This is a genomic window from Bacteroidota bacterium (assembly GCA_016715425.1).
Taxonomy (GTDB): Bacteria; Bacteroidota; Bacteroidia; order Chitinophagales; family BACL12; genus JADKAC01.
On the sequence record JADKAC010000005.1, the window covers coordinates 865,073 to 1,323,656 of the forward strand.

The window sequence follows — 458,584 nt, forward strand, 5'->3', positions numbered from 1 at the left end:
ATTTGCTGCAAAAAAAACATCACTGTCTTATCAACGAATTATGTCTTTGTTAAATGATTGTGAATTTATAAAGTAATTAATACTCAGTAGGGTAAAAAGAGCAGAATTTATATCTAGTATTAATTTTATTTGATAAGAATATTAACTTGAAGTTATTTTAGCTTTTCACTAAATTAAATGAGCCCGCTAAATCGATACATATTTTTTTTATTTCTTCTCTTGCGGTATGATACCGTTCCAATGTATTTAAATATGAGTCAGATTTTAATGGATCTGTTATCTCGTATTGTTCAAAAGGAATTCCATTTAAGCTTTCAATAATTTCAGGCGCTACATAGCCAAGAATATAGATATAATCAAATGTTTTTAAAATATTCTTATTGAAATCTACGGTAAGATTTTGATTTAGTTCAATACCATCTTCAAACATTACATCTAATGCAAGCGGATGAATTGTGCGGATATCCGTACTAGCAACAGTAATTTGTATATCACCTTTATTAAAATATTGCAAATATCCTTGGAACATACGTCCAAGACTTGCTTTTCCTCTGGAGATAACGAGTATTGAATTAAGTTTCATTGTTGCTGCTAAATTAATGTAGTTTTAAAAAGAAAATATTAATTTTTTTCTTACTTAATTTACACTAGCTTATCAATCAACTGATTTTCAACTTGTACCCTAAAAACAATTTAAGTCATGAATCTTCTAGAAAAATTATCAGCACCCGGCCCGAAACGTATTCTTGCCCTGGATGGCGGTGGTATTAAAGGCGCACTCACACTTGGTTTTTTAAATAGAATTGAAACGATTCTTAGAAAAAAGCATCACAATGAAAACATGGTGCTCAGCAATTATTTCGATTTTATCGGCGGTACCAGTACAGGTTCTATTATTGCAGCGCTGCTTGCAATAGGACATAGCACAGAATATATCACTAAACTTTATCGTGAATTAGGTGGAGAAATTTTTAAAGATGATCGTCCTGTAATTGGTGGGTTGTTTGTTCCAAAATTTAAATCGAAGAATTTAAAAGAACGATTGAAAAAAGAATTTGGTGATATGACTTTAGAAAGTGATAAAATTCTAACCGGACTATGCATACTTACAAAAAGAATTGATACAGGAGGAACATGGCCAATAATTAATCATCCGAAGGCAAAATATTTTAAGGATAATAAAGATATTCTGTTGCGGGATGCTGTTCGTGCAAGTACTGCGGCTCCTTCTTATTTTGAACCGGAAAGATTACAGGTGAAATTAGATCAAGCCGGAGATTTTATTGATGGTGGTGTCAGTATGGCAAATAATCCTGCATTATATATGTTTATGGTTTCTCAATTAAAAGGATTTCCATTTCATTGGAATACAGGAAAAGAAAATCTGCTGATAGTTTCGGTTGGAACTGGTGGTACTCGTGCAAGATTTCCTTTGGATAAATTAGATATAGTGGACAAGGTGGTAAAGGCAAAACATTGGGCGGTAAGTTCAATTGAATTGTTGATGAGCGATGCTCATATTTTTAATCAAATGATGTTGCAATCTTTGGGTTATTCACCAACCAGAATTTCCATTGATAGAGAGATTGGCAATATGGAATTAGATTGTATCACCACAAATCCATTGTTTACTTATTTGCGTTATGATATGCCTTTCGATCCCGTTATAATTGCACAGCATCCTACTGTTGCAGAATATATAAATAAGTCAAAAATAGATGTGTTTGATTTGCGTAAAATGGATAAAGCAAAAAATAGAGAGGTGTTAGGTGCTATTGGTGAAATTGCTGCAGATGAACAAGTGAAAGCCGATCATTTTTCAGATAGTTTTAATATTTAATTATGAAAAAATTTAAAAAAGGGGATATACCTGATTTAAAATTTGCTCAGGCAGTGAAGAAGCCTATTCCGGTAAAATGCATTCAATTAGAAGAACCATTTGAAGTGGAAACAATGGAAGGAATTATGCAAGGTAAAGCGGGAGATTGGCTGATAGTGGGAATTCATGGAGAAATGTATCCTATTGATAAAACGATTTTCGAAAAAACATACGACATAAAAGAATAGGAAGTAATACCAACTTCACAGAATAGAATAAATTTAAATTAATTAAAACAAACTAATATGCTGGAATTTTCAAAAAGTATGCAACGATTAATTAGCATGAACAAACTTGAACAGGCTATTGATGAATTTCAAAATGTGTTGGATAGATTTAATCCGATTACAGAAACGGATAAAATAGAACAACGGGATTTGCGAACGGCTATCATCGCAACTTCACAACGATTGTATTTAGTAAAAGAAAAAGAACAAAAAGGAAATTTAAGTGATGACGAAATCATGCGTGAACGTCGTTCGGTAAGCAATTCATTTCTGGATATAATAAATGAGCTGGATAAATATGATGCAGTAAATGCATATTTAATTACTTGGGAAGATGAGCAAGCCTGGAGAAAAACAAATTCATTAAATGCCATTGATGCATATAAGGAATATTTAAATAAATATCCTACGGGTAAATATGCAGATGATGCAAGAAAATTTATCAGCATGTTGAAGATGATGGAGGAACAAAAAATAAAAGAGAAGGCAGAAGAAATCTATACTCCTCCTTTACAAAGCCATGCACCAAAACAGGAACGTATTATTTACAATGATCCTCCAGTTGAAAACAGAACAATGTATGAAAAACAACATGCATCTGTGGGTTCCGGCGAAGAACTTTCTAATGGCTTATTTATCGTTTTACTCATTGGTTGTATTATTCCAATTATAGGTATTGGTGCCGGTGCGTATTTTCTTTATACAAAAAATAACTCCGTTTATAAATATGATGAGCCTAGCCGTAAAAAAGGAAGAACACTTATGATAGTGGGAGGGATAATGGTATTTCTATATATTATCGGAGGCTATTGAAATGCCTGACTACAAAATCAATAATATCTTCATTTCCTACGCTCACGAAGATGAGCTGTTTAAGGATAAGCTTGTAAAACATTTATCGGGGTTAACAAGAAACGGCCAAATAAATTTATGGACAGATACGGTTATAGTTCCCGGTCAGGAATGGGATAATGAAATTAAGAATGCATTGCAACAAGCAGATATTATTTTGTTTTTAGTGAGTGCGGATTTTATGGCTTCCAATTATATTCATACTATCGAAATTGAAAATGCAATTGCAAAACATAATTCTGGTGAAATAATTATTGTTCCGGTAATTATCCGTTCTTGCGATTTCCGGAGTTTGCCTTTAAAGAAATTTCAGGCATTGCCAAAAGGAAATGTTCCGGTTACAAAATGGAGCGATGAGGATGAAGCGTTTTTAAATATTGTAGAAGGTATTAAAATGATTTTGGCTCCGGTAAAAGTAAATACAGCGCCGTCACCAGTTGTAAACCTAGATTCACAGATAATTGCAAGTATATCTCCTGAAATTTCTAAACAAATTCGCAATTTTATTGCAACTAATAAAACAGAATTGGCAATAAACATTATGATGAAAGTTATTCCTGAAAATAATGCAGATGCAAGTAATACCTGTATTGTGTTACAGGCAAAATATAATGAATTGCGTAAAAAGAATAGATTGGGAATTATGTCGTATGATGAATATTCAAGATCCGTTTCGGGGGTGAATATTTCATTGCTTGAATTATTGGATACTTTAACTAATGCATGATGCAATTTCGAACTGAATTATTTCCGGCATCGGAAGCAATTGTTATTAATTATAATTCTCGGATTTTTACTATCGGTTCTTGTTTCACTGAACATATTAGCAATACTCTTAGAACTTTAAAATTTAATGTGCTGTCAAATCCATTTGGCATTGTATATAATCCGGTTTCAATTTGCAATCAATTGGAAAGAATTGTAAAGAGAAAGTATTTTATTGCTGACGATTTGTTTTTATCTGAAGGAGTTTATCGCACATTTGAAGCGCATAGCATAATGGCTGATTATACTCAAGAAGAAACATTGCAAAAAATAAATACTGTAATTGATGAATCACATATTAGGTTACAAAACACTACCCATGTCATCATTACTTTCGGTGCTTCGATTATACATGAGCTTAGTGAAACAAAATCTATAGTAGCAAATAATCACAAACAAGCGGCAAGTACATTTCAAAAACGTTTTCTCACAATTATTGAAATAGTAGAGGCATATCTGATGATAATATTTTATCTAAAGAAAATGAATGCGGATATTGAAATTGTGTTTACCATAAGTCCTGTACGGCATATCAAAGATGGGCTTACGGATAATACAATAAGCAAGTCCTTACTGTTTGCTGCCTTGCATGAAATCTTAAATAAAAAAGATATTTTTTATTTTCCTTCTTATGAATTAGTGATAGATGATTTGCGTGATTATCGTTTTTTTGAAAAAGATTTGGTGCATCCCAATGCAATGGCTATTGATTATGTATGGGAGAAATTTAAATCGTGGGCAATTAGTAAAGATTGTTATTCAACGATGGAAAATATTTCCAAAATAAATTCTGCAATTCAACACAGACCCTTTTTCAATAAAACTGAACAGCATAAGGAATTTAGAAAGAAAATGGTAGAATTTACTTTGCAATTGCAGAAAAAAAATCCGATGTTGAATTTCGAAAAGGAAATTGAATTCTTTACTTGATTTTTTTAAAATGGTATCGGGTATCGAGTATCGGGTATAGAACTTTGACTATTGACTATTGACTTAGACATTGACAAAAAAAACACATCACTGAATTTGGCTATTAACTTTTAGCTATTGGCTGTTGGCGAAAAAAAACTTTGACTATTGATGAAAAACTTTGGCTATTGGCTATTGACCATTAACATTGACTATTGACAAAAAAAACTCATCACTCATTATTGATTATTCATTAATTATTTTTCATTTACAATTTACAATTTACCATTTACAATTGCTTATTGCTTATTGCCTTTTGCTAATTGCTTATTATTTTTTCACCATTCACCATTCACCATTCACTATTTTCTTATCCAACGCAAGGCATACCCTGCGCATGCACTGAAGCCACCAATAATTCCCATCAATAGACTACTAATCAGAAGGAATAAATTTTTATTACTGAGTCCAAATACTTCCGCCATACGGGTACTTAATAAACCTGCATTTTGAATATCGAACCACATATATAAAAGTATCCATGCAATGGAAACTATCAAAACACCGGATAAAAATGCTTTGTATAATTTATTTACAGGAATAAAGAAAAACATAAAAAATGTTACGCCTGCAAATACAAACCACGGTAATAGCAATTGCAAAACAATACAAATAAGCACACCGGATACTATCAGCCATAAAAATTTCATGTTATTTAAATATTGTTGTGAAAAAGGCATTATGTTCTGCCTCTTTTTCTGTTTTATAAAATTGAAGTGGATAATAAATATTATTTGCCCAGTCAGTTATAAAATTATCATAATACTTACTTCCCGGATTACCGCTTTGGCCGCCGGGATAAATTGCCCATGCCTTTATTTGTTTTGGATCCATTTCTACAATCATTCGCCACGATGGTCCATTGCGTTCGCTGGTGGCATTCACTATATTTCTATAGCCCCCATTTTTAATTGTAGTGCGACTAAAAGCAGGTATTTGTGCTAAGTGCATGATTGAAGTATTTTTATATTTATACCACTGCAAATTATCGGGATGTAATTGCAAAAGACTATCCTTCCAAATTGTGGTTTCTTCTATTGCCATTAATGCGATATCTGCAAAAGTTTCTTTCTTGTTTGTATTTTGAATATCGAAATAATTAACCGCCAATCCGGATTTTATAAATTGAATAGTTGCATAATTGCTTGGTAATAAAAGTGATTTTGTATTGTTAGGAATAACAAACTCATCCCACAACATGGTATTAAAAGTTGTCCAGAATTTTTGAAACAGGGAAGGAGTTATTAATTCTGCATTATTTTCATAATTCCATGTACCTAAAGAATCATAAATAACATTTGCACTATCCGAAAGTTGCATTGCATCAATTGCACGTAAAAGTATCGGCAATGACTCAGCTGCGATTAAATTGTAATTATCACCTTGAAGCAGCATCATATCTTCAACAGTAATTTGTTGCATAGAATCTAATAAGAAATTGATGCGACGATTTCGAAAAAATTCAAAATCGCTGCTCATATAAAAATAAGGATAGAGTGTATCTGTAGGATGTTGATTTGCCGAACTCACATACCCTCGTGTAGGATTAAGAATAAACGGATTTTGAGAAAAAGGGATATAAGTATTCCATTCATTTGCAGGCATACTTCCATCCAATACAAAGCGACCTTGTTCCGGCCACTTCACTGCATATTTTCCTGTTTGTGTAATACCGATATCTCCCGTGATAGATGCAAAAACAATGTTTTGACCGGGACATTCAAAATAGGAAACGGCAGTTCTGTAATCGGAATAATTCTTCGATTTGTTCAGCAAATAAAACACTCTAAAATCATTAGAAATATCAATAGCGGCCCAACGCATTGCCAATGAATTCCAATCCGAATACGCAGTATCAAAATCTTTATAAACCATTGGCCCCTGATGCGTGTAAAAAACTGTATCTATTATTTCTGGTCCGTCTTTTACTTTAATATGTTCTATTTGTTTTGAAAATGGTTTTATTGAATTATCATACTTGTAATTATTGTTATCTGCATTTGTAATGCGATACCAGTCACGTACATCACGACCAGAATTAGTACTGCCCCATGCGATATAATTATTAAATCCGATTATTATCGCAGGCGCACCGGCAAAACATACTCCATAATTATTATTATCCGGTGTGGTTAATTGAATCTCAAACCATATAGAAGGTAAGTTTAATTGCAGATGCGGATCATTACATAAAATAGCATTGCCGTTTTTGGTTTTAGCAGGTGCAATGGCCCAATTATTACTGCCTACACCTGATTGTTCTTCGTCGTGTTGTTCATGATTATTTATACCATAAATAGATTCAGTATAATATGCATTGGAAGTATCGGTTTGTAAAGCATTAAAATTATATGGAGTTCCTTTTGGAATTATGGGTTCCAAATCATTTGGCCAAAGCGGATATAACAAATTAAAATCTTCCCGACCAATTAAATTAATGGCATTTGTGTATTCCACATCATCATCAAAACCTGCGAGAGTATTGCTCATGTACATCAGTAAATTACAAGTATGCAACGGTTCGAACTTCGTGGGTTTAAAATTCAACAGTTTATATTCCAAAGGATAATCTGCGTATTTCAGCGTTTCGATATATGCATTCACACCTTCGGAATATGCATTTATAATTCCATTAATTTCCGGATCCGCTTGAATTGCTTTTAATTTATTTTCTGCACCCTTTGCCATTCCTAAACGACGTTGAAGACGATCATAATTAATTAAATCCGGACCTAATATTTCAGAGAGCTGACCTGATGCTGCACGGAAAGTAATTTCCATTTGCCATAAACGATGTTTAGCAACAATGTATCCTTGAGCCATATATAAGTCGTGCTCGTTTTCAGCAAATATGTGGGGCACCAAACGGGTGTCATAATACACATGCACAGGATCATGTAATCCGGGCAATTCTAATACTTGTGATTTGTAATCATATTTATTTTCTGCATTCGCCATATAGCCATGAACAGGATCTAATAATTTTCCTACTGGAGGTAATTTTCCTTTTCCATTATTGAAAATGAAAATTAGTGTAATGGAGATACAAGCAAAAAATATAAAACGAAGAAATCGCATATCCGGAAAATTAATTCGAAAAGTTACAAGTATTGAAGTGAATTAGATAATTACTGTAAACAATCATTTGCATATTGTTCCATTTCTTCAGTTGAAATATTTTCAATTGATTCAGGATCGGGATATTTTTCCATGATAGCAGCTAGCATACATTTACAATAGGACTCTGCAACGACAGTGTCAAAATTTTCAACTGTACCATCATAACAAATTTCATAAAAGGCTTTTTGTTGCTCTGCTGACCAATTCACTTGTTGTTTACAGCCTAAAAAAACAGAAATGATAACAAGAAATGAAAAGGAATAAAACACTTTCAATGTGTGATAATTTAGATAATTAGATAAATGTAAATTGCGATTCACATTGTATAGTTAGATAGTTAGAAAAAGAAATTCGCTTGCATTTTTTTATTCTGTGAAATGAAAAGTAGCTATCATTCCACGTAAACCCATATCCACTACTTGTTCTGTTAATGCAGGATTCACTACATCCACATCCCAGATTCCGTTGGCATTTACATCTTCCCATTCAAAACTATTATTGTTTGAAAAGGATAATGTAATAGTAAGATTTTGCTTTTTAGATTCATCATCAATCACTAATGGCTCGGTAAATTTTCCTGTAATCACACCTGATCCCAAAGGCAAGGGAGAAGTAGCAGCAATCGGATTTACACAAGTTGTAATTCCAATTGATTGACCTGAGTATGTTGAATTATAAGATTCGTAAGGTGCAGTTAAATGTGTTTCAAAAGCCCAGAACCCTTGCGATTTATTTGCATTAATATCTGTGCTTAATTGCATTATTTGTAAAGTGCGAATGTAGGTATTGTAACCAATAAAAGATGCGACCGTTCCTGTAGTTTCTACATCACCAACGCTTGGAATATTCCTTAAAATAAGATCAATATCATAATTCAGATAGGACACTGATGCACGCACATAATTATAATTATCGTTTGCGATACGGTTGATATTAACTGTAAAGCTTATTTCATTTTCTGAAACAATAATTGCAGAATCAAAATCAATAGCAACTGCGCCACCGTCAATTGTTTCTGCTGATTTATAAAGCTGTGCGCCTTTTTTATAGGGAGTAAATTCGTCCTGTGATAATTCTAAATAATGAATGCTCAATTCATTTATTCTAGGTGATTGTGCAGCATTTCCTGCAGGTAGAGTAACAGGATTACCGTCCTTATCTAATCTCACTTGCGTTTCATCAAATATCGATTTAAAATCTACCGTACTAAAATGTTTTATGTCTTTGTCGCAGGAAGAGAAAATGAAAGTTGTTACAACTGAAATTATCAAAATTATTTTATACATACACCATGCATGATTTTTATTAAATTCTTATCGGTAAAATTAGTAAATAAACTTTGCGCTATCTACTTAAACAGGAAATCATAAGCATGCTGTTATTACATTCATGATAAAAGTTGCGAGGCGAATTATTTATTCTATTAATTTTTTCATTTCCTGCATTAGCGACGCCCAATTACTTGCTGAATGTTCTGCTTTTTCTGCATCATAATTTGATTGTGTAATCACTAACTCTGTTTTGTCTCCCAAATCTTTTACTTCATATCTAATCCATAAATAATTATCCGGTTTATCTTCTTTATTACTCCAATTGCTCAAGTAGGTATAAGTAAGTACTTTGTTGGGTTCATATTCCAAAACTTTACCCTGATCTTTATATTTCTGACCTTCCCATTCACCCTGAAAAATTATTGGACTACCCACTTTCCAATCAGTAATTAAATCAGTTCCGAAAAAATATTGTTTTACAATTTCTGGATTGGTTAATGCATTCCATACCTTCTCAACCGGTGCATTAAAAGTTGTTTTGTATTGTTTTTTAAAATCTGTTTGCATATTGTTTCAATTATAGAATTATTTCGCTTTCATTTTATTTCCCCGTGCATCATGAGTTACTTCTGCAAGACCGAGTGCTTCCATCAAGGGTGGAATATACATTCCAAAACGACCACGAAAACCTTTCTTTAAACCATACCAACCACCAGTCGGATTTTTATCTGATCGACCCCATGCTTCCACTGTATTATCCTTCGCAGATTTTTGTTCATCAACACTTCCAAGTTCCATCCAGTCACCATGTTTTTTAAGCATCGTATGCAAGTCGTCCAAACAGTTAATGTTATAATGTAAAATGGTTTTCCCAACAGTGCAAACCAAAATTTCTTTCCCATCTTTTTCTTCTACATGCATAGTGTATTCGCTGCTTAATGGTGGTGTTTTCAGCACCATTGGTTTTTCTTTTGTTCCTATTTTGTACGACATAATGTTGAGTTTTATTTCTGTGTGAAGATAATTAATAGGTTCTTAAATTATGAGTTGTTATTTATATTTTTATAAATTAAATAAATAGGAGATAATATATTTTTTTTTAAACACCTGGTTTATTAACCAAACTTTATAAATGCTTTTTTATCAAATTATTAATTTTCACAATGGCTAAAAGTATTTTCTATTTCAGTTTCCATTTCTCGACAATTTTTGCATTGAATCCATCTTTATCTTTCGGATTGGGATGCCCTATTCCAGTTTCAATATAGTCTTTCAAACTTTTCTCAATATAATTCGTCCAACTTTCTTTACAAATTTCAAAACATTCATATTGAGGAGTTAATCCTTGGTGTGTAAATAGTATTCGGGTTTGTTCACCTTCTGGTTGAATTTCAAAAATTAATAAAGTATTTGTCCATTCTGTTTTGTCATTAGTAAAATTGAAATGATTATCTAAAATTAAATAGATCAATTTTTTATTAGGTGAATTTTCTATAAGTTGTATGTTACATAAATGCACATCTTTATAATGATAAAAGAATTTTTCATTCAGTTGATCTGTATTCCCTTCTATGTCTTCAGACCACCATTGTTTAAAATTTTTAATATATAGATAAACTGAATTTGCATCTTTATTTACAAGAATATTAGTAGTGAAATTTTCTGAGTTCATGCTAAAAATTTTAAGAGTTATTGAAAATTGATTTTTTTATTAATGATATTTCTCTGCGAAAATACTATACGGATTAATGAGTTTATTATTTATTAAAAATTTAAAATACCCTTACCAATACATAATAGGATGTTGTTAAACTATTTTAATACTTAATTCATTAATATTACCAGATTCATAATAAAAAAGAATCTATTAATTAATTTATAATAATTACCAAATATGGAAAATCAAATACAACAAGAAGAATTGGATATGCGGGTGTTAATCCCAATTGAAAGACATAAAAAGTTGATACAGCTTTTTAAAGAATTACCAGTAGATGCAAATTTTATTTTCATCAACGATCATGATCCTATTCCGCTCTACTATGAGTTTCGTTCGATTTACGGAGATGTGGTTGGATGGGAATATTTGAATCGTGGTGGGAGAGAATGGAAGGTGAGAGTTACCCGCACAGAAGCATCTCAAGGCAGAGAATTTACGGATATATCTACTTTACTCGATTTGCGCAAAGCAAAGAAAGAGGAATGGAAACAAATTGTATTTCATCGCTATGGAATGATGGAGCAAGGCGATACTATGGAAATAATTGCTGCTGAAGATCCGAAAGAAATTCATGGAATATTTGTGATGAAATTTGAAGGACAACATTCCTGGATTTATAAAAAGCAGGAAGACGGTGAATATGTTATTCATATTTCTAAAAAAGTGAAAAGTGGTTTGGGTGATGATGGTTTTTCAGTGGTGAATGAATTTGATTTGCGTCCTTATCCGCCAACTGAACGTCATGAAATGTTTTATAAAGCTTTTGCGGATATTAAAGTAGGTGAAGCTTTTGAATTTATTAATGATCATGATCCTAAGCCATTGTATTATCAAATGGAAGCCGAAAGTGAAGAGCCTTTTAAATGGGAATATTTAGAAAAAGGTCCCGACGAATGGAAGGTGAGGGTGATTAAAGTAAAAGCATAATATATTTAGGGAGCTATAATGAGCTCCCTTTTTTTATTCATGTTTATAATATTCTATCAGATTTTTATTCGAGAGTGTTCCCAATAATTTCATCATAATTATAACCTGCTCTTTCCAATGCACGCTTAGCAGATTCTAATGCAATAGGTGCCGGATTTGGTGGATGCACAGGCACATCTTCTGTAAGTGCAAGTTGATTTAATATCTCTTGCGTTTGCCCTTGCGTTAATGCTTCACATACATTATATAATCCACCCGGTTCTTCTTCTGCTAAATCATGTTTTTCTAAAACATAACATATTGCTTTTATCAAGGACATCGTTGGCGGTGGAACCATTAATGCGGTGAGTGCGCCATGCTCAAGTCGAAATCGTGGAATTATTTCTTTCATCACTGAATCATCTACACTTTTTGCAGCGGGGAAAAGTGTTTTCTCTTCCATCTTAATATGCGTCAATAATTTTATTCGGAATTGAAGATAATAGTCCATATTTATTTCACCGGATTTTTCAATTGCTTTATTCAATAAATTATCAATACGATGATGATCTTCTGTAAAAAATTGATATAATGGTTTGTTCATAATTTTAAAATGTGCTTTACTAATTCACGAATTATAATTTCGTGATTGAATATTTATTTTCTGTTAATTAACTCTGATATACCAATGCGCCTGAATTAAATTTGCTAAATCAATTCCCGGATATTCCACACGACCACCATTTTGAGAATTTTCTTCATTTGGCCATGGATCCCTTACAACAATGGATTGAATCATCGGACCATAATCTGTTTCTAAATAACTGCAAGCAGTAATTACAACAGCATGACCTGAATTCGGACTCGATTGATAGCCAATTAAAACAGGATGTTGATTCGCAAGTTCTTCGATTAAATAGGATGGAGTAGGAGCCCCAAAATTTAATGTTGCATATACTTCATACTGCCTTCCGTTATTGTCAACATTCCAATTATTTAAGTTGGCAGTTATCACTTCAAAGTTTCCGGTCCAGTTTGGTAAATTTCCATAAGGATCAGAACCATAACTTCTTTCTACAATTTGTTCTTGAGTGATGTTGATACCGTAATAATTAAATATCATTTGTAATGATGCAGCCCAGCACCAATTAGAATTTCGCTGACTGGATGCATAGTAATTAAAATTTTCACTGAGAATTCCAACATAGGTAGCTTCTTGCGTGTAAGATTGTTGTGCAAAAATTTGTTGACCTATACTCACTGATAGCAATAGTAGAAAAGTCAATTTTAATTTTTTCATGATGCTTATTTTAATTATTTAATATGCGATAAGTGTAATCACTAATTTTTAATTTGATTATAAAATACTCTTTAATTCATTCGTATTATTTATCTAAGTTACAGTAAAGATGTTTTCTTTTTTAATTTGATAGTAATGCAATTTTATTTTTATACTTTCTTCTATAACCACTGATTAAATTTTCGGATATACCAATTTTTCATATACTGAATTAATAAACAATATGCAGTTAGAATTCCTATTAACCAAGGGAAATATGCAAGTGGCAAAGGCTGCATAAATAGAATTTCCGCTAAAGGTGTAAATGGAATTATTATTCCGATAATCATTATTAAAGAAGTGAGTGCAATTACTGGTGCTGATGCCCAACTTTGAATAAATGGAATTTTCTTTGTGCGTATCATATGGACGATTAATGTTTGAGAAAGCAAGCCTTCTACGAACCAACCGGTTTGAAATAAACTTTGATGTTCCGGATTGTTGGCTTTAAAAATAAAGAACATCACTGCAAATAAAATGTAATCGAAAATGGAACTTGTTGGTCCTATATAAATCATAAATTTGCGAATGCCGGAAGCATCCCATTTTTTAGGTTTTTCTAAATAGTCTGTATCCATTTTATCCCAGGGAATAGAAGTTTGAGAAACACTGTATAACAGATTTTGTACAAGAATCTGAATTGGTAACATTGGTAAAAAAGGTAAGAATGCACTTGCACCAAGAATACTAAATACATTTCCGAAATTGCTGCTTGTAGCCATCTTAATATATTTAATAATATTTCCAAAAGTTTGACGTCCGTATTCAACACCTTTTTTAAGTACCATCAAATCTTTTTCAAGCAAAATAATATCAGAACTTTCTTTTGCAATGTCCACTGCTGTATCAACAGTAATTCCAACATCGGCCTCTTTTAATGCAGGCGCATCATTAATGCCATCACCCAAAAATCCTACAGTGTGTCCTTTTGCTTTTAAGGATTTTACAATACGCACTTTTTGTAAGGGGCTCATCTTTGCAAATATGGAAATATCATCCACTCGTGCAGTTAATTCTTCATCAGAAATTAAATCCAATTCATCCCCCAGAATTATATTTTGAATTGGAATTCCAACATCAGTACAAATCTTTTTTGTAACAGTATCATTATCACCAGTCAATACTTTTACCGGGACATTTAATTTGCGTAATGCGGCTATACTTGGTTTTGCCGATGGTTTTGCAGGATCAAGAAACCCAATAAATCCTGTGAAGATTAAATTACTTTCATCAGCCACTCCATAATTGAGAGGATGATCGCCATCAAATTCACGAATAGCAAGCAGTAAAATACGCAGACCTTTTTCATTGAGCTTATTTGCAGTTTCCAAAACACCTGCCCGCATTTCTGAAGTTATTTGTATTATTTCATCTCGCTTAATATGCAGTTGCCTGTCTTCACCCGGATTAAAACTATGTGTGCATAGAGATAACATTTCTTCCACAGCACCTTTACAGATTAACAGATGTGTATTGTTTTTTTGTTTAAGGATAATACTCATTCTTCTGCGTTGAAAATCAAAAGGAATTTCATCTACTTTTTGGTAGTATTCTTTCACCTTTAAATAATCATTCAACTCCACATGTTCCAACACCGCTTTATCCATTAAATTAACCAAACCTGTTTGATGATAACTATTCAGATATGCCCATTTTAATACTTCATCATCTTCTACACCAAATACATTTAAGTGTTGTTCCAAAACAATTTTATCCAGAGTAAGTGTACCTGTTTTATCGGTGCAAAGCATATCCATTGCACCAATATTTTGAATGGCATTTAAGCGCTTCACAATCACTTTCTGTTTGCTCATGCTTAACGCACCTTTGGCAAGATTGGCAGTTACAATTACGGGTAACATTTCCGGTGTTAACCCAACAGCAACTGCAATTGAAAAAAGCAATGCTTCCATCCAATCTCCTTTTACCAATCCATTAACCAGAAAAATAACGGGCACCATAATTAGCATAAACCGAATAAGTAAAGTACTTACTTTATTAATGCCGAGATCAAAACTAGTTGCCGGATTTTCACCAACTAAACTTCTGCCAATGCTTCCGAAATATGTACTAGAACCTGTAGTAATAACCACCGCCGTTGCTGCGCCACTCTCAACAGTTGTTCCCATAAAACATAAATTATTTAATTCTATTACTGGTTTATTTCCAATTTCAGAAATTGCATTTGCACTTTTTTCGATGGGTAATGATTCACCTGTTAACATGGACTGACCAATAAATAAATCAATACTTTGCACTATGCGACAATCAGCAGGAATCATATCACCCGCAGATAAATACACTATATCACCCGGCACCAGCATCTTCATATCCAACTCATTTCTACCGACATATTTTCGAAGAACAGCAGCGGTTGTTTTTACCATGTTTTTTAATTGTTCTGCAGCACGATTACTTCTGTATTCCTGAAAGAAACTAAGTAACCCACTTATCAAAACCATTATGGAAATAACAAGAACAGTTTTATAATCTTTTTCGCCCTGCACTACCAACCATACATCCATGATATATGAAATGATTACGATAGAAAGCAGGATTAAAATAAATGGATTGACAAATGATTTTATTAATTGTTTCACCCACGAAGGAGAGCGATCATAATCCACTTCATTTAAACCAAATTTCAAGATGCGATCTTCTGCTTCCTCTTGCGATAAACCCTTCTCATCACTCTCCATCAAATCATACACAGCAGGGGAATCCATACTTGCTGCATTGCGCAAAAATTCAATATCGGCTGAACTCATTCCCAATCGCTGTGATTTTGAAATGGTTTTAAAGGAGGTTTTTTTCATACTGAGAATCTATGTTTGCGATAATACAAAACTTCCATCTCAATATTATGAGTATTTCATAATTCAGTGGGAAGAAGTAATTATATCACTTTGTAATACACAAATAAATTAATTTGTCTGCGTACTCACCGACCAATAATTGCCGGCAAAATCATAGAAGGAACCACGGGTATCCGGATCACCTTCTCTATTAACAGGCTTGTCAATTATTTTACAACCATTTTCAATTGCATTAGCAAATGTTTTAAAAACATCAGGAACATAAAAATGCAACATTGTTTTATTTGCTGCATAATTATCAGTGCTATCACTAATCATAATTACAGAATCATCCAACTGCAATTCAGCATGCATAATTTTTCCGTTTTCACTATCATATCTACGAAGTTCTTTCGCATCAAAAATGATCTTTAATAAATCAATGAATTTTTGTGCATCATCTATTATCAAATATGGCGAAAGTGAATTGTAGTTGGCGGGTTTGTATGGTTTGTTCATAGTAGTTTGGTTATAGGATGAATCAGTTTAATTATAATACTAAAATAAATATTTTTTATAAATTAGCGATGTTTCAAATTGTTTTTTCACTTTAAAATCAATTAAGCAGCGAAAAATTATCACACCTATAAAAGTTGTATTAACGCATGTTTAAATTGCGTTGCTATTTGTACTCATTGTGCATCTTCTTGCACACAGGAAGAGGATGTAAAGATGATGGCAAAATGTATTCGGTTGTATTTGGAATGTATTGCGATTTGTAATGCCACTGCGCAATTAATGAGTATAGGAAGTAGTAAGGCAAAAGAGATTTGTGCTATTTGTGCAGACATTTGTAATGCGTTTGCTGAAGAATACAGCAAACATAAAACAGAACATTGTCAGGAAGGTGCAACACCATGTAAGGCTTGTGCTACCGAATGTTTTAAGATGGCCGTTTAATTAATAATTCTAAAATAAAAATGATGCAATCAAAATTTATATTGACCGCATCATTTATTATTATTTATATATTTAAATTCCCTTCGATAGAATCATCCAAAGTTTTACCCATTATCGCACCCGCAGCAATTTTCAACATTGCAATGGCATTTCCATGTTTATTGTCCCAATAATAACCATCCTCTGCAGTAACTTTAATAACAGTAATTCTTGGATCATCAATTCCTTCTGTAAACCAAGTTTTAATCAATGGATTCCATAGCTCTTTTATTAAATTTTTATCAGTAGAAATTGTGGCTTTGCCATAAATACTCAAAAAGTCAGAATAAGAAGAACCCTGAAAGAGTAATTGTACTTTAGGATCAATGTTTATGTCTAAATTCTTATGACTGTCATTAGCACTCAAGAACCACAAATTTCCATTATCATCCACTTTTTGTACTGCCATAGGTCTAACAGTTACAGATTTTCCGGTGGTAATTCCGGTGCAGAAAAAGCAAGTATTATTATCTGCCAGTTCTTTTATTTTTTCAGCAGCTTTTTTACCATGAAGGTCTTCATGATTTTCTTCTTGTTGATTTTTGTTGATGCTATCCATATTGTTTTTTTTAAGCAAATATCAACAGGCTGGTTAAAAAAAAGTTTTTAGGGATTTATGTGATGATTGAATTTATGTATCAGTTTATAAGGATTTAATCTTAAGTTTTAAAAATTTTATCAACTGTAATAATTCTATATGTATTTTGATTTATAGTTATTTTAATATTGTTAGCATTATTCATTACATAGATGTTTTTACCTATTCTCTGGAAAAAATCTATTTGAGTTTCTTCAATTATTGCAGAGAGCATTTTTTCAATTTCAGATTTTGAATATCTACAATTCAATTTTTTATTAATTCTTTCATAAACGAATTCAGTGTAACAAAGCTTGTTTAAAATTTCAGTTTTATCAATGAACATTTTATGATTTGAATTTGCAAGTGGGTTTTTTAAACTTGATAAAAATGATAGTGAAAAAAAATCAAATTTATAGTTTAAAATTAGAGGATGAGTTGAGAATTTGAATTTTACTTCTAAGATATATTCATTAAAAACTCTTTCTATAGATTGAAATAATCCAATTTTATCGTTTTACAAAAAGGTTGGAAGTATTAATACTAAAATATGTGGCCAATCAAGAACAAGCCCTTTCAAGCTTTGATACACAATCCATCTTTTTACTCTATAGAAATATTTTTTCATGTTGAATAAATTCTTTCTATCTTACCTCGCTATTTTTAATATATGTTAATTATACTTAATTAATTAAACCAAGATGATCTCCACATTAATTATTGAAAATGACAATAACTCTAGCAATACATTAGAGAGTTTACTTTGTGAAAGCTGTCCTCTAGTTTCCATAGTTGGCACAACCAATAACTATACTGACGCAATTAATTGTATAGAAAAAATACATCCAGATTTAGTGTTTCTTGATGTAGATATGCCTCATCTTAAAGGGTTAGAAACCTTTAATCATTATTATCCTTCTGCTTTCGAAATAATAGTGACTTCCAATTCGGAAAAATTTGCAATTCAAGCATTAAATTGCTGTGCTTCCGGGTATCTGCTTAAACCTATAAAACTGAAAAAGCTTATTACTTCAGTAAATTATGCAACTCAGAGAATACAAGATAAAAAAGTTAATAAGCAAAATAACGTAACGGACAATAACGCATTGAAGAAATTTGTACTGCAAGAAATAATTGGAATACCAACAATTGAAGGTTACGAATACATTCCTGTTAAGGACATCATACGCTGCGAAGGAATGCAAAAATATACCCGTGTCATTACGGTTGACAAAACAGATCTGATAAGCTCTTATAATTTAGGTGAATTTATAAAACGATTGGATTGCCATGGTTTTTATTCACCCCATAAATCCCATCTTATTAATTTAAAAATGGTACGTAAGTATCACAACGAAGGAAATGTGCTTATGCTGAATGGTTCTTGGGTGCCTGTTGCCAAAAGAAGGAAAAAGGAATTTCTTGGCCAAATCGAACATCTTTAATTCCCGTTAATTCCTAAATTCAAATCTTTCGTTCCGTATAATCTCCCATTAGTCTAATAAGGCTTGTAAACCATCTTTGGGATTTATAATCTTTACCTGATCTTTTATTAAAAAAGTTTAGAATTCATTTACTCTGATGTTAATTAAAGACAAATAATTGAAACAATCTCAAAGAAATCAATTCCAATAGGATTAAGATTAAAGTTGGGCAAACTAATGTAAAGTTGTAATGTGAAAAAGAAAAAATAAATTGATTTTCCTTTCTGCTTTATTTTTTGAGAAGAAAAGATCGGGTTGGGACTGAAGGGGCGAAGCTATATCACAATAAGTTACTGCCTAACAAATACATTTCTAACTATTCAAACATAAAATTCTTAATTATTCTAAAGAGGTAAATTATGCCAATACAACCAACATATCCCGGAGTGTATGTTCAAGAAGTGCCCAGTGGGGTACGAACCATTGCCGGAGTCAGCACATCCATTGCAATGTTTATCGGACGCACAAAATGGGGGCCTGTAAATGAGCCTATTTCATGTCTGAATTACACCGAATTCCTACGCACATTCACTGAAGATATATCGCAGGGTGATATGGCAAGAGCTGTTCGGCTATTTTTTATAAATGGAGGTACTAGATGCTATGTTAATCGCATTGGGGCAAATATTGATACAGCATTGTTAACTATTCAAGATGGTGAAGGGGCTCCGGCAGATTCTTTAACAGTTTCAGCAAAATATCCTGGCGATTTAGGTGAATCAATTCATTTGATAATTACCAACTCCACTACTGGTGTAAATGGCACTTTCGATCTTGAACTTTATAGAGATATTGCTGGAATTAAAACAGATAACCAGAAATGGACAGGTCTGTCAATGAATCCTACTAATCAAAAGTATGCTCCCACGTATGTCAATTATAAATGGGCAGTTTTAACTTCAAATGAAATTGTTCCGGCCACTGTTCCTCCAACTTTCAATCAATTTGCTCCTGATAATACAGCAGATACTCAACTGGCTGGAGGAAGCGATGGTATAACACCTTTAACCAATAATGAATATACTGCAGCCTATGATGTAATAGATAAGGAAGTAGATTTATTTAATCTTATGATTATTCCAAAAGATAATTCAATTGATCAGGAAGATGTTTGGGCATTGGCAAGTGAGTTTTGTTTGCGAAGACGAGCCTTCTTGTTAATGGATCCCCGTGAAGAATGGACAACTTATCAAGAAGCCACTCATGTTACGGATGGTGTTAATTCACTCCGCACAAGTTTAGTTAAAGACCACAGTGCTGTATTTTCCCCCGATTAACCGTAAATGAAAATGGAGTTACTATTAATGTAGGACCCAGTGGTGCAATTGCCGGGCTAATGGCAAGAACAGATTCAAACCGTGGTGTTTGGAAAGCACCTGCAGGTACGGAAGCGGATCTTCGGGGAATTACTGGTCTTGAATATCGTTTCAGTGATTCAGAAAACGGTGTAATGAATCCGAGAGGAATTAATATAATCCGGATTTTTCCAAACGGTATAGTAAATTGGGGTGCCCGGACTATGGATGGTGATGATGATTTTGCTAGTGAGTATAAATACATTCCCATTCGCCGAACAGCGCTGTTTATAGAAGAGAGTCTTTATCGAGGTTTAAAATGGGTTGTTTTCGAACCCAATGATGAGCCACTTTGGGCACAAGTACGATTGAATGTCGGAGCATTTATGCACAACTTGTTTCGTCAGGGAGCATTTCAGGGAACAAAGAAGCAAGATGCATACTTTGTGAAATGCGACAGTGAAACAACTACACAAAATGATATCAACTTAGGTATAGTAAATATTTGGGTAGGATTTGCTCCTTTAAAACCTGCTGAATTCGTAATTCTATATCTGCAACAAATGACTGGACAAATACAGGTTTAACTTTTTAAAACAATAATTATGGCGGTTCCTCAATTTGTGGTTAATGCGTATCGCTTTGACCCCTACAAAAATTTTAAATTCCGAATTCGTTGGGACGGAAAAGTCGTTGCGGGTGTGAGTAAAGTAACCGGATTAAAACAATCCACCGAACCCGTAAAACATAGGGAAGGTGGTGATCCCAGCAGTTCCAGACTAAGCCCAAGTGTTTGGAGTTTCGAACCCATTACTCTTGATAGAGGAGTAACACATGATCCGGAATTTGAAAACTGGGCAAAAAAAGTGTGGAACGTGGAAGGCGACTCTGCTATCTCCTTAAAAGATTTTCGCAAGGATATTATTATTGAATTGCTCAATGAGCAAGGTGTAGTTGCAAAAGCGTATAAAGTATATCGCTGTTGGGTTTCCACTTATCAGGCACTGCCAGAATTAGATGCCGGTGGAAATGCTGTCGCTATTGAGCAAATGGTTTTGCAAAATGAAGGTTGGGAGCGTGATGTAGAAATTCCTGAACCTTCGCAAACTTAAGAGATTGATAATGAGTGATACAGAAGATTTGTTAATTCCATTGAGGTTAACTCCAGGAGTTGAGTCTATTACTTTAAGGAGTTTGAGAGGTAGGGATGAAATAGTAATTCAAAATACTGGAACAAAAAATCTGTTAAGTTTTCTCGAATCTTTAATTCAATCAGAGCAATCAACTAATAAGATTAATTCTTCCCAAATTGTAACTGCAGATCGAGATCGTTTATTAGCACTCTTCTATATCTCTTTGTATGGTGCCAAAATTGAAAGTACGGTAAGCTGTAAAGAATGTGATCAGAAATTTGATCTTGATTTTAGGCTCGATGAGCTTCTTCAACATTATCAACCATCTACTAGCATTTTACTTAACAGTGGTAAATATGAATTAGAATCTGGAGTTTGTTTCAGGCTTCCCAATGGTGAAGATGAAATTCTAATTGAAGGACTCAATATTGAAGAAGCAGAAAAGCAATTATTTGAAAGATGTTTACTCATGGGAGACATTGAAACGGATAAAGAAAAAGTTCAGCAGAAAATGGCGGAACTTGCACCCTTACTTACAATGAATATGCAAACCATTTGTCCGGAATGTAGCCATGTCCAAGAAGTTCGGTTTGATATTCAATCCTTTTTCCTTACAAAACTCAATCAGGAAAAATCCACCTTATTAAGAGAAATACATTCAATAGCATCTCATTATCATTGGTCACATCAGGAAATTTTGGAATTGCCCAGAAATTTAAGAAAACAATATGCTGCCTTAATTGAAAGCTGATTATGAATAACTACTTTGCAAAGCTTGCAGCTAGAAACAATCAAGAAAATAATCATTCATTATTACCAATAATTTCAACAAATACTCTCAGTAATGAAAAAGCATTAATTGATGAGAGAGAGAAATTAAAGCCAACTGAATTTGCTCAGAAGAATGAAGATTTCCAACAAGACCTTTTAACTATTCAACCTCAACCGAAACAATCAATTTTGGAAAAAAATGAAACACCTGAGCTTAAGAATAATAATGTTACTTCCTATTTATTAAAGCACATCGACAGAATAAATGATTTTGAAAATAAAGATGCTGCAATTAATAACCATTACACCTCTGAGGAAATGAAATATGAAGACTCGGCAAAATCGCTTAAAAAACCTAAACAGCCATTAGGCAATCTAACTCCAAATTCCACAAAGAGTATTTTAAGCGAGGAGGATTATTCAAATAGTAAATCATATACTGAAGAGAATCCTGAATTTATTTTGCCTTCTCAAATTCAATCTCTAAGTTCCAATAAATTGATTTCAAATAAAAAGGAGTGGAGAGAATTGTTTCTAATATGGGGGCAAATAAAAACAAGCAACTGGTTCATAATAGAAATCAAATAGCAAGTCCTAAGCTTGTAATTGGAAAAATTATAGTTGAGATTATATCCCCCAAAACAATTTCTCCTCCCAAAATAATTACAAGGATTGTTTCTCAAAACGCTAAACCAAATTCATCAAAATCAAATAAACTGTCTTTTGGCTTAGGTCAAATGTAGTATGGATTATACTTCTTTAAAAGAGATAAGCGAAACAATTATTGCAGTAATTCAAACAGCAGTAAATGATACTGAAAATTGGCCGCCAACTTTAAAAGTGCTTCCTGAATTGCTAAGGGATCAAAATAATGGAATTGGATTTTATTTATTTCATGCAAATGAAAGCAGCCACTATAAGAATTTTCCTGCTCCCGGAAATGATAATCCTCCCGTGAAATATACCCCAATGGCATTGAATTTATTTTATCAATTATCGGCAAACAGCACAAATATTAATAATGAAAAGGATGCCTATGATGAGCAGAATTTGATGAGTGTGGCAATGAAATCTTTACACGATCATTCCGAAATAAAAACAACTACCACCGGTAAAAAAATCAATATCAAAATTACTCTTCAAACACTCACGCCAAGTGAATCTGTTCAATACTGGGCCGCAGCGGAATCACCCGTCAGGCTTTCGGCTTATTATGAAGTTTCCGCTGTATTTCTTGAGCCGGAAAAGCAAAAGTCCTATGCAGGCAGGGTACTTTCTTATGGCAATTTTGTATTCGTAAGAGGATTACCTCAAATTACTTCCAGCGAAAGTATAATTGAATATATGATGCCGGGAGAAGCTACTTTAAGTCAGGTAAAAATTAGTCCGGCTCAAGCAATTCCTGCATTTATGTTTCCTGATATCACCAATAGTAAGGTGAGTTTTTTTGGAACAGGCTTTTATGGAAATAATATAAAATTGTTAGTGATAAGTCCTTTATGGCCGGAACCTGCCTTGGCAGATGACTCTTGGCAAGCAACTATTGTTTCTGAAAATCTCTTCACTATTGTTGTTCAACCCACAGCAAATCTGGTGAATGCTTTAACACCTGTAGATATTATTCCGGGACTTTATTCAGCTCAAGTAAGTATCACTGAAGAAAGGACTTTACCTAATGGAACAATCAAAATATTTAATCATGTTTCTAACCAGTTTCCTTTTTCAGTAATGCCCCGAATCAGTGCGATTAGCCCTTTAATAGCGGGTGTCTTTTCAGTAACTTGTAATGTATTTCAACATACGGGATTAACTGTAGATGATATTCAAGTTTATATCGGAGAAACAAAACTTGTATTATCTAATGCGGTTCTTCCGGCTTCAGGTGAATTTAAAATTACTTCAAATACCACTATTGATATTCAAATACCAAGTGGTTTACCATCGGGTGAAATTGCATTGAGAATATTAATTAGAGGAATTGAATCAGAACCCCGATGGATTACAATTCCTTAAATGAAATAGTCAAGTTTAAATAATTGATTGATACAAACGAAAATATAGTTTTTGAAGGTGTAAATATCCAAAGGGATGATTTAGCTGGGCTTGTAGTAGCAAGAATTCGATTGCTTTCTCAAAGGCGAATTTCCTGGCTTCGCAAAATTTGGAGTGAAAATTCCAATTCCGGCAATACTGAATTTAATGCCCATAGCGAAGTAGATGGATACCTGATTGATAAAGATATTCCTGTTAAAGAAAGTGAATGGTATGCGCAAGATTCTGAAATACAAGAGATATCATTTCTCTTAAATGAAACCGAACAAGCCTTGTTAGGTAATCCCGATTTGCGGTTAAATATTCTCGCTGATATTTTTAAATTAAATAGTTTAGAAATTGATATTCTTCAAATATGTCTGGCTATTTCCATTGAACCAAATATGGGGAGAGTATTTGCTTATTTGCAAGATAATTCATCAAAAAACTATGTAACTGATTCTTTAGTTGCAAGACTTTTTGGCTATGGCAACTGGATTATTTTACCCGCTTCATCATCTTTAAAAATTTGGGGACTAATTAAAGAAAATGTTTCTCAACAAAGCGAACCTGCAAGATTTGAATGTGATCCTTTTATTAAAAACTGGCTATTAGGATTGGATGCCATTGATGATTCTTTAATCAGCATTTGTAATTTCCAATCGCCAGAAAATCCTTTAAAAAACTGGCCGGTTCACAATACAGTATCAGATATTAAAAGGATAACGAATAACCAGCCTCAAAATAAACTTAGAGTTTTTGTGGAAGGGTCAGAGGGATGCGGTCGTAAAACCTTTGCAGCTGTAGTAAGTAAAAATTTGGGATTGCCGCTAATTGCAATAAATGCAGATAGAATTCCTGAAAACCGTTGGCAACTCTTTTATATGCTTGCACAACGACAGGCTTTTCTATTAAATGCAGCCGTGGCCTGGTATGGAGAAACAATGCAAGAGCATTTTTGGCCTTCGGATATTCCTTCCTGCAATTTGCAATTTGTAATAGGAGAGTCTGATGAATCTCTTGTTACTAATAGTCATTTTATTGATTTGCGAATAACACTACCAAATATTTCTTATGAAGAAAGGTTAAGCCTCTGGCGAAAATTTGTTCCGCAATCATTGGAATGGGAAAAAAGGGAAATGGAAGAAATGGTTTTAAGGTATGAAACTACTGCAGGGCAAATTGTTTCCATAGGTAAAAAAAGAACGGCGACAATTGAAAATGCCTATGAGGCTTTGCGGGCAGATTCCGGTCGGAGGTTGGGAAGTTTAGCACAGCAAATGCCCGGTACGTTTTCATTTGATGATTTGGTCTTACCGGATTATACTAGAAAAGGAATTGAAGATTTTGTTTTTGAAGCAACGGAAAGGATTACCTTTTGGGAGCAATCAAATACCAAACGTCTTTTCCCTTATGGTCGTGGTCTTATCGGGTTATTTGCCGGTGAATCCGGAACAGGGAAAACAATGGCTGCGCAAGTAATTGCGGCTGAGTTAAAATTAGATTTATTTCGAATTGATCTTTCTAATGTAGTGAGCAAGTATATTGGTGAAAGTTCAAAAAATATAGAACGCATTTTAGCAAGAGCCAAAAACATGAATGTGGTTTTGCTTTTTGATGAAGCCGATTCGATCTTTGGGAAAAGAACTGATATTAAAGATGCCCATGACCGTTATGCAAATACGGATACAAATTACTTGTTGCAGGCAATCGAATCTTATCCAGGTATAGTAATTCTTTCGAGTAATAAAAAATCAAATATTGACAGTGGGTTTACCAGAAGAATTCGATATGTACTGGAATTTTCCAAACCTGATGCAGCGCAAAGACTGCTGATTTGGAAAAAAATATTAGGAGAAATGACAAATAGCCAAACACTTTTAAAACTTGAAAATGAATTGATTAAGCTTTCTGCTTTAATGGAAATTACAGGTGCCCAAATAAAACAAACTATATTATCAGCATTATTTATTGCACGACGGGAAAAATCAGAATTGCATATTTCACATTTACTTTCCGGACTTGAAAGAGAGATGGCAAAAGAGGGCAGAGGACTGGGTAAACAGATGCAAGAAAATTTCACCAAAACCTTATGATACAAATAGATGAATTGCAAATCAGGATGTCGGGCAAAAGCGAATATGATGGAAATACAATAGCCAAACAAGTTGCTGAAAGATTGGCTGAATCTCTTCCGGAATATTCAGGCACTCACCATATTCCTCAATTAAATGTGCACATGCAATTGAAAGGTTCTAATGATACCACTCAACTTGCAAATCAAATTGCCGAACAGATTATCCGCCAAATAAAACTTACCACTTTTTAAAATGAATGCGCTTTTACATCATAACAATTTAGCTGTAAAACCTGCAATGACTTTTGCTAAAACAAAACCAGTTGTTCAGGCAAAACTCACTGTAAATGAGCCGGGAGATATCTATGAACAGGAAGCCGAAGCAATGGCAGACAGGGTAATGCGAATGTCTTCCAACGAAGCAACAAAACCCGTTACAGGTTTAATTGGCAAATCCTTACAAAGAAAATGTGCTCATTGCGAAGAAGAGGAAAAAAAGAAAAACCCATTATGCGCAAGGCTGAAGCAGGCAATTCGGGTATGTCCGTTTCAACTTCATTTGCTTCTTCTTTAAATGCTTCAAAAGGAGGTGGCTCTCCATTGCCGGATGGAACAAGGAGTTTTATGGAAAACGCTTTTAGTGCAGATTTTTCGGAGGTAAGAATTCATACAGGAAGCAAGGCTTCTGAAATGAGTAGAGGAATAAATTCAAAAGCTTTTACGCATGGGAATGATATTTATTTTAATGAGTGCCAATACTCTCCCAATACCCATTCTGGAAAAAGTTTGCTGGCACATGAGTTGACGCACACTATACATCAAAATACAAATCAAAAATCCATCGGAAGTATTCAACGTTTTGCGGATTGCAATGTTTCTCAAAATCAAATGATCAGAGATGGATTGACTCGTGCAAGAAGAAGATCAACTCGTGCAATTCGTGCGGTTACTAACTTGCAAAACGGGAGTGATAGAAGTGCAGCTGGATCTTTAGCTCGTTTCTTTGGTGAAGTAACCTCAGCTCAAATTACAATCATACTAGATAGAATGAATGCTGCCGATGGCCAGTTGAACAATCCAGCACTTTGGAAATGCGATACGGCTGCTACTTATTCTCATTGTGGTCCACCAAATCCTTGGTGCGCCGGAACCTTATGTCCTTCAATTGGTGCCATTACCCATTTATGTCCTAGGGTTTTTAACGAGGAAAGCTCAATGGGATGTGTAGAAAGCAGCAGATCTATATTATTACAACACGAAGCATTGCGAGCTGCAGGTGTATGTGGCGGTGTTCAACCACCTGGAGATATGACATCTCCCGGATCAATAAATAATATTTTTTCCTATTCTCGCTTTATGTATAGTATTGCAAGTGGAAGTAGATGAAAATCGAAAGTTGAAAGAAAAATCATGATTCATAATCTTAAAATTAATGATGCTCCAAAAGTTAATAATAAAATAATTAGAGCTAAATCATTTATTAATTCCCCGGGAGATATTTATGAGCAAGAAGCGGATGCAATGGCATACCGGGTAATGCGCATGTCATCTCAAGAATTTGAAAAACCTGTTACAGGTTTAATAGGTAAATCCTTACAAAGAAAATGTGCTCATTGCGAAGAAGAAGAAAAAAAGAAAAAGCCCATTATGCGAAAGTCAGAAGCAGGTAATTCTGGTATATCTGTTTCTTCTTCTTTTGCAGCTTCTTTAAATTCATCCAAAGGTGGTGGTTCACCATTGTCACAGGGAACAAAAAGTTTTATGGAAAATGCGTTTAGTACTGATTTTTCTGCTGTTAAAATTCATACTGATGTACAAGCTTCGGAATTGAGTAAGAGTATTAATGCAAAAGCATTTACGTATGGAAATGATATTTATTTTGGAGATGGACAATATAATCTTGGATCAGTTGATGGAAAATATTTACTTGCTCATGAGTTGACACATACACTTCAACAAAATATTGATTCCGGATTACTTCAACGAATTCAAGATGGTAGGGCAACCGGCTGGAAGCGATGGTATGAATTTGTTCAACAAGCAGCAAATAATTTTTATGAGAAAGAATTAAATATTGATATGAGTTTGCAAGAAAATAGAGCCAATATTGTGCATAGCTGCAAACATGAAAATAATTGGAACCAGTGTAAAACAGAGAATTATTCGAATAATAGTAATAGCCCACAAGTAACTGTGAGCTGGAGACCAGAAAATAAGGAGGTTACTGTTATTAATTTACCCCACTTCTGTAGATATACATATGTGCATGATTCAGGTGGATACATTTTTACAAAATTAAATTGTGAAACTTTAGCTGTTTATACTTAATATGGTTGCTTTATTCACTACTGAAATAAAAAATATTATAAATTAATAACCCATGCCCACCGGCTACTCCCGCTCACCTAAACTTTTAAAAGGTGCTCTCATAGAATTCTCTGAGCGCTTTATTGGTCCTGTTCCAAATGTGATTGTATTCCAATACAATCCGGAAACGATGACTCGGGCATTGGAAGTATGGAGTCAAGGTGGAGGCGGAGAATCAACCACCAGCAGCGAAACTTCTCATACAGCCCAACCCTTTGATCCACCCGAAACTTTTACTCTTGCTCTTGAACTTGATGCTACCGATGCACTGGAAAATCCGGCGTCTCATCCTGTGGCTGCAATTTCTGGCGTGGCAGACAGAATTGCTGCTATGGAAATGCTTTTGTATCCTCAGGGTGATAGTTTATTGGGTGGCTTAATGGGTTCAATTTCAAGTTCACTTGGCTTGGGAGGTGGCGGAGCAGTGCAGCCTGTTCCTCGGGGTACTGTTCCGGTAGTGTTATTTGTTTGGGGGCCTGGTCGCATTATACCAGTAAGACTTACCACTTTTTCTGTTGAAGAACAGGCCTATTCACCATTATTATATCCCATTCAGGCAAAAGTGAGTTTAGGATTAAAAATTCTAACTCCGAGAGATTTCCCGGAAACCAATAGAAAATTGAGCGAAGAACTTGCCATAACCGCCTTTAATTTTACCCGCAAACAAAAAGAAGTTTTAGCTGCTTCCAACATGGCCAATAGTGTTGAGTCAATATTGGGAATGCTTCCTTTTTAATTTCAATCTACAACATCAAACTATGTTTTCCGAAAAAAGCAGATACAAAAATGCCACGCAATATGAAGTGACCGACCATAGGGGAAGAACTGTTAAGGTGGTTGCAACACCAACCGCTCCACAACAAACCATTAAAGGTTACCACTTGCTTAAACAAGGTCAGCATATTGATCATTTAGCTTCTCTATATCTAAATGATGCCGCCGGATTCTGGCGAATTGCCGAGGCTAACGATTCTATATTGCCCGAATCACTTACTGAACAATCTGAAATTGCTATACCGAATAAAACTTAAATTTTGGGTTTAGATATTCTGATATGTGTTGATGATATTCCCAATGAAAATCTTACTCAAAAAGTTAGTAGTGTAGAAGTATATGAGAAAATGGATCAAAACACCAGCTACAAACTGAATTTTGCTGTGGACATTTGCGATGGAGATATTGCACAAAATATAGAAGCAGATACTGCACCTGCAAAAATTTTAAGTATTCTCGCACATGTAAATGATAGTCTGATTTGCCTGGTAAAAGGGCCGGTAACCACACAGCAATCTCGTCTTAATCATGGAGGCGCCGGATCTTCATTAAATATAGAAGGCGAGGACACAGGAAAAAATCTTGATCATGCACCAATATTTCAGATTACAGATTCAGGAACTGACGCCGATATTGTAACTACCATTATATCTAATGCTGACCAAATGATTCCTGATGTAGAATCAACACCTGATTCACTGCATGCAGAAGAAAACCACAGCCATGTACAGCGTGAATCTAATTTGAGCTTATTAAGAACACTGGCTCGTCGCAATGGCTTTCATTTTTGGATTACATACACAAACGAAGGAATGGCTACAGGTCATTTCCGGTCACGCAGTTTAGATGGGCAGCCGGCAAATACTTTAATTGTAAATCATGAGAATAACAATATTGATTTGTTACAGGTAAATTCCGATTCAACCCGCCCTTCAAGAACCGAAGGCAGGCAAATTGATCTTAGAACGCTGAGTGTTATCGGTGGTGAAACTACTTTGGAAGATTCTACTTTAGGGTCAAGTGGATTGCGGGAGTTAAATGGCACGGAACAACAATCCATTCAACTGGCACCTGCAGTTGATGATGCTGGAGCCTTAACCGCCAGAAGCAGGGAGCTTTAAGAGATGCGCAATGGTTTATAAATGCCACTTGCCAAACCAGTCTTCACCGACTTTGCAATATCGTTCGGTTTCATACTTTAGTCCAAGTTCAAGGTGCCGGAAGTCGCCATAGCGGCAATTATTATGTTACGGGTGTAAGACATAAAATTGATGCGGTCGGCCATGTAATGGATTTAGAATTGGAAAGAAACGCATGGGGAAATTAACTATTAAGTAAAATGGCAATAAACACACTATAAAGAATGGACGATCAATTAGTTCAACAATTATTAGAGTGGACACGAAATAAGTTTTTTGGCAAGTATCGTGGTTTAGTAACTGATAATAATGATGCGACCAACAGAGGTAGGGTTAAGGTAAATGTTCCCGCCGTTTTTAATGAGTTAGAAGTTTGGGCTTTGCCTTGCCTGCCTTACACTGGAGATAACGTTGGTTTTTACACAATTCCTGATTCCGGTGCCGGAGTTTGGGTTGAGTTTGAAGGAGGTGATCCCTCTTTTCCTATTTGGACAGGTGGCTTTTGGGCTGATGGTCAATTACCAACTAATGAACAAGGCAGCGGCGCTACGCCTACTTTACGCATGTTACGGAGTGAAAAAGGATTGATGATAACCTTTAACGACGACGCCGAAGTGCTTACTTTAAGTGATGAAAACGGCAGTAATATCATGACATTTGAAGTACAGTCGGGCAAAATAAAAATACAAGCTAACATAAAAGTTGTTGTGGAAGCTCCATTAATTGAATTGGTTGAAAATTCAACACATCCCTTGGTTTTTGGCGATAACCTGCTTCAATATCTTAACCAGATAGTTCAAACATTTAATACACACATGCATCCCGGAGAATTAGCAGCCGGAGTAATACCGGTAACACCTATGACTCCGGTACCGCCAATGCCACCGGCCACACCAAGTCTTTTATCTAACAAGGTTACTACAGGATAAAATAAAATAATATGGCTCTCGATTCAGGAACAAAATCACCCGGAACATCTTTATATAGTGGCAGTATGGCTGATGCTATGGAAAAAGCATTTGTGGAAGAATGGCCTACTGTGATGGGGGATGATGCCGATTTACCCGCATCGAGTGAACAGTTAAATCTTATGTTCAGAGCTATTGCGCAAGGTGTTATCAGACATCTGAAACAAAATAGTGAATCCTTGAAAGTTACTGTTACAGTTCAAATTGGGCCCACGACATATACAGGTACAGGTTCTGTAACAGATATTGAAATCAGTTAAATTATATGGCAAGAAATGAATAAATCAATTCATAGTATTCGTTACCCATTCGCTGTTGATGAGGGATTTGGTACGCTGGCTGAGGAAACAAATTATGATAAGCATGTTGAGCAAATGATGAAGCAGGTATTATTTACCAATCCTGGCGAAAGAGTAAATCGTCCGGATTTTGGATGCGGAATTCGCAGGATGGTTTTTGCTCCTAATAGCGAAGTAAATGCAAACTTAAGTCAGGTAATTATAAATCAATCTCTTGAAAAATGGTTGGGAACCGTTATCGAAGTAAATGAGATTCAGATAAAAAATATTGAAGAAAGGTTAGAAATAAAGATTGTGTATTTGCTGAGAGCTACTCAGGAACGCAGGTATCTAAATATTGATGTAACCCTATGAGCACCGCACCAGATCGAATAACAGAATTATTGACTCAGAATCGAGTAACAGGTATTGATTTTATTTATGTACATCCCGATCAAAAGTCTTTGGATATCTTCTTTTTAAGAAAGGTTACTGATCTTATTGATGTACCTGATTTGACCTCCAGTTTAAAGCCTTTTGATATTAGGATTTATAGTCCTGCATCTGCATTACCTGAAATTGAAGTAGAGAGCATAATGGGTTGGCAATTGCCTGCAGATGGTCAGCATGTCCTGAATTTAAAAACAAAACAAAGAGGAGATTTTTCTCTCTACAACTTTGTAATCAATGACCCCCGAATTGATCGTTATTTCAATGATATTTCTTTTAGTTTCAAAGCCAATTGCCCGAGTGATCTCGATTGTAAGCCACCGGAACATGAATGCCCACCTGAGGAATTAGTCGATTTCCTATTGATTACTTAGCCCGTGATTTTTGGAGTTATCGCACCGCATTACTTGATTTTGCTTCATTGCGTTATCCCGATTGGGCAGACAGGCTTGAAGCAGATTCAGGAATAATGATGGCAGAACTTATGAGCGCATTAGGTGATGAAATGGCTTACTATCAGGATCGGGTAAGCAGGGAAGCATATCTGGAAACCGCTACTCAAAGACGCTCCATAAGAAGGCATGCCCGTTTGGTGGACTATCACATGCATGACGGTGTTGGTGCCACCGGTTGGCTTGACTTTACTGTTGAATCAGGTGTTACTATGTTGCCCGCTGGGACCAATGTTTTCAGCTTAAGTGATGATAATACCAGAATTGATTTTGAAGTAGGCAAAGGTCTTATCGAAATAATGAATGGAAAAACGTATTCACTAACTGCAGTTAATAATACATTTAATCCGCATGTATGGGATGAAGATGATACTTGTTTGGCAGTCGGGGAAACTGAATTATTCATTGAGGGTCATCATGCAAACGACCTTGCATTTGATGATTTACCTGCAGATAAATTACCGGGTAAATGGGTGCTGTTAAAAACAATTCCCACTGATGCGGCGCAGCCTGAACGAACTCAATTAGTACGATTAATACAAATTACGGATTTAATTGATCCTGTTTTTAATACTAATATCACCCATCTTGTTTGGGAAAATGAACAAGCGCTTCGTAATGAATTTGATCTAACAGTTTTAACGGTAAGGGGAAATATTGTTCCTGCTGTTGCAGGTAAAACTTATCAGGCCTTTTTTATTATGAATGAGCTTGTTTCTAATTTATCAGCCCAAGAAACAGCGGCTTTTATTCCAATTTCGGTAGGAGAAACAGTAAATCGCCAAGGACATGATGATTCCAATTCCCATCTTTTTACTCTGCCATATTCCCAGAATGTCCCAATTATTTATCTTGGTGAAAATAAACTTACTTTCAATCTTCCGGAAATTAGCTTAGAGGAAGTTGTTTATGATATAGTTTCTGGCTTATGGATTCCCAAGCCATTTACTGAGCCATGGATTTATACCAATACTTTAATTGGAGTAAATTCCTCTAAACCAATGGATAATCATTTTACACTTGATGATGGTACATGGCAACGTGTAGTTGGTTATCAAAAGATAGGTCAGGACTTTATCCATCAGGATTATAGTATGAACCTAGGAGTTACTATTCGTTTTGGAGATGGTGAATTTGGAAGAATCCCGGATGCAGGAAGTGTTTTTAAAGTTACATATCGGTTAGGCGGTACCAGACGAAGTAATGTTGCAAAAGAAACGCTTAATCATATTTCCCCGGCCATTGCCGGAGTTAGTACAACAAATCCATTAAGGGCAATTGGAGGATTAGATGCCGAAACACCCGATGTATTAAGACAATTGGCACCTGATGCTTTTAAAGCAATTACATACAGAGCTGTTAGACCTGAAGATTATGCGGAAGCAGCCGAAAGATTGGAATGGGTTCAAAAAGCAGGTTCAGTTTTCCGGTGGACCGGCAGTTGGTTAACAGCTTTTGTTACTCCCGATTCTAAAGATTCTGTTTATCTGGAAGAAGAGAATCGAAAAGATTTAACAGACCAACTGAATAGATTCAGACAGGCAGGTCGTGAGATAAATGTTATGAATCCTGTTTATGCGAGTATTGATCTGGAAATAGAAATTTGTGTTTCGGCAAATGCATATTCGGCAGAAGTAAAAGAAAGAATTCTTTTAGCTCTTTTCGGAAAAAAAGGAATTCGGCCGGTACAAGGGTATTTTTCTCCAGATCGTTTTACGTTTGGCGAATTTTTGGAACGTTCCACACTGGAAGCCACTATCCAGGCAGTCCAGGGAGTTAAGGCTATAGAGAAAATATTTTTCAGAAGAAGAGGTTGGTTTGAAACCCGGGAATTCACCGAACTAAGCTATGATCCCGGCAAGGATACTATTATCAGGATAGCAAATAATCCGTTGCACCCGGAATGGGGAACACTTAAACTCTATACACACGGCGGAATATGAGTTGCGCTAATTGCACAAATAAAAGTATTGAATCATCAAGTCTCTATTCTTGTATTTGCGATCAGTTTGTTCATCCGGTTTCTTTAAATATTAGTGCCGGGTTAAACAAATTACCCCGGCAGATTGCCACCTTCCATGAATTTAGAAAAGCGATGCTCAGAGATATAAAAACTGAAGTAGTTGAATTGATTGACAGCAACAACACATTAATTTCTGTATTGCCTTTAGCGAATTGGAGAGCAAGAGATAAAGATGATTTGGGAATAATGTTATTGGAAATGTGGGCATATATCTGCGATTCACTTTCTTTTTATGATGAAGTGCTTGCCAATGAAGCATATATCAAGACAAGTTTTTTGAAACCAAATCTGCGGCGATTAATTGATTTATTAGGTTATCTACCAAGCCCGGCTGTAGGCTCAATGGTGGAACTGGCAGCAGTTGCCGAAGGTAGATTGCAACTAAAATTGCCGATAGGTACTGCTTTTCGTTCAGGTGCATTTGATGGAAACCCACCACAGGTTTTTGAATTGACAAATGAAGCGACTATTCATCCTTTCACCAATCAATTGGGTATTATAGCTCCACATAAAGGGGTGATATTAAATAATTATCCTTCTGCATTGTTGGCAGAATTAAAGTCGGAGATAAAAGAAAATGATTTGTTATTGTTGAACAACAAAACAGATAGTACACAAAATGGGGGAGCAGTAGTAAGTAATATAGTGAAGTATATTGGCGTGGATGGTAGAAAATATAATAAGGTAAACTTTACAACTTGGACATTATTGAGGCAGGGAGCCTTATTAATAAACCTCCAATTGTTGAAACCTCAATTAAGTTCTGGTTTGTGGACACTTAGCCAGCAAACAGAATCAATTTCCAGTAATAAAATTGTATTAAATATTTTAAGCAGTCAGGTAAATCCGGGAGGATTTATACTTATGGTTTATGCAAATGATATAAGATGGTTTAAAGTGATTGCAATTGCCGAAGTCTTAAGATCTTCATTGCCCGAAAATGAAATAAAAATTAATGGCAATGTATATAAAATGCCTGGAGTTTTCACATCAGTTAGCGAGCTTACACTCGATGTTTCTGTTAATTCTTCACTACGAAAAAAAACCGGAGCTATTACTTGGGATTCGACTAAACTAACAGGAATAAAAGTGCATTTTGGAATGCAGTCAGTAGCTTCTATAATTGATGAACCAAATAATTTCCTTACTTCAGCAGATCCTTTATGGCTCACCAAACCTTTGGAAACTCCTATCGAAGATTATCACCCAATTAATTTTTTATTTCAGGATAAAAACACAATTGGTGTAAAAGCGAAGGGAAGAGTTTCTTATGATGAAAGTAAAATAACGCTTGATTCCGAAACCGTTTGGGATACGCCACTTACACTTCCTGTAAATGTTTATGGAAATGTAATTACTGCCACAAGAGGTGAATCAGTAAAAAATGAGAAAATGGGAAGTGGCAATGCATCCCTTGCCAGCCAAACATTTAAGCTAAAAAAGAAACCACTTTCCTATTATCCATCAGTAACAATAGCTAATGATCAATCTGTGAAAAACACATTAACTGTATATGTAAATGGAATTCTTTGGAAAGAAGTCTCCACATTTTTTGGAGCGTCGGAATATGATCAGGTGTATATCGTAAGGCAGAATGATGATGAAGAATCTTTTATAACATTTGGTGATGGTATTAGAGGTCAACGGCTTCCTACAGGTATGGATAATGTTATTTGCAATTATCGTTTCGGAGCTGGAGCTGCAGGTCCACCAGCAGGATCGGTAAGCCAAATTTCAAAACCGGTAAAAGGATTAAGAAGTGTAAAAAATTTGGTTGCTGCTTTTGGTGGGGCAGATGCAGAAAAAACTGAGAGCATGAGAGAGTTTGCACCTAAATCTGCGCTTTTGCTTGGTCGTGTAGTTTCCTTGCAAGATATGCAGGCTTTAACTGCTTCCTATCCCGGAGTTCGGGCGGTTCAGGTGGAATGGCGGTGGGATATCCGAAAGTTGCGGGCAACGGCTCACATTTTTTATATCGGTGATGCAGGAATTGAAACAGGCATTTCGCAAAGAATCAGAAATTCTGCCGATCCAACTACACCCATTACTGTTATAAAAGCTTCTTCATACCCCTTATTTCTTTCTCTAAATATTAAGGTGAATGATAGATATCTTGAAAAGGATGTTTTAAAATCTTTACGGATTGCTTTGTTGGATTCAGAAAATGGATTATTAGCACCGGAAAATATAGGTATTGGTACTCCATTATTCCGAAGCCGAATATTTGAATCGGTTTTAAATATTGAAGGTATTGAAGCTGTTCAAAGCATACAAATTGATGGAGAAAATTTTGGGGATTTTGCTATTCTGCCCGGAACAGGATATTTCTTTGATATTGAAAAAGGCTCACTTACTATAAATGGGATTAATGAATAACGATTACCAATGGCAATAGATCGTTTTGAACAATATTATGCAGAGAAGTTATGGGAAACCATTCCTTCAATTTACCGTCATGAAGATGGTTTGGCTGAAAAGCCCGGAGTACTTAGGGCAATTGTTCAGGTAATTGCCAAACAAGCTGCTATACTCCGACGCAGTCAAGATAGTTTATGGGATGATCAATTTATTGAGTTATGTAACGAATGGGCGGTTCCATATATCGGCGATTTAGTGGCTACCCGGCTTTTATCCGAAAAAATAAAAGAGGTCGTCGGATTGATGTTGCCAAAACCATTTATTACAGAAGAAGAAAAGGAACTCCTAGAATTCTTGAAGAATTAATAAGTGATATCAGTGGATGGGAAGGCAAATTAGTTGAACAATTTCAAAAGCTTGCCCGATCAAGACATGGGCTCGATACAAAACCGCAAACATTGTCAGGAAAATATTCCGGCACCTTACCCGGCGGTTGGGCAGATTTGCGTAACCCACGAACCAGTGAATTAATTAATGGACCATTTGAAGAATTCTTTCACACTCCGGATATGCGCCGTCATCATGGATTGCAAGGTCGTTATTCCATTTCTAAGCTTGCTTTTTATTTATATCGCTTAAAAGCATATCAAGTAATCAATTCAACACCCTTTTCATTGGGTGATGGTGTAAGTTTTAGTTTCGATCCATCAGGCAGAGATATCTCTTTGTTTAGTAAATCATCCTTATCTCCAAACTGGAACGAATGGAGAACAGCTACTGAACCGGAACTTCCGGCTCCTATTCCTTGCCGCTTATTAGGGCATGCAACATACTTATTATCTGAAGCCATTATTCAGCAGTTAATTGCTTTACCGGTTCCACTCACAATGACAGCAGCAAATGAGCTTAGAAAAATTATTGGTTTAATTTTCAAAAATGAAAGAAGTCTGTTAAATGTTATTTCATCATTCTCTTCTAATACCGAAATTTTAGACCCGGCTATATTACTCCCCTTATTATCATTCTCATTAAAGGATGATTGTGGCAAAAGTATTTTATTACCTGACAATCAAACAGTTTTAAATAATCCTTTAGACTCAAATTCAATTTTGGTTGGGTATCAAATGCCAGCCAACGAGGTGATTACAACTGAAAATATAACAGCGGCAAATCTGATGACCTGGCCTTTTGCTATAGATAAAGTGCTTGCAATAGATGCTGAAAACGGCAGATTTATGTTTCAGAATTCTCCCACCGAAGATCAGGAAGTCTATATCGCTTACCATTACGGCTTTTCAGGAAATATTGGTGCAGGTGGCTATGACAGATTCTTACAAACTGATATTTTGCCAGATGGAATATTAACCGGAGGAGGAATGATTAATGCAACCGATTTATTCAATACCGGACTTACACAAATTGAAGATAGTAAAACCTATAGCCCAATAGCATCCAAAGTTTCCATTGTGGATATGACACTACAATCCGCAAATATGCAAAGACCATTTATTTGTTTGGAAAGCAACTGGATTTTAAACTCAGGGGCAAATGAAAATTCTAAACTTACCTTCGATGGATTATGGATTGGAGCCCAAGGTGATTTAGAAGCAGAGATAATTTTGAAGGGTAATTTCGAATGTGTAGTAATCCGGAATTGCACTTTAGACCCCGGAGGCAGTATTAATATTAAAAATGAATTGCTTCAACCGGTTAACCTCATCATAGAAGGTTTTGTAGAAAACCTTTGTATAGAATCCTGTATTTTGGGTTCTGTAATTGTTAGAAATGAGGGTATTATTGAGGAGGTTTCAATAACAGATTCTATTGTTCAATCAATTGACCCTTCTGTAAATGCCATTGAAATTAAATCCGGTAAAACAACAATTGAAAGATCTACCATTTTTGGAAAGGTGGAAGTGCATCGTCTATATGCAACAGAAGTTATAATTAGTGCAATTGCAAACGTAACTGACACACAAAATGGATGTTTCCGGTATAGTGCCGCACCACATTTAAGCAGATTGCCACATCCTTATGAGAGCTTTTTATTTACCAATGATTCGGCGCATTGGTTCACTTCCAGAAGATTTGGCGATCCGGGCTTTGCGCAATTAAGTGATTTAGCTCCTGTTGTTCTGAAAGTGGGCGGTGAAAACGAGTCGGAAATGGGAGCCTTCAGTAAATTATTAAATCCTGTAAAATTTGATGGATTGAAAGCAAAGATTGACGAGTATATGCCCTTTGGGCTTATCCCTATTTATATTAATAAAACTTAATTCAAGATTATGGGAACGTTTGATATATCCAGAATAAATTTCGATAAAAAGAAACATTATACTAGTGTTCGCATGCAGCAAGGCCGTGTGTTGACAGATGATGATTGGAATGAAAATGAACGGATAGATAAGGAAATTCAAAGAGTTACCAACTCTGAGATTATTGGTTCATTCGGAACCTCCAACGATGGTTTTAAGATTGAAAACCTGCGATTGGATTCGGGGCTCATCAATTTTGATATTCTACCCGGCACTCTATATCTGGGGGGCTTGCGTTTGGAATTGGAAGAGATGGAAACTTACCGCCTTCAAAAAGATTGGCTACAACAACCTGCACTTTTAAATGGTAGTCCCGACATTTCAGAAAGTGAACAATACGATCTAGTATATCTTGAAACATGGCAGCAGGCTGTAAGTGCGGTAGAGGATAGTTCTTTATTTGAAGTGGCACTTGGTGGTCCGGATACCACAACACGAGTTAGGAATATGCGGCGTGTACTTATTGCATCTGGTATAGGTCAGTGTTCTTGTGTAGAAGCATGGAACAAATTAGTTGAACAATGGCAAGCTGAAAATAAGGGAACACTAAATAAGCAGCATGAACGGATTGCAGATATTCAACTTAAAGTAACTTTTCTAAATACCGGATTACCCGACGACCTTTGTTCACCTTCTGCTGCTGGCGGTTATTTGGGAGCAGAAAATCAAGCGATTCGTGTTCAACTAATAGATAACAACCATTTCACCTGGGGATTTGACAATGCAGCACCATTTTATAAAGTAACTATCTCGGCGGATGGAAAAACAGTGCATGTGATAACCGATCCCAAGGATCAATATCATTGGCCTTTGAGTAATCAGGTTGTAGAAATATTGCCGTGGTCAGCCGTGTTGTCAAATGGTGAAAAAGTAGCAGCTCAACAAGGTCATTTAACTAAGGTAGAAAGTTCCTACGATCCTGATTCCGGAGAATTTACAATTGTAGATTCTTTGCCAGCAGATTTCGGTGCTGACTGGAAAAGCAGAGCTAATAAGGATGATTTAGATGACCAAGATCCAGCAGAATATTTTTATATGCGGATTTGGAACAGAGGAGATGACCTTTCTTCCGATTCAAAAATCAATATCACTTTTGGAACACCACAACTTCTGGGACACACCGGATTGCAAATAACCATTACCGGAAATGATGCGGTTGCCAGTGATTTTTGGGTTATTGCCGCCAGACCTGAAACGCCAAATCTGGTTGTTCCCTGGGAATTAGAACATGGATTGCCACCACATGGAGTTCGACGTTTTTTTGCACCGCTTGCACTTATTCAATGGATGCCAAGCACTTTCAATGAAGGGAATTTAGAGGGAAAAATTATTCATGATTGCAGGAAAAAATTTCATCCACTCACAGAGCAGGGATGCTGTTGCACTTTTACCGTAGGTGATGGTAAACAAAGTCAAGGTGATTTTAATAGCATTCAAGAAGCCGTAGATAATTTACCGGGTGCGGGGGGTAAAATTTGTGTTTTAGCCGGCGAGCATATCGCCAATGTTTCCATTTTAAATCGCAAACAAATTAGAATATCCGGTTGTGGTGAACACAGTATTGTTCGGCCTTCTTCTGATAAAATGGATGCGCCGATTTTTCTAATACAGAATTCTCAAAAAATACAAATTGATAATCTGACTTTAATGGCTTTGGATGGAATTGCAGTAGAAGTAAATGATACCAAAGATTCCAAAGTAGGTTCAGAGAAAATAACCATTAAGGAAAATCAAATTATAGCAGGAATTCATGCTATCAGAATTACAGCTACCGATATCGGAATTGACAATTGTATAGATATTTTATACAATCAAATTGGTATGATGGATAAGCCGATTGGTAAAGCTGCGATTTTTAGCATCGCCGATGATGTATTGATAGAACGCAATAGAATAGTTGTGATTCCAGCACCTAATAAAGATGATCCTGATGACCCAAGAAACCCAGATAATCCTGGTGATAAAGATCCATTCGATCCATGTAGAGATCCAAGATTAAGTTATGTAAACGGTTTTTCACTTGCCTATTATTCTTACAGTTTAATTAGATATGTTGTGATTTATAATCCTTCAGGAAGATTCATTAAAGGTTATCAAGCAGAAGGAGGAATACAAATAGGGGGTACTTCCGAAAGAGTGCGGATATTAGAAAACGAAATTATTGGTGGCAAGGGAAATGGAATTACATTAGGTCATTTAACTCAAGTTTATAGTAGAAATTACACTACTGCATTTTCCTATAATGATAATAATTTTGAATACTCACCCTTGTATGAAATAATTATTGAAAGGAATAAAATTTTTCAAATGGGGTTAAGTGGTATTAGTGCATTGCTTTATGGAGGCGAAAGTTCGCATCTTTCTATTGTAAATGATATTTCCATTTACCGAAATCATATCAGATATTGTACGCATCAATTACCTGAAAGAAATTCTAATACATCTTCAACCAATTTAGCTTTTGGAGGAATTATTTTAAACGATTGCGAAAATGGTAACATCAGTGAAAACAGGATAGAAGAAAATGGTCGAAGTGAAACCATTCCTGTGTGTGGGATTTATATTTTTTATGGTGAAAAAATTATTATCTCCACCAATTACATTGTTAAAAACGGGTTGCCAATTACAGATAATGACACGCCGATAATTGCCGGAGCCCGTGGTGGCATCGTTATTAAAATGTCTTTTAAAGCAGCGGATTTTAAAAATGTTTTTGATGCAAAAATTCCTTCATTTGATGGGATTCCCGCAGTTAAATTAATAGATAATATTGTTGAACAGCCTTTAGGCCATGCACTATTTATTATGGCATTTGGTCCGGTTTCCGCAATTGGAAATCAATTTACTTCATTGAGTACTGATAAAACAAATATGTTATCATTATTTGCCTCATCCGTTTTAATTTTCAATCTGGGTGTTTCCAAAGATTTGCTTTTAATAGGATTTCAAAATATGGCAAATTCAAATTCACCTACAAGTGATGGTTCTGCATTAAGCACGTCTTATTTACAATTGTTACAATCGCTTCAATATTTGCCAAATGGAAAGGTGATGTTTTCTGGTAATCAAACTACTCTTGACATGCGTTCGGCATCCATAAATTTTGGAATAAGCTCCCAATTAATTTGCTCTCTGGATGACATTGCATTTAATAATAATCAGTCTGAATTGGCCGGCTTTTTATCATTGGAAAAAGGCAGTACATCTTTCGATTTAATGTTATTCAATACTATGCTGATTGCAGCTACCATTCGCTCAAATGATAATAGATTTTCAGATGGATTGGCGTTAACCTTTTATTCCTTATTTTCTTATGGTTACATGAATACTGCGCTAGGTAATCAATCAACACATTGTTTGATGACTTTTGGTACTTTGCGTTCTATTTATCACAATATTATTTTAATTGATGATTTGTGTAATGACCAAAAGCAATATTTGAGTGAAGCAATGGCAGTGCCTGTCGGAAAGGATTATTAATTTAAAAAAAAACATTACAACAATGAAAAGTACTAAACGAAACGATAAAGAAATATCAGGTGATGTTATTCAGTTAATATCGCAATTAGATGAGCAACGATTGGTTGAGTTAAATAATTTAGAGCAAGTACAGAAAATAAAAAATGAAGTGCTGATTTTGGAACAAAAGCGACTAATAAATAAATATGGAAAGGATAGTCCACGAATACAAAAGATATCTTCCAGATTGGCATATAATAAGTCAATGTTTGTGGCTCTGGACATTGAGAAGCAAAGAGCAAGTATAGAAACAGAACCTTTACCAAATAATGCTTGGCGGATACATGGAAAAGTATATGACCAAAAAAATAATCCTGTTAATGGGATGACTATTTTTTTAAAGGATAATAAACTGAATTGGCTTAGAGAGTTGGGAAGTGTATGCACTTCTGAAACGGGATATTATTCCATAACTGTGGATGAAAAATTAATAGATAGCCTTAAAGGGACTGCACTTTATATTGGTGTCTCTGATAAAAATCAACAAAATATTTATCAGGATAAAAATTCCTTTATTGCAACTAAAGGGTTGATAGATTATAGAGATATTTATATGGATGGCAGAGATTGTGTTCCTCCATTATCGGATTTAAAAACAGGTGATATCGCAGGTGATATAAAAAAAGACATCATCGCCGAGGATTTAAATAAAGAGGAATCAGGTGCTGATTTAAAAAAAGATAATACTGGTGATATTTTAAATAAAGATGAACTGAGTGACGACTTAAAAAAACGCAAAGGCAAATAATTACTCATCTATTTCACACAAAATAAAAATAATAATTTAAGATTAAAATTAAAATATTCAGTTTAGCATAATCTAAATGAAATTAAAAAAGGAAACCACTCATTGTTGAGTGGTTTCCTTTTTTTGTATAAATCAAATTATAAAATGTAAATTCTAAATTATTTAAATTCCTAAATGTTATTTCACCACCTCCCCATTTTTATCTAATTCAATTACTTCTCCCCAATCTAATTCTTTCAAGCCTTCATATACTTTGCTTTTATCTCCAATAACTAACCAAGTTAAATTTTTTGGAGTGATATATTGCTCTGCAGCGGCATGTACATTTGTCAGCGTTAATGCTTGTATAGTTGTTGAAATATTATTTAGATAACTTAATCCTTTATCGTAAAAGATAACATCCTCCAAGTTGTAGCTTAAGTCACTATTGGCTTCATAATTTCCGGGTAACTCCATTAAGGTAGCAGCTTGCTGTTGTTTGAATTCACTATCCGTAATTACATTTTTTTTATTTATTGCTGTTAATTCTTTTAAAATTTCAATTAAGCTTTCTTTTGTTTTATCTGTTTGCACAGATGTATAAATTGTATATTGAGATTGTTGTTTTGTATTGCTAAAAAAACTTCCTGCACCATAACTCCAATGTTTGTCTTCTCTTAAATTCATATTCAACCTGGATAGAAATGAGCCTCCCAATAATGTGTTCATCATTTCCATGGCTTCATTTTTTTCTATATTTTTTTCAACAACAAATAATTCTGCTGCTCTAATAACAGATTGTTGCGCTCCCGGCATATCAATAAAATATATTTTCGATGTTTTTAATTCCGGTTTTGCAAGTGTTACTTTATTTGCTTTATCACCGGCTTTCCAATTCGATAAACTTTTTTCTAAAATAGGTTTTAACTCGGATTCTGTGATATCTCCTACCACAAATATGGTTGCGTTTTTATAGCCTAAGTTTTTTTGAAAATGATTTACTACATCCTCCTTAGTAATTGACGCTACAGTTTCTTTATAGCCACTTCCGCTGGATGGTAAGCCATTGGCGACAGATTTTCCATACATCAATTGTGGAAGTACCCGTGATGCTAATTGATTTGGATTTGCACTTTCCTGTTCAATCGCAATTATCTGTTCTTTTTTTAAACGATCAAATTCAGATGTCGGAAAATTGGCATTTATTAAAACATCACTTAATAAATCTACACTCTGTTTAAAATTATTTTTTAAGGCAACTAAATTTATTTTAGTTTTTTCCAAACCATTTGTTGTATACAAATCAGCTCCTAAAGCATTGATGTTATTATTAATTTGTTCGGCAGTTTTTGTTGTTGTTCCTTTTAATAATAAATCGGTCATTAATCTTGAAGTGCCTGCTTTTGATAATTCATCCGTTTCATATCCTACATTAAATAAAACACTCATATTCACAATTGGTGTTTCATGGCGCTCTATTAAATATACGTTTACTCCATTGCTTAAAGTCAATGTTTTTATTTCGGGAAATTTCATGGAAGTAATTGTGCCAACCTCCGGCATCTTTGTTCTATCAAGAATTACATCGGATGTGGTGTAATCGGGGTAGGGGATAATTTTTAAAATAAATTCCCCGTCTTTTAGCCACATGTTTGCTGCGTTCTTTAAATCAGCAGGTGTGGCATTTCTAATATAGTCCTGATAAGTTTTATAATAATCCGGACTGCCGCCGAATACCTGGTTTTCTGCTAGCATATCACTCTTGCTGTCAATACGCTCCAATGATTTTATTATGTAGGAAAAATAATTTGTCTTGGCAAGATGTAATTCATTTTCGGTAACTCCATTCGTAAATATTTTCATCAATTCTTCATCAATAATTGCATTCACTTTATCTATATCATTTTCATCATTCACAAATGCGCCTATTTCTATTTGTTGGCCAATCTCTTGTCCGTTTGTATAGCTCCAAATTTCTGAACACAATTCCTCATCAGTAATTAATCGCTTGTATAATCTGGAAGATGCGCCATTAGTTAGCACTGTACTTAATAAATCTAAATAAGCACCTTCTTTACTTCCCCATGCCGGTATATTCCATGTTTTTTGCAATAGAGGTTGTGCTACTCTGTCCTGCGCAATTACAGTGTGTGTGCCATTCATTTTTGCAATCCATTCACCTTGTTTTACTAAAGGAACACTTGCCGGAATTTCACCAAAATATTTTTTTACTTTTTCAAAAACTTCATCTGCATTTACATCACCACAAATTGATATGGTTGCATTATTAGGTCCATAGTATTCACGAAACCAATCTTTAATATCCTCAACTGTAGCTGCACTTAAATCATCCATAGACCCAATTACAGTATGCGAGTAAGGATGATTTTGAGGATAAGTATTTATTACTGATAATTCATAAGCAATTGCATAGGGTTGGTTTTCTCTTTGTCGTTTTTCATTTTGTACAACACCTCTTTGTACTTCAATATTTGCACTATCCAATCCATTTAATAAAAATCCCATCCGATCCGATTCTAACCACAATACTCTATCCAAACCCGAAGGAGTAAAGTTTTCATAAAAATTTGTTCTGTCGCTATTGGTAGTTCCGTTATTACTTCCTCCGCCAACGGTTTGCATTACTTTATCAAAGTCGGGATAATGTTCTGCTCCGGTAAACATAATATGTTCAAACAAATGTGCAAATCCAGTTTTACCCGGCTTCTCATTTTTGCTGCCCACATGATACCAAATATCAAATGATACCATAGGTACTTTATGGTCTTCACTTACTATCAATGTTAATCCATTATCCAGCGTATAAATTTTATACGGAATATCAATAGTAGGGTAGGTGGTATTTTGTTGTGCAATAGCGATGTTGCAACACAAAGCGAACAATAGAAATGCAAAATAATTTTTCATAAATACAGATTTAGTTTTATTGGTTAGTCTTTTATTAAAATGGTTAGTAACGACAGTTCTTGTAAAAATAAAATTTAAATAAAATATTTGGTTAAGAAATGTTTGGCTTGATGCGATGCTTGTATTAAAAATGGGTGGCCACAATTGGAGCAAAATATTCTTTCAGTAGGCTTGTTTCAAGTTTTGCAATTGTTCATTTCTGTTTTTTAAAAGAATCTGTTTTCTTTTAGTTTATTAACTTCATAAAACAATCGGTTGAAAAGAGCATCAACCGATTGTTAAATTTTTAAAATTTATAATGAGTAGAATAATTATTCTACGCTGGCCAGCAGTTTTAGTATCTAGTTTTAAGAACAATGTTACCGAGTTCTTTAATTTTCTCTTGTGCTGTGAATACCACCCGACCCTTTTTAGAAAAAACTTCCCATACAATATTACTTGTAATGTCGTCAATAGCATTAGGCTGGGCACTATCAGAAACTAAATCGAAAGTTCTATCGCCATTCATTAAAACAGGCTGTATAAAATCTTCATGAACTATGAGTAGCTCACCCCGGCCATCTATTGCCGCTAAGTATATTTCCTGTAAATCCGATAACACCCTTGCTTGATTTACCGCATCCAACATTTCATTGATTGCATCTGTTCTGTTTTTCTTTTGTAGTTCATTGATAACTTCCCAACCTTGTTTAGCAAGATGAGTGGTTGAGATATCGTTATAGTTAACGAAAGCATGACCAATATACATCTTTGGCTTATTGGCAACTTGCATTAATCTGCTGAGGTTATCTTCCGTACAAATGACTACGCATTCTAAATCTGTTTGATTAGAAATTTTCACCACGGCTTTATCTAATTTATTTAAATGCTCACGCACAATATCATCCAACAGCCTTGCATCGCTCAGCTTTTCCGGAGCATTTAAATTGCGTTCCATTTCAGGAAAAGGAAAATCATCGTTTATCACTTCTTCTGTTATGCTTTCATTAAAGGCTTTGTACAAATGTGTACTTCCCTGTGATAACAACAGTATTAAATATTTTTTTCGTCTGATGTAATCATTTATGATAGTTCTTAAAGCAAATGATTCAGAAATACATACCTTGTTTTTATTTATAGGCAAAACGGATTTTATGATTTCCAGTGTATTGTTGGAAATAAAAATATGCAAGCTGTCCAAATTATAATTATGATCAATTTGAGAAGGAACATTTGCAATCTTTTCTAATAAACCATTTGCGGACTTTTTGCCTAAGTCTGAAATCAATCTTATTTCCGCTTCTTTAAGCAGATTTTTTAAAACAATTTCATCTTGGGCATTATCAGGAAATGTTCTGTGTGTATTTAAAGAAATACTTACACATGGCATACTTCTCTCTGCCGCTAATTCTTCAATTTTTTCTTTATTTATCATAGTTTAACTTTTTTTATAAGTTGCGTTCTTTAATTACGAAATTTACAGAAATTTATTTAGTAATTTTTTATTACAATGGTCATTAGCACCAGTTGTTACAAAAATTAAGTTAAGAAATAAAACCCTTATAATTAAGGATATAAAAAAATTGCTGGTCTGATATTCACTCAGATTACAGCAAACTATTTTGTAATAATTAGTTATATTTTACTCTTAAGATATTAGAGTAAAATTATAAGTAGAATAGCAATTACAACAAGTGCTCCTAAAGAGAAATAAACGCCGCCACCTATTGCAGCAAGATTTTCTTTAATGGTGCGTACTTCGGTTCTTAATTCCTTTTTTTCTGCTGAAGTAAGATCACTTTTATCCATAGTTTTTATTTCATCCAACCTTTGAATTAAGGCAGTTGCCTGATCTGGATTTTCTGAATTTTCATCTGGAACTGTATTCGTTATATCGTCAACTTTTCCTGCAAATGTTTGAATTGGAGTTGCAAGCGTGATAATGCAAATGAGGGCACTGGACAATATTATTTTTTTCATAATAAGTGGTTTAGGGTTTTAAATTTTTTTATAATGTTTAATAGCTTTTTTAATTAGAGTTGATAAATTAAGTAGCCAATCCAAAATAGATGAATTCAATAATTATGAAAGTAATTCCAAAAATTAATAACATGTTTATTGAATAACGGATTCTACTTTGTTCTAAATACTATAATCTAACAATAGCCCAAAAGCATATAGATTATAACAAATAGAATTATGGTGCCTAAACAGCCGCCACCTAATTTTTTTGCACCCCATCCGGCAATAATGGTTCTGAAAAAGTTATTCATATAGTTTTAAGTTTTGTGATTTAATAATAAGTTTTAGTTTTAAAAAAGAAATATCTGTTTTTTCAATAACAAAAATAATATAGAAGTGTTTAGAATTCCAAGTGTTGGGACTAACAAATTGATTAAGTTATAATTAAAACTTGAGAGCATTATTGGTTCGCACACTTTACTCAATATTGAATATAGAGTGAGATAAAACCGTTACTCAAATTAAATTCAGTCCCATTCTTTTACTCGACTAATTTATTCAGAATTATCCGACAGCTCGTTAAACTTAGCTGTCATTGTAGGATTTCCGTGAGTAAGTTTTTTTATTGTTAAGTCCTCGGTTTTATTATTAGCAAGTCTAAGATTGTTTTCGGAGGATAATAATGCTGCCTTTGTTTTTTCTAATTCTTTAATTGTTTTATCAATTCCGGTTATTGCTTCATTAAATTTTCGACTTGCCAAATCATAATTATATGCAAAACCATCTTTAAACTTGTTCATTTTTTCTTCGAAATTGGTGATGTCAATATTTTGACTTCGCATTAAAGCAAGCTCTGATTTAAATTGCAAGCTGTTCATGGCGGCATTACGCAAAAGAGTGATGATAGGTATAAAAAATTGAGGGCGGATTACATACATTTTATTGTATTTATAAGAGACATCAACAATACCTGTATTGTAAAATTCACTTTCTGCTTCTAATAATGAAACAAGAACGGCGTATTCGCATTTCTTTTCTGTGCGGTCTTTGTCTAGTTCCTTTAAAAAATCTTCATTCCTTTTTTTTGTAGCAGTTTCATCACCTTCATTTTTCATTTCAAACATTATAGAAATGATTTCATTTCCTGCTTCGTCTGATTCTCTATAAATATAATCTCCCTTACTTCCGGAACGTGCATCATTATCTTTTTCAAAATAAGCTTTTTGAAAAGCCGAAGCACGAAGCTTGTTAAACTCGGTCTCACAATGCTGTTCGAGTGTTTCACCCAACATTTTAGTAGAGAGTTTTTGTTTCATATCTTTTCGCAAAGCAATTTCTTCATCTTTTAATTTGATGATATCATCTTTTGTTCTGAGTTCAGCAGAATACTTTTCATTTAAAGATTTTTCTAATAATTGCTTTTCAGTTTCCTTATTTTCTAATTTATTAAGAAGCGCATCCCGGTCTTTTTCTATTTTATTTACCGCCTCAGATACTGATAGTTTCTTCTCAATTTCTGCGCTTGCAATTTTAGATTTCATTTCAGCAATCTCAGATTCTTTCTTGGCTAACTGATCAGAAAGTGCACGTTCACTTTTTGCTTTCAGTTCTACTATTTCTTTATCCTTATTCGCAATATCATCTTGTAGTGCATTTTTAAGTTTGGCTTCGGCAAGTTTTACAGCACTTTCTTTTTCCTTTTCTGCAAGGGTTAAACGTTTTCGTAATTCATCTTCGAATTGATGATCCCGCACTTGTTTTAAAATATCTGCATAACCGGCTTCATCAACTTTAAAAGCTTTTTTACAATTCGGACAAATAATTTCGTTCATAATGATTTAGTGTTTAATTTGTGTTTCATTAAAAATAATGTTATAGTATGGCACAGCATTATTTGATTTAAAAATATCAAATTAAAATACAATAATGGCTTACGTCAACTAACAAGCATTTCCTTAAGATTTTTTGGATTTAAGGAATTGAGCAATGGGTGGTTCAACACCCACTGCGATTAGCCGCTGGCAAATTATTCATTGTATTGTCTGCATTTTAACAGCCTCAATATAAAGTTGATATTTATTTTAGAGGTTGCTAAAAATGAAAATCTCTGAAAAGGTACTCCTTCAGTTTATTTAATAAAACCATAAATATTATAAATTAATAATGTTAGAGTCATAATAATTCCTAATAAACTTATTACGGGTATATTTTTAATATTTACAGGAATGCGGTAAGGTCGTTTCAATTCTTTTTCCTTTACTCTTAAAACAATTACGGAAAGATTAACAACAATGAACGTAATGAAAATAAAAATGGTGGCTATCCGGGCTACTGTTTCAATATTTCCTATTAAAGCAAAAGCGCATGTTATAACTGAAATTAAAATAAGAGCTGCGACTGGGGTTTTACTTTTAGAGGAGACATAGGAAAATAGTTTTAAGAAATTTGTTTCTTTTGACATACCAAATAAAACTCGTGAACTTCCAATCATGTTAGATAATATAGTATTGGATGTAGCAAATAATGCAATGACAGAGATAATAACTAATCCGGTATTACCAAATTTTATGTCGGCAATATCAGCAAGCGGACTATCAGATGATGCTAATTGTTGAAAAGGAATAATGCTTATTGCGGAAATAGTAACCAAACTGTAAATAACAATTACAATAGCACAAGAAATAAATAATGCCCTGGGAATAATTTTTTCCGGATTATTTGTTTCTTCTGCCAATTTTACTATTTCTTCAAAACCCATGTAGGCAAAGAATGCCACTACTGAAGCTGTCATCAATCCGTCAATTCCTTTGGGCGAGAGTTCAGTGTAATTAACATCTCCGATAGAAGGGAAGGCAATATAAATTATGAAAAACAAACCTGCGGCTTCTATTAAAGTAAAAATTATATTTACCGTAGAAGATTGATTTATGCCCGCAATATTTATAAGAAAGATTAATATAATTATTCCAAGCGATGCTACAATCAAACTTATACCTGTAAGTGCCCCTAAGTAACCTGCAAAGCCAATGGAAACAGTAGCACCGGCAATAATACCATTGAGTGAAATAATGATACCCAGAAAAATTCCTATCTTTTTTCCGAATGCCTTTTTTGCATATACATATTCTCCACCCGCTTTTGGAAATGCTGCACTTAATTCCGCATAAGAGAAAGCAGTAAACAATGCGGCAATTGAAGCTATCAAAAATGCAAGCCATATAAAATTGCCGGCCAGACCTGCTACCTTGCCAATTAATGTATAAATGCCTGCACCCAATATAGAACCAACGCCAAAAAAAATACATTCAGCTAGTCCTAATGTTCTTTTTAATTCTGTCATATATTATCGTGAAAAAAATAGTAAGTAAGCATAAAAGGTGTGGTGCTAAAAATTAACAGATACCCTGTTGTTTTTTTGCTATTTAAAAAATTATTTGATTTATTTTAGATTCTATAATAGGGGTTTAAATCCAAATTACTTGCTGAATATTTTATTTAATTTGTTTTCGTGAGCCATTCAATATTCCGCAATATGTTTTTTCAAAACATTAAATAAAAGGAGGTGAATAGAATTACATTTATTTAAAAATTATTGAGACATTTTCTTTATGTTATGAATAACTCCACCATCTACCAGAATATCTGTGCTTGTTATAAAACGTGCAGCATCACTGGCTAAAAACAGTACAACATCTGCAATATCTTCCGGCTGTCCATTGCGTTTTAATGGAGTTGCTTGTTTTATCATTTCCATTCTTTCAGGATGTTCTTTGGCTGCTTTTAATGCCATTGGTGTTTCAATAACTCCGGGTGAAACGGATACAATTCTTGCTCCTTTTGCTCCCCATTTATCCGCATTTTTATGCATTAATAATTGTACACCTCGCTTTACAAAATTGTACATCATATCTGAATTGTTATTTACAAATTGGCTTACAATTTCAAAAGATTCCTGAGCTTGCGGATTTTTAAGTGCCTCATCATATGTTTTGTTGGCAGGCACGGTATGAGCCATCATTGAAGAAAATAAAATAGCAACTGAATCTTTTACTGCTAATTTATAAAAGGCATCAATTAAAAAATCTGTGGCAATTAAATCTATTGTAAATACTTTTTTAAGATCTTTCACAGTTCCACTTACACCTGCTGTATGAACAAGCGCTTTTAGGGCACCTTTATTAGCCACATAGTTAGTTAGCTTTTCTATATCTTTTTTATCAGTTATATCACAAGCAATTCCTGAAACATCAAATCCTTCATTGAATAACGCTTTCACTGTTTCATCCACTTGTTCTTGTGAGTAATCAGTTATAATTATTGGTTGATTTTTAAAAACTCTGGCACAAGCCTGTCCAATGCCTCCGGCTCCTCCTGTAATTACTATCAGTTTTTTTTCGGTATTCATATTTAAAATATTTTATTTGTGTAATTTAAATAATTGTAGTTAGTATTTCACTTTGTTGGAAAATATTTTTTCCAATATTATTGTTTAATGTAAGCATATTAATTCAATATTAAAAATCAGAAAAGGACAACCATTGAATGAATCAGGTTAATTGATTTTATAATAGGGGAGCTATCAATCTGAACAAAGACTCTTGTAGCTTTTTAAACCTGCTTCTTTTTTGCCATTCAACCAAAATAATTTCTTCGCTGAGTAATAAATCAGATTCAAAATGCGATTTTAATTCCCCTGCCTTTTCTACATCAATTATAAATGCATTTACTTCGGCATTTATATTGAAACTGCGTTCATCAATATTGGTAGTTCCCAATGTAGAAATATTTCCATCCACAACCATATACTTGGAATGTATCATCCCTTTTTTATAAAGAAAAACTCTGACGTTATTTTCTAGTAATTGATCCACATAACTTAAACATGCCATTTGCACCATATATCCATCCGAAACTTTAGGCAAAAGTATTTTTACTTCTACACCACTTTTTGCTGTAATTAATATTGCTTTTAATATTGCTTCGTTGGGAATAAAATAAGGAGTAGTAATCAGCACTTCATTTAATGCTGTAGTAATCATAGTGAAATAAGCATCCATAATTGCCGGTGAACGACTGCTTGCATTACTTCCCAAAATACTTATTGGCAAATTAGATTTAATTTCATGTGGAGATAAATATTTTTGCAGTGAACCAAATTCTTCATTAGTAGCAAAGCGCCAGTTTAAAAAGAAAAGTAATTGTAACGCATACACAGAATCGCCTTCAATTTTACAATGCAAATCAGCCCAGTACTTTTTTGTTTGCAGTGTATTGATATAATAATCTGCGACATTAATTCCACCGACAAAACCAATATTACCATCTATCACTACAATTTTCCGGTGATCACGGTAATTGGATTTGGTTAAATATTTTGGACTCCATAATGGTCGGTAAAACGCAACTTGCACTCCGGCTTCATTCATTTGTTTTACTTGCCTGCCGGGTATTTTGCTACCAAAACTATCAACCAATAAACGCACTTCTACTCCTGCTTTTGCTTTTTGGCAAATGAGGTCAATTATTCTTTTACCAATATCATCTTTACCATAAAAAATATAATACTCAATATGAATATGCTGCATTGCGTTTTCCATCGCATCAAGCAACACAGGAAATTTATTTTCTCCACAATGCAAAAATTCAATGTGATTATTGCGTGTGAAAACAGAATTGGAATTATTAAAAAATAAATGGGGCAATCTGATTTTACCCTGCAAACGATCTTCAATTTCAGTTCGACGTTGCTGCAAATCAGCCTTGTAATTTTTTAAATAATTCTGAATAAAAATTTGATCAATTTTTTCTTTGGCAACAAAGATTTTTTCTTTTCTTAAATTGACTCCGAAAAAATAGTAAATTAATAATCCTCCAACTGGCAAAGCAATGATGATTAATAAATAAGAATGTGTTTTTAGCGGATTCTTATTTTCCAAAATTACCCTCACACAAGTGCCGGCAACAATTAAAGAATATATAAGAATAATTATTTGTGTTGCATTCATATATTCGATAATTGATTAAAAAGATTTCATATTTAAAAATACACTGCTTCAAAAACTGCAAGTGGAGCACTTCTGCCAACGTTTAAACTTAAGGTATCACCCGTGATAATATAGTTATCAGCAAGCATGAAAACTTCCAAAAAATCATATTCTTTAATATTTTCATCTGCACAATATTTCTTGGTTACAGCCATATTTTCATTAAAACGTATACGATTTAGTTCTTGTAATTCATAGGTGCCATTAAAATAATTACAACCGGCAAAACCATTTATAGTGTTATCACTTTTTAAAATAAAGTATTGTTCTTTTTCCTGATCTGCAGTCATTAATACAGGCTGTCCATCCAGTGTTATCAGTTTCCAATATTTATTTATTATTTCTTCTTCTTCCATCGCACTAAAAATTATTTTACCTGATTTAATTGTCTCTATTACTTTAATATTTTTCAGTTCCATTGGATTTACTGTGAGTGGATCTTTATCTAAAATTACAAAGTCTGCTACTTTATCTTTTTTAAGTGAGCCTTTAGAATTTTCTTCAAAGTATTGATAGGCAGCATTTATTGTAATGGCTTTTAGTGCTTGATATACTGTTGCTTTTTCTTTATCACCAATTACTTGCCCTGTTCGTGATGTGCGATTAACAGCAGACCATACAGTAAACATTGGATTAATTGGAGTTACGGTAGCATCCGAATGATTGGTGTACATTAATCCCATGTTTGCAGCAGTTGCAATCGGACTTAAAAAATCTGCTCGTTCTTTACCCAAATTATCTACATGTACATCACCCCAAAAATAGGCGTGATTAGTAAAAAATGAAGGTTCTATTTTGTATTTTTTATACGTTTCTAATTGATCAGCACGAGCAAATTGAGAATGAATAATTATAGTTCTTCTTTCCTTATCCAATGGTTGTGAAAGTTCCTTACATGCATATTCATGAGCAGCAATAGCCATATCAATTGCAGCATCACCATTGCAATGAATAAAGAGCTGATTGTTTTGCGTATAAGCAGTTTTAAAAAGTGTATTCATTGCATCTTGTGATAAACTGGGAAGTCCTCTGCAATCATTTGTACATCCCGAAACAGGAGTTAAATAAGTCTTTGTAAAGAAGGCAGTTTTACCTTGCGGAGATCCGTCTGCAACTATTTTTGTGCCTTGTATCTTAAAGCCATTTTTGTATGATTTAAATTGCATAGCTGTATCAGTTAAATTCTTTTCTAAATCCATATAACCCGCTAATGCAATTAAATCAATTTTTAATTTTCCATTATCTGCTTGTTGCTGAAAAAATTGAATAGTGTTGCGATCTGTCATTCCATCTTGCGCAGTAGTAATTCCATTTTCTGCATAATAATTTTGTGTTTGATCAAAATACTCTGCTTGTTTTTTACTTAATATTTCTAGCATATTTCCTACGAATGGATACATCGCAGTTTCTTGAATTAATCCACTTGGTTCGTTTGAATTTGGGAACCTATCAATATTTCCTCCTTCCGGATTTGTTGTTGCATTCGTTATATTCATTTTTATCAAGGCCATAGAATTTGCCACTCCCATGTGTCCACTTGTGTGTTGTAAATAAACTGGATTGTTTGGTAAAATAGCATCCAATTCTGTTTTGTTTGGATGACGTTTTTCTACTAACTGACTTTCATCATAACCCCAACCAAATATCCATTCACCATCTTTAATATTATTTTCTGTTTTATATTTTTTTAATGCATCCAACAGTTCGTTAATGCTTGAAGTATTTCCAACGGGCGGAGGATTTAAATTTATTTGTCCCATTGAATTAGAGACCATACCAAAATGACTGTGTGGATCTATAAATCCGGGTAATAAAGTAGCTCCTTTCAAATCTACCTTAGTATAATTAGAAAATAATTTTTCTGCTTCTTTCAGATTACCCACAAAAACAATTATTCCATCTTGTTCCACTAATACTTCGGCATAAGGATTTTCCTCTGAATCCATAGTTATAATTTTTCCATTATAGTAGAGTTGAGTATCAGAAGTTGATTTGTCATTTGAATTTTTTTTATTTGTTTGTCCGCAACTAAGCAATAGGGTAATAGATAAAGTAAAAAGTATTATTGTTTTAATGATATTCATATTTTAATTTTTTAAGAATACTTTGGAATTTTGGGAATCGGCAAATCGGTAATACAACAAACTAACAAAATATATTTGTTTTAATATACTTTATAATTACTATAGGAAAATTGATTTTTAAACAAACAATTTAAACATGATAGTAGAGATAGATAAAATATCTTTTATATGGAATCAATTTATTTTCGTAAACCCATCATCACTCCAATTTTCACTTCCAACACCATGGCGCACATAAAACAAACCATCAGGATCATACTTCTTTTTTATAGCCTCCAATCTTGGATAGTTTGAACCCCAAAAAGATTGTTGCCAATTCTTTTCAAAGAAATTACTTTCAGCAAGATAACTTCCTGCATTCGGTGCAATTTTCTGCAGTTCACTAAATGCGTTATTAATTTTTAATGCTTCACTCCGAGCTTCAACTAAATCAGGTTCATGTCCGTCAATACCAATGAAGACGGGTTGTGCTTCACCGGCAATTATTGCAAGTGCAAATGCATTTAAAACTTTTGGATTCATAGCAGTGTCTTTTGCTGCTGCTAATTCTTCAGCATTGGCACCTGCCAAACCTTTGTTGAAATGCAAAGCGATTGTCCAATATCTGCTTGCTTCAAAAATTGCATCGGCAAGTTTAATTTGATTATTTTTTTCTAATAAAGAATCAGGTAACCATGCAGAATGATATGCATATAAAAATTGTCCCGCTTCCTGAATATTAGATGACCAATACGCATTATCTGCAGGTACATTTGGACGATCATCAAGTGTGATTACTTGCGGAGCAACTTGCTTTAAAAAATCAATATCCCAAAAATGTTGAGCAGGTAAATCTATAATAGTGAAAGGCATTTCAAACGTAAAATTTTCCGGCGATTGATTCACCCAATTTTCAAAATCTTTCCATAATAATTCTACCTCATTTTTATATAAGCCTTGAAAAACCAAATTAAAGTTTATTGTATTGTTTCCATAAAAAGAAATTGATTCTCCCCAATGCGTATTAAAAAGTTGTGTGTTATAAAGATTCAATATTTGTTGAATTAATATTTTAAATGCAACATCATCATTCGCCTTAATTTTTCCGAATACAGCACCAAATTTTTCGGGTAATTCACGAGTTCTTAATGTCAATTTTGTAACTACTCCAAAACTACCACCGCCACCACCTTTTAATGCCCAGAATAAGTCAGCGTTTTTATATGCATTTGCAATTTCTACCGAACCATCGGCAGTTACAATTTCGGCTTCGAGTAAAGCAGCCGCTGCCAGTCCATATTTTTTTGAAAAACTTCCGAAGCCACCACTTTGAATTAAGCCTGCAACGCCAACAGTTGCACATCCACCGCCCTGCACATATCTGCCGTTTTTTGTAGTTACTTCATTGTAGATATGAAACCAAAGCGCACCCGCTTCTATTGTTACAGCAGGTTGTGGTTTTTGAAATGATTCACCACCATTAGCGACGAAATTATCATGCATTACAATGTTATTCATTGCCTTTGTCCAAATAAGTAATGAGTCCGCAGAATTGGAAGTGCCCTGATAACTATGACCACCACCTTTTACAACTAATCTCAAATTATTCTCTCGTGCAAAATTTACAGCAGCTACAATATCCGTAGTTGTTTTAGCAGCCACTGCATACACACTGGGTTCAGAACGCCACGCATCTACCCATCCCGAAGTTTGTGTTAAAGCAGGATTATCACCAATGAAGTAGGGGTTTTTTAAATTTTTAAATAACGCATCACAAGCATTAGTATCTGCTGCATTATTACAAACTACTAATGGCGATTCAACTTTTATTAAATTGCCATTTAGAGATGTATTTAATTGATCCCATTTTTCAGATGAAGGCCAAAGTGCATCATTCGGTCTTACTCTTTTAAAAGTATTTAATTCAGGAATTAAATATTTTTCGGGCGATGCAAATAATGGAGAAAAACCCATTGCAATTCCGGGTAATAGAATCGCACCTTTTAAAAATTTTCTTCTATTTATCAGCATTGGAATATTTATTTTTTCAAATGTAGTTATTGATTATAAATGTTGAAAGCATTGATAGTTGTGGAAGATTTTGCCGATTATTTATTTTTAAAAGGAGGGAAGAATCCTACTGAATGTAAAATAGGTTTGATTATTATTTACCGCAAAGTCTTCTTCAGAAGAAATTAATTAACTACTTAATCACAAACTTTTCTCCCATTAATTTATCAGCAACTTGCAACCCAACAAAATAAATTCCCGGTAGGAGATGGTTTGTTTGAATGACGATATATTTTTCTGTTGCAGTGATATTGTTTTGGGTGTAGACTGTTTGCCCCAATTGATTTACTATTTGCAGCGAATAAATAGTATTGATCAATTGATCACAGACAATTAAAAAATTACCATCATTTGGATTGGGATATATTTTAATTTCAGATGCATTTGTTTGATAGTTGGCGTCATGCTCAGATTTCAAAGTTGGATCGCCAGGAATACAACTCGCCCACTTGGCAGCATCTTTATACCAGTAGCTTGCAATGATATCGTTTTGAAAGAATTTATAAATTATACCACCTAAAAGCGCTTTACCCGGATCATTGAGATGAATGCCTGCGCCATCAATTCTAAAATTTGCACAATCCCAAAACAATCCATCCCAAATGTTTGCCCGCATACCATCAGCCCAGATCGGTGGTCCCCACATAATATATGGAGCAAGCTTTCCCGGATTTCTGTAGCGCAAAGCTGGATCACCATTGATCTGATTTTCAATCACCCATTTTGTTGCAAAATTTGCATGATAAGAACATGGTTCGTGGTTCACTGCGTATTTGTCGTCCAATGTATCAGCATATCCCCCGTAATATGGCGGACTTAAATAAAGAATTTTTAAATTGGGATAGGTATAAAGCAATGCCTGAAATGTTCTTACATAATTGTTTCTGATTGAATCTGCCTGCAATGGCATCGTATAAATACTATCTTCTCTGCTGCCATTCATCATCCAACCAATTTGAATTTGTGCACGTGTAATTCCAAGCGGAATTAATTTTGATGAATCAATATCAGTCCAATAAGTTGGATTATCAATTGTCATATCTTCAATACCACCGTTGTGATTGCATAGTATTGTTGTGAAGCAATTATTTAAACCGGTGGTTGTATCCAATTCTGCCTGATAATGTTTAAATGGTTGCACAGCGGTTGATGATCCAAAGCAGGCCATAATCACTTTTCCATTTATATAATCTACATTTCCAAACGTATCAAGTGGTTTAATTGATTTTGACATTTTAACCCCTTTACTCAAATGAGGTCCACTTAATATATTACTTCCACCCGGATACAATCCACCCTGGTACTCACCCAGATAAAATCCTGTCTGCAAATCAACAAGAGAGACCAAACCGGTTGTATCGTTATCACAATTTGGCTGAGCAAATGTAGTGTTGAACATCCCTCCGAATAAAAGGATAAATGCGAAGATGCTTGCGTTATGTTTATTCATGATTGTGGATTTGAAAACTAAAAGTAACAATTTTTTTAAAAGCGGATATTGCACAGAATATAGAACACAAACAGGCAATATGTTTTACTAAAGCATCTTTGATTTCTTTTCTACTTTTATATTGCGCCAAATTCCCTATTGTATTCCATCCAAGAGCTACAATACTTTCTTCATAAAACTCTTCAGTGCAAGCAGGTTCCTCAATCAGAAGGTATGTGCTGAGGCTTTTGAGAACCTGCGTAGAAATTAATGAGATGTATTCATCAATACTTTTTTACTTGTGGCGAATCTGCCATAATTCATTCTAATTTATTAGAGCTAATTGATATCTAAGTTAAGCGAATTTCAGTAGTGGAATTGGAGTACTTTAAACTTATCGAATTCGATGAGTTTAAAATAAATACCTATTCTAATTCAAGAATAATTAAATCTAATTGCGAGTATGCAATTCAAATTAATGAGTTGATGTGTAGAATCGAAATAACGCAGGGTCTCAATGGCAAACACACAAGGTTATGTTTTTAGGAACCTGATTAAACAATTGGGGTACATTGCATGAAAATAAAAACTTATAACTATATGAGAACGGAATGATGCTGTTGTTGTCTGAACATGATTTATAAGATAAATAGATGGACAGTATGTCTTACATTTTATTTTCTGTTTTTTATTTATTGGTGTATATATCTTAGTTATCTTAATCATCTTAAAAATCATGTTTAGGAATTTTTTAAAATGTGATAATAAGTCTATCTATAAAGTAACTTCTTTTTGAGTTCGGTCTTTCCAGGCTTAATCTAATTATGATAATAAATCATTAGGTCTGTTGTCGTTCGATATATAAATGAGTTTGAATATATACAACACAATATAGAAATTTTTCTAGCCCCGATAGTAGTGGAAAGCCCACAGCCCGTTTTTCACGGGCGAGGACTTGGAACGGATAGCGGGAAATAGCTCCTAAAAAAAATAAATTGAATAAATTGTTTTGGGGTACTACTTCCTCCCCATCATCCCCAAAGCCTTAGCAGCTTTTGCACCGCCACCCATTTTATTCATCATCTTCATCATCTTGCGCATTTCTTCAAATTGCTTGATGAATTGATTTACTTCGATGATATTATTTCCGCTGCCATCGGCAAGTCGTTTACGACGAGTGCCTGTTAATAAATCAGGATCATGACGTTCGGCGGGTGTCATGCTTTGTATTATTGCTTCTATGCGTTTTAATTGTTTCTCGTCAATATCCAGGTCTTTTATTTGTTTGCCGATTCCGGGAATCATTCCCAACAGATCTTTCATGTTTCCCATTTTTCGAATCTGTTTCATCTGACTTAAAAAATCATCGAAGTCAAATTGATTTTTGCGAATCTTGCGTTGCAGTTCAGCAGCTTTTTCTTCGTCGTATTGTTCTTGTGCTTTTTCTACGAAGGAAACAATATCGCCCATGCCGAGAATACGTTGCGCCATACGTTCAGGATAGAAAATATCCAACGTATCCATCTTCTCGCCGCTGCTTACAAACTTGATGGGTTTCTCTACAATATATTTAATAGATAGGGCAGCACCACCTCTGGTATCGCCATCCATTTTTGTAAGTACAACACCATCAAAATTCAGACGGTCGTTAAATGCTTTTGCAGTGTTAACTGCATCTTGTCCGGTCATGGAATCTACCACAAATAATATCTCACCGGGATTAACAGCGGATTTAATATTTGCAATTTCATCCATCATCATTTCATCCACAGCAAGGCGACCGGCAGTATCAATAATCACTACATTATGGCTGTTCACTTTTGCAAAGCTGATGGCTTTTTTAGCGATGTCAACAGGGTTTTTATTTTCTAAATCGGCATATACATCCACTTTTATTTGTTCACCTAAAACCTGTAATTGATTAATGGCAGCAGGACGGTAAACGTCACCGGCCACAAGCAGAGGATTGCGGCCGGTTTTCGTTTTAATATAGTTAGCAAGCTTAGCAGAGAAAGTGGTTTTACCGGAACCTTGTAAACCGGCTACGAGAATAATTGCGGGCGAACCTTTCAGATTAATATCTGCTTTGGTGCCGCCCATAAGCGTGGTTAATTCATCCTGCACAATCTTCACCATCAACTGTCCGGGACTAACGGCAGTGAGAACTTCCGCACCCATTGCTTTATCCTTAATAATGTCGGTAAATTCTTTTGCTATTTTATAATTTACATCGGCATCCACTAAGGCACGACGGATTTCTTTTACCGTTGTGGCAATATTAATTTCGGAAATGCGTCCCTGACCTTTAAGGGTTTTAAAGGCGGAGTCTAAACGATCTGATAAATTCTCGAACATATATTTTCTTCTCTGCTATGCATTAATAATAACGTAAACGGATAACACCACTTAAAAACTTACTGAGTCGCACGGCCTGTTTGGTGTATCCAAATTCATTGTCGTACCAGCAATACAACACAACAGATTTTCCATCGGTGGAAACAATAGTTGCAGGAGCATCTACCACCACAGCATGACCATTGCCAACACAATCAGTACTCACCATTTCCTGGCTCATGCTATAATCAATTTGCTCTACTAAATTGCCATGCTTGGCAGCTTCTTTCAACACATTATTTATAGTTTCTACATCCACTTTCTTATTTAAAGTAAGATTCAGAATTGCCAAAGAAACGTTTGGTGTGGGGACACGAATTGCGTTTCCGGTAAGCTTACCTGCCATGCTTGGAATTACTTTGGTAACGGCACTTGCAGCACCGGTTTCTGTAATCACCATATTAATAGGAGCGGAACGGCCACGACGAGATTTCTTGTGGAAGTTATCTAACAAGTTTTGATCGTTAGTGTAAGAGTGCACTGTTTCAATATGACCGTGTTCAATACCATAAGTGTTTTCCATGATGGCGATAACTGGAACAACGGCATTAGTAGTGCAACTTGCGGCGGAGAATATTTTCTCTTCTGAATTCAAATATTTTTCATGATTAATACCATGTACAATATTTGGAATATCCCCTTTGCCCGGAGCGGTGAGTAATACAATATCAGCACCTTTTGAAAGCAAGTGTTTGCTCAATCCTTCACGATCACGACTTACACCTGTGTTATCAATAATCAATGCATCATTAATTCCGTATTCGGTGTAATCTATATCTTCCGGTTTGCTTGCAGCAATCATGTGCACGATATTGCCATTAATAATAAGTGCTTTATTTTCCAGATCTTCTTCAATGGTACCATGAAATTTACCATGCACACTGTCCTTTCTTAATAAGCTTGCACGTTTCATAATATCATCATCCGAATTTGTACGGGTAACAATTGCACGCAAACGTAACTGTTCACCCTTGCCGGCTTCATTAATTATTATTCTCGCAGCAATTCTTCCAATACGACCAAAACCATAAAGCACAACATCCTTTGGTTTCAACACTAATTTATCCTTACCGATAAAGTCTTTCAATTTATCAGCAACAAAATCATCATAGCCTTTGTATTTGCTGCCTTCGGTCATCCATTCTTTTCCCAGACGACCAAGGTCAATACGAGAAGGAGCGAGGTCGAGCTTTGCAATAGCTTTCATTAAATTCAATGAAATATCCACCGTTAAAGGCTGGTTTAAAAACCGCTGTGCATATAAATGATGATTAAGAACTTCACTTGCACGCACATCCACCAAAGTACGGCGGAAGATGATAAGTTCTACACTTTTGTCGAACCAAAGGTTAGCAGCGATAGAACTGAGTTCCACGGCATCTTTTTCCTTTTGATTCCATTCTTTTAGCTTCGATTCATAGTTTACTGCACTCATTGTATAGCATTTATTTATTTATGTTTAAAGAGACGGCAAAGGTAGTAAACTTAGGTGTGAAAGCCCAATAACAGTGAGTTTTAAATTATTGTGATAGAAGGGATTGGATGATTTTACTAAAAAATAAATAGACGAAACATAAATATTCTCGTAGTCTTTATTTATTTGTGTATAAAATGTACATAATCAATGTAAAAAAAACTGCCAATAATTTTGTTTATATAGTAAATTAATTAAACTTGCACGGTTGATTATAACTGTTAACCATCAATGGGAAAAAGCAAAAAAGTAAAATTCACCTTAGAGTACATGATTCGCTCTACGCCGTTGGCGTTATATAATTTTTTAACAACAGCCACCGGTTTGTCGCAGTGGTTTGCTGAGGATGTGGACAATGAGGAGAACACCTTTTATTTCACATGGGGAAAGCAAACAGATATTGCTGAAATGATTTCAACTGAGGACGATGACTTTATCCGGTACCGTTGGGATTATCAGGATGAGGATGAATATTTTGAATTCAGAATTGAGAAAGGAGATATCACGGACGATACTGTATTGTTTATTACCGATATAGTGGATGAAGGTGATGTAGAAAGTCAAAAGCAATTGTGGGATGCTCAAATAAAAAGCTTAAGCAAACGTATCGGCGCTGCCTGATAATAGGGTTTCAATCTCTCTTACCCGCTCAATAAATTCTTTTTGTATTTCAGAAATAGTAGTTGATGTTATCTTACAAGATAATTTTAAATATTGATATGTATTAATATGCGTATTAATTTCTATGGCAGAAAGTGTATGAAGAGGTTTAAAATATTCAGAATAAAAATCATGATTCCATGGATTGTGCGCAATAGAAAATTGCCAATCAGTTATAAGCGAAGAATTGTGTTGTAATTTTTTAGAAATTGCAATTGCTTTATTGCCTGTGGCAAGAAGTGAAATACTGAAAAAATGTCCATACCAAAACATACATCTGAAAACAAGAATATCTCGTGATGGATTTATTTTTGGAATATCGAGAATGAGATATGGTTGATGTAAATAATTTTCTCCCTTGGTAATTTTAAATGTAAAAGGTTCTACTTCAGTAAAAAGCTGATGTGATAACTTATCTTTGAGTTCAATACCAATAGCATTAAATAATGAAATTATTTTTTCGTTAATCCGATGTTTGGTAGGAAATATTTCCGAATCAAACATCAGTTTTTTTTCACGATCATTAAAATCCAATAATTCATCTTTCATATCTTATGTTAAAGCGCCTGGACAAATATATTCTAAAGTCATTTATAGGGCCGTTTATAGTTACGTTTTTTATTGCGTTGGTTATTTTACTCATTCAATTTTTATGGAAGTACATTGAAGATTTGGTTGGGAAAGGATTAGGAACATTCGTTATAGCAAAGTTATTATTTTATGCATCCGCTAATATGATTCCATTAGCGCTTCCACTTGCAACATTACTTTCATCAATTATGGTATATGGTAATTTGGGAGAACGATTTGAACTCGCCGCATTAAAATCTGCGGGAATTTCTATGTTTCGATTTATGCGCAGTACTATTATTGCCGGAATTTTTATTGCTTTTGGCGCATTTATGTTTTCTAATTATGTATTGCCGAAAGCATCATTAAAATTTTGGACAACACTTATTGATATCACGAAACAAAAACCTGCATTAAATATTAAACCCGATCAATTTTATAATGAGATAGATAACTACAGTATTTTAATCGGTTCAAAGCAAGAAGATAATATTCATATTTCCGATATCACTATTTATGAAGAAGGAGATAATAAACATAATACGAATGTTTTAATTGCTGCAAAAGGAGAGATGTTGCCAAGTGGTGATAAAAAAAATCTGGTATTGAAATTAGAAAAAGGAAAACAGTACGAAGAGTTAAAACCGGAGGTGCGTAATAAGCAACAATTTGAACACATGCGCATGGAGTTTGGCACTTGGGAAAAAGTGCTGGACCTCTCAGGATTTGAAATGCAGCAATCTAGTGAGGAGTTGTATAAAGACCATTACAGGATGATGAATGTGGGGCAACTTTCAGTAGCAATAGATTCCTTAGTTGTGCAATCTCAAAATAAATCCGAGACACTTTCAAAAGTATTAGATCAGTACTTTACATTTAATAGAGACACTGCATTTACATCCAGAATTGAGTCAATGGAAAAAGTAAAAACATCAGATACCAGTTTTATAGAAACAGTAAATCCGGAGGAGCAAAAAGTAGTGATAAAGCGAGCGCTTGCTTCGGTGAGAAACATCTCGAATTACACACAACAGATAGAAGATTCCATGCGGTTTACAAACGAGAAAATTGCAGATCATAAAATCGAATGGCACAGAAAATTTACGCTGTCAGTTATTTGTTTGGTTTTCATTTTTGTGGGAGCACCATTGGGGGCAATTATTCGTAAAGGCGGATTTGGTTTGCCGGTAATTTTTTCAATTTTTATTTTCATTATTTATTATGTGATTTCTATAACAGGTGAGAAGATGTCGGAGCAAGCAGTGATCTCTCCATTTACAGGAATGTGGATGGCTATCTTTATTATTTTTCCATTTAGTCTTTATCTTACATTGAAAGCAAAAAATGATTCACCTATTTTTAGTTTAGAATCTTATTCTAATTTCTTTTATAAATTGAAACAACGATTATTTAAAAAATGAAAAAAATTATTACAGATAATAAATGGTTTTTAATCCCTTGGTTGTTGTGGAGCTTGATATTGTTAATTTATGTTTTGCTAACTCCGAGAGGAACATCAACGCTGTGGGTAAATGATCAACACACAGTTGTATTAGATTTTATTTTTAGATGGACAACATGGTTGGGAGATGGAGTGACCGTGGGTATTATTTGCTTTATTTTATTGTTTGTACAATTCCGGGCTGCTGTATTTGCATCCATAGTTTCTATTGCGAATTTAGTTATAACAGGCGCTTTAAAAAAGGCATTTTCATATCCACGTCCGGCAACTTATTTTGAAACTATTGATTTGAATTTTGTACATGGAATTAAAACATATTACCATTTAAGTTTTCCATCAGGACATACTTCAGCAGCATTTTGTATTTATCTAACTCTTGCTATAATATGCAAGAAAAAAAAGTTGGGACTATTGTTTTTCTTTATTGCAATGGCAGTTGCAGAAAGCAGAGTATATCTGTTGCAACATTTTGAAGAGGATTTGTTATTCGGTTCTGCAATTGCAATTGTATTGACTACGGTTACTGCTTCTCTTATCTATAAAAAACCTTTAAGAGAAGATAGCATTTGGAATAGATCTCTACTTACATTGAATAAAAAAGTTATTGAAAAATAGGATTACGTATTATGCCCCATTTCTGCAAACGATATTGCACTGATGTGGAAAGCACACCTAATCCGTAAGTAACACTGCGTTTAAAATTGATAGAACTTGCTTCTTCAAAATATTTTGTGGGACAAGTAATTTCTCCTATTTCAAATCCTTTAAAAAATATTTGTGCAAGCATTTGATTGTCGAAAACAAAATCATCTGAGTTAGCCTGGAAGTTTATATTTTTTAAAACATCAGCAGAAAAAGCTCTGTATCCGGTATGATATTCAGAAAGTTTTTGATTCATTAAAAAATTTTGAGTAAGCGTAAGCATGCGATTAAAAATATATTTATAGAGTGGCATGCCACCTTTGCGGGCGCCCTTACCTAAAATTCTACTACCTAAAACCACCGGGTATAAATCATTGGCAATAATACTTACCATCGCAGTTATAAGTAAAGGAGTGTATTGATAATCCGGATGCAGCATAATTACGATATCAGCTTTCAATTCTAATGCTGTTTGATAACATGTTTTTTGATTGCCACCATAGCCTTTATTATTTTCATGACGAATCACATGTGTAATACCAATTGTTTTTGCAAGCGTGCTGGTATTATCACTACTGGCATCATCCACTAATACCACTTCATCTACAATATCAAAAGGAATTTCCTTGTATGTTTTTTCAAGTGTTTTCTCTGCGTTGTATGCAGGCAGCACTACTATTACTTTTTTATTTAAATACATGATGTGTATAAGCCGCAAATTTAGTTATTCAATACAAACTACTGCGTTGTAATTTTAAGCCGCATGCGAATTCTGTTACTCACAAAAAAATTACCATACCCTGCAAGAGATGGTGAAGCGATTGCCAGTAGCAATATTATTCGATTTATGGCAGAAGCCGGGCATCGGGTTGTGGTGATTAGTATTATCACAAAAAAGCATAATTTTTCTTTGAATGATGTGCCTGAAGAAATAAAAAGCAAGGTAGAATTTCATTTGGTAAATGCGGATACGGCTATTTATTTTAAAGATGCTGTGTTGAATTTGTTCAGTAAATTACCTTATCATATTTATAGATTTATAAATAAGGATATAACTACTCTGGCTGAAAAAGTAGTGCAGCAAAATGCATTTGATATTATTCAATTTGAAGGTTTATTCTTATTGCCTTTTGTTGAAACGATTAAAAAATATTCGAATGCAAAGTTGATTTATCGCAGTCATAATGTAGAGGGTGTTATCTGGAAACGGATGGCTATGAAAATTAAAAACCCAATTAAGTCTTGGTATCTTACATTGCAGGCACATCGCTTATTAAAATATGAATTGAAAATGATTCCGGCCACAAATGCAATCATTCCAATTTCAACTGCTGATGAACAATATTATAAAAAACATTTTCCAAACATGTTGGTTACTTGTATTCCTACAGGCATAGAGGAAAAGTTTGATAATACTGTAATGTGCAATTCAAGTTCAATTTATTTTTTAGGTGCATTGGATTGGTTCCCAAATCAACAAGGTTTATTGTGGTTTATAGATTCAGTTTGGCCGGATGTAAAAGCAAAAGTTCCTGAAGCAAGTTTACATATAGCCGGCAGAAATGCATCGACAACTTTAGCAAATAAAATTGCATCAGCATGTGATTATTATGGAGAAGTAGATGACACCAGAAAATTTATTTCAGATAAAAGTATTTGTATTGTACCTCTATTTGCCGGCAGTGGTTTAAAAATAAAAATTATCGAAGCTTTAGCCGCAGGCAAGGTGGTAGTTACTACTCCCATTGGTGCTGAGGGGATGCCATTATCTCTTGATAATTATTTATACATATCAAATTCTGATGAAGCGATGACGCAGCAATTAGTTGAAATTTTAAAAGAACCGCAAGCTGCAATGCGCAAAGCTTCAGAAGCAAAAATTATAGTAGAAGAAAATTTATTAAATGCAGTTCTTGGAAATCAATTAGTAGAAGTGTATAAAAAAGTATCACTTTGATTTGGTTAATGGTCATAGTATATATAAGTATATTCCTTTTGGTGTATAGCTATTTAATTTTCCCATGGACACTGCAAGTTTTAACAAAAAATAAATCATCAAAAAATATTGAGCCTTCAAGTATTGCAATCAAAAAAGTATCTGTTGTTTTAGCTGTGTATAATGAGGAGAAAGTGATTCGTGAAAAGATTGAGAGTTTTCTTTCCTTGAATTATCCGGCTGGAAATATAGAATTCATTATAGGGTCTGATGGATCTACAGATACAACTGAAATTATTATTGAAGAATATATAAATCAATATCCTCGCATTCAATTGGTGAAATTCGGAGGGCGTACAGGTAAGTCAGGAATTTTAAATCAACTTATTCCATTAGCAATCGGTGAGATACTAATTCTCACTGATGCAAATATTTATTTTGAAAAAGAAATGGTGATGAATCTTGTTAATGGATTTGATGATGCATCCATTGGATTGGTAGCGGCAAACATTCAAAATACAGGAATGGATAAAATTGGAATTTCATTGCAGGAGGAAAAATATATTCAAAGAGAAAATTTAATTAAGTATAGGGAAGGGGAATTATGGGGAACATTGATGGGAGCATTTGGTGCATGTTATGCAGTGAGGAAAAAATTAGTAAAAGCCATACCACCGAATCATTTGATGGAAGATTTTTATATTTCAATGAAAGTGCTAGAAGCAGGATATAAAAATATCATGAGTTTAAAAGCAATAGCCTTTGAAGATGTTTCTGAATCTGTTGCCGAGGAGTTCAAAAGAAAAGTGCGCATTTCGGCAGGTAATTTTCAAAACCTAACTCACTTTTATAAAATGCTATGGCCAGTGTATAAGCCAATTGGATTTTGTTTTCTATCACATAAAGTTTTAAGATGGTTAGGTCCATTCTGGATTATATTTATCATAGGTGGATCAGCCATACTATATTCTCAGAACTTATTTTTCATGATGCTGTTTTGGTTTTCAATGGCAAGTATTTTTTCACCTCTTATAGATTGGATATTAGCCAAATTGAATATTCATAACTTTGTAGTGCGGTTAATAAGCTATTTTTTTCTAATGAATTTTGCTCTTCTTATCGGCTTGGGAAAATACTTTAAGGGAATTAAAACCAGTGCTTGGCAACCAACACAAAGAAATATTAAAGATTAAACATGGAAGAATATAAATTAAATACCATTGAAGAAGCGATAGAGGATATCCGAAATGGTAAATTGGTAATTGTGGTAGATGACCAGAATAGAGAAAACGAAGGTGATTTTATAACCGCTGCACGAAATGTAACTCCAGAAATAATAAACTTTATGGCTACGCATGGCAGAGGTTTGATTTGCACTCCCCTTGTAGAAGACAGATGTGATGAACTTGGTTTGGACCTTATGGTGAATAATAATACAGCGCTGCATGAAACTCAATTTACAGTTTCAATAGACTTAATTGGTTATGGATGCACAACAGGTATTTCTGCAACAGATAGGTCGTTGACAATTCAGGCTCTTATAAATCCAAAAATTCAGGCAAGTGATTTTGCAAGGCCAGGACATATATTTCCATTGCGTGCAAAATTGGGAGGGGTTTTGCGGCGCACTGGTCATACAGAGGCATCTATAGATTTGGCAAGATTGGCTGGTTTTGAACCGGCGGGAGTGTTGGTTGAAATAATGAATGAGGATGGAAGTATGGCAAGGTTACCGGACTTAATGAAGGTTTCTGAAAAATTTAACTTAAAAATCATATCAATAAAGGACTTAGTTGAGTACAGAATGCGTCACGAAACCTTAATAAAAAAGGAGGCTGTGGTGAATCTTCCCACCAAGTTTGGCAACTTTAAATTACATGCTTTTTCCCAAACTACATCTGGAGAAATTCATTTGGCCTTGGTTAAAGGAACCTGGAATAAGGATGATGCAGTACTTGTAAGGGTGCATTCTTCTTGTGTAACCGGAGATATACTTGGATCCTTGAGGTGTGATTGTGGTGAACAATTACATTCCGCAATGGCAATGATTGAGAAAAATGGATCAGGTGTAATTGTTTATATGCAACAAGAGGGAAGAGGAATAGGACTTTTAAATAAACTCAAAGCTTATGAGTTGCAGGAACATGGAAGAGATACTGTTGAGGCTAATCTTGAATTAGGATTACCTATGGATCAAAGAGACTATGGAATAGGAGCACAAATACTCCGAAGTTTAGGAATTACTAAATTAGATTTGATTACAAATAATCCTAAGAAAAGAGTGGGACTTAAAGGTTATGGACTTGAAATAGTTGGAAATACTAAAATTGAAATGTTGCCAAACGAACACAATATGCACTATCTTGAAACCAAGCGAGATAAATTAGGCCATGATATTCTGAGATAAAGTAAAGTACAACTATAAAATAGAGTTGTACTTTATTAATTAAGCAACTAATTTGCTTTTATCAAACCCGCCAGACAATAAATTCATATTGAAGAGATTTGAAAGCAATACTATTTCGGTTTGAGAATTAGAATGCTCCAATTTAGCACTATCATCAATAATCATTATTTTTTGAGTAAGTGAGCATTTGCCATTGTCAAGTCTTACTGCAAGATTATCCAATTTATCAAAATGATCTTTTGTAATTGTATTCTCCAGGTTCAACTCAACCAGAATACGATAAATTGTTTTATCTTCTTCTTTTTGAAGAACATAATCAAATACTTTGGTTGCCCAGTTAAAACGGTTATAAAGTTTCCATCCGTCTTTCTCCGGATATAAGCTACGCAAAGTAGATTTAAATGGATTCAACATTTCCGACTGGTTTGTGTGTGTTGTCGATGTGAGTGCTTGTTGCATTGTAAAAATTTTTAAAAGTGTTCCAATTGATTAGCACTACAAAAGTCTCTCATTATATATAGGTGTACAAGGAAGGAAATACGAACCACTAACCCCAAACTTATAGTTAAAGGCATAGATTTACATCTCCAAATCAACGACTTAGAAAAAATAAAGCTTTCAAAACTAACAGCAGATGAGTATTAAAACACCCTGCTGTTTAGTTTTAATTAATGTTGGATTATTGGTTATTAGTCCAGTCCCAACCGGTGTCGGTTTTTGTAGTTGAATGATTGTTTGTGTCATTCGCATCTATTCCAGTTTGATTGTTAACGTTAGAACCACCAACGAGGCCAAGGGCCATTAGAATTGATAATAAGATTGCCATAGTAAAATTGTTTTAATGTTTACAAATTGTTTTAAAGTGTGACACGAAAGTATATGCAATATTTCAAACTGCCAAATTTATTTTCAATGATTTTTTATGTCACCTATAAAAATATTACGAAACTGTTTATTAAAAATCTTATAGCATATTTGAAAGGCTCTTTCAAGGTTAGAGTTAGATGGAAAAAATAATTCAATTAGTTAAAACATTAAATCCAAACGAGGTTAGGGCAATAAAGCGATTCTTTGCTTCTAGCAGTAGGACTCAAATCAATCATCGACAATTATTATTTAACAACATACTTAACGGTAAAGTAAATGATGAAAATACAGGAAGTAAAACCATAGGAAGAACGTCTGGAGACCCTGCTTTTATCATGTTAAAAAAGCGATTGAAAGATGATATACTGAAGGTACTCGTAACTGAAGAAGGGTCCAAAAAATTTAATTCAAAATATTTTGAAGCAAGATATAAATGTCGTTTGATGATTATTGAAGCTGATTTATTATTAAGCAGAGGAGTGTCTTTACTTGGAGAAGAAATTTTGAAAAAGAGCCTAGTACTTGCAGAGCAATATGAGCTCACAAATGAAGCACTTATTTTGTATGATTTATTACAAGCTCATTTTGGAATTAAAGCAGGTCCAGAAAAATATTTAGAATATTCAAATAAAAATAAAAATCATTTAGTTCTAAGTCAAAAGAAATTTGAAGCTCAAGATTATTTCCGACAATTGACAATGCCTCAAATATTTTCAACCAATAAAAATTATCTATATAAAGATCAATCTGCTTTGGCAAGTAAGGAATTGGAAAAGTTAGCAATTGAATCCAATTCTGATGAAATCCAATCATGGTATCTGAGGAGTAATATTTTTTATTTTCATACAATTGGGGATTATATAAGTGCAAGAGAATATGCTACAGATTTTTTAGATTTAGCAAATAGGAGTCCGGTATTAAATTCAAAGGATAATATTGGAGGTGCTTATATGCAATTATCAATAGTAAATTTATTAATAAGGAATTATAATGAGGCATTTAAATTTGCTGAAAATGCTACCAAATATTTTGTAAAACAAAGTATGAATCAGGTAAATGCGCTTAGTTTTTTATTTCTAGCAGCAATTTATGATAAGCAATTTGATAGTGCACTTACAATAGTAAAAAAAGTATCGGAATTTAAATCAATAACGCAATATAAATCTATTGAAGCAAAATGGAATTACTACAAAGCCAACCTACTTTTTGCTCAAGGTAAATATGATGATGCGCTTGCATTATTGCAACGGGAGAATGAATTGATTTCTGATAAGTCTGGTTGGAGACTTGGTTTTAAAATATTGGAGATGATGTGTATTATAGAACTGGGCTATTATGATTGGTTGGATTTCAGAATTGAAACGTTTAGAAAATTATTAAGTGATGTAAAAAATGAAAATGTAGCACGTCCAAAACTCATCCTTCAAATCATCAAAGGATTTATCAAGCACATGTATGATTTCAAGAATACGACAAACGATTTAAAAGAGCATTTTGATTTATTGGCTTCAAATGATGCTGAATATAAATGGGATCCGATAGGTTATGAAGTAATTCCTTTTCACGAATGGTGGTTTAATAAAATTTCTTCCAATAAAATTGTTGCATAAACTTTACTCTTTTTTCTTCCTTTCAAATAATTCACGGAACGAATCAAAGTCTTTTGAATATATTAAGCCAATGCCTGTTCTTGTATCATTTTTGGCGCTAATTAAATTATATTCAGAACGGCGGAAAGCTTTTACTCGAACTCTTCCATCGGCTGTAATTTTATATTCTACTTCAAAGTCACCGGCAAGTCCCGCTGATGAATTTGAGGCACTGGTGTTCTCATAACTATATACTCCACCGATAGTAACCACCAAAGCATTATCAAATAATTTTTGTTTTAATCCTAATTCCAATTCTGAAGTCTCATAGGAACTTAAATCACTTGAATTAGAAACTTTTCTATAACCCACATCTATTTCTGCATTTGGAAATATTTCAGATATCCAATCTGAAAAATAATTGGAAAGTTGGTTAGTAATAAAGTCAGTCATTGAGTTACTGATAGAGCCACCAATTGCTGTTGCTGCACCAAATTCTTTGGGTAAAAATTGATTTAACATAAGTAAACCGAAAACTTGTTTATTCAATTCATTCGGATCGGATTTTACTTCATTTAATCTAGTTTCAAATTCTGAAAGACCTCCTGATTTCTCATCAGGTACGTTTATATCAAATGTTATTTCAGGTGATTCAAGTGAGCCCTGTATCTTAATTAATACTTCTACTGTTACTGCTTTATTTGCCTCCTCAATTTGCTGCGATGTTAAAGGCATATCACTTATTAGATTATATTTTGTAACACGTTCTGCTGTATAAACCGCCACTAAATTCAGACTTGCCTTTAGTGGATCCCGGTCGAATAATATGGTGCCTCCTTCTCTTACTGTAAAGCTCTTTGTAGTTAAACCTTCAAAAGAAAAATCATAACTTCCTTCATTGATTTTTAACAATCCACTTATTTCCACTTTACCTTTAGAGTCTGCACTTACATTTAAGCTTCCGGTTCCACGACCACGAATAACATCTGTGCCGCCTGAATTCAACATTATACGAACCTCTGCATCTGGAGTAATTTCCAAACCCATATTAATTTTAACAAGTTGCTTTTCGCTAAATTCATTATCTGCAAGCGTGAATGATGTATCTTTTAAATTGACAAATTCAATAAAATCATTCTTTTTAATATTGCCAGATCCGTAAGCAGGGATATATACTGTCGAAAGTTTATCTTCATATCTTGCCGGTGTTGCTTGAATATCTACTTGCAAATTTTCTAATGGACCATTTATACTCATATCCACTTTACCAAGTGCATACCCCCAAAAATCTTTATTTTCTTTTGAGGTAGTTTCCATGATTAATATATATCCGGAATTGAAATTAAAATCTTGGAAATTCCAGTTGCTGAAATGGTCGTGTGTTATATTTCCTGATATATAACCCATGTTTTCATATTTATCAAAAATTTGATTTGGTGTTAAGTAAATTTTATTTGGTTCAATCTCAATTTTCTGAAAATTAAAATGATATTTTACACCGAGATAATCGAATTTCATCCCGCCATTTTTCATTTCTAAAACACCTTTCATATCTAATTTTGACAAGGGGCCTTTCACCGTAACATTGCCATACATATCTCCATCGAAATCTGAAAATAAACCTTGAGTAAATGGTTCTAAAACTTTCAACGGCACTTTGCCAATATCCATAACTAAATTAAGAGAATCTATTTCTCCTCTATGATAATACCCATATCCCCGCATGCTATTATCCCCACGCAAAATCAAATTAAATTGGAGATTAGGATTTGGATCAATCATGGATGCTGTTAAATTCACATTGCCAATTTTCTGATTATATATATAGAGATTATCTACAGTGGCAAGTGCTATAATATCGGGATTACTGAAATCGCCGGCAATGTTCAATTTTGCATTTAATATACCTTTGAAAACGGTGGTATCATAACCTGCCAAAGTAGACAAATCAGAAATATTAAATTTTTGGATTTCTAATTTTAATAAGTTTCCAGTTTTAGCATCATTTTCACTGGTAAGGCTTACAGTTCTTTCTCCATTACGCAATGTAAAATTTTGAGCCTGCACAGTTTTATAATCATACTTTAAAGTATTATTGGTTTCAATATCCCATCTTTCATTATTTATATAAATTTCAGAAGGCAAAATATTTAAAGAAATCAAGCTATCATCAAGAACCATAGTGCTTGTTAGATTTAATCTTTCAGGATCGGTATCTTTTCCCATTTTAAGATTGAAATCAATGGTTTTATTTTTAAAATTTCCTTCTAATACAGTTTGGGGAACAGTATATGTTTCAGTCATAGCAATCTCTTTTACTTTTCCAAAAAAGTTGAGTTCTTCTTTATCTGAAACTACTTCAATTGCCAGGTTCCGAAATGCCTTTCCACCATATTTAATATTTTTCGCTTGCACTCTGGCAAACATTTCATATTTATCTGTATTCAAACTTCCACTAATCTTGATATTGGAAAATGAATCTAAAGCCGGATAAATCAAATGCACAATCGGTGTTAAGTCACCAGTAGTTATTTCAAAATCTAATTGTTGTTCTGTATCTGTTGCAGTGATTTCACGTACTTCACCATTGATAAAATAAGCAAACATATTTTTAAGTGAATTCCCAAATGTATTCAAATTAAAATTTCCATTTAGAGTTGCATTAATGCTGTCTGATTTAATTTCCAATACATGTTTAAAATTGTCGGAAGATGCAATTATAGATATAGAATCTATTATTTCCTCACCTAATTGTGTAGTTATTTTGGTGTTATTAATATTTGTGGTGCCATCTATATTATTTAATTCATTTCCTGCAAGATTTACATTCATTTCTGTGGTGAACGAAAATGGTTGATCGTATAAATGCAAAGTATAGAGATCAATATTTTTTACATCCGCATAAAAATCATATTTATGAATTTCACTATTCAAATCTATCTTTCCTGAAAATTCAAAATTTGCATTTGTATCAGCTACACTTAAATTGCCCTCAAAAAATTTATCTGATACAGTTCCATTAATAGTAACATTGTTATAATTATAATTATTGATTTCAGCATCTGTAATTGTAGCTTCCACTTTTGCATTTAATGTAGCGAGTGTGAGCCCATTTCCTGAAAAACTTGCCGTTGTAGAAAGATTGCCGAAAGTAGAATCGCTTAATAATTTTCCGATGTTAAGATTGGTAGTAGATATCCTACCACTATACTGGGCAATTTTTGCTTGAGTAATATTTTTAAAATTAAAATCTGCTTTCACTTTTCCAATGGAAGTTGCAATATCCCCATACAAAACAAAGTCCGAAATAAAGCCCGTAAATTTTCCAACAAACATTACATCACCTAAATTTTGAATTTGCTCTGAAGTTTTAATATTTATTTGTCCGAGTTGTGTTGTGCGTATGTTTAAGGGTTTAAAATCCGCATCAATAAATAAGTGGTCAACCGATGGCAATCCTTTTATTTTAATATCACCTACTACAGCTATTGCACCATTCAGATTTGCATTTAATTGTTTTATGCGCAAGTTGCTGATAGGGCCTTTTACAATACCATTTATTAATAGTTCTCCATCATACTTAGCAAGTGAAGATGAAAAATATGCAAGGTCTTTTATTTGCAATTTAGTATCGTTTAAATTTGCCTCAAAACGCACATCATCATATAATCGATCGAAATCATTGAGAGTGCTATAAGTTAGAGATAAGCTATCACGGATAACAGAATTTGGTGTTTCAAGTAATAAATTATTGATTGTAATTTCATTACCGGAAAAAAGTGTTTTGCCTGTTAGTTTATTTAAGGTGAATCCACTTTTTTCTTTTAGAGATAAGCCATTAATAAAAGTAGTAATTGTATCTCCTGCATAAATAAATTGTTCAAAATCCAGATTGATTTCCCGCAAATCCAAATCATCAAAATTTATTGCTGTTGATTCATCATTCTTGTTGTTATTTATATAAACAAGTGAGCAATTTTCTAATTGAATTGCATTGGCTTCTATAATCCATTTTCCTAGTGCTATAGAAACATAATCGTAGTTAGGAATTGTATCTGATGGATCAAAAACTTCAGGGATGGTATCCAACAAATTAGTAAGCTTAACGTCCGCACCTGTTAATCGAATTGATTCAAATCCTAAAATTCCGGTTTGAGTATTAATTTTATTTGCCAAAATTTCTCCTGATTCCAAATAATAATCGCTGGATGTAAATTCCAAATCATCATACATTGAAAAATGAACTTTTTCGAGTACAACTTTCTTAAAATTCAAATCAACTATACTGCTACTTTCTGATGTTGAAGTATCTGAACTTGCGAATGCATCAATTGCAAACTGATAATTAAAAACGGTGTCCGGATTTTTGCGATAAATATTTACACGAGCGTTATGCAGTTCAATATTTCTCAGTCTGAAAGCAGGTTTAAACGGATTTATATTGCGTATACCTATTGCAAGATTTTCGCAATACAATAACGTATCCCCTTGTTGATCTTCAACATAAAATCCTTTTAACTCTACATGATCAAATACATTTATATCCACTTTTTCAAGTGTAACTTTTGTTTCTAATTTCTTACTGAGAAATTGAACAGTTTTTGCAGCTGTCCAAGATTGCACAGCAGGGATTTGTAATATTAAAATCACAACTATAAGAATTGATAGTAATACAAGCAATGTTGTAAAAAATACTTTTCTTACAATTTTAAATATATGTTGGAAATTAGTTGTACTCGACATCAAGGTTCAGCAGCGGATAACTTAACTTTACGAAGGTAGTTAACAAAAATTATACTGAATTGAAAGTATTGGGGATAGAAACGTCTTGCGATGAAACAAGTGCAGCAATTTTCAATGATGGGAAATTGCTTTCTAATGTAATTGCCACGCAGGAAATACATACAAAATGGGGTGGGGTAGTTCCCGAGTTGGCTTCCCGAGCCCATCAAAAAAATATAATCCCTGTGGTAAATGAAGCCTTGGAAAAAGCAGATTGCAAATTGGAAGAATTGGATGGTATTGCTTTTACACAAGGTCCGGGATTGCTGGGTGCATTGATGGTGGGTGTGAATTATGCTAAGGGATTATCGCTCGCTTTAAATAAACCTTTGATTGCAGTGCACCACATGCAGGCACATATTTTAGCACACTTTATAGAAGCACCTTATCCTGAATTTCCGTTTTTATGCTTAACGGTTTCTGGCGGTCATACTCAAATAGTTTTGGTGCGTGATTTTAATAATATGGAAATTCTAGGACATACAATTGATGATGCTGCTGGCGAAGCTTTTGATAAGGCAGCAAAGATGTTAGGACTTCCATATCCCGGTGGACCTTTAGTTGATAAGATGGCGAAAGATGGAGATCCAAATGCATTCACTTTTGCAAAGCCTCGCATGCAGGGATTTAATTATAGTTTCAGTGGATTAAAAACTTCTATTTTATATTTTCTGAATGATCGAGTTGCAAAAGATTCTGAATTTATTTCAAAAAATATTTCAGGATTATGCGCTTCTATTCAAAAAACTATTACAGATATTTTATTAGATAAACTTGTTTTAGCTGCAAAGGAATATCAAATTAAATCTATTGCTTTGGCAGGTGGTGTTTCAGCAAATTCTTATTTAAGAAATGCCTTCACTCAATTGGGGAAACAAAATCAATGGCAAACATTTATTCCTGCATTTGAATATTGCACCGACAATGCCGGCATGATTGCAATAGCCGGTTATTATAAATTAAAGGCTAATAAAATTGCCTCTTTATCAATAACACCGAAAGCAAGGATACCCGGATTAGAAACTGAAATATAATTTTTATTATGACGAGAATTCATATTGAACAACCCGAAAAATATTTATTTAAAACAGAAATTGCAGTTCGGATAACGGATTTGAATTACGGGAATCATTTGGCCAACGATAGCATGCTGAGTATAATCCATGAAGCAAGGGTGCAATTTTTATATGAATTGGGATATTCAGAAAAAGATGTGGAAGGCACCGGACTTATTATGGGTGATGTTGCAATTCAATATAAAGCTGAAGCATTTTATGGTGAAATACTTCAAATAGAAATTGGGGTAAGTGATATAACCCGTGTTGCTTTTGATATTATTTATAAAATTCAAACACAAAATAAATTAATTGCCATTGCGAAAACCGGAATGGTTTGCTATGATTACACTAATAAAAAAATAGCCAATGTGCCTTTAGTATTCAAAGAAAAAATTGATATAGATAATTAATGTAAGTCGGTCTGATTGTATTATTTAATTCTTCATTTTACTTTTCTATAAAATATATAATTATGAAAAAAATTATATTCTTCTTAATAGCGGCAGGTTCTTTCATGACCTCTCAATTATATTCGCAAACAAATTTAGGCATCCGTATCGGCGGATGGTCTGACTTGGGGGCTGAAATTTCTTATCAAAACAAATTAAGCAACGGCGAACGGATAGAATTAGACGCAGGTTTTGGAGCAGGGGGTGGTACAACTAATTCCATCGAATTTTCCTTGGTAGGTATTTATCAATGGATGTTTTCTTTTGAGAATGGATTAGGCTGGTATATTGGACCGGGTGCAAGTTTTGGATTTTTTTATTATGAACTTGCTATTGAAGATTATGATAAATTCTACATGGCAGTAAACGGACAGGTTGGATTAGAATATAATTTTCAGTTTCCTATTCAATTAAGTGTTGACTATCGTCCGGGTATTTCACTTAATGGAGGCAACTGGATAAATAATTATGGCATAGGAATTCGATGGAGATTCGGGGGTTAATATTTCATATGTTGCTTACTACATTTTTTATTGAATTCAGATACAAAATAAATGAATTGCCATTGCAAAACAGAAATGGTTTGTTACAATTATTCTATTATAAGAATTTCGTTAGTGCCTAAAATAATTTACGATATTTTGGAAATGAAGCGTTAATTCACAATCTATTGTTTATTGGATTAATGTATTCCATTTATTTTTGAAACAAATTTATACAAATGAAAAAAATCGTTTTATTATTAATAGTAATTGCAGGTTCATTTTTATCCTCGCAATTGTATTCTCAAACCAATTTAGGTGTACGCCTTGGTGGATGGAACGGCTATGGAGCTGAAGTTTCTTATCAGGGTCCTATTGGTTCTGGAAACCGTTTAGAAGCTGACTTAGGTATTCGTTCTGGAAATGGATACTCCGGATTTTCTTTAGTGGGTATTTATCAGTGGACGTTTGCTTTGGAAGATGGTTTCGGCTGGTATGTTGGACCGGGAGCAAGTCTTGGTGTTTGGAGTTATGATGATGTAAGCAGTGATGATGATGGTTTTTTTCTTGGTGTAAATGGACAGATCGGGTTAGAATACAATTTCACTTTCCCTATTCAACTTTCTATTGATTATCGTCCGGGTATTTCAATTACCGGTGGTGGTTGGTTTAATGACTTTGGCTTTGGTATCCGCTGGAGATTCGGCGGTTAATAGTTCACATTTTAATAATTAGACCGGTAAAAGAGTCTTTCATTTCTGTAATAGTATTTTCAGAAAAACGAAAGATTGTTTTCCCGGTTTTTTTATTCTAAATATTTACCCACAATAAGATGTAAAATTCTTTTGGTGCAATGCAAAGTGTAATGCATTGAATACTTTGCTTTTTTTAAAAGAGGAGAAAAGAGTACTAATCAGTAAGCACTCCAAATGCAATTTCTAAAAATTGTACCATCACAATTGTTAAGCTCACTCTAAAACATTTGTTGTTTTGTGCATGCACTTTTAGAATTGTATTGATATACGTTTCATGAAACCCAACTTCTATTTTTACTTTTTCAATAATTAAAGTGGCGTAAAACAAACTTTGATATCTGTTGACTTTTGAGGAAAGCTAAAAATACTTCGTATTCATCAATCGAAGTGCGTTTGTTTGGGTCACAACAAGGATCACTTTGGTGGTCCTTGTTTATTTTTGAGCAATGGAAAAAAATTGCCCTTCATGTAACAGCGAATTTACCGGCAACTATTGTAGTAATTGTGGCGAAAAACAAATGTTACCACATGAGAGAACTATGCGTTATTATATTGGTCGTGTAATCAATTCCATTACGTTTGCTGAATCCAAAATGTTGAATACATTTTGGACGATCATTAGAAAACCCGGAACAGTAACAAACGATTTCAGTAAAGGCCGCCGCATTGTTTATAGTTCTCCAATTGGCTTGTTTTTTATTGGCAACTTAATTTATTTCTTAATACCTTTTTTAGAAACGTTTAATACCACACTAAATGTGCATACTACTATGATGCCCTACAGTGCATTTGCTAATAAACAGGTGAATAAAAAAATTGAACAACGTGAAGTGTCTTTGGAGGAATATGAAAAATCTTTTAATGCAGCTACCAATTCCAATGCAAAACTGATGTTAATCATTATGGTGTTTTTGGTATGTTTCGGACTTGCCATTATTTGCCGTAAACAGGATAAGTTTTTCGGAGATTATTTTATTCTATCTCTCGAAATAAATATATATAACTTGTTTGTAAATACAATTTTACTTGGATTGTTATTATATCCAATTGTTTACCTGTTTGCATTTTTAGGAGTGGATTTAGAACCTTATTTAAACGACAAAATAATAACTATAGTTATTTTAATCTCTTTAAGTATTTTTTTATTTGCCGCTATTAAAAAAGCGATTCAGGTTTCAAATTTAAGTGCAGCGTTACGCTGTTTGATGATGTTGGTTTGGATAGGAATTAGTCTTCAAACTTATCGCTTCTTATTATTTTTAATTACTTATCTCACTGTATAGAATTCAATTACAAATTGGATTATATATTTTTTATTTCAGTAATTAATTTTTCCAATGTTGCTTTTGCATCGCCGAATAGCATACTTGTTTTTGGATCGTAGAATAATTCATTTTCAATACCCGCATATCCTTTAGCCATACTGCGTTTCATCACTACAATATTCTTTGCTTTATTTGCTTGAATTATCGGCATACCATAAATAGGAGAAGCAGGATCAGTTTCTGCCGCAGGATTCACTACATCATTTGCACCGATTACAATTACTACATCTGTATTTGGTAAAATACTATTCACTTCTTCCATCTCTTTCATTTTCGGATAAGGTACATCTGCTTCTGCAAGCAACACATTCATATGTCCGGGCATACGACCGGCAACAGGGTGAATTGCAAATTCTACATCCACACCTTTTTCTTCCAATACTTTTTCAAACTCATGACATACATGTTGTGCTTGCGCAACTGCTAAACCATAACCCGGAACAATAATTACTTTATTTGCATAGCTGCAAAGAATTGCTGTGTCCGTTACACTGGTTTCCCGAATAGAAAGTCCTTCTGTATTTTTTGCAACACCACCACCTGCACTAAATGCACCAATAATCACATTCCATAAGGAGCGGTTCATAGCCTTACACATTAATATAGTGAGAATAGTGCCTGCTGAACCAACAAGAATACCACCTGTTAGCATCACTTGATTATCATATAAAAATCCTCCGAATGCTGCAGCAACTCCTGTAAATGAATTGAGCAAAGAAATAACAACCGGCATATCTGCACCACCAATTGGCATTACGAATAATACACCATATAACAATGAAGCACCAAATATTATCCAGATAACATTATCACCTAATACATCAGGATTTACCGATGCATATATTATCAACCCAAGTATGGCGAATACAAAAATATTATTGAAGTATTGTTGAAACTTGTTTCCAAAATCTTTAATCTTTCCCTCCAACTTTCCATAAGCAATCATACTACCTGCAAACGAAACAGCACCGATCATCAATCCCAGAAATATAATTAGACGCTCACCCCATAAATCAGGATGATGTGTACTCATTTCTACTATTCCAATAATTGCTGCACATGCACCACCCATTCCATTAAAGAAGGAAACCATTTGAGGCATTGCAGTCATCTTAATTCGCATTGCCATCAACCAACCAATTACAGTTCCCACGGCAATACCGCCGAATATAAATCCGAGATTTCCGATACGTTCTATTTCACCGGTGTGTTCATTGTAATCTTCATGAAAAAAAATAGTTGCAATAATTGCGATGACCATACCGAATGCGGCATATAAATTTCCTTTACGTGCTTTGTCCGGACTTGCCAGCATTTTTAATCCAATAATAAAAGATATGGAGCCGATGAGATAACAAATTTTGAGTATTTCGAGGTTAGACATTCTGAATATTTTATTTCTTGATTGAAGTTTCTTGTAATAATTATTTGCCTGAAAGCGAGATTATTTTTTTTCTTTTTTCTTAAACATTTCAAGCATGCGATTGGTAACCACAAATCCGCCAACCACATTTAATGTTCCCAATACCACTGCTATAAAGCCAAGTACAAGTGCTAGATAATTATCCGGACTTGCATGACCCATAACAATGATGGAACCCACTATAACTACACCATGAATGGCATTGGCTCCACTCATTAAAGGTGTATGTAAAATTGCAGGCACATTGCTGATTAATTCCACTCCCAAAAAAGCGGCGAGCAATAAAATAAATAGGATATCCCATACATCTAAACATGGGAGAAATCCAGTACATATATCTTGTAGTAATAGCATTGTATTAAGCGTTTACGGTTATTAAATTTTTTACTCGCTCGTTTTTTATTTCTTGTTGATAAGAAATGCAAGTCCCAGTTATCAAATCATCTTCCCAATTCAGATTAATATTTCCTTCTTTATCAATCATGATTTTTAAAAAGTTGATGATGTTTTTTCCAAACATTTTGGATGCATCATAAGGCATAGTTGAAGCTAAACCTGAATCACCAATAATGGTAACACCATGCACCTGAATTATTTTTCCATTTTCTGTTAATTCGCAATTGCCTCCTGTGGATGCAGCGAGATCTACAATAACAGAACCCGGTTTCATTTTTTCAACGGTTTCCTTTTGAATTAATATTGGGGCTTTGCGACCCGGTATTTGTGCAGTACAAATTATTACATCAGATTTAGCTGCATGTTCCTGCACTGTTTCCTGCTGGCGTTTTTTAAATTCTTCACTTTGTTCTACTGCATATCCACCAGCACTTTTATCTTCGGTTGCACCTTCCACATCTACGAACTTTGCACCTAAAGAAAGTACTTCTTCTCTTGCTGCTTGTCGCACATCAGATGCTTCCACCACACCTCCCAATCTTTTCGCAGTTGATATAGCTTGTAATCCTGCAACACCTGCACCCAACACTAAAATTTTAGCAGGGGTAATTGTACCTGCGGCAGTCATAAACATGGGGAAAAATTTTGGTAAATGGGTAGCTGCCATCAGCACAGCTTTATAGCCGGATACCGTTGCCATGCTGGATAAAATATCCATAGCTTGAGCTCGTGTTGTTCTTGGAATTACATCTAAACTAAATGCACTCACTTTTGCAGAAAGACATTCTTTTACAAATGCAGTATTCACTAATGGATTAAAACCACCAATCAAAACTTTTCCATCAAGCATGTTTAAATCAGAAGCAGGCAATGGGTTTATGCAAAGCAACATATCCGCTTTGTTCAATATGCTTTGTCTGTCTGTTATCTCCGCACCTTTAGCAACATAATCAGAATCAGGATAGCTGGCTTTGATGCCTGCACCTGCTTCAACCAATATTTTTTCTGCTTTAAGGCTAAGTAGTTGAGGGATATGTTCAGGAGTTGCTGCAACACGATTGTCGCTTGAACCTTCCCCCAGAATTCCAATAATCATTCAGTTTTTTTTAGGTGGCGTAAAGATAAGTAAAGAAATTTTTGCTTTTTTCTTAATGAAACTCATCCTCAACTTAACAAGGAAAACATATTGAGCTAAACGATGATGTTATACTTGTATTAATAAAAAGAAAAATATTATTCTCTTATTTTCGGTGGACCTTCAGGCAATAATGGCACCCAAACTTTATCGCCTTTACGCATTTCAAATTCTGCCCTTATTTCATTCCGTAGGTTTTCATCTTCAAATAAATCTACCATTGTCATTGCCATTGCTTTTGATGCGAATAACATTCCTTTATGACCAATACTCATTCCTCCACACGCAACTACTACCCAAGAATGCCAGGGTGATTTAAATGGTGCCGTGGTAACTACTAATCCAATTTCTGGTACAATCCAACTCACATCTCCAACATCTGTGGAGCCACCTTCCGGATGTTCAAATGTTGCTTCAATTGGATTTATTTTTCCACTTATTCCTTTCTCTTCATTTCCATTTGATTTCATAATCATGTTTGCAAATTCAATTTCTTCATTGGTGTAAGTGATTGGTCCTAATATTTCCAGATTTTTTTGCATCGCTTCAGCACCTTTCATATTAATAAGTACTTCGTACAAGCCGGAATTCATCGTGAGTTCATAATCTACACCCGCCATCAAAGCAGCACCTTGTGCAATATCTTTCATGCGTTCAAGCAAAATGGAAATGTCAGATTGTGTATCATCACGCAACCAAATCCAAACAGATGCTTTATCGGGAATTACATTAGGTGCTTCACCTCCTTCTAGATATACATAATGCATGCGTGCAGTTGGGCGCACATGTTCACGATAAAAATTAATGCCTGTTGTAAATAATTCAGCAGCGTCCAATGCACTTCTACCATTCCATGGGTCAAGGGCAGCATGCGCACTTTTTCCTTTAAACGAAACTGTATAATCAATAACAGCCTTACTGCTTTGTGTATTTGCTTTTATTTCATAATCCGGATGCCAGTCTAGACAAACATCCAAATCATTAAATAAACCGGCTCTTGCCATATACACTTTGCCGGCGTAATCTTCTTCCGCAGGAGTACCATAAAAACGAATTGTGCCTTTTATTTTTTCCTGTACCATCAATTCTTTAATTGCAATTGCAGCACCTAAACTTGCAGCTCCAAACATATTATGTCCGCAACCATGACCCGGTGCATTTTCTTCCAAAGGTGTTTTATAAGGAACAGCTTGTTGCGATAATCCCGGCAATGCATCAAACTCTCCAAGTATTCCGATGATTGGTTTTCCACTGCCGTATTCAGCAATAAATGCTGTTGGTATATCTGCTGCATTGCGGGTTACTTTAAATCCTTGTGCTTCTGCATAATCGGCAAGCATTTCTGATGACTTATATTCTTTCATTGACATTTCTGCAAATGCCCAAATGCTATCGCTCATGCTAATCATTTGTGGTGCATTGTTATCAATCGTATTTATAGCTTCTTTTTTATTGTTTGAAATCTGAGCTGATAATATGATACTATTCAGCATGACAAAGCTTAAGAATGAATAACGAATATGCATGGCTATTTTCTTGTAAGAATAATCAATTAATTCTGAATATTTACGGGGTTATCTTAAGGCTAAAAAATTTAATAACTAAAAATTACTGACATCTTATTAAAGACTTTTTAACTGTTGCTTGTAGTTTTAGCATTCAACTTTTGGTGTGAAATAAAAACCATAATTGCCATTAGTGCAATTGAAACTCAAATTAAAAACTCAACAGAAATTAATATTTTAAAACCTCTATTAAACTAATGTAAATGTATTCGTATTTTTTATTTGTATAGTATTCATTATAAAAAGTGCTAATTAAAAAGAGAAGGCTGATTACTTATTTTCTCAAATTAATTCCTGTATATAAAAATGCTTTAAGCGAACAAGCGAAATCTGTCCAACCTTGTGTTTGGCCCAAAGCAGTTTGAACGCCTTCTTTAGTAAATTCAAATGCACTTTCTGTAATATCAATAGTGGAATGATTCTCATCAATAGAAAACAATTTAATAGTAACCCGACCATATTGTTTTCCATTGGAACTCCAATCAAATCGTATCTCGCTGTTCTCAATTATTTTAAGTACTTCTACCTCACTTGAAACACCTGCATCTCCAAATGTCCATATTATTTTTGCACCTTCGGAAAGATTGCCACTGGCATTAGATGTAAAAAATTTTGTCAATTTTTTTGCATTTACAATTGCATCAAATACATTTTCTATACTTTCAGAAATTTGGTATTTAACATGTACTTCAACCTTTTCCATATTATTTTAATATTATTTATTTATCGAATAATGTAAAGTAATTATACTACCTGAAAAAGTATGTGATTACATTTAATACTAATTAGTTTGTTCAGCAATATTAATAAATGCAGATAAATTACTTCAAAGTATAACCAGATTAATCAGAATAAATTGAATGCAAGGCAAATACATATCGTGTAATTATAGAAAAAAAAAATCTACTTTTACCTCTGATTAGGTATCGCATTTTCTATGCATTTACTGCATAACCATCCTTCCCTATGTTGAATAAATTTCAATCTAAAAATTAATAATTCTAAAAAAAATGCTATGAAAAAGTTATCGAGTTTTTTAATTCTTATTTTATTTGTGGTTACACTGCATGCAGAGGATTTACCTCATATTGTTATTCTCGCAACTGGCGGAACCATTGCCGGTGCTGCCCCTACTGAAGTGCAATCGGGTTATCAATCCGGGCAGGTAGGCGTAGATATTTTAATTAATGCAGTTCCTCAATTAAAAGAAATTGCTATAGTAACCGGTGAACAAATTTCTAATGTTGGAAGCCAGAATATGAGCGACGAAATCTGGTTGAAATTAGTAAAGCGTATCAATGAATTATTGGCTTTAGATGATGTAGATGGAATCGTAATTACACATGGTACTGATACTATGGAAGAAACTGCTTATTTCCTAAACTTAACCGTAAAATCTGAAAAGCCAGTTGTACTTACTTGTTCGATGCGTCCATCAACAGCATTAAGTGCTGATGGTCCATTGAATATTTATAATGCAGTTGCTGTCGCTGGTAGCAAAGAATCTATAGGCCGTGGTGTGATGGTAGTTGTAAATGATAGAATTCATACAGGTCGTGCTGTTGTTAAAGCAAGCACAACTGCTGTAGAAACATTTATTTCACCATTAGTTGGTCCATTGGGAACAGTGAATTATGGTGAAATTAATTATATTGATATGCCAGATAAAAAACATACAACTCAAACTATTTTTAAAGTAGACAAATTAAATAGTTTACCAAGAGTTGATATTATCGCAATCTATGAAGGTGCTACCGGTGATTTAATCAGAGCATCGGTTGATTTAGGAGCAAAAGGAATTGTTACTGCTGGTATGGGTAATGGTAACCTGACTGATGATTGTGTGAAAGCTTTGGAATATGCAAGAAGTAAGGGTGTAGTAGTTGTTCGTGCTTCTCGTGTGTTAACAGGTTTTGTTGATAGAGATATCGAATTGGATGATGATGCATTAGGGTTTATTGCTTCTTATGAACTTATTCCTTCAAAAGCAAGAGTGCTTTTAAGACTATCATTATTAACTACAAATGATCCTGCTACAATTCAGGAATACTATGCTGAATATTAATATTGCAATTTTTAATTAAAAGGCGTACGAATGATCTGGATTGAATTACTTATTCTTTTAACCTGCATTGTAATCGGTGCACGACTTGGTGGAATTGCGCTTGGTACAATGGGTGGAATTGGATTAGTAATTCTTGTATTTATTTTCGGACTTCCACCGGGATCACCTCCCGGAATTGTATTGGGAATGATCATCGCCGTAATCACTGCATTGGCAACAATGCAATCTGCCGGTGGTCTGGATTATTTAATTGGGTTTGCAACGAAAGTGATGCGTAAAAAACCGCAGTATATCACTTTTGTTGCACCTTTTGTTACCTTCTTTCTCATATTGGCAAGCGGTACACAACATGTTATCTATGCATTGCTTCCCGTAATTTCTGAAGTATCCACCAAAGCGGGCATTCGACCTGAGCGACCACTTTCAATAAGTGTTATCGCATCTATGTTTGGATTAATTTCTTCACCTATCAGTGCTGCAACAGTTGCCTTGATAGCAGTATTAACTTCTTATGATGTGAATCTGCTTCAGATAATGATGGTAATTATTCCTTCTTCTATTTTAGGTTTAACTGTCGGAACATTATCAGTGGCATGGCGGGGAAAAAATTTAGCAGATGATGCAGAGTATCAGGAAAAATTAAAATCAGGAAAAATTCAAATAAGCGATGATGCAGTTGAAATGGCCAAAGAAAAAATTGGCAATGCACGCAATTCATTGTTTGTTTTTTTAATTGCTATTGTAGCGGTTGTTATCATTGGAATATTCCCGCAATTGCGTCCAAGCTATGAATTATTTACCGGTGAAGGGTCATTAATTGAACAGTTAGAAATGGGTGATGCAATCATGATTATCATGCTTGCTGCTGCGGGAATTATGATGATATTCTTTAAAGCTAAACCTGCAGATGCTGTTAAAGGAAGTATCATGAGTGGTGGTGTTGTTGCTATCATTTCTATACTTGGTGTTTCATGGATGGGATCTTCTTTTTTTGAAGGAAACAGAATAGAAATTGTATCCGGAATTTCTAGTTTAATTGAACAGGCTCCCTGGGTACTTGCTCTTGGGCTGTTTGTTTTGTCAATGTTATTATTTAGTCAGGCAGCTACGGTTGTTACACTAATGCCGGTAGCTGTTGCACTCGGTATGCCGTTGTGGATTTTGCTTGCAGTGTATCCTGCGGTGAATGGATTTTTCTTTTTGCCAACTTACGGAACACTGCTTGCCGCAGTTTCATTTGACCGGACAGGTACAACACGTATTGGAAAATATTTATTAAACCACAGTTTTATGCTTCCCGGAATTGTAACCTTAATTGCCACAACTCTTTTTGCTTTTTTAATCAGTTCAATTGTTATATAAAAAATTATTTAGTGATGAAATTTAATAAAAATATTCTTACTTCAACCATTGTTGGGTTGATGCTGATTCCAACAGTTGTTGCTTGCACAAGATGGATATAGAACAGAATCAGACTTACTTGGCGAAAAACAAATTCCTAATAGTGCATACTACGGTGTACAAACACAGCGTGCATTAGAAAATTTTCAAATTAGTGGTCAAACTACAATGGATTATCCGGAGTTGGTTGATGCATTTGTTTTAGTAAAACTTGCTGCGATTAGAGCGAATTATGATTCGGGTGCACTACCTAAATATGTGCTGGATGCTGTTGAGAAAGCATGTAAGGAAGTGCTTGCAGGAAAATATCATGATCAGTTTATGGTTGACTTATATCAGGGTGGTGCCGGTACTTCTGCAAATATGAATGTGAATGAAGTACTAGCGAATATTGCGCTTGAATTAAGTGGTCATGAAAAAGGTGATTATGCATATATCGAACCGCATGATCATTTAAATATGTCGCAATCAACAAATGATTCTTATCCAACTTCATTGAAAGTTGCTATGATTCTAATGAATGATAAACTCATTCCTGAATTAACCGCATTAATTACATCATTTGAAAATAAAGGAAAAGAATTTGATGAAATTCTGAAGATGGGAAGAACTGAAATGCAGGATGCTATACCTATGACATTAGGACAAGAGTTTAATGCGTTTGCATCTCAACTAAAAGGATCAATTGCAGAATTAAAAAGAGCAGAAGAAAATTTATATGTAATTAATATGGGAGGAACTGCAATTGGAACAAAACTAACTGCGCAAAAAGGATTTGTAGATAATTGTGCGAAGCATCTTGCAGAATTAACAGGAAAGAAAATTGTTCCTGCATCAGATTTAATTGCTGCTACTTCTGATCTCTCAGCATTTGTGGAATATTCAAGTGCGTTGAATACACTTTCTGTAAGATTATCAAAAATTGCGAGCGATTTAATTCTATTAGCCTCCGGACCAAGAGCAGGTTTATTTGAAATAAATTTACCTGCAATGCAACCCGGTTCTTCTATTATGCCGGGAAAAGTAAATCCGGTAATGCCTGAATTAATGAACCTTGTAGCATTCAGAGTAATGGGAAATAATGTTTCAGTAACTATGGCTGCTCAAGCAGGTCAGTTGCAGTTAAATGCTTACGAACCGTTGGCTCTTTCTGCTATTCTTGAATCACAAAAGTTGCTTACTAATACGATGAAAACTTTCCGCTTGAATTGTATTGATGGAATTACAGCAAATGAAGATGTGCTGAAGAAATATATTGATCAAAGTATCGGTATAGTTACTGCGCTGAATCCTATTCTGGGTTATGAAAAAACAACTGAGCTTGCCAAAGAAGCATTAGCATCAGGTAAAGGAATTTTAGAACTGGTTCGTGAACAAAATTACTGACTGAAGCTCAAATCAAAGATTTATTAGATCCTAAGAAAATGACTGGTCAGTAAATAAATCAACTCAATATTATTAAATAAAAAAGCACACATCGGTGTGCTTTTTATTGTTTGAAATTCTGCAATTGAGATTATCCTTTTGCAAATTTATTTACAACTGAAACTGAATTTCTCCATATTATTTTTTAACTCAACATCTATTAATTCCACAATCCGTTTTGATTTAGCATCAATATTTTGATAGAGTGTAATGAAATCTGTGGTTGTCCAATTGGTTACCAATAATCCATTTTGATATTCCTTGCTTTGTAGTAATTCTGTAAAATCCTCTTTTGTAATTTGTTGTTCTTCTGCTGTTTTATCACCCAGAAATACAGGAAGCAACTTGCCCATATCCGTATATTCGAAAAGTGGTTTCGAAACATATTCACGGTAATCGTAAGTTTCATGGTCAATAGATAGAATATTATATTGATGCAACAATTCTAATTCAAGCAACAATTTTTTAATTGAGTCATTAGTAATAAGATTCAAGTTGCCTGAGCTTACCAATTCCTTATATGTGATATTGCTGGGTGCGAATCTTTCTTCATACAATGAAATAATCACATTGTAAGCCAATTCATTTAAATCTTCAATCGGTGCACCATTTATTTGAGATATAATTTTCTCAATCTCGGGTTTCTTTTTAGTTCTGAAGTTTAATTGAAATTGTAATGCAACAATGTCTTTTGCAGATCGAGATTGATGTTTTGCAAATATTTAATTTCCCGCTTATGATTTATCCGATCAATATTCCAGTTGTTAATTTGAAGCGCAATTAAAATTCCGATTACCACAAGTACAATTTCTCCCACAGCATATTTTAAATATTTACCGGTACTATTGTTATCCATAAGTTTGAAGCGGGTTTTTCTGAAGAAGTTAATCATGGATTAAAAATACTAATCAAAATTAAAATTTGCAGGTGAAATAAATTGGATTGCATAAGACTAAAACATGGATTACATATTTTAGAGGAATGGAAGAGTAGGGGAGTATTTTTTTAACTATAAACGTTTCTTATTTTAAAAGTATAACTTGGCAATCAGACTTACCCACTAACCAATGTATAACTAATCCTTCAATATTTATAAAATCACCACTGAGCAAAGTTTCCGAAATACCTTTTTCGTTTTCAAAAAGCACTTCACCAACAACACAAATTAATAATGCCGGCACTTTTGAAACATGTTCATTTATTCGTTGATCTTTTAAAATCTGCAAAGAAGTTGCTGTTCCAAGTTCGCCTTTAAAAATTGCAAATGAGGAAACAGGTTTGTCGTTCGAATGATTATCTTTTAAGTGCATTGGTTTTTGTTTTTGGAATTGTGAAGTATGCAATCAGAGTTAAGGCAATTGTCAAGCTTGTCCTAAATAGCATGGCATATACAGTTTTAGTTTCGTAGATACCACCATTGCTAATATACATTTTTAATACAATATTGAAAGCTATCAGAATAACAGAAGCAATTACTAATAATATTATTGTCCAACGTTTTGATTTGAAAAACCATATACTGAAATTAAATAGAGTATGCTGCAAATAAAATTTGCCTCAACAATAAATAATACATAGTTGCCTTCCTTACTTCTTATATCAAATAGATCAAAGATTACGGATGTGCTTAAAAATAAAGTTATAAGCCCAAGGATAAGAAGAAAACTTGCGGATGCATGTCGTAAGGTTTTTTTCAAATAATTATAATTTGTTAGTATATGTTTATTCGTGGTTATTATATTAGTATTATTACAAAAGTAAAACCTATAAATAAAAATTTATGTGATACTTATTACAATAGTATTCTCACACAACTTTCAATGATGAAATAATTAGTTTACCTGATTTAATTCGATATGTTTAAGCCAATACTTATGTCGACATTTGGTTTAAACTATAATTTTTATCCTCCAGAAGTTTAAATAATCAAAGGATTACATTTCCTTCAATAACATATTAGCCCGTTCAAGTGCATCATCAATATCATCACAAACATTTGCTTTGCCCACAAGAAAAATGAGACGGGATTTTTCTAACTCAATAAAAAGACCTTGTTGTACACCTGAAAGAATAAGTTGCGTACCTTGATTTTTTGCTTGCTGAAATACTTCTTTTAATGTATGTAATCCTGTTGCATCAATTACAGGAACTAAACGCATTCGTATTATTAAAACCTTTATATGTAGAAGGATGTGAAATGAATGGATATAATTTTTCCAAAATGTTGGTGTTGTTAAAGAAAAAGAAATTATTTTTTAATCTATTAAAATCTTCAATCATTAGATAGAATACAAAACTGCTATTTTAACTGTTGCATACTAAATTTATATTTGCTAATAATTGAGTTGTCTTTTCAATGTCGAAATATCTTTCTCTTAAGAGTTTAATTTTATAGTTATCTGGTAAATACATTCCCCATTTGGAAAAATCTAATAGGGTAGGATTCGTCTGCAAGAGTATTGAAATATGTGTATCAATGTCTTTAAGTGGAAAGGATAAAAAACTCCATTTCGAAATCAATTCTTGTTTTGATACCTTAATGTCAAAAGAACTACGGCTGTCGTCAAGTGTGTTTTGAATTCCTGCAATTTTTAAAAGCAATTGTATTGTTCTGTTTATTCGTGTCCCTGTGAATGTAAATAGTTGAAGATGTTTTTCAGTTGTTAGGAGTGGTCGTTCGGATTGTAGGTAATTAATATTGAAAACAGCGAAGTCTTTACGCATTATTTCTGTTTCATCACAACTTGGTTGGTCAAGAAAATCGTATTCTGTTTTAGAATAAAGAACTTCAAACATTTTCTCCCTTATCCTTGGATGTATTATAGATCCACCACCAAAAAAAATTGGTTTTTTTCCGTCTTTTGCTGAGATTACTTCTATTTTTTTTGCCTTATGGTCAACGAATTTTATTTTCCAAATTTTAGCAGAGAGCAATATGTTTTCATCTTCAATAATTTGTGGTGAGAATGGTATTTCACCAATTGCATTTCCGGCATTTACTACTTTAAAGTTTTCTTCTGTTTTGAATACACTATAAAAGTTACGACTGTTAACTACCTTTTCTCCTTCCACGCCAATTATAACTTCGTGTTGTAATTTTTCAAGAAAATCAATTTCAATTAAATGTTTAAGTATTTCTTCAATCTCTTTTAAATCAATTTCCTTAAATGCAGCGTTTTCTTTGAGTTGATTTATTAATTCCTTTAATCTTATTCCTGAATGTCCTTTGGTAATTGACAATGCTTGATGAACTAAAATATCATAGGGTTTTTCATTTTTTTGTGGCGGTTCGATAAAATCTTCTTTATATAATAACCAACAAGCAATTGATTGAAGCAAACTCCATTCATTTGTAGAATACAAATACAAATTACTACTTTCTCCTTCTTTTCTTCCGCTTCTACCTACTCTCTGAATTAATGAGGCTATACTATGCGTTGCATCAATTTGAACAACTTCATCAACGGTTCCAATATCAATACCGAGTTCTAATGTAGATGTGCAAGCTATACAAAAGTTTTGGCGAATGTTATTCTTTGCAAAATATTCAACGTACTCTCTCACTTCTCTATCAACTGATGAATGATGCGAAAAATAATTTGAATGACCTTTTACTCTGTCTGAAATCTTTCTAAGTTTTACAGCAACTTCTTCGGCACGCCCTCTACTGTTTGGAAAAATTAAAACTTTATTGTCTTTAGTTTCAATGTATAAATCTTTCAAAAGTTCCAAAGGTAATTCCTCGTTTTTGTTTTTGAAGTAGCGGAATAGTGCATTAACTTCTTTGGCTGTTCTATCCAATAGGACCTTTGTATTAAATTCATCTCCAGTGAATTTTTTAGCTTCATCGTAATCCCCAATTGTTGCCGAAAGTCCAACAATACTGAATGATTTATAATTAATCATTTGTAATCTTGATAGAATTGATTTTAGTTGAATTCCTCTATCTGTGCCAATAAATGAGTGTATTTCATCAATGACAATATATTTTAAATTAGAAAATAAATGCTTTACATTGAAAGGTTTGTTTACAAACATAGCTTCCAATGATTCGGGTGTTATTAGGATAATTCCGTTTGGGTGCTTAATTAATCTTTCTTTAAGTGTTTTGTTTGCTTCTCCATGCCATTTAGTTACCGTTATATCAAGATTTTTGCATAGTTCTTCTATACGATAAAATTGGTCATTAATTAATGCAATAAGTGGTGAAATATAAAGTACCTGAACGCCTGTATCATTGAAATTAACTTTAGAAAGTATTGGCAAGAATGCTGCTTCTGTTTTTCCAGAAGCAGTCCTTGATGCTAAAATATAATTATCATCCGACGCTAAAATTTTAGAAATAGCAGCCGTTTGAATTGGTCGCAACCGCTCCCAACCTTTATCTCGAATAAATTTTCGTATTGGTTCTGAAAGTAAATCAAATGACATTATAATTCTTCAATTTCATCCATAAGTTCATCATTAGGTCTTTCATCAGAAATTTCAATATCCTTAAAAAGTTTTGCTTTTTCAATTTCTGGGTTTTGTCTAATAATATTTAAAATATTTAAATAATCTCTTACAATTTCTCCAGGAGTTAAAAATTCAGAAGCCCCTGGTTTATTAAACATTTCTTCCATAAATGAAAGGATTTCTTCTTCTGTTAGTTGAATCTCAGATTTATAATTGTAATCAAAAATTAGTTTCAACTTTTTAAGTAAAACAAAAACCTCATTATGATTTAAAGGCATCAGCCTAATAACAGGTTGGGCAAAATCTCTTATTTCGGCTGTTTCAAATTTATTCGTTTCTAATCTTCTTTTTAATGCTGGATAACTGAATAAACCACGTCTTTCATTTTCTAAAAACTCTTTAGTTCCAGCAAAATTGAGAAACAGGTTAGCAACTTTACCTTGAAAACAATCATTGTATATCGTAAGGATTTTTTCATAGTTCTTTTCTCTCATTACGGATGTTGAAATCTTGTATAGATTAATAGCTTCATCTAGATTTACCATAAAACCACTATACCCCATGTATACAAAGAGTTTGCAGAAATTTTTCAGCATATCATAATAATTCAGGTCATTTATAACTTCTCTTACTCCTAAGTCTTGTCTTGCTTCTGTTTTAGTTCTGTATTCTCCTTTTAGCCATTTTAAAGCGTTTCTTCTTAATTGCTCATCTTCTTTGATATATCCTTCATAATATTTCATTATAACAGTTCCAAAATCGAAACCACCTACATCGGTGATTTCATTAATGGTTTTCATAATGTTATTTTGAATTAGACTTAAATATTGTTCATTACGAATGTCAGTCAATGAAATTTTATTTTCTTCAGCAGTTTGTATTATAATTTGCTCAATCCATTTTTCCAATAATGTTGGCAATGCACCGCCTTCTGGCTTTGTTTGAATTGAAACGTTATCCATAATAGAAGAATAGAGAGCAACTCCTTTTCCATCATTTGAATACAAACGATTATCAGGTGTAAAATCTGCATTGGCTACTACAAATTTCTGCTTCAAAGCAACTGTATTGAGTAAATGAAGCATAAATGATTTACCTGAACCAAAGTCTCCAATCCAGAATTTAACCATACTGTGCCCATTTTTAACATCTTCTAATGCATTTACAACTGCATTGATTTCTTCTGAACGCCCAACAGTAATATGTTGAACACCAATTTTTGGAACTACACCGCCAATTAATGAATTGATAATAGCGGTGGCTTCTTTAGGTTTAATATTGTCTATCATTTTGCGGAAATTCTTTGAAAATAGTTTGGGTTAATTGTGTAATAGTCTTCTTCTTCCTCAATCAATACATCATCTAAAAACTCATAACAGGTTTCATTAATGCTTTCAATTAATTGATTTTTAAAAACACCTTTTGATTTTGCAAACTGTTCAAGTTCACTTTGCATAACTGAAAAATTGCTTTTCGAGAAAAGTTCTAATGCAGAAATGTGTATTGGTGTAAAAGGTAATTCGTAAACAAATGCTGAATGGCTTATATCATCATGTTTTTGTGTTATCTCTATTTTTATCTCTTCGTTGCTTATCTCTTGTGATTTTATGGAATTGTTTTCATCCTCAGAATCATCCTTTAAATATTCATTAAGAAGTTCAACTGTGGTAGAGTGTTGTTGTTGTACCTCTTTTATTGAAGTAATATCAAGATGTATTTTCTTACGTTTAATCTCATAAATTTTTGAAACGCTTTTTAATGCTTTGTCTAAATTTTTGTCTTTGATTAATTCGCTGACAATAATTTCAAAATCGTGTAATTGCTCATTGGTTTTGAACAAACTTTTTTGAATAGTTTTTGTGAATTGTTTATTGTCAAAAGTTGCAGATTTTAAGTCGTAATATACATACCTTACATAATACTCTAAAGCCAAAATATTATTAACGTTTGAAATAAATTTAGATGCTTCATAATATATATTTTCAATAAATGGATTCTCAAAATTTCTTTTTTCCAGTTCTGCGATTTGTTGTTTAAATACATTAATATTTTGCTCATTAAAGTCTACCTTGATTTTTTCAAGTATCTCCTTATATCTACTTCTATTATAGTTATTTATTAATATTTCGCTCTCAAGGTCAATTGGATAATTTTTAAACAAATCTTCTTCAATATATGGATATACTATAGAAAGAACTTTTTCCTCAAAAAGATTTAAGGCTTCATTTGTGCGTAAATACCAATTTAATTCAGTTCTTCTTCCTACATTTAAAAATCCTCTTAATTCGTTTTCACAAGTTTTGTAGATACATTGGTTGTATTTATTCCTTAGTTCTGTAATTGCGTTATTATAATTATAGCTACCTTTTCGATACTTATATTGCTTTTTAATTTCAACATCAAAAATTTCTGCTTTTATTTTATTGTGTTCTTCAATACCAAAATACTCTTCCAAATAATTTAATGAATCAAAAAGTAAACGGATTAAATATTCTGCACAATATGGGATTGAATTGAATTTGTTATCTGTATCAATTAAGTTATTTAGTATTTCTACTTCATTGTCGGATAATTTTAATTTATTCTTAAATTTATTACCTAGCTTCCAACTATCAAATTCAATGATATTAGCAGGCGTTCCTATTTTTTCATAGTTTCCTGTAACATCAATAATTGAATCATCATTATTGTTATTTAAAGGACCAGATGTTTGTATTGTGAATTTTAGATTATTAATAAAAGTTTCCACTAATTTCTCTTGTATTTCCTTTTCTGATTTTGGGCTTTTGTTTGAAATGGTATCAGTAGTGTTTTGTTTTGTGGATTTCGTCTTTTTATAAACTGCATAAATTAAAAGTAGCATTAATCCAATTATTATTATTGCTGTCATTTGTATATTATTAATTTAGCATAGCTGTTTTGTGTTTTAATCTAAGTTTCTTGATTTTTAATAATCCACATGGATTATAAATTTATATTCTTTTTCATGTTTTCATAATGACAAGATAAAGTAATCTTCTAAAGAATCAAATAGCACATTAATTTTGACCTTCATTCAAATATATATTAAAAAATTTGCTTTGAAAAATAACTGTTAACTATGATCACATTTATTAAATAATATTTTAATTGAAAGTGAATTTTGTTTAAATAATCATATAGTTACATTTCCTTCAATAACATATTAGCCCGTTCAAGTGCATCATCAATATCATCACAAACATTTGCTTTGCCCACAAGAAAGATAAGTCGGGATTTTTCTAACTCAATAAAAAGACCTTGTTGTACACCTGAAAGAATAAGTTGAGTACCTTGATTTTTTGCTTGCTGAAATACTTCTTTTAATGTATGTAATCCTGTTGCATCAATAACAGGAACTAAACGCATGCGGATTATTAAAACCTTTGGTGGCTTTTCCATAAACTTCATAGACTCTTTGAATTTATATGCAGCACCAAAAAACATCGGGCCTGTTATTTCAAACACTTCTACACCTTCAGGAACTTTGTATTTGCTGATTGCTTTTTCATCATCCGCTTCATTTATTTCATCTGTAATAATATTTACGTTAGTTATTTGTGTCATTCTTCGCATGAATAAAAATACAGCAAGCACCATCCCGATTTCAATAGCAACTGTCAGATCAACAAATACTGTTAATGCGAAAGTGCTAAGTAAAACAGCAGCATCACTTTTAGAGGTGCGCAGTACTGATATAAATGAACGCCATTCACTCATATTATAAGCCACCACTACTAATATTCCTGCAAGACATGATAGTGGAATTAGTGTTGCCCATTTTCCAAATACAAGCATTATTAATAGAAGAGTTATAGAATGAACAATGCCTGCGATCGGAGTTCTTCCTCCATTTTTCACATTGGTTGCAGTGCGGGCAATTGCTCCTGTTGCCGGAATTCCACCGAACAAAGAAGAAACAATATTTGCTACTCCCTGACCAACAAGTTCAACATTTGATTTATGACTTCCCCCAATCATTCCATCTGATACTACCGCCGAAAGCAGTGATTCAATTCCACCAAGCAAAGCGATGGTAAATGCAGGTGCTATTAATTTTTGAAGTGTAGCAAAATCTATAAATGAAAAATGTGGAGCAGGGAAGGAGGATGATATTTCTCCAAACTTACTACCAATAGTTTCTACATCAATTTGAAATATGCTTACACAAATTGTTGCAATAAGAATTGCTACAAGTGAACCGGGAATTTTGCGAGATATTTTGGGATGAGAATTGAAATGAGAATAGTACTAATTGCAATTACAATAGCATACATATTTATAGTTTCGAAATTTAAAAAATACGCTTGCCATTTCTCTACAAAATCTGCAGGCACATCTCCCATAGTAAGACCAAAAAAATCCTTCATCTGCGAAGAAAAAATAATTAATGCAATACCACTTGTGAATCCAACTATGAGTGGATGCGGAATAAATTTTATAATAGAACCCATTCTTGCAAGTCCCATTATAACCAGAATTATTCCTGCAAGAAAAGTGGCGTAAATCAATCCCTCAATTCCGAATTCCTGCACAATACCGTAAACGATTACTATGAAAGCACCTGTCGGCCCGCCAATTTGAACTCGGCTTCCACCAAGAAATGAAATCAGAAATCCTCCTATTACTCCTGTAATTAAACCTTTTTCGGGTGAAACTCCGGATGCTATAGCAAATGCAATGCAGAGAGGTAGTGCAACAATGCCTACAATAATTCCTGCGATGAGGTCTTTGTAAAATTGTTCTTTAGTGTAAGTCTTGAGTGTTACAAATAATTTAGGTACAAACATGACGAGCGCAAAAGTAGAAATAATATAGAACCAATGAATTAGACTGTTGACTATTGACTATTGACTTAGACTGTTGACTTAGACTATTGACTAAAATAGTTTCGAGTTTGAGGTTTCGAGTTAAGAAATTATTGTTCATTTACACTTTGATTTTTGGCTATTGGCTATTGGCGGTTGGCAAAAAAAAATGACTATGGATTTTGACCATTAACTTAGACCATTGACTTAATATTGAAACTGATAACCTATTTATTTTTGCAGAAAATTTGATAAATATTAATAGTATTGTTTGCAATTATTTAATTAAAAATCACTCATCTTTCTGGATATAATAATGAACAATCTTTTCTATTTCCTGATTTTCTGCTAGTTCCAGTAATGCCTGATTTACATCTGAAATAAGTAGAGAGTTTAGGGAAATGCAAAGCCATAACCTTGTATATAATACTCCGCTTTACTGATATATAAATCTTCGTCTTTATTATTTTTCAAATAGTATAATAACTGCGGACGATCATATACCACCGCATCCACTTCTTTATTTTTCAGTTTAGTAATTGTCTCTGCAAAATCATTAACACCTACCGAATGAATTTTAGATTTATTTAATAATTCTTCCGTAGATGAACCGTCAATTGTTGCGACCTTTTGCCTGATAGTTGTTCAATATTTGAAATTGTAGTGCCACCCAATGAAGATAGCGTTAATGTACTTGCGATTCCCGCCACCATAGATGTAGCAAAAATTATTGTTATTACCATCCAAGCACCGGCAATAATTCTACCTGCCAAAGTCACAGGTGCTTTATCACCATATCCTGTTGTACTCATAGTAACAATAGCCAGCCACATTCCGGTGCCAATACCATGCAGAGGATCTTTTGCAAATTGATCCGGAGATTTTTTGCGCTCCGCAATCCAAAAAAGCGTTCCAACTCCGGCAAGAATAATTAAAAAGATGAACAAGGCAATTAATAATTTAAAGCTGAAAAATGGTTTAATCTTTTGCCAAAAATTATTTTTTTGAATTGGTGAAAGTATAGATATACTGGAGTTATAAAAAGGTTGAGAAAATTTCATGTGTTCAATACGACTTGAGGTAATGCTGATGGGACCAACAACTAAATCCAAATGTCCCTGCATCAGAGCATGTAATGCATCATCAACATTTTCAAAATGCACATATTTATAATTCCATGATTTATTTAAAGCGATTTTATCCCATATCTCAATCGCAATTCCTTTATCTTCTCCATCAAATACAAAAGGTTCGGAACCGGCAGTTCCTACCATTAATGTATCCATTATAATTTCCGTTTGTGCTTGTGCCTGAATGGATGTTGTGGTATAAAAAAGGAGTATAATGAATAGGAAAAAGTGTAATAGATATTTGGGCATAATAATGTAATTGTTCAATACAAATTTTAATGATTTTTTTTAAAATAGAGAATGCTAATTTTTCTTTTTAGAAGACTTTACTTTATCGTTGAAATCCAAACATATATTTATCCAGTAAAGAAAATCTTTCTCAGCTGTAAAACCATCTTCACTTACATAACAATAGCCTTTAAAAATTCTGCCACTCATAATCATAGGTTGATAGCCATTTCTTTTAGATACTTCGTTTAGTAAATCCGGATCAAACCGGCACATCAGATTTTCACCACTTACATTCACACACATTTTTCCATTCACCATAAAAGCATGCCCGCCAAACATTTTCTTTTCTTCAATTTTTAATTCCGGATTTTTAGTAAGGGGTGTTCTAACCCTTTTTGCAAGATCAATGTTATAAGCCATTCGATTTTTTTATTTTAATTTTTAGCAAAAGTGATATTAAATTAATTTTCAACCATTGCAGTTTATTGTTTTTAGAAGCCGATCATCAGCAATATTGATTGTTTTAAATATACGAGAAAAGTATTTATTAATTCTAAAGAATGATTGTTTGAAATAATAGCAAAACTTATTCTTCATCCGAATACAATACATTTTCCCCTTCAATTATTGCCGGTGAAGTATAGCGATGCACCTGGCTTTTCCTATCGACATAATATGTCTTACATCCCAACCTTTTGCTTTCAGATAATCCGATACCATGGAGCGATGACATCGCCACCAAATTGCTTCTGCACACATAAAAGCAGTAGTTTTTTTTAAAGCAATTTTTTCGAGATGTAAAATTGCATTTTCAAATTCTATTGTCTCCATATAATCTGCATACCCTTTGAAGGAATCATTATTCCAACGATTGTTTTTAGAATCTTTTTTCACTTTTCTTCTTCCTCCCAAATCAGCGAGATGCATATATTCTATTCCATTTTCAGGTAACGATTTCTCTAAATTTTCTTTATCAAAATGAGGAAATTTTCTAGAACCGGGGAGGCTGCGTATATCTGCCAAAACCTGAATGTTAAACGACTGAAGCATAGCGATGAATTCTTCCAGACTATGTGTGGAATGACCTATTGTATATATCGCCTGATGCACCATCAGATTTAGATAGAATTGTTTAAGGTTAAAATATATTTGTCTATATAAAGTTGTTTCTCTTTCGATTTATATTGTTGGATATATCTCGGATGATCAAGTGCTATTAAATTATCAAATAATTTTACTTCGTTGTTAAGTTTTTGAAGATAGATTTCATTTTTTCGTCCTAATACATATGCATCCGAAATTATCAATCCCATGCTAATATGTTTTTTTAATGAATCAATCATAAATGATTTCACCATTTTAAATAGCGTCTTATCATCATAATAATTTGCATTCAGCCATTTCCCTTCTTTTGTCTGACGAACAATTGCCAAAGGAAATGGAGAGTTAATATAAAATTGTTTATAGAAAGCTTCGGCACCGCCAAATTCTGCAATCACATCATATAAAAACCAAGAAGAAATTTCATGCGTATGTGCAGAGTGCATTTTTATTCCGCAGGTACTTTCTAATCTTTTTGTATCAGTAAATGGAACACCCGTTACGCCGGCGCCATGCCTACTGGGATTAATGCCTATAATAAATTTCCTCTTCTTGGTGTCATTATAATATTTACTATAAAATTGCTGCATTACGTCTATAGTCTCCGGGTTATCTTTATAGGGATTTATCACCTGAAAGCCTTTGGGCATTTTACCCGTGTATTGTAATTTGCGATTGAAATCAACCACTTTTTCACCAAAGGTTTTTGTCATGAATATTCGTTAATGAGTTATCTGAGGGGTTGTTAGTAAATTCCCCTCATATTTTATTTCTAATATTCTTAAAACAGTATTTCAATTTTTTTGTTTGTGTAAAAATGATATAACAATATTATAGTGTTAGAATAAGGATGTTTTTATATGATTATGATTTTATCCAATTTTTTAATAAACAAAATATAGTCTCATGAATTTAATTTCAGGTTATCCCTATTGGCTGGTAAAAAATGGTCTGCCATACAATTATCCTTCATTGGAAAAGTCCATTGAAGTAGATGTGGTTATAATGGGTGCAGGAATTTCGGGTGCACTTATGGGATATTACCTTGCTAATGCCGGAGTAAATTGTGTAATCATTGATGCACGTTCCATTGGATTGGGAAGTACCTGTGCAAGCACGGCTTTGCTTCAATACGAAATAGATATTTCTCTCACAGATTTAAAAGAAAAAATTGGTGTAAATGCTGCGGAAAGAAGTTATAAGTTATGTGCATCTTCAATTCATAAACTGCATACTATAAGTGAGCATATAGGATTTAAGGAATTTGAATTTAAGAAAAGTCTGTACTATGCTGCCGATAAAAAACATATTCCTCATTTACAAAAAGAATTTGATGCAAGAAGGCAAGCCGGTTTTGATGTGGAATATCTTGGTAAGGATGATGTTAAAAAAACATTTGGATTTAATGCACCCGGAGCAATACTCTCAGGACTCGCTGCACAGACGGATGCCTATAAATTTGCTCATGAATTACATAAATATTCCCAATCAAAAGGAATACAGGTATTTGATAGAACCAATGTGACTAATATACAACATAAGAAGAGTGGGGTAGTAATGAAAACGGAAAATGGTTTGAAAATAAAAGCAAAGAAACTTATTTATGCTACGGGTTATGAAACAGTAAAATATATTGATAAAAAAATAGTGGAACTGTATTCCACTTATGCCTCAATTACTGAACAAAAAAAATCTAAAGAATCTTTCTGGAAAGATGATGTATTGATATGGAATACAGCAGATCCATATTTATATATACGTACAACTCCGGATGGCAGAATAATTTTTGGTGGAGGTGATGATAAGCATTCATCTGTAGATCATAGCATGAAAAAAATAAATAAAAAAACTGCGCAGCTTTATAAAGAATTGCATAAAGTATTTCCTTCAATGGATGTAAAGCCGGAATTTAATTGGATGGGGATTTTCGGAAAAACTACTGATGGATTACCATATATAGGAACTTATAAAAAACTACCTAATAGCTTATTTGCCCTAGGATTTGGCGGAAATGGAATTACGTTTAGTTTAACTGCTGCTGAAATTCTTACAGACATTATTTTAGAAAAGAAAAACAGCGATGCCGATTTATTTTCTTTTGAAAGATAAAACAGATTTAATATTCAATTTTTATTGAATTGTTGAAAAGCATTCAGGTTACTTTAAATTCATTTGTATGGAAAATTTACTTCCACGATCGAAAAAAAAAAATAGAATTAATATTAAATGATAATGCTAAGGCGGCAGAAGCAGTTAATTTAATTTATGTAACAGATAAGGAACCGGGAATTAACCGCATTAAAAAAGGCAAAGGGTTTTCATATAAAATCGAAAATAAAAAATTGATAATGCCGATTTAAAAAGGATAAAAGCACTTGTGATTCCGCCCGCATGGGAAAGTGTCTGGATTTGTAAATTAGAAAATGGTCATTTGCAAGTTACAGGATTGGATGTGAAGAATCGCAAACAATATCGTTATCATACGAATTGGAATAAAATTCGAAATCAAAGTAAATTTTATCATTTATATGACTTTGGATTGTCCTTGCCTCAAATGCGTACTCAACTAAAAAAAGATATTGCATTACCCGGTCTTCCAGTTGAGAAAGTATTGGCAACTGTTGTGAGTTTAATGGAGAAGACAAGTATTCGAGTAGGTAATAGTGAATATGAGAAATTAAACGGATCCTTTGGGTTAGCTACCTTAAAAGACAAGCATGTTTCTTTTAATGGATCTAAAATAGAATTCAGTTTTAAAGGTAAGTCAGGTGTTGAGCATCAAATTAATTTAAAAAGTAAAAAGTTGGCAAACATTGTTCAAAGCTGCAAGGAAATTCCCGGCAGAGAATTGTTTCAATATTTTAATGACAATGGTGAAAAAAAATCTATTGATTCGGGAATGGTAAACGCATATATTAAAAATATCAGTTCTGGATATTTTACTTCCAAAGACTTCCGCACCTGGGCGGGTACTGTGCATGCAGTTGTAGCTCTACATGAATTCGGTTTATTTGAAAGTGAAATAGAAGCAAAGAAAAATATTACAGACACTTTTAAAATCGTTTCCTCTCATCTTGGAAACACAGTAAACGTCTGCAAAAAATATTATGTGCATCCATTAATTATCGAAGCATATGAAAATAAAAAATTGAGTGATTTATTTTCTAAAATTGATAATTCAATTGCTGAGGTCGATAATGCATTATCCCCTATGGAAGAAATAGTGATGCAAATTATTAAACCATGAAAATTATTGGCTGCTACAGGCAGTTAAAACTGACTGAAATGGATTTTATATGCTGGACATTTAATGTATAAATTTCTGTTTACTTCAGTAAACGGATAACTGAAATAAATTTCATACACTGGTAAATTTCCGTTTACTCAGTAAACGGAAAAACGGATAAGGGGATAGAGCAAAATAAAAATAAATGGCTTGAATTTATCAAGCCATTTAATAAAATAAATTACCAATTAAAACTTATTACATCTATTCTTCTTCCTGACTTGCTTCGTAATTAATATCATTCTCAGCAATGTCAGTCAATAAACTATCTGCTTCTTTTTCTTCTCCTAATGTTTCTTCCAACAATTCTGCAACATCTTCTTTTTTAAGAGTGCGGGCAAGTTGTGCTAATCCACCGTAAGTAGCAATTTCATAGTGTTCTACTTTTTTGAGCGGCCAGGATTAATCCAACATCACGAGTTGCGGTTCCTTTTTCAGTATCTTCCACAATACTATCTGCTTCCTTAGTTAAACCTTCCATGGCTTCACATTTTTTTGCGACAGCTTTTTTATCTAACAATTCAAAAACTTGTTCAAGTCTTTCAATATGAGTTTTGGTTACTTCTAAATGTTCGGAAAATGCATTTTTTAATTCTTTACTTGTCGCCGCTTTATTTAATTTAGGTAAAGCTTTCGTAAGATGTTTTTCCGCCCAATAAATGTCTTTTAATTCATCATAAAAAAAATCTTCTAACATAGAATCATTTGGAGTTGATTTACGAGAAGGAGTAGTTTTTTTACTAGAAGTTGTAGTTGTTTTACCGCTTGAAGAAGCAGAGGTTTTCTTAGTCGGTGCAATTGTTTGTTTTGTTTGCTTAGGCATAATATTTATTTTTAAAAAGTTAATTAAATCTGTTTTTAAAAAACAAGATTTATACCAAGGGTTGACAAATAAAATTTATAAGTTTCTCAAACATTTTTTCACTTTATATGTTATTCCGATTTTTTTTTAAATCTTCAAATCATTTCTAATAATAGCACTAGGGATAAATTTTTATTAATCCTTTTATAGCTAAGTATTTAAATGTAATTTGGATAAATCCATTAAGTCTGTATAATTATAAATTTGATAATATTATTTCGGTTGAAAATTTAAAATATTATTATAAAGAAAGATTAATTAGGAAAGCAAGTGTGGAATAATACCTTATTTGTTGTGAAAAGATTTCTACAAATTGTTAAATTTCGTCATAGGATAATTTTTCAACTCAATTCTATTCACTATAACAATCAATTGATTGGATTAAATAATTAAACCTGGAAAATGGAATAGCCTCTTCACTGTGAAAACAGCTTTCAAGTATTAAATGTGCTAAATAGTTTATTTTTTTACTGGCGTTAGATGCGTTAAAACACAAAGCCATTTGTCGTTTTCTTTTTTATATACATCGGTAATCCACTCATCGGCTCTCATTGGTTTACCTTGCCAGGTTCCGGTGTTTTGTCCACGACCTATAACCAATGCAATATCACCATAAATTTTTACCCTTAATGTTTCCTTTGTCATTGTAGAATGCGATAAAATGCCTTGCTGTAATACTTCAAAAAATTTATCTTGAGCAATAATGCCTCCACCACTATCCACAATAACCCAATCAGATGTAATGCATTTTTTTATTTCATCCACATTATTAGAGATTATAGCCAAATTAAAGTTGTCTTCAATTTTCTGAAACTTGATTTTTAATTCCTCGTCTGACATATTATATAAGTTTTTTTTAATGTATTAATTATTTGTGCTAAAGTTTAAAAACTAAATTAAATCTTTTTAGAGACTATTTTAACTTGAGAGAAATTCAAAGAAATTCATGTTGTTCATCAAATTTTTTCTTGATTAATTGGTATTACAGAATTCAGAGTCTCTATATTAGAAATTACTTTTATTTATTTTGTCGGATATCTTGAAAAGGAATTGACATATTTTGGTAAATTCATAATTATTATATTTCTAACTTTCTTGTTTAAGTAGTTTTTCAGACCTTAGTGAAGTTTTTAAATATTAAAATACAAACATATGAACCTTAAATTCAATACTTCTCTCATAGTTTTTATGATATTGAGCTTGATCGCTTTTAAAGGAAATTCACAAATGGTGGGTGGTGATGTTTTTCTTCAAGGATGTTTTATAGAACTTGGTATTTCTGAATGTGGTGTATATGGCAGTAGTGCAACTCCACCGGATGGGCCACTTGGAGAATATCATGGTATTAATATAAATGGATTGGGTTTTATTGCTGACCACGAAAAAGATGGCTGGGATGAATCTACCGGAGCCGGTGAGCCGAATTTTTGTGGAGATTATTTTACGCCGGGTAGTCCCGAGGAAGGTTGGGCAATAGAGTGGGACGGAGATGTTTGGGAAAACCACTACTTGCCTTGTTTGGGTTATGGTGAAACAGGATTTGGTGCTGCGGACATGGATGGTTCTATCACCAGTTATGTGGATGCAGCCGGTGTGCAACTCGCAGTTTGGGAAGGCGAATTGGATGAAACAGGAATTAATTTATCAATAACACAAACAACCTCTTTTCCCAATGGCGCTTTATTTTTTCTAACCTCTGTGGAGCTATGTAATACAGGTGATACAGACTTAACTGATGTGTATTATACGAGAAATGTAGACCCAGATCAGGATGTAGATAATTGCGGTTCGTATCAAACTGAAAATGTTATAGTTTATAATTATCCATCAGATGATACTGCTCTTGTTACTGCTGATGGAGAATCTTGCGGTTGTTTTTTAGGCATTGGTGCTGTAGATAATCGTGCCCGTGTTAGTTATGGCAATTTCTTTATTTCACCATCTACGCCTTCCGATGCATGGACAGGAACTGGTGGTTACAGTATTTCAGGCAGTACTTCTTGTGACTGTGCTGTGCAAATTACTTTTAAAGTGGATATTCCTGCAGGAGAATGTACAATTATAAATTATGCGCATGTGCTTGATCCTTCCGATCTGCAAGATGCTTTAGAAGCTACACTTTCCGGAGGAGTGGGACTAACTGCCAACGGTGTGAGTATTTCTGCGACGGGTCAATATGCTGTTTGTGAAGTTGGAGATACGGTTATTCTGGAAGCGAATGGTGATCCTGCAGTTACCTGGACTTGGTCGCCTGATATTTATTTAAGCAGTACCGTTGGTGATTCAATTGTTGCAACGCCAGAGGAAACTACAACATATACAGTAACAGGTGTTGGTGGTGAATGTGGAGATATAACAACTTCCTTCACCTTAATTGTTGATGAAGATGAATTGTCTGATGCAGGGCCTGATCAATCAATATGTATTGGTTCATCAACTACCTTAAGCGGATTTGGTGGTCCAGCAGAAAATATATATTTATGGTCTCCGGATTTAGGTTTAAGCGATCCCAATATTTCAAATCCTGTTGCTTCTCCAATTACTACAACAGCCTATACTTTAACCACTTATGATACACTCGGCTGCCCAGCTTATTCTGCGGTATTAATTACAGTTGATCCACTTCCCATTATCAATGCAGGTGCTGATGTAGCAATTTGTGTGGATGGTGAAATTGAATTGGAAGCTACAGGTGGTGTGAGTTATGTCTGGACTCCTGCAATTGGTTTAAGCAATCCAAATATTGCAAACCCTAATTGTACAGTGGATGATGAAACTACTTATACGGTTACAGGAACGGATGAAAACGGTTGTATAAATACTGATGAAATTACAGTTTCTGTAAATTATTTACCCGAAATTATTGCTACGGCAAATCCATATACAATTGATGTTTTTCTTGGAGAAACAACACAATTAGACGTGGTTACGGGTGGAATTATTTTCAATTGGTCTCCTCCAAATGGATTAAGTGATCCGAATATTCAAAATCCAATAGCTCAACCGGAGGATACAACGATTTACACAGTTACCGTAACTGATCAGTATGGTTGTGTAAATACTGATACTGTTATAGTAAATGTAATTGGAGAGTTGAAAGTGTTATTGCCAAATGCCTTTTCACCTAATGGCGATGGAGTAAATGATTATTATTACCCGGCAGTAAGCGGGAGTGGTGATTTAGAATACTATGCAATTTATAACCGCTGGGGCGAAATGATATTTGAAAATACTGCACCAAATACAGCAGATGGCAGCAATGGTTGGGATGGGACATGGAATGGAACTGAGGCAGAAGTGGGCTCTTATGTTGTAATTGCTCGTGCTAAGAAATCATTTGATGAAGCTATACAAACTATAAATGGAACATTTGTATTGATTCGATAAGCACTTCAAAAGGGCTTACTTTTTTGTAGTGCAAATTCAAGGAATTGTCATTTTGTAATACTTCATAATTACACACACAGTGTAATTTGATATACGTTTAGTTTAATAGTAACTTTAGACAGATTTTTTAAAAGCAACTTAAAAAGTAATTATGAAAAAAATTTACCTCCTTACAGTATTAGTGTCTGGTTTTCTTTTCTTAACGACACAATCAGCAATTGCCCAAACGGAAATTCCTGTGGCATCATTTGATGAGAATATGGTTTTGACTATTCCAACAGATGCAGAATTATCACCTGTTTATACGGTTGATATCTCAAACATGGGCTTCAAAGATGCTGCAGCAGCAGATCGCTTTTTCAGAAGTATGACTGATAATCTTGTAAATGCTAAAGTTGACTATGCAGCACAAACAGCAACAGTACATTTAATGCTGCAGTATGCACCTACACCTGATTGGGGTGTTGCAAAATGGAACACCTATTTTACCAGTGTTTCATCTCGTTACTTAGGCGCCTACAATAAATTTAACGAATAACATGGGAGTTGGAAATATTTATAAAATACCGGCTTTAATGGCGGTATTACTTTTTTGTATATCTGCTAATTACAGCCAAATAATTGGATCTAATTTATTTCTTAAAGGTCAATTTGTTGAAGTTGGAATAAATCAATGCGGAGCATTTGGCTCAGGAAGTTTACCACCTGCTGCTGATGATTTTCATGCGAATCCGGGTTTAACAGGATTAGGTTTCGTAGCCGATTGGGAAAGTGATGGCTGGGATACTGGCACTCCTGATTATTGTGGTGACTATTTTGTGCCAGGCACTCCTGTGGAAGGATGGCAGGTTCAAATTGGTGCAACCACATGGATAAATACAGATCAAAACTGCTTTCCAGATGAAATTCCCGGCGATGTAGCTGAATATTCTTATTCCGGTGGAGTTTATACTGGTACTTGGGAAGGATCTATCGCATCTGCAGATTTAAGTATTACACAGATTACAACTTTGCCAGAAGACAAACTTTATTTTGTAACACGGATTCTATTTTGTAATGATGGCGATGAGCCTTTAGAAGATGTGTATTATATGCGTAATGTGGATCCGGATAATGATCAACCTTGGTCAGGAGATTTTACAACTGATAATGAAATTGTGTATCAGCCTCCCGCAGATGAGCAAGCATTGGTAGCTTCAGAAGGATTAACCTATGGTTGTTTCCTAGGTTTAGGAGCTCGTGATACTTTGGCTCGTGTGAGTTATGGAAATTTTGGTACCGGTGACGGCGATCCTGAAGATGTATGGAACGGTACCGGCGGTTATGAATCCAGTGGATCTGAAGTGGGAGATATAGCAACCTCTATTGCATTTTATATTCCCGTAATAAATCCGGGTGAATGTAAATGTGTTGCATTCGCTTATATATTAAACATTTCAGATTTGGAAGAAGCATTAGAAGCTACTGTTACTTATAACTTAACAGCAAATGATGTATCCGTAGCAAGTGGCGGCAGTTATACTATATGTAATCCGGGCGATCCTGTAACTTTAGAAGTATTAGGTGCTGATGATTATTTATGGACATGGACACCTTCTGAACATTTAAATATTGATACAGGTATATCTGTTATCGCTACAGTAGATGAAACAACTACTTTCACAGCTGTTGGTGTTGGAGGATTTTGTGGAGACGCTACAATTAACGTAACTATTTATGTTGACAATGATGAATTTTCTGATGCAGGTTTAGATGAAGATATTTGTATCGGTTCTTCTACAACTTTAAATGGAAATGGTGGATCGGCAGAAGATATTTATTTATGGTCACCTTCTTTGGGTTTAAGTGATCCCAATATTGCCAATCCAGTTGCTTCTCCTACAACAACTACGGCATATACTTTAACTACTTACGATACATTAGGTTGTCCGGCTTATTCTGCAGTCCTTGTAACGGTTAATCCATTGCCAAATATAAATGCCGGTGCTAATGAAGCAATTTGCGTGGATGGTCAAATTGAATTAGAAGCTACCGGTGGTGTAAGCTATGTTTGGACTCCTGCAATTGGTTTAAGCAATCCAAATATCGCAAATCCCATTTGTACTGTTGATGATGAAACTATTTATACGGTTACAGGAACAGATGTAAATGGATGTGTGAATACTGATGAGATGACAGTAACTGTAAATTATTTACCTGAAGTTACTGCCACTGCGAGTCCTTATACAATTGATGTTTTCCTTGATGAGACAACACAATTGGATGTAACTACCGGGGGCGTAATTTTTTCCTGGTCGCCTGTAGATGGATTAAGTGATCCTAATATTCAAAGCCCAATTGCTCAGCCACAGGATACGCTCATTTATACTGTAACTGTTACAGATGCTCAAGGCTGTGTGAATACAGATACCGTTGTCGTATATGTAATTGGTGAATTGAATGTATTGTTGCCAAATGCTTTCTCACCTAATGGTGATGGAGTTAATGATTATTATTATCCGGCAGTTTCCGGTAGTGGTGATTTAGAGTACTACGCAATTTATAACCGTTGGGGTGAAATTTTATTTGAAAATTCTGCTCCTAATACCGCTGATGGAAGCAATGGTTGGGATGGCACATGGAACGGAAAAGAAGCAGAAGTAGGCTCCTATGTAGTAATTGCAAGAGCAAAAAAGTCGTTTGATGATGCAGTGCAATCTATAAACGGAACATTTGTATTAATTCGGTAAGTCGTATATTTAGAAATTGTAATAACAAATGAATTGACATAATAACTTTAATCAATAAAAAAATAAAAAGTGCATACATTAATTAATAAAAAAGCGCAATTCAGTTTACTAAGTAAGCTGATGCTTTTTGCTATGCTTCTTTCCTCTAGTATAGTAGTAAATGCGCAAATTGTAGGAAGTGAGGCATTTATACAAGGAACCTATGTTGAGGTTGGTTTAAACGATTGCGGAGTGTTTGGTTCGCAAGGCTCTGCACCGGCAGGATATCATCCTAATTCAGGACCTGTATTAGGTTTTGTTGCTGATTCGGATTTAGACGGATGGGGAACAGGTTCTCCGGTTTATTGCGGTGATTATTTTATTCCCGGATCTCCTGAAGAAGGTTTTGCTGTGCAAGTAGGATCTAACGTTTGGGTGAATTCAAGCCAAGGTTGTTGGCCTTCGGAAATTCCCGGAGAAGTTACAGGTTATGATTACACGGCTGGTACCTATTCAATGACTTGGGAAGGTGACATATCTTCAGAAGATTTAAATATTACACAACATACCACATTACCTGAGGATGCAGTTTATTTTCTTACTACGATAACATTATGTAATGAAGGAGCCACTGACCTTACAGATGTTTATTATATGAGAAATGTGGATCCGGATAATGATGTAGTTTATGGGGGAACATTTAATACGATTAATACTATAATTTCAAATCCACCTGAAGGTTGCGATGCAGTTTCTGAAGCAGTGGGTGCAGCTATTGGTTGTTATTTAGCATTTGGGGCTAGAGACCCAAATGCCAGAGCATCTTATGGTTGTTTCAGCACTGGTGATGGGGATCCTTCCGATGCTTATGTGGGCACTGGCGGTGGATTTTGCTTCCCTGGTTATGAAACAGAAGTAGGGTCATCCACAAATTGTGATTGTGCAATTCAAATAGTTTTTTATATCCCAACTATTGCTGCCGGCGAGTGTGAGGAAATTAAATTTGTATATATCCTTGATCTGGCCCACCTAAATGAGGCATTAGATTATGCGGGCAGTTATGGTATTACTGCCGATGGCGTTAATATAACTGCAGATCCTATTGTTGAAACTTGCGCTGGAGCTACTATTGATTTTACTATTGAAGGTGGTGAAGATTATGAATGGATTTGGACCCCACCTACTTTTCTGAATACTACCACTGGCACCAATGTAATTTCAACTCCTTTTAATGATATAGTTTACTACGTTGCTGGTTATGCAGAGTGTGATACAATTTTGGATACTATTTATGTGTATGCAGAACCGGTTACAGGTATTGCAAATGCCGGAAATGATACCATCATTTGTCCTGATGGCGTAATAAACCTACAAGGTAGTGGTGGTGACACTTACTTATGGCAGCCTCCCGTTTATTTAACAGACCCTACTGATCCAAATACTGAAGTAACAGCTCCTGAAACTGATATGTATTATTTTTTGATAGCCTACAATGCATTAGGTTGTGCAGATACTGATGTAGTCTATATAGATTTATTGCCGGTGCCGGATATAGAGGCCGGGCTTGATAAATTGATTATTAAAGGAGGATTTACACAATTAATTGCAAGTGGTGGAGCTACTTATTCCTGGACACCTACAGAAGCATTATCTAATCCTGATATTTATAATCCTATTGCAAATCCGCAGGATACTACTATGTATTTTCTAACTGGATATGATGAGTTTGGCTGTGTGGGATATGATTCTGTTACTGTTAATGTTATTGATCCTGTATATCTGGTCACACCAAATGCATTTTCTCCTAATGGGGACGACCTGAATGATTATTATATTCCTGTTGTGATTGGACCTGGATTATTAGAGGAATATCAGGTTTATAACCGCTGGGGTGAATTGGTATTTGAATGGGATGGTGCCTCACGAGGTTGGGATGGCACTTATCAAGGTCGACCTGCTGAGATTGGTACCTACATAGTTAATATGCGAGCTAAGGATGAATTGCTTGGGAAAGAACTTGCAAAAACATCTACTGTAATTCTTATGCGTTAAAATTTTATTCTCTACTATATTTTTTTAAAATCGGATGTAATTATACTTCCGATTTTTTTTTACTCCTTTTAATAATCAGAAATCATGAGTTATTTAAAGTGAATTCCTTCTTGCTATAATTAATAATGGCCTTATATTTTTTAAGAATATCACCTCCAATAATTGCTTCAATACGAGGCATACCTGCAGATACATAAGCAGCATTTACAATATCTAAATCAATAACTGCAAACTTTTTAGAAGTGATTTTAAATTTTCCAATCTGTAAATTTTTCAAACGAACAAATTCGCTTTTTTCATAAGTAGCTCCTAAGCCGGTTGTTTGATGTTCGGTTTCAGAAATTATATTATCCTGAAAATAAGTTGAAACAAAAGTTTTATCAATTACGGATTGAGATGCTCCCGTATCAATTAGCCACAATACTTTCTTGGAATCAATATTTCCTCTAACAAAAATATGGCTGCCAAGCGGTGGCAGGTTACGAATTATTAATGGTATTTTCATAATAAAAAAAAAGCCGTGAAAATCACGGCTGAATTGTTTTTTAATAATTTATTAAATAGTGGCCGCCATTTTTTTATCAAGCACACTCATCACTTCTTTTACGGCTTTGGCAGAATCATTTAATAATTGTTTTTCAGAATCATTCAATTTCAATTCGATAATTTCTTCAATACCATTCTTGCCCAACTTTACAGGAACTCCAAGAAAAATATCCTTCAATCCATATTCACCATTAAGCCAAACACAACATGGGAAAATTCTATTTTCATCTTTAATAATTGCTTCTACCATTTGAGCAGCAGCAGCACCGGGTGCATACCAAGCACTTGTACCTAGAAGATTTACTATTTCGCCACCACCTTTTTTAGTGCGGTCAACAATTGCATTCAATTTACTTTCATCAATCAAATCTGTAACTGGAATTCCGGCAACAGTTGTATAACGAGGAAGCGGAACCATGGTATCACCATGACCACCTAATAATAAGGCTTGAATATCTTTTGGAGATACATTTAATTCAGTTGCTAGGAAAGCTCTGTATCTCGCTGTATCTAAAATACCTGCCATTCCCATTACTCGGTTGGATGGAATACCGGCAGTTAAATATGCGCAGTAAGACATTACATCCAATGGATTAGAAACAATAATAATAATTGCATTCGGCGAATGTTTAATTACATTCTCAGTAACTGACTTTACTATATCTGCATTGATATTAATTAAATCATCACGACTCATTCCCGGGCTACGGGGGCGACCAGAAGTTATAACAACAACATCACTTCCAGCAGTAGCTTCATAGTTATTGGTTACACCATTTAAATAGGTGCTATAATTATCAATAGAAGCTTGCTGCCAAGTATCTAAACTTTTTCCTTCTGCAACACCTTCTTTAATATCAAGCAGAACTATTTCCTTTAAAAAATCTTTATGTGCCAAAACATTTGCCACTGTTGAGCCTACATTTCCAGCTCCGATAACGCTTACTTTTTTCATCTAAAAATTATTTTTTGCGTCGCAAAGTTACGTCATTTTGACTTTTAATTTTGTAAATCAGTTCAGTTTTTCTGCCTATAGACTTACCTTTGCACCGAATTAAAAACTTTATGAAAAAATATTTAATCCTCGCAGCAATTGTTTTACCGTTATTTGTAAATGCGCAAGAAAATTTTTGTGGTACACAAACAGATGAAGAACAATTAAGCTGGTTAAGAGAATTTCAACAAAATTATATTCCTTCTGAAATGCGAGGTGGAGATGTGCATTATGTTCCTCTTAAAATACATGTAGTGGGAAATGATGAAGGAACTGGTTTTTTAAATGCAAATATTATTATACAAAACATGTGTGATTTAAATGTACAGTTTGAACCTACGGGTTTTGTATTTTATTTAGATGGTGATTTGGATTATATTTCTAATACATCTTACTATTCACATGATTTTTATACAGGATATAATATGATGGCTGCACATAATGTGAGTGGTGCTGCCAACCTATATTATGTAAATGATCCTGCCGGAAATTGCGGTTATTTTTCTTATGCAGGTGATGCAGTTGCAATAGCAAAATCTTGTGGCAATATTGGCAATAGTACTATCGCTCATGAGCTTGGACATTTCTTTAGTTTGCCACATACTTTTTATGGTTGGGAATACGGAACACCTTCAGCTTCCGATCAAGAAAATGTGGATGGATCTAATTGTGAATCGGCAGGTGATGGCTTTTGCAATACTCCACCAGATTATGCCAGCTACAGATGGAATTGTTCTGGTCCGCCAGAGTTTACTGATCCCAATGGCGAAACGTTTACACCCGATGGTACTAATATGATGTCGTATGCGGATGATCCTTGTATGGTTCAATTTAAAGAGGATCAACAAGCAGCTATGCAAGCCAACTTAACCGGACCTAGAAATTATTTATTAAGTGGAGATGATCCTATTTATGTTGATCTTGATTCAGCTACTCTTGTTAGTCCAATTACAGGTACTGAAAATTTATATTCTAATTATACTGAATTGAAATGGAATGCAATTCCAAATGCAAAATTTTATGAATTAAGCATATCCTTGAACACTGGGTTTAATGCATTATCATATAACAGATTGATTTCTGACACATCCATAATTCTTACTACACTTAGTGCTGAAAAAAAATATTACTGGCGTATTCGTCCGGTTGGTGATATAAATTATTGTGAATCCTATTGTGACTACTGGGATTTTTCAACAGGGTATCAGTTAATGGCTGATATAGATGCGAATGAAAATAATTTTACTGCGCTTTCCATTTATCCTAATCCTGCTGAATCAGGAAATATGTTGAACGTAAGTTTTGTTACTGAACAATTTATTGCTGGCAATATTTCTATTATAGATTTTACAGGTAAAACAGTGTATGCACAAGATGTGAATGGTAGCAATGGCATTAATACATTTACAATAGACCTACCTGCATTAGCATCAGGAGTGTTTGTATTAATGTTGAAGGATTCAACAGGATTAATGTCTACTCAAAAATTTATTTTGAATTAATATCCATTTTAAAATTATTTAATGCACTTCTTATACGGAGTGCATTTTTATTTTCAGAATATGCGCACTATTTTCTTTTGATACAGATTTGTAATCTTGTCTTAATCCGGAAACCCAAATCACTTTTTCATCACAGAGAAATATCCAAGTATTTTCTTTTTCCAAAAGGCTGTATTTTGCATCAGTAAACAAATCGCTGATTTTTTTTCTTGCAGGATTTCCATTTGCTTTTTTCATACCAACAGGGTATAAATAATCTCCTCGTTTCCATCTGCGTACGGTGATTGGGTAGGTGATATGCAGCATATCGAAACATGCAATAGAATTTCCTGGTTTGCATGCATTTGGTTTGTTTATTATATAATCAATTTCGAATGATATGTTCCCAACCGAAATTGATTTAGTGGTTTCATTAATAACATATAGCGGACTTTCTTTGGTTGAAATTTCATTAATGATTAAAAATTTTCTATCAATAATTATTCTGTGTGTAGAGCTTAAAAATATCTTACCACTACCAAATAAATTCTCACTAATTGCAATTACTTGTTCCGCAGAAAACTTGTAGGAATTTAATAATTGAAATAATAAAGACCGTTTATATGCAAGTGCATTTAATGCCGCAATGCTGAAGAATATATTTTCTCCCTTAGTAATTTTTAATTTCTTTATTTTTCTTGATAGAAATTCTTTTACGATAAATGCCGCTTCATTAAAATTTTGATTTGTCTGCACAAATGTGGATTCCAATGCGGGATTAATTTCTTTTAAAACTGGTATAACTGTGTTCCGTATTTTATTGCGGGTGTAAATGTTTAATGCATTGGTTGAATCTGTGCAGTGTTTAATATTATTTTTCTCTGCAAAAGTTTGCAATCCTTCACGACTTACTTTTAGCAATGGCCTTATGATGTTTCCATTGCGTTTAGGAATGCCTTGCATACCATGAATGCCGCTGCCTTTAATTAAATGTAATAATGTGGTTTCGAGATTATCATTGGCATGATGTGCTGTTACAATAAAATCATAATGAAATGCTTTGCGAATTTCTTCAAACCATTGATAACGTAAGTTACGGGCAGCTTCTTCAATACTCAATTTATTTTCAAAAGCATATTTTTCTGTTTCAAATATTTTGGAAAAGAAAGCAACATCAAAATTTTCAGCAAGTGATTTTACAAATTCTGAATCAGCATCCGAGTAATTTCCACGCAATTGAAAATTACAATGTATAATTCCAAATTTGAATGCAGCAGTTTTAAAAAGATGTGCCATTACCACAGAATCTAATCCACCACTTACAGCCAACAAAAATGTTTTACCGTTATACGGTTGCAGTTCTTGAATGATATGTTTTTGTAAATCTTCAATCATCAAATTCGACATCGTAGTCATTTAAAATTTCATTCTTTGCTGATAATAATTCGGAATATGCATGATGATCTTCCAATCGTTTTGTTATCAATAAACCACTATCATATATTTTAATTGCATCATCTTTTTTCTGTAGCCTTACATACAATTTTCCGAGATGATAATAAGTGCCTGTATATTCCGGATGATTATCAATTAAATAATTGAAATACTGTAATGCTGCATTAAAATCTTCATTCTTTATATATTCTAACGCAATACAATAATTTAAAAAAGCATCCTCCGGAGATTGCTCCAGAAACTGTAGTAGTTGTTCTAATCTGTTGATATTATTCATTTTTTTTGGCTTATTTGCCTATCTTTGTACCCGATTTAAAGAAGCAATTTTAATCAAATAAATTTATGAAAATTCTGGTTTGTATTAGTAAAGTACCTGATACCACAGCAAAAATCTCATTTAAGGATAATGGAACAAAATTTAATGAAGATAAAGTCCAGTTTATTATTAATCCTTATGATGAATGGTATGCATTGGTAAGGGCAATTGAATTAAAGGAATCAAATGGCGGCACTGTAACAGTGGTAAATGTTGGACCTGTAGAAAATGAACAATATATCCGCAAAGCATTAGCCTTAGGTGCTGATGATGCAGTGCGTATTGATGTGGATCCGCAAGATGCATTTCAAACTGCAGAAAATATTGCAAACTATGCGAAGTCTAATTCCTTTGATCTAATTCTTACCGGAAAAGAAACGATTGATTACAACGGTGGAGTAGTGGGTGGATTTATTGCTGCAATTGCAGATTTACCTTATGTTTCTTTTGCATCTAAATTAGAAATGCAGAATAATACATTGCATATTGAAAGAGAAATTGAAGGTGTTGTAGAAATTGTTGAATTAGAAATGCCATGTGTTATCAGTGCTCAAAAAGGAATGGCTGAAGCACGCATTCCAAACATGCGTGGAATATTAGCATCTAAAACAAAACCACTTCAAGTGATGGCAGCAAATGCTGTATCGCCGGAAGTGCAATCTGTTCATTTTACTTTGCCACCTGCAAAAGAAAGTTGTAAAATGATTTCCGCAGAAAACCCGGAAGAGTTAATTACCTTATTACATAACGAAGCTAAAGTAATCTGATAAAATGTCTGTATTAATATTTGTTGATCATCATAATGGTACGTTTAAGAAAAATGCTTTTGAGGTAATTACTTACGGCCGACAAATTGCTCAAAAAAATGCGCAGGAAATAACTGTTGTTGTTTTGGGAAAATTAGAATCCGGTGAGATTGAAAAATTAGGAAAGTACGGTGCTGGAAAAGTGAAGCATGTTTCCGATGAACGTTTAAATACGATGACTCCAAAATCTTATTCTAAAGCAATTACAACAATTGCTAAATCCTGTGGCGCATCCACTATTATTCTCTCCAACAATTCCATTGGAAAAAGTATCGGGCCGGCAATTGCTGTTGCTATGGATGCTTCATTATTATCCGGAGTTTCTACCACACAAGATGCAGATGCACATTTTACAAAAACAGTATATAGTGGTAAAGCAAGTGTTGCATTAAAACCAATGAAATCAAATTTGGTAATCACACTCAATCCTAATTCAATTATAACAGAAGAGATTGAAAATACTGTTTCTGTAGAGGATGTGAAAGTTGAATTAAGTGCTACTGATTTTGATTATAAAATTGTAGAAATTAAGGCGGAGTCGATGGATCATATTCCACTACCTGATGCAGACCTTGTTGTTTCTGCCGGTCGTGGCCTGAAAGGTCCTGAAAACTGGGGGATAATAGAGGATTTAGCAAATGCAATTGGGGCAACTACTGCATGCTCTCGACCTGTGGCTGATATCGGATGGAGGCCGCATCATGAACATGTGGGTCAAACTGGTTTAACAATAAAGCCTTCTCTGTATATTGCAATTGGAATTTCCGGCGCCATTCAGCATCTTGCTGGTGTTAACCAAAGTAAATGTATTGTGGTAATTAATAAAGATCCCGAAGCTCCTTTCTTTAAAGCGGCTGATTATGGAATAGTGGGCGATGCATTTGAGATTGTGCCTAAACTCACTCAGGCAGTTTTGAAACTTAAAGGAAAATAATAAGATTCAGAAGTTATTTAAATTTATAACTTCGCTAAGCACAATATGCGTAAAATAGAACTTCAGATTGCCGGCCTTACCAATACTTTAACACAATCGCAGAGTTATGCTGTTATGCTAAATGAAGTGAACGGCAGTCGCAATTTACCAATTGTAATTGGAGCATTCGAAGCACAGGCAATTGCAGTTGCTTTAGAAAATGTTACTATCAATCGCCCATTATCCCATGACCTTATAAAAAATATTTTTGGAGTTTTTGAAATTCGCTTAAATGAAATCCTGATAGATAATTTGCAGGATGGGATATTTTTCGCAAAACTTATCTGCGAACATGAAGGAAATATTTTTGAAATTGACTCCCGCACATCCGATGCTATTGCATTAGCTGTGAGATTTAAGTGTCCAATTTTTGTGTATGAATTTATAATTGATACGGCAGGTAATGTTGGTCATGCAGAAGATGAAGCTATTGACGAACCAGACGTTGCCGAAACAGAAGAGTCCATGCCAGAGCAAATCCCAAGCCCACCTATCAGGGATATCACTATTTTACCTTTAAAGGAATTGAAGGAAAAACTTCAAGAAACTTTAGACAAAGAAAATTACGAACTCGCTGCCCGCATTCGTGATGAAATTGAAAAACGCCGGAAGAAAAAATAATTCCACCATCGTTTTCAATAATCTATTAATTCTATATTCGTGGTTTAAATTATTATGGTAGAAAATATATATAGAGGATTAATAGGTATTCTTTTCCTTATTTCTGTTTGCTACTTATTGAGCAATAATCGCAAAGCAATTGATTGGAAACTTGTATTATCAGGAATAGGAATTCAATTGTTATTTGGCTTACTTGTTTTAAAAACCCCCGGAGTTTATCAAGCCTTTTCGTGGGTGAGTGGATTCTTCGTGAAAATTATTGAATTTACAGATGCAGGTGCCACATTTGTTCTGGGTAAATGGCCGGCTATCACGCAAGTAATGGATGGTGAAAATAATAAAATTGTAACCGTAGGATTTGTGTTTGCTTTCAAAGTATTGCCCACCATTTTATTTTTCTCAGCGCTTACTTCTGTATTATATTTTTTGGGAATTCTTCAAAAGATTGTTTGGTTCTTTGCCTGGATTATGAGTAAAACAATGCGCATGTCCGGTGCAGAAAGCTTATCCGCATCTGCTAATATTTTCATTGGACAAACTGAAGCGCCCTTGTTGATTAAACCGTATTTATCCGGAATGACAAAAAGTGAAATGTTATGTGTGATGACTGGCGGCATGGCTACAATTGCAGGTGGAGTAATGGCGGCGTACATTCAATTTTTAGGAGGTGATGATCCGGTACAGCAACAAATATTTGCTACACATTTATTAGCAGCTTCTGTAATGAGTGCACCCGCTGCAGTAGTAGCATCTAAAATGTTGTTTCCACAAACTGAAAACGTGGATAAAACAATAACTGTTGGAAAGGAAAAAATTGGTGTGAATGTTTTAGATGCTCTGAGTAACGGAACTACGGATGGACTAAAATTAGCGGCAAATGTGGGTGCTATGTTAATCACCTTTATAGCTGCTATGGCAATGCTAAATTATTTCTGTCATGATTTAATTGGTGAATGGACTGGTTTAAATAAAATCATTTCTGATAATTCGGATTATGATGGTTTAACACTGCAATATTTGTTCGGGCAATTATTTGCACCTGTAGCATGGTTAATCGGAACACCTTCAGTAGATATTTTTTATATCGGACAATTATTGGGAGAAAAAACTATCATCAACGAATTTGTTGCTTATGGTTCTTTAGGAAATTTAAAAGAAAGTGGTTTGATTGAAAACGAAAAGAGTATTATAATAGCGACCTATGCACTCTGTGGATTTAGTAATTTTTCATCCATCGGAATTCAGATTGGAGGTATAGGAGCACTTGCTCCGAACCAAAGAGCAAATCTTGCAAGTCTTGGAATAAAAGCGTTAATAGGAGGAACAGTTGCATGTTTTTTAACAGCATCTATTGCGGGTATGTTATCTTAGCGCAATGTATCAATTTATAACAAGTATTACTTTCGAAATTGTACTGATAATAGTTTTTGGAGCTGGTTTTTTTGTAATGCGTGGTAATTTAAAAATTGGTGAACCCACTGCAGATTTTGAGGATTGGAGATTGAAGAATGGAAGATTAATCCGTTCAATTTGTATTATGACTATAATTGTATTAGCGGCATCTATTATTTCTAAATATATGCAATTTACTTATGTACCCCCCACACAGTTGCAACGATAATATTTTATGCAAAAGAGATTCATCATATTCATTTTAATTATTTCAATTCCCCAGTTTCTATTGGCCGGCAACAATGAAAATATTTTTTATTTATTGACGGATAATGCTGCCGAATCATTCATGGGTGATACATCAAAATTTCAATTTGATACTGCCTCATATTCTAATAATGAGAAGCTTGCCAATTATGTGGGTAATGATGGCTTATCAATGCGCTATCCTACTAATTGGGAAAGAGATTATCGCAGCACGGATGATATTATGCTTTACCTGCGCCCATACGACAAGAGTGCACCGTATGTTTTTAGAGAACAAATTTCTATAACCAGTGAAGGCTTACTGAATGAAAACCAAAATATTGAAGATTATGCCGAGATGATATTGAATATAACGGTAGATACCTGGAGTAAATACAGCGTAGAAGTTTTAAAGGAAGCAAATGAAAAATTTGAACTGAATGGTATGTCTGCCTTTCGAGTAATTACAGTTTTACCTCGCTTATCGCAGAAGCATTTAATGGTTTTTTTTAAATACAATGCAAAAGCATACACTGTTGAGTTTATAGCAACAGATGCCACCTTTGATGATACCGTTGAAATGGCTTGGAAATTTATTAATTCGCTTGGCTTTGTGGAGAAGTAAAAAATTGTTTTGTATAAGGATGATTACTGAAAAAATTGTAAAGTCTTATTGCTTCTTTTGATCTGCCTTTAGCCGTTGGGTGAATTCCTCCTTTGGCCGCATCATCACAATCCCATTTGTAATTATAACTATCACCTGTTTCACCATTTGTCCATAGCATTGGTCCCCAATCTATAAATGGTATGTCTGAATATGTATAATCGGTTAAGCTTTGCAATTGTCGTTCAATTAAAAATTTTACAGCCCAGCTTGTATAATAAGCCGTGGGTTCTGCTAATAATTGCGGCCCATTGTTATCAATATATCCGGCAAAAGTTCTGTCAGAGAGAAATACAATTTTAATGTTGGGATATTTTTGTTTAATCATTAATAACAGCGTGTGATATTTATCTGCTAATGCAATGCTTTGTTTAGGAAATTCTAACGAAGCTGATTGCATATCGCCCGTGCTAATCCATATTAATTGAATTTGGGCATTTGATAAACCTACATTGCTTAAATCAAGAATTGCCTTTCTCCAATATCCGGAACCTTCATCCAGCATTGCGTTAATATCCATTCCTCCTTGCGCTCCAATCCCGATAGTTAAATGGGGGTCTAAATCTTTCATTGTACAAATCAATTTAAACACATTACCAGTCATTGCAGCGGTGCTGAATCCCAATATCATAAAACCAATTTTGCCATTTATTGAATCAATGTGTCCATTAATATCAATTGGGAAAATAGCATTAAATAATTGTATTCCTTTTTTATAATGAGCAAGGGGAATTGCATTTTGCCCATTGGGGTATTTCCCTCCGTTATAATTATTAAATGTATCATTTTTTAAATCCGCCAGCGGAATAAAAGAAGTGGAAACACCCTTACAATTCTGAATAGAATCAGATAGATTGCAACTCATTAAAACCAAAAGAATAATACTCAGATATTTCATCCGCTTAAAAATTATTCTAAAAGTTACTATTTATTTATGGGTATTAAATTGGTAGATAATACCAACTCTGGCACCAACAGAAAAACTATGTGATTGATTATCAGAAATAGGGTAACTGCTACTTGCAATATTAGAACTTATTAATCCACGAGCTCCCAGTGATAGATATAATGAAGGCAAAACATTGATATCGTAATTAAATCCTGCTACAAAAGATATTGTATTTTTATTGAGTGGGTCTTCCACCTTATCATAGCGTTGCTCTTGGGGTAAGTGATATTCCTTTAATCTATTATACTGGATACCTGTATACAAATTAAGAATCTTAAGTCGGTGATTCAAATAATTCATTTGAGGAATTCGGAATTTAAAAGTAAGTGGGATTTGATCATAAATTAATTGTAATGATTTCCTATTGTTGCTATTGGGCTCTATTGAATAGTTGGTTCCTTCGATACTGTTGTAATTGTAATCCAGTTGAATTCCGAAAGTTTGATTGAAATTATAGCCAACAGAAATCCCCTTGCTCGGTCCAAATTTTCCTGTGGAAACAATTGGCGTATTATCATAACCAACGGGATTGCTTTCAACTATAGTAGTATAATTGTAACCTCCATTCACCCCTACATAAATTCCGGTTAAGGCATTATCAAACGTATTGAAAACTGTTTCAATCCTTTGCAATTCCGGAATGAAAGTATTTCTTTCTTCAATTGTTAATTGATCATTCTGTTGAGAAGATTCATTTACAGTTAAATCAGAATTTTGAAATTCACTATTCTCAATATTATTTCTTGCAATAAAATTAGTAGGATTGCGAGTTGAAGCTAATAGCAAATTATTCTGTCGAAGTGATATATTTGATTTGGGTATGAGTGTTAGAAGTGAATTTGAAATTGACTGACTTATAGAACTAGTGTTAGATTCGATATTTGCTTTTTTCGACAACGGTTCTTGTGATTTAATAGGTTCTTGAGCATTGGTTGGTTTATTAATTTGGTAAGATTTTTCCAAAACAGAAATCTGATTGTAAATTTTGGCAATTGGTTCTTGCTGTAAGAAAATCAATGCAATAAGAGTTAATGCTATTGCTGCGGATAAAGAATAAATCCAATATTTTCTCTTATAAGCTTTAGAAGCGGTATGAGCAGAGGTGTCAATTCCTGCAGCCATTATATTTTCCCATACCCTTGATGATGGCACTTGGGAATATTTTTCCAATTGCTGTCGGATCAGATTATCTATATTTTTATTTTTATTGTCCAATTGCTCTGCGTTGTACGCCAGTGAGCTCCTCTACTTTTTTCATAAGTATATAACGAGCCCTAGCTAATTGACTCTTAGACGTGCCTTCACTTATATTTAGTTGCTCGGCTATTTCTTTATGTGAATAACCTTCCACCGCATACAAATTAAAAACTGTGCGATAGCCTGGGGATAAATTCATTACCATATGCATAATATCCTCAGCAGCTAAATCTGAAAGCACATTATCATAGGTTACTCTTTCGGTTTGTGTTTCAATTTCAAGTACAGGATAGAGATGATTTTTTTTCCTATAGATTTCAATAGCAGTATTCACCATAATACGGCGAAGCCATCCCTCAAAAGATCCTTCGTTACGAAATTTACTCAAATTCTTAAAGGCTTTAATGAAACCTTCCTGAAGAATATCTTCAGCCGCCGGTTGGTCCACCGCATAACGCATGCAGACACCCATCAGGCGGCTTGAATATTTATCGAAAATGGCTTTTTGAGCTGATCTGTCTCCGTTGATACTGTACTGTATCAGTATCTCATCAGAAGAGTTTTTTGTAATAGTTAATTTAGACATTTGTTGAGGGTTATTTTTTTTGACAGGAGTAAAATAAAAACATAATGTTCAAAGTATAAACTTTTTTTTTTAAATACTCTTTCAACAAATTAAAAGCTTTTGTTCTGTGACTTATAACTATTTTTTCTAAAGGTTGCATCTCCGCAAACGTTGTTAAATAGCCTGTGGGTACGAAGATGGGATCATAGCCAAAACCTGATGAGCCTCTGGGAGTTAGGGTGATGTCACCTGTCACAATACCTGAAAATTGTCGGGTCTCATAGGCATTCTTAAAAGTAAAAACTGTTTTGAATCGTGCTTTTCTGTTTTCGGTGGTACCTAACTCATTTAAAACTAAAGCAATATTATTACTTGGATTGCGGCTACCACTATAATATGCTGAATCTACACCGGGTGCTCCATTTAAAACTTCTACTTCTAAACCGGAGTCTTCAGCAAAACAATCTACATGATATTTGTGATATACATATTCCGCTTTTTCCAGAGAGTTTGCTTCAATTGTATCATGAGTTTCAGGTAATTCTTCATAACAATGAATTTCCTCTAAACCAATTACATCAATTGTGTCAGGCAACAATTTTTGGATTTCAAGTATCTTATTTTTATTCCGGGTAGCAAATACAACCTTCTTTTTCATGGTATATTAAATTCTTGTTTTAATAATGACCAAAGGAGTCCTCGGTTTTTCTTATTTGAAAGTAAAAATTCTAATCCATCGCAATAAAATATTTTGGATTCTGCCCAATTCCCAATTTCATATTTTTTAATTTGAATATGAAGATGTAATTCATTTGGTTTAATATCAAAGAAAAAAATACGTTTAGCAGAATTTGATAAATTCATATTTAATGAATAATCGGTTTCATGTTTCAGTTCAAATATTTGGGTTTTAGCTTTATCAATTATGCAAGCACCTACAAGTTTATCCAACATTTCCATAATTAGAATTCTTGATTCCGAATTTTTTATCTCCCTACATAAAAACAACATTTCAAGAGGTTGTGAAATGGAAATGAAATTTTTGTAGTTGAGTTTACCCAAGGCATTTCGTAAATTTGCACCATTATCAGCAATAAACAGCTGTGATTCTATAAGAGCTTTACCAAAATGTATATTTGATTCCATATATTTAGCTAACTGCGAATTTAGAGACTATTCTTTTGTTAATTTTTTAAACTACCCACATTTATGCAAGCAATAATTCAGGAAAATAATATTCAAATTAAGAAAGTTTCAAAGTCCAGATTAAGTGAAGTTGATTTAGATAATGTGCAATTTGGAAGAACATTTACTGATCATATGTTTTCGGCAGATTATAGTGATGGAGTTTGGGGGAATTTAAAAATAGAACCGTTTGCTCCATTAGCGATGAATCCTGCAACTGCAATCTTACATTATGGTCAAGGCATCTTTGAAGGAATGAAAGCTTTTCGAGATGCTTCTGGCAAGGTGCAATTATTCAGACCTGATATGAATTGGAAGCGTTTGAATTATTCTGCCCAACGGATGGCGATTCCTGAAATACCTGAATCTTTATTTATGGACGCATTATTTCAATGGTTGAAATTGGATGCCGATTGGGTACCTCATGGTGAAGACGGTTCCTTATATATTAGGCCATTTGTGTTTTCTACTGAAGAATTTGTGGGGATTAAGCCTGGCCAACATTTTAAATTCATGATCATAGGAAGCCCTGTTGGGAAATATTATTCAAATCCAGTTAGGGTTTATATTACCGATAAATATGTCCGTGCTTTTAAAGGAGGAACAGGGCATATAAAGGCTATAGGCAACTATGCTGTAACCATGAAACCTTTACAAGAAGTTCAGGAATTAGGATATGATCAAATACTTTGGGTAGATGGTGTGCACTTTAATATGATTCAAGAGATAGGAACTATGAATGTGTTTTTTGTAATTGATGATGTTGTAATTACACCTCCAACTGATGAACTTACTATTCTCCCCGGAATAACAAGAGATAGCTGCATTACTTTATTAAAAGATAACGGATATAAAGTGGAGGAGCGCAACATTACTGTAGAAGAAGTAATGGAAGCATTTAAGAATGATACTATTCAGGATGCATTTGGAACTGGAACAGCAGCCACTATTGCAACAATTGGAGAAATAGGATATAAGGATTCAAATTATAAATTACCAGATGCTGCAAATCGTAAGGTATCTAACTGGTTAGCAGATACTATGAGAGGTATCAGAAAAGGTGAGATTTCTGATAAATATAGTTGGATGCAAGAAATTTAATTGCTTTAAAAAATTAATGCAAAACCTACTGCGGCAATTGCAAAGCCAATTAAAATTATTCCTGCTATTAGCATTCCATCCATAAATACCTCTTGGTTCATTCTTTTTTGTATATTGTTTTTCATCTTTATTTTTTAAAAAGTCGCCCAATTAAGGGCGACTTGTGCTTAACCAATTGGAACAACTTACCGCAAGACTAATCTTGCATCAACTGCTCCATCAACAAAAATTCGTGCAATCGCATCAGTGATGTTCTAGAGGGTATTTCCCAAATTCCGGATGCAGTAGCAAGCAAACTCCTGTTTGTTGAATTCAAAACCTCCTCACCAGAAATTTTCCTGGCAATATCTGTTGTGCCGGAAGCATTATCTGTACTTGAATTATTTGAATACAAAAAAGTATTGTCTTCTGAATTAATTACCATAAGATTGCCATTTATTTGTGTGTGATTGTTTTCTTTTAATTCCAATACGTTAGGCATTGAATTAATAAGTTTAATGGGATTATCAGAAGGATTGAAAGAAACCTTTATTAGCCCGTCGTTAGTTGCATGACCAAATACCGACAAGCTAATTAAAGATAGTATGCACAAATGTGATACGTGATTGTGTTTCATAGATTAGGTTCTTTCACTGGCAAATATAGAAGCGTAATTAACTGTGCTGCAACTATTTTTTTTGATTTAGAAAGAGTTCAATCCATATTTTGGTTATATGTTTTTTTAAGTTTTACTCCGAATCAAAATGAAGGATGCTGATTCATGTAAATCAATTTTCTAATATGTGACTTGTTGGTTTTAATTTGAAGGTAGTTGGTTGCATTTTTACTGACAAAGATTCCAATTTTGTAACATGAAAGATTTTTAATAATAGCAAGAAAACATTTCGTAATTGCAAATAAAAAAGGGAAGCCATTGCAGCTTCCCTATAAAACATTTATTATTATTGCCTTCTCAGTAAGGAAGATATGAGTATTTTGTTGTGTACTCTAACATTTGTTTTGAGAAATCTTGCGGATACTGAACATCTATTTCTGTTATAACTCCTGCTTTATCATATACGGGAATCAATACCGGGTTTATAAATCCACTATAAGCAGCCGAATTTAATTTTGCCGCTCGTTCTAAAACTTCTTTATGTAGTGAAGGATTAACTTTTACTCCATATGTTTCTACTAATGCTTTACCTGCATTGTAATCACCTTCACTTTTTATGCGCTGAATCTCTCTGAGTAATTCGCCAAAAAGGACTTGAAGTTTATTGTAATCATTTACTACTACATAAGTTTTCCCATCCACCACTTTAAATTCTACCACATTATCTTTCTTTCCTTTTTCATATGCCCACTGAGCAATCATTTGCCTGTTGCGCATGTGAGATTCTTCAATGTCAGCTCCTGGTTCTATACGACGAAGTTGTGTCATTAATCCATTACGCATATACGAATCATATTCTGCCTTACCTACTTCAATTGTAGGGATTACACCAAATTCCACAAGCTTAGGATCCATGATAAAATATAGGGCAACTAAATCTGCTCTTCCTTCTTCCAATGTGTTTGCATAATTGATAAGTGTTTCTTTAGGTGTACCCACTCCGTCGTTTATTACACCACTTGCATGACCTATTACTTCATGAAGAGCTGTATGCATCTTACTTGCCATGGAACCATATTTTTCTGCTCTTTCTATTTCTTCTTTTGAGTATGCAAATTCATCTAAAAATCCTTTTCCACCGGCCATGTCGTATGCTTGAGTGATATTGCCCAGACTCACAGATTTAGAACCATATGCAGCTCTTATCCAATTCGCATTTGGCAGATTTACGCCAATGGGTGTACTTGGTGAAGCATCACCGGATTCGCTAACCACATTCACAACATTATAGGTGATACCCACTACTTTTTTCTTTTTATTCTTGTCCATTATCGGACTATTATCTTCAAACCATTGTGCATTATCTGCTAACACTTTCATTTTCGAACTTGCATCAAAATCCTTAATCTGTACTATTGATTCAAAAGAACCTTTATAACCTAGCGGATCATTATACACTTCTATAAATGAATTGATATAATCAATATCTCCTTCAGTGGCTTCTACCCAAGCTATGTTATATGCATCCCATGTTTTAAGATCTCCGGTTTGATAATATTCGATTAATAGTTTTAATGCATTAGCCTGGTCTTCATTCTCTGCAAATTTTACAGCCATTTTTAAATTATCTATTATATGTGTAATTGCTTCGCCATATAAGCCATTTACTTTATAAACTTCTTCTTTAATTCCGGTTGAAGTTCTCACGAGTTTTGAATTCAATCCATAAGAAATGGCAGTGGAATCTTTTTTATCAATAATACTCCTGTAATAATCTTCAGCCATTTGCTGAGTGATGTCTGGAGAATAAAAATTGGATGCAGAATTTAATACCATGTCTTGTGTAGCATCTAGATTTACTTTTTTATTATCTATTGCCGGATCAAATATTGCGTTTATAACCTCCTGACTTAATGGTGTTTTTGTTAATGCCATTAATTGTTCAAAATATTCTTGAGAGAAGCCAGGTACATGTTTAGAGTTGGAATAATGATGATGAATACCATTTGAAAACCAAACTCTTTTTATATATACTTCAAATGCTTTCCAATTATCTGAATTTTTATCGCCGTTGAAATTTGTATAAATGTGCTCCAATGCATGACGAATAGCAAGATTATATCTATAGTTCTGATCCCAGATAATATCACGTCCACTCATTCCTGCTTCTGACAAATAATACACTAAAGTCTTTTGATTTAGATTTAACTTATCCCACCCATCAATTTTATAACGTAGAATAGCAACATCTGCAAATTGTTCTGTTTTCCATTTCCAGTCATCTTCTTTTGCCGAAGTAGGAGTTCCATTTATATCCGATTCCTGTGCTTTTAAAACAGGTAGTGTTATGGTTAATAACATTATAATGGCAATTACACTTTTCATATTTATATTTTATTATTTATTGTTGTAAAGTTGTTATTTTATTTTTTAAAAAATGCTAACATTTATTGTTCCTATTAAAAAATGTCAATTAAAAAACCAATTGAATAGTTTCTTAATTCGCTGAAATTTAGAATTATTAAATGGAGGGTATCGCACCGATAAGTCAGGAATGAATGTTTTATGCAATACACTTTTCAAATGAGAGAATGTTTCAAAATTATATTTCCCCTGATATTTCCCAATTCCACTATTGCCTCTGCCACCGATTGGTAAATTGCTATGGCCAAAATGCACTACCACATCATTAATACACATATCACCCGCAGGTATTTGTTGTTGGATGTGTGTAATTAGTTTTTTGTTTTTTGTAAATAAATAACACACTAATGGATCGGGATGCATTTTAGTTATTTGTATTGCTTCTTCTATATTTTCATAATTTACAATCGGCAATACAGGACCAAATATTTCTTCTTGCATTGCTACTTCATTCATATTAGTAATTTCTACAATTGTTGGAGAAATAAATAATGTTTCAACATTTAATTGACCTCCATATATTATTTTGCTATTTATAATAATACTTTCAATACGATTAAATTGTTTGCGATGAATCATCCGTCCATAATCATTACTTAATTCCGGATCATCTCCATAAAATCGTTTTAAATTTTCAATAATTAAAGCAATAAATTTTTCCTTAATTTTTTTATGTACAATAATATAATCTGGCGCAACACACGTTTGTCCGGCATTGCTGAATTTACCCCATGCAATTCTTCTGGCAGCAATTTCTAAATTAATATCTGCATCAACAATACAAGGATTTTTTCCACCTAATTCTAACGTGACTGGCGTTAAATGTTTTGCTGCAGCTTGATACACAATATTTCCAACTGAAGGACTGCCGGTAAAGAAAATATAATTGAATTTATATTTTAGTAACTCTTGAGTTCCTGCGGCATCGGTATTTAAAACAAATAAGAAATCACTTTTAAAATTATTATTTATCATGTCAGCTAATAGTAAACTTGTATGTATCGAAAATTCGGAAGGTTTAATGATACATGTATTACCTGCTGCAATGGCGCCAATCACTGGACGCATTGCCAACAAAAAAGGATAGTTCCACGGACTAATAATTAAAATGTTCCCATACGGTTCGGGATATTGATATGAAGAGCCTATTGCATGTAACAGCGGAGTGCGCAATCTTCTGCGAGACATCCATGATTTTAATTGTTGTATTGCAAGATTTAATTCATGCTCAATCACTCCGATTTCTACTGCCCATCCATCAAAATTTGACTTGTTTAAATCTGCATTTAAAGCTGCTAATATTTTAGGTTCATATTCTTTTACTAATTGTTTTAATCTAATAAGTTGCGCTTTACGAAATTCATAAGAATAAGTATTTCCTGTTTTAAAATAATCTCTTTGATTAATAATTATGGATTCTATTTCCGGTAATGTATTTTCTTCCATTGCTATCTAAAGTGTTTATTTTTACATATTAGCTATAACCTTATTTGCTTAACGGCAAAGTAATGCCCAGCAGAGGAAGTACAAAGTTTATATCAAGTCCGGTTCCATAAGGTAACACCAAGGCATAATCTACACCAATACGATTAATAATAGATCTGCCTCCAAATGAAACAGCTCCTATAGATTGCCCTTCAGAATAAATAAGATAATTCTCCGTAATTAAATAAACGTTTTTAGTAATGCGTGTAAATCCGCTTAAGTTTATTGTGATGCCATTTGAAGATTCGCCTTCTGCATATCCGTATCCAACAGTTAAAGTCGCATTGCGATTTCTTCCACCCACTGTTACATCGCCAAATAAAATTCCGAAGCCGGATTCTGATTCGCCTAATATTGTACCTGCCAAAACACCTGCACCAAAATTTAATTTATCCTTTATAGCAGGGATTGAAAATTTAGGTACTACCCATACCGGTGTTGATGTGCCCGCAAATAAAAATAAAGGCACTATACCTGCACTGATAGAAAAGTAATCAGTAACACCATATGAAAATTGATTAAAAAGCACCCAGATATTTTGATAATACACTTCGCCTTTTTCAATTCCATATCCACTTGGTGCCCAGAAATATCTTGATGACTGCGGATTATTGGGCCACACTTGTCCATTTACTATTTCATTAGGTTTTACTTCATCAATACTTTTAATATTGCTGAGCTTGATATTTATATTGCCATAATCTTTGGTTTCCAATGTGATAACACTCAAATCTTTGAATATTATAACTCCGGTAAATTCATTTTTATCCAAAGTTCTCACTATATAAGTACGAGTGCCATCTTCAATTTGAATTGTTTGTCCGGATGCGTTTAATGAAATGAGGGAAAAAAATAGAGATGTTATAATTATATAACCGTGTATATAACTAAAATTATACTTAGTAGATATTTGTAAAAGATTTCGCAAGTCTCTGAATTATTAAGTTGCAAGATATACGATATATCTCATGTTTGCAATGATGTATCTTTGATAAAACAGTGGATATGATGAAATATGTAGTTTCAACTTTACTAATTTGTATTGCAATTATTAGTTCCAATAAGCTTATTGCACAAACAGGTTTTATTGAAGGTGTAGTTTTGGATTCCGTTAATTCAGAAACATTAATTGGTGTAAATATTATTACGGAAAAAAGTAATGGAGCAAGCACAGATAACGCCGGTAAATTTTTAATTGAATTGCCGGTTGGTCAGCATACTTTATTCTTTAAATATGTTGGTTATAAATCCCAGGAATTATCTATTCATATTGTAAATGGTGAAACTTTAAAAGTAAATATTTTGCTTTCCACTGATGTGGGTATTTTAAATACGATTGTTGTTTCCGGAAGTCGTTTCGAAAAAAGATTGAGTGAAGAAACGGTTTCAATGGAAGTAATAAAACCTGAATTAATTTCCAATGCAAATAATATTACTATTGATAAGAGTATTGAAAAAATTCCGGGTGTAAATGTTATTGATGGACAAGCGAATATTCGTGGTGGTTCCGGTTATTCTTTTGGTGCCGGTTCCAGAGTATTATTGTTGGTGGATGATATGCCAATTCTAACAGCTGATGCAGCTTATCCTATGTGGAGTTTTGTGCCCATTGAAAATATTGAACAAATAGAAATAATTAAAGGAGCGGCTTCTGCCTTGTATGGTTCTTCTGCGTTAAATGGAATTATAAATGTGCGCACTGCATATCCCGGCAGTGAGCCGCAAACAACATTTAGTATTTTCAATGGATTTTATGGCGCACCAAGAAATGCAAATTATAATTGGTGGGGAAATCAATCTCCGTTTTTTACAGGAGCTGATTTTTTGCATAAACAGAGATTCAATAAATTCGATCTTGTTACTAGTGCATACATCTATAATGAAGACAGTTATTTACAACAAGATTATACACGGTTTGGAAGACTGAGTGTAAATACACGATATCGTTTTAGTGATAAATTATCTGCCGGAATTAATTTTAATACACAACTTAATAGATCGGTTTCTTTTTTTTACTGGCATGATATAGATAGTGGATTATATATTCCTGCGGATAATACATTAACGTATAATCAGGGATTCAGACTTACCATTGATCCATTTATAACTTATTACGATAATGCCGGTGGTAAACATAAATTTATGTCACGCTATTTTAATGCAGATAATATTACGCAATCCGAACAGGGAATTTTATCTGAATTATTTTATGGTGAATATCAATATCAAAAAAATATAGAACATTTGGATTTTGTAATTACCGGTGGAGTAGTTGGAAATTTTTCGAATGTTACAGCAGAACTATATGGAGATTCATCTTATGTGGGAAGTAATGAAGCAGTTTATTTGCAACTAGATAAAAAATTTGGATCTGTTTTAAATATTTCCGGAGGCATGCGATACGAATGGAATCAACTAGGCGAAACAATTGAATCACGACCTGTATTTCGTTTGGGTGCAAACTATCAGGTTGCCGATTTTACTTTTATTCGTGCATCATGGGGGCAGGGTTATAGATTTCCTACGATAGCAGAAAAATATATTAAAACAAGTGTAAGTGCATTTAAAATTTTTCCAAATCCTGATCTTGAATCTGAAACAGGATGGAGTTCTGAACTCGGTATCAAGCAAGGTTTTCCGTTTGGCAATGGTCAAGGATTTATAGATGTATCTGGATTTTATCAACGTTATCAAAACATGATGGAATTTACTTTTGGATATTATCCGGAAACAGGAGATTTATTTCCTTATGGATTTAAATCTTTAAACATTGGCAATACACAAATTATAGGATATGAAATTTCTGTTGGTGGCTCAGGAAATTTAGGTAACATACCTATCAATTTTGTTGGAGGTTATACATATATTGATCCTACATTTCTGGATTTTGATTCCATTACCGATTCACAAAGTAGTGCTGATTATAATGTATTAAAATATCGTTTTCGCCATACGACAAAAATGGATATAGAAGCTACTGTAAAGAAATTCAGAATTGGAACTGCTGTATATTATTATAGTTATATGGAAGCCATTGATCAGATATTTAATGTGTATATAAAAGGCTTGGCAGAATATCGTAAAGTAAATGATACCGGATTTTTTGTAGCGGATATCAGAGCCGCATATTTATTCAATAAAAATTTTGAGATAAGTGCTTTGGTGAATAATGTATTTAATCAGGAATATATGATTCGTCCTGCGTTGAGTGAAGCAACAATTAATTATACATTGAAAATGAAAGTGAATTTTTAGTTACTTGATATAAGGTAATACTACTGTGCCGGTGTCTATAGAAAGTCGTTTAATAAGTTGTTGTAATTCGGTCACTTCTTTTAGATAGAGATTAATTTCATTATCGGCTTCTTCTGTTTTAATATCTTGCAATTCCTTAATTTGTTGTTCAATCTCCAATTTCATTTTTACCACTTTTTTTAATTTTAGAAATGAAATAGTTTTTAAAATATCTTGTTGGGTAAGTAACACTTTATTCGTAATATGTACATCATGCATCTTCGCCCAATTATCACTTAATTCATAAGGTGTTTGTAAAATATCAATAGTAAGTTCTCTAACTTCTGTTTCAGGATGATTAATAAAATGTGCCTGCGAAATATAATCTTGCTGAGTGTAATATTGAATATATTCCTTCAACACTTTATTATACAATTGATTTTCTATTTCCACATCTTCCATGTTTCTGAGAATGCGCAAAATACCATTTTCACCTTCCACTTCGCTGTTGCTGTTTTCTAATAATAATCGCACGATATCTCTTTCCTGTGTATCATCTAAATGGAATTGAAATTTAGGTTCTTCCTGTTTGGGTTTATAAGAAATAATATCTGCATCCAAAGCCGACTGATCATTAGCCGGTAATCTTTTTACAATCCTTTTCCGCAGTATTTTATTAGTTTCATTTACAAGAACAGATTCAGTTACCTCTAATAACTTAGAAGTTTGTTTGATATATAAACTCCGTGTAATCGGATCAGGAATTAATGAAATCGTTTGTACAATATCTTTTATAACACCGGCTACTTTTACCGGATCTCCACCAGCTTCTTCTAAAAATAAACTGGTATGTAAATGAATTAAATCTTTCTTTTCTTTTTCGAAAAATTGAAGTGACGTATCTAAGCCTTTTTTTTGTACAAACGTATCCGGATCATCACCATCAGGCAACAAAACCACTTTTACATTCAATCCTTCTTCCAATGCAATATCCAACCCACGTAATGCCGCTTTTATTCCTGCTGCATCACCATCATAAATTATTGTGAGATTAGATGTGTATCGCTTAATCAATCTCACCTGATCTTGAGTTAAAGAAGTACCCGAAGATGCCACTGTATTTATTATGCCTGATTGATACATGGAAACCACATCCATATATCCTTCAACTAAAAAACATTCATTGTTATCTGCAATACTTTTTCGTGCTTGCGCAATGCCATAAACAATTTTGCTTTTTACATAAATTTCATTTTCAGGAGAGTTAATGTATTTAGGGATTTTTTTATCGGCACTTAATGTTCTTGCGCCAAATCCCAACACTTTACTTGTAATTGAATGGATAGGAAAAATAATTCTTCCACGATATTGATCATTCCCGGATGCATTGGTTAATCCTAATTTTTGTAACAGTTCTTTATTATATCCGGCTTGAATAGCAGCTTTTGAAAATGTATCACCCTCCGAAGGACAATAACCTAATTTAAATGCTTCTATAGTTTCAGTAATTAATCCACGTTCTTTAAAATAACTTAATCCGATATTTTTACCTTCTTCTTCAGTTAATAAATAATTATGAAAATAATTCTGTGCAAAGCTGTTAATAATATATAATCCTTCACGCAAATTTTCAGCAGTAAGGTCTTCTTCAGTCTGCACTTTTTCCTGCACTTCAATCTGATATTTTGCAGCCACAAATTTCAATGCTTCCCGATAGGTAAAATGCTCATGCTCCATTACAAAGCCAACTGCATTTCCGGATTTACCGCAACCAAAACATTTATAAATTCCCTTTACCGGCGAAACAGAAAACGAAGGAGTTTTCTCGTTGTGAAATGGACATAAACCGATATAATTGGAACCCCGTTTTTTCAGTGTAACAAAATCTGCAATCACTTCTTCCACACGGGCAGCATCCATTATTTTGTCTATCGTTTCCTTTGGTATCATCGCACATCAAAGTTAGCAGAATTCAATGGGACAAAATAATCGTGGCATAGAATTGGAAATTCCTCGGCAAAGGAGGATATCTATATGAAAAAAATGTTACTCGCAATTTTTATCGGAATCAGTTTACAATCATTTGCACTGATGCCATCTGAATTTTCATCATTTGAAATTATTTCAGGTAAAGGAAATTTTATCACCGGAATGGATGGACAATTTTTCGAAAGCCGCGGCAAATATATTATCATCTATAATCTTACACCTGGTTATCATCAATTAGAAATATTTGCAAAACAAAATTGCAATCATCCGAATCATCCGGGATATTGCCAAGGCGCAAAAATATTTGCTTCTTCTATTTTTATTCAACCTGCTTCGGCATTGCGTGGTTATATTGATAAACAAGGTCAATTCTCTATAATACAAAATGTAATTGCTAATCCATATTATGGCAACACATATTATTATCAGGCGCCAATTGCTATCGCACCTGCAGATTTCAATAATTTATGGAATACAATTAATGCGCAGTGGTTTGATGATACAAGACTTGCTGTGGCAATGCAGGCATTAAACACGAATTATCTCACATCAAATCAGGTAACTGATATTTTAAATATATTTTGGTTTGAACAAACAAAGCTCGCATTTGCAAAAGCCGCTTATTTAAGAGTGATTGATCCGCAGAATTACTATGTAGTAAACAATGCCTTTTGGTTTCAATCGAGTGTGCAAGAGTTGTCGGCTTATATCCTAAGATTTCGTTAGTAGCAATAAATTGACGAACAGTTCCGGTGCTTGCAATGCAGGCATTGGTTTTTTCGTTTACAGGTGAAATTGCAAATCATTATTTTTGCCGCTACTTATTTTAATTATCAAATGAAGCGACTTTCAATTTTAGGTTTAATTGTACTAAGTATTTTCTTAAGCAATTGCAGTACTCAAATGCATATTGCAAACAGTGGTGGATTGCAAGCCGGTGATGCAGAATTGTATGCACTTGCAGAAAATGCAAAGTCTGTTGAATTTTCTAATAAGCAAGAAATACAATACACAAACAAAGAAGTTGAAATAAAAAATAATGTTTCTAATCCCATTGAAATTTATGCAACGGAACAAATTTATTTTCAAAAAGAAGATACCATTATTCCGGAAGACAGTGTTGAAGTGGAACCAGTAATTCATCCGTTTGCATTTATTGGTGTTGGATTAACAGGAGCCGCTGCAGTTACCGCTGTACTTGTTGTTACTGGTCCTATGATTTCTATTTTATGGCCATTATTATTATTAGGTGGCGGATTATTATTTGCAACCTTAGCAATTAAAAAAATAAAGCGTGACCCCAAAAAATATAAAGGTGAAAAATTGGCAACTGCAGTCTATTGGGCAATGCTGCCACTCGGTTTACTACTGATGTTATTACCAATTTATTGGATGTTTAATTTCTGATTTATTTATTCAGAAATAATAAAGCGATTGCACCAACAGCTACAATTCCAATTGCAAGTTTTAACCAAAAATTAGCGCCAGTACTTTTATACATCCATGTATCATATCCTTTAATTTGTATGAAACGCCCATCAATAACATAGCGAATTGGCAGCGTAACAACTACTGTAGTATATTCTCCATCAATGATTGCAGGATACCAGCCCGGCATTCTAATTAATGCTTTTTGAAATGCATCATTCATCATTAAATTATCGGATGAAATAATTTCACGGTTAGTAGGAATGCCACTTGAATCTAAAGTGAAGCGCATTACAATAACATACTCATTATATAAAGAGCCATCCGCACCTAATGAAGTTTCATCTTGAGATTGTGCGGGCATATTTGCAAATACATTGTTTTCGAAGTAATTAAACAACAATAAATCCGGCCCGGCATATTCGGGTGTTTGATCAAATCTGTCAATGACAGTTCCAACAGAACCATCTTCTTCGTATGTAGTTATAATTTGCGCTGTGCCAGACTGCACAATCAGAAATAATATAACTCCAAATAAAAATTGTTCTCTTCTCTTCATCACTTAAAAATAAGATAATGTTTAAAACAAGTTATTAAGTAGCGCAATTAAAATATATCATCATTGAAAGTATTTATACATTTGCAATGCAGAAATGGTTGATATGATTTCTTTGAATTCATATCCTAAGAGGGAATACCGGTGTAAGTCCGGAACAGTCCCCACTGCTGTAAGTTTGCTCCCATTTGGGACTTTTAGTTCTACCATTGCCACTGTAAAATAAATACGGGAAGGCTGCTAAAAGGCGAACAAGTCAGAAGACCTGCCATTGATGCAATGCTCAAAACTTTTGGGGTAAAAGTTGCGATGAAGCAATGGCTTTGGCATGTATTCATCCGGAATTTTACCTTATTTTTTTTTAACTGCCCATAGTGGCTAAAACTTTTTATTATGAAAAAACTGTACGTTGTTTTTGTTGTGCTGTTAACTTCAGCACTTTTAAATGCACAATCTTTTGCTGATCGTGTTTTGATTTTAAATGAAGGGTATTTCGATTATGTTACCAATGAAATTCAAACTCCGGTAAGTCTTGGTAGCTATGAACCTGCAGCAGGATTATACACAACACTATTTACTATTGACAACGCAAGATTTGCAAGTGACTTAATTGTGGATGCAGATAATTATTTTATTGCTGCGGATAATATGCTGTTGAAATACGATAGATATACAGATGCACTTTTGCAAGAAATAGAAATTCCGGGTATAAGAAAAATTGCAGCATCTGAAGATTATATAGTTGTTACAAGAGGGGAGTACATGCATACTTTTGATAGTTATGTTGTTGTATTAAATCGAGAAAATCTCGAAACAATTTTTGAAGTACCTGCTGCTACAATTAATTATTCTACAGAAGGAGTTGAAATAATTGATGGCAAAGCATATATAGCTGTAAATAATGGTTTTGTGTGGGGTGAGGAAGTGGGTTTTATTGCAGTAATTAATTTAAATACACAATCTCTGGAATCAACAATTGATCTTGGTGCGGATGGAAAGAATCCGGATAATCTGATGTGGGACGGCACTTCACTTTATACTCTTAACAATAAAGATTTTACAGGCAGTTCTATCTCATCTATTAAAATAAGTAGCGGAGAAATTTCTACGAATAATTTATTAAACGTTACTTCCGGATGTGGTACTTCTGTATATTATAATGGTGCTATTTATTATCAGGATTCTTATCACACTTCACTTTCACGTTATAATATACTTACTGAAGAAATTGCAGATGAAACAGAATATGGTAACACTTTTTATGGATTAGCATTTGATGAAGCAACAAATGAAATGTACACTTCTGTAACTGATTTTTATTCGTATGGTGAAATATATATTTATGATTTAGAAGGCAACTTGCTTAATTCTTTTGAAGCAGGTGTTTCGCCAGGGAATATTGCTTTTGATAAACGCAGTACAAATGCAATTATATCTCAAAATCAATTCACTGTAAATATGTATCCGGTTCCTGCGCAAGATTATGTAATGATTGAATCTGCAAATAATTTGCAATCAATAGAACTTTTTGATATCGCTGGAAAATTATTACAGGTAACAAATGCAAATAATACAACACAAGTAATGTTGGATATTAAATCATTGCCGGCTGGACTTTATACAGTGCGCATTACCTCTGCTGATGGTATTACAACTCAACAGCTTTCAGTAATATAATTTTAACTGCAATGATCAGAATCTTTGTTTTAGCTGTTGTAACTGCGTTGTTGTTTTCTTGTAATCCAAAAGAAAAAACAAATGATGCGGGCATTGAACACTATAATAAAGATTCTGCTTTGCATTACGCTAAAGGATTTCTTATTCAGGAATATGCAGGTTGTAAAAAAGTTATTGTACGACATCCACAAGACACCACTAAAATATTAGCAACTTATATTCTAATACCAGAAGGAGTTGATACACCAAAGATTGCAGGTACTGATATTATATTCAGAATTCCACTAAAAAAAATTGCTTGTGTATCAACAACACATGTTGGCATATTAGAGAAATTGAATCTTGTAAATTCAATTGTGGGTATATCCGGAACAAAATATATTTATGATGCACATGTAAAAGAATTAATTGCCGATGGCAGAATTGCAGAACTTGGTATTGAAGGCTCTTTTGATTTTGAAAAAATAATCTCTTTGCAGCCCGATGCAATAATTACCTACCAATATGATGACCCTGCGTATGATGCATTTGGAAAGTTTAATGCTGTCGGTTTAAAAACAATTTTAAACAATGAATATCTGGAATTAACACCTTTAGGTCAGGCGGAATGGATAAAATTTATTGCTTCTTTCTTTGATGTTTCTGAAATGGCGGATTCTGTTTTTAATGTAATTGAAAATTCATATCAGACAATTAAAGAACAAGCAATTGCATTAGAAAATCAACCCACTGTTTTTACAGGTTTACCTTTTAAAGGAGAATGGACAGTGCCTGGTGGAAATAGTTTTGCAGCAATCTATCTTGCTGATGCGGGAGCAAATTATTTATGGAAGGATGATAGTAGAACCGGAAATTTTCCGATTGCATTTGAACAGGTAATTGCTACGGCTTTGAGTGCGGAATATTGGCTGCATGCCGGTGCTTCTAAAACACTGAATGATATTGCAAAAGCCGATTCAAGATTAACATCTTTTGACGCATGGAAAACTGGTAATGTATTTAATAATAACAAACGTGTAAACGAAAACGGCGGCAATGATTATTGGGAATCAGGTATTGTAAATCCAAATCTTGTTTTAAAAGATCTTGTAAAAATTTTACATCCTGAATTATTTACATCCGATACATTAACCTACTATACACAATTAAAATAAAATGCATTCACGTAACAGAATAGCGCTGTTTGTTTTTCTGCTTATTGCTGTTGTAATATTGTTTGTTGTGGATGTTGCGATTGGTTCTGTTTATATTCCATTTTTGCAAATAATAAAAAGTATTTTCAGCAATGGAGAAAGTGCAATGGATATTATTGTTTTGCAATCTCGATTGCCAAGAGTAATTACTGCAATTCTTGTAGGCATGTCTTTACCAGTTGCCGGATTATTAATGCAAACTTATTTTAAGAATCCAATTGCAGGTCCTGATATTTTGGGAATTACTTCGGGTGCAAGTTTAGCGGTTGCAATTTTTACAATGGGAGCAGGAATTTCTGTGGCTGGAATACTTCCGATAGGTGGAAGTGTCGGAATGATAATTTCCGGAATTGTGGGTTCAATGATAGTTTTATTTATTATGCTCGCAGTATCTAAAAAAATATCGGACTCTGTTACTTTACTTGTATTTGGAATTATGTTGGGTATGGCGATTAGTGCATTCGTTGGTTTGTTGCAATATTTCAGCGAGAAGGAAGCTTTGAAAATATTTGTCTTGTGGAGCTTCGGAAGTTTAAGTGGTGTAACATGGTCGCAACTTTATCTTCTTGCACCAATAGTTATTATTTCTGTTGCACTTGCATTCAGCACTGCAAAAAAATTAAACATGTTATTACCCGGTGAAACGTATGCAAAAAGTCTGGGATTAAACACAGGAAGAATTCGAATACTATTAATTGGTATCACCGGATTATTAACAGGCGCAGTTACTGCTTTTTGTGGGCCAATTGCATTTATAGGAATTGCAATTCCGCATGTGGCTCGCATGTTATTTAAAACCACTAATCATTTTATACTAATGCCTGCATGTGTGTTGTGTGGCATTATCAGCATGTTACTTTGCGATATGATTTCGCAAACACCGGGATATAATTTAGTGTTGCCAATTAATACGGTTACCGCCTTGTTAGGTGCGCCTTTTGTTATTTTTATTTTAATGCAGAACAATAAATTTCAACGCTATTTTTAATGCAGAAAGAAATATCAAATTATATTTTGCAATTACATGAAGTTGCTATTGGCTATCCCAATAAAATATTACATTCAAATATTACTGCACGATTTAATAAAGGAGAAATAATTGCTGTTCTTGGTCGGAATGGTTCAGGTAAATCCACTTTGTTGAGATGCATTTCCGGATTGCAAAAACAGTTAGAAGGAGAGGTTATATTGTATGATAAAAATTTATTGGAATATAGTCGACAGGAAATAAGCAGATTAATTAGCATCGTACTTTCTGATAACCGGAAATATGCTGGCATGTTAACGGTTCAGGAAATTTTCGAATTAAGTCGTGCACCTCATACCGGTTGGATGCATAAAATAGAAAATAAAGACATAGAAATTATTGAAGAAGCATTAACATTTTTTAAAATAACTGCATTTGCAAACAGAAGATTATTTACTCTCAGCGATGGTGAATTACAAACAATAATGATTGCAAGAGCTTTTGTGCAGGATACATATATTATTGCATTGGATGAACCAACTTCGCATCTCGATATATTTAATCAGGCGGATATATTTAATCAATTGAAGTTGTTGGCAAAACAATTTGGCAAAACAATTATAATAGCAACACATGCTATTGAGCAAAGTCTGCAAATTGCCGATACATTATTGTTATTGGATAATAGTAATAATCATTTAATTGGTAAGAAGGAATTTATAGTTAGCAATGGTGGAATTCAACAATTTTTTTCTTCTCCGAACTTTGAATTTGATACTTATACTATGAAGTTTTATCAAAAGGAAAATTAAGTTTTTAATACATACATCACCTGACGGAAAACACCAAGTACATTTCTGAATTGTACATGTTCAATAGTAAGATTATTCTTTTGAAAAATTGACCGCCATTCTGCATCAGTATGATTTGTATGCGGACAAGGAGAATATCCAAAGTTGACAATGCTATCTGTTGTTTTCGTAGCATATTCTTGCAAAACATTGGAATATACATCTTCAATAATAACAAGACGTTTGCACACTCTTGCACTTTCCTTCAAAACTTCTTCATAATTTTTTACATGATGAAGAACAGTTAATAATAGCCCATAATCAAAGGATGCATTTTCAAAAGGCATTTGAATTCCATCATAAACAATTGGTTCTGTTTCAGGATGATAATTTCCTTTTATTATATCGAGAGGAGTTACATTAAAATTTTTTTGTCTGAGTAAATATGTGAGTAATCCACCACCTGAACCAATATCAAGTATGTTAGAATTTTCTTTAATGAAAGGAAGAAAGAATTGAATTTTTTTTTCCGTTAATGCATGACCTCCGGAATTAAAATACCACTTACGTAAAGCAGGAATTTTTTGAATTGCGAATAATAACATTCAATATTACTCTTCAAAGTGGAGAGCAGCACCGTTAATGCAATATCTTAATCCGGTAGGCTGGCTTGGGGCATCATTAAAAACGTGACCCATGTGTCCACCACATCTTGCACAGTGCACTTCTTTATATTCATAGCCCATATCATTTTCTGCTACAGAGCCTAAATTTTTATCATTTATTGGTTGATAAAAACTTGGCCATCCTGTACCTGAATCGAATTTTGTATCAGAAGAAAACAAGGGTAAACCACATGCGATGCAATAATATACACCTTTCTTTTTATTGTCATTTAAGGGATTGGTAAAAGCTCTTTCTGTGCCTTCCTGACGAGTGATATAATATGCTTCCGGAGTTAATTCAGCTTTCCATTCTGCATCTGATTTTGTAATTGTATTTCCATCAAATACTTCATTGGGATTTCCAATATTTACAGCAACTACTGAAGTGGGTTTGGAAGAATCTGATGTGGTTGTTTGAGATTGTCCGCATGCAAATAAAAATAGCATTGCAAAGGACATTACGATTGTTAATTGATATGTACGCATAATTTTGATCATTTAATAAAACTAATAAAACATACGCATAACATTTAAGTTTAGTTTTTTAAAAGAAACCATTAATGATATTTAACTTCGCCATTATGAAATTAGAATTTATTTTAAATGTGCAAGCCCGATTCCTGGAAAAGGGAACCAATAAGCCACTCAGCGGAAAAGAATATATATGCAAACTGTTTGATTATGATATTCTTAAAAATGATTTTTTAGGAGAAGCACATCCGGATAACACAGGGTTGGTGCATTTTTCAGTTGATCCTAAATCCTTTAGAGATTTTAATAATTTAATAGATAAATATCCGGATCTTTTTATTGAAGTTGAATACGAAGAAGAATTATTGTTTGCAACTCCTATTGCAAAAAATGCTAAAGTATTGGAAGGTGGAACCTTTGATATAAAAGAAGGTGAAGTGATTGATCTCGGTACTTTTTTAGTTTAAATATATTTTATCCGCATTTAATGTAATGCGTTTGCGTTCTCTTTTATCAATCAGAAAAAAGAGGATAGCAGTTATTAGTGTAGATGCGCTTACTATCCACCATAGTATATTGTAATTCCAGCGGCTAATAATTAATGTACTTAGATATGGTGAAATAATAAAAGCCATTGACCAAGCCAGTGTATATATTCCTACATAATTACCACGGGTTTTATCAGAGCCACGATGTACGGCAAAAGAAACCATAAATGGCATTGCAAACATTTCAGCAAAACTTAATATTGCCATTGCAATAAATAACATCGCAATTGTTGGGAAAATATTAATCAGCATAAATGAAACGGCAAGTAGAAATGTTCCAAAAACAATGAGAGTAGTGGGTCGGAATTTTTTTTCGATACTATATACCAAAATCATTTCAAACAGAAATACTATAAATCCATTAAAACCAATCAACAATCCAATCATGCTTTCATGCATTTGAAACACACTGCGATAATACAAGGGCAATCCACTAAATATTTGAAGAAATGCAATTGCAAAAAAACCACACAACACAGCGAAACCTAAAAAATAACTATCATGCCATGGGCTTTTATGATTTGAAGTAATCATCTCTTTATCTTTTGTAATTGGCTGTGGGTTTTGTTTTCTATTGCGGAAATAAAAATAGAAAACAATGCCAGCTATTATACAAGTACATCCATCAATTATAAATAATAAATTATAAGAATACGCAGCTAAAAATCCACCGAAGGCAGGACCTAAAGCGAATCCAAGATTTAAGGCCATTCGGTTTAATGAAAAGGACCGTGTAAAATTTTCTGGTTTTGAATACATAGAAACAGAAGATGTATTTGCAGGGCGCAACATATCCGTGAGTATAGCGGCGAAAAATAATCCGGCGGAAAGCAGAATAAAAGTTTTTAAAAACATAAGTAAAATAATCATTGCTCCACCTCCAACTAAACTGATTATCTGCACTTTAAAAGCACCTATTTTATCTGTGAGAATTCCGCCGGTATATGAGCCAATCATTGAACCTGCACCGAAGCAACTTAGAATTATACCTGCATGTTGCACATCCAATCCAAGATCACTTGTAATATATACACTTAGAAAGGGTAATACCATGGCACCACTTCGATTAATCAGTTGAATAATTGCCAGCATCCAGGCAGGTTGAGATAAGCCTCCATACGCATTTTTATAAAGTGTAACTATTTTTTTCAACTGTTGGGTTTAATTGATATTTAATTCTATTTAGAAAGCAGAATCTAAAATTATTCAATTTATTTCATCGTATTTTTTCAAATAGTTCATTATTTATTTTATGTAACTATACAAAGCAATTATTAATTACGAGGTGTTAAGGTTTTATGACTGATGTAAAATTTAAGGTGGTTATCTTTGGCGCAAATACCGATTTAATATGAAAAGTTTTATTCAATACATTCTCATTAGTTTTTTATTTATTTCTACTCAATTATTTGCAAGTCCGGGCGATACTATTAAAGTTCAAACATTCACTTTTGGATCAACTCAAGATGCATGGTTTAATCTTCCCTCTGCTGATGTGGATGTAGAAAAAATTCTGATGAAATATACGTTGAAATGTAATCCTGCTCAATCTCCCGCATGTGGTGAATGGGATTATCTCACTTATACTTATTTATTTGATCATACAGGTGTATTAGATAGCACATTACTTACGCATTCAAATTTTGAAGTGAATGGAACTTCACCAGATACTTTAGATTATTCTGCAACTCCAACTTATATTTATCAACCCAAATGGTTGTATTCAATTGTATATGATGCTGTAACAAGTCTTGAAGCTTTTCAAATAGGAGATGGGGTATTGAATACTAGTTTTCCAATGGGTAGCAGTGAGCCAAGAAGTAAAACACAATTCATTTGGTCGGCTACGGAAATGATGGATGCAGGAATGATTGCAGGTGATTTAACAGGGTTGAGATTTTATATTGAAACACCTGGAAGTGAGTTACATGATTTTCGTATTGCAATTGCAAACACATTAGATACTGAAGTGGATTCTGTATTTGCTGATTTAGATTTTACTGAAGTATTTCATAATAATATTACACCAATTGCATCGGGATGGATTTCAATTCCATTTTTACATTCCTTCAACTGGGATGGCACTTCTAATATTTGTGTTCAAATTACTTTTGATAATAATTCTACCGGAATAAATACAGTTTTAAGAGCCTCTGATATTGCTTTAGAAAGAAGCATTTATTCAACAGGCGCCGATAAATATTTAGACGTTGCTCAACCTTTTTATTCTGATGTAAATGGGTTTCCATTAAACATGTTATCTGATGCTGTTACTGTTTCATGGTGGAGTTATGGTGACCCGGAATTTCAACCGCAAAATGGTACCACGTTCGAAGTATATAATAATTTGGGTAATCGTGTTTTAAATGTGCATGGTCCATGGAGTGATGGTAATTTTTATTGGGATGCAGGTGCTTCCGGAAGTAGTTATGATCGCATTTATAAAAATGCACCGGCTTCTGATTATGAAGGCACATGGACGCATTGGGCATTTACAAAAGATGCTGTTGCAGGTGTGATGAAAATTTATAAGAATGGTGTTGAATGGCATTCCGGTACAGGAAAATCTTACACCATGGAGAACGCAGAAAAAATGCGGATAGGAAAAGGTCTTTGGGGTGGTTCGGAATCTTATTATGGAATGTTAAATGAATTTGCTGTTTGGGATGTGTCAATGGATGTTGCTACTATTCAGCAATACATGAATAAAAATATTGATGCTTCTCATCCATTTTATGATGATTTAAAATTGTATTACAGTTTTGATAATGCAGATGGTATAGATGTAAATGATGATTCGGAAGGTGATGCGCAATTAATAAATTTTGGAACACAAGTGCGTTTACTTCCTGCGCAATCTTTATATCGCAATACAAATACAAGTACACTACGTCCTGATGTTATTTGGGAGCAAGGAATTTTTACAAGTCATATTGATTCTGTTTTAGTGATGGATACAATTGCAAATGATGCAATGACTATTGTGCTATTTGATCCTGCTTCTCCTACAATGGGAATTGATACTTTTCAAGTTTGGCCGGGAGATTTTTACAATTATAATTATGCATCAGATGGAACATTATTAGATTCTCTTTATGTGGCAAACACCGATGTGATGTATAAAGAATTGTATGAATATTATAGTCCACCATTCGAAGTAATTGATCGTTATGAATTGGCAAGATATATTACACCTTATGGTATCGGATTAGATTTAGGTGATGGTTTTACATGGACTTTTGATGTGAGTGATTATCGCACTTTATTACAAGACACTGTGCATTTAGTTGCAGGTAATTGGCAGGAATTACTTTCCTTAGAATTGTGGTTTATTGAAGGTACACCACCTCGTGAACCATTATCGGTTACAAATTTATGGACAGGTTATAAACCTTATGATAGTGATGAATCTTTTGATGCAAGTACACCACCAGTAGAAATTACTATTCCTGCAAATGCAATTAATAGTAGAATTAAAGTGCGAGTTACAGGTCATGGTTTTGGTGGTAATTTAAATTGTGCTGAGTTCTGCGCTATGGATCATTATTTTAAAGTGGATGGAGAAACAACCTGGACAAAAAATGTGTGGAGAGATAACTGCGATGTAAATCCTGTGTATCCGCAAGGTGGAACCTGGGTTTATGATCGTGCGAATTGGTGTCCGGGTGCTGAAGTAGAAACGTATGATTTTGAACTTACAGATTTTGTAGAACCGGGAGGCACTTATTCATTTGATTATGCAGCACAAGATTATTTATGGAATGGAGGTGGTTCATTTCCTTATTATCAAACTGAAGTGCAATTAATTACTTATGCTGCTCCTTCATTTGTTGTGGATGCAGCTGTTATGGATATTGTTGCGCCGGGAAAAGATCCGATGTGGAGCCGTAAAAATCCTATTTGTAATAATCCGATTATCAGAATTCAAAATACAGGATCGCAACCTCTAACTTCTTTAACTATAGAATATGGAATGAATGATCCTTCTGGAAGTATACCAGTTACAACATATAGCTGGACAGGAAATTTAAATATTATGGAGTGGGAGGAAATTCAATTACCGGATTATGCATGGAGTACAAGTGGAGAATTTAAAGTAGAAATCAGTGAGCCAAATGGCGTTGCAGATCCTTATGTTTATAATAATACAATGATTACGCAAGTGGATATACCTGCTATGGTTCCCAATTCAATTATTCTTGAATTTAAAACTAATACCAAGCCTAATGAAAATGATTTGTTTCTATATAATTCTGCAGGAGAAGAAATTTTTTCAAGAACTACATTTACTGCAAATACTATTTATAAAGACACCATTATTCTTGAAGATGATTGCTATGAATTATATCTGTGGGATTCTGATGGTGATGGAATTTCATGGTGGGCAAATTCGGATGGTATAGGATATTTTAGAATGCGTGATGGAAATACCAATGCAATTATTAAAAATTATCAAGCTGACTTTGGGGGATTAATTTACCAGCAATTTACCGTTGGAAATTATGTAGATATAAATGCATTAACGGCATTAAATGAAAGTGTAAAAGTATTTCCTAATCCTGCAACTGATATGGTGAATTTTCAATTGCAATTAACAAATGCTGAACCGGTGGTTATGCATATTTATAATTTTGATGGGAAATTGGTTTACAGCGAAACAAAGAATATGCAAAATGCGCAAACAATAGCAATGGATGTTTCCTCTTTTTCCGCAGGATTATATGTAGCTGTATTTATTTCAGGAAATACAATGCTGAAAACACCTTTTATAGTGGAGCATTAAACTGCAATAATTATTTATTTTGAGCTTCGGCTGCTGTTGGATAGTCTGAAATTTTATAATGCATATTTGCATTAGAATTAATTTCAACCACCTGCATTACTGATTTATCCATAGTTGAATTATCAATAGTGGTTACTTCCATTAAAGATCCACTTGGATAATTATATGGAGTTGCCGCAACTGCAGGAGAGCCTGCCATTCCAAAACTATAAATGCTGTGAGCTCCATAAATATTCTCATCGGTTAACCACATCTCCATACTTCCATTTTCATTTTCCTGACTATAACCTTTACATGTTTTGCCTAAAATTGTTTTTGTACCCAATGATTTTAATTCAGGATAATCTGCAATACTTGTAGTGTTGGAATCTGTATTCGCTTCAGCCATAGCAGCCATTGCTGCAGAATCTGCTTGGATTGAATATGCTAAACGACTGCGTTCGGTACCATCACGCATCAACATCACGAAAGCACCATTTTTAAAATCATTGATAAGCATAATATCCTGATCATTTTTTTTGGTTTCATCATCCTCAATTGCAGTCCCCATATAATTAAAATTATCGCTGGAATGTGTTTTCATATAACTGGTTTCTTCTATCTTTCCTTTTTTATTGAAAGTTTGAATTTGCATTTTTATAACCCGGTCAAATACATATTCTTCTTCTAAAACTACATTGGTATCTAACACAAAGGGAAATCCACCACCGGCTTCACCGGTATATAAACCTGAATAATATTTACCGATTACCCTATCCCAATATTTATCTACAACACGATCTGCGGCTTTATTTATCTCTTCATCAATTTTTCGATCAATGGCATCACCCATTGCATTCATAGCCTTATCTTTTATAGCATCAAAAATTTGTGCCTGAGATGTGAAAGACGTAATTAAAAAAATAATTAGAGCAGACAGATTGATTTTTTTCATGACTTAATATTTTATAGTTTAGGTAAACAGGGTTTTGGGGGTTTTTGTTTTTTTTAAAAAAAAAATTTTAAAAAAAAAAAAAAACAATTTATTTAAGTTTCATCAGCAAATAGGTAAATGTTAATGCAGACATTTTTGCTTGTTGCTCATTTGTAGAAGCGCCTCCATGTCCACCTTCAATATTTTCATAATAATAAATTTTTGATCCCATCTCTTCCATTTTTGCAGCCATTTTTCTGGCATGTCCGGGATGTACTCTATCATCTCTGGTGGATGTTAAGAATAATACTTCGGGATATTTTGTTCCCTGTTTCAGATTGTGATACGGAGAATATTTTTTAATATAATCCCACTCTTCCGGAATATCCGGATTGCCATATTCACCCATCCAACTTGCACCGGCTAATAATTTATTATATCGTTTCATATCCAATAAAGGAACAGCACAAACAATGGCATTGTATAATTCCGGATGTTGAGTAAGGGCAACACCCATTAATAAACCGCCATTACTTCCACCTTGAATTCCCAAATGTTGGGGTGATGTAATTCCACGAGTTATTAAATCATTTGAAACAGCAAAGAAATCATCATAAACATTTTGACGCTTTTCTTTCATGCCATCCAAATGCCATTGCGGACCAAACTCCCCACCACCACGAATATTTGCAAGCACATACACACCGCCATTCTCTAACCATGCCTTACCAATAGTTGCTGAATAATAAGGAAGCTTAGATACTTCAAACCCACCATAAGCAGTAAGTAAAGTTGGGTTACTTCCATCGAGTTTAATGTTTTTTGGAGACACAATAAAATATGGAATCATTGTGCCGTCCATTGATTTTGCATGCAGTTGTTCTACTTTATAATTACTTGCATCAAAGTATGCAGGCAATGTTTGAAAATCATCTAATGTATTTGTGTTTGCATCAGCTACAAACAAAGTTGTTGGTGTAAGAAAATTATTAAAAGTAAAATAATATATATCGGAAAGTTCATCGCTTGCAATAACACTTATACTACCTAATTCCGGTGCAGGTACTTTTATAGCTTTCCATCCTTGGGGAGTTTTATTATAAGAATATAATTCGCTGATTACATTCGAAGTAATATTTACTACCAATCTTGATTTTGTGGATGTAACACTATTTACGCTGCTAAATGCATCAGGCATATATATCAGTTCTGCATCTTTTTTACCTTGAAGTAATTGTTCTAAATCCAAGCTGATTAATGCGCCTTGTTTATATGTAGTGTTGTCAATTTTCCAATCGGATTTTAAAGAAATTATTATTTGATTATTGAGCAATCCATTAAATTGACAATCTATTGGGATATCTAATTTAACCGGTTTATTATTTACAAGAAAATAAATATTAGATGTAAAAAAATCAGGTGCATTCGAAATAATTCCATATTGTTTTCCATTATCACGCATCACATATCCCCAAGTGCCCACATCTTCTTTTTTACCGGTAAAAATTAATTCTGCTTTATTTAATGCCGTTCCTCTTTTCCAAATTTTCACTTCGTTAGGATAGCCGGATGTTGTCATTGAATTTTCGCCGAAATCCGAAGAAACAATGAGTGTATTTTCATCCAGATAACTTGCACTACCTTTTGATTCAGGCATAAAAAATCCTTCTTTAATAAATGATTTTGTAGCAATAGAATATTCACGGGTTTCTGTTGCATCACCACCGCCTTTACTAAGATTTACAAGGAATCGCTCATAGTTAGGAAAAAGTCCTTCAGCGCTTTTAAATACCCACATCACATTATCTGCTGCAGACATAGAATCCAGATCAAGTAGTATTTCCCAATTCGCAACCCCATTTAAATAATTGCCTTTAGTGGCTCGTCGCCAAATTCCTCGAACATGTTCTGCGTCTTGCCAAAAATTATAAACATAATCACCATATACAGATGGATATACGATTCGATCCTCTGAATTATAAATAGCAAGACTTGCATCATAAATACCTTGATATTCAGGTTGACTAGTTAATAAATCGAAAGTGATTTTATTTTGGCTAGTTACAAATTCCATGGCCTTATCTCCATCAATTTCTTCCAGCCACAGAAAAGAATCTTCTTGTTGAGAAAATATAGATTGAATTAAACTGAAAGTGCAAATGATTAGAATTGAAAATTTAATATTCATATTTTATAATTTTTACATATTGCTTGAAGATAAAATGAAATTCCGGAAGATAAAAATGTTAATTTTTTATTTCTGTCGTTTATACAATTTTAATTTTTTAGACTTTGCAATACTTTCCGCAAGTTTTATTCCACCCGCAGAAAATGGCCAATAAAAAAGATACTCTATTGCATATGTTTTTTGTATTTCTTCAATAGCCTTTAAAGTGAGTTGTCGTGCAATACCTTGTTGTTGATATTCGGGTAAAACGATTGCTGAGCATAAATACAATGCATTAAAATTTGAATCAATAGATGTGTTATTTAATAAGTCTTGCTCATTGCATGTGTTATTTAAAAATGAATGCATTACATCTATAGTAGTTGGGATTAATAATATCCAGGCAACAGGTCCATCGCCATAATCTAATTCAGAAACGGATGCAGGATGCAATGCAATAAGTGTTGATATTATAGTTTCATCCACTTGCAATTGTTGAGGATCATTTTGCACATCAAAAAAATCACTAACCATTTGCATCATACGATCAAGATTTGTTTTGCTCATAGTAATAATTATAAATAATTATTTATCAATCATTATAAACCAATCACCTTTTACTATCCAGGAAATACCAAATGCCCATAATGCCAACCATTCAAAAATTAATACGATAGGAACATCGGTCCATATACCATTTTTTTTCAACCATAATAAATATATACCGATAACAACAATGGAAAATAACATTATAACACCGCAAATGCGATAGATGCGATTGCGCTGTATTTTTTCAAGAGTAGGAACAGAATTCTTTTCTGTTTTGGTAAATAAAAACAATGAAAAATAACTGAGTAATAAAAAAAACAGAGAAGCAAAAATGAAATGTACTGTTTTGTAAGTAGTCATATCACAAGTAACACAAGCTCCCGCATCTTCTTTAATTGAGGTACTGAAAAAAACAATTGCTAATGCACAAATTCCTGTAAGGTTGGCTATAATCCCATCTATTTTTTCCGGTCCACGATAAGTAAAAAATGCAAATGCAAGAAATCCCATTAAAATTGCAAATACATCACGCATAATCGTGTGATAATAATCGCTGAGAGAACTCAGCACATCAGGGCAATCGCTGAATGATTTTGCACCTAATATCAATATTAGTGGAAAGAAAAAACCCAATAACCCTATACTTCGGCGTATCCATAAAAAGGATACCAATTGATTCTGACCTCGACGTATTTCGGATGTATTTTGATTGCTCATTTTATGTATTTGTAATTAAATAAAGTTATTGAAATACAATATTGATATTTTTTGAGAATAGCATTTTATTTTTTCCAACGCTTATGACTCCATAACCACATTTCCGGATTGTCTTGAATTTTATGCTCTAATATGCGTGTGAATTTTTCAATAATTTCCATTTCCTGATTTTGTTGCGGAAATTCCTCTATCATAACAAACGTGATTTCATAATATCCTCTGCGCAATTTTTTATAAGAAGGAAATACTAATGGTTGATTTGTTTTTTTTGCAATGCGTTCTGCTCCTATAAGAAATGCTGTTTCTTGATTCAGGAAAGTAGTGATATATTGTTGTGCCCCGGGTCCAGGTCGCTGATCACCAACAATGTAATTGACAGATAATATTTTTTCCTGTTGCATCCGCAGCAGAGTTTTATAGCCTCTGTCTGACTCAATACATAGAACACCAAATCTGCTTCGGATTTTTTTAATTAACGCATTATAATATTTATTAGAAAGCGGTTTGTATAGTGTGGTAGTGCTATGCGAAATAAGTAATGGTAAAAATGCGAGCCATTCCCAGTTGCCATCGTGTGCAGTATATAGAATTACACTTTTATTTTCCGAATAAATCCGTTCCAGTAATTCTTTGTTCTTTAATCGGAATCTTTTTTCAATTGCTTTTTTACTAATTGTAAGCACTTTAAAGGTTTCAAGTGTAAGATCACTAAAATGTTTGTAGAATTTTTTCTCGATTCTTTTAAGTGCTATCTCATTTAATTCTGGGAAAGCATTTTTTAAATTTTCGGCAACCACATTTCTACGATATCTCACTAAATAATAAAGCACCAGAAAGGCGCAATCTGAAAGCAGATACAGTACTGGAAAAGGCAATATTGAAATTAGATAGAAGGGAAAAAATTTTAGACTTTTCAATTTTTTGATTGATCAATTATGCTTTAAAATAATTACTGTTGAATTGTAATTTTAGTTAGATTATAATACTTATGGCAAATTTAATTCTTTGCTCTATGCTTAAGGCATTTCTGAACGTATGAAAGGCAATGTTTATTGAAGAATATTTTTGTTAATCCACACTTTATTAAATCAAGGTAATTTACTTTTGTGCAAAATCATAACATATGAAACTTTTAAACTACACATTTGTATTTCTGTTTGCATTCATGCTTTCCGTTTCGGTAAAGGCGCAGGACCTTTATACAGTAACCAGTGGTGAGCTTATATTTAGTTGGAATACCACCACCTTTAATGAGGCATTTCAACTTCAATATCCGGGCGCTTCAATGGAAGGAACGAGTATGCGATTCACATTATTCTTTCATATAGGAGAGTATCTGCATTACGATTTCAATAACAGCTTTGGATTATTTACCGGCCTAGGCATCCGCAATGTAGGTATGATTACTCAGGAAACATTACCTCAAACAGTTGCTCTGTCAGGACAAGATGTATCTTATACAGATTATAATATTGTACGTCGCCAATATTTTCTCGGTTTGCCACTTGCATTTAAGGTTGGTGATTTTGGCAAAAACTTTTATTTATTTGCCGGTGGTGAATACGAATTAGGTTTTGTATATAAGCAAAAATATTGGTCGGATACATTTGATAGAAATGGAGAAAAAACAAAATATGATGATTGGTTTGGTGAAGAAACACCATTGTTTATTCCTTCAGTTTTTGCCGGAATGCAATTTCCCGGCGGTGTAAATGTGCGCTTCAAATATTACTTAGATGATTTCTTAGATAACACTTATTCTAAAAATTCAAATAGTCAGGATGGTGGAGAATTTAATATCAGTGATCTTACTAGATATTCTGAATCACAAGTATTCTATGTGTCTGCTTGCTGGCAATTTATTAATGGAGAGAAGAAGAAAGAAGAAGAAAGCGCAAAACTTTACTAAAAAAAATTTTTTCAGCACATCATAAAAATATAATTGCAGGTCTCTACTTAGTCGAAATCAAAACCGTTCAGGAATAAATCCCGAACACTTTGATTTGGATATTCTCCGGGACCTGCAATATATAACACACCTATTTTATTTCCGTCGGTCCAACTTTGCACTGAGTATTTATAGCCTTGCTTGTCTTGCCAAGAATCTATTACGCCAACCACATTTGGCTTGCTATCCAATGTCTGACCTTTAACATATCCGGTAGAAGAATGTATTTCAAATAAAGTCTTTATAAAATCGAGGTATCTGGTAATAAGTAATTCTTTTTCCTGAACATTATCACCAATAGGTTCCGCAAGCTTTACTGCAATCACACCAAAATAATAATTGTCATCACCGGAATATTCTGTGGTATATATCTGTGAGCTGTCTTCTGAATACGCCAAATCAAATGGAGGAGTATAAGGAGGTAAATACACCGAACATCCACATCCTTTCACAAATACCTTTTCTAATTTTAATTCAGTAGAGTTTTGGGAAAATATATTCGTGGTAAATACTAAGATTGCAGAAATAAAAATAAATTGACGCATCGGATTTTCAAATTAAAATTTATATTTCAGCTGAATGAATGATTATAATTTTTCTTTAATACATCGGATAGATAATCCACCATCTTTAGCTGAATTATGAGAGACTACAATGTTGGAATTAAAATAAGTATAAAAGAAATATGCAGTATAACGATCCTTACTTGTAGCAGACCACCAACCACCACCAATTCCGATTGCATTAAACGAACCATCATCATATCTATATCCACCGGGCTTGGCATTAAAGCCACTTGAATTACTGCCATTGCCATCGTAAAGCCATCCGGTTTCACTTTTCATTTTTTCACCAGCATCAGAATTGCCAACATTCTTTATCAAAGTTTTAAAGTCTTGCTCCGATGGAATTTTCCAACCTTCCGGAGCTAAGCCTCGAGGATCGTTTACTGCAAACCAATTATATAATTTGCCCACTGTTGTATCCTTACCATTATCATTCATGTAATAACACCAAGCCGATGATTCTGTGGCTGCTGCTTTTGACCATTCACTATCAGTTTGTGCCTCCGGAATCGGATCGCCATTGCGGAATGTACTTACATTCAGGTTTTCAGCAAACCATCTTTGGTTGTTAATTTTCACGGTTAAATATGTTGTCCCATCTTGTGCAATCACCTGTGATTGTACATAAGTAGAATTAAAGTTTGTTAGAGTAATAGAAACAAGAAGAATTTTAATAACTGATAATTTCATTTTCAATAATTTAATTAAAAAAAATTTCTGAAGGGTTAAATTATAGATGTATTGCAAGTGTTTAATTAAAATAAATACTTAAAGTAAATGCCTGTATTATAAATGTGGGTATGAATTAATAATTATCATGTAATTCTTCTTGTAATTCATTTGCGCCTAAAGTGATTTTATATTTAGCGGCAAATTCTTGTTGCGCTTCTGCAAATTCTTGATCAAACATAGCCTCTTGCTCTACAATTGCATTTACAATGGTTTCGATTTGATTGCTAATCTCATCAGTGTATTCGGTTACAAAAAATAAATCAAGCAATTGATAATAAAAGGTACTCATGCTTTTAACATAATAGCCAAATAATTCAGTGGAGGCATTGTAAAATCTAATATTGTCTTCAAACGGCCCTGCTTGTTTTACCGTTTGTAAAGCTTGTTCAGCAACTATTACCAAAGTATCGAGTGCAGTTTTAATTATTTCTTTAGATGGATTTTCGTTACCCATCAAGTCGTTAAATTTTATAATTTCCGATCCTACTTTTGTTTGTTGGCCAACAATAAAATCATTATAACTGATTGCATCAGTAAAATTTTGGGATTGAGCAAATATTGCAATTCCTAAAAGGAAAAGAAAAAGGAGTTTTTGCATAAATTTTAATGGTGTTTTACTGTGTTAGTGTATGAATTGTAATTGATAATCGTCATCTGAAGGGTTCAAAATTAATCTAATAATGAAACCATATAAAAATTTAAGCACACAAATAAACAAGAAAGATGCCTATAAATTTTTATCCTTTGCAATAGATATTTAATAGTGCGATACTATTAATCTCTATTAGAAATTAAAGCGGAAACGGAAAATTATTGCCTGTAAGTATTAGGCTTTGCTACCAAAACCCAAATAATGTTTGTGATTTTGAGATATGTAATTTTATAATTATAAGCTGTATTCTATAAATCCCCTTAAAAACCCATACCTTTGCGCCTCTTTTTATGAAGATTAGAAATATTGCAATTATTGCCCACGTAGATCACGGCAAAACTACACTAGTAGATAAAATTCTACACCACTGCCAACTTTTTCAAAAGGATGTAAGTGAATTAATACTTGATAACAATGAATTAGAGCGGGAGCGAGGTATCACTATCCTTTCTAAAAATGTGTCTGTCAGGTACAAAGACATCAAGATAAATATTATTGACACTCCAGGTCACGCCGATTTTGGCGGAGAGGTGGAGCGTGTGCTTAATATGGCTGATGGTGCTCTTGTATTAGTGGATGCATTTGAAGGACCTATGCCACAGACTCGTTATGTTTTGCAAAAAGCATTGAATCTAGGTTTAAAACCTGTTGTTGTAATTAATAAAGTAGATAAAGAAAATTGCCGGCCTGATGAAGTGCATGAAGCCATGTTCGATTTGATGTTTAATCTTGGCGCAACTCAGGATCAACTGGACTTTCCCACTGTATATGGCTCGGCCAAACACAATTGGATGGGTGCTGACTGGAAGAATCCTGCAAATGATATAGATTTTTTATTAGAGACAATAGTGGAACATATTCCGCATCCCGTAATGCGTGAAGGCACAACACAAATGCAGGTGACAAGTATTGATTACAGTAATTACATTGGTAGGATTGCTATTGGCAGAGTACATCGTGGTACTATAAAAGCCAATCAGGCAGTAAGTCTGGTAAAAAGAAATGGCAGCATCGAGAAAAGCCGTATTAAAGAATTATTTCTTTTTGAAGGTTTGGGTAAAGTAAAAGCGGAAATTGCAGAGTGCGGAGATATTTGTGCTGTTACTGGTATCGAAGGGTTTGAAATTGGGGATACAATTGCAGATTTAGAAACTCCTGAAGGATTGAAAATTATTCCAATTGATGAACCAACAATCAGTATGTTGTTTACAAATAATGATTCACCATTTTTTGGTAAGGAGGGAAAGTATGTAACCAGCCGCCACATCCGTGACCGTTTATATAAAGAAATTGAAAAGAATCTCGCTTTAAAAGTAGTAGATACAGGTTCACCTGATTCATTTATGGTATTTGGCAGAGGGATTTTACATCTATCTATCTTAGTTGAGACTATGCGCAGGGAAGGATATGAATTGCAATTAGGTCAACCAAAGGTGATTCTGAAAAATATAGATGGTGTGAAATGTGAGCCTATAGAAGAATTGGTTATCGATACAACAGAAAATTCAGCAGGTAGAGTAATTGAAGCGGTGAGTCAGCGAAAAGGGGAGATGCTGATTATGGAACCTAAAGGAGATATGACGCATCTTGAATTTAATATTCCCAGCCGTGGCTTAATGGGGTTAAGAACTCAAATTCTGAATCTTACTCAGGGTGAGGCAGTTATGAACCACAGATTTAAGGCTTATGAACCTTGGAAAGGGGATATTCCCGGCAGAGTGAATGGTACACTGATCGTATTTGAAACAGGTGCTACAATTGCTTATGCATTAGATAAATTACAGGATAGAGGAATCTTCTTCGTCGGACCAGGTGAAGAGGTTTATATGGGACAGGTGATTGGAGAGAACAGTCGTGATAATGATTTAGTGGTGAATGTTACCAGAACTAAAAAACTGACTAACATGAGGGCAAGTGGTAGTGATGACAAAGCTAAGCTAACACCTCCCAGAAGATTGACCTTGGAAGAAGCTATGGAATATATTCAGGGAGATGAATTTGTGGAAGTTACTCCAAAAAGCATTAGGTTACGTAAGATACACTTGCAGGAGCATGACCGTAAAAAAGCTGCAAACACTGCTAATTCAACTGAAGAATAATTTTGTTTATTGAGTTTATCCTATTTAAGACATTTTTATCCACATGTGGGTAAAACATAATTTTTAAAACTTACCACATAAACTTTTGTTTCTAAATTTGCACGTCAAAAAAAATATCAATGCAAGGAAAAGTTAAATTCGTAGATAGATCTAATTCAGATTTTTTTAAAGTTCTTCGTAAAAGAATCAATGAACATTTTGAAACTAATCATATTAAAAAAACCGGTGACTATCGTATGGTTTTAAAGTCAATAGCTATGTTGGGTATTTACTTGTTGCCATTTATTTTAATACTTACCAGTTTACTTCCTGTTTGGGCAACATATATATGTTGGGTGATAATGGGTTTAGGATTAGCCGGAAGCGGAATGAGTGTAATGCATGATGCAGTTCACGGAGTATATTCTGAAAATAAAACCGTGAATACCTGGATGGGACATTCCATGTATCTATTTGGAGCAAACACATTCAACTGGAAAATTCAACATAATATTTTACATCATACATATACCAATGTATATGGTATGGATGAAGATATTCATGATAAACCTATGTTGCGTTTATCACCCTATGGCAAATTGGGCTTTGTACATAAATATCAGCATATCTATGGTTTTGTGTTATATGGATTAGCCACACTTTCCTGGACTTTAAATAAAGACTTTAAGCAAATAATGAAGTATCATAAAAATAATATGATAGAAGGTAATGGCAGTAAATTAGGAAGGGAATTGACGGATATGATTATTGGAAAGTTACTTTATTATGCAGTATTTGTAGTACTTCCAATTTTGATCACACCTTACAGCGCTTTAATAATTATTTCCGGATTTTTATTGATGCATTTTGTTGCTGGTGTTGTATTGAGTACTATTTTTCAACTAGCACATGTGGTGGAAAGTACAGAACATCATCATGAAGATGGCACTGGCGAAATTGAAAATTCATGGGCAATTCACCAATTACATACAACAGCAAATTTTGCAAAAAAGAATAGAATATTAAGCTGGTATGTAGGAGGTTTAAACTATCAAATTGAACACCATTTATTTCATAATATCTGCCATGTACATTATAAAGATATTGCACCAATAGTAAAATCTACAGCTCAGGAATATGGCATTCCTTATAATGAGTATCGCACCTTTTGGCAGGCATTAGGATCTCATATTAAAATGTTGAAGCAAATTGGGAGAAACAGCTTAGCTGCCTGAGGTAATTCTATTTTAATTTTTTAATAATGCGTAGATGATTTCTTTGAAGTTTATTCAAAAGTTATCTCAATATATTATTTGCGTTGTTTAATAATATTACTTGCCAAATGTTTATATTGCAAGTAGAAAACAAATTAAAACAAACCGTATAATTCCCGATTAACACGATTAATTACTTCACCTAAATCTTCTTTGTTTTCAGCGAAGTTGCAGTTTTCGATATCAATGATAAGCAGTTTACCATGCTTATATTTATTTATCCAGCCTTCGTAATATTCATTTAAGCGACGCAGATAATCCAAGCGCAAATTGTCCTCATATTCACGGCCACGTTTTTGAATTTGATTAACTAATGCAGGAATAGAGGCACGCAAATAAATAAGTAAATCCGGTGGAGCAATCAATGAGGTAAGTGTATTAAATATTTCAGAATAGTTTTGAAAATCCCGGGAGCTCATCAATCCCATTGCATGCAGATTGGGAGCAAATATTTGCGCATCTTCATAGATAGTGCGATCTTGTATTACTGTTTTTTCTCCTTTTTGGATTTCTAATATTTGCTTAAATCTGTTGTTTAAAAAGTATATCTGTAAGTTAAATGCCCAACGTGGCATATCCTGATAAAAATCATATAAGTAGGGATTATTTTCTACGTCTTCATAATGCGCTTCCCATCCAAAATGTTTTGCGAGTTGACTGGTAAGTGTTGTTTTACCGGCACCAATATTACCTGCAATTGCAATATGCTTTACAGGTATTTTTTCTTCCTTTTTTTTCGCCATTAGTTAAAAATAATTTAGACCGACTAATTTTCTTACCTCTTTAATTGTGTATTCGGCATTTACAATAGCTGCTTCACCGCCTAAAATAACAACCTTTTTTAAATATTTCTCATCAGCCAACAATTCATTTATTCTTTTTCTGATTGGAGTAACCACCTCAATGATATCTTCAGCAAGTTGCTTTTTCATATCACCATATTTGATACTGCAATTATTGTATGCATCGGTAAAATGCATCACAGTTGAAATGCTGCTAACAATTTTCATTAAATCAAATAAATTAATTATTTCTTGGGGCATAACTTGAAAAGGTTCAGAAGGTCCGCCATCTGTTTTAGCTCGCATAATTTTTTTGCGAATATCATCATCCGTGTCATTCATAAATATCGCACTGTTAGCACTACCGGTTTTACTCATTTTAGTACTGCCATCTAAACCGGGGACTTTGGTAAGTTGCTCTTCAAAATTGTAAGCCATTGGCTCCGGAAAAAATTCTGAGTTGTATTTTGAATTAAAACGCTTTGCAAAATTCCGTGTCATTTCAAGATGTTGTTCTTGATCTTTTCCTACCGGCACTTTATTGGCACGATGTATCAAAATATCCGCTGCCATCAGAACCGGATAGGTAAGTAAACCGGCATTGATATTTTCTTTATGGACTTTTATTTTTTCTTTAAACGTAACTACTTTTTCTAATTCACCTTTATAGGCAATCATATTTAATATCAAATACAATTCAGGTATTTGAGGCAGATCACTTTGCAAATACAGACTTACTCTTTCGGGATCTAAACCACAAGCCAGATAAGTGGCAATGCTTTGTTTAACTAATATTGAAAGTTCTTCCGGTTGATGATGCGTGGTGAGAGAATGATAATCGGCAATAAAAAAATATCCTTTATAATTTTCATCTTCCTGAATGCGCACAAAGTTGCGCACGGCTCCATAATAATTACCTAAATGTAAAACACCGGTTGGTCTGATTCCGCTTACTACGATTTCCATATGTGGCAAAGATAATAATGTGTTCGCCCTCAAACAGATTTAAATGATTACAATTTACCGGAATTCTAAACATAGTTTAACAAACAGCACTCTGCTTTCTGTTTATCTTTACAACTATATGCATGCAGATAAAGAATTAATAGCTAAACTTTCCAATCTTGCGAAGTTGCAATTCAATAAAGAGGAAGAAGAACAGATTGTCTCAGATCTAGAAAATATGATTGCCTTTATTGACAGATTGAGAGAAGTAAATGTAGATGGTGTAGAGCCGTTGGTATATATTAATGATTCGCATAATCAAATGCGGGATGATATTGTAAAAATGGAAATTACAAAAGAACAGGCATTGCAAAATGCTCCTTTAGCCGACAGTGATTATTTTAAAGTACCTAAAGTTTTAAAAAAGCAATAGGCTATGGAAATAATTAAACTGGAAGACATAAAAAAAACGTATGACCTTGGTAAAGTAAAAATCGAAGTGCTAAAGGGCATTAGTCTTAATATTCAAAAAAATGAATATGTTGCTATTATGGGTCCTTCCGGATCTGGTAAATCCACATTGATGAATCTTGTGGGATGTCTTGATAAACCAACCTCCGGTAAGTACACATTGAATAATAAATTAGTGAGTACCATGAGTGAGAATGAATTGGCTGAAGTGCGCAATAAAGAAATTGGATTTGTATTTCAAACATTTAACCTAATGGCCAGACTTTCTGCAGTTGAAAATGTTGCGCTCCCACTTATTTATGCAGCTCAAAACAAAACGAAAAGAACAGCTAAAGCAATAGAGGTATTAACTGCTGTGGGATTAGGACATAGACTTACTCACAAGCCTAATGAATTATCCGGTGGTGAAAGACAACGTGTGGCTGTTGCCAGAGCATTAGTGAATAATCCTTCGATAATACTTGCAGATGAGCCTACCGGAAATTTGGATACTCGCACTAGTTATGAAATTATGGAGCTGTTTGAAGAAATTCATAAGCAAGGTAACACAGTGATAATTGTAACCCATGAAGAAGATATTGCAAGATATGCGCATCGCATTATTCGTTTGCGTGATGGCATGATTGAAAAAGATGAATTGAATACAAATAAATTAGATCCTAAAGAATTGCGGGAAAGGCTGCAACCATTTAATAATTCATGAAGATTTATACAAAGAAAGGAGATGCCGGTAAAACCTCCTTGATAGGAGGAACCCGTGTACCGAAACATCACTTAAGAGTTGAGGCTTATGGAACAGTGGATGAGCTGAATGTTGTGATTGGTTTACTTATAGATCAATTAAATACAAAGCATGAAATTGAAATATTAAGAATTATTCAGGATAGATTATTTATCACAGGAAGTAATCTTGCTGCCGATCCTGAAAAAAGTAAAATGACTTTACCACAATTAAGTACAGAGGATATTGAAATGCTTGAAAAAGAAATTGACATCATGGATGCGGCATTGCCTCCTCTTAAAAATTTTATACTTCCCGGTGGGCATCCTGCTGTTTCATTTAGTCATTTGGCCAGAGTGGTTTGCCGCAGAGCAGAACGGATAGTTTCTCAATTAGCTGAGAATGAAAGTTTAAACCCGGATATAATAATCTATTTAAACCGGCTGAGTGATTACTTCTTTATGCTGAGCCGTTGGAATGCACATATTTTAAATGTGGAAGAAACGGCCTGGCATACAAGATCCTGATTAAAAAAAATCTTTCAAATAATAAGTACAATTCCTCATGCAACCAATGGGTTTAATATTTCTTTTTACAAATCAGGAACATTGTTTTAAAAACAAACCTTGCAGGTGAATGAAAAAAACATATTTTTGCGCAAAATTTAAATAACAGTTTTATTATGTATTGGACCTTAGAATTAGCCTCCCATTTAGAAGAAGCCCCATGGCCGGCAACAAAAGATGAATTGATTGATTACGCTATTCGTTCCGGTGCGCCCATCGAGGTGATTGAAAACTTACAGGAATTGGAAGATGAAGGTGAGTATTTCGAAGGCATTGAGGACATTTGGTCGGACTATCCCACACACGAAGATTTTTTCTTTGATGAAGAAGAATATTAAATCAAAATTTTTTTAAAATAAAAAGCCCTCTTTTGAAGGGCTTTTTTTATTATGCGTTTGTACAGATTTAAATTATCAGCATCGCATCACCATAACTAAAGAAACGGTATTTCTCCTTCATGGCAATCTTATAAGCTTCCATTGCAAGATCATATCCTGCAAAAGCAGCAACCATAATTATTAAACTTGTTTTAGGCAAATGAAAATTTGTCAACATGGAATTACAAATTGAAAACTCATAAGGTGGGTTTATAAATAAATTCGTCCAGCCTTCTTCAGTTTTTAAAAGTTTGTTTGCACTTACTGAAGTTTCAACTGCACGCATCGAAGTAGTACCAATTGCACAGATGCGCTTGTTTTCCTTAATACCCTTATTAACGATTTCTACTGCACTTTTATCTACCTTGATATACTCTGCATCCATTTTATGTTTGGAAAGGTCCTCAACATCTATTGAGCGAAAAGTACCCAAGCCAATATGCAAGGTTACCTCAGCGAAATTGATTCCTTTTATTTCCAAACGTTTTAAAATTTCTTTGCTGAAATGCAATCCGGCAGTTGGAGCTGCAACAGCACCATCAAATTTTGCATACACAGTTTGATAGCGTTCCTTATCTTCCGGTTCGGGTTTTCTCTTAATATATTTTGGCAATGGTGTTTCTCCAAGAATTTCAATGATGTCTCTTAATTCTTGTGGTGTACCATCATGTAAAAAACGAATTGTGCGACCACGGGAAGTTGTATTATCAACCACCTCAGCAACCAACATATCGTCATCACCGAAATACAGTTTATTACCTACCCGAATTTTACGAGCAGGATCTACTAATACATCCCACAGATGCATTTCACGATTTAATTCACGCAACATGAACACTTCAATCTTAGCACCGGTCTTTTCTTTGCGACCATACAGGCGAGCACTGAATACTTTTGTATTATTCAATACCATCACATCACCTTCATCAAAGTATTCCAGAATATCTTTGAAAAGTTTATGTTCTATTTTACCTGTGTGGCGATGCACTACCATCATTCTTGCACCTTCACGTTCTTTAGTAGGTTTTTGAGCTATCAGATCTTTGGGCAGTTCGAAATTGAACTTGGATAATTTCATACGTACATTTTTATTGAGCGTGCAAATTTAACAATACCAAAACTAAATAGTAGGCCTATGCTATCTATATTTGAACCATTCTATGTTTATAATTTTCAGAGCAATTCATGAAACAGTGATGCTGGTATTCTCAGAATTCCGGAATAACAAGCTGCGCACATTTCTTTCTCTACTTGGTGTATCCATCGGTATCTTTTGCATTATTACGGTTTTATCTGCTGTTGATTCTTTAAAAAGAAATATTGATAGTGGTGTTGCAAAGCTGGGTTCTGATAATCTGTATATACAACGTTGGCCTTGGATTTTTGGTGGAGAAGATTATGCATGGTGGGAATATATTAAGCGACCTACCATGAAATACGATGAATATAAATTGCTTAACGAAAAGCTTACATCTGCAAAAGCGGTTGCCATTGAAACCGGATTTAATTCAAGAGAAGTAAAGTATAATGATAATGTAATTAAGGATGGGAGAGTGAGTGCAGTAAGCGAACATTATGATAAAATCTATGCAATGGAATTTGAACATGGCAGATTTTTTACGCAATTGGAAAGTGCCAGTGGTTCGCCCGTAGTACTATTAGGATATACGGTGTATAAAACATTATTTCCTGATTTAAGTGATCCTACCGGAAGTATGATTTGGGTATTGGGAAATAAATTAAAAGTGGTGGGTGCTATTGCTAAAGAAGGGGAGAGCATTATTGATTTTTCTCAGGATAATAATATTTTAATCACTTATAATTATGTGCGCAGAATTATGGATATGCAAGATGTAGATCCGGTGATTGAAGTGAAACCTAAAGAAGGAATTTCTGCAAGAGAAATAAAAGATGATATAATTCCGCTGCTGCGCAATCATCGTAAGTTAAGTCCGAGAGAAGAAAATGATTTTGCAATTAATGAAGTTACACTTGCCGCCGATGCATTCGATTCTATTTTTGGCGTAGTGAATATGGTGGGATTTATTATTGGATTTTTTAGTTGTCTTGTTGGTGGTTTTGGTATTGCAAATATTATGTTTGTTTCCGTGAAAGAACGCACACATATTATCGGAATAAAAAAATCAATAGGCGCAAAAAATTATTTAATTCTTTTAGAATTTTTATTCGAAGCAGTTGTACTTTCATTTATTGGTTGCGCATTCGGATTGCTTATGGTTTGGATAATTACAATGATTGCAAACCGTGTAATTGATTTTGAATTTATCCTGTCAATTAATAATGTAATGTTTGGTGTAATGCTGGCAACTTTTATTGGCGTAATTGCAGGTATAGTTCCGGCAATAACTGCTTCACGAATGGATCCTGTAGAAGCAATTCGATCTAAAGGATAGTGAGTAATGAGTAGTGAAAAGTGAGTAAAAAAAATCAGGGATGAGTTTTTCATTGTCAACTGTCAATTGTCAATTTGAAAAAGTCAATTCTTCACCCAACTCACTACAACAATTCCTTCTTCTGCTCTTATTTCTGAAAAATAAACTCCGGGTGGAATTGCAGAAATATCTGCAACATCATTTATAAATTCTACTGCTACTGTTTCACCTAAATTATTACGGGTGATGATAGAAATAATATGAAGACTGAATGTTCAATATGTATTTCTGTATTTGCAGGATTGGGAAATAATTTAATTGTGTTTTGTGCAAGTGTATTTATACTTAAACCTTCATCAATAAAACCATCGCAATTATCATCTATACCATTTAATATTTCAGTTGCACCGGGATAAATATTTTCATTGGTATCATCGCAGTCTGTATAATCGGACACATAACCAAAAGGAATATCACAAAATAGTTCTTCCGTTTCCGGATTACCAAAACCATCACCATCAGCATCCAAGTAGTAAGTACTAAAAATTGCATCCTCATCAATAAAGCCATTGCAGTTATCATCTAATCCATTGCATATATCAATTGCAGTTGGATACATTGTATTATCTGCATCATTACAATCCGAACTATCCGCAACAAACCCAGAAGGTAAAACACAAGCAAGTGTATCATGCATTACATCACCAAAACCATCACCATCTTCATCTGCATAAAAAGGGATATCACAGATGCCGAGTTTTACTACCCAGAAGTTAGGAGTAATATAAGACTCTTCAACATCAAAATCAGAAGATGATGTATAACCCGCAACAATTAAATTGTTATCTATTGTATTACTAACTGCAAATGCTGTTTCGGTTGCTGAGCCTCCTATTGATTTCTGCCAATTTAAATTTCCTTCAACATCTAAAGATAGAATCCAATAATCATTTAAACCATTATTAGCTGTTACATCACCATTTGCAATACCAGATCCTCCTGAAATAATATATACAGAATCAAAAATTCTAATATTATAAATCCCAGCATCTCCTCCAGTTCCTCCAAAGGCTCTCTGCCATTCTAAACCTCCTAAACTATCAATCGAGATAACCCATACATCTTCAAATCCATGAAATCCACTTACATCGCCATTATTAGAAAAGGTTGTACCCACACATATATATCCTGCTCCCATTTTTTTGACAATTGAGTGCGCTTCATCTGAATTTGAACCACCATACGTTTTCTGCCATTCCAAATCACCAACGCTATCTAATTTAATTATCCAAAAATCTGTGCTGCCTTTGTTTTCAGTTACATCTCCATCATTGCCTTCTGTGCGACCTGCAACAATATAACCGCTATCCACTGTCTGATCAATGCTAAAAGGAATATCATTTTCACTTGAGCCATAGCTCTTTTGCCATATAATTTCACCTGATACATTTATCTTTAAAATCCAAAAATCACTTAAACCATAATAATCTGTTATATCTCCATTATCTGAACCAGATATTGCTGCAAGCACATAGTGATTATCATCACTTAATCCTATATTTAATAACTCTTCATAACCCGATCCACCAAAAGATTTCTCCCATTCTATATTTCCAAAATCATCAATTTTAACTATCCACGCATCACTTGATCCGTGATTATAACAAACATCGCCATCATCAGACTGTGTTCTTCCGGCTAATAAATATCCACCATCCATACCCTTACAAACACTAAAACCATAATCACTGTCTGAACCACCATAAGTTTTACTCCAATCAATATTCCCAACACTATCTATTTTCACCACAAGCATTTCATTTAAACCATGAGTAAATGGAATATCACCATCAGTTGAATTTGTATATCCGATGGTTAAATATCCACCGTCATCCGTAGCAATTATATCTTGTGCCCTATCGTCACCATTACCTCCATAAGTACGTTGCCATATTATTTCAGGTGTTTGGGCGAATATTAAATTGCCGAGAAATAGTAAATGAAAAATGAAAAATGGAAGATTGATTTTCATGCTAAATAGTAAACTGCTTTATACTAAAATTAAACAAAGCCTTGTAATTAACCAAAAAATAAATTATATTTGATTACATGTAATTATAGCTTCACTTAAATTTTACTCTTATGCAATCATTTTACTACGCATTTGGAAAAGCATTTTATAAAATTAATTTTTTCTTTCTTTTATTTTTTCTCTTTATTATTTCTACGCATATTTCTATAGCTCAGGTTGACACTATTTCTGTGGATACAATAACGTATTCAGAAGGTGATACGGTGGATATTTATACCTCTGGACTCGATTCTGTTTATATTACTTATGCCGAGTCCATTCCCGATTCTATTATGGAAAATTTGTGGATAATAAATAATCCATACAAGCAAATGATAGTAGAATTATCACATCAATCTCTTCCGGTTAATGAAGGTGTAATTGGCATTAATCTGTCAGATTTTTTTTCATTAAACAAAGCCAATTTCGATAAAAATGTTAACTATACTCAAGTGCCTGACCCCTGGCAGGCAATAGCCGACCTTGCACCAAATACTTTACGCATTTTTAGTGGCGCAAGTGCAAAATTTATGCACCCAACTCGCCCGTTTTATAATCCTGTAACTGAAAAAACGCATGGTGGTTATGGCTACGATTGGACTGAAATGATTAGTTATTTTAATGCTACTGAATCATCATTAGAGCCCCCTTTAATAGGGACTGAATACGATTTAGTTGCCATTGATATTATTTTAGACGCCGGTTGTTTGGGTACGTCATGTGACTGGGCAGAAAGCCCTTCTAGGTTAAAGGAATTTTATGACAAAAGTGTTGACCAACCCATATTCGATCCTACAGATCCCGATTTTGATGAGCTGCATGAGCAACCCATGTATATCAACCAATTTATTGATCTGGTGGATTTTATTGAAACAGAAAATTCCGGTCTTGAAGTGGAGGTTATTTACTGCGTAAATATTGAAAGTATGTCGGCATCGGAAATGATGGATGTAATCGGGTATTTATTTAACAATGATATCAATCTTATAGGCGTGGAATTGGGCAATGAAGTATATAATCAGTTTTCTAATCTCGCTATGGGCTTTACAGATTTTGATCACTATTGGAAATATATTAATGGGGATGATTATACAGATCCGGATGAGCAGGAAGCATTGGAACTTGCATTAGCAGATGATGTTGTAAATGACCATGACTATATTTTGGCAATAAAAGACCAGACATCTCCTGAAATCTATTCCATTAAAATCGGACTCCCTGCAATGAATACTCCTAATTGCGGCAGATCTTATGATTTTCCTTTGTTTGCACCTGATGAATCAGAATATGATACTACCAATACGATGATGTTTTCAACTCCAATTTTAACTGAGCCAGATCCTGAATTTGAAGATGAAGATTGCGATTGTTTTTATGCAGATTGGAATGCGGATATGGTAACTCACTACGGAGATAAGGTGGGTACTTTTTTAAGATATGCATTTAATGCAATCATATTTCATCCATATTATAATACCACTAACACCTCTAAATTCTGCGAAGAAAATTTTAATTGGAGGGATATTATGTTGCAATTACATCCATCCTTATAATCCCAATAATCTTACCGATGTTGGTCACTGGATTATATTTATACTGACGATCCATCGGAATATGTGGATGACTGGGACTACCCTTTAATTGATACTCGCTTAGAAAAAGCATTTTTTGAACTGGCTGGTATTCATTATCCTGAAGATGAGGACGATTTAATTCCGGGAAATTTTAAGGAATTCACAAGAGACAGAATAGATAATTCTTTTGAAGAACATGCAGGGCAAATGTTATTTACAAAAGATGATGATGGACCAGAATCAAAAGAAATATGGTTAACAGAATATAATTTAAATGATGATGTGAAATTACCCAATGGACCTGCTCCGATTTCTGGGCTTATATGAGATTATTTTCAAAGATTTTCAATCCAGTGGATCAAATACTTTTGCCCATGCTGCCATGCTACAAAACTGGATGTTATGGAATATAAAAGCAAATTATGATAATGATTATAAGAAAAATTTTTTAACCCGTGCAACACTGCAAAATGCTTTAGGTGGTAGTGCAACAATGTTGATGACTAATAGTGATGCTGCAGATCAAAAATTATTAGAAGAAATTGATGATTGCACAGACCCCGAAGTGTATCCATATTTTAAAGACGAGCTACTTATTTTACAGCAGAGTTATTTAATATTATAACAAAAAAACATTTGCATTATTTAAAGTCAACAACTACAATGGCATCGCTGAATAATAATTTAGCGCCAAGTGTATTTATAGATTTTTTAGGTCCAAATCCAACTTTATATGTTTTCTATACAAATGTTACCGATCAAAATCAATGGTTTGGTATTGACCCGGGTTCATTGCAGCTTGCATTCACAGATCCATCTGAGTCCAATTTATATTTAAGTGAAAACATAAGCGCCAAAATTTTAAATGCCGATCAGCTTTATTCTACGGCAGGAAAAGCATCCATATTTAATATTAATAATAGCTATAGTACTTGTGCATCAGCAATTATGGAAGAAAATAGATTTGAAATAAATGCATTAGAAAATAATTATCCAAATACAAGTTGCCCGGGAACATTTTCTGGATTGGCACCAGATGGTGTGTGTCTTGAAATGCCACCAATTTCAATGGGATATTTTTCAATTCCAATTTACTTCCTTGAATTAAAATCAGGATATATTGATAACCAACTGAAAATTTATCCTAATCCGGCAACAGATTATATTTATTTAAAACAAGGTAAAGATTTCAATGAAGAAATGCTCATAGAAATTAATATCTATAGCATGTATGGAAGCTTAATTAAATCAATAATTTCAGAAGAATCCACTACCCTAATTAATATTTCTGAATTATCAATTGGGGTCTATATAGTTGAGGTAAAAACAGAAGGTGAGGTTGTGAAAACAGAAACTCTGGTGAAAATAGATTAGAAATTTTTTTTTGGCTAATTAGTAGTGAATAAAAAAAATCAGTGATGAGTTTTTTTAACCCCGAACTCGAAACTTGAAACTTTTGTAGCCAACGGCCAATAGCAAACAGCTAATAGCCTTTTTATTAAATAAGTTTTTCCATTGTCAATTGTCAACTCAATTTTTTCTCCGCTTCCCGAATTAAAACTTTTTTATCAATAGAAACAACACCCGGATATTCGCATACAATTCCCCCGGCAAGATTGGATAAGGCTGCAAGTGTTTCTAAGGAAGTTTTTATTGCAAGACATAATGAAGCAATACTTATTACTGTGTCGCCCGCACCGGATACATCTGCAACATTGCGAATATGTGCTGGTAACTGAATTGTTTTTTCACCTGATTTTAAATACACGCCATGTTCTGAAAGTGTAACTAATGTAATTCCATTATGTAATTGCTTTTGTAAAATATCAATTGCTGCATTTAATTTTTTTATATCACCCGATGGAATTTCCATTTGCAAATTTTCATTCAACTCACGCAAATTCGGTTTAAATAAAGTACATAACTGATATGCAAAAAAATTATTCTTTTTTGGATCAACTGCCACAGGAATATTTTTATGTAAACACAGCATTGTTGTCTCACGAATAATACGCTCGCTCAACATACCTTTATTATAATCCTGTAAAATACAAACCTGCGGATTATCATTTTCTAAAACGGTTTTTATGCGTTCAAGAATTATGTCTTCCGTTGCCAAAGAAACAGTTTGCAAATCTTCACTATCCAAGCGCATCATCTGACGATTATTTGAAAGCACTCTTGTTTTGCAAGTTGTTTTTCTTGATGGATCTGTTATTAATAAATTACTTTCAATTCCTTCTTTATCTAAAAGTGATTTAAAAATTTCTGCTTCCGTATCATCACCTGTTATACTAATCAATAATGGAATTGCGCCTAATGCTTTAATATTTGCCGCAACATTTGCTGCACCACCTAAACGATTTTGTTTTTCATGAATTAATAACACAGGAACAGGTGCTTCAGGTGAGATGCGATCTACCTTACCCATGATATAACAATCCAACATCGAGTCGCCGATAATCAACGCTTTTACTTTGCTGAAAGCTTCTAATGTTTTAGTTATATCCAATGTGTTTTTATTTTAAGATAATTGTGCTAATGCTTTAGTGATGCGCTGCATTGCTTTTTCTAAATTTTCTTCACTTGTTGCATAACTGATGCGCACACAATTATTATCGCCAAATGCACTTCCTGTTACTAAAGAAACATTTGCTTCATCTAATAAATACATACATAAATCATCTGCATTATGTATTGTTTTTCCATGAAAAGATTTACCGAAATAATTACTTACATCCGGAAAGAAATAAAATGCACCCTGCGGATTATTATATTTTATGCCCTCAATTTTTTTAAGATAACTCAAGCAAAGTTCACGGCGTTTCAGAAATGCTTTTTTCATTTCTTCTGAAGGTTGTTGCGTACCTTGTAATGCATCAATTATAGTACGCTGCGCAATACTGTTTGTAGCGGAAGTAAATTGTCCTTGAAGTTTATCGCATGCTTTCGCAATAAATAAAGGTGCGCCAATATAACCCAAGCGCCAACCCGTCATTGCATACCCTTTTGATAATCCATTTACAACAATTACTCTGTCTTTAATATTATCGAAAGATGCAATACTTGAATGTGTTCCCAGGAAATTTATTTTCTCATAAATCTCATCACTTACCACAAATAAATTTTCATACAAAGCAATTATATCTGCAAGTGCTTTTAATTCATCGTGACTATATACTGTTCCTGTGGGATTGCAGGGAGAACTGAAAATAATAAGTTTAGTTTTTGGTGTAATTGCCGCTTCCAATTGCTCCGGACTTATTTTAAAATCTGTTTCAATTGTTGTTGGTAAAACAATAGAAATACCTTCCGCCATTTGCACCATTGCTTTATAACTTACCCAATATGGCGCTGGTAAAATAACTTCTTCATCCGGATTAACAAGACACAACACGACATTAATTAAACTCTGTTTTGCACCTGTAGAAACTACAATTTGATCGGGAGAAAAATGCAAATTATTTTCATCAGCAAATTTTTTACTGATAGCTTCTCTCACATCCAAATATCCAGAAACAGGAGTGTAATGACTATAACCTATATCAATGGCTTTTTTTGCGGATTCACGTATATGTTCAGGCGTATCAAAATCAGGTTCGCCCAAACTCAAATCAATTATATCAATACCTTTTGCTTTTAATTCTCTGCTCAGTTTGGCCATTTTTAAAGTGGCCGATTCATCCATATTTTCTATTCGTGCTGCTAATTTTGGCATAACGTTTTTTGTTTGTTGCTAAGATAAAATTTATAATGTAAGGAGAGGAGAGTAGTGTGGTGGAATATTACTATGATTTTTTATAATTCTGTAATCATAAATTCAACACGTTGATTTTTTTGTCGCCCTTCGGGAGTGTCATTATCTGCAATTGGAAATTGTTTTCCGTATCCTTTATAGGTAACCCGGTCGGCATTAATTCCATTATCAATCAGATATTGCGCTACTGCCTGCGCTCTTCTTTCAGAAAGTGCATTACAAAAATTTTCCTCACACATTCCATTTGTATGTCCACGAATTTCAATATGAATACTCGGATTCTCATTCATAAAATCCAACACTTTTGATAACTCCGTATAAGAGATTTTATCTAGGATAGAACTATTTGCATTAAACTCAATATTGTTTAATTCAATAATAGCACCTTGCATTTTTGGAATTAAATAAAAATTATTTTTCAATTCTGTTAGTGATTGCGCTTGGGTGAGATCAAGTTCAGCCATTTGATCAAAATATCCATCTGCCGAAACAGTAATTAAATATTTAGAACCTCGCAATAAATAAAAACCAAAATCAGAATCAATATTTGAAACCGAAGAGCCGGAACCTCCCATGTCATCTAAAGCATTATAATAAATATTTGCACGAATTGCTTCTTCGGTAGATTTGTTAAATATTTTACCGCTGAATAATAACACCGGTTCAGGTTTTAAAGAATCTGGTAATCGAATGCGATAGATATCTAAATCACCTGCAGTGTTTACATTGGAAGTATAATATGCAAAAGTGCCTTGCGCATCCACAGTATAATACGCATCCCATCCACTGGTATTAATAGCAGGTCCTATATTAATTGGATCCGACCAATTCAACCAGCTATTATCCAAACGTTTCGTCATAAAAATATCCTGACCTCCATAGCCCGGCCATCCATTACTTGAAAAATACATAGTGATATTATCTGCCGCCAGATAAGGACTCATTTCATTTCCGGCAGTATTAATATTGTTGCCGATGTTAATGGGCTCCGACCACACATTTGCCTTGCGTAAAAAACTTACATAAATATCTTTTAAGCCATAAGTAGCATCTGTTTCTATTGACATCATCATCACATTGCCATCCGCAGACATACAGAATTCGTTGTACTGATTTTTATTTGAGAAATTATCTATGATTAAATCCTGAGGTGTTTCCCATTTATCATCATTCTTGTATGCAATTGAAATTCCGGGTTGACCGGGTACAATATTTCCATACGAATTTCCCAATAAAATTCTTTTACCATCAGAAGAAATAGAACATAAATAATTATGATTTTCATTGTTTAATGGAGGGCCAATATTTTTTGCAGGTAACCATTCGAATTTATAATCTAAATCAGAATACCAGATGTCATCATTTTTTGCATTACCAATATTTTCCGAATGATGTTTACGATCGAAATACAATGTTTTACCATCGGGAGAAATAACAGGCGTCACTTCATCAGCCCTTGAATTAATATTACTGCTGAGACGTTCAGGTGTTCCATTAAAATTACTTATCACAGTATTAATTTGTAATTGAATTGGTTCAGTTGAAGTGGTTAATCCAATTGCATCAATTGCATACGGAATTTCATCACTGCTTTTTATAAATTCAATTCGCAAAGAATTTATAAGTGTATTTTTTAAATTGAGATTATGAGTTAATACCGAACCACCTTTTTCAGGCCGTGCATTTATAGGAGCTTGAAATACCTGTGTAGAAATATTATTGGTATCTATTGCAAATATTTTTGTGATGATACCGGAATAAATGTTTTGGATAACAACAACTTGTTTTGCGTCAATTGCATTTTCAAATGTTACAACAACAAATGGATTATCTTCCTCATTTCCGGGCATCCATGCGCTTGTAGAAAAACCATAATCCGGAATTGTATTTGGCTTACCTAATAATTGCTGTGCAGAAAAAAAATTATCACTGCGTTGTGATGAAAAATCAACAACAGAGTGAGCCCAGTAAATATCTTCTTGTGCGAAAACATTTGCAGAGATAAATTGAAGCAGGAAAACACAGACAAATAATTTTTGCCAAAACATGCACATCAAATTATAGAATAGTAATCTCAACTCGTTGATTCTTTTTTCTTCCTTCCGGAGTGTCATTGGATGCTATAGGATGTTTCTTTCCATAGCCTGCGGCAGTCATTCTTGACGAATCAATTCCTTTACCTACTAAATATTTAATCACAGATTCAGCCCTTTCTTTACTGAGATTAATACAATACTCATCATCGCATAAGCCATTGGTATGTCCGCCAACTTCAACACGCACATTTTTATTTTTTGCTAGAAAATCGTAGAGAATATCTAACTGCGCAAATGAAGCTGATTTAAGAATTGCACTGTTTGCATTGAAATACATATTGTCAAGAATAAATTTTTCTCCGGACGTAATTGGATCAAGTTTAAAGTCAACTCGTTTTACATTTTTTTCATTAGCATCTGAAATATCAATTGTCTCTTCATAATAAAAATATCCTTCTTTTATGATTACTACTTTATAGTTTAAATTTCCCGTTACTTTCTTTTGATAATTTTGATTTAATGTTTGGATAGATTCAGGATCGGAAGCATAATCATTTAACATAAAAATTACTTCAGCATCAATTTTTTGATCGGATAATGCATCATAGATAGTTCCGAATAATAGGATATCATTTGTGAGCACTAAATCACTTGCCAATTCTATATCGGATAAATCATCAGATGATGAATTCATTTCATTGGTGGATTCGGCAACTATTTCTTCTTCTGCTTCTGGTTCAAGGATAAATTTAATTGGGATCCTAAAAATATCCGGATTAAAATAATTTTCACGAGTAGAAGTAAAGAAAGCATAATTGCTGCTATCAGAATAAGTAAAATATGCATCGAAACCATCGCTGTTAACTGTAGGTCCTAAATTCTCTGGAGCAGACCAATTCGTCCAGGAATCATCTAAGCGATGCGAAACATAAATATCCATTTCGCCATAACCGGGTAATCCATTTGATGCATAAAATAACATTGTTCCATCAGGTGATAAAAACGGTGACATTTCATTGCCGGCAGTATTAATTACAGAACCGAGGTTGATAGGGACGGTCCAATTAATTTGATTCTCAGTAAATGAAACATAGATATCTTTTAATCCATTACCTTCTGCTTTTTCTAAAGCGACGAGTAAATAACTGCGGCTTTCATCCATATAATATTCCACATAAGGATTGTAGGAAAGCAATCCGGGAGTTGCCAGATTAACAGGATATCTCCAATCATTTCCATGCGACCAAGTTTGTGAAACGCCAATTTTAGAATCGCCACCCGGTATATATGTATTTGCCAAAGTCAACATGTGGCCGTCGGAAGAAATACCTACCACATAATTATTAGTTTCATTATTTATTGGGTCACCAATATTTTGTGGATCAGTCCAATTATCATCAATTAATTCTGAATACCAGATATCATCATTCATTGCATAACCAGTATTATCCGGATGGTCTTTTCTAGTATAATACAATCGATTACCATCAGGACTAATTAAAGGGCAAACTTCACTTCCCTGGGAATTAATCACATCGCCCATATTTATTGCTTTGCCCTTAAACTCAATAGAATTATTTCCCGGTATATAACTAAAGTCAAGAGTTAGAATTTCGGAAGAAATTCCGATAGCATCAATTTGATTTTCTCCCCAAACACTTTCCGTATCCAACACAAGTTTTAAATCATCTGTCTCAAAAGTGGTTAAAGGAAAAGTGATTGAAAATAATCTTCCGTATTCAGGAGTAACTTCAGTGCGTTGATAAACCAAATGGGGTAAATTATATTGATCGTATAAATAAATTTCTTTAACAGCGCCTCCATTATAATTTTCGGAAATAAATATTTGCTGTACTTTAATTTTCTTTTCAAATTTTACACGCACAAATTCTTCTTCAAAATTTTCTTGATTAGATGCTGTCCATGCGCAACCACAATCACCTAAAGAGGGGAGTTTGGAAGGCGGACCTAAAGCTTGTTTTGCACTATAAGATTGATTACCTTTTTGAGAAGAAAATGAGAGCACTCTATTTGCCCATTGTACTTGAGAAAATACATTTAATTGAAAGGTCAATAGTAAAAACAAAAAAACACAAAGCGCTTTGAAAGACATTTATTTTTTTTTAAATATTTTGATACAAAATTATGAAGCAGTAGTTATCAAGATGCAGCTTTTCAACAATAGGTTTCAAAACCGTATTATTTTTACACATCTCGTTATAACGTCTGAAATAATTTTGTGATATATGAACAAGAAGGAAAAAGCAACCTTTATAACCGACACCTTGAATGAATTGTTTCCATCTCCGGAAATTCCACTACAACATACAGATGCATTCACTTTATTAATTTCAGTTTTGCTTTCTGCGCAATGCACAGATGTACGGGTAAATCAAGTTACACCTTTTCTTTTTGCAAAAGCATCTACACCTTTTGAAATGCAAAAATTACAAGTGGAAGAAATTGAAAAGATTATTAAATCATGCGGACTTGGTCCGGCCAAATCAAAAGCAATTAAAGGATTATCGGAAATTTTAGTAAACAATTATAATGGTGAAGTACCTGCAACTTTTGAAGATTTAGAAACTTTGCCTGGGGTAGGGCATAAGACAGCAAGTGTTGTAATGTCGCAGGCATTTGGAATACCTGCATTTCCGGTGGATACACATATCCATAGATTAGCTTATAGATGGGGATTAAGTAATGGAAAATCAGTAGTGAAAACAGAAAGCGATTTAAAAAAAATATTTCCGATTGACTCATGGAATAAATTACACTTACAAATAATTTATTTTGGAAGAACGTATTGTCCTGCACGAGGGCATCATATTGAAAATTGTCCAATCTGTAGAGTATTAAATAAAAAAGGGCGATAATAAATTACCGCCCTTTTGCATTTATTCAACCTTTAAATCACTTTACAATTATTAGCGATTTGGTAAATGATTTTTCATCTGCTTGTACACGAATCATGTAAGTACCTCCAGGAAAGTTAGTTGTATTGAGTGTTTGTCGTTGCTGCATAAGTTTACCTAAACTTTCAGCACCAACTAATTCACCAACGCTATTATATATTTCATATGATACATTATACAACTTATCAAAATTCATATCTAAGGTTACATTACCTGAAGTTGGATTAGGATATAATAATGCCAAATTATTTAAGTCAGGATCTGTAATTGTTGTAACACCACCACCCGCAAAAGATATTACTATATAGTAATAATCATCACCACAATTATTTTCGGCAACTAATGCGACAGTGAATGAACCATCTGCAAATGTATGTGTAGGAGAAAATTCATTGGTAAATGTACCGTCGCCAAAATACCATGTATAAATAGCACCAGGCGTACTTGTATTGGTAAACGTAATAGTGCTACCTACTGAGGTATATGTGAAACTTGACAAAGGTGTATATACTAAATCCACATTAATGGTATCGGATTTAATACAACCAGTTACCGGATGGGTTACATAAGCTATATAAGTTCCAGGTTCAGTTACATCAATTGTTTGTGTAGTTTCACCAGAACTCCATAAATAATACATATCCGGATTTTCAGCATCTAAAGCCATAAAATCACATACTGTAGTATCATTCCCTAAGTCAACAATAGGAGACTCCAAGGTTTCAATGTTAATAGTTAAAGTATCATTTGAATGATCTTCATCTACATAAACATCTGACCAAACTAGTAATTCATGTGTTCCGATAGCTGCGAAATTTCCTGTTGCAGTGAAAGTAAATAAAACACTGGAACCAGTTTCTGCAATCACAGTAGCAATTTCATTTACTTCCGGACCGGCATCTAATTTATATTTTACCGGGAAGCTAGAAACTGCAGTAGGGCCAAAATTCTCCACTTCAATTGTAATAATTTCAGTTGAATCCAAACCACAACCATCCGGAGGAGATATTAAACTTATAACACCGATATCAACAGGAGAACAATATTTCATTAATTCAAACATGTTTCTTCTTAAATTGGCAACCTCATCTTCGGGTGTAGAATATTCTGCCGGTGTCATGCCACCAAATAAAACCATTCCGCTTCCCCATTCTTTAAAAGAAAGCACTGCTGTGGATGGAGTGTAATAATCTTCTATCAATTTTGTTAAGCCTGTTCCTGTAATTTTTGCATGAGCAAAATTGTACCACCAGCCATAAAAAACAGAACCAACAGGTAAGTGCGGACCTTCAAATATTGCAAATGGCGTTGATTGCTCGGCCGAATAAACATAACTTGGATAGTTTAATGTAGTACCATCAAATCCTAAATCAATATTACTACCTTCATAAGGAGCCGCATTTAAAATTAAATTTCCACCGGAGGCTACCCAGTTTTCTATATCAGATTGATTATTTGTTAGAAATAATTTGAATTCATTTGATGTATATGCGCCACCTTCCAAATAAACAAAACAGGTTCCTTCATTAAATATTGAATCCGGATCCATAGTGTCAAAAAATTCTTCCGTCCAGCCGGCTTCTCCAAACACATCATCCATTTTATCAGTGTTGTCACTTGAAGAGAAAGGGTCTTCTGTAGAAAGGTGAATATAATATGCAGATGTACCAGTAATTGGAGAAAGATTTTTTATATCGGTACATAGAGTATCATTAGCTGTCCATTCATCAGTAGGCAAGGAAGTCCAGGCACAGAAATTATAAAGGCCATCAGCACTTACATCAATAGTGGTAACAAAACAAAAAGTTTCTGTTTCACCTGCTAATAATTCACCTGTATAAACTTCGGTAACAACAGTTCCTCCATCCAAAGAATAATGTACATCAAAACTTGTCTGAGTATCTGTACCAAAGTTTGTAACGTCAACACACACTATTTCGCTGGAAGTGAGTTCAACAGCAGAAACAGGAGAAATTAAAGCGGAAACACCTATATCTTGCGGATAAGGGTCCTGAATATTTATATTGTCAAAAGCAATTCCGTCATAATAACCGTAATATGAACTTGCGAATTTAAATCTGAACTTCACAGAGGATTCTCCAGCTAAGAAGCTAATATCATGATGTGCTTTTTTCCAACCACCACCGGAACCTACCCAGCCATTTTCATACACATAAGTTACCGGATCGTAGCCTAAAGAATATCCATAGGATGTGTACCAATTATCACCAGTACCCAAACCTCCTAACAAAGTCCATGAAGCACCAGCATTAGTAGAATATTCTAATTGAGCACCATCATTAAATTCATAAGTCTCCCACCAAATATCAAATTCAATATATGGAAGAATTAATTCAGAAAAATCGAGACAAGGGCTTTCTACATAAGAGGTTTCGTATGTATTGTAATTGCCATCCAAATTTGTATCCCAGGAATTTTCACTATCTGGTGTTCCGGGAGGAGCACCGGTAATTGGAGAACCAGTTGGTGAACCAAGTTCCCAGGAACTACTTGCTCCATAAGAAATCCATCCACCTGAACCATCTTCAAAATCTTCTATATAAGGATATACAGTAATTACTGGAATATTAGTAAAGGAAACTTCACTTGTATCATCTGCAGAAATAGTATCTAAATCCAATTCTGTCCAGGCATACACAATGTAATCGCCATTATTGGTTAAATCAGCCAGAGTGGAAAAGGTAAATTCGGTTGTTTCATATGATGCAATTGGATCACCGGTATATGCTTCGATTACCGGAGTTCCAGCACCGGTTATTGGATCAATTATTTGATATCCAACATTAAATTCCGAGATATCAAGGAGGCCAATATTTGTAACATTTACGCTGATAGGTTCTTCACCCCATCCGCAAGCAGTTACTAAATTATTTATTGCAGTAGCTCCTGCATCATAGTCTGTTTCTGCAGGAATGAAAATCGTATAATCCTCTGTCTCACCATAAGAATAAGTACCGCAAGCACTGATAGATCCCGGAGGATAATACACTGACCGAATACGCATTCTGGTTGAGCCTGGTAGTGCCGTGAGTGGAACTGTGAAAGTAATAGTGCCGGTTCCTCCGGCATAAATAATTATATCCGATCCTAATTTTTCTGTCGAGATAAATGTTCCATTCTGATTCCAATCAATCCATGCTGCATAATAATTCATATCAAATGGATTATTTGTCAATGTCAAAGTATATGAAACACCAGGTATTAGAAGAGTGGATAATGCTGTGTAATCATTATATTCGTCAGCTCCAGCAGTGAAATTACTAATAGACTCCAATTCTACCCCTGCAATATAATCATACGAAGAACCATAAGTATAATCAGGAACACAATATTGAGCTATTATTTTATTGGTGGGTATATAGATTAATCCGATTCCAATAAACAGGTGAAGTATAATTTTTTTCATAATTATTTTATTAAGGCTGAATTAACCATTAAAGTTACATAAACACTTATTACCACGAAAGTTTTATCAACATAACACTTCATAATTTACAATTCTATGTAAAAAAAAGGGGGCTTTTTGAAGCCCCCTTTTTTATTTTAAATATTTAGAATATTAATCTTTAGTAATTACCAAAGGTTTAGAGAAAGTGTATTCATCAGCAGTAATCTGCATATTATACATACCATCAGCTAATCCGGAAAGATCAATTTCCATTTTAGAATTCATAATACTGCCGGGGTTAGATTCCCAAACAGTTTGACCAAGACTATTTACTAACTGCATGGATACCTTATAAAATCCATCTAAGTTAAAGTCCACAATAGCTTTACCTGAAGTTGGATTCGGGTAAATCTGAGTAGCATTTGCCAAGGCCAGTTCTTCAATACCATCAGTAACAGAAAGCACCGCACTATAGAAATCAGAACCGCAACCATTGGTTACAGTAACGGTAACGGTATAAGTGCCGGCTGTTCCATACACGTGATTAGGATTTGTTTCTGCAGAAGTACCGCCATCACCGAAGTTCCAGCTATAAGTAGCTCCGCCGGTAGATGTGTTTGTATACGTTACAGAAAGTCCTGTAGCTGTGTAAGTAAAACTAGCAGAAGGCGTGTAGTTGATAGTTAAGGTAACATCATCAGTTGCAGCACAACCACTTGTGGGGTTGGTAACTGTAACAGAATAAGTACCACTGGAAGTCACCACAATTTCCTGAGTTGTAGCTCCTGTGCTCCAGCTATAAACAGAACCTGCATTACCTGCATCTAAAGTTACCTCATCACACTGTGTTCCATTAGGACCTAAGTCAACAGATGGAGTAGCAAGAGAAGTAACAGTAACAGAATGCAAGTCATTGGTAGGATCCAAATCAGCACCATAATCAGTCCATGCTTCGATAGTATGGTCGCCTGCAACTGAAAGGTCAGCTGTTGCAGTGAAGGTATATTCATAAGTAGAGAAAGCATCAATAGTAGCAGCCACAGTTTCAGAAACTTCAGCACCACCATCCACACTAAATTTCACCGGTAACCCTGTTACCGGAGTTCCACTTAAGTTTTCAATTTCAACAGTAACGGTTTCTGTAGCAGTCATACCACAACCACCATCAGGAGAAAGAATATCGGTAACTCTTAAGTCAGCACCGGTTTCACATACTTTCATATATTCTAACATGTTTCTGTGCATGTTTTCCCCTTCTGTATAAGTAGTCCAGTAATCAGGATAATACAATGCAGCAAATAACACATGACCGGCACCCCAGTCTTGTTCTCCCATTAAATAACGATCAGCAGAATATTGATCAACAAGTAAAGGAGTATAATCACCACCTGTTAAACTTCCGTAACTAATATAGTATCCGGTATAATCAGCACCGGCAGGAGTAAATGGACCAGTAAATATTGGGTGTGTATCGTCCACAGCATCAGCTTCATTAGTGTACCAGTAGAAATAGATACCGGTATTGTCAAAACCTAATTGTAGAGTATCGCCATAAGTAATCTCATACGAACTTGCATTCATAATCAGGTTACCACCGGCTTCTACCCAAGCTTCAACAAGAGATTGATTATCATCTAAGAAGGCTTGCATTTCGCTTGAATGATCAGCACCACCTTGCATATAAATAAAGCAGGTAGCAGGATTGAATACTTCAAACGGATCCATAGCTTCGTAGTAATCCAGAGTCCAGTCAGCACCAAACACATCATCCATAGCATCGGAGTATTCAGTACCATAGAAAGGTTCAGAACCTGTAGAGTTGGAGTAAACAAGATAAGATGCTCCACCGGTTACAGGAGCCATGTGATACATGTCGAAACAAGTTGAGTCATTGGACAAATCTGCATCACCTGCAAGTTCAGTCCATGCACATATTTCATGTGAGCCAAATTCACTCAAGTCAGTAGTAGAAGCAAAAGTGAAATTACCAGTAGCACCTGCAGCAAGTGAACCTGCATAAGTACCGGAATAAGTAGTACCACCATCAGCAACATATTTCACAGTAAATCCTGTTTGAGAATTTGTACCGAAGTTCTTCACAGCAACAGTAACTGTTTCAGCAGAAGAATAAGAAGCAGAAGCCAAAGGAGGGTCTACTAAAGCAACTACACCGATATCATCAGGGAATGGATCGGCAATTTTAAAGTTGTCGAATGCCACTCCGTTATAGTAGTTTACAGAACCATCAGATCCAAAAAATACTCTGAACTGTACTTGTGGCTCACCGGCTAAGAAACTGATATCGTGATAAGCAGTTTTCCAATCACCACCGGAACCAACCCATCCTTCAGGATAACCGGATGGCCAAGCTTGGATCGTATCCAAAACCCACACCGTAGTTAGTGTACCAGTTATCGCCGGAACCAATTGTTCCAACCACATTCCAGGCAACACCACCATCTAAAGAGTATTGTAATTCGGCACCATCATAATAATTTTCACCTTCCCACCAAATATCCAATTGCACATAAGGTAGAGTAAGAGGTTCAAAGTCAAAACAAGGTCCTAATACATAAGACTTCTCATTGTTATTATAATCCCCATCCAGATTTGTCATCCATGAATTTACACTGGATGGAGTTGTAGGAGGAGGTCCGTCAATAATATCATCAGCAGGAGAACCAAGTTCCCAAGTGCTGCTTGCACCGCCTTGAGACCAACCACCATCACCAGCTTCAAAGTCCTGATAATATGGATAGGTTGAAACAATAGGAATATTTGTAAATGTAATATCGGAACTATCATTAGAAATAATAGTATCTCCAACTAAAGAAGTCCAAACAAAAATGCTATGACTTCCTTCAACAGACACATCAGCTAATGTAGTAAATGTATAAAGAATGGTTTCTCCCGGAGCAAGTGTGCCTGCAACTGTTTCAGTAACTGTTGTTCCACCATCCAAAGAATAGTTTACCGGAATATCCGTTTGTGGTTCAAAGCCATAGTTACGCACTTTTACCGTAACGGCTTCATCACCCAAACCACAACCTGTTTCAGGTTCTGATATAGATTGAGCTCCTACGTCAGTATCTGAAATCGTGCATATACCCAGATAAGAAATCAAGTTGTTATGTAGGTTTTCAGCTTCAGCGGCATCTGTCCAATATACATAAGTATATAAACTTCCAAACATTGCAATACCAGCTCCCCATGATTTTTCACCAAGTATTACCATTGATTCATCATCATTATTTACCAAAACAGGATTAACATCGCCAGTGATTACAGCATTGCTATATGCATAGCTGTAATATGTACCAACGGGAGTAAATGGACCATCATAAATTGGATGATCTATCCCTTGAGTTGCGGAATAAACATAAGAACTGTAAGGTGCTGTTCTGGTAACGCCACCAAATCCATAATCAATAGCATCACCTTCATAAGGCATTGAATTGATGAATAAATGTCCACCGGAAGCAACCCAGTTTTGAATAGCAGTTGAGTTTGTTGTTACAAAATAGCTTAATTCAGATGCCTGATATCCACCACCTTCTAACCAAATAAAGCATGTTGCGGTAGAAAATACTGCATCTGCATCTACAGTTTCGAAATAGTCAAGAGTCCATTCATCTTCTCCAAAAACTGTATTCATCACATCCACACCTCCGGTAGTATAGAAAGGCTCATAACCACCATCCACATTTGAATAAATGTAATAAGCAGCAGTACCTGAGATAGGAAGTAAATTGGAAACCACCATTTCTAAAGTATCATTGCTTAAATCACCATCAAGATCCAAATCAGTCCACGCCACAAAAGTATAATCACCATCCACACTTAAATCTTCAGTAGAAGTAAATGTGAAGTTAGCTTCATCACCCGGAGCAATTGAACCGACAAATGTTTCTGTATGAATAGTTCCACCATCCATCTGATAAGAAACCGGGAATCCGGATTCACTATTTAAACCAAAGTTTTCTATTGTAACAGTTACTGCTTCAGTAGCCCCTAAGGTTGGTGCAGAAGAAGGAGCTACTAATGACGTAACTCCAATATCATCAGGATAAGGATCGCCTACAAAGAAATTATCGAAAGCAATACCATCATAGCCAGTAAAAGCATAAGATTTAAAATGCATTCTTAATTGCACTTGAGGTTCACCGGCAAGTATATCCAATTCATGTTTGGCTGTTTTCCAACCAGCACTTGAGCCTTCCCACGCCGGGAAATAAAGAAAAGTTACAGGGTCATAACCAAAAGAATAACAACCACCAGGTGTGTACCAGTTGTCACCGGTTCCTATATCACCCAAGGCTTGCCAACTTGCACCGGCATCTAATGAATATTCTAAACGAGCACCATCCCAGAATTCATAAGTTGCCCACCAAATATCAAATTTTACGTATGGTTGTTCTAATGTTGAAAAATCAAAACATGGACCTAATACATAAGAATCTTCGTATGGGTTATAATAATCGTATAAGCTTGTAGCCCATGAATTTTCGCTGGAAGGGGTTGAAGGTGGTGGTCCACTGATAACCGGTCCATCAGGATAACCTAATTCCCAACTATTTAAAATTCCACCTGACATCCATCCACCTGAACCTGCTTCAAAGTTTTCTATATAAGGGAAAGTTGTTATAATTGGAATAGAAGTAATAGCTAGATCATTAGCATCATTTAAATCAAATTCATCTAAATCCCAGGTAATCCATGCTTCAATTAAATAATCTCCATAATTTGAAAAGTCCGCAGGAGTTGAAAAAGTATACTCAATAACATCAAATGAACCAATGTCAGCTCCCGAATAATCTTCAGTTACAGCAGTTAAAAGACCCAAAACAGGATCTGTTATTTGATAGGATATACTGAAATCATTTGCTACATCGGTACCCACATTAAATATTTCTACAGTAACAGAATTGGATCCTAGACCACAACCACTTGCCAAATCTATTATATCGGTTAATGCTAAATCATAAGGGCCTGCAGCCGGGAAAATAATTGTGTAATCTTCTACTTCACCAAAAGTTTGTGAATTACAAGGGTCTAAAGTTGTAAGGCCTGAAGGGTAAACACATCTCACTCGCATCCGAGTTTCACCTGGTAATGCTGTTACAGGTACAGTAAATGTAATTGTGCCTGATGTTCCAGCAGATAACCCTAAAGTGCCTAGCACTTCATCTGCATCGAAAACTTCATCTTGGTTATAATCTATCCAGGCGGTGTAGGTTTCACCCCAGCTTGGGCAATTAAACAATTCCAAGGTATACTCCAGTCCAGCATTTAATACTGTAGAGAGATCCGTATAATCCGAATAGCCGATAATACCGGAAGTAGAATACCCACTTGAGGTATTTTCTATATCCTCAAGTATTACTCCATCAATATAATCATCGGAGCCCGTACCAGTGGAATAAATAGGATCGCAATATTGGGCTTGTGCCTGCCACGAAAAAAGCAGAACAGCAACAAACATCCAAATCGACTTTTTTAGTCTAGGTAAATAATTGTTCATAGTCTTAATTAATTGTGTGAATTTATTTATTCAGTAAAAATAGTAAAGGGAAGTTAAGATTTACAATTTTTCCAATGGTCTATTTTATTCATTAATTTTTTTCTGATATAATTAATAAATAATATGGCAATTGTGGATTGTTTGTTAGTAATGTAGCCGAATGTCGATTAGGATTTTATTTTCTCGTTGCACAAATCATTATCCTGAATGGATGTTTTTTTACTCTAGTTTCTTCTTGAGCATAAACTTATATCGTAATTGTTAAAAATAATTCAGGGGACACCAAAACACAACTATTTAATGAAGTTAAAAAATTGATGCACCATACATTGTATTTGTAAAAAAAATAGTGAAGAAGTGATTGATGTTTAGATTTTTCTAATAATTGAAAGCTAAAAAAAATTAAGAAGTCATACATATTTAAAAGGTTTGAGAGTGTTCATTAAACTGTGTTATTTTAAAACAATTTCCAAATAAATAATAACCTCAATAACTATCTAAGATGTTTGTATTACTTAAATAATCAAACTAATTATTCTATAACAATTGTTTGATTATTTATTTCTCTTTCGATAAGTACTTTTATAAAATAATTACCTACAGAAAATTTACAAATTGTCAAAATAAAAGCCCTTCAATTGAAGGGCTTTTATTATTAAAAACGAATTTAATTATTCAATAATAATTGTATTAGTTACAGTCTCAGAACCATTAATCACTTTCACTATATAACTACCGCCAGAAAGATTTAATGCTACATCATGAATAAATGCATTTGCATCAATGATTATAATTGCATTATAAAAAACTTGACCAACTACATTTAATATTTGTACTTGTGCTTTATCACTTTCAAATCCATTTAATTGAATGCTGAAATTTCCATCATTGGGATTTGGATAAATAGAAACTGAATGTTCAAATTCACCTTCGCATAATGGCATTGTTGTAAAATAATACCATTCAGAAAATCCTGATGGGGAATAGTCCTCACCATCAAAACATCCAGATTTTATTCGCACTGCATAATCGGTGGAAGGTGATAAAACGCCTGTTAATATATAGTTGGATTTATCCTTAACAATAACCTTGCGGATGTTGCTAGTTGACAATTCCCATAATGTGAATTTTGAAATCTCTGTTCCAGTTGCCATAGTCCAATGAATGTTGGCTGAGGTTGCGGTGATTTCATCTGCATAAATATCCGTTGGAGGCATAGGTGTACAAGGCACATGATATATGTCAAAACAAGTTGAGTAATTGGACATATCATCATCACCTGCAAGTTCAGTCCATGCACAAATTTCGTGTGATCCGAATTCACTCAGATCTGCAGTAGATACAAAACTGAAATTATCTGTAGCATCGGCGGCAAGCGTACCTGCATAAGTACCGGAATAAGTGGTGCCACCATCAGCAACATATTTCATAGTAAATCCTGTTTGAGAATTTGTGCCAAAATTCTTTATAGAAACAGTAACTGTTTCGGAAGAAGAAAAAGAAGATGAAGAAGCAGGCGCTACTATAGCCGATATTCCAATATCATCAGGATATGCATCACCTACAAAGAAATTATCAAATGCAATACCATCATATTCGGTATAAAAAGATTTAAAATGCATTCTTAATTGTACTTGTGGTTCACCTGCAAGAATATCCAATTCATGTTTGGCTGTTTTCCAACCACCACCTGAACCTTCCCATGCCGGGTAAAAATAAATGTTAAAGGATTGTATCCAAATTCCAAACATGCACCGGAGTACCAGTTATCACCGGTTCCAATGTCACCTAATGCTTGCCAACTTGAGCCGGCATCTAATCAATATTCTAAACATGCACCGTCAAAGTAATTAATAGTTGCCCACCAAATATCAAATTGCACATATGATTCTTCCAATGTTGAAAAATCAAAACATGGACCTATTACATAAGAATCTTCATATGGGTTATAATAACCAAGTAAGCTTGTCATCCATGAATTTTCACTTGTTGGAGTTGTAGGAGGAGGTCCTATGATAACAGAGCCATTAGGATAACCTAATTCCCAACTATTTAAAATTCCTCCGGAAATCCAGCCACCTGAACCCGCTTCAAAGTTTTCAATATATGGGAAAGTTGAAGTAATAGTTAAATCATTAGCATCATTTATATTTGATTCATCCAAATCCCAGGTAATCCAAGCTTCGATTAAATATTCTCCGGTATTTGAAAAATCAACAGGTGTTGAAAACGTATATTCGATAGCATGGAATAAATCGATATCTGCACCCATATAATCTTCAGTTACAGCAGTTAATAATCCTAACACAGGATCAGTAATTTGATAGGAAATACGGAAATCATTGGCAGGAAAGATACCCATATTATAAATTTGAACTGTTATTTCATTACTACCAAAACCACATCCACTCACCAAACCAATGAAATCGGTTATTGCTAAATCACTAAAGCCAGCAGCAGGAAAAATGATTGTTTAATCTTCAACCTCACCATAATCTAGCGCATCACAAGGGTCTATTGTTCCAACACTTGAATCTTAAAGACATCTCACTCGCATGCGAGTTTCACTTGCCAATGCAGTAACGGGCACGGTGAAAGTAATAGTTCCGGATGCCCCTACAGATAATCCTATACTTCCCAAAATTTCATCTACATCAAAAACTTCATCTTGATTATAGTCAATCCAGGCGGTAAAAGATTCATCCCAAATTGGTGTATTATACAATTGCAGAGTGTATTCAAGTCCGGGATTTAATACGGGGGAGAGATGCGTATAATCCGAATAGCCGATAATATCTGAAGTAGAAATCCCGCTGTAGGTGTTATCAATGTCTTCAAGAATTACTCCATCAATATAATCATTATCATCGGTTCCGTATGAGTATATTGGTTCGCAATATTGGGCTTGTGCGTTCCAAGAAAAAAGCAGAACTGCTAAAAACATCCAAAACGACCTTTTTGATTTAGGTAAATAATTTTTCTTGGTCTTAAATAAATATGTGAATTTAATTATTTAATAAAAATATTAATTCACAGTAAAAATTTACAATATTTAAAGGTTTTTTTTATAGAACTAAAAATTAATAGGGCAATTGTGGATTGTTTGTTAGTATTGTAGCCGAATGGCGCACACTATATTAATCATTGATGATGATCCGACTTTTTGCTTAATGCTGAAAAGTTTTCTTACTAAAAAAGGAATGGTAGTTACCACTTCTTTTTCTGGTGAAGATGCAATAACAAAAATCACTAATAACAGATTTGACATTATACTTTCTGATTACAGATTACCTGATACCGATGGAATGGAAATTTTACAAAAAATCAGAAAGCAATATTCTCATTTGCCTGTAATTATTATGACGTCCTATGCAGACATACGAATAGCGGTAAAAGCAATTAAAAACGGGGCATTTGAATACGTAACGAAACCGGTTAATCCAGATGAGATATGGCTTACAATAACAAATGCATTACACAAAAATAATTCTGATTCCAACGTTGAAAATTCGGTTGAGAAAACTGTAGAATCAAAAACAATAACTTCTACATTTTTGGAAGGTGTAAGTGTTCAAGCTCAAAAATTATTGGAATTTATTGATATAGTTGCTCCCACAAATATTTCAGTAATTATTCAAGGTGATAGTGGCACCGGAAAAGAATTTATTGCAAAGCGTATTCATGAAAAAAGTAATCGCAGCAATAAATCATTTGTTTCAATAGATTGCGGTGCATTGTCAAAAGAATTAGCAGCCAGTGAATTATTTGGTCATATCAAGGGATCTTTTACTGGAGCTATAGCAGATAAAACCGGGCAATTTGTTGCTGCAGATAAAGGCACATTATTTTTGGATGAAATCGGTAATCTTTCTTATGAAGTGCAAGTGCAATTGTTACGTGCTATTCAAGAAAGAAAAATTCGAAAAATTGGTAGTAATAATGATGTGGATGTGGATGTGCGATTGTTAGTTGCTACGAATGAAGATTTAGTGGAAGCAGTGAAGAAAGGGGATTTCAGAGAAGACTTGTATCATCGTTTAAATGAATTCAAAATATTCGTGCCACCATTGCGGGAACGACATGATGATATCACCTATTTTGCAGAACATTTTTTAAAAATTTCCAATCAGGAATTAGGAAAAAAAGTTACCGGATTTAGTGAGGATGTTATGGAAATATTTAAGCATTATAGTTGGCCGGGAAACTTTCGTGAATTGCGAAATATAATTCGAAGGGCTACTTTATTAGCACAGGGAAATATTATATCTATTAATGTGTTACCATCAGAATTAATGTTTGAAAACTTAACACATACTTCTTCAAAAAGTATGGCAGGAAGTACAGACTTAAAAGCAATTGCAGAGCGCACAGAAAAAGAGATGATTCTTAAAACGTTAGAGAGTGTAAATTATAATAAAAGTAAAGCTGCACTTTTGCTGAATATTGATCGTAAAACTTTATATAATAAAATAAAGCAATACAATATTCGGTTAGGCTCTGAATAGTTAAGCCATTTCTTTATTTAACTTGGCATATTCAAATTCCAATTGATCAAAAGCATGCTTGGCTATATCTAAAAGTTGCACCATAAGTTCTTCCGTATTCTCTGTTGCAATATCCTTTACTCGCTCTAAATATTTTAAAATTGGAATAGCCTCTGCAATTCTAAAATGGCTGAATGCGGGTATCATTTTGTGAGCAATGTTATTTACTCCTGCAATTTCTCCGGATATATAATAATTATAAAGAACTTCAATATTAATTTTATGCTCATCAATAAATGATCTGATTATTTCGCAAATAATTACTTCATCGTTATTCGTAAATTGTTGAATTTCTTCTAAGGAAAATATTTGTGAAGGGGTCTTTTTTATTTCTTTTTGATGTGTTTCCGGTGAAGTATATTCCATTGGAGATTCTTTACTCCATTTGGAAATCATATGCATTAAATCTTGTTCTGAATATGGCTTTAAAAGCAAATCATCAAAGTTATATTCTGACATTAGCAAGGCCTTATTTGCCATAGCATCAGCTGTTAATGCAATGCAAGGAAAGTTTTTCAAACCTTGAGATTGTATTGTTGAAATAAAGGTATAACCATCCATTACAGGCATGTGCAAATCAACTAAGCCTATTGCATATTGTTTGCCTTCCATTGCATTTAATGCGTCAGCCGCAGATGAATAGGTATCTACTTGCACTTTATATTTGTCAAATATAATTTTTGCGAGTTGCAGATTTAATTTCTCATCATCAATTAATAATACATTAATGCCGGGTAATATTTCAATTGGAGAATTCGTGTTTCCCATTAATTCTTCTACTTCTTTTTTAGTAGCTATAGGGTAAGTGAGTTGAATTGTAAATATTGATCCCTTATTTAATTCACTGTCTAATTCAATAGTTCCTTTTTGAATTTCTATTAATTTTTTTGAAATAGTTAATCCTAAGCCAGTGCCTCCAAATTTTCTGGTGGTGCCTGCTTCTGCCTGACTGAATTCATTAAAGATGTCATTTAATTTATTTTTTGCAATTCCGATTCCCGTATCAACCACCTGAAAATAAAAATCAGCAAAACGCTCTCTTAGGTTTGTCTTGCAAATTATTTCCACCTTTCCATCACTAGTAAATTTTATAGCGTTGCTTACCAGATTTAATAATATTTGTTTTAATCGAAATGCATCTCCTTTTATTAATGCGCCTGCCTTATCGTCAACTTGTTTTAGAAAAGCAATGTGTTTATTTTTTGCTTCCAACTGCATTAATTCAAAAACTTCGCTCACCACTTTTTCAACAGTAAATATTTCTGATTGCAGATGAATTTTTCCTGCCTCAATTTTTGATACATCTAATATGTCGTTTACAATGTGTAATAAATGTTCAGATGCAGTTTGGATTGAGTGAATATATTCATGCTGTTGTTGACTTTTTGTTGAGTTCAACATTTCTGTAAATCCTAAAATTGCATTTAATGGAGTTCGAATTTCATGACTCATATTTGCTAAGAATTGCTCCTTTGTTTTTGCAGAAAATTCCGCTTGTTGTTTTGCAAATAATAATTGATTTTTAAATCTAATATTGACATTTATATCATTGAATATCACAAGCAACAAAACAATACCAAGTATAAAGAAAATAAACGTGAGACCGAAGATTAATTTTGAAGATTGATTTGCAGTATTTTGAGCAGTGAGTTTTTCTAAACTTAAAGTTTTTAGATAATCTTTTTGGATATTTTCCAGAAGCCCTGCTATCTTACTCATAATTATCCGATCGCTTGCCATAATCTCTAATTCCTGCTTGGTGAGTTGAGCATTATAATTTTTCTCTTCTTTATTGATATCAGATAAAATCTTATATACCATTTCAGGATCTATAGAAATGTTTGGATCAAGAATGTAATTGCTTTGTTTTATATCTTTCTCAATTGTGTCTTGTTGTAATACGATTGAGGGGGGCAATGGAGTGCGGTTTTTATCCTTGTTTGAAAATAAATTTTTTAATTTCTTTTTCTCTGATTCATATGTATTTATTTCTTCGGCGCTAGAACTTGATTTTAATCCGGGGTCTTCCTCTTTTAATTCTGGAGTTTCGAAAGCTATTGCAGTGTCTTGCATTGTACTTGCAATATTTTTCATAGTCTTATCTGCGATGGATTGATACCCCGGTAAATTTTTTAATTCCACCAATGCATACATCAAATCTGCTTTTGTTTGAAGCATGTTTTTTAGTTCATCCACTGATTCACTAATATTATTTTCACCGGAATTGAAAATGCTAACTATTGAATCTAAATTATGATTTACAAGATCCATGTGAAATAAATAATTGTTTAATGCGAGTTCTGATTCGGTCATACTATAGTTACGCATATTATTATCACTTTCAGAAAGATTTCGAATAATACTGTTAAACAATAATGCGGATTGATTTGGAGTAGCTAATGCATTCACTGAATTTTCCAAAGCATTAAAACTTTTATATGCAAAATAAAATGCTACACCAATAGATGCTATACTTAAAAAGAATGCTACTAATAGCTTAACTTTTATATTTTTCATTCATTTTTTTTAATGGTGTGGATCTCATCTATTTACAAAACTTTTACAAAAATTTATTTATTCCACTTATAAGATATTGTATGCATTTTTGCCTACCGTAATTTAGCGACTTATAAAATTAATGTTTAAGTACTCATCTATCCTAACTAAAGTTTTTTTTACCGGCATATTGTGTTTGGTATTTACTAATTCCGCTTGGGCGCATGTTAAATGGTTTACCGATGGCAGCTATGCTGACAGGCCACTAACGATTGGTGAAATTACTACTCCGGTTTTTTGGGGGATTTTAGGTTTATGTTTAGTTGTTATATCCGGTGGAGTGTTATTGGATTATTTTTTAACACGAGTTCCTAATTACATTCAGGTAAATAATTGGTTAGAAAGACGAAAGTCGTATAGCCCTTTAGTTATGCGGGTTGCTGTTGCTATGTTGTTTATTCTTTCATGGCAATCTAATGCAATGCTTGCACCAACATTATTAGTACCCACCAACTTTATATGGGTAGCCTGGTTGCAATTTATACTTGCCTTCCTATTATTATTTGAACGTACTGTACCAATTGCCGGACTTGGGTGTATGTTAATCTATGTTGTAGGTAATGTAATTTATCATCCATTCCACATGTTAGATTATTCTTTGTTTTTGGGAGTGGGCGCATACTTACTTACTTGTTATCATCCCAAAGAAAAAATCAGATCTATCGGCCTCACCGTTTTATACATAACTGTTGGCTTTGCTCTATGTTGGGTAGCATTGGAGAAATTTATTTATAAAGATTGGTCTTTGTATTTATTGAAGGAGCACCCCCAACTTGCAATGGGTTTAAATTATGATTTTTTCATAACCTCCGCCGCATTTGTTGAATTTGGTTTGGGGTATTTACTATTAGTGAATTTATTACAAAGACCACTTGCAGTAATAATTACAATTGTATTTTTTCTAACAACTACTGTTTTTGGAAAAATTGAAGTGATAGGACATACTGTTATTCACGCATCTCTAATTGTTTTCTTATTAGAGGGACCAACACCTTTTTATCATCGCCTAACGGGGATGCTAAAATCTATTGGGAAACGTATCATGGTTAATGCAATATTCTTTCTTATCTTTTTCTTTATACTGCTTTTTGCGTATTATCAAATGGCCGATAATAAATATCATAACAAACAAGATTTCTTATCGAATAAGCCGGATCATATGCATGAGCAAATTGATTTGGCAGGAAATCCTATTCAGGAATTACCAAGCATTTCAATGGAGATTGCCAAAGATCCAATGGGTGGATATAATCTTCATTTTATAGTACACAATTTTAAGTTTACACCTGAAAACGTAAACAATGGAACTAAGTACAATGAAGGGCATGCTCACTTACATATAAATGGAGAAAAAGTAGGTCGTGTTTATGGCGAGTGGTATTATCTGGGAGCATTGCCGCCGGGAACGTATGAAATTACTGTTACCTTGAATAGCAATAATCATGAAGATTTCGTAATTCGGGGTTATCCGATAGAAGACTCCAAAACCATTGTAGTTCAGAACATGTAGGTCGTTCAATTCTGCTTTTTGTTTTACTACATTTGTGCCCATTAGATTATGGATGTAGAAATTTTTATACCTTGTTTTATAGATCAATTATTTCCTGAAACAGGTTTTAATATGGTGAAGGTTTTAGAGAAAGCCGGATGCACAGTGCATTATAATCCTGAACAAACTTGTTGCGGTCAACCAGCATTTAATGCAGGGCAGTGGAAAGAAATGGATGAAGTCGGTAAGAAATTTATAAAGGACTTCTCCACAAATGATAGAGTAGTTGTGGCTCCTTCAGGTTCCTGTGTTGGGTTTGTGCGCAATTTCTACGGCGAACTTTATGATAATGGTCCATTTCATAATTATTATAAACAACTTCGGAAAAACCTTTATGAATTCAGTGAGTTCATGGTTGATATTTTAAAAGTGGAAGATATCGGTGGAAAATTTAATGCAAAGGTTACCTATCATGATGCTTGTGCTGCATTGCGTGAATGCAAAATAAAATCTGCTCCTCGAAAATTGGTAAATAATATTCAGGGTATAGAATTAATAGAAATGGATTTGGTGGAAACCTGTTGTGGATTTGGGGGAACATTCGCAGTAAAATATGAACCTATCAGTACCAGTATGGCCGATCTCAAAATTGAAAAAGCATTAGCTACAGGTGCTGATTATATTGTATCAACAGATTACTCTTGTTTAATGCATTTGAAAGCATATGCAGATAAACAAAAACTTCCAATTCAGGTAATGCATCTCGCAGATCTGATGGCAAAAAGTCTGTCTTAATTATGGCAACTTTTTCTGAAATAGAAAAACAAATACTTGACTATAAAGAGCGTGGTCTATCTATGTTTACCACCTCTTCTTTTCAAACACATAGTACGGTGTTACTTCATATACTGAGTCGAATTGATAAATCAATACCTATTTATTTTTTAAATACTGGATTCCATTTTCCTGAAACAATTTCATACAAAAATGATATTGCTGAATTGTTTGGATTGCAGGTAACAGATTTATTTTCCAATACACCAAAATCAATGCAAATGAATTTGGAAGGTCGCTTTTTATTTACTTCAGATCCTGACTATTGTTGTTATCTGAATAAAATACAACCTATGGAACCCTTATTGGAAAATAAGAACATCTGGATCAATGGAGTGCGTGCAGATCAAAATTCCAATAGAGCATCTTTTTCTATTGAAGAAAAAACAAATAAAAAAGCAATGAGATATCACCCGATGCTGGATTGGACAAATAAAATGATTTTCGATTATATCCGTGAATATAATATACCGCATCATTCTTTAGATGAAAAAGGATATACAAGCATAGGCTGCGAACCGTGCACACGAAAATTTGATATTAATCTTATTAAAGATGAACGCACCGCCCGCTGGTTTGGAATGAATAAAACAGAGTGTGGTCTTCATACAGAATTAATTAAAGAAAAATGAATGTACTGGTAACGGGTGGTGCCGGATATATTGGCACAACGCTTATTCAAAAACTGTGTGCATCTGAACTGGTGAGTACTATTATTATTTACGACAACCTCAGCAGAAATAATGAAACTGTTTTGTTTGGATCACTTGATCATCCGGAAAAAATAAGATTGATTCGTGCTGATATTCTTGACTCCAGAAAATTACGTCAAAGTTTGAAAAATATTGAAGTGGTTTTTCATCTTGCAGCAAAAGTGCTTACACCTTTTGCAAATCAGGATCCGCATTTTTTTGAACAAATAAATCATTGGGGAACGGCAGAACTGGTATATGCAATAGAAGAATCAAATGTGCAAAAATGTATTTATGTAAGCAGCACATCTGTTTATGGTCGTACTGATGCAATTGTTACTGAACAATCGCCCACTCATCCTAAAACTTATTATGGTATTTCCAAAAAAGAGGTGAAGAACATATAGAGCGTTTGTTCAAAAAAATGAATACAATAATTATCAGATGCGGTAATGTGTACGGTATTAATAATGGAATTCGATTCGATGCTGTAATAAATAATTTTATGCTTCAGGCAAATTTTGAAAATCGTATTTCAATTCATGGAAGTGGTTTACAAGAGCGCTCTTTTATTCATGTAAATGATATTGGTGAAACACTTACTCAATTAGTTAAAACAAAAGTGCCTTCGGGAATTTATAATCGGGTAACAAAAACATTATCCGTAAATGAAATAGCCGATGAGATAGAACTATTATATCCCGGTCTCGAACGCATTTTTATTAATCAACACATGGAAATGGGCAGCCTTGTTGTTAGTAGCGATTCCGCTTTAAATAGATTTATACCTACAGAAAGCCGCAGTCTTGCAGAAGAATTAAAAGAATTTAAATCACATTTCGCTTTTGGAGGTTCTGTACATTAGTTTTAGAACGTATGGAAAAGGCAATCGATATTCTGAAAAAATATTGGGGTTATAATGAGTTTCGTCCTCAGCAGCAGGAAATTATTGAAACTGTTGCAGCCGGAAAAGATTCCTTAGCATTATTGCCAACAGGTGGTGGAAAATCTATTTGCTATCAAATTCCTGCGTTAATGCATCCCGGAATATGCATCGTTATTTCACCACTTATTGCTTTAATGAAAGATCAGGTGGAACAATTAAATGCATTGAAAATTCCGGCGGTTGCAGTGTATTCAGGCCTTACAAAAAAACAGGTGGATATCGAATTGGATAATGCTGCTTATGGTAAATATAAATTGCTATATATCTCCCCCGAACGTTTAATCTCTCCATTGTTCAAAGAGCGACTTAAAAAAATGCAGGTGAATTTACTTGCAGTAGATGAAGCACATTGTATTTCGCAATGGGGATATGATTTCCGACCACCATATTTACAAATTGCATTGGTGCATGAAATAATTCCGGACACGCCAATTATTGCACTCACCGCAACAGCAACTACTCAGGTGATGAATGATATTAGTGAAAAACTTCAATTAAAAAATCCAACAATTTTTAAATCTAGTTTTGAACGTGATAATATTCATTTTGTAGTGCGTGAAGAAGAAGATAAATTTCATAAACTCATTGAAACTTTGCGATCGGTAAAAGGTTCCGGAATTGTGTATGTGCGCAATCGCAGAAAAACAAAAGAAATTGCAGAATATTTAAATCGCAATCATATTCCTGCAGATTTTTATCATGCAGGATTAGAGATAACAGAAAGAGCGAAGAAACAAGATAACTGGATTCGAAATAAAAAGCGCATTATGGTTTGCACAAATGCATTTGGTATGGGTATAAATAAACCTGATGTGCGCATTGTAATCCATTGGGATATTCCTGAAAGTATTGAAGCATATTATCAAGAAGCGGGTAGGGCAGGCAGGGATGGTATTATTTCATTCGCAGGATTAATTTATAACAGACAGGATATTGATGAACTCGCCCGCATTCAATCAGAGCAGCATTTGGAGCCGGATGTTATTAAAAAAATATATCACCAAATGGGCTCTTATTTAAAACTTGCGTATGGTGCAGGTGTAGGTGAGTCGTTTGATTTTGATATTACCGAATTTTCAAATGCAGTAAAAATTCCTGCTAAACATGTGTATCGTGCAATTCAGATTTTGCAACAAAACGGGTATCTGTATTTCAATGAACCTATGGATAGAATTTCCACTATTCATTTTACTGTAGATCATGAAACACTTTACAGATTTCAGGTAGAGAATAAATTGAAAGAACCTGTTATAAAAATGTTGTTGAGAATGTGCCCCGGAATTTTGGATGGATATGTTCCAGTCAGAGAATCTGAAATTGCATTTCAACTTTCCTATTCCCGACATGATTTTATAAATGAATTAATTTACTTGCAACAAAATAAAATTTTAGAATACAATCCGGTTTCTGGAAAGTCGCAATTAACATTTATAGTTGAACGATTGCATGAAGAAAATATTAATCTCGACACCGCTTTATTAAATACATTACGTATTAAAAGTGAAAAACGATTGGAGGCAATGTCGCAATACACATTAAATAAAACGGAATGCAGAGTAAAAGAAATACTTGCTTACTTTGATGAAAGATATTCCCGGTGTAATCGCTGTGATATTTGTATGGAGAAGAATAAATTAGGACTTGCAGATGTTGAATTTAATAAAGTGTATAGTTGGTTACAGAAACAATTAAATAAAAAATCACTTTCACCCGAACAAATCTATGAGATGTCTTTACCCATTAGAAAGGAAAAATTTATTGAAGCACTTTTATTTATGACGGATAATAAAATAATTATACATAAACCCGATAATTTACTGGAGTGGAGAGGTTAACTCATATTGTATTTACCGTTACTAATGATTTGAATTATGATCAGCGGATGCAGCGTATAAGCAGCACTCTGGCGGATAATGGTTATAAGGTAACTTTAGTCGGATTCAATAAAAAAAACTCACAGCATTTAAGTAATCAAAACTTTGACCAAGAAAGAATTCATGTATTATTTAAAAAAGGAAAACTGTTTTTTATTGAATATAATATTCGTCTTTTCTTTTGGCTATTGTTTCGCAAATTTGATATTTATGGTGCTATAGATTTAGATACGGTGATGCCTGTTTTTATCAATGCGAAATTAAAAGGTAAAATATGTGTGTATGATGCACATGAATTTTATGAAGAGCTTCCGGAGTTAGTGGACAGACCTGTAATTCAAAAATTTTGGAAAATCGTTGCAATGATCTTTTTGTCGAGAATAAAAAATAATTATACAGTTAGTCAATCAATAGCTGATGCGCTTGCCAATAAATACAAACAATCTTATTCGGTAATTCGTAATGTTCCAATTTTGCAAAATGAAAGTAGTAAACAATATGCAAAACAAAATCAAATACTTTATCAAGGCGCATTAAATAAGGGGAGGGGTTTAGAAGAACTTATTGATGCAATGGAAATAATAAATGGAGATTTAATAATAGCAGGAGAGGGGGATCTTTCAAATGAAATCAAAGCATTTGCTGACGGGAAAAACTATAGTAACCGCATACATTTTACAGGATTATTATCGCCGGAAGCATTGAAGAAAAAAACAATACAGGCTAAAGTAGGAGTTAATCTTGTAGCGCATTTAGGTTTGAGTTATTATTATTCACTTTCCAATAAATTTTTCGATTATATACAGGCTGGCATTCCTCAGGTAACAATGAATTTCCCGGAATACAAACTTATAAATGACCAATACAATATTGCAATTCTGATTGATGCATTGACAAAAGAAAAAATTGCAGAAGCTGTAAATGCATTGCTTTTCAACACCACTTTATACAATACACTTTCGGAAAATACCCAATCTGCAAAACAAGAATTAAATTGGAGCAATGAACAAAAGAAATTGTTAGAATTTTACAAGCATGTCCAATAGTTTACATATCATTTCATTTAATGTGCCTTATCCTCCTGACTATGGTGGTGTGATAGATGTGTATTATAAAATTAAAGCCTTGCATGCAGCAGGAGTAAAAATTCATTTACACACATTTATTTATGGAAGAAAAGAAAGCAGTGAATTGGAATCTCTTTGTGAGTCAGTGAAATATTATAAGCGCAAACCGATGTGGCAGGGAATATTTACAAACAAACCCATGATTGTTGATTCACGCCGGTCAAATGCATTATTGCAAAATTTGTTGAAGGATAATTATCCCATTTTATTCGAAGGGTTACATGCATGCTATTATTTAAATGATGTAAAACTTTCAAAGCGTTTTAAAATGGTGCGCATGCATAATAATGAAGCGGAATATTATTTTTCTCTAGCAAAGAGAGAGAAGTCTTTTATTAACAGCATTTATTATTATGAAGAATTTAAACGGTTGAAATTATTTGAGAAGAAATTAAAGAGTGCGGATTATTTACTTGCAATTGCACATCACGAAAAAGACTATTATAAAAAAATATTTAACAACACTTTATATGTGGGTCCATTTCATGGAAATACAACTGTAACTGCAAAACCCGGGCATGGAAAATATGCGTTATATCATGGAAATTTATCAATAAGCGAAAATCAGGAAGCGGCAATGTATTTGATAGAGCAAGTATTTAATGAAATGGATTTGCATTTGATAATCGCCGGATTACAACCGGGTGAAGTTTTGAAAAAAAGCATTTCCAAAATAGAAAATATTTCTCTGATTGATTCACCTGCTGATTGTGAATTGCAAGAATTAGTTGCAAATGCACATGTAAATATTTTGCCTTCATTTCAAAAAACAGGTGTGAAATTGAAATTGATAAACAGTTTATTTAATGGCAGATTTTGTCTCACGAATCATCTGATGGTAGATCAAACCGGAATGGAAAAATATTGTACAATTGCCAATACGCCACATGAAATGAAAACAGCATTATACGATTTAATGGAAAGAGAATTCACAAATGAAGATTTAGAATTCAGAAAATTAATTGAAACAGAATATTCTAATAAAACCGGTGCAGAAATTGTTATTCAATTGATGCAGTAGAAGTAATTTCATTAATGCTACCATTGGCACATTGCAAAATCTTTGAAGGATATTTATCTAATATTCCATAATTATGTGTAGCCATAAGTATAGCAGTGTTATATTCTTTATTTAAATAAATTAACAACTGCATTATATCTTCGCTTGTATCCGGATCCAGATTTCCAGTGGGTTCATCTGCAATAACTATCTCGGGATCATTTATAATTGCACGTGCAATAACCACTCGCTGTTGTTCACCACCGGAAAGTTCGTAAGGCATTTTAAATCCTTTAGTTTGTAACCCAACTCTGCGCAGGGCTTCATCAATTTTAATTTTGATAAGTGCTTTATCTGAAGTGCCTGTTGCCCTTAAAACAAATTCAAGATTTTCTTCAACATTTCTATCCATCAACAATTGAAAGTCTTGAAATACGATTCCTAATTTGCGTCGCAAATACGGAATGTTTTTCCAATTTGCTTCAGCGAGATTAAAGCCACATACAAATGCACTTCCGCTATGCAAATGTAGATCTGCATAAATCGTTTTTAATAAACTGCTTTTACCGCTACCTGTTTTACCAATCAGGTAAATAAATTCGCCGTAATCTATTGCAAAATTGACATTATGCAAAATGAGTGATTCACCTTGATAAATTTCCACTTTATTAAAGTCAATTACTTTTTCATCTCGAGTGGGAAAAGTTGTATCCATTAGCGGCTAAGATAAAGTCATTGAAAGTTTATGAAGCAATATTTTTACACATATCTAATATTGAAAAGTGTTTTAATAAACAGATAGTGGATTTGTGCAATCATTTCTAAAATGAAAAAGGATGTATTATTATTCTATTTAATATTCAAATTCCAATCGTAATTATAAAAAGTAACAGTGTAATCTGCTGGAATTGGAGTGCTACGAAATTTATTTATAAAATTAATTACCGTTCCTGTGTTATTCACAAAGTCATCTTTGTACCAATCAAATAATTGAGAGATAGCAACAGTTTTTGCAGAAGCATCCACTTTAATAAAGGAAGCATCATTCATTGCTTTTTTAGTTTGATTAATTAATTGTGTTTGTACTTTATCAGGCATATATGCTTCACTCATAAGTTTAGGACAGCCGATTGCTGCACACACCAGAGCAAAGTGTACACGTGGGTCAGGTCTTAAAAATTTATTTTCAATATCATTTAGCGTTATCATATTGCCGGCTATATTATGCGGCTTTGCATCAAAAAATCCTTTTACATCTAACGGTGATTTTATTGGCATATTCATAACCACAGAATTTATAGTCAGCAGATTATAGGCATTTAAATAAAATGCAGTCTTTGTGTTTTTATCCGCTTTAGAAACATCTGCTTTTTCAATCATATTAATCAATGTTACCAACTCTGCTTTTTGTTTGCCGATAAGTGCGTAATCTACTTTTCCATTTGATACATATTTTCCAAAAAAAGTATTGGAATTGGAAAAAAACTCATTCAGATCTGCAGGTGCAGATAGCTCATTTGAATCAGAGTGCACATTGGCAGCAAACGTATTTTGATTGAATACGAAAAATGTAATTGTCAGAAAGGCTATTGTAAATTTTTTAAAAGATAACATTGGATATTTTTTTATTGATAAGTGAGACAAAATTGCAACAATCCTGCCATGCAACTTGAATTTATGTGTCAGATTATCTGCCCTTTTAATCAAAGTTTGCAAAATCATATATAGTTAGGTTTCTTTGTATAAAATTAATCGGATGAAGAAATCAGCCTTAATATCTATGTTGTTAGTATGTTTTGCTCTTACTTTAGGCGCATGCACAAAATGTACTGTGTGTACAAAATTTGACTTAACTACAGGTGAAGAAATTGTGGAGGAATATTGTGGAACAGGTACGCAAGTTACGGATTTTGAAAAAGAATGGTCAATTAATTATGATACCCTCGGCGGATATTGCGCTCGTAAATAATACTAAATCTCTCTTATTTCTTTTGAAAAATTACTGCAACACAAATGCAGTGTATTATAAATAAAATCCAGATCATAATAATATTGCTCTGGTGGTTTCAAATTATAAGTAGTTCTAATTATTGATGGCTGTAAATAATTTGAAGCGTGAACGGCAATACAAATTCCGCTTTTGTAAATACTTATAAAAATATCTTTTCGGTGCAATTCTGTATAATTTTTTATAATAAGCAGGACTTCAGGAGAAATTATTTTTTCTAAAATAAATTGATCTGCATTGTAAATAAATAGTCCATCCTTATTTTCAAATACATTTATAAACTCTGAATTTTCTTTAATAGCACTATTGAGTAATTTATTTGTAATAATAATTATAGGGTCATTAAGATTAATATGTAAATCCGCCAATCCAACCAATCCATTAAAGACTTTTAACTGTGCATTAAACCCTTGTTTATTTTTCTGTTCCGTATGACTTTGAATTTCAGAAATGGCACATTGAATATCATACTCAATGAAGGTCAATAAATGCATTCCGCCGTATTGAGCAGGGAATCCACTTATCAAATATGCATCATTTAAAAGTCGAAGTTTGTGATAACCATCATAATTATATGTTGCATTTGGAATAATATCCCGTGAGATTGTTTGGGCAACTGTAGATTGGTAAGAGTTTGTGAAATCAGAAACCGATACACCAAATCTGCTTGTATAAGCAAGTACAAATATGACGACAATCGCAATTCCGATAGACATCCATGTAATTGCTTCTAAAGCAAATCCTGCTAGAAAAACAATACCAAAGATTATATAATTAAAGATAATGCGTTTGCGAAGAGTTTCTGTTTTATATAATGCCGGTATTAATTTATTTTTAAAAATGTATTGTAATTGAGGGGAGGAGGTTACGGGCATTAATTAAAAATTATATCATAAAAGAATTTCCCAGCAACAAGCCAAAGTATCCCTTTAATAAGGAAAAATAAAAATCCTATTACGCCAAAGCGTTTTAGAAATAATTTAAATTTTGGTGAAATTTTCATTTAAAAATGTAAAGATAAAAGTTTAAAATTTTTCATTCAGGATTCTGCGTGGTTTTAACTTTTTGATTTGGTAGTTTTCTCCAATATAATTTTGAATATGATTTACTGCCTCGGCTACATCATCTGTAAATAACACATATTTCAAGTCTTCCGGATCAATGGTCTTATTAACCTGCATTTTCGTTAATAGTTCCAGTATATCTGTGTAATATTCTTTTCCAATTACTACTAAGGGAAAATCTTTAATAGTTTTTGTTTGGATAAGAGTGAGTGTTTCAAAAAATTCATCCATGGTTCCGACGCCACCGGGCATTACCACAAATCCATATGAATATTTGGTTAACAAAACTTTACGCACAAAAAAATATTTAATAGTTACCCATTTGTGCATATAAGGATTATACTGCTGCTCTTGCGGTAGCACAATATTGCATCCCACAGAAATTCCACCTGATTCAAAGGCTCCACGATTAGCAGCTTCCATAATTCCGGGACCTCCACCGGTTAATATTGTTAATCCGATATCACTTAATTCCTTTCCTAATTCACGGGCTTTTTGATAATAAGGATGCGATTCCTCAAATCGTGCGGAACCAAAAACTGTGATACATGGTCCGACAAAATGCAATGCCCGATATCCCTTTATAAATTCTTTGAATATGTCAAAAGCGGTTTTTAATTCATTGAATCTGGATAATGGTCCTGAAAGAAATTCACGTGTTTTTTTTAACTTTTGTTGTTGGTTATTTTCTTCTTGTTTTTTCATAATAAAAATTAATTTAACATGTCTAGCAAATTATTTATAAACGCAATTTGAATGATATTGAATTTTGCCAAATATAATTAGGCTGATAAGATATAATCCATAACCAATTGTTTATAGATTATCGATTGGGCTATCTTGATTTTATTATACAATTAGCTGTTGAATTAAATGATATTATTATCTGCTGATATTCTCGATACCAATTTAACCATAATTAATATTATGTTAAGTAAGATATTTAATAAAAAGGAGGACATTGCATCCTCCTCTAATTATTTACTCCCCTAATAAAAGCTTCATTTCATTTACTTTAGTCATATTGCCAGTCTTGGCATATATTTCTTTTAGAGCTTGCATAGTTGGAATATCTGCCGGGCTGGTTTTATGTGCAGCTTCAAAATAAGGTAATGCTTGAGTATATAAACCATTGCGTTTTTTCTCCATAGCTGTATATTCGGCATCAGCATCTAAAGGCAAATTAATCATATACTTGTTCAATTCAATTGCCTTGTTATAATACAATGCACCCAAGTTCAGATTTGCTTCAAAATTTTCTGGCTGCAGAGCTATTGCTCTTTGATATGCATTAACTGCAGCGTCAAAATAGGCTTGTGCTTGTTCCGGATTACTACATTTTTTAATTACATCATTAATTTTCTTAGTATCACCATCAAAGGATAACACTTTACCACCTTCCATTGTAATTGAATAGCCATCATATTTCCATACTTCTTTAATAAAATTCATATTTGACTCATCTTTTGCTATAGATTGTGGTTCGCCTACACAAGTTTTAACAGTGCTTGATGGAGTACCAGATTCTAAGCTTGCGGTTTTAATAAGTTCGCCATTTGCATTTCCTAAAGCAAAATACAATTGAATATTATCCGGGTCAATGGCGATAGCTTCTTCTAATTTGTCAACAATATCACCCACATTCCCTTTATTGAGATAATAATTTAACTCCGAAATAATAAGAGCTTCGTTTTGTGGAAATGCTTTCCGTCCAGTTTCAATAACTTCTAATGCCTTGTCTTCCATGCCTTTGGAAGAATATAAGTCAGATAATGATTGATAGACGTATGGTTCATTATATTTCATATCTACTAAGCGCTGAAATATCGCAATTGCTTCTTCAGTTTTCCCAATTTTTTCTGCTGTTAATCCGGTATTAAAGATTACGCCAGTATCTATTGCCATAGTAGGATCTATTTCTAACTGCAACATATTGGCTTCGGAAGATTTAGAAAAAGATGTATAAGCTTTCTCAAAATCTTTATTGCCATAGGCTTGTGCTCCTTGATTAAAATATCCCATTTGTAGATATTGATACTCAATTAACATTTGACTTTTTAAATTTTTAACATCAGGCATTGACATAGCTTTTTGGAAAGATTCCATTGCCACATCAAGCGGTTTATCTGATAGATCAGTAAATTTTCCGGTTTGATCAAATGCTATAGCGGAATAAATTTTTCCTCTATAAAACCAGGTTTTTGCCTGAGTAGCGGTTTTTTCATTCACGGCTGCAATTTCAATTGCCTCTTGTGCCCTGTCAAGTTCTCCATTTGCCAGATATGTGATGGCGGAAGAAACTTTGCTTGATTGAGCTGCAGCAATGTTTATCGTCATTAATACTATTGTGGCTGCTAAACCTAATTTTTTCATTTGGCTAATTTTTATATGTAATTAAAAGAGAGTGATTTAAAAATTATTCTTCATTGGTTTGTTCTTCCTCAGTTCCTGGAATTTCTTCATCATTAATAACAACTTCTTCTTCTCGGTCAATTCTAGTTACAGATGCAATTTGGTCTGTACCTTTCAAACTAATGAGCCTAACTCCTTGAGTAGCTCGGCCCATTTTCCTTAGGCTATCCACTCCCATTCTTATTGCAATTCCATTTTCGGTTATTATGATTAGGTCATTTTGATCTGTAACTGCCTTTAATGCAATCAGCTTGCCAGTTTTTTCTGTAATCTTAATTGTAGAAACACCTTTACCCCCTCGGTTTGTAACTCTGTAAACATCTCCTCCATCTTCCGGATCTACCAGATTGGTGCGTTTTCCATAACCTTTTTCACTAACTACTAATACTGTAGTATCCATATTTTCCTTATCAACACAGATCATTCCTACTACTTCATCAGCTTCATTTGCTAATCGAATTCCTCTAACGCCGGTGGAATTTCTTCCCATTGGTCTCACTTTTCCTTCAGGGAATCGAATTGCTCTTCCCGATTTAACCGCCATCATAATATCAAGTTTGCCATTGGTAAGTTTTACTTCAAGCAACTGATCTTCATCTTTAATATTGATAGCAATAATACCATTCGTTCTTGGTCTGGAAAAGGCTTCAACAGTAGTTTTTTTAATAACACCTTTTTTAGTACAGAAAATCAAGTAATGCGAATTGATAAATTCTTCATCTTTTAAATCATGAATATCAATGGTGGCCATAACTTTATCTCCAGGAGGCAGATTTATTAGGTTTTGCATAGCTCTTCCTTTGGAAGTTCTGCTGCCTTCAGGAATTTGATACACAGGTAACCAGAAACATTTGCCTTGTTGTGTGAAGAATAACATTGTATCGTGTGTGGAGGCAATGAAGATATGCTCTATAAAATCCTCATCTCTTGTTTCACTTCCCTTAAAGCCTGTTCCACCACGACCTTGTCTGCGATATTCAGTTGCAGCGGTCCGTTTAATATATCCCATATGTGAAATGGTGATTACCACATCTTCCTCATTAATCAGATCAGCAATGGAAAGCTCACCTTCGGCGGCAGTAATACTAGTTCTGCGTTTATCACCGAATCTTTCTAGCACTTCATTCACTTCATCCACAATAATCTGCATGCGGATATCTTCATTATCCAAAATTTCTTTCAGGCGTTTTATTTGCGCCATCACTTCTTCATACTCAAGTTTTATTTTATCACGCTCAAGTCCAGTTAATCTCTGCAAACGCATTTCCAGAATTGCTTTAGCCTGAATTTCAGATAAACCAAATTTGCTGATAAGTCCCTCTCTCGCATCATCCGGTGTTTTGGAACCTCGTATTAAAGCAATTACTTCATCTAGATGGTCTAAAGCAATCATCAATCCTTCCAGAATATGTGCTCTTTCTTCAGCTTTACGCAGTTCGAATTGAGTACGGCGCACAACCACTTCATGTCTGAACAATACAAATTGCTCAATTATCTGTTTTAAGCCCAACAATTTAGGTCGGCCATTTACAAGGCAGATATTATTAACACCATAAGATGATTGAAGCTGCGTGTATTTATACAATTGATTTAAAATAACAGCGGCAACTCCATCCCTTTTCAATTCAATTACAATACGAAATCCTTCTCTGTTGCTTTCATCCCGTATATCAGAAATGCCTTCTATTTTCTTTTCATTAACCAGTTCGGCCATTTTTGTTATCAACACTGACTTATTCACCTGAAAAGGAATTTCAGTAATAATGATTTGTTCACGGTTGTTTGCCATTGATTCAATTTCGGCAATGCCCCGAACCACGATGCGCCCTCTACCTGTTTCAAAACTTTCCAAAATCCCATCCACTCCATAGATTTGGCCCCCAGTTGGGAAATCCGGACCTTTTACATATTCCATTAATTCTAAAGTGGTTATCTCTCTATTCTTAATGAATGCGATTATGCCGTTACAGATTTCAGTAAGGTTATGGGGCAACATATTAGTAGCCATACCGACAGCAATACCACTGCTCCCATTCACCAATAAATTAGGAATTCGGGATGGCATTACCGAAGGCTCCTTTAAAGTATCATCGAAGTTATTAGTAAAATCAACGGTGTCTTTTTCAAGGTCGCTGATGATATCTTCTGTAATTCTCTGGAAACGAGCTTCTGTATAACGCATTGCGGCAGGTGAATCGCCATCAACAGAACCGAAGTTACCCTGACCATCCACCAAAGGATATCTCATACTCCAGTCTTGAGCCATCCGTACCATTGCATCATACACAGATGTATCACCATGCGGGTGATATTTACCGAGCACCTCTCCTACAATACGAGCGGATTTTTTATAAGGCTTGTTATAATTAACACCCAGATCGTGCATACCGAACAGCACTCTGCGGTGAACGGGTTTCAATCCGTCACGTACATCCGGAATTGCCCGGGACACGATTACCGACATTGAATAATCAATGTAGGCAGTCTTCATTTCTTCTTCGATATTTATGGGAATAATTCTTTCTCCGTCTGACATATTTTTCTACTTAAATTAAGGTCTGCAAATTTACTCAATTGACCCTGTATACCATAGCCTGAAAGCCCTTATTTGATGCAAGTTTTCAACATGTTATAGTCAAATAAAAATATGGAGTATTACAACTGGAGAAACACCACTGATTATTGCCCGAAATGCCGCATCATAATGTCGCTTTCAGCCAACCATAAAATTCCTTATGCCAGATCATTGCATTTTGATAAGAAAGTATCCAATGATTTTCATTGGGGAAATACACCAATTTGCTTTTTAATCCTAATAATTGCGCTGCGGTGAATGCCTGAAACGCCTGGTCCTCAGTAACTCTGAAATCCTTTCCTCCTTGAAAAATAAGAATTGGTGTTTTCCATTTATCTACATGTTCAATTGGATTGAATTCAGAATATGATTTTTCATTTGCTGCACTTGTTTCCCAATAAGGGCCATCCATTTCCCAGTTAGTAAACCATAATTCTTCGGTGGCTCCATACATACTTTGCAAATTGAATACACCATCATGTGCTATAAATGATTTAAATCTTCCATCGCTCACACCCTCTAACATGAATATAGAATATCCGCCATAGCTGGCTCCTACTGCACCACAACGATCGTCATCCACATAATCTAAGTCCTTCTTTGCCCAATCAATGGCACTTAAATAATCTCCGATTGGTTGGCCTCCCCAATCTTTACTAATTGCTGCGTTCCATTCAACACCATGACCTTGCATCCCTCTTCTGTTTGGAGCTATTATCACATATCCATTTGCTGCCATCAATTGAAAATTCCAACGAAAAGAATAAAACTGACTCACCGGACTTTGAGGGCCGCCCTGGCAATATAAAATTGTAGGGTATTTTTTGTTGGGATCAAAGTTGGGAGGAAGAATTACATAAACTAACATCTCCTTATTGTCAGTTGTTTTTATCCAATGTGATTCAACTTTACTTAAAGCAATAGAATTATATACAGCATCATTCACTTTTGATATTTGTCGCACCTCATTTTTAGATTTATTAAATCCAAAAATTTCTGCAGCATGATTCATATCCGTGCGAGTGAATATTATTTCTGTATCAGTAAATCCTACAACACCAGTAACATCAGAGTATCCATTGATAACAGGTTCAATGGGATATTTCTTTAATCCCTTATTGAAACCATCCCAATCAAAAGCAAATAAACTGATGGTGCCTTTGTTTGGTTGTTGCATAAAAATTTGTTTTGAATCCGGACTCCAATACAACGCATCAACTGATTCATCTAACATTTCTGAAATATTTGTTATTTCATAAGTGGATGTATTCAATATCATCATCCGATTTTTATCCGCTTCATTACCAGCAGTTTTCATACTTAAGTATGCAATCCATTTTCCATCGGGACTTAACACTGGTCTCGTATCGTATCCCATATTTTCAGACGTAAGGTTTCGAGTGCTTTTACCCTCAATCGAATATTGGAAAATATCGGAATTTGTACTTACCGCATATTCTTTACCAGTTAATTTTTTTGTAACATAAATAATAGTTTTCCCATCTTGACCCCAAATAAAATCCTCAGCACCACCCCAAGGTTTTGTCGGACAATCATAGGGTTCATTTTCCATAATGTCTACTACTTCCGAAATATTTCCATTATTCCATTTTGCATAAAATACATGGGAGCTGTTTTCATCCTCCCAAATATCCCAATGACGAAACATCAAATCATCTATAATATTCACATCTGCTTTTGGATATTCCGGATACATATCTGCCAAAGTTTTTCCGGTTTTTACTTCACCCGAAAAAATTATACTTGAGCCATCATTTGAAAATTTCACATTGTCTAATCCCGCTGCATAATTTGTGATTTGTTTCGCTGCACTTCCATCCCACTCGGCTTGCCATAATTGGCTATTTAATAAATATCCCATTTTACGATTTGGAAGAGTAATTACATTGTATTCTATTCCAGGTGTACTCGTCAATTGCTTTACATTTCCATTGGAAATATTTACTGCATACAAATTACTTTCACCAGAATTGGAGGCTTGATCATAATATTTCACGCTATAAATAACTGCGCTTTTATCAGCCGACACACATTCTGCATTTACTCTGCCCAGCGACCATAATAATTCAGGAGTCATTACATTCTGAGCAGAAGCAAATTGCAACATAAATACTGTTGCCAATAAAAAAATATATTTTTTCATAGTTCTATTTTTTAAAAAATAAGTTGAAGTAATTAAGTATGTAGTTTTCCAAACATTGGAATAACAGCACCTGTAATTCCTGATGATTTATTTGAAGTAAGAAAAGATATTAAATCGCCGATATCTTCAGGTGGTGTCCATTTCTTTGCTGCCTCTTCACTTCCCCATTTCATGTTTGAAGGGGTATTTATTACAGCAGGCACAATACAATTTACACGCACATTAAATGGTCTGCCTTCTTCTGCAGCCGTTTGACTTAAAGAAATAACGCCTGCTTTTGATGCAGCATAAACAGCATTGGATGAAGTGGGATGTAAACCGGGTTTTGCTCCCATAGTAACTATTGTTCCACGACCTTGCATTTTTAAAATCGGCATTGCATATTTTAATAATAAAAAAGTTGAATATGTATTCAAACGAAAAATATTATCAAAATCATGAGATGATGTTGAGCCAAAATCTTCGTTTGCAACAAATCCACCGGCGATATGTACAAGGCCATCCGCCATTCCACTGTTGTGAAAAAATCTTTCAACAGAATCCTGATCTGTTAAATCACATAGATATGGAAAAACTCGATGATTAATATGATGATGAAAATTCTGCATCAATTCTTCTTCTGTTTTTGTGTTGTGAACAGCAGCATGTATTTCCCAACCTTCAGCGATTAATCTATCAGTAACATATTTTCCTAATGCCCCATCCGCTCCTGTCATCCATAATTTTCTGAACATATTCTGTTTTTTTATTCTTTCAATTAAAATTTGTTCTCGTCTAAAATATAATACAAAGTTCGGTCTTTACGTTGGCATATACATAATCTTCACATAGCAATCTCTCTATTTTTGTTTGGCATCGCATATAATTCCTTTAAATAAATACGTTTCTACTAAAACTCAGTAATAATTATGTTTAACACCCTTTTGCAAATAACTACCGACACCTTGTCTAATACAGGTATCGAAACTGCTGATCAGGAAAAACTCTCTTTAATTGCCCTTATGATGAAGGGTGGAATTATTATGATTCCAATAGGTATTTTATTTCTCGTAACAGTATTTGTTTTTTTTGAAAGATATTTTACTATCAGAAGAGCTGGAAAAGGAGACAGTCATTTTATGTTGAATATTCGTGATTATATTTCTAATGGCAATGTGGAAGCAGCAAAGATGTTATGTAAGAATACAGAAACACCTTATGCCCGCATGATTGAAAAGGGTATTCGCAGAATTGGAACACCATTAAAAAATATTGAAGTCGCCATTGAAAATGTAGGTAAGCTTGAACTCTATCGAATGGAAAAAAACTTAGCAGTTCTTGCAATGATTGCAGGTATTGGTCCGATGATCGGATTTCTCGGTACAGTTACTGGAATGATACGTGCATTTTACGATATGAGTGTAAGCGATCAAATTTCACCTAAATTATTATCCTCAGGAATTTATGAAGCGATGGTTACAACTGTTGCAGGTTTAATAGTGGGGATTTTGGCGAACATCGCATATAACTCTTTGCTTTCTCTCGTTGAAAAAGTAATTTATAAAATGGAAGCTACTTCAGTTGAATTTATGGACTTACTTCAAGAACCCGCATAATGAGTTTACGCACAAGAAATAAACGCACTGCAGATTTCAGTATGTCATCACTTACTGATATTATTTTTATGTTGCTCATTTTTTTCCTGCTTACCTCTACATTGGTTGCACCTAATGCAATTCCGATGTTGTTGCCAAATTCTAATTCACAAGCACAAGCAACAGAAACAGTTTCTGTAAGTATTGATGAAAGATTGAATTATTTTTTAAATGGAAAAACAATTAACGTTAGTGATTTAGAATCTGTATTAGATAGAGCATTAATTGGAAAAGAAGATCAGGGAATAGTATTGTATGCGGATAAAACTGTGCCGATAGAAAATGTAGTGCAAGTTTTAAATGTTGCTAATAAAATGAAGATAAAAGTGGTATTGGCAACTGTTCCTGAGAAGCAATAGTTGTGGAATAGGATTTGTTTTTCATCTCATTCAAAACAAAGATTATGGCTACGGTATATAGTTACGAAAAAACAGCAAAACGCAAAAGCTCAGTCATCACATTGATTGTTGCAATCTGTGTGGCAATGCTATTATTTTTATTAGCATTTCGTCCACCTTATCCACCCATAGAACCGGAAGGATTATTAATTGATTTTGGATATGATGAATCCGGATTAGGAACAGAAGAACCTAAATTGGTAAATCAAATTCCTACTCCACCTGTTGAATCTGATAATTCAAAAGTGGAAAAAGAAATTGCAACGCAAGACATGGAAAAAACTATTGCAATTCCAAAAGAAAAGAAAAAAGAAAAGCCAGTAACAAATAATAAAAACCCTGTTAAAGATCCGGTAGAAACTAAAAATGAACCTGTGATTGATAATAGTCAGGTATATAATCCGAACAATCATTCTTTCGAAAATCAAAATAGCAGTGAAGGAAATAAACCGGGTTCCGGCAATATGGGCGATCCGTCAGGTGATCCAAATGGTAAACCGGGAAAAGGTGATGGCATCGGTGATAATGGAACTTCAGGTGTTGGATTTAGTTTATCCGGAAGAAGCATGACCAACAAACCGAATATTGCAGGTAACCCTACTGAATCAGGAAAAGTAGTCTTGAAAATAAAAGTAAATCGTGATGGATTAGTTACCGAAGCCACTTACGAAAGAAAAGGTTCTACCATCGTTGATCAATCAGTAATTAATGATGCAATTCGTTCTATAAAAGGAAAAAAATTATTTAATGTGAAATCTGATGCACCCGATTTTCAGGAAGGCACACTCACAATCAACTATACTTTAAAGTAGGGTCCAGTATGTATGAACAGGACAACAAATGCACCGAAAGGTGCATTTGTTTTTAAAAGTATATGCTTGATTAATTTTGCGACTAATGCAATATCAGGAAACGATAAAATATCTGATGGAACACCTGCCCATGTATCAGCGCATTGGTGCACAGGCGTATAAAAAAGATCTTACAAATATTACAGTGCTTTGCAATGCGCTGGGTAATCCTCAAAATAAATTTTCAACTATTCATGTTGCAGGTACAAATGGCAAAGGTTCTGTTTCAAATTTATTAGCTTCAGTATTATTCGAATCAGGTTATAAAACAGGATTATATACCTCTCCTCACCTATTGGATTTTAGAGAACGTATTCGTGTAAACGGAGAATTTTGTACCCGGGAATTTGTAATTGGTTTTACTAAAAATATTCTTCCACTTATTGAAGAAATCAAACCTTCTTTTTTCGAAATTACTGTTGCCATGGCTTTTGAATATTTTGCTTTGATGGAAGTGGATGTTGGGGTTATAGAAGTGGGTTTGGGCGGACGACTTGACTCTACAAATATTATTCAACCCGACCTTTCTGTAATTACAAATATTGGTTATGATCATCAACAATTTTTAGGTGAAACCTTACCTGAAATAGCATTTGAAAAAGCCGGAATTATTAAAGCAGGTAAACCTGTTGTGATTGGAGAATATCATCCTGAAACATTCCCTGTTTTTAAAGATAAAGCATTATCTACGCTTTCACCACTTTCACTTGCTGAAGAAAATATACAAATAGATTTTTTGGAAAATACTTCAAATGGAATGCGATTAAATATCCTTTATCAAAATCAATTAGTATATCCAAATATTATTTCTGCATTAATGGGTAACTATCAATTAAAAAATATTGCAACCGTAATTGAAAGTATCGAGATATTAAATAATTCTAGTTATACAATTACTGAAGATGCGGTTTATGATGGATTTAAAAATGTATTAATAAATACAAACTTTACCGGTCGATTTCAAAAATTATCCGATGCACCTTTAACCTATTGCGATTGCGCACATAATGCGGAAGGTTTACAAATGTTGTTTGATACAATTCAACAATTATCCTTTGAACAATTACATATAATAACAGGTGCCGTAAATGATAAAGACCTGAATAGAAATTTAGCTTGTTTTCCTAAATCCGCAATTTATTATTTTTCAAAACCCGATATACCACGAGGATTACCTGCGGACAAATTAAAATCCTTGGCTTCATCATTTGAATTATCCGGCAGTACTTATGATTCAGTTGCAGATGCTTATTATACTGCAAAGTCAAATGCAGGAAGTAATGACTTGATATTAATCTGTGGTAGTATTTTTGTGGTATCGGAAGTCTTAAAAATTTTTCAAAATATTGATAATTAAAAACATGTTACGTCAATTAACTTTAGTTCTCCTCACATTTATCTCTTTCACCATTTTTGGACAAAGCACCGGATATGAATATAAAATTCAAATCAAAGGAATGGAGGATACTGTAATTTTTTTAGGTCATCATTATGGTGACAGGCAATATGTAATTGATACTTTGGCCACAGATAATAAAGGCCTGGCAATTGCAAAAGGTAATACGCCCCTGCCCGGTGGTATTTATTTGATTGTAATGCCTAAACTCAACAATAGATTTTTTGAGATGATTATAAATGAACCGAGTTTTTCTATGTCAACCGACACTGCTGATTTCGCAGAGAAAATGAAGGTTACCAATTCAGTAGAGAATACTATTTTTTATGAAGATTTGAATTTTTTAAATACTCAAAGAAAATTAGCCGATCCTATAAAGGAGCAACTTAAAAGTGCAGAGCCTAACTCGGAGGAAGCAATAGCATTAAAAGCAGAATTAGAAAAAATAAATAATAATGTAGAAGCATTTAGAAACAATCTCATTGAAAAATATCCCAATACATTTTATGTAAAATTTATTCAATCATTTCAAGACCCTAAAATACCACCTGCCCCATTAAATGCAGATGGAAGTGTGGATTCTACTTTTGCTTACCGTTGGATTCGGGTGCATTATTTCGACAATGTAGATTTTAATGATGAAAGATTTTTACGCACTTCTCTTTACACTACCAAAGTGAATAAATACATTAATTCTTATGTTCCTCGGACACCGGACTCCATAAATGTAGCTGTAGATTTTATCGCTGAAAAAGCAATGGTGAATAATGAAGTGTATAAATTTATTATCGTCTCTCTATTAAATGATTATGCGAATTCCAAAATCATGGGAATGGATGGTGTGTATGTACACATAGTGGATACTTATTATAAAACAGGAAAAGCTCCATGGTTAGATGATGCCGCTCTATTCCGAATAGTAAATCAGGCAGATAGAATTCGCCCGACGTTAATTGGTAAGTCGGCACCACAAATAATGTTGCAGGATACTAACAAAATGGATATACCACTCTATTCCATTAAAAGTAAATACACCATGATTTTATTTTGGGATGTGGACTGTTCTCATTGCATGAAAGAGTTGCCCATTATAGTTGAAATGTATCCTGAATTTAAAGCGATGGGTGGTGAAATTTATGCGGTGTATTCTCAAGAAGAATGGGATAAATGGATTGAATTTTTACGCAAAGAAAAATACCCCTGGATAAATGTGGGCAACACGAGTTTAAAAAGTGATTTTCAAGTGAAATATAATGTGGACCAAACTCCAATTATTTTTATACTTGATGAGAATAAAAAAATCATTGCTAAAAAATTAGGTGCTGAACAGGTTCTTGGATTTTTACATGAATATTCTGATCTGCCTTTAAATAATCAATAATATTTTTTTATCTGAACACAGACTTCTAAATTGTGTTATTGTATAAAAAAATTATGTCAAAAGAAAATTATACTTTTTCGCTTTCAGATAATGAATGGAAACAACGATTAACTTCTGAGCAATATAATGTGCTTCGTAAAAAAGGTACAGAACGACCTTTCACCGGGGAATACGATACATTTTTTGATGATGGCAATTATGTATGTGCAGGTTGTGGTGAACTCTTATTTAACAGCAACTCAAAATATAATTCCGGTTGTGGATGGCCTGCATTTGATGCCCCTGCTACAAAAGAAAATATTGTTGAGATAACAGATAAATCACATGGCATGACTCGAGTTGAAGTGCTTTGCGCTAATTGTGGCGGACATTTAGGTCATGTATTTAATGATGGTCCGAAAGCAACTACAGGAATACGTTATTGCATTAATTCAGCTTCACTAGAATTTAAAGATGAGTTGTGATTATCGGGTATTGGGTAAAAGATATCAGCAATAAGATTTATAAAGAATCATATAATCTACAATTAATTGAATAGCCTTGGTTTTCATATCTCGCTTTAAAGATTTATTATTTATCACAGTTCGAGTTTGGCTCCAAATTGCACACCAGCTAGTATCCATTTCTCGTTGAGAAGTAACTACAGCATTTATCATATGAATGGTAAAACTATCGGACTTTGAAGCAGCAAGTTGAGTAACTGTAGCTGCATAAAACACATCGAAATAATCATCCATTGCCAACATATAACCATAACACATTAATTCATCGGCACGTATTCCAGGAATATTTGTAATATCTGCTTCTGATTTATATTTTGCTTTTAAAGCAGCAAGTAATATTTCTGAATTATTGGCATCATAGCCACCCCAGCTTATTGCATTTATCACGGCTGCTTTTACATCTGGTAACACATTATCATCCAAGAGATAAGCTGAAATTTTATCATCCATACTTTGTGTTTGCTCAGCATATGCTACCATAGGATTTTCTAAATATTCAGTATAAAATGTACTGGAAGTGATTGGTGAATCGGCTAATGAAATTAAAGGCAATAACGCTATTAAGAATATAAGAGTGAGATTTTTCATTAAAGTTTGAAATTTAATAATTCAGGATTTTGATATAAATACCATGCAATAGGAATAAAAATAGCGAGCATTATTAATAACGGGATAAGAATGCTTCGTCGCTCATATTTAGTCCCCTTACCGATAAAATTATTCCAGATAAATTCTGATAAGATTAAACCACCGGCAATATTTAACAAAATAGGAATAATGCTGCCGGGCTCTAACTGCATGCTTACATATCCCTGAAACGCACTGAAAATAACTGCGAAAATTAAAACAGGTACAATCCCTTTTTTACGCAGTCGTGCAAGATTTATAGATAATAAAATTCCTCCTGTAAGCGGCGAAAAAAATAATGTAAATCCCAATATTGCTGTTTGTGAAAATAATGTCGGTAAATTTTTGGTGTCTTCTACCTCTACTTCAACAACTTCATTAGCATTAAGTATTGGTTGATGAGTTTTCTGGATTGCCATTTCTTCCGCATTACGCTTATCTATTTGAACTTGCAATTCAGGTGATAATGGGTCTTGCACTCCCCTCTCTTCTAATTCCCACACCAACGCTTGTAACAATCCATCCACATATTTTTCATGGGTATGCAGCATTTGTACTAATTCTTCAGTTGGCTTTCTTTTCAACTGTTTTGAATATTCATTCTCTTTTTTCAACATTTGAAATAAATTCTTAGATACTTTCAAAGTTACTAAGTATCCAGTTGTATTTAGTGTTTTTTTATATGGATAAGGTAATTTGCACGAATAAACTAGTCTTTAAAAAACACATACACCCGATAAATTGTTAGAAAATATTTCAATTCATAAATAAAATAATTAACACATTTGAATATTCTCATTAATAAAAAACTCCGGCAGGGAAGCCATTTAATTAATATCTTCAATCATGAATTGTGAAATTTGGAAAAATAAATCAGCACTCCAGTCTATTAAGTGATATGGAATGAACATAAGTAAAAGTTTAACAAGACGTGATAAATTTTTCTGGGTAAGTATCGGAATCATTACTGTAATGGTCGGTTATCTTATCAGCAATATATTCATTGATAAACGCTATGATTACTCCAATTTCATTCTCTATAAATATAAAAATCGTTTTGAAATATTTGTACCGGGATATTTAGTGCCTGATGACAGTTTAAGTGCAAATGCCAGTTTGCAATTTTCTGATTTCAGCAATGAAGTTTTTCTGTTGGTAATTGAAGAAAATAAAAAAGAATTACAACGCAATGGCATTACTCCTTCCGCTAAAGAATATTATGCCTATATCTTGGAGAGTATTTCTTCCAGTATCGAGAACTTTGAAATTGTTTCTGAAAAAACAACAAGAATTAATGGACTACAAACTTTAACCTGTGAAATTAATGGCACATATGCTGATCATACTCTTTATTATTTATTCTCTGTTGTAGAATCTGAAAATGCATATTATCAATTGCTGGCATGGACAACCGATGCTGTAAAAAATGTAATGAAACGAGATTTTTATGCTTCGTTTACAACCTTTAAGGAGGAATAATTCTATTTGATTATCTTAACCCCTTGTATGAAATATTTAATTCTTTCCGTTTTTTTCACAGCCATTTTTTCCTGTAAAAATCAGAACAACAATTCAACTACCGTTGTATCAGATAATGAAAATGATTCCATTGTTTTTGCCGAAGGGAGATTGGTTTGCAGTGTTATGGTTACTTCTGATGATTCAAATGATATAAAGGTGTTTTATGATTTTAATCCGCATAAAACAGAATTGTTTTATAAAGGAGATAAATTCAAAATGATAGAACACGGCGGCTTAAGTCTTGGCAATATTATTTTAGATAATAGTAATTTTTCAGTGTATCAATTAGATACCATAAATAAAATTGCATATACAGGTGAGTACTCTGATCTTGCTACTGCAAATTCACAAGTGAAAGAATTAATGCCGGATTATTATGCACCTACAGTTGCTGAAACAGGCGAATCAGATGTGATACTTGGATATACTTGTAAGAAATTAAAAATTGTACGTTCGGGATATGTACGTGCAAATACTGACACATATATTTGGGTAACCGATTCTATTATTTTCCCTCCTGCCCGTTATGATATTGAAACCGATGAAAATGCAGTGATTACTCCTGTTCCGATGTTAATTGGTTATCAAAATGGTACTGTTATGCGCATGACTTACGCTGCTGATAGTATGCAAGTAACTTATGAGATAACAGAAATTCAACAAATGCCATTGTCAGATTCTTTATTTATGATTCCTGAAAATTATGAGATTAGATAGAAGCATTACGCTGCTGATTGCACTTATTATTTGCAGTAATATTTTTGCCAATCCCGATTCACTTATTTCACTTGCTTCCGGAATAAATACAAATTTTCGTGGTGTCTCAATTGCACAAGATCAAAGTATTTGGGTAAGTGGTAGTAATGGATATATTGGTCGTGCTTCATCACTGCAATCGGATTGGAAGTTTTTTCAAATCAATGAATTTGAAACTGCAGAGTTAAGAGATATTTATGCAATTGATTCTCTACATGCAATTGTGATGAGTTGCACTCAACCAGCTACAATTTTAAAAACGGATGATGGTGGTTTGCATTGGAGAATATGTTATCAATCTAATTTGCCTGATGCTTTTTTAGATGGTTTTGATTTTTGGAAAAATAGTAAAGGCATTTGTATGGGTGATCCAGTGGACAATAAATTTTTAATACTCACCACATCTGATATGGCAGAAACATGGAAGGAATTGCACACAGAAAATCTACCAAAAGTTGCCGATAGTATTTACGCATTTGCTGCAAGTGGAACAGGAATTCAATGTCTTGAAAATGGTATTGTATATTTTGGAACTGGTGGGAATGCTGCTCTACTTTATAAATCTGTTGATTGGGGAAATACCTGGCAGAGGCAACCGACTCCACTTATTTCAGGAACAGAAAGCTCAGGAATATTTTCAATTGATTTCTCTTCAAAAAAATATAAATGTATTACCGGAGGTGATTATGCATCACCCAAAAATGCAACAAATAATTTTTGCTTGATGAAGAAAAATGGGAAATGGATTACGCCGGATAAATTTCCGGATGGCTATATGTCTTGTGTGAAAATTATTAACAACAACAAAGTAATCACTTGCGGTATTAATGGGGTTGATATTGCCTCCACCAAATCTTTCGAGTTTATTAAAATTTCAAATGAAGAATTTAATACCATTGCATTTGACAACAACAGTGGTTTAGTTATACTTGCAGGAAGCAATGGTAAAATTGCCATTTTGAATTATTAGTTTTGAATTTTAAATAAAACAATTCTTTTCTACGTTTAAGCATCTATATGAAAAACATCGCTTCATCACTTATTATTGGAATTGCTGTAATTATTACTGCAATAATTCTTGGCACTGCATTTAAAGACAGATATAAATATCAGGATACAATTACTGTTACTGGTTTAGGCAAACAGGATTTTAACAGTGACCTCGTAGTTTGGTCAGGAAATTTCACACGTAAAAGCGATCAGATTTCATCTGGTTATACTTTATTAAACGTGGATAGAGAGGTTATAAAACAATACCTCACTGAAAAAGGCTTGCCTTCGGAGTCTATAGTATTTTCGTCTGTAGATATTAATCGTGATTATGAAAATTATTATGATGAAAATGAAAAGTATATAAGCCGATTTACCGGTTATAGTTTAAGTCAAATTGTAACTATCGAATCCAATGATGTGGATCGTGTTGAAAATATTTCAAGAGAGGTAACTGAATTATTAAATAAGGGTGTAGAATTTTACAGTAATTCTCCTGATTATTATTATACAAAACTTGATTCTCTAAAATTAGATTTAATTGCTGCTGCCACAGAAGATGCAACAAAGCGAGCAACAAATATTGCAGAAAATGCAAACTCAGATTTAGGTGATTTAAAATCAGCAAGTCTTGGTGTATTTCAAATCATTGCGCAGAATTCAAATGAAGAATATTCATGGGGTGGTGCATTCAATACATATTCAAAAAGAAAAACTGCAAACGTTACGGTGAAATTGGAATTTGAAGTAGATTAATTATTTTTCATGGCTTCTTCCCGCAATTCCGCACTCAATTCCTTTCCCAAATAATTATCTATTAGATGATGTATCCAATATAACACTGGTGTGAGAAGTATTGCAGCACCAATTTTATAACAATAATTTACAGTGGCCACTGCCAACCATAATCCGATACTCCAATGTTGTGGGCCGATAACAAATGCAATATATAATACCACTACACTATCAATCAATTGAGAAACAACAGTACTTCCTGTTGCACGTAACCAAATTCTTTTTTCTCCTGTAAATATTTTAATGCGATGAAATACTTTAACATCCACTAATTGACCTAATAAAAATGCGATGATTGATCCTGCAATTATCCAAAGCCCTTGTCCGAAAATTGATGCATACGCAGCTTGCATATCAGGCACTCCCGAATCTTGCATGGAGCCTGTCCAAAAACCCGCTGGTTTCATTTGTATAGCAAGAAACACCATCAAAAAAGCATAGCTTATCAATAGCACTGTGAGGTAAGAAAGTTTTCGCACACCCTTAATTCCAAAATATTCATTAATGATATCGGTGAGAATAAAAATAAATGGCCATAACAAATTCCCAACAGTAAAATTTAAAGTACCTTGTTGACCAAACAAATTCCAGTTCCAGGGTTTCAATCCAAGTGTGGGTTCCAATGCAAAAATTTTAACTCCCAAAAATTCTGCGATAATTGCATTAGTAATAAAAAATGCACCCAGTACCAACATCAGCATTGCTGCTTTATTTTTTGTTGGCAATTGACTCATCGTATTCAGTTGCGTCATAGATTCACCTATTTAATAAATGGAAATAATTTTCCGGTTTTTAATCTATAGTCCTTATAGCCGTTGTATTTTTCACTCAGCATACGTTCTTCGTAACTACTTTTTATTGAAAATAAAATAAAGAGAGCAATTGCTATTGATAATAATGCGAAACTAAAGTGAATAACTAATCCGCCAAAAGCAACTAACAGAATTCCTGTATAAATCGGATGACGAACAATACTAAAAATTCCATGTGTTATCAGTGTTCCATTTTCAACGGGTGTTGGAACAGCTCTCAGATTTCTGTTAAGCGTTATTATGGCAACTATTACAACAATAAATCCTGAAGCAGATGTTACAATTCCCGCAATTCTTAAAATAATATTTGTGTTGTTAGCTGTTTTATAAAACACAATGCAATATGCTATAAGCAAAACAAACTGTATTGTTACCAGAAAATAATCCTTTGTTTTTATTCGCTTCATGTGTTTTTGAATGATGCGAATTTAGGAATTTCATAACAGCCGTAGAATTATATAATAAATTTGCAGCCGCATTATGAGTTTACAAGAAGAAATACAACGACGTCGCACTTTCGCCATTATCAGTCACCCGGATGCGGGCAAGACAACACTTACAGAAAAATTTCTGTTATATGGCGGAGCAATTCAAGTGGCAGGTGCTGTAAAAAGCAATAAGATAAAAAAAAGCGCTACCTCCGATTTTATGGATATTGAAAGACAACGGGGAATTTCTGTTGCTACTTCCGTGATGTCATTTGAATATGAAGGCCATCAAATTAATTTACTGGATACTCCCGGGCACAAAGATTTTGCTGAGGATACTTATCGCACATTAACAGCTGTGGACAGCGTGATTTTAGTAGTTGATTGCGTGAAAGGTGTGGAAGAGCAAACAGAAAGATTAATGCAGGTTTGCCGCATGCGAAAAACGCCTGTTATTGTTTTTATTAATAAAATGGATAGGGATGGAAAAGATCCATTTGATTTATTAGATGAGTTGGAAACTAAACTACAAATCAGAGTTCAACCATTAAGTTGGCCAATAAATATGGGTACACGTTTTAAAGGTGTGTATTCAATATATAATCAACGATTAAATTTATTTCGTGCAGGTTCGCAAAGATTAGATGAAGATATTGTTACAATAGATAACCTGAATGATGAAAGACTTGAATCGCTAATTGGAGCAAAAGATAAAGCACAATTGCAAGAGGATATTGAATTAATTACCGGTGTGTATGATCCATTAAATATTCAATCGTATTTGGATGCAGAAATTGCTCCTGTATTTTTCGGAAGTGCAATTAATAATTTTGGTGTGCAAGAATTATTAGAAACATTTATTCAAATTGCACCTATACCACAAGGCAGAGATGCGGAAAGCAGATTTGTAAAAGCAAATGAAAAAAAGTTTAGTGGATTTATTTTTAAAATTCATGCGAACATAGATCCACGTCATCGGGATCGCATTGCATTTTTAAGAGTTGTTTCAGGAACATTTGAACGCAGTACATTTTATCATCATCCAAGATTAAACAGAGAATTTAGATTTAATAATCCCTACACGTTTATGGCTGCCAGTAAGGATATTATTGACACTGCTTATCCCGGTGATGTAGTTGGATTATATGATACAGGGAATATTAAAATTGCCGATTCATTTACAGAAGGTGAAGAATTAATATTCCGTGGTATTCCGAGTTTTTCGCCGGAAATATTTCGAGAGTTGGTGAACCTCGATCCGATGAAATCAAAACAATTAGAAAAAGGAATTTCGCAATTAACGGAAGAAGGTGTTGCACAATTATTTACATTGGCAGTGGGCAATAAAAAAGTAGTGGGAACTGTGGGTGATTTGCAATTTGATGTGATTCAATATCGCCTTGAAAATGAGTATGGCGCTAAGTGTCGTTTCCAATCAATTGCAATGCATAAAGTGTGTTGGATTACAACAGATGATAAAAAGAAACTGGATGAATTTATACGTTTAAAAAGTGATTATATTTATTTAGATAAGGATAATAATCCGGTGTTTATGGCGGAAACTTCCTGGGCATTAAATGTGGCGATTGAAAATAATCCGGATATTGCTTTTCATACTACAACAGAATTTAAAACAGCAACGGTGTAAATTATACATCCGGTTTTTTGCGTAGCTTTTTTACTTCACCTGTGAATTTTTTATCTGCTATTCTTTTCTCTTTTACTGCTTTAGGAATTTCAGTAACTTTTCTTTTTTTGGGTTTTATTAATCCTTTATTTATTAATTGAAATAATTTCTGTGTGGCTTCTGCTTTGTTTTTCACTTGTGATCTGCCGTCATCGCAAACTACCTGAATTGTTCCTTCTCCTGTAATTTTATTTTTTAATGTTTTAAAAAGTTGCGCTTTATCTTCTTCAGACAATATGTTACTAAATGTTATATTGAAATTTGCTTCTACTTTCGTTTCCACTTTATTTACATGCTGACCACCCTTTCCTCCACTTCTGGAAGTTTTATAATTGAACTCTCGGATTATCTCTTTTGTGATTGGCATTGTAAATAGTTATTTCTGCAAAAGTAAATTGCGCATGTTATCTTTTTTCATTTCTTGCTGATTAAATATAAAATGTTGTTTCGTTCAACACCTCTATTAAATTGTAAAACTCAATTTTAAATAATATGCTCTGCCGGCTTGAGGAAAATAACCGTTGGATTCTTGAAAATTGCCTTCATAGAAATAAGGATATACCCATGCATTGGATTCATAAAGTGAATTGGTGAAATTCGAAATCATAAAATCCAAACCAATATTATTTTTGCTTTGAGTGATACAGTTTATGTGTAGTGTCAGATCATTGGAATTATATGGATCTAAACTTCTTTCCAAATCTTCTGTGTTATCAATATACTGCCTTCCCACAAATCTTGAAGTAATATTAATTTGCGCATCCCATGTTGTACTTGCCATTTCATATCCCTTTAAAAAAGAATAATTAATCATTAAACCTCCGGTTGCTTGTGGAGAAAAAGCAATCATTGTATTTGAATATGTCTCTGCAATTTGCTCGCCGTTATCCCAATTGTCAATGTATTGTGTGTAATCTTTAATTCTGTTATCACTGAGTGCTCCAAACATAGAAATATCCAGAACGCTCCAAAGTTGTTTTGATACATTTAATTCCAATCCTGCTCTATAACTTTCCGGAACATTCACACGGGTATATTCACCTACATCATTTATACTTCCGTCAAGAACCAACTGATCTTTATAATGCATAAAGAAAATATTCGGTTGAATTTGCCATCCTTTAATATTTGATTTTACTCCGAGTTCTACATTCAATAAATGTTCAGGTAATGGTCTTGAATTAATAGTTGAATTTACAAAGTCATCACGGTTGGGTTCTTTAGATGTGTAACCGACATAAGCATAAGAATTTAAATTCTCTTTTATGTTCCAGAACAAACCAATCTTTGGATTTATAAAATTGTAAAATTGTGTTTGAGGAACAGTATTTAATTCCGTATCAAATCCGGTAAACTGATAGTTGATTGTTCTCCATTGCAAGTCTGAAATAATTTCAATTTTGTTGGTTGGATAAAAATGCCATTGCGCAAATAAATTTGCGTCTTGCTTTACTGCATTGTTATCCGAATATCTGAAAGGTGGAACTCCGATTGAACCATAATCACTCCAGATAACTTCATCGTAATGACTTCCCAGATATTTAAAATATGCTCCACCTAAAACAATCTTATTTTTATTGCTCATTAAAAAATTATAGTCCGTCATTATTCCATAAAAATCATTTGCCAACCACTTTTGAGTAATCATATCTGAATAATAAATTGTAGAATCGTTTACTGTTACTTCCTCAATTCCATAGCTATATAAATCTTGCTGCTGCTCCAATTGTTCGTAATACCCCTTCCCCATTGTATAATTCAAAGTGATATTCCAATTGCTCTCATTATCAAAAAATAAATTGTGATGCCATTGCAAATGTGTTTGCGTATAATTATCTGTTTGATTAGCGTAAGTGTATGGATTAAAAGTTCTGTTTGTTTCCAAAGAATCTTTTGGCACTCCTCCCCAACTTTGATATGTTTTTTCTTTACCACTAATTATATTAATAACACTTTTATAGTTATTGGATTGATATCCAAAAGTGAGAAATACTGATCTGAGATTTGCAGATGATCTATCTATATAACCATTGGAATTTGTGTAAGAACCTGAACCTTCGACAAACCAATGATTTTTCATTCTGCCTGTTGCAAAAAGTAAATTCGTGCGAAATAAATTAAATGATCCTAATGATGTACTTACTGTTGCTTCTGATTCTTCTTTTAATTGATTGGTAAATACATTAACGGATGCGCCGAATACACCTGAACCATTTGTACTGAATCCAATTCCTCTTTGCACTTGTACTGCATCTGCTGATAAAGCAATATCCGGAATATCTACCCAATAAGATTGTGATGATTCCGCATCATTAAACGGTACTCCATTTAATGTAATATTTATTCTTGTCGCATCACTTCCACGAATACGAATGCTTGTATAACCAATACCATTTCCTGCATCAGAAGTAGCAACGGCTGAAACTGTATTTTGCAATAATATGGGCATATCCTGACCAAAATTATTTTCATTTAATTCTTGGTGTTTTAATTCTGTATATGCAAGTGGTGTTTTCTCATTTGATTTTATTCCATAAATAGTTACTTCATCAAATTGAAAATTACGTCCATGTAAAGTGATGGTTATAGTAGTGTCTTTTGTAATTGCAATAGCATTATGTAATGTATCATATTCAATATGTGTTATCTTATATTGATGTGCTCCATTACTTAATTTAATTTGAAAATATCCTGTTGCATCCGATACCAGAATTGTATCTGAATTTGTAATAAAAATATGGGCATTGGCAATAGCATGTTTTTCAGTGTCAATAATTTTTCCTGATAGTGTGGATTGCCCAACAACCATAATGGATAGTTGCAAAACAGCAGCAAGAAATACGATAGTTTTTTTCATAATCAGCACTCATTTTTATTTCTGTAAATGAGGCCTTTACAAGAAGCGATTTATATTCCCTTTCCGGCATTATCCGGACAGGTTCAATGGGTGTAATCTCAGCCGCAATATGCAGCACCCCAAGAGATATGATGCAAAGATAGTTATGTAAATTTTTTAAAACGAATTATTCAGAAATACACTCTGCAATAATTTCCTTAGCATACTGAATGCGTTGTGATTGATTACCAGAAATTTCAAAATACTTTTTACCTGCAGTTATTAAATGCGATTTATATATTTCATACAAAATATCACTTCTGCCTTCATCTTCACGAAGCGGATCTTCTTCCCAAATAAACTCAGGTTTACAAAGCAGGTAAATACAATTGGATTCTTTATTCCAGAAATCATTGAATGCAGAATTATTGTAATTGAATTTATCTTGTAACCAGATAATAGTGGTCAATACATCTGTATCATAAATAATGGCTTGAGTATTTTTAGTTTGAGTAAAAGTTTGCATTTGTTGTTTGCCAATATGCAGCACATCGTCCAAAGTATATTTTCTATCTAATGCAAGTAAATACTCTCTCGCATATTCCGGTATCAATGGCAATTGCAAAGATTGTGAAAGTGCTTCGGCAAGTGTTGTTTTACCGCTGGATTCTGGACCTGTGATAATAATATTAAGTGCTTGCATCGTGTACTTGTGCATTGAGTTTTTTTCGCCATTCTATATATCCGGCAATGGCAATTAATAAGAAAATGAGATACTGAAATGCAGTAACATTTAAATTTTTATAGATATACAATGGAATAGAAGCTAAGTCTCCAACAATCCAAAAAATCCAATGATAAATATTTTTCTTTGCCATCAGATACATGGCAATAATAAATATAGAAGTATTAAAAGCATCTGCCCACGGCACATTTGAATCAGTAAAATTTTGTAATAGAAAACCTAATCCTACAAATAACAATAATGTGAGAAATATTAAAATGATATTTTCTTTAAATGAAGAGCGGATGATAACTGCTTTCTTTTCAGTCGTATCTAATTCCGAGGATTGAAATTTCCTGCCGTACATCCAATAATACCAGCCGAATATGCTAATGATGAAATAATATAAATTGATAAAAGCATCTGCATACAATTTTGCAAAAAAGCAAATCAACACATATAAACCCACGCTAATTAATCCGATAGGATAAACAAGAATATTTTCTTTCTTGGCAAACCATACACTCAGCACGCCGGTGAATGCAGCAATAATTTCTATCCAAACACTTAATATTATTTCTTTGATATCAAATAGATTTTAAATAAAAAAAGGAAGATAAAAATATCTTCCTTCGCAAACATATTATTTAAAAATTATTTCCCAAACACTTCTTGTAAAATATCCGTTACCTGATGCGATACATCGTTTCTGATTTTTCCTTCTTCCTCTCCCACCAAATAAAATAATCCATCTAAACCTTTATTGGTTGTATAGTTTGCAAGATCAGTATCTACAGGATCGGTAAACGGAATAGAATTATATAAATCTATTACATCTTCCCATGCTTGTTGCGCTCCCACAGATTCTAAAGACTCCTGAATATCCGGTTTAAATGCGGTGTATAAATCAGTAAATGTTTTCACACGCAAATAATTTGTAGCTGCTGTGTCCGCTCCATTTAAAATATTAAATGCATCATTAATGGTTATACTCATAATCGCATTTTTAAAAATTGGAGTAGCTTTTACCGCTGCATCTTCTGCTGCACTATTTAATTTTTTCACAAATGCATCTACCAGAACACTGCCACCCGGAAGTGCATTCACAACAGACATCACCACATTTGCTTCTTCCGGAAATGGAATTTTTATAAATGGATTTGAAAAATAGCCGTTCGTTAAAGAACCCTTTGTCACGGCAGTATCCGTACCCACATTCAATGCTTCTTTTAATCCTGCTGCCACTTGTGATTCGGTAAGTGCTGGATTTAAATCTTGCAGATTTAAACCATCACATGAAAAAAGGGTTATTGAAATGAATAATGCAGAAAAAATAATTTTAATTGATTTAAACATGTTGTAGATTTTTATCTGCGACGAAGTTAAAATATTATGCCAAGTATTTAGTTAAAGCAAAAGTCATCGGAAACCCATCTTATTTGTCCTCAAAATTTTAAAATCAACAACGGAACTTTATAGTTATGTATAAAAGTTTAAAAACCAGTATGAAAAAAATTTCAAATAGAACATATCTTTTTATTACAATCATTATTATGTTGTTTGTGGTTGCATCATGTACACATAATCCACTGATGTTTTCCGATATGCCACTTGAACCACCTATTATTGATACCAGCGAAACTTCAGAAGGAATTCCATGTGATCCCGATACCAGTTATTTTGTAAATGATGTGCTTCCTATTTTAATAAGTAATTGCGCTATTTCCGGATGTCATGATCAGGAAACACATGAGGAGGGTATTATTTTAAATACTTATTTCAATGTAATGGCAAGTGATGTTGTGAAACCAGGAGATGCAAATAACAGTGATATGATTGAAGCAATAATTGAATCAGATTTAGATGACAGAATGCCTCCACCTCCTGCGCCACCCTTAAGTTCGGATGAATTAGCAATACTAAAAGAATGGATAAATCAGGGTGCAAAAAATAATAGTTGCGGAGAAGAATGTGATACTTTAAATGTAACCTATGTAGGAAGTATTCAGCCAATATTAAGTTCTAATTGTCTTGGATGCCATGATGCAAACCCATCTGAAGGTGCAATGGATCTTACTAATTATGATGGTGTAGCGGCCGTTGCTGCTGACGGTAGATTATATGGGGCACTTAATCATGATCCGGGATTTGAGGCAATGCCTTTAGATGGTGATAAGTTGTCTGATTGTAAAATTGATAAAATCAGAATATGGATTGAAGAGGGCTATTTAAATAATTAATATTGAATTACAACAAGTAAGGATTTTCAATCTCTTCAAATTATCTTCTAATTATAGATTTCAAATATTTATGACAAAAGATATAGATACTAAAATTAATTAATGAACTTTTGTACGCTACCAAATTTCAATTGCGCATACTTCCATTGAAAATAATTTCTGGAAACTGAGATACATCTTCATATTTGCATAAAGATTTAACAAACTATTTTTATTTTTGAAAATTACAGCAAGCCAATGAAAAAGAAATATAACAAGATATTTATTATTTGTACAGGAACAATTGTGATGGTTGTTGTCAGTTTTTTCCAATCCTGTTATTACGATAATGCGGAAGAATTACTGGGAACACAAGTCTGCGATACAGCAGCAGTTTCTTTTAATTTGGATGTACTACCTATATTGCTTACCAATTGTGCAACTACGGGATGTCATAATGAGGAATCACACCAGTCTGATATCATTTTAAATACATATGCCAATGTGATGGCAAGTGATGTTGTGATTAGCGGTTTACTTGTTGGTGCAGTGGATTGGCTCGACGGATTTTCTCCTATGCCGAAAAATGGATCACAATTACCCGCATGTGAACGGGCATTAATTACGAGTTGGGTAAATCAAGGGGCATTAAATAATTAAGGATGAAACAACTTTTTATAATAGTACTATGCTGCATAACCTTCTATTCATCAGCACAAACAGATTATGCGTACCAAACCTTTAATGACCCAAGAATTATTAATGGATATTCTGTAGAAACAAAACCTCAAGGAATTGCAACCTTTGTTATTTCGCATCGCTTCGGAGATATTTATCAAAATAATGCAAGCAGTATTCTTTACAATTTTTTTGGTTTTGATGGCGGTGCAAATATGCGCATAGCGATGGATTATGCACCCACTAATTGGTTGATGGTTGGTGCCGGTAGAAGCAGCTTTGATAAAACTTATGACCTCTATGCAAAAGGCAGAATTCTTCGTCAAAGCACAGGAGAAAAGAATATGCCTATAAGTCTAAGTGGATATGCAGATGTTTCTATTATTACTGATACTTCGGATGCATTATTAGATACTTTTTTTGTTGATCGTTTAAATTATGCTTATCAAATATTTATTGCTCGCAAATTCAACGATGCATTTTCAATGCAACTAGCTCCCTCTTTCGTGCATAGAAATTTAGTGGCAACAAAAGCTGAAAGCAATGATGTGTTCGCAATTGGTATTTCTGCAAAATGGCAATTTGCAAAAAACGTTGCCATTAATGGTGAATACTACTATACGTTTCCAAATCAATTACTGGAAGGTTATACAAATTATGTGGGTATTGGTTTTGACTTTATTACCAAAGGACATGTTTTTCAATTGCAGATTACTAACTCACCTTATCTTATTCCTACATACTTTATTGCCAATACCCAAGGTAAAGTGTTTGATAAAGATGCTGAAGGCAATTTCGATTTAAATATTCGATTTGGGTTTAATATTGTCCGTGATTTTAAAATTGGTGGCCGGCAGTATTGATAACAAGTTAAAATCTTCTTGTTCAAAAATTATCTGCATGTAAAATTGTCTGCCTAATATTGTAACATCAGTTAACGGTTTACGCCACATGCTTAATAACCTTTTTCAAAAATTCTATAACAGATATGTGTATCCGATAGCAAGCGCTTACCCTATTCCGGTGAAAGTAGCTTCTTACGGTCTTTACATTATTGGTTCTTTTGCAATCGCATTATTTTTATTTTACTTATTAATTCTTGGTGGAGTGTTTGGTTTTATGCCGGGCAAAGCCGAGTTACGGGATATTAAAAATTATACTGCATCTGAAGTGTATTCATCAGACAGTGTTTTAATTGGGAAATATTTTATAGAGAATAGAACAAATGCAACGTATGCGCAATTGCCACCGCAATTAATTGAAGCTTTGGTAGCCACTGAAGATGCAAGGTTCTATGAACATGGCGGCATTGACTTTTTAAGTTTTATGCGAGTAATGATTTATTCTATTTTATTAAATAATGAAAGCTCCGGTGGTGGAAGTACTATTTCACAACAACTTGCAAAAAACCTATTTCAGCGGAAAGATATTTTTCTGATTGGTATGCCTGTAAATAAAATGCGTGAGATGATGATTGCCGGAATGCTTGAACGTATTTATACCAAAGAAGAAATTCTGACTTTATATTTTAATACTGTTCCTTTTGGAGAAAATTGTTTTGGTATCGAAGCAGGTGCTTTGCGTTTCTTTAATAAAAAACCACATGAACTTTCGGTAGAGGAAAGTGCTGTGCTTGTCGGGCTATTAAAAGCAAATACTACTTACAATCCACGTTTATATCCGGAGCGTTCTTTAAGCAGAAGAAATACTGTTTTAGCATTAATGCAAGTAAATGGATATCTGACCAAAGCAATTTCTGATTCACTTCAAAACTTACCCTTGGAACTGGATTATAATAATGATACAGGTGCTCAAGGATCTGCTTCTTATTTCAGAGAATATTTGCGTATTTATATGGAGAGCTGGAGCAAAGATCATTTGTTACCCGATGGTACTATTATTAATATTTATACAGATGGTTTAAAAATTTATACAACCATAGATTCAAGATTGCAAAAGTATGCGGAAGAAGCTATGCAAGAACATATGGAGTATTTGCAAACACAATTTATAAGTCATTGGGCTAATAGAAATCCATGGGGTAAAGCGGAACGTGTTGTTACCGATGCAATCAAGCGTTCCGACAGATATAAGCACATGAAAAATGCAGGGTACAGTGAAAAATATATTCTGGATTTTTTTAATGAAGAACAAGTGAAAACAACTTTGTTTTCCTGGGGAGGTGATATTGATACTACGATCTCACCGATAGATTCCGTAAAGTATTCTTTGAAATTATTGCGAGCCGGATTTCTTGCTATGGATCCTTCAAACGGAAATGTAAAAGCATGGGTTGGCGGTATTGATTTCGGTACTTATAAATATGATCATGTTAAATCAAAACGACAAGTTGGATCTACTTTCAAACCCATTGTATATGCCGCTGCTTTGGAAGCAGGAATTAATCCTTGTACCATGATTCCGAATCTGTTGAGAACATATCCTGAATATGATAATTGGCAGCCTGAAAATTCCGGTGGTGAATATGGAGGTGCGTATTCTATGAAAGGCGGACTTACATATTCTGTAAATACAATTGCGGTGCAACTTGCTATGGAAGCAGGTATTTCTAATATAGTAAGTCTTGCAAAAAAAATGGGAATTACTTCTTCAATTCCTTCTGTTCCGGCAATTGCTTTAGGCACAACAGATATTTCTTTATTCGAAATGATTCAGGTGTATAGCACTATTGATAATCGTGGTACGTGGACTGAACCTGTTTTTATTTCTCGTATTGAATCTTCCGTTGGTGATACAATTTTTATTCAGGAAAAACCGGTGAGAAAACAAGCATTTAGCCAGGCAAATTCTGCACTCTTAATTGATATGATGCGCAATGTAATAAATCAGGGTACTGGTGCGAGATTGCGAGGAACTTATGGACTTGGCAGTATTCCACTTGCAGGAAAAACAGGAACCACACAAAACAATACCGATGGATGGTTTATAGGATTTACACCAAAATTAGTTGCCGGTATTTGGGTAGGTGGAGAAGATCCTTCAGTAAGATTTAGAAGTACGGCTTTAGGTCAAGGTGCATCAATGGCTTTACCTGTATTTGGAAAATTCATGAATAAAGTGGTGAAAGATCCTGATACAAAAAAATATGCATGGGGAAGTTTTAATGCATTGCCCGATTCGATGATGGTGCAATATGATTGTCCACTTTGGATACCCGATACAATATCCGTTGACTCACTAAATTTCTTTAAAAGGGTATTTCATAATATCCGCAATAAAATAAATGCAGACACTATAGATTCGATAGAAGTGTTTGATTTTCCGGGAGCGGAATAAATAGGAAACGATTTAAGTTATAAATTGGTGAACTACTAATTTTAGAATTATTCTATTTGCCTTATTGACCTCAGTATGTGGCTCTGCCCAAACGAAAGAAACGTTTAACTTTTGGATTTACCAACTGTATAAAGCCCCCCTGCAAAAAGTGCTACCGCAATACCTAAATAAATGTATCCTTCTTGTTTACCGGATTCGTCAGACGCTTTTATTTTTAGCCCTAATAAATTTACCTCTTTAGTATTATCATCAATTTTATTGATGCCCACATAAGCAACTGCCAAGCTGATAATGATAATAATAATTCCAACAATTTTTGATGCTTTCATATTTTGCAATGTTAATTCCTATAAAATATTTTAAAGTATATAATTCTATTTTCTACTTTTTGTTCATGAGAGATTATTTTTTCACAATAATTTCAACGAAAGAAAATGATATCTAATGAAAAAAAATAAACAATCCTCTATTTATTCTCATTCCAATAATAACTATCAGGATAAGGTCTTTTACCAAAGATTGCTGTACCTACTCTGATAATTGTTGAGCCTTCTTCAATAGCGGTTTCAAGGTCGCCACTCATTCCCATGGAAAGCTCATATACAGGAATATCTTTTTCTAAAATTTGTTGTTGTAATTTTTTAAGTAAACGAAAACATTTGCGCACTTTTTCTATGTCCGCAGAAAAAAGTCCGATGGTCATTAACCCTTTAATATTTAACCGATCAAGTTGATTTACTTTTTGTGCAAAGTCAACTATTTTTTCAGGTGCCATTCCAAATTTACTTTCTTCATAAGATGTGTTTACCTGAAGAAAAACATCTATTGATTTATTTTCAAATTCTAAACGTCTTTGCAATTTTTCTGCAAGTTCTATTCTATCTAAAGATTGAATACAATCTGCATAAAGAATTACCTCTTTTATTTTATTGGTTTGCAGATGACCGATAAAATGTGTTTGATGTGGAATGGTTTTAAGTGGTTCAAATTTCTCTATTAATTCCTGCACTTTATTTTCTCCAATTAAAGTTTCTCCTGCATTAAGTGCTATTGTTATTTTATCTGCTGAAATAGTTTTGGTCGCTAATAATAATTTCACCTCATTACTATTTCTGTTGCTGATTATGCAAGCATTATCTATTCTTTTTTTAATAATAGAAAGGTTAGCTAAAATTTCATTCATTATTTAATGGCATTGAAGTGCTTTTAATTTTATAATTGCAGTTGATATTGGCAAATGAACATCTGGCTAAAATAATACATGGATATTATAGTCAACTCCCAGATAACAGTTGTTGCTATTGAAAGGCTGTATTTGTAGGGCAGTTTATTTTTAAAAGAATTAACTTTAAAAATATTTATTAGCAATTAATTCTGCATGAAGTTTTTAATTATTGTTTCCTATTTCTTGTATTTAATAAAATTTGCCTCCGCTCAAAATTATTGTGACGTTGAGCGATTCGATCAAGCTATTTTTGATTCAGTAGATCTTGAAATCATTGCGAATATTAAATATGGCGATGCAATTAATAATCTTGGTATTGCTCAGGATTTATACTTAGATATTTATCGTCCAAATCCCGATTTAGATACCATGATTAAAAAACCGCTGATAATGTTTGTGCATGGCGGTGGTTTGGTTGGCGGAGATAAAAACAGTATGGGTTCTGTTGATCTTGGATATTTATATGCAAGAGCGGGATTTGTGTATGCAACTATAAATTATAGATTGGGATGGGATAATGGTGAGCAGGAAGATGGTTGCGGTGGAGATACAATTGATCTGTTTAAAGCAACATACAGAGCAGTGCAAGATGTGCGGGCGGCATTGCGTTATTTAAAAGCGAATGCAGATATCTACGGTATTGATACGAATTATATAATAGTGGAAGGAAATAGTGCGGGTTCTCGTTTAATAATGTTTGCAACTTATGCAGAACAGGAAGATTACCGACCTGAATTTCTTGATGAAATGGGAAGTATTGATACTTCTGGAAATGATATTATTAATACCAATTTTAATCCTATAGCACTTATTACCGAAGCAGGTGGAATTGAACAACCTGAATTATTATTGCGCAAAGAAATTCCATTTTTATTTTTTCATGGCACTTGCGATTCTATTGTTCCTTATTTTGTAGGACCTGCTTTTTTTTGTTATGAGCCTTTCCCCTATCCAAGCTTATATGGCAGTTGGGAATTAACGGAAATGTATAAAGCAAATGGTTATACCTATCAGTTTTATTCCGGTGAGGGAGCAGCACATGATGTTGCATTGCCTGATACCGTTTATCATTATGCAAAGAGTTTTATTAAAGAAATTTTTTGTGAAAATCCAACTACAAAAGAATTTTATCGTGTGCTGGGAAAAGCGAAATGTGCGGTTGGAAACAAAGGAGAATTATTTGTAGAAAGTTTATATCCGAATCCTGTTTCTGATAATATCAATATCACTATTACAAGTACTCAAATAGATGATGTTGCACTTTCTATTTATAATGTAATTGGTCAAACTATTTATAATCTTAGATTAGATTTCTACCCACCCATTAAAGAATATTCTCTCGACGTTTCCTTTCTGAGTCATGGCATGTATTTTTTGCAAATCAGACAACAATACGGAATGTATGTTATGCCATTTGTGAAATAAATTAAAACTGAAAATAAATAAATGTTTCTGCATTATTTCTCCCTAATAAAACAATAAGAGTTATTACAACAAATAAAAACAGGTATTTGTATTTGAAAGAAAAATTCCTGGGTAGATATACAGATGCTACAAATAAGGCACTTACAAAACAGCAAATAATAAAATCATAACTTGAGAATCCATTTAAAATATTTCTTGTGCTGATATTAAATTCTGTAAATACTTTCCTATAAAATAAAAGTGTATCGCTAAAGCTTCTTGCCCGAAAAACTACTCCACTCAATAGCAAAAGATGAAATGTCCATACCGTTAAAAATATCTGTCCGGCAAAGGATTTAAATTTTGGTAAAAATGAAATCCGGCCATATATCGCTTGCAATACAGCAATCACTCCATTCAATAATCCGAACACTAAAAAATTGATGCTTGCACCATGCCATAGTCCTATCAATAAAAAAATAATTATAATATTTATATAAATTCTCCAATACGCTTCAACACCTTTATTCAATGGAATAAACACATAATCACGAATCCACATAGTCAATGTAATATGCCAGCGAGTCCAGTATTCGGATATACTTTTCGATAAATAAGGACGATTAAAATTCTCGCTGAGTTTAATTCCAAATAATCGAGCAGTGCCTATTGCAATATCACAATAGCCACTAAAATCAGCATAGAGTTGTACTGCAAAAAATAACAATGCAATATATAATTGTGCACCATTTGCAGTGCTGATATCTCCGAAAGAAAAATTTACATAAAGTGCAACAGTATCCGCAACAACCACCTTTTTAAAGAAGCCCCAAACAATGCGTATTACTCCATATTCAATATCCTCTTGCTTGAATGTTGCAGGTTGTTTTAATTGTGGTAATAAATCATTTGCTCTTTCAATTGGTCCGGCAACTAACTGCGGAAAAAAGGAAACATATAAAGCGAAGTATCCAAAATTATATTCCGGTTTTGCTATTTTTCTATAAACATCTATCAGATAACTCAGCGATTTAAAAGTGTAAAAGGAAATACCTATTGGCAATAAAAGTGCATGTGTATTAAATACAGAATTATAATTACCAGTAAATAGAGAAGAAATAGTTTCACTGAAAAAATTAAAGTATTTAAAGAAAAATAAAATACCTACATCCGCTATAATTCCTGTAATGAGAAGTAATTTTCTTTTTCGCTTATTGGTTTCTTTACTTATTAATAAACTTAAATACCAGCAAATAAATGTGGAGCTGAGTAATATTAAACCGTAAGCCGGCTTGAAGGACATATAAAAAAAATAACTTGCAATTAATAACAGTATCCACCGAAAGCGAAAAGGCAGTAAATAGTACAGCATAATCGTTACCGGAAGAAATATCAAGAATTGTAAGGTATTGAAAACCATAAGGGTAAAAGTCTTCAAAATTATTTATATAGTAAAATAAACTAATATTGCTTTATGGAGCGAGATGAAATACGAATTGCAATAACCGGAGTATTCAGTAAGGTGTTTAAAGACCCGAATTTGGTTTTAAAGGATGAATATTCTGCAACTGATTTAGATAAATGGGATTCTATAAACAACATGATTATTATGACCAGGATAGAAAAGCTGCTGAATATAAATATTGAAACCGCTGAATTGATAGAACTTAAATCCGTTGGAGATTTATTAACTTTAATTGAAAATAAATTATCCTGAAATGGAAATCCATGGTTTGAAAATACAAGAACTGTGGGGCATAAAAATTCTTTCTACAGCCTCCGCATTCCCCTCTCCCGGAAGGTTTGTAAGTAATACTGAAATTCATCAAATGCGTTTTGGAAATAATTGGAAAGAAGTTTTTAAAACAAAGAATTACAAATTAGATTTTATTGAAAATGAATTGGGATATGAAAACCGATATTGGACACATACCCCCGGAACTCCAATTTCACATACCGAATTAACTTCAGCAGATCTTATGGAAGCATCTGCAAAAAAAGCGTTGGAAAAATCCGGATTAAATAAAAATGCAATCGGTTTATTTATCGCAGTAACTGTAACTTCTTCAAAATACACCAACAGCATGGGAACTTATGTTGCCGGTAAATTAGGTTTGCAATGTCCCTCATTTGAAATAAAAACTGGTTGTGCTTCTTCTGTGTATGCTTTGATGTTAGCAGCGCAATTTATTCATGCAGGAACAACACATGTTTTAATTGCATCCGGTGAAACACCTACTAAAGTTACAGGCACAGATACAAATTTATTATATGCAGTGGGTGATGGTGGCGCTGCAATTATTTTATCAAAAACTACGGATGATAATAAAGGTATTGCAACTGCTTTTTTAGGAAGTGAAGGAAAATTTTCAGGAACAATGGGTACTCCGGGACTGCTGCCACCGAATCAAGATGACCTTGACAACAATGCGTATTTAATGCAAATGGGAAAAGAAAGTGCAGACTTTGTAAAAGAACTCTGGAAAGGAATTCCAAATATATTATTTCAGAATTCAGGATTAAATGAAAAAAATATTGATCTTTTAATTCCGCATCAGGTAAATAAAAAATTGCTTGATTTAGTTTGCGAAGCATCGGGTATTGAAAAACAAAATACTATTGATTTAATATCTCAATATGGAAATTGCGGATCAGCATCTATATTAATTGCGTTGAATAATGCAGTTGAAAATAATAGAATTAAAAAAGATACTTCTATTATGTTGGTTGCAGTGGGGGGAGGAATTTCTTATGGTGGATTAATTTTAAATGTATAACATGAAGGGCTTAGGTGTAAAAATATTAGGAGTGGGTTCTTACTTGCCGGGTAATCCAATTACCAATGAAGAATTAAGCAAGATGTATGGGCTTGATTTTAATGTGGAAATGGTGCGTAATAAAATTGGCATTCATACAAGACATATTGCACCTGATAATATTGCAACAAGTGATGTTGCTGCAGAAGCTGCAAAGATTGCTTTGAAAAGAGCTGGAATTAAAGCAACAGATCTCGATAGAATTTTATTGGGAACTTCTACACCGGATTATACAAATACAGCCGCTTCATGTAATGTACAATTTTTATTGGGAGCAACTTGTCCTGTTGGAGATACTACTGAAAGTTGTGCAGGATTTATTTATGCATTAGATCATGCAATCCGATTAGTACAAACAGGATTGAAATATGTTTGCGTAATTGGTGCTGATATTAAATCAAGATTTGTGCGCAAAGATGATCCTGTTTTTTGTCCCATTTTTGGCGATGGTGGTGCTGCATTTATTCTAGGTGCTTGTGATGTTAATGAAGGTTTTATGGTAAGTGAATTATTTGCGGATGGATCCGGATTAAAAAATATTTATGTGCCTGCAGGAGGTTCTGTTATGCCTGCAAGTATTGAAACTGTTACTCAGGGTTTGCATGGTACGGTAATGACTGTATCAGGTAAAAAGATGGTTGAGATTTCTATTAAATTAATGGCTGATATCGCACAAAAGGCTTGTGATAAATTTGGAATTAAACCGGGTGATGTAGATATTTTTATTCCGCATCAGGCTAATTATTTAATTATGAAAGGAGTGGCTGAAAAATTAGGAATACCAATTTCGAAAATGGAAGTGAGTATTGATAAAGCAGCAAATACTATTGCAGGTACACTTCCTATAACTTTTACACAGGCTTTTGAACTAGGAAAATTAACTCCGGGAAAAATTATTTTAATGACAACTGCAGCATCAGGATATGCAGGTGGTGCTGCAATTTATAAAGTACCGAAATGACGGCAGACACACATAAGAAATTCGCATTAGTTACAGGTGCTGGAAACGGTATCGGTAAATCCATTTGTTTACATCTTGAAAAAATTGGCTATACTATAATTGCTGTTTCCAGAAATGAAAAACATCTTAAAGAAATAAATGATACACTGACAAATAAGGAGCATTTATTTTTTACCACTGACCTCGTTACAAAAGAAGGATGTGCTGATCTGTTACAATTTTTGCAAATAAATGGAATGCCACATGTGGTTGTAAATAATCTGCGCATAAAATCAGAAAGAAAAAAGCTGATTGGATTATCTACGGCAATTTCTGAAATTAATATACAAGAAAACATAAATCATCTGCTGATAATTATGTCTGCGGTAATTGATTTTCAACGCCAACAAAAATTCGGAAGATGGATTGGAATCGGTAGTATGTCGAATCATTTTTCAGTACCCGGCATGGCAATTTATAATATGCAAAAATCTATGCTCGAACAATTACTATGGACACTTGCGGCAGAAGAAGGCAAGCATGGTATTACTGCAAATATTGTGGTGCCCGGATTAATTGCTACGCCATCTGTATTAGATAATTATTCGAAGGAAGAATTGGATTTACGTTCTCAACAAAATGTATTGCAACGCATCGGCACTACTGATGAAGTGGCTTCGGCGGTTGCTTTTCTCGCAAGTGAGGATGCATCTTATATAACCGGAATTACTTTGCCGGTAAATGGCGGCACTCACCTTGGTTGGCAATTTTTATAACTATGATTAACAATTACAAACATATTTTACAATACGCTTCAGAGACATATCCGGAAAGAATTGCTTTGATATTTAAAGACGAACATATCAGCTATGCGCAATTAAATAAATATGCAAATCAAGCTGCAAATTGGTTTAAGGAAAATATCATTGTTAAAGGCGACAGAGTTGCATTTTTAGATTTTAATAATAGTAATTATGTGCATCTGGTAAACGGTTGTTTAATAAGCGGAATAATTCCGGTTTCCATTAATTGGAGATCCACAGCTAATGAAATCAATTACATACTAAGAGATGCAGGTTGCAAACTATTTTTATATGGTGAGAATTTTAAAAAACTCATTTTAGAATCCGCCGACGGAATTAATATTGAATTGAATAGTATAGATTCCATCAGCAATTCCATTTTTAGAAAGCAAAAGATAAACTACCCAAAAATTGCTGATGTAAATCAAGATGATCTTGCATTATTAATTTATACTTCCGGTACAACTGGTCGGCCAAAAGGTGTGAAGATGAATTATAACAACATCTATGAAATCTATTTATCGTTGCGCAATGAAACTCCCCTATTTGGTCCGGCATCAGTAAATTTAATTGCTGCTCCATGGTATGCAATTGTGGGATTAGGATATTTTATTTTCGGAGTTTATACAGGATGTACAAATGTGTTGTTAGAATATTTTGATCCGATTGAAACATGTGCATTTATAGAAAAATATAAAATCACAAATGCATTTCTTGCGCCGGTAATGATGCAGGTAATTTGCAGTTTAGATGAAGTGAAAGAATATGATCTCAGTTCCTTGCAAAATATTCAATACGGAGGCTCTCCTATTAATGCAGAACAATTAACATTATGCTACAATACTTTCAATTGTTTTTTCACGCAAGGATATGGACTCACAGAAACTTGTGGGATTGCAACAGCATTGCGCTTCGACGATCATCAAAGAATATTATTGAACACGGATTCTGAGCAAAAGAATTTATTGCGCTCAGCAGGGAAACCATATTCAGGTGTAGAGTTAAAAATAATAGATGAAAATAAAGCAACTGTTTCTGCAAATGATATTGGTGAAGTTTGTATAAAAGGAAAAGTTATTGCGCAGGGATATTGGAATTCTACTGGTGAAAATGAAAAAATATTTCAAGAAGACGGTTGGTTGCTTACAGGTGATTTGGGTTATCAGGATGAGCAGGGATTTTTATTTTTAGTGGATAGAAAAAATGATCTTATCATCGCAAAAGGAATTAATATTTATCCTGCCGAAATTGAATTGGTATTAAACCAACATCCACAGATAAAAGAATGTGCAGTAATTGGAATACCTGATGAAATTTATGGTGAAAATATTTGCGCTGTTATAGTAGCCAATAATTCTACTTTGCAATTGCAAGAATTAAGAGCCTGGGCAAAAGATAAGCTTGCTGATTTTAAATTACCTGTAAGAGTTGAAATAGTAAATGAATTGCCTCGAAATGCAACAGGAAAAATTTTGCGAAAAGAATTGCGTAAACGCTATGCATAAAATAAATTTTTCATAATTATTAATAAACAACTTTATGAGAATTGTTGAACCCGGAACCTTGCCTCCTATTGGAATTATTCCCGACTATATGTATGCTCAGGTGCTGCGTCAAAAAAGATATGGCGAACCCATCAATGCGTTTCAAATTGAAGAAATAAAAATACCTGAGATAAAAGATGATGAAGTATTAATTGCAGTGATGTCTGCTGGCTTAAATTACAATTCGATTTGGGCTGCAAAAGCATATCCGATTGATATGATAGACTTAATGCAAAAACGGAATGAAACTGCTGATGATTTTCAAATATTAGGATCTGATTGTTCCGGAATAATTTATAAAGTTGGCAATGCAGTAAAGGATGTTAAAGTAGGAGATGAAATTGTTGTGCAAGGTGGATGGTATGATAAAAATGAAACACATAATTTAAATGGTGGAGATCCAACTACTTCAAAATCTTTTCGTGCATGGGGATATGAAACTAACTATGGTGCATATGCGCAATTTTGTGTTGTAAAAGATTTTCAATGTTTACCCAAACCAAAACATTTAAGTTGGGATGAAGCTGCCGTATATATGGCGAGTGGTGTTACCGCTTATCGGATGTTAACACATTATACTCCACATACAGTGAAACCCGGTGATTTTGTGTTGGTATGGGGAGCCGCTGGAGGATTAGGTTCAATGGCTACACAAATAATAAAAAATGCAGGAGCAATTCCAATCGGAGTAGTTAATTCTGATGAAAAAAAATTGTATTGTGAAAAGATGGATGTATCCACTTTAAAAAGATCAGATTATAATCATTGGGGTGCATTATTATCTGCTGATCTAAAACCAGATCATCAGGAAAATTGGAGGACAAATGTAAAACCATTTGTAAAGGACCTATTAAAGCTTACAGGTAATCGTTATCCAAAAATTGTATTAGAACATTCAGGAGAAGATACGTTTGCAACTTCATTATATGTTTGCGATCGAGAAGGTATGGTAGTTACCTGTGCCGGCACTTCAGGATATTTAGGTTCTTTCGATCTCAGATATTTATGGCTGTACAACAAAAGAATTCAGGGTTCACATTATGCAAACCGTGAAGAGTGTTTTCGTTTAAATGAACTCGTAACTAATAAAAAAATAAATCCTGTTTTATCCGGTCACACATCCTTTGCCGCATTGCCATCTGCTTTGCAGGATATGCTTGAAAATAAACTACAACCGGGAAGTATGGCTATTAGAATTGGTCATTAATGGTGTGTATACTCGATTGGAGTTTTCAAAAGAAACATAAATTATTGTTCTTTATAACAAAATCTTTTTAGATTGCATATGAAACACAAAATGGCATTTCCAAATGAGAACTCAAACCCAAAAGAAAAAGGATTTATTGGCTTCTGATTGTATTGAAATTAATGGTGATAAAATATCCATTGATGAAATAGTTTTAATTGCAAATAATAAATGTGAATTAAAACTCACCGGTGATAAAAAAATAATTGATAAAATAAATGAGAGCCATCATTTTATTCAAAAGTTATCTATTGAGAATAAAGCCATTTATGGTGTAAATACCGGCTTTGGCGGAATGGCAAAACATATTTTAAGTCATGAGGAAACACAAACACTTCAGGATAATCTTATTTATTTTTTAAAGACAGGAACGGGCGAATATTTACCTGATAAATATGTGCGTGGTGCTATGATTATCTTATGCAATGCATTAATAAAAGGTGCATCCGGAATTCGTTTTGCAATTATTGAACGCTATGTTTTCTTCTTAAATAATAACATCGTTCCACGAGTGCATGAGTTAGGTTCTATTGGTGCAAGTGGTGACCTTGTTCCGCTTTCATATATAGCAGGAGCCATTACTGAAAAAGGGGAATGTTTTAAAGTATTACATAATAACATTGAAAAATCTGGTGAATCCATTTGCAATGAATATAATTTAGAACCTATTCAACTTCAACCAAAGGAAGGATTGGCATTGGTAAATAGTACGGCTATGCTCACTGCAATTGCCGCATGTAATTTAAAAGAATTAAAAACACTATTTGCTTTGACATTGCAAGTGCATGCAATGATGTTGCAGTCATTAATTGCATCCACTCAACCCTTTGAAGATTTTATTCATCAGCAAAAACCTCATGAGGGTCAAATATTTATAGCGAAAACAGTAAGACATTTATTAAAAGGATCTTCACTTGTTCGGAAAAATGATGAATTAATAGCAGGAGAATCCAGATTATATCAGGACAGATATTCTATCAGATGTATTCCGCAATTTTTAGGACCTGTTGCTGATGGAATTAAAACTATAAATAAGCAAATTGAAATAGAAGCTAACTCAGTTACGGATAATCCATTAATTGATATGGATAATTTTCAATTGATTCATGGTGGTAATTTTTTAGGAGAATATATTGCTATTGCCATGGATCAGATACGTCAATATGTAGGATTAATTTCTAAACATTTAGATGCACAAATTGCGATGTTGGTGATGCCTGAATTTAATTCGGGACTTCCTTCTTCTTTAACAGGAAATAGCACAAACCAAATTAATATGGGTTTAAAAGGATTGCAGATAACTGCAAATTCTATTATGCCCATGTTATTGTTTTATGGAAATAGTATTGCCGATAAATTTCCAACACATGCAGAACAATTTAATCAGAATATAAATAGTCAGGGATTTAATTCTGCATTACTTACTGCTAAATCAATTGACTTGTTTAGAAAATATATTTCTATCTCATTAATATTTGCAGTGCAGGCTGTTGATCTTCGTGTGAGAAAAATGGATCAGGATTTTATTGTGGAAGAACATTTATCTCCAGAAACTTATAAGGTTTATAAAGCAATAATGCAGATTTGCGGCAAACCTGAAAATGGGAAATATCCTTTTGTATTTAATGATAATGATCATCCTTTGGATGATTATATTAAAAGAATTGAAAAGGATATTAATGATAACGGATTGCTTGAAGAAGCATGTGCTGACATATTAATAAATGTAGAACATTTTATAAGAAAATCTGAGTAGTTATGAATGTAAGTAATTATTTAAGAGAAAAAGCGAAATCGTTTCCTGATAATGTTTTTATTAATGACCTTGAAAAAGATTTTACTTTTTCCGAAATAGAGAATCTTGCAAATTGTTTTGCAAATTTTCTTCGTCGAAAAAATATAAATAAAGGAGATCGTGTTGTTCTTCAACTTTATAATTCCATTGATTTTGTAATTATTTATAATGCAATAATCCGGTTGGGTGCAATTGTAGTCCCTATCGGTGTTACATTAACTTCCAGAGAAATAAACGCTATTTTAAATGACTGCGATCCACAATTATTTATTCGTCATAAAGCATTACATGCCCAACAGGAAATAGAATTTAATAATGAAACGATTGTGCTGGATGAAATGGAAATGTGTACTTCAAGATCATTCATTATCAGCAAGCAATTTTCTCAAACATTCGATATAGTTGATTTGTATGCCGATGACCCGTTAGGTATTTTATATACATCGGGAACCACCGGACAAGCGAAAGGAATTTTATTGTCGCACGGTAATATTGAAACTAATATGAAAGCTGCTCAGGAATGTTATCAGTCCAATATCCACGACAGTACAATTTTATTTCTACCCTTCTCACATTGTTTTGGATTAAATGCAATCCTAAATTGCATGACTTATAGTGGCACTTCTATAGTTATTATGCGCAGATTTAATTTGAATCAATTATATCAAATACTACATGATAAAAATATCACTCTGTTTTTTGCTGTTCCTTTTGTGTATAATTTGTTGCTAAAGAATTTATCCGATGATACCTTATTTGATAGGACTGCTTATTTCTTTTCTGCTGCTTCTAAGCTTGCTTTGGAAACAGAAAAAAGTTGGTTAACAAGATTTGCACGACCAATATTTCAAGGTTATGGTTTAACAGAAACTTCTCCCTTTGCCACTTATGTGCCCAGGCATAATTATATGCAAGGCTCTGTAGGTATTCCAGTAAATAACGTTGAAATTAAAATAGTAGATGATAAAAGAATTACTGTTCAGGAAAACACTATAGGTGAAATTGCTATTAAAGGACCCAATATAATGTTAGGATATTTTAATCAACCCACACTTACAAATAGTGTAAAAGAAGATGGTTGGTTTTATTCCGGTGATGTGGGTTTTTTAAATAATGAAAATCATTTGTTTATTGTAGATAGAATTAAAGACATGATTATTGTGAAAGGAGAAAATGTATATCCGAGTGAAGTGGAAAATGTAATATTAGAATTGCCAATTATTGAAGAAGTTGCAGTGTATGGAATTATGGATGATCATCATGAAGAAGTAGTAAAAGCAAGAATAGTGTTAAAAGCAGATGTGAATAATCAGGAAGAATTTATATTACAACATTGTAAAAAGAATCTCGCCAATTTTAAAGTCCCTCAGCATATTAGTTTTGTAGAATCACTTCAGAAAAGTCCCTCCGGCAAAATATTGAAAAAGTTAATGCGGGAAGAAGATTTACTGCAATCGCAATCATAAAAAATAAATATAAGGTAAGATTTTTTTGGTGATGAATATTGTTTTCTAATATCAAATCACTCCCCTCTTGTGAAGTTGTATTCTCAATGCACTGCTAAATTTTTTTGCACCAAGAATATTCAGATGAATAGTATCTTTCCAGAGCTCGTCTGTATAGCCGGCAGCATCAATATAGATAAAGACTACGTTTTCTAATTCCTTTTCCAAATAATTAAAATAGGTCAGCATCTCTTCAAAATTATCTACAGTTTTTTTTGCGCTGCTATGATAAGGACTAACTACAAATACGAATTTTCTTTCGGGATGACTCTCTATCATCTTTATTAATCTATTATGCGCCTCGAGGTCAATTTCAAAATGTAATTTTTTTGATTCTCGTACTGTAATTCTTTTTTGCAAAGATTTAGTGGACGACACTTTTGTATCAAAGACACCACCTTTTAAATACAAAGTATTTTCAGACTTATTATTGGATTCTATTACTGGTCTTAAATAATCCGTATAAAATCCAAAATAACGCAATCCCGGAATTTGTTGATAATTATTGTAACGGTCATTTGCTTTTAAAAAATCTTTTATTGTATCATACTTATTTATAAATGGAATATAAGTGGCGATATTAATATTTTCCTGAGCATCGTGCTGAAAAAAATCGTGATGCACATCAATAATTATTGGAGTTATTTTATGCTTTTGTAATTCCGGTTGTAATAATAATTCTATCACTTTAAAACTTGCACTTGGCATTCCATAATTATAAAAATTGGAACCAAGAGAATCGCAGTAATACGCTTTTTCTGCACGAGAACTTCCATAGATTGGTATCTCCTGCAGGATGTGTTTCATAGAATAATCGTTGGATTTTATTGGATGTACTATTTGGAAAACTAACAGTATAATATTTAGTAAAAATAAAATCCGCACATAGAGAAATGGATATCAAAAAAAGAAAAATGAAAAAGATAAATTTAATGATGCCATGTTTAGTCATGGAATAAATTTAAGGGAATTATTACAGGTTTTATTGCAAAGAGCTATACCTAATAATGCAAAGGGCTATACCCATTATTGCAATGGGCTCCACCCTTTGCAAATGTATTTCGCCACTTCGTGGCTTGGAGTAGGTTGGTGGCCCTCAGCCCTGAAAGGGCGTAATATAATACCCGAGTGGTGCAGCCCTCGGCCCTAATCGAGATTCAGCCTTCGGCCGTAAGTATAAATCTCAACACTATAATTAATCCCAAACATACCTCTCATCATATTCTACATTATACTTTTTTAGAAAGGCACGATATTCATCTTGAAAATCTTTTTTCCGGTGATGTTCATGCTGATTTGCTATGTATGCTATTACTCTATCTACCTCAGAAGGGTTTACGGAAAAAGCACCATAGCCATCTTGCCAATAAAAGTTTTCATAAGCTTCACCTTTTATTTTTATCCATTTTGATGAATGTGATTTTCCTATTTCCAGCAGTTTCATCAATGCTATTTTTTTTGAAAGCATACAAAGAATATGTACATGGTTAGTATATCCTCCTACTTTTAGAGGTTGACATTCTAATTCGTTACAAATTCCTCCTAAGTAAGCATGCAGTTCTTCTTCCACTGGAGAGTATATTAGCTCCTCTCTATATTTTGTGCTGAATACAATGTGGAGATAATTTTTTACAAGTGATTGTCCAATATCTGTTTTATTTTTTTTGAATGATTTTATATTTTATATTTCTACAATTGCGCTCTTTTAAAAACTATTTTCAAAACAAGTTTTTTTTTTAAAGCACAATAAATTCTATTGTCTTGTCAATATGATTTTGTTGAATTATTCCACTTACATATTCTATATTTTTTCCAAAATTATATTTATCAATATAAGCTTGATTTATACTTGTTGTCAATGCATTCATATCATTTGGAATCGCTGCTTGAATGTTATAAATAGTTTCTCCGCATTTTATTTGTCCAAAGGGATCTAACAAAAATGTATTGTACCAACTTCTTTCTGCAAAACCCCACGACCTTGCAAAAATTCTGTTATCTACCACAACCATCCATATTTCTAAAAAAGTAGTTCGCTCCTTCCCTGCTTTAATTTCAGTATAGTTATTTGTCTTTATAAAATTTAAAGCTTGTTGCGTGTTTGATTCCATCTTAAATGGTTTTAAATGTTTGTGTAGTTTATAATAACCGTAGATTTCCTTTTGTGAAATTAATATTAAGATAAAATAATATTAGGATTCTATCCGAAGATTCCCAAAACCAAACACAGATTTATGCATTTTGAGGAACATGCATGCACCTTGGAAGAACATGGTGGAAATGATAAGTAATGGTTTATTTCTCCCAGAGTTCCCTTCGGGTAACAGTCCTGCGAATTAATATTTTTATTCTGATTTAAATAATTCAAAAAGTGTTTTCATTGCAATGAACATCTTCCCACTATCAGGGAGCTTAATAAAATTATATTTTTTATAAAACCCTTCTGCATCTTCGTCAATTGGATCAACCACTACAGCAAACGAACCAATTTTATATGAATTTTCAAAGCTTCGTTTTAATGCATCTATAAGTAAAATTTTACCCATTCCTTGTCCCTGATATTTACTATCTGTTGCTAATCTGCCTAGCAAAGTAGTAGGTATTGAAATATAAGAAATAGGGATTTTTTTTTGAATTTGTTCAGGAAAGTAACTTAGTGGAATACTGTAATTTGAAAGTGTATAAAATCCTTGAATATTTTTATTTTCTGATAATACAAAACAAGCCGACAATTTTCTTTTTACATCTTGTCCGGCTTGATACTTTAAATAGTTATTTAGCAGCTCCTTGCCGCAATCAAAATTGTTTCGATTGTGGCTCTTATCCAATAGTTCAATCATTATTTTATTTAGACTTAGAAACAAATACATTATAATCATCTAATGCTTTTCTTAAAACTTTTGATGGTTTATTTGGATTTGTAATTGCATCAAAAAAAATTTTACTATCTTTTTTACTGGCAATTATAATTTCCTTTTCTTTAATTATTTCATTTGCCTTTTCTTGAACTGATTGGATAATAAATTCAGTTAGACTTCTAAAACCACCTAAATATGCAGCTTTTTCAAATAATTCTTTTTGTTCTCTGGAAAGTCTTGCATCAAAACGTGTCTTATCTTTTGTTGTACTCATAATTTTAAAATTTAAACAAATGTACGGAATATAAGCGTACAAGTTTCAAGAGTGAACCTTAATCTCTTGGATGTTCATTTCTCAATTTTCCAAAATAATTTCCCATTAAAAACTCCAGTCGTTTACATCATTGTGTTTGAATAAAGTACTCTGCGTATTATTTAAATTGTTTGCCTACTGAATTCTGTTTTTGCAGCATGTTATTTTTTAGCACAATGTTGATGCTTGCAAATAATTATTTGAAAAATCATATTAAAATATTTTGCAAGACTTTTCTAATTTGAATAGAAAGAAAAGTTTGTAACCTTTCTTATACCCATAGTCTCCAATAAGTATATGTTCGAAACAATTTTTTTACACTTATAAATTTTTAATATGATGAATTATACATTTTTCAAGTATCAAATACTTGCAATTGCGCTTTTCTTTTTGTCTGTTCCAATAGCATACAGTCAGGCGCTAACGATGCCTTTTTATGAAGGCTTTGAATTAGGTACAACTATACCTACAGATTGGACACAAGAAGTTGTATCCGGCCCAGATTGGATATTTGTGAATAGCGGTGATGCGGATGCAGGTACCAACAATGCGGTATTCCGTTCTTATGTTGCGGGCGCAAGTGGTTTAGTAACCCGATTGGTAACCCCAGAGCTGGATTTGTCCGGCACAGATACAGTAGTTCTGAAGTTTTCTTATTACAATGATGGTTGGTTTGATTTCTTTTCTCATCAGGATGTATTAACCATTAAATACAAAGCTGCTGTGGGTGATGATTGGACCACAATTCAATATTTTAATTCTGATGTATCGGACTGGACTCAGGTAAACATTGTGCTTCCAAATCTTTCTGACACTTATTATATTGCTTTTGAGGGTTCAAGCAATGGGGGTTTTGGAATTGGTGTTGATGAGATCACAATTAATCAAGGAATTAAGATTACCACTTCCACCGATGGCGGAGGAGCTATTGATCCTTCCGGAGAAGTATATGTTCCTATTGGATCTTCACCAAGATTTAATCTGAGAGCATATTATCATTCTCGCATTTCTGAATTACTGGTGGATGGTGAACTTGTTGCGGAAGCAGTGGATAAAACTTTATATAACTATACTTTTCCATCAGTAGATGCAATGCACACTATTGCAGCTTCCTTTATTTTCAGCGAATCCTATAATGTTACCACTGAGGCACTGCCATCGGATGCAGGTTCTGTTGTGGTTTCAGGTAATTTGTTTTATGGTGAAACTGTTACCGTTGATGCCTGGCTTTCAGGAGAACTTTATTATTTCTCTCACTGGACTTCCAATGGTGATTCTATAAGTGCAGATAATCCTTTCAGTTTTGTTTTAACGTCTGATACTGCGCTTGAGGCAAATTACAAATTAGTAAATCCGGCTTTAACATTACCTGTTTATGAAGGTTTTGAAGAGGCAAGTACTATTCCTGATGGATGGTCACAAGAATTAATTACCGGACCACTCTGGACTGTTGGCAACGGCAATTCTCCTTATCCACTTGAAGCGTATTCAGGAGATAATAATTTGATTTTCCGATCTGATAATCCTGATGCAAGCGGAATTTTTACAAGGTTGGTTACTCCCACTATAGATATGACCGGCGTAACTACACCCGTTTTGAAATTTTATTATGTGAATGCAGAATATTTCAATACTGTTGCTCATCAGGATCAGCTGACAGTGAAATATAAAACTGCTTATTATGATTCGTGGACTACACTTGCCACTTTCAATACTGACGTAACAGACTGGACAGAAGTTTCCATTGTTCTGCCAAGTCCTTCCAGTGGTTATATTATCGCTTTCGAAGGTAAAAGCAACGGAGGTTATGGTATTAGTATAGATGATGTTACAATTAATGAGGATGATTTGGATGGCTATTTTATTACAGCCTCCACTGTAGGCAACGGAAGCATAACTCCATCAGGAGAAGTATTTGTTTCTAATGGAGCAACACAGGAATTTAATGTGGAAGCGAATTATGGTTATCATATCTCTTCACTTAAAGTGGATGGAGCAACCATTGCAGATGCTACGGATGCATCTGAATATACCTATACGTTTGAGTCAGTAATGGCAACGCATACTATTGCGGCAACTTTTGCAGCTAATGCACTAAGCGTTACAGTTTTAGTAACTCCATCATCTGCCGGTTCTGTTAGCATTCAAGGAGAACTCTATTATGGTAACACCATTACACTTTGGCCAATGACAGCAAAGAAAAAAGCGGTATTCTCTTTTTGGTCTTCCAATGGAGTTAAAATTGGTACAGCAAATCCTTTCATTTTCACATTAGTTTCTGATACCATAATTACAGCTCATTTCAAAAAGAAAGGAACAATGAGAACAGAATTTGTAACCAGAGAAGTGAATGAAAACGGAATAGAAAACAGCTTGATTGAATCAGTGAAGTTGTATCCAAATCCTGCAAATGATAATCTGCATATTGATTTGATTTCTGATGCACAAGTAAGTGTGTTCGACATGCAGGGAAAGTTACTATACGCAGCTTCTATGACCTCAGGATCTAACTCAATAAATGTCTCCGGATTTAATTCAGGAACCTATATTGTTAAACTTCAATTTGAAGATGAGTTGATTACTAAAAAGTTTGTTCGTAATTAATAAGCGGATAAATAGGTTAAAGATTTAAGATAGTTTGTTTAAGAATGAACTCCCGTTAGCATTTGCTGACGGGAGTTTTTTTTTGGGGAAATATTATAGAGAAATTGAGATGGGTTGTTATAGCAAGCATCTAAAAATTTCCATGGCTTTTTAAAAGAAATAAATCTTGATTTTAATAACTTATTTAAAGTGGTTTATGATGATGCATTTTTTTAGAAATATCTTTTTCATTTCTGCTCCGAAAATTATCCGGTAATTGTCTGAATTAGGATTAGTAGGATTTTAAATTAGTATCGTGTAGTTGGTATCAGGTATTGAGGAAAAATATAAATTAAATCAAAGTGTTCATGTAATCATTGCAATCATAGTTCTGATAATTGAATGATATTTTTAACTACATACTTCGCAGGGATTCATTGATTGCGCACAAGGCTGCGGTGAGAACCCTGTGGAAACATAATAGTTCTAATCAGAAGTCAATACAAAGAATAAGCAGTAGTGGTAATGCCACCACTGCTTTTAATCCTTTTTACTTTTTTGGTTTTGGCGGGTTGTTGCCCGCAGGGCCACTTGGACGACTAGGCTTTGTGCTTGGTCTTGGTTTTTGAACCATTGGTTTTTTTGTCATAATTTACATATGATTATTTGTGATGCCTAATAGTATGCGTTTCGGCTTCCGCACCCTTAGTTTTGGATGGACTTCGGGCTTAACCATTAGCTATGAAGCAATTGAAATTCAGCTTCTCTGTCTTTCTTGAATAAGTATTTTGGGTGGTTACCCCAAATCCTGTTTTGATTAGTTTCTCTTTTAGCACAAGAACCAAACAATGTTTTGTTCCGCCTTTTTTACTTTTTGAAGTGTGAAAAGCTGGTGAAATCACAATAGTTTTTTTTCCTGGTTGGCTTGGATCATCATACGGCAATTACTTGTAGAGAAGAGTTTTATCATTGCTTCTGTTCCAACCCTGCAATATGAAATGGTGAGTTAGAGAAAACTCTAAAACTTGCTCAGGCATTTGCATTAGAATTTGGGTTACTCCAATTGTAGATTCCACCTCTAGAAACAAACTTTGAAAAGTCGTAACTCATTTGCTGAATAGCAATTCTTGCCCCGATGTCCAAGATCGATTTACTGTAAATGTGCCCTCCAGTTGTGTTCTCGTAAAATCTACCGGCAGGGTCAACCATTGCATAAGAACCTATAATTTGGTTATTGCTCTCTGGTATAATGCTCGTAATGTTCTGAAGTCCGTTGTGGTGGTCAATAAAAAATTGAAACTGCTGGTCAGTAATTTTGAAGTCATTAATTTGTAAATCATTCTGACCTTTAATAGGTAACACTTGCAATAGTTTCCATCGTTTGGGTTTTGCAAAGCGAATGAAGTCACTCATGTCCTCATGAAAATTTTTACTGTTAACCACTGTGTTTATTTTTAAACCATAACCAAAGTGTTTCACTTTGTCTGTAAGTGATTTGTAATAGTCAAGTGTCAAAGGTGTGCTACCCGAAATCGCTCTTCCTGTTTGGAAATTTGTTTCTGTGTTCAAACTGTCAATACTTATTGCAATCCAGTCAAGATTTTTTCTGTTCGCTTCTAAAAATGTGTCAGTGAGTTTGCTGCCGTTTGTAACAATCATTGTTGTAAGTCCTGCTTGCTTTGCGATTGCAATTAAATCGGGAAGCCAAGGGCAAAGAGTTGGCTCACCTCCTGCAAAGGTGATTTTCTCAAAGCCAATTTCGGCAAGTTGCAAAACAACTTCAATAGCTTGTTCTTTTGGAAGATGTCCTTTAGGTAAAATTGTATGCTTAACATCTTGAAAAGTTGCGAAGCAAAATTTGCAACGCATGTTGCATGGCTCCCATAAATGAAAATTTACTGATGGTATCATATTGTGTGTTTTTATTTTAACGACACAAATGTTCAGCAACTTTTTAGATTATACTCTTTAAGAGAAATGGAAACTTTTACGGAGTAATGAAATGGTTTTTGGGAGTAATGAAATCGGTTATTTCATTTTGAAATTCTCAGAAGCCTTTAAGTATTTTAATTCCTTTTTTCCTGTTGAAGTAAAAATTTCAACTTCAATTTCGTGCGTTATTTTCTTGTATGACTTGATATGCTTTTCATTCACCACAAAGGAACGATGAACGGTAAGGAATTTGTTTTTCTTAAAGCCTTTCTCTGACATTTTAGAAAACGAAAAGTCAATAAGAACTTCTGGCTTTTTGTCTGTGAAATAAATTCTTTTGTTGTTAGAAGCTCCGCTTTTACCTGTATCTGATTCTAAGTAAACAATTGTATCAATTGGAATTTTGCAATGTTTGTCTTCTTCAAAATCAAGCACAATAAATTTTGATTCTATTGCTTCCAAAACCTCATTCAGAAATTTTGATGCCTTTTTTAAAAATTCTTTTTCTGTAAATGGCTTTGTAATGTGGTCAACAATTAAATCAAACTCGGTTTCTAATTTTTCAATATCTTTCAAGTAAGCTGCATTGTGTCCGCTAACAAACAGTACTGGAAGTTTGAGTTTGAATGCAACATCCAAACCATTCATGCTACTGCCACCACCCAAGTCGATATCAAGAAGCAATGCGTCTGATATATTTGTCTTTTCATTGTTTAAAAAGTCATTAGAGTTTGTTGCGAATGCAACAACTTCGCATAAATCTGTCGCCTCCAAATTTTGTTTGTGGTCCTTTAGAAGTGAAGGGTTGTCCTCTAAGATTGCAATTTTAAGTTTCATTAAAAACGAATTATTAAAGTTGAATAATACTCTAGTTCGTTGCAACTATTTCGAAGTTCAAATTTATCTTTCAGTAATCTTTCTAATCTTTTTTTCATATTACTCAATCCAATTCCTCCTTGCGTTTCTTTTCTGTTTGGAATTATTTTGTTGATCACATTCAATTCAAAAGTGGTTTTCGAAAGTTTGAGTGTGATTTTTAAAAACTCTGGATGGTTTCTATCTCCATGTTTGAAAGCGTTTTCAACGAAGTAAGCTGTTATCAAATGTGGAACGCAAGCTGTTGTAAAATACTTTGAGTTTGTGTTTACTTCTGACTTGTCAATTATTATACTATCAATTTGATAAACAAAATTTCCTTGAAGTGCTTTATACTTTTCAAGAAAATTCAACTCGTCTTGAATACTCACCAGGTGTTGATTGCCTTGATACAAAATGTAGTCAAGAGTTTCTGCAAGGGATTCTGAACCTTTATAAAGATTTTTTGCTGCAACATTCAGCGTTGAAACCATATTGCGTAATGTATGAGGTTGCAACTGAAATTTCAAATGCTCCACTTCAAGAATAGCCATGTCGGAAGTTAACTTTGTGTTTTCTTTTGAAAGTTTGTCCCGTTGCTTTTGCTCGACTTTATATTTTTTGTAAAGCCAAATGCTAACTGCTATTAAAACTAATATTACGAAAATTAGTCCTCCGTTATTTTCCATCGTCAAGTTTACAAAAATTCGTTCATGCTAGCACTGTCGCCAAAAGATTTTCACTAACAATCAAATATACACAACTCCCCTTTTTTACATAAAAACATATCCGAAGGTAAAATGCATTTGAAATCAAGTAATTAAAAAACTGAAAAGCAAACCCTATTTTTCTTTCTTGAATGATTTAAAAATAACTTTTGCATATTCTTCATATTCTGCTAATAAATCAGCATTTATATGAAAGCTATTTATTTTTAAAAGACTTGAATTATACTCGGGGTTTATTTCTTTATTTTCTATTAATAGGTTATAGTGAATTGCTTGTATTTTATCCGGTGAGACTATAATGAACCATGCATTGTGATAGGGGTAATTTTCGTATCGTTCATCAAACGAAAATTTACCATTTGCTCTAAACTTTACTTCTAAGTAAAACAGTTCGCCGTTAATACTGCTTTGAACAACAAAATCAGGCATATATCGCAATGATTTACTAAATTGCTTTTTGTCGTTTTTAATAAGCTTACTTAATCCGGGATGTAATCTTTCTAAACCAAAGTTGAATACGTTATACCCGCTTTGTTGAAACAAATCCTGAATTATTTGTTCAGCTATTCTTCCTTTTAATGTGTTTAAATTAAACGTGTTCATTTTTATTTCTTTGCTTTTGTTTTCACTTATTTAAGAAGATCTACATTACATTTTTTCGTAGAGTTCAAATAAAATACTTTATTAGCCCCACTATTAATTTCTTTTAATTTTTATTGAGGTGAATGGTGAAAAACCGACCCCGGCATAAAAATACTTTAATTATAAAACTGCATTGGGAACAAAGCCGGACTCTAATTAGATTCTGAAAAACCCGCCTATTGAGAAGGTCTTTTAGTTGCTGGATTTTTTTTCAAAATAACGAATTGGGTTAGCCATTCCTCTAATTTTCGGAACTTCTTTATTCATATATAAATCAAGAATTTCTTTTGAAGTGATTTTTGAACCTTCAAATCCCCATCTCTTTACTCCCCTATTCTCTATATCTTGAACCCATCTTTCTGGTTTAACTATAGCTCTGATTACACCTTTATATTCTGCTAAAACATAATCAGAATTTTCCGCTCTATTTTTGTCTAATACCCACCAGCCTCTAGTGGCTTCGTAAATATTCGGTCTAACATAAATAGGGATATTATTTTTCTTTTTTCGTTTGTTGTCAAACGTTTTATTTATGTTGATTACCAAAACATTGTGTTGGATATCTTCTTCTTTTAATTCTTCGCAATTATATAGTATTTCACATTCATCTACGGTTTTAATACCTTGATTGAAAGAATGATGTCCCGAAACAATATTTGAAATTTTGGCAACTTCTTTAAAATCCTTAAACGTTAGAAAGTCAATTAATACTGATTCTAATAATATTGCCTCATTTTCCTCTAAACCGTGGCGAACAATGAAGTGACTTACATTTAGGTTAGTCATTTTAATAGCCCTAATAATTTCTAATTTATCAGTTTCTTTCGGATTTAAAATTGCTTCATTAATATGCGAAAAGACTCTGTTTGAAATTCCTTTTCCAATATAGAATATTTTATTGTCTTTTGGATAAACAAGAACATAGACATAATATTTTAACTCTTCTTGTGTCTTTTGAGAAAATTGCTCTATCATAATTCGTGGTTTTTCTGGAGTTTTTAGAACAACATCAGTCCGTTTAAAAACCTTCGTTACTTTTTAAAGATAATTATTCTCTCTTTTAATAATTTATTGAATGAGGTTTATGATGATGCTTTTTTATAGAAATATCTTAGTCATTTCTGCTCCGAATAGTATCCGTTAATTGTCTGAATTAGGATTAGTAGGATTTTAAATTAGTATCGTGTAGTTGGTATCAGGTATTGAGGAAAAATATAAATTAAATCAAAGTGTTCATGTAATCATTGCAATCATAGTTCTGATAATTGAATGATATTTTGCAATTACAATTATCGGAAGGTGTGTTTTTTTATTGAAGACGAGTGCTTTGTAGGAACAGAAAATCGGTACTTCTAAAAAGCCTCGTTACTTTTTAATTGTAATAAATCTTTCTTTTTACAACCCGATTTTATTCCATAGTTTTTCACGAAATAATATATGCTCTTGGCATCAATTGAGTTGATAAGAGTGCTGTTACCTTCGGAATAAGAAATTTCAAATTTAACTAAGTGTTATCTTTTGAAGATAAAACAAAAACAGGAATAGAATACTTTTTAAAATTTTGTTGATATTGAAGATTTCTATCGAAGGTGAGAAATACATCAAATCCACCTTGAATCATTAGTGCCAATAATTCTCCATTCGTTTTTCCATTCCACCCCATATCTCTAACTGTATAGGTCTCATGATTTGGAAAGCCTTCTGTAAGTTTTTCGGAAGATTTTCGTCAAGCAGCAGCTTCATAAAGTTTCTCAAGATCTTTAGAAGAAATAAGTTTTCCTGCAATTTCCAAAATTGCAACTGCTTGAGATTTATCTACAGATGGGAAGTCTTCAAGAAATTCATCGAGAGAAATACCATTTTCAAGGTGAAAGAATAAAGATTCAACAGGAACCCGGGTTCCCTTGAAAACCGGCTGACCACTTAAGATATCGGGGTCAATTGTAATTAAATTTTTAATCGTATCCATTTCCAAATATATGAAGTTTAATGCAAGAAAAATAAACGTATGTAAATTGTAAATTGCAATTATTATTTAATAAAATTTGTGTTTAGTTTTTTTGCTTTTTCTCCATTCATTTTAACTGTCAAAATATATGCTTGTCTATACTGTATGACTCTTTTTAATTGTGTGCGGGAAGTCAGGCGAAAAAATATAAGTAGTGGAGATTATTCTTTGCAGAGTTCCCTTCGTGTAAATCTGCGGAAACTTAACCAGTTTTAAACCTTTGTGCATTTTTGGGTTAATTCGAGTATCGTTATTTATTTTTTCGCCAACTTATAGCTTACGCCTAGCTCCAAAATAAAATACCAAATACCTTTTGAATAATTTGGAAACGCATAAAGAAACTGAGGTTTGATATAAATATTCATTGGAATATTTTTCTGTACGCTTAAGTCTTTACCAAATGCAACAGAAAAATCCGTGATGCAATAATTATAACCTGTGTGAATTTTTTCAATTTCACCATTTGAATTCAAGTCATAAACATTTGGAATAAAAGTTCTCATATATCCTGCTCCAAACCCATAAGTAATATAATTTCCTTTTACATTCTTTCTTGAATAAACCAATTCAGGTAATATGAAAAGTCCTGTTTGATAATCCTTGTGATAAAAAAATCCAATACTTGGACTTAAATCCATATTATTTTGAATTACTTTTTCAGTTCCGCTTTTCATTAATTTGGTTTTGCTCCAATCTTTAAGTTGATAATTTAATCCAACTCTTAAACCCGGATGTGTTACAGTTTCTCCAAAATATGATGCATAAATTGATTGTGGTCGTAAATTTTGGGCATCGATGATTGATGCACTTGTTAGAAATACTAGAAAAATCAGATATTTCATTATTGTACAAATTGAGTTATGGCAGTATAAAAATTATTGGGTTGATCAGTAAATGGGGTATGACCAGCATAATCAATTATTTCCAAAGTCTTTTCAGAAGTACCTATTTTATCGAATACATACACCAACTCTTCTGGCGGGCATATATCATCATATCTACCCCCAATTACAAGAATGTTTACATTCTGGATTAGAGGTAATTTATTCATTAGAAAATCATTTTCTTCTTCATCTAGTATCATAGAAACTACGTTTTCTAAGTATTTTGATTTTAAGTATGCCAATATATTATAGTTAGATGTAAAAACTATATTCATATAATCTTGCACACTAACAGGCTTTTCAGGATAATCCACATTAATCAATTCTTCTACATATTTGTTCCACTGATTAAAAAGTTGATATGGGTCATCTCCCGGGACTTTTTTTATTTCTGGTGTAACACTAAGCCACTGAAGTACCTCATTCCATTCAGGAATTCTTGTGCCTCTTGAAATTTCTAAATTGGCTGTATTAAATAAAAATTCCCTTCTAAAATCCCAGCGCAAAGTATCAGCGTCAGAGTCTGTAGTTACCGGGGCATCAATTGAAATATAATTAACTGGAACTGCCGAATTACCCTTTTCAATAATATATCTGTACATTAAATCACCGCCAAAACTGTGGCCCATCATAATAATTTCTGCACCGTATGCTTTTTCCAAGAACAATGCAACTTTGTGCAGGTCTTCAATCCAAGTGGAAAGCACTAAGTCTCCTTGAGAAAAATTACCTTGTTTATTTCCTGTTCCTCTTTGGTCATAATAGGCAATCGCATAGTCATTTTCGAGAGAGTTTTTCCATTCAGGGTAATCCACTTTTGCGAAATCTAAAGATGCGTATCCCGGGCCACCTTGGATATATAGCAGAATTTTTTTGCTGGCAGTATTACCTCTTACTAAAACAGGAATTAAATAGTCGCCATTTTTTACATGAAACAAATCATTAGCACTTGAACTAAGTTCAAAATCTTCTTTACTACAAGAAGAAAATAGTAGAGCTAAACAAACAATAGCTAATACAGATTTCAATTTCATTTTATTGATTTTAATATTATTACAATTCAACAAGTAGTTACATTATATACTCCTTATGTTTTTTTACAAATTAAATTGGCAATGATTTTCCGATGGTACTTTAGCACAAAGAATAACTCCCAAATATACAAAACACCCATATTCACTTATTGAATTAATACCTCATTCTATACTCTTAACAATCAATAAACTGAAGGCAGAATATTCTACAAAGTGAAGTGGCTTTTTTATAAATATTCTTTGCAGAATTGGTTTTGGATTATTCAGAATAAGAGGTAATTAAATTCCTTTCCTCACCAACAAAAAAATCATAGTTCAGATAATTGAATTATATTTTTCAACTACAATCTTCGGGAGGGGTTGTGAATGATTTATTTTTTTATTGGAGATGAGTGTGCTGTTATAGCAGAAAATTAATGTATGGTATTAATTCCTCGCAGAGTTCCCTTCGGGTAACTCTCTGCGGCGACATAAAATATATATCACTTACCTCACATACCAAGCTGTTGTCTCATAATAGCCTCTGCCAATACTGCCACCTTCTTTTATATAGGTCTTTTGGGAACTATTTATGGCCTCGTTTTCTGATTCCAGGCCATTGGCCAGCCCCATAACTACATAACCATCTTGGTCAGTACCGGTAGTAATGGCCCACCAACCACTACTATTACTGCTTAATATTTTCTCACAGTCATACCCTCGATTACTCATTCTACACTCATAAGCAGCCTTCTCCTCAAGTTCAGACATTGTAAAATTCTCATCGGCCCCGTTATAGTATGCCGACCAAGCACCATTACTAACGCTACCATATACGGTACATTGACTATATGCTGCAGTGCTTAATAGAAGGTTTACCATTATGATAGGTAGAATTACTTTCATCATTTTACTGTGGTTTAAATGTGATAATCAATAGTTTACGTATGTCAAATATAAGGTGTTTTGTATTAGCAAAGGTTGATGTGAGAACCCTGCTGAAACACAAAAGTTTGAGTCCGGCTTTGGTAGCAAAATACAATCAGCTTTGTGGCATCATGGAAAACTGCTTTACACCCTATAAGTTTGAAAAGAAAGTAGCACAGGCGGATGATTATTCTTACAATGCAATGTCAACAGAATTTAGTCATCTGGCACCTAAAGGCGACGGTACATTTGCAGATATTCAGACAAGACCGGGGCTCATAGTTAGTGTAGTTATTTCTCAAGGTAAAAACGAGAAAGATCAGTTTGTAAATTCTGTGGAAATTAATTTAAACAGGCAGTAGGGTTAGAATAACTTTCCCGATGCATCGAAAAAGTTTCCCGATGTATAAATAAAGTTTCCCGATGTATAGATAATGTTTCCCGATGCATAAATAAAGTTTCCCGATGCATAAATAATGTTTCCCGATGCATAGATAATGTTTCCCGATGTATAGATAAAGTTTCCCGATGCATAAATAATCTTTCCCGATGCATAAATAATGTCTCCCGATGTATAGATAAAGTTTCCCGATGCATAGATAAAGTTTCCGGGTGGCTTTTTAAAGTTTGAAATTGGAGGGCATTTCTTTATTGATTCTGTTTCTACCTTGATTGTTATAAGAGTTCTTACCGCAAAGAAAATTTATAATTCCGGGAGAGGGTGTGGAGTGGATGGATAGATTACAACTCTATTCTTCGCAGGGTTTTATTGATTGCGGGAAAGGATGATGTGAGAATTCTAGGGGAAATATAATGACGCAGGGTTTTGCGGATTATTTATTTTTTAATGGTGGCAAGAACCTTGCGGAAACACAAACCAATTAAATAATTTTAATTACTTCTATCAATGTCCTATTTAAGTGATCAAAATCACTGTCAGCCGTCATTAATGGAATATTAAGTGAATAGGCAAGTGCAGCAATCCAAAGGTCATTTTTGCCCATTTTTCGTGCTGAGCCTTTTAACAAATTTTCGCTTTTATCCTTAATTTTCCGCTTTGAAAAAGCATCAATTTTTGTGTAAGAATCAATCAGAAATTGGTCAGAATTCGAAATGTCGATATAAGTTATTTCTTCAAGGATTTTATTGAGCTTTTCAATCTTAAGTTTGCCCCAATTATTCTGTGCAATAAAGGATGCTAATTCTGCCATTGTAACAACAGAAACTATAACATTTGCTGCTTCATCAAACCTTTCAAGTTCCCTTATGCAGTTTCTACCTGTTGCTGTATCTCTAACTATATGAATGAATACACAGGTGTCAATTACAATGGTTTTCATCTACGAATGTCTTGAAGCATTTCCTGAAATTGTTCGTCACTGATTTCATCTTTCAATAAGCCCGAAATACTTTTTAAGGCCGAAATAGAACTTGACTTTTTTGATTGTTTAGCCTGGAACAGTAATTGCTGATGAGCTGTCATGGCATTTGGCTTTTTCGAGAAGAATTTATCTCTTACTCTTGGTTCGCTGTATTCTTGAATCTCCACAAAACTCAATTGTCCGTTTGGTTTAAAATGTGCAATTCCCGAAATGGTCACTTCCTTCCCCATAAAGCTGATTATGTTTTCAATGATGGTTTTATCATTTGCAAAAACATTTACAAAACCTTGCTCTGTTTGCAAGCCAAGCCTTCCTTTGGAAACCTTCATTTCATCCAATTGTCCATTAACAATTACTTTTTTAGGCTCAGGGATGCTCTCTTCCAAAAGTCCAATTTTCTGAAAATCATCTTTTGTTAACCGAACTTCTGCAATCGTCCCACGATTTGCCATATAGAATATTTCATTATCACTGATAAAATTCTTTTTAAAGTTCATCAACGATTTCAATAGCGGTTTGTCCAAATCGGCATCTTCACTATCATTAGTCAGGGCAGTTTGAAAAGAATGAATCACCAAAGCCATTGGGGTCAATTGCAAAACTTCTTCTCGGGGCTTAAACATATCCATTTGAACCCCTTTAATGGTTTCTGAAAATTGTGTGCAGTCAATGGTTAGTGAAGTGCCGTCTTGTTCGCTTCCGGAAATACTTTGCAATCGCATAGCCAAAGCCTTTTTTAAATTTTTATCCGGAGTAATATCACTAAATCCCCTTAGCCTGAACATTAAAGCTTTGGTCGCAATTTCTTTGGTAGATTTTGTCAATAGGTTTAATCGGTCAAATTCCAATAGCCCATTGTCTTCATCTTCGCCTAATATTTTAATATCGTAATTCATAGCATTTGTCTGTTTGAAATTGAAAATCTCCCTTTGCAAAGTTATTAATTCTGTCTGCTTATTGTAGGTTTTGTCGTCTTTTAGGTTGAAGCATAACTCTCCAATATACGTAACATTTATATTCACTTATAGAATTAATACATCATTCTATACTCCTAATAATCTATACACTGAAGGCAGAATATTCTACAAAGTGAAGTTGCCTTTTAATAAATATTTCTTTGCAGAATTGGTTTTGGGATATTCTGAATAAGAGGTAATTACATTCCTTTCCAAGAACATGAAAATCATAGTGAAGACAATTGAATTATATTTTGAAACTACATACTTCGCAGGGTTTCATTGATTACGTAAAAGGCTGATGTGAGAACCCTGCGGAAACGGAAGTAGTTTTATTTATTTTTTGCATTTTCAAATTCCTTTAGGCATTCATCTAAAGGCTTTCCATTCTTATGAATACATTCGCAAAATTTAATTCCTGCTTCTTCATTCTTAGTGTTTTTAAATTGTTTTTCACAGTCGGAATAAGAATTTCTTGGCATAGCTTCATAGCCGAATTGAGATAAGGTAACAATTAGTGCAACGGTTATAATTACTCCTGTGAAAAATACGAATGGAAATTGATTACTATATTTTATTGGGTTCTCTTTTATTTCAGAGGTTGATTTTTTTTGAATGGTAAAATATATTTTAGCTTATCATAATTCCAAACAAGTATAAATAAATTAGCAAGAACCATTAACGGAGAAGTTAAAAAAGAACCTTCAAATCGCAGTGCAAATGAAAGCACCCAAATATTAATAATGATTGGGAGATATAGTAAAGCTCCTAATGTTATAGTTCTAGGGATAATTAAAAAAATTGCCGCAACCACTTGTGCAATTCCTATAAATGTGTAATAAAATCCTGTATGATATAAAGCTTCTAAATAAGCTCCCATCGGATGCTTGGTTGAAAGTCCACTGGCAAATCTTTCGCCGCTAATTTTTACCATTCCTGCAACGATAAATGCAAAGGCTAAACTCATCCGACAAAAAATTGAAAAATACCAATACCATCTATTTTTCTTTATGGTAATATAAAATTGTTCGAATTTGTTTAAAGTGTTCATTTCATTGCGGTTTTCTAATATTACTGCCGACTCCCAAATATACAAAACACCCATATTCACTTATTGAATTAATACCTCATTCTATACTCCTAATAATCTATACACTGAAGGCAGAATATTCTACAAAGTGAAGTTGCCTTTTAATAAATATTTCTTTGCAGAATTGGTTTAGTGATATTCAGAATAAGAGGTAATTACATTCCTTTCTCACAACAAAAAATCATAGTTCCGACAATTGAATTTTATTTTAAAACTGAAATCATCGGAAGGGTTGTGAATGATTTATTATTTTATTGGAGACATGTTTAATGCGGGAACAGAAAATTATCCGGTAATTGACTGAACTATGATTTGTTTGAATTTAAGTTAGTATGTTAAAAAGATAGACCTGAAATAGATTTACGCCGAGTCCTTTGCAAGTGACTCGGCTGAGACAGAATTTTTGGTATTAATTCCTCGCAGAGTTCCCTTCGGGTAACTATGCGGCGACATAAAAGTGGTTCTAATTTATGTACGCCCTATCTGTCTATGATGTATGCTTTATTTTTTTGAAATGTATTTAATTGCAATTTGAATGATGGAAGAAAAGTTATTAGTTCCTCGATTTTACTTGTATGGCAATTAAGAACAACAACAGTAACAGGAAATTTTTCAAGATTTTGTTGATGTATTAAATTTTTATCAATAGATAATAAAATATCAAATTTATTTTCTACACAATAGGACATCAACTTGCCATTTTTTATTCCACTTAATTCTAATTCTACAACTGTAAAAATTTGAAATTCTTCTAAATGCTTTTTAACCTTTTGGTTATGCATTCGTCAAGCAATATTTTCATTGAGAATATTTGATGATGTTTCAATAAGCTTCTGCGACATTTCAAGAATTCTTAGCACTTGATTTCGGCTTACACCTTCAAAGTCTTCTAGAAAAATCTCTATAGTATCGCCAGTTTCTAAATAATCAAAAAGGGTTTTTATTGGCACTCTAGTACCAAAGAACACAGGAGTTCCACCTAAAATTTCCGGATCTATATTTATTACTCGTGTTTCCATAATTCAAAATTTATCTACTCAAATTTACAATATTTTGTTGGGACTAAAAAGCTGAAAATAGGAGGCGCATAACTAAACTATGATTTAAAATAGTATCGGGTAGTGAGTATCAGGTATTGAGAAAAAATATGAATTAAATCAAAGTGTTCATTTAATCATTGCAATCATAGTTCAGACAATTGAATTATATTTTAAAACTGCAAACTTCGCAGGGTTTTATTGATTGGGTGAAAGGCTGATGTGAGAATTCTGGGGGAAATATAATGACGCAGGGTTTTGCGAATTATTTATTTTTTAATGGATACAAGAACCCTGCGGAAACGGTAATTGTCTGAACTATGATTTGTTTGATTTTAAGTTAGTATGTTAAAAAGAAAGACCTGAAATAGATTTACGCCGAGTCCTTTGCAAGTGACTCGGCTGAGACACAATGTTTCCCGATGTATAAATAATGTCTCCCGATGTATAAATAATGTCTCCCGATGTATAAATAATGTCTCCCGATACATAGATAAAGTTTCCCGATGTATAGATAATGTTTCCCAATGCATAGATAAAGACTCCCGATGCATATATAATGTTTCCCGATGCACCGAAAATGTTTCCGGGTAGTTTTTTAAAATTTGCGGGTGCACCGAAAATGTTTCCGGGTGGCTTTTTAAAGTTTGAAATTGGAGGGCATTTCTTTATTGATTCTGTTTCAACCTTGATAGCTATAAGAGTTCTTACTGTAAAGAAAATTTATAATTCCGGGAGAGGGTGTGGAGTGGATGGATAGATTACAACTCTATTCTTCGCAGGGTTTTATTGATTGCGGGAAAGGATGATGTGAGAATTCTGGGGGAAATATAATGACGCAGGGTTTTGCGGATTATTTATTTTTTAATGGTGGCAAGAACCCTGCGGAAACGGAAAACGGAATTTACATTATTAGTTATCTTTTTTTCGCATTGTCCTTAGTTTCACTCAATTCGATAATGGAGTTAAGTTGTAGTTCTCTCTCGTGTCTATGAATATACCATTCTTTCATAAGTAGTTCAATCAATTGTATTAATAATTTAGCTTCTTTAGGATCAACGTCAACTATTAAGTTTATATCCTTTTCCATGTGCGCTCCTATATTGCCAACTTTTCTTATAGCGTCAATTGAGTTCCATGTAAGAGGGTCAACCTTTTCTTTTATTCCATTAATTTCATCTATAAGTCTGTTTTTGGAAACACCCCAAAAATCTCTAATCATTCCTTGTAAGCAACGTCTTGAAAGCGTTGCTGAAGCTTTCGGGCTATCGTCTAATATTGAGCATGCTTCTTCATAATCCTGCCGAATAACAATTGGAATATAATCAGGAAAAACTTTCGCATTGGATTTTGGTAGCAATCGCCAATGTTTGAGGTTGTCTTCATTACTTGAAAAATTGCCATTTTTAATAACCAATGTATTTAAGGTTACAGACAAAGTTGTTTTTTCATATTCAACATTTGGACATACAATCCAATCAATATTAAGTCTTCTATTTCCATATTTATTGTCAATATATAAATCAGATTTATCGTTAATAAGATTAGATGAAATAATTGTTGTGTCACGGTTACAGTAAGGGCAAGTCCATTTAAAACTCATATTTAATTGTTTAGTTTAATCGTTATGTATAATTACCATTAACATGAGGCAAAATATAAACCTCCTTTAATCTTTAAAGTTAATAATTGTTGCTTTTAAAAACCTATTGAATGGCTATTTGGTGGATAACATATGCTTAAATTCTAAGTGGGCAGAATCTCAATAGTAGGAATCCAAATCTAATTTTCGAAAATCCAAATGAAATCTTTGATAGCCCAAATGGAAACTTCGATAACCCAAATGGAATCTTCGATAACCCAAATGGAATCTTCGATAACCCAAATGGAATCTTCGATAACCCAAATGGAATCTTCGATAACCCAAATCGAGTGTTCAATAACCCAAATTGAGTATTCGATAGCCCAAATTGCGTGTACGATAGCCCAAATTGCGTGTTCGATAGTCCAAATTGAATGTTCGATAGCCCAAATTGCGTGTTCGATAGCCCAAATTGAATGTTCGATAGCCCAAATTGCGTGTTAGGCTGCCAAGAAGGCATATTGAAGTGTCAAGGAGGCGTATTTTACGGGTTTTGGGGTGTTTTTGGGGTTAAAAATCTAAATAGTGTATATAAAACTGGATTGAAGAGAGTAAAGATCGGATGGACTTCATTTAGTCATATTGGATAAAAAAATGTAATGGAATGCTTTAATAATGAAAATAGATTTGGTTATTAATTTAATTCTTAAATAAAAACACAATGAACAAATTTGAAGAATCAAGTAGAAGTATGTTCATAGCAGTTCGTGACTTTATGGTAACGAATACTGCTATATGGACTGCAAGCTCCGGTATGACTACAGCAGTTACATCGTTGACCACACATATAGACAATATTGACACTTATAGTGAGGGGCAACAAGAAGATAGCAAGGGTGCAACGACTACTAAGGGAATAAAGAGAGATACCTTGGTAGCCAAAATAGTTAAGGTAGCTGACGGACTGAGATCTTTTGCTAATGCTACTGGCAATACAACTTTAGCAGGACAATCGAAGGTTGTTAAAAGTCAATTGGATGGCATGCCGGATACTATATTATCGGATAAGGCACAATCTATACGAAATTTGGGAAATACCAATATTGCAGGTTTGGCAGATTACAATGTTTTGCCTGCTGATGTTACTGCATTAAATACTGCGAGGACAGCCTTTAATGCAGATATTCAAAAGCCAAAAAATATTATAGGAACAAAAAAGGCGAATACTACAAATCTTAAAAATGAATTTTTGGCTACAATAGCACTTTTTGATAATGTGATGGATCCTTTAGTTAGAACTTATAAGGAAGCTGAAAATACTTTTGTACTTGAATATTTTAACAATAGGGAGATATATAATATAGGTAGTGTAAAAGTAGCTGCGAGATTTACGATTGATGAAAGTGTAGATCATATGCCGTTGGCATTAGTGCAGATATTAGTAACTCCCGGAGATATAAAAAAGAAGACTACGGAGAAGGGAAGTGCGCTAATAAAAACATTAGCAACCGGATCTTATAACGCAGCAATTAGTAAAGCGGGATTTGTATCGCAGAATACGACTTTTTATGTGAATGCCGGAGCAACTACGCAAGTTTTAGTTAGTTTAGTTGCGATTTAAATAGTGATAGTATTACTTAAAAAAGAGCGGGCAGGGATGTTCGCTCTTTTTTTATGGGGATTTCGGGGAGGGAATTGAGCGCAGAGCTAAGGGTTGAGGGCGCAGAGCTGAAGACTATACCGGAGGTATTCATACACACCACCGAAAATATAGTATGCTTTTAAATTACTCACAATGTATTTTACTATCTTTTACCCGATTTAATTTAAAGTCTTTAATTGGACAGAATTAAAAAGTCCTAAAAAAAGGTATCGAACAAATTTGGCCACCGAATCAGTAATGAGCAAAGAGAATCAAATAGAAGAAAATCTAATCGAGCAACTGATAGGTCTTAAATATATCTATCGCCCTGACATAGTTGATAGGAAAACACTTGAGCAAAACTTCAAAACAAAATTTGAAACACTCAACCGTGTTCGTTTGTCTGCTAACGAATTTTTAAGATTGAGAGAAGAAATCATTCAGCCCGATGTGTTCAAAGCTTCTAAACTTTTACGTGAGCGGCAATACTTCCAACGTGAAGATGGAACGCCTTTGCATTATACATTAGTAAACAACAAAGACTGGTGCAAAAACGACTTTGAAGTAATTAGTCAGTTACGCATCAATACCGAAAATAGTCATCAACGCTATGACATTATATTACTGATTAACGGCTTGCCTGTGGTTCAAATCGAACTCAAAAATATAGGAATTACTGCACGCAAGGCAATGGAGCAAATTGTAGATTATAAAAACGAAGCAGGCAATGGCTATGGTAATTCTTTGCTTTGCTATATGCAATTGTTTATTGTAAGCAACCGCACCAACACCTATTATTTTGCCAACAATAAGAATCAACATTTCGCTTTTAATGCTGACGAACATTTTTTACCGATTTACCAATTAGCAGACGAGGGCAATAAAAAAATAACACACCTTGACTTATTCGCTGAAAAATTCCTAAGCAAGTGTACGCTTGGTGAAATGATTAGCAAGTATATGGTTTTGGTGGAAAGTGAGCAGAAGCTGCTTATTATGCGCCCATATCAGATTTATGCTGTTAAAGCAATTATTGAATGCATCCAACAGAATCGAGGCAACGGCTACATTTGGCATACTACAGGAAGCGGAAAAACATTAACTTCTTTCAAAGCATCCACATTACTAAAAGACAATACCGAAATTGAAAAATGTTTGTTTGTTGTGGACAGAAAAGACCTTGACCGACAAACCCGTGAAGAGTTCAATAAATTTCAGGAAGGTTGTGTTGAAGAAAATACCAATACCGAAACCTTGGTAAGGCGTTTACTTTCTACCGACTTTGCCGACAAAGTTATTGTCACCACCATTCAAAAATTAGGAATTATACTAGATGAAAACAGCAAACGAAATAAGCAAAAAACTGATAAAGGTATAGCTACGTTTAAAAAACGGCTAGAACCACTTCGCAACAAACGAATGGTTTTCATTTTTGACGAGTGCCACCGTTCGCAGTTTGGAGATAATCACAAAGCCATCAAAGAATTTTTTCCAAATGCTCAGTTATTTGGTTTTACAGGAACGCCCATCTTTGATGAGAACGCAACGTATCAAATAAGAGAAGGCGAAGAAGCTTCCTACAAAACCACGCAAGACATATTTGAAAAGCAATTACACGCTTACACCATAACACACGCCATTGACGATGAAAATGTATTGCGGTTTCATATTGATTATTTTAAAGGGAAAGGCACAATGCATGCTAAGCCGGGCGAACCACTTGCCCAACAGGCAGTAGTAGAAGCAATTTTGGATAAACACGATGCTGCAACAAACTCAAGACGTTTTAATGCTTTATTAGCAACGGCTTCAATTAATAATGCGATTGAGTATTACAAACTTTTCAAAGAGATTCAGAAAAAGAGACAAACTGAAAATGCTGATTATGTTCCTTTGAACATTGCTTGTGTGTTCTCGCCACCTGCTCAGCTTATTGCCAAAGAGGGTGACCAACAAAGCCAAAAAAATGCTGATGATATTAAACAACTGCAAGAAGATTTAACACAAGAAAAGGAAGACAATAAACAGCAACCTGAAGAAAAGAAGAAAGCTCTGATGGAGATTATTGCTGACTTCAATAATCAATACAGTACGAATCACGACATCAATAATTTTGATTTATATTATCAGGACATTCAAACTCGCATCAAAGACCAGAAATACAGCAACAAAGACTACCCACACAAAAATAAAATAGACGTTACCATTGTGGTAGATATGTTGCTTACAGGGTTTGATAGCAAATATCTCAATACTTTGTATGTGGACAAAAATTTGAAATATCACGGATTAATTCAAGCATTTTCAAGAACCAACCGTGTGTTGAATGATACCAAGCCTTACGGAAACATTTTAGATTTCCGTAAACAACAAGATGCCGTTAACCAAGCCATTGCCCTGTTTTCAGGTGAGGATAACGGAAAAGCAAGAGAAATTTGGTTGGTTGAGCCTGCACCGGTGGTGATGGATAAATACCAGGATGCTGTAGAAAAGTTGGGCGTATTTATGCAAGAACATAATTTGGTAAACGTTCCGCAAGAAGTGTATAACCTGAAAGGCGATGCAGCACGAATTGCTTTTATTAAAAACTTTAAAGAAGTGCAAAGGTTGAAAACGCAGCTGGACCAATACACCGATATAACCGAAGAACAAAAAACAAAAATTGAAGCCATTCTGCCAACGAAAAGTTTACAGGAGTTCAGAAGCTCATACATTGAAACGGCAAAACAACTAAGAGAAATACAGCAGAAAGGTGGTGATGATGCACCGCCCGAAATACAGCAGTTGGATTTTGAATTTGTATTGTTCGCTTCTGCCGTGATTGATTATGATTACATAATGAGCCTAATTGCCGACAGCACGCATAAGAAACCTGCCAAGCAAAAAATGACTAAAACACAGGTGATTAGTTTGCTGAGTTCTAATGCCAACTTAATGGACGAACAAGAAGATTTAACCGAATACATTAATGGTTTGGATTGGAATAGCGGACAGGATGTTGAAACGCTTCGCAAAGGATACGACACTTTTAAAGATGACAAATACAACCAAGAACTGGCTGCCATTGCTCACCAACACGGATTGGAAATGGCAGACTTGAAAAACTTTGTAGAAAAGATTTTGAGCCGAATGATTTTTGACGGGGAAAAACTCACGGACTTGTTAGAACCATTAGATTTGAGTTGGAAAGAACGCAGGGTAAAAGAATTGGCATTGATGACAGACTTAGTACCGCAATTAAAAAAATTAGCCCAAGGGCGTGAAATATCAGGATTAGCAGCGTATGAGTAAAGAAAAATTAATACCCGAATTGCGTTTTCCTGAATTTAAAAATGAGGGAGAATGGGAGGAAAAAAACTAGGCTACTTGGCTGAAAATCTCGATTCAATGAGAGTCCCAATAACTTCGAACCAAAGAGAAAAAGGAAATATACCATATTATGGTGCTTCAGGAATAATTGATTACGTTAAGGATTACATCTATGATGAAAGCTTACTTTGTATTTCTGAAGATGGTGCAAATTTAATAGACAGAAATTATCCAATTGCGTTTAATATCTCAGGTAAGACATGGGTTAATAATCATGCGCATGTTTTAAGATTCGAAAATTCAAATACGCAAATATTAGTAGAAAAATATATCAACTCTTTAAGTATCGAAGATTTTCTAACGGGAATGGCTCAACCCAAACTAAACAGAGGTAAACTCGATATTATTCCTATTCCTATTCCTAAAAATCCCCAAGAACAACAAAAAATCGCATCCTGTCTTTCTTCTTTAGATGAAGTGATAGCAGCCTACAGCCAAAAGTTGGAGTTACTCAAAGACCACAAAAAAGGCTTGATGCAAAACCTTTTCCCACAAGAGGGTGAAAAAGTACCGAAGTATCGGTTTAAAGAGTTTGAGAAAGATGGGGCGTGGGTTAATATAACAATTGATAAAATTGCAAAAGTTAGTGCGGGAGGTACGCCTGAAAGTACTAATCCTGAATATTGGAATGGGAATATACCTTGGATGAATTCAGGTGAGTTAAACAATAAAAGAATTTATTCGGTATCTAATTATATTACTTCTAAAGGTCTAAAAGAATCAAGTACTAAATTAATCCCGCCTAAATGTGTCCTAATTGGATTAGCCGGTCAGGGGAAAACTAGAGGAACAGCTGCGATTAATTATATAGAATTATGTACAAATCAGTCTATTGGATCAATTCATCCAAATGAAAGTGTTTTTGATAGTGAATTTCTTTATCACAAAATTGACTCAATGTATGAGAAACTTCGGTATTTATCCGCCGGCGATGGCGGAAGGGGTGGTCTTAATTTACAAATAATAAAAGAGATTGATTTATTGCTTCCTGATATAAAAGAACAACAAAAAATCGCTTCTTGCCTTTCTTCTTTAGATGCACTCATCACCGCACAAGAAGAGAAGATAGAGCAATTGAAGTTGCATAAAAAGGGATTGATGCAGGGATTGTTTCCGAAAATAAATGAATAGAAATTATGGCAACAGAAGTACACAATATTGAAAGTTTAGAAGCTTTTGCAAATAATATTCGTGAAAGTAATAAAAAATTCACTTTAGTTTATGCCTATAATGGAACAGGTAAAACACGACTTTCAACAGAGTTTAAAGAGAAAGGCAAACAACTTGAAGGCAAAGATAGAGACACCCTATATTTCAATGCATTTACCGAAGATTTATTTTGGTGGAATAATGATTTGGATGGAGATAGTGAGAGGTATCTTAACATCAATACTTCGTCTAAATTTTTTGATGATTTGGTAGGTTCTTCAATTGATGACAGAATAAGACCAATACTAAGACAATTTTTTGATTTCAACTTTCGGACTAATATAGAAGAAAGCAAGGTTGTTTTTAGCAAAGAGATTATCGTAGACGGCAACTCGATTACATTACCAAACATTAAAATTTCTAGAGGTGAAGAACGTATTTTTATTTGGTGCTTTTTTATTGCAATAGCACAAATTGCAATAGATAAACAAGAGCCATATGAATGGGTTGACTATTTATATATTGATGATCCAATTTCATCATTAGATGATATAAATGTTATTGCAGTGGCTCATTATCTTGGGCGCATTCTAAAATCTGATAGTAATAAGGTAAAAACTGTTATCTCAACGCATCATTCTTTGTTTTTTAATGTCCTTTGCAACGAATTAGGAAGTGGTGCACGCAAACTTTTATTAAGAAATGATTCAGATGGTTATAATTATAAATGGACTAGTGACACTCCTTTCATATACCACATTTCAGTCGTTCAACAGTTAGATAAATCCATTAAAGAAGATAAGCTTTACACTTATCACTTTAATATCCTTCGTAACGTATTAGAAAAGGCAGCGAATTTTCACGGCTTTAATTCTTGGAGTGATTGCATAATAGTAAATGACGATGATGAGGAAGGAACACTTCGAAGCAGAATGATTAATGTAATGAATCACGGAGGCTATTCTTTATTTGAACCAACTGAAATGGTCGAACAAAACAAAAGAACTTTCGCAGAAATATTTGAAAATTTTAAAACGAACTACAAGTTCAATAACGAACTATTTAACGAACCCCAAGCAATTGAAGAGTAATGACACAAAAAGACCAGCAACAATTAGGTAAAACCCTTTGGGCTATCGCAGACAACTTGCGAGGTGCAATGAATGCAGATGATTTTCGTGATTATATGCTTTCATTTCTTTTTCTACGGTATTTATCCTACAACTATGAAGAAGCGGCAAAGAAAGAATTAGGGAAAGACTATCCCAATTTACCTATTACGGACAAGAGAACGCCTCTTTCAGTATGGTATGCTTCCAATAAAGATGAAGTTGTGGACTTTGAACAACAGATGCGAAGAAAAGTGCATTATGTAATCGAACCAGCTCACTTGTGGAGTAATATTAGCGAAATGGCTCGAACACAGAATCCAGAGCTATTAGTAACCCTAGAATCAGGGTTTAGATACATAGAAAACGAATCCTTTGAAAGTGCCTTTCAGGGCTTATTTTCTGAAATCAATTTGAATTCAGAAAAACTCGGAAAAACATCAGCCGAAAGAAACAAAAAGCTTTGTACCATTATTCAAAAAATTGCAGAAGGCATTGCTGAATTCTCTGCCGACTCTGATACACTAGGAGACGCTTATGAATATTTGATAGGCGAATTTGCAGCAGGTTCAGGCAAAAAAGCTGGAGAGTTTTATACACCACAACAAATTTCAACTATCCTTTCTGAAATTGTAACCTTAGACAGTCAAGAACCAAAAACAGGAAAGAAAAAGAAACTGGATAAAGTGTTGGATATGGCTTGTGGTTCGGGTTCTTTATTGCTCAATGTTAGAAAGCGAATCAAAGATAGTGGCGGTAGTGTGGGCAAAATTTACGGACAGGAAAAAAATATCACTACCTACAACCTTGCCCGAATGAATATGCTTTTGCACGGAATGAAAGACACCGAGTTTGAGATATTCCACGGAGATACATTGGAAAATAGTTGGTCATTGCTTAACGAAATGAACCCTAGCAAGAAAACAGAGTTTGATGCTATTGTAGCCAATCCGCCTTTTAGTTTGCGTTGGGAACCAAATGACACACTTGCGGAAGATTTTCGCTTTAAAAGTTATGGGTTAGCACCAAAGTCAGCGGCAGACTTTGCTTTCTTATTGCACGGCTTTCACTTCTTAGGTAAAGAAGGAACAATGGCGATTATTTTACCACACGGAGTTTTATTCCGTGGTGGTGCAGAAGAAAGAATCAGAAAGAAACTATTAATAGACAATCACATTGACACCGTAATTGGTTTACCTTCTAACTTATTCTACTCGACAGGAATTCCAGTTTGTATTTTAGTTTTAAAGAAATGCAAAAAACACGATGATGTTTTGTTTATCAATGCATCCGAACACTACAAACAAGGCAAAAGACAGAATACTTTAAGAGAAGGAGAAAACGGAGAGCAAAATGATATTCGAAAAATTGTGGAGACTTACCAATACCGTCCTGACCTTATTGAAAAATATTCCCGTAGAGTTTCAATGGACGAAATTGAAAAGAATGGCTACAACTTGAATATTTCAAGGTATGTGAGTACATCAGAAGACGAAGTGCAAATTGATATAAGGGAAGTAAATAAAAAACTAGTTGAGATTGATAAGAAATCAATGGATGCATTGAATAAGCACAATATGTTTTTGAGGGAGTTGGGATTACCAGTTATTCCGAGATGATGTAAGAATAAAGTTTTAATTCGAACAGGCTCTTTTTTCTGTTCTTCTTCCTCACAGCGTTCCCTTCGGGTAACACTGTGAGGACAGCACAAGAATTATTAAGCATTTGCATTTCTAGCCCCGATAGTAACGGAAAGCCCGCACCCCGTTTTTCACGGGGGCGGACTTGAAGTGAATAGCGGGAAATAGCTCCTAATATTTTTTATTTATCTCACGCAGGTTATCAATGGCTTCGAACAAAACCATTATGTATTTACAGATTGCAATATCATAAATCTATATGGTAGCGCTAATAAGAAATGTGGCTGCGAAGGCGATGATTGCATAGAGTTCGGGGAACACTGCGAGCACCATAGTTTTGCCAAATACATCGTGGCCGGAAGCCATTGCTTCTATTCCATTGGCTACTACCTGCCCCTGCTGAATGGCGGAGTATAAACATACGAGACCGAGTATGATGCCTGCGGCTAAAATGGCGCCGCCTTGCATGATAGTCATTTCGCCGGCGGGTATTGCTGCCAACTTTGTGTTCATAATAAAAAAACCGGCAAAGCCATATAATCCCTGGGAGCCGGGTAAGGCACTGAGCAACATATAGTTTCCGAATGCATCGGGTTTTTTCTTTAATGCGCCTAATGTTGCACGGCCACCAATGGATACTCCGGTTGCACTTCCAATTCCGGATAAACCGACCATTAATCCGAGACCGATGAAAGCTAAAATAACTGCGATTGTCATAGTAAAAATTTTAAAAGGTTATGATTTTGATTTAAATGGTTTGTATTGTTTTCCGCCGCCGATGAATCCTGCATTTTTATAAAATTCAACAAAGGTTAATCGCACGGGATGTACGAATGCACTTAATGTGGAAATGCCAAAATTTAATCCGTGACCAAATAGTAAAACGATAAGAAATAATAATTGACTGATAACAGGAACACCACCGAGCAAGCTTAATGAAATGCTATTTACAACCAAGCCGAGAATGGAAGATGACAGGCCGAGGGCAAATAAACGGATGTAAGATAGTACGTCGCCAAACAAGCCTGTGATGCCGTAAATATCCCAAAGGCCTGTTCCTATTCTTCCTAAAATTCCTTTGTCGGGATTGCTGAATGCGATGATTAAAAACAAGCCGATAGCGATGGAGGCTAATGCAATTAAGTTTTGGAAATGTGCTGCATACATGAGCGCACCTACTATTCCCAAGATCCAACCGATGGGTGATAATGCATAGGCAAAACCGTACATGCGCCATCTGTTAATTGCACGCAGGGCCATTCCAAATAAAATTTGTGTGATACCAATTATTAATGAAAGATTAAATAGTTGATCTACATCTAAGAATTTGTCTTTAAGATTAATGAGGAAAGGAATATTTACGGTAGCGAGCGCAATTCCAAAAACAGTTCCGGTTAATAATCCAAATAAAACGGTGGCGCCGCCAAGAAAAATTCCAAGATTTAATAATGGTTTTATTTCGGGTTTTTTAATTGTAAATCGCAATACGATTACAGTGGTCAATATGATTAATCCATAACCTACATCGCCGAGACACATTCCGAAAAACAAGGTAAAGAATGGTGCGAAGTATGGCGTTAAATCCAACTCGGAATAAATGGGTAAAGAAAATAAATCGCCGATAGGTTGATACACTTTACTGAAGGCAGAATTTTTTAAAAGTATCGGCACTTTATCATCTACAACAGGTTTCTCACTGGTGAATGCAACACCTGAATTTTCTAACAGTGTATTTAATTCTTCAGCTTGAGTAACCGGTACCCATGCTTGCAACAATTGTAATTTTCCATCGTGATGTAAATAGGTATTGTACATCGCATTATCCCAATCCATTTCTTCTTCCAACTTCAATTGCGCTTGCGATAATAAATCGGTGTAGGATGCCAATGCATGTAACTCTGTTTCTGTTTTTCCAATAGCATGTTGCACTTTCTCATACTCAGATAATAGCGTTGCAAGACTATGTTGTGGAATGCTGATATATTCTGCTTGAATTTCGGGAATTGCTGCATCATTATCTACAATAAAAAACCACACATGTTTTCCATTATCTTGCGCAATGTATAATGCATGTTGATTATACCAGTTTTTATCGAATCTGGATTTAGAACATTCAAAGAAATGCAGATACACTCCTTCGGCATTTAATTGCTCTAATCGTTTGCCGGGTATTTCGCCCCAGGGACGCAACACTTCCAATTGTATTTCAATTTCTTTCTTGCGTTTTTCTTGTTGTGCTTCTGTGTTGCGCAGTGAGTTTAATTTCTGCAATACTTCATCTGCTGTTTTTAGATTTAAATTTTCAATGGGTGGTTTTTCAAGTTGCTCTAATGTTTTTTTAGCCTCACTTAATTTATGTAATTGCTTTAACGCTTCTTCTGCTTTTTCTGAAATAGATTCTTGTAATGTTTCAATATGCACAATACCCAATGCTCTTAACTTCATCAGGAAATCATCGTATTCCCTGTGATAAATCAGAAATGAATATTTCAGCATCTTGGTAATCATCAGGCTTCTTGTTCCATTTTATTTTTTAATAATTTTTGAGAAGATTTAGCAAGATTATCTTCATCTTCCATATAGCGTTTTATTTTTCGTTTCGCTTCTTCCAATTCAGGTATCTGCACTTTCTCATACAGATTTAATTTCTGTGTTGTTTTTTTTCTTTCGGAGATTAAAATATCCATTTGTTGTTGCAACACATCCAGATTTATTTTTTTATGAACGAGCATTTGCATAAGCTGTACTCCTTCCAATAACCAAAGCGGATATGCTAATGGTGAAAAAGATTTTATCTCAAATTCTACTTTAGTTAACACAGGAAATGCAACGCCGGCAAATTTTTGTTTATGCGTAATAATATTTGTAACACTTATTAAATCCTTATCCCATTCCTTCCACATTGTTTCAAAAGGTTTTAGCTTATCTAATTCGTCTGCCAACAATTGTTTTTCATTTTCAAGAGTTACACCCAATTTTTTTATTTCGAAACGCAACGCACTTTCCTTACTGCGAATAGTAGGCAATGCAGCAGCACGGATTTTTACAGCCCGTTCTATTTCCTGTAAAGCAATTTTATTATATTGAAACTTCAGCGCCATGTGTTTGTTTCCAATATTTTTTTATAAATTCTTCTTTAATACCCACTTCTTCTACTTTAAAATTTGCGGATAATAATTTCCATGCAATATCCAACATCGCATTCATTTCTAATTGCACATCAATTGCCAATAATTGCAGTGTATATTGTTTTGCAAATTTGAGAGTGCGTTTATCATAATCACTCAAATCAAAACCATTATCCATTTTTGTTTTTGCTTCTGCGGCATCGGCATATAAACGGATACATGCATTCATTACTTGCGGATGATCTTCACGGGTTTTCTTTCCAATTACTAATTGTTTTAATCGTGATAAACTTCGGAACGGATCAATGATCACTTTTCCTGTATCAGAATCTTTTCTTAAAAACAATTGACCTTCGGTAATGTAACCTGTATTATCCGGAATAGCATGTGTAATATCTCCCTGATTAATTGTAGTAACTGCAATAATTGTAATACTGCCACCTTCAGGAAATTGCACTGCTTTTTCATACAGTCTTGCAAGATCAGAATATAAAGAACCCGGCATACTATCCTTGGAAGGAATCTGATCCATACGATTGGAAACGATACTCAATGCATCAGCATACAAAGTCATATCGGTAAGTAACACCAATACGTTTTCATTTTTTTGAAATGCAAAATATTCAGCAGTGGTTAAAGCAGAATCAGGAATCAGTAATCTCTCTACCGGTGGATCTCCTGTAGTATTTATAAACGCAATTATTTTATCGGAAACACCGGCTTGTGAAAATGCATTTTTGAAATACAAAAAATCATCGTTGGATAAACCCATACCACCGAGAATAATTTTATCTGCATTTGCTTTTAATGCAACAGATGCCATCACTTCATTATACGGTTGATCGGGATCTGCAAAGAATGGAATTTTCTGTCCACCTAATAATGTGTTATTCAAATCAATTCCAGCAATGCCCGTAAATATTGGTTGATTCGGTTGTAATCTTCTTACAGGATTTACAGAAGGCCCGCCAATTTCAGTTTTTGTTCCTTCTATTTCCGGCCAACCATCAATGGGTTTTCCAAAAGCATTAAAGAATCTGCCACGCATTTTTTCGCTTACCTGAATGCTGGGAGATTCACCAAGAAATATCACTTCTGAATTACTTGCAATACCTTCTGTTCCGGAAAATATTTGCAGCGTAACATCATCACCTTTCATTTTTACAACTTGCGCAAGTCTGCCATCTACAATTGCAAGTTCTTCATTTTTTATACCACTTGCTTTTAAAGTACAAGTTGCTTTGGTGATATAATCAATATGTGTTATCCGTTTTTGAAAAGGAGTTATTTCCATTTTTCAATAATTAATTAGGAATTAAAATATGTTGTTCTGCTAATGCTTCATCTAATTGCTTCTCATAATTCTTTATATGGTTCAGAATTAAATTCTGCATAATTCATTTGTTTGCAAATATTAATCAGCTTGCGAAAGAAAGGACGCACTTCACTAAATTTTTCAAATTGAAAATCCGTATTACAAATAGATAATATTTTTTCATTCATATACAATTGTCTTTCCACCGGAGTCATTTGATCAATATCATCAAATGCATCTTGTTGCAGAATTACAAAATCCAGCAACTCCCCTTTCCAAAACTGCACATGAAATTCAACCGGTACACCATCATCTCCCAAAATATTTATCTGATCAAAAGATTCTTTTGCACGCAACATAAAATTTTTCATTTCCAATGCATACTCAATCCAATTTCCAGAAATATTTTCCGCCATTTGTTTTTTAAATTCAGGATATTCTAAATACTTCGAATAACTATCAATCGGATCAACTGCAGGATATCGTTTGCTATCTGCACGACGTTGCGAAAGTGCATAAAAACATCTCGCTGCTTTTTTTGTGGATTCAGTTACAGGTTCTTTAAAATTTCCACCCGCTGGAGAAACAGTTCCAATAAAAGTAATAGAGCCGAATTTTTTATTATTTAATTGCACATAACCTGCACGGGAATAAAAATTAGAAATCACTGCGGGCAAGTCCATAGGAAATGCATCGGGGCCGGGTAACTCTTCCAAACGATTCGACATTTCACGCAATGCCTGCGCCCAACGTGATGTGGAATCTGCAAGTAATAATACTTTCAATCCCATATTGCGATAATATTCACAGATAGTCATGGCAGTATAAACAGAAGCCTCACGGGCAGCAACCGGCATGTTGGAAGTGTTTGCAATAATTACTGTGCGCTCCATTAATTTACGTCCGGTTTTCGGATCAATTAATTCGGGAAATTCTTTAAATATTTCTACCACTTCATTTGCTCTTTCACCACATGCAGCTACAACCACTACATCGGCAGTTGCTTGTTTTGCAAGCGCATGTTGTAATACAGTTTTACCTGCACCAAATGGACCGGGAATAAATCCTGTTCCACCTTCTAACATCGGATGTAATGAATCAATTGTGCGCACACCGGTTTCCAATAATTTGAATGGTCGCAATTTTTCGCTGAAAAATTTTAATGGAATTTTTGCAGGCCATTTATTTATCATACCTGCATCAATCGTTTTTCCTGTTTCATTTTCCAGCGTTGCAATTGTATCTGATAATTTATAAGTACCTGCGGATACAATCGTTTTTATTTTCCAACTTCCCACCAAATTAAATGGCGCCATTATTTTATGTGGCAATCCATTCTCTTCCACTTGTCCTAACCAATCACTTGCATTTACAATATCACCTGTTTTCATCAGTGGTGTAAAATTCCATTCACTTTCTGTTTCTAATGGATGTGATTGTTCACCACGTTTTAAAAAAGTACCTTCAAATTTTTCTAAATCATTTTGCAAACCATCATAGCGTTTCGATAAAATTCCGGGACCTAATTGTATTTCCAACATGCTTCCGGTAAACTCCACTTTTGTACCTACAGTTAATCCACGAGTACTGTCATATACCTGCACAGAAACAGTGTTGGCATTTACCTTTATTACCTCACCCAATAATTTTTCTTTTCCGGTATCTATGAAACACATTTCATTTTGTATTACAGGACCATCGGGTTCTATCGTCACCAGATTGCTGATGATACCTTTAATAACACCATGCGTTTGCTTATTCATGTTTAATTTCAGTTATTGCGTTAAGAATTTCTTCCGTAGTAATTGTATTTGATTTATCTGATAAATATTTCCAACGATTAGCTAATTGATTTTTTAAAGCAAATGCAATTAATTTTTCAAGGCTAAAATATTCAAAGAAACTTCCAGCATTTAAATAATCCCAAAGCAATTGATCTATATACTTTTCTTTAATTGAAATATCACCTCTGCCAATCACCTCTGTTATACCGGATGTATTTGTAGTTTCATTCAGATATTGTTCTAATGTTCTAAGTTGTATTTTATCAAATGGCAAAGGTTCTGCTATTAAACTATCCTGCATATCCATTTTCAGATTATCACCATAAAGCAACAACACATAATTTTTTAATGCCAAAGAAAACCTACCCCAGTTTTCTAAAAACAAGTTGCCGCAATTTATTAAATCGGTATAGTACAATGAAAACAATTTGTGTTCAACCACAGCAACCGGATGTTCTGTTGGCGTATTATCAAATGCATTAAAAAATTTTTCCTGATAAGAAAATAATATTTCTTTTTGGTTTGCTGCTTCTTCTAATTGCACTTGAGAATAACTACCACCCGGTTGTAATTCTTTTCCGGATTTAAATAATATAATCAGAAAGTTTTTTAAATCAATAGTATCATACACAAGTTGCAACCAATGTTGATCTGTTTCATTAATATAATCTTTATAGTCAATTATCAGATTGCGATAATCGGGATCAGAAGTTTGCTCAAGTGTAATTTCCGGAAGTCCGCACACTAAAGAATAGTAATCACTTCTGCCTTTATTCTGCATTGAACAGGGAAATTATTTCTGCATTTAAAAACTGAGAAACAAGCGCATTAAAATCAGCATCTGTAAAACCAACATTATAATTACTTCCTTCAATACCAATTTTAAATCCGGAAGTGATAGTATCATCTTGCAGAAAAACAGGTTCTTGCTGAAATACTTGTTGCAGTTTATTTTGTATTGCTTCTTTTATCTTTTGTTCATCTTGTGGGTTAAGATGAATAACTATTTGTTGAGTTTCATTCTTATAAATATTCTGTGCAATCGTGGTTAATAAAGTTGCAGTTAACTCTGCATTTGAAAGGCTTTCACGAATTGGTTGTTTCACCACTTTTATTTTAAGTAGTTGTTTAATATCCTGTTTTAATTTTTCCATGATATTATCTCCGGCAAGTTTAAGAGTAGCATTTACCCGGCTTTGTATTTCTTCAGATTCTGCATTTGCTTTTGTAATTATTTCAGCCGCATGTTGTTTTGCATTTTCAATAATTTGCTGGGCTTCCTTTGCTGCATTGTCTAATAATTCTTTTTTCTCATTCTCTGCTTTTTCTATGCCTTCTTTAAATAGCTTTTCTGTTATTTCAACTAATTTATGATCCATATTTGATGTTTATAATACAATTTAAAATCAGTAATTACAATTCACATGTAAAGTTCTGCCGACCAAAACTTTGGTAAAATATATTCAAACATAAGGGTGGCGAAAAGTACTACAATTTAACTTATGGATTAAAAATAAAACTTCTAATTAACTTATACTTGAATTTGAGAATGTATTTGATTGAAAATCGTTTGAAAAGCGGTTAGGATATAATGATAATATCTTAGGAATGGGTAAATAAAAAAACCCACACAGGAATTTGGTTTGATAAGACCTCACACCGACATGGTTAGAGGTGCCGGAGAGCTTTGTAATCCGGATTATGCAACAAATAAAATATTTGTCTTCTTACGGCACGCCATTACTTTTCCGAGCATTGACTCGCTATAATAATCATTGTTAGATCATCAAACAGTATTCCCGCATGAGTTATATCTTTAAAGAACGATTGCGAAGGTTAAATTACAGTAAACAAAATTATTAAACAAGATATTTGCAAAAAAAAATACATAAAATTTATCCACAATGCATTTATATTTTAAAAATTATTCTATCATATCAGTTATGTATTCATTGTTATTATTATCTGTATTGTCTTGCGGTTCTGTATTATACAATGAAAATATAATTGCAACTACTACTCGGGAAGATATGATGAATGCATTGCGGAATGCAGATACAATTGCAATCGTTTATTCCGGTGAGGATAAACATATCGAACCAATCATACAGCTTTTACAACAACAGGCTGCAAGCAGCGATAGAAATATATTTCTTTTAATAACACCAGCAGCAAATGCAGATTTAAAAAGTTTGTCTGCATATCCTTTATATCTGATTGGTACAACTCAACATCTTACTACATTAAAAAATCTTCAACATTCAATTCCGTTTCAAATTGTATTACACGGATTTGAATTTGACCATAAAGTTTATACAGATAACAATGATTTATTAAAAATTTCTTTATATCCAAATCCACAAAATAATAAGATGCCGGCTACCATAATTACCGGTAATGATGATGAGGTGTTGGCTGAATATATCCGGAATGGATTGAAAGATAATTATGGTTATTTTTTTTGGGATAGTTGGGGCTATCAAATCTATCGAAATAATAAACGTATTGTATTAGGTTATTTTTCAGATAATAAAACTACACCCTGGAAGATTGATAAAAAATTACATTGGGAATTTGATTACACAGGTAAAGAAATTGGCTCAAATGCATATTGTAAATTTATTGATCACAACTCAATTATAACTTCTACTCAATTAGATAGCATTACTACTTATATCGAAAGAAATATGCAGGCGATTGAAAATTTTGCAGGAAAAAAAATTACCACAACTTTTAATTATCACCTCTACCCTTCTACAGAAATAAAAGGGTTGATGTTGAATAATACCGATCAAAGTAATGTAGATTTTAATACACGGGATGTGCATGCAGTGTATGAAAAAGAATTTAATGAAAATTATAGTGGCAGTGAAATGTTACTTGCAACAAGAGACTTGTTTGGTAAGGCACAAGTGCAATGTCTTGAAACCGGAGTAGCAACTATGTTTAATAGTAAATGGTGTGAGCATGGCTATAAATTTTGGGCCATGAAATTATATCGTTCTGGAAATATGCCGGCTTTAAATCAAATACTTTCCAATGAAAGTTTTAATACACAATCACCTTATTTAATGGATTGCACTGCTGCATTATTTATAGAATTTGTAGTTGAGAATGAAGGCAAAGAAAATTTTATTTCAAATTTTAATTCGTATTCTTCTGATGCATTATTACAATTAGAAAAGAGTTGGAAAAAATTTCTTGAAAAGCAATCTGAAAACTTTCCTTCTACACAAGAAACAATTGGATATAACTCTACAGAAAAAATTAAAGGATTCAATTTTGCACATGAGGGGTATCAAATATTTAATGGTTATCTCGGCAGTTCGGCAGATCAATCCTTGGTAGAATTACAATCATTAGGGACAAATGCCATTAGTATAATTCCCTATGGATTTTTGCAGGAGATGAATACACCTGCACCATTTCGTTATGCAAGAGGTGCAGGTTCAGAAAATGATGAGAGTGTTATTAAATGTGCTTATGTTGCAAATCAATTAGGTATGAGCGCAATGTTGAAACCGCAATTATGGACTTGGAAAGGATGGACCGGAGATTTGGAAATGAGTAATGAAGAAGATTGGCAACAATTTTTTACATACTATTATGATTGGATTATTCACTATGCATTTATCGCAGAATTATATCATTTCGATTTCTTTTGTATTGGTGTTGAATTTAAAACAGCAACCTTATCTCATGAACAAGAATGGCGTGATTTATTTACACAAGTAAGAGCTTTGTATTCAGGTAAAATTACGTATGCTGCCAACTGGGGTGATGAATTTGAGAATGTAACATTCTGGGATCAGTTGGATTATATTTCTGTGAATTCTTATTATCCCCTTTCTGATAAAAAAGAGGTGAGTGATGCAGAATTAAAACTAAATTTCGAATTGATTTTGGATAAACTTGAGGTAGTGCAAAAAAAATATAATAAACCATTACTGATTACAGAAATTGGTTTTAAAAGTATTGACTATCCGTGGATAGAACCGCATGCAGATAATGATGAACAAAACTACAATGAAGTATCACAACGCCGATGTTATGAAGCAATGTTTGAAGCATTACAAGATGAATATTGGGTTTCCGGACTTTACATATGGCAATGGCCAAGCTATATGGATTTTGTAAAAGAATATCCAAAGGGTTTTACACCTTGTGATAAAGAAGCAGAAGCCATTGTAAAAAAATATTATTCGAAATCTTAACGACTTCCTGATAAATTAATAGTGGAATGGTACTGTGCTTTGCCATTTTTTGTGGAATTTTTCTATCGAATAAATCCAGAAATGGCTTTCTGTGATGAGTCATTGCAAGCATATCAATATTTCTATCGTTGAGATAATGATCAATACCATCAATTATAGATTTCCCCTGCAATACTTCCAGCGTTAAGGAATTCTTTTTAATAGCCTCGGGAAATTTTTTATTTATATCTGCCATTAAATCATAATCGCTTTCTTTCAATACTTTATCTACATGAAATACAAATAATCGAGCTTGCAATTGCGCACACATCGTCAATAATTTTTCAATAATGGTTACATCGTCAGATTCCAAACCTGCTGCGTAAGCAATATTTTTTATACTTGTATTATTTGCATCCGCCGGCACTAATAACAAGGGATAATTTAAACTTTTAATTAAATGCGTAGTTGTGCTTCCAAATAAAAATTTAATAAACCCACCTTCACCCGTAGTACCAGCCACTACTAATTCCGGTTTCAATTGTTCTGCCGCTTTCATAATTTCTTCTGCCGGAAAACCTATGGATAAAATATGATCAACCGGAATATCCACATTATGTTGAAATGCATATTCTGAAGTGCGGAATTTCAATTGATTTAATGCCGCAATTGCCTGTTGATTTTTTTGATCCATCACATCAGCAATTAAAATATCAGCCATTTGCATTTCCACAGCGGGCAACTGGTTGGAATGCATAAAATATATTTTGCATCGCAGATAATCTGCTAAAGGCAATGCAAATTTCAATGCATTGTTTGCGCAATCAGAAAAGTCGGTTGTAAAAAGTATATTTCTCATAATTTATTATTCTTCTGCAACAAAGGCCATCATCGTTTGATCCGGACTTATTGCTATTCTAAAAATTGTTTTAATTCCAAATTCACTGAGGTCGGCAAATAAATACCAATCCATTGTATTTACATAATCAAGAAAATAAATTTTATTCCCTTTTGCCATAAATAATTTGCCGTCATAACTCCACACCATATCTTCACATTCCGGAGGTACTTTTTTTATTGCTGTAATCTTATTGTATTCCAGATCAAAACGTTTGATCAGATTAAAAGTAGAATCATTTTTTGAAATATAAGATAAAGCAAATTCGCCGGGAATCATTTTCATACTCCTCCCAATATTCTTATCTATTACTTGCGAGATAGGTTCTGAAATTCGAGATAATTGTAAAGCAAAAGGTTCGGGTAATAAAAACAATGCGACCACATCTAAATTTACTCTGCAATAATATCCGACATTATAAATATTTTTTAAAACGGGTTTAAATTTTTTTCTTTTCACTTTATACTTCCATAGGCGTTGAGTAGTATCCATTGCCACCCGCACGGTAGTAATATATTTTCCATCGGGAGTATATTCAGGAGAAAACTCGCTTTCCGGTGTAGATGTAACTTTAGTTATTACAGAAGTCGCAAATGTATATTTATAAATATCTGCCTGATCATTTTCACGAATACTTGTAAATAGCAAATGTGTATTATCCCAACTAAAGGAAGGTTGATTATCATAACCCGCATGATTTGAAATATTCAGCGGCTCGGTATAATAAAATCCGGAATCTGTATTGCCACCGATATACATAGTATAAATTTCAAAACCCGGCACTTGAGTAAAGGCCAGAATCGGTATAAATATGAATAGTAAGGATAGCTTTTTCAACGCAAACAAATGTAGTGAAAAAGCCTTTCATTAAGGAATAGCCTTAGATTAGAAACCGTTGATAAAAAAATATTGCATTCTAAATTTATGTAATTCAAAATACAGAAGTACAATCTACTTCTTCTGTTTTAAAGTCTGACTTGCAATTTCTTACCTTTACAAGAAAAAAATGAGTTTCGAATTACAAGGTAAATTATTAGAGATTTACAACACAGCAGAAATTTCCGCCACATTTAAAAAGCGTGAGTTTGTTTTAGAACGCAGCGAATCTAACGTAGGCAGAATATTCACAGACACAATTAAATTTCAATTGATACAAGATAAATGTCAGTTACTCGACAGTTTTCAAATTGGCGACGAAGTAAAAGTGAGCTTTAATATCAAAGGCACTAAATGGGAAAAAGAAGGTCGGGTAAATTACTTCAACAATTTAGATGCATGGCGCATTGAAAAAGTTACGGGTGAATCTCAAGCTGAAGATATTACTACTTTCAGTGCCGATCCGCAAACACCTTATACTGATGATCTGCCATTTTAATAAATGGAAATACAGCCCATTTCAAAAAATAAATTAAAGGACTATCGTAAATTATTTGCTGTATTAAAAGCACGCAAATCTGCAAAGCATGATGCGATGTTTCAAGAAACACATAATCAGGTTTTTTCAAAAGTAAATTGTTTGGATTGTGCGAATTGTTGCAAAACACATAGTCCGATAATTCTATCTACAGATATAAAAAGAATTTCAAAATATCTGGGTATGAGTGAACATCAATTTATGAGTGATTATTTATTAATTGATGAAGATGATGATTGGGTGTTTCATACGCAGCCGTGTCCGTTTTTGGGAAATGATAATCGCTGTTCTATTTATGAAGTAAGACCAAAAGCATGTAGTGAATATCCGCATACCAACAGAAAGAAAATTTATCAATTGGAACAGATTACTTTAAAGAATACTGAAGTCTGTCCGGCTGTTTCTCAAATACTAGATACTATAATTAAACAAATACAAGCGTAATGAGGATATTGGGTTCTATACCATGCAAAGAATTTAAGATTTCCATATTTTCCTGGAATGAAAGGTATATTGCAAAATTTGAAGCAGGTGCTTATGAACAACTGTATAAATTTCCCGCAGGAATTTTTAGTAATTGGGAAGAGATGGAATCTTTATTTGACGAAGAATTTCTGCAGCATGTTAAACAACGATTTTTAGAAATGCGAACAGATAGTGAAAAGGCTTATAAGCGTTTCTCAACTATTAAGGAAAACAAAAATGCACCTTTATAAAAAGGCGCATTTTTAAAAATGGGTCACTATCTAATTATTTCGGTAAAAGCACTTCATCAATTACATATACAATTCCATTTGATGCAGGAACTGTTGCAATAATATTTGCACCATTGATTGTTATTTTTCCTTCAGGAGAAACACCTAAAGTTGCGTTGCCGCCATTCACCATTCCTAATGATTGGCCATCACGCATCATATCTTCTTTGTAAACACCAACAGCCACATGATATTGAAGAATGTTTTTTAATGATAAGAGATTTTCTTTTTTCAATAAGTCATCTACAGTACCTGCGGGCAATTTATCAAATGCGGCATTAGTAGGTGCAAACACTGTAAACGGCCCTGCATTCGCCAAAGCATCTACCAGATTTCCTGCTTTTAATGCCGCCACAAGTGTAGTGTGATCGGGTGAACCCACTGCTACCTGCACTACATTTTTTTGAGAAACATCATCTACTACAGTGGCTTGGCCGCCGTCGTTAAAGGATGCTGTGTCAGAAGTAGTAGTTGTTGTGTTATCTCCTTCTTTAGGTTGGCAAGCATAAAATCCAAATACAATAATGGTAATAGTTGCAAAAGTTTTGATTAGATTTTTCATATAAGTAATTTTTCAAATTGTTTTTCAAAGATGCGGCTGAAAGATATTTTGATAAATGATTGAACTCAATGAGTGGTTTGATAAAAGTCACTACTTTGAAAATGATAATTGAGCTAAAGAAAAAGCGGATTATAATTATCACTGAATATTTCAGATAATAAATTATAACCCGCTATTATTAAAAAATAATTACTTGTTTACGATAGCGCAGAAACCTGATTCAGATTTAATTCCTTGCGTTCATCTGCATTATATTCTGCATTATATAACAAGCGATAATATTCATCCGCCATTCTATCACTATCAAATTGAGGTGCTACATCCTGCATTGAATTTTTTACAATTTCCTGCCAACGATTAGGATCATTATAATAAGTGGGGATTACTTCATTCTCCAACATATTCATAATATTATTGTAATCAAATTCATCAATTTCACTAACTGACATTGCCGTATGATCTGCTGCCGGAGTTACAAAAGCATTGATACCGTGTTTTGCAAATTCCGGAATCCAACCATCCATAATAGAAAAATTTACTGAACCATTCATAGCCGCAGTCATTCCACTTGTGCCGGAAGCTTCATGCGGTCTGCGAGGTGTATTTAACCACACATCAGAACCTCTTTTCATCATCATGGAAAGATCAATTTCATAACCTACCAACACAGCACAATTTGGTCTGCCTTGAGCGAAAGAAATAATATCATTAAACATATCTACAGAACCGATATCGGTGGGATATGGCTTACCTGCCCAAATAATCTGAACTGGTCTTTCGGTATTATTAATGAGTTCTAAAAACCTTTCCTTGTAGCGAAGAATAAGGTTTGCACGTTTGTAAGAAGCAAAGCGTCGAGCCCATACAATAGTTAACACATCAGGACTAAAAATTTTACCTGTTTGATTGGCAACTATTTCAAACAACTCCTTTTTCATTTCTTTTTTCATCACCTGCATAGTATCTAAATCATTATGCATAAAAGCATGATTTAAATCCTTATCTGCCCAGAATTTTTTGTTCTGTGCATTGGTGATAGATATGATAGGACATTTGCCTTTTACACCTGCCCACATTTCTCTGGAAACTTCACCGTGCAATTTTGAAACTCCATTGGAAATTTTACTGAAATTGAGAGTTGCCGGAGTATAACTCATTGAGTCGCCAACTGTATTGGTAATATGCACTGCAAGCTCTTGTGGAACGCCATTAAAAAATCCCATGCGTTGCAAATAATCTACCTTTTGTTCTTCATTACCTGCTTTCTCCGGAGTATGCGTTGTAAATACCAAACGCTTGCGCACTTCATCAATATCTTTATAACGGTTGAACAACTCGAAAGCTAATGGCAAACCATGTCCTTCATTTAAATGATAAATATCTACACCACCTAATTTCTCAACCACCTTTGCACCTCCAATTCCTAAAATGATTTGTTGAGCTACTCTGTTCTCTGCATGATTATCATACAAGCGATGTGTGTATTCACGCATTTTATCGGAGTTTTCCGGAAAGTCGGTACTCATTAAAAATAAAGGAGCAGAACCAAAAATTTCAGGAGCTAAGTAATAGGTTTTAATGTGCACCTCTTCATTATCAATCATCATGGTAAAATTGATATCCGTTTCTTTCAAAAAAGTATAGAGCTTTTTTTGAAATTGCGCTTTCATAAATCCGAGGTCATCACGAATCTGATCGTAATAACCATATCTCCATAATATTCCAATGCCAATTATATTTTGTTTCAAATCGTAAGCACTGCGCATGTGCGAACCTGCTAAAAATCCTAAACCACCACTGTAGATTTTTAAGGCTTGATTAATAGCGAACTCCATACTGAAGTAGGCTACTTTTTTATTGTATTCAGATTTTGGCTCGTAAGGTAATTGCCAATTTTGACTGTGTAACATATATTCTTTCTTTTAAAACGGGTGCTAAAATAGTAAAAATGAAAACTGTGTTTTCCCACATATCCACGATTTCTATAACAGGGAAAAAGGGTGTGATTAAATAGTCTTTGAAAATATTTACCGATTAACAGGAATTTGTGAAAGATTTATATTCCACTGTTTCTTAATAATTTACCCAACTCCACCATTTTCTTTGATTGAGATATTTTAAATTATTTTCCTCGCTATATGCTTCTCTTTCAAAAATAATATTGCGGTAGGCTTTATGGTGATTTTTATATTTAATCAGGTTGAAAAAATAAAAGAGCAGATACAACAAGTAAAAAGGCAATATCAATAATTCAGCTTGTTGTCTTAAATGAATGCGTTCATGATTTACAAATGCAGCATCGGTAATTAAACCTTTATGCTTCATCAATACAAATGGGAACAGAGTCATCCCGCTTACATGTAAACGCTTTACAACAATAAATTTCCGAAACTTCATCTGAGGAATAAAAGTAAATAAAGGCTTGTGCTTTTACACAATACCTTTATGTTTAGAAAATTCAAGATGCCTTTGCAGTAATTGTATTACCGATATAAGAAATTTTATTGCGGAAGTGTTCTTCTTCTAAAAGGCATTTCAATCTGATTAAAGATTGATGATTATTGCGCACAATCTTTTTTAGCAATCGGTTATTAAACATGGGCACTCCTGAATAACGAAGTTCATGAATTACACAAATGCCGGTTTCAGTTACTTCTACTAATCGGCGAAAATGCAATGTTGCCAAAAACAATTTAATCTGAAATGCATATCCGTAATTGGGGGAAACCCAATTGATTTCGAATGGACATCGGTTGTGTGCTTCAAACATCACTTTCCCCTGAGAGCCTTTGTCGAAAGCATCATGTAACCAGGCACTACGCAGATTAATGTCCCAGGCATTCCAGAAAGAAACGTCAGTCCATTTACTAAAAAAAGAATCGATTGGTATGTTCATAAATTCGCAGTTCCTGATCAAAAGCTTCTCCATAATTAATGATTTAAAAGGTGATCGATAGCGAGTAGATAAAATTAGAAGTAATGTTTTATGCAGACAGGTCAGTTCACTAGTAAATGTTACAAGGTTTAGCAGGAATACAATTTTTTACATTTATTGAGGTGCTTAGGATACATTTGCTATAAATTATTCATAATGCCTATTAGAATCTATCTGTCGGTTATTCTACTAACTTTCTTTTTTTGTTTACAATCCATAGCACAAGCAGATAGTATCTCAGCCAATGAAAATTTATTATTGGAGGATGTGCAAATGGCAAAACTCAAAACTATTGAAGACGAGTTAAATAAATTAGATCAAAATCTGTTCGCCAATAATTTCTTGATAAAGGAATTTACTTCTGCTATAGATACATTAGATGAGAATGAAACTAAACTTATATCTGATTTTAAAAATCGTATCAAGCAATTAGAATTAAGCAATACTAATTTGCAAGAACGGCGACAAGATTTGCATGATGAATTAAAAACAATTGCAAAACCATATCCTGTTGTTTTATTTGAGGATACACTCTTTTATTTCTATCTCAGCGCCGGATTTAATAAAGCTTCTGTTCGGGCTAAAAACACCTCTGAATTATTATTCAAGATTTATGATTCTCGTGATTTCGACAGCACCTTGCTAAAAGTGCATGAAACAGAATTAGGGCTGGTTGTAATCTCTTATGATCTCACATTGATTTGTGTGTTTTCAAAAAATGATGGATTCTTATTTGAAGAGTCCCAGTTGGAAATTGCCAATGCCGCCCGAAATTCTATTATACAATCCATTACATCAAATTTAGAACAAACAAGTCTCCGCCATATTATTGCCAATGTCATTCAGGTTACAGGACTTATCATATTGGTATTTACAATTGTCTGGTTGCTGAATAAACTTGTACAACCCATTAAAAACTGGTTGCTGATAAACAGAAAAAAATATATCCGTCCATTGCGCTATCGCAATACAGAAATTGTGGATGCTCATAAAATGTTGGAGGTAGCTTATTCAATTTTAAATATTGTAAAATGGGTTTTAGTAATCTCCATTTTATACACCGGCTCATTTTTTATTTTTAGTTTATTCCCAAACACAAAAGACATTTCCAATCAACTTATTAGTTGGATCATCGGCCCGATAAGAGATATACATCAAGGGGTTGTGAATTTTATTCCAAATTTGATTTCGATTATCGTAATTTTTACTGCATTCAGAATTTTTATACGGTTTATACAATATTTATCTACTCAAGTAACCGAAAAGAAAATAGTGCTTGGGAATTTCCCGCATGATTGGGCCCGACCAACTTTCAGTATCGTTCGGTTTTTATTATATGCCTTGATGTTCATTATTATATTTCCTTTTTTACCGGGTTCTGATTCTCCTGCGTTTCAAGGTGTATCTGTCTTTCTGGGTTTATTAATTTCCCTTGGCTCCTCCTCAACTATCAGCAATATTATTTCGGGGATTGTAATTACTTATATGCGTCCATTCAGGATAAATGAAAAAGTAAAAGTGGGAGAAATCATCGGCACTGTTGTTTCAAAAAATTTATTGGTTACAAAACTTCGCACAATTAAAAATGAAGACATTACTATTCCAAATTCTAATCTGCTAACCGGACATATTTTGAATTACAGTTCAGCATGTGAACACATTGGATTAATTGTACATACTACAGTAACGATAGGTTATGATGTGCCTTGGCGAAAAGTGCATGAAGCATTAACGGATGCGATATTAATGGTGCCATCAATAGAAAAAAATCCGCCGCCATTTGTATATCAAACCGGTCTCGATGATTTTTATGTTGCATATCAGATAAATGCCTATACCCGGGATGATACAAACTTGCCACTAACGAATTCTCAAATACATCAGTCAATTCAGGATGTATGTAATGAAAGAGGAATTGAAATTATGTCGCCACATTATCGCAATGTAAGAGATGGAAATATGACAACTATTCCTGAAAATTATTTGGCTGTGGATTATGAAGCACCTGGATTTAAAATTCAAAAGCAAGAAAAAAACGAAGAATAATTGTAGAACTCAAAACAAAACCATAATAAACATGTTTGGTCATCATGTTTCAATTATTTAAAAAAGACCCGATTAAAAATCTACAAAAAGATTATCAAAAGATTTTAGAAAAAGCACGTGACGCCCAGCGTAGCGGTGATATAAAAGGTTTTGCTTTATTGACAGAAAAATCTGAAGAGATTCTCAAACAAATAGATACTTTAAGAAAAGTTTAAACTTCGGCTTTGGCTTTTGGAAATGCCCATTGCAGAAATTGCGGCATCATCTCCCCCCAAGTTCCCTGATTATGTTCGCCATTTTTAACCAACACAAATTCAATATCATTGTGATCTGTATAGCCTTTGTATTTCAATTCTTTAATCAGATCAATGGTATCATCAATAGAATCAATCACACCATTTTTATTGCGATCACCGGGTTCATCATTAGTGCCTGCCTGAAACCAAAATCGCATGCCTTCCCGCTTTTCTGAATTGCGAATTACTTGATGTATTATCCGATCTCTATCATCTTTATACCATCTGTTCAACGCTCGTTTTCTCCACCACAATGAACCAGAAAATACACCCACCTTTAAAAAGTATTCGGGATTATTCCATGCGATATCAATTGCAGATAAAGCGCCCAAAGAAAAACCGGCCACACAGTTTTTTAATGGATCTTTCGAAACATAATATTTGGCTTGGATAAATGGCAACAGCTCATTGATTACAAACTCCGTATAGTAACCCGCTTTGTTTCCTCGCTTATTATAATCTGCCATTTCCAGCGTACCGTATTCCTGAAGCCGTTGTTCATTCGCATGAATACCAATTACAATATGCGGGAATATTGTATTTGTCAAATACATTTTCTCAAGAGTGGGAAGCAATTGCAATGAGGGAATATCCTGACCATCATTTAACCATAATACAGGATAGGGTTTTTGCTTATAACCGGGAGGTAATATTATGGAGAGCATTACATCTCTTTTCAGATAAGTAGATTTAATCACTACCGGCACAATCTCCGCTTTCCAAATTTCTTCCATGCGTTGCAAAGTTAGCTGATTAGCGAATGTGTAAATGTGTAGAATTGTTGAATTGTAGAATTGTTGAATTGTAGAATTGTAGAATTGTAGTAGAATTGTAGAATCGGAAATGTGTAATTGGGGAATCGGGGAACTGTGTAATCGGAAATGTAGAATTGTAGAATTGGGGAATTGTGAAATCGGAAAAAAGCGAAGGCTAATGGCAAAGGCGAAAGCTAAAGAGCATAACGATTAAAAAATGAATACCGAATTTAATAAACATGGAACATTAAACCCGAAACTTTTTTTGTCAATGGTCAAAGACAACGGTAAGTGTTTTTTTGCGAAAAGCCAACTGCTAACGGCCAATAGCCCTTTAATCCGCAATGATTTTTTTTTAACCCGGAACTTGAAACTTGAAACTTATAAACTTGAAACTTCTAAAACCGTTCATCCAAATTAATTTAACTTTGCCGGCTACTAAAACATATATATTGAGTAACTACAATGAACAAAAACACAGTTGGCAATCAGATATACTTGGTATAGAAATGAACATGCTGACTTTCGGAACAGAAGGTTTTCCAATAGTGCTTTTTCCTACTTCTATGGGAATGTCAAATGAAAATAAAGATTTCAAATTATTAGAAGCAATCGGTTGGTTTATTGAGCAGGGAATTGTAAAAGTATATTGCCCTGATAGCATTGATAAACACAGTTGGTATAATGATGATGCAACACCAGAACAGAAGGTGAAGAATCATATGCTCTACGACAGAATGCTGGCAGAGGAATTATATCCGAGAATGAAAGAAGAAACCGGATTCGATCGTATTGGTGCTGCCGGTTGCAGTTTTGGTGGTTATCATGCTATGAATTTTGGATTGCGTCATCCTGATTTAACTGCCGCTATTTTTTCAATGGCTGCAAAGTTTGATATTAAAGGTCAGTTAGATGGATTTTATAACGACGACGTCTATTACAACAATCCACCTGATTATATCGCAGAATTAAATGATCCCTGGCTTTGGAAAATGCAGATATTTTTAGGCTCAGCAGAATTTGATATGTGTCTGGATGCAAATTATAGTATGGCGAATCAGCTCGGGTTAAAACATGTTCAGCATACATTAGATGTAACTGTCGGAGAAAAACACGATTGGCCTTGTTGGAGAAAACAATTTCCTTACTATCTTTCCTTATTGGATATTGAAAAAACAAAAGAGAAAATTTAATTAAAGAATATAAAATGGAACCAAAGAAAATCGGAATTATTACTGGTATGGAAGACACTTTCCCTACTGCATTTGTAGATAGAATTAACAGCAAAAATGTACAAGGCGTGCATGCTGAAAAAGTATTAATTGATAAAGTGATGCAGGCAGAACATTGCGGTTATGATGTTATACTTGATCGCATTTCTCACGATGCACCTTTTTATCGTGCGTATCTAAAAAATGCAGCTATGAGTGGTACGCATGTGTTGAATAATCCTTTTTGGTGGAGTGCTGATGAAAAATTCTTTAACAATGCACTTGCCGTTAAACTTGGTATTCCGGTTCCTAAATCTGTATTACTTCCTTCTCGTGATCTTCCTCCAAATACCAAAGAAACTTCTTTCCGCAATTTAAAATATCCTATGGATTGGGAAGCAATTTTCAATTACACAGGATTTCCGACTTACATGAAACCTTATGATGGTGGTGGCTGGAGAGGTGTTTCCAAATTAAATAACATTGAAGAGTTCTTCGAAAAATATAATGAATCTGGTGTGGATGTCATGATGCTTCAGGAAGAAATTATTTTTGATTTTTACTTCCGTTGCTACTATCTCGGTGGTGATCGTGTACATATTATGTATTACGAACCCCGCAATGAACCGCACATGCGTTACACCTGGAACGGACCAAAAGCATCTGCACAACTTCTTGAAACTGTAAGGCTATATACCATTGTTCTCAATCAAGCATTAGGTTATGATTTCAATACAGTGGAGTGGGCAGTGCGTGATGGAGTGCCTTATGCAATAGATTTTTGCAACCCTGCTCCTGATGCAGAAAAAGCTTCTATTGGTGAAGAGAATTTTGATTGGATAATTGAGAATGCTGCGAATATGGCAATTGAAAAAGCATTGGCACATAAACCCGGTGTTGTAAATCTTACATGGGGCACATTTATGAAAAATTCTATTAATGGCATTGCGCATAAATCCGAATCTCAACCAATTCTTAATCCATCAAAAACTAATTCCTAAGTATGATTGACTACTCACCTTTTTCAATTGGTATTGAAGAAGAATTTCAAATTATAGATCCTGAGACTCATGATTTAGCTAAGCGCAAGCATAATATTATTGAGATGGGCGCAACTTCCGGCGATCAGATAAAAGCAGAAATGCATCAGAGTGTTGTTGAAGTTGCTTCAAAGATTTGCAAAAATATGTCGGAAGCACAGGATGAAATGTTTCGCTTGCGCAGAATGGTTGCTGACTACGCCGCACAAGATGGTTTGCGCATTGCCGCAACAGGAACACATCCCTTTGCACACTGGGAGGATCAATTGATTACAAACCATCCACGCTATGAAGAAATTGTAAACGAAATGCAGGATGCTGCTCGCAGTAATCTCATTTTTGGTTTGCATGTACACATTGGTATGCCTTCCAGAGATGTAGCAGTGTATATGATGAATTCATTGCGCTATTTTCTGCCACATATATTTGCGCTCTCTACCAACTCTCCCTTTTGGGAAGGACGCAATACAGGATTTAAGTCTTTTCGCACAAAAGTGTTTGATAAATTTCCGAGAACAGGTTTGCCGGATGAGTTTAATGATGCCAGCCACTTCGATAGTTTTGTTGCAATGCTTGTAAAAACAAATTGTATTGACAACGGTAAAAAAATCTGGTGGGACTTGCGTGTACATCCATACTTTAACACAATCGAATTCCGTATTTGCGATGTTACAATGCGCACCGAAGAAACGCTTGCACTTGCCGCTTTAATGCAATCACTTACTGTAAAAATGTATAAACTGATGAAGAGCAATATCGGTTGGAGACGTTATGATAAAGCGTTGATTAATGAAAATAAATGGAGAGCAGCACGTTTCGGAATCAGTTCTAAACTCATTGACTTCGGGAAACAACAAGAAGCTTCTACCAAAGATTTAATTAATGAAATGTTGGATTTAGTGGATGATGTTGCCGATGATCTTGGAACACGAGAACACCTCAACAAAATTTCCTGGATATTAGAAAATGGAACAGGTGCCGACCGTCAGTTAGAACATTATTTCGCCAACAACAGCGACATGAAAAGTCTGGTTGATTTTATGATTGAAGAAAGTTATGTAGGGTTATAAATTGGAATTAAAATGGGCTATTGGCTAAAGCAAAGGCTAAAGCGAAAGCGAAGTAATCTAATTCTTTGATTTTATCTCCAAGGTTGGCGGCCAACCGATCAAGGAAATATTTTTGGGATTTATTCTTTTAACCACATAGATACATAGAAATAAAAAAAAATAAGTTTTCAGTTGAATTTAATCTATGAATTTATGCAGTTAATTTTTTGGTTTTTATCCCAGAATCTCCGTGTAATTTTCAGCTCTTCCAACTCACCCCTGCCCCTCTCTTTGGAAGAGAGGGGGGATTCTCTGTGTAATTTTTCAGTTTATTTTTTTGCGAAGGTTTGGCGAGGACGCTAACCATGGAGAAAGCTTTTATTTTAATGCTTTGTGTCCTTTGCGATTTTTTTTTTAGCGTTCTTTGCGGTAAATTTTTTCACTCACCACTCACCACTCACCATTCACTTTTCACTTTTTCTCAGTGTTCTCCGTGTAATTTTCAGCTCTTCCAACTCCCCCCTGCCCCTCTCTTTGGAAGAGAGGGGGGATTCTCTGTGTAAAGTTTTTTTGCGAAGGATTGGCGAGGACGCCAACCTTGGAGAGATTTTTATTTAATCGCTTTGCGTCCTTTGCGTATTTTATTCTTAGCGTTCTTTGCGGTAAATTTTTTCACTCACTACTCACCACTCACTATTCACTATTACTTATTCGCCTTCTCATGATCAGCAAGAAACTGCGCCAACCCGATATCAGTTAATGGATGTTTAAATAATCCCATGATAGAACTCAAGGGACAAGTAACTACATCTGCTCCTACTTCTGCGCAGCGAACAATATGTAATGGATTGCGAATAGATGCTGCCAATACTTCTGTATCGTAACCATAAATATTATAAATCGTCACTATCTGATCTATCAGTTTTATACCATCCCAGTTTATATCATCTATCCTGCCGATGAAAGGTGATAAATAAGTAGCGCCTGCTTTAGCGGCAAGTAATGCCTGCCCTGCGGAGAAAACCAAAGTACAATTGGTGCGAATATTATTATCAGTACACCATTTCAATGCCTTCACTCCTTCTTTAATCATTGGAATTTTCACCACAATATTTTCATGCAAAGCACTCAGCACTTTTGCCTCTGCAACCATACCATCAAAATCCGTTGAAATTACTTCCGCACTAATATCACCATCCACTATTTCGCAAATAGCTTTATAGTGATTCATAATATTTTCTTTACCCGTAATTCCCACTTTTGCCATCAGCGATGGATTAGTTGTTACACCATCTAAAATTCCTAAAGCTTCTGCTTCTTTTATTTCATTCAGATCTGCTGTATCAATAAAAAATTTCATAATGTAAATATTAGTTGTTTATGTGTTGAAGAAAAAACAGCTTAAAAAGTTGTTTCAAGAAAAATAAAAAAAGGGCAAGTTACTTACATCGCACCGCTACAACCACCTACCCTTGCTTCCGTCAGGACCTGGGGGATTCAGCAGGAGCTGGTCGTATAAGACTTGCCCGCAGCAAAGGTAAAAAACCAAAGGCGATTTATCCAGTCTATTCTATAATTAATATAGCATTGTCTTGTGTTCTTCTATTTTTGCAAAAATCATTTACAGTAAAAACATGAATTTAGAATTTAATAAAAATGAAGATGCATTGAAATTATTGGTTTCTAAAATGCAGCAGCGTCAAAATAAAATTGAAGAAGGCGGCGGAAAAAAACGCATTGAGAAATTACATGCACAAGGAAAATTAACAGCAAGAGAACGCATAGATTTATTGTTGGATAAAGATGCACAACGCATCGAAATTGGTTCCTTCGCCGGATATGAAATGCACGAAGAACATGGTGGTTGTCCTGCTGCCGGAGTTGTAGTTGTAATTGGTTATGTTGAAAAACGATTATGTGTAATTGTTGCAAACGATGCTACTGTAAAAGCAGGTGCATGGTTTCCAATTACCGGAAAGAAAAATTTGCGTGCCCAGGAAATTGCAATGGAAAATCATTTACCCATTATTTATCTCGTGGATAGTGCCGGTGTTTTTCTGCCGATGCAAGATGAAATTTTTCCCGACAAAGAAAACTTCGGTCGCATATTTCGCAACAATGCAATTATGAGCAGTATGGGCATTACACAAATTGCCGCCATCATGGGTAGTTGTGTTGCAGGTGGTGCTTACTTACCTATTATGAGTGATGAGGCATTGATTGTAAAAAACACAGGCAGTATTTTTCTTGCAGGTCCTTACTTAGTGAAAGCTGCTATTGGTGAAGATGTGGATGCAGAAACTCTCGGTGGCGCATTAACCACTACAGAACTTTCCGGCATTTGCGATTATGCCGCAGAAGATGATGCAGATTGTATTAAAAAGATTCGTGAGATAATGAATAAACTCGGTGCAAAACCACAGGCCGGTTTTGATAGAATTAAACCCGCAGAACCTAAATTAAATCCCGAAGAAATTTATGGCAACACTCCCACCGAAGCTTCCAAACCTTATGACACTCATTTTCTTATTCAGCGATTAGTTGACGATAGCAATTTCGAAGAATATAAAGCTGGATATGGTAAAACAATTATCTGTGGTTATGGTCGGGTTGATGGCTGGGCAGTCGGCATTGTAGCCAACCAACGCAAGACAGTAAAAAATAAAAAAGGTGAGATGCAATTGGGCGGAGTTATCTATAGCGACAGTGCCGATAAAGCCGCTCGATTTATTATGAATTGCAATCAGAAAAAAATACCCCTTGTGTTTTTACAAGATGTAACCGGTTTTATGGTAGGCACCAAATCAGAACATGGCGGCATTATAAAAGACGGAGCTAAAATGGTGAATGCCGTTTCCAATTCCGTAGTACCAAAATTCACAATTATCGTCGGCAATAGTTATGGTGCAGGCAATTATGCCATGTGCGGCAAAGCCTACGATCCCCGATTAATAGTTGCCTGGCCCAATGCAAAAATTGCCGTAATGGGTGGCGCTCAGGCAGCAAGCACATTAATGCAAATTCAGGTATCATCCCTCAAAGCAAAAGGCAAAGAATTAAGTGCCGAAGATGAAGCCGCTATGCTCAAAGAAATTACCGACCGCTATAATACACAAATGACTCCCTACTATGCCGCAGCCCGCCTTTGGGTAGATGCCATAATTGACCCCATCCAAACCAGAAACTGGATTTCTCTGGGCATAGAAGCCGCCAATCAAAACCCGGATATAAAACCATTTAGTACGGGTGTGATGCAGGTGTAGGGGGAAGAAAAAATAATTAGGAGCTATTTCCTGCTATTCGTTCCAAGTCCTCGCCCGTGAAAAACGGGCTGCGGGCTTTCCACTACTATCGGGGCTAAAAATTCAATACTAAAAACGGGGTGCTAGCTTTCCACTATCCCGATAATTATCGGGTGGGCTAAAAAAAACATCCTACATCGTAAAAACCATGTCGTCCACACATTAAAAGATGTCGTTTCATCATCGGAACATGTCTTTTCGTGATTGGAGCATGTCGTTTCGCCTTCGGAAGATATACTTTAAAGTCTGGGAGATGTCTTAAAGATGTGAGAAGATGTCTTTAGTTCTCGCAGGGTACTTCCCTCCAATAAAAAAATAAATAAATCACAATCCCCTTCGATGGTTGGAGTAATCATACCAATCCTTTAATCAAATTAATCATAGTTCAGACAATTACTCTATACCCAATACCATTTAATTTAGATTTGAATTTACGCTTGTTAGCAATCACTAAAAGTAAAATCATATGAAGAAAAAATTTGAAATAATTGGTTTTATAATAACCTGGTTAGCTGTTATAGCTCAATTGATTTTAATGATTCAAAACAGACAAGCAGACATTGCAGAAACTGTAATCCGCTTTATAAGTTTCTTTACTATACTAACAAATACACTTGTCGCACTTTACTTTTCTACAAAAGTTTTTAAACTTTCAAATAATCTATTTAGTAGAAATGGTGCATTAACTGCCATCACTACTTTTATTCTAATTGTTGGAATTGTGTATCAAATAGCGTTAAGAAAAATTTGGGCTCCCACAGGATTACAATTAATAGTAAATGAATTATTGCACACCATAATTCCATTATACTTTTTAGTGTATTTGATTCTTTATTCAAACAAATCTGATTATAACTACAAACAAGTTCTTGCTTGGATAATTTATCCAATAGCATATTTGATTTTCGTATTTACAAGAGGTTATTATTCCAATTATTACCCCTACCCTTTTTTAAATATCTCAGAGATTGGTACACGGCAAGCCGGCATCAATACTGTGATTATTTTCTGTGCATCCGTTTGCTTAATGTTATTATTAATTTTTATAGGAAAGCATTTTAAAAGAATGCAGAATTGGAAAGAGAATTAGAATAAAAACGCATACCTTTCATGCATTAAACCTAAAAAGAATAACCACTAAACCACTCCCGGTAAATGCGCAAATCAATTATTAATTTCATTCTCTCATTTGTAATTGCAATTGTAATTACACTTCTATTAAAAGAACCCGGCTTTACTGATTCTCAAACCTATGTTATCTTCCTCCTGTTTTTTTCTATCGGCCTTTGGGCAACGGAAGCAATACCCGCTTTTGCAGTTAGCTTATTCATAATTGCATACTTAGTTTTCGCATTAGGTAACCCACATATTAATTCAGCGCCGGAAAATATTGAACAGTATGCACAAACATTTTCCGATCATATTATATGGTTGCTACTCGGTGGTTTTTTTCTTGCCAAAGCAATGGCAAAAACAAAATTGGATCAATCACTTATTACAACCACACTTAAAATTGCAGGCACTAATCCACGCAATATTTTAATCGCATTAATGGCAGTTACCATGTTGTCTTCTATGTTGATTTCAAATACAGCTACCACTTCAATGGTACTTGCAGCCGTGATGCCTTTAATACTTTCATTAGGTAAAAATTCAAATGTTGCCAAAGCTATAGTATTAGGTATTCCTGTTGCTTCCACTGCTGGCGGTATGGCAACAATTATAGGCACCCCCGCAAATGCAATTACAGCAGGAGTGTTACGAAATGCAGGAATTGAAATTGATTTTTTGGGTTGGATAATTTATGGTTTACCCCTTGCATTAGTTCTCACTATTATTTGTTGCATCGCACTTATTATTAAGTATTTAAAAAACACTGATCCCGTTTCAATTAATAGTTTGATTGAAGAAAAAAGCGACGATATAAAAACATCACTGCTTTATCGCAGAATAGTAATTGTTGTTATAATTATTACTGTTGGCTTATGGTTAACCTCTTCTATTCACGGATTAACTGCAGCATCGGTTTGTGCTGTTCCACTTGTAGTATTTACACTCACGGGAGTACTTAATGGAAAAGATATTCAAGGTATGGGATGGGACACATTATTTTTAGTTGCCGGAGGATTATCACTTGGCCTTGCACTTGAAAATACAGGATTATTAAATCATTATGCGCAGATGCTTTCTAATTTGCAATTAAACAGTACATTTCTATTGTATCTTTTTGGTTTTATGGCAATGCTTCTCGCAACAGTTATGACTAACTCAACCACAAGTACATTAATGGTTCCTATTTGTATGTCAATACTTGTCGCATTTAAATTAGAAGTAGCACTTATTGTTGCACTCTCCTCATCCACTGCATTATTATTATTAGCATCCAGTCCATCCAATGCAATTATTTACGGCACTGGTTTTATTCAGCAAAAAGATCTTCGGCTTACCGGATTATTATTCGGATTAATCGGCCAGTTGATTACAATATTGTGGGTTACTTTTAATTAATAAATTGACAGTGGACAATGAAAAAAACTTAGACCATTGACTTTTGACATTGACGAAAAAGTTTCAAGTTTAAGATGGCTATTGGCTGTTTGCTATTGGCTTTTAGCTATTGGCAGTTGGCTATTTGCAGTTGGCTAAAAAAGTTTCAGGTTTCAAGTTTCGGGTTGAAAAAAACTCATCAGTGATTTTTTCATTTATAATTTACAATTTACAATTTACAATTGCCTTTTGCTTATTGCAAATTATTTTTCACCACTCACTATTCACTAAAAAAACTCCCTCTTTTTCATTTATAATTTACAATTGCCTTTTGCTTATTGCTTATTGCAAATTATTTTTCACCACTCACCACTCACTATTCACTATAAAAAACTCATCACTCATTTTTTCATTTATAATTTACAATTGCCTTTTGCTTATTGCTTATTGCAAATTATTTTTCACCACTCACCACTTACAATTCGCTATAAAAAACTCATCACTCATTTTTTCATTTATAATTTACAATTGCCTTTTGCTTATTGCTTATTGCAAATTATTTTTCACCACTCACTATTCACTATAAAAAACTCATCGCTGATTTTTTCATTCATCATTTATAATTTACAATTGCCTTTTGCTTATAGCTTATTGCAAATTATTTTTCACCACTCACTATTCTCCATTCTCCTGTAACCATTTCACATCTCATTGCCTCTAATTTTTGTATTGAATTATTAAACAATAAACAAAAAATATTATGAGTAAAAATTTTAAACAAAAGGCTATAATGCTACTTGCTTTTATAAGCCTGTTTTCATCAATAGCATTTTCACAAGCACAATCCACTGCCACAAAAAGCACTGTTGCAAATGCTGAAAATACTTACAATGCCAGTACATTAAAATTAAGAACAGACATGCGGTTTCTTTGGTCGCAACACATGGAATGGACTTATGCTGCGGTAACCGCATTTTTTACAACAACAAGAAATTATGATGCTACTGCGGCTCGATTACTTCAAAACCAAGTTGATATTGGCAATGCGATTAAACCTTACTATGGCGACGCCGCAGGTGATGCATTAACGAAGTTGCTTCAGGAACATATTATATCTGTTGTAGAAGTAATGACAGCCGCAAAGCATGGCGATCAGGATAAACTAAAAGTTGCGATAGAAAAATCTTATGCAAATGCGGCATCTATCGGTGACTTCTTAGCGAATGCAAATAAATATTGGCCTAAAGATTTTGTACGGGATATGTTGAAGACACACATTGATCAAACATTGGTGTATGCAACTTCAATTCAGCATGATGATTTTACAAGTGGTATAAATGCCTATGGTGAAGCTGAACACCACATGATGATGCTGGCAGATGCACTTAGTAATGGCATTATTGCAGCCTTCCCCGATAAGTTTAAAAAGTAAGTTGTAAAGTCCTTATTTTTTTGATGAGTGCTTGCTTGATGGTAACATGAAGCAGGCGTTTTTTTTTAAACCTTTAAATTTCTAGACTTCATATCTGCTAAGGAATTTGTATTTCCAGATATCATAATTGAAGATAATAATTTAATAAAGCATTATTTTTTAAGTAAAAAAAAATAGAATATTTTGCTTAGATATAATCCTTCTAAGAATATTCTTACCACCATTTATTCAATTCAAAGATTTCCAGTTCCAAATGCTTACATTTAAATTTGTTCTTTGTAAGAATACCATTGAAGTATTTATAACAAGCATCATTAAAAACTAAAAACAAAATTATGACCGACGATAAACTTGCAGTATTAATAGACGCCGACAATGTGCCTTATTCAATTGTGAAAGAAATGATGGAAGAAATTTCTAAGAATGGTACACCAACCATTAAACGTATTTATGCCGATTGGACAAAACCCACCGTTTCCGGTTGGAAAAATATTCTTTTAGAAAATGCAATTACACCTATTCAACAATACAGCTATACATCAGGAAAAAACTCCAGTGACAGCGCATTGATAATTGATGCAATGGATATTTTATATTCTGAAAAAGTTAATGGCTTTTGCATTGTTTCCAGCGATAGTGATTTTACAAGATTGGCGACAAGACTCAGAGAAGCAGGAATGATTGTAATAGGATTTGGCGAAAAGAAAACACCGCAACCTTTTATTTCTGCTTGTGATAAATTTATTTATCTTGAAATTTTAAAAGCCAAAACCAAGGCAACAAATGGCGTTTCCAATTCTTCAAAGAAACATAAACGAGATGACGATCCCATTAGTAAAGTGGATGCGAAAACAATACAGCTCATCACAGATAGTGTAAATGATTTGGCAGACGAAAGTGGCTGGACTTTTTTAGGCAGCTTAGGAAATTTTATCATTAAAAAGAAACCCGATTTTGATCCGAGAAATTACGGCTATTCCAAATTGTTGCCATTAATAAAAGGTATAAATAAATTCGAAATTGATGAAAGAGATACCGGGGTAGGTAATATCAGGCATATTTATTTAAGGCAAAAATAAATTACGTACTCAACAGTAAATATTTAGCAGTCATGCATTCAATTTAAGATTGAATAAAACATCTTCTTACAAATTTGAATACGTTCTATTCAATTAATTAATACATAAAAAATAGTTTATGATACCTTCTTCTTTATTTGATTTAACAGGAAAAACTGCTATCGTTACCGGTGGTGGAAATGGAATTGGAAAAGCAAGTTGTAAATTACTTGCAGCTTATGGAGCTAACGTTGTAGTGTCTGATTACAATAGTGAATCCGCAAATGCGGTGGTGAAAGAAATACAAAAAGAAGGCGGCAATGCAATTGCAATTGATTGCGATGTAACCAAAGATGAAGAGCTTGTACAATTAGTGGAAGGAACTTTAAAAGCATTCGGACAAATAAATATTTTAGTAAATAATGTTGGGGGTGGTGGTGCAGGTAAAGAGAGTCCATCACAAATTAAAGTAGATCAATTTAAAAAAGTATTTGAGATGAATGTGTTTAGCATGTGGCGTATGTGTCAACTCGTTGCTCCACACATGCAGGAATCCGGTTATGGAAGTATTATTAATATGTCTTCTATGGCGAGTATAAATTCCAGTCCTGCTATTAGTGCTTATGCTTCTTCAAAAGCTGCAATAAATCATATGACAAGAAATCTTGCATTTGATTTTGGTCCTGTAATCCGAATAAATGCAATTGGTCCGGGCGCAATTCATACCGATGCTTTAGCTAAAGTTTTAACTCCTGAAATAGAAAAGAAAATGTTGGCACATACACCATTACAACGATTGGGAAAACCCGAAGATATTGCAGGTGCTGTGTTGTATTTTGCTTCACCCATTTCTAATTGGGTAAGCGGTCAGGTGTTGTTTGTGAATGGTGGTGGAGTGCAAACGTTGGATTAAATAATTGTTGAAGAAAAACATAAAAAATATTTTTCTATTAATTAAGTTTTTGACCCATCTCTTATCTTCCCCTTCCTCCGGCAGGCAAGCTTAAAAGTTTACCCGCTGAAGGCAGGGGAAGACGTTTGTGCAGTGATTCTCTCAAACAAGTAGTATTTTCAATTGCTTTCGATCTAACCTAAATAAAAATTAATAAAATCAATTTGAATGAAATCTTCAAAAGAAGAATTTATTTCCCTCCCCTTTTAAGGGAGGGGAAAAGGCAAAGGGAAGACGTTTAAGAAGTTGTTCTATCAAACTCTTATTTAAATAATGAGCTACCCTTCATTCGATAATAAAAATTAATAAATATCAATAGGATGGAAAAACATCAAGATTAGGAGAGTTTATCGCTCTCCCCTTTAAGCTTGCCTGCCGAAGGATGGGGAGAGTAAGGAGATGGTCAAACTATAATAAAAACTAATAAATATCAATTTGACCTAAATCTTCAAAAGAAAGATAATTTATCACTCTCCCTTCCTTCGGTAGGTAAAATTTTTAAGTGAGGAGGAAGAAAAAAAAAATGTTAAATAATTTGGAGTTTAAATAATCTTCATCGTAATATTGCAATATTATATTGATAAGAGTATGGGAGCATCAAAAACAGAACATTTCACAGCTAAGCAAAATGCTATTGCGAAACTTGCCAAAGCATTAGGTCATCCGGCGAGGGTAGCTATTGTAGAATATTTAATGAAAGTGGATACTTGTATCTGCGGCGATATTGTAAATGTATTGCCCCTCGCCCAGCCTACAGTTTCTCAACATCTGAAGGAATTGAAATCCGCTGGATTAATTAAAGGCAGTATTGAAGGCAATGCGATTTGTTATTGTATTGACGAAAAAGCGATTGAAAAAATAGAAAGTTATTTTACAAATATCTCCAACAAACTCACTGATAAAAAAAATAATTGTTGTTAAAAAAATAAAAAATATCATTATGAAAAATGCAGAAGAATTAAAAGAATTAGTAAAACAGAAATACAGCGAAATCGCATTACAGGATAAAGAAACAAATCAATCTTCTTGCTGCGGCGCAGGTGGCTGCTCTGATGAAGTGTATAATATTATGAGTGAAGATTATACAACATTAGAAGGCTATAATCCCGATGCAGATCTTGGTTTAGGTTGTGGATTACCCACTCAATTTGCTAAAATAAAAGCAGGTGATACTGTAATTGATTTAGGAAGTGGCGCAGGTAATGATTGTTTTATTGCAAGAAATGAAACCGGTGAATCAGGAAAAGTAATTGGTATTGATTTCACTCCTGCCATGATAGATAAAGCAAGAGCAAATGCAGAGAAATTAGGTTTTAATAATGTAGAATTCCGTCAGGGTGATATTGAAAAAATGCCGGTTACTGCAAATGTTGCTGATGTGATAGTAAGTAATTGTGTGTTGAATCTTGTGCCCGATAAAAACAATGTGATTAAAGATATTTTCAGAGTATTAAAAGCCGGTGGACATTTTAGTATTTCTGATGTGGTTCTTGTAGGTCAGCTTCCTGATAAATTGCAAAAAGATGCTGAGATGTATGCAGGTTGTGTGGCAGGTGCCATTCAGAAAGAGGAATATTTAGAAATGATAAAAGCGAATGGTTTCACCAATATCACTATTCAAAAAGAAAAGTCTATTCATGTGCCCGACGATATATTGAAAAATTATTTAAACGAAAAAGAATTAAGTGAATATCGCAATGGCAACACCGGTATATTCAGCATAACTGTTTACGCCGAAAAACCAAAGGCATGTTGTGAGCCGGGTTGTTGCAGTTAATTTTTAAAACAATAGTATTCTTGTTTTATTCTAAATTATGATTCCAAAAAACATATTAGTACTATGCACAGGCAACAGTTGCAGAAGTCAAATTGCGGAAGGGTACTTACGATTTTTTGCAAAAGATAAAGCTGTTATTTATAGTGCGGGAATTGAAACACATGGCGTAAATCCAAAAGCAATTGCAACTATGCTTGAAGATGAAATAGATATCAGTAATCATACTTCAAACCATGTAGATGAATATGCATCTATCCCATTTGATTTTGTAATAACTGTTTGCGATAATGCAAAAGAAAAATGTCCCTACTTCCCTACTTCTGCAACAAAATTTCATCATAACTTTCCCGACCCTGCTAAAGCAATTGGAACAGAAGATGAAGTAAAAGCCGAATTTAGAAAAGTGAGAGAACAGATAAAAGAATATTGTAAGGAGTTTATTGAAAATAATTTAAAGTAATCCCGTAATATTGAATTGCGGTTTGCTTTTCAAATCGCTCTTTATCACTTTTTAAAAACTCTATCATGGCAAAAGACATGCACATCGAAAAATCTATAATCATTAATACTCCAAAATCAGAAGTATTTGATTTTTTAAAATTTATAAAAAATCAAAACCAATTCAGTGTCTGGAATATGAAAGATCCCAACCAGAAAACCACCGAACAAGGTACTGATGGCACTGTTGGATATATTTATACATGGGATAGTAAAGACAAAAATGTAGGTGCCGGTGCGCAAGAAATAAAAGCGATTACACCCGGAGAAAAATAGAATACGAACTCCGTTTTGAACGACCAATGAAAAACACTGCACAATCAAAATTTATTATTGAATCAGTTTCAGAAAATCAAACAAAAGTATCCTGGGATTTTCGTGGTCCTACTAAATTTCCAATGAGTTTATTCAAAGGCCTAATTGCAAAAATGCTTGGAAAAGATATTGCCAAAAGCTTGGAGAATTTAAAGGCAAAGCTGGAAGGTAAATAGTAGTCTGAACTTTGATTAAAATGATTACATGAATACTATGATTTTTTTACCCGGTACTTTTTTTAATCATAGTCCTCAAACAATTAAACAAATCATAGTTCAGAAATTTTACTCACTATTCACCACTCACTACTCACAATTCACTATTCACAATTCACAATTCACCACCCAATACCAGATACCCGATACTCAATACTAAAAAATGGAAATAGGCATAGATAGTTTCGCAGGCGTTCCAGATTCAGGAAACGGAAAATCAGACAATGCAAAAGCAATGGCTGAATTATTAGAGCGCATGGAATACGCCGATCAAATGGGATTGGATGTATTCGGAATCGGCGAACATTACCGCAAAGAATTTCTTGACTCCGCACCCTACATGATACTTGCCGCAGCCGCTTCAAAAACAAAACGCATCACACTTACAAGTGCAGTAACCGTATTAAGTGCCGCCGATCCCGTGCGGGCATTTCAGAACTATGCCACCCTCGATCTTATCTCTAACGGTCGTGCCGAAATGGTGGTAGGTCGTGGTTCTTTTATCGAATCCTTTCCGCTGTTTGGTTACGACCTGAATGATTACGACGAGCTCTTCACCGAGAAATTAGAACTGCTGCTCGCCATTCGGGATAAAGAAACAATCACATGGAAAGGTCGCTTCCGTCCGGCATTACATAATCAGGCAATCTATCCCCGGCCAATTCAAGCACAATTGCCCATTTGGTTAGGCGTTGGTGGCACACCCTCCTCTTTTTCCAGAGCAGGCGAGTTGGGCATGCCATTAATGGTAGCCATTATCGGCGGCAACACACATCGCTTTCGTCCATTAATAGACATGTATTATGAAGCCGCCGAAAAAGCCGGACATGCAAGCAATACCCTGAAAGTAGGTTTACATTCATTAGGCTATGTAGGCGCCGATGCCGAAACTGCCCGCAACAATTATTATCCCGGCTATGCAGAAACATTTACCCGCATCGGCAAAGAAAGAGGCTGGCCACCCGTAACCCGTCCGCATTTCGACAATCAGACAAATCCACTCGGCGCATTAGTAGTAGGCAACGCAGAAGAAGTAGCAGAAAAAATATTGCGACACAGCAAAGCACTCGGTGGCATTTCCCGCTTCACATTCCAAATGGACAATGCCGGCCTCTCCCACTCTCAACTCATGCAATCCATAGAACTCATCGGCAAAAAAGTAAAGCCACTTGTGTTAGCAGGGTTGGGGTAATTGGGTGAGATAAATAAAAGATTTAAGGAGCAATTTCCCGCTATTCACTACAAGTCCTCGCCCAAGAAAAATGGGCTGTGGGCTTTTCGTTCCTATCGGGGCTAGAAATGCTACAACGTATAACATCCACATCCTGTTGAAAACATAAAGGATAACAAATGGTAATTTTATTTTTTACAAATTATCCTTGTGATGCAGATATCTAAAGAAAAAGCATATTCAATAATTGAAGATTTGGTTCAGCGATTTACCGAGCAGCATTCTTCTTATACTAATTCAGATTATAACGAAACACTTACTCGTCGGGATTTTATTGATCCGTTTTTCAAAGCACTTGGTTGGGACGTAGATAATTCTGAAGGGTATGCAGAATCCTATCGGGAAGTAATAAAACTCGAAACCAAACTCAATTCAATTCAAAGCAAAATAGATTACTGTGAAGAAAAGATAAATACAATAATGTATCAGCTTTATGAATTGACAGAAGAAGAAATTAAAATAATAGAAGGAATATGAAATCAAATACTAAGATCAAACTTGAAGATGCAATTAACAATGCAGAACATTACATTGAACAAATGCTATTAATGGATGATAAAAAACTAAGCAAGCATCTTATTTTATTTCGCATTCAAATGGAAATGGCATATAAACAAAAAAACTTTGAGGCTTATGAGCTTTTATATGAATATGAAAAACAGGTATTTACTGCTATAATAAGAAAGGATAAAACGTTAATGAGTATGAAAGGGAAAGGTGATTGATAGTTGGCTATTGAGATTAATATATTTCCCTATCGGTTGGTGTCCTCACCAACAGAAACCTATCACTTAACTCGGTGGGTGCGGACACCCGCCGATAGGGAAATCAAGTCCAATCAATCACACAAGATCGTCAAGTCATAGAATACAAAAACCTACTTTCTGATTAATAAATGGCGATTACAATTTATTCCTGTGTAAATTAGAGTAACCCCGTGTCGAAGTCAGGAAAAAATCATTAGTTTTAAAAAAAACTTATATGTCTAATAGGTATATAATTGAATTTTCAAATGATGACTCAGATTTAATTGAAACAATCATGACATTGGGGGCTGCTCCAATTATCAATAAAGTGCTAGGGGAAAGAAAGACTGAATGGTTTTGCACAATAACTGATACAATAACAGAATTAAGAGAGACTCGACGTGGATGGACCAAACAAGAAGCTCAACAAAAAGCTTTTAATGCCTTAAAAGAATCAAATGAAAAATTCGATGAGAGAAAGAGAGAAAATAGAGAAATAGAGAAACGCTTAAAACAAATAGAATTAGAAAATCAAACTAAAATTGAACATCAAAAAAAGCTACCACAAAGGTCAAAATCAGCATCCGAATTAATTGGGGCCATAATTGGATTTATTTTAATTTTAGCATTAATTATTTGGCTAATATTTAAAGTTATGTTGCCCTTAATTTTAATAAATTCCACAATAATTTTATTAATATTAAGCTTAACTTTTAAAAGATACAAAACTCCAACTTTATTTGTTTCATTATTAAGTTTGATTTATTTATTTTTTGATTATAATAATGGATGGTTAACCCAGACCTTAGTCAACAATGTAAAATTTCTGCATGATTTTATACCTCTAATATTTTATGTAAATGTAATTGCAGGAATGCTAAGTGTTTATTTCTTAATAAAATATTATTTTGAACATTCTGATTCAGCATTTATAACACATGCAAATTTCAATAAAAATGATCTAATAATTATTCCTTCAATAGCAACTACTACGGCATTAATCATTTTTCTACAATTGAATCTAGGCAATAATAACTTTAACAGCACTACAAATAAAATACAATCAATAAAAGTAGCCGAAAGTAATAATCATAAACAAAATCAATCAATAAAAAGTCCACCAATAATTAAGAAATTAAATACTGAACAAAATTCAATTCGGAATAACGACCAACTAATAGTAAAAAGTAAACAAGCATATTTTTATAACTCCCCGGATTATACAACTAAAAGGAAAGCCTATTTAATAGAAGGAGATAAAATACAAGCTTTGGAAATCAATAATGATTTTGTGTATACTGTTTTTACCAATAAAGCAGGCATAGTTACAATAGGGTGGCTATTAAGAAATGATTTTTATTAACCTAATTACAAGTTGTGCTTAATCAATCCAACTAATCTTTTTGCCCAATTAAATAATTTATATTTCCGCAGAGTTCACATTTTATTACTTTACAGCAGCCATATAAACCCCTGCGAGGAATGTATTTATATTTTATGATTTTACTACACAGAGTTTTAGAAAATTATAAAGTTTTATTTTTCAACAAGAACTCTATTGAAAAGAGAACATAAAAAAGTGGATCACCTGCTTAGACAGGAAATCTTAACTTTGAAAACTGACTAAAAACAAAACCAACATGTTTGAACAAACCTTTAAAAACATAGATGACATATTACATAAAGATGCCGGTTGTGGTAGCGAATTGGATTATGTAGAGCAAACTTCCTGGGTGTTGTTTCTTAAATATCTTGATGATTTAGAAAAGGATAAAGCAACTGCTGCTGAATTAACTGGTAAATCATATACAAATATTATTGACAAAGAATATCAATGGAGCAATTGGGCTGCGCCTAAACTTGACAATGGAAAAATTGATCATAATGCGCTTAGCGGTGATGATTTATTACTCTTTGTTGATAGCAAACTATTTCCATACTTAAAAAAATTTAAAACTGATGCTGAAAGTGCAGATACTATTGAATATAAAATTGGAGAAATATTTAGCGAACTGAAAAACAGCATACAAAGCGGTTACAATTTAAGAGAAGTAATAAACCGCATTGATGAATTGCGTTTTAGAACCCACGCGGAGAAGCACGAAATGAGCCACTTGTATGAGGATAAAATAAAAAACATGGGCAATGCAGGTCGCAATGGTGGCGAATATTATACACCACGACCTTTAATTAAAACCATTGTAAAAGTGGTAGCTCCTGAAATAGGAAATAAAATTTATGATGGCGCAGTTGGTTCAGCAGGTTTCTTGGTAGAATCTTTTGAATATTTAAAGCATAGTAAAAAACTTACCACTACTGATGTAACAACATTACAGAAAAAAACTTTTTACGGTAAAGAGAAAAAATCATTGGCTTACATCATTGGCATTATGAATATGATTTTGCACGGAGTGGAAGCACCCAACATAGTGCATACAAATACACTTGCAGAAAACTTAGCCGACATACAGGAAAAAGACCGTTACGATATAGTACTTGCCAACCCACCATTCGGAGGAAAAGAAAGAGCCGAAGTGCAGCAAAACTTCCCGATTAAAACAGGTGAAACTGCTTCGCTTTTTTTACAACATTTTATTAAGATATTGAAAGCAGGTGGCAAAGCGGGTGTAGTAATTAAAAATACCTTTTTGAGCAATACTGACAATGCTAGTATTAGTTTACGCAAATTGCTTTTAGAAAACTGTAACCTACATACAGTTCTGGATTTACCCGGCGGTACTTTTACAGGAGCAGGTGTAAAAACAGTTGTGTTGTTTTTCGAAAAAGGCACTTCAACAAAAAAGGTTTGGTTTTATCAATTGAACTTAGATAGAAACTTAGGCAAAACAAACCCACTAAATGAAAACGATTTGGCAGAGTTTGTAGAACTACAAAAAACCAAAGCCGATAGCCCAAACTCTTGGTCAGTTGATGTCAAAAATTTAACCCAGGCGTCCCCAAAGTCCTTGGTGTCCCCCGAAAGCCAGACCTACGACCTAAGTGCCAAAAATCCCAACAAAAAAGTAGAAGCTGCCTTACGCCAACCGCAAGAAATTTTAGAAGAAATGAAAGCTTTGGACGAAGAAAGTGCTGATATTTTAAAATCAATTTTGGAAATGATTTGAGAAACGAAATTATTTTATATCGCCCTGACGAGATTGCCGAACACATTGAAGTAAGAATTGATGAAGAAACTGTTTGGCTTAATCGTCAGCAAATTTCTGATTTGTTTAACAGAGATGTGAAAACAATTGGAAAACATATTAATAACATTTTTTCGGAAGGAGAACTTATAGAAAAGGCAACTGTCGCAAATTTTGCGACAGTTCAAAACGAAGGTGGAAGAATGGTTGAAAGACAAGTGGAAAACTACAACCTCGATATGATTATTTCTGTAGGTTATAGAGTAAAATCACAAAGAGGAATTCAGTTTCGTATTTGGGCAAACAGTATTCTTAAAGATTATTTATTGAAAGGCTACGCTATAAACAATAGGATGAACCGATTGGAAGATAATGTGGAAACCTTATCAAAAAAAGTAACCGAAATAGACTTGCAAATAAGCTCCCATTTGATTCCGACACAAGGTGTTTTTTTTGAAGGACAAGTATTTGATGCTTACGAGTTGGCATCCAAAATTATTCGCTCGGCTAAACATCAAATTGTACTCATTGATAACTATTTAGACGAAACCACATTCACCCATCTATCCAAAAAGAAAAAAGGCGTAAAGGTTCTTTTATTTACCAAAAATATCAGCAAGCAAATAAACTATCTGAATCACGCCTGCCTGCCGCTGGAAGGGATTAAACGGATTAAAAGATTTCAGAGATTATGCAAACAGAAATAAAATACAAAGACATCACTGAGAAAATTATAGGTGCATCATTCGAAGTACATAATTTTTTGGGTAATGGCTTTCAAGAAGTAATTTATCAAAGAGCATTAGCTTATGAAATGCATAAAGCAGGATTAGAATTCGCTCGTGAAATTGAACAAGATATCTTTTATAAAGAATTAGAAGAACCTATCGGCTCAAGAAGGGCTGACTTTGTAGTTGAAGGAAAAGTATTGGTGGAATTAAAAGCGATTATTCAATTAGAAGATGTGCATTTGGCTCAAGCTTTAAATTATTTGAAAGCTTATAAATTAGAAGTGGGTTTGCTTATAAACTTTGGAAGTAAAAGTTTAACCTTTAAAAGAATTATATTATGATAGAATTACATTATCTGAACCACGGATTAAACGGATTAAAGGATTTCACAGATTTTAAATCAGTACACAAAACATATGCGTGTAATCAAAATAAATCAGCACAACAAACATATCCGTGTAATCCGTGTAATCCCTGCCTGCCGCAGGCAGGAATTTAAATCCGTGATTCAGACAAAATTTTGAAACCGATATGAAACAATTACATTATCTGAACCACGGATTAAACGGATTAAAGGATTTCACAGATTTTAAATCAGTACACAAAACATATGCGTGTAATCAAAATAAATCAGCACAACAAACATATCCGTGTAATCCGTGTAATCCCTGCCTGCCGCAGGCAGGAATTTAAATCCGTGATTCAGACAAAATTTTGAAACCGATATGAAACAATTAAATTATCTAAACCACGGATTAAACGGATTAAAGGATTTCACAGATTTTAAATCAGTACACAAAACATATGCGTGTAATCAAAATAAATCAGCACAACAAACATATCCGTGTAATCCGTGTAATCCAATTAAATCCGTGATTCAGACAAATACATTTATTTTAAACTCAATTTTGCAATTGATATGAAGAAAGGTTGGGAAATAAAGAAGTTGGGCGAGATTTGTCGTTTTATAAATGGTCGGGCTTACTCACAACATGAATTATTAAAAGAAGGAAAATATCCAGTCTTAAGAGTCGGCAATTTCTATACTAATCGGGATTGGTATTATTCTGATCTGGAATTGCCTGAAGATAAATATTGTGATAAAGGAGATTTGCTATATGCATGGTCTGCCTCATTTGGTCCAAGAATTTGGGATGGTGAAAAGGTTATTTATCATTACCATATTTGGAAAGTTGAACCCATTGAAAATTTGATTAGAAAAGATTTTCTTTTTCAATTATTAGAATGGGACACAGAAGCCATTAAAACTGCACATGGAACAGGAACAACAATGATGCATGTTGGAAAGGGTTCAATTGAAAATAGATTAATCCCCCTCCCCCCACTCCCCGAGCAACAACGCATAGTAGCCATATTAGATGAAGCCTTTGCCGCCATAGCCAAGGCAAAAGCCAATGCCGAACAAAACCTCAAAAACGCCAAAGAACTTTTTGAAAGTTATTTGCAAGGGGTGTTTGAGAATAAAGGTGAAGGTTGGGAGGAGAATAGGTTAGAAGAATTGGCAGATGAAAAGTGCACCCTTTCTTACGGTATTGTTCAGCCAGGAGAGGAATTTGAAAATGGTTTGCCAGTTATTAGACCAACAGATTTAACAAATAGATTTATTAATTTAAAAGGGCTTAAAAGAATTGATCCGAAATTAGCCGATGGTTATAAACGAACTAAATTAATTGGCGATGAAATACTGCTTTGTGTTCGGGGTACAACAGGCACAATTTCAATAGCAACAAAAGAACTAAATGGTGCAAATGTTACAAGAGGAATTGTTCCTATTCGCTTTAATTCCAAAATAATTAATCAAGAGTTTGGTTACTATCTTTTAATCTCAAATTACATTCAAAAACAAATTAGAGCAAAAACTTATGGTGCTGCATTAATGCAAATCAATATTGGTGATTTAAGAAAAATTGAAACTGCTTATCCAACATTAAAAACCCAACTAACCATCGTTCAAAAATTAGATGCCCTATCTGCCGAAACTAAAAAATTAGAAAGCATCTACCAACAAAAAATAAATGATTTGGAGGAACTCAAAAAGTCCGTTCTACAAAAAGCATTTAGCGGAGAATTATTAATTGTTAATGATTAATTGTTAATGGTTATGAAGGAGAATATTTTAAAAATAAAGAGTTTTAGTTTTGCTATTCGAACAGTCAAATTATACCAGTTCTTATGTGAACAGAAAAAAGAATTTGTATTGAGCAAACAACTTTTAAGAAGCGGTACATCAGTTGGTGCAATGATAAGAGAGGCAGAACATTCGGAAAGTAAACCTGATTTTATTCATAAAATGGCAATAGCACAAAAAGAAATAAACGAAACCATTTATTGGTTAGAACTGCTTAAAGGAACTGATTATTTAACTATTGAACAATATGAAAGTATTAATACTGATGCTGTAGAGCTGATAAGGATGATAACAAGTATAATCAAAACAACTAAAGCCAACTTGAATAATGGTTAATTATTAATTGGTAATGGTTATAGACCAAAAAATAACAATTTATAATTAACAACTAACAATTATAAAAATGAACGAAGCAGAAACAAGAGCAGAACTAATAGACCCCAAGTTAAAGGCATGTGGTTGGGGCGTTGTAGAGGGTTCTAAAATTCTTCGTGAATACAATATTACCGCAGGTAAAATACAAACAGGTGGAGTAAGAGCTAAAAAATTAACTGCCGATTATGTGTTGGTTTATAGAGGAATTAAACTGGCGGTTATTGAAGCCAAAAGCGATGATTCAGAAGTTGGCGAAGGTGTGGCACAAGCGAAACAATACGCAGAAAAACTTCAATTAGAAACTACTTACAGCACAAACGGAAAAGAGATTTATAGCATCTGTTTGAAAACAGGTGATGAAAGTTTAGTTACAAATTATTTATCACCTGAAGCATTGTGGAATAAAACATATCCTCTACCATCAACAGATGTAATATCAGATTCAGATATTCATCATTTAGAAGAGGCTGCAATGTGGAGAGAGAAATTTTCTGAAGTGCCGTATGAAGATAAAAGCGGAACCTGGCAACTTCGCTATTATCAGGAAATAGCAGTTCGCAATACACTTGAAGCAATTGCAAATAATAATCAACGCATTTTATTAACCCTTGCTACAGGAACAGGAAAAACAGCAATAGCTTTTCAAATAGCATGGAAATTATTTCAAACCCGTTGGAATCTTTCAGCAATGGTTAATGGTAAATTATCAATGGTTAATGACACTAACAATTCACCATTAACAATTAACAATTATCATAGCCGAAGACCACGTATTTTATTTTTAGCAGATAGAAACATTTTAGCAGACCAGGCATTCAATGCATTTTCTGCATTTGCCGATGATGCTTTGGTAAGAATTAAACCAAGTGATGTAAACAATAATGGAAGAGTACCCACCAATGGAAGTATCTTCTTTACCATTTTCCAATCCTTTATGTCGGGCAAAGACAAAGAGGGAAATCCTGTTCCAAATTATGGTCAATATCCTGCCGACTATTTTGATTTCATAATTATTGATGAGTGCCATCGTGGAGGAGCAAATGATGAAGGAAACTGGCGAGGAATTTTAGAATATTTTTCCCCGGCTGTTCAGTTGGGTTTAACAGCCACACCAAAACGTCAGGGCAATGTAGATACTTATAAATATTTTGGAGAACCTGTTTACATCTATTCACTAAAGGAAGGTATTAATGATGGGTTTCTCACACCCTTTAAAGTGAAACGTATTCAAACAACTCTTGACGATTACATTTATACAAGTGATGATACAATAATAGAAGGAGAAATTGAAGAAGGTAAACTTTATATTGAACCGGACTTCAATAAAATAATTGAGATAAAAGAAAGAGAGGCGAAACGAGTTCAGATTTATATGGACGATGCCAACCAAAAAGAAAAGGCAATTATTTTTTGTGCCACACAAGATCATGCTGCCGCTGTTCGGGATTTAGTAAATCAAAACAAAAAAACTACCGATACTAATTATTGCGTTCGTGTTACTGCAAATGATGGAGAAATAGGTGAACAGTTTTTAAGAGAGTTTCAGGATAATGAAAAAACAATTCCGACTATATTAACTACTTCGCAAAAACTTTCAACCGGAGTAGATGCAAGAAATATTCGCAACATTGTTTTAATGCGACCTATAAATTCGATGATAGAGTTTAAGCAAATTATCGGAAGAGGAACAAGGTTGTTTGATGGAAAAGACTTCTTTACTATTTATGATTTTGTAAATGCTTATCATCACTTTGCAGATCCGGAATGGGATGGTGAACCTCAAGAAGAAGTTCCATGTCCAAGATGCGGAGAAGTACCTTGTGTTTGCATATCAACACCAGGTGGAATATGTAAAATATGCGGACAACAACCATGCATCTGTTTGAAAGAACCCGATGCTCCTTGCATAGTTTGTGGTCAACTACCATGCATTTGTAATAAGCGAAAAAAAATAAAAATAAAACTGAAAGACGGCAAGGAAAGACAAATACAATCTATGATGTCAACTTCATTTTGGAGTGCAGACGGTAAACCAATTTCAGCAGAAGAATTTTTAAATAATTTGTTTGGTGAATTGCCAAACCTTTTTAAAAATGAAGATGAATTACGGACACTTTGGAGCAATCCATTAACAAGAAGAATACTGTTAGAAAAATTAGCTGAAGCAGGTTTTGGAAAAGATGAACTCAACACTTTGCAAAAACTCATAGATGCAGAAAAAAGCGACTTGTTTGATGTGTTGGAATATGTGTTCAACAGCGACATAAAACCTATGACAAGAGAGGCAAGAGTTGCTGCAGCACAAGCAACAATCTTCGCATTACTCAACAACAAACAAAAAGAATTTATAGAATTTGTGTTGAGTAAATATATTGAAACAGGTGTTGAAGAATTAGACCAGGAAAAATTACCAATCTTGTTAATCAACAAATATCAATCACTTGAAGATGCAAAAGAAATTTTGGGAGACGTCGCAAACATCAGCAGACTATTTATAGAATTTCAGGAGCATTTGTATAAACAAAGTGCGGCGTAGGGGTAGAAAAAACTAAAATGTATTTTTCTGTATCAACATAAATCAATACGCAAATCAAAGTATATGTACAACGAAAAAGAAATTTTCAAAAGGATAAAAGAGTACAGTGGTAAATTTATTTCAGGCAAGCACGATTTAATAAAGGCATTATCCTCTGCTAAAAATTTTGTTAGCAGTTCTGATTTGAAATACTGGTCTTATGGAAAGTCGATTTATTATGATGTGGATTTTGCAGGAGGAGGCACGGCCAAAAAAAGGCTTTATCGTGCCCGTTTTATTGATGTTATGATCCTGCCAGACGGTCGGTTTAAAAATCAGATAATTGGGGCCTTTCTTGTTTGGGCAAGTAGAGTAAAGGGGTTTGATGTTGCTAATAAATTTAAAAATGACCAGAGCAGAAATAAACGCTTTGAGTTGTTGGTTCATACCTCTTTGATACCAGATATTTACGAAAAGGAAGTGGCGAATGAAAGAAAGAAGCAGAAGGTGAAAGTTGACACTAATTCATCAAAGGCAGCCCAAGCCCAGCAGCCTAAAAAACCTACTAAAGAAGATTTGGAAACAGCAAGAATTGAAGGATTCAAGCGAGAGATTATAAAGGAGGTTACCTTCCGTGATAGGAAAGTAGTTGAGCTTGCTAAACGATTGAAGAATGGAACTACCTGCGCAGTTTGTAGTTTTAATTTTGAAAAGGAGTTTGGCTCACATGGTGCAGGTTTTATTGAAATGCATCATTTGCATTCACTAGCCGAGGGTAAAAGAACAACTACGGTAAATGAGTTAGTACCAGTTTGTCCTAATTGCCACCGGATGCTCCATAAAGGCAAGAAAATTCTAACTATAAAACGTTTAATAGAAATTAAGAAAAGTGCGAAGATGAGGAAGAAGTAGCTCAGCCTTGAAGACATACCATTCTGTCTTAGCCGAGTCTTTTGCAAATGACTCGGTGTAAATCCTTTGATCCTGCCCAAAGCGGAACAAGAGTATGGACTTATGGCCGCTAGGTAAACACCACAGGTCAAGCTGGCCCATGGATTATTAGTGCTGTAACGGTAGTGATACCATAATGGTGGGTTCGCTACTTTGTTAGTGATTTTATTATGAATTAAGAACCCCTTCGGTGAGAGGGGGTTTTTTTGTTGTTTATGCTTCGTTTAAATATGTTGTTATGTAGATTTGGAAAAAATACTTATAAAAACATTTAAAAAATTTTCTCTTATGACATTACACGAAGCGATAGAAAAACTTTTACAACAAACTGGGCGTCCAATGACTGCTCGTGAAATAGCTAACGAATTGAATAAAAATAAATGGTATGTAAAAGGGGACAAATCTCTAATTAAGACAAGTCAAATTACTGCAAGAGTTGACGACCATCACGAGCTTTTTGAAATAGACCGATCAATATCACCTCTTAAAATAAAACTATTTGGTAGACAATTTACTCCAACTGCTAAACTTGTTTCTGCCAAAATTGAAATTCCGAAACAAGTAATGAAAGCGACACAAATTTCATCGGCTGAAATATCTCTATTTGAAAAAATTTTGATGAACGAAAAGAATTTTAAAAGTGCAAGCATCATTGACAATCTGATTCCTAATGTTTCAGGGGTATATTGTATTCGAATTACTGACGTTAACAAACTTCCCAAACCATTTAACACTTTTTTAGCAGACAGACAACACAACATCATTTATATCGGCATTGCATCAAAGAGTTTGAACAGGCGATTTTTAAATCAAGAACTTCGAGCAAAGGGACATGGGACATTTTTTCGGAGCATTGGTGCGGTGCTTGGACATAGACCACCAAAAGGTTCGTTGTCTTTAAAAAATAATAAACGCAACTACAAATTTTCAACGACAGACGAACAGAAAATAATTTATTGGATTAACGAAAACCTAAAAGTAAATTGGGTTAAGTTTAGTGGTGACTTTGAAACAATAGAAACAGAACTAATAAACAAACACAGACCTTTAATTAATCTTGCAAAAAATCCTTCGGCACTTCTACTGCTTTCGGAATTTAGAAAAGAGTGTGTGCAAATCGCTAACGAACTATGATTTCATCTGTACTCACATTCATTGAAAGAAATAGTGCAGCTACTAACAGCACCTACACAAATGGTCGAGTTTCGTGTTCCAAGAACACCTTTGTGGTTAATGGAAGTTTAGTTTTTCAAATTAAGTTTTGTGGTAAAAGCCCCGCCCTTCGGGTAGCTGCAAAACGTTATGCATCATTTTAAATGAAGAGACCCGAACAACATATAACGGAAACAAAATCACAGCGATTTTTTGAGAACATTGTTCCAGACGAATGGGTTGCGAGGGAAATTAAACCAGACTATGGAGTTGACTACATTGTTGAAAAATTCACAAACGGACAATCAACGGGAAAAAGTTTCTTTGTTCAACTAAAAGGGTCAACACAGGAAATAGAAAATGACACATTCAAAAAGCAATTTGACGTTGCCAACTTGGAATATTATGCTTCGTTAGCATTGCCTGTTTTAATTGTCTGTGTTTCGGTTGTAACAGAGCAAATATGGTGTATGTGGTCAAACAACTTGACAGAAGCATTCGCTTTAAAAGACAAACAAGAAAGCTTGTCTGTTTCATTAGACAAAAAATACCTGATAGATAAAGTTTCATTTCGACAATTAGAGTCTGATTTAGATTCAATCAAAAGATTTGGAATATCTATTAGAACAGAAAATGAAACCGGTGTATTATTAAACGAGTCAATCTTAAAGTGGATAAACCATTTTTATTCGAAGACTATTTCAATTGAGTTTAAGTATTTGCCAAATCATATAGAAATATCTTATATCCCCAAGGAAAATGATCGGCTAACCTTTGCTATAAAAGCATTTGGTTTTAAAAAAGATATCACAATAGAAAATATAAAAGAAGACAATATTGAATTACATCGTCCAATATTTAACGAGGATGATGTTACAGACTTGAATAAAGATATTCTAAAGGCAATCGCAATCTGTTTTGCTAAATATGATATTCAAGGCTCTTTACTAATTCTAAGAAAAATAATAGGAATTATAGACTTTAGTTCAGAGGAAGGTATGTTATCTCTAGATCCAATGGGTTTACTAACACTTTCTAAAACGAACAATCATTTACCGCTTTTCAACAAATTAATAAAAGATATAATTGATTTAAACCAACACGACTTGTTCTTTTTTTGCGACTTAGCATATTTTGCCGTTGATCAAGAATCAAAAGAACTCCAACAATATAGAATCGAGAACTTGTCATACTTAATTGAAAAGACATCAGACAATTCCGTAAAAGGAACATCTCACTACAACCTAGGCAATATATTGAAGACAAACTTGGATTCGGACAGAGCTTTATTCCATTACTTTAAAGCAAGAAAACTATTTCCAGATTATTTAGAGAGACCATATTGGTGGCGTGAAATAGCAGGTTTACTTTTTTCTAAAGGACATTTTATTTGGGCTGAAACCTTTTATCGAAAATCGTTAGAAAAAGCCAAAACTCACCAACATAAAACATATGGTAGACTAGAGAAAAAATCCCCTAAAGAAGAGAAATTAATAATTGCCCTTATAGCTGATTGTCTTTTTCATCAAGGGAAATTCAAAGAAGCCCATTTATTATTTGAAAAATACCTTAATGAAACATCTTCAAATATTCAGGAATGGGTGATTAAAAATATTATATGTGTTGAATTGATAAATCGAAATCTGGACTCTATAATTATCGACAAGAAAAAGTCTTTAGAAATTGTAGAAAAGTCATTAAAGATTTCGACTGAAGATGAAATCATCAATTGTTTGAACGATGCCATAAAGGTAAATCCGTTGAACGGACTTGCTTGGTTTAATTTAGGTGTTGCATTAGACAAAAAAACGAAATTTAACGAAGCTTTGTTTGCCTTTTTGGCTACTTCAATGATTCAAGATTGGGACAAGGAAGCTCAATTTAATGCGATGACAATTTCACTAACACAACAAAACTTCGTTATGTTAGACTCACTACTTCAATTTGTGATAGAAAAACACGGAGAGTTAGTGAGTAATGATTTAGCTGACTACATTATGAAAAAAAACATTCCTCTAGATGCGAAAAAAATGTTGATTAAGACCTTCAAAGAAATGATCGAGAAAATAAAAAACGATGCATAACAGCACCTACCCAAAAGTGGCGGTTCAGTGGTTTAATCAATCTTTGTGCTTCTATCAAAGTTTTACGTTCCCGCAGGGTTCTCACAGCAGCATTGTGCGGAAGCAATGAAACCCTGCGAAGTATGGAATTGAAAACATAATTCATTGTCTGCACTCTAATTAAAATGATTACATAAATACTATGATTTAATTTAATTTTTTCCGTTCCCGCAGGGTTCTCACAGCAGCATTGTGCGGAAGCAATGAAACCCTGCGAAGTATGGATTTTGTTCCCCGCAAGGTTCTCACAGCAGCAATGTGCGGAAGCAATGAAACCCTGCGAAATATGGAATTGAAAACATAATTAATTGTCTGCACTCTAATTAAAATGATTACATGAATACTGTGATTTGATAATAATTTTTTCGGTCAGCCTGTCCTATCAGTTATTATCTTTTGATGAATTTGCCAGTAAATGTTTGTTTGTCCGTCGTTGTTAGATTATAAAAATATAGCCCTTCAGGAAAATTGTTTATATCAATTTTAAAATTTGGCTCAAATATTCCGCTTACAGTTTTAATTTCCTGCCCTATTGAATTATAAATTTTCATTTGCATTATTTTCCCAACTGTCACTGCACTAACCGTAAAATTTATTTCATTAATTGCCGGATTTGGAAATGCAATCACTTGTAAGTTGTTAGGCGTTGAATTGACACTGATTGATAAAGCATAATTGCCAATGCTATCAAGTTTTATTAAAATTATGTCAGCTATTGCCACACCATTATTTTTAGAACCTGTTAATAGAAAGCCACCATCTGAAGTTTGAGTAATATTATTCCCTAAGTGGTAAGTGTAGCCATCAAATGATCTGCTCCATTTAACGTTTCCTAATGTATCCAAGTAAGTAATAATAAGATTATAATCATTGGGATAGGGCCCCCAGCCTGACAAGTATCTTGTAGTGGATAGAATATATCCGTTCTTGCTTTTACATTCCTTAATGAAATGCGCATTTCCTAAATTATATTTCTTCGTCCAAATGGTATCACCATCCGAGTTTGTTCTAATTATGAAAGTTTCCGATTCACCATCAATTATTTGCGGGTCAAAGTTTGAAGCAATTAAATATCCGTCATCAAAAAGTTGTTGAATTGAGCTTGCCTGGTCATTTCCTGATCCCCCAAATGTTTTCGTCCAAACTGTATCTCCACTTATATCGGTTTTAATAAAAACAATATTCTGGTTCTCTGTTATTGAATTGGTATATCCAACCATTGCAAAACCACTGTCTTCTGTTTGAATTACTGATTGACAAATTACAGAATTGTAACGCCTTGTCCAGAGAGTGTCTCCATATGAGTTTGTTACAAAAAGTGTTGTCGAGGTATCCGGTCTAAGAAAAAAATATCCGTTACTATTTGTTTGTCCAACTGAATATCCTTCTGACCAAAAGGTAGAGAGATATTCCTTGTCCCATATAAGGGCACCTGATGAATTGAATTTCATGAGGTATGGATTGCTGCCATTCACTCTTCCGGCAACAACATAATTACTATCAATAGTTTCGATTAATGAGTAGGCGAATTCCATTCTTGGGCTTTGTCCTATATACTTGTCCCAAATGAGATTTCCTACTGAGTCTACCAACAAAACATTTACATCATAGTCTGTTACGAATTGACTTCTTGTGGACCCAGCAATAAGATATTTGCCATCATATCTTTCAATCACTGCACTTCCATAATCAAAATTTGTCTTGGAGTAAAGCTCGTTGAACAAATCTTGTCCATTCGCTTTTGCTGTAAGAAGAATCAGTAAAATTGTAGTAATATGTTTCAATAGTAGCTGGTTTTTATAATTGCAGATAACATGTAAATAATTCTGTATCAAATATAAAAAATTCAGACCTATCCTTCCATAATGGGAATGTAAAGTTTGCATGTTCTTTATATAGTCAAGTTTTTTTCCAATCCCGAATTTTCTTGTCTCCAATAAAAAATAAATAAATAACAACCCCTTGCAATGGTTGGAGTTGTAAACTATAATTCATTATCTGAACTCTAATTAAAATGATTACATAAATACTATGATTTTATTTCTATTTTTCTCAATACTTACTACTCTATTCTTTTTGAAACCAGTCAAGGGAAATCAGTTTATATAGAACAGATTAAATTCGATTGCGTAAATTATTAAAACACATTTTTGCTACCTTTAAAAAGCAATTGCGATTTTTTATACGGACTTAAGTTAGTGGTCAACATAAAAGACGACACAGCTAAGAAGACACTCACCGAATAAGCAAAAAATGAATAAAATTGAAATCCCACTTAACAAGACAAAATTATTTTTAGGAATTGGTGGCTCAATCCTATTTGTGATTTTAGGAATTTATCTTTTTACATCCATTGAACCCAACCAAACAAAGTTTAATACTACACTTGTAAAAATTGCTGGAATAGCAGGGATTTTATTCTTCAGCACAACAGGTATTTATGGTGTGAAGAAATTGTTCGACAATAACGATGGGCTAACTATTGACGACAACGGAATTATAGATAATACAAACGCATTAAGCATTGGACGTATTAAATGGGCTGACATAACTGAAATAAGAACAGAACAAGTAATGTCAACAAAATTTTTACTCATTTTTATAAAAAACCCAAACGAAATTTTAAAAAAAGCTGGTGGAATGAAAAGTAAATTAATGGCTGGAAATATGAAAATGTATGGGACACCTTTATCAATAACTTCTACAACATTAAAATACAACTTTAACGACTTAGAAAAACTATTGAAGGACAGACTAAATGAACAGAGAGAAAGTATGCCGAACGATTAATCAAAGTCGGTTTGACTTAGTTGTGTATTCCGTCTCAGCCGAGTCACTTGCAAAGGACTCGGCGTAAATCTATTTCAGGTCTATCTTTTTAACATACTAATTTAAAATCAAACAAATCATAGTTCAGTCAATTACCTGATACATTTTGTATGTATTAACATTCAAAAGATTGCTTCGTCGTAACTCCTCGTTTACCTGCCGAAGGAAGGCAATGACGCTCCGGGGGAAATGAGTTTTAAAATTTAGAATCACTTAATACTTGCCTCATCAATAAAATTTCTAAGTCATAATAATTACATCTTCATTAGAATTCCTAATAAACAATGTGTGCGTCATTGCGAGCCTTATTTTTTTATAAGGCGTGGCAATCTCATCGTAAGAAGTAATTATTTTTTGTCAGTACTACCATTCAAAAGATTGCCACGTCACTCGTACCTCGTTCCTCGCAATGACACTTCTGTTGTTCATTTATCGTAAGAATTAATAACATCAAGTGTGTACGTCATTGCGAGCCTTATTTTTTTAATAAGGTGTGGCAATCTCATCATGAGAACTAATTATTTTTTTTTGTAACTCCGGTTGTATATTTTTTAATGAAATACTGTGTTTCGTATATTTGGGAGTAAGATGTTATTGTACAAAACAACACCCACAATTTACGTAAACATTAAACGACAAGTAAAATGAAAAAGCTACAATTTAAAATAGAGATAAACGCAACAGCTCAAAAAGTATATGAAACAATGTTGGGTTTAAAAGATAAATCTAATTATGAATATTGGACTTCTGCTTTTAATCCTACTTCTACTTATGAAGGTAGTTGGGAAAAAGACAGTAAAATTCTTTTTGTAGGAGTGGATGAAAATGGAAAGAAAGGTGGAATGGTTTCTAAAATAGAAGTGCACCAACCGGCAAAGTTTGTTTCAATATTACATTATGGTTTCCTGGATGGCGACAGTGAAGTAACCACTGGCGAACAAGTTGAAAAATGGGCAGGCGGACACGAAAATTATTCTTTTCAAGAAAGTAACGGTATAACAACTGTAACAGTTGATATGGACACTATTGAAGAATATGAAGAGTACTTCAACAATAATTATCCAACCGCATTAGAAAAATTAAAAGAGATTTCTGAGTAAGTGAAATCTATATTGAAACCCAAAACAAAAGAAGAATTATTATTTCTAATTACTGATTTACTAATTTTTTTTCTCGCCACTTACTACTCACTATTCACTTTCTTTATCATTGATCACTCATTCTGTCTCAGCCGAGTCACTTGCAAAGGACTCGGCGTAAATCTATTTCTGTATCGGCCTGAACTATGATTTAATTTCTATTTTATTTTCTCAATACCTGATACTCAATACCCGATACTTTTTTCTGTCTCAGCCGAGTCACTTGCAAAGGACTCGGCGTAAATCTATTTCTGTATCGGCCTGAACTGTGATTTAATTTCTATTTTATTTTCTCAATACCTGATACTCAATACCCAATACTTTTTTATAGCTTTAACTATTAAAATGTAAATCATTACCATGGGAAAATTAGCGAAAGTAAAAACGACAGAAAACTCTTTAAACGTAGATGATTTTATCAACTCAGTGAAAGAGGAACAAAAACGCAATGACAGTTTACAACTAATCAAAATGATGAAAGCGATAAGCAAAGAAGAACCAAAAATGTGGGGGAGTTCACTTATTGGTTTTGGAAAACTAATTGTTAAAAGCCCGACATCAGGTCGTGAAGTGGAATGGTTTAAAATTGGTTTCTCTCCTCGTAAAGCAAACCTAAGTATATACTTAATGAACCTTCAAATTCATGAAGCCTCATTGAAAAAATTGGGAAAACATAAGCAAGGAAGTGGTTGCCTTTATATCAATACACTGGCTGATGTTGACCTCAAGATTTTGGAAGAAATGTTTATTACAACTATAAAAGAAAAATAACTTTATAATGAAAGCAACAGGAAATACAGTAAAAGAAATTCTGACTAGTCTTCCACAGGAAAGAGCAGAACCATTTAATAAATTACATGATGTAATTATAAAAAATCTACCTAAAGGTTTTGAAGCCGCTATGAGTTATGGTGGCTTGGGATATGTGGTTCCGCATACTTTATATCCTGAAGGTTACCATTGCAAACCAAGCGAACCACTTCCCTTCGCAGGTATTGCATCGCAAAAGAATTCTATTAATTTTTATCACATGGGTATTTATGCCGACCCGAAATTATTGAACTGGTTTGTTAGTGAATATCCCAAGCATTCCAAGCAAAAACTGGACATGGGTAAAAGTTGTATTCGTTTTAAAAAGCTGGACGATATTCCTTACAAACTGATTGGTGAATTAATGAAAAAAATAAGTGTAAAAGAATGGATAACTATTTATGAAACTCACTTAAAAAAATAATCCTGTGAAAGTTTCGGAGGTTATAAATTTACAAAATGACAGAAGGAATAAACGAAATAAGAGAACTACGAACGTCTTATAAAAGATTCGCATACAAATGGAAAATTTACCAATATACATAAGTATAGTTTTTGGGCTGACAACAATTTTGACAGTTGGAATATTTTATAAAGCGACCAATTATTCTAAATCAACATTAATAATTTTATTGTCTTGGTTAGCATTGCAAACTGCTATCGGTCTTTCAGGTTTTTACACCATGACGGAAACAATTCCACCAAGGTTTATACTTTTAGTTCTTCCACCTTTACTTTTAATTATTTTACTATTTACCACTTCAAGAGGCAAACAATATATTGATAGCCTGAATGCAAAAACTTTAACCATTTTGCATATCATAAGAATTCCTGTTGAAATTGTTCTCTTTTGGCTATTCGTTAATAAAGCCGTTCCTGAACTTATGACTTTTGAAGGAAGAAACTTTGATATTCTATCTGGACTGACAGCTCCTATTATTTTTTACTTCGGTTTTATAAGAAAAAATTTAAATCGAAAAATAATCTTGATTTGGAATGTTATCTCTTTGGGACTTCTCATAAATATTGTTGCGAATGCAGTTCTATCAGCACCGTTTCCGTTTCAGCAATTTGCGTTTGACCAACCCAATATTGCTATTTTATATTTTCCTTTCAATTGGCTACCCTCTTGTGTAGTCCCCTTAGTTTTACTTTCACACTTGGCTACAATTAGACAATTATTACTTGGCGAAAAAAAGAAAAACAACAGCTACCAAACTAACGAATAATTACCGTCCTCACAGTGTTACCAGAAGGGAACTCTGCGAAGAATAAATCCTGCATACGATAGTGTAAATGTTGTTACAATTGAAAAAACTATGCAGCCAATTTTAAAAACATTTTAATGTAATGACATTTGTGAATGCGAATAACCGCTATATTTGTTGAACCTATAGATACTCTATTGAAGCACATACTTATCATAGTAACACTAACCGGGGTTTTGTTGCAAAACTTTACAAACGAAATTTTCCTTGCGGGATATGAACTGAACAGGGAATATTTTGCTACTAATCTGTGTGAGCAAAAAGACATAACAAATAATAATTGTAAGGGAAGTTGTTTTTTCCTAAATGAGATAGTAGATCAAGATAATAATAAGCAAACACCACTATCTAAGAATTTGAAAGAAGTAAAAGATTTTCAATTATTCTGTTTGCAATTATTTTCATTACAATTTCATAGCTCACAATCAGAGCAACAGTTTGCATTACCTTATATTTTTAGCTTCCCTTCTACACCTGACATTATTTTTCTACATCCGCCCAACGCTTGATTAATTTTCCTTTATTGCAAATGTGAGAACTGCTATGATTTAATTCTAAGGCGGGGTAACACATTTTATTTGCAATATGTGGAACAGGATAATTCCTGCTGACTTCTTCCAATTACATATTTAAAAGATTTAACCAAAACAAACTTCAAAAGTGTAATGGGTAAACGGAGTAAAACAGCAGTTAAAAATTGAAAAATCCTTTTCACAGATTAACCAAAAAATTAAACTTCAATATTCAAACTCAGAATAGAACAAATCAGGCTGTTCAAAAAAAGACATACTATGAATCACAAACAATTATTACCAATCATCTTTCTGCTGCTTTTATCCTCAGGTATATATGCGCAGCAATCAATAAAAGGAAGTGTTTATGATAAACAAACCAATGAACCATTACCGGGTGTAAATATTTATTTTGCCGGCACACAAACCGGAACCACATCGGATGTTACGGGGGAATTCATTCTTGAAAGTCAACAAGCAGCAGATAGTATTACATTATCCTTTTTGGGTTATCAGTCAAAGAATGTAAAAGCTGAACAAGAAAGTAATATGTTAATCGGATTAGAAGCATCGTCCACGAATATGCAGGAAGTAATAGTTTCAGCAAGTCGGGAGGAGCAAAAAAGAAGTGAAGCTCCGATTGCCATCAGCAATATTTCATCATCAGTAATCAGTGATGCAAAGCCAATTTCTATTGACCAGGTGTTGAATAAAGTGAGTGGTGTATATATGATAGATCTTGGCAATGAACAACATTCAATGTCTATTCGTCAGCCTCTTGGATATAAAAGCCTTTATCTCTATTTGGAGGATGGAATTCCGATTCGAACTTCGGGATTGTTTAACCATAATGCATTGATTGAAATTAATATGGCAAATGTCAGGAATATAGAAGTTATTCGTGGACCTGCATCTTCCCTTTATGGACAGGAAGCAATTGGCGGAGCGGTGAATTTTATTACCTATGGCCCAACGATAGTACCAACAGCAAAAGTATTTATACAGGGAAATGATATTGGTTATAAGAGAGCAGATTTTCAAGCTTCTAATACCTTTAATAAACTGGGTTTATCCATTGCAGGCTATTATGCTGAAAGAAAAGATGGTTATATAGAACAAAGCGATTTTAATAAACTTGGTTTATCACTGCGGGCTGATTACCGTTTTAATGATAAAACTATACTGAATACTAATATATCATACATTGATTATTATTCAGAAATGAGTGGTGGCTTAGATAGTGTCAAGTATTTTGAAAAGGACTATGAAGATATGAATACGTTTACCTACCGTGATGTATCCGCACTAAGAGCTAATGCCAGATTATCCCATTATTGGAATGACAATAGCAAGACTTCTTTTACAGCAATATTCCGTGATAACAGCATTAAACAAAATCCCTCCTATTTTATAGTGGATGATTACAAACCCTGGTTAGGAACCGGTGACCCCAATTTAGCCCATGGTCAGATTAATGATGTGTATTTTCAAAGCTATGCCGCAATCATTCAACATAAAGAATCCTTTGACTGGAAAAATGCGGCATTAATTGGTGGAGTATCAACAGATTTCAGCCCATCGGGATATTATGCCAATTATATCAGTATAGATAAAAGCGATGACGGTCATTATACTGACTTCACCTCTACTGATTCAGTGCTTTCGGACTATGATGTGGATGTATCGAACTATGCTGCCTATACTCAATTTGAATTTTCACCATTAATGCATTTGCGATTCGTAGCAGCTATTCGTTATGACAATTTCGTATATGATTATCATAACTTGTTGCCACCTTCACCTACTTCAGGAGCACCAGACAGCAAGAATACATACTCGCAATTTTCTCCAAAACTGGGTTTGACTTATGAGATAAAAGAAACATCGGGTGTATATGTTAATTATAGCCAGGGTTTTGTACCGCCTCAGATAACAGAATTATACAGACAAGTACAAGTGCCAACATTAAAACCTTCAGTTTTTTATAACTATGAAGCAGGTGGCTGGGCAACCCTTTTTAAAAACTTGGTGTATTTAGATGCAAGTGTATATCTGATGGAAGGGGTGGATGAAATAATTTCGGTATATGATCTTACGGATGGATCATATCATAATGAGAATGCGGGTAAAACACAACATAAAGGAATTGAATATGGGTTAACTTATACTCCCTTAAAGAGTTTGTATTTAAGAGTAAGCGGTACAAATGCCACACATATATTTATTGATTATGTCGAAAACGGAGTTGATTATAATGGAAATGATATGGGAAATGCACCAGGGTTTATAGCGAACGCAGAAATAATGTTTAAGCCAGCAATGTTAAAGGGATTCAGAATCGGCGTAGAGACTCAGCATCTAAGCGAGTACTATATGGATCCAGCGAATACAGTTAAATATCCGGGATTTACAGTCTTCAACCTGCGTACAGGTTATTCATGGAGCGGACTCGAAGTTTGGGTTAACTGGATGAATTTTACAAATCAGTATTATGCCACTATTGCTAGTAAAACAATTTGGGGATATAGTTATGATCCGGGCGATCCATCAAATATAAATATTGGTCTGAGTTATAGATTTACCGGTAAAGAAAAATAAATTGATGGAGCTATTATTATTAGCAGTATTACCGCAAAAGGCAAATGGCGCATTTCAATAATAAATTTAACAGCAAACATGAGTTCATGAAAGAAAAAGCAATCGCAATTGTATTTATAATTTTTTTATTTTCTTGCACATCTTCAAACGAAGACAAAAATACTCGTGATGAGCAAGAGGAATCCACAGTAAAAATATTATCATCCGAAGGAAGAAAACCACATTCCGTTTATATCACTAAAAATTATAATCAACAGCCTGTAATTTGTTGGACGGAAGAAGATACGCTGAGCAAAATAAAATATGTTTACTATTCAGTTTCATTAGATAACGGTATTTCTTTTTCAGAAAAAAATGAAATACCTGTTGAGCAAACCATACAATTACATGCGGAGGGAATGCCAAAAATAGCATTCAGAAAAAATGGAGATGTATATGCTTTTTATGAAGTAACATCTAATTCGGAAGTGAATCATTTTGCCGGAGAAATTCATTACAAATTATCGACGGACAATGGTAAGAATTGGTCGACTCCGAATCGTGTACATCAGGATAGTACAAAGCATAAAGGCTGGTCGTTTTTTGATGTTGCAATGTTAAGCAACGGAGAAATTGGTGCATGCTGGCTCGATACATCAAATCCTGATGGCGGAAGGCCGGTGAAGTTTGCCAAAACAAATGCAACGGGGAAATTTTCAGATGAAGTAATGGTTGACGATTTAGCATGTGAGTGTTGTCGAACTGGAATATATTGCGATGAAAGCGGAATTATCAATATTGTTTACCGAGATATTATTCAGGATTCCATAAGAGATATTTCTGTGGCAACTTCATCTGATGGTGGTAAAACATTCAGCAATCCCATATGCTTCAGTGGTGATAATTGGAACATACAAGGATGTCCACACAATGGCCCTGATGTAGTAAGTGATAGCAATGGTATTTATGCCGTATGGTTTACAGGCACATCGCAACAAGGATTGTATTATGCTGAATTGAATTCTAGTGGTAGTATTTCAAAAAAGGAACAGATTAATTCAGAAGGAAGAAATATTCAAATTGCATTGTTACCTGATGGCAATAAAATAATGGTATATAACGAATCATATAAAATTGAAAATACCTTTTATTCAACAATCAAATTTAAAAAAGGAAACCAGGAACCGGTGATATTAACAGATGAAAAAGTAAGCGCTTCCTTGCCGGTAATTCTTGCTTTGAATAATAGCCAATGCATCGTTACATGGCTGGAAGAAAATAACGGACAGGAACAAGTAGTGTATAAGTTAGCAGCAATGCAATAAAAATAAATTGTTTAAATAGTTATTCTTTCGTAGCCGAGTTACCCTAAGGGAATTATGCAAGGAAAAAATCATTGTCTGAACTATGATTAAAATGATTACTTGAATACTGTGATTTGATTACCCAATACTCAATGCCCTTTAATCCTCATTAACCATTGCACATATCTTCATATTGATGAACTTGCTGGCACAGGAAAAAACATCGAGTAAGTGAGAAAGTTTAGCGGATTAAAATACTGAAATTAAATATTATCCTTCATAAACTTAAACTGTAAATTTACCGATACAACATTGTCAAATTTTGACATGTTAAGTTCAATACTTCAATGAAAAAACCAATTTATATATTCCGCTATTTTAGTTTAATAGCAATTACTTGTTCACTAATAGGATCTCTACTACTTTTCTTTATTGGTACTTGGAAAACTTACAACGCAATTAGAATAGTATTTTTTGATTATATCCCTTCAGGGAATGAACATTTGCATTCCATTGATAATGCAACAATATATTTAATGAAATCATTAGATACATTTCTAATAGCCATGGCTCTATTCATTTTTGCGTATGGTATTTTTACTTTATTTATTTCTAACAAAAAAGACATTAAGGATAATGGCGTCTTACAATGGATTGCTATCTCAAATATTGGACATTTAAAAAACATACTTGCAGAACTTATTATTATTATTCTATTTGTAATTTTTCTTGAAGTCATAATCGAAAATATAAACAATTTAAAATGGGAGTTTTTGATAATTCCAATCTCTGTGCTTTTATTAGCACTCGGATTGAAATATTTAAAATTAGAAAACAAAGATGACCCTTAAAAAATCTCCCTATGGATATTAGAGTTATAGAATCAATAATTACAGTTGCAACTTTCTTTATTTTAAGATTTGCTACTGTAAAATTTCTTGCTAAAGTTCAGAAAAAGTATGACTACTCAAAGTACAGAATAAGACCTATCTTGAAGTTTGCCAATTTATCAATTTTTATAATACTCGTAATTGTATTAATAGCAATTTGGGGTGTGGAGCAGACAAATATATTAACCTTTATTACTTCCGTTGTAACAGTCGTAGGAATTGCATTAGTAGCTCAATGGTCAATACTTTCAAACATTTCTTCTGCTTTAATCATATTTATTAGTCATCCTGTTAAATTGGGAGAATCTATAACAATTATTGACAAAGAATTTGATATTAAAGGACAAGTGTCTGATATTGGTTTATTCTATGTGATTTTAAAGACAGATACAGCTGAAAAAATTACAATTCCAAATAATGTTTTCTTACAAAAAGCGACAAAAATCAATTTAAAAAAACAGTGAATATTATTCCGTCAATAGACTTCTTTTTATTTCTCCGCAGAGTTACCAGCAGAGAACAGTGCAAGGAATAAACACTCTATTCTTTATGTCCCCGCAGGGTTTTCACAGCAGCATTGTGCGGAAGCATTGAAACCCTGCGAAGTATGCAGTTGCAAAACATAATTCAATTGTCTGAACTATGATTATAATACTTTCATGAAGACCGTGATTTAATAACATTTTTTTAGTCCCAATATCAGGAACTCACTACCTGATACTTTTTAAATATTTACGCAGGTTCTCAATAGTCACAGCATATACCTTCTGATTGAGGAACCCGCTTGCACCGAAATATAAAAGGAATGTTTTAGCTTTAAATGAGGATGTAAAAAGCTGATGGAATGAAATCTTTTTCTGAAACATTAAAACGTGAAATAGAAGTTGCCTTTTCCAGGCATTCTCAACCGATTTGGTTTAGAGTAGTAAAGTATATTACAATAGGTATTCTGGTTTACTTTTTATGGGGAAAAGATATAATTTGGATTGTATTATTTGCATTAGCATTTCTGTTTCTCTGTTTACATTTCTGGTATAGATATAAATCAAAAGGGTGGACTCAAAGTTATCGTGGGTGGAAACTACATTCAACAAAGGGTAAAAAAAGCAGATGAATTAAAGTTGAATTAAAATAGGTAAATAACTAGTAACCTAACCTCATATATTGAATAGATTTGATGCCACATAAAAAATGCACAGATTCTTTGTTATAACTTTAAAATGCACAAAATAAATTAATAAGTAGAACGAGTGTAACTAATCGCAATTGTTTTACAATTAATTTTATCTATACATGGAAAAACCCACCTTTACAGAAGCATTAAAATTTTGGATTAAACTTGGTTTTATAAGTTTTGGCGGCCCGGCTGGTCAGATTGCTATTATGCACGAATTTCTGGTTGAAAAAAAGAAATGGATAAGCGACAGTAAATTTTTACATGCATTGAATTATTGCATGGTTTTACCCGGACCGGAAGCGCAACAGTTGGCGATATATATTGGATGGATGCTACACGGAACCCGAGGTGGAATTGTAGCTGGAATTTTATTCGTGCTTCCTTCTATGTTCATTTTACTTGGCCTGAGTGCTATTTATGTTTCTTTCGGAAACCTGCCATGGATTTATGCAATGTTCAATGGATTAAAACCTGCCGTAATTGCAATTGTTATTCTTGCACTTATAAAAATTGGTAAAAAATCTTTAGTAAGTCCGTTTCATTATTTTATTGCATTTGCAGCCTTTGTATGTATTTTCTTTTTAAATATTTCATTTCCCCTGATAATTATAGGAGCAATTATTATTACAATCATAATACGAAAAATCTTTCCCGCCTTAATTCAATCCTCAATAAAAAACACGGTGGAAAATGATAAAGATGAAACAGATTACTACATTAATAAACATACAATTACTTCTGATATTGGTTTCAAACCATTACGATTTTGGAAGCAAGTAGGCTTCGGTATTTTATTCTGGATAATGCCAGTAATTGTATTTTATATGTATATAAATGACTTTGAATTTTGGAAAAATTTAACACTGTTTTTTACTCAAGCTGCTTTCGTAACCTTCGGTGGTGCGTATGCTGTTTTACCTTATGTAGCACAAGTAAGTGTTGAAAAATTTAACTGGTTAACCGAATTACAAATGGTAGATGGTCTTGCTCTGGGTGAAACAACTCCCGGCCCCTTAATTATGGTACTTGTTTTCGTGGGATTTATGGCAGGTTATAATCATTTTGACAGCTCTCTTGCAATGGGTACTCTCGCATTGGTAACTACTACATTTTATACATTTCTACCATGCTTCCTTTTTATTCTTGTCGGAGCCCCAATCATTGAGAGAACACAAGAAAATAAAACGATAAAAGAAATTCTAGCTATTGTAACTGCTGCAGTAGTTGGTGTGATTATTAACCTTACTATTTATTTGGGCTCTGCTGTAATTTTTCCTACAAATATTTCTTTCGCAGAACTCGACTATATTGCACTTAGCTGGACAGTAATTTCATTCATCGCCATGTATCGTTTCAAAATAAATATGATAACATGGATTGGAGTAAGTGCAATATTTGGACTAGTATATTATCTTTTAGAAAAATAAGTCAATCAATATATAATTCAATCAATATATAAATGAGTTTAATAATTCTATCCTATTGTGAATATTTTTTAGTCTTTTAATTAAATATTTTGAACTGAACACTCTTACTAATTACTCATTTCTAATTACCCTTACTCCTTCTTCCCATCAAACAATTTATCAAAAAATCCATCTTTCTTTTCTTTGTCTGTTCCCACTGTTTTAATATTCACATTATTTTCAAGTGCAGGTTGTAATGCTTTTATAAATGCATTACGAAAAGTTTCGCCGATAATTACACCAACAGGCACATCGGGATTATCCAGATTTCCTGAAAATTCCACTTTCGTTGCCACCTGATCTTCCGAGCTATTTTTAAATATCCATCCACCAAATCCCACTAAAGATTCCCAAAGTTTTTCAGGAAGAGGATCTTCCTTTTCCTCTTTCCAATTAATGACATCTAAATCTTTAATAATTGGTTTTGTATATCCATCAATTTTATTATTTTTTGCTGCCGCTTCAATATACAATCCGAAGGTTCCTTTTTGTACATCAAAATTGCCATACGCTTTTAAGAAATCATTCACCTCCACTAAATTCAGATTCAACAATTCCGCATTAAAATCGAAAGTGGGTATTTTATTTAATGCATCTAACTTCATATTCATTGTTGCACTTCCACCGTAAATATCCGCAGAACCCACAACTGTTGATGGCAATAAAATAGAATCATTTTTTTCATTGGTTAAATTTTCGGCAAGTATATGAATGTTATCAGAATACACATCTACTTTAGGGTCACTATGAAAATCCTGATAATGAATTTCTCCATTATTAATTTCAAAACTATTGAGTTTTAATGGCAACAAATCATCTACCACATCTCTCCAATCTCCATCCATAGAAGTTTGAGAAGTTTCTTCTGTTGGGCCTTTTACAAAATTGAGAACTGGATGCTCCACTTTAATAGTCCCCACTAATTTTCCTTTAAAAATAGCAGGCCATTCCACGGCTAATCTGATTTCATCCGCAGCAAAAAACGGTACAGGAATTTCGCCACCGGTTTTTTCCAATTTAATCACTTTTATTTTATATGCCCCAGCAATTAATGCAAGATCAATATCATCAACATGGCCATAATATCCATCAATTTCAGAGAGTTTTTTATTTACTACTTTAAGTACTACATAAGGTAAAATAAGTCTGATAACTATTAATACACCAACTACTATTAGTATAATATTTCGGACTCTTTTTTTCTTATGCTTAGGTTTATTATAATTACTTGTTTCCATGAAAATTGTTTTTGTCATTTTGATTGTAGCTTTACCGGCTTAATAACAACATTATACCAGAAATGTTAATCCTTATGAAAAAAATATTTTTACTTATTAAAGATACCGTTATAAGTTTCAGGCAGGATAAAGTGCTGAAGAAAAGTGCATCGCTTGCTTATTATACAGTGTTTGCATTGCCTGCGTTAGCACTAGTTCTTATTTCAATTACCAGTGTTTTTTATGGAGAAGATGCTGCTTCCGGTGCAATGTTTAGTCAGCTTGATGGCTTAGTTGGGAAAACTGCCGCATTGCAAATTCAGGAAGCAATTAAGAACCGGCATCTCTCTGGGAATTCAGTTATAGGAACAATTGTAGGTGGTGCAATTTTGCTATTTAGCGCAGGTGGAATATTTGCAGAAATCCAAGACAGTATTAATATGATTTGGGGTTTAAAAGCAAAGACCAAGCGGGGAATATTAAAATTAATATTGAACAGAATTATTTCCTTTTCACTGGTATTAAGTCTCGGTTTTGCATTACTTGTTTCACTTGTGATTAATGCATTAATAGCGGCACTTAAATCAAAATTAGAAGTTCAATTTCCGGGCTTAAATGTCAACCTTACACTCTTTATAGATTGGGCTTTGCAAATTGTAATCATCACTTATTTAATTGCGATAATTTTTAGAATTCTACCTGATGCAAAAATTAAATGGCGTGATGTTTCCATCGGAGCATTTGTTACTACAATATTATTTTTATTAGGGAAAATTTTATTGGGATATATCATTTCAAGAAATGCATCTATTGAAGCTTATGGAGCTGCAGGTTCCATTGTATTAATTTTATTGTGGGTATATTATTCCTCAGCTATTCTCTATTTTGGGGCAGAATTTACACAAGTATTTGCAAAACGTTATGGCAGCGATATACAACCGAATAAATATGCAACATGGGTTGAAACGCATACAGTGGAAGTAGAAACTCCAAGTGTAAAAGATAAAAACATAGTTCAGGAAAAAGAGTAGCTATAATATCTGTCTACTCATAACTCTATTCAAATAGTTGATATGAAATTCTTGATACCTGCTGTCTTCTTATTTTTTATCCAATCATTATCTGCACAAACTTTGAATGCTACCTTAAAAAATAATAGAGATTCTTCTGTTGTTGCATTTGCCGCTATTCAAATTAATGAGACAAATTCTTTTACTACATCAGATGAAAATGGAGAATTTAATTTTACCGTTCCCGAAGAGATTACCAATATTCATTTAAACATTTCCTATGTTGGCTGCCATGATTCCATACTATATCAAACTGCAAAGGGCAATCATCAAATCATTTATTTGCAATGCGATCCCACACTTTTAAAAGATGCGGTTATTGAAGGATTAACGGCAAAGGATTTGGTTAAAAAAGCCATTGCATTAATTCCAAACAATTATCCTGATTCAAGTTATGTTTCTGCTGCTTTTATCAGGCAGTATGAAAATGTGAACGGCTCTTTTATAAATTTGATAGAAGCAAAAGGTTGGCTGCTATTTACTTTAAACCATAGAGCAAAAAATAATAATTGGACAGAAGCATTTGCAACAGAAAATTTGCGCAGAAGTAAATATCGTGAAATAGAAAATTTTAATGAAGATGATTTCAGCGATGTAATGTTTCAAAATCCGGTGTACCATTTACAGCATAGTCTTTTAGATTTAGATGGTTTGAAATATTTTACTTACAGATATGATACTACTTCCACCGATGATAATTATACAGTGCTTTTTCAATGCAATGCATTCACTACCGAAAATCATGGAGTTTCAAATTATACATCAATAGGATTGCAGGAAGAGGGAATTGAATCGGGAAAACTTATTATTGACAAACACACATTTGCATTTATTCGTATTGAAAGAAATGCTGTTATTCGCAATGGATTTAACTATCCGAAATTCAATAATTTTATTTTACCCGACAAATTATATACTGCGGAATTTGTAGAAGGAAATCTCACGATAAATTATCAGCAAATAAATGGCAAATGGTATTTACTAAACATCATGCACAATTACACAAACAACTATTTCAAAACACAAACACATGAAAAGACATACTCTATTACCAAGTGTTTTGAATATTTTCTGGCAACGCCTACCCGATATATCAATAAAGATTTGTTTGATAAATTTAATTATAACCCGGAATTAAATACAGCATCCTATAATTATAATGCAGATGATTGGAGTATTAATGTACCTCCTTATTTCTTTTATCCTTACAAAGAAGTATGGAAAGATTTGGAGAAAAGCATGTCGCTGGAAGAGCAATTTATATTGAATGGGAAATAAAAATATTGGTACTCTTAAATTTGAGGAAACAAATAGAGTGAACGATAACTCGGAAGTAATTGTAATTACAAAGCAATAGTATGAATTGCATATGCATATTTAATTTAAATAGCGTTAAACTGCTGACAACAAAAAATAAAATTGAAAAACATCAGATTCATCTCCGCCTTCTCACTTCTACTTTTACTTACAAGTTTTAGTTTACACTCTTTTGGTCAAACAGGTGATATTAATGTTACAGTTACCAATTTAAAAAATACGGATGGCTATATTTTTATTGGCTTATTTAATAAAGCGGATGACTTCCCTATTGATGGAAAACAATATCGAAAAGATTATGTAAAAGTGAGTTCAAAAACGTTTACTTATACGTTTAAAAATATTCCTGCCGGGGATTATGCAATTGCTGTTTATCACGATGAAAATGCAGATCATAAATGCAATCGCAATATGATGGGAATACCAACAGAGCGATATGGTTTCTCCAATAATATAAAACCTGTGTTATCCGCTCCGTCTTTTTCTAAAGTGAAATTTAATTTAGTGTCTTCCGTGGATATTTCTATTCGATTGTTTGATTGATAGTTTGAAAAAGGAAGTTTCGGGTTTCATGTTTCATGTTAATAAAACTCGTTAATAATTAAATGGCTATTAGCTATTGGCCTTTAGCAATTGGCTAAAAAAAACGCATCAATAATTAAATGGCTATTGGCTATTGGCCGTTAGCAATTGGCTAAAAAATTTATCACTGATTATTTCATTTACCATTTACCATTTACAATTAATATCACTCAACTTTACGCAGATTTCATTGTTTTTCGAATCATGCCATAGCCATTAGCTTTAGCCTTCGCCATTTCCAATTCTACAGTTCTACAATTCTACAGTTCTACAATTCTACAATCCTCAATAACCGATACCATTTAAATAAATACCTTTGCTAATACAACTTTTATAAAATGAAAAACATAAATAACATCAATTTATTAACCGGCATTTTAATGCTAAGCGGAGTAATTTTATTTGCATTACCAAGTCATGCGCATTTTAATGATTTTGAAAATAAAAATACTACAATGCAATCCGACACTTCGCTTTCTGCAGATGAGATTGCTCTTCAACATCAAGTAATTTTATTTTTGCGTTTAGTAGGAACGAATCAATTAGATTCTTTACCTGCGATATTTATGCCTGGTGCAAGTATTGGAGTGGCAACTTATTTTAATGAAGCATGGCATGTTACATCACTTTCATTCGAAGAATTTATGAAGAATTTACAATCTAGATCAAACCCCGCTCCCAATGAACAAGTGATTTCAAATTACACAATTCATATTGATGGATATTTAGCTTTTGTAAGAGCCGAAGCTGTATTAATGCGTGATGGAAAAGCACTTTCTAATAATATGGATTATTTCACTTTGTTGAAAGATAGAGGGGAATGGAAATTTGTGAATGCAAGTTATGCTGGTGTCCCTGTAAAGGAATAATTTCTTTATAAAAATTTGATACTATCTTTTAATAAAATTCTATAAAAAATCATTTTAGAAATCTGCAACAATACCAAACGTGGTAAGCATTCTTCCGGTGTCGCTGTTTATCTGTTGCAATTGATATCTGGACGGATCACCCGGAACTAAAAGCGGTTCGCCAATATCATCATTCACTGTTGTGAGATATGGTAATAATTCAATATCGGAGCGATAGGCATTTTGAATATCGAGAAATACATTCATACTCCAGCGTTTAAATGTCCATGATTTATCAACTCTTATATCAAGCACATGAAATGCAGATAAGCGATTTGCATTAAGTGTATTGTAATCAAAAATTCCTCTGTTAGCTACATCCCAATTTGTAATCTTAGATGATGCAAGTGTATCATACGAAGTATAAGGTGTACCACTGGAATAACGCCATCGCAAGCCCGCCTGCCATCCACTCTTCCAACTTTTACCTGCGGATAAACTTATGAAATGACGGCTATCCCAAACAGAAGCAACATACTCACCATGCTTGTCTTTAAATTCACTTACACTGTATGTATAAGAAGCCATCCACCAATAATTGCGTTTTAATTTTTGCTGCACATAAAACTCTAAACCATACGCATGTCCTTGTGATTCAGAACTTGCAGGTTGATTACCAATAATTACATAATCACCAATTGCATTTGCATAAGAAATTGAATCTAAAAGTAGGAAAGGATAATTGTTGTAATGTTTATAAAAACCTTCAACACTCACACGGTAATTATCTGCATTTCGATATTCTATTCCTAAAGCAGCTTGTGGTGATCTGATATATTTAAGATTATCCTGATAAGGATCATCTGCAAATGCGAGTACTACTTCATTGGGCATTTGATAATAAATACCAGTGCTTGCATTAATACTTAAATGTTCGTTTTGTCGCCAGCTAATTGCAATACGTGGAGAGAATTGTGCGAGTGGATTAATCATTTCATTATTGTAAGTATTCATATCAAACCGAATACCTTCAGAAAATACTAATCTGTCATTAATTAATCTTTGACTTGTATTTATATAAGCAGCAAGATTCCAATTATTTACTGATGTAATTGTATCAACTGTATCTATTGCCTGCGGCCTTACATCAAAACCATAAATATCAAAATTGTTATCTGCATTATTTGCTTCTACACCGTATTCAATTTGTCCCCCAGAAATAAAAATGGTTTGCTCTACTCGTATTTGTTCATTGCGATTAGAAGAACGATACTTCAATAATCTATCTGCTTCCAATCCGGTATTGTCTTTAAATTTATCTGCATCATTATTAAAAGCGGTATGACTGATTATAACATTGTAATAAGAGTTGGGTAAATAATGCTTGTAATTTAATCCGATAGTATATTGTTGCTGTGTGCCTTCCGGAATGTAACCGATATTATATAGCAATGCATCACTTTCTTCTGCTTCCGTATTCAATTCATATTTATCACTTGCTGCAATTGCAATTATTGCTAATTCATTTCTGGAATCAAATTTTATTTTTTGTCTGAATTGAATATCGGTATAAGTAGGTAATACAGGAACATTAAACGCTGCTAATAAATATTGACTGAATGAATGACGTGCAGAAAATAAATAACTCGATTTTTTTCCCATCGGCCCTTCGATGGTTGCACCATAATCTGTTGCACCCAAAGTAACTCTTGCACCAAACTTATCAGTTCGGCCATCACGTTCTGTAATTTCCATTACACCACTTAACGCATTACCTCTTGACACTGGAAATGCGGCGGTATAGATATCTACATTTTTTACAAAGTCGAGATTCACTAATCCATTAGGTCCGCCACTGGCACCTTGCACACTGAAATGTGTAATACTTGGAATTTTAACACCATCCAAATAGTATCCATTTTCTGTAGGGCTACCACCACGAAACACAATATTATAACCAAAAGAACTTCTGGGTAACACACCGGGATAACTCTGAATTACTTTTGAAAGATCGAGAGTAGCGCCGGGAATTCTGAATGCTTCTGCATAGCTGAAAGAACGTATAGACAATGGTGTTTCATCGGTTTTATGAAAGCCTGCACTTTCAATAACAACGCCGGTTAATTCAGTGGGCTGACTATCCAAAATTATTTCCAGATATAATGGCCGCACACCGGAAGTTTGAATTTCCTGTTGCACATAAGTTTTATAACCCACAAATCTTATTTCGAGATTATATAAGCCCGGAGGTAATTCTAATTTAAAATATCCTGTAGAATCAGAAATTGTGGCGTACTCTGTTGATTGTGCTAATATTGTTGCACCAGTTAAAGGTTCATGCCCCACCTGACTATACACATACCCGGTTACAAGGCTTGATTGTGCAAATAAGGTAGAATGTAATGCAATAAAAAATAATAGTAGAACTACTCCTTTCCAGCTTTGTATTCTTAAATATATTTCTCCTGAAACTTCCATAACGGCGGCGAAGGTAGTATCGGAAAAATGTATTCTATTTAGTTATGCAAATAATACCTTGAAGCAGGTACTTGTTTATTGAACAACTAATTTCCTTACAATACTGGCATCACTTGTATTGAACAAGAGTAAATACATTCCGGTGGCTAAGTCACCCATTGGAAAAGAGAAATTATAAAACCCTTCATTTAATTTTTCAGATTTTAATGCGATTACATCAGATCCGTATAAGTTAAGAAGTGAAATTTCAACATTGTCATTGAATTGCATTTCAAAAGAAATATGTAATGTTCCAGAAACAGTATTATTTAAATAAAAATTAAAATCTGAAACAGTATTGGAAATTTCTGTTGAACCTGTTGCAGTAAAGCTGGCAATCATTCCCACAGCTTCATGAAAGATGCATATATAGTCATAAACGCCGGGCACTGTAACTATATAATCATAATTCTTATGTTCTATATCAATTAACTCATCCCATTCTGCTGCACCTGCCGGAATATCAGTAGAAGTGGTTGTATGGAATCCTGCACTAACATCCCAGGTCCACCTAACTGTATCGCCAACCATTACGGTTAAGTTATCAGGGGAAAATATATCATCTTCCACATTAATGATATGTACTGTTGCAAAAAGCGAAACAGAAAAGCATAATATAATAACTGTGCTTAGGTAAAATTTTTTCATGATTTTGATTTTTAAAGGTTTAAAATTTATATAAATAAAAGAATTTAAGTTGATCTTGATTTTGTATAACTACTGCTGAGAATTCATTAATGATATAATATTTTAAATCCATAATTGTTCAAACTTAGTGTTTCAGTTAGTGTTAAATCTTCATTCGTAAATGCATCTTTCCAATTTGTATATTGTAAATCAGAAGGCAGAGTTATTTCTGTATTTGCATTTCTCACATTTACAATTACTACTACTTCTTCCTCTCCTATTTTCTTTTTAAAACAAACAGCATCGGTAAATGTATAATTTGTAATTCCACCAATAACTAATGGATCAGAAGAATTATAAAATTGCATCAGTGCATTATAAAATTGCAACATTTCAGGATGTGTATTCCAATTAATAGGATCGTTATAAAAAAATGCAACTGTACCCGATGTTCCCACCTCCTGACTTCCATAAATAAGAGGTATTCCACCAAGGCAAACGGCAATAATTGAGGCAGCCATTGCACCGTCGGCACCATTAAATATTTCAATAGGTGTTGCATCCCATGCGGACTCATCATGATTAGTTGTAAAGCGCAATCTTTCTGCTCCAGCAGGCAGCCCTATATACTCTGAAAGATGAGTAGTATAAATTCCACTTGCAGAAGTTCCATTCACAAAAACATCCTTCAATTTTCCATAAAAACTCCAGCCGTAATTCATTTGAAAACCCGCATCAAAATGATCTGTTCTGCTTCCTTCGGCAAGTAAAATAAGTTTTCTATTTTTTATACATTTCAATGAGTCAATTGCTTGTTTCCAAAAATCATAAGGCACATAATCGGCAGCATCACATCGAAATCCATCAATGTTTGCTTCCAAAACCCAATATTGCATTGAAGCAATCATTTCCTTACGCATCTCCATATTATCAAAATTTAAATCCGCCACATCATTCCAACCAGTTCCTGGCGGAGAAATAATTTCGCCATCAACTTGCGAATACCAATCAGTATTATCAATCCAAGGGTTATCCCATGCGGTATGATTCGCAACCCAGTCTAACACCACTGCCATGTTTCTAATATGTGCCTCATCCGTTAATTCTCTCAGGTCATCCAAACTTCCGAATTCAGCATTTACTTTCATATAATTCTTTATGCAATAGGGAGAGTTTACAGAATTTATTTCACCAACAGGATAAACAGGCATTAACCAAATAACATTGATACCCAAATTTTTTATAGAATCCAATCTACTGATTACATCCTGCAAATTACCATTCGCACTAAATGCCCGTATGTTTACTTCATACATTACTATACGCTGTGTTTCCGGAATATTTGAAAATGCGATGCCATATTGTTGAGGGCCGGAATCCGCAATCATTTCCTTGGTTTCTTTATCACAAGAAATAAAGAACAAGAAAGCTGCAATTGTCAGAAGTATAATTTGAATTTTATTGCGCATAAATATTATTTGCAGATAATTTAAATGTTATTTAATGTTTCATGAAGGTAGTATGTAATTACCGATTTGAGTTCAATACTTTTTTGATGTAGTTTTAATTTTTAAAATAAAAACATATATGAGAACCCTATTTAAAAATTGGTGGACTATTCTGATTGAAGGCATTTTATTAATTATTTTAAGTGTTATCATTTTCAATAATCCAAATACCGTATTAACCACACTTGCTGTTTGGCTAGGCCTTATTATTTTAGTGGGAGGAATTACAGGTATAATTTCTTTTTTACTTACCTCTAAAGCTAGCCGTCAAAATTCGTTTTTGATTACGAGTTTAATTATTGCAATTATCGGTGGAGCTATGATTGCAAATAGCAGTACCACCGAACGTGTTATTACTATTATGTTTGGCATTACAGTAGCGGCACTTGGAGCCGGAGTTATTAGTGATTCATGGAATGCAAAAGGGAAATGGAATAATTGGTGGATCACTTTTATTCTGGGAATAGTCGCATTAATAGTTGGTGTAAGCAGCATTTTCCAAACAACCTCAGGAGCGCAAACCATTTCTTTATTAATGGGAATTTCTGTATTGAGTTCCGGCTTGGGAATGATCATCATTGCATTTGTAAAACGCAATGTAGAACTTGTAATAAAAAAAGCATTAAAAAAATAGCAATAAAAAAGCCGGATATATTAAAACTATCGGGCTTGTATTATTACATGAGTAGTTTGTTAGAACGATGCATGGCATTATTGAATTCTGACCTTCTCCTTACTCTCCCTTAAAAAGTTTACCTGCCGAAGGGAAGGAGAGCTATAAATCATCTTTCTCCAGAAGTAATTAATAACATTAATATTTATTTTTTCTTATTTAGTTTGAATGAGAGCAATTTTATAAAACTAAAAATTTGATAGAACGGTGCACAAACGTCTTCCCCTACCGAAGGCAGGGGAAGATAAGAGATGGGTCAAATAAAAATAGCATTGAAATAATTGTATTAAAAAAGCCGGATACATTTTAATATATATCCGGCTTTTTATTTAATTGTTAATTTGAGTTTATCTCGTAATAATAATATTCTGAACAAATACTTTTTCTGTAGTAATTAATTTCATCAAATACATTCCTTTACTAAAATTACTTGTATTAATAATCATATTTGTTTCTGCAATATTTGCATATACCAACTCACCATTCATATTATAAATTTCCACTTGCGCACCATAAATACCTGCATGTAAATTCAATTGAATTGCATCCGTAGCAGGATTTGGATTAATACTAAATGCTTCGCTGTTTTCTAATTGTGCAATGCTGTTTAATACACCAACTGTAACTGATTGAACAGAAGAACAACCCGCAGCATCTGTAACTGTTACTGTATATGTTCCAGAATTTAATCCTTCAATAGTTGAGGTTGTTTCTCCATTGCTCCATAAGAAAGTAAATGGTTCAACACCACCACTTATTATTTCAACTGAAGCTGTTCCATTTGCTTCTATACCTGTTGATCCGGTAGATGTACTGCTAATAACTAATGGCTCAAGTACATTTACATTAATTACATCTGTAATTGTATCAGAGGCACTTATACCTGTAATGGTGTAAGTGATATCCGCATCAGGAGTACAAATAACAGAAGAACCTGAAGTAGCCGAAAGGTATGTAGCAGGTTCCCAAGTCCAGGTATAATCTGCATAAGTATTGATTTCAAAATCTACTATACCATCATTACAAACCTGATAGGCACCATTGTCAGTAATATCATTTTCGTTTGCAGAAATACTATAAGTAGTTAAACCATGCGCAGTAATTTCCAATGCTTCTGCTTTTGCTTCTTCACCAAACATTCGTGCAAAAGAAAAACTTTCACACTCACCTGCTGGTATATTTAATTTAAAAGAAAGTTGTACTGCACAATCACAATATAGTGACCCTTCCAATGCATAAGAATCATAACCCCATCCACCATAACCTATGGAATCACCATTCCAAACTTGTTCAGGTGTATTAGGTGCAAGAAAAAACGAACCGAAAGTTGCTCTTGCATCGGGATGCACTGTTGCCATTGCAAAATAACAACCATATACAGATCCAATTGCTTCTACCATTGCGGTATCAGAAGTTGGTGGATTGTTGATGATTGTATTTGTAGTAGTAAAATCTCCTGAGAATGGCTGATCTTGATCGGGATCTACATTATGGGTAAAATAAAAATCATTTAAATCTGTAGCACCGTTATTACAAATTTCAAATTCAGTAAGGAAAAAAAGTGAAGTATCAAAAACTGTCGTTGTTTGTTTTAAACTCACATTAAGATATCCATCATCTAAAGCGCCTTCCCAAACAGCCTGACGAATTTCACCTAAATCTTCATAACTTGTAATTGACCCATCAATATCTGCTACACCAGTACCCCAGCCATAATCATATCCAGTACATGGTACATAATGATTTTGATAAACACTGTCGCCATACTGAATAGCCCAACCTTCTTCAGGTGAACCCGGTGTAAAATAATCACCACAATACAGTGGATCACCAATATCCCAACCATCTTTATCAGAGTCGGCTACATAACCTAATCCGTAATAGTCAACATTTGGATGATACGGCCCATAAGGGCCATCAGGTGGAGTTCCGATGGTGCCATAGACACCACAACCGGAAATTCCTACTTCTACATATTGCCCTTGCAAGAATACATTATCGCCATCAATTTGTGCGTGTAATGTGATAAATGAACAAGCAATCATGAGAGTGGAGAGGAGTAATTGTTTTTTCATTGTATATAATTTTAACCAAATGTAATACATTATTTATGAATATGGTTGATTCATTTTTTGTTGTCAGAACTCTTCAATAATTACAATTTTATAATACTGCTTAAATATATTTTTAATGATAATATTTTACAGGCTTTTAAAATGTAATTTCATTTAAAAAAAAATCGCATTAAAAAGCCGGATACAATAAATTATATCCGGCTTCTAGATATTTTTTAATTGAGTTTATCTCGTAATAATAATATTCTGAACAAACACTTTTTCTGCGGTAATTAATTTTAGTAAATACATTCCTTTACTAAAATTACTTGTATTAATAATCATATTTGTTTCTGCAATATTTGCAAATACTAATTGACCATTCAAATTATAAATCTCAACTTGAGCCCCATAAATGCCTGCATGTAAATTCAATTGAATTACATCTGTTGCAGGATTTGGATTAATACTAAATGCTTCGCTGTTTTCTAATTGTGCAATGCTGTTTAATACACCAACTGTAACCGATTGCACTGAAGAACAACCCGAAGCATCTGTAACTGTTACTGTATATGTTCCGGAATTTAATCCTTCAATAGTTGCAGTTGTTTCTCCATTGCTCCATAAGTAAGTAAAAGGTGAAACACCACCACTAACAACTTCAACGGATGCAGTTCCATTTGATTCTATACCTGTTGATCCGGTAGAAGTACTGCTAATAATTAATGCCTCAAGCACATTTACATTTATCACATCTGTAATTGTATCAGATGCATTTACACCAGTAATTGTGTAAGTAATATCAGAACCGGGAGTGCAAATAACAGAAGCACCTGAAATTGCTGAAAGATATGTTGCAGGTTCCCATGTCCATGTATAATCTGCATAAGTATTTATTTCAAAATCTACTGTTCCATCATTACAAACCTGATAAGCGCCATTGTCTGTAATATCAGTTTCGTTTGCAGAAATACTGTAAGTAGTTAACCCATGAGCGGTAATTTGTAACGCTTCGGCTTTTGCTTCTTCACCAAACATTCTTGCAAAAGAAAAACTTTCACATTCACCTGCTGGTATATTTAATTTAAATGATAATTGCACAGCACAATCACAATACTCCGTACCTTCTAAATTATATGCATCATAATACCATCCATCTATACCTATGGAATCTCCATTCCAAACTTGCTCCGGTGTATTAGGTGCAAGAAAAAATGAACCGAAAGTTGCTCTTGCATCGGGATGCACAGTTGCCATTGCGAAATAACACCCGAAAACAGATCCAATTGCTTCTACCATCGCAGTATCAGAAGTTGGTGGATTGCTTATAATTGTATTGGTTGTAGTGAAGTCAAAACCAAATGGTTGATCTTGATCAGGATCTACATTATGTGTAAAATAAAAATCATTTAAATCTGTAGCACCGTTATTACAAATTTCAAATTCAGTGAGGAAAAAAAGTGAAGTATCAAACACTGTTGTTGTTTGTTTTAAAGCCACATTTATATATCCATCATCTACAACACCTTCCCAAACAGCTTGACGAATTTCACCTAAATCTTCATAACTTATAATAGCACCATCAATGTCGGGTCCAAAGCCATATCCACCATCCCAATTATATCCATCGCAAGGCACAAAGTGATTTTGATAAATACTGTCGCCGTATTGAATAGCCCAACCTTCTTCTGGAGTACCGGGAGTAAAATAATCACCACAATACAGTGGATCACCCACATCCCAACCGTCTTTATCAGAATCGGCTACATAACCTAAACCGTAATAATCAACATTTGGATGATAAGGCCCATAAGGTCCTTCGGGTGGGGTTCCGATGGTGCCATAGACACCACAACCGGAAATTCCTACTTCTACATATTGCCCTTGCAGGAACACATTATCACCATCTATTTGTGCGTGTAATGTGATAAATGAACAAGCAATCATGAGAGTAGAGAGGAGTAATTGTTTTTTCATTGTAATTAATTTTTATCAAATGTAAAGTTTTAATAACAATAATGCAATAGTTATTTTGAGTAGTTAGTACAATGCAATTGCTACTTTCGCAACATGAGTTTTAAATATTTTATTGCAACATTATTTTTCTTAAATGTTGTTGCAACAATTGCAGAAGCACAACAACAAATTATTCCAACTCCGGTAACAATCAATGCGGGCAAGGAATACTTTAGCATTACGCCCACTACTTATATTTTGGCAAATGATTTTAGTGCATTTATGGATGCTTCTGCATTCAGAGAAATATTATATGCACATTTTAATATTCCGATTAAAACTGCAATAAAACCGTTGCCTTCATTAAGTACTATCGAAGTGAGTTATGACAGCACTCTGACTATACCTGAGTCAGGATATATTCTTGATATCGCTAAGGATAAAATAACAATAACAGGAAAAAATAATGGAGGAGTATTTTATGGATTGATGAGTTTATTGCAATTAATTCCTGTTCAGGATAAATATCCTTATAATATTCCTTCGCAACATATAGAAGATTATCCTGCTTTTCAATGGCGTGGAATGCATCTGGATGTTGTGCGCCATTTTTTTTCTGTGGATGAAATAAAAACATATCTTGATATTCTCGCCATCTATAAAATAAATGTTTTTCATTGGCACTTAACAGATGATCAGGGTTGGAGAATTGAAATAAAACAATATCCAAAACTTACTGAAATTGGTGCATGGAGAAATGGTACAATGACCGGTCATTATAGCGAACAAACATATGATTCAATTTCTTATGGCGGATTTTATACGCAAGTAGAAATTAAAGAAATAATTAAGTATGCAGCACAACGAAATATCACTATCGTACCTGAAATAGAAATGCCCGGGCATGTATTGGCACTGTTAGCTTCTTATCCGGAATTATCATGTACCGGAAATAAATTTGAAGTGGCAAAAGGCTGGGGAGTGTTTGATGATATTCTTTGTCCGTATGATACCACTTTTACTTTTCTTGAAAATGTATTGGATGAAGTGATGGCATTATTTCCTTCAGAATATATTCATATTGGTGGTGATGAAGCACCCAAAATGCGATGGAAAGAAAGTGCATTTTGTCAGCAATTAATTCAGGAAAAAAATCTTGGTGATGAAGCAGGTTTACAGAGTTATTTTATTCAGCGCATTGAAGAATATGTAAATAGTAAAGGCAGAAAAATTATTGGCTGGGATGAAATTCTCGAAGGGGGTCTAGCACCGAATGCAGCAGTAATGAGTTGGCGGGGTGAAGAAGGTGGAATTGATGCTGCAAAACAAAATCATGAAGTAGTGATGTGCCCAGTTGGCTATTGTTATTTCGATTATTATCAAAGTGATATTGCAAATGAACCATTGGCAATTGGCGGTTATTTGCCCATTGAAAAAGTGTATGCTTTTAATCCGATACCTACTGCATTGCACACAGATGAACGCAAATTTATTTTAGGTGGACAAGCAAACATCTGGACAGAATATATTCCGGATTTTAAACAAGTTGAATATATGTTGTTACCTCGTTTATGCGCATTATCAGAAATAGTATGGAGCAATCCGCAGCAAAAAGATTTTGATGTGTTTGGAAAAAAAGTGATGACGCATTTTGCAATGTATGATAAAGCAAAAATTAATTATTCCAAAGCTATGTTGGATGTGCGTGCAGATATATTTCCTGATTACAGTAATCATGGTGTGAATGTAATTTTAAGAAGTATGGATTCCACAGCAAAGGTTTTATATACCATAGATAATTCTGATCCTGCAAAAACAACAAATACTTATAAGCAAGTAATTTCTGTTGACTCAAATACTACCTTGCGAGCAATTAGTTTTTCAAATAATATCTATGGACCTACATTATTTAAAGAATTTATTTTCTCAAAAATCACTGCTTCAAAAATCACTTTAACAACTCCTGCGAATGATAAATATAATGTGCATGGTGAATTTACTTTATGCGATGGATTGCGTGGCAAACATCCTTGGAGGGGAAGTGAATGGTTAGGGTTTTGGGGTGATGATTTGGAAGCAGTTATTGATCCGGGTCGTAACATTACAATTAGTAAAGTATCAGCGGGTGTGTTGCAAGATGAAGGCAGTTGGATTTATTATCCTTCTTCAATGGAAGTCTATACATCTTCAGATGGAATTAACTATGAATTTAAAGGATTTATCAGTGCAGATAAAATAAAACAATCTAATGGAAATATTTCTGTTGAGTTTAATACAATTACAACACGTTATTTAAAAATTATTTTAAAAAATGCAGGCACTATTCCGGAAGGATTACCCGGTGCAGGATTTAAAGCATGGTTGTTTGTAGATGAATTATTAGCGTATTAATTATTTTATCTCACCAAAGTAAAACTTCCTGATTTCACTTTCTCAATTCCATCTTCTGCATAGCGCAACAAATAAGTATAGCTTCCCATTTCAGAATCATTGTAATTATGTTTTCCATTCCAGCCTAATGTATAATCATGCGTTTCAAAAAGCAAATTTCCCCATCTGTCGTAAATAGATAATGAAATAAAATCTGAGCAGGGTTCGCATAACACAGTAAACCAATCATTAATGCCATCATCATTTGGAGAGAATGCATTTGGCACTGTCATCACTTCACAAGAAATAACATTTATTGAAGCAGTTTTCTCAGTACATAAAGTAGTTGAACTCACAGTATAAATTCCGGGTGTATTTACTTGAATTGTTTGCATTGTTTCACCGGTATTCCAGTAATAATTTGGTAACACTGCACCTGCATCTAAAATTACAAAAGGCTCAAGTAAAGTGCACAATAAAATTTCCTCTAGTAAATTAAATTCTGTCAATAAATACGGATCTGAAATAACAGTAAAAGTATGTGAGTATGTATCGCAATCTTTTGAATACGTTAATGTATAATTTCCATCTGAATTCACCGTAATTGACTGTGTTGTTTCTCCGCTATTCCAACTATAATTATCAAAACCATCGGGTCCATTTAATTCAGCATTGCCGTTTACTTCACAAATTAAAAGTGTATCATCTAATCCAATTGCATCTGGAACAAATTCAAAAACAGAAATTGTAAAAGTATCGGTGAAAGAACTGCAACCACCATACGCATGTAATATATAAGTCCCTTCACTTGTAATCGTAATATTTTGTGTTGTATCTCCCGTATCCCAAATATATACTGTATATATAGGTGAGCCTTCGATAATGTATGGCAATTCAGTATAACAAATTTCCTGATAATCCTCCGAGGTATAATTTGAATCAATATTAAAAACAACATAGGCTGAATCATAAAATACACCACAAGAATATTCGGCAATAACACTATAATTTCCTGTTTCATTTACCGAAATGGAAGCAGAAGTATCGCCTGTATTCCACAAGTAAGAAATACCACCTTCATACATAGTTAATGTAAGTGTTTCGCCTGCGCACAAAATGGAATCATGTAATACATTAATTGCGGTAAGAGGTGTTACTAAAAAATCATCATATACATAATAGGAATAAGCGTTTGCAACGGAACCAACAAATTCTATATATTCTGTTTCACCATCATTAAAAAAATTGCCAATAGTAATCCACTCTTCACCACCTTCAGCAATATATACACCGGACACTTTTGTCCATCCTAGAGTATCTGTAATAAAAGAGCCAAGAGGATTAAAAATTTGCGGCTCTAATTCCAATGTTTCATAATCAAGTTCACCACCACCCAATGGTCGTTCTACTGATATATACAATCCAATTCTATCTGTTGCAACACTTCCTAAAAATCCGTCCACAGTTTCAGCAGGAGCAGTATAGTATTCTACATAATAGCATTCCTCTGCAATCATCGGTTCAATGAGTTCTACCTGAATATATTCACGATAATGAAATGATTGGTAAAATGCATATCCTCCTGCATAGGCAACCCCCGTTCGGGCAGGTTGATAGTTCATAAAGTAATTTGCAGGAATATCAACATAGGATGCAAGAGTTGCGCACTCATTGAAATAATCAGAACTTCCTCCGGTAGGTCGTATCCAATTTTCAACAAACGTATTTGTATTGTATTCAACACCTGAATATGCAACCGGACAAAGTGCATAATTTTCAAAACCCGGATTAGGTACAAGATTTATTTGAGCCTTGACAAACCCACAATATAAAAACACAATGAGGAGTAAATATTTGTACATGTATGTAAGTTATATATAAAGATAATTTTTTATCACAAACAAAATTGTTTCTTTTAATGAGAAAGAAATAAATAAGTTTAGATTTGAAAAAATTCATAATGCTATGACTAGCCGAAGAAATTTTATTAAACAAGCTGCATTAGGTGGTGCGGGAATTTTTTCTTTACCAAAAATTGCATTGCCATCACCAATTATGAATAATCCTCCTATAGTAATTTCTACCTGGAATTTTGGTATCTATACGAATGAAGCTGCATGGAAAATATTAAGTACAAATGGCAGAGCATTAGATGCAATTGAAAATGGAATTCATGTTGCAGAAAATGATTTGCATTCTACTTCTGTTGGTCTTGCGGGTTATCCAGATAGAGAAGGTCATACCACTTTGGATGCATGCATTATGGATGAAAATTATAATTGTGGTTCTGTAATTTTTTTAGAAAAAATAAAACATCCAATTTCTGTAGCAAGAAAAATAATGGAAACAACACCGCATGTAATTCTTGCAGGAAGTGGTGCTCAACAATGGGCATTGCAAAATGGATTTGAGTTGGATGATTATAAAAATCCGGAAGCAGTAAAAGCATATCGGGAATGGCTAAAAACATCGCAGTATAAACCAGTAATTAATTTCGAGAATCATGATACAATTGGTATGGTTGCGATGGATGCAAATCAAAATTTATCAGGTGGATGTTCTACCAGCGGAATGGCATTTAAAATACGAGGGCGTGTTGGTGATTCACCAATTATCGGTGCAGGATTATATGTAGATAATGAGGTAGGTGCATGCACATCTACGGGTGTGGGTGAAGAAGTAATTCGCATTGTGGGTTCTCATCTTGTTGTAGAAAAAATGCGTGATGGTATGACTCCGCAAGCAGCATGTAAATATGCGGTTGAACGCATGCTTAAAATTAGAAAAGAAGCGAGTAAAGAAATTCAGGTAGGATTTATTGCAATTAGTAAAAACGGTGAGTATGGTGGTTACGCAATTCAACCGGGATTTAATTATGCAGTCTATACCGAAGCAAATGGCAATATTTTAATTGATGCGCAATCGTATTATTAAATTGCTTTCAGAATATTTTTTACTAATGCAGGGCCTTCATAAATCAATCCTGAATACACTTGTACCAACGATGCGCCTCTATCAAATTTAGAATTTGCATCATCGCCATTTAATATTCCACCTGCACCTATTAAAACCAAATCCTTACCTGCAATTCTGCGCACATACCATAATACATCGTTTGATTTTTTTAATAATGGTTTCCCGCTTAATCCACCGGCTCCTATTATTTGAATTTCTTCATCAGATGTTTTCAATCCACTTCTTTCAATTGTAGTATTCGAAATTATTAATCCGGTTAATTGTGTTTCTTTCACCACCGATATAATATCATTCAATTGTGCATCAGTAAGATCAGGAGCTATTTTTAAAAACAAGGGTTTCTTACCCAGTTTATTATTTAAATCCTGCAATTGTGAAAGGATATATTTCAAAGGTTCTTTTTCCTGAAGCTCTCTTAATCCGGGTGTGTTTGGGCTACTCACATTCACCACAAAATAATCAACGTAAGGATGTAATTTTTCAAAACACTTATTATAATCTTTCCAAGCATCAGCGTTGGGAGTAATTTTATTTTTCCCAATATTTCCTCCTATAATTAATTTATATTTTTCTCTTGCAGTAATTGTTTTTTTATGATTCAGATTTTTCAGCATCACTTCTACTCCATCATTATTAAATCCCATACGATTTATTAATGCTTTATCTTTTGGCAAGCGAAATAATCGAGGTGTATCATTTCCACTTTGTGGTTTCGGTGTAATTGTTCCTACTTCAATAAATGCAAAACCAAGATGCGCAATCAGCGGAATATATTCTGCATTTTTATCAAAGCCTGCAGCAAGTCCAATAGGATTTTTAAAATGCAATCCCGCAACTGTGCGATTCCATTTTGAATTATCAGGAACAAGTGTTGCATCACTTATTGCAGCATATCCGGGAATAGCAAGCGCAGTTTTTAAAAGTGAAAGCGTAAGATGATGCGCTTTCTCAGGATTGATTTGAAACAGTAAAGGTTTTAGCAGTTGATACATTGGGCTTAAAGTTAAGTAGCAGAGGGCAAAGAAGGAAGGGCGAATGTGGTGAAGTTTGAAGTAGAGATTTATAGAATATGGGTTGTTACTTTTCATTGCTTTCTGACAATAACTATTTTAAAAGTCAATAGTTATTGTCGTTTTTATTTTCATATTTGACGTCGAAAAAAATAAACCATTATGAAGAAAACGCTATTGATGTTTTTTACTTTATCCATTGGGCTTTTATCGTTTGCACAAAACTCAGTTGTATTGTGTGAAGCATATAATGAAGAAGGTAAAACAACCGGAGTAGGCGACATCTGGTATATACAACCCGATGGAGCTAAAATTAATATTGTATATAAACAAGAAGAATTAATTACAGAACCAATACAATTACAAATCAATAAACTTAATGAATCTACCGAAGCATTTTCCACTTATACACTTGTAGATATGGTAACTCAAGAAGGTAAAAATTGGGCAGTGAATGAATACCAATTAATAGAGGCTGGTAAATACCAAATTATAGTGATGCTAGGTAAAAAGGAATTAGCAATTAATTACTTTGAAATATCTATTTTATTAAATTCCGAAGAAAAAAGTTATTATGAAATAGATATGGACAATTATTATAGATTTGCCACTACTTCAATTGGCACTTCTATTTCATCTGAAGGAAAACTGGAAGGGAAAAGCAATGAGTTTATTTTAGGCGATAATGATAAACTCGAATTGGTAATTCTTGTAACGAATGAAAGTAAATTTGCTACGGATAAATTAATTATAGAATTGAGGGGTTATGAGGATAATCCTATTGACGAATTCATGGCTAATGTGGATCCAAATTGGGATGAAGTGAATTTTCCTATCACATTTTCAAACAAAGGATTTTTTTATATTGATATATTTACTGAAGATTATACTTTCATTAATTACACTTCTATCACCATCAAATAATTTTATTTGAATGCGCATTTCCAGCTGTAAATAAAATAGCAATAAATATTCGATGTAAAAGAATACTGAATATGGTTTCTAATTAAAATATTTAATAATAAAAAACAACACACTATGAAAAAGACTCTATTACTTTTTTTGACTTTATCGTTTGGGCTTTTAGTACTTGCACAAAACTCAGTTGTATTATGTACTTCCTATAATGATGATGGAATTACTGCCGGCATTTTCGAGCAATGGGAAATAGAACCCACTGGTGGATATATTTATTTGGTATATAATCAAGAAAAAATAATTAAAGACCAATTGCAAGTGCAAATGGATAAGCTGGATGAAACCACAGGCAATTACGTCGCATATTTTACTGGAGATATGTCAATGCAAGAAGGGAAAAATTGGGCAATGTATGATTTAGGTTTTTCTGAAACAGGTAAGTATATTATTAAGGTGATGAAGGGGAAAAAAGAATTGGCAAATACCAATACAGAGATATTTCTTCAGAAAGCAGACAAAAATATTTCAAATACAGGTGCGATTGATACTTACTATTATGAAAATTCTGTTATCAAATTTGGAACTTCTGAAACAGATGAAGGATTACCTGTAGGAGAAAACACAGAGTTTAGTTTAGGAAGTAATGATTCCATCACATTGCGGATTTTTCTAACAAATGATAAGGTATTTGCAACAGACAAATTCTATGTTGATGTGTATGATAATGAAGATGATTTAGTAGATGCCTTTACAATTAAAATTGACCCTGATTGGGATCAAGTAAGATTTAATCAATGGTTTACTAAAAGAGGTGAATATATAATTGATATTTTCAATGCGGACGATATTTTTATAAATAGTGGAGAAGTTACGATCAAATAATTTCTCACAAATAATCGATAAATATTTGTTTACTATTTTCGAATTTCAATGAGAAAATGAAAAGAGGAAAATATTGTTATTCTCCTCTTTTTTCTTTTGCTTTTGTTGCACCAATAGGTATTCCTACTGCGAGATAAAGGGAACGATTAAATACATCCGGTTCTGAATCATCTATTTTAATATCAATCATTCCATAATAATAGCGTACGGATAAATTCATTCCATTACCCTTTAGCATCCTGTAACCAATACCTGCAACAATACCTGCGTCCAAAGGATGATATTGCTTTTCTATATCCAATTTATACTTTAAATCTTCAGGCTCATTCACCTCTTGTGTAAATTCATCAAACGCCTTATTCATCAAACCTAATTGAATACCAGCTTCTGCATAAAAATGACTTGGAAGCATATATTTTGCCAAAACGGGCACATTAAAATAACGTAAGTTGCGAGATACTTCACCACCGATAAAAGCTGAGTCGAGCAATGCATCATTTACAGAATAAGGATTAATTCCGTTAGCTCCTAATGGAGATTTTACAATTACACCTGTATGAATCATCCAATTATTTTCTAATTTAAAATCGAAATAAAATCCCAGATGAAATCCGGTAATTGACTTAGAACCATTCAATCCATTTAATGCAGAAAAATTTGCACCACCATCCAGACCAAATTCTATTTTTCCCGTGTTAAGTAAATCACCAAGAAGCAGTGAAATAATTACTTGACCTTGTGCAATACATGCAGAAATTGAAATACAAAATAAGAGAAATACCTTTTTCATTACAGTCCAAAACGATATTGCAATCCTCCAATAAACTGTTGTCTTGAACCAAGAAAACCAAATTCACCACGAATCATCCAATGTTTATTAATCTGATATTGAGAACCCACTATAAAATTCCATTTATCTTTTGGTCGTTTATCAAGAGAATATTGAATGGTTGAAGTAGTTAGATTATTAACGGCAGATGATGCACCATCTAATAATTGTCCTGCAGTTTCCAGTGACTGATTAGCTCTATCATACTTTGCTTCATTCAAAGGATTGTTTTGTTCAAGCTCTGATAAACCATTCCACCATTGATCAATTTGTTGTTGTGAATCTTCCACTTTCATATATGCATCATCCAGATTTGCTCCTATGTTTTCAGAATCAATAACATCACTTAAATTCAATGAACCGTTAGTACCTGAATTTAAATTTAGTCGAAACCCTCCTACCCATATTGCAACATTTTGTTCCGGCTTTTTAAATCTGAATGTTTTACCGAAACGAGGACCGAATACAAAAGCAAATGCAGGTTTATCCAGTGCATCAATATCACTCCATGTAAAATTCATATCCAATGCAATCCATCCACCACCAACACCAATAGTAGGGGTTATTCCAAATCCAAATGAAGTAGCATCAAAATTTGCAGTGGTTTGTGTAGATAATATCTGATTATAATTACCAGAAGAATCCGGAATATAAATACCATATCCCACATCAGTGGAAGGTGTTGATTTAGCAATAATGCCATACACATTTAAAAACGGTAACACCCAAATATCCGGACGAATATTTATTGCCGAAGCGGTAGATTGTGCATTATCAAATCGCACTATATTATCAAGATCATACATGGGTCCATTATTAAAACCTACTTGCAGATTTTCAATAATCAGATCAGATTGCTGCCAGAGATAATTAATTCCAAGACCTGCAGAATATGGAAGTTCAAATCCTTTATTCGTAACTTTTTGTCCCCAGATAGGAAGTATATAAGGATAATCTGAATTTTTAATACTATCGGCAATACTCATATTCTTTTTGCCTACCACTTTATCAGCACTCACTTGCGCTTGCAATTGGGATGCTGTAAAAAATAGGATTATAAAAACAATGCTGACAAGAAATTTCATGCTGTTGATTTTGAAAATAATAATAAGCTGCAAAAGTAGAGATTTATTCTTGCTGGGAATTAAGGAGATGTTAATATTGAAAGTATAATCAGAAATGTAAAACTCTCAATTGTAAAAATTTTTTAAGAATTGTAGAAAAAATAATTTAAATGAACTTCAATTCCAGTTACTATTTAGTTGAAAGCTTGTAATAGATTATTTATATATCAAACCCCAATGAACCTTTCCACAAAATAGGTATTTAAATTAGTCAAAAAGGTAACGTTTAGAACATGATCCTCAATATCTATATTCTTACCTTTGCAAAGCATACAAAAAAAGAAATGGCGCAGATAGCAATAAATTTAAAAGAAGGCAAGATTGAGAAGGAAGAAATAATTGTTGGAATTGATTTGGGTACTACCAACAGTTTGATTGCAATTATTGACAAAGAAAGCGGTAACCCGATTGCATTGAGAGATGATTCGGGTTATGCAATTGTTCCTTCAATAATTCATTTCGCTAACAACGGCGAAATCGTTGTCGGCAATAATGCAAAAAAGCATTTAATTGAAGAACCACAAAATACTATTTACTCTGTAAAAAGATTAATGGGAAAATCTTATGGAGATGTAGAAGGACAAATTTTCGGATACAAAATAATTGACGACAATACCGAAAGTCTATTGAAAATAAATGTGAATGATAAATTCTATACCCCTACAGAATTATCATCGCTTATTTTAAAACAATTAAAAGCAAGAGCAGAATCTGTTTTAAAAAAAACTATTTCAAAAGCAGTAATTACAGTACCTGCATATTTTAATGATGCACAGCGGCAAGCAACAAGAGATGCAGGAAAACTTGCAGGATTGGATGTGTTGCGCATTATCAATGAACCCACCGCTGCAAGTCTTGCTTACGGCATTGGAATTTCGGCAGATGAAGAAAAAATAATTGCAGTGTATGATCTTGGTGGTGGCACTTTCGACATCAGTATTTTACGGATTCACAATCAGGTCTTTGAGGTTTTGTCAACGCATGGGAATACGTATTTAGGTGGCGATGATTTTGACCGTTTGATAATGGAATATTGGTTGAAAGAAAATAATTCTGCTATTGAAAAATTAGATGAACATCAATTACAAGAATTAAGATTATTAGCAGAGGAAGCAAAAATATTTTTAAGTGATAATGCCAATTTTTCTGCAACTACTTCAAGTTTAACATGTGAAATATCCAAGGCAACATTTGAATTACTTATAACACCTTTAATAGAAAAAACAATTACAAGTTGTAAGCAGGCATTGCGTGATGCAAAACTAAAAACCACCGATATAAATACAGTAATTATGGTTGGTGGAAGTACTCGCACTCCATTTGTAAAAGAAACTGTTTCCACATTTTTTGGACAAGCAGTAAATGATACTTTAAATCCGGATGAAGTGGTGGCACTTGGCGCTTCGGTTCAAGCAGATATTTTAGCAGGAAATCAAACGGATATGTTGCTGTTGGATGTAACACCTTTATCATTGGGATTAGAAACTATTGGTGGTTTAATGGATGTAATTATTCCACGCAATACAAAGATTCCTTTCTCGGCCGGAAGACAATACACTACTTCTGTGGATGGACAAGTGCAAATAAAAATTGCAGTATATCAGGGTGAAAGAGATGTGGTGCATGCAAACAGAAAATTGGGAGAATTTATTTTAAAAAATATTCCCGCAATGCCGGCAGGATTTCCAAAAGTGGAAATTGTGTTTCAATTAAATGCGGATGGTATTCTTACGGTTAAAGCAAAAGAATTAAGATCGGCAACAGAACAATCCATTGAAATAAAACCACAATACGGTATTTCAGAAGAAGACATGGCGCTAATGCTAAAAGACTCGTTATTGCATGCAAAAGAAGATATGAATAATCGTGCATTAATTGAAGCAAGAACAGAAGCAAAAATGCTGGTGGATACAACAGAAAAGTTTATTGTAAAAAACAAACAACTGATGTCTGAAGAAGAAATTTCAGAAACATCAAAATTGATTAATACATTGAAACAAAATCTGGATGCTACTGATAAAGATGAGATTTATAAAGCTCTGGATAATCTGAATGAATTTACAAAACCATTTGCTGAACGTATTATGGATATGGCTATTGCTGATGCGATGAAAGGGAAAAAAATTAATTGAGATTGTTATAGTTTCCAAACATTCTTACAAAATATTTTGCAAGAATATCGAATTCCACATTTACACTTTCTCCAATTTTAATTTGCGATAAATTTGTATGCTCCCATGTATAAGGAATTATAGCAACAGAAAAATTTGTTTCGCCCACATTTAATAAAGTAAGGCTCACTCCATTTAATGTTATTGATCCTTTTTCAACAATAAAATTTCGAAATGCAATATCAATTTCAAAAGTTAATAGCCAACTCCCCTGCTGTGAAATACTATTTTTTAATACCGCAGTTGTGTCCACATGACCTTGCACAATATGCCCATCCAAACGTTCGCCTAATTGCATAGATCGTTCTAAATTTATATTACTTCCTATTTGCAGAAAACCTAAGTTGGATTTAATTAATGTTTCTTCAATTGCTGTAACTACATGTGTAGTATCTGTAACTTTTACAACAGTGAGGCAAACACCATTATGCGAAACGGATTGATCAATTTTAAACGTAGTGGAAATAGATGATCGAATAGTGATGTGCAGATTATTTTCTTCTTTATTCAAATCTGTAACGATGCCTGTTGCCTCAATAATTCCTGTAAACATGAAGATTATTTATCAGCACGAATAAGATGAATATACCCGCTTAATGGTTTCTCAAGTTTACTTACGCCATTCACTGTAATTTCATAGACATCGCACACATAATAATAAGTACCCTCCTCCAAATCTTTTCCTGAATTAATATCTGTTCCATCCCAATTGAGAATTGGATCTGTTGATTCAAAAACAAGAGCACCCCAGCGATTAAAAATTTGCATATTCACATGATCAATAAAACGATAAGGCAATACAGGCGTATATAAATCATTGGCGCCATCACCGTTAGGAGTAAATACATTTGGCAATATATAATCAGAACAATTGTCCACGCAAACTTTGTTGCTCAATACACTTTCATTATAAAATGAATCAATAGCAACTACAGCATAACAACCTGCAAGAGACTCCAAATTTTTATGCGAGTATTCAATATTTTCTGCACCTTGCACACTATCTAAAAATGCGAATGTTGCACTTTGAGTAGTCGCATAATAAATGTAATAACCAATCACATCATCGGCACAAGATAAATTCGGATTAGTCCATGAGAGATCATTGCGCAAATCAGCAGGATCAAAACTTGGATCATCGGTATCACAAATATTTGTAACAGTTAATACAGGTGCACAAGGCAATTCATTATCAATAGGAGTTTCACATTTTATTTGCGAATAATTAATTAATGTATCCGCAGGTAAAGATTCCGCAGTGTAATTTCCAAATCCTTTAATGCGGTAACATTGCTCTACACCATTCGCTAAATTCATATCGGTATATGCGGCGGTTTCTACCGTTGCAATGGAATCAAAATTTCCAGAACCGATAGGTATTTCTTTATAAACATCATATTTAAAATTCGTCCACGGCACATTAAAATTCCAGGATAAAATCACTTTATTATCCGCAGGAGCTGATGTTAAATAAATAGAAGATGCACTTGTAGATGTCCCCAATAAACCTTCACTTGTTATGAAATCAATTGTATATGTGTAAGGATTAAATACAGTATTTAAAAAAGTATCTACAAAAGAAGTATCAGTAATAGAAGTAAAAAATGGATAATCGAAAGTAGCAATTTCTGTTTCAGAACCACTCGCATCAAAACCTTCATAGCGTTTAATCACATATTGATAAGGTCCGGGATTTTGAATTGTATCTAAATCAATTGCATCGGGATTATACCATTGCAAATACATAGAGCCATTCTCAACGTCGGTTGTATTTACACTCACATGATTGATAATTGGCAAATCTCTTTTCAATTCTGCACAAGCACCATTGGAAGGATTACTGGAAACTCTGTTGTAATAAAATGTTGGAACAATATCACTGTTCTCTGCAAATTCAGCTAAAATTCGATAACTATAAATCTGACCATGCACAACATCAAAATCTGTGTAACTATGATTGACATATACACTATCCAACAATTCATAGTCAGTGCCTTCTAATCCACGCTGACAAATATCAAATTCAGAAGTATCGCATGCTGTTTTTCTCCAAACAGTAAAGCCAATAAAATTATCGCTGTTATAACATTGATATAAACTATCCCATTGCAATTGAATTTTATTACCCTGAGGTTCGGCAGTAAGATTTAATGGTGGCGGACCTACCACATAAATTATCCATGATCGTTGATAAGTAAGCGGTTGTGGTGTTACCCCAAGTTTATAATCATCTTGAACTTTAAATATTACCTGATAAAATTCTTTACGCACATGTTCACATTCTGTTTCCCATTGGAAAGTTCCATTCACTGAATTTATGGTAGGTGTTGAAATAAAAGTTGCCGGACTTATATCAACAGTAAAAGGACCACCTGTGGCAGTAAGTGTAAGCTTTTGACCTATATCCGGATCATTTGCGGTAATCAGTTTAATCAAATCTTCGCCGGCAAAAACGCAGGTATCTGCAATCATCTCAATAAATGGCGCATGATTCGGATTGTCCAACACTTCAATTTGCATATCTCTACTGACTGAACCCACAAAAATGCCATCACGAAATTCCTCAATCAATATTGCGATAACAAAAATTCCGGGGACACAAGGCACTTCCCAAACTACATCGCCGGTAAGCGAATCTATTGTAAATGTATCATCACAATCGGTATATTCATCTGGGTATTGATATCCGGGTACATTAATGCCCGGTGCCTGTCGGGGAACAATTAATGAAAAACGCAATGCATCTCCATCGGGGTCATAGGCTCCCGGATTATGGGTAAAAGTTTCACCCACATTTGCATAGTCTATCGGGTAATTGGTAAGCTGAACAGAACTATTATTGCCAAATAATAAAGCATCCGGCATTGTCAAAATGGTTTCTAAATAAAAAGGCACGTTTACAGAACCTTCAATATTGTTAATACCATCTACCCTATTGGGATCTTGCATATAAATAGTATAAGAACCTTCAGCGGCGTATTGATGTGAACGGGTATATTTATTTTGTTGAATTGAGGATGTAAGAACTAATATTGAGGAACGGATTACAGTATCAAAAACGCCATCCCCATAATAGATGATAAGTTCATTTCGGTCTGCTGGAGAATTGGGGTCTGTATAAGTGGTAATTGTAAAATCAAAAGTGAGATCTCCCTGATAGATATAAGTAATTTCCCCTGCCCGATTATGTGTTGCCAATAATGTTATTGGAATAAATACCAGTGTAATTAAGGTAAATAAAATTTTCAGGGCGCTGTGTTGCATGTTATTTTTCAATGCCACCAAGTTACGAATATTTGTAGAGCGCACATTTCAAGATTGTGTAAAATGATTTTAAGAAACGCTTTAAAGCAAATGAATTGCCGGAAAATGTCAATATTAAAATCCTATTCCGCTTTAAAACTTGCCCTTAAAAATTCACGATTCAACTTTGCAATGTTTGCTACGGAAATACCTTTAGGACATTCCGCTTCACAAGCAGAAGTATTGGAACAATTGCCAAAGCCTTCATCATCCATTTGATTAACCATATTTAATGCACGGGTCATGCGCTCCGGTTCTCCTTGAGGCAATAAAGCTAAATGCGCCACCTTAGCAGATACAAACAACATAGCAGATGAGTTTTTACAAGCGGCAACACATGCACCACAGCCTATACAAGCAGCCGCATCCATCGCCAAATCAGCCTTATGTTTTTCAACCGGTAACGCATTTGCATCCTGAGCCTGTCCGGTTCCAACAGAAATAAAACCTCCTGCCTGAATAATGCGATCGAAAGCAGAACGGTCAATACTTAAATCTTTAATTACGGGGAATGGTTTTGCACGAAATGGCTCAATGGTTATGGTCTCACCCTCTTTAAAATTGCGCATATACAATTGACAAGTGGTAGAAAGTTTTTGTGGACCATGTGCTCTGCCATTAATATACATACTGCAAGTTCCACAAATACCTTCACGGCAGTCATGATCAAAGGCAACCGGGTCCTCACCCTTTTTCACTAAAGTATTATTAAGTACATCCATCATCTCCAAAAAAGAGGTGTCGGAGCTAATATCATCTATTTCATAATTCACAAGCTTTCCACTTGCATTTCCATTTGCCTGTCTCCAGACTCTGAGTTTAAATTTCATCTTCGTTCAGTTTTGTACTTACCAATAACCAATTTAATTCAGGTATTATTTATAGCTGCGCACAGCCAATTTAATATACTCATATTGCAAAGGCTCTTTATTTAAAACAGGCTCATTGTCAATACCTTGAAACTGCCATGCTGAAACATAGCTATACTCTTCATCACGCCTTAATGCTTCGCCGTCTTCAGTTTGATATTCGGTTCTGAAATGTGCTCCGCAAGATTCCTCTCTGTCGAGTGCATCCCTAATCATCAATTCACCCAATTCAATGAAGTCAGCTAATCGAGCTGCTTTTTCCAATTCCGGATTCATTTCATCTGCATTACCCGGCACATATACATCTTTCCAAAATTCTTCCCGTAGATTTTTCACCAAACCCTTTGCCTTCGTAAGTCCTTCTGCATTTTTTGACATACCGCAGTAGTCCCACATAATTTTACCCAGTTCTTTATGAAACTCATCTACTGTGCGACTGCCTTTTATGCTGAGTAATTTATTAATAGTATCTCTTGCTGATTTTTCCGCTGCATCAAAAGCAGGATGATCCGTTGGAATTGCTTTTGTAAAAATTTCTCCTGCAAGATAATTGCCGATAGTGTAAGGTATAACAAAAAATCCATCTGCCAATCCTTGCATTAAAGCAGATGCACCAAGTCTGTTTGCACCATGATCACTGAAGTTTGCTTCACCCAAAGCATATAATCCCGGAATGGTTGTCATCATTTCATAATCCACCCATAAACCACCCATAGTATAATGCACTGCAGGGTAAATGCGCATCGGTACATCATACGGATTTTCTGCAGTAATATGCTCGTACATTTCAAAGAGATTACCATATCGAGATTCAATCACATCTTTTCCAAGACGTTTAATGGCATCTGCAAAATCCAAATACACAGCCAGTCCGGTATCTCCTACTCCACGTCCATCATCACAAGCTTCTTTAGCAGCACGACTTGAAATATCACGAGGAGCCAGGTTTCCAAAGGATGGATATTTTCTTTCTAAATAATAATCTCTTGCTTCTTCCGGAATATCAATTGCACGTTTGCGTTTTTCACGAATTGCTTTAGCATCTTCTATAGTTTTTGGTACCCAAACTCTGCCATCATTTCTTAAACTTTCACTCATCAAAGTAAGCTTACTTTGATAATGACCACTAACAGGAATACAAGTAGGATGTATTTGAGTAAAACAAGGATTGCCAAAGTATGCACCTTGCTTATACGCTTTCCATGCAGCCGTAACATTACAACCCATTGCGTTTGTGGAGAGAAAATATACATTGCCATAACCACCGGTGCACAACAACACAGCATGACCGAAATGTCTTTCCAACTCGCCGGTAACAAGATCTCTGGCAATAATTCCTCTGGCTTTTCCATCAACCATTACCAACTCAATCATCTCATGTCGGGAATATTGCTTCACATTTCCCAAACCAATTTGACGACTCAATCCTGAATAAGCTCCAATCAATAATTGTTGTCCGGTTTGACCACGGGCATAAAACGTTCTGGAAACCTGTGCCCCTCCAAAAGATCTGTTATCCAAAAGTCCACCGTATTCTCTTGCAAATGGAACACCTTGCGCCACACATTGGTCAATAATATTTACGCTTACTTCTGCAAGTCTGTGCACATTGGATTCCCTGCTTCTGAAATCACCACCTTTCACGGTATCATAAAACAAACGATAAACACTATCGCCATCGTTTTTATAATTTTTTGCAGCATTAATTCCTCCTTGAGCAGCAATGCTATGCGCACGTCGGGGAGAATCCTGAAAGCAAAATGTTTTTACCTGATATCCCAACTCAGCAAGTGAAGAAGCAGCAGAAGCACCGGCTAACCCCGTTCCGACTACAATTATTTCTAATTTGCGTTTATTAGAAGGGTTCACCAATTTCACTGACGATTTAAAATTCGTCCATTTTTCGGCCACCGGCCCAGAAGGTACTTTAGAATCTAAACTCATAATTAATTATTGAATCCATCCAAAAAACATTGTTACGGGCATCATTGCAAATAATATTGAAACTATGATGCTATAAGCAATACCAATATTGGTAATTAGCTTGGTGTATTTTAATCGTGTTAAACCCAATGTGTGAAATGCAGATCTGAATCCATGTATTAAATGCCAAAGCAGTGAAGTAACACCCAGCAAATACACAATCACGATCCATCCATGTTGAAATACTGCGGTCATTTCAATAAACAAATCACCTGTACCATCCGCAGTTTCCTCTAAGCCTGTTATTCTACTTACCCACCAGAAATGTTTAATGTGAATAATCAGAAATAATAAAATGAGTGTCCCCAACAAAGTCATGCTTCTGCTATACCAAGTACTGTTTTGTGAAGGAGAATTTACTTGATAACGAATTGGTCTTGCACTGCGGTTTTTGGCTGCAATTAATAAGGCTTGAATGATATGCAGGAAAAATCCCAGAAACAAACCTATTTCCATGGTTCGGATAATAATATTGGTACCCATAAAATGAGCAGCTTTATTAAAAGTAACTCCTCCATCATTAAGAAATATCAGCGAATTGACTCCGCAATGCACTGCTAAAAATAGTATCAGGAATAAACCGGTGATACTCATTACGAACTTCTTACCAAGAGAAGAAGTGATAAAATTTCCAAACCAACTCATCCTTTACAATTTTTGAATATCGCAAATTTAAACTACGAAGATTGGAAATGAAACTTAATATTGTTTTGATTGATAACATTTTTAAAAACCACCTGTTACAAATGTTGTTTAAAACAAATGATAATTGAATTGAAACTGATATAATCTATCTACAGAACTTCTTCAATGAAATACAATACAATGATATAGGTTGATTATACGTTAGTTTTGTTGGATTGAAAATCATGAAAAAATTAATACTCACATTTACATTTTTGATAGTTGCAAAATTTATGTTTGCTTCATATCTGTTGATTCCCATGGATGATACACAGAAAGAACATCTGAAAGCTTACGGACTTACTTATTGGGTTTTGGCAAATGGTGGTAAAGCGGATTGGTTATTGAATTATCGTGGAGGCAGTTTTTGCTTTCAATACTTTGAATCTTTTGAAAAAGAATGTTTGATTCGCAATATCAGTTATGAAGTAATTCCGGATTCCAGATATAATGCAATTGTAAAAGAAATCAGTAATCCGGAAGTGAATATGGATGTCATGAAATTGGAAACTGCTCCAAAAATTGCTGTCTATTCACCTAAAACAAAACAACCCTGGGATGATGCAGTTACTTTAGTTCTGTCTTATGCGGAAATTCCTTACACTGTTATTTATGATGAAGATGTATTGAATGGCGACCTTCCAAAATATGATTGGCTGCATTTACATCACGAAGATTTTACCGGACAATATGGAAAATTCTGGGCCTCTTATCGCAATCAAGCATGGTATCAAAATCAGGTAGAGGAAAATGAAACGATTGCAGCGAAATATGGCTATAAAAAAGTTTCTGAATTAAAATTAGCAGTGGCACTTCGCATCAGAGATTTTGTTTCTGGCGGCGGATTTTTATTTGCGATGTGTTCTGCTGCGGATAGTTATGATGTTGCTTTAGCGGCAGAAGGTGTAGATATATGTGATAATATGTTTGATGGAGATCCATCTGATCCGCAAGCTCAACAAAAATTAAATTACGACAACACATTTGCGTTTAAAGATTTTATTATCTCACGCAATCCTTACGAATATTCTATTTCAAATATTGATGTCTCGCAATCAAGAAAAATCCCGAAGGAACAAGACTTTTTTACGTTGTTTGAATTTAGCGCAAAATGGGATCCTGTTCCAACTATGCTTACGCAATGTCACCAACGTGTGATTCCAGGTTTTTATGGACAGACAACGGCTTTCCGCAAAGATCTTATTAAATCGAATGTATTGATTCTAGGTGAAACAAAAGTTGCCAATGAAGCGAGATATATTCATGGTGAATTTGGCAACGGAACCTGGTCATTTTATGGGGGTCATGACCCGGAAGATTATAAGCATTATGTGGGTGATCCTCCAACAGAACTTATATTACATCCCAGCTCTCCGGGGTATAGATTGATATTGAATAATATTTTATTTCCGGCGGCAAAAAAGAAAAAACAGAAAACGTAATTAATTGGCTATTGGCAGTTAGCTATTGGCTTTTAGCAATTGACTTTTGGCGGTTAGCTATTGGCGGTTGGCTTTTGGCTGTTGGCTTTGGGAGAATTTCTACAATAATTTATTTCTTCCTCATCAATAATACAACTGCCAGTTGATACCAATTTTAAATGTGCGATCCTGCATCGGATATCTCGGTGCTTCATAATAACCACGATCAAAAAATCCCATACTCAGGTTATCAAATTTTAAAAAGAAACGCAATGCTTTTATATCAAAATTGATAAACACATCCACCACAGGTGTAAAATCCAATTTGGTATTATCCTGTAAATAGAATTGTCCGTTCACAATATTATATCCATAACCATAATAATTAGATGCATACCAAACATCTACACCGGTCTGAATTATCAATGCGGATTTAAATAAATTATGCATGAAATAAAAAGAATGATTAGATGCATATACCGGAAAATTTTTTTTAAAATCACTTAAGAATTGCACCTGGAAAAAGTTATCTAAATAGAAATAACCAAATTTAAAATGCTGCTTCAATTGAAATTGTATAGATTGAAATGCTTTTGTTTCCTGAAATGGCAATGCCGTAGAATCATAAAATATATAATTATCAAAAATGGAATAACTAACGGTGAGCGCAGAAAATAATTTAGGCACATCTGCATACACACCAAAATTTATTGAACCGATATCCTTAAAAGTATTATCCCAACGATAAGCAAATCCATCATAATGTTGCTGCATCCAATCGGGTGCTATTTTTTTATAAGATGCTAAAATGCCGGAGGTAAAAAATTCTGACTGATTATTTAAGGAAGCACTTATAGAAAAATCATTATGAATTACATCCATTCCAATTTTACCATTTAAAAATAATCCTTCCAAAATATTTAAATGCATTTCAGCGGCAGGGATTAAAAAATTTTTATTGTACGAACCCGAATTATCGGTAAGATTATAGGATTGTTGTTTAATTGAAAACTCCCATAAAAGAGGTAAAGAATCAGGATCAAACAAATGCAAATTTCCAAAGGAAATATAGTTGTAAAATCCATCTACATCCGAAACATCTCTGAGTGTATCTGCATCAGAATAAATTATTGGATAATAGGTATCATCCATTGTTGCATCTTTAAAACTATAGCCAAAATTTGCAGCACCAAATCTGTGCATCAATTGTGTTGTTGGTGTAAATATATTTAGTGCCGTTGTATCATCAATCCATTTCTCTTCTGATTTTCCAAAATCATAAGTATGTGTTAATTGCCCCTGAAAACTCCACCATTCCGTAATTGCATTATCTCTATAAATTTCTGCAAGATAACGTGGTCCTTCATATCCATCAAATAACGAATCAACAGAGATACCACCGTTTTCTTCGTTGTCTAATTCATTAAAAATAAAACCGAGATACACTTTATAGCGATCATCTTTTGTACGCCACGAAACCGTGAGATCTGCATTGCTATAAGATTTACGTTCTCTCAAATAAAATCCTGTTGCAATAGGTTTATCAAATCCCAATGCAATATTTAATCGTGGTGTAATATTTTGAGTATGATGAAACCGAATCCATTGTTCGCCTTTAGTACCGAGCAAATAAAAGATTTCAGTAAAGGGAGCATTTGTGCGATAGTATTTTAAATTCTCCATTTGATTTTGATACAATGCAATTGAATTGCGACCTAAATCAAAACCCAACTCTCTGTCGAAAGAAAATAATCTGTTGTAATATGGTGCTCCTAAATTGGTGAGATATGCAAAAGGAATATCTTGATTGCGAGCAGGATTAAATTTCTGCATTTGCAATATTGATGTATCCTCACCTACATATTTACTCCAATTATTTTGAGTAAAATATTCGGTGTTGCGTTCACCTGTATCAGAGAAATAAGTTTGCGTAGTATCAGTTTCCAATGTATCAATTTGTGCATTTAGAATTGCACTATCGAAAAACAAAATCATTGCAAAAAGAATACAAGAATAATTAAAACGGATAGTATGCTTTGCTTTGCGAATCAATTGATTTTTTTCTTAGAGTGATCCAATTAGTTTTCGCAAAATAGTAGTCATCTTCGGCTCTGCTTCTCTTGCAACTGCAATTACATCTTCCACAGTTACCGGTTCAATTTCTTCTAAGGGATAACCTTTATCAGTAATTACAGAAAGCGCAAAAACAGGTAAGCCCATATGCACACATGCAAGTACTTCAGGCACCGTACTCATGCCCACTGCATCACCACCTATAATATGCAAATAATTATATTCTGCAGGAGTTTCTAACATCGGTCCCGGTACACTGATATATACACCTGTATGACATGATATAGAATGTTGTTTTGCAATTGCTTCTGCTTTATTAATTAAGTCGATATCATAAGCACGAAATAAATCTGGAAATCGTGGACCTAATTCATATTCATTATATCCAATTAAAGGATTAGATGGTTGCAGATTTATATGATCTCTTATAATCATTAAATCACCTTTATTAATATTTCCATTTAAACTACCCGCAGCATTTGAAATAAAAATGGATTTAATTCCTAACTGTTTTAAAACTCTGACAGGAAACACCACTTCTTCCATTGTATAGCCTTCATAAAAATGAAATCTGCCTTGCATGGCAACTACTTTTTTATTTTCCAACATTCCAAAGATTAGTCTTCCTGAATGGCTTTCTACCGTTGAAACTTGAAAATGCGGAATATTAGAATAATTTATTTCATGCTTCACTTCAATATGAGATACAAGGTTTCCAAGTCCGGTACCTAAAATAATTCCATACTCAGGTTCAAAGTTTGTTCGTTGTTTAATAAATCCAACTGCTTCGGATAATTGTCGAATCAAGTTCAGCATAGTATATTCATTTCCGGCAAAGATAAACTTCGGCTTGCTAAAGGGTTGCAAATTCACGGTGGATATAATCTTTCAATTCAAATGCAAATTCATTTTCTGCATCAAACAAGAAAGAAACTGCTACCGGTAATACATAAAAATGAATATCCATTTTAAGTATCAAAGCCTCTTGCTCCATTAATCGAACTGCATCTTTTTCTGTGGTAATTACAATTTTGTTATCTGTAGTTTTTTGTTGAATCAACTGTAAATCCTTCTCAGAATAATAATGATGATCGGCAAAGGGAATGCGTTCAATAAAATGATATTGCTGTTTTAGAAATGCAGTAATATGTTTATCACTTGCTATACCGGATATAAGCAAACATTTATTTGTTGCGGGTAATTTTTTATTTTGCCATGCCGGAAATAAAGGTCGCAATGATTGATATTGAAGAGTGGTAAAAAATAATTTATGTTGAGGCAATAATTGCAAACGAGTACGCAATTCTGATGCTTCCCTTTTCGGCATTTCGGGTGGACATTTAGAAATAATAATTGTATCGGCACGGCGCAATGAAGTGGCAGGTTCACGCAAATTTCCTGCGGGCAATACTTTATCATCAATAAATAAATCATTGTATGCAGTGATAATAATATTATATCCGGCCTTTACTTTCCGATGCTGAAAACCATCATCCATCAATATATATTCTAATCCATTTACCTCTTGTAATAAGGTACTTATTCCGATGAAACGATTTTCGCAAACAGCTACTTCTAATTGCGGCATTTTTTGTTTTATCAATTTGGGTTCATCACCAATATCCTTCACCAAAGAATTTATTGTTGAAATAACAAATCCTGAAGTACGCCGTTTGTACCCTCTACTAATTACAGCCCCTTTCCATTCGTTTTGCAACAACCCGGCTATATAAATTAAGTGTGGTGTTTTTCCGGTGCCTCCTGTATTTAAATTACCTACACATATCACCGGAAAATCATAACGAAAACTGCGCAACCATCCTGCATCGTAAAAAAAATTACGAATGGCAATGATGATGGAATATATCCAGGTGAATGGTAGTAACAAGATACGCACTCGGCTAAATTAAGAAATAAGTATAGGTTGATGTAGTTGGATTAGATTAAGATTTTATTAGAATTTTAAATGCATTAAGCATTGCGAATTAACTTCGCTGCAATAAAATGAAAATTACAGTTTGAAACAGCTTATTTATAAATGTATTTATTCTCCTTCGGCAAATTATGTTTTACGGAATTTGAATAAGTGGTTTTCATCACTTATTCCGAAAGTAAAACTGCCGCCCTCGGGTAATTTTAAAATAACACTAGACAGTGGTACACCGATAATTTTATATACCAATCAAACCAGTCATGTAAGTCAAGTAATTTTTTGGGAAGGAATTTATGCCTATGAATATATTCGATTGTTTGAAAGCATTATTAAAGAATGCAAAGGCTTTTTAGATATCGGTGCCAATACAGGAATTTATTCTTTAATTGCTGCGAGTTGTAATAAAGAAATTCAGGTGATTGCATTTGATCCAACAGATGCTGCACAATATTATTTGCAAAAAAATATTATTGCCAATGGTTTTGCTAATCGTATTCATAATTATCAACTTGCTGTTTCCGATAAAAAAACTATACTTCAGTTTTATAAGGTGCGGAATCCAAAATATCCGTATTTAAAATATAATCTCGGTGGTGCAAGTAGTCTTATTCATAAGCCTGAACATTATGAAACTATGGAAGTGGAATGCGTGCAAGGTGATGCATTTATTGCTGAACATCATCCGCAATTACAAATTGATTTTATAAAAGTAGATGCCGAAGGTGCCGAGCCGGAAATTATTCAAGGATTAACTTCTGTAATTGAAAAATATAAACCGATAGTGGTTTGCGAAGTACGCCATAATGAAATAACAAATGCCCTTGCTGATTTTTTTAGAACAAGAAATTATGGATTTTATTTATTTACAAAAAATGCATTATTACAAGTAGAAAACTTTAATGCAATGCCGAATGATTCGACAGATTGTTTTTTCGTGCATGAAGAAAAGAAGGAATTGATGTGCAAATTTATTAATGTGAAAATGAATTGATTAGCAGATTTGATAATTAGCCGATGTGTTGATTAGCTGATTAGCCAATGGAAAAAAATGTGCAAATGAAATTGATTAGATGATTCTTAATTCTCAATTCCTAATTCTCCATTCTTAATTACTCTCCTCCGCCTTCTCCTCCACCACCTTCTATCCTGTTCTTTTCATCATCAATTCCTGTCTTGCGATTTCTGGAACTTTTCACCTGATCATTGCCAAATAAATAAGAAAAACTAATACGCACTTGTTGGCTTTCCCATCCTCCTTCCACATCCATATATAATCCTTCAATATCTTGTTTTGCCTGCCAAGGTGCAGTATTAAATAAATCGCTATAAGCCACTTTAATATTTCCTCTTTCTTTAAACACTTTATATTGTGCACCGGCATCTATACTCCAGTTTGCTTCGGTTTGAAATACTGCACCCCAAACAGAAGGTGAATTAAACCAACCGGAAAGTTCAAGTGAAAATTTATCAGTTACATTAAAAGTGGATTGATGATATAAATTAAATGTAGTTTGTTTGAGATCAATAGGACGATCATCAGAAATAACACCTTCATTATGCAGTGAAAACACTCCTGCATTTGTGTAAGTGCTCCACCATTTTGTAATGCTAAACGGATAACTCACATTTAATCCAAACACTTGTTGTGTACCAATATTTAATGTTTGAATATAGCCTGCTCCATCGGCGGCAGTATCGGAAACACTGCTGAAAAAATCTGTTGTATAACTATAGCGCAAAGTAGAGCTTAATGAATAATTATAAGTATGCGTTAATTGAATTGACTGTGTGTATTGTGGTTGTAAAAACGGATTACCTTTTCTGTAACTCAGCTCATTCATTTTAAATTCAAACGGATTTAAATCCTGATAATTCGGACGTTGAATTCTGCGGCTATAATTTAAACGCAGTGCATTTTTTTGATTGATAGAATAGGAAACTCCTCCAGAAGGAAAGAAGTCTAAATACTGTCTCGTCACGGTATCATCAGCAGTTTCCACTAAGCTGGTAAGTGTACCTATGCTGTTCGTTTGTTCTGCTCGCAATCCAAGTGAAATATTAAATTTCTTCACTGCAAATGCATAATTTAAATATGCGGCATTAATATTCTCTTCATATACAAAATTATTTGAGCGGTTAACATCCAATATCTCTTCATCATTAATTACCTCATAGTAATCATAAGTATTATCGGTAGTTACATACGAAAATTTAATTCCTGCACCGAGTTTTCCCGGACCCAGTTTTCTTTCATGATCTACATTAGCAGTATATAAATTTATGAGAGTCGGTGCTTGTGATGTATAAATATTTTCTTCAATAATAGTATCAGCCATCGGATCATAATAAGTATTGGGTTGATACGCATTATTAGTGTTATCATAATTACCATAATCGCCATCAATGTTCCATGTATTGCCATCCAAATTATCAAAGCGATAATTTACATTGGTGTGCAGGTTTACCTGATTTCCATTACTTTCAGAACTGGCATCTAAATTTGAAACCGGATCATTTGTAGAAGCATCAAAAATATTTACCACACTGGTACTGTAATTTTTTGTATTATTAAAAGAACCGTCAACAATAAAACCAAGTGTATTAAACTTATTCAGAAAAAAATCAGAACCAAACTTATAACTGTTGTAAGGACCTGAATGCTTGTTAATACTATTTGTAAACGTATTTAATTCATCCATGTACTTATCAAAATCCATATAGTTTCTCCATGTGCCGGTATTCACACTATACATACCAAACAGGTTCACAAACTTATTGCGGTAATTCATATTTACCGTACCATTATATTTTGCATAAAAGCCCTGATTATATCCCAGATTAATATTTGCGTTACCACCAAATCGTTTATCTTTTTTCAAACGAATATTTATAATTCCCGCATCACCTTCTGCTTCATATTTTGAAGATGGATTGGTAATAATTTCTATCGCTTCGATTTCTGATGATTGCATACTGCGCAACAACATAGCAAGATCTTCACCGCCCAATGGCGAAGGTTTTCCATCGATATAAATTTGTGTTCCACTTTTTCCCAGTAAAATAATATTATCGTTATTATCAACCATTACTCCCGGAGCTTTGCGCAATAATTCCAATGCAGTATTTCCGGTTGCATTCACACTTCCTTCCACATTAAATATAGTGTTATCGGGCTGTACTTCTATCAATGCCCTTTCAGTTGTAATCTCCACAGCATCCAAGACATTTTCATCAGTTATTAATTGAATATTGTCAAATGATTTTGTAGAGTTATCGCTTAATGAAAATGTTTCAGATTCGTAAGTGGTATAGCCAACAAAACTTATTTTCAAATGATAATCGCCTTGAGATATTCCTGACATTTTAAATATGCCATCCATATCTGTTATCTCGGCTTTCATCATCTGACTATCTGCTGCGAGATATAAAACTGCATTTGCAAAAGCTACTGCTTCGCCATTTGCGTCAATCACTTTTCCGGAAATAGTTGATTGGGATTTAATAAGCAGGGTACTGCCTAATAAAAAGGTAAGTAGAATTATTGTCTTCATAGTTCTTTGGTTGCCTCTGCAATTTTACATTTATATTGCCTGAAATCCCTTATCTGTTTGCATCCTTTCATAAAGTTTAAGATTATTTAACCAAATATTCCCGGATGATTATTATTTGGAAATCAGATAAAAATTTTATTCAATGCTAAATATTCAATACAAGTTATGATGTTTATCACCTGCAGTTCATATAATGCTATTTAACTTAGAGCATAAATAAAAAATACATTATGCCAAGCAAAAAATTAGTAAATGATATCATGACAAGTCATGTAATTACTATAAATGAATCTGATGATTTACATGAAGCAACTCAAATTTTCAGAAGAAATCATATCCGACATATACCCGTTGTGAAGGACGGACATATAACAGGTATTCTCAGCCGAACAGATTTAAACAGATTATCTTTTGGCGCTCTGATGGAAGAAGAATCAGAAGCTGATGAAAGTATTTTAAACATGCTGACTATTCCGCAAATAATGAGTAGAAAACCGGTAACTATAAATCCGAAAGCAACTGTAAAAAAGGTGGCGGAAATATTTGCAACAGAAGATTTTCATGCCCTACCTGTGGTAGAAAATGATGTTGTTGTCGGTATTGTAACTACTACGGATGTGATAAAATATCTGTTGGAAATATTGGATAAGTAGAATTGGATATAGATGAATAATTTTTTAAGGATTATGTTATCTTTTGCTATATCTAATCCGAATTAATTAAAAAATACAAAAAATCGCACTGAGAAAAGTGAATAGTGAGTGGTGAGAAAAAAATCAGTGATAAGTTTTTTATTCCACTTTCAATTTATAGAATTAGAGAAATGCAGCCACGAATGCACGTATAAAAAAAGAATCTATTCGTGCATTCGTGTTATATAAATATTCGTGCATTCGTGGCTACATTTTTTTTTATAATCTCTAAAAACTTTGTGGCTTTATAAAAATCACAAGGAGCAACACAGAGAAAGACACTGAGTTTCACTGAGAAAAATTCCCTGAAGGATTGGCGATTACACCAATATTGGATAAAACATTCCATCTGCAAATTGGCTAATCAACAATTCTGCTAATTAAAAAACTGGTTTCAATAAAATTATTGAAAGCGGTGGAACCATAATTGTTATTTCATAAAAAAGAATATTTTCATCAACAACTTCTTCTTCGTTTTCAATTTCAATTTTTGCCGGAATTAATTCATCAAGATTCAGCAATCCCGAGCCTCCATATTTTTCATCATCGGTATTCAGTAACTCTCTATAATTTTTATCCGATGGCACTTTAATTTTTCTTTCCAAATGTGTTTGCTGATCGAAATTGCAAACCACTATAATATGTTCTTCTTCTGAACTGCGCATAAAACACAACAAACTGTCATCATGATTTTCTATATCAGTCCATAAAAATCCTTCTTCTTGAAAATCTAATACATGCAATGCTTCCTCATTAGTATAAAGTGAATTTAAATCCGTTACTAATAATTGCACGCTTTTATATTTTTCATCCTGCAATGAATCCCACTCCAACTGTTTATCGTGATTCCATTCATTATACTGCGCAAACTCCTGTCCCATGAATAATAATTTAGCACCGGGATGAGTAAACATATATCCATAAAATAATCGCAGGTTAGAAAACTTATGCCACTCGTCGCCATTCATTTTATTTAACAATCCATATTTACCATACACTACTTCATCATGCGAAATTGCAAGTACATAATGTTCTGAACGAAAATACCACATACTAAAAGTCAATTCATTTTGATGATACTTTCTATAGATAGGTTCTCTGCCGAAATAGCGCAATGTATCATGCATCCAACCCATCATCCATTTATAGTGAAATCCAAGTCCGCCATTCTCTGTGCTGTCTGTAACTTTTGGCCATGCAGTAGATTCTTCAGCAATGGTGATATATCCTTTTTTCTCATTGCGGATTGCATTGTTTAATGTCTTTAAAAAATGAATCGCTTCTAAGTTTTCATTACCACCAAATTCATTGGGCAACCACTCCCCTTCATTGCGTGAATAATCTAAATAGAGCATACTCGCAACTGCATCTACCCGCAAACCATCAGCATGAAATTCTTCTAACCAATACAATGCATTGCTAATTAAAAAAGAAAGCACTTCAAATCTGCCGTAATTAAAAATATAACTCTTCCAGTCGGGATGAAATCCTCTGCGTTCATCTTCATGTTCATATAAATGCGATCCATCAAATTCTTTCAATGCATAATCATCACCGGGAAAATGCGAAGGCACCCAATCGAGAATAACTGCGATACCAGCTGCATGAAATGCATCAATTAAAAATTTAAAATCTTCCGGTGTTCCAAAGCGAGAAGAAGGTGCAAAAAAATTCGTTACCTGATATCCCCATGAACCAAAAAACGGATGCTCCATAACAGGTAAAAATTCCACATGTGTAAATCCACATTCTTTCACGTAAGGAACAAGTTGTTCAGCAAGTTCTTTATAGGATAATGAATTTCCATCAGCATTTCTTTTCCATGAACCTAAGTGTACTTCGTAAGTTGACATTGGTTTAGAAAAATCAAAATCTTTTCTTTGTGTTTCCCAAGTTTCATCTTTCCATTTATAATTTGATGCATGAATAATGGATGCAGTTTTTGGTGGCACTTCCACTTGTGTTGCAAAGGGATCTGTTTTCTCCAGCAACTCTCCACGCAAAGTAGATTTGATTACATATTTATATAATGCCCCTACTTCAATTCCCGGAATAAACCCTTCCCAAATACCGGATGCATCCCAACGAGCCTCGAGTTTATATTCTGTTGTATTCCACTCATTAAAATCTCCCATCACCCAAACACTTTCTGCATTGGGTGCCCACACAGAAAATAACACACCACTTTCTTCTTCATGCTCATAAACATGCGCACCTAACTTTTCCCACAAACGAAAATGTTTTCCTTCTTTAAACAAGTGTATATCATAATCGCTGAACAAAGAAATACCGTGAATTACTTTTATTGCCATATCGCAAAGATACAGGTTAGCTATCTTTGAAATAATCGGTTTAAAAATGCATTTTATCAAATCAAAAAATCTATTTCAATTTATATTGCTACTATCTGTTGCAGCAGCAATTTCTGCATGTAATACAAAAGGCAATAGTGTGAATGAACCCATAGGCTCTGTAAAAGATACAGTTGTTGTTCTTCCATTCGAACCATTAATTACAGATAGCACAGCAATTGCAAATTTTACAAAACAATTTCCTTTATTCAACTATCATAGCAAGGATGTCAATTCATTTTATGAAAATAGAAATTATGAGTTTGGATGGTTTGATTCAACAGGAATAACACAGACTGCAACTAAGTTTATTAATCTGTTAAATCATTTGGGTGATGAAGGAATCCATGACACTGTAATTTATATTACTGACTTAAATAATGCGGTTAATAATTTAATTACATCGGAAAATATTTATACTGGTAAAAATAAATTGACAGAGCAAATTGAATTGTTACTTACCTCAGAATTTTTTGTATATGCTCAAAAAGTATGGGGAGGAATCAGTGAAACCGAAAGCAGGGAATTGAACTGGTATGTGAAGCGAAAAACACTGAGTTCCACTTCCCTTTTAGATTCTATTTTAAATGGAAGTTCAACCGCTTTTACATCCTTTCAACCGCATTACAAACAATATGAATTACTAAAAACACAATTGAAATTTTATAAAGCATTAGAAGATTCAGTGAGCTGGGATTCTTTGTTTTTACCGATGGATAAAAAGTTCTTAGAACAAGGAGATTCTTATCCTGTGATTACTTTGATAAAAGATAGATTATATGTTTTGGGTGATTTAGAAACCAGAGATACTACTTCCTTTTTAGATTCAATTACAACTATTGCAGTGATAAAATATCAATCACGTTTCGGATTAACAGCCGATGGACATGCAGGACAAAAATTTTTTGAAACAATGAATACACCGCTCTCCTATCGCATTGCACAAATTGAAATTAATATGGAACGTTGTCGGTGGATTCCAACGGATTTAAAAGGAGATTTTGTAATTGTAAATATTCCGGAGTTCAAAGCACATGTTTATTCCGCAGATACACTAAGTTGGGATATGCAGGTAATTGTTGGTCGCACTAGTACATCTACAACAATTTTTAATGATGAAATAAAATATATCGTTTTTAGTCCTTATTGGTATGTCCCCGGCAGTATTATTCGCAATGAAATATTTCCTGCAATAGTAAAAAGTCCCGAATACTTAAATCGCAATCACATGGAATTATATGATTACTCCACTCGTAAAACTGTTGACTATAATTCAATTGATATAAGTAAGTATTCGGCAAAAACTTTTCCTTTTGGAGTGCGACAAAAACCGGGTGCTTTTAATTCGTTAGGTTGGGCAAAATTTATTTTCCCCAATGCGTATGATATTTATTTGCATGATACACCTACCAGAAATTTATTTGCAGAAACACAACGCAATTTCAGTCATGGATGTATCCGTATCAGTGAGCCGCAAAAGTTTGCAGAATTTTTATTGCGCAATGATTCCACTTGGACTAAAGCATCTATTGATTCAGTAATGCATGGCGGCAAAGAAACAAAAGCAATACTTGAAAAACCCGTACCTGTAATGATAGTTTATTTTACAAGTTGGGTAGATGAAACTGGCAAATTGAATTTCAGAAAAGATATTTACAACCATGATTCTGATATGCTGGAAAAACATACACCTATCGTTTCAATCAAATAAAAAAGGACCGCTAAATAGCGATCCCTTTTTATAAGTCCTATGAAAAAGATTATTCGATAATAACAGGTAACATAGTGATGTTTTCTTCTGAAACAACTTTAACTATGTAACTACCTGGAGCAGGATTTCCCATTTGAATATCTAATGTGATAACTGCATCATCAGAATGAATTAATTGACTTGACATTAACTGACCAGCCATATTAAATACTTCAACACTGGTTTCAAAGTTTGCACTTCCGTTTAGTTGCAATCTGAAATTTCCATTATTAGGGTTTGGATACAACATAATTTGCTGAGCAAATTGACCAACTCTTAATGGATCAGTTGTAAAATAATACCAATCAGTAAATTCGGAAGGAGTCCAAACCTCACCTTCTAAACAACCGGATTTCACCCTTACACCATAGGTAGTAGATGGTAGAAGTTCACCGGGTGTGTGATAAGAATTTGCATCATAAAGAGTAAACTTTCTGAAGTCACCTGTAGATAATTCCCAAATTGTGCCTTTAGTTACGGGAGTTCCCGGGGCAATTGTCCAATGGATCATTCCACCAAAAGCATTGATTTCATCTACATATAAATCAGTTGGAGGTACAGGATCGCAAATGGAGACATCTTCACAAGCAGAACATTCTTCCCAGCAATATAAATATGTTGCATCGCTTAAAGGAACAGTTACTTCACGGTTATCACCACCGCAACCTAAATCACCAAACAAAGAAGTAGCACCATCATCATATTCGTTTTCACCTGTTGGGAACCAATCAGTATTTACGTATTTATATTCTTGAGTTAATCCCGCAGAACCTAATGGATATTCTACAGTAATTTCCCATATATTATCTCCAATATCAGTCATTGCACAAGCTGGATCTGAAGGAGTCCAGTTTGGTAATGCAGAACCTAAGTCTGCAAAATTTCCACCAACCCGCATACCACCAGCACCAATTACACCACCTTCTGCAAGGTAATTAGTAACGTCAACCTGATAAGTAACATTTACAACTTCTGTTACTACATCTGTAAATAAAACATCATCAATATAATACCTGCAATTGGCATCAATTGAATAAAAGTCAATACCACCAATATTTCCGGCATAAGCAAAACTTGCAACATCAACGCCATCTACAATTACATCAATTGTATTCGCATCCAGATCAATTAATTGTTCTACTTTAAACCACGCATCAACAGGGTAAGTAAAATCTCCTGATCCGAAAGGGATAGAAATGGTTCCTTCACCAGAAGAACTGGGCACGCCCACAGCGGATAATCCAAATAATAACTCAAGATTCCAGGCAACACCGGGAACTTCAGTTTCTTGAATATTATAGTACCCGGTTTTTCCGTCAGGGACATACATCATCCATTCTAAGCGAAAAAACCCTTCGGACATATCACCTAATTTTAGGATAACATCATTGGATCCACCTTCGGAAATCTGCATAGAGTTAGAACCAGAATACGCATAATCAGAAGTTACAAGACCATCCTCTCCGCCGCCTTCGGAACCGCTCCACGTGCTCCACCAGGTAGCTTGAGGCCCAATAGCTTCGCCAGAAACATAGGCATCTATATTATCGCATAAAGTAGCTCCCGGAATTTCACAGGGAGGATCGATTAACTGAGCAAAAACCTGATTCTCCGAAAAGGTAATTGCCAGAAAAAATAAAGTTGTGTAAATTGATTTCATATTATATATTTTTTTTAAAAATACGCATAGATGAATCAAAAAACAATGATGTACTTTCTTTTTTATTTAGAAAATATACATTTTAGATTAAAAATCTATTGAGAAACATCGGAAGTTCTTTTAAAATTTGCTATTCGCTAATACATTAAATTTTGTAGTAATAACAGACTTTAGGCAAAATAACAAAGGCAATTTTCACCTTTTGTAAGTAGAGTTTTTATAAATCTAATCGATCCCTTTAGAAAGGGTAATATTTGGGTAAAAAAAAAGAGGAAATATATTCCTCCTTTCAAACCCATAAGGGTATTATCATTTTAATCTGATCAATAAAGTGGTGATCAACCTCCTCATTCTACAAATATTACATCACAATTTTTATTGAAGTAAATCAATTTTGTATAGATAGTGGATGTTCCTTTACTATCTGCCATTCGATAACCATGAACAATTACAGAATCAGCTCCCTTAATATTGTTAATACTATTAGCCTTACTCCATTTAATTGGTTTATATCCTGAATTTTCCGGTAATCTTTGTTTAAATTGATCTGCAACACAGGGTTCATTAGATGTGTATTCAACACGAGGATTGAATCCTGCAGTTTGTGTTTCATTGCTGTTATTAATAAGAGTGCTACCACTTATATATTTAAAAGCGGTAAGACTTAAAATAAAAATTGCTCCAATGAGGAACATTTTTTTGTTTTTTGACATTGTGCGGTTCATTGTTGTTGTTGATGGTTTAAGTTTCACTAGTTTTTATCGTAACTGTTTTTCACATGATTTGTTCATACGCCTGAGTTACAATTAATTTGGCAGGGAATAAGTTGAAATGTGAAGTAACTACTTCTATTTCGATGTAAACATACTAAGCATTTCAAATCTTAATGAGGCAATACCAATAGTTTAATCGTTTATTAATTTATCCAAAATGTTAAACAGAATATTTGCAGAAATTGGTTGTAAAAAGCTGAAGTCACTTTTGGCAATTTAACACCAAACACAAATACTTAAAATGATAAATTTATAATTAAAAATTTGTCATCAATTCACTTCAATTAAATCTCATTTACTAAGGAAGCAACCGTTCCGACCTTAGTCTCGTCGTATGCAATAATGTATTATCACACTTAATATTAAAGAATTACATAATCCTTTCACTAATTGCCATGTAACCAAATAATTGGTATTGAAACACTCACTTCCTCAGAAAACGGACCTATACAAGTGTAAATTATTTGTAACTAAACTTCAAACAAACGAGGCTTTATTCACCTCAATAACTGCTTTTGATGAACATAGTGACATGAAATATTTTTTTTAATAAAAATTATTTTTCTCCTATCCCGCTGTTAGATTTTACCCAGCTTTGATTTTCATCCATCATAATTTGCTCGGACCTTACCACAAAATCCGAAAATGCATTTTGCCCATCGTAAGGAGTGGCCTTTGTTAGAAACAGATATTTTTCATTTTTTAAAAACTCACTGGTTCTTCTGTTATTCACCCAATTTTCTTGAAATTTAAAAAGTGCAATTAACCCGGCTATTAAAGCGATTAACATACCTAATGCACCTACTACTATTTTTAAAACTAATGGGTCTTTTATCAAAATTGAACAAAAAGGAATAGAAATCCCCAGGAATATTTGAGCTAATTGCAGAGATTGAAAAGCTTTTTTATACTGTCTGCTTTTTGAACTGTGCCATTTAATTTGGTTATCTATTCTTTGTTCTAAATATTGAGCTTCGTCCATTGTGATAAAAATTTATGTAAGAATATAGAAAACAATGAAATTAAAACAATCCATTCTTCAATACCTTCATATACCTCTATATTATGGCATATAATATTTCCATCACTAAACCACTTCTTGTGCTTCCTTCTTATTTTTCTGCCCCAGCTTTTATTTATTTTGCTTAATTTTCGGTTAAAGGAATTGAATATCAATTTCAATTTCTGTATACATTCTTAATAAATATACCCTTGATGAATGATCAGTTTAACTGGAAATCTTTTGTTTATAATGTAAATAGTCGAGCTATTATTCCTATCATCGGCAATGATTTATCTTTTATAAAATTAAGTGCTGATAAATTTGAACCTCTTGAATCAAGTGAATTAATTAAGACGCAAGGCTCAATGGAAAATGGCAAATTGCGAATTAATCTTTATAAGTATTTATCTTTCAAACTATGGGATATCTTTTCTAAAGGCCCACTCACTTTCAAACCAAATATTAATTCGGTGACTTTGCATTTATTAGCAGAGAATATTTCTGAAAATGATATTAACCTCGCTATTAAAAATGAAATTAGCAACCTTACTATTGATGAAATTGATCTTGAACCTTTTATTCAACTTACACAGATTGGAGGTTTCGATTGTTTTATTAATGTGAATTACGACAACTTTCTGGAACTTGCATTTGAAAAAACAAGCAGACATATAAATAAGTCATTTAATTTCTCTATTCCATTTCCTTCCATTGATCCTAATGAACGCAAGGATGCCGCCATTCCAAAGATTTATAATTTGATGGGAAATATTACCGGTTATAATTTTGCAGTAACAGACGAACAATCACTGGAATATTTATATCTGCTTCAGGAAAACACTGAAACTATTGCAAAAGAATTATTCGATACGATATCCAGAAAAAATCTATTGCTAATTGGAAGCAGTTTCCCTGATTGGTTTATGCGATTTTTTATTCGCATCATTTCTAAAGAACGGTTTAAAAATGGCGTTAAAGCCAAATATGTTGCATGTGATTTTACTTTGCAGGATCCTGAATTAAAATATTTTTTAGAAAACAATGCTACCCGTGTTATTCCAATTGGCACAAACATTCCTTCGGATAGTTCTGAATTACATTATAATAATTCCATAGAGTTTATTAAAGAGATGCATGCACAATGCACGAAAAGTGCAGAGCACATAAGTACCGGCCCACAATTTAAAGAAGTAATATTTATAAGCTATAGCTGGTCGGATAAATTATTAGCCGAGACTTTTAGAAATGAAATGGAGAAAAACGGTCTGAATGTATTTTTTGATGATGATGAATTGAAAACTGGTGATCGGTATAATAATGTTATTAAAAATTATTTGAAGGACTGTGCATATTTTGTTCCTTTAATTTCACAAAATGCGATTGCGGATAAAAACAGATATGTGTATGATAAAGAATGGCGCAGTGCTATTGTTTTAGATGGATTTAAAGAGCAATCTTATATCCGCCCTTTTATAATTGATGACACTGCTGCTGCAGATCCAAGGATACCGGAGGAAATTAGAAAATTGAATATTGAAAAAATTTTAAATATGGATGACTTGCCAAAAGTTATTAGAAAATTTATTTCAGAAAATACTTTTACACCCATCGAATAAATAAAATCAAAATGCCTGAACCAACATTTGATAAAAATATAATTGAAAGCTTTGATCCCCAACGACCTTTTTTGGGTCTGAGATCTTTTGATGAAAAAAATAAATCACAATTCGGAGGACGGGATACAGAAATTAAAGATTTGTTTAATCTGGTTGACATTCATGGCTTAACAATAATTTTTGGCGAATCCGGAATTGGAAAAACTTCCCTTCTTAAGGCAGGATTAAATCCTGAACTTCAAAAAAACTTTTATCTACCCATGTATATTCGGATTGATTTCAATTCGGATAAAAATCCCTTGGAACAATTGAAAGAATTTGTTTACAATAAAATAAAAACATACGACTCAAATGTTCCTGATTGGAAACCTCAAACTCTGTGGGAATTTTTTCACTCGGTTAAAATTTTGGATGGCTTAATTACTCCTGTATTAATTCTGGATCAGTTTGAAGAATTATTTACTATTGGTTATGAAAACAGTAGAAATACTTTTCAATTTATCCAGGAACTTTCTGACTTAGCGGAGAATAGAGTACCACTATGTATTCAGGAAAAAATGAATACTACAAATGAAATTATGTCTTCCAATTATGGCGCAAGGCCTTATAGATTAGTAATAAGTTTACGTGAAGATTATCTTGCACAATTAGAAAGCTTGACGAATTTAAAATCTTCAATGCGCAACAGCCGATACAGAGTTTTGCAACTTACCACTAATCAAGCTCTTGATGCAGTATTAAAACCGGGAAAAGGATTAGTAGAAGAACAGGTTGCAATAGAAATTATAAAAAAATTACCCGGCATTACAGATCAGGATTTTCAAGAAATAACCACTGATATAGAAAATAATAAACGCATTCTTGTTGAACCGTTTTTATTAGGGCTTATCTGTTATCAGATCAATGAAAAAAGAATTGCATTAAATCAGAAAACAATCACCACTGACTTGGTGGCAGATTTTAAAATAGGTGATGTAATAAATAATTATTATAACGAAATAATTAAATCGTTTCCTCCCCACGTTGAAACAGGAATTGAAGAATCTTTACTAACAGAAAGTGGGTATAGAAAATTACAAGCGGAAGAAGAATTGCGCAATGAATATAAAATCAGCAATCAGGAAATAAATCAATTGATCACAAAACGCATTATCAGAAAGGAAATTCGGGACGGTGTGGAATATGTTGAATTATTACATGATATATTAGTACCTATCATAAAACAAAAACGAGAAATTCGATTTGCAGAGAAAAAGAAAAAAGAAAATGAACTTGCAATTGAAACTGCTGTAAATCAAGCAAGAGAACGTTCGATGGTGAAGTTAAAAAAAATTAGAATTGGCGTTGCAATTTTTGTTATTTTTCTTTTGACAGTAATAGCAATAACAATCTATTATGCCAATATCAGTGCAGAACAAAGTAAACGATTACGGTTACAACGCTATGCACAAAATTTATTGACGGTAAGCAAAACAACTTTGTTATACAATGGAGATAAAAATGCTGCGGCTTTTATTTCCGGAACTGCTTATCAGATATATAAAGAAAATGGTGGTGAAGATTTTAATCCATTTTATTCGGACTTATACAATATTATAAATTTTTCTAATTCAAATTTCAGTAAGCTCAATGATAATAGTATTGCCTTAAAAGCGCTTTTATTGCATGATAATAAATTGTTGGTTGCAGACAATGCAGGCTCGTTAGTTATTTTTAATTGGCCAAAAGTTTCTGATACTTTATCTTCTTATAAATTTCCGAAGAAGATAACACAACTTAAAATAAGCCCTGATAAATCAAAATATGCAGTGGCCGGTGTTATGGATTCCATTGCATTATTTAATACAACCAGTTTAAACAGACCTATCGCATATTTCGCAGCGCCAATATCCGGTAATGCAAAACAATGTGATTTTTTAAATGATGATCAATTAGTAATACTAAGCAACAGTAGTTTACGGAAATTTGTAATACCTCAGAAAACTATCCTGGATTGGAAACCTCGAAAAATTTATCGGTTTAATGATGGTAAAGAAGCCACACCTGATATTACTGTAAATTTTACAAATAATGATATTACATTTAACAATGCAGATAATAACTCACTTAAACTTGCCGGATTAAGTACTTTAGACAATACTATTATAGTAAGTTTTGATTACGGATTAATAATTATAAAAGAAGATTCTATCTTAGAAATAACTTCAGAAAAATTTGAAACCTTAACTCTGTTAACCGTGGATAATATAAATAAAAATATCTATGTCGGCGATGGGAAAGGCGGGATTTTTAAAATCTCTTTACTTAATTATTCGGTTGCTTCATTAATACTGGCACAAGCTGGAAGGCCAATGTCCATTGCATGCAGTAGCAATGGTAAATATATTGCTATGGCTGGAGGTGATGGCAATATTGGAATCTATGATATAGGTAATGAGCTCATAAATAATTATCCGATTGTGCAATATAGAATGTATTCAAAAGGCACAATCCCCTTTGCTTTATGTTTTGACGAATCCAATAAATTTTTAGTAAGCGGATATAATGATGGAAAACTTTTGATATGGCCAACAGATGTAGTTGGTCTTGTAAGGGCAGTAAATGAAATAACAGGTTTAAATGAAATTTCGAATTTAGATACCTGGAATAAATACGTGACTAAAGAATTTACTGAGAATCTTTTGGGTTATACAATCACAAATGATTTTCTTAAAAAATATGAGTTAAAACATATCAACTAAGTAAAACTAAATTTGAAACAAATGAAAAATATTACACTTATACTTATATTAAAGTCCTGCTTCATTATGTTACTTTGTTGTAGTAGTATACACATTGTAGCACAAGATTGTGAATCCACATTAATTGAAAATAATAAAACACCACTGCTGAATAAATCCCCAGAAACAATTTTAACTTATGAGAAATGTTTGAATACTTTTTTCACTGATTATAAAGCCATGTTGAGCGAACTTGAAACTGTAAATGATAAAATTGCAATAGATGAAAATAATCTAAAGCCTAAAATCCAGGACTCTATCAAAATGGCAGATGAATTAGAACAGATTACAACAGGATCTGATTCAGGCACCAACGCTTCTTCAAATGAAATAAAGAAAAAACAAGATAAATTAAAAAAGTTGAAAGAAGAAATTTCAAAAATGGAAGTAGAGTTAGCATCTAAAAATAAGTTAAAGCAACAATTGGAAACTGATTCTAAAAATTCCAAAACATTACTCACCGCCTCATACAAAATAATTATATCCTATTACGATGATACAAATGATGAAGCCAAAGTAAATGAATATAAAAACATACAAAATTCACTTAGATAAAATCACAATAATGAAAAAAATTACTTTCACTTTTTTACTTTTTACAATAGCATGTGTTTTTGCAAAAAATGCAAATGCCCAAGATTGTACCACAGCCTTTAATGATGCTTTAAATTATTATTATGCAGGTCAGTTTGACTACATCTACCCTACTTTAGCCAATTGCCTTGAAAACGAACGAGAATATCTTATTAAAAATGAAGACCTTACTTTTAAAATTTATAAATTGCTAATGCAATCATACAGCAATATCAATATGGATGAAGAGTCAGATAGAATGTTCAACGATTTGGAATCCTTGCTTGGAGGGAAGACAGGTTATTCGAGTAAAGATTTATACAAACGTCTAAGTGAAATTCGCTATTGATAAATCCAGAATGACATCTGATAATTTAGAATTTTGTAGAAATAATTTTCTTGTAATTCACTCACATTTTATAGATAAAGAAATTAAATTTATTACAATCCTTTGTAACTCATTATAAATTTGAAGCGCCAAACAAATATGCGCAAAGTAACAATTCACTTTTTACTATTTTTATTTTCTTTAAATGCACTCTTTGCGGCGCATGAAATTTCTATTCGTTCAGAACCCATATTTCCTGAGACAGAAGGTGATTGGCTCCAATTAACCATACCATTAAAAAGAGTGGGTAATTTATTTTTATTGGAGGCAAAAGTGGATAGCATTGAAGGGAATTTTATTTTAGATACCGGCGCACCTAATCTTGTATTAAATCAAACTTATTTCCGCAATGCAAAAATTAGTGATGGAACTACCGCATCCGGTATTGGGAGCAGCAATAATAATATTAAGCGATTGACTACAGATTCATTAACCATTGGAGATTTGGTTTTTAAAAATATTACAGCAGATGTAATTCCTCTTGGTCATCTTGAAAACATGAGAGGCATTAAAGTAATTGGTTTAATAGGTGCTGGATTATTCTATAATTTAGAAATAGAAATTGATGCCAATAATAGTGTGTTGATTATATATAAAATCGACAAACAAGGAAATAGAATAGTCATCAACGAAAACACACCGATATTAATACCAGACATACTTTTACCTCTGCAATTATTTAATAATGTACTTCTGATAGATGGAAAAATAAATGGCAAAAAATTAAAATTTGTTTTTGATTCAGGTGCCGAAGTAAATGTACTCGACTATAATGTTCATGATAAGGTTTTGGAATTCTTTAGTTTAACCACCCGAAAAATAATTAGTGGTTCTACTAACACTAAGATTGAAGTATTAAATGGGGAAATCAGGGAACTGGAAATAGGCACAATACTTTTTAAAAATATACCATTTGTTGTTTCTGACCTCAGCAATTTACAATTAGCTTACGGATTGAATATAGATGGCATATTGGGTTATGAAATAATTGCAAAAGGTAAAATCGTAATTAACCTGAAACGGAAATTATTTATCATGTACTTTTATAAGGAGGACGATCAATGAAGAAATTAATTACATATAGTTTATTATTTATGGCTTGTGTTTTTCCAGCGTTGAATGCCTATGCACAATTATATAAAAATGTATTTACCCATACAGATTCAATGACCTACATTCATCTGGATAAATCACGTAAGAAAGAATACAAAAATCTATTGCTGTATTTTAATATGCATGATGATAGTTTATTTAATTATGATAATATAGGACAGACTCTTAAAAATGATGGTTGGCTTTTGGTAAAAAAGGAAAAGAAAAAAGTGTTGATAGGAAAGTCAACTAGTGGAAATATTTCTGATTTCGATTGGTTGGGTAGCCCTGTATTTATTAATAATGCGGATCAACAAATGGCTTATGGGCAACCGGGCACTCCTGGATTTCCTGCTGCTGTTAATTACGGTATAAATCATTTTAAAAACAAACCCACTGCTTACAAAAATGCGGAAGGTAAATCTGTCTTTATTTTAAAAGATGAGGAACAAGCTCAGCAAGTATTCATCAGTGGTAATTTTAATTTGTGGAGTACTGCACAAGATGCAATGCACAAAACAGATTCCGGATGGGTGATAATTTTAGATTTACCTCCAGGAAAATATTTATATAAATTTATTGTAGATGGTAAATGGCAAAATGATCCAAATAATGTATTAAAAGAAAGCGATGGTTTTGAAAGTTATAACAGCACCTATTTTTGCTACAATTACACTTGGGATATTCCCAGATTTAATAATGCAAAAAAAGTAATACTTTCTGGAAGCTTTAATAATTGGAACGAGAAAGAAATGCAGATGTATAAAGTTAACAATGGTTGGAAATTGGATATGTATCTGCATGAAGGTTCTTATACTTATAAATTTATTGTGGATGGCGAATGGTTTGTTGATCCCGATAATGCAGAAGTAGTGGAAGATGGAGATGGCAATTTCAATTCCCTTCTCAGCTTTGGCAAACCACATAAATTTGAATTAACCGGTTTTACAAATGCAAAACAAGTAGTTCTTGCGGGCTCTTTTAATGATTGGAATTCATCTGAATTAGAAATGAATAAAACAGAATTTGGCTGGCAAATAAATTATGTATTAGGTCCTGGAATTTATTCCTATCGCTTTGTGGTGGATGGAAACTGGATGCCCGATCCTGCCAATACATTTACAGAAAACAATACAGGTTATTTGAATTCGGTAGTTATAATTGAACCAAATTATGTTTTTAAACTTAAAGGTTATACAGATTTACAGCAAGCATTTATCACTGGAAATTTTAATGGTTGGTCTGAGCCAGGCTTTCCTATGCAAAAGGTAACTGACGGATGGGAATTTCCAATACACCTTTCACCGGGGAAATATATTTATAAATTTGTGGTAGATGGTAAATGGATTTTAGATCCTGAAAATCCGCTCTATGAAAACAATGATTATAATACTGGAAATTCTGTATTATGGATTGAACAAGATTACATGAACAAATAAAAATAACACACATTGAACCTTTCAATAAATGATATTATTACAATCACATTTACTCTGTTTGCAATTATTGATGTAATTGGAAGTTTGCCGGCCATCATCAATGTAAAATCGAAAATCAATGATTTTAAACCACTATCAACAACTCTATTTACCGGCTTTTTAATGATTGCATTTTTACTTGCAGGAAATACCTTTTTAAATTTAATTGGTATTGATGTAAGCTCATTTGCAGTAGCAGGTTCTATCGTAATTTTTATAATTGGTATTGAAATGATTTTGGGTATTAATCTTTTTAAGACAAGTCCCGAAGCACAAAAAGCAGGAAGTCTTGTTCCTATCGGTTTTCCATTACTCGCAGGTTCCGGAACGCTTACCAGTTTAATTTCTTTACGAGCAATTTATTCCATTTATAATATACTGATCGGAGTAGCTATAAATTTAATATTAATCTATATCGTACTTCGCAGCACAGGATGGATTGAAAGAAAAATTGGACCTGCAGGATTAGAAGTAATTAAAAAATTCTTCGGTGTAATTCTGATTGCAATTGCGGTTAAAATATTCCGTACAAATCTGAATGTTTAAATAAAAAATGCTTTTATTGTTATAGTTGGTTTCTACTCATTGAACTCAACTGTACTAATGAGCCGGTCGTATAATCAAATTGATAGAATTCTTTATCGGTAACCACTATTAATAATCCATTAAGAGGTATTACATCAATTGGATTTTGCAATGCAACTGTTTGCAATAAAATAATATTTTGCGAATCGCTGACATCATACATTTCCAAGCCATCCGGTCCATCACATACAAACAGTAAATCTCCATCAATGCCTAAACCAAATGGGTTAGTCATATCATAACTTTTTATAAGTTTTGGAGCAGCCATATCAGATACATCAATAATATCTAACTGATTTGTAAATCCGTTACAAGTATTTCCCGAACGTAAAGTTGAATATGCAATATCATTGGAAACAACCACAGGATCACACACATAGCTATGTACAAATTGAGTGAGATAAGTGGGCGCTGTCGGGTTTGTATTATCATAAATATAAACTCCGTCTTTAGAGCCAATAAACAGATAATCTTCATAAGGAAAAATTGTTTCAATAGATCCACTCATTTGAATTGCATTTCCCTGAACCGGTGACTCCGGTGAACTCACATTAAACAATTGCATATCGTTATTTGTAAGACAATATAAATAAGATTCTACAAGTGCAAATTTTGCAGTTGAACCTGCAATACCATTTCCCGGAGAGTTAACTGAACTTCCAAATGTGGAGCCGTCAAACTGAACGCCAATTGATTCGTTTCCAAAAAATATTGTAGAATTATTAGCGCAATCTCCTTTAACTACAGTATCTCTTTCCACCCAATTCACTATTACCCCTTTTGCAGGATCGTAGTTAAAGCCACTTCCATAATTCCTGTTTGGAAAAACTTCTGTAAACCTTTTAACCTCTGTTATATTAGAAACATTACTGATATCAATTGCAACTAAATCAATATAACTATCTGCATATAATATATTTCCTTTTATAGCAATATCCACGTTGCCCGGAATATTTATAAACGCAATATTTTGTGGTGATAAGGGATTGGAATTATCAATTACATGTATTCCCAGATCTATTTCATTCACATACAAGTAAGGATATTTAAAATAGATTTTTCCTGTTTCTTTTAATGGCACAGGCGGCATGGATTTTATGGAAGCACGCAAGCCTTCATACGACATATACACAGGAGTAAATAATTTATAATAAGATGTTTTTTCACAACTTTCTTTCAGGCAAGAAGAGAAGCTACACCATACTATTAAAGTGAGAATAAATGGGAATGTGGAGAATATAGATTTCGTTTTCATATCAATTACTATTTGCAATAAATGTATAAATAAATTTTCTAAATGTAATTTTAAACTGCAAATTCACTTTTTAATCTTTGAATTATTACAATAATATGCATAAAGTATTTCAATTTCTTATACTGCTCTGCTTTTGGAATCCACTTACTGTTATTGGTCAAACCAATGACTTAGAAGATGTGATATATCTGTATGATGGAGGTATTTGGCGTGGAGAAATACTTGAAAGGGATTCTACAAATTCATATAATGTAAAAATAAAAATTGCAGGCGGCAGTGTTGTTGTTATAAAATCAGAAACTGTTAAAAAAATTACTCAGGAAAAGAAGTTGGCAAATACTTATTATTTAAACACTTCGCACTATTATAATTTTACAAGTATCGGTGTTTTAATTGGTGACAATACTTATAGCAATACCCCTGTCGGGCCTTCCTTTGAAATGGCAAATGGGTACCGCTGGAATAGTGGAATTTTAACGGGGGTAAATGTTGCATTAGAATATATTGATGTGAATTTTATACAGTTTGCTACAGATGTCCGATATGATTTTACAAAAGAAAAGATAACACCTTTCGCTTATGCAAATGGAGGTATCAATATTCCTCTTGCACAGAATGTGTCAAATATATTTAGCGACATAAATTATAATGCGGGAGCTACTGCGGGCGGTGGTGTTGGTATTCGAGCCCGATCTAAAGAAAACACTATTTGTTTTATATGGAGTCTTGGATATAAAGTAAATACTTTTTCAATAACAGAAATTCTTTCTAATGACCGTCGGGAAGTTTCTAAATACACTTTTCAAAAACTCAATATGCGTATTGGATTTGCATTTTAAAACAAACAAACTTATTATTACCAAATAGCTGTTGCAAAATTATATTTTGAAAAAAATCAATACCCCGGATTCTGAGTTAAATTAGAATTCACATCCATTTCACTTTGCGGAATAGGATATATCATCTTATCACTGTTCCATGGTGTTGTTCCAATATCAATATGCAATCGTTTATTATCAAACACTTTAAAACCTTCATGCGCAAGTTCTAATCTGCGTTCTAATAATATATCATCTAAGGTTACCACAAGTGCTGTATCTAAACCTGCACGTGTGTGAATTGTATTGTAATCATTCAGTGGTGTGTCTCCTATTTCAGTGCTTAATCTATGATTGCATTCTGCACGAATTAAAAACATTTCTGCCAGACGAATAGCGCCGATATTTCCGAATCTATTATTCCATTTTCCTGAACGCCATGCACTTGACGATAAAGTAAACAGTGCTTTTCTCGTATCTAAATCATTATATAAATCGAGATGTGCTGTTTCAATTTCTATATCTCCTCTACCGCCATTTGTAGTAATTGCAAAATAAGTATTCATATTATTTATACCTTCCTGATCACTAATTTGAATACTAAAGATATCTTCATCAGTTGCCGCATCTTGATTAAAACAATCTGCATAATTTTCTAACAGATCAAATTTATTTGTACTGATAACTTTGTCTGCAGCATCCCTAGCATTTGCAAAATCACCCTGTTGCAAATACACTCTTGATAAAATTGCATCTGCAACATTTTTATTTGCATATACTCCATTCGTTAAAGGCAAAAAACTTTCAGCAGTAGTTAAGTCTAAAATTATTTGAGCATACACTTCTTCCACCGAATTGCGAGTTACAAAATCCGATTCATCAAAGTTTGTTGTAGGTGTTAAAACAAGTGGTACACCGGGTTGAATATTTATTATTCCTGTTTCATATTGTTGACCAAAATTTTGTATCAACATAAAATAACACCATGCACGCAAGCACCTTGCTTCTCCTTCCACTTTATTTCTATCTGCTGCTTCCACTACATCCAATGCAGATAATACATTATTGCAAGAATTAATACATTCGTACGCATCCGACCACAGGTTTAAAACATCAAAATTCGCAGTAAGAATATTACGATTAAATATTTCTGCCGGCTCTATAAAAGTACCTACCCAAAGTATTTCGCCAAAGCCTGCATATAATTCTGCATTGCGCAATACGTCTCCGCCATACAATCCATCTGCACCAAAACGAGTATAAGCACCAAGTAATACTTGTTTTACACTTTCATCAGTACTCAGTGCTGCATCATTATCCAGACTTTGAGCCGGCGAAAGATCTAAAATGTTTTTACAACTGCTGGTAACAAGAATTAAAGCAGTTAGAATATGTAGTATATATATTTTTTTCATAGTGTTATTTTGTAATTATTATAATTCGATGCTAATTCCAAATACAAGAGTTTTTGGTTGAGGTGCGCTATAAAAATCAATTCCAAAAAACATGTTGTCTGTAAAAGAATCTGCGCTAACTTCCGGATCCCATCCTTCGTAATTTGTAATAGTTAATAAATTATATCCGGACACATATAATCTTAAATTTGAGAGATTAATATTACTCATCATTGTGCGTGGAAAAGTGTAGCTGAATGTCATGGTTTTTAAACGCAAATAAGAACCATCAGAAATATATCTACTACTTCTACTCTGAGAACCATTTACAATCAGTAAACGATTTTCTGGCACATTCGTATCATCTCCAGGTTGCGACCATGAATCTAATTGATCAGAAGTTTGATTATCGTAAGCCGCAGCATTTGAGGTAGTAAAAGTACCTCCGGATAAATTCACATCATTACCATACACAGATTGAAATAAAAAATCCAATCCAAATCCTTTATAATAAAATGAGTTACTAAATCCGGCAATAAAATCCGGATTGGGATCGCCGATAAATACGTAATTCGCTTCATTAAAATCATTGGTAGTTGCATTACTTCCATCTTCAGCATTAACATAGAATAAAGCATCGCCATTTTCAGGATCAACACCAGCATATTCAGCTCCATAAAATACACCGAGTGGCTGGCCAACTTGCACCACATTCATAAATCCGGATCCACCAAAGTCAATAATATCTTGTCCTTCTGCCAGTGAAGTAATCGTGTTTTTATTCGCCGCAAAATTTATACTTGCATTCCACTTCAAAGAATTCACAAGTATATCTCCATTTATCATCAATTCAATTCCTTTATTTTCTAAGGAACCTACATTTTGATAAATACTTGCAAAACCTGTTGTAGTTGGAATAGGTACGGCCAAAAGTAAATCAGTAGTACTCTTAATATAATAGTCAATTTCGCCATTCAATCTATCTCTGAAAAAACCAAAATCCACACCGATATCAAATTGCCCGGTACGCTCCCAAGTAAGATTTGGATTTGCAATAGTTATTGGCTGCAGTGATGATTCACCATTATATGAAGCTACATCATATAAGCCCAAATAATTAAAATTTCCAATACCTGCATTTCCGGTTATACCATAACTTGCTCTCACCTTTAAGAAGCTGATAACTTCATTGCGAATTAAAAAATCTTCTCTTGACAAAATCCATCCTGCGGAAGCGGCGGGAAAAAATCCATATTTATTTTCAGCACCAAATCTGGATGAACCATCCATGCGTCCGGTAAGCGTGAATAAATATTTTTGATCAATATCATAAACTACTCTTCCGAAATAAGAAAGGAAACGATAATAATCAATAACTGAAGATCCGAAAGTTATAGTTGCAGCGCTTGCAAGTGTTTGCAATTTATCATTTGGAAAACCCTCGCCTGCCACTTGCTGCCAGTTTTCATTGTAGGATTGAAATTCAGTTCCCGCCGTAATATTCAAATTGTGTTTCTCCTTTAATGCTTTAGTATACACCATAAATAGTTTGGTATTAATATTTTCGACAAGATTCGAAAAACTTTGTCCATATCCATCCGAAGCAAGGCCTAATGAAGTTTTCTGACCGCTGTATAAACTTTGCGATAGGTTTGTAATATCACCACCTAATTCACCACGCAATTTTAAGCCGGGAATAAATTCATATTCAGCAAAAAGATTTGCAATAGTTCTATAGGTAATAATTTCAGAAACGGTATTATCCACTTCAATTAATCCATTATAATATAATGTAGTTGGTCTGTCGTAATATTCACCTGTTGTATCCTTTGGCGGAGTAATAGGTTGCAGAGCTACTAATTGCATTGGGTTTGCAAATGCATTATCATCGGGAACATCATTATTGCTTCCACGACTTAAACTAAGTGATAAACCGGTGTTCAATTTTTCAGTAAGCTGTGCATCTAAATTTAATGTTGCAGATAAACGATCACCACTATTGCGCAACAAAATTCCTTGCTGACGTGAGTATCCATAACTTGTATAATACCTCAACTTATCTGTTCCACCTGAAGCAGCAACACTGAGCATATTGGAATTGGCTTTTTGAAATGCAAGCGCTTGCCAATCGGTATTCGTTTCATTTGTTTCCCAATCACTCCATCCTGCATTGCGATCCAACTGTTTATCTAATTTATTTAAATAAGCATTAATAGCTGCTTCCTCAGTTGCATATCCACTTAAATTATTTGCAAAATCATAAATTCCACCATTAATCGCTGCCTCAGTAAAATAGTCAACATATTCTTCAGCATTCATAAAATCACGCAGCCGTGTTGGCTTACTAAATCCCTGTTGATAATCAACAGTAATTTTTGCGTTACCTGCTTTACCACGTTTGGTAGTAATTATTATAACGCCATTAGCACCTCTTGAGCCATACATAGCTGAAGCCGATGCATCCTTTAATATTTCTACCGATTCCACATTATTAAAATCAATATCATTTAAAGGATTTAATCTGATACTGAAACCATCATTAACCGGTGATGTATTAATAGGAATACCATCCACTACATATAAAGGATCACTATTCGCATTAATAGAACTTGCACCACGAATACGAATACGCATTCCACTTCCTATTTTTCCATTATTAGCTTCTATAAAAACCCCGGCTGCTTTTCCTTGCAATGTCTGTTCAATTGTACTCACCGGAGTCAATGCAATATCTTCAGATTTCACAGAACTTACACTGCCTGTTACGTTTGCTTTTATTTCTGTTCCATAACCCATCACCACCAACTCATCTAATACCTGTTGCGAAATATTCATGGTCAAATTCATTTCATTGGATGCACCTAATGGAATCGTTTGAGTTTCATAACCCACAAAAGAAAAAATTAAATTACCGGGTGCATCCGGTACAGTAATAATATACTTTCCATTTATGTCGCTCACCGTTGCAGTTGATGAACCTTGTAGCAATATAGTTACCCCGAGCAGGGTTTCATTATCCACTCCGATAATTGTTCCTGTAATTATCCTGTCTTGTGCAAACAGTTGGAGTGTAAATAAAATCAAGGAACAAGTAAGTAAAGTTTTAATCATACAATCAGGTTTAAAAGTTCGGAGATAAATGTAATCCAATTATTAAAAATAAAAAGGGAAATAAATAAAAATCTGTCAAACTAATTTTGAACTCTATTTTTTTAACTTTAGGAAAACTTCTCAAATGAGTATTAAAACCTTTTACCTGACACTGATTTGCAGTTGCAATTTTCTTATTATGCAATCACAAAATAACATGACTCAACCACCTGTTGCCGAACGGATACCCTACGAAATAAAAACACCAGATGGTGATACCCGCACAGATTATTATTACTGGATGCGATTTCGTGAAGATCCTAAAGTAATTGAATATTTGAATGCTGAAAATGCATATATGAATCAGATAATGCAACACACTGAAGCTGTACAACAAACACTTTTCCACGAAATGAAAAATCGAGTGAAATCAGATGAATCCTCTTATCCCTATAAAAAAGGAAATTACTATTTCTATACACGCTATGAAGCCGGTGGAGAGTATGCAATTTATTGTCGAAAAAAGGAATCCTTAAATGCGAAAGAAGAAATTATAGTAAATGGTGATTCATTGGGAAAAGGAAAAGCGTTTTTAAATTTTTGGGTAAAAAGTAATCATGATAATACGATTGCTGCCGTTCCAATGGATACTCAAGGTCGCAACTTTTTTACTATTCGGTTTAAAGATCTTTCCAATGGCGAATGGTTAAAGGATGAAATCCCTATGACAAGAAATAATGTAGTTTGGACGCTAGATAACAAAGCACTTATTTATACCATTCCTCACCCTGAAACTCTTCGCATTTATCAGGTTAAAAAACATGTACTTGGAACAGATGTGTCGAAGGATGTTTTGTTGTATGAGGAGCCTGATGAAACATTGGATTGTGCATTGTATATTTCCAGAAGTGAAAAATATATTTTCATAGATGCCAGCAGAACGGATGCAAATGAAATCAGTTTTACCTCAGCGGAAAACCCCGGTGATTTCAGGTTATTTCAACAATTAACACCGGATATGTTTTACTCTGTGGATCATGTGGATGGCGATAAATTTTTAATACATACAAATTACAAAGCAAAGAATTATCGCTTATGCGAAGCTCAAATCCGCAATACCATGAAAGAAAAATGGGTGGATATTATTTCGCATCGTTCAGATGTGTTTTTAAATGAAGTATTGTTTTTTAAAAATTTTATGGTGGCTGAAGAATCCATCAACGGACTAACACAATTCAGAATAATAAAACCGGAAGACACAATGCGTATTCAGTTTGCAGAACCGGGATACTATATTTCTTTAGGTACAAATGAAGAATTTGATGTGGATTTTGTGCGTTATAATTATGCTTCGCTGATAACACCATTTTCTGTTTACGATTATGATTTAAATACACGACAAAGTATTCTTAGAAAATCTAAAGAAGTGCCTACTTATGATAAAACAAAATATGTTTCGGAACGGATAATGGTGGAAGCACGTGATGGAAAATTAGTGCCAATGACAATTGCTTATCGCAAGGATAAGTTTAAAAAAGATGGCACTATGCCCGGATTTATTTATGGCTATGGTTCGTATGGATATAGCAATGAAGATTATTTTGATTCCAATATTATCTCTTTACTCGATCGTGGTTTTGTATATGCAAACACACATATTCGTGGCGGACAAGACATGGGCGGACAATGGTATGAGGATGGTAAAATGTTGCATAAAAAAAATACCTTTTATGATTTTATTGATTGTAGTGCATGGTTAATTGATAATAAATATGTAGCTAAAAATGGTTTGTTTGCAAACGGTGGAAGTGCAGGCGGACTATTGATGGGTGTCGTTGTAAATATGCGTCCTGATTTATACAAAGGCGTTATTGCAGATGTACCTTTTGTAGATGTGCTCAGCACAATGGAAGATGAAACAATTCCATTAACTACTTTCGAATGGTTAGAGTGGGGAAATCCTAAAATAAAAGAGCAGTATGATTATATGAAATCTTATTCGCCTTACGATAATGTAGAAGCAAAAGCATATCCTAATCTACTTGTAACAACTGGTCTGTACGATAGCCAAGTACAATATTGGGAACCTGCAAAATGGGTTGCAAAATTGCGCTATACAAAAACTGATAAAAACAATTTGTTATTAAGAACAAATATGAGCGCCGGGCATGGTGGAAAGTATGGACGTTATGAAAGCATGCATGAAATTGCTTTTATGTATGCATTTATACTTGATGTTTGGAACTCAGGTAAATAATTTAAATTCAATTGAAACTATTAATATAAAATAATGCATAAAATTTATTTATTTCTTTTTTTAATATCTACTTTCCATTATGCAAATGCAAACATGGCTAGTCCATGGCAGAGAGGTACACAAAGTGCATCCGCATACAGCAGCAATGACCTCGATATTATTCATGAACATATTTTAATAGCAGTTAATAATGATTTTTCAGAAGCAAAATATACAATTACTTATACCATACAAAGCAGTGTGCAAGGCAATCAAATTCCACTTGTATTTTATGCAATGGATTATGTGGGTGATTTTCAAATTTGGTTGGATGATACACCGGTTACCTGGCAACAAATAATAGATCAACAATCGAATGATTCTTTATTGATAGGGTATAATTATATATTTAAAAATAATGCTGAGGAAGATACACCATTAACTATTTTTTGGGGCAAGGAGAATAAAGATCAAATAGAGTCATCAGATTTAAAATACTTTGTTGCAGATTTATCGGCAGGCACTCATACTATCAGAGTTCAATACACGGCAGAGGCTTGGGTGAACAGCAGTGAGTGGGTAAAAAATTACAGCTTTAGATATGCATTATCTCCTGCAAAATATTGGAAATCTTTTGGTGGAATGGATATAGATATTCAAGTTGAAAATAGTACAATTGCATATTCAACAAATCTGGGGACATCACAAACCAATACAAATGGCAATATGAAATCATGGAAGTTTAAAACAATTCCTGAAGAAACACTTGTAATAGATTATACTCCGGAGATTTCAAGTTTCGCAATGTTGTTAATCAAGATTGAACCATTCGGATTAGCAATCATATTTTCTGTGTTGTTATTTATTCTGCATTTGACACTTATTTTCAGATATCGTAAAAAACATCCAACAAAAAGTATTGCATGGTTCATCAGTATTGGCAGTGTATTTATTCCTATCATCGCAATGATTTTTTATATGTACTCATTTGGATTAATTGATAACGCAATCGGCACAGGAGCGTCTCGTTTTCATGGATATACTTTTATGGTTTTGATGATATTACCCTTAGCAGTTCCTGCGTACTATTTATTAATTGTTGCAATAACAAAAATTACAAAACATCTTCAAAAACATTAATCAATAATTCATGTTTTAATGTTTTAGGAATGAAAACAGGTATCAGAATTAATTATTTTTTTGTAACTTTCATACAAACGGTTCAGCCTACAAACAATCAGAAACTGTGGCAACTATGAAGGCTGCAAATCTCAGCTTCGGCAATTAAAAACAGATATACAATACTAATGTGTCATTATTATTTACTGGCACACATGTTTAGGTTTGTATATAAAAAACAATAATAAAATATGAAAGACGTCGGGAAAATTGAACTTACTTATTTAGAAGATAAAGATTATGAAGATTTGCGCAAAGCAATGGAAGAAGCATATCCAAGTATGCCGAATGCAATTTGGAAAGAATCGCAGATAGAAACATTAATTAAAAAATTTCCGAAAGGTCAGGTAGCTATAAAAGTGAATAATGAATTTGCAGGTTGTGCATTAACAATTATTGTTGACTACGAGGAATTTGATCATGCACATTCCTATAGTGAAATCACAGGCAACTTCACTTTTAACACACATAAACCGGAGGGTGATATGTTGTATGGTATTGATGTTTTTATAAAACCGAAATTTCGTGGTTTGCGATTAGGAAGACGATTGTATGATTACCGAAAAGAATTGTGTGAGCGAATGAATTTAAAAGGTATTGCCTTTGGTGGAAGAATTCCCAACTATCATAAATATGCAGAGGAAATGACACCGAAAGAATATATTGAAAAGGTAAGGCGAAAAGAAATTTATGACCCTGTATTAAATTTTCAAATATCCAATGAATTTCATCCTGCTAAAATTTTAAAAAACTATTTACATGGAGATATTGCCTCTAATGAATATGCAGTATTGTTGGAATGGGATAATATCTATTATGAAAAACCTGCTAAAAAGGCAACTACAAAAAAAAGTATTGTAAGGTTGGGTTTAATTCAATGGCAGATGCGGCCGTATAAAAATCTAAATGATTTAATGCAACAGGTAGAATTTTTTGTAGATGCGGTATCGGGTTATAGAAGTGATTTTGCCTTATTCCCTGAATTTTTTAATGCGCCTCTCCTTGCGGAATACAATCATCTTTCTGAACCGGAAGCGATTCGTGAAATGGCAAATTACACACCTGTGATTACAGAAAAATTTTCGGAATTGGCAATTGCTTATAACATAAATATTATAGCAGGCAGTATGCCGGAAGTGGTAGATGGTTTATTGTATAATGTAGGTTACTTATGCAAACGTGATGGCATTACCGAACGCTATGAAAAATTACATGTAACACCAGATGAAGCAAAAGTATGGGGAACGCAAGGAGGTAGTAAATTAAAAGCATTTGATACCGATTGTGGTAAGATTGGAATTTTAATTTGTTATGATTCCGAGTTTCCTGAATTAAGTAGATTACTTGCAGATGAAGGAATGCAAATCTTGTTTGTTCCTTTCCTTACCGATACTCAAAACGGTTATTCAAGAGTACGACATTGTGCGCAGGCAAGAGCGATTGAAAACGAATGCTATGTTGCCATTGCAGGTAGTGTTGGTAATTTACCGAAGGTGCATAATATGGATATTCAATATGCGCAGTCAATGGTATTTACACCATGTGATTTTGCTTTCCCTGCAAGTGGTATAAAAGCAGAAGCTACAACTAATACGGAAATGATTTTATTAGCGGATGTGGATTTAGATTTATTACTTGAATTAAATCAGTTTGGTGGAGTGCGTAATTTGAAAGACAGAAGAAAAGATATTTATAGTCTTACAAAGGTTTCAAAAAGCACTAATGCATAAAATGCGTTGTATAAACTTCATCACCAATATTTATTTGCAACAAATAATTTCCTGATGGTAATGACACAACATTAATTGACTGCATATTTTCTGAAAATTGCATAACTAATTGACCATAAAAATCAAATACTTTAATTGATTTTATTTTTTCAGTAAATGGTGTTTTTATAAAAAGCATTTCCGGTGCAGGATTTGGATACACTTGTATAGTAATCGGAAAATATTGTTCTGTAAAAGTAGCATCTCCCCACAACCATAAATACGCATCTCCAAATTCTCTTGCCCAATACCATTCGCTATGCATACCATCGGGATGAATTGTAGTTATAAATTCATCAGCAGAATAGCCTGCATCAAGAAGTGTAGCATCCATTTCTGCAACGCCATCAGTCATTGAAGTTCCTTCCAGTGTTCCGGCTATACTATAAATTTTCATAGGTGCATCATGCGGTGTTTCTTCCACTTGAATATAACAACTATCCGATATCCAATATGAAGGAGAAAATGCACCAATTCTGCTAAACGTTTCTCTGTGTTCCACACCACCATACATACTTATTAATGCCCCCATACTACTTCCCATTATTCCGGTAAATTCTCTTTCCGGTTTTGTACGATAATTTGCATCCACAAAAGGCTTTAAAGTTTCCACAATAAAATCAATGTAGTATTCTCCTATTCCATCCACATCATAATCCGGAATTTCCCAGGGAGAATATTCATTTAATCTTTCGCCTCCACCATTATCAATTGCAACGACAATACAACCTTCATCACCGGCATCAAATAATGCATTTAATGTTTCATCCACTTCCCATTCACCTGCAAAACTTGTGGTTACATCAAATACATTTTGTCCGTCTTGCATGTATAACACTTTAAAATCATCTGCACTTGTATCATAATCCGGAGGTAAATAAATCCATATTTTGCGAGAGCGATCCAACTGTGGCATATAAAAAGAATCATCCAGAATATACACATTTTCTGCTGCGGTGCTAAATCCCGGACTTACATCTTCCCAAGTAATAATATCAATATCTAAAATTACCGGACCACCGGTATAATCATAAGTGCGATCAGGCAAATAACCACCAAATTCATTTCCTTCAACTGTCTCCCAAGAGCCTCTTGTAAACTTAAATTGAAGTTCACCAATTGCTGGATTTACGGTGATAGAAAAAGTGCCATCCAAATTATCCGTTAATTTATAATCTTCACTGCCAGGATCCCAACCAGTAAAATTTCCGGCAATATAAATTTCTAAATCAGGTGGACTTTCAACCGGATAACTAACTACATTAAAGGTAATTTGACCATTGGCAATAATTGCAATGAGTATTGCAGAATTGAGCAAAAAAATTTTCATTTTGTAAAGTTACTTATAAATTAAAAGCTATTAAACTGAAAACATTTTTGTGAATAAAGGGTTTGTGTGAATAAAAGAAAATAGTACATAATTTTTTCAGTTATACTTGCAATTGCAATCCTTGCATTGAGTTTTAATAATTGAAAAATCTTTTTAAATAATATGTTTTTAAACAGCCTATGTCCAGTAGTATCCTGATTACGTTATGCTGCCTGCTTTTGTTGGCTTATGTATTTGATCTCACTGCATCAAAAACTCGTATCCCTGCAGTTATACTATTATTATTATTAGGTTGGGTAGTGCGTCAGTTCACTGACTTCATCGGAGTAATGTTACCAGATATGCAGGATGTATTATCCATATTAGGAACTGTGGGACTTATTCTAATAGTTCTGGAGGGCGCATTGGACCTGGAATTAGGTGCTGATAAAAAGGTGCTAATACGCAAGTCAATTTTAATGGCATTATTTCCACTATTTATTTTATCCTTTGCACTTGCTTTTGTATTGCAATATTTCACAGGAGCTTCATTGCAAATGTGTCTTGCCAATGCAATTCCATTAAGCGTAATCAGCAGCTCAATTGCCATACCGACAGCAAGGAATTTACCGAAATCAGAAAAAGAATTTGTGATTTATGAAAGCAGCATGTCGGATATTTTAGGGGTATTATTTTTTAATTTCATTGTATTAAATGACATTATAGATTTACATTCCTTTGGCGAGTTTGGATTACAGTTGCTTATTATCATTTTCATATCCATTTTAGCAACAATAACTCTTGCTATACTATTAAAAAGAATTCAACACCAAATAAAATTTGCACCCATAATCTTATTGCTCATTTTAATTTATGTAATTGCGAAGGAAATGCATTTACCTGCATTATTATTAATCTTATTCTTTGGTTTATTTATCGGTAATCTTGACGAGTTAAAACGCTTCAGTTGGATACAACGATTAAATTCGGATTCACTAAGTAAGGAAGTAGTAAAGTTTAAAGAATTAACTACAGAAGCAACATTTTTAGTGAGAGCTGTATTCTTTTTATTGTTCGGTTATTTGATGGATACAAAAGAGATAATAAATACTGAAACACTTAAATGGTCAGGTGGAATAGTAATCGCAATTTTTCTTATTCGGGCAATTCAATTACGTATATTTAAACTACCATTGAAACCTTTGGTATTTATCGCTCCAAGAGGATTAATCACTATACTATTATTTCTAACAATTCTTCCTGAACACAATATACCAATGGTAAACACATCACTGATAATTCAAGTAATAATCCTTACTGCATTAATACTTATGGTTGGGATGATGATATCCACGAAATCACCATCACTGTTGCATTCTAAAACAGAAGAATCAGAAAAAGAAGAATCTCCAATTGATGAAGAGTTAAGTGAAGCCTCTTAAGTTTATTTTGTTTTGCTAACAACAATTCTATAATATTTTTCAACTCGAAGATCCTCTGCATACGTATCCTCATTATAAGTAAAAATAGAATCTGTAGTTATCTCTGCCACATTATCAAATTCCAAATTTTGTATTTGTTTGCCTGTACCTAAATCAGTAGAGACATAAGTACCCGCTCCTTTACAATCTAATATTGTCAAAGTATTTGAATAACCCGGTTCATCGAAATTTAGTATGGTAGGCAAGGTACATGGCGCTTCTATTGTGCGACTCAAGTCTGCATAAAAGATAGGGTAGCTGCAAGTGCATTCCACATTTGAAATTGCAAATTGTTGTATAAAAAAGAGAATGAAAGTAATTGCCATAATGAAAATTGTTTTTATAAAAATAGTGCTATTAAATTTTAAGGGCAAATTAGGAATAAATGAACATTTCAAAATCCCCCGTTTCCCTTCTTCCGTTTACTGAAGTAAACGGAAATGGATGAGCGGGAAAATATCCAGCACATAAAATCCATTTCAGTAAGTTTTAACTGACTGTCATTGCAATTCAATTAATATTCGTTTTGATGTTTCCCCTTTTTCCGTTTACTGAAGTACACGGAAATGGATTACAGATTTTGCCCATCACATAAAATCCATTTCAGTCAGTTTTAACTGACTGTCATTGCAATTCAATTAATATTCGTTTTGATGTTTCCCCTTTTTCCGTTTACTGAAGTAAACGGAAATGGATTCCAGATTTTGCCCATCACATAAAATCCATTTCAGTCAGTTTTAACTGACTGTCATTGCAATTCAATTAATATTCGTTTTGATGTTTCCCCTTTTTCCGTTTACTGAAGTAAACGGAAATGGATTCCAGATTTTGCCCATCACATAAAATCCATTTCAGTCAGTTTTAACTGACAGTCCTACAAAAATTAAAAAGAGATAATTATATTTGAATACTAAATTTTTTTAATCCCTCAAACTACTATTAGAATCTGTTTTAGCTGACTGAAAGAAATTGATTCAATCACCGGCTTAAGCCATTAAATAATCAAATTATGAGTTGGGTAAGAATCTGGGTGCATCTTGTTTTCACCACTAAAAAAAGAGAGCAATTTCTACATACTAAAGAATTGCGAAAAAAAGTATTTCAGCATATCAAGTCAAACGCCAACAAACAAAATATTTGGCTGGACTGTGTAAATGGTTACAGTGAACATGCTCACTGTCTTATATCATTAAACAAGAACAAATCCATTAGTGATATAACACAACTCATAAAAGGCGAATCTTCACACTGGATTAATGGAATAAATTTGATTGAAGAAAACTTTATGTGGCAAGATGATTATTGGGCGGTAAGTGTAAGTGAAAGTCATTTACAACGCACAAGAGAATATATTTATAAACAAGAAGAACATCATAGCAAAACTGCATTTAAAACGGAACTGGATGCATTTGTAAAAAAGTATGGTTGGCAACATATTACTCCATAATATTTTTTTTAATGTTTTTTGTTTTTCCGTTTCCGTTTATCCTTTATCCGTTTAACCCTTCTTCCGTTTACTGAAGTAAACGGAAATGGATGAGCGGGAAAATATCCAGCACATAAAATCCATTTCAGTTAGTTTTAACTGACTGTCATTGCAATTCAATTAATATTCGTTTTGATGTTTCCCCTTTTTCCGTTTACTGAAGTAAACGGATATGGATTCCAGATTTTGCCCATCACATAAAATCCATTTCAGTCAGTTTTAACTGACTGTCCCTGCCAAATCTAAAATTCATATATTTATAAATCAAAAATTAAATATTGCAAAGCATGATAGCCATATCCATTCTGATAACATTGCAAACCTTGTTAAGTAATTCAGATTATTCTAAAGCTTGCACACATGATGAAATGAATACTAATAACACATTTCATTTTTTGATGAATGACGAACCGGAAAATAGCACCACTTACGGCTTAGGCATGGTTTCATTCGATTATACAACTCATCCCACTATTTATTTTTATACTTACAATATTAAATCAGAATCTTACCTTGATTTACAACCTTATGATAGTATTGTTTTTAATAATATACCATATAATGAATCTGAAATCATATCCGCCCCTCCCTACCTTATGCCGGCACATATGAAAATGGATTATGGTTTATTGCTTTTTAAAATAATCTCCATCACAAAAAATTTTATTGAAATAGAAGTGAATGCTTCACTTGAACAAACTGCCTGGGTTTCAAGAGAGGTTTGTAACATTATGTTATGGCCAGAATTTATGTTGAATGTGTATTCGGTTGAGATAATGGATACAATTCAAAATCCTTTGCGTGTTGTTCCTTTTTCGCATGGTAGCCAATTGATGTATCACGCATATTCTATACTTCAACCGGTGCAAATTAAAGGCGATTGGATGCAGGTAATTTTATATGATGGTAATTTAAATAAATTGGATGAAGGCTGGATACGTTGGCGAGAGAATAATAAATTGCTGGTAAATTATTCTTTATTGTGCTGAATAATGCGAGTGTATTAATTTTAAAAAGCAAACTATCAAATCACTTTTCACTTTTTCGCTTTACTGAAAATTGCATTCAGTGCATTGAGTGAATCAAGATTATCTTTGTGAATAATGAAAGCAGGAAAAGAAACCCCGTTGATGGGGCAATACAATAAAGTAAAAGCAAAATATCCCGATGCAATCCTGCTGTTCAGAGTCGGTGATTTTTACGAAACTTTTTCTCAGGATGCCGTAACCACTTCCAAAGTCTTGGGGATTGTACTTACTCGTCGGGCCAATGGTTCTGCCAGTCATGTAGAACTTGCCGGATTTCCTTATCATGCATTGGATGCGTATTTACCAAAATTGGTAAAGGCAGGATATCGAGTTGCTATCTGTGAACAATTAGAAGATCCTAAGCTGACAAAAACAATTGTGAAGCGAGGTGTTACAGAATTAATTACTCCGGGAGTTGCTACCAGTGAAAAAATGCTGGATACAAAAAGCAATAATTATCTGGCTTCTTTTCATATTGAAAATGTAAAAGATAAAAGATTGATTGGTATGAGTTTTCTGGATATCAGCACCGGGGAATTTTTTGTAGCACAAGGCAATCCGGATTACTGTGAAAAATTATTACACAGTTTACAACCTGCAGAAATTATTTTATCAAAATCCAATCAAAAAATATTTAAAGAGTTATTTGGAAATAAATTTTATCTATACACTTTAGATGATTGGATTTTTACAACAGATTTTGCAAAAGAAAAACTATTACACCATTTTAATACTTCTACACTCAAAGGATTTGGTATTGAAGAATTACATCTTGCAATTATTGGTGCCGGTTCCACATTGCATTATTTGGGTGAAACAGAACATAATAATTTAGGACATATTACTTCTATCTCCAGACTTGCAGAAGAACAATATGTTTGGCTCGACAGATTTACAATTCGCAATTTGGAGTTATTGCATTCACCAATGGAAGATGGTATTCCGCTGTATTCTGTGTTGGATAAAACCATTACCCCAATGGGAACCCGTTTGTTGAAACGATGGATAATAATGCCGTTAAAAGATAAACAGAGTATTGAAGCCCGACATGATACTGTGGAGAGTTTTATTAAAGATGCGGAGCTGTCAAAACAAGTAAGTAACTCTTTAAAAATAGTGGGTGATTTAGAAAGATTAATCAGTAAGGTATCCTTACAAAAAATCACACCACGGGAAGTAATTCAACTCAATAGAGCTATACATGCATTAGAACCATTGCGCAAAACATTATTGCAAAACGAAAATATTCATTTGCGAAAATCGGGTGACAGAATAAATACCTGTGATATTATCCGAAAACAAATTGATGATGAAATAATTGAAGATGCACCCAATCAAATTAATAAAGGCAACATCATTCGCAAAGGTGTAAATGCTGAATTAGATGAGTTGCGTGCAATCGGCAGCAGTGGTAAAGATTATTTGGTACAATTACAACAAAAAGAAATTGAACGCACCGGAATCACCAATTTAAAAATCGGTTTTAATAATGTGTTTGGTTATTATCTGGAAGTAACAAATAGATTTAAAGATGCAGCACCTGAAGATTGGATTCGCAAACAAACCTTGACAAATGCAGAACGCTATATTACCCCTGAATTAAAAGTGTATGAAGAAAAAATTTTAGGCGCAGAAGAGAAAATAATTGCGCTGGAACAAACGATTTTTGAAACATTAGTGCATACATTAAATGAATATGTAAAACCTATTCAATTGAATGCGCAAATAATTGCTCAATTAGATTGCTTGTTAAGTTTTGCAACTATTGCAATGCAATCTTCATATCGCCGACCTGAATTAAATACAGGCAATGCATTGCGTATTAAAGAAGGGCGACATCCGGTAATTGAAAAGCATTTGCCTATCGGTGAAAAATATGTTCCCAACGATATTTATCTGAATAATGATGATCAGCAAATAATGATAATTACCGGTCCGAATATGGCCGGAAAAAGTGCGTTGCTACGGCAAACCGCATTAATAGTAATGATGGCGCAGATGGGAAGTTTTGTACCGGCAACAGAAGCGCAAATTGGTATCGTTGATAAAATATTTACCCGTGTGGGTGCGAGTGATAACATCTCTTCCGGTGAATCTACATTTATGGTGGAGATGACTGAAACAGCGAGTATCATGAATAATATTTCTGCCAACAGTTTAATTCTGTTAGATGAAATAGGACGTGGCACAAGTACGTTTGATGGAATTAGTATTGCATGGAGTCTATGCGAATATTTGCACAATAATATTACCGCACATCCCAAAACATTATTTGCTACACACTATCATGAATTAAGTGAATTGGAAAACAGATATGAAAGAATTCACAACTTCCATGTTGCTACAAAAGAAGCGGGCAATAAAGTAATTTTTCTACGCACCTTACAACCCGGAAGTATAAAACACAGCTTTGGAATTCATGTGGCAAGGATGGCGGGTATGCCGAAAGAAATTGTGGATGGAGCTAATGAAGTGCTGAAAGAATTAGAACAAAAAAACTTAGGTAGTGAATTGCAAAATAAATTGCGCAAAGTGCAAAAGCAAACGTATCAATTAAGCATATTCGGCATGGACAATCCCGAGTTATTAAAGGTGAAAGAAATTCTGGATAATCTCGACATTAATGCGCTCTCTCCTATTGAAGCACTCATGAAATTAAAAGAGTTGAAGGAAATAATGCAAGTCTAAAATTCTAATCCAAATCCTGATTTAAGAATATATGCAGTTGTTGTAATTCCAATCGGTGGCCGGGTATCATACAACAATGTATAATCGAAAATAAAATAAATTTTATCGGTGATATCTGTTCTGATATTTAAATTTTCTGAAACCCTGTAATCATTCCAAACATCTAATCTGGGTTGGTAATAAGTAGTGCTTGCAATAAATACATTGTCATTAGGAGTATAAGTAAAAGAAATATAACTACTCATTCTATTATACTGCGTTCCCTTCATCACTTCTGTTGTCTCTTCCCACTCCGACATATAAGCCGCTGCCACATATAAACGAAACTCATCACCGCCAAATACTTTTAATCGGGGACCAGCTCCGGCAAGATATCTCCAATTAATTCCCAGAGGTTCGCTAAACTGACCTTGAATAAATGCTTCCAGAACAAAACGATCCGTGATTTTATAATTAAACCGAAAATGTTGAAAGCCACCATTCACAAATCGTTGATCATTATTTGCACGCACAGTTGCTAAATCAGTAAGCATTAACCATAATGTTTTTTTGGTTTTATATTGCAATTCTATATTAGTATTTAATGCTAATACAAAATCATTATTCTTATTGATAAACAAAGTAGCTTCCGCACTTCCCGCCCAACCAACGGTATCTGTTTTTTTGCGATAACTTTCAATATTCACTACCTGCGAAACAGAGATTAAACTTGAACTGATAATTATTAAGAAGAGAAGAATTTTTTGAAGAAGCATAGCGCATAGTTTTTTGCAAAACTATGCGCTATTGTCGTTGTGGAATCCACAAATTAACATTTAAAAAAAAAGGCAGCTACAAACGCAGAGAAAAACTCTGCGCTGTTGCTACCCCCGCCACGGTTAAGAAGAACTTTAATTTTCAAAAGGGAAAACTAAATTAGATACCTCATAAAGAATTTCCAAACAATACTTCACTTTTTTTATAATCTATTTTTACTTTTCCTGTATTACGGGTAGCTTAAGTGCATGTATCTTTTCATTGAGCAAAGGGATATCAGTAGTTTGCACCTCTTTTAAGGCATTAAGCTCTGCATCAATTAAAGAGGATAAAGTATCAAATACATTTAACACCTGATTGGTAGGTCTATAATTTCCCTGTGCTGCTGCATAATATAATCCGGCAAGTTTATCATTCAATTTAATACCATAATTCAACATATCCTGCGCACTTTTATTACGTGTTTCATTTAATGTTTCTTCAATTCGTGTAAGTCTATTTATAATTGTATCCGCAAGTGGCTTAATACTATCTGCATCCTCTTTATCTATTTGTTTCATAAAATTATTAATTTGTGTACGAGATGCCCGCAGTGATATAATTGCATTTTGTACCTCATTAAATTTTTCAATAACACGCTGTTGAAATTCAAATTGCAAAACATAATCTTCAGCAGTTGCTGTTGAATTCGGATCTTTTACAATTGTGAATGCATTATTAATTGTATCCTTCCCAAAAACAATTTGTGCAGTATAATTTCCAGGTGCTGCTTTCGGTCCACTTGGTGAATCATTCCATAAGAACATACCTTCAATTTTTATTGCGTCCGGATATTGCATATTCCATGCAAATTGATTTATGCCTTTATGCGCAATTAATTTTTTATCCTTTTCAGAAGCATTGCTGCTATACGTTTGAATAACCGAATCCAACTTGTCTTTTATTGTGATTGAAACTTGATTTGAAGTATCTGGTTCAATATTGATATAGTAATTTATAGCAACTCCCGATGCAGGATTTTTACCGGCGTTTTGCGGCTTTTCAATTTGATATCCTTCTTGCAAATAAGTATCTCTTATTGGATAAACTAATAGGTTATTTGTTGCAATATTTTTATCCATTTTTTGCATTATCGAAAGATCATCCAATATCCAAAACCCTCTTCCTTGTGTGGCTATTATAAGATCATTATTCTTTATGGTGATATCTGTAATGGGAACAAGAGGTAAATTATTTTGAAACTTATTCCATTGCACTCCATCATTATAAGAAATATATAAACCATGTTCAGTGCCGCAATATAAAAGTCCACTGCGATTGATATCTGCACGAATTACTCTTGTAAAATCTGTTGCATCAATTCCTTTCACAATTTTTTTCCAACTCTTGCCATAATCTTCAGTAACATATAAGTATGGTGCATCATCACCCACTTTATATTTTGTAGCTGCAAAATACATTTTACCTTTTGTAATGGGATCCACTTCAATACAATTAATCATAGTCCATTCCGGTAAATCAGGTGGTGTAATATTTTCCCAATCCACTCCACCATTTTTTGTTAAGTGTAATAAACCATCATCCGATCCTGTATAAATTACATCCTTCTCTAATGGAGATTCTGCCGCAGCGAAAATGGTGCAATACACTTCCACTCCTGTATTATCTTTTGTAATCATTCCACCGGAAGGAATTTGTTTGCTTTTATCATTAGTGGTTAAATCAGGTGATATGATATTCCATGTGGTTCCTTTATCAATTGTATAAAACAACACATTTCCTGCAGCATATAATTTCGAAGAATCATGCGGTGAAAAGAATAATGGAAAATTCCATTGGAATCTGTATTTCTGAATATCTGCTCCTTGACCAATTGGTTCATCGGGCCACACAGTAATATTTCTTCTGTCGCCTGTTTCATGATTCACACATCCGATAAAGCCACTGTAATTTCCACCATATACGATATCCGGATTTTTAGGATCGGATACTATAGTTCCACTTTCAAAACCCGCTGTTGGTTCCCAATCATTGCGATCAATTTGGCCATCCAAACTGCGATGAAAAATTCGCACACTTGTATTATCTTGTTGTGCACCGAGTATGCGATATGGAATATGATTATCGGTGCTCACTCTGTATATCTGCGCTGTAGGTTGATTGTAATAAGTGCTCCAGTTTTTTCCTCCATCATACGTCACTTGCGCACCTCCATCATCTCCTATTATCATCCTTTCGGGATCATTTGGATCAATCCATAAATCATGATGATCAACATGTGGAGTTCTGATTGAAGTAAATGTTTTTCCTCCATCAATAGATTTCCAGAATTCAACATTCAATACATACATCGTATTTTCTGATTTCGGATCTGCAAATATTTTACTGTAATACCATGCTCTTTGTCTCAGATTATTATCACTATTTGTTTTGTTCCATGTGTTACCTGCATCATTACTTACATATACTCCACCTTCTTTTTTCGCTTCAATAATTGCAATGTATTTATCGGGATTTGCAGGACTAATATTTATACCAATAATCCCCAGAGTTTCTTTTGGCAGGCCTGTGTTTTGAGTTATATCTTTCCATGTGTTTCCGGCATCTGTAGATTTCCAAATACCACTTCCAACACCACCACTTTCTAAACTATAAGGAGTTCGTTTTACATTCCAAAAAGTGGCGAGTAAAATATCGGGATTGGTAGGGTCTATAATTAATTCGCAAGCACCAACTGAATCATTGAGATATAAAATTTTCTCCCATGATTTCCCACCATTTTCTGTTTTATAAATTCCACGATCAACGGAATGAGAAAATATATTTCCCTGAGCTGCGCAGTAAACTGTATTCGGATCTTTCGGGTGTACCACTGTGCGGAAAATATGCTTTGTATTTTCAAGTCCAACATGTTGCCAAGTACGACCTGCATTTTCTGTCCGCCACATGCCATCTCCAGAAGAAACATTTCCTCTTATAGAATTTTCACCACCACCAACATATATAATTGTAGGATCACTTTTACTAATTGCTATTGAACCAATAGAGCCACCGAAATAGCCGTCTGAAATATTTTTCCAATTGCTACCGCCATCTGCAGATTTCCAAACACCACCACCGGTGGCGCCGAAATAAAACAATTGTTTATTTTCTAAGTCACCAACAACAGCGGCACTTCTTCCTCCACGCCAGGGACCAATTTCCCGAAATTGTAATTGAGCTAAAATTGATGTATCATATTCTAAAACCGATGCACTTGTATTTTTTTTCTGAGCAAAAGTTTGTAAACAAGAAAGCATAAAAACAAAAAGTATATATCTGCGCATATTGAATAATTATTATTTAAAGATGCAAAAATCCTGATATAACTTTTATTGACTATTAAAAATAAGTAGCCATGATTGCAAGAATCATTTTATTAAAAAACCATTGTTAACTTGTTTTTTAATCTTCTGAAGCAGGTAAAAAAAAATCACCTTCTGTAATTTCAAGAAGATGATTATTTTTTAATAAGGCGGAGAGAGAGGGATTCGAACCCCCGGACCCTTGCAGGTCAACGGTTTTCAAGACCGCCGCATTCGACCGCTCTGCCATCTCTCCGGGGTAAAGATAAAACAGCAGAAACACTAATTCAAATGTGTAATTGAAAATACTTTTTATAAGTAGTTAGATGTACTAATACTAAAGAAGTGAAATAAAAATATGCGTTGTTATTACTTCCTATCAATAAATGATTTTCCTATTTCTTTATTCATAATAATACTGTTGTTGATTTCAAATCCCAGAATTAAAACAAATGAGTTGAGATTCATCCAGATCATAAGCACAATCAAAGTACCAATGGAGCCGTACACTTCATTATATAATCCAAAATTATTTACAAAGGAACCAAAGCCTAATGAAGTAAGTACTGAAAATATAGAAGCGAAGGTGCCACCCGGTGTAAGGAATTTGTATCGGTATCTTTTGGTAGGTCCATAATAATATATTAAGGATATACCGGTGAAGAAAAGCAGCAGAATTACAATCCATTTAATTACACTCAGCAAAATTATTGAGAACACACTAAGGAATCCGATTTTATCTGCAAACCAAAACACCACTTTATCTCCCGCAATAATCAGTAAGATTGAAACTATAAATAAGAAAAATAAATAAAATGTTAATCTAAATGCAGCAAGTCTGCCACGCAACATTCCTCTTCTTCTATACATAGGATGCTCTTTATTAAATGCGAGCAACAATCCATTTACTCCATTAGTAGCAAAGAAAAATGCCAACAAAAATCCAAAAGATAATAACCCGCCTCTTTTTATGCTGACGATATCTGTGATGGTGGATTCCAGAAACTGAAAACCACTTTCGGGCAACACTTCATGTAAAGTATTTAGTAAATATCTATCCAGATCTTGTACGGGTATATATGGTATCAGCGTAAATAAAAATATGATTGAAGGAAATAATGCTAGCAGAAAGTTGAATGAAATTGCACCTGCTCTTACTGCTATTCTGTCTCTGCGAATTTCTTGAAAAAAAAACTCGCCAACATCCCAAATAGAAACTTTATAAAATCCCGGTAAACTGGAGCTCTGAAGAAAAAATTTTGCTTTCTGTCTCCATGCTTCTATTCTATCCCTATATTTTTCAGGTATGACAGGCATTGGCTAAAAATACTATTTAATCATTAAAGACTATTTACACTTTGCTGCATTTGCTTTACATAGATGTCCTCGGGATAGAACGCCAGCAGATATTTCAATTCATCCTTTGCTTTTTGCTTTTGTCGTGTTTTAATATACAAGTCAACAAGTGTAAGCCTTGCCTGCAAATAATCAGGATCTAATTGAATGGCATTTATCAATGCAAATTCCGCTTCCTGATACTTTCCGTTTTGCAAATACACTGCTCCCAAATTCATCCATGCTTTTTCATATTTCGGATTTTCATTGATAATAAATGCAAATACTTTTTGTGCATCAGAAAAGTTATTTACTCTAAAATATGCTGAACCCAATTTTAAATTAAAATCGAGATTATAAGGTAATACCTCTACTGCTTTTTTAAAATAAACAATTGCATTCGGAAAGTCCTTCATGGTAAAATAACTTTCACCGATTCTATAATATGTCCATGCATCCGGAATTTTCATGGCGTTCAATTTAGATGCATCTGCAATTATCTGTTTAAAATTTCCATTTAAATAATGATAATGAATACTTGCTTTATAATACGGTTCATCTTTTATTTTCACTTTTTGTAACCACATCCATGCGGAATCCAACATGATAGGTTGATGGGTAAATGCTTCAAAATATTTCAGATATCCTTTAGCCATTGTTACAGGTGAAGCATTAGAGTCTGTAAGTGCAATTAAGCGTACAAATTGCCCATCTTCTTTCATTGCATCCTTACCCGGAATTTGAATTTTATGATCTGAAATTGAAACATGCGGAATATCAATACTACCTGATTTCGGAATATGACAACCTGAACAATTATCTTGTTTTAAATTTCTTGCTGCAATAGTTTCTGTACAATCATTTCCATTATTATGACAACTTTGACAAGGCGCATTGAATTGCGCAACCGGTGTTTCTTTTACAGTGAGATGCGGGTTATGACAAGTGATGCATGATAGCTGTTGTGTTTCTATAAAACATTTACTCTGCAACATTCTATCTGCTTGTGATGCCATTAAAAATAAATCATTCTTACCATCATATTGCGGCAGAAAAATATTCCAGTGATCCCGAATATGATCGCCCGGTTTAAAATCAAAAAAACTTGCGCCATCATTCAATACATCCACACCTTGCAAATGACAACGGAAGCATAAATTATTTTGTAAGTCAACAGATAAATTTCCGGGATTTACTATTGTATAATCTATTCCATTTGCAGTATCCACTAAGATTACTTTACTAATGGTTGCCACATGTAAACTACCCGGACCATGACATCTTTCGCAATCAATTCCCTGTGGAATTTTTACATATTTATTTATTGAACCTACAACAGGTTGCGGCAATCCATTATGACAAGCAAGACATTCGCTTTCTATAATACGGGAGAATCTGGAATTAAATCCACCTTCCATTCCGGGTGCTAAATCCCATTGTTGTTTTTGCGTATAAAATGTAATTGGTGCCTGATATAAATATCCATTGATTAGCAACATGTGCGAATTCGTATGTTGACCGGAACCCACAATATAATTTATTCGCTCAATGCGCAGATGTACTGTATCTTTTTTTAATAAGCGATATTCCTTTACATACAATGAATCATTTTTCCAAAATGGTTTGTAATAAAAATTGCGAATGGAATCATACACCACATCATGTTCACCAAAACGAGCATCTGATTTAGTACGTGTAGCAATATCGAACGACATTCCCATTCCTGTATGAATATATGTTTCAAATTTATCTGCATGACATGTTCGACATGTTTCCATACCCACATATTGCACTGTATCATTTTGATTTAGATAAGGACTTTCTAAATTATCAGTGGTATTATTCTGAGTACAAAAAGTGAGCAGACTTAATAACGAAATGATAATGGCTATGATCAGGAAATTTCTCAATACTTGTTTATCTGAAGCGAAGTTACATACTGATACAATTATTATGTATCCAAAAATTTGTTTGCTGTATCAGCAGAAGGCATCATACAACTATCTCGACGGCCAAACCACTTATATCTAACGGATGCAATTAATTTATAAACTGCATTGCGAATAGGTGTCGGAATAACAATAAAAACATACCAGAGATTAGTAGGAAATCGCAACTGTTTTGCAATATATAATGCCGCAGTTGATTCCGTATAAAATGTATTGTTATAATACAATACTATGGAATCTGTTTTAGGAACAAACTGTTTTTGATGAAAGAATTTTTTGGTGAAATCAGATTGTAATGCGGCGAAGCGAAAATTATTTTTCTTATCTCTTTTCAATACATATTGCACTGATGCATTGCATAAATTACATACCCCATCAAAAAAAATAATTGCGGGTTCACTGTTCATTATTTATTTTTTTCCTGCCAGTCGAGAATGCCACCGGTTAGATTGCGCACATTAGAAAATCCTGCTTGAGTAAGAATCATTTTGGCAGAGGCACTACGACTACCGGAACGGCATAGCACAACAATTTCTTCTTCCATACGCTCATCAAAATCCCAAAACTTTTGCGGCAACAAACCAAGCGGAATATTTAATTCAGATATTGAAAATTCAGCAAACTCATGTGGCTCACGCACATCAATTATAAAAATAGATTCCTTGTTGTCTAGTCGTTGTTTCAATTCTTCTACTGTAATATCTGCTGACATTTTTCTCTTGTTTATTGTTTAATAAATTTTGTTATCCATGTAGTTCCACTAGATACATCAATTACTTTGAGCAAATACATTCCGGTTTGCAAATCAGTAATGGACAATATATTATTTTGTAATAGATTTCGAGAAATGAATTGCCCGGTGATAGAAAAAATTTCTGCCTCTGCACCTGCTGGAAGATTATTTAATATTCTAATATTATCGTGCGCAGGATTAGGTGCAATCTGTAATTCTTCCTTTGCACTTAATTGAGATATGCCGGTATATTTCGAATAATCTCCTCCCACTTGTGGACGAATCATAATTGCACCCGGTAAAACGGATTGTTCCCAGTTTCCACCTACATAAAAATATGCATTGTCGTTAGAGATTGTATTCACATCGAAACCTACATTTAAAAAATCGGCTTGTGTTTGTAACCAACCTACATAAAAATTTTCATTCACCACAACCGGAGTTGGTTCACCCAGATAATTTACTAACTGATATACATACCAACCATTAATACTATCTGCATATTTGGGCGTAAGAAAATCGGCTTGATAAATAATATTTTCTGCACTGCTGTTTAAAGTAGTATCAATATAATCCCAAATAATTAATGAAAAGAATTTATCAGAATTATCTCCGTCTATATGCGCCCAATGGATATATACTTCTTTTAAAGTATCGGGTTGATTTGCATAAAATTCAATTGCAAGCTTTGCTCCTATACCATTTAATGCATACGCCTTTTCTGCGGTGCCATCATCATAGGCAAAATAATTATAAAATTGCTGGTCGAAATACATGGTATCATTCCAGTTGATTACATCACTTGCAGGATTCAGAATAAATTTAAAGGTTACACTCAAACTATCCTCATCAAAACCCGGTACTGTTGGTGGAATTTCAAAAGTGGTATAGTTTGCAAATGTTGTACTGAATGGATCAAAGTTGATAGAGATAGGTAAAGTAGGTGCTAATATTTCCGTACCGGAATATTTTTCATACGCTGTCCATTGATGACTTGTATTTATAATTGCATTATAATTATTTATAAGCTGCACCAGCATATTTTCTGATACCTCAGTTGATTGATAATCTTTAAACTGATTCCAAGGCATTTGTCGGTAACGTGATAAATATTTTCCAAAATCACCTGTATAGGAAACATCACGAAATAATGTATCACCATTATTCCGGTTATCATTAATATAAATCCAATCAATATTCCAATGATCATTATTTCCATTCACACTTGCTCTATTGCGAAAACGAAACTGAAACCCATCATATAAAAAATCATTTCCCACAATTGGAATCATTGCAATTTTAAAAGCCTGATTTGCATCTGCCAAACTATTTACTGCATGCCAAATGTTCACCCAATTACCACTTACATTTCTAAATTGAAGCACCAAAGAATCTTGTGGCTCAGGCGCATCTCCATAACCTTTCGGTTGAAAATAAAAACTTAAATACACCGAGTCCTCTAATGTGCCGCCTAAATAAATATATCTGGAAGTTAATGTATCCGCAGGACCATAATCCACTGCAATATTATGCGGCACTCCGTTTCTATCGAGTCCATCAAGAGTAACTGCACCATACGAAGGAGGTAAAATTGGATAAGTGCGATTTACAAAAGCAGAACTATCTAACCAGTTTAATACATTGGGATAAATAAAACTTGGGGCCGGATTTATTACTGTATCAGCACATGAAGATTCTGCTTCATCTAAAAAATAATGCAGGTTTGAAAAATCATCAAAAAATGGAAGACAAATTGTGTCTCTTGTAAAAACGATATCTCTTGTACTTCCTATTGTTTTATTTTGATTAAATAATTGCGCATTGAATTTTAATGCATGTAATTCTTCCTGAGACGAAACAGCAGAAAATATAAAGCATCCTACAATTACCAATATCTGTTTGATCATAATTTTTCTGTTAGAATTCATCATCGGGATTTTCATCCATTATAGGAGGTTCATCACTAATCCACAAATCCATCATTGAACCAAGATTGATATAAGAATCGGGCGCATACGCTGGATATTGTCTGATTATATACGCATTTAAAGTATCGGTAATCATTCCGCTTCCAATCACTGAACCCAGATTTAAATTTTTTAATTGAATTAAATTCACCGCTTCAATGTAAGTGAATCCTGTAAGATCAGGTACTTCAATATTTGTTTCTCCAAGTCCATTACCGAGCACTAAATCCACTTTCGATCCTTTAGGAATTTCATCTCCTGCTTTAATCCGTTTACCATCAAATCGCATTTCCAGAAATACATCTTTATACTGAAAAGGTTTATAGGAAATTTCACCCACCTTTAGTCCTCTGCTTGCCAACACTTCTCTTACACTTATAAAACTTGTTCCTATTTCAATATTTGGAATTGCAACGGGCATTGCCTCCGACATATTGAGCACAACATAAATAGTGCGCCCTGATTTTACTTTTGCATTTGGAATCGGATCTTGATTTAAAACTGTAGAAGGTCTCTCATCCGGATTAAAAGTGGAATCCATTACTGCAAATTCCAGACTTGCATTTTTCAATTGCGACATTGCTTCTTCTTTATTCATTCCTGTAATGTCGGGCACCGTGCGACTGTCGCCATGTCTGCTATATGCATTCACAAGGCTGAGTGTTACGGTTAATAGCAAAGCAATTACTATCAATGCTATAAATACATTCACCAAAAATATTTTGCTGAATAAAAATCGGAACAGGCCGGAATTTTCTTTATTTTTCTTTTTCGTCAAAGCCAATAATCAGAAGTGCAAATTTACAAACTCTCGTTAATGAGATTTGTGAAAAACTCCCGGAGTGGAATTCCTGCCGCTGCCAACATTTTGGGAACGATACTGCTTTCACTCATTCCGGGAACAGTATTCACTTCCAAGAAATGCGGAATTTCATCTTTTAGTATATAATCAATACGAATTACTCCTTTGCAACCTAAATGCGCAAATATTTTTTCGGAAGAAGAAGTAACCATTGCTGCAACATCAGCAGGAATTCTGGCAGGAACAATTTCCTCTGCTTCGCCATCAGTGTATTTGGCGGTGTAATCAAAAAAATCATGTTTTCCACTAACGATTTCGCAAATAGGCAAACTCGTGATTTTATCTTTATGTTTAAACACAGCACAAGTAACTTCAGTGCCAGTCATACCCTCTTCCACCAATACTTCATCATCAAAAGTAAAAGCATGAATTAGTGCTTTTTCGGTTTCCTCCGGAAGTTTTATTTTACTTATTCCGTAGCTGCTTCCATTGTTGTTGGGTTTTACAAACACCGGAAATTGCATGGTTTGAATTTCTCTTACTTTCTCGCTCAACACATCGCTTTTTCTCACTAATACACCCTTCGCCATTGGAATGGATATTCCTCTGATTGCCTCTTTGCAAAAGAATTTATTGGCTGTAATTGCAGATGCAAACATGCCGGAGTTATTGTAAGGTATTCTTTTCATATCAAAGTATCCTTGCAATTTTCCATCTTCTCCCGGCGATCCATGTATAGCAATAAATGCAGCATCAAATTTCACTATCTCCGCTCCCATCAAAAAGCTAAAATCCTGCAAATTCACTGTAGTATTAAATGGCTCGACTATCCATTTATTTTTTGAAACAACAACTTTAAAAGGATTGAAACGATCAGGATCTAAATTTTTATAGACAAGCTCACCGCTTAAAAGGGATATATTTTGTTCGGCAGTAAACCCACCACACATTACTGCTACATTCAGTTTTTGCATATAAGGATATTTCCGGAAAAATAATGCAAAGAAAAAATTCAGAAGACATACCCATCCACATGTCTCGGTGAACATGTATAAAAAAAACGCCTTCGCACGGGGGCAAAAGCGTTAATTAAAAAAAAACAAAAGTCAAATCTTATAAATGCATTTTTGCTTTTTTGGCAAGCAGCACCTCTTCCGTTTCCACATGCTCCGGATCCGGTAAGCAGCAGTCCACAGGACAAACAGCAGCACATTGCGGCTCTTCATGAAATCCCATGCATTCGGTGCATTTATCAGGAACTATATAATAAATATCTTCAGCAATAGGAGGCATTTTTTGATCGGCATCTATTTCACTACCATCTAATCTTTTAACCATTCCCTTCACCGTAGTTCCATCGGTAAAAGCCCATTCTACTCCGCCCTCATAAATTGCATTGTTCGGGCACTCGGGTTCACAGGCTCCGCAATTGATGCAATCTTCTGTAATATGTATGGCCATAATTTTATGTATTTAATTTTACGGTTCAAATATGTAGTGTTCTTTTCATATTATCAAGAACACAATAAAGATAATTAAAAAATATATGTCACTGAAAGATAGAATTGCAACACTTGCTGAATTTGGAAATGTAATTATGCAAAGAAATGATGAGTTACAGGAGTTAATGCATGAAATAGAAATGCACAATCGCTGGTTCACAAAAATAAATCAAGAAATAACATTAGATGCATTTGCAAATAATTTCCTCCAAACTTTTAAAATGAATGAATGGGTTTCTAATTATACCATAAATGAAAGTGCAAATAAACAAGTAGGATTAATATTAGCAGGCAATATTCCATTTGTAGGAATGCATGATGTGTTAAGTGTTTTAATCAGTGGCAATACTGCATTGATAAAACAATCTTCAAAAGATGCGCTGTTTTTTCCCTGGATGTATAATACTATAAATGAAATTTCAGATGTGTTTAAACATAAGATGGTGTTTACAGATCAATTGAAAAATTTTGATGCAGTAATTACAACAGGCAGCAATAATGCAGGAAAATATTTTGAATATTATTTTAGTAAGTATCCAAATATTATCAGAAAAAACAGAACATCAGTTGCTGTGATTTCTGAAGATGATAATGATGAAGAATTATTTGAATTGGGTAAAGATGTATTTTCTTATTTTGGATTGGGTTGTCGCAATGTGAGTAAAGTTTTTCTCCCTGAAGGTTTTGAACCGGAAAAGCTTTTTCGTATTTGGGAAGATTACAGATTTGTTATTGATAATAATAAGTATAAAAATAATTACGATTACAACCGCACATTGTTATTGCTAAATAAAACACCACATATTGCCAACGATTTTTTTATGATGGTGGAAAATGAAGAATTGTTTTCGCCGTTGGCAACATTGAATTACGAATTTTATAATAGCCCAGTACAATTACAAAATTATTTTGAATCACAAGCAGAAAATCTGCAATGTATTGTATCAAATATTCCTGGAAATATTTCTTATGGTAAATCGCAGCAACCTGAATTATGGGAGTATGCAGACAAAGTGGATACACTTAAATTTTTAACGATGTTATAATTCTATTGTGAGAATTTTTATTTGTCCTTGTATTCCTCTTTAGTAAGTTCAGGAAATAATGATTCAAATTTTTCTACTTTTTTAGCAACCACATAAGTACAATATGGAGCATTCCTATTATTTGCATAATAATCCTGATGATAATTTTCAGCAATAAAAAATGTGGTTGCAGGTAATACTTCGGTAACTATAGGACGACCAAAATAGTTATCTGCATTTTTCTCTTTAATATACTCTTCAGCAACTATCTTTTGTGCATCATTATTATAAAAAATGATTGAACGGTATTGTGTGCCTTCATCATTTCCTTGTCTATCTTTTGTAGTAGGATCATGTGTGCGCATAAATACATCCACTAATGTTTTATAATCCGCTTTTTGGGGATCAAATGTTATTTGTACACATTCCGCATGGCTTGTTGCTCCGCTACTAACTTGTTCGTATGTAGGATTTTCATTTTTGCCACCGGAATATCCGGAAACTACTTTTTGTACACCAATCATTTCTTCAAAAACTGCTTCTGTACACCAAAAACATCCACCGGCAAAAGTGGCTAACTCCATTCCTGCAGAAGAGCTTTCATTAGATACTGCTTTTGAATTCATTTCATTATTGTTATTCATATTTTCTTTATTTTTTTCTTGTGCGGTACATCCGTTTAAAAGTAATATTCCAAAAATTGAAACTAATAATATTTTCATTTATCAGGTATTTAGTTGTGATTAAAACTACATCAAAACACATTTAATTCCTTGCTTAACAATATTTATGTAAATAAAGATTTTAAATAAACTCATTTTTAATTTTAATATTTGCCTTTACAAATCTCAATATGAAGCCAAAGATTGCAGTGCATGGTGGTGCAGGCACAATGCCAAAAGAACAACTGACCAAAGAAGTGGAGATGCAATGTAAGTCTGCATTGAATCAAGCACTTTTATCTGGATATAACATACTTATAAAAGGTGGTTCTGCCTTAGATGCAGTAGAAACATCCGTAATATCATTAGAAAATTTCCCCATGTTTAATTCGGGGAGAGGCAGCGTGTTTACGCACAATGGTATTCATGAAATGGATGCTGCAATTATGGATGGAAGCAATTTAGATGCAGGTGCAATTGCTGGTGTAAGTAATATTAAAAATCCTGTAACGCTTGCAAAAAGGATTTTAGAAAAATCAGAACATGTTTTTTTGTTTGGAGCAGGTGCGGAAGAATTTGCACGACTGCAAAATATTGAATTTGCCGATTACGATTATTTCTTCACTCAATTTAGATACGATCAATTATTACAGGCAAAAGAAAATGATGTGGTGGTTTTAGATCATGTAGATTTTAATAAAGGAAAAAATAAAATGGGTACTGTGGGTGCAGTTGCAATTGATATGAATAATAATTTAGCTGCTGCTACCTCCACAGGTGGTATGACAAACAAAAGTTTTGGAAGAGTTGGCGACACTCCTATTATTGGTGCCGGCACTTATGCAAATAATAATTCAGTAGCAGTTTCATGTACAGGACACGGTGAATTTTTTATGCGATATGTAGTTGCTTATGATTTGCATTGTTTAATTACTTATAAAAATTTATCTCTGGAAGAAGCTGCAAATTTCCTGGTAAACAAAACATTAAAAAATGCAAATGCAGAAGGTGGATTAATTGCAATTGATAATAAAGGGAATATTGTGTTACCCTTTAATTCAGCAGGAATGTATCGAGGTTGGATGAATTCAGAAACTGATTTTTTTACAGGAATTTATTAATCGACAAACTACTAATGCACCATCTGTTCTTCATTCGCAATTTTGCGTTCCTGTATATCGAAATGAGTTCCTTTTGAGAACAAATGGAAAATAATATATTCCAGATTAATAGTTCTCTCCGTATTGAAAGCGGCACTATTGTATTTTAAATCTTTGCCATCCACCAATATCACCTGATTAGAGCCAATCACTTCCAGAAATCTGTTTTCCTTTATTATTACTCCGGTATCTTCACTAATTCCAATTCCCATTAATGCAGGATGTTCTGCAACTGCAACTACCAATCGGCCAAAGCGACCTCTGTTAATAAAATGCGAATCAATGATGGCGGTATTAATAAATCCCAGACCTTGCTTCAATTTCGCTCTTCCTTTTTTTAGAGTTTCTACCGGCGTTCCTCCATTTATCATTTTCTCTGATTGCGCCATTGCTCCTGCACTGGTTCCTGCAATTACAAAACCTTCTTCCGTATGATAACGCTGCATCATAATTTCAAGAATTTCTGACTCCAGAAACACTTCACTCAATTTAGTTTGATCGCCGCCGGAAAACATGATTCCATTACAACTCTTAATTCTCGAAATAAAATCTTTCTTTTCGGCATCTCTGCGATTGCGGATAGCCATGTGTTTAGAGTTAGTACATCCCAAATAGTTAAAGGCATCTTCATATTCCTTCCCTACTTGATTCGGAATACCGGAGGCGGTTGTAATAATTTCTATTACAGAATTTTTCCCTGAAACTTCACGAAGTATTCGTCGCAACACTTCTAATTTCCCTTTGCTTACACGGTTGCTTCTTTCTTCAGCACCTCCAACAGCAATTAATTTTCCCTTTGGTATGGTCATGGATTAATATCTTGCAAGCAAAAATAAAAGCGTTGCCTTTATCTAATAATAGATTTATTAACAAAAAGCGATTAACGGAATTTATAGCCAAGCGTAAACACGAATACATTAGGTGTAATGTCAACTGCGCTGCCTTCAACGATATCGCTAAATCCAAAGCGATATCTGAAATCAGCCGTTAATCCAAGCACATCTATTCCTAATCCAGCCAGTCCATTAAAGTAAGTTCCTACTGTATTTGTTGCTTCGGTTTTCGAACCATTAAAATCTATTGTAGATCCCATATCAATACTATAACCCACACCAATTGGCAAGCGCAATTTTACTGCATCCCCCAATGAGATACCCAACAGATTGATAAGTCCGTTTATTTCAAAAATATCTGAACTCAACTTTGCCTGATATAAATTGCCACCATCATTTGCAGTGAGTGTAACATTGTTCTTTGAATAAGCGATTTCTGGTTGTATAGTTAAAAACAGAACTTTAAAACGACTGAATGCGCCAACTGTAAATCCGGCTCCGGAAGTCTTATCATCATAATCAATATTGGTAGAGATATCTGTAGATGTAGTCCCGGCAAATAGTCCGTAAGTAAATCCTACAGCTCCGGATTGGGCTTTTACGCCAATTACAAAGAAGAAGCAAATACTTGCAATTATTAGTTTTTTCATTTTTATAAGTTTGAGAGTAAAGATATTTCAAAGCAAATAAAACTCTTTGCAAAACTGTATTCCAAAAGTTTCTATATTCGAAACTCAATTTACTACTATGAAGATTCTTGAAACTCGTGTGATGAAAGGCCCTAACTATTGGAGCATCCGCAGGCATAAACTCATTGTTATGCGCTTAGACCTGGAGGATATGGAAAACTGGCCTACGGATAAAATTGATGGATTTGCTGATCGCCTTGAAGAAACTATGCCTTCTTTATATGACCATCGTTGCTCCGAAGATCATCGTGGTGGATTTTTTAAACGAGTGCGTCAGGGTACTTGGATGGGACATGTAGTAGAACATATTGCACTTGAGTTGCAAACACTTGCAGGACTTGACACGGGTTTTGGAAGAACCCGGGAAACTAAAACTCCGGGTGTATATAATGTGGTGTATTCTTATCTGGAAGAGAAAACAGGTTTATATGCCGGTGAGGTTGCTGTGGCTTTTTGCGATGCATTATTTAATAAAGCGGATTTTGATTTGACGCCGCATATTCAGCGGATGAAAGAAATGCGTGAGCGGGAAAGATTAGGACCATCTACCGGAAGTATTGTGGAAGAAGCTATCAAAAGAGATATTCCTTTTATTCGATTGAATAGAAATTCCTTGGTGCAATTAGGTTGGGGAGTTAATCAAAAACGAATTCAGGCTACCATCGCATCCACCACTTCTAACATTGCAGTTGAAATTGCCTGCGATAAAGAGGAAACCAAAAATCTATTAAATCAACTTAATATCCCTTCACCTAAAGGCGATACGGCTTTTGATGAAGAAGACCTACAAAGAATTATCAATCGCATTGGTTATCCCTTGGTTATAAAACCGATTAATGGCAATCATGGCCGAGGTAGCACTATGAACATTAATACCTGGGAGGAGGCTGTTGTTGCTCTGGCTAAATCGAAAGAAGTAAACCGCTGGAGCATTGTAGAGCAATATGTAGAAGGATTTGATTACCGCTTGCTGGTAATTAACTACAAATTTGTGGCTGCTGCCTTGCGAAAACCTGCTTCTGTTTTCGGCGATGGGGAACATACTATTGCGCAATTGGTAGAAATAATAAATCAAGATACCCGTCGTGGTTACGGACATGAAAATGTATTGACTTCTATTAAAATGGATGACCATACCTTGCGCTTGCTTGATGTGGCAGGTCTAAGTCCGGATTCCATTCCCGAAAATGGTGTTGAAATAGTTTTAAAATCCACCGCCAATTTAAGTACCGGCGGCACGGCTACCGATGTTACCGAAACTGTGCACTCTTACAATGTATTTACCGCCGAAAGAATTGCCCGATTAGTGGGTCTCGACATCTGCGGTATAGATATTATGAGTCAGGATATTTCGCAAGCAATGACGGAAAACCGTGGAGTTGTGCTGGAAGTGAACGCCGCACCCGGCTTCCGTATGCACCTCGCCCCTTCTGAAGGCATCGCTCGTAATGTAGCTGAACCTGTGGTAGATATGCTTTTCCCCGCAGGGACACAAGGTCGCATTCCCATCATTGCAATTACCGGAACCAACGGTAAAACCACCACCACCCGGCTATGTGCCCACATTGCCAAAATGATGGGTTACAAAGTGGGCTTCACCACCAGCGACGGTATCTATATTCAAAACCGTATGCTGGAAAAAGGCGATTGCACCGGCCCGCTTTCTACAAAATTTGTGTTGATGGATCCCACGGTTGACTATGCCGTGTTGGAATGTGCCCGTGGCGGTATGTTAAAGGCAGGTTTGGGTTTCGATAAATGTGATTACGCCATTGTTACCAACGTTACTGCCGATCATCTTGGCCTGAAAGATATTGATACTGTTGAGGAAATGGCAAAAGTGAAATCTGTTTTGCCCGAGACTGTGCATGAAGACGGTTACGCCATCCTAAATGCCGACGACGATCTGGTGTTTAACATGCGCAAAACTTTAGAATGTAAAATTGCACTGTTCAGCATGGACGAAAATAATGAGCGCATTAAAAATCATTGTGAGCGGGGTGGCATTGCCGCCGTATTAGAAAACGGATGGATCACCATTTTAAAAGGCACTTGGAAACTGCGAGTAGAAAAAGTGGTGAATATTCCCCTAACCTTCGATGGTCGAGCCGTATTTATGATTCAAAATATACTGCCCGCTACCCTTTGCGGATTCTTGCAAAACTTCCGGGTAGAAGACATGAAACTGGCGCTGCAAACCTTTATTCCCGGCCCTGTTACCACACCCGGCCCTATGAATTCCTTTAAGTTTCGCAGCTTCGAAGTGCTGGTTGACTTTGCCCACAACCCCGACGGATTCAATGCCATTTCAAAATATTTAGAAAAAGTAACCCTCAGCCCCAAAGTAGGCGTAATAGCCGCTGCGGGCGATAGACGTGACGATGACATCCGTGAACTCGGCCGCATAGCCGCCAGAAGCTTCGACGAAATTATTATCCGTCAAGACAAAAACCTGCGAGGCAGAACAGATTTGGAAATAATGAATCTGCTGAAAGAAGGCATTAACGATGTAAACCCAGCTATACCCACAATCTGTATCAATCCCGAAGCCGACAGCATACAATACGTAATAGAAAACGCCAAAGCCGGCAGCCACATCACCATCCTCAGCGATGTAATAGCCGAGGCATTAGACCTGGTGCTGATGTACAAAGAAAAAGACGATAAGTTCGAATTTAAAAAAGAGGAGATTCCCAATACCTACGGACAGGAAACTGCAAGCACATAAGTAAGAGAACAAAGGTGAATGGTGAAAAGATAATTTATCAAGTCGTTTTAAAAGAGGAATTTGCTAAGTGCGATTCTTCTTTTTTTTTGGGGAGAAAATGCTACTAACGAACTGCGCATTTAAAATATCCTCATCCAGAAATATATAAAATGCGTATTGCGCATTTATGTTTTATATGCTTGTATTTACTTGATTTTAAATGCCTTGGAGCATAGGATATATTTTTAAGAAAAATGGTGGGTTTCGTATATTTGGGAGTTACATGCAAGCGTAGCGGACGACACAACTCCGAAAAAATGAGCGACAAAAACACATTTCTGTAATACATCGCTAACATAAAATGCTAACTATAGTCGGTGGTTTATGTTGTATACTAAAGTTAGCTTTGTGCAGACTTTAGTTAGCAATGATTTCAGAACACGACATACTAAATTTATTCGGAGAAAACGTCAGGAAGTATAGACGTATTCTTGATATTTCCCAAGAAGAACTTGCACATCGTGCAGACCTTCATAGGACATATATTGGTATGATTGAACGAGCTGAAAAAAATATCACACTCGTAAATATGCAAAAGATTGCTAATGCTTTAGAAGTCAATATTGAAGACTTAATTAAAGATAGTAATCATGGCAAAAAAGCAAATTAAACCCTACATTATTGTTGAGAATGAATACTTCATTCCTGAAAAAACAAGTGATGTTTTCATGGAAGTAGAATTCGAATATCAAGTTAAAAAATGGCAAGGTGCATTACCAAAATTTTTAGAAAAGCAAGGACTTGATTTAACAGATGAAGAGTTTGATAGTTTAATTGAGGAAAATTACGAACTACTGCACCCTGACAATAAAGATGGATGGATATTAGAAAGTGATGCAAAATGGACAAATAAAGATTCTGCAACATATAAGGTTTTAGCCGCTTTATATTCGGGAGATTGGGAGTGTCGAGTTTGTGGTCCTGTTCCACAAGTAAATCCACAACCAGCAGCTCGTATAAAAGCTTTGAAAATTCAAGGTTACATAATAGGTTCAAGACGAAGACAATGTTCAACTTGCAATAAAAAAACGATGCATGATATTCTTATTATGCTACCAAATATTGAATCAAGATTTGAACATGGAAATGAATTGCGAAAACCAATGTCAGATATACTTAAAAAACGAATCAAAAGTATATTGGGTAATAGAGAGGTTTGTTTTAATGTAGTTAGGACTGAGGTTGAATTACTAATTGACCATAAATTTCCGTCACAACGTTGGAGTATTCCAGAATCAGACAATCCCAACAATATGAGTGAAGTTGATATACGTAAGAAATTTCAACTACTCTCAAATCAAACTAATATGTGGAAATCTCGGTATTGCGATACTTGTGTTAAAACTGGTAAACGTGGAGATTTTATGGGGACAAGATGGTATTATTCAGGAACTGAAAATTGGGAAGGTCAAACACCAAATGACGAAAATGGCTGTATAGGTTGTCCTTGGTATGATTTAGAGCTATGGAAACAAAAATTGAAAGAAGCAACTGAAAAATAATATAAATTTCTTGCATACTATAGTATTCTTTTGTAGTTTTGTAATTCAATTTAATGATGAGGTAAAATGAAAGATAAATTAACTTTTGGTAGTGTATGTTCAGGAATTGAGGCTTCTCAATTAGCTTTTGCCCCTTTTGGGTATGAGCAATTATGGAGTTCTGAAATTGCTGAATTTCCATCAAAGGTTTTACACCATCATTACCCTAACATACCCAATTTAGGCGACATGACGGAACTTCCTGACTTAATTTTAAAAGGGAAAGTTCAAGCACCTGATTTATTTTGTGGAGGCACACCTTGTCAAGCATTTTCACTTGCAGGTTGGAAAAATGGTTTGGCAGACAAGCGAGGACAGCTTACAATTACATTTATAGAAATTGCAAATGCAATTGATGAAACTAGAGCAAAAGAAAAAAAAGACCGTTCAATAGTTCTTTGGGAAAATGTTGAAGGAGTTCTTAATGACAAAACAAATGCTTTTGGAAACTTCATAGCTGGACTTGCAGGGTTTGACGATGAAATTAAAGTAAGTAAGTGGACAAAATCAGGGTATTTAGAAGGTCCAAATAGAAATGTTGCATGGCGAGTTATTGACGCAAAATATTTTGGTTTAGCACAACAACGTAAACGACTTTATGTACTTGCTGGAGGTAAAGACTTTCGACCAGACCAAGTACTTTTTGAATTTGACAACCAAAACATTGTAAAGAAATTAAAAGCGTCAAAACAAGATAATTCAAACGGCAACATTTTTAATCTGTTTTCTGACAGTCATCAAACTAATGAAATTCTTGACAAAAAAGTATTTTACAAAGGCAATACAAAGTTTGAAATATTTAGAGAATATACAGACTGTCTTTATTCAGCTTACGGCACTAAATGGAACGGCAATGCAGCAGCGTACAATGGTTCATTATACATTGCACAAGACGACAGAATAAGAAGATTTACACCGTTAGAATGCGAAAGACTAATGGGTTTTCCTGACAATTACACATCGGTTAATGGAAACAGCGATACAAATCGTTTTCAGGCAATTGGTAACTCTTGGGCTGTACCAGTTGTAAAATGGATTGGCAACCAAATCGACAATTTTCTAAAACAAAAGACTAACCATGAAGTAACTTGTTGGTACAAATCAGCAAGGAAGTCAACAAATAATTTAAGTGCTGACTTGTATTTGTTAGACAATGTAATTTCAATAAATCAAAAATTATATCTCAACAGTTCGACAGTTCCAAACACACCAATTGAAAGCACCATTGAAGACATAGTTCAAATTGACAATGTGCCTGAAAAATTTTATTTAAGTCCTCAAGCGTGTAGAGGAATTTTAAGACGAAAACAAGAAAGAGATTTAAAAATGAACTCTCAACTTGAAACACTAATGACAATAATTGGTCAAGAAGAACGAACACTTCAAGAGGCATGACAAGAACGCCAGCAGGTAACAGCACCTATAAGAAATTGGCGGTTCAGTGGTTAAATGAAGTTCAGTTTTTCAATCAAACTTTCGTGCAGGTTGACAGTTTTGTGCTTCGAAATCGCCAACTTCTTATAGCTGCAAAACGTTATAAGCAATAAAAATTACTTACCGAGTACTTCATTTATAGTATCGTTGCTAAATTTAATTTTGTCTAAGGCGGTTCTTAATTTATGTAATTCCGCAAGTGCTTTTGTGTTGCTTTCGTTTATTGCATTTATAGCACAAGGTTCACATTGTCTTGCATACTTATCTCCCATAAATTCTTCTTCGCAATCCGCACACTTACTCATATAGTGTCCTGGTGCATAACCGCCTATTGGATATTTTACTTTCATAATCGTAATTTTTACAGCTTATAACAGCGTATATACAAGATACGCCTACAAGCATTTGTTTATAATTTTAAAATTTCTTTAAGGCGTACCTCGTATATACGCAAACCGTTAGTGGCAAGGCTATGACGACACAACCCGACAGACAAAATCGGGTTCTTTTTGAAATTTTGTATTTAAGTAATTGCTTAAATAAACAAATTGACTACCTTTGCCTTATGGACAATATTTCTTGCATACGACAACAAGCGGACATTAAACAAATAAACCGCTGTAAAGACAGAGTTTCAGAACTCAACGGCTCGTTTGACTATTTATCGAACGGACTTGAATTGGCGGGCAACAACGTAAGACTGAAAATTCTGTTTCTACTTTATGAAGAAAAACGGCTTTGTGTCTGCGACATAAGTGATATTCTCGGTATGACAATTTCGGCAATTTCTCAACATTTACGAAAACTCAAAGACCGAAAACTAATTGAAACCGAACGAGAAGCACAAACCATTTTTTACTCATTGACAAAAGAGTATGAAAAAATGTTGAAACCGTTTTTTAAAATACTTGACGAAAACAAAATTTTGGAAACAATATGAAAACCGACAACAAACTAATCGGAGCAGGACTTTTAACAGCTATTGCAGCTTCATTATGTTGCATTACACCAGTCTTGGCTTTAATAGCAGGTACAAGCGGACTTGCATCAACCTTTTCTTGGCTTGAACCATTCAGACCTTATTTTATCGGCTTGACAATTTTGGTGCTTGGCTTTGCTTGGTATCAAAAGTTGAAACCTAAAAAACAAATTGACTGCAACTGCGAAACGGAAGAAAAACCAAAATTCATTCAGACAAAAATGTTTTTAGGAATTGTAACAGCTTTTGCAATTGTTATGCTCGCCTTTCCATACTATTCAAGCATTTTCTACCCAAAGACAGAAAAGCAAATCATTGTAGTTGACAAATCCAACATTCAAAAATAGAGTTTACAATTAGCGGAATGACTTGTGCAAGTTGTGAAGAACACGTAAATAACGAAGTGAATAAATTAACGGGAATAATAAATTCAAACACATCTTACGAAAACAGAAACGCTATTGTAGAGTTTGACAATTCCAAAACGAACATCACGGAAATTGAAAAAGCAATTAACTCAACAGGATATTCTGTAACCAACAAAAAAGAAAATTAAAATGGAAGTCATTTTACAATCAACAATCACTTGCCCAAACTGCGGACACAAAAAAGAAGAAACAATGCCGACAGATGCTTGTCAATATTTTTACGAATGTGAAAATTGCAAAACTGTTTTAAAACCCAAACAAGGCGACTGTTGCGTATATTGCAGTTACGGAAGTGTTGCTTGTCCACCAATTCAGCAAGACAAAAAATGTTGCTAACGGACAGGAAACAAAGAAGCCCAGCCACTAACAGCGGTTTGGCAAAATGGCGGGTTCAGTGCTAAATTGAACATTCGGAATTCTAATGAACTTTTGTGCTAAACTGAACATTTGTGCTTTTAAATCCGCCACTTCGCCAAGCCGCAAAACGTCAAACTGTCTAAAAACTACCCACACATTTTTGTTGAATAGTAACTTCATTTTATAGGTTATGAATTGCAATTTTATGTATGCAATACATACAAGGAACAAACCGAACCCAAGCCGTATTGTTTACCGAAAGTTTAGATCAGATTGTCAGCGCTGATAATGAAGTGCGCCTGATAGATTTGTTTGCCGAAAGCATCAAGATTGAAGAGTATGGTTTTGTAATTAAACTAAACACAGAAGGTCGCCCGGCATACAATCCCAAAGATTTGCTTAAACTTTTTATTTACGGCTACCTCAACAGCATACGATCATCGCGCGTGCTGGAGAAAGAATGCAAACGTAATGTGGAAGTGATGTGGCTGATGAAACAACTTGTGCCCGACCACAACACCATCAGCAACTTCAGACGCGACAATGAAAAAGCCATTCGAAAAGTGTTTCGCTATACGGTAAGCATTGCCAAACAATTTGAATTGATAGGTGGTAAACTTATAGCAGGCGACAGTACAAAACTTCGCGCACAAAACAGCAAGAAGAATAATTTCAATCAAAAGAAAATTGATCTGCACCTGGAGTACATCGAAAACAAGCTTTCCGAATAAACAGAGCGCTGGCCCGAAGCTGATAAGGATGATGACCAATACAAAAGGAGAATAAAAAGTAATTAATCAGCAAATTGCTAAACACGAAAACCGAAAAGCGTTTTACAACGGTTTATCGCAGCAGTTAGAACAAAGTGGTGAAGTTCAGATTTCGACCAGCGATCCCGATAGCCGTCAACTCATTACACGTAACAACATTACCGAAGTAGCATACAATGTTCAAACAACGGTGGATGAGAAAAACAAACTCATCATCGATTACAAAGTAACCAACAACAACGACAGCAAGGCCATGAGTGGTATGCTTCGCAGAGCCAAAACTATTTTGGATAGCAATGAATTTGCTGCTCTATACGATAAAGGTTATCACACCGGCAGCGAACTCAAAGCTGCTCACCTTATGGGTATAGAAATGTTGGTAGCCATTCCCGATATTTCATCAGCATCGATGGCGCCTGATCCGGCATATAATGTTTCTGAATTTATTTATAAAGATAACCATACCTATACGTGTCCACAGCAACACACACTTACCACCAACGGCAACTGGTATAAAAAAGACCGCAATGCACCCGGCCGCAAACACACTGCTCCTGTGCTGATGCAACAATTTAAAACCACAGCATGCAAGCAATGTCCGGTATTAAATAATGCACAAAAAATACAGGGGGCAGAGGCCGTGTAATTGAAAGAAGTCAATTTCAACATTACGTGGATCATAATAAAATTAACATTCAAAACAATGAAAATTTATATAGCAAACGACAACAATTAGTAGAACATCCATACGGAATAATTAAACGCCAATGGGGTTTTTATTACATCACTACCAAGCGGGAATTAAACGGGCCAGTTCTGATGTTGGACTGATGCTCATCGCATTTAATTTACGCAGGTTATTCAATATTATAGATAAGAAAGAATTGTTCAGTTACCTGATGAAGAAACTCATTTTGTTATTTGCACTTCTCCAAACACATTTAGCTTCAATATGCCAAATTATTTTTTTTCAACACAGAAATTATTCTTATAAAAGCATCTCTGTAAACCGCTTCAATCACTTTCAATAAGTTTTTAAAAGCGAGAATTATTATCTTTAAAAAAGAATGGAGGTTTTTAGACGGACTGACGTTATCGGCAAGGCTTGGTGACACTGCTAACTTTGAACTGAATGCATAAAACCAAACTTTTTCATTTACCATGACAAACAAATAATGATTAGAAAGATTCAACTCATAAAACAATTCGGAGTTTTCAAGGACTACAAGTGGGACACCACAGACGGCATAAAAGACTTCAAGGAGAAGAATGTAATTTATGGCTGGAACTATTCAGGCAAGACAACAATCTCAAGAATATTTTCTTCGCTGGGACAAACAAATTCACGAAAAATATAAAAGTGGTGAGTTTAAGATTGTTTATGATGATGACAAGAAAGAACTTACACAGGCTGACTTAACAACATTTGGATATGGAGTGCAAGTATTCAATTCAGAGTTTATCAAGCAAAATTAAAGTGGGATACGAATGAAAGTTTGGATGCAATTTCCTTTGATGTTGGACAGAATGTAGGAATCAGAGAAGAGATTGAAAAAATGAAGACCGAATAAATTCCATTGAGGGACAGAAACTATTATTGGAAAAGGCAACCCACCAACCTGCCATAGACGAGTTTAACAACTTTGAAGGATGGAAGTATACCAATGAGGCACGGACAATAAAGATTGATGCTTTTAACAGCTTAATAGAGTTCAACAAAGGACACTTAAAAGGAATAAAAACACAAGTTGAAAATAACCTTGCAGCATACATCATTGTAGATGCGAAACATCTTAGCAGAAATCAAAAGACTGCACTTGCAAGCAACGACAAAACGAAATTGATAAAAATAGTTTTTACGCAAAGCGTAAAACTATTTATGATAGCGTTGAGGCTATTCTAAAAGCAGAGCCACCTAAACAGAAGTCATTGAAGTTTTAGAAAACAACAATGATATTTATAAGTGGGCAAAAAGAAGGGCTTGAATTGCATACCCACGATAACAAAGAAGATTGTTCCTTTGCGGAAATAAAATTACAAAAGACAGATATAATTTACTTAACAATTACTTTTCAAATGCTTCTGCCAAACTTCGTTCTGAAATAGAAAATTGCAAGCTGTTACTAACAAACGAATCAACGGCACTTGACAACTTAAACATACCGAAAAGTAAAAATGACTTTACTGATAAATGCCACAACGAATTTGAAAAACAAGTTGAGAAATGGAAGGAAATAAAAAAAGCATATAAGAAATTTCTAAAGAGCCTTTCAGACGAATTAGATAGAAAAGAGAACGGAAATATTTTTAATTCTCTCACAGTAATTGAATATGATTTGGTTTCTGTAGACGGTGTTAGTAATTGGATTGTTGACACTCAAAAAATAATTGATACTCATAACGCTTTTGTAAAAAACTTTAATGAAGAGCAAAATACAGCTCGGGAGAAATTAAAAAAACATCTTGTTGCTGACTTCTTGGACAGAGAGATATATGCGGACAAAGAAAATGCGAAAAATTATTCTGTTGAATGTTTAAGAAAATACGATTGTCTAATTGCTAAAATTAAAATCAAAGACAATGAACTTTTAGCAAAACTTAAAGATGTTGTTGCTGGCAAAAAGAACTTGATAAATTTATTAAGGCATTTTTAAATCGTGAAGACATAAAATTGAAGTAACAACGGACGACAGATTTGTATTGCAAAGAGGAATGATTTTGCTGAAAATTTAAGCGAAGGTGAAAAGACTGCAATTTCATTCGCTTATTTTTAGTTACATTAGAGCGCCTTCACAGAGAAGAAACCAAAAGAAACAATTATTTTATTGAAGACCCAATTTCAAGTCTTGATGCAAATCATATAGCACAGATTTATTCTCTAATAAACTCTTTCTTCTTTAGAAAAGGGGGAAGACCCATTGCAGCCAGAGGCTGCAATCAATTGTTTCAAGCAACTTTTATTTCTACACACAATTTTGAATTTTTCTCCTTCCTAAAAGATTCATCACAACTCAATAAACACAACAGTAATCCAAACACTGGTTGTCATTACTATTTTATTCAGCGAATCGGGTGAAGACAACTCTCAAATAACCCTTTACCTAAAAGTTTGAGACTTAAATCTGAGTATGTTTATTTGTTTCAAATTCTATTCAAGTTTCATAAAGACGGTTGCAAATTGGAAGACGATAGCTTGATACTTATGCCAAATGCTTTAAGACGATTCTTTGAAATTTATACTTTGACGAAACTCCCCGACTCAACTGGAGAAGTTGATAACCGAATTAATTTATTATTGGTAACACTCATAATTTAAAAATACTGCATCACTTCTCTCATTTCACGACATTTGAAAAGGCAACAAAACATGATGAGTTAATTATGTTACTACCTGACGCAATGGGAAGAACTTATGACATTATTAAAGAATGAACTCAACATTTTGAATCATTAAAGAGAGCAATTAACGAACCTTAATAACATGACTACGAAACTTGAACGACAGATCTTCGGATGGACAGTAGCCCACCGATAACAGGCGTTTGGCAAAAAAAGCGGGTTCAGTGCTTAAATGAAGCTTTGTACTTCGTATCAAGTTCAGTGCTGGCAGACAGTTTTGTGCTTCGAAATCCGCTTCTTCGCCAAGCGCCAAAACGTTATAGCCAATGGTAGGACGACCGTTACAACGACAAACGACCGACCGAAAATTTAAACAATAAAACAAAGACAAACCATTTTGACAGGTGACCAAAGACATAGAAACAATATTGCAAATGGACAGCATCTTAACCGACCCGCTGACCAACGCTATGTTTTTTATTTTTCCCCACCGCACAAAATATTTTGAAATTCTGCCAGCCGCACAATTGGCACATTTGCAAGCCCCACAAGCCGACACACAAACCAAAGCTTGCAAAAGAGCCAATTCTCCCACCCACCACGGAACGGTAACGAGATTTTAAAACGAAATTTGAGTATCTTAACCGACAAAAAATTGAACTGAATTAGATGGCAGAAAAAGAAGCAAAAGCAAGAATAAAAATTAATAAACTCCTTGAGGAATCAGGGGTGGAGCTTCTTTGACACGGACAAAGGTAAGGCGACTATTAAACTTGAATCTTCCATCAAATGGACGATTTAGGCGAAGACTTTGAAAATTCAAAAAACGGTTTCATTGACTTTTTTACTGGTTGACGAGAACCAAAAACCCAATACTTGTTTTAGAAGCAAAAAAGGAAAGTTTGAATCCACTTGTTGGAAAAGAACAAGCAAGGAATTACGCCAAATCTCAAAAGGTTAAATTCATTATTCTTTCAAACGGAACACTTCACTATTTATGGAATATTGAAACTGGAAACCCTGAACAAATTCAAGTGTTTCCGACATTGGAATCCATCAAACAGTATTATCAGTTTAATCCCGACCCAAGCAAATTAGTTAGTGAAGTTGTAAATGTCGACTATGTTGTTTTAACGCAACTTCCAAACTATAAACAGATTCCTGAGTTTCAAGACGAGCAAAAAAAGAAAGATTTAATCTTCAATTTAAAACTGCGTTTTCTTCGCTATTACCAAGTTGAAGCAATCAAGCTGTTCAGCAATCAGTAAGCGAAGGCAAAAACGTTTCTTGTTGGAAATGGCAACAGGTACAGGAAAACCTTGACTGCTGCTGCATTAATCAAACTCTTTACAGAACTGGAAACGCAAGACGTATTTTATTTTTTGGTTGACCGTTTGGAATTGGAAAGACAAGCAAGAAAGATTTTACCAACTATTTGAAAAACGACATTACAACAGTTGTTTACAAAGAGAAGAAAAACGATTGGCGTAAAGCCGTTTGATTGTTGTTACCACCATTCAATCATTAATGGTAAAACAACAAATACAAAACACTTTTTCACCGACCGACTTTGATTTAATTATTTCTGATGAATCGCACCGACTATTAGGTGGCGGGAAATAGCAGAGCATTGTTTGAATATTTCTTAGGTTACAAGTTAGGTTTAACCGCAACAATCCCAAAGACTATTTAAAACATTTAGACACCGACAACATTGACGACCCAAGAGAATTGGAACGAAGAATGTTGCTTGACACTTACACAACCTTCGGTTGTGAGAGTGGTATTCCAACCTATCGTTATACGCTTGCGGACGGTGCTAAAGATGGATATTTGCGACAGCCTATTGTTGTTGATGCAAGAACAGATGTTACCACCAAACTATTATCGGAACAAGGTTACGGCATTATGGTAACGGTTGCCAGTACCGAACAAGAAGACATTTTAGAAGAGGTAAATTAGCAAGCAAAATCATTTTGAACGGAAATTTTTCAGCGATGAAACCAACCGTTTTTGCAAAACATTTATTGGAAAACGGACTGAAAGACCCAATAAATGGAGAGAGTTGGAAAAAGTTTGGTTTTTGTTACGTAAAACCACGCAAATTGGCCTCAATTGCTCAATGAATATGCACACCTAATATTTCCCCGCAAATATCAAAGCGACTTGCCGGTTCAGGTAACTTC

General features: G+C 34.0%; 398 protein-coding genes, 1 tRNA gene, 1 other RNA gene, 11 pseudogenes and 2 riboswitches. Of the genes and pseudogenes, 217 read left to right on the top strand and 194 right to left on the bottom strand.

The features are described 5' to 3' along the window. Positions 1-157: 157 nt before the first annotated feature. Entirely contained in the window at positions 158-583 is a 426-nt protein-coding gene (locus tag IPN31_09525) for a hypothetical protein (protein ID MBK8682125.1), read from the bottom strand. A 117-nt stretch (positions 584-700) separates the two neighbouring features. Here IPN31_09525 and IPN31_09530 point away from each other — a divergent pair, with 117 nt between their 5' ends. The 5 genes from IPN31_09530 to IPN31_09550 are packed head-to-tail and all read left to right on the top strand — an operon-like array spanning position 701 to position 4,653. Then, positions 701-1,840 carry a patatin-like phospholipase family protein gene (locus tag IPN31_09530; GenBank protein MBK8682126.1) on the top strand — a complete coding sequence of 380 codons (1,140 nt, stop codon included), beginning with the start codon at positions 701-703 and terminating at the stop codon, positions 1,838-1,840. A 2-nt stretch (positions 1,841-1,842) separates the two neighbouring features. Next, the gene (locus tag IPN31_09535) at positions 1,843-2,067 is read left to right on the top strand and encodes a hypothetical protein (GenBank protein ID MBK8682127.1); all 225 of its coding nucleotides are present in this window, start codon (positions 1,843-1,845) and stop codon (positions 2,065-2,067) included. Positions 2,068-2,124: 57 nt separating this feature from the next. Further along, the gene (locus tag IPN31_09540; GenBank protein MBK8682128.1) at positions 2,125-2,919 is read left to right on the top strand and encodes a hypothetical protein; all 795 of its coding nucleotides are present in this window, start codon (positions 2,125-2,127) and stop codon (positions 2,917-2,919) included. Position 2,920: 1 nt separating this feature from the next. Continuing rightward, positions 2,921-3,685, top strand: a complete 765-nt coding sequence (locus IPN31_09545) for a toll/interleukin-1 receptor domain-containing protein (GenBank protein ID MBK8682129.1) — start codon at positions 2,921-2,923, stop codon at positions 3,683-3,685. Further along, positions 3,685-4,653, top strand: coding sequence for a GSCFA domain-containing protein (locus tag IPN31_09550; protein MBK8682130.1), 969 nt, complete (start codon positions 3,685-3,687; stop codon positions 4,651-4,653). Before IPN31_09545 ends, IPN31_09550 begins: the two co-directional genes overlap by 1 nt. Before the next feature lie 341 nt (positions 4,654-4,994). On the opposite strand, the gene IPN31_09555 is transcribed toward IPN31_09550, so the two are convergent. From IPN31_09555 to IPN31_09585, 7 genes are all read right to left on the bottom strand, one after another. After that, a complete protein-coding gene (locus tag IPN31_09555) occupies positions 4,995-5,342 on the bottom strand; it encodes a hypothetical protein (GenBank protein ID MBK8682131.1) in 348 nt (115 codons plus the stop codon). A gap of 1 nt (position 5,343) precedes the next feature. Next, the gene (locus tag IPN31_09560; protein ID MBK8682132.1) at positions 5,344-7,770 is read right to left on the bottom strand and encodes a penicillin acylase family protein; all 2,427 of its coding nucleotides are present in this window, start codon (positions 7,768-7,770) and stop codon (positions 5,344-5,346) included. Positions 7,771-7,820: 50 nt separating this feature from the next. Next, on the bottom strand, positions 7,821-8,132 hold the full coding sequence (locus IPN31_09565) for a hypothetical protein (protein MBK8682133.1): 312 nt from the start codon (positions 8,130-8,132) through the stop codon (positions 7,821-7,823). A gap of 45 nt (positions 8,133-8,177) precedes the next feature. Further along, the gene (locus tag IPN31_09570; GenBank protein MBK8682134.1) at positions 8,178-9,098 is read right to left on the bottom strand and encodes a hypothetical protein; all 921 of its coding nucleotides are present in this window, start codon (positions 9,096-9,098) and stop codon (positions 8,178-8,180) included. Between the two features lie 129 nt (positions 9,099-9,227). After that, positions 9,228-9,650, bottom strand: a complete 423-nt coding sequence (locus IPN31_09575) for an SRPBCC domain-containing protein (GenBank protein MBK8682135.1) — start codon at positions 9,648-9,650, stop codon at positions 9,228-9,230. Positions 9,651-9,668: 18 nt separating this feature from the next. Then, entirely contained in the window at positions 9,669-10,076 is a 408-nt protein-coding gene (locus IPN31_09580; GenBank protein MBK8682136.1) for a hypothetical protein, read from the bottom strand. A 187-nt stretch (positions 10,077-10,263) separates the two neighbouring features. Beyond that, complete coding sequence (locus tag IPN31_09585; GenBank protein ID MBK8682137.1) at positions 10,264-10,755, bottom strand: SRPBCC domain-containing protein; 492 nt, start codon at positions 10,753-10,755, stop codon at positions 10,264-10,266. Positions 10,756-10,977: 222 nt separating this feature from the next. Between IPN31_09585 and IPN31_09590 the strand changes: the two genes are divergently transcribed. After that, entirely contained in the window at positions 10,978-11,730 is a 753-nt protein-coding gene (locus IPN31_09590) for a DUF2249 domain-containing protein (protein ID MBK8682138.1), read from the top strand. Between the two features lie 64 nt (positions 11,731-11,794). Here the strand turns inward: IPN31_09590 and IPN31_09595 are convergent, their stop codons facing one another. From IPN31_09595 to IPN31_09610, 4 genes are all read right to left on the bottom strand, one after another. After that, positions 11,795-12,313: a hemerythrin domain-containing protein gene (locus IPN31_09595; GenBank protein MBK8682139.1), complete on the bottom strand. Its 519-nt coding sequence runs from the start codon at positions 12,311-12,313 to the stop codon at positions 11,795-11,797. A 63-nt stretch (positions 12,314-12,376) separates the two neighbouring features. Further along, positions 12,377-13,009, bottom strand: a complete 633-nt coding sequence (locus tag IPN31_09600; protein MBK8682140.1) for a C39 family peptidase — start codon at positions 13,007-13,009, stop codon at positions 12,377-12,379. A 161-nt stretch (positions 13,010-13,170) separates the two neighbouring features. After that, on the bottom strand, positions 13,171-15,864 hold the full coding sequence (mgtA, locus tag IPN31_09605; GenBank protein ID MBK8682141.1) for a magnesium-translocating P-type ATPase: 2,694 nt from the start codon (positions 15,862-15,864) through the stop codon (positions 13,171-13,173). A 108-nt stretch (positions 15,865-15,972) separates the two neighbouring features. Further along, positions 15,973-16,362: a VOC family protein gene (locus IPN31_09610; protein MBK8682142.1), complete on the bottom strand. Its 390-nt coding sequence runs from the start codon at positions 16,360-16,362 to the stop codon at positions 15,973-15,975. A gap of 138 nt (positions 16,363-16,500) precedes the next feature. On the opposite strand from IPN31_09610, the gene IPN31_09615 reads away from it, so the two are divergent. Beyond that, positions 16,501-16,803, top strand: a complete 303-nt coding sequence (locus tag IPN31_09615; protein ID MBK8682143.1) for a four-helix bundle copper-binding protein — start codon at positions 16,501-16,503, stop codon at positions 16,801-16,803. A 64-nt stretch (positions 16,804-16,867) separates the two neighbouring features. Here IPN31_09615 and IPN31_09620 read toward each other — a convergent pair whose 3' ends face one another. Beyond that, the gene (locus IPN31_09620; GenBank protein ID MBK8682144.1) at positions 16,868-17,401 is read right to left on the bottom strand and encodes a pyridoxamine 5'-phosphate oxidase family protein; all 534 of its coding nucleotides are present in this window, start codon (positions 17,399-17,401) and stop codon (positions 16,868-16,870) included. A 100-nt stretch (positions 17,402-17,501) separates the two neighbouring features. Continuing rightward, positions 17,502-17,765 carry a DUF3781 domain-containing protein gene (locus IPN31_09625; protein MBK8682145.1) on the bottom strand — a complete coding sequence of 88 codons (264 nt, stop codon included), beginning with the start codon at positions 17,763-17,765 and terminating at the stop codon, positions 17,502-17,504. Between the two features lie 355 nt (positions 17,766-18,120). Between IPN31_09625 and IPN31_09630 the strand changes: the two genes are divergently transcribed. The 25 genes from IPN31_09630 to IPN31_09750 all read left to right on the top strand — a co-directional run bounded on the left by IPN31_09630 (position 18,121) and on the right by IPN31_09750 (position 43,601). Beyond that, positions 18,121-18,864, top strand: coding sequence for a response regulator transcription factor (locus IPN31_09630; protein MBK8682146.1), 744 nt, complete (start codon positions 18,121-18,123; stop codon positions 18,862-18,864). A 398-nt stretch (positions 18,865-19,262) separates the two neighbouring features. After that, positions 19,263-20,180, top strand: a complete 918-nt coding sequence (locus IPN31_09635) for a hypothetical protein (GenBank protein ID MBK8682147.1) — start codon at positions 19,263-19,265, stop codon at positions 20,178-20,180. 59 nt (positions 20,181-20,239) lie between these two features. After that, complete coding sequence (locus IPN31_09640) at positions 20,240-20,785, top strand: phage tail sheath family protein (GenBank protein ID MBK8682148.1); 546 nt, start codon at positions 20,240-20,242, stop codon at positions 20,783-20,785. 18 nt (positions 20,786-20,803) lie between these two features. Beyond that, a complete protein-coding gene (locus tag IPN31_09645) occupies positions 20,804-21,310 on the top strand; it encodes a phage tail protein (protein ID MBK8682149.1) in 507 nt (168 codons plus the stop codon). Between the two features lie 10 nt (positions 21,311-21,320). Next, on the top strand, positions 21,321-22,082 hold the full coding sequence (locus IPN31_09650) for a hypothetical protein (GenBank protein ID MBK8682150.1): 762 nt from the start codon (positions 21,321-21,323) through the stop codon (positions 22,080-22,082). Between the two features lie 2 nt (positions 22,083-22,084). After that, complete coding sequence (locus tag IPN31_09655; protein MBK8682151.1) at positions 22,085-22,690, top strand: hypothetical protein; 606 nt, start codon at positions 22,085-22,087, stop codon at positions 22,688-22,690. 156 nt (positions 22,691-22,846) lie between these two features. Beyond that, positions 22,847-24,115 carry a DUF4255 domain-containing protein gene (locus tag IPN31_09660; protein ID MBK8682152.1) on the top strand — a complete coding sequence of 423 codons (1,269 nt, stop codon included), beginning with the start codon at positions 22,847-22,849 and terminating at the stop codon, positions 24,113-24,115. 23 nt (positions 24,116-24,138) lie between these two features. Next, on the top strand, positions 24,139-26,229 hold the full coding sequence (locus tag IPN31_09665; protein ID MBK8682153.1) for an ATP-binding protein: 2,091 nt from the start codon (positions 24,139-24,141) through the stop codon (positions 26,227-26,229). Then, a complete protein-coding gene (locus IPN31_09670; protein MBK8682154.1) occupies positions 26,226-26,462 on the top strand; it encodes a hypothetical protein in 237 nt (78 codons plus the stop codon). Before IPN31_09665 ends, IPN31_09670 begins: the two co-directional genes overlap by 4 nt. 1 nt (position 26,463) lies before the next feature. Then, positions 26,464-26,784 (top strand): hypothetical protein, encoded by a 321-nt coding sequence (locus IPN31_09675; protein MBK8682155.1) that lies wholly within the window; start codon positions 26,464-26,466, stop codon positions 26,782-26,784. Beyond that, positions 26,679-27,596: a DUF4157 domain-containing protein gene (locus IPN31_09680; protein ID MBK8682156.1), complete on the top strand. Its 918-nt coding sequence runs from the start codon at positions 26,679-26,681 to the stop codon at positions 27,594-27,596. The genes IPN31_09675 and IPN31_09680 overlap by 106 nt, the downstream gene beginning before the upstream one ends. 24 nt (positions 27,597-27,620) lie before the next feature. After that, positions 27,621-28,538, top strand: a complete 918-nt coding sequence (locus tag IPN31_09685; GenBank protein MBK8682157.1) for a DUF4157 domain-containing protein — start codon at positions 27,621-27,623, stop codon at positions 28,536-28,538. 52 nt (positions 28,539-28,590) lie between these two features. Beyond that, entirely contained in the window at positions 28,591-29,313 is a 723-nt protein-coding gene (locus tag IPN31_09690) for a hypothetical protein (GenBank protein MBK8682158.1), read from the top strand. 22 nt (positions 29,314-29,335) lie between these two features. Beyond that, a complete protein-coding gene (locus IPN31_09695; protein ID MBK8682159.1) occupies positions 29,336-29,608 on the top strand; it encodes a hypothetical protein in 273 nt (90 codons plus the stop codon). A gap of 3 nt (positions 29,609-29,611) precedes the next feature. Further along, on the top strand, positions 29,612-30,472 hold the full coding sequence (locus tag IPN31_09700) for a hypothetical protein (GenBank protein ID MBK8682160.1): 861 nt from the start codon (positions 29,612-29,614) through the stop codon (positions 30,470-30,472). 242 nt (positions 30,473-30,714) lie between these two features. Continuing rightward, positions 30,715-31,419: a hypothetical protein gene (locus IPN31_09705; protein ID MBK8682161.1), complete on the top strand. Its 705-nt coding sequence runs from the start codon at positions 30,715-30,717 to the stop codon at positions 31,417-31,419. An 11-nt stretch (positions 31,420-31,430) separates the two neighbouring features. Then, a complete protein-coding gene (locus IPN31_09710; protein ID MBK8682162.1) occupies positions 31,431-31,718 on the top strand; it encodes a hypothetical protein in 288 nt (95 codons plus the stop codon). A 15-nt stretch (positions 31,719-31,733) separates the two neighbouring features. Continuing rightward, positions 31,734-32,111, top strand: a complete 378-nt coding sequence (locus tag IPN31_09715; GenBank protein MBK8682163.1) for a GPW/gp25 family protein — start codon at positions 31,734-31,736, stop codon at positions 32,109-32,111. Continuing rightward, positions 32,108-32,560, top strand: a complete 453-nt coding sequence (locus tag IPN31_09720; GenBank protein ID MBK8682164.1) for a hypothetical protein — start codon at positions 32,108-32,110, stop codon at positions 32,558-32,560. Before IPN31_09715 ends, IPN31_09720 begins: the two co-directional genes overlap by 4 nt. Before the next feature lie 47 nt (positions 32,561-32,607). Beyond that, positions 32,608-34,581, top strand: coding sequence for a hypothetical protein (locus IPN31_09725; protein ID MBK8682165.1), 1,974 nt, complete (start codon positions 32,608-32,610; stop codon positions 34,579-34,581). Next, a complete protein-coding gene (locus IPN31_09730; protein MBK8682166.1) occupies positions 34,578-37,037 on the top strand; it encodes a hypothetical protein in 2,460 nt (819 codons plus the stop codon). Before IPN31_09725 ends, IPN31_09730 begins: the two co-directional genes overlap by 4 nt. 9 nt (positions 37,038-37,046) lie before the next feature. Beyond that, positions 37,047-37,385, top strand: coding sequence for a hypothetical protein (locus tag IPN31_09735; protein MBK8682167.1), 339 nt, complete (start codon positions 37,047-37,049; stop codon positions 37,383-37,385). Positions 37,386-37,477: 92 nt separating this feature from the next. Beyond that, the gene (locus tag IPN31_09740) at positions 37,478-39,295 is read left to right on the top strand and encodes a hypothetical protein (GenBank protein MBK8682168.1); all 1,818 of its coding nucleotides are present in this window, start codon (positions 37,478-37,480) and stop codon (positions 39,293-39,295) included. A 9-nt stretch (positions 39,296-39,304) separates the two neighbouring features. After that, entirely contained in the window at positions 39,305-42,814 is a 3,510-nt protein-coding gene (locus IPN31_09745) for a right-handed parallel beta-helix repeat-containing protein (protein ID MBK8682169.1), read from the top strand. Between the two features lie 22 nt (positions 42,815-42,836). Beyond that, entirely contained in the window at positions 42,837-43,601 is a 765-nt protein-coding gene (locus IPN31_09750) for a hypothetical protein (protein ID MBK8682170.1), read from the top strand. A 177-nt stretch (positions 43,602-43,778) separates the two neighbouring features. Here the strand turns inward: IPN31_09750 and IPN31_09755 are convergent, their stop codons facing one another. The 12 genes from IPN31_09755 to IPN31_09810 form a co-directional block, all read right to left on the bottom strand. Continuing rightward, positions 43,779-46,508, bottom strand: a complete 2,730-nt coding sequence (locus IPN31_09755) for an insulinase family protein (protein MBK8682171.1) — start codon at positions 46,506-46,508, stop codon at positions 43,779-43,781. A gap of 334 nt (positions 46,509-46,842) precedes the next feature. Beyond that, the gene (locus IPN31_09760) at positions 46,843-47,922 is read right to left on the bottom strand and encodes a hypothetical protein (protein MBK8682172.1); all 1,080 of its coding nucleotides are present in this window, start codon (positions 47,920-47,922) and stop codon (positions 46,843-46,845) included. A gap of 221 nt (positions 47,923-48,143) precedes the next feature. Beyond that, positions 48,144-48,467, bottom strand: coding sequence for a hypothetical protein (locus IPN31_09765; GenBank protein MBK8682173.1), 324 nt, complete (start codon positions 48,465-48,467; stop codon positions 48,144-48,146). Between the two features lie 536 nt (positions 48,468-49,003). Continuing rightward, a complete protein-coding gene (locus IPN31_09770) occupies positions 49,004-50,281 on the bottom strand; it encodes a DUF2130 domain-containing protein (GenBank protein ID MBK8682174.1) in 1,278 nt (425 codons plus the stop codon). A gap of 296 nt (positions 50,282-50,577) precedes the next feature. Further along, positions 50,578-51,789 carry an amino acid permease gene (locus IPN31_09775; GenBank protein ID MBK8682175.1) on the bottom strand — a complete coding sequence of 404 codons (1,212 nt, stop codon included), beginning with the start codon at positions 51,787-51,789 and terminating at the stop codon, positions 50,578-50,580. A 249-nt stretch (positions 51,790-52,038) separates the two neighbouring features. Next, positions 52,039-52,854 (bottom strand): SDR family oxidoreductase, encoded by an 816-nt coding sequence (locus IPN31_09780; GenBank protein ID MBK8682176.1) that lies wholly within the window; start codon positions 52,852-52,854, stop codon positions 52,039-52,041. A 157-nt stretch (positions 52,855-53,011) separates the two neighbouring features. Further along, positions 53,012-54,454 carry a cardiolipin synthase gene (gene cls, locus IPN31_09785; GenBank protein MBK8682177.1) on the bottom strand — a complete coding sequence of 481 codons (1,443 nt, stop codon included), beginning with the start codon at positions 54,452-54,454 and terminating at the stop codon, positions 53,012-53,014. A 32-nt stretch (positions 54,455-54,486) separates the two neighbouring features. After that, entirely contained in the window at positions 54,487-56,577 is a 2,091-nt protein-coding gene (locus IPN31_09790) for an amidohydrolase family protein (GenBank protein MBK8682178.1), read from the bottom strand. 174 nt (positions 56,578-56,751) lie between these two features. Then, positions 56,752-58,581: an FAD-binding oxidoreductase gene (locus tag IPN31_09795; protein ID MBK8682179.1), complete on the bottom strand. Its 1,830-nt coding sequence runs from the start codon at positions 58,579-58,581 to the stop codon at positions 56,752-56,754. Between the two features lie 178 nt (positions 58,582-58,759). Next, on the bottom strand, positions 58,760-60,076 hold the full coding sequence (locus tag IPN31_09800) for a T9SS type A sorting domain-containing protein (protein MBK8682180.1): 1,317 nt from the start codon (positions 60,074-60,076) through the stop codon (positions 58,760-58,762). Between the two features lie 996 nt (positions 60,077-61,072). Beyond that, positions 61,073-62,410, bottom strand: coding sequence for a signal recognition particle protein (ffh, locus tag IPN31_09805; protein MBK8682181.1), 1,338 nt, complete (start codon positions 62,408-62,410; stop codon positions 61,073-61,075). A gap of 22 nt (positions 62,411-62,432) precedes the next feature. Continuing rightward, positions 62,433-63,884 carry a glyceraldehyde-3-phosphate dehydrogenase gene (locus IPN31_09810; GenBank protein MBK8682182.1) on the bottom strand — a complete coding sequence of 484 codons (1,452 nt, stop codon included), beginning with the start codon at positions 63,882-63,884 and terminating at the stop codon, positions 62,433-62,435. Between the two features lie 309 nt (positions 63,885-64,193). On the opposite strand from IPN31_09810, the gene IPN31_09815 reads away from it, so the two are divergent. Continuing rightward, positions 64,194-64,544: an ATPase gene (locus IPN31_09815; protein MBK8682183.1), complete on the top strand. Its 351-nt coding sequence runs from the start codon at positions 64,194-64,196 to the stop codon at positions 64,542-64,544. Here the strand turns inward: IPN31_09815 and IPN31_09820 are convergent. Further along, complete coding sequence (locus IPN31_09820; protein MBK8682184.1) at positions 64,518-65,132, bottom strand: hypothetical protein; 615 nt, start codon at positions 65,130-65,132, stop codon at positions 64,518-64,520. The two genes, IPN31_09815 and IPN31_09820, sit on opposite strands and share 27 nt — an antisense overlap. A 5-nt stretch (positions 65,133-65,137) precedes the next feature. On the opposite strand from IPN31_09820, the gene IPN31_09825 reads away from it, so the two are divergent. Both IPN31_09825 and IPN31_09830 read left to right on the top strand, forming a co-directional pair. Further along, entirely contained in the window at positions 65,138-66,574 is a 1,437-nt protein-coding gene (locus IPN31_09825) for an LptF/LptG family permease (GenBank protein ID MBK8682185.1), read from the top strand. Next, complete coding sequence (locus IPN31_09830) at positions 66,571-67,230, top strand: phosphatase PAP2 family protein (protein MBK8682186.1); 660 nt, start codon at positions 66,571-66,573, stop codon at positions 67,228-67,230. The genes IPN31_09825 and IPN31_09830 overlap by 4 nt, the downstream gene beginning before the upstream one ends. On the opposite strand, the gene IPN31_09835 is transcribed toward IPN31_09830, so the two are convergent. Further along, a complete protein-coding gene (locus tag IPN31_09835; protein MBK8682187.1) occupies positions 67,217-67,957 on the bottom strand; it encodes a glycosyltransferase family 2 protein in 741 nt (246 codons plus the stop codon). The genes IPN31_09830 and IPN31_09835 overlap by 14 nt on opposite strands. Before the next feature lie 63 nt (positions 67,958-68,020). On the opposite strand from IPN31_09835, the gene IPN31_09840 reads away from it, so the two are divergent. From IPN31_09840 to IPN31_09850, 3 genes are read left to right on the top strand one after another with little or no spacing between them, the layout of a single operon-like run. Continuing rightward, positions 68,021-69,214, top strand: coding sequence for a glycosyltransferase (locus tag IPN31_09840; GenBank protein ID MBK8682188.1), 1,194 nt, complete (start codon positions 68,021-68,023; stop codon positions 69,212-69,214). Between the two features lie 41 nt (positions 69,215-69,255). Next, positions 69,256-70,386, top strand: coding sequence for a glycosyltransferase (locus IPN31_09845; protein ID MBK8682189.1), 1,131 nt, complete (start codon positions 69,256-69,258; stop codon positions 70,384-70,386). Between the two features lie 2 nt (positions 70,387-70,388). Further along, a complete protein-coding gene (locus tag IPN31_09850; protein ID MBK8682190.1) occupies positions 70,389-71,600 on the top strand; it encodes a bifunctional 3,4-dihydroxy-2-butanone-4-phosphate synthase/GTP cyclohydrolase II in 1,212 nt (403 codons plus the stop codon). Between the two features lie 39 nt (positions 71,601-71,639). Here the strand turns inward: IPN31_09850 and IPN31_09855 are convergent, their stop codons facing one another. Then, the gene (locus IPN31_09855) at positions 71,640-72,059 is read right to left on the bottom strand and encodes a hypothetical protein (protein ID MBK8682191.1); all 420 of its coding nucleotides are present in this window, start codon (positions 72,057-72,059) and stop codon (positions 71,640-71,642) included. Between the two features lie 545 nt (positions 72,060-72,604). Between IPN31_09855 and IPN31_09860 the strand changes: the two genes are divergently transcribed. Then, positions 72,605-74,077, top strand: a complete 1,473-nt coding sequence (locus tag IPN31_09860; GenBank protein MBK8682192.1) for a hypothetical protein — start codon at positions 72,605-72,607, stop codon at positions 74,075-74,077. A gap of 3 nt (positions 74,078-74,080) precedes the next feature. On the opposite strand, the gene IPN31_09865 is transcribed toward IPN31_09860, so the two are convergent. Beyond that, entirely contained in the window at positions 74,081-78,679 is a 4,599-nt protein-coding gene (locus IPN31_09865; protein ID MBK8682193.1) for a translocation/assembly module TamB domain-containing protein, read from the bottom strand. 179 nt (positions 78,680-78,858) lie between these two features. On the opposite strand from IPN31_09865, the gene tsaD reads away from it, so the two are divergent. The 4 genes from tsaD to IPN31_09885 all read left to right on the top strand — a co-directional run bounded on the left by tsaD (position 78,859) and on the right by IPN31_09885 (position 81,540). Continuing rightward, on the top strand, positions 78,859-79,872 hold the full coding sequence (gene tsaD / locus IPN31_09870; GenBank protein ID MBK8682194.1) for a tRNA (adenosine(37)-N6)-threonylcarbamoyltransferase complex transferase subunit TsaD: 1,014 nt from the start codon (positions 78,859-78,861) through the stop codon (positions 79,870-79,872). Between the two features lie 8 nt (positions 79,873-79,880). Next, positions 79,881-80,306 carry a thioesterase family protein gene (locus tag IPN31_09875; protein MBK8682195.1) on the top strand — a complete coding sequence of 142 codons (426 nt, stop codon included), beginning with the start codon at positions 79,881-79,883 and terminating at the stop codon, positions 80,304-80,306. 62 nt (positions 80,307-80,368) lie between these two features. Beyond that, positions 80,369-80,848: a hypothetical protein gene (locus tag IPN31_09880; GenBank protein MBK8682196.1), complete on the top strand. Its 480-nt coding sequence runs from the start codon at positions 80,369-80,371 to the stop codon at positions 80,846-80,848. A gap of 218 nt (positions 80,849-81,066) precedes the next feature. Then, positions 81,067-81,540, top strand: coding sequence for an outer membrane beta-barrel protein (locus IPN31_09885; GenBank protein MBK8682197.1), 474 nt, complete (start codon positions 81,067-81,069; stop codon positions 81,538-81,540). Positions 81,541-81,736: 196 nt separating this feature from the next. On the opposite strand, the gene IPN31_09890 is transcribed toward IPN31_09885, so the two are convergent. Continuing rightward, on the bottom strand, positions 81,737-81,910 hold the full coding sequence (locus IPN31_09890; protein ID MBK8682198.1) for a hypothetical protein: 174 nt from the start codon (positions 81,908-81,910) through the stop codon (positions 81,737-81,739). Between the two features lie 118 nt (positions 81,911-82,028). Between IPN31_09890 and IPN31_09895 the strand changes: the two genes are divergently transcribed. Beyond that, entirely contained in the window at positions 82,029-82,865 is an 837-nt protein-coding gene (locus tag IPN31_09895) for a DUF3667 domain-containing protein (GenBank protein ID MBK8682199.1), read from the top strand. 19 nt (positions 82,866-82,884) lie between these two features. Here IPN31_09895 and IPN31_09900 read toward each other — a convergent pair whose 3' ends face one another. The 5 genes from IPN31_09900 to IPN31_09920 all read right to left on the bottom strand — a co-directional run bounded on the left by IPN31_09900 (position 82,885) and on the right by IPN31_09920 (position 88,129). Next, on the bottom strand, positions 82,885-84,291 hold the full coding sequence (locus IPN31_09900) for an NAD(P)(+) transhydrogenase (Re/Si-specific) subunit beta (GenBank protein MBK8682200.1): 1,407 nt from the start codon (positions 84,289-84,291) through the stop codon (positions 82,885-82,887). Positions 84,292-84,351: 60 nt separating this feature from the next. Then, on the bottom strand, positions 84,352-84,684 hold the full coding sequence (locus IPN31_09905; GenBank protein ID MBK8682201.1) for an NAD(P) transhydrogenase subunit alpha: 333 nt from the start codon (positions 84,682-84,684) through the stop codon (positions 84,352-84,354). A gap of 4 nt (positions 84,685-84,688) precedes the next feature. Then, on the bottom strand, positions 84,689-85,822 hold the full coding sequence (locus IPN31_09910; protein ID MBK8682202.1) for an NAD(P) transhydrogenase subunit alpha: 1,134 nt from the start codon (positions 85,820-85,822) through the stop codon (positions 84,689-84,691). Between the two features lie 137 nt (positions 85,823-85,959). Further along, positions 85,960-87,387, bottom strand: coding sequence for an amidohydrolase (locus IPN31_09915; protein ID MBK8682203.1), 1,428 nt, complete (start codon positions 87,385-87,387; stop codon positions 85,960-85,962). A 313-nt stretch (positions 87,388-87,700) separates the two neighbouring features. Further along, a complete protein-coding gene (locus IPN31_09920; GenBank protein ID MBK8682204.1) occupies positions 87,701-88,129 on the bottom strand; it encodes an SRPBCC domain-containing protein in 429 nt (142 codons plus the stop codon). Between the two features lie 312 nt (positions 88,130-88,441). On the opposite strand from IPN31_09920, the gene IPN31_09925 reads away from it, so the two are divergent. The 3 genes and pseudogenes from IPN31_09925 (at position 88,442) to IPN31_09935 (ending at position 92,331) form a co-directional block, all read left to right on the top strand. Further along, on the top strand, positions 88,442-89,491 hold the full coding sequence (locus IPN31_09925; GenBank protein MBK8682205.1) for a type II asparaginase: 1,050 nt from the start codon (positions 88,442-88,444) through the stop codon (positions 89,489-89,491). A gap of 30 nt (positions 89,492-89,521) precedes the next feature. Then, positions 89,522-90,853, top strand: a complete 1,332-nt coding sequence (locus tag IPN31_09930) for an anaerobic C4-dicarboxylate transporter (GenBank protein MBK8682206.1) — start codon at positions 89,522-89,524, stop codon at positions 90,851-90,853. Positions 90,854-90,931: 78 nt separating this feature from the next. Then, positions 90,932-92,331, top strand: a pseudogene (locus tag IPN31_09935) (aspartate ammonia-lyase). 93 nt (positions 92,332-92,424) lie between these two features. Here IPN31_09935 and IPN31_09940 read toward each other — a convergent pair. The 13 genes and pseudogenes from IPN31_09940 to IPN31_10000 form a co-directional block, all read right to left on the bottom strand. Continuing rightward, a complete protein-coding gene (locus tag IPN31_09940; GenBank protein MBK8682207.1) occupies positions 92,425-92,898 on the bottom strand; it encodes a hypothetical protein in 474 nt (157 codons plus the stop codon). Between the two features lie 80 nt (positions 92,899-92,978). After that, positions 92,979-93,173 (bottom strand): hypothetical protein, encoded by a 195-nt coding sequence (locus IPN31_09945; protein ID MBK8682208.1) that lies wholly within the window; start codon positions 93,171-93,173, stop codon positions 92,979-92,981. 166 nt (positions 93,174-93,339) lie between these two features. Then, positions 93,340-93,627: a hypothetical protein gene (locus IPN31_09950; GenBank protein ID MBK8682209.1), complete on the bottom strand. Its 288-nt coding sequence runs from the start codon at positions 93,625-93,627 to the stop codon at positions 93,340-93,342. After that, positions 93,611-94,014 (bottom strand): annotated as a pseudogene (locus IPN31_09955) (hypothetical protein). The gene IPN31_09950 and the pseudogene IPN31_09955 overlap by 17 nt, the downstream one beginning before the upstream one ends. A gap of 237 nt (positions 94,015-94,251) precedes the next feature. Beyond that, the gene (locus IPN31_09960; GenBank protein MBK8682210.1) at positions 94,252-94,476 is read right to left on the bottom strand and encodes an STAS domain-containing protein; all 225 of its coding nucleotides are present in this window, start codon (positions 94,474-94,476) and stop codon (positions 94,252-94,254) included. Positions 94,477-94,621: 145 nt separating this feature from the next. Further along, entirely contained in the window at positions 94,622-96,748 is a 2,127-nt protein-coding gene (locus IPN31_09965; GenBank protein MBK8682211.1) for a DEAD/DEAH box helicase, read from the bottom strand. After that, positions 96,748-98,061 (bottom strand): ATP-binding protein, encoded by a 1,314-nt coding sequence (locus tag IPN31_09970; GenBank protein MBK8682212.1) that lies wholly within the window; start codon positions 98,059-98,061, stop codon positions 96,748-96,750. Before IPN31_09970 ends, IPN31_09965 begins: the two co-directional genes overlap by 1 nt. Further along, entirely contained in the window at positions 98,058-99,662 is a 1,605-nt protein-coding gene (locus IPN31_09975; protein ID MBK8682213.1) for a hypothetical protein, read from the bottom strand. The genes IPN31_09970 and IPN31_09975 overlap by 4 nt, the downstream gene beginning before the upstream one ends. A 272-nt stretch (positions 99,663-99,934) precedes the next feature. Continuing rightward, positions 99,935-101,580, bottom strand: a pseudogene (gene sulP / locus IPN31_09980) (sulfate permease). A gap of 310 nt (positions 101,581-101,890) precedes the next feature. Next, positions 101,891-102,977: pseudogene (locus IPN31_09985) on the bottom strand (transporter substrate-binding domain-containing protein). A gap of 54 nt (positions 102,978-103,031) precedes the next feature. Further along, complete coding sequence (locus tag IPN31_09990; protein MBK8682214.1) at positions 103,032-103,379, bottom strand: TfoX/Sxy family protein; 348 nt, start codon at positions 103,377-103,379, stop codon at positions 103,032-103,034. 166 nt (positions 103,380-103,545) lie between these two features. Beyond that, positions 103,546-104,072 (bottom strand): annotated as a pseudogene (locus tag IPN31_09995) (DUF488 domain-containing protein). 5 nt (positions 104,073-104,077) lie between these two features. Continuing rightward, positions 104,078-104,773, bottom strand: coding sequence for an SMUG2 DNA glycosylase family protein (locus IPN31_10000; GenBank protein MBK8682215.1), 696 nt, complete (start codon positions 104,771-104,773; stop codon positions 104,078-104,080). A 193-nt stretch (positions 104,774-104,966) separates the two neighbouring features. Here IPN31_10000 and IPN31_10005 point away from each other — a divergent pair, with 193 nt between their 5' ends. Both IPN31_10005 and IPN31_10010 read left to right on the top strand, forming a co-directional pair. Continuing rightward, a complete protein-coding gene (locus IPN31_10005) occupies positions 104,967-106,169 on the top strand; it encodes an FAD-binding oxidoreductase (protein ID MBK8682216.1) in 1,203 nt (400 codons plus the stop codon). A gap of 74 nt (positions 106,170-106,243) precedes the next feature. Then, a pseudogene (locus IPN31_10010) lies at positions 106,244-107,307 on the top strand (DNA topoisomerase IB). A gap of 243 nt (positions 107,308-107,550) precedes the next feature. Here IPN31_10010 and IPN31_10015 read toward each other — a convergent pair. Together IPN31_10015 and IPN31_10020 are read right to left on the bottom strand one after the other, a co-directional pair. Next, positions 107,551-108,169: pseudogene (locus tag IPN31_10015) on the bottom strand (ferritin-like domain-containing protein). A 498-nt stretch (positions 108,170-108,667) separates the two neighbouring features. Next, a complete protein-coding gene (locus IPN31_10020; protein ID MBK8682217.1) occupies positions 108,668-109,048 on the bottom strand; it encodes a nuclear transport factor 2 family protein in 381 nt (126 codons plus the stop codon). A gap of 312 nt (positions 109,049-109,360) precedes the next feature. On the opposite strand from IPN31_10020, the gene IPN31_10025 reads away from it, so the two are divergent. From IPN31_10025 to IPN31_10040, 4 genes are all read left to right on the top strand, one after another. Beyond that, a complete protein-coding gene (locus IPN31_10025; protein MBK8682218.1) occupies positions 109,361-111,595 on the top strand; it encodes a gliding motility-associated C-terminal domain-containing protein in 2,235 nt (744 codons plus the stop codon). A gap of 151 nt (positions 111,596-111,746) precedes the next feature. After that, positions 111,747-112,133 carry a hypothetical protein gene (locus IPN31_10030; protein MBK8682219.1) on the top strand — a complete coding sequence of 129 codons (387 nt, stop codon included), beginning with the start codon at positions 111,747-111,749 and terminating at the stop codon, positions 112,131-112,133. Between the two features lie 37 nt (positions 112,134-112,170). Beyond that, entirely contained in the window at positions 112,171-114,324 is a 2,154-nt protein-coding gene (locus IPN31_10035) for a gliding motility-associated C-terminal domain-containing protein (protein MBK8682220.1), read from the top strand. 69 nt (positions 114,325-114,393) lie between these two features. Continuing rightward, positions 114,394-116,355 (top strand): gliding motility-associated C-terminal domain-containing protein, encoded by a 1,962-nt coding sequence (locus IPN31_10040; protein ID MBK8682221.1) that lies wholly within the window; start codon positions 114,394-114,396, stop codon positions 116,353-116,355. Between the two features lie 82 nt (positions 116,356-116,437). On the opposite strand, the gene IPN31_10045 is transcribed toward IPN31_10040, so the two are convergent. Beyond that, entirely contained in the window at positions 116,438-116,860 is a 423-nt protein-coding gene (locus tag IPN31_10045; protein ID MBK8682222.1) for a retropepsin-like domain-containing protein, read from the bottom strand. A gap of 51 nt (positions 116,861-116,911) precedes the next feature. Then, positions 116,912-117,856, bottom strand: coding sequence for a malate dehydrogenase (mdh, locus tag IPN31_10050; protein MBK8682223.1), 945 nt, complete (start codon positions 117,854-117,856; stop codon positions 116,912-116,914). Positions 117,857-117,966: 110 nt separating this feature from the next. On the opposite strand from mdh, the gene IPN31_10055 reads away from it, so the two are divergent. Continuing rightward, positions 117,967-119,397 carry a T9SS type A sorting domain-containing protein gene (locus IPN31_10055; GenBank protein MBK8682224.1) on the top strand — a complete coding sequence of 477 codons (1,431 nt, stop codon included), beginning with the start codon at positions 117,967-117,969 and terminating at the stop codon, positions 119,395-119,397. Between the two features lie 30 nt (positions 119,398-119,427). Here IPN31_10055 and tilS read toward each other — a convergent pair whose 3' ends face one another. Together tilS and IPN31_10065 are read right to left on the bottom strand one after the other, a co-directional pair. Further along, positions 119,428-120,783: a tRNA lysidine(34) synthetase TilS gene (tilS, locus tag IPN31_10060; protein MBK8682225.1), complete on the bottom strand. Its 1,356-nt coding sequence runs from the start codon at positions 120,781-120,783 to the stop codon at positions 119,428-119,430. Then, positions 120,764-121,108 carry a tetratricopeptide repeat protein gene (locus tag IPN31_10065; protein MBK8682226.1) on the bottom strand — a complete coding sequence of 115 codons (345 nt, stop codon included), beginning with the start codon at positions 121,106-121,108 and terminating at the stop codon, positions 120,764-120,766. Before IPN31_10065 ends, tilS begins: the two co-directional genes overlap by 20 nt. Positions 121,109-121,173: 65 nt before the next feature. Here IPN31_10065 and IPN31_10070 point away from each other — a divergent pair, with 65 nt between their 5' ends. From IPN31_10070 to IPN31_10095, 6 genes are read left to right on the top strand one after another with little or no spacing between them, the layout of a single operon-like run. Next, a complete protein-coding gene (locus tag IPN31_10070; GenBank protein ID MBK8682227.1) occupies positions 121,174-121,914 on the top strand; it encodes an electron transfer flavoprotein subunit beta/FixA family protein in 741 nt (246 codons plus the stop codon). A 4-nt stretch (positions 121,915-121,918) separates the two neighbouring features. Continuing rightward, positions 121,919-122,887, top strand: coding sequence for an electron transfer flavoprotein subunit alpha/FixB family protein (locus tag IPN31_10075; GenBank protein ID MBK8682228.1), 969 nt, complete (start codon positions 121,919-121,921; stop codon positions 122,885-122,887). A 45-nt stretch (positions 122,888-122,932) separates the two neighbouring features. Next, positions 122,933-123,547: a bifunctional nuclease family protein gene (locus tag IPN31_10080; GenBank protein ID MBK8682229.1), complete on the top strand. Its 615-nt coding sequence runs from the start codon at positions 122,933-122,935 to the stop codon at positions 123,545-123,547. Positions 123,548-123,601: 54 nt separating this feature from the next. After that, a complete protein-coding gene (locus tag IPN31_10085) occupies positions 123,602-124,918 on the top strand; it encodes a hypothetical protein (GenBank protein MBK8682230.1) in 1,317 nt (438 codons plus the stop codon). Between the two features lie 4 nt (positions 124,919-124,922). After that, positions 124,923-125,168, top strand: coding sequence for a hypothetical protein (locus tag IPN31_10090; protein MBK8682231.1), 246 nt, complete (start codon positions 124,923-124,925; stop codon positions 125,166-125,168). A 6-nt stretch (positions 125,169-125,174) separates the two neighbouring features. Continuing rightward, positions 125,175-125,810: a hypothetical protein gene (locus tag IPN31_10095; GenBank protein MBK8682232.1), complete on the top strand. Its 636-nt coding sequence runs from the start codon at positions 125,175-125,177 to the stop codon at positions 125,808-125,810. Here the strand turns inward: IPN31_10095 and IPN31_10100 are convergent. The 5 genes from IPN31_10100 to IPN31_10120 are packed head-to-tail and all read right to left on the bottom strand — an operon-like array spanning position 125,782 to position 129,706. After that, on the bottom strand, positions 125,782-126,747 hold the full coding sequence (locus IPN31_10100) for a hypothetical protein (protein MBK8682233.1): 966 nt from the start codon (positions 126,745-126,747) through the stop codon (positions 125,782-125,784). The genes IPN31_10095 and IPN31_10100 overlap by 29 nt on opposite strands. A gap of 30 nt (positions 126,748-126,777) precedes the next feature. Further along, complete coding sequence (locus tag IPN31_10105) at positions 126,778-128,013, bottom strand: outer membrane beta-barrel protein (GenBank protein ID MBK8682234.1); 1,236 nt, start codon at positions 128,011-128,013, stop codon at positions 126,778-126,780. Beyond that, entirely contained in the window at positions 128,003-128,581 is a 579-nt protein-coding gene (locus tag IPN31_10110) for an RNA polymerase sigma factor (protein MBK8682235.1), read from the bottom strand. Before IPN31_10110 ends, IPN31_10105 begins: the two co-directional genes overlap by 11 nt. 10 nt (positions 128,582-128,591) lie before the next feature. Then, on the bottom strand, positions 128,592-129,218 hold the full coding sequence (gene rdgB / locus IPN31_10115) for an RdgB/HAM1 family non-canonical purine NTP pyrophosphatase (protein MBK8682236.1): 627 nt from the start codon (positions 129,216-129,218) through the stop codon (positions 128,592-128,594). Beyond that, a complete protein-coding gene (locus IPN31_10120) occupies positions 129,215-129,706 on the bottom strand; it encodes a hypothetical protein (GenBank protein ID MBK8682237.1) in 492 nt (163 codons plus the stop codon). The genes rdgB and IPN31_10120 overlap by 4 nt, the downstream gene beginning before the upstream one ends. A 63-nt stretch (positions 129,707-129,769) precedes the next feature. On the opposite strand from IPN31_10120, the gene IPN31_10125 reads away from it, so the two are divergent. Further along, positions 129,770-130,846 carry a branched-chain amino acid aminotransferase gene (locus IPN31_10125; protein MBK8682238.1) on the top strand — a complete coding sequence of 359 codons (1,077 nt, stop codon included), beginning with the start codon at positions 129,770-129,772 and terminating at the stop codon, positions 130,844-130,846. A gap of 196 nt (positions 130,847-131,042) precedes the next feature. Here the strand turns inward: IPN31_10125 and IPN31_10130 are convergent, their stop codons facing one another. From IPN31_10130 to IPN31_10145, 4 genes are all read right to left on the bottom strand, one after another. Continuing rightward, positions 131,043-131,327: a hypothetical protein gene (locus tag IPN31_10130; protein ID MBK8682239.1), complete on the bottom strand. Its 285-nt coding sequence runs from the start codon at positions 131,325-131,327 to the stop codon at positions 131,043-131,045. A 471-nt stretch (positions 131,328-131,798) separates the two neighbouring features. Continuing rightward, a complete protein-coding gene (locus IPN31_10135; protein ID MBK8682240.1) occupies positions 131,799-133,826 on the bottom strand; it encodes a dihydrofolate reductase in 2,028 nt (675 codons plus the stop codon). A gap of 84 nt (positions 133,827-133,910) precedes the next feature. Then, positions 133,911-135,311, bottom strand: coding sequence for an aldehyde dehydrogenase family protein (locus IPN31_10140; GenBank protein MBK8682241.1), 1,401 nt, complete (start codon positions 135,309-135,311; stop codon positions 133,911-133,913). 40 nt (positions 135,312-135,351) lie between these two features. After that, the gene (locus tag IPN31_10145) at positions 135,352-136,278 is read right to left on the bottom strand and encodes a hypothetical protein (protein MBK8682242.1); all 927 of its coding nucleotides are present in this window, start codon (positions 136,276-136,278) and stop codon (positions 135,352-135,354) included. Positions 136,279-136,355: 77 nt separating this feature from the next. Between IPN31_10145 and IPN31_10150 the strand changes: the two genes are divergently transcribed. Continuing rightward, positions 136,356-138,605 carry a TonB-dependent receptor gene (locus tag IPN31_10150; protein ID MBK8682243.1) on the top strand — a complete coding sequence of 750 codons (2,250 nt, stop codon included), beginning with the start codon at positions 136,356-136,358 and terminating at the stop codon, positions 138,603-138,605. Here IPN31_10150 and IPN31_10155 read toward each other — a convergent pair whose 3' ends face one another. Next, entirely contained in the window at positions 138,606-140,534 is a 1,929-nt protein-coding gene (locus tag IPN31_10155) for a DNA primase (protein ID MBK8682244.1), read from the bottom strand. A 93-nt stretch (positions 140,535-140,627) separates the two neighbouring features. On the opposite strand from IPN31_10155, the gene IPN31_10160 reads away from it, so the two are divergent. Next, positions 140,628-141,299, top strand: a complete 672-nt coding sequence (locus IPN31_10160; GenBank protein MBK8682245.1) for a DUF4476 domain-containing protein — start codon at positions 140,628-140,630, stop codon at positions 141,297-141,299. A 111-nt stretch (positions 141,300-141,410) separates the two neighbouring features. Then, positions 141,411-141,980 (top strand): hypothetical protein, encoded by a 570-nt coding sequence (locus IPN31_10165; protein ID MBK8682246.1) that lies wholly within the window; start codon positions 141,411-141,413, stop codon positions 141,978-141,980. A gap of 1 nt (position 141,981) precedes the next feature. Here the strand turns inward: IPN31_10165 and IPN31_10170 are convergent, their stop codons facing one another. Then, positions 141,982-142,560, bottom strand: a complete 579-nt coding sequence (locus tag IPN31_10170; GenBank protein ID MBK8682247.1) for a hypothetical protein — start codon at positions 142,558-142,560, stop codon at positions 141,982-141,984. 78 nt (positions 142,561-142,638) lie between these two features. Continuing rightward, a riboswitch (cobalamin riboswitch) is annotated at positions 142,639-142,845 on the top strand. Positions 142,846-142,950: 105 nt separating this feature from the next. Between IPN31_10170 and IPN31_10175 the strand changes: the two genes are divergently transcribed. Genes IPN31_10175 through IPN31_10190 form a run of 4 tightly spaced genes read left to right on the top strand, consistent with a single transcriptional unit; the run spans position 142,951 to position 147,206 of the window. After that, a complete protein-coding gene (locus IPN31_10175) occupies positions 142,951-144,234 on the top strand; it encodes a T9SS type A sorting domain-containing protein (protein ID MBK8682248.1) in 1,284 nt (427 codons plus the stop codon). Between the two features lie 11 nt (positions 144,235-144,245). Further along, the gene (locus tag IPN31_10180; GenBank protein MBK8682249.1) at positions 144,246-145,388 is read left to right on the top strand and encodes an ABC transporter substrate-binding protein; all 1,143 of its coding nucleotides are present in this window, start codon (positions 144,246-144,248) and stop codon (positions 145,386-145,388) included. A gap of 1 nt (position 145,389) precedes the next feature. Further along, complete coding sequence (locus tag IPN31_10185; protein ID MBK8682250.1) at positions 145,390-146,415, top strand: iron ABC transporter permease; 1,026 nt, start codon at positions 145,390-145,392, stop codon at positions 146,413-146,415. Then, positions 146,415-147,206 carry an ABC transporter ATP-binding protein gene (locus IPN31_10190; GenBank protein ID MBK8682251.1) on the top strand — a complete coding sequence of 264 codons (792 nt, stop codon included), beginning with the start codon at positions 146,415-146,417 and terminating at the stop codon, positions 147,204-147,206. Before IPN31_10185 ends, IPN31_10190 begins: the two co-directional genes overlap by 1 nt. Here the strand turns inward: IPN31_10190 and IPN31_10195 are convergent. Together IPN31_10195 and msrB (IPN31_10200) are read right to left on the bottom strand one after the other, a co-directional pair. Further along, the gene (locus IPN31_10195) at positions 147,203-147,790 is read right to left on the bottom strand and encodes a class I SAM-dependent methyltransferase (protein ID MBK8682252.1); all 588 of its coding nucleotides are present in this window, start codon (positions 147,788-147,790) and stop codon (positions 147,203-147,205) included. The genes IPN31_10190 and IPN31_10195 overlap by 4 nt on opposite strands. Before the next feature lie 6 nt (positions 147,791-147,796). Next, a complete protein-coding gene (gene msrB, locus IPN31_10200) occupies positions 147,797-148,297 on the bottom strand; it encodes a peptide-methionine (R)-S-oxide reductase MsrB (protein ID MBK8682253.1) in 501 nt (166 codons plus the stop codon). Positions 148,298-148,431: 134 nt separating this feature from the next. Between msrB (IPN31_10200) and IPN31_10205 the strand changes: the two genes are divergently transcribed. After that, on the top strand, positions 148,432-148,788 hold the full coding sequence (locus IPN31_10205) for a hypothetical protein (protein MBK8682254.1): 357 nt from the start codon (positions 148,432-148,434) through the stop codon (positions 148,786-148,788). On the opposite strand, the gene IPN31_10210 is transcribed toward IPN31_10205, so the two are convergent. Then, positions 148,780-150,021: an MFS transporter gene (locus IPN31_10210; protein ID MBK8682255.1), complete on the bottom strand. Its 1,242-nt coding sequence runs from the start codon at positions 150,019-150,021 to the stop codon at positions 148,780-148,782. The two genes, IPN31_10205 and IPN31_10210, sit on opposite strands and share 9 nt — an antisense overlap. A gap of 199 nt (positions 150,022-150,220) precedes the next feature. Here IPN31_10210 and IPN31_10215 point away from each other — a divergent pair, with 199 nt between their 5' ends. Further along, positions 150,221-153,652, top strand: a complete 3,432-nt coding sequence (locus tag IPN31_10215; GenBank protein MBK8682256.1) for a T9SS type A sorting domain-containing protein — start codon at positions 150,221-150,223, stop codon at positions 153,650-153,652. 10 nt (positions 153,653-153,662) lie between these two features. Here the strand turns inward: IPN31_10215 and IPN31_10220 are convergent, their stop codons facing one another. The 5 genes from IPN31_10220 to IPN31_10240 form a co-directional block, all read right to left on the bottom strand. Then, a complete protein-coding gene (locus IPN31_10220) occupies positions 153,663-154,586 on the bottom strand; it encodes a hypothetical protein (GenBank protein ID MBK8682257.1) in 924 nt (307 codons plus the stop codon). Between the two features lie 88 nt (positions 154,587-154,674). Then, the gene (locus IPN31_10225) at positions 154,675-156,753 is read right to left on the bottom strand and encodes a S9 family peptidase (protein MBK8682258.1); all 2,079 of its coding nucleotides are present in this window, start codon (positions 156,751-156,753) and stop codon (positions 154,675-154,677) included. A 66-nt stretch (positions 156,754-156,819) separates the two neighbouring features. Continuing rightward, a complete protein-coding gene (locus tag IPN31_10230; GenBank protein MBK8682259.1) occupies positions 156,820-157,299 on the bottom strand; it encodes a GNAT family N-acetyltransferase in 480 nt (159 codons plus the stop codon). An 18-nt stretch (positions 157,300-157,317) separates the two neighbouring features. Then, positions 157,318-157,998: a hypothetical protein gene (locus IPN31_10235; protein MBK8682260.1), complete on the bottom strand. Its 681-nt coding sequence runs from the start codon at positions 157,996-157,998 to the stop codon at positions 157,318-157,320. 65 nt (positions 157,999-158,063) lie between these two features. Continuing rightward, complete coding sequence (locus IPN31_10240) at positions 158,064-158,873, bottom strand: lysophospholipid acyltransferase family protein (protein ID MBK8682261.1); 810 nt, start codon at positions 158,871-158,873, stop codon at positions 158,064-158,066. A gap of 248 nt (positions 158,874-159,121) precedes the next feature. Here IPN31_10240 and IPN31_10245 point away from each other — a divergent pair, with 248 nt between their 5' ends. After that, complete coding sequence (locus tag IPN31_10245) at positions 159,122-159,907, top strand: hypothetical protein (protein MBK8682262.1); 786 nt, start codon at positions 159,122-159,124, stop codon at positions 159,905-159,907. Positions 159,908-159,954: 47 nt separating this feature from the next. On the opposite strand, the gene IPN31_10250 is transcribed toward IPN31_10245, so the two are convergent. From IPN31_10250 to IPN31_10260, 3 genes are all read right to left on the bottom strand, one after another. Then, a complete protein-coding gene (locus IPN31_10250) occupies positions 159,955-160,491 on the bottom strand; it encodes a hypothetical protein (protein ID MBK8682263.1) in 537 nt (178 codons plus the stop codon). 42 nt (positions 160,492-160,533) lie between these two features. Continuing rightward, positions 160,534-161,202 (bottom strand): fibrobacter succinogenes major paralogous domain-containing protein, encoded by a 669-nt coding sequence (locus IPN31_10255; protein MBK8682264.1) that lies wholly within the window; start codon positions 161,200-161,202, stop codon positions 160,534-160,536. A 115-nt stretch (positions 161,203-161,317) separates the two neighbouring features. Next, positions 161,318-161,842, bottom strand: a complete 525-nt coding sequence (locus IPN31_10260) for a hypothetical protein (GenBank protein MBK8682265.1) — start codon at positions 161,840-161,842, stop codon at positions 161,318-161,320. Between the two features lie 344 nt (positions 161,843-162,186). On the opposite strand from IPN31_10260, the gene typA reads away from it, so the two are divergent. Both typA and IPN31_10270 read left to right on the top strand, forming a co-directional pair. Continuing rightward, a complete protein-coding gene (gene typA / locus IPN31_10265; GenBank protein MBK8682266.1) occupies positions 162,187-163,995 on the top strand; it encodes a translational GTPase TypA in 1,809 nt (602 codons plus the stop codon). Positions 163,996-164,114: 119 nt separating this feature from the next. Further along, positions 164,115-165,209, top strand: a complete 1,095-nt coding sequence (locus IPN31_10270; GenBank protein ID MBK8682267.1) for an acyl-CoA desaturase — start codon at positions 164,115-164,117, stop codon at positions 165,207-165,209. A gap of 134 nt (positions 165,210-165,343) precedes the next feature. Here the strand turns inward: IPN31_10270 and IPN31_10275 are convergent, their stop codons facing one another. Then, positions 165,344-165,991, bottom strand: coding sequence for a deoxynucleoside kinase (locus tag IPN31_10275; protein MBK8682268.1), 648 nt, complete (start codon positions 165,989-165,991; stop codon positions 165,344-165,346). A 3-nt stretch (positions 165,992-165,994) separates the two neighbouring features. Further along, the gene (gene trpS, locus IPN31_10280) at positions 165,995-166,996 is read right to left on the bottom strand and encodes a tryptophan--tRNA ligase (GenBank protein MBK8682269.1); all 1,002 of its coding nucleotides are present in this window, start codon (positions 166,994-166,996) and stop codon (positions 165,995-165,997) included. 118 nt (positions 166,997-167,114) lie between these two features. Here trpS and gatC point away from each other — a divergent pair, with 118 nt between their 5' ends. The 4 genes from gatC (at position 167,115) to IPN31_10300 (ending at position 169,071) form a co-directional block, all read left to right on the top strand. Then, positions 167,115-167,408 carry an Asp-tRNA(Asn)/Glu-tRNA(Gln) amidotransferase subunit GatC gene (gene gatC, locus IPN31_10285; GenBank protein ID MBK8682270.1) on the top strand — a complete coding sequence of 98 codons (294 nt, stop codon included), beginning with the start codon at positions 167,115-167,117 and terminating at the stop codon, positions 167,406-167,408. Between the two features lie 9 nt (positions 167,409-167,417). Next, a complete protein-coding gene (locus tag IPN31_10290) occupies positions 167,418-168,149 on the top strand; it encodes an ABC transporter ATP-binding protein (protein ID MBK8682271.1) in 732 nt (243 codons plus the stop codon). Continuing rightward, entirely contained in the window at positions 168,146-168,694 is a 549-nt protein-coding gene (locus tag IPN31_10295; protein MBK8682272.1) for a cob(I)yrinic acid a,c-diamide adenosyltransferase, read from the top strand. Before IPN31_10290 ends, IPN31_10295 begins: the two co-directional genes overlap by 4 nt. Before the next feature lie 155 nt (positions 168,695-168,849). Further along, entirely contained in the window at positions 168,850-169,071 is a 222-nt protein-coding gene (locus IPN31_10300; GenBank protein ID MBK8682273.1) for a DUF2795 domain-containing protein, read from the top strand. A 67-nt stretch (positions 169,072-169,138) separates the two neighbouring features. Here the strand turns inward: IPN31_10300 and queA are convergent, their stop codons facing one another. Then, positions 169,139-170,188, bottom strand: a complete 1,050-nt coding sequence (queA, locus tag IPN31_10305) for a tRNA preQ1(34) S-adenosylmethionine ribosyltransferase-isomerase QueA (GenBank protein MBK8682274.1) — start codon at positions 170,186-170,188, stop codon at positions 169,139-169,141. A gap of 82 nt (positions 170,189-170,270) precedes the next feature. Here queA and IPN31_10310 point away from each other — a divergent pair, with 82 nt between their 5' ends. Beyond that, positions 170,271-171,524, top strand: coding sequence for an ABC transporter permease (locus IPN31_10310; protein MBK8682275.1), 1,254 nt, complete (start codon positions 170,271-170,273; stop codon positions 171,522-171,524). Positions 171,525-171,732: 208 nt separating this feature from the next. Here the strand turns inward: IPN31_10310 and IPN31_10315 are convergent, their stop codons facing one another. Further along, the gene (locus IPN31_10315) at positions 171,733-173,535 is read right to left on the bottom strand and encodes a putative metal-binding motif-containing protein (GenBank protein ID MBK8682276.1); all 1,803 of its coding nucleotides are present in this window, start codon (positions 173,533-173,535) and stop codon (positions 171,733-171,735) included. A gap of 110 nt (positions 173,536-173,645) precedes the next feature. On the opposite strand from IPN31_10315, the gene IPN31_10320 reads away from it, so the two are divergent. From IPN31_10320 to IPN31_10335, 4 genes are all read left to right on the top strand, one after another. Next, positions 173,646-175,127: a hypothetical protein gene (locus tag IPN31_10320; protein ID MBK8682277.1), complete on the top strand. Its 1,482-nt coding sequence runs from the start codon at positions 173,646-173,648 to the stop codon at positions 175,125-175,127. Between the two features lie 63 nt (positions 175,128-175,190). Next, positions 175,191-175,475, top strand: a complete 285-nt coding sequence (locus IPN31_10325) for a hypothetical protein (protein ID MBK8682278.1) — start codon at positions 175,191-175,193, stop codon at positions 175,473-175,475. Beyond that, positions 175,444-175,773, top strand: a complete 330-nt coding sequence (locus IPN31_10330) for a hypothetical protein (GenBank protein MBK8682279.1) — start codon at positions 175,444-175,446, stop codon at positions 175,771-175,773. Before IPN31_10325 ends, IPN31_10330 begins: the two co-directional genes overlap by 32 nt. 11 nt (positions 175,774-175,784) lie before the next feature. After that, the gene (locus IPN31_10335) at positions 175,785-176,522 is read left to right on the top strand and encodes a T9SS type A sorting domain-containing protein (protein MBK8682280.1); all 738 of its coding nucleotides are present in this window, start codon (positions 175,785-175,787) and stop codon (positions 176,520-176,522) included. Between the two features lie 151 nt (positions 176,523-176,673). Here IPN31_10335 and IPN31_10340 read toward each other — a convergent pair whose 3' ends face one another. From IPN31_10340 to IPN31_10355, 4 genes are all read right to left on the bottom strand, one after another. Continuing rightward, positions 176,674-177,654: a D-glycero-beta-D-manno-heptose-7-phosphate kinase gene (locus tag IPN31_10340; GenBank protein MBK8682281.1), complete on the bottom strand. Its 981-nt coding sequence runs from the start codon at positions 177,652-177,654 to the stop codon at positions 176,674-176,676. An 18-nt stretch (positions 177,655-177,672) separates the two neighbouring features. Next, the gene (locus tag IPN31_10345) at positions 177,673-178,866 is read right to left on the bottom strand and encodes a pyridoxal phosphate-dependent aminotransferase (protein MBK8682282.1); all 1,194 of its coding nucleotides are present in this window, start codon (positions 178,864-178,866) and stop codon (positions 177,673-177,675) included. A gap of 80 nt (positions 178,867-178,946) precedes the next feature. Continuing rightward, positions 178,947-180,953: an OmpA family protein gene (locus IPN31_10350; GenBank protein ID MBK8682283.1), complete on the bottom strand. Its 2,007-nt coding sequence runs from the start codon at positions 180,951-180,953 to the stop codon at positions 178,947-178,949. Between the two features lie 10 nt (positions 180,954-180,963). After that, positions 180,964-183,054, bottom strand: a complete 2,091-nt coding sequence (locus IPN31_10355; protein MBK8682284.1) for an OmpA family protein — start codon at positions 183,052-183,054, stop codon at positions 180,964-180,966. Positions 183,055-183,187: 133 nt separating this feature from the next. Here IPN31_10355 and nth point away from each other — a divergent pair, with 133 nt between their 5' ends. Further along, on the top strand, positions 183,188-183,817 hold the full coding sequence (gene nth, locus IPN31_10360) for an endonuclease III (protein ID MBK8682285.1): 630 nt from the start codon (positions 183,188-183,190) through the stop codon (positions 183,815-183,817). Positions 183,818-183,854: 37 nt separating this feature from the next. Here nth and IPN31_10365 read toward each other — a convergent pair whose 3' ends face one another. The 6 genes from IPN31_10365 to IPN31_10390 form a co-directional block, all read right to left on the bottom strand. Continuing rightward, the gene (locus IPN31_10365; GenBank protein MBK8682286.1) at positions 183,855-187,283 is read right to left on the bottom strand and encodes a T9SS type A sorting domain-containing protein; all 3,429 of its coding nucleotides are present in this window, start codon (positions 187,281-187,283) and stop codon (positions 183,855-183,857) included. A gap of 153 nt (positions 187,284-187,436) precedes the next feature. Beyond that, the gene (locus tag IPN31_10370; protein MBK8682287.1) at positions 187,437-189,650 is read right to left on the bottom strand and encodes a PKD domain-containing protein; all 2,214 of its coding nucleotides are present in this window, start codon (positions 189,648-189,650) and stop codon (positions 187,437-187,439) included. After that, positions 189,613-192,786: a hypothetical protein gene (locus tag IPN31_10375; protein ID MBK8682288.1), complete on the bottom strand. Its 3,174-nt coding sequence runs from the start codon at positions 192,784-192,786 to the stop codon at positions 189,613-189,615. The genes IPN31_10370 and IPN31_10375 overlap by 38 nt, the downstream gene beginning before the upstream one ends. Positions 192,787-193,457: 671 nt before the next feature. Beyond that, positions 193,458-194,537 (bottom strand): T9SS type A sorting domain-containing protein, encoded by a 1,080-nt coding sequence (locus IPN31_10380; GenBank protein ID MBK8682289.1) that lies wholly within the window; start codon positions 194,535-194,537, stop codon positions 193,458-193,460. A 68-nt stretch (positions 194,538-194,605) separates the two neighbouring features. Then, a complete protein-coding gene (locus IPN31_10385) occupies positions 194,606-195,148 on the bottom strand; it encodes a hypothetical protein (GenBank protein MBK8682290.1) in 543 nt (180 codons plus the stop codon). Between the two features lie 174 nt (positions 195,149-195,322). Next, positions 195,323-195,730, bottom strand: coding sequence for a hypothetical protein (locus IPN31_10390; protein ID MBK8682291.1), 408 nt, complete (start codon positions 195,728-195,730; stop codon positions 195,323-195,325). A 178-nt stretch (positions 195,731-195,908) separates the two neighbouring features. Between IPN31_10390 and IPN31_10395 the strand changes: the two genes are divergently transcribed. After that, entirely contained in the window at positions 195,909-197,291 is a 1,383-nt protein-coding gene (locus IPN31_10395) for a sigma-54-dependent Fis family transcriptional regulator (GenBank protein MBK8682292.1), read from the top strand. Here the strand turns inward: IPN31_10395 and IPN31_10400 are convergent, their stop codons facing one another. Then, positions 197,292-199,847 carry a response regulator gene (locus IPN31_10400; protein ID MBK8682293.1) on the bottom strand — a complete coding sequence of 852 codons (2,556 nt, stop codon included), beginning with the start codon at positions 199,845-199,847 and terminating at the stop codon, positions 197,292-197,294. A 121-nt stretch (positions 199,848-199,968) separates the two neighbouring features. On the opposite strand from IPN31_10400, the gene IPN31_10405 reads away from it, so the two are divergent. The 7 genes and pseudogenes from IPN31_10405 (at position 199,969) to IPN31_10435 (ending at position 207,869) form a co-directional block, all read left to right on the top strand. Beyond that, entirely contained in the window at positions 199,969-201,396 is a 1,428-nt protein-coding gene (locus tag IPN31_10405) for a hypothetical protein (protein ID MBK8682294.1), read from the top strand. A gap of 48 nt (positions 201,397-201,444) precedes the next feature. Continuing rightward, positions 201,445-202,170: a (Fe-S)-binding protein gene (locus IPN31_10410; protein MBK8682295.1), complete on the top strand. Its 726-nt coding sequence runs from the start codon at positions 201,445-201,447 to the stop codon at positions 202,168-202,170. Between the two features lie 2 nt (positions 202,171-202,172). Further along, on the top strand, positions 202,173-202,841 hold the full coding sequence (locus tag IPN31_10415) for a phosphoadenylyl-sulfate reductase (protein MBK8682296.1): 669 nt from the start codon (positions 202,173-202,175) through the stop codon (positions 202,839-202,841). Then, positions 202,838-203,766, top strand: a pseudogene (locus IPN31_10420) (SDR family oxidoreductase). Before IPN31_10415 ends, IPN31_10420 begins: the two are co-directional and overlap by 4 nt. An 11-nt stretch (positions 203,767-203,777) precedes the next feature. After that, positions 203,778-205,682: a RecQ family ATP-dependent DNA helicase gene (locus tag IPN31_10425; protein MBK8682297.1), complete on the top strand. Its 1,905-nt coding sequence runs from the start codon at positions 203,778-203,780 to the stop codon at positions 205,680-205,682. Next, positions 205,670-206,767 (top strand): glycosyltransferase, encoded by a 1,098-nt coding sequence (locus IPN31_10430; protein ID MBK8682298.1) that lies wholly within the window; start codon positions 205,670-205,672, stop codon positions 206,765-206,767. Before IPN31_10425 ends, IPN31_10430 begins: the two co-directional genes overlap by 13 nt. Continuing rightward, positions 206,757-207,869 (top strand): hypothetical protein, encoded by a 1,113-nt coding sequence (locus IPN31_10435; protein MBK8682299.1) that lies wholly within the window; start codon positions 206,757-206,759, stop codon positions 207,867-207,869. The genes IPN31_10430 and IPN31_10435 overlap by 11 nt, the downstream gene beginning before the upstream one ends. Here IPN31_10435 and IPN31_10440 read toward each other — a convergent pair. Both IPN31_10440 and IPN31_10445 read right to left on the bottom strand, forming a co-directional pair. Continuing rightward, complete coding sequence (locus IPN31_10440) at positions 207,850-208,563, bottom strand: ATP-binding cassette domain-containing protein (protein MBK8682300.1); 714 nt, start codon at positions 208,561-208,563, stop codon at positions 207,850-207,852. The two genes, IPN31_10435 and IPN31_10440, sit on opposite strands and share 20 nt — an antisense overlap. A 134-nt stretch (positions 208,564-208,697) precedes the next feature. Then, complete coding sequence (locus IPN31_10445; GenBank protein MBK8682301.1) at positions 208,698-209,462, bottom strand: DUF547 domain-containing protein; 765 nt, start codon at positions 209,460-209,462, stop codon at positions 208,698-208,700. A gap of 142 nt (positions 209,463-209,604) precedes the next feature. On the opposite strand from IPN31_10445, the gene IPN31_10450 reads away from it, so the two are divergent. Then, the gene (locus tag IPN31_10450; protein ID MBK8682302.1) at positions 209,605-209,817 is read left to right on the top strand and encodes a hypothetical protein; all 213 of its coding nucleotides are present in this window, start codon (positions 209,605-209,607) and stop codon (positions 209,815-209,817) included. 2 nt (positions 209,818-209,819) lie between these two features. Here IPN31_10450 and IPN31_10455 read toward each other — a convergent pair whose 3' ends face one another. The 6 genes from IPN31_10455 to IPN31_10480 all read right to left on the bottom strand — a co-directional run bounded on the left by IPN31_10455 (position 209,820) and on the right by IPN31_10480 (position 218,805). Then, the gene (locus tag IPN31_10455; protein MBK8682303.1) at positions 209,820-210,731 is read right to left on the bottom strand and encodes a DUF3137 domain-containing protein; all 912 of its coding nucleotides are present in this window, start codon (positions 210,729-210,731) and stop codon (positions 209,820-209,822) included. 150 nt (positions 210,732-210,881) lie between these two features. Continuing rightward, complete coding sequence (locus tag IPN31_10460; GenBank protein ID MBK8682304.1) at positions 210,882-211,625, bottom strand: TIGR00730 family Rossman fold protein; 744 nt, start codon at positions 211,623-211,625, stop codon at positions 210,882-210,884. A gap of 276 nt (positions 211,626-211,901) precedes the next feature. Then, complete coding sequence (locus IPN31_10465; protein MBK8682305.1) at positions 211,902-213,293, bottom strand: tetratricopeptide repeat protein; 1,392 nt, start codon at positions 213,291-213,293, stop codon at positions 211,902-211,904. Between the two features lie 43 nt (positions 213,294-213,336). Then, complete coding sequence (gene gyrA, locus IPN31_10470; protein MBK8682306.1) at positions 213,337-215,868, bottom strand: DNA gyrase subunit A; 2,532 nt, start codon at positions 215,866-215,868, stop codon at positions 213,337-213,339. Positions 215,869-216,031: 163 nt separating this feature from the next. After that, entirely contained in the window at positions 216,032-218,071 is a 2,040-nt protein-coding gene (locus IPN31_10475) for a S9 family peptidase (GenBank protein ID MBK8682307.1), read from the bottom strand. A 32-nt stretch (positions 218,072-218,103) separates the two neighbouring features. Beyond that, positions 218,104-218,805 carry an SDR family oxidoreductase gene (locus IPN31_10480; protein ID MBK8682308.1) on the bottom strand — a complete coding sequence of 234 codons (702 nt, stop codon included), beginning with the start codon at positions 218,803-218,805 and terminating at the stop codon, positions 218,104-218,106. Between the two features lie 174 nt (positions 218,806-218,979). On the opposite strand from IPN31_10480, the gene IPN31_10485 reads away from it, so the two are divergent. The 6 genes from IPN31_10485 (at position 218,980) to msrB (IPN31_10510) (ending at position 224,195) form a co-directional block, all read left to right on the top strand. After that, the gene (locus IPN31_10485; protein ID MBK8682309.1) at positions 218,980-219,666 is read left to right on the top strand and encodes a MotA/TolQ/ExbB proton channel family protein; all 687 of its coding nucleotides are present in this window, start codon (positions 218,980-218,982) and stop codon (positions 219,664-219,666) included. Further along, the gene (locus tag IPN31_10490; protein MBK8682310.1) at positions 219,666-220,064 is read left to right on the top strand and encodes a biopolymer transporter ExbD; all 399 of its coding nucleotides are present in this window, start codon (positions 219,666-219,668) and stop codon (positions 220,062-220,064) included. The genes IPN31_10485 and IPN31_10490 overlap by 1 nt, the downstream gene beginning before the upstream one ends. Positions 220,065-220,108: 44 nt before the next feature. Beyond that, the gene (locus IPN31_10495) at positions 220,109-220,915 is read left to right on the top strand and encodes an energy transducer TonB (GenBank protein ID MBK8682311.1); all 807 of its coding nucleotides are present in this window, start codon (positions 220,109-220,111) and stop codon (positions 220,913-220,915) included. An 85-nt stretch (positions 220,916-221,000) separates the two neighbouring features. Then, positions 221,001-222,311 carry a bifunctional folylpolyglutamate synthase/dihydrofolate synthase gene (locus IPN31_10500; protein ID MBK8682312.1) on the top strand — a complete coding sequence of 437 codons (1,311 nt, stop codon included), beginning with the start codon at positions 221,001-221,003 and terminating at the stop codon, positions 222,309-222,311. Between the two features lie 4 nt (positions 222,312-222,315). Then, on the top strand, positions 222,316-223,731 hold the full coding sequence (locus IPN31_10505; GenBank protein ID MBK8682313.1) for a DUF5106 domain-containing protein: 1,416 nt from the start codon (positions 222,316-222,318) through the stop codon (positions 223,729-223,731). 53 nt (positions 223,732-223,784) lie between these two features. Then, positions 223,785-224,195: a peptide-methionine (R)-S-oxide reductase MsrB gene (msrB, locus tag IPN31_10510; protein ID MBK8682314.1), complete on the top strand. Its 411-nt coding sequence runs from the start codon at positions 223,785-223,787 to the stop codon at positions 224,193-224,195. A 24-nt stretch (positions 224,196-224,219) separates the two neighbouring features. On the opposite strand, the gene IPN31_10515 is transcribed toward msrB (IPN31_10510), so the two are convergent. Continuing rightward, a complete protein-coding gene (locus IPN31_10515; GenBank protein ID MBK8682315.1) occupies positions 224,220-224,822 on the bottom strand; it encodes a hypothetical protein in 603 nt (200 codons plus the stop codon). Then, the gene (locus tag IPN31_10520) at positions 224,822-225,505 is read right to left on the bottom strand and encodes a hypothetical protein (GenBank protein MBK8682316.1); all 684 of its coding nucleotides are present in this window, start codon (positions 225,503-225,505) and stop codon (positions 224,822-224,824) included. The genes IPN31_10515 and IPN31_10520 overlap by 1 nt, the downstream gene beginning before the upstream one ends. A 259-nt stretch (positions 225,506-225,764) precedes the next feature. On the opposite strand from IPN31_10520, the gene IPN31_10525 reads away from it, so the two are divergent. From IPN31_10525 to IPN31_10540, 4 genes are read left to right on the top strand one after another with little or no spacing between them, the layout of a single operon-like run. Next, positions 225,765-226,340, top strand: coding sequence for a hypothetical protein (locus tag IPN31_10525; GenBank protein MBK8682317.1), 576 nt, complete (start codon positions 225,765-225,767; stop codon positions 226,338-226,340). A gap of 27 nt (positions 226,341-226,367) precedes the next feature. Further along, on the top strand, positions 226,368-227,099 hold the full coding sequence (locus IPN31_10530; GenBank protein MBK8682318.1) for a DUF4412 domain-containing protein: 732 nt from the start codon (positions 226,368-226,370) through the stop codon (positions 227,097-227,099). Then, complete coding sequence (locus tag IPN31_10535; GenBank protein ID MBK8682319.1) at positions 227,086-228,108, top strand: hypothetical protein; 1,023 nt, start codon at positions 227,086-227,088, stop codon at positions 228,106-228,108. Before IPN31_10530 ends, IPN31_10535 begins: the two co-directional genes overlap by 14 nt. Before the next feature lie 47 nt (positions 228,109-228,155). Then, on the top strand, positions 228,156-228,884 hold the full coding sequence (locus IPN31_10540; GenBank protein ID MBK8682320.1) for an SIMPL domain-containing protein: 729 nt from the start codon (positions 228,156-228,158) through the stop codon (positions 228,882-228,884). Here IPN31_10540 and IPN31_10545 read toward each other — a convergent pair. Next, positions 228,881-229,675, bottom strand: coding sequence for a queuosine precursor transporter (locus IPN31_10545; GenBank protein MBK8682321.1), 795 nt, complete (start codon positions 229,673-229,675; stop codon positions 228,881-228,883). The two genes, IPN31_10540 and IPN31_10545, sit on opposite strands and share 4 nt — an antisense overlap. An 8-nt stretch (positions 229,676-229,683) precedes the next feature. Beyond that, positions 229,684-230,142: an isoprenylcysteine carboxylmethyltransferase family protein gene (locus tag IPN31_10550; protein ID MBK8682322.1), complete on the bottom strand. Its 459-nt coding sequence runs from the start codon at positions 230,140-230,142 to the stop codon at positions 229,684-229,686. Positions 230,143-230,215: 73 nt separating this feature from the next. Here IPN31_10550 and IPN31_10555 point away from each other — a divergent pair, with 73 nt between their 5' ends. After that, positions 230,216-231,811 carry a peptide chain release factor 3 gene (locus tag IPN31_10555; GenBank protein MBK8682323.1) on the top strand — a complete coding sequence of 532 codons (1,596 nt, stop codon included), beginning with the start codon at positions 230,216-230,218 and terminating at the stop codon, positions 231,809-231,811. A gap of 1 nt (position 231,812) precedes the next feature. Here the strand turns inward: IPN31_10555 and arfB are convergent, their stop codons facing one another. From arfB to IPN31_10580, 5 genes are all read right to left on the bottom strand, one after another. Then, positions 231,813-232,217: an aminoacyl-tRNA hydrolase gene (gene arfB / locus IPN31_10560; GenBank protein ID MBK8682324.1), complete on the bottom strand. Its 405-nt coding sequence runs from the start codon at positions 232,215-232,217 to the stop codon at positions 231,813-231,815. 96 nt (positions 232,218-232,313) lie between these two features. Next, positions 232,314-234,707: a TonB-dependent receptor gene (locus IPN31_10565; protein ID MBK8682325.1), complete on the bottom strand. Its 2,394-nt coding sequence runs from the start codon at positions 234,705-234,707 to the stop codon at positions 232,314-232,316. A 39-nt stretch (positions 234,708-234,746) separates the two neighbouring features. Further along, positions 234,747-234,839, bottom strand: a riboswitch (TPP riboswitch). 34 nt (positions 234,840-234,873) lie between these two features. Beyond that, complete coding sequence (locus IPN31_10570) at positions 234,874-235,404, bottom strand: ATP-binding protein (GenBank protein MBK8682326.1); 531 nt, start codon at positions 235,402-235,404, stop codon at positions 234,874-234,876. Further along, a complete protein-coding gene (locus IPN31_10575) occupies positions 235,376-235,996 on the bottom strand; it encodes a nicotinamide mononucleotide transporter (protein ID MBK8682327.1) in 621 nt (206 codons plus the stop codon). The genes IPN31_10570 and IPN31_10575 overlap by 29 nt, the downstream gene beginning before the upstream one ends. A 68-nt stretch (positions 235,997-236,064) precedes the next feature. Beyond that, positions 236,065-236,766: a DUF4197 domain-containing protein gene (locus tag IPN31_10580; protein MBK8682328.1), complete on the bottom strand. Its 702-nt coding sequence runs from the start codon at positions 236,764-236,766 to the stop codon at positions 236,065-236,067. 149 nt (positions 236,767-236,915) lie between these two features. On the opposite strand from IPN31_10580, the gene IPN31_10585 reads away from it, so the two are divergent. The 4 genes from IPN31_10585 (at position 236,916) to IPN31_10600 (ending at position 241,604) form a co-directional block, all read left to right on the top strand. Beyond that, positions 236,916-237,650 carry a hypothetical protein gene (locus tag IPN31_10585; GenBank protein MBK8682329.1) on the top strand — a complete coding sequence of 245 codons (735 nt, stop codon included), beginning with the start codon at positions 236,916-236,918 and terminating at the stop codon, positions 237,648-237,650. Between the two features lie 237 nt (positions 237,651-237,887). Further along, positions 237,888-238,289, top strand: a complete 402-nt coding sequence (locus IPN31_10590; GenBank protein MBK8682330.1) for a hypothetical protein — start codon at positions 237,888-237,890, stop codon at positions 238,287-238,289. Positions 238,290-238,291: 2 nt separating this feature from the next. After that, positions 238,292-239,170, top strand: coding sequence for a hypothetical protein (locus IPN31_10595; GenBank protein MBK8682331.1), 879 nt, complete (start codon positions 238,292-238,294; stop codon positions 239,168-239,170). An 88-nt stretch (positions 239,171-239,258) separates the two neighbouring features. Beyond that, positions 239,259-241,604 (top strand): transglycosylase domain-containing protein, encoded by a 2,346-nt coding sequence (locus tag IPN31_10600; GenBank protein ID MBK8682332.1) that lies wholly within the window; start codon positions 239,259-239,261, stop codon positions 241,602-241,604. 104 nt (positions 241,605-241,708) lie between these two features. On the opposite strand, the gene IPN31_10605 is transcribed toward IPN31_10600, so the two are convergent. Together IPN31_10605 and IPN31_10610 are read right to left on the bottom strand one after the other, a co-directional pair. Continuing rightward, a complete protein-coding gene (locus tag IPN31_10605) occupies positions 241,709-241,933 on the bottom strand; it encodes a hypothetical protein (protein ID MBK8682333.1) in 225 nt (74 codons plus the stop codon). Positions 241,934-242,070: 137 nt separating this feature from the next. Further along, positions 242,071-242,787, bottom strand: coding sequence for a YggS family pyridoxal phosphate-dependent enzyme (locus IPN31_10610; protein ID MBK8682334.1), 717 nt, complete (start codon positions 242,785-242,787; stop codon positions 242,071-242,073). Positions 242,788-242,982: 195 nt separating this feature from the next. On the opposite strand from IPN31_10610, the gene IPN31_10615 reads away from it, so the two are divergent. Continuing rightward, on the top strand, positions 242,983-244,254 hold the full coding sequence (locus IPN31_10615) for a carboxylesterase family protein (protein MBK8682335.1): 1,272 nt from the start codon (positions 242,983-242,985) through the stop codon (positions 244,252-244,254). Between the two features lies 1 nt (position 244,255). Here the strand turns inward: IPN31_10615 and IPN31_10620 are convergent, their stop codons facing one another. After that, positions 244,256-245,536, bottom strand: a complete 1,281-nt coding sequence (locus tag IPN31_10620; GenBank protein MBK8682336.1) for an MBOAT family protein — start codon at positions 245,534-245,536, stop codon at positions 244,256-244,258. Between the two features lie 171 nt (positions 245,537-245,707). Here IPN31_10620 and IPN31_10625 point away from each other — a divergent pair, with 171 nt between their 5' ends. From IPN31_10625 to IPN31_10660, 8 genes are all read left to right on the top strand, one after another. Then, the gene (locus tag IPN31_10625) at positions 245,708-245,950 is read left to right on the top strand and encodes an acyl carrier protein (protein ID MBK8682337.1); all 243 of its coding nucleotides are present in this window, start codon (positions 245,708-245,710) and stop codon (positions 245,948-245,950) included. A 1-nt stretch (position 245,951) separates the two neighbouring features. Then, the gene (locus tag IPN31_10630) at positions 245,952-247,010 is read left to right on the top strand and encodes a hypothetical protein (GenBank protein ID MBK8682338.1); all 1,059 of its coding nucleotides are present in this window, start codon (positions 245,952-245,954) and stop codon (positions 247,008-247,010) included. Position 247,011: 1 nt separating this feature from the next. After that, complete coding sequence (locus IPN31_10635) at positions 247,012-248,010, top strand: ketoacyl-ACP synthase III (protein MBK8682339.1); 999 nt, start codon at positions 247,012-247,014, stop codon at positions 248,008-248,010. Continuing rightward, a complete protein-coding gene (locus IPN31_10640; protein ID MBK8682340.1) occupies positions 248,007-248,765 on the top strand; it encodes an SDR family oxidoreductase in 759 nt (252 codons plus the stop codon). Before IPN31_10635 ends, IPN31_10640 begins: the two co-directional genes overlap by 4 nt. Positions 248,766-248,767: 2 nt before the next feature. Beyond that, positions 248,768-250,297 carry an AMP-binding protein gene (locus tag IPN31_10645; GenBank protein MBK8682341.1) on the top strand — a complete coding sequence of 510 codons (1,530 nt, stop codon included), beginning with the start codon at positions 248,768-248,770 and terminating at the stop codon, positions 250,295-250,297. An 88-nt stretch (positions 250,298-250,385) separates the two neighbouring features. Further along, positions 250,386-251,543: a crotonyl-CoA carboxylase/reductase gene (gene ccrA / locus IPN31_10650; protein MBK8682342.1), complete on the top strand. Its 1,158-nt coding sequence runs from the start codon at positions 250,386-250,388 to the stop codon at positions 251,541-251,543. A gap of 103 nt (positions 251,544-251,646) precedes the next feature. Further along, entirely contained in the window at positions 251,647-253,338 is a 1,692-nt protein-coding gene (locus tag IPN31_10655; GenBank protein MBK8682343.1) for an aromatic amino acid lyase, read from the top strand. A gap of 2 nt (positions 253,339-253,340) precedes the next feature. Continuing rightward, the gene (locus IPN31_10660) at positions 253,341-254,843 is read left to right on the top strand and encodes an acyl--CoA ligase (GenBank protein MBK8682344.1); all 1,503 of its coding nucleotides are present in this window, start codon (positions 253,341-253,343) and stop codon (positions 254,841-254,843) included. A 51-nt stretch (positions 254,844-254,894) separates the two neighbouring features. Here IPN31_10660 and IPN31_10665 read toward each other — a convergent pair whose 3' ends face one another. The 5 genes from IPN31_10665 to IPN31_10685 form a co-directional block, all read right to left on the bottom strand. Next, a complete protein-coding gene (locus IPN31_10665) occupies positions 254,895-255,689 on the bottom strand; it encodes a hypothetical protein (protein MBK8682345.1) in 795 nt (264 codons plus the stop codon). A gap of 388 nt (positions 255,690-256,077) precedes the next feature. Beyond that, positions 256,078-256,530 carry an IS200/IS605 family transposase gene (gene tnpA, locus IPN31_10670; protein ID MBK8682346.1) on the bottom strand — a complete coding sequence of 151 codons (453 nt, stop codon included), beginning with the start codon at positions 256,528-256,530 and terminating at the stop codon, positions 256,078-256,080. 88 nt (positions 256,531-256,618) lie between these two features. After that, the gene (locus tag IPN31_10675; protein ID MBK8682347.1) at positions 256,619-256,993 is read right to left on the bottom strand and encodes a DUF2255 family protein; all 375 of its coding nucleotides are present in this window, start codon (positions 256,991-256,993) and stop codon (positions 256,619-256,621) included. A 234-nt stretch (positions 256,994-257,227) separates the two neighbouring features. Further along, positions 257,228-257,722 (bottom strand): GNAT family N-acetyltransferase, encoded by a 495-nt coding sequence (locus IPN31_10680; protein MBK8682348.1) that lies wholly within the window; start codon positions 257,720-257,722, stop codon positions 257,228-257,230. A gap of 4 nt (positions 257,723-257,726) precedes the next feature. Next, complete coding sequence (locus tag IPN31_10685) at positions 257,727-258,014, bottom strand: DUF1778 domain-containing protein (GenBank protein ID MBK8682349.1); 288 nt, start codon at positions 258,012-258,014, stop codon at positions 257,727-257,729. Positions 258,015-258,389: 375 nt separating this feature from the next. Here IPN31_10685 and IPN31_10690 point away from each other — a divergent pair, with 375 nt between their 5' ends. Then, on the top strand, positions 258,390-260,657 hold the full coding sequence (locus IPN31_10690; protein MBK8682350.1) for a T9SS type A sorting domain-containing protein: 2,268 nt from the start codon (positions 258,390-258,392) through the stop codon (positions 260,655-260,657). 1,008 nt (positions 260,658-261,665) lie between these two features. Here the strand turns inward: IPN31_10690 and IPN31_10695 are convergent. The 10 genes and pseudogenes from IPN31_10695 to IPN31_10740 form a co-directional block, all read right to left on the bottom strand. Next, positions 261,666-262,547 (bottom strand): radical SAM protein, encoded by an 882-nt coding sequence (locus IPN31_10695; GenBank protein MBK8682351.1) that lies wholly within the window; start codon positions 262,545-262,547, stop codon positions 261,666-261,668. Positions 262,548-262,664: 117 nt separating this feature from the next. Next, a complete protein-coding gene (locus IPN31_10700; GenBank protein MBK8682352.1) occupies positions 262,665-263,405 on the bottom strand; it encodes a response regulator in 741 nt (246 codons plus the stop codon). Beyond that, on the bottom strand, positions 263,405-264,112 hold the full coding sequence (locus IPN31_10705) for a histidine kinase (GenBank protein MBK8682353.1): 708 nt from the start codon (positions 264,110-264,112) through the stop codon (positions 263,405-263,407). Before IPN31_10705 ends, IPN31_10700 begins: the two co-directional genes overlap by 1 nt. A gap of 153 nt (positions 264,113-264,265) precedes the next feature. After that, positions 264,266-264,754, bottom strand: a complete 489-nt coding sequence (locus IPN31_10710; protein ID MBK8682354.1) for a hypothetical protein — start codon at positions 264,752-264,754, stop codon at positions 264,266-264,268. 231 nt (positions 264,755-264,985) lie between these two features. Next, a complete protein-coding gene (locus tag IPN31_10715) occupies positions 264,986-265,768 on the bottom strand; it encodes an excinuclease ABC (GenBank protein MBK8682355.1) in 783 nt (260 codons plus the stop codon). A 529-nt stretch (positions 265,769-266,297) separates the two neighbouring features. Beyond that, positions 266,298-266,536 (bottom strand): annotated as a pseudogene (locus IPN31_10720) (DUF5615 family PIN-like protein). Next, on the bottom strand, positions 266,520-266,762 hold the full coding sequence (locus tag IPN31_10725; GenBank protein ID MBK8682356.1) for a DUF433 domain-containing protein: 243 nt from the start codon (positions 266,760-266,762) through the stop codon (positions 266,520-266,522). Before IPN31_10725 ends, IPN31_10720 begins: the two are co-directional and overlap by 17 nt. A 293-nt stretch (positions 266,763-267,055) precedes the next feature. Continuing rightward, a complete protein-coding gene (locus tag IPN31_10730) occupies positions 267,056-267,643 on the bottom strand; it encodes a hypothetical protein (protein MBK8682357.1) in 588 nt (195 codons plus the stop codon). Continuing rightward, positions 267,643-268,719 (bottom strand): alpha/beta hydrolase, encoded by a 1,077-nt coding sequence (locus IPN31_10735; protein MBK8682358.1) that lies wholly within the window; start codon positions 268,717-268,719, stop codon positions 267,643-267,645. The genes IPN31_10730 and IPN31_10735 overlap by 1 nt, the downstream gene beginning before the upstream one ends. Before the next feature lie 486 nt (positions 268,720-269,205). Beyond that, positions 269,206-269,607: a hypothetical protein gene (locus tag IPN31_10740; protein MBK8682359.1), complete on the bottom strand. Its 402-nt coding sequence runs from the start codon at positions 269,605-269,607 to the stop codon at positions 269,206-269,208. A 38-nt stretch (positions 269,608-269,645) separates the two neighbouring features. Between IPN31_10740 and IPN31_10745 the strand changes: the two genes are divergently transcribed. After that, complete coding sequence (locus IPN31_10745; GenBank protein MBK8682360.1) at positions 269,646-269,987, top strand: hypothetical protein; 342 nt, start codon at positions 269,646-269,648, stop codon at positions 269,985-269,987. Here IPN31_10745 and IPN31_10750 read toward each other — a convergent pair. The 7 genes and pseudogenes from IPN31_10750 to IPN31_10780 form a co-directional block, all read right to left on the bottom strand. Next, positions 269,968-270,222, bottom strand: a complete 255-nt coding sequence (locus tag IPN31_10750; protein ID MBK8682361.1) for a hypothetical protein — start codon at positions 270,220-270,222, stop codon at positions 269,968-269,970. The two genes, IPN31_10745 and IPN31_10750, sit on opposite strands and share 20 nt — an antisense overlap. A gap of 284 nt (positions 270,223-270,506) precedes the next feature. Then, positions 270,507-270,965, bottom strand: a complete 459-nt coding sequence (locus tag IPN31_10755; GenBank protein MBK8682362.1) for a PIN domain-containing protein — start codon at positions 270,963-270,965, stop codon at positions 270,507-270,509. Further along, entirely contained in the window at positions 270,962-271,903 is a 942-nt protein-coding gene (locus IPN31_10760) for a hypothetical protein (protein MBK8682363.1), read from the bottom strand. The genes IPN31_10755 and IPN31_10760 overlap by 4 nt, the downstream gene beginning before the upstream one ends. Before the next feature lie 392 nt (positions 271,904-272,295). Next, positions 272,296-273,014, bottom strand: a pseudogene (locus tag IPN31_10765) (DoxX family protein). A 518-nt stretch (positions 273,015-273,532) separates the two neighbouring features. Next, positions 273,533-273,835: a hypothetical protein gene (locus tag IPN31_10770; protein MBK8682364.1), complete on the bottom strand. Its 303-nt coding sequence runs from the start codon at positions 273,833-273,835 to the stop codon at positions 273,533-273,535. A 3-nt stretch (positions 273,836-273,838) separates the two neighbouring features. Next, positions 273,839-274,072 (bottom strand): DUF433 domain-containing protein, encoded by a 234-nt coding sequence (locus IPN31_10775; GenBank protein ID MBK8682365.1) that lies wholly within the window; start codon positions 274,070-274,072, stop codon positions 273,839-273,841. A gap of 934 nt (positions 274,073-275,006) precedes the next feature. Continuing rightward, on the bottom strand, positions 275,007-275,693 hold the full coding sequence (locus tag IPN31_10780; protein ID MBK8682366.1) for a DUF4145 domain-containing protein: 687 nt from the start codon (positions 275,691-275,693) through the stop codon (positions 275,007-275,009). A 700-nt stretch (positions 275,694-276,393) separates the two neighbouring features. Here IPN31_10780 and IPN31_10785 point away from each other — a divergent pair. The 5 genes from IPN31_10785 to IPN31_10805 all read left to right on the top strand — a co-directional run bounded on the left by IPN31_10785 (position 276,394) and on the right by IPN31_10805 (position 284,560). Then, entirely contained in the window at positions 276,394-277,293 is a 900-nt protein-coding gene (locus tag IPN31_10785; protein ID MBK8682367.1) for a hypothetical protein, read from the top strand. 279 nt (positions 277,294-277,572) lie between these two features. Beyond that, positions 277,573-280,605 (top strand): type I restriction endonuclease subunit R, encoded by a 3,033-nt coding sequence (locus IPN31_10790; GenBank protein ID MBK8682368.1) that lies wholly within the window; start codon positions 277,573-277,575, stop codon positions 280,603-280,605. 51 nt (positions 280,606-280,656) lie between these two features. After that, positions 280,657-281,814 (top strand): restriction endonuclease subunit S, encoded by a 1,158-nt coding sequence (locus tag IPN31_10795; GenBank protein ID MBK8682369.1) that lies wholly within the window; start codon positions 280,657-280,659, stop codon positions 281,812-281,814. Between the two features lie 5 nt (positions 281,815-281,819). Further along, entirely contained in the window at positions 281,820-282,923 is a 1,104-nt protein-coding gene (locus IPN31_10800; GenBank protein MBK8682370.1) for an anticodon nuclease, read from the top strand. Further along, on the top strand, positions 282,923-284,560 hold the full coding sequence (locus IPN31_10805) for a type I restriction-modification system subunit M (GenBank protein MBK8682371.1): 1,638 nt from the start codon (positions 282,923-282,925) through the stop codon (positions 284,558-284,560). The genes IPN31_10800 and IPN31_10805 overlap by 1 nt, the downstream gene beginning before the upstream one ends. 276 nt (positions 284,561-284,836) lie before the next feature. On the opposite strand, the gene IPN31_10810 is transcribed toward IPN31_10805, so the two are convergent. The 7 genes from IPN31_10810 to IPN31_10840 form a co-directional block, all read right to left on the bottom strand. Then, on the bottom strand, positions 284,837-285,298 hold the full coding sequence (locus IPN31_10810; protein ID MBK8682372.1) for a V-type ATP synthase subunit K: 462 nt from the start codon (positions 285,296-285,298) through the stop codon (positions 284,837-284,839). Positions 285,299-285,316: 18 nt separating this feature from the next. Beyond that, positions 285,317-287,077 carry a hypothetical protein gene (locus IPN31_10815; protein MBK8682373.1) on the bottom strand — a complete coding sequence of 587 codons (1,761 nt, stop codon included), beginning with the start codon at positions 287,075-287,077 and terminating at the stop codon, positions 285,317-285,319. Between the two features lie 11 nt (positions 287,078-287,088). Continuing rightward, positions 287,089-287,682 (bottom strand): V-type ATP synthase subunit D, encoded by a 594-nt coding sequence (locus IPN31_10820; protein MBK8682374.1) that lies wholly within the window; start codon positions 287,680-287,682, stop codon positions 287,089-287,091. Further along, complete coding sequence (locus IPN31_10825) at positions 287,660-289,003, bottom strand: V-type ATP synthase subunit B (protein ID MBK8682375.1); 1,344 nt, start codon at positions 289,001-289,003, stop codon at positions 287,660-287,662. Before IPN31_10825 ends, IPN31_10820 begins: the two co-directional genes overlap by 23 nt. Before the next feature lie 62 nt (positions 289,004-289,065). Further along, on the bottom strand, positions 289,066-290,787 hold the full coding sequence (locus IPN31_10830; GenBank protein MBK8682376.1) for a V-type ATP synthase subunit A: 1,722 nt from the start codon (positions 290,785-290,787) through the stop codon (positions 289,066-289,068). Next, complete coding sequence (locus tag IPN31_10835; protein ID MBK8682377.1) at positions 290,780-291,589, bottom strand: DUF2764 family protein; 810 nt, start codon at positions 291,587-291,589, stop codon at positions 290,780-290,782. The genes IPN31_10830 and IPN31_10835 overlap by 8 nt, the downstream gene beginning before the upstream one ends. After that, entirely contained in the window at positions 291,579-292,187 is a 609-nt protein-coding gene (locus IPN31_10840) for a hypothetical protein (protein ID MBK8682378.1), read from the bottom strand. Before IPN31_10840 ends, IPN31_10835 begins: the two co-directional genes overlap by 11 nt. A 525-nt stretch (positions 292,188-292,712) precedes the next feature. Between IPN31_10840 and IPN31_10845 the strand changes: the two genes are divergently transcribed. Beyond that, on the top strand, positions 292,713-295,022 hold the full coding sequence (locus IPN31_10845; GenBank protein ID MBK8682379.1) for a hypothetical protein: 2,310 nt from the start codon (positions 292,713-292,715) through the stop codon (positions 295,020-295,022). Here the strand turns inward: IPN31_10845 and IPN31_10850 are convergent. Next, positions 294,964-295,860 carry a universal stress protein gene (locus IPN31_10850; GenBank protein MBK8682380.1) on the bottom strand — a complete coding sequence of 299 codons (897 nt, stop codon included), beginning with the start codon at positions 295,858-295,860 and terminating at the stop codon, positions 294,964-294,966. The two genes, IPN31_10845 and IPN31_10850, sit on opposite strands and share 59 nt — an antisense overlap. Before the next feature lie 6 nt (positions 295,861-295,866). Further along, positions 295,867-296,736, bottom strand: a complete 870-nt coding sequence (locus IPN31_10855; protein ID MBK8682381.1) for a PD40 domain-containing protein — start codon at positions 296,734-296,736, stop codon at positions 295,867-295,869. Positions 296,737-296,905: 169 nt separating this feature from the next. On the opposite strand from IPN31_10855, the gene IPN31_10860 reads away from it, so the two are divergent. The 3 genes from IPN31_10860 to IPN31_10870 are packed head-to-tail and all read left to right on the top strand — an operon-like array spanning position 296,906 to position 298,029. After that, on the top strand, positions 296,906-297,274 hold the full coding sequence (locus IPN31_10860; GenBank protein MBK8682382.1) for a DUF3127 domain-containing protein: 369 nt from the start codon (positions 296,906-296,908) through the stop codon (positions 297,272-297,274). 3 nt (positions 297,275-297,277) lie between these two features. Beyond that, positions 297,278-297,757 (top strand): YkgJ family cysteine cluster protein, encoded by a 480-nt coding sequence (locus IPN31_10865; GenBank protein MBK8682383.1) that lies wholly within the window; start codon positions 297,278-297,280, stop codon positions 297,755-297,757. Then, positions 297,757-298,029: a hypothetical protein gene (locus IPN31_10870; protein ID MBK8682384.1), complete on the top strand. Its 273-nt coding sequence runs from the start codon at positions 297,757-297,759 to the stop codon at positions 298,027-298,029. The genes IPN31_10865 and IPN31_10870 overlap by 1 nt, the downstream gene beginning before the upstream one ends. A 34-nt stretch (positions 298,030-298,063) precedes the next feature. Here the strand turns inward: IPN31_10870 and IPN31_10875 are convergent, their stop codons facing one another. From IPN31_10875 to IPN31_10890, 4 genes are all read right to left on the bottom strand, one after another. Beyond that, on the bottom strand, positions 298,064-298,630 hold the full coding sequence (locus IPN31_10875) for a fasciclin domain-containing protein (protein ID MBK8682385.1): 567 nt from the start codon (positions 298,628-298,630) through the stop codon (positions 298,064-298,066). A 197-nt stretch (positions 298,631-298,827) separates the two neighbouring features. Beyond that, positions 298,828-300,540, bottom strand: coding sequence for an alpha-glucan family phosphorylase (gene glgP, locus IPN31_10880; GenBank protein MBK8682386.1), 1,713 nt, complete (start codon positions 300,538-300,540; stop codon positions 298,828-298,830). Between the two features lie 163 nt (positions 300,541-300,703). Further along, positions 300,704-301,027 carry a hypothetical protein gene (locus tag IPN31_10885; protein ID MBK8682387.1) on the bottom strand — a complete coding sequence of 108 codons (324 nt, stop codon included), beginning with the start codon at positions 301,025-301,027 and terminating at the stop codon, positions 300,704-300,706. A gap of 61 nt (positions 301,028-301,088) precedes the next feature. After that, positions 301,089-301,526 carry a hypothetical protein gene (locus IPN31_10890; protein MBK8682388.1) on the bottom strand — a complete coding sequence of 146 codons (438 nt, stop codon included), beginning with the start codon at positions 301,524-301,526 and terminating at the stop codon, positions 301,089-301,091. Positions 301,527-301,721: 195 nt separating this feature from the next. Between IPN31_10890 and IPN31_10895 the strand changes: the two genes are divergently transcribed. Then, entirely contained in the window at positions 301,722-303,611 is a 1,890-nt protein-coding gene (locus IPN31_10895) for a mechanosensitive ion channel (GenBank protein ID MBK8682389.1), read from the top strand. Between the two features lie 44 nt (positions 303,612-303,655). Further along, positions 303,656-303,826, top strand: coding sequence for a Lacal_2735 family protein (locus IPN31_10900; GenBank protein ID MBK8682390.1), 171 nt, complete (start codon positions 303,656-303,658; stop codon positions 303,824-303,826). On the opposite strand, the gene IPN31_10905 is transcribed toward IPN31_10900, so the two are convergent. After that, positions 303,823-304,650 (bottom strand): esterase family protein, encoded by an 828-nt coding sequence (locus tag IPN31_10905; GenBank protein ID MBK8682391.1) that lies wholly within the window; start codon positions 304,648-304,650, stop codon positions 303,823-303,825. The genes IPN31_10900 and IPN31_10905 overlap by 4 nt on opposite strands. A gap of 521 nt (positions 304,651-305,171) precedes the next feature. Here IPN31_10905 and IPN31_10910 point away from each other — a divergent pair. Genes IPN31_10910 through IPN31_10920 form a run of 3 tightly spaced genes read left to right on the top strand, consistent with a single transcriptional unit; the run spans position 305,172 to position 307,983 of the window. After that, positions 305,172-305,855, top strand: a complete 684-nt coding sequence (locus tag IPN31_10910) for an esterase (protein ID MBK8682392.1) — start codon at positions 305,172-305,174, stop codon at positions 305,853-305,855. A 14-nt stretch (positions 305,856-305,869) separates the two neighbouring features. Next, positions 305,870-306,874 (top strand): hypothetical protein, encoded by a 1,005-nt coding sequence (locus tag IPN31_10915; protein ID MBK8682393.1) that lies wholly within the window; start codon positions 305,870-305,872, stop codon positions 306,872-306,874. 2 nt (positions 306,875-306,876) lie between these two features. After that, positions 306,877-307,983, top strand: a complete 1,107-nt coding sequence (locus IPN31_10920; protein MBK8682394.1) for a carboxylate-amine ligase — start codon at positions 306,877-306,879, stop codon at positions 307,981-307,983. 682 nt (positions 307,984-308,665) lie between these two features. Here IPN31_10920 and fsa read toward each other — a convergent pair. Further along, entirely contained in the window at positions 308,666-309,322 is a 657-nt protein-coding gene (gene fsa, locus IPN31_10925) for a fructose-6-phosphate aldolase (protein MBK8682395.1), read from the bottom strand. A 69-nt stretch (positions 309,323-309,391) separates the two neighbouring features. Continuing rightward, positions 309,392-309,490, bottom strand: an RNA gene (ffs, locus tag IPN31_10930) — signal recognition particle sRNA small type. Positions 309,491-309,596: 106 nt separating this feature from the next. Between ffs and IPN31_10935 the strand changes: the two genes are divergently transcribed. From IPN31_10935 to IPN31_11060, 26 genes are all read left to right on the top strand, one after another. Beyond that, positions 309,597-311,225 carry an acyl-CoA carboxylase subunit beta gene (locus IPN31_10935; protein MBK8682396.1) on the top strand — a complete coding sequence of 543 codons (1,629 nt, stop codon included), beginning with the start codon at positions 309,597-309,599 and terminating at the stop codon, positions 311,223-311,225. A 505-nt stretch (positions 311,226-311,730) separates the two neighbouring features. Beyond that, on the top strand, positions 311,731-312,354 hold the full coding sequence (locus IPN31_10940) for a Pr6Pr family membrane protein (protein MBK8682397.1): 624 nt from the start codon (positions 311,731-311,733) through the stop codon (positions 312,352-312,354). Positions 312,355-312,419: 65 nt separating this feature from the next. Next, entirely contained in the window at positions 312,420-313,772 is a 1,353-nt protein-coding gene (locus IPN31_10945; protein ID MBK8682398.1) for a DASS family sodium-coupled anion symporter, read from the top strand. A 739-nt stretch (positions 313,773-314,511) separates the two neighbouring features. Beyond that, the gene (locus IPN31_10950; GenBank protein MBK8682399.1) at positions 314,512-315,183 is read left to right on the top strand and encodes a hypothetical protein; all 672 of its coding nucleotides are present in this window, start codon (positions 314,512-314,514) and stop codon (positions 315,181-315,183) included. Between the two features lie 335 nt (positions 315,184-315,518). Further along, positions 315,519-316,262 (top strand): NYN domain-containing protein, encoded by a 744-nt coding sequence (locus IPN31_10955; protein MBK8682400.1) that lies wholly within the window; start codon positions 315,519-315,521, stop codon positions 316,260-316,262. A 118-nt stretch (positions 316,263-316,380) separates the two neighbouring features. Then, positions 316,381-317,154: a glucose 1-dehydrogenase gene (locus tag IPN31_10960; protein ID MBK8682401.1), complete on the top strand. Its 774-nt coding sequence runs from the start codon at positions 316,381-316,383 to the stop codon at positions 317,152-317,154. A 627-nt stretch (positions 317,155-317,781) separates the two neighbouring features. After that, positions 317,782-318,114: a winged helix-turn-helix transcriptional regulator gene (locus IPN31_10965; GenBank protein MBK8682402.1), complete on the top strand. Its 333-nt coding sequence runs from the start codon at positions 317,782-317,784 to the stop codon at positions 318,112-318,114. A gap of 19 nt (positions 318,115-318,133) precedes the next feature. Continuing rightward, complete coding sequence (locus IPN31_10970; protein ID MBK8682403.1) at positions 318,134-318,970, top strand: arsenite methyltransferase; 837 nt, start codon at positions 318,134-318,136, stop codon at positions 318,968-318,970. Between the two features lie 37 nt (positions 318,971-319,007). Continuing rightward, a complete protein-coding gene (locus IPN31_10975) occupies positions 319,008-319,430 on the top strand; it encodes an arsenate reductase ArsC (GenBank protein ID MBK8682404.1) in 423 nt (140 codons plus the stop codon). 65 nt (positions 319,431-319,495) lie between these two features. Beyond that, entirely contained in the window at positions 319,496-319,744 is a 249-nt protein-coding gene (locus tag IPN31_10980) for a hypothetical protein (protein ID MBK8682405.1), read from the top strand. Between the two features lie 26 nt (positions 319,745-319,770). Beyond that, the gene (locus tag IPN31_10985; protein MBK8682406.1) at positions 319,771-319,959 is read left to right on the top strand and encodes a hypothetical protein; all 189 of its coding nucleotides are present in this window, start codon (positions 319,771-319,773) and stop codon (positions 319,957-319,959) included. A 202-nt stretch (positions 319,960-320,161) separates the two neighbouring features. Beyond that, a complete protein-coding gene (locus IPN31_10990) occupies positions 320,162-321,190 on the top strand; it encodes an LLM class flavin-dependent oxidoreductase (GenBank protein ID MBK8682407.1) in 1,029 nt (342 codons plus the stop codon). Between the two features lie 192 nt (positions 321,191-321,382). Then, entirely contained in the window at positions 321,383-321,706 is a 324-nt protein-coding gene (locus IPN31_10995) for a hypothetical protein (protein MBK8682408.1), read from the top strand. Beyond that, positions 321,703-321,954, top strand: coding sequence for a hypothetical protein (locus IPN31_11000; protein ID MBK8682409.1), 252 nt, complete (start codon positions 321,703-321,705; stop codon positions 321,952-321,954). The genes IPN31_10995 and IPN31_11000 overlap by 4 nt, the downstream gene beginning before the upstream one ends. 256 nt (positions 321,955-322,210) lie before the next feature. Continuing rightward, the gene (locus tag IPN31_11005) at positions 322,211-323,338 is read left to right on the top strand and encodes a hypothetical protein (protein MBK8682410.1); all 1,128 of its coding nucleotides are present in this window, start codon (positions 322,211-322,213) and stop codon (positions 323,336-323,338) included. 277 nt (positions 323,339-323,615) lie between these two features. Then, entirely contained in the window at positions 323,616-325,100 is a 1,485-nt protein-coding gene (locus tag IPN31_11010; protein MBK8682411.1) for an SAM-dependent DNA methyltransferase, read from the top strand. Further along, positions 325,097-325,825: a virulence RhuM family protein gene (locus tag IPN31_11015; protein MBK8682412.1), complete on the top strand. Its 729-nt coding sequence runs from the start codon at positions 325,097-325,099 to the stop codon at positions 325,823-325,825. Before IPN31_11010 ends, IPN31_11015 begins: the two co-directional genes overlap by 4 nt. Continuing rightward, positions 325,810-326,190 (top strand): GxxExxY protein, encoded by a 381-nt coding sequence (locus IPN31_11020; GenBank protein ID MBK8682413.1) that lies wholly within the window; start codon positions 325,810-325,812, stop codon positions 326,188-326,190. Before IPN31_11015 ends, IPN31_11020 begins: the two co-directional genes overlap by 16 nt. After that, a complete protein-coding gene (locus tag IPN31_11025; GenBank protein ID MBK8682414.1) occupies positions 326,187-326,348 on the top strand; it encodes a hypothetical protein in 162 nt (53 codons plus the stop codon). The genes IPN31_11020 and IPN31_11025 overlap by 4 nt, the downstream gene beginning before the upstream one ends. Before the next feature lie 32 nt (positions 326,349-326,380). Beyond that, a complete protein-coding gene (locus IPN31_11030) occupies positions 326,381-326,542 on the top strand; it encodes a hypothetical protein (protein ID MBK8682415.1) in 162 nt (53 codons plus the stop codon). A 226-nt stretch (positions 326,543-326,768) separates the two neighbouring features. Further along, positions 326,769-327,959, top strand: a complete 1,191-nt coding sequence (locus IPN31_11035; protein MBK8682416.1) for a restriction endonuclease subunit S — start codon at positions 326,769-326,771, stop codon at positions 327,957-327,959. Between the two features lie 12 nt (positions 327,960-327,971). Continuing rightward, on the top strand, positions 327,972-328,334 hold the full coding sequence (locus tag IPN31_11040) for a four helix bundle protein (GenBank protein MBK8682417.1): 363 nt from the start codon (positions 327,972-327,974) through the stop codon (positions 328,332-328,334). 67 nt (positions 328,335-328,401) lie between these two features. Then, complete coding sequence (locus tag IPN31_11045) at positions 328,402-330,909, top strand: DEAD/DEAH box helicase family protein (protein MBK8682418.1); 2,508 nt, start codon at positions 328,402-328,404, stop codon at positions 330,907-330,909. A 63-nt stretch (positions 330,910-330,972) separates the two neighbouring features. Further along, on the top strand, positions 330,973-331,800 hold the full coding sequence (locus tag IPN31_11050; protein ID MBK8682419.1) for an HNH endonuclease: 828 nt from the start codon (positions 330,973-330,975) through the stop codon (positions 331,798-331,800). A gap of 327 nt (positions 331,801-332,127) precedes the next feature. Next, a complete protein-coding gene (locus tag IPN31_11055; protein MBK8682420.1) occupies positions 332,128-332,973 on the top strand; it encodes a winged helix-turn-helix domain-containing protein in 846 nt (281 codons plus the stop codon). Between the two features lie 182 nt (positions 332,974-333,155). After that, positions 333,156-335,075 carry a DUF4365 domain-containing protein gene (locus IPN31_11060; protein ID MBK8682421.1) on the top strand — a complete coding sequence of 640 codons (1,920 nt, stop codon included), beginning with the start codon at positions 333,156-333,158 and terminating at the stop codon, positions 335,073-335,075. 428 nt (positions 335,076-335,503) lie between these two features. Here the strand turns inward: IPN31_11060 and IPN31_11065 are convergent, their stop codons facing one another. Beyond that, positions 335,504-336,898: a T9SS type A sorting domain-containing protein gene (locus IPN31_11065; protein ID MBK8682422.1), complete on the bottom strand. Its 1,395-nt coding sequence runs from the start codon at positions 336,896-336,898 to the stop codon at positions 335,504-335,506. Positions 336,899-337,367: 469 nt separating this feature from the next. On the opposite strand from IPN31_11065, the gene IPN31_11070 reads away from it, so the two are divergent. The 11 genes from IPN31_11070 to chrA all read left to right on the top strand — a co-directional run bounded on the left by IPN31_11070 (position 337,368) and on the right by chrA (position 349,047). Further along, a complete protein-coding gene (locus tag IPN31_11070; GenBank protein MBK8682423.1) occupies positions 337,368-337,904 on the top strand; it encodes a hypothetical protein in 537 nt (178 codons plus the stop codon). A gap of 683 nt (positions 337,905-338,587) precedes the next feature. Further along, complete coding sequence (locus IPN31_11075; GenBank protein ID MBK8682424.1) at positions 338,588-339,043, top strand: SRPBCC domain-containing protein; 456 nt, start codon at positions 338,588-338,590, stop codon at positions 339,041-339,043. 399 nt (positions 339,044-339,442) lie between these two features. Next, on the top strand, positions 339,443-339,853 hold the full coding sequence (locus IPN31_11080; protein MBK8682425.1) for a DUF1801 domain-containing protein: 411 nt from the start codon (positions 339,443-339,445) through the stop codon (positions 339,851-339,853). A gap of 7 nt (positions 339,854-339,860) precedes the next feature. Beyond that, complete coding sequence (locus IPN31_11085; GenBank protein MBK8682426.1) at positions 339,861-340,316, top strand: DUF1801 domain-containing protein; 456 nt, start codon at positions 339,861-339,863, stop codon at positions 340,314-340,316. 97 nt (positions 340,317-340,413) lie between these two features. After that, positions 340,414-341,121, top strand: coding sequence for a hypothetical protein (locus IPN31_11090; protein ID MBK8682427.1), 708 nt, complete (start codon positions 340,414-340,416; stop codon positions 341,119-341,121). A 134-nt stretch (positions 341,122-341,255) separates the two neighbouring features. After that, complete coding sequence (locus IPN31_11095; GenBank protein MBK8682428.1) at positions 341,256-341,669, top strand: hypothetical protein; 414 nt, start codon at positions 341,256-341,258, stop codon at positions 341,667-341,669. Positions 341,670-341,951: 282 nt separating this feature from the next. Further along, positions 341,952-344,270 (top strand): TonB-dependent receptor, encoded by a 2,319-nt coding sequence (locus IPN31_11100; GenBank protein MBK8682429.1) that lies wholly within the window; start codon positions 341,952-341,954, stop codon positions 344,268-344,270. Between the two features lie 86 nt (positions 344,271-344,356). Further along, entirely contained in the window at positions 344,357-345,574 is a 1,218-nt protein-coding gene (locus IPN31_11105) for an exo-alpha-sialidase (GenBank protein ID MBK8682430.1), read from the top strand. Positions 345,575-345,900: 326 nt separating this feature from the next. Further along, positions 345,901-346,404, top strand: a complete 504-nt coding sequence (locus IPN31_11110; protein MBK8682431.1) for a YqhA family protein — start codon at positions 345,901-345,903, stop codon at positions 346,402-346,404. A gap of 11 nt (positions 346,405-346,415) precedes the next feature. After that, positions 346,416-346,907: a mechanosensitive ion channel gene (locus tag IPN31_11115; protein ID MBK8682432.1), complete on the top strand. Its 492-nt coding sequence runs from the start codon at positions 346,416-346,418 to the stop codon at positions 346,905-346,907. Positions 346,908-347,736: 829 nt separating this feature from the next. Then, positions 347,737-349,047 carry a chromate efflux transporter gene (gene chrA, locus IPN31_11120; GenBank protein ID MBK8682433.1) on the top strand — a complete coding sequence of 437 codons (1,311 nt, stop codon included), beginning with the start codon at positions 347,737-347,739 and terminating at the stop codon, positions 349,045-349,047. Between the two features lie 131 nt (positions 349,048-349,178). Here chrA and IPN31_11125 read toward each other — a convergent pair whose 3' ends face one another. Beyond that, complete coding sequence (locus IPN31_11125) at positions 349,179-350,324, bottom strand: DUF748 domain-containing protein (GenBank protein ID MBK8682434.1); 1,146 nt, start codon at positions 350,322-350,324, stop codon at positions 349,179-349,181. A gap of 62 nt (positions 350,325-350,386) precedes the next feature. On the opposite strand from IPN31_11125, the gene IPN31_11130 reads away from it, so the two are divergent. The 4 genes from IPN31_11130 to IPN31_11145 all read left to right on the top strand — a co-directional run bounded on the left by IPN31_11130 (position 350,387) and on the right by IPN31_11145 (position 354,141). Next, on the top strand, positions 350,387-351,334 hold the full coding sequence (locus IPN31_11130; protein MBK8682435.1) for a YihY/virulence factor BrkB family protein: 948 nt from the start codon (positions 350,387-350,389) through the stop codon (positions 351,332-351,334). A gap of 42 nt (positions 351,335-351,376) precedes the next feature. After that, the gene (locus IPN31_11135) at positions 351,377-352,651 is read left to right on the top strand and encodes a hypothetical protein (protein MBK8682436.1); all 1,275 of its coding nucleotides are present in this window, start codon (positions 351,377-351,379) and stop codon (positions 352,649-352,651) included. A gap of 141 nt (positions 352,652-352,792) precedes the next feature. Beyond that, on the top strand, positions 352,793-353,233 hold the full coding sequence (locus IPN31_11140) for a DUF2141 domain-containing protein (GenBank protein ID MBK8682437.1): 441 nt from the start codon (positions 352,793-352,795) through the stop codon (positions 353,231-353,233). A 377-nt stretch (positions 353,234-353,610) separates the two neighbouring features. Beyond that, the gene (locus IPN31_11145; GenBank protein ID MBK8682438.1) at positions 353,611-354,141 is read left to right on the top strand and encodes a nuclear transport factor 2 family protein; all 531 of its coding nucleotides are present in this window, start codon (positions 353,611-353,613) and stop codon (positions 354,139-354,141) included. A gap of 54 nt (positions 354,142-354,195) precedes the next feature. Here the strand turns inward: IPN31_11145 and IPN31_11150 are convergent, their stop codons facing one another. The 3 genes from IPN31_11150 to IPN31_11160 form a co-directional block, all read right to left on the bottom strand. Continuing rightward, positions 354,196-356,598, bottom strand: coding sequence for a TonB-dependent receptor (locus IPN31_11150; GenBank protein ID MBK8682439.1), 2,403 nt, complete (start codon positions 356,596-356,598; stop codon positions 354,196-354,198). 75 nt (positions 356,599-356,673) lie between these two features. Continuing rightward, positions 356,674-357,285: a T9SS type A sorting domain-containing protein gene (locus IPN31_11155; GenBank protein MBK8682440.1), complete on the bottom strand. Its 612-nt coding sequence runs from the start codon at positions 357,283-357,285 to the stop codon at positions 356,674-356,676. 86 nt (positions 357,286-357,371) lie between these two features. Continuing rightward, a complete protein-coding gene (locus IPN31_11160) occupies positions 357,372-358,733 on the bottom strand; it encodes an alpha-amylase (GenBank protein MBK8682441.1) in 1,362 nt (453 codons plus the stop codon). A 118-nt stretch (positions 358,734-358,851) separates the two neighbouring features. Between IPN31_11160 and IPN31_11165 the strand changes: the two genes are divergently transcribed. Further along, positions 358,852-359,406, top strand: a complete 555-nt coding sequence (locus tag IPN31_11165; protein ID MBK8682442.1) for a DUF308 domain-containing protein — start codon at positions 358,852-358,854, stop codon at positions 359,404-359,406. Between the two features lie 386 nt (positions 359,407-359,792). Here IPN31_11165 and IPN31_11170 read toward each other — a convergent pair whose 3' ends face one another. After that, the gene (locus IPN31_11170; GenBank protein MBK8682443.1) at positions 359,793-361,520 is read right to left on the bottom strand and encodes a T9SS type A sorting domain-containing protein; all 1,728 of its coding nucleotides are present in this window, start codon (positions 361,518-361,520) and stop codon (positions 359,793-359,795) included. A 225-nt stretch (positions 361,521-361,745) separates the two neighbouring features. Further along, positions 361,746-363,476 carry a T9SS type A sorting domain-containing protein gene (locus tag IPN31_11175; protein ID MBK8682444.1) on the bottom strand — a complete coding sequence of 577 codons (1,731 nt, stop codon included), beginning with the start codon at positions 363,474-363,476 and terminating at the stop codon, positions 361,746-361,748. 93 nt (positions 363,477-363,569) lie between these two features. On the opposite strand from IPN31_11175, the gene IPN31_11180 reads away from it, so the two are divergent. Then, complete coding sequence (locus tag IPN31_11180) at positions 363,570-365,846, top strand: family 20 glycosylhydrolase (protein ID MBK8682445.1); 2,277 nt, start codon at positions 363,570-363,572, stop codon at positions 365,844-365,846. Between the two features lie 5 nt (positions 365,847-365,851). Here the strand turns inward: IPN31_11180 and IPN31_11185 are convergent, their stop codons facing one another. Next, positions 365,852-367,687 carry a gliding motility-associated C-terminal domain-containing protein gene (locus tag IPN31_11185; GenBank protein ID MBK8682446.1) on the bottom strand — a complete coding sequence of 612 codons (1,836 nt, stop codon included), beginning with the start codon at positions 367,685-367,687 and terminating at the stop codon, positions 365,852-365,854. A gap of 103 nt (positions 367,688-367,790) precedes the next feature. On the opposite strand from IPN31_11185, the gene IPN31_11190 reads away from it, so the two are divergent. Next, a complete protein-coding gene (locus IPN31_11190) occupies positions 367,791-368,759 on the top strand; it encodes a N(4)-(beta-N-acetylglucosaminyl)-L-asparaginase (protein MBK8682447.1) in 969 nt (322 codons plus the stop codon). On the opposite strand, the gene IPN31_11195 is transcribed toward IPN31_11190, so the two are convergent. Then, positions 368,756-369,793 (bottom strand): quinone-dependent dihydroorotate dehydrogenase, encoded by a 1,038-nt coding sequence (locus IPN31_11195; GenBank protein ID MBK8682448.1) that lies wholly within the window; start codon positions 369,791-369,793, stop codon positions 368,756-368,758. The genes IPN31_11190 and IPN31_11195 overlap by 4 nt on opposite strands. Before the next feature lie 180 nt (positions 369,794-369,973). Here IPN31_11195 and IPN31_11200 point away from each other — a divergent pair, with 180 nt between their 5' ends. Both IPN31_11200 and IPN31_11205 read left to right on the top strand, forming a co-directional pair. Then, the gene (locus IPN31_11200) at positions 369,974-370,735 is read left to right on the top strand and encodes a hypothetical protein (protein ID MBK8682449.1); all 762 of its coding nucleotides are present in this window, start codon (positions 369,974-369,976) and stop codon (positions 370,733-370,735) included. Between the two features lie 114 nt (positions 370,736-370,849). Beyond that, a complete protein-coding gene (locus IPN31_11205; GenBank protein MBK8682450.1) occupies positions 370,850-371,611 on the top strand; it encodes a hypothetical protein in 762 nt (253 codons plus the stop codon). 76 nt (positions 371,612-371,687) lie between these two features. On the opposite strand, the gene IPN31_11210 is transcribed toward IPN31_11205, so the two are convergent. Further along, positions 371,688-372,401, bottom strand: coding sequence for a PorT family protein (locus IPN31_11210; protein ID MBK8682451.1), 714 nt, complete (start codon positions 372,399-372,401; stop codon positions 371,688-371,690). Continuing rightward, positions 372,401-373,525, bottom strand: a complete 1,125-nt coding sequence (locus tag IPN31_11215; protein ID MBK8682452.1) for a hypothetical protein — start codon at positions 373,523-373,525, stop codon at positions 372,401-372,403. Before IPN31_11215 ends, IPN31_11210 begins: the two co-directional genes overlap by 1 nt. Positions 373,526-373,848: 323 nt before the next feature. Between IPN31_11215 and hscA the strand changes: the two genes are divergently transcribed. Next, positions 373,849-375,696: a Fe-S protein assembly chaperone HscA gene (gene hscA, locus IPN31_11220; protein ID MBK8682453.1), complete on the top strand. Its 1,848-nt coding sequence runs from the start codon at positions 373,849-373,851 to the stop codon at positions 375,694-375,696. Here the strand turns inward: hscA and IPN31_11225 are convergent. The 5 genes from IPN31_11225 to IPN31_11245 all read right to left on the bottom strand — a co-directional run bounded on the left by IPN31_11225 (position 375,689) and on the right by IPN31_11245 (position 382,535). Further along, positions 375,689-376,288 (bottom strand): riboflavin synthase, encoded by a 600-nt coding sequence (locus tag IPN31_11225; GenBank protein ID MBK8682454.1) that lies wholly within the window; start codon positions 376,286-376,288, stop codon positions 375,689-375,691. The two genes, hscA and IPN31_11225, sit on opposite strands and share 8 nt — an antisense overlap. 5 nt (positions 376,289-376,293) lie before the next feature. Next, a complete protein-coding gene (locus tag IPN31_11230) occupies positions 376,294-379,011 on the bottom strand; it encodes a gliding motility-associated C-terminal domain-containing protein (GenBank protein ID MBK8682455.1) in 2,718 nt (905 codons plus the stop codon). A gap of 110 nt (positions 379,012-379,121) precedes the next feature. Continuing rightward, on the bottom strand, positions 379,122-379,868 hold the full coding sequence (locus IPN31_11235; GenBank protein MBK8682456.1) for a succinate dehydrogenase/fumarate reductase iron-sulfur subunit: 747 nt from the start codon (positions 379,866-379,868) through the stop codon (positions 379,122-379,124). A gap of 45 nt (positions 379,869-379,913) precedes the next feature. Further along, positions 379,914-381,851: a fumarate reductase/succinate dehydrogenase flavoprotein subunit gene (locus tag IPN31_11240; protein MBK8682457.1), complete on the bottom strand. Its 1,938-nt coding sequence runs from the start codon at positions 381,849-381,851 to the stop codon at positions 379,914-379,916. A gap of 6 nt (positions 381,852-381,857) precedes the next feature. After that, positions 381,858-382,535 (bottom strand): succinate dehydrogenase cytochrome b subunit, encoded by a 678-nt coding sequence (locus IPN31_11245; protein MBK8682458.1) that lies wholly within the window; start codon positions 382,533-382,535, stop codon positions 381,858-381,860. A 224-nt stretch (positions 382,536-382,759) separates the two neighbouring features. On the opposite strand from IPN31_11245, the gene IPN31_11250 reads away from it, so the two are divergent. Further along, a complete protein-coding gene (locus IPN31_11250) occupies positions 382,760-384,016 on the top strand; it encodes an asparagine synthetase B (protein ID MBK8682459.1) in 1,257 nt (418 codons plus the stop codon). A gap of 123 nt (positions 384,017-384,139) precedes the next feature. Here IPN31_11250 and IPN31_11255 read toward each other — a convergent pair whose 3' ends face one another. Genes IPN31_11255 through lpxK form a run of 3 tightly spaced genes read right to left on the bottom strand, consistent with a single transcriptional unit; the run spans position 384,140 to position 387,965 of the window. Further along, positions 384,140-386,047 (bottom strand): hypothetical protein, encoded by a 1,908-nt coding sequence (locus IPN31_11255; protein ID MBK8682460.1) that lies wholly within the window; start codon positions 386,045-386,047, stop codon positions 384,140-384,142. A 12-nt stretch (positions 386,048-386,059) separates the two neighbouring features. After that, a complete protein-coding gene (locus IPN31_11260) occupies positions 386,060-386,875 on the bottom strand; it encodes a purine-nucleoside phosphorylase (GenBank protein ID MBK8682461.1) in 816 nt (271 codons plus the stop codon). Positions 386,876-386,921: 46 nt separating this feature from the next. Continuing rightward, on the bottom strand, positions 386,922-387,965 hold the full coding sequence (gene lpxK / locus IPN31_11265; GenBank protein MBK8682462.1) for a tetraacyldisaccharide 4'-kinase: 1,044 nt from the start codon (positions 387,963-387,965) through the stop codon (positions 386,922-386,924). A 121-nt stretch (positions 387,966-388,086) separates the two neighbouring features. On the opposite strand from lpxK, the gene IPN31_11270 reads away from it, so the two are divergent. Beyond that, positions 388,087-388,992, top strand: coding sequence for an FkbM family methyltransferase (locus tag IPN31_11270; GenBank protein ID MBK8682463.1), 906 nt, complete (start codon positions 388,087-388,089; stop codon positions 388,990-388,992). 118 nt (positions 388,993-389,110) lie between these two features. Here IPN31_11270 and IPN31_11275 read toward each other — a convergent pair whose 3' ends face one another. Next, positions 389,111-391,552: a TonB-dependent receptor family protein gene (locus IPN31_11275; GenBank protein MBK8682464.1), complete on the bottom strand. Its 2,442-nt coding sequence runs from the start codon at positions 391,550-391,552 to the stop codon at positions 389,111-389,113. Between the two features lie 230 nt (positions 391,553-391,782). On the opposite strand from IPN31_11275, the gene IPN31_11280 reads away from it, so the two are divergent. Beyond that, positions 391,783-392,205: a CBS domain-containing protein gene (locus IPN31_11280; GenBank protein ID MBK8682465.1), complete on the top strand. Its 423-nt coding sequence runs from the start codon at positions 391,783-391,785 to the stop codon at positions 392,203-392,205. Between the two features lie 419 nt (positions 392,206-392,624). Here the strand turns inward: IPN31_11280 and glgB are convergent, their stop codons facing one another. Next, on the bottom strand, positions 392,625-394,556 hold the full coding sequence (gene glgB, locus IPN31_11285) for a 1,4-alpha-glucan branching protein GlgB (GenBank protein MBK8682466.1): 1,932 nt from the start codon (positions 394,554-394,556) through the stop codon (positions 392,625-392,627). A 46-nt stretch (positions 394,557-394,602) separates the two neighbouring features. On the opposite strand from glgB, the gene IPN31_11290 reads away from it, so the two are divergent. Further along, positions 394,603-396,306: a L,D-transpeptidase family protein gene (locus tag IPN31_11290; GenBank protein ID MBK8682467.1), complete on the top strand. Its 1,704-nt coding sequence runs from the start codon at positions 394,603-394,605 to the stop codon at positions 396,304-396,306. Between the two features lie 49 nt (positions 396,307-396,355). On the opposite strand, the gene IPN31_11295 is transcribed toward IPN31_11290, so the two are convergent. The 3 genes from IPN31_11295 to IPN31_11305 form a co-directional block, all read right to left on the bottom strand. Continuing rightward, positions 396,356-398,005 (bottom strand): T9SS type A sorting domain-containing protein, encoded by a 1,650-nt coding sequence (locus tag IPN31_11295; protein MBK8682468.1) that lies wholly within the window; start codon positions 398,003-398,005, stop codon positions 396,356-396,358. 347 nt (positions 398,006-398,352) lie between these two features. Further along, positions 398,353-398,700: a hypothetical protein gene (locus tag IPN31_11300; protein ID MBK8682469.1), complete on the bottom strand. Its 348-nt coding sequence runs from the start codon at positions 398,698-398,700 to the stop codon at positions 398,353-398,355. A 634-nt stretch (positions 398,701-399,334) separates the two neighbouring features. Further along, positions 399,335-399,760 (bottom strand): DUF4231 domain-containing protein, encoded by a 426-nt coding sequence (locus tag IPN31_11305; protein MBK8682470.1) that lies wholly within the window; start codon positions 399,758-399,760, stop codon positions 399,335-399,337. A 233-nt stretch (positions 399,761-399,993) separates the two neighbouring features. On the opposite strand from IPN31_11305, the gene IPN31_11310 reads away from it, so the two are divergent. The 7 genes from IPN31_11310 (at position 399,994) to IPN31_11340 (ending at position 408,254) form a co-directional block, all read left to right on the top strand. Further along, positions 399,994-401,397, top strand: a complete 1,404-nt coding sequence (locus IPN31_11310) for a toll/interleukin-1 receptor domain-containing protein (GenBank protein MBK8682471.1) — start codon at positions 399,994-399,996, stop codon at positions 401,395-401,397. A gap of 11 nt (positions 401,398-401,408) precedes the next feature. Beyond that, complete coding sequence (locus IPN31_11315) at positions 401,409-404,138, top strand: hypothetical protein (protein MBK8682472.1); 2,730 nt, start codon at positions 401,409-401,411, stop codon at positions 404,136-404,138. A gap of 21 nt (positions 404,139-404,159) precedes the next feature. Beyond that, on the top strand, positions 404,160-404,732 hold the full coding sequence (locus IPN31_11320) for a hypothetical protein (GenBank protein ID MBK8682473.1): 573 nt from the start codon (positions 404,160-404,162) through the stop codon (positions 404,730-404,732). Between the two features lie 10 nt (positions 404,733-404,742). After that, positions 404,743-405,099, top strand: coding sequence for a hypothetical protein (locus IPN31_11325; GenBank protein MBK8682474.1), 357 nt, complete (start codon positions 404,743-404,745; stop codon positions 405,097-405,099). A 138-nt stretch (positions 405,100-405,237) separates the two neighbouring features. Continuing rightward, on the top strand, positions 405,238-406,203 hold the full coding sequence (locus tag IPN31_11330) for an aspartyl protease family protein (GenBank protein ID MBK8682475.1): 966 nt from the start codon (positions 405,238-405,240) through the stop codon (positions 406,201-406,203). Continuing rightward, positions 406,200-407,669, top strand: a complete 1,470-nt coding sequence (locus IPN31_11335) for a glycogen-binding domain-containing protein (GenBank protein ID MBK8682476.1) — start codon at positions 406,200-406,202, stop codon at positions 407,667-407,669. Before IPN31_11330 ends, IPN31_11335 begins: the two co-directional genes overlap by 4 nt. 12 nt (positions 407,670-407,681) lie before the next feature. Next, positions 407,682-408,254, top strand: coding sequence for a MarC family protein (locus IPN31_11340; protein MBK8682477.1), 573 nt, complete (start codon positions 407,682-407,684; stop codon positions 408,252-408,254). A gap of 19 nt (positions 408,255-408,273) precedes the next feature. Here IPN31_11340 and IPN31_11345 read toward each other — a convergent pair whose 3' ends face one another. Then, positions 408,274-409,548, bottom strand: a complete 1,275-nt coding sequence (locus tag IPN31_11345) for a hypothetical protein (protein ID MBK8682478.1) — start codon at positions 409,546-409,548, stop codon at positions 408,274-408,276. Between the two features lie 95 nt (positions 409,549-409,643). Here IPN31_11345 and IPN31_11350 point away from each other — a divergent pair, with 95 nt between their 5' ends. Next, the gene (locus IPN31_11350) at positions 409,644-410,387 is read left to right on the top strand and encodes a hypothetical protein (GenBank protein MBK8682479.1); all 744 of its coding nucleotides are present in this window, start codon (positions 409,644-409,646) and stop codon (positions 410,385-410,387) included. A 56-nt stretch (positions 410,388-410,443) separates the two neighbouring features. Here IPN31_11350 and IPN31_11355 read toward each other — a convergent pair whose 3' ends face one another. Both IPN31_11355 and IPN31_11360 read right to left on the bottom strand, forming a co-directional pair. Continuing rightward, positions 410,444-411,781 carry a RagB/SusD family nutrient uptake outer membrane protein gene (locus IPN31_11355; protein MBK8682480.1) on the bottom strand — a complete coding sequence of 446 codons (1,338 nt, stop codon included), beginning with the start codon at positions 411,779-411,781 and terminating at the stop codon, positions 410,444-410,446. An 18-nt stretch (positions 411,782-411,799) separates the two neighbouring features. Next, positions 411,800-414,871, bottom strand: coding sequence for a TonB-dependent receptor (locus IPN31_11360; protein MBK8682481.1), 3,072 nt, complete (start codon positions 414,869-414,871; stop codon positions 411,800-411,802). A 178-nt stretch (positions 414,872-415,049) separates the two neighbouring features. Here IPN31_11360 and IPN31_11365 point away from each other — a divergent pair, with 178 nt between their 5' ends. From IPN31_11365 to IPN31_11375, 3 genes are all read left to right on the top strand, one after another. Continuing rightward, entirely contained in the window at positions 415,050-417,107 is a 2,058-nt protein-coding gene (locus IPN31_11365) for a S9 family peptidase (protein ID MBK8682482.1), read from the top strand. A gap of 33 nt (positions 417,108-417,140) precedes the next feature. Then, entirely contained in the window at positions 417,141-418,226 is a 1,086-nt protein-coding gene (locus IPN31_11370; GenBank protein ID MBK8682483.1) for a hypothetical protein, read from the top strand. A gap of 230 nt (positions 418,227-418,456) precedes the next feature. Beyond that, positions 418,457-419,995 (top strand): GNAT family N-acetyltransferase, encoded by a 1,539-nt coding sequence (locus IPN31_11375; GenBank protein MBK8682484.1) that lies wholly within the window; start codon positions 418,457-418,459, stop codon positions 419,993-419,995. Here IPN31_11375 and IPN31_11380 read toward each other — a convergent pair. Beyond that, positions 419,985-421,364, bottom strand: coding sequence for a T9SS type A sorting domain-containing protein (locus tag IPN31_11380; GenBank protein ID MBK8682485.1), 1,380 nt, complete (start codon positions 421,362-421,364; stop codon positions 419,985-419,987). The genes IPN31_11375 and IPN31_11380 overlap by 11 nt on opposite strands. A 179-nt stretch (positions 421,365-421,543) precedes the next feature. Here IPN31_11380 and IPN31_11385 point away from each other — a divergent pair, with 179 nt between their 5' ends. Continuing rightward, positions 421,544-422,785 (top strand): sodium:proton antiporter, encoded by a 1,242-nt coding sequence (locus IPN31_11385; GenBank protein ID MBK8682486.1) that lies wholly within the window; start codon positions 421,544-421,546, stop codon positions 422,783-422,785. A 2-nt stretch (positions 422,786-422,787) separates the two neighbouring features. On the opposite strand, the gene IPN31_11390 is transcribed toward IPN31_11385, so the two are convergent. Further along, positions 422,788-423,150, bottom strand: a complete 363-nt coding sequence (locus IPN31_11390) for a hypothetical protein (GenBank protein ID MBK8682487.1) — start codon at positions 423,148-423,150, stop codon at positions 422,788-422,790. Between the two features lie 683 nt (positions 423,151-423,833). Between IPN31_11390 and IPN31_11395 the strand changes: the two genes are divergently transcribed. From IPN31_11395 to mutS, 3 genes are all read left to right on the top strand, one after another. Beyond that, positions 423,834-424,271, top strand: a complete 438-nt coding sequence (locus tag IPN31_11395; protein ID MBK8682488.1) for a transposase — start codon at positions 423,834-423,836, stop codon at positions 424,269-424,271. 326 nt (positions 424,272-424,597) lie between these two features. Beyond that, the gene (locus IPN31_11400; GenBank protein MBK8682489.1) at positions 424,598-425,299 is read left to right on the top strand and encodes a hypothetical protein; all 702 of its coding nucleotides are present in this window, start codon (positions 424,598-424,600) and stop codon (positions 425,297-425,299) included. A 114-nt stretch (positions 425,300-425,413) separates the two neighbouring features. Further along, positions 425,414-428,026, top strand: a complete 2,613-nt coding sequence (gene mutS, locus IPN31_11405; GenBank protein MBK8682490.1) for a DNA mismatch repair protein MutS — start codon at positions 425,414-425,416, stop codon at positions 428,024-428,026. Here mutS and IPN31_11410 read toward each other — a convergent pair. From IPN31_11410 to IPN31_11460, 11 genes are all read right to left on the bottom strand, one after another. Next, positions 428,023-428,781: a DUF481 domain-containing protein gene (locus tag IPN31_11410; protein ID MBK8682491.1), complete on the bottom strand. Its 759-nt coding sequence runs from the start codon at positions 428,779-428,781 to the stop codon at positions 428,023-428,025. The two genes, mutS and IPN31_11410, sit on opposite strands and share 4 nt — an antisense overlap. A 216-nt stretch (positions 428,782-428,997) precedes the next feature. After that, complete coding sequence (locus IPN31_11415; GenBank protein MBK8682492.1) at positions 428,998-432,108, bottom strand: glycosyl hydrolase; 3,111 nt, start codon at positions 432,106-432,108, stop codon at positions 428,998-429,000. A gap of 189 nt (positions 432,109-432,297) precedes the next feature. Continuing rightward, positions 432,298-432,382 (bottom strand) — tRNA-Ser (locus IPN31_11420). Between the two features lie 113 nt (positions 432,383-432,495). Then, entirely contained in the window at positions 432,496-433,443 is a 948-nt protein-coding gene (locus IPN31_11425) for a YihY/virulence factor BrkB family protein (protein ID MBK8682493.1), read from the bottom strand. A gap of 23 nt (positions 433,444-433,466) precedes the next feature. Further along, positions 433,467-435,371 (bottom strand): tetratricopeptide repeat protein, encoded by a 1,905-nt coding sequence (locus tag IPN31_11430; protein ID MBK8682494.1) that lies wholly within the window; start codon positions 435,369-435,371, stop codon positions 433,467-433,469. A gap of 41 nt (positions 435,372-435,412) precedes the next feature. Next, on the bottom strand, positions 435,413-435,817 hold the full coding sequence (locus IPN31_11435; protein ID MBK8682495.1) for a DUF393 domain-containing protein: 405 nt from the start codon (positions 435,815-435,817) through the stop codon (positions 435,413-435,415). Next, the gene (locus IPN31_11440; protein ID MBK8682496.1) at positions 435,817-436,122 is read right to left on the bottom strand and encodes a rhodanese-like domain-containing protein; all 306 of its coding nucleotides are present in this window, start codon (positions 436,120-436,122) and stop codon (positions 435,817-435,819) included. The genes IPN31_11435 and IPN31_11440 overlap by 1 nt, the downstream gene beginning before the upstream one ends. A gap of 11 nt (positions 436,123-436,133) precedes the next feature. Then, complete coding sequence (locus tag IPN31_11445) at positions 436,134-438,050, bottom strand: T9SS type A sorting domain-containing protein (GenBank protein MBK8682497.1); 1,917 nt, start codon at positions 438,048-438,050, stop codon at positions 436,134-436,136. 10 nt (positions 438,051-438,060) lie between these two features. Then, positions 438,061-438,822, bottom strand: coding sequence for a PASTA domain-containing protein (locus IPN31_11450; GenBank protein ID MBK8682498.1), 762 nt, complete (start codon positions 438,820-438,822; stop codon positions 438,061-438,063). 89 nt (positions 438,823-438,911) lie between these two features. Continuing rightward, the gene (locus IPN31_11455; protein ID MBK8682499.1) at positions 438,912-439,886 is read right to left on the bottom strand and encodes a D-alanine--D-alanine ligase; all 975 of its coding nucleotides are present in this window, start codon (positions 439,884-439,886) and stop codon (positions 438,912-438,914) included. A gap of 139 nt (positions 439,887-440,025) precedes the next feature. After that, complete coding sequence (locus tag IPN31_11460; GenBank protein ID MBK8682500.1) at positions 440,026-440,373, bottom strand: 4Fe-4S dicluster domain-containing protein; 348 nt, start codon at positions 440,371-440,373, stop codon at positions 440,026-440,028. An 85-nt stretch (positions 440,374-440,458) separates the two neighbouring features. Between IPN31_11460 and IPN31_11465 the strand changes: the two genes are divergently transcribed. Continuing rightward, complete coding sequence (locus IPN31_11465; GenBank protein MBK8682501.1) at positions 440,459-441,460, top strand: acyl-CoA reductase; 1,002 nt, start codon at positions 440,459-440,461, stop codon at positions 441,458-441,460. Between the two features lie 17 nt (positions 441,461-441,477). On the opposite strand, the gene msrA is transcribed toward IPN31_11465, so the two are convergent. Further along, positions 441,478-442,161, bottom strand: coding sequence for a peptide-methionine (S)-S-oxide reductase MsrA (gene msrA, locus IPN31_11470; GenBank protein ID MBK8682502.1), 684 nt, complete (start codon positions 442,159-442,161; stop codon positions 441,478-441,480). Between the two features lie 131 nt (positions 442,162-442,292). On the opposite strand from msrA, the gene IPN31_11475 reads away from it, so the two are divergent. Next, positions 442,293-443,222, top strand: coding sequence for an isoaspartyl peptidase/L-asparaginase (locus IPN31_11475; GenBank protein ID MBK8682503.1), 930 nt, complete (start codon positions 442,293-442,295; stop codon positions 443,220-443,222). A gap of 11 nt (positions 443,223-443,233) precedes the next feature. Here the strand turns inward: IPN31_11475 and IPN31_11480 are convergent, their stop codons facing one another. Then, the gene (locus IPN31_11480) at positions 443,234-444,070 is read right to left on the bottom strand and encodes a cyanophycinase (protein ID MBK8682504.1); all 837 of its coding nucleotides are present in this window, start codon (positions 444,068-444,070) and stop codon (positions 443,234-443,236) included. 71 nt (positions 444,071-444,141) lie between these two features. Beyond that, positions 444,142-444,744 carry an outer membrane beta-barrel protein gene (locus IPN31_11485; protein ID MBK8682505.1) on the bottom strand — a complete coding sequence of 201 codons (603 nt, stop codon included), beginning with the start codon at positions 444,742-444,744 and terminating at the stop codon, positions 444,142-444,144. 97 nt (positions 444,745-444,841) lie between these two features. Here IPN31_11485 and cphA point away from each other — a divergent pair, with 97 nt between their 5' ends. The 4 genes from cphA (at position 444,842) to dcm (ending at position 450,486) form a co-directional block, all read left to right on the top strand. Then, positions 444,842-447,511, top strand: coding sequence for a cyanophycin synthetase (cphA, locus tag IPN31_11490; GenBank protein ID MBK8682506.1), 2,670 nt, complete (start codon positions 444,842-444,844; stop codon positions 447,509-447,511). Between the two features lie 406 nt (positions 447,512-447,917). Continuing rightward, positions 447,918-448,160, top strand: coding sequence for a helix-turn-helix transcriptional regulator (locus IPN31_11495; protein MBK8682507.1), 243 nt, complete (start codon positions 447,918-447,920; stop codon positions 448,158-448,160). Then, entirely contained in the window at positions 448,141-449,052 is a 912-nt protein-coding gene (locus IPN31_11500; GenBank protein ID MBK8682508.1) for a hypothetical protein, read from the top strand. Before IPN31_11495 ends, IPN31_11500 begins: the two co-directional genes overlap by 20 nt. Before the next feature lie 66 nt (positions 449,053-449,118). Further along, complete coding sequence (gene dcm, locus IPN31_11505) at positions 449,119-450,486, top strand: DNA (cytosine-5-)-methyltransferase (protein ID MBK8682509.1); 1,368 nt, start codon at positions 449,119-449,121, stop codon at positions 450,484-450,486. Positions 450,487-450,641: 155 nt separating this feature from the next. On the opposite strand, the gene IPN31_11510 is transcribed toward dcm, so the two are convergent. After that, on the bottom strand, positions 450,642-450,875 hold the full coding sequence (locus IPN31_11510; protein MBK8682510.1) for a hypothetical protein: 234 nt from the start codon (positions 450,873-450,875) through the stop codon (positions 450,642-450,644). Between the two features lie 215 nt (positions 450,876-451,090). Here IPN31_11510 and IPN31_11515 point away from each other — a divergent pair, with 215 nt between their 5' ends. The 13 genes and pseudogenes from IPN31_11515 to IPN31_11575 all read left to right on the top strand — a co-directional run bounded on the left by IPN31_11515 (position 451,091) and on the right by IPN31_11575 (position 458,360). After that, the gene (locus IPN31_11515) at positions 451,091-451,465 is read left to right on the top strand and encodes a winged helix-turn-helix transcriptional regulator (GenBank protein ID MBK8682511.1); all 375 of its coding nucleotides are present in this window, start codon (positions 451,091-451,093) and stop codon (positions 451,463-451,465) included. Next, a pseudogene (gene merTP / locus IPN31_11520) lies at positions 451,462-452,060 on the top strand (mercuric transport protein MerTP). Before IPN31_11515 ends, merTP begins: the two are co-directional and overlap by 4 nt. Before the next feature lie 438 nt (positions 452,061-452,498). Next, positions 452,499-453,020 (top strand): transposase, encoded by a 522-nt coding sequence (locus IPN31_11525; protein ID MBK8682512.1) that lies wholly within the window; start codon positions 452,499-452,501, stop codon positions 453,018-453,020. A gap of 229 nt (positions 453,021-453,249) precedes the next feature. Continuing rightward, complete coding sequence (locus IPN31_11530) at positions 453,250-453,705, top strand: hypothetical protein (protein MBK8682513.1); 456 nt, start codon at positions 453,250-453,252, stop codon at positions 453,703-453,705. A gap of 26 nt (positions 453,706-453,731) precedes the next feature. After that, positions 453,732-453,890: a hypothetical protein gene (locus IPN31_11535; GenBank protein ID MBK8682514.1), complete on the top strand. Its 159-nt coding sequence runs from the start codon at positions 453,732-453,734 to the stop codon at positions 453,888-453,890. 344 nt (positions 453,891-454,234) lie between these two features. Beyond that, the gene (locus tag IPN31_11540) at positions 454,235-454,417 is read left to right on the top strand and encodes an AAA family ATPase (protein ID MBK8682515.1); all 183 of its coding nucleotides are present in this window, start codon (positions 454,235-454,237) and stop codon (positions 454,415-454,417) included. Continuing rightward, positions 454,338-454,535, top strand: a complete 198-nt coding sequence (locus IPN31_11545; GenBank protein MBK8682516.1) for a hypothetical protein — start codon at positions 454,338-454,340, stop codon at positions 454,533-454,535. The genes IPN31_11540 and IPN31_11545 overlap by 80 nt, the downstream gene beginning before the upstream one ends. Positions 454,536-454,656: 121 nt before the next feature. Beyond that, entirely contained in the window at positions 454,657-454,962 is a 306-nt protein-coding gene (locus tag IPN31_11550; GenBank protein ID MBK8682517.1) for a hypothetical protein, read from the top strand. Between the two features lie 109 nt (positions 454,963-455,071). Then, positions 455,072-455,713 (top strand): AAA family ATPase, encoded by a 642-nt coding sequence (locus tag IPN31_11555; protein MBK8682518.1) that lies wholly within the window; start codon positions 455,072-455,074, stop codon positions 455,711-455,713. A gap of 104 nt (positions 455,714-455,817) precedes the next feature. Beyond that, the gene (locus IPN31_11560; GenBank protein ID MBK8682519.1) at positions 455,818-456,135 is read left to right on the top strand and encodes an AAA family ATPase; all 318 of its coding nucleotides are present in this window, start codon (positions 455,818-455,820) and stop codon (positions 456,133-456,135) included. Positions 456,136-457,249: 1,114 nt separating this feature from the next. Beyond that, positions 457,250-457,666 carry a type I restriction enzyme HsdR N-terminal domain-containing protein gene (locus tag IPN31_11565; protein ID MBK8682520.1) on the top strand — a complete coding sequence of 139 codons (417 nt, stop codon included), beginning with the start codon at positions 457,250-457,252 and terminating at the stop codon, positions 457,664-457,666. Positions 457,667-457,895: 229 nt separating this feature from the next. Next, the gene (locus tag IPN31_11570; protein MBK8682521.1) at positions 457,896-458,021 is read left to right on the top strand and encodes a DEAD/DEAH box helicase family protein; all 126 of its coding nucleotides are present in this window, start codon (positions 457,896-457,898) and stop codon (positions 458,019-458,021) included. A gap of 108 nt (positions 458,022-458,129) precedes the next feature. Then, entirely contained in the window at positions 458,130-458,360 is a 231-nt protein-coding gene (locus IPN31_11575) for a hypothetical protein (GenBank protein MBK8682522.1), read from the top strand. Positions 458,361-458,584: the final 224 nt, after the last annotated feature.

Coding starts and splice junctions, on each gene's coding strand:
- IPN31_09525 (MBK8682125.1), bottom strand. CDS start 583: ATGAAACTTAATTCAATACTCGTTATCTCCAGAGGAAAAGCAAGTCTT.
- IPN31_09530 (MBK8682126.1), top strand. CDS start 701: ATGAATCTTCTAGAAAAATTATCAGCACCCGGCCCGAAACGTATTCTT.
- IPN31_09535 (MBK8682127.1), top strand. CDS start 1,843: ATGAAAAAATTTAAAAAAGGGGATATACCTGATTTAAAATTTGCTCAG.
- IPN31_09540 (MBK8682128.1), top strand. CDS start 2,125: ATGCTGGAATTTTCAAAAAGTATGCAACGATTAATTAGCATGAACAAA.
- IPN31_09545 (MBK8682129.1), top strand. CDS start 2,921: ATGCCTGACTACAAAATCAATAATATCTTCATTTCCTACGCTCACGAA.
- IPN31_09550 (MBK8682130.1), top strand. CDS start 3,685: ATGCAATTTCGAACTGAATTATTTCCGGCATCGGAAGCAATTGTTATT.
- IPN31_09555 (MBK8682131.1), bottom strand. CDS start 5,342: ATGAAATTTTTATGGCTGATAGTATCCGGTGTGCTTATTTGTATTGTT.
- IPN31_09560 (MBK8682132.1), bottom strand. CDS start 7,770: ATGCGATTTCTTCGTTTTATATTTTTTGCTTGTATCTCCATTACACTA.
- IPN31_09570 (MBK8682134.1), bottom strand. CDS start 9,098: ATGTATAAAATAATTTTGATAATTTCAGTTGTAACAACTTTCATTTTC.
- IPN31_09575 (MBK8682135.1), bottom strand. CDS start 9,650: ATGCAAACAGATTTTAAAAAACAATACAAAACAACTTTTAATGCACCG.
- IPN31_09580 (MBK8682136.1), bottom strand. CDS start 10,076: ATGTCGTACAAAATAGGAACAAAAGAAAAACCAATGGTGCTGAAAACA.
- IPN31_09585 (MBK8682137.1), bottom strand. CDS start 10,755: ATGAACTCAGAAAATTTCACTACTAATATTCTTGTAAATAAAGATGCA.
- IPN31_09590 (MBK8682138.1), top strand. CDS start 10,978: ATGGAAAATCAAATACAACAAGAAGAATTGGATATGCGGGTGTTAATC.
- IPN31_09595 (MBK8682139.1), bottom strand. CDS start 12,313: ATGAACAAACCATTATATCAATTTTTTACAGAAGATCATCATCGTATT.
- IPN31_09600 (MBK8682140.1), bottom strand. CDS start 13,009: ATGAAAAAATTAAAATTGACTTTTCTACTATTGCTATCAGTGAGTATA.
- mgtA (MBK8682141.1), bottom strand. CDS start 15,864: ATGAAAAAAACCTCCTTTAAAACCATTTCAAAATCACAGCGATTGGGA.
- IPN31_09610 (MBK8682142.1), bottom strand. CDS start 16,362: ATGAACAAACCATACAAACCCGCCAACTACAATTCACTTTCGCCATAT.
- IPN31_09620 (MBK8682144.1), bottom strand. CDS start 17,401: ATGGATAGCATCAACAAAAATCAACAAGAAGAAAATCATGAAGACCTT.
- IPN31_09625 (MBK8682145.1), bottom strand. CDS start 17,765: ATGTTCATTGATAAAACTGAAATTTTAAACAAGCTTTGTTACACTGAA.
- IPN31_09630 (MBK8682146.1), top strand. CDS start 18,121: ATGATCTCCACATTAATTATTGAAAATGACAATAACTCTAGCAATACA.
- IPN31_09635 (MBK8682147.1), top strand. CDS start 19,263: ATGCCAATACAACCAACATATCCCGGAGTGTATGTTCAAGAAGTGCCC.
- IPN31_09640 (MBK8682148.1), top strand. CDS start 20,240: ATGGCAAGAACAGATTCAAACCGTGGTGTTTGGAAAGCACCTGCAGGT.
- IPN31_09645 (MBK8682149.1), top strand. CDS start 20,804: ATGGCGGTTCCTCAATTTGTGGTTAATGCGTATCGCTTTGACCCCTAC.
- IPN31_09650 (MBK8682150.1), top strand. CDS start 21,321: ATGAGTGATACAGAAGATTTGTTAATTCCATTGAGGTTAACTCCAGGA.
- IPN31_09655 (MBK8682151.1), top strand. CDS start 22,085: ATGAATAACTACTTTGCAAAGCTTGCAGCTAGAAACAATCAAGAAAAT.
- IPN31_09660 (MBK8682152.1), top strand. CDS start 22,847: ATGGATTATACTTCTTTAAAAGAGATAAGCGAAACAATTATTGCAGTA.
- IPN31_09670 (MBK8682154.1), top strand. CDS start 26,226: ATGATACAAATAGATGAATTGCAAATCAGGATGTCGGGCAAAAGCGAA.
- IPN31_09675 (MBK8682155.1), top strand. CDS start 26,464: ATGAATGCGCTTTTACATCATAACAATTTAGCTGTAAAACCTGCAATG.
- IPN31_09680 (MBK8682156.1), top strand. CDS start 26,679: ATGTGCTCATTGCGAAGAAGAGGAAAAAAAGAAAAACCCATTATGCGC.
- IPN31_09685 (MBK8682157.1), top strand. CDS start 27,621: ATGATTCATAATCTTAAAATTAATGATGCTCCAAAAGTTAATAATAAA.
- IPN31_09690 (MBK8682158.1), top strand. CDS start 28,591: ATGCCCACCGGCTACTCCCGCTCACCTAAACTTTTAAAAGGTGCTCTC.
- IPN31_09695 (MBK8682159.1), top strand. CDS start 29,336: ATGTTTTCCGAAAAAAGCAGATACAAAAATGCCACGCAATATGAAGTG.
- IPN31_09705 (MBK8682161.1), top strand. CDS start 30,715: ATGGACGATCAATTAGTTCAACAATTATTAGAGTGGACACGAAATAAG.
- IPN31_09710 (MBK8682162.1), top strand. CDS start 31,431: ATGGCTCTCGATTCAGGAACAAAATCACCCGGAACATCTTTATATAGT.
- IPN31_09715 (MBK8682163.1), top strand. CDS start 31,734: ATGAATAAATCAATTCATAGTATTCGTTACCCATTCGCTGTTGATGAG.
- IPN31_09720 (MBK8682164.1), top strand. CDS start 32,108: ATGAGCACCGCACCAGATCGAATAACAGAATTATTGACTCAGAATCGA.
- IPN31_09730 (MBK8682166.1), top strand. CDS start 34,578: ATGAGTTGCGCTAATTGCACAAATAAAAGTATTGAATCATCAAGTCTC.
- IPN31_09735 (MBK8682167.1), top strand. CDS start 37,047: ATGGCAATAGATCGTTTTGAACAATATTATGCAGAGAAGTTATGGGAA.
- IPN31_09745 (MBK8682169.1), top strand. CDS start 39,305: ATGGGAACGTTTGATATATCCAGAATAAATTTCGATAAAAAGAAACAT.
- IPN31_09750 (MBK8682170.1), top strand. CDS start 42,837: ATGAAAAGTACTAAACGAAACGATAAAGAAATATCAGGTGATGTTATT.
- IPN31_09755 (MBK8682171.1), bottom strand. CDS start 46,508: ATGAAAAATTATTTTGCATTTCTATTGTTCGCTTTGTGTTGCAACATC.
- IPN31_09760 (MBK8682172.1), bottom strand. CDS start 47,922: ATGATAAATAAAGAAAAAATTGAAGAATTAGCGGCAGAGAGAAGTATG.
- IPN31_09765 (MBK8682173.1), bottom strand. CDS start 48,467: ATGAAAAAAATAATATTGTCCAGTGCCCTCATTTGCATTATCACGCTT.
- IPN31_09770 (MBK8682174.1), bottom strand. CDS start 50,281: ATGAACGAAATTATTTGTCCGAATTGTAAAAAAGCTTTTAAAGTTGAT.
- IPN31_09775 (MBK8682175.1), bottom strand. CDS start 51,789: ATGACAGAATTAAAAAGAACATTAGGACTAGCTGAATGTATTTTTTTT.
- IPN31_09780 (MBK8682176.1), bottom strand. CDS start 52,854: ATGAATACCGAAAAAAAACTGATAGTAATTACAGGAGGAGCCGGAGGC.
- cls (MBK8682177.1), bottom strand. CDS start 54,454: ATGAATGCAACACAAATAATTATTCTTATATATTCTTTAATTGTTGCC.
- IPN31_09790 (MBK8682178.1), bottom strand. CDS start 56,577: ATGAATATCATTAAAACAATAATACTTTTTACTTTATCTATTACCCTA.
- IPN31_09800 (MBK8682180.1), bottom strand. CDS start 60,076: ATGAATAAACATAACGCAAGCATCTTCGCATTTATCCTTTTATTCGGA.
- ffh (MBK8682181.1), bottom strand. CDS start 62,410: ATGTTCGAGAATTTATCAGATCGTTTAGACTCCGCCTTTAAAACCCTT.
- IPN31_09810 (MBK8682182.1), bottom strand. CDS start 63,884: ATGAGTGCAGTAAACTATGAATCGAAGCTAAAAGAATGGAATCAAAAG.
- IPN31_09815 (MBK8682183.1), top strand. CDS start 64,194: ATGATTCGCTCTACGCCGTTGGCGTTATATAATTTTTTAACAACAGCC.
- IPN31_09820 (MBK8682184.1), bottom strand. CDS start 65,132: ATGAAAGATGAATTATTGGATTTTAATGATCGTGAAAAAAAACTGATG.
- IPN31_09825 (MBK8682185.1), top strand. CDS start 65,138: ATGTTAAAGCGCCTGGACAAATATATTCTAAAGTCATTTATAGGGCCG.
- IPN31_09830 (MBK8682186.1), top strand. CDS start 66,571: ATGAAAAAAATTATTACAGATAATAAATGGTTTTTAATCCCTTGGTTG.
- IPN31_09835 (MBK8682187.1), bottom strand. CDS start 67,957: ATGTATTTAAATAAAAAAGTAATAGTAGTGCTGCCTGCATACAACGCA.
- IPN31_09840 (MBK8682188.1), top strand. CDS start 68,021: ATGCGAATTCTGTTACTCACAAAAAAATTACCATACCCTGCAAGAGAT.
- IPN31_09850 (MBK8682190.1), top strand. CDS start 70,389: ATGGAAGAATATAAATTAAATACCATTGAAGAAGCGATAGAGGATATC.
- IPN31_09855 (MBK8682191.1), bottom strand. CDS start 72,059: ATGCAACAAGCACTCACATCGACAACACACACAAACCAGTCGGAAATG.
- IPN31_09860 (MBK8682192.1), top strand. CDS start 72,605: ATGGAAAAAATAATTCAATTAGTTAAAACATTAAATCCAAACGAGGTT.
- IPN31_09875 (MBK8682195.1), top strand. CDS start 79,881: ATGACGAGAATTCATATTGAACAACCCGAAAAATATTTATTTAAAACA.
- IPN31_09880 (MBK8682196.1), top strand. CDS start 80,369: ATGAAAAAAATTATATTCTTCTTAATAGCGGCAGGTTCTTTCATGACC.
- IPN31_09885 (MBK8682197.1), top strand. CDS start 81,067: ATGAAAAAAATCGTTTTATTATTAATAGTAATTGCAGGTTCATTTTTA.
- IPN31_09895 (MBK8682199.1), top strand. CDS start 82,029: ATGGAAAAAAATTGCCCTTCATGTAACAGCGAATTTACCGGCAACTAT.
- IPN31_09900 (MBK8682200.1), bottom strand. CDS start 84,291: ATGTCTAACCTCGAAATACTCAAAATTTGTTATCTCATCGGCTCCATA.
- IPN31_09905 (MBK8682201.1), bottom strand. CDS start 84,684: ATGCTATTACTACAAGATATATGTACTGGATTTCTCCCATGTTTAGAT.
- IPN31_09910 (MBK8682202.1), bottom strand. CDS start 85,822: ATGATTATTGGAATTCTGGGGGAAGGTTCAAGCGACAATCGTGTTGCA.
- IPN31_09915 (MBK8682203.1), bottom strand. CDS start 87,387: ATGCATATTCGTTATTCATTCTTAAGCTTTGTCATGCTGAATAGTATC.
- IPN31_09920 (MBK8682204.1), bottom strand. CDS start 88,129: ATGGAAAAGGTTGAAGTACATGTTAAATACCAAATTTCTGAAAGTATA.
- IPN31_09925 (MBK8682205.1), top strand. CDS start 88,442: ATGAAAAAGTTATCGAGTTTTTTAATTCTTATTTTATTTGTGGTTACA.
- IPN31_09930 (MBK8682206.1), top strand. CDS start 89,522: ATGATCTGGATTGAATTACTTATTCTTTTAACCTGCATTGTAATCGGT.
- IPN31_09945 (MBK8682208.1), bottom strand. CDS start 93,173: ATGGATAACAATAGTACCGGTAAATATTTAAAATATGCTGTGGGAGAA.
- IPN31_09950 (MBK8682209.1), bottom strand. CDS start 93,627: ATGCACTTAAAAGATAATCATTCGAACGACAAACCTGTTTCCTCATTT.
- IPN31_09960 (MBK8682210.1), bottom strand. CDS start 94,476: ATGCGTTTAGTTCCTGTAATTGATGCAACAGGATTACATACATTAAAA.
- IPN31_09965 (MBK8682211.1), bottom strand. CDS start 96,748: ATGTCATTTGATTTACTTTCAGAACCAATACGAAAATTTATTCGAGAT.
- IPN31_09970 (MBK8682212.1), bottom strand. CDS start 98,061: ATGATAGACAATATTAAACCTAAAGAAGCCACCGCTATTATCAATTCA.
- IPN31_09975 (MBK8682213.1), bottom strand. CDS start 99,662: ATGACAGCAATAATAATAATTGGATTAATGCTACTTTTAATTTATGCA.
- IPN31_09990 (MBK8682214.1), bottom strand. CDS start 103,379: ATGGCTTATAACATTGATCTTGCAAAAAGGGTTAGAACACCCCTTACT.
- IPN31_10000 (MBK8682215.1), bottom strand. CDS start 104,773: ATGACAAAAACCTTTGGTGAAAAAGTGGTTGATTTCAATCGCAAATTA.
- IPN31_10005 (MBK8682216.1), top strand. CDS start 104,967: ATGAATTTAATTTCAGGTTATCCCTATTGGCTGGTAAAAAATGGTCTG.
- IPN31_10020 (MBK8682217.1), bottom strand. CDS start 109,048: ATGTCAGACGAGGAATTAAAAATCAAGTTTCAGAAAATTGAAGACAAC.
- IPN31_10025 (MBK8682218.1), top strand. CDS start 109,361: ATGAACCTTAAATTCAATACTTCTCTCATAGTTTTTATGATATTGAGC.
- IPN31_10030 (MBK8682219.1), top strand. CDS start 111,747: ATGAAAAAAATTTACCTCCTTACAGTATTAGTGTCTGGTTTTCTTTTC.
- IPN31_10035 (MBK8682220.1), top strand. CDS start 112,171: ATGGCGGTATTACTTTTTTGTATATCTGCTAATTACAGCCAAATAATT.
- IPN31_10045 (MBK8682222.1), bottom strand. CDS start 116,860: ATGAAAATACCATTAATAATTCGTAACCTGCCACCGCTTGGCAGCCAT.
- mdh (MBK8682223.1), bottom strand. CDS start 117,856: ATGAAAAAAGTAAGCGTTATCGGAGCTGGAAATGTAGGCTCAACAGTG.
- IPN31_10055 (MBK8682224.1), top strand. CDS start 117,967: ATGAAAAAATATTTAATCCTCGCAGCAATTGTTTTACCGTTATTTGTA.
- tilS (MBK8682225.1), bottom strand. CDS start 120,783: ATGTCGAATTTGATGATTGAAGATTTACAAAAACATATCATTCAAGAA.
- IPN31_10065 (MBK8682226.1), bottom strand. CDS start 121,108: ATGAATAATATCAACAGATTAGAACAACTACTACAGTTTCTGGAGCAA.
- IPN31_10070 (MBK8682227.1), top strand. CDS start 121,174: ATGAAAATTCTGGTTTGTATTAGTAAAGTACCTGATACCACAGCAAAA.
- IPN31_10075 (MBK8682228.1), top strand. CDS start 121,919: ATGTCTGTATTAATATTTGTTGATCATCATAATGGTACGTTTAAGAAA.
- IPN31_10080 (MBK8682229.1), top strand. CDS start 122,933: ATGCGTAAAATAGAACTTCAGATTGCCGGCCTTACCAATACTTTAACA.
- IPN31_10085 (MBK8682230.1), top strand. CDS start 123,602: ATGGTAGAAAATATATATAGAGGATTAATAGGTATTCTTTTCCTTATT.
- IPN31_10090 (MBK8682231.1), top strand. CDS start 124,923: ATGTATCAATTTATAACAAGTATTACTTTCGAAATTGTACTGATAATA.
- IPN31_10095 (MBK8682232.1), top strand. CDS start 125,175: ATGCAAAAGAGATTCATCATATTCATTTTAATTATTTCAATTCCCCAG.
- IPN31_10100 (MBK8682233.1), bottom strand. CDS start 126,747: ATGAAATATCTGAGTATTATTCTTTTGGTTTTAATGAGTTGCAATCTA.
- IPN31_10110 (MBK8682235.1), bottom strand. CDS start 128,581: ATGTCTAAATTAACTATTACAAAAAACTCTTCTGATGAGATACTGATA.
- rdgB (MBK8682236.1), bottom strand. CDS start 129,218: ATGAAAAAGAAGGTTGTATTTGCTACCCGGAATAAAAATAAGATACTT.
- IPN31_10120 (MBK8682237.1), bottom strand. CDS start 129,706: ATGGAATCAAATATACATTTTGGTAAAGCTCTTATAGAATCACAGCTG.
- IPN31_10125 (MBK8682238.1), top strand. CDS start 129,770: ATGCAAGCAATAATTCAGGAAAATAATATTCAAATTAAGAAAGTTTCA.
- IPN31_10130 (MBK8682239.1), bottom strand. CDS start 131,327: ATGCCTAACGTATTGGAATTAAAAGAAAACAATCACACACAAATAAAT.
- IPN31_10135 (MBK8682240.1), bottom strand. CDS start 133,826: ATGAAAAGTGTAATTGCCATTATAATGTTATTAACCATAACACTACCT.
- IPN31_10140 (MBK8682241.1), bottom strand. CDS start 135,311: ATGGAAGAAAATACATTACCGGAAATAGAATCCATAATTATTAATCAA.
- IPN31_10150 (MBK8682243.1), top strand. CDS start 136,356: ATGATGAAATATGTAGTTTCAACTTTACTAATTTGTATTGCAATTATT.
- IPN31_10155 (MBK8682244.1), bottom strand. CDS start 140,534: ATGATACCAAAGGAAACGATAGACAAAATAATGGATGCTGCCCGTGTG.
- IPN31_10160 (MBK8682245.1), top strand. CDS start 140,628: ATGTTACTCGCAATTTTTATCGGAATCAGTTTACAATCATTTGCACTG.
- IPN31_10165 (MBK8682246.1), top strand. CDS start 141,411: ATGAAGCGACTTTCAATTTTAGGTTTAATTGTACTAAGTATTTTCTTA.
- IPN31_10170 (MBK8682247.1), bottom strand. CDS start 142,560: ATGAAGAGAAGAGAACAATTTTTATTTGGAGTTATATTATTTCTGATT.
- IPN31_10175 (MBK8682248.1), top strand. CDS start 142,951: ATGAAAAAACTGTACGTTGTTTTTGTTGTGCTGTTAACTTCAGCACTT.
- IPN31_10180 (MBK8682249.1), top strand. CDS start 144,246: ATGATCAGAATCTTTGTTTTAGCTGTTGTAACTGCGTTGTTGTTTTCT.
- IPN31_10185 (MBK8682250.1), top strand. CDS start 145,390: ATGCATTCACGTAACAGAATAGCGCTGTTTGTTTTTCTGCTTATTGCT.
- IPN31_10190 (MBK8682251.1), top strand. CDS start 146,415: ATGCAGAAAGAAATATCAAATTATATTTTGCAATTACATGAAGTTGCT.
- IPN31_10195 (MBK8682252.1), bottom strand. CDS start 147,790: ATGTTATTATTCGCAATTCAAAAAATTCCTGCTTTACGTAAGTGGTAT.
- msrB (MBK8682253.1), bottom strand. CDS start 148,297: ATGCTATTTTTATTTGCATGCGGACAATCTCAAACAACCACATCAGAT.
- IPN31_10205 (MBK8682254.1), top strand. CDS start 148,432: ATGAAATTAGAATTTATTTTAAATGTGCAAGCCCGATTCCTGGAAAAG.
- IPN31_10215 (MBK8682256.1), top strand. CDS start 150,221: ATGAAAAGTTTTATTCAATACATTCTCATTAGTTTTTTATTTATTTCT.
- IPN31_10220 (MBK8682257.1), bottom strand. CDS start 154,586: ATGAAAAAAATCAATCTGTCTGCTCTAATTATTTTTTTAATTACGTCT.
- IPN31_10225 (MBK8682258.1), bottom strand. CDS start 156,753: ATGAATATTAAATTTTCAATTCTAATCATTTGCACTTTCAGTTTAATT.
- IPN31_10230 (MBK8682259.1), bottom strand. CDS start 157,299: ATGAGCAAAACAAATCTTGATCGTATGATGCAAATGGTTAGTGATTTT.
- IPN31_10235 (MBK8682260.1), bottom strand. CDS start 157,998: ATGAGCAATCAAAATACATCCGAAATACGTCGAGGTCAGAATCAATTG.
- IPN31_10245 (MBK8682262.1), top strand. CDS start 159,122: ATGAAACTTTTAAACTACACATTTGTATTTCTGTTTGCATTCATGCTT.
- IPN31_10250 (MBK8682263.1), bottom strand. CDS start 160,491: ATGCGTCAATTTATTTTTATTTCTGCAATCTTAGTATTTACCACGAAT.
- IPN31_10255 (MBK8682264.1), bottom strand. CDS start 161,202: ATGAAATTATCAGTTATTAAAATTCTTCTTGTTTCTATTACTCTAACA.
- IPN31_10260 (MBK8682265.1), bottom strand. CDS start 161,842: ATGCAAAAACTCCTTTTTCTTTTCCTTTTAGGAATTGCAATATTTGCT.
- typA (MBK8682266.1), top strand. CDS start 162,187: ATGAAGATTAGAAATATTGCAATTATTGCCCACGTAGATCACGGCAAA.
- IPN31_10270 (MBK8682267.1), top strand. CDS start 164,115: ATGCAAGGAAAAGTTAAATTCGTAGATAGATCTAATTCAGATTTTTTT.
- IPN31_10275 (MBK8682268.1), bottom strand. CDS start 165,991: ATGGCGAAAAAAAAGGAAGAAAAAATACCTGTAAAGCATATTGCAATT.
- trpS (MBK8682269.1), bottom strand. CDS start 166,996: ATGGAAATCGTAGTAAGCGGAATCAGACCAACCGGTGTTTTACATTTA.
- gatC (MBK8682270.1), top strand. CDS start 167,115: ATGCATGCAGATAAAGAATTAATAGCTAAACTTTCCAATCTTGCGAAG.
- IPN31_10295 (MBK8682272.1), top strand. CDS start 168,146: ATGAAGATTTATACAAAGAAAGGAGATGCCGGTAAAACCTCCTTGATA.
- IPN31_10300 (MBK8682273.1), top strand. CDS start 168,850: ATGTATTGGACCTTAGAATTAGCCTCCCATTTAGAAGAAGCCCCATGG.
- queA (MBK8682274.1), bottom strand. CDS start 170,188: ATGAAATTATCCAAGTTCAATTTCGAACTGCCCAAAGATCTGATAGCT.
- IPN31_10310 (MBK8682275.1), top strand. CDS start 170,271: ATGTTTATAATTTTCAGAGCAATTCATGAAACAGTGATGCTGGTATTC.
- IPN31_10315 (MBK8682276.1), bottom strand. CDS start 173,535: ATGAAAATCAATCTTCCATTTTTCATTTTTCATTTACTATTTCTCGGC.
- IPN31_10320 (MBK8682277.1), top strand. CDS start 173,646: ATGCAATCATTTTACTACGCATTTGGAAAAGCATTTTATAAAATTAAT.
- IPN31_10330 (MBK8682279.1), top strand. CDS start 175,444: ATGGACCTGCTCCGATTTCTGGGCTTATATGAGATTATTTTCAAAGAT.
- IPN31_10345 (MBK8682282.1), bottom strand. CDS start 178,866: ATGCCAAAATTAGCAGCACGAATAGAAAATATGGATGAATCGGCCACT.
- IPN31_10350 (MBK8682283.1), bottom strand. CDS start 180,953: ATGTTTTGGCAAAAATTATTTGTCTGTGTTTTCCTGCTTCAATTTATC.
- IPN31_10355 (MBK8682284.1), bottom strand. CDS start 183,054: ATGTCTTTCAAAGCGCTTTGTGTTTTTTTGTTTTTACTATTGACCTTT.
- nth (MBK8682285.1), top strand. CDS start 183,188: ATGAACAAGAAGGAAAAAGCAACCTTTATAACCGACACCTTGAATGAA.
- IPN31_10365 (MBK8682286.1), bottom strand. CDS start 187,283: ATGAAAAAAATTATACTTCACCTGTTTATTGGAATCGGATTAATCTAT.
- IPN31_10375 (MBK8682288.1), bottom strand. CDS start 192,786: ATGAACAATTATTTACCTAGACTAAAAAAGTCGATTTGGATGTTTGTT.
- IPN31_10380 (MBK8682289.1), bottom strand. CDS start 194,537: ATGTTTGGAATTTGGATACAATCCTTTAACATTTATTTTTACCCGGCA.
- IPN31_10385 (MBK8682290.1), bottom strand. CDS start 195,148: ATGGGTATCTTTCCTGCCAATGATTTCCGTATTTCCTATCAAATTACT.
- IPN31_10390 (MBK8682291.1), bottom strand. CDS start 195,730: ATGTTTTTAGCAGTTCTGCTTTTTTCTTGGAACGCACAAGCCCAATAT.
- IPN31_10395 (MBK8682292.1), top strand. CDS start 195,909: ATGGCGCACACTATATTAATCATTGATGATGATCCGACTTTTTGCTTA.
- IPN31_10400 (MBK8682293.1), bottom strand. CDS start 199,847: ATGAAAAATATAAAAGTTAAGCTATTAGTAGCATTCTTTTTAAGTATA.
- IPN31_10405 (MBK8682294.1), top strand. CDS start 199,969: ATGTTTAAGTACTCATCTATCCTAACTAAAGTTTTTTTTACCGGCATA.
- IPN31_10410 (MBK8682295.1), top strand. CDS start 201,445: ATGGATGTAGAAATTTTTATACCTTGTTTTATAGATCAATTATTTCCT.
- IPN31_10415 (MBK8682296.1), top strand. CDS start 202,173: ATGGCAACTTTTTCTGAAATAGAAAAACAAATACTTGACTATAAAGAG.
- IPN31_10425 (MBK8682297.1), top strand. CDS start 203,778: ATGGAAAAGGCAATCGATATTCTGAAAAAATATTGGGGTTATAATGAG.
- IPN31_10435 (MBK8682299.1), top strand. CDS start 206,757: ATGTCCAATAGTTTACATATCATTTCATTTAATGTGCCTTATCCTCCT.
- IPN31_10440 (MBK8682300.1), bottom strand. CDS start 208,563: ATGGATACAACTTTTCCCACTCGAGATGAAAAAGTAATTGACTTTAAT.
- IPN31_10445 (MBK8682301.1), bottom strand. CDS start 209,462: ATGTTATCTTTTAAAAAATTTACAATAGCCTTTCTGACAATTACATTT.
- IPN31_10450 (MBK8682302.1), top strand. CDS start 209,605: ATGAAGAAATCAGCCTTAATATCTATGTTGTTAGTATGTTTTGCTCTT.
- IPN31_10455 (MBK8682303.1), bottom strand. CDS start 210,731: ATGCCCGTAACCTCCTCCCCTCAATTACAATACATTTTTAAAAATAAA.
- IPN31_10460 (MBK8682304.1), bottom strand. CDS start 211,625: ATGAAAAAACAAGAAGAAAATAACCAACAACAAAAGTTAAAAAAAACA.
- IPN31_10465 (MBK8682305.1), bottom strand. CDS start 213,293: ATGAAAAAATTAGGTTTAGCAGCCACAATAGTATTAATGACGATAAAC.
- gyrA (MBK8682306.1), bottom strand. CDS start 215,868: ATGTCAGACGGAGAAAGAATTATTCCCATAAATATCGAAGAAGAAATG.
- IPN31_10475 (MBK8682307.1), bottom strand. CDS start 218,071: ATGAAAAAATATATTTTTTTATTGGCAACAGTATTTATGTTGCAATTT.
- IPN31_10480 (MBK8682308.1), bottom strand. CDS start 218,805: ATGTTCAGAAAATTATGGATGACAGGAGCGGATGGGGCATTAGGAAAA.
- IPN31_10485 (MBK8682309.1), top strand. CDS start 218,980: ATGTTTAACACCCTTTTGCAAATAACTACCGACACCTTGTCTAATACA.
- IPN31_10490 (MBK8682310.1), top strand. CDS start 219,666: ATGAGTTTACGCACAAGAAATAAACGCACTGCAGATTTCAGTATGTCA.
- IPN31_10495 (MBK8682311.1), top strand. CDS start 220,109: ATGGCTACGGTATATAGTTACGAAAAAACAGCAAAACGCAAAAGCTCA.
- IPN31_10500 (MBK8682312.1), top strand. CDS start 221,001: ATGCAATATCAGGAAACGATAAAATATCTGATGGAACACCTGCCCATG.
- IPN31_10505 (MBK8682313.1), top strand. CDS start 222,316: ATGTTACGTCAATTAACTTTAGTTCTCCTCACATTTATCTCTTTCACC.
- msrB (MBK8682314.1), top strand. CDS start 223,785: ATGTCAAAAGAAAATTATACTTTTTCGCTTTCAGATAATGAATGGAAA.
- IPN31_10515 (MBK8682315.1), bottom strand. CDS start 224,822: ATGAAAAATCTCACTCTTATATTCTTAATAGCGTTATTGCCTTTAATT.
- IPN31_10525 (MBK8682317.1), top strand. CDS start 225,765: ATGAACATAAGTAAAAGTTTAACAAGACGTGATAAATTTTTCTGGGTA.
- IPN31_10530 (MBK8682318.1), top strand. CDS start 226,368: ATGAAATATTTAATTCTTTCCGTTTTTTTCACAGCCATTTTTTCCTGT.
- IPN31_10535 (MBK8682319.1), top strand. CDS start 227,086: ATGAGATTAGATAGAAGCATTACGCTGCTGATTGCACTTATTATTTGC.
- IPN31_10540 (MBK8682320.1), top strand. CDS start 228,156: ATGAAAAACATCGCTTCATCACTTATTATTGGAATTGCTGTAATTATT.
- IPN31_10545 (MBK8682321.1), bottom strand. CDS start 229,675: ATGACGCAACTGAATACGATGAGTCAATTGCCAACAAAAAATAAAGCA.
- IPN31_10550 (MBK8682322.1), bottom strand. CDS start 230,142: ATGAAGCGAATAAAAACAAAGGATTATTTTCTGGTAACAATACAGTTT.
- IPN31_10555 (MBK8682323.1), top strand. CDS start 230,216: ATGAGTTTACAAGAAGAAATACAACGACGTCGCACTTTCGCCATTATC.
- arfB (MBK8682324.1), bottom strand. CDS start 232,217: ATGCCAATCACAAAAGAGATAATCCGAGAGTTCAATTATAAAACTTCC.
- IPN31_10565 (MBK8682325.1), bottom strand. CDS start 234,707: ATGAAAAAAACTATCGTATTTCTTGCTGCTGTTTTGCAACTATCCATT.
- IPN31_10570 (MBK8682326.1), bottom strand. CDS start 235,404: ATGCACAAGTACACGATGCAAGCACTTAATATTATTATCACAGGTCCA.
- IPN31_10580 (MBK8682328.1), bottom strand. CDS start 236,766: ATGTTTAAATCAATTAAAATTATTTTTTCTGCATTATTCATTTCAATA.
- IPN31_10585 (MBK8682329.1), top strand. CDS start 236,916: ATGAAAAAAATTTCAAATAGAACATATCTTTTTATTACAATCATTATT.
- IPN31_10590 (MBK8682330.1), top strand. CDS start 237,888: ATGAAAAAGAAATATAACAAGATATTTATTATTTGTACAGGAACAATT.
- IPN31_10595 (MBK8682331.1), top strand. CDS start 238,292: ATGAAACAACTTTTTATAATAGTACTATGCTGCATAACCTTCTATTCA.
- IPN31_10600 (MBK8682332.1), top strand. CDS start 239,259: ATGCTTAATAACCTTTTTCAAAAATTCTATAACAGATATGTGTATCCG.
- IPN31_10605 (MBK8682333.1), bottom strand. CDS start 241,933: ATGAAAGCATCAAAAATTGTTGGAATTATTATTATCATTATCAGCTTG.
- IPN31_10610 (MBK8682334.1), bottom strand. CDS start 242,787: ATGAATGAAATTTTAGCTAACCTTTCTATTATTAAAAAAAGAATAGAT.
- IPN31_10615 (MBK8682335.1), top strand. CDS start 242,983: ATGAAGTTTTTAATTATTGTTTCCTATTTCTTGTATTTAATAAAATTT.
- IPN31_10620 (MBK8682336.1), bottom strand. CDS start 245,536: ATGTCCTTCAAGCCGGCTTACGGTTTAATATTACTCAGCTCCACATTT.
- IPN31_10625 (MBK8682337.1), top strand. CDS start 245,708: ATGGAGCGAGATGAAATACGAATTGCAATAACCGGAGTATTCAGTAAG.
- IPN31_10630 (MBK8682338.1), top strand. CDS start 245,952: ATGGAAATCCATGGTTTGAAAATACAAGAACTGTGGGGCATAAAAATT.
- IPN31_10635 (MBK8682339.1), top strand. CDS start 247,012: ATGAAGGGCTTAGGTGTAAAAATATTAGGAGTGGGTTCTTACTTGCCG.
- IPN31_10640 (MBK8682340.1), top strand. CDS start 248,007: ATGACGGCAGACACACATAAGAAATTCGCATTAGTTACAGGTGCTGGA.
- IPN31_10645 (MBK8682341.1), top strand. CDS start 248,768: ATGATTAACAATTACAAACATATTTTACAATACGCTTCAGAGACATAT.
- ccrA (MBK8682342.1), top strand. CDS start 250,386: ATGTATGCTCAGGTGCTGCGTCAAAAAAGATATGGCGAACCCATCAAT.
- IPN31_10655 (MBK8682343.1), top strand. CDS start 251,647: ATGAGAACTCAAACCCAAAAGAAAAAGGATTTATTGGCTTCTGATTGT.
- IPN31_10660 (MBK8682344.1), top strand. CDS start 253,341: ATGAATGTAAGTAATTATTTAAGAGAAAAAGCGAAATCGTTTCCTGAT.
- IPN31_10665 (MBK8682345.1), bottom strand. CDS start 255,689: ATGAAACACATCCTGCAGGAGATACCAATCTATGGAAGTTCTCGTGCA.
- IPN31_10675 (MBK8682347.1), bottom strand. CDS start 256,993: ATGGAATCAAACACGCAACAAGCTTTAAATTTTATAAAGACAAATAAC.
- IPN31_10680 (MBK8682348.1), bottom strand. CDS start 257,722: ATGATTGAACTATTGGATAAGAGCCACAATCGAAACAATTTTGATTGC.
- IPN31_10685 (MBK8682349.1), bottom strand. CDS start 258,014: ATGAGTACAACAAAAGATAAGACACGTTTTGATGCAAGACTTTCCAGA.
- IPN31_10690 (MBK8682350.1), top strand. CDS start 258,390: ATGATGAATTATACATTTTTCAAGTATCAAATACTTGCAATTGCGCTT.
- IPN31_10695 (MBK8682351.1), bottom strand. CDS start 262,547: ATGATACCATCAGTAAATTTTCATTTATGGGAGCCATGCAACATGCGT.
- IPN31_10700 (MBK8682352.1), bottom strand. CDS start 263,405: ATGAAACTTAAAATTGCAATCTTAGAGGACAACCCTTCACTTCTAAAG.
- IPN31_10705 (MBK8682353.1), bottom strand. CDS start 264,112: ATGGAAAATAACGGAGGACTAATTTTCGTAATATTAGTTTTAATAGCA.
- IPN31_10710 (MBK8682354.1), bottom strand. CDS start 264,754: ATGAACACGTTTAATTTAAACACATTAAAAGGAAGAATAGCTGAACAA.
- IPN31_10715 (MBK8682355.1), bottom strand. CDS start 265,768: ATGATAGAGCAATTTTCTCAAAAGACACAAGAAGAGTTAAAATATTAT.
- IPN31_10725 (MBK8682356.1), bottom strand. CDS start 266,762: ATGGATACGATTAAAAATTTAATTACAATTGACCCCGATATCTTAAGT.
- IPN31_10730 (MBK8682357.1), bottom strand. CDS start 267,643: ATGAAATATCTGATTTTTCTAGTATTTCTAACAAGTGCATCAATCATC.
- IPN31_10735 (MBK8682358.1), bottom strand. CDS start 268,719: ATGAAATTGAAATCTGTATTAGCTATTGTTTGTTTAGCTCTACTATTT.
- IPN31_10740 (MBK8682359.1), bottom strand. CDS start 269,607: ATGATGAAAGTAATTCTACCTATCATAATGGTAAACCTTCTATTAAGC.
- IPN31_10745 (MBK8682360.1), top strand. CDS start 269,646: ATGTCAAATATAAGGTGTTTTGTATTAGCAAAGGTTGATGTGAGAACC.
- IPN31_10750 (MBK8682361.1), bottom strand. CDS start 270,222: ATGCATCGGGAAACTTTATCTATACATCGGGAGACATTATTTATGCAT.
- IPN31_10755 (MBK8682362.1), bottom strand. CDS start 270,965: ATGAAAACCATTGTAATTGACACCTGTGTATTCATTCATATAGTTAGA.
- IPN31_10760 (MBK8682363.1), bottom strand. CDS start 271,903: ATGAATTACGATATTAAAATATTAGGCGAAGATGAAGACAATGGGCTA.
- IPN31_10770 (MBK8682364.1), bottom strand. CDS start 273,835: ATGCATAACCAAAAGGTTAAAAAGCATTTAGAAGAATTTCAAATTTTT.
- IPN31_10775 (MBK8682365.1), bottom strand. CDS start 274,072: ATGGAAACACGAGTAATAAATATAGATCCGGAAATTTTAGGTGGAACT.
- IPN31_10780 (MBK8682366.1), bottom strand. CDS start 275,693: ATGAGTTTTAAATGGACTTGCCCTTACTGTAACCGTGACACAACAATT.
- IPN31_10785 (MBK8682367.1), top strand. CDS start 276,394: ATGAACAAATTTGAAGAATCAAGTAGAAGTATGTTCATAGCAGTTCGT.
- IPN31_10790 (MBK8682368.1), top strand. CDS start 277,573: ATGAGCAAAGAGAATCAAATAGAAGAAAATCTAATCGAGCAACTGATA.
- IPN31_10795 (MBK8682369.1), top strand. CDS start 280,657: ATGGGAGGAAAAAAACTAGGCTACTTGGCTGAAAATCTCGATTCAATG.
- IPN31_10800 (MBK8682370.1), top strand. CDS start 281,820: ATGGCAACAGAAGTACACAATATTGAAAGTTTAGAAGCTTTTGCAAAT.
- IPN31_10805 (MBK8682371.1), top strand. CDS start 282,923: ATGACACAAAAAGACCAGCAACAATTAGGTAAAACCCTTTGGGCTATC.
- IPN31_10810 (MBK8682372.1), bottom strand. CDS start 285,298: ATGACAATCGCAGTTATTTTAGCTTTCATCGGTCTCGGATTAATGGTC.
- IPN31_10815 (MBK8682373.1), bottom strand. CDS start 287,077: ATGCTGAAATATTCATTTCTGATTTATCACAGGGAATACGATGATTTC.
- IPN31_10820 (MBK8682374.1), bottom strand. CDS start 287,682: ATGGCGCTGAAGTTTCAATATAATAAAATTGCTTTACAGGAAATAGAA.
- IPN31_10825 (MBK8682375.1), bottom strand. CDS start 289,003: ATGGAAATAACTCCTTTTCAAAAACGGATAACACATATTGATTATATC.
- IPN31_10830 (MBK8682376.1), bottom strand. CDS start 290,787: ATGAATAAGCAAACGCATGGTGTTATTAAAGGTATCATCAGCAATCTG.
- IPN31_10835 (MBK8682377.1), bottom strand. CDS start 291,589: ATGCAGAATAAAGGCAGAAGTGATTACTATTCTTTAGTGTGCGGACTT.
- IPN31_10840 (MBK8682378.1), bottom strand. CDS start 292,187: ATGGATCATAAATTAGTTGAAATAACAGAAAAGCTATTTAAAGAAGGC.
- IPN31_10845 (MBK8682379.1), top strand. CDS start 292,713: ATGCATTTATATTTTAAAAATTATTCTATCATATCAGTTATGTATTCA.
- IPN31_10850 (MBK8682380.1), bottom strand. CDS start 295,860: ATGAGAAATATACTTTTTACAACCGACTTTTCTGATTGCGCAAACAAT.
- IPN31_10860 (MBK8682382.1), top strand. CDS start 296,906: ATGAGTTTCGAATTACAAGGTAAATTATTAGAGATTTACAACACAGCA.
- IPN31_10865 (MBK8682383.1), top strand. CDS start 297,278: ATGGAAATACAGCCCATTTCAAAAAATAAATTAAAGGACTATCGTAAA.
- IPN31_10870 (MBK8682384.1), top strand. CDS start 297,757: ATGAGGATATTGGGTTCTATACCATGCAAAGAATTTAAGATTTCCATA.
- IPN31_10875 (MBK8682385.1), bottom strand. CDS start 298,630: ATGAAAAATCTAATCAAAACTTTTGCAACTATTACCATTATTGTATTT.
- glgP (MBK8682386.1), bottom strand. CDS start 300,540: ATGTTACACAGTCAAAATTGGCAATTACCTTACGAGCCAAAATCTGAA.
- IPN31_10885 (MBK8682387.1), bottom strand. CDS start 301,027: ATGAAGTTTCGGAAATTTATTGTTGTAAAGCGTTTACATGTAAGCGGG.
- IPN31_10890 (MBK8682388.1), bottom strand. CDS start 301,526: ATGAACATACCAATCGATTCTTTTTTTAGTAAATGGACTGACGTTTCT.
- IPN31_10895 (MBK8682389.1), top strand. CDS start 301,722: ATGCCTATTAGAATCTATCTGTCGGTTATTCTACTAACTTTCTTTTTT.
- IPN31_10900 (MBK8682390.1), top strand. CDS start 303,656: ATGTTTCAATTATTTAAAAAAGACCCGATTAAAAATCTACAAAAAGAT.
- IPN31_10910 (MBK8682392.1), top strand. CDS start 305,172: ATGAACATGCTGACTTTCGGAACAGAAGGTTTTCCAATAGTGCTTTTT.
- IPN31_10915 (MBK8682393.1), top strand. CDS start 305,870: ATGGAACCAAAGAAAATCGGAATTATTACTGGTATGGAAGACACTTTC.
- IPN31_10920 (MBK8682394.1), top strand. CDS start 306,877: ATGATTGACTACTCACCTTTTTCAATTGGTATTGAAGAAGAATTTCAA.
- fsa (MBK8682395.1), bottom strand. CDS start 309,322: ATGAAATTTTTTATTGATACAGCAGATCTGAATGAAATAAAAGAAGCA.
- IPN31_10935 (MBK8682396.1), top strand. CDS start 309,597: ATGAATTTAGAATTTAATAAAAATGAAGATGCATTGAAATTATTGGTT.
- IPN31_10940 (MBK8682397.1), top strand. CDS start 311,731: ATGAAGAAAAAATTTGAAATAATTGGTTTTATAATAACCTGGTTAGCT.
- IPN31_10945 (MBK8682398.1), top strand. CDS start 312,420: ATGCGCAAATCAATTATTAATTTCATTCTCTCATTTGTAATTGCAATT.
- IPN31_10950 (MBK8682399.1), top strand. CDS start 314,512: ATGAGTAAAAATTTTAAACAAAAGGCTATAATGCTACTTGCTTTTATA.
- IPN31_10955 (MBK8682400.1), top strand. CDS start 315,519: ATGACCGACGATAAACTTGCAGTATTAATAGACGCCGACAATGTGCCT.
- IPN31_10960 (MBK8682401.1), top strand. CDS start 316,381: ATGATACCTTCTTCTTTATTTGATTTAACAGGAAAAACTGCTATCGTT.
- IPN31_10965 (MBK8682402.1), top strand. CDS start 317,782: ATGGGAGCATCAAAAACAGAACATTTCACAGCTAAGCAAAATGCTATT.
- IPN31_10970 (MBK8682403.1), top strand. CDS start 318,134: ATGAAAAATGCAGAAGAATTAAAAGAATTAGTAAAACAGAAATACAGC.
- IPN31_10975 (MBK8682404.1), top strand. CDS start 319,008: ATGATTCCAAAAAACATATTAGTACTATGCACAGGCAACAGTTGCAGA.
- IPN31_10980 (MBK8682405.1), top strand. CDS start 319,496: ATGGCAAAAGACATGCACATCGAAAAATCTATAATCATTAATACTCCA.
- IPN31_10985 (MBK8682406.1), top strand. CDS start 319,771: ATGAAAAACACTGCACAATCAAAATTTATTATTGAATCAGTTTCAGAA.
- IPN31_10990 (MBK8682407.1), top strand. CDS start 320,162: ATGGAAATAGGCATAGATAGTTTCGCAGGCGTTCCAGATTCAGGAAAC.
- IPN31_10995 (MBK8682408.1), top strand. CDS start 321,383: ATGCAGATATCTAAAGAAAAAGCATATTCAATAATTGAAGATTTGGTT.
- IPN31_11000 (MBK8682409.1), top strand. CDS start 321,703: ATGAAATCAAATACTAAGATCAAACTTGAAGATGCAATTAACAATGCA.
- IPN31_11005 (MBK8682410.1), top strand. CDS start 322,211: ATGTCTAATAGGTATATAATTGAATTTTCAAATGATGACTCAGATTTA.
- IPN31_11010 (MBK8682411.1), top strand. CDS start 323,616: ATGTTTGAACAAACCTTTAAAAACATAGATGACATATTACATAAAGAT.
- IPN31_11020 (MBK8682413.1), top strand. CDS start 325,810: ATGCAAACAGAAATAAAATACAAAGACATCACTGAGAAAATTATAGGT.
- IPN31_11025 (MBK8682414.1), top strand. CDS start 326,187: ATGATAGAATTACATTATCTGAACCACGGATTAAACGGATTAAAGGAT.
- IPN31_11030 (MBK8682415.1), top strand. CDS start 326,381: ATGAAACAATTACATTATCTGAACCACGGATTAAACGGATTAAAGGAT.
- IPN31_11035 (MBK8682416.1), top strand. CDS start 326,769: ATGAAGAAAGGTTGGGAAATAAAGAAGTTGGGCGAGATTTGTCGTTTT.
- IPN31_11040 (MBK8682417.1), top strand. CDS start 327,972: ATGAAGGAGAATATTTTAAAAATAAAGAGTTTTAGTTTTGCTATTCGA.
- IPN31_11045 (MBK8682418.1), top strand. CDS start 328,402: ATGAACGAAGCAGAAACAAGAGCAGAACTAATAGACCCCAAGTTAAAG.
- IPN31_11050 (MBK8682419.1), top strand. CDS start 330,973: ATGTACAACGAAAAAGAAATTTTCAAAAGGATAAAAGAGTACAGTGGT.
- IPN31_11055 (MBK8682420.1), top strand. CDS start 332,128: ATGACATTACACGAAGCGATAGAAAAACTTTTACAACAAACTGGGCGT.
- IPN31_11060 (MBK8682421.1), top strand. CDS start 333,156: ATGAAGAGACCCGAACAACATATAACGGAAACAAAATCACAGCGATTT.
- IPN31_11070 (MBK8682423.1), top strand. CDS start 337,368: ATGAATAAAATTGAAATCCCACTTAACAAGACAAAATTATTTTTAGGA.
- IPN31_11075 (MBK8682424.1), top strand. CDS start 338,588: ATGAAAAAGCTACAATTTAAAATAGAGATAAACGCAACAGCTCAAAAA.
- IPN31_11080 (MBK8682425.1), top strand. CDS start 339,443: ATGGGAAAATTAGCGAAAGTAAAAACGACAGAAAACTCTTTAAACGTA.
- IPN31_11085 (MBK8682426.1), top strand. CDS start 339,861: ATGAAAGCAACAGGAAATACAGTAAAAGAAATTCTGACTAGTCTTCCA.
- IPN31_11090 (MBK8682427.1), top strand. CDS start 340,414: ATGGAAAATTTACCAATATACATAAGTATAGTTTTTGGGCTGACAACA.
- IPN31_11095 (MBK8682428.1), top strand. CDS start 341,256: ATGCGAATAACCGCTATATTTGTTGAACCTATAGATACTCTATTGAAG.
- IPN31_11100 (MBK8682429.1), top strand. CDS start 341,952: ATGAATCACAAACAATTATTACCAATCATCTTTCTGCTGCTTTTATCC.
- IPN31_11105 (MBK8682430.1), top strand. CDS start 344,357: ATGAAAGAAAAAGCAATCGCAATTGTATTTATAATTTTTTTATTTTCT.
- IPN31_11110 (MBK8682431.1), top strand. CDS start 345,901: ATGAAAAAACCAATTTATATATTCCGCTATTTTAGTTTAATAGCAATT.
- IPN31_11115 (MBK8682432.1), top strand. CDS start 346,416: ATGGATATTAGAGTTATAGAATCAATAATTACAGTTGCAACTTTCTTT.
- chrA (MBK8682433.1), top strand. CDS start 347,737: ATGGAAAAACCCACCTTTACAGAAGCATTAAAATTTTGGATTAAACTT.
- IPN31_11125 (MBK8682434.1), bottom strand. CDS start 350,324: ATGGAAACAAGTAATTATAATAAACCTAAGCATAAGAAAAAAAGAGTC.
- IPN31_11130 (MBK8682435.1), top strand. CDS start 350,387: ATGTTAATCCTTATGAAAAAAATATTTTTACTTATTAAAGATACCGTT.
- IPN31_11135 (MBK8682436.1), top strand. CDS start 351,377: ATGAAATTCTTGATACCTGCTGTCTTCTTATTTTTTATCCAATCATTA.
- IPN31_11145 (MBK8682438.1), top strand. CDS start 353,611: ATGAAAAACATAAATAACATCAATTTATTAACCGGCATTTTAATGCTA.
- IPN31_11150 (MBK8682439.1), bottom strand. CDS start 356,598: ATGGAAGTTTCAGGAGAAATATATTTAAGAATACAAAGCTGGAAAGGA.
- IPN31_11155 (MBK8682440.1), bottom strand. CDS start 357,285: ATGAAAAAATTTTACCTAAGCACAGTTATTATATTATGCTTTTCTGTT.
- IPN31_11160 (MBK8682441.1), bottom strand. CDS start 358,733: ATGCGCAATAAAATTCAAATTATACTTCTGACAATTGCAGCTTTCTTG.
- IPN31_11165 (MBK8682442.1), top strand. CDS start 358,852: ATGAGAACCCTATTTAAAAATTGGTGGACTATTCTGATTGAAGGCATT.
- IPN31_11170 (MBK8682443.1), bottom strand. CDS start 361,520: ATGAAAAAACAATTACTCCTCTCCACTCTCATGATTGCTTGTTCATTT.
- IPN31_11175 (MBK8682444.1), bottom strand. CDS start 363,476: ATGAAAAAACAATTACTCCTCTCTACTCTCATGATTGCTTGTTCATTT.
- IPN31_11180 (MBK8682445.1), top strand. CDS start 363,570: ATGAGTTTTAAATATTTTATTGCAACATTATTTTTCTTAAATGTTGTT.
- IPN31_11185 (MBK8682446.1), bottom strand. CDS start 367,687: ATGTACAAATATTTACTCCTCATTGTGTTTTTATATTGTGGGTTTGTC.
- IPN31_11190 (MBK8682447.1), top strand. CDS start 367,791: ATGACTAGCCGAAGAAATTTTATTAAACAAGCTGCATTAGGTGGTGCG.
- IPN31_11195 (MBK8682448.1), bottom strand. CDS start 369,793: ATGTATCAACTGCTAAAACCTTTACTGTTTCAAATCAATCCTGAGAAA.
- IPN31_11200 (MBK8682449.1), top strand. CDS start 369,974: ATGAAGAAAACGCTATTGATGTTTTTTACTTTATCCATTGGGCTTTTA.
- IPN31_11205 (MBK8682450.1), top strand. CDS start 370,850: ATGAAAAAGACTCTATTACTTTTTTTGACTTTATCGTTTGGGCTTTTA.
- IPN31_11210 (MBK8682451.1), bottom strand. CDS start 372,401: ATGAAAAAGGTATTTCTCTTATTTTGTATTTCAATTTCTGCATGTATT.
- IPN31_11215 (MBK8682452.1), bottom strand. CDS start 373,525: ATGAAATTTCTTGTCAGCATTGTTTTTATAATCCTATTTTTTACAGCA.
- hscA (MBK8682453.1), top strand. CDS start 373,849: ATGGCGCAGATAGCAATAAATTTAAAAGAAGGCAAGATTGAGAAGGAA.
- IPN31_11225 (MBK8682454.1), bottom strand. CDS start 376,288: ATGTTTACAGGAATTATTGAGGCAACAGGCATCGTTACAGATTTGAAT.
- IPN31_11235 (MBK8682456.1), bottom strand. CDS start 379,868: ATGAAATTTAAACTCAGAGTCTGGAGACAGGCAAATGGAAATGCAAGT.
- IPN31_11240 (MBK8682457.1), bottom strand. CDS start 381,851: ATGAGTTTAGATTCTAAAGTACCTTCTGGGCCGGTGGCCGAAAAATGG.
- IPN31_11245 (MBK8682458.1), bottom strand. CDS start 382,535: ATGAGTTGGTTTGGAAATTTTATCACTTCTTCTCTTGGTAAGAAGTTC.
- IPN31_11250 (MBK8682459.1), top strand. CDS start 382,760: ATGAAAAAATTAATACTCACATTTACATTTTTGATAGTTGCAAAATTT.
- IPN31_11275 (MBK8682464.1), bottom strand. CDS start 391,552: ATGAAGACAATAATTCTACTTACCTTTTTATTAGGCAGTACCCTGCTT.
- IPN31_11280 (MBK8682465.1), top strand. CDS start 391,783: ATGCCAAGCAAAAAATTAGTAAATGATATCATGACAAGTCATGTAATT.
- glgB (MBK8682466.1), bottom strand. CDS start 394,556: ATGGCAATAAAAGTAATTCACGGTATTTCTTTGTTCAGCGATTATGAT.
- IPN31_11290 (MBK8682467.1), top strand. CDS start 394,603: ATGCATTTTATCAAATCAAAAAATCTATTTCAATTTATATTGCTACTA.
- IPN31_11295 (MBK8682468.1), bottom strand. CDS start 398,005: ATGAAATCAATTTACACAACTTTATTTTTTCTGGCAATTACCTTTTCG.
- IPN31_11300 (MBK8682469.1), bottom strand. CDS start 398,700: ATGTTCCTCATTGGAGCAATTTTTATTTTAAGTCTTACCGCTTTTAAA.
- IPN31_11305 (MBK8682470.1), bottom strand. CDS start 399,760: ATGGACGAAGCTCAATATTTAGAACAAAGAATAGATAACCAAATTAAA.
- IPN31_11310 (MBK8682471.1), top strand. CDS start 399,994: ATGAATGATCAGTTTAACTGGAAATCTTTTGTTTATAATGTAAATAGT.
- IPN31_11315 (MBK8682472.1), top strand. CDS start 401,409: ATGCCTGAACCAACATTTGATAAAAATATAATTGAAAGCTTTGATCCC.
- IPN31_11320 (MBK8682473.1), top strand. CDS start 404,160: ATGAAAAATATTACACTTATACTTATATTAAAGTCCTGCTTCATTATG.
- IPN31_11325 (MBK8682474.1), top strand. CDS start 404,743: ATGAAAAAAATTACTTTCACTTTTTTACTTTTTACAATAGCATGTGTT.
- IPN31_11330 (MBK8682475.1), top strand. CDS start 405,238: ATGCGCAAAGTAACAATTCACTTTTTACTATTTTTATTTTCTTTAAAT.
- IPN31_11335 (MBK8682476.1), top strand. CDS start 406,200: ATGAAGAAATTAATTACATATAGTTTATTATTTATGGCTTGTGTTTTT.
- IPN31_11345 (MBK8682478.1), bottom strand. CDS start 409,548: ATGAAAACGAAATCTATATTCTCCACATTCCCATTTATTCTCACTTTA.
- IPN31_11350 (MBK8682479.1), top strand. CDS start 409,644: ATGCATAAAGTATTTCAATTTCTTATACTGCTCTGCTTTTGGAATCCA.
- IPN31_11355 (MBK8682480.1), bottom strand. CDS start 411,781: ATGAAAAAAATATATATACTACATATTCTAACTGCTTTAATTCTTGTT.
- IPN31_11360 (MBK8682481.1), bottom strand. CDS start 414,871: ATGATTAAAACTTTACTTACTTGTTCCTTGATTTTATTTACACTCCAA.
- IPN31_11365 (MBK8682482.1), top strand. CDS start 415,050: ATGCAATCACAAAATAACATGACTCAACCACCTGTTGCCGAACGGATA.
- IPN31_11370 (MBK8682483.1), top strand. CDS start 417,141: ATGCATAAAATTTATTTATTTCTTTTTTTAATATCTACTTTCCATTAT.
- IPN31_11375 (MBK8682484.1), top strand. CDS start 418,457: ATGAAAGACGTCGGGAAAATTGAACTTACTTATTTAGAAGATAAAGAT.
- IPN31_11380 (MBK8682485.1), bottom strand. CDS start 421,364: ATGAAAATTTTTTTGCTCAATTCTGCAATACTCATTGCAATTATTGCC.
- IPN31_11385 (MBK8682486.1), top strand. CDS start 421,544: ATGTCCAGTAGTATCCTGATTACGTTATGCTGCCTGCTTTTGTTGGCT.
- IPN31_11390 (MBK8682487.1), bottom strand. CDS start 423,150: ATGGCAATTACTTTCATTCTCTTTTTTATACAACAATTTGCAATTTCA.
- IPN31_11395 (MBK8682488.1), top strand. CDS start 423,834: ATGAGTTGGGTAAGAATCTGGGTGCATCTTGTTTTCACCACTAAAAAA.
- IPN31_11400 (MBK8682489.1), top strand. CDS start 424,598: ATGATAGCCATATCCATTCTGATAACATTGCAAACCTTGTTAAGTAAT.
- mutS (MBK8682490.1), top strand. CDS start 425,414: ATGAAAGCAGGAAAAGAAACCCCGTTGATGGGGCAATACAATAAAGTA.
- IPN31_11410 (MBK8682491.1), bottom strand. CDS start 428,781: ATGCTTCTTCAAAAAATTCTTCTCTTCTTAATAATTATCAGTTCAAGT.
- IPN31_11415 (MBK8682492.1), bottom strand. CDS start 432,108: ATGCGCAGATATATACTTTTTGTTTTTATGCTTTCTTGTTTACAAACT.
- IPN31_11425 (MBK8682493.1), bottom strand. CDS start 433,443: ATGCCTGTCATACCTGAAAAATATAGGGATAGAATAGAAGCATGGAGA.
- IPN31_11435 (MBK8682495.1), bottom strand. CDS start 435,817: ATGAACAGTGAACCCGCAATTATTTTTTTTGATGGGGTATGTAATTTA.
- IPN31_11440 (MBK8682496.1), bottom strand. CDS start 436,122: ATGTCAGCAGATATTACAGTAGAAGAATTGAAACAACGACTAGACAAC.
- IPN31_11445 (MBK8682497.1), bottom strand. CDS start 438,050: ATGATCAAACAGATATTGGTAATTGTAGGATGCTTTATATTTTCTGCT.
- IPN31_11455 (MBK8682499.1), bottom strand. CDS start 439,886: ATGCAAAAACTGAATGTAGCAGTAATGTGTGGTGGGTTTACTGCCGAA.
- IPN31_11460 (MBK8682500.1), bottom strand. CDS start 440,373: ATGGCCATACATATTACAGAAGATTGCATCAATTGCGGAGCCTGTGAA.
- IPN31_11465 (MBK8682501.1), top strand. CDS start 440,459: ATGTCACTGAAAGATAGAATTGCAACACTTGCTGAATTTGGAAATGTA.
- msrA (MBK8682502.1), bottom strand. CDS start 442,161: ATGAAAATATTATTAGTTTCAATTTTTGGAATATTACTTTTAAACGGA.
- IPN31_11475 (MBK8682503.1), top strand. CDS start 442,293: ATGAAGCCAAAGATTGCAGTGCATGGTGGTGCAGGCACAATGCCAAAA.
- IPN31_11480 (MBK8682504.1), bottom strand. CDS start 444,070: ATGACCATACCAAAGGGAAAATTAATTGCTGTTGGAGGTGCTGAAGAA.
- IPN31_11485 (MBK8682505.1), bottom strand. CDS start 444,744: ATGAAAAAACTAATAATTGCAAGTATTTGCTTCTTCTTTGTAATTGGC.
- cphA (MBK8682506.1), top strand. CDS start 444,842: ATGAAGATTCTTGAAACTCGTGTGATGAAAGGCCCTAACTATTGGAGC.
- IPN31_11495 (MBK8682507.1), top strand. CDS start 447,918: ATGATTTCAGAACACGACATACTAAATTTATTCGGAGAAAACGTCAGG.
- IPN31_11500 (MBK8682508.1), top strand. CDS start 448,141: ATGGCAAAAAAGCAAATTAAACCCTACATTATTGTTGAGAATGAATAC.
- dcm (MBK8682509.1), top strand. CDS start 449,119: ATGAAAGATAAATTAACTTTTGGTAGTGTATGTTCAGGAATTGAGGCT.
- IPN31_11510 (MBK8682510.1), bottom strand. CDS start 450,875: ATGAAAGTAAAATATCCAATAGGCGGTTATGCACCAGGACACTATATG.
- IPN31_11515 (MBK8682511.1), top strand. CDS start 451,091: ATGGACAATATTTCTTGCATACGACAACAAGCGGACATTAAACAAATA.
- IPN31_11525 (MBK8682512.1), top strand. CDS start 452,499: ATGCAATACATACAAGGAACAAACCGAACCCAAGCCGTATTGTTTACC.
- IPN31_11540 (MBK8682515.1), top strand. CDS start 454,235: ATGATTAGAAAGATTCAACTCATAAAACAATTCGGAGTTTTCAAGGAC.
- IPN31_11545 (MBK8682516.1), top strand. CDS start 454,338: ATGGCTGGAACTATTCAGGCAAGACAACAATCTCAAGAATATTTTCTT.